Source organism: Mycobacterium sp. NPDC051804, from assembly GCF_044452905.1.
In the GTDB taxonomy this organism is placed as follows: Bacteria; Actinomycetota; Actinomycetes; order Mycobacteriales; family Mycobacteriaceae; genus Mycobacterium.
This window is the reverse complement of record NZ_JBITCD010000001.1, coordinates 344,335-803,018: the sequence shown is the minus strand read 5'-3', so window position 1 is coordinate 803,018 and position 458,684 is coordinate 344,335. Positions and strand designations below refer to the sequence as shown.

Annotated in this window: 437 protein-coding genes and 6 pseudogenes (2 of these 443 only partly in view); 196 read left to right on the top strand and 247 right to left on the bottom strand. The window is 65.4% G+C overall.

The features are described 5' to 3' along the window. The 11 genes from ACIA48_RS03885 to ACIA48_RS03835 all read left to right on the top strand — a co-directional run. Positions 1-285: the 3' portion of a TetR family transcriptional regulator gene (locus tag ACIA48_RS03885; protein ID WP_396727777.1), read on the top strand. The gene continues 300 nt to the left of window position 1, outside the view; only the last 285 of its 585 coding nucleotides appear in the window; its start codon lies off the left edge, out of view; it ends in the stop codon at positions 283-285. After that, complete coding sequence (locus ACIA48_RS03880; RefSeq protein WP_396727775.1) at positions 282-1,085, top strand: SDR family oxidoreductase; 804 nt, start codon at positions 282-284, stop codon at positions 1,083-1,085. Before ACIA48_RS03885 ends, ACIA48_RS03880 begins: the two co-directional genes overlap by 4 nt. Continuing rightward, on the top strand, positions 1,085-1,381 hold the full coding sequence (locus ACIA48_RS03875; protein WP_396727774.1) for an EF-Tu/IF-2/RF-3 family GTPase: 297 nt from the start codon (positions 1,085-1,087) through the stop codon (positions 1,379-1,381). The genes ACIA48_RS03880 and ACIA48_RS03875 overlap by 1 nt, the downstream gene beginning before the upstream one ends. A 61-nt stretch (positions 1,382-1,442) precedes the next feature. Beyond that, entirely contained in the window at positions 1,443-2,345 is a 903-nt protein-coding gene (locus tag ACIA48_RS03870; protein ID WP_396727772.1) for an ABC transporter substrate-binding protein, read from the top strand. Between the two features lie 12 nt (positions 2,346-2,357). Continuing rightward, on the top strand, positions 2,358-3,062 hold the full coding sequence (locus ACIA48_RS03865) for a queuosine precursor transporter (RefSeq protein WP_396727770.1): 705 nt from the start codon (positions 2,358-2,360) through the stop codon (positions 3,060-3,062). A 74-nt stretch (positions 3,063-3,136) separates the two neighbouring features. Next, positions 3,137-3,820, top strand: coding sequence for an allophanate hydrolase subunit 1 (locus tag ACIA48_RS03860; RefSeq protein ID WP_396727768.1), 684 nt, complete (start codon positions 3,137-3,139; stop codon positions 3,818-3,820). Continuing rightward, on the top strand, positions 3,817-4,707 hold the full coding sequence (locus ACIA48_RS03855; protein WP_396727767.1) for a 5-oxoprolinase/urea amidolyase family protein: 891 nt from the start codon (positions 3,817-3,819) through the stop codon (positions 4,705-4,707). Before ACIA48_RS03860 ends, ACIA48_RS03855 begins: the two co-directional genes overlap by 4 nt. 72 nt (positions 4,708-4,779) lie before the next feature. Next, entirely contained in the window at positions 4,780-5,349 is a 570-nt protein-coding gene (locus ACIA48_RS03850) for a GNAT family N-acetyltransferase (protein WP_396727765.1), read from the top strand. Positions 5,350-5,427: 78 nt separating this feature from the next. Continuing rightward, positions 5,428-6,576, top strand: coding sequence for a uroporphyrinogen-III synthase (locus tag ACIA48_RS03845; protein ID WP_396727763.1), 1,149 nt, complete (start codon positions 5,428-5,430; stop codon positions 6,574-6,576). Further along, positions 6,573-7,253 carry a sirohydrochlorin chelatase gene (locus tag ACIA48_RS03840; protein WP_396727761.1) on the top strand — a complete coding sequence of 227 codons (681 nt, stop codon included), beginning with the start codon at positions 6,573-6,575 and terminating at the stop codon, positions 7,251-7,253. The genes ACIA48_RS03845 and ACIA48_RS03840 overlap by 4 nt, the downstream gene beginning before the upstream one ends. Before the next feature lie 74 nt (positions 7,254-7,327). Then, the gene (locus ACIA48_RS03835; protein WP_396727759.1) at positions 7,328-8,068 is read left to right on the top strand and encodes a superoxide dismutase family protein; all 741 of its coding nucleotides are present in this window, start codon (positions 7,328-7,330) and stop codon (positions 8,066-8,068) included. A gap of 7 nt (positions 8,069-8,075) precedes the next feature. On the opposite strand, the gene nirD is transcribed toward ACIA48_RS03835, so the two are convergent. From nirD to ACIA48_RS03815, 4 genes are all read right to left on the bottom strand, one after another. Then, the gene (gene nirD, locus ACIA48_RS03830; RefSeq protein ID WP_396727757.1) at positions 8,076-8,423 is read right to left on the bottom strand and encodes a nitrite reductase small subunit NirD; all 348 of its coding nucleotides are present in this window, start codon (positions 8,421-8,423) and stop codon (positions 8,076-8,078) included. After that, on the bottom strand, positions 8,420-10,966 hold the full coding sequence (gene nirB, locus ACIA48_RS03825; RefSeq protein WP_396727756.1) for a nitrite reductase large subunit NirB: 2,547 nt from the start codon (positions 10,964-10,966) through the stop codon (positions 8,420-8,422). Before nirB ends, nirD begins: the two co-directional genes overlap by 4 nt. Positions 10,967-11,062: 96 nt before the next feature. Beyond that, positions 11,063-11,347 (bottom strand): hypothetical protein, encoded by a 285-nt coding sequence (locus ACIA48_RS03820; RefSeq protein ID WP_396727754.1) that lies wholly within the window; start codon positions 11,345-11,347, stop codon positions 11,063-11,065. A gap of 3 nt (positions 11,348-11,350) precedes the next feature. Continuing rightward, positions 11,351-12,109: an isocitrate lyase/phosphoenolpyruvate mutase family protein gene (locus ACIA48_RS03815; protein ID WP_396727752.1), complete on the bottom strand. Its 759-nt coding sequence runs from the start codon at positions 12,107-12,109 to the stop codon at positions 11,351-11,353. Between the two features lie 109 nt (positions 12,110-12,218). On the opposite strand from ACIA48_RS03815, the gene ACIA48_RS03810 reads away from it, so the two are divergent. The 5 genes from ACIA48_RS03810 (at position 12,219) to ACIA48_RS03790 (ending at position 16,412) form a co-directional block, all read left to right on the top strand. Further along, on the top strand, positions 12,219-12,515 hold the full coding sequence (locus ACIA48_RS03810) for a hypothetical protein (RefSeq protein ID WP_396727750.1): 297 nt from the start codon (positions 12,219-12,221) through the stop codon (positions 12,513-12,515). Between the two features lie 46 nt (positions 12,516-12,561). Further along, complete coding sequence (locus ACIA48_RS03805; RefSeq protein WP_396727746.1) at positions 12,562-13,401, top strand: hypothetical protein; 840 nt, start codon at positions 12,562-12,564, stop codon at positions 13,399-13,401. Between the two features lie 60 nt (positions 13,402-13,461). Further along, positions 13,462-15,408 carry a fumarate reductase/succinate dehydrogenase flavoprotein subunit gene (locus ACIA48_RS03800; protein ID WP_396727744.1) on the top strand — a complete coding sequence of 649 codons (1,947 nt, stop codon included), beginning with the start codon at positions 13,462-13,464 and terminating at the stop codon, positions 15,406-15,408. After that, complete coding sequence (locus ACIA48_RS03795; protein WP_396727742.1) at positions 15,408-16,157, top strand: succinate dehydrogenase/fumarate reductase iron-sulfur subunit; 750 nt, start codon at positions 15,408-15,410, stop codon at positions 16,155-16,157. Before ACIA48_RS03800 ends, ACIA48_RS03795 begins: the two co-directional genes overlap by 1 nt. 99 nt (positions 16,158-16,256) lie before the next feature. Continuing rightward, positions 16,257-16,412: a hypothetical protein gene (locus ACIA48_RS03790; protein WP_396727740.1), complete on the top strand. Its 156-nt coding sequence runs from the start codon at positions 16,257-16,259 to the stop codon at positions 16,410-16,412. Here ACIA48_RS03790 and ACIA48_RS03785 read toward each other — a convergent pair. Beyond that, positions 16,409-16,894: a flavin reductase family protein gene (locus tag ACIA48_RS03785; RefSeq protein ID WP_396727738.1), complete on the bottom strand. Its 486-nt coding sequence runs from the start codon at positions 16,892-16,894 to the stop codon at positions 16,409-16,411. The genes ACIA48_RS03790 and ACIA48_RS03785 overlap by 4 nt on opposite strands. Positions 16,895-17,006: 112 nt before the next feature. Here ACIA48_RS03785 and ACIA48_RS03780 point away from each other — a divergent pair, with 112 nt between their 5' ends. Continuing rightward, positions 17,007-17,651: a GAP family protein gene (locus ACIA48_RS03780; RefSeq protein WP_396727736.1), complete on the top strand. Its 645-nt coding sequence runs from the start codon at positions 17,007-17,009 to the stop codon at positions 17,649-17,651. On the opposite strand, the gene pe is transcribed toward ACIA48_RS03780, so the two are convergent. Genes pe through ACIA48_RS03760 form a run of 4 tightly spaced genes read right to left on the bottom strand, consistent with a single transcriptional unit; the run spans position 17,648 to position 25,031 of the window. Next, positions 17,648-18,769: an acyltransferase PE gene (gene pe / locus ACIA48_RS03775; RefSeq protein ID WP_396727734.1), complete on the bottom strand. Its 1,122-nt coding sequence runs from the start codon at positions 18,767-18,769 to the stop codon at positions 17,648-17,650. The genes ACIA48_RS03780 and pe overlap by 4 nt on opposite strands. Positions 18,770-18,818: 49 nt before the next feature. Further along, positions 18,819-20,573, bottom strand: coding sequence for an AMP-binding protein (locus tag ACIA48_RS03770; protein WP_396727732.1), 1,755 nt, complete (start codon positions 20,571-20,573; stop codon positions 18,819-18,821). Continuing rightward, positions 20,570-23,572 (bottom strand): RND family transporter, encoded by a 3,003-nt coding sequence (locus ACIA48_RS03765; RefSeq protein WP_396727730.1) that lies wholly within the window; start codon positions 23,570-23,572, stop codon positions 20,570-20,572. The genes ACIA48_RS03770 and ACIA48_RS03765 overlap by 4 nt, the downstream gene beginning before the upstream one ends. A gap of 37 nt (positions 23,573-23,609) precedes the next feature. Then, positions 23,610-25,031 carry a condensation domain-containing protein gene (locus ACIA48_RS03760; RefSeq protein WP_396727728.1) on the bottom strand — a complete coding sequence of 474 codons (1,422 nt, stop codon included), beginning with the start codon at positions 25,029-25,031 and terminating at the stop codon, positions 23,610-23,612. 227 nt (positions 25,032-25,258) lie between these two features. On the opposite strand from ACIA48_RS03760, the gene ACIA48_RS03755 reads away from it, so the two are divergent. Continuing rightward, the gene (locus ACIA48_RS03755; protein WP_396727726.1) at positions 25,259-36,211 is read left to right on the top strand and encodes an SDR family NAD(P)-dependent oxidoreductase; all 10,953 of its coding nucleotides are present in this window, start codon (positions 25,259-25,261) and stop codon (positions 36,209-36,211) included. On the opposite strand, the gene ACIA48_RS03750 is transcribed toward ACIA48_RS03755, so the two are convergent. Then, positions 36,208-37,290, bottom strand: coding sequence for a dihydrodipicolinate reductase (locus ACIA48_RS03750; RefSeq protein ID WP_396727724.1), 1,083 nt, complete (start codon positions 37,288-37,290; stop codon positions 36,208-36,210). The two genes, ACIA48_RS03755 and ACIA48_RS03750, sit on opposite strands and share 4 nt — an antisense overlap. 238 nt (positions 37,291-37,528) lie before the next feature. Here ACIA48_RS03750 and ACIA48_RS03745 point away from each other — a divergent pair, with 238 nt between their 5' ends. The 3 genes from ACIA48_RS03745 to ACIA48_RS03735 all read left to right on the top strand — a co-directional run bounded on the left by ACIA48_RS03745 (position 37,529) and on the right by ACIA48_RS03735 (position 41,522). Further along, positions 37,529-39,364 carry an acyl-CoA dehydrogenase gene (locus tag ACIA48_RS03745; protein ID WP_396727722.1) on the top strand — a complete coding sequence of 612 codons (1,836 nt, stop codon included), beginning with the start codon at positions 37,529-37,531 and terminating at the stop codon, positions 39,362-39,364. A 122-nt stretch (positions 39,365-39,486) separates the two neighbouring features. Further along, on the top strand, positions 39,487-40,809 hold the full coding sequence (locus ACIA48_RS03740) for a hypothetical protein (RefSeq protein WP_396727720.1): 1,323 nt from the start codon (positions 39,487-39,489) through the stop codon (positions 40,807-40,809). Further along, positions 40,806-41,522, top strand: coding sequence for an esterase (locus ACIA48_RS03735; protein WP_396727718.1), 717 nt, complete (start codon positions 40,806-40,808; stop codon positions 41,520-41,522). The genes ACIA48_RS03740 and ACIA48_RS03735 overlap by 4 nt, the downstream gene beginning before the upstream one ends. On the opposite strand, the gene ACIA48_RS03730 is transcribed toward ACIA48_RS03735, so the two are convergent. Together ACIA48_RS03730 and ACIA48_RS03725 are read right to left on the bottom strand one after the other, a co-directional pair. Beyond that, complete coding sequence (locus ACIA48_RS03730) at positions 41,513-41,851, bottom strand: DUF2510 domain-containing protein (RefSeq protein WP_396727716.1); 339 nt, start codon at positions 41,849-41,851, stop codon at positions 41,513-41,515. The two genes, ACIA48_RS03735 and ACIA48_RS03730, sit on opposite strands and share 10 nt — an antisense overlap. Positions 41,852-42,159: 308 nt before the next feature. After that, complete coding sequence (locus ACIA48_RS03725; RefSeq protein ID WP_396727714.1) at positions 42,160-43,089, bottom strand: TIGR03564 family F420-dependent LLM class oxidoreductase; 930 nt, start codon at positions 43,087-43,089, stop codon at positions 42,160-42,162. Between the two features lie 39 nt (positions 43,090-43,128). Here ACIA48_RS03725 and ACIA48_RS03720 point away from each other — a divergent pair, with 39 nt between their 5' ends. Genes ACIA48_RS03720 through ACIA48_RS03710 form a run of 3 tightly spaced genes read left to right on the top strand, consistent with a single transcriptional unit; the run spans position 43,129 to position 45,681 of the window. Then, on the top strand, positions 43,129-44,253 hold the full coding sequence (locus tag ACIA48_RS03720; protein ID WP_396727712.1) for a TDT family transporter: 1,125 nt from the start codon (positions 43,129-43,131) through the stop codon (positions 44,251-44,253). Between the two features lie 17 nt (positions 44,254-44,270). Continuing rightward, positions 44,271-45,248 (top strand): hypothetical protein, encoded by a 978-nt coding sequence (locus tag ACIA48_RS03715; protein WP_396727710.1) that lies wholly within the window; start codon positions 44,271-44,273, stop codon positions 45,246-45,248. Beyond that, positions 45,238-45,681: a hypothetical protein gene (locus tag ACIA48_RS03710; protein WP_396727708.1), complete on the top strand. Its 444-nt coding sequence runs from the start codon at positions 45,238-45,240 to the stop codon at positions 45,679-45,681. The genes ACIA48_RS03715 and ACIA48_RS03710 overlap by 11 nt, the downstream gene beginning before the upstream one ends. Before the next feature lie 120 nt (positions 45,682-45,801). Here ACIA48_RS03710 and ACIA48_RS03705 read toward each other — a convergent pair whose 3' ends face one another. After that, a complete protein-coding gene (locus ACIA48_RS03705; protein ID WP_396728500.1) occupies positions 45,802-47,109 on the bottom strand; it encodes an acetyl-CoA C-acetyltransferase in 1,308 nt (435 codons plus the stop codon). 38 nt (positions 47,110-47,147) lie between these two features. Here ACIA48_RS03705 and ACIA48_RS03700 point away from each other — a divergent pair, with 38 nt between their 5' ends. Both ACIA48_RS03700 and ACIA48_RS03695 read left to right on the top strand, forming a co-directional pair. Then, complete coding sequence (locus tag ACIA48_RS03700; RefSeq protein WP_396727706.1) at positions 47,148-48,503, top strand: 3-oxoacyl-ACP reductase; 1,356 nt, start codon at positions 47,148-47,150, stop codon at positions 48,501-48,503. A 14-nt stretch (positions 48,504-48,517) separates the two neighbouring features. Beyond that, positions 48,518-49,333 carry a MaoC/PaaZ C-terminal domain-containing protein gene (locus ACIA48_RS03695; protein WP_396728498.1) on the top strand — a complete coding sequence of 272 codons (816 nt, stop codon included), beginning with the start codon at positions 48,518-48,520 and terminating at the stop codon, positions 49,331-49,333. Here ACIA48_RS03695 and ACIA48_RS03690 read toward each other — a convergent pair. Then, positions 49,330-50,163, bottom strand: coding sequence for a sulfotransferase (locus ACIA48_RS03690; protein ID WP_396727704.1), 834 nt, complete (start codon positions 50,161-50,163; stop codon positions 49,330-49,332). The two genes, ACIA48_RS03695 and ACIA48_RS03690, sit on opposite strands and share 4 nt — an antisense overlap. Before the next feature lie 27 nt (positions 50,164-50,190). Between ACIA48_RS03690 and ACIA48_RS03685 the strand changes: the two genes are divergently transcribed. Next, positions 50,191-51,351: a glycosyltransferase gene (locus ACIA48_RS03685; RefSeq protein ID WP_396727702.1), complete on the top strand. Its 1,161-nt coding sequence runs from the start codon at positions 50,191-50,193 to the stop codon at positions 51,349-51,351. On the opposite strand, the gene ACIA48_RS03680 is transcribed toward ACIA48_RS03685, so the two are convergent. Beyond that, positions 51,283-53,223 carry an ABC transporter ATP-binding protein gene (locus ACIA48_RS03680; RefSeq protein ID WP_396728496.1) on the bottom strand — a complete coding sequence of 647 codons (1,941 nt, stop codon included), beginning with the start codon at positions 53,221-53,223 and terminating at the stop codon, positions 51,283-51,285. The genes ACIA48_RS03685 and ACIA48_RS03680 overlap by 69 nt on opposite strands. 6 nt (positions 53,224-53,229) lie before the next feature. Next, complete coding sequence (locus ACIA48_RS03675; protein WP_396727700.1) at positions 53,230-56,337, bottom strand: type 2 lanthipeptide synthetase LanM family protein; 3,108 nt, start codon at positions 56,335-56,337, stop codon at positions 53,230-53,232. 192 nt (positions 56,338-56,529) lie between these two features. On the opposite strand from ACIA48_RS03675, the gene ACIA48_RS03670 reads away from it, so the two are divergent. Then, positions 56,530-56,676 (top strand): hypothetical protein, encoded by a 147-nt coding sequence (locus tag ACIA48_RS03670; RefSeq protein ID WP_396727698.1) that lies wholly within the window; start codon positions 56,530-56,532, stop codon positions 56,674-56,676. A 6-nt stretch (positions 56,677-56,682) separates the two neighbouring features. Here the strand turns inward: ACIA48_RS03670 and ACIA48_RS03665 are convergent, their stop codons facing one another. Together ACIA48_RS03665 and ACIA48_RS03660 are read right to left on the bottom strand one after the other, a co-directional pair. Next, on the bottom strand, positions 56,683-57,306 hold the full coding sequence (locus ACIA48_RS03665; protein WP_396727696.1) for a TetR/AcrR family transcriptional regulator: 624 nt from the start codon (positions 57,304-57,306) through the stop codon (positions 56,683-56,685). A 34-nt stretch (positions 57,307-57,340) separates the two neighbouring features. Beyond that, positions 57,341-58,507 (bottom strand): glycoside hydrolase family 3 N-terminal domain-containing protein, encoded by a 1,167-nt coding sequence (locus tag ACIA48_RS03660; protein ID WP_396728494.1) that lies wholly within the window; start codon positions 58,505-58,507, stop codon positions 57,341-57,343. 277 nt (positions 58,508-58,784) lie between these two features. On the opposite strand from ACIA48_RS03660, the gene ACIA48_RS03655 reads away from it, so the two are divergent. Genes ACIA48_RS03655 through ACIA48_RS03640 form a run of 4 tightly spaced genes read left to right on the top strand, consistent with a single transcriptional unit; the run spans position 58,785 to position 65,628 of the window. Beyond that, a complete protein-coding gene (locus ACIA48_RS03655; RefSeq protein ID WP_083128208.1) occupies positions 58,785-58,958 on the top strand; it encodes a DUF2613 domain-containing protein in 174 nt (57 codons plus the stop codon). Next, positions 58,936-63,180 carry an alpha-(1->3)-arabinofuranosyltransferase family protein gene (locus ACIA48_RS03650; RefSeq protein ID WP_396727693.1) on the top strand — a complete coding sequence of 1,415 codons (4,245 nt, stop codon included), beginning with the start codon at positions 58,936-58,938 and terminating at the stop codon, positions 63,178-63,180. Before ACIA48_RS03655 ends, ACIA48_RS03650 begins: the two co-directional genes overlap by 23 nt. A gap of 10 nt (positions 63,181-63,190) precedes the next feature. Beyond that, positions 63,191-64,162 (top strand): phosphotriesterase, encoded by a 972-nt coding sequence (locus ACIA48_RS03645; protein WP_396727691.1) that lies wholly within the window; start codon positions 63,191-63,193, stop codon positions 64,160-64,162. Continuing rightward, positions 64,162-65,628: an AMP-binding protein gene (locus ACIA48_RS03640; protein WP_396727689.1), complete on the top strand. Its 1,467-nt coding sequence runs from the start codon at positions 64,162-64,164 to the stop codon at positions 65,626-65,628. The genes ACIA48_RS03645 and ACIA48_RS03640 overlap by 1 nt, the downstream gene beginning before the upstream one ends. Here the strand turns inward: ACIA48_RS03640 and ACIA48_RS03635 are convergent. After that, positions 65,594-66,703, bottom strand: a complete 1,110-nt coding sequence (locus tag ACIA48_RS03635; protein WP_396728492.1) for an acyltransferase family protein — start codon at positions 66,701-66,703, stop codon at positions 65,594-65,596. The genes ACIA48_RS03640 and ACIA48_RS03635 overlap by 35 nt on opposite strands. Positions 66,704-66,920: 217 nt before the next feature. On the opposite strand from ACIA48_RS03635, the gene ACIA48_RS03630 reads away from it, so the two are divergent. Both ACIA48_RS03630 and ACIA48_RS03625 read left to right on the top strand, forming a co-directional pair. Beyond that, positions 66,921-68,117 carry a DUF3068 domain-containing protein gene (locus ACIA48_RS03630; protein ID WP_396727687.1) on the top strand — a complete coding sequence of 399 codons (1,197 nt, stop codon included), beginning with the start codon at positions 66,921-66,923 and terminating at the stop codon, positions 68,115-68,117. A 38-nt stretch (positions 68,118-68,155) separates the two neighbouring features. Next, positions 68,156-69,817 carry a hypothetical protein gene (locus ACIA48_RS03625; RefSeq protein ID WP_396728491.1) on the top strand — a complete coding sequence of 554 codons (1,662 nt, stop codon included), beginning with the start codon at positions 68,156-68,158 and terminating at the stop codon, positions 69,815-69,817. Here the strand turns inward: ACIA48_RS03625 and ACIA48_RS03620 are convergent. Then, a complete protein-coding gene (locus tag ACIA48_RS03620) occupies positions 69,801-70,961 on the bottom strand; it encodes a glycosyltransferase family 4 protein (protein WP_396727685.1) in 1,161 nt (386 codons plus the stop codon). The genes ACIA48_RS03625 and ACIA48_RS03620 overlap by 17 nt on opposite strands. Before the next feature lie 35 nt (positions 70,962-70,996). Here ACIA48_RS03620 and ACIA48_RS03615 point away from each other — a divergent pair, with 35 nt between their 5' ends. The 3 genes from ACIA48_RS03615 (at position 70,997) to ACIA48_RS03605 (ending at position 74,324) form a co-directional block, all read left to right on the top strand. Further along, positions 70,997-71,791, top strand: a complete 795-nt coding sequence (locus ACIA48_RS03615; RefSeq protein ID WP_396727683.1) for a class I SAM-dependent methyltransferase — start codon at positions 70,997-70,999, stop codon at positions 71,789-71,791. 14 nt (positions 71,792-71,805) lie between these two features. Beyond that, positions 71,806-73,281: an aldehyde dehydrogenase gene (locus tag ACIA48_RS03610; protein WP_396727681.1), complete on the top strand. Its 1,476-nt coding sequence runs from the start codon at positions 71,806-71,808 to the stop codon at positions 73,279-73,281. Positions 73,282-73,733: 452 nt separating this feature from the next. Next, entirely contained in the window at positions 73,734-74,324 is a 591-nt protein-coding gene (locus tag ACIA48_RS03605; protein WP_396727679.1) for a TetR/AcrR family transcriptional regulator, read from the top strand. On the opposite strand, the gene ACIA48_RS03600 is transcribed toward ACIA48_RS03605, so the two are convergent. Both ACIA48_RS03600 and ACIA48_RS03595 read right to left on the bottom strand, forming a co-directional pair. Then, positions 74,257-74,805 carry a dihydrofolate reductase family protein gene (locus ACIA48_RS03600; protein WP_396727677.1) on the bottom strand — a complete coding sequence of 183 codons (549 nt, stop codon included), beginning with the start codon at positions 74,803-74,805 and terminating at the stop codon, positions 74,257-74,259. The genes ACIA48_RS03605 and ACIA48_RS03600 overlap by 68 nt on opposite strands. Before the next feature lie 3 nt (positions 74,806-74,808). Further along, complete coding sequence (locus ACIA48_RS03595; protein ID WP_396727675.1) at positions 74,809-75,783, bottom strand: helix-turn-helix domain-containing protein; 975 nt, start codon at positions 75,781-75,783, stop codon at positions 74,809-74,811. A gap of 41 nt (positions 75,784-75,824) precedes the next feature. On the opposite strand from ACIA48_RS03595, the gene ACIA48_RS03590 reads away from it, so the two are divergent. Together ACIA48_RS03590 and ACIA48_RS03585 are read left to right on the top strand one after the other, a co-directional pair. Then, positions 75,825-76,979, top strand: a complete 1,155-nt coding sequence (locus ACIA48_RS03590) for an acyl-CoA dehydrogenase family protein (RefSeq protein WP_396727673.1) — start codon at positions 75,825-75,827, stop codon at positions 76,977-76,979. After that, positions 76,976-77,989, top strand: coding sequence for an acyl-CoA dehydrogenase family protein (locus tag ACIA48_RS03585; protein WP_396727671.1), 1,014 nt, complete (start codon positions 76,976-76,978; stop codon positions 77,987-77,989). The genes ACIA48_RS03590 and ACIA48_RS03585 overlap by 4 nt, the downstream gene beginning before the upstream one ends. Here the strand turns inward: ACIA48_RS03585 and ACIA48_RS03580 are convergent. Then, a complete protein-coding gene (locus ACIA48_RS03580) occupies positions 77,967-78,791 on the bottom strand; it encodes an arylamine N-acetyltransferase (RefSeq protein WP_396727669.1) in 825 nt (274 codons plus the stop codon). The two genes, ACIA48_RS03585 and ACIA48_RS03580, sit on opposite strands and share 23 nt — an antisense overlap. 50 nt (positions 78,792-78,841) lie before the next feature. Beyond that, positions 78,842-79,657 carry a crotonase/enoyl-CoA hydratase family protein gene (locus ACIA48_RS03575; RefSeq protein WP_396727667.1) on the bottom strand — a complete coding sequence of 272 codons (816 nt, stop codon included), beginning with the start codon at positions 79,655-79,657 and terminating at the stop codon, positions 78,842-78,844. A gap of 89 nt (positions 79,658-79,746) precedes the next feature. On the opposite strand from ACIA48_RS03575, the gene ACIA48_RS03570 reads away from it, so the two are divergent. Beyond that, positions 79,747-80,556 carry a lysophospholipid acyltransferase family protein gene (locus ACIA48_RS03570; RefSeq protein WP_396727665.1) on the top strand — a complete coding sequence of 270 codons (810 nt, stop codon included), beginning with the start codon at positions 79,747-79,749 and terminating at the stop codon, positions 80,554-80,556. 40 nt (positions 80,557-80,596) lie between these two features. Next, positions 80,597-81,868, top strand: coding sequence for an alpha/beta hydrolase (locus ACIA48_RS03565; protein WP_396727663.1), 1,272 nt, complete (start codon positions 80,597-80,599; stop codon positions 81,866-81,868). Between the two features lie 8 nt (positions 81,869-81,876). On the opposite strand, the gene ACIA48_RS03560 is transcribed toward ACIA48_RS03565, so the two are convergent. Both ACIA48_RS03560 and ACIA48_RS03555 read right to left on the bottom strand, forming a co-directional pair. After that, positions 81,877-83,292 carry a wax ester/triacylglycerol synthase family O-acyltransferase gene (locus ACIA48_RS03560; protein ID WP_396727661.1) on the bottom strand — a complete coding sequence of 472 codons (1,416 nt, stop codon included), beginning with the start codon at positions 83,290-83,292 and terminating at the stop codon, positions 81,877-81,879. A gap of 24 nt (positions 83,293-83,316) precedes the next feature. Continuing rightward, positions 83,317-84,540 (bottom strand): alpha/beta hydrolase fold domain-containing protein, encoded by a 1,224-nt coding sequence (locus tag ACIA48_RS03555; RefSeq protein ID WP_396727659.1) that lies wholly within the window; start codon positions 84,538-84,540, stop codon positions 83,317-83,319. A 177-nt stretch (positions 84,541-84,717) separates the two neighbouring features. Here ACIA48_RS03555 and ACIA48_RS03550 point away from each other — a divergent pair, with 177 nt between their 5' ends. Further along, positions 84,718-86,886 carry an acyl-CoA dehydrogenase gene (locus tag ACIA48_RS03550; RefSeq protein ID WP_396727657.1) on the top strand — a complete coding sequence of 723 codons (2,169 nt, stop codon included), beginning with the start codon at positions 84,718-84,720 and terminating at the stop codon, positions 86,884-86,886. Here ACIA48_RS03550 and ACIA48_RS03545 read toward each other — a convergent pair whose 3' ends face one another. After that, entirely contained in the window at positions 86,887-88,002 is a 1,116-nt protein-coding gene (locus ACIA48_RS03545) for a TIGR03364 family FAD-dependent oxidoreductase (RefSeq protein ID WP_396727655.1), read from the bottom strand. Positions 88,003-88,110: 108 nt separating this feature from the next. Between ACIA48_RS03545 and ACIA48_RS03540 the strand changes: the two genes are divergently transcribed. The 3 genes from ACIA48_RS03540 to ACIA48_RS03530 all read left to right on the top strand — a co-directional run bounded on the left by ACIA48_RS03540 (position 88,111) and on the right by ACIA48_RS03530 (position 90,267). Continuing rightward, positions 88,111-88,641 carry an HD family phosphohydrolase gene (locus ACIA48_RS03540; protein WP_396727653.1) on the top strand — a complete coding sequence of 177 codons (531 nt, stop codon included), beginning with the start codon at positions 88,111-88,113 and terminating at the stop codon, positions 88,639-88,641. Continuing rightward, the gene (locus ACIA48_RS03535; RefSeq protein ID WP_396727651.1) at positions 88,638-89,342 is read left to right on the top strand and encodes a GntR family transcriptional regulator; all 705 of its coding nucleotides are present in this window, start codon (positions 88,638-88,640) and stop codon (positions 89,340-89,342) included. The genes ACIA48_RS03540 and ACIA48_RS03535 overlap by 4 nt, the downstream gene beginning before the upstream one ends. A gap of 67 nt (positions 89,343-89,409) precedes the next feature. Then, positions 89,410-90,267, top strand: coding sequence for an alpha/beta hydrolase (locus tag ACIA48_RS03530; protein WP_396728489.1), 858 nt, complete (start codon positions 89,410-89,412; stop codon positions 90,265-90,267). On the opposite strand, the gene ACIA48_RS03525 is transcribed toward ACIA48_RS03530, so the two are convergent. From ACIA48_RS03525 to ACIA48_RS03515, 3 genes are read right to left on the bottom strand one after another with little or no spacing between them, the layout of a single operon-like run. Then, positions 90,264-91,565, bottom strand: a complete 1,302-nt coding sequence (locus ACIA48_RS03525; RefSeq protein WP_396727649.1) for an amidohydrolase family protein — start codon at positions 91,563-91,565, stop codon at positions 90,264-90,266. The genes ACIA48_RS03530 and ACIA48_RS03525 overlap by 4 nt on opposite strands. Next, a complete protein-coding gene (locus ACIA48_RS03520; protein ID WP_396727647.1) occupies positions 91,559-92,677 on the bottom strand; it encodes a CoA transferase in 1,119 nt (372 codons plus the stop codon). Before ACIA48_RS03520 ends, ACIA48_RS03525 begins: the two co-directional genes overlap by 7 nt. A 13-nt stretch (positions 92,678-92,690) precedes the next feature. After that, positions 92,691-93,674 carry a MaoC family dehydratase gene (locus tag ACIA48_RS03515; RefSeq protein WP_396727645.1) on the bottom strand — a complete coding sequence of 328 codons (984 nt, stop codon included), beginning with the start codon at positions 93,672-93,674 and terminating at the stop codon, positions 92,691-92,693. 41 nt (positions 93,675-93,715) lie between these two features. On the opposite strand from ACIA48_RS03515, the gene ACIA48_RS03510 reads away from it, so the two are divergent. Then, on the top strand, positions 93,716-94,894 hold the full coding sequence (locus tag ACIA48_RS03510) for an acyl-CoA dehydrogenase family protein (protein WP_396727643.1): 1,179 nt from the start codon (positions 93,716-93,718) through the stop codon (positions 94,892-94,894). A 26-nt stretch (positions 94,895-94,920) separates the two neighbouring features. Next, the gene (locus ACIA48_RS03505; protein WP_396727641.1) at positions 94,921-95,649 is read left to right on the top strand and encodes a GntR family transcriptional regulator; all 729 of its coding nucleotides are present in this window, start codon (positions 94,921-94,923) and stop codon (positions 95,647-95,649) included. Here the strand turns inward: ACIA48_RS03505 and ACIA48_RS03500 are convergent. Continuing rightward, positions 95,646-96,539, bottom strand: coding sequence for an enoyl-CoA hydratase/isomerase family protein (locus tag ACIA48_RS03500; protein ID WP_396727639.1), 894 nt, complete (start codon positions 96,537-96,539; stop codon positions 95,646-95,648). The two genes, ACIA48_RS03505 and ACIA48_RS03500, sit on opposite strands and share 4 nt — an antisense overlap. Next, positions 96,536-98,086: a fatty-acid--CoA ligase FadD4 gene (fadD4, locus tag ACIA48_RS03495; protein ID WP_396727637.1), complete on the bottom strand. Its 1,551-nt coding sequence runs from the start codon at positions 98,084-98,086 to the stop codon at positions 96,536-96,538. The genes ACIA48_RS03500 and fadD4 overlap by 4 nt, the downstream gene beginning before the upstream one ends. Before the next feature lie 110 nt (positions 98,087-98,196). On the opposite strand from fadD4, the gene ACIA48_RS03490 reads away from it, so the two are divergent. The 4 genes from ACIA48_RS03490 to ACIA48_RS03475 are packed head-to-tail and all read left to right on the top strand — an operon-like array spanning position 98,197 to position 106,401. Next, positions 98,197-100,854, top strand: coding sequence for an ATP-binding protein (locus ACIA48_RS03490; RefSeq protein ID WP_396727635.1), 2,658 nt, complete (start codon positions 98,197-98,199; stop codon positions 100,852-100,854). Continuing rightward, positions 100,851-103,511 carry an ATP-binding protein gene (locus tag ACIA48_RS03485; RefSeq protein WP_396727633.1) on the top strand — a complete coding sequence of 887 codons (2,661 nt, stop codon included), beginning with the start codon at positions 100,851-100,853 and terminating at the stop codon, positions 103,509-103,511. Before ACIA48_RS03490 ends, ACIA48_RS03485 begins: the two co-directional genes overlap by 4 nt. Then, positions 103,508-106,183, top strand: coding sequence for an ATP-binding protein (locus ACIA48_RS03480; protein ID WP_396727631.1), 2,676 nt, complete (start codon positions 103,508-103,510; stop codon positions 106,181-106,183). Before ACIA48_RS03485 ends, ACIA48_RS03480 begins: the two co-directional genes overlap by 4 nt. After that, positions 106,180-106,401, top strand: coding sequence for an adenylate/guanylate cyclase domain-containing protein (locus tag ACIA48_RS03475; RefSeq protein WP_396727629.1), 222 nt, complete (start codon positions 106,180-106,182; stop codon positions 106,399-106,401). The genes ACIA48_RS03480 and ACIA48_RS03475 overlap by 4 nt, the downstream gene beginning before the upstream one ends. Before the next feature lie 362 nt (positions 106,402-106,763). On the opposite strand, the gene ACIA48_RS03470 is transcribed toward ACIA48_RS03475, so the two are convergent. The 5 genes from ACIA48_RS03470 to ACIA48_RS03450 all read right to left on the bottom strand — a co-directional run bounded on the left by ACIA48_RS03470 (position 106,764) and on the right by ACIA48_RS03450 (position 112,644). After that, positions 106,764-107,738, bottom strand: a complete 975-nt coding sequence (locus tag ACIA48_RS03470) for an adenylate/guanylate cyclase domain-containing protein (protein ID WP_396727627.1) — start codon at positions 107,736-107,738, stop codon at positions 106,764-106,766. Further along, positions 107,699-108,100, bottom strand: coding sequence for an alpha/beta fold hydrolase (locus ACIA48_RS03465; protein WP_396727625.1), 402 nt, complete (start codon positions 108,098-108,100; stop codon positions 107,699-107,701). Before ACIA48_RS03465 ends, ACIA48_RS03470 begins: the two co-directional genes overlap by 40 nt. Positions 108,101-108,189: 89 nt before the next feature. Then, complete coding sequence (locus ACIA48_RS03460) at positions 108,190-110,016, bottom strand: phosphoenolpyruvate carboxykinase (GTP) (RefSeq protein WP_396727624.1); 1,827 nt, start codon at positions 110,014-110,016, stop codon at positions 108,190-108,192. Positions 110,017-110,221: 205 nt separating this feature from the next. Further along, positions 110,222-111,691, bottom strand: a complete 1,470-nt coding sequence (locus ACIA48_RS03455; protein ID WP_396727622.1) for a hypothetical protein — start codon at positions 111,689-111,691, stop codon at positions 110,222-110,224. Beyond that, on the bottom strand, positions 111,688-112,644 hold the full coding sequence (locus tag ACIA48_RS03450) for a hypothetical protein (protein ID WP_396727620.1): 957 nt from the start codon (positions 112,642-112,644) through the stop codon (positions 111,688-111,690). Before ACIA48_RS03450 ends, ACIA48_RS03455 begins: the two co-directional genes overlap by 4 nt. Positions 112,645-112,846: 202 nt before the next feature. Between ACIA48_RS03450 and trmB the strand changes: the two genes are divergently transcribed. The 3 genes from trmB to ACIA48_RS03435 are packed head-to-tail and all read left to right on the top strand — an operon-like array spanning position 112,847 to position 117,647. Further along, complete coding sequence (trmB, locus tag ACIA48_RS03445; RefSeq protein WP_396727618.1) at positions 112,847-113,647, top strand: tRNA (guanosine(46)-N7)-methyltransferase TrmB; 801 nt, start codon at positions 112,847-112,849, stop codon at positions 113,645-113,647. Beyond that, the gene (locus ACIA48_RS03440) at positions 113,644-114,327 is read left to right on the top strand and encodes an NYN domain-containing protein (RefSeq protein ID WP_396727616.1); all 684 of its coding nucleotides are present in this window, start codon (positions 113,644-113,646) and stop codon (positions 114,325-114,327) included. Before trmB ends, ACIA48_RS03440 begins: the two co-directional genes overlap by 4 nt. Before the next feature lie 47 nt (positions 114,328-114,374). Next, complete coding sequence (locus ACIA48_RS03435) at positions 114,375-117,647, top strand: MMPL family transporter (protein WP_396727614.1); 3,273 nt, start codon at positions 114,375-114,377, stop codon at positions 117,645-117,647. 57 nt (positions 117,648-117,704) lie between these two features. Here the strand turns inward: ACIA48_RS03435 and ACIA48_RS03430 are convergent. Then, positions 117,705-118,546 (bottom strand): annotated as a pseudogene (locus tag ACIA48_RS03430) (hypothetical protein). A 46-nt stretch (positions 118,547-118,592) separates the two neighbouring features. Beyond that, a complete protein-coding gene (locus tag ACIA48_RS03425) occupies positions 118,593-119,753 on the bottom strand; it encodes an AI-2E family transporter (RefSeq protein WP_396727612.1) in 1,161 nt (386 codons plus the stop codon). Between the two features lie 77 nt (positions 119,754-119,830). Here ACIA48_RS03425 and ACIA48_RS03420 point away from each other — a divergent pair, with 77 nt between their 5' ends. The 3 genes from ACIA48_RS03420 to ACIA48_RS03410 are packed head-to-tail and all read left to right on the top strand — an operon-like array spanning position 119,831 to position 122,551. After that, positions 119,831-120,892, top strand: a complete 1,062-nt coding sequence (locus ACIA48_RS03420) for a YbhN family protein (protein ID WP_396727610.1) — start codon at positions 119,831-119,833, stop codon at positions 120,890-120,892. A gap of 17 nt (positions 120,893-120,909) precedes the next feature. Continuing rightward, on the top strand, positions 120,910-122,163 hold the full coding sequence (locus tag ACIA48_RS03415) for a peptidoglycan DD-metalloendopeptidase family protein (protein WP_396727608.1): 1,254 nt from the start codon (positions 120,910-120,912) through the stop codon (positions 122,161-122,163). Then, positions 122,150-122,551 (top strand): DUF3054 domain-containing protein, encoded by a 402-nt coding sequence (locus ACIA48_RS03410; protein WP_396727606.1) that lies wholly within the window; start codon positions 122,150-122,152, stop codon positions 122,549-122,551. The genes ACIA48_RS03415 and ACIA48_RS03410 overlap by 14 nt, the downstream gene beginning before the upstream one ends. Here the strand turns inward: ACIA48_RS03410 and ACIA48_RS03405 are convergent. The 4 genes from ACIA48_RS03405 to ACIA48_RS03390 form a co-directional block, all read right to left on the bottom strand. After that, positions 122,501-123,853: a sensor histidine kinase gene (locus ACIA48_RS03405; RefSeq protein WP_396727604.1), complete on the bottom strand. Its 1,353-nt coding sequence runs from the start codon at positions 123,851-123,853 to the stop codon at positions 122,501-122,503. The two genes, ACIA48_RS03410 and ACIA48_RS03405, sit on opposite strands and share 51 nt — an antisense overlap. Positions 123,854-123,856: 3 nt before the next feature. Next, entirely contained in the window at positions 123,857-124,525 is a 669-nt protein-coding gene (locus ACIA48_RS03400) for a response regulator transcription factor (protein WP_396728487.1), read from the bottom strand. A gap of 60 nt (positions 124,526-124,585) precedes the next feature. Continuing rightward, the gene (locus ACIA48_RS03395; protein ID WP_396727602.1) at positions 124,586-124,984 is read right to left on the bottom strand and encodes a heme-binding protein; all 399 of its coding nucleotides are present in this window, start codon (positions 124,982-124,984) and stop codon (positions 124,586-124,588) included. Between the two features lie 170 nt (positions 124,985-125,154). After that, a complete protein-coding gene (locus tag ACIA48_RS03390; RefSeq protein WP_396727600.1) occupies positions 125,155-125,736 on the bottom strand; it encodes a hemophore in 582 nt (193 codons plus the stop codon). Positions 125,737-126,111: 375 nt separating this feature from the next. Here ACIA48_RS03390 and ACIA48_RS03385 point away from each other — a divergent pair, with 375 nt between their 5' ends. From ACIA48_RS03385 to ACIA48_RS03365, 5 genes are read left to right on the top strand one after another with little or no spacing between them, the layout of a single operon-like run. Beyond that, positions 126,112-129,009 (top strand): MMPL family transporter, encoded by a 2,898-nt coding sequence (locus tag ACIA48_RS03385; RefSeq protein ID WP_396728485.1) that lies wholly within the window; start codon positions 126,112-126,114, stop codon positions 129,007-129,009. Next, positions 129,006-129,533, top strand: coding sequence for a helix-turn-helix domain-containing protein (locus ACIA48_RS03380; RefSeq protein WP_396727598.1), 528 nt, complete (start codon positions 129,006-129,008; stop codon positions 129,531-129,533). Before ACIA48_RS03385 ends, ACIA48_RS03380 begins: the two co-directional genes overlap by 4 nt. A gap of 3 nt (positions 129,534-129,536) precedes the next feature. Continuing rightward, positions 129,537-130,223 carry an alpha/beta fold hydrolase gene (locus ACIA48_RS03375; protein ID WP_396727596.1) on the top strand — a complete coding sequence of 229 codons (687 nt, stop codon included), beginning with the start codon at positions 129,537-129,539 and terminating at the stop codon, positions 130,221-130,223. Positions 130,224-130,232: 9 nt separating this feature from the next. Beyond that, positions 130,233-130,601 carry a DsrE family protein gene (locus ACIA48_RS03370; protein WP_396727594.1) on the top strand — a complete coding sequence of 123 codons (369 nt, stop codon included), beginning with the start codon at positions 130,233-130,235 and terminating at the stop codon, positions 130,599-130,601. 6 nt (positions 130,602-130,607) lie between these two features. After that, complete coding sequence (locus ACIA48_RS03365; protein ID WP_396727592.1) at positions 130,608-131,003, top strand: CoA-binding protein; 396 nt, start codon at positions 130,608-130,610, stop codon at positions 131,001-131,003. Here ACIA48_RS03365 and ACIA48_RS03360 read toward each other — a convergent pair. Together ACIA48_RS03360 and ACIA48_RS03355 are read right to left on the bottom strand one after the other, a co-directional pair. Next, on the bottom strand, positions 131,000-131,689 hold the full coding sequence (locus ACIA48_RS03360) for a hypothetical protein (protein WP_396727590.1): 690 nt from the start codon (positions 131,687-131,689) through the stop codon (positions 131,000-131,002). The genes ACIA48_RS03365 and ACIA48_RS03360 overlap by 4 nt on opposite strands. Continuing rightward, the gene (locus ACIA48_RS03355; protein WP_396727588.1) at positions 131,686-132,273 is read right to left on the bottom strand and encodes a hypothetical protein; all 588 of its coding nucleotides are present in this window, start codon (positions 132,271-132,273) and stop codon (positions 131,686-131,688) included. Before ACIA48_RS03355 ends, ACIA48_RS03360 begins: the two co-directional genes overlap by 4 nt. 89 nt (positions 132,274-132,362) lie before the next feature. On the opposite strand from ACIA48_RS03355, the gene ACIA48_RS03350 reads away from it, so the two are divergent. After that, positions 132,363-134,363 carry a M13 family metallopeptidase gene (locus ACIA48_RS03350; protein ID WP_396728483.1) on the top strand — a complete coding sequence of 667 codons (2,001 nt, stop codon included), beginning with the start codon at positions 132,363-132,365 and terminating at the stop codon, positions 134,361-134,363. 8 nt (positions 134,364-134,371) lie between these two features. Here the strand turns inward: ACIA48_RS03350 and ACIA48_RS03345 are convergent, their stop codons facing one another. The 3 genes from ACIA48_RS03345 to ACIA48_RS03335 all read right to left on the bottom strand — a co-directional run bounded on the left by ACIA48_RS03345 (position 134,372) and on the right by ACIA48_RS03335 (position 136,493). Beyond that, a complete protein-coding gene (locus ACIA48_RS03345; RefSeq protein ID WP_396727586.1) occupies positions 134,372-135,409 on the bottom strand; it encodes a L,D-transpeptidase family protein in 1,038 nt (345 codons plus the stop codon). A gap of 150 nt (positions 135,410-135,559) precedes the next feature. Next, positions 135,560-135,859, bottom strand: coding sequence for a metal-sensitive transcriptional regulator (locus tag ACIA48_RS03340; RefSeq protein ID WP_396727584.1), 300 nt, complete (start codon positions 135,857-135,859; stop codon positions 135,560-135,562). Continuing rightward, positions 135,852-136,493, bottom strand: coding sequence for a DUF305 domain-containing protein (locus ACIA48_RS03335; RefSeq protein WP_396727582.1), 642 nt, complete (start codon positions 136,491-136,493; stop codon positions 135,852-135,854). The genes ACIA48_RS03340 and ACIA48_RS03335 overlap by 8 nt, the downstream gene beginning before the upstream one ends. 79 nt (positions 136,494-136,572) lie before the next feature. Between ACIA48_RS03335 and ilvD the strand changes: the two genes are divergently transcribed. After that, positions 136,573-138,279, top strand: coding sequence for a dihydroxy-acid dehydratase (gene ilvD, locus ACIA48_RS03330; protein WP_396727580.1), 1,707 nt, complete (start codon positions 136,573-136,575; stop codon positions 138,277-138,279). On the opposite strand, the gene ACIA48_RS03325 is transcribed toward ilvD, so the two are convergent. From ACIA48_RS03325 to ACIA48_RS03310, 4 genes are read right to left on the bottom strand one after another with little or no spacing between them, the layout of a single operon-like run. After that, the gene (locus tag ACIA48_RS03325) at positions 138,276-138,677 is read right to left on the bottom strand and encodes an SRPBCC family protein (RefSeq protein WP_396727578.1); all 402 of its coding nucleotides are present in this window, start codon (positions 138,675-138,677) and stop codon (positions 138,276-138,278) included. The genes ilvD and ACIA48_RS03325 overlap by 4 nt on opposite strands. A gap of 39 nt (positions 138,678-138,716) precedes the next feature. Next, positions 138,717-139,268, bottom strand: coding sequence for a hypothetical protein (locus ACIA48_RS03320; RefSeq protein ID WP_396727576.1), 552 nt, complete (start codon positions 139,266-139,268; stop codon positions 138,717-138,719). Between the two features lie 9 nt (positions 139,269-139,277). After that, positions 139,278-140,057, bottom strand: coding sequence for a DAPG hydrolase family protein (locus ACIA48_RS03315; RefSeq protein ID WP_396727574.1), 780 nt, complete (start codon positions 140,055-140,057; stop codon positions 139,278-139,280). Beyond that, complete coding sequence (locus ACIA48_RS03310; protein WP_396727572.1) at positions 140,057-141,397, bottom strand: FAD-dependent oxidoreductase; 1,341 nt, start codon at positions 141,395-141,397, stop codon at positions 140,057-140,059. Before ACIA48_RS03310 ends, ACIA48_RS03315 begins: the two co-directional genes overlap by 1 nt. Positions 141,398-141,462: 65 nt before the next feature. On the opposite strand from ACIA48_RS03310, the gene ACIA48_RS03305 reads away from it, so the two are divergent. Continuing rightward, positions 141,463-142,140 (top strand): IclR family transcriptional regulator, encoded by a 678-nt coding sequence (locus tag ACIA48_RS03305; RefSeq protein WP_396727570.1) that lies wholly within the window; start codon positions 141,463-141,465, stop codon positions 142,138-142,140. Here ACIA48_RS03305 and ACIA48_RS03300 read toward each other — a convergent pair. The 7 genes from ACIA48_RS03300 to ACIA48_RS03270 form a co-directional block, all read right to left on the bottom strand. Then, positions 142,133-143,455, bottom strand: coding sequence for a flavin monoamine oxidase family protein (locus ACIA48_RS03300; RefSeq protein WP_396727568.1), 1,323 nt, complete (start codon positions 143,453-143,455; stop codon positions 142,133-142,135). The genes ACIA48_RS03305 and ACIA48_RS03300 overlap by 8 nt on opposite strands. An 89-nt stretch (positions 143,456-143,544) precedes the next feature. Beyond that, positions 143,545-144,150, bottom strand: coding sequence for a TetR/AcrR family transcriptional regulator (locus ACIA48_RS03295; RefSeq protein WP_396727566.1), 606 nt, complete (start codon positions 144,148-144,150; stop codon positions 143,545-143,547). Further along, complete coding sequence (locus ACIA48_RS03290) at positions 144,150-144,839, bottom strand: O-methyltransferase (protein WP_396727564.1); 690 nt, start codon at positions 144,837-144,839, stop codon at positions 144,150-144,152. The genes ACIA48_RS03295 and ACIA48_RS03290 overlap by 1 nt, the downstream gene beginning before the upstream one ends. Position 144,840: 1 nt before the next feature. Continuing rightward, entirely contained in the window at positions 144,841-145,329 is a 489-nt protein-coding gene (locus ACIA48_RS03285) for a TIGR04338 family metallohydrolase (protein WP_396728481.1), read from the bottom strand. Between the two features lie 3 nt (positions 145,330-145,332). Next, positions 145,333-146,085, bottom strand: a complete 753-nt coding sequence (locus ACIA48_RS03280) for a DUF2786 domain-containing protein (RefSeq protein ID WP_396727562.1) — start codon at positions 146,083-146,085, stop codon at positions 145,333-145,335. 16 nt (positions 146,086-146,101) lie between these two features. Continuing rightward, positions 146,102-147,091: a hypothetical protein gene (locus tag ACIA48_RS03275; RefSeq protein ID WP_396728479.1), complete on the bottom strand. Its 990-nt coding sequence runs from the start codon at positions 147,089-147,091 to the stop codon at positions 146,102-146,104. After that, positions 147,088-147,939: a lysophospholipase gene (locus ACIA48_RS03270; RefSeq protein ID WP_396727560.1), complete on the bottom strand. Its 852-nt coding sequence runs from the start codon at positions 147,937-147,939 to the stop codon at positions 147,088-147,090. Before ACIA48_RS03270 ends, ACIA48_RS03275 begins: the two co-directional genes overlap by 4 nt. A gap of 68 nt (positions 147,940-148,007) precedes the next feature. Here ACIA48_RS03270 and ACIA48_RS03265 point away from each other — a divergent pair, with 68 nt between their 5' ends. Then, positions 148,008-149,021: a sigma-70 family RNA polymerase sigma factor gene (locus ACIA48_RS03265; protein WP_396727558.1), complete on the top strand. Its 1,014-nt coding sequence runs from the start codon at positions 148,008-148,010 to the stop codon at positions 149,019-149,021. A 23-nt stretch (positions 149,022-149,044) separates the two neighbouring features. On the opposite strand, the gene ACIA48_RS03260 is transcribed toward ACIA48_RS03265, so the two are convergent. Beyond that, a complete protein-coding gene (locus tag ACIA48_RS03260; RefSeq protein ID WP_396727556.1) occupies positions 149,045-149,875 on the bottom strand; it encodes a DUF559 domain-containing protein in 831 nt (276 codons plus the stop codon). A 255-nt stretch (positions 149,876-150,130) separates the two neighbouring features. On the opposite strand from ACIA48_RS03260, the gene ACIA48_RS03255 reads away from it, so the two are divergent. Continuing rightward, entirely contained in the window at positions 150,131-151,255 is a 1,125-nt protein-coding gene (locus ACIA48_RS03255) for an NDMA-dependent alcohol dehydrogenase (protein WP_396727554.1), read from the top strand. On the opposite strand, the gene ACIA48_RS03250 is transcribed toward ACIA48_RS03255, so the two are convergent. Next, complete coding sequence (locus ACIA48_RS03250; protein ID WP_396727552.1) at positions 151,230-151,694, bottom strand: MarR family winged helix-turn-helix transcriptional regulator; 465 nt, start codon at positions 151,692-151,694, stop codon at positions 151,230-151,232. The genes ACIA48_RS03255 and ACIA48_RS03250 overlap by 26 nt on opposite strands. Positions 151,695-151,764: 70 nt before the next feature. Here ACIA48_RS03250 and ACIA48_RS03245 point away from each other — a divergent pair, with 70 nt between their 5' ends. Beyond that, the gene (locus ACIA48_RS03245; protein WP_396727550.1) at positions 151,765-152,526 is read left to right on the top strand and encodes a pirin family protein; all 762 of its coding nucleotides are present in this window, start codon (positions 151,765-151,767) and stop codon (positions 152,524-152,526) included. Then, positions 152,504-153,817 (top strand): PQQ-dependent sugar dehydrogenase, encoded by a 1,314-nt coding sequence (locus ACIA48_RS03240; protein WP_396727549.1) that lies wholly within the window; start codon positions 152,504-152,506, stop codon positions 153,815-153,817. The genes ACIA48_RS03245 and ACIA48_RS03240 overlap by 23 nt, the downstream gene beginning before the upstream one ends. On the opposite strand, the gene ACIA48_RS03235 is transcribed toward ACIA48_RS03240, so the two are convergent. Together ACIA48_RS03235 and ACIA48_RS03230 are read right to left on the bottom strand one after the other, a co-directional pair. Beyond that, on the bottom strand, positions 153,814-154,092 hold the full coding sequence (locus tag ACIA48_RS03235) for a GlsB/YeaQ/YmgE family stress response membrane protein (RefSeq protein ID WP_396727547.1): 279 nt from the start codon (positions 154,090-154,092) through the stop codon (positions 153,814-153,816). The two genes, ACIA48_RS03240 and ACIA48_RS03235, sit on opposite strands and share 4 nt — an antisense overlap. 3 nt (positions 154,093-154,095) lie before the next feature. Then, positions 154,096-154,539: an SRPBCC family protein gene (locus tag ACIA48_RS03230; RefSeq protein WP_396727545.1), complete on the bottom strand. Its 444-nt coding sequence runs from the start codon at positions 154,537-154,539 to the stop codon at positions 154,096-154,098. 225 nt (positions 154,540-154,764) lie between these two features. Between ACIA48_RS03230 and ACIA48_RS03225 the strand changes: the two genes are divergently transcribed. Beyond that, the gene (locus ACIA48_RS03225; RefSeq protein WP_396728477.1) at positions 154,765-155,790 is read left to right on the top strand and encodes a phosphodiester glycosidase family protein; all 1,026 of its coding nucleotides are present in this window, start codon (positions 154,765-154,767) and stop codon (positions 155,788-155,790) included. 297 nt (positions 155,791-156,087) lie between these two features. On the opposite strand, the gene ACIA48_RS03220 is transcribed toward ACIA48_RS03225, so the two are convergent. The 19 genes from ACIA48_RS03220 to fadD5 all read right to left on the bottom strand — a co-directional run bounded on the left by ACIA48_RS03220 (position 156,088) and on the right by fadD5 (position 175,325). Continuing rightward, positions 156,088-157,170 carry an IS110 family transposase gene (locus ACIA48_RS03220; protein WP_396727543.1) on the bottom strand — a complete coding sequence of 361 codons (1,083 nt, stop codon included), beginning with the start codon at positions 157,168-157,170 and terminating at the stop codon, positions 156,088-156,090. Between the two features lie 116 nt (positions 157,171-157,286). After that, the gene (locus tag ACIA48_RS03215; protein ID WP_396727541.1) at positions 157,287-158,060 is read right to left on the bottom strand and encodes a fructosamine kinase family protein; all 774 of its coding nucleotides are present in this window, start codon (positions 158,058-158,060) and stop codon (positions 157,287-157,289) included. 1 nt (position 158,061) lies between these two features. After that, positions 158,062-158,892, bottom strand: a complete 831-nt coding sequence (locus ACIA48_RS03210; protein WP_396727539.1) for an SDR family NAD(P)-dependent oxidoreductase — start codon at positions 158,890-158,892, stop codon at positions 158,062-158,064. 39 nt (positions 158,893-158,931) lie between these two features. After that, positions 158,932-159,210: a hypothetical protein gene (locus ACIA48_RS03205; protein ID WP_396727537.1), complete on the bottom strand. Its 279-nt coding sequence runs from the start codon at positions 159,208-159,210 to the stop codon at positions 158,932-158,934. A gap of 76 nt (positions 159,211-159,286) precedes the next feature. Continuing rightward, positions 159,287-159,871, bottom strand: coding sequence for an alpha/beta hydrolase family protein (locus ACIA48_RS03200; protein ID WP_396727535.1), 585 nt, complete (start codon positions 159,869-159,871; stop codon positions 159,287-159,289). Further along, positions 159,864-160,556: a YoaK family protein gene (locus tag ACIA48_RS03195; protein WP_396727533.1), complete on the bottom strand. Its 693-nt coding sequence runs from the start codon at positions 160,554-160,556 to the stop codon at positions 159,864-159,866. Before ACIA48_RS03195 ends, ACIA48_RS03200 begins: the two co-directional genes overlap by 8 nt. 18 nt (positions 160,557-160,574) lie before the next feature. After that, positions 160,575-161,456: a mammalian cell entry protein gene (locus ACIA48_RS03190; RefSeq protein ID WP_396727531.1), complete on the bottom strand. Its 882-nt coding sequence runs from the start codon at positions 161,454-161,456 to the stop codon at positions 160,575-160,577. Then, on the bottom strand, positions 161,423-161,974 hold the full coding sequence (locus tag ACIA48_RS03185) for a mammalian cell entry protein (RefSeq protein ID WP_396727529.1): 552 nt from the start codon (positions 161,972-161,974) through the stop codon (positions 161,423-161,425). The genes ACIA48_RS03190 and ACIA48_RS03185 overlap by 34 nt, the downstream gene beginning before the upstream one ends. Then, complete coding sequence (locus tag ACIA48_RS03180; protein WP_396727527.1) at positions 161,971-162,954, bottom strand: RDD family protein; 984 nt, start codon at positions 162,952-162,954, stop codon at positions 161,971-161,973. The genes ACIA48_RS03185 and ACIA48_RS03180 overlap by 4 nt, the downstream gene beginning before the upstream one ends. Next, the gene (locus ACIA48_RS03175; protein ID WP_396727525.1) at positions 162,951-163,577 is read right to left on the bottom strand and encodes a hypothetical protein; all 627 of its coding nucleotides are present in this window, start codon (positions 163,575-163,577) and stop codon (positions 162,951-162,953) included. The genes ACIA48_RS03180 and ACIA48_RS03175 overlap by 4 nt, the downstream gene beginning before the upstream one ends. After that, a complete protein-coding gene (locus tag ACIA48_RS03170) occupies positions 163,547-165,112 on the bottom strand; it encodes an MCE family protein (protein WP_396727523.1) in 1,566 nt (521 codons plus the stop codon). The genes ACIA48_RS03175 and ACIA48_RS03170 overlap by 31 nt, the downstream gene beginning before the upstream one ends. Before the next feature lie 3 nt (positions 165,113-165,115). Beyond that, positions 165,116-166,276 carry a virulence factor Mce family protein gene (locus ACIA48_RS03165; RefSeq protein ID WP_396727521.1) on the bottom strand — a complete coding sequence of 387 codons (1,161 nt, stop codon included), beginning with the start codon at positions 166,274-166,276 and terminating at the stop codon, positions 165,116-165,118. Continuing rightward, complete coding sequence (locus ACIA48_RS03160; protein ID WP_396727519.1) at positions 166,276-167,940, bottom strand: virulence factor Mce family protein; 1,665 nt, start codon at positions 167,938-167,940, stop codon at positions 166,276-166,278. Before ACIA48_RS03160 ends, ACIA48_RS03165 begins: the two co-directional genes overlap by 1 nt. Before the next feature lie 12 nt (positions 167,941-167,952). Then, positions 167,953-169,536 (bottom strand): virulence factor Mce family protein, encoded by a 1,584-nt coding sequence (locus ACIA48_RS03155; RefSeq protein ID WP_396727517.1) that lies wholly within the window; start codon positions 169,534-169,536, stop codon positions 167,953-167,955. Further along, positions 169,533-170,564: a virulence factor Mce family protein gene (locus ACIA48_RS03150; protein ID WP_396727515.1), complete on the bottom strand. Its 1,032-nt coding sequence runs from the start codon at positions 170,562-170,564 to the stop codon at positions 169,533-169,535. The genes ACIA48_RS03155 and ACIA48_RS03150 overlap by 4 nt, the downstream gene beginning before the upstream one ends. Then, positions 170,561-171,778 (bottom strand): MCE family protein, encoded by a 1,218-nt coding sequence (locus ACIA48_RS03145; RefSeq protein ID WP_396727513.1) that lies wholly within the window; start codon positions 171,776-171,778, stop codon positions 170,561-170,563. The genes ACIA48_RS03150 and ACIA48_RS03145 overlap by 4 nt, the downstream gene beginning before the upstream one ends. A gap of 4 nt (positions 171,779-171,782) precedes the next feature. After that, the gene (locus tag ACIA48_RS03140) at positions 171,783-172,652 is read right to left on the bottom strand and encodes an MlaE family ABC transporter permease (protein WP_396727511.1); all 870 of its coding nucleotides are present in this window, start codon (positions 172,650-172,652) and stop codon (positions 171,783-171,785) included. A gap of 1 nt (position 172,653) precedes the next feature. Next, positions 172,654-173,370: an MlaE family ABC transporter permease gene (locus tag ACIA48_RS03135; RefSeq protein WP_396728475.1), complete on the bottom strand. Its 717-nt coding sequence runs from the start codon at positions 173,368-173,370 to the stop codon at positions 172,654-172,656. A 296-nt stretch (positions 173,371-173,666) separates the two neighbouring features. Continuing rightward, a complete protein-coding gene (gene fadD5, locus ACIA48_RS03130; RefSeq protein WP_396728473.1) occupies positions 173,667-175,325 on the bottom strand; it encodes a fatty-acid--CoA ligase FadD5 in 1,659 nt (552 codons plus the stop codon). Positions 175,326-175,443: 118 nt separating this feature from the next. On the opposite strand from fadD5, the gene ACIA48_RS03125 reads away from it, so the two are divergent. After that, the gene (locus tag ACIA48_RS03125; RefSeq protein WP_396727509.1) at positions 175,444-176,136 is read left to right on the top strand and encodes a GntR family transcriptional regulator; all 693 of its coding nucleotides are present in this window, start codon (positions 175,444-175,446) and stop codon (positions 176,134-176,136) included. 18 nt (positions 176,137-176,154) lie between these two features. Here the strand turns inward: ACIA48_RS03125 and ACIA48_RS03120 are convergent, their stop codons facing one another. Then, a complete protein-coding gene (locus ACIA48_RS03120) occupies positions 176,155-176,601 on the bottom strand; it encodes an SRPBCC family protein (protein ID WP_396727507.1) in 447 nt (148 codons plus the stop codon). 119 nt (positions 176,602-176,720) lie between these two features. Then, positions 176,721-177,158 carry an acyl-CoA thioesterase gene (locus tag ACIA48_RS03115; protein WP_396727505.1) on the bottom strand — a complete coding sequence of 146 codons (438 nt, stop codon included), beginning with the start codon at positions 177,156-177,158 and terminating at the stop codon, positions 176,721-176,723. A 34-nt stretch (positions 177,159-177,192) separates the two neighbouring features. Here ACIA48_RS03115 and ACIA48_RS03110 point away from each other — a divergent pair, with 34 nt between their 5' ends. After that, positions 177,193-178,299, top strand: a complete 1,107-nt coding sequence (locus ACIA48_RS03110) for an alcohol dehydrogenase catalytic domain-containing protein (protein ID WP_396727503.1) — start codon at positions 177,193-177,195, stop codon at positions 178,297-178,299. Here ACIA48_RS03110 and ACIA48_RS03105 read toward each other — a convergent pair. After that, positions 178,286-179,197, bottom strand: a complete 912-nt coding sequence (locus ACIA48_RS03105) for a mechanosensitive ion channel family protein (RefSeq protein WP_396728471.1) — start codon at positions 179,195-179,197, stop codon at positions 178,286-178,288. The two genes, ACIA48_RS03110 and ACIA48_RS03105, sit on opposite strands and share 14 nt — an antisense overlap. Positions 179,198-179,257: 60 nt before the next feature. On the opposite strand from ACIA48_RS03105, the gene ACIA48_RS03100 reads away from it, so the two are divergent. Both ACIA48_RS03100 and ACIA48_RS03095 read left to right on the top strand, forming a co-directional pair. Further along, entirely contained in the window at positions 179,258-180,376 is a 1,119-nt protein-coding gene (locus ACIA48_RS03100) for a mandelate racemase/muconate lactonizing enzyme family protein (RefSeq protein ID WP_396727501.1), read from the top strand. A gap of 40 nt (positions 180,377-180,416) precedes the next feature. Further along, positions 180,417-181,007 (top strand): annotated as a pseudogene (locus ACIA48_RS03095) (FadR/GntR family transcriptional regulator); the annotation flags it as partial. Here ACIA48_RS03095 and ACIA48_RS03090 read toward each other — a convergent pair. The 5 genes from ACIA48_RS03090 to ACIA48_RS03070 form a co-directional block, all read right to left on the bottom strand. Beyond that, positions 180,897-182,576, bottom strand: a complete 1,680-nt coding sequence (locus ACIA48_RS03090) for a tripartite tricarboxylate transporter permease (RefSeq protein ID WP_396727499.1) — start codon at positions 182,574-182,576, stop codon at positions 180,897-180,899. The pseudogene ACIA48_RS03095 and the gene ACIA48_RS03090 overlap by 111 nt on opposite strands. A gap of 26 nt (positions 182,577-182,602) precedes the next feature. Continuing rightward, entirely contained in the window at positions 182,603-183,151 is a 549-nt protein-coding gene (locus ACIA48_RS03085; protein WP_396727497.1) for a tripartite tricarboxylate transporter TctB family protein, read from the bottom strand. 1 nt (position 183,152) lies between these two features. Continuing rightward, entirely contained in the window at positions 183,153-184,172 is a 1,020-nt protein-coding gene (locus tag ACIA48_RS03080) for a tripartite tricarboxylate transporter substrate binding protein (protein WP_396727495.1), read from the bottom strand. A gap of 131 nt (positions 184,173-184,303) precedes the next feature. Then, positions 184,304-186,070: an acyl-CoA dehydrogenase gene (locus ACIA48_RS03075; protein ID WP_396727493.1), complete on the bottom strand. Its 1,767-nt coding sequence runs from the start codon at positions 186,068-186,070 to the stop codon at positions 184,304-184,306. A gap of 2 nt (positions 186,071-186,072) precedes the next feature. Further along, complete coding sequence (locus tag ACIA48_RS03070; RefSeq protein ID WP_396727491.1) at positions 186,073-186,732, bottom strand: TetR/AcrR family transcriptional regulator; 660 nt, start codon at positions 186,730-186,732, stop codon at positions 186,073-186,075. Between the two features lie 139 nt (positions 186,733-186,871). On the opposite strand from ACIA48_RS03070, the pseudogene ACIA48_RS03065 reads away from it, so the two are divergent. Continuing rightward, a pseudogene (locus ACIA48_RS03065) lies at positions 186,872-186,982 on the top strand (CAP domain-containing protein); the annotation flags it as partial. Here the strand turns inward: ACIA48_RS03065 and ACIA48_RS03060 are convergent. After that, positions 186,979-187,353 (bottom strand): hypothetical protein, encoded by a 375-nt coding sequence (locus tag ACIA48_RS03060; RefSeq protein WP_396727489.1) that lies wholly within the window; start codon positions 187,351-187,353, stop codon positions 186,979-186,981. The pseudogene ACIA48_RS03065 and the gene ACIA48_RS03060 sit on opposite strands and share 4 nt — an antisense overlap. A 100-nt stretch (positions 187,354-187,453) precedes the next feature. Next, complete coding sequence (locus tag ACIA48_RS03055) at positions 187,454-188,074, bottom strand: DUF3159 domain-containing protein (protein WP_396727487.1); 621 nt, start codon at positions 188,072-188,074, stop codon at positions 187,454-187,456. Between the two features lie 113 nt (positions 188,075-188,187). Between ACIA48_RS03055 and ACIA48_RS03050 the strand changes: the two genes are divergently transcribed. Genes ACIA48_RS03050 through ACIA48_RS03040 form a run of 3 tightly spaced genes read left to right on the top strand, consistent with a single transcriptional unit; the run spans position 188,188 to position 192,038 of the window. Then, on the top strand, positions 188,188-189,711 hold the full coding sequence (locus tag ACIA48_RS03050; protein WP_396727485.1) for a Re/Si-specific NAD(P)(+) transhydrogenase subunit alpha: 1,524 nt from the start codon (positions 188,188-188,190) through the stop codon (positions 189,709-189,711). Between the two features lie 4 nt (positions 189,712-189,715). After that, complete coding sequence (pntB, locus tag ACIA48_RS03045; RefSeq protein WP_396727483.1) at positions 189,716-191,161, top strand: Re/Si-specific NAD(P)(+) transhydrogenase subunit beta; 1,446 nt, start codon at positions 189,716-189,718, stop codon at positions 191,159-191,161. Between the two features lie 7 nt (positions 191,162-191,168). After that, complete coding sequence (locus ACIA48_RS03040; protein ID WP_396727481.1) at positions 191,169-192,038, top strand: EamA family transporter; 870 nt, start codon at positions 191,169-191,171, stop codon at positions 192,036-192,038. Here the strand turns inward: ACIA48_RS03040 and ACIA48_RS03035 are convergent. Both ACIA48_RS03035 and ACIA48_RS03030 read right to left on the bottom strand, forming a co-directional pair. Further along, positions 192,010-194,919 (bottom strand): RND family transporter, encoded by a 2,910-nt coding sequence (locus ACIA48_RS03035; RefSeq protein ID WP_396727479.1) that lies wholly within the window; start codon positions 194,917-194,919, stop codon positions 192,010-192,012. The two genes, ACIA48_RS03040 and ACIA48_RS03035, sit on opposite strands and share 29 nt — an antisense overlap. Next, positions 194,916-195,341 (bottom strand): MmpS family transport accessory protein, encoded by a 426-nt coding sequence (locus ACIA48_RS03030; protein WP_396728469.1) that lies wholly within the window; start codon positions 195,339-195,341, stop codon positions 194,916-194,918. Before ACIA48_RS03030 ends, ACIA48_RS03035 begins: the two co-directional genes overlap by 4 nt. A gap of 136 nt (positions 195,342-195,477) precedes the next feature. Between ACIA48_RS03030 and ACIA48_RS03025 the strand changes: the two genes are divergently transcribed. Together ACIA48_RS03025 and ACIA48_RS03020 are read left to right on the top strand one after the other, a co-directional pair. After that, positions 195,478-196,140: a TetR/AcrR family transcriptional regulator gene (locus tag ACIA48_RS03025; protein WP_396727477.1), complete on the top strand. Its 663-nt coding sequence runs from the start codon at positions 195,478-195,480 to the stop codon at positions 196,138-196,140. Between the two features lie 26 nt (positions 196,141-196,166). Beyond that, entirely contained in the window at positions 196,167-197,306 is a 1,140-nt protein-coding gene (locus tag ACIA48_RS03020) for an acyl-CoA dehydrogenase family protein (RefSeq protein WP_396727475.1), read from the top strand. On the opposite strand, the gene ACIA48_RS03015 is transcribed toward ACIA48_RS03020, so the two are convergent. From ACIA48_RS03015 to ACIA48_RS03000, 4 genes are read right to left on the bottom strand one after another with little or no spacing between them, the layout of a single operon-like run. Next, positions 197,296-197,862: a DUF3592 domain-containing protein gene (locus ACIA48_RS03015; RefSeq protein ID WP_396727473.1), complete on the bottom strand. Its 567-nt coding sequence runs from the start codon at positions 197,860-197,862 to the stop codon at positions 197,296-197,298. The genes ACIA48_RS03020 and ACIA48_RS03015 overlap by 11 nt on opposite strands. 36 nt (positions 197,863-197,898) lie before the next feature. Next, entirely contained in the window at positions 197,899-198,798 is a 900-nt protein-coding gene (locus ACIA48_RS03010) for an alpha/beta fold hydrolase (RefSeq protein ID WP_396727471.1), read from the bottom strand. A gap of 45 nt (positions 198,799-198,843) precedes the next feature. Further along, positions 198,844-200,025, bottom strand: a complete 1,182-nt coding sequence (locus tag ACIA48_RS03005; protein WP_396727469.1) for a sensor histidine kinase — start codon at positions 200,023-200,025, stop codon at positions 198,844-198,846. 2 nt (positions 200,026-200,027) lie between these two features. Next, a complete protein-coding gene (locus ACIA48_RS03000) occupies positions 200,028-200,717 on the bottom strand; it encodes a response regulator (RefSeq protein ID WP_396728467.1) in 690 nt (229 codons plus the stop codon). Between the two features lie 140 nt (positions 200,718-200,857). Here ACIA48_RS03000 and ACIA48_RS02995 point away from each other — a divergent pair, with 140 nt between their 5' ends. The 3 genes from ACIA48_RS02995 to ACIA48_RS02985 all read left to right on the top strand — a co-directional run bounded on the left by ACIA48_RS02995 (position 200,858) and on the right by ACIA48_RS02985 (position 201,798). Continuing rightward, positions 200,858-201,106 carry a hypothetical protein gene (locus tag ACIA48_RS02995; RefSeq protein ID WP_396727468.1) on the top strand — a complete coding sequence of 83 codons (249 nt, stop codon included), beginning with the start codon at positions 200,858-200,860 and terminating at the stop codon, positions 201,104-201,106. Positions 201,107-201,270: 164 nt separating this feature from the next. Next, positions 201,271-201,528: a hypothetical protein gene (locus ACIA48_RS02990; RefSeq protein ID WP_396727466.1), complete on the top strand. Its 258-nt coding sequence runs from the start codon at positions 201,271-201,273 to the stop codon at positions 201,526-201,528. Positions 201,529-201,549: 21 nt separating this feature from the next. After that, the gene (locus ACIA48_RS02985; RefSeq protein WP_396727464.1) at positions 201,550-201,798 is read left to right on the top strand and encodes a hypothetical protein; all 249 of its coding nucleotides are present in this window, start codon (positions 201,550-201,552) and stop codon (positions 201,796-201,798) included. 81 nt (positions 201,799-201,879) lie between these two features. Here ACIA48_RS02985 and ACIA48_RS02980 read toward each other — a convergent pair whose 3' ends face one another. Then, positions 201,880-202,341, bottom strand: a complete 462-nt coding sequence (locus ACIA48_RS02980) for a DUF1348 family protein (protein ID WP_396727462.1) — start codon at positions 202,339-202,341, stop codon at positions 201,880-201,882. A gap of 78 nt (positions 202,342-202,419) precedes the next feature. On the opposite strand from ACIA48_RS02980, the gene ACIA48_RS02975 reads away from it, so the two are divergent. After that, on the top strand, positions 202,420-203,646 hold the full coding sequence (locus tag ACIA48_RS02975; RefSeq protein WP_396728466.1) for an acyl-CoA dehydrogenase family protein: 1,227 nt from the start codon (positions 202,420-202,422) through the stop codon (positions 203,644-203,646). Further along, on the top strand, positions 203,643-204,446 hold the full coding sequence (locus ACIA48_RS02970; protein WP_396727461.1) for a tyrosine-protein phosphatase: 804 nt from the start codon (positions 203,643-203,645) through the stop codon (positions 204,444-204,446). The genes ACIA48_RS02975 and ACIA48_RS02970 overlap by 4 nt, the downstream gene beginning before the upstream one ends. Here the strand turns inward: ACIA48_RS02970 and ACIA48_RS02965 are convergent. The 8 genes from ACIA48_RS02965 to ACIA48_RS02930 all read right to left on the bottom strand — a co-directional run bounded on the left by ACIA48_RS02965 (position 204,435) and on the right by ACIA48_RS02930 (position 211,409). Further along, complete coding sequence (locus ACIA48_RS02965; protein ID WP_396727459.1) at positions 204,435-204,920, bottom strand: DUF456 domain-containing protein; 486 nt, start codon at positions 204,918-204,920, stop codon at positions 204,435-204,437. The genes ACIA48_RS02970 and ACIA48_RS02965 overlap by 12 nt on opposite strands. A 17-nt stretch (positions 204,921-204,937) precedes the next feature. After that, the gene (locus ACIA48_RS02960) at positions 204,938-205,687 is read right to left on the bottom strand and encodes a methyltransferase domain-containing protein (protein WP_396727457.1); all 750 of its coding nucleotides are present in this window, start codon (positions 205,685-205,687) and stop codon (positions 204,938-204,940) included. A gap of 22 nt (positions 205,688-205,709) precedes the next feature. Continuing rightward, on the bottom strand, positions 205,710-206,414 hold the full coding sequence (locus ACIA48_RS02955; protein WP_396727455.1) for a haloacid dehalogenase type II: 705 nt from the start codon (positions 206,412-206,414) through the stop codon (positions 205,710-205,712). Next, the gene (locus tag ACIA48_RS02950) at positions 206,411-207,379 is read right to left on the bottom strand and encodes an NADPH:quinone oxidoreductase family protein (protein WP_396727453.1); all 969 of its coding nucleotides are present in this window, start codon (positions 207,377-207,379) and stop codon (positions 206,411-206,413) included. The genes ACIA48_RS02955 and ACIA48_RS02950 overlap by 4 nt, the downstream gene beginning before the upstream one ends. 7 nt (positions 207,380-207,386) lie before the next feature. Continuing rightward, on the bottom strand, positions 207,387-208,250 hold the full coding sequence (locus ACIA48_RS02945) for an SDR family oxidoreductase (RefSeq protein WP_396727451.1): 864 nt from the start codon (positions 208,248-208,250) through the stop codon (positions 207,387-207,389). A gap of 12 nt (positions 208,251-208,262) precedes the next feature. Then, on the bottom strand, positions 208,263-209,672 hold the full coding sequence (locus ACIA48_RS02940) for an aldehyde dehydrogenase family protein (RefSeq protein WP_396727449.1): 1,410 nt from the start codon (positions 209,670-209,672) through the stop codon (positions 208,263-208,265). 102 nt (positions 209,673-209,774) lie between these two features. Beyond that, positions 209,775-210,713, bottom strand: coding sequence for a class I SAM-dependent methyltransferase (locus tag ACIA48_RS02935; RefSeq protein ID WP_396727447.1), 939 nt, complete (start codon positions 210,711-210,713; stop codon positions 209,775-209,777). 57 nt (positions 210,714-210,770) lie between these two features. Continuing rightward, a complete protein-coding gene (locus ACIA48_RS02930) occupies positions 210,771-211,409 on the bottom strand; it encodes a TetR/AcrR family transcriptional regulator (RefSeq protein ID WP_396727445.1) in 639 nt (212 codons plus the stop codon). A gap of 157 nt (positions 211,410-211,566) precedes the next feature. Here ACIA48_RS02930 and ACIA48_RS02925 point away from each other — a divergent pair, with 157 nt between their 5' ends. Genes ACIA48_RS02925 through ACIA48_RS02910 form a run of 4 tightly spaced genes read left to right on the top strand, consistent with a single transcriptional unit; the run spans position 211,567 to position 215,809 of the window. Next, on the top strand, positions 211,567-212,133 hold the full coding sequence (locus tag ACIA48_RS02925; RefSeq protein WP_396727443.1) for a TetR/AcrR family transcriptional regulator: 567 nt from the start codon (positions 211,567-211,569) through the stop codon (positions 212,131-212,133). Beyond that, positions 212,126-212,659 carry a hypothetical protein gene (locus ACIA48_RS02920; protein WP_396727441.1) on the top strand — a complete coding sequence of 178 codons (534 nt, stop codon included), beginning with the start codon at positions 212,126-212,128 and terminating at the stop codon, positions 212,657-212,659. The genes ACIA48_RS02925 and ACIA48_RS02920 overlap by 8 nt, the downstream gene beginning before the upstream one ends. A gap of 1 nt (position 212,660) precedes the next feature. Next, positions 212,661-214,835, top strand: coding sequence for an FUSC family protein (locus tag ACIA48_RS02915; protein WP_396727439.1), 2,175 nt, complete (start codon positions 212,661-212,663; stop codon positions 214,833-214,835). Positions 214,836-214,876: 41 nt separating this feature from the next. After that, positions 214,877-215,809 carry a zinc-binding dehydrogenase gene (locus tag ACIA48_RS02910; RefSeq protein WP_396727438.1) on the top strand — a complete coding sequence of 311 codons (933 nt, stop codon included), beginning with the start codon at positions 214,877-214,879 and terminating at the stop codon, positions 215,807-215,809. A gap of 12 nt (positions 215,810-215,821) precedes the next feature. Here ACIA48_RS02910 and ACIA48_RS02905 read toward each other — a convergent pair whose 3' ends face one another. Then, a complete protein-coding gene (locus ACIA48_RS02905; RefSeq protein WP_396728464.1) occupies positions 215,822-216,790 on the bottom strand; it encodes a pirin family protein in 969 nt (322 codons plus the stop codon). A gap of 38 nt (positions 216,791-216,828) precedes the next feature. Further along, a complete protein-coding gene (ptsP, locus tag ACIA48_RS02900; protein ID WP_396727436.1) occupies positions 216,829-218,523 on the bottom strand; it encodes a phosphoenolpyruvate--protein phosphotransferase in 1,695 nt (564 codons plus the stop codon). Positions 218,524-218,625: 102 nt separating this feature from the next. Between ptsP and ACIA48_RS02895 the strand changes: the two genes are divergently transcribed. From ACIA48_RS02895 to pyrE, 10 genes are all read left to right on the top strand, one after another. Continuing rightward, on the top strand, positions 218,626-219,393 hold the full coding sequence (locus ACIA48_RS02895) for a DeoR/GlpR family DNA-binding transcription regulator (RefSeq protein WP_396727434.1): 768 nt from the start codon (positions 218,626-218,628) through the stop codon (positions 219,391-219,393). After that, entirely contained in the window at positions 219,390-220,376 is a 987-nt protein-coding gene (locus ACIA48_RS02890) for a 1-phosphofructokinase family hexose kinase (protein WP_396727432.1), read from the top strand. The genes ACIA48_RS02895 and ACIA48_RS02890 overlap by 4 nt, the downstream gene beginning before the upstream one ends. Then, positions 220,373-222,370, top strand: a complete 1,998-nt coding sequence (locus ACIA48_RS02885) for a fructose-specific PTS transporter subunit EIIC (RefSeq protein WP_396727430.1) — start codon at positions 220,373-220,375, stop codon at positions 222,368-222,370. The genes ACIA48_RS02890 and ACIA48_RS02885 overlap by 4 nt, the downstream gene beginning before the upstream one ends. Before the next feature lie 43 nt (positions 222,371-222,413). Beyond that, positions 222,414-222,671: an HPr family phosphocarrier protein gene (locus ACIA48_RS02880; RefSeq protein ID WP_396727428.1), complete on the top strand. Its 258-nt coding sequence runs from the start codon at positions 222,414-222,416 to the stop codon at positions 222,669-222,671. Between the two features lie 208 nt (positions 222,672-222,879). Then, a complete protein-coding gene (gene mycP / locus ACIA48_RS02875) occupies positions 222,880-224,226 on the top strand; it encodes a type VII secretion-associated serine protease mycosin (protein WP_396727426.1) in 1,347 nt (448 codons plus the stop codon). Beyond that, entirely contained in the window at positions 224,223-225,620 is a 1,398-nt protein-coding gene (gene eccE, locus ACIA48_RS02870; protein ID WP_396727424.1) for a type VII secretion protein EccE, read from the top strand. Before mycP ends, eccE begins: the two co-directional genes overlap by 4 nt. A gap of 3 nt (positions 225,621-225,623) precedes the next feature. Beyond that, positions 225,624-227,177: a hypothetical protein gene (locus ACIA48_RS02865; protein ID WP_396727422.1), complete on the top strand. Its 1,554-nt coding sequence runs from the start codon at positions 225,624-225,626 to the stop codon at positions 227,175-227,177. Continuing rightward, entirely contained in the window at positions 227,174-227,509 is a 336-nt protein-coding gene (locus ACIA48_RS02860) for a YbaB/EbfC family nucleoid-associated protein (protein WP_396727420.1), read from the top strand. Before ACIA48_RS02865 ends, ACIA48_RS02860 begins: the two co-directional genes overlap by 4 nt. 19 nt (positions 227,510-227,528) lie before the next feature. Next, positions 227,529-228,329, top strand: a complete 801-nt coding sequence (locus tag ACIA48_RS02855; protein WP_396727418.1) for a HugZ family protein — start codon at positions 227,529-227,531, stop codon at positions 228,327-228,329. Positions 228,330-228,367: 38 nt separating this feature from the next. Beyond that, positions 228,368-228,937, top strand: coding sequence for an orotate phosphoribosyltransferase (gene pyrE / locus ACIA48_RS02850; protein WP_396727416.1), 570 nt, complete (start codon positions 228,368-228,370; stop codon positions 228,935-228,937). 3 nt (positions 228,938-228,940) lie between these two features. Here the strand turns inward: pyrE and ACIA48_RS02845 are convergent, their stop codons facing one another. The 4 genes from ACIA48_RS02845 to ACIA48_RS02830 are packed head-to-tail and all read right to left on the bottom strand — an operon-like array spanning position 228,941 to position 232,752. Beyond that, positions 228,941-229,990, bottom strand: coding sequence for an ABC transporter ATP-binding protein (locus ACIA48_RS02845; RefSeq protein ID WP_396727414.1), 1,050 nt, complete (start codon positions 229,988-229,990; stop codon positions 228,941-228,943). Next, a complete protein-coding gene (locus ACIA48_RS02840; protein ID WP_396727412.1) occupies positions 229,987-230,760 on the bottom strand; it encodes an ABC transporter permease in 774 nt (257 codons plus the stop codon). The genes ACIA48_RS02845 and ACIA48_RS02840 overlap by 4 nt, the downstream gene beginning before the upstream one ends. After that, positions 230,757-231,620, bottom strand: coding sequence for an ABC transporter permease (locus ACIA48_RS02835; RefSeq protein ID WP_396727410.1), 864 nt, complete (start codon positions 231,618-231,620; stop codon positions 230,757-230,759). Before ACIA48_RS02835 ends, ACIA48_RS02840 begins: the two co-directional genes overlap by 4 nt. 1 nt (position 231,621) lies before the next feature. After that, positions 231,622-232,752: an ABC transporter substrate-binding protein gene (locus tag ACIA48_RS02830; protein ID WP_396727408.1), complete on the bottom strand. Its 1,131-nt coding sequence runs from the start codon at positions 232,750-232,752 to the stop codon at positions 231,622-231,624. Between the two features lie 181 nt (positions 232,753-232,933). Here ACIA48_RS02830 and ACIA48_RS02825 point away from each other — a divergent pair, with 181 nt between their 5' ends. Further along, entirely contained in the window at positions 232,934-233,503 is a 570-nt protein-coding gene (locus ACIA48_RS02825) for a hypothetical protein (RefSeq protein ID WP_396727406.1), read from the top strand. A gap of 178 nt (positions 233,504-233,681) precedes the next feature. Here the strand turns inward: ACIA48_RS02825 and ACIA48_RS02820 are convergent, their stop codons facing one another. Together ACIA48_RS02820 and ACIA48_RS02815 are read right to left on the bottom strand one after the other, a co-directional pair. Continuing rightward, complete coding sequence (locus tag ACIA48_RS02820; RefSeq protein ID WP_396727404.1) at positions 233,682-233,936, bottom strand: hypothetical protein; 255 nt, start codon at positions 233,934-233,936, stop codon at positions 233,682-233,684. Positions 233,937-234,044: 108 nt separating this feature from the next. Beyond that, complete coding sequence (locus ACIA48_RS02815; protein WP_396727402.1) at positions 234,045-234,644, bottom strand: TetR/AcrR family transcriptional regulator; 600 nt, start codon at positions 234,642-234,644, stop codon at positions 234,045-234,047. Positions 234,645-234,695: 51 nt separating this feature from the next. Between ACIA48_RS02815 and ACIA48_RS02810 the strand changes: the two genes are divergently transcribed. Further along, positions 234,696-235,115: a TIGR03668 family PPOX class F420-dependent oxidoreductase gene (locus ACIA48_RS02810; RefSeq protein ID WP_396727400.1), complete on the top strand. Its 420-nt coding sequence runs from the start codon at positions 234,696-234,698 to the stop codon at positions 235,113-235,115. A gap of 102 nt (positions 235,116-235,217) precedes the next feature. After that, entirely contained in the window at positions 235,218-237,368 is a 2,151-nt protein-coding gene (locus tag ACIA48_RS02805) for an elongation factor G-like protein EF-G2 (RefSeq protein ID WP_396727398.1), read from the top strand. Between the two features lies 1 nt (position 237,369). Here the strand turns inward: ACIA48_RS02805 and ACIA48_RS02800 are convergent, their stop codons facing one another. Continuing rightward, positions 237,370-237,927 (bottom strand): YdcF family protein, encoded by a 558-nt coding sequence (locus ACIA48_RS02800; RefSeq protein WP_396727397.1) that lies wholly within the window; start codon positions 237,925-237,927, stop codon positions 237,370-237,372. Between the two features lie 195 nt (positions 237,928-238,122). Between ACIA48_RS02800 and ACIA48_RS02795 the strand changes: the two genes are divergently transcribed. Both ACIA48_RS02795 and ACIA48_RS02790 read left to right on the top strand, forming a co-directional pair. After that, positions 238,123-238,680: a sigma-70 family RNA polymerase sigma factor gene (locus tag ACIA48_RS02795; RefSeq protein ID WP_396728462.1), complete on the top strand. Its 558-nt coding sequence runs from the start codon at positions 238,123-238,125 to the stop codon at positions 238,678-238,680. Positions 238,681-238,699: 19 nt separating this feature from the next. Beyond that, on the top strand, positions 238,700-238,918 hold the full coding sequence (locus ACIA48_RS02790; RefSeq protein ID WP_396727396.1) for a hypothetical protein: 219 nt from the start codon (positions 238,700-238,702) through the stop codon (positions 238,916-238,918). Here the strand turns inward: ACIA48_RS02790 and ACIA48_RS02785 are convergent. From ACIA48_RS02785 to ACIA48_RS02765, 5 genes are all read right to left on the bottom strand, one after another. Further along, on the bottom strand, positions 238,915-239,664 hold the full coding sequence (locus tag ACIA48_RS02785) for a hypothetical protein (protein WP_396727395.1): 750 nt from the start codon (positions 239,662-239,664) through the stop codon (positions 238,915-238,917). The two genes, ACIA48_RS02790 and ACIA48_RS02785, sit on opposite strands and share 4 nt — an antisense overlap. Next, positions 239,661-240,863, bottom strand: coding sequence for a zinc ribbon domain-containing protein (locus ACIA48_RS02780; protein ID WP_396727393.1), 1,203 nt, complete (start codon positions 240,861-240,863; stop codon positions 239,661-239,663). Before ACIA48_RS02780 ends, ACIA48_RS02785 begins: the two co-directional genes overlap by 4 nt. Further along, positions 240,860-242,410 carry a protease pro-enzyme activation domain-containing protein gene (locus ACIA48_RS02775; protein WP_396728461.1) on the bottom strand — a complete coding sequence of 517 codons (1,551 nt, stop codon included), beginning with the start codon at positions 242,408-242,410 and terminating at the stop codon, positions 240,860-240,862. Before ACIA48_RS02775 ends, ACIA48_RS02780 begins: the two co-directional genes overlap by 4 nt. Positions 242,411-242,498: 88 nt before the next feature. Further along, on the bottom strand, positions 242,499-242,771 hold the full coding sequence (locus tag ACIA48_RS02770; RefSeq protein WP_396727391.1) for a hypothetical protein: 273 nt from the start codon (positions 242,769-242,771) through the stop codon (positions 242,499-242,501). A gap of 113 nt (positions 242,772-242,884) precedes the next feature. Further along, a complete protein-coding gene (locus tag ACIA48_RS02765; protein ID WP_396727389.1) occupies positions 242,885-243,238 on the bottom strand; it encodes an STAS domain-containing protein in 354 nt (117 codons plus the stop codon). A gap of 151 nt (positions 243,239-243,389) precedes the next feature. On the opposite strand from ACIA48_RS02765, the gene ACIA48_RS02760 reads away from it, so the two are divergent. From ACIA48_RS02760 to ACIA48_RS02740, 5 genes are read left to right on the top strand one after another with little or no spacing between them, the layout of a single operon-like run. Further along, complete coding sequence (locus tag ACIA48_RS02760) at positions 243,390-244,292, top strand: STAS domain-containing protein (protein WP_396727387.1); 903 nt, start codon at positions 243,390-243,392, stop codon at positions 244,290-244,292. Positions 244,293-244,310: 18 nt separating this feature from the next. Next, positions 244,311-244,700: an STAS domain-containing protein gene (locus tag ACIA48_RS02755; protein WP_396727385.1), complete on the top strand. Its 390-nt coding sequence runs from the start codon at positions 244,311-244,313 to the stop codon at positions 244,698-244,700. Continuing rightward, positions 244,690-245,100 carry an anti-sigma regulatory factor gene (locus tag ACIA48_RS02750; RefSeq protein WP_396727383.1) on the top strand — a complete coding sequence of 137 codons (411 nt, stop codon included), beginning with the start codon at positions 244,690-244,692 and terminating at the stop codon, positions 245,098-245,100. The genes ACIA48_RS02755 and ACIA48_RS02750 overlap by 11 nt, the downstream gene beginning before the upstream one ends. Continuing rightward, complete coding sequence (locus ACIA48_RS02745) at positions 245,093-245,716, top strand: SpoIIE family protein phosphatase (RefSeq protein ID WP_396727381.1); 624 nt, start codon at positions 245,093-245,095, stop codon at positions 245,714-245,716. Before ACIA48_RS02750 ends, ACIA48_RS02745 begins: the two co-directional genes overlap by 8 nt. Then, the gene (locus tag ACIA48_RS02740) at positions 245,713-247,977 is read left to right on the top strand and encodes a SpoIIE family protein phosphatase (protein WP_396727379.1); all 2,265 of its coding nucleotides are present in this window, start codon (positions 245,713-245,715) and stop codon (positions 247,975-247,977) included. The genes ACIA48_RS02745 and ACIA48_RS02740 overlap by 4 nt, the downstream gene beginning before the upstream one ends. On the opposite strand, the gene ACIA48_RS02735 is transcribed toward ACIA48_RS02740, so the two are convergent. Next, positions 247,955-248,848, bottom strand: coding sequence for a DMT family transporter (locus tag ACIA48_RS02735; protein ID WP_396727377.1), 894 nt, complete (start codon positions 248,846-248,848; stop codon positions 247,955-247,957). The genes ACIA48_RS02740 and ACIA48_RS02735 overlap by 23 nt on opposite strands. A gap of 137 nt (positions 248,849-248,985) precedes the next feature. On the opposite strand from ACIA48_RS02735, the gene ACIA48_RS02730 reads away from it, so the two are divergent. Beyond that, positions 248,986-249,330 carry an aminopeptidase gene (locus ACIA48_RS02730; protein WP_396727376.1) on the top strand — a complete coding sequence of 115 codons (345 nt, stop codon included), beginning with the start codon at positions 248,986-248,988 and terminating at the stop codon, positions 249,328-249,330. Here ACIA48_RS02730 and ACIA48_RS02725 read toward each other — a convergent pair. After that, positions 249,327-249,623, bottom strand: a complete 297-nt coding sequence (locus ACIA48_RS02725; RefSeq protein ID WP_396727374.1) for a hypothetical protein — start codon at positions 249,621-249,623, stop codon at positions 249,327-249,329. The two genes, ACIA48_RS02730 and ACIA48_RS02725, sit on opposite strands and share 4 nt — an antisense overlap. A gap of 171 nt (positions 249,624-249,794) precedes the next feature. Here ACIA48_RS02725 and ACIA48_RS02720 point away from each other — a divergent pair, with 171 nt between their 5' ends. Together ACIA48_RS02720 and ACIA48_RS02715 are read left to right on the top strand one after the other, a co-directional pair. Next, positions 249,795-250,055 carry a hypothetical protein gene (locus tag ACIA48_RS02720; RefSeq protein WP_396727372.1) on the top strand — a complete coding sequence of 87 codons (261 nt, stop codon included), beginning with the start codon at positions 249,795-249,797 and terminating at the stop codon, positions 250,053-250,055. Positions 250,056-250,117: 62 nt separating this feature from the next. Next, positions 250,118-250,384, top strand: coding sequence for a hypothetical protein (locus tag ACIA48_RS02715; protein WP_396727370.1), 267 nt, complete (start codon positions 250,118-250,120; stop codon positions 250,382-250,384). Between the two features lie 30 nt (positions 250,385-250,414). Here the strand turns inward: ACIA48_RS02715 and ACIA48_RS02710 are convergent, their stop codons facing one another. The 7 genes from ACIA48_RS02710 to ACIA48_RS02680 all read right to left on the bottom strand — a co-directional run bounded on the left by ACIA48_RS02710 (position 250,415) and on the right by ACIA48_RS02680 (position 256,529). Then, the gene (locus tag ACIA48_RS02710; RefSeq protein WP_396727368.1) at positions 250,415-251,059 is read right to left on the bottom strand and encodes a TetR/AcrR family transcriptional regulator; all 645 of its coding nucleotides are present in this window, start codon (positions 251,057-251,059) and stop codon (positions 250,415-250,417) included. 4 nt (positions 251,060-251,063) lie between these two features. Then, the gene (locus ACIA48_RS02705) at positions 251,064-252,365 is read right to left on the bottom strand and encodes an MFS transporter (RefSeq protein ID WP_396727366.1); all 1,302 of its coding nucleotides are present in this window, start codon (positions 252,363-252,365) and stop codon (positions 251,064-251,066) included. Positions 252,366-252,443: 78 nt separating this feature from the next. Further along, entirely contained in the window at positions 252,444-252,863 is a 420-nt protein-coding gene (locus ACIA48_RS02700; RefSeq protein ID WP_396727364.1) for a hypothetical protein, read from the bottom strand. Continuing rightward, positions 252,860-254,119 (bottom strand): DUF58 domain-containing protein, encoded by a 1,260-nt coding sequence (locus ACIA48_RS02695; protein ID WP_396727362.1) that lies wholly within the window; start codon positions 254,117-254,119, stop codon positions 252,860-252,862. The genes ACIA48_RS02700 and ACIA48_RS02695 overlap by 4 nt, the downstream gene beginning before the upstream one ends. A gap of 6 nt (positions 254,120-254,125) precedes the next feature. Next, positions 254,126-255,088 (bottom strand): AAA family ATPase, encoded by a 963-nt coding sequence (locus tag ACIA48_RS02690; RefSeq protein ID WP_396727360.1) that lies wholly within the window; start codon positions 255,086-255,088, stop codon positions 254,126-254,128. Then, positions 255,085-255,570 (bottom strand): hypothetical protein, encoded by a 486-nt coding sequence (locus ACIA48_RS02685; protein WP_396727358.1) that lies wholly within the window; start codon positions 255,568-255,570, stop codon positions 255,085-255,087. Before ACIA48_RS02685 ends, ACIA48_RS02690 begins: the two co-directional genes overlap by 4 nt. Continuing rightward, a complete protein-coding gene (locus tag ACIA48_RS02680; protein WP_396727356.1) occupies positions 255,567-256,529 on the bottom strand; it encodes a DUF4129 domain-containing protein in 963 nt (320 codons plus the stop codon). Before ACIA48_RS02680 ends, ACIA48_RS02685 begins: the two co-directional genes overlap by 4 nt. Positions 256,530-256,599: 70 nt before the next feature. Between ACIA48_RS02680 and ACIA48_RS02675 the strand changes: the two genes are divergently transcribed. Next, complete coding sequence (locus ACIA48_RS02675) at positions 256,600-257,259, top strand: O-methyltransferase (RefSeq protein ID WP_396727354.1); 660 nt, start codon at positions 256,600-256,602, stop codon at positions 257,257-257,259. A gap of 1 nt (position 257,260) precedes the next feature. Here ACIA48_RS02675 and ACIA48_RS02670 read toward each other — a convergent pair whose 3' ends face one another. Together ACIA48_RS02670 and ACIA48_RS02665 are read right to left on the bottom strand one after the other, a co-directional pair. Beyond that, positions 257,261-257,980, bottom strand: coding sequence for an enoyl-CoA hydratase/isomerase family protein (locus ACIA48_RS02670; protein WP_396727352.1), 720 nt, complete (start codon positions 257,978-257,980; stop codon positions 257,261-257,263). Between the two features lie 3 nt (positions 257,981-257,983). Beyond that, complete coding sequence (locus tag ACIA48_RS02665; protein ID WP_396728459.1) at positions 257,984-258,811, bottom strand: hypothetical protein; 828 nt, start codon at positions 258,809-258,811, stop codon at positions 257,984-257,986. A 27-nt stretch (positions 258,812-258,838) separates the two neighbouring features. Here ACIA48_RS02665 and ACIA48_RS02660 point away from each other — a divergent pair, with 27 nt between their 5' ends. Together ACIA48_RS02660 and ACIA48_RS02655 are read left to right on the top strand one after the other, a co-directional pair. After that, a complete protein-coding gene (locus ACIA48_RS02660; protein WP_396727350.1) occupies positions 258,839-260,749 on the top strand; it encodes a potassium transporter Kup in 1,911 nt (636 codons plus the stop codon). 89 nt (positions 260,750-260,838) lie between these two features. After that, positions 260,839-262,458, top strand: a complete 1,620-nt coding sequence (locus tag ACIA48_RS02655; protein WP_396727348.1) for a DUF222 domain-containing protein — start codon at positions 260,839-260,841, stop codon at positions 262,456-262,458. Between the two features lie 9 nt (positions 262,459-262,467). Here ACIA48_RS02655 and ACIA48_RS02650 read toward each other — a convergent pair whose 3' ends face one another. After that, positions 262,468-263,784, bottom strand: a complete 1,317-nt coding sequence (locus ACIA48_RS02650) for an adenylate/guanylate cyclase domain-containing protein (RefSeq protein WP_396727346.1) — start codon at positions 263,782-263,784, stop codon at positions 262,468-262,470. 107 nt (positions 263,785-263,891) lie between these two features. Between ACIA48_RS02650 and ACIA48_RS02645 the strand changes: the two genes are divergently transcribed. After that, entirely contained in the window at positions 263,892-264,254 is a 363-nt protein-coding gene (locus ACIA48_RS02645; RefSeq protein ID WP_396727344.1) for a hypothetical protein, read from the top strand. 19 nt (positions 264,255-264,273) lie between these two features. On the opposite strand, the gene ACIA48_RS02640 is transcribed toward ACIA48_RS02645, so the two are convergent. From ACIA48_RS02640 to ACIA48_RS02620, 5 genes are all read right to left on the bottom strand, one after another. Continuing rightward, positions 264,274-265,053 carry an alpha/beta fold hydrolase gene (locus tag ACIA48_RS02640; protein WP_396727342.1) on the bottom strand — a complete coding sequence of 260 codons (780 nt, stop codon included), beginning with the start codon at positions 265,051-265,053 and terminating at the stop codon, positions 264,274-264,276. A gap of 35 nt (positions 265,054-265,088) precedes the next feature. Next, a complete protein-coding gene (locus ACIA48_RS02635; RefSeq protein WP_396727340.1) occupies positions 265,089-265,565 on the bottom strand; it encodes a GtrA family protein in 477 nt (158 codons plus the stop codon). A 63-nt stretch (positions 265,566-265,628) separates the two neighbouring features. After that, complete coding sequence (locus tag ACIA48_RS02630) at positions 265,629-266,477, bottom strand: rhomboid family intramembrane serine protease (RefSeq protein WP_396727338.1); 849 nt, start codon at positions 266,475-266,477, stop codon at positions 265,629-265,631. A 2-nt stretch (positions 266,478-266,479) separates the two neighbouring features. After that, entirely contained in the window at positions 266,480-266,887 is a 408-nt protein-coding gene (locus tag ACIA48_RS02625) for a VOC family protein (protein ID WP_396727336.1), read from the bottom strand. Continuing rightward, on the bottom strand, positions 266,884-267,558 hold the full coding sequence (locus ACIA48_RS02620) for a nitroreductase family protein (protein ID WP_396727334.1): 675 nt from the start codon (positions 267,556-267,558) through the stop codon (positions 266,884-266,886). Before ACIA48_RS02620 ends, ACIA48_RS02625 begins: the two co-directional genes overlap by 4 nt. 292 nt (positions 267,559-267,850) lie before the next feature. Between ACIA48_RS02620 and ACIA48_RS02615 the strand changes: the two genes are divergently transcribed. From ACIA48_RS02615 to lipE, 3 genes are all read left to right on the top strand, one after another. After that, entirely contained in the window at positions 267,851-268,249 is a 399-nt protein-coding gene (locus ACIA48_RS02615; protein WP_396727333.1) for a heme-binding protein, read from the top strand. Positions 268,250-268,355: 106 nt separating this feature from the next. Beyond that, positions 268,356-268,970, top strand: a complete 615-nt coding sequence (locus ACIA48_RS02610) for a hypothetical protein (protein ID WP_396727331.1) — start codon at positions 268,356-268,358, stop codon at positions 268,968-268,970. Further along, positions 268,967-270,205, top strand: coding sequence for a lipase LipE (lipE, locus tag ACIA48_RS02605; RefSeq protein ID WP_396727329.1), 1,239 nt, complete (start codon positions 268,967-268,969; stop codon positions 270,203-270,205). The genes ACIA48_RS02610 and lipE overlap by 4 nt, the downstream gene beginning before the upstream one ends. Here lipE and ACIA48_RS02600 read toward each other — a convergent pair whose 3' ends face one another. Genes ACIA48_RS02600 through ACIA48_RS02580 form a run of 5 tightly spaced genes read right to left on the bottom strand, consistent with a single transcriptional unit; the run spans position 270,206 to position 277,460 of the window. Next, positions 270,206-271,324, bottom strand: a complete 1,119-nt coding sequence (locus ACIA48_RS02600) for an FAD-dependent oxidoreductase (RefSeq protein WP_396727327.1) — start codon at positions 271,322-271,324, stop codon at positions 270,206-270,208. A 44-nt stretch (positions 271,325-271,368) separates the two neighbouring features. Beyond that, complete coding sequence (locus ACIA48_RS02595; RefSeq protein WP_396727325.1) at positions 271,369-271,791, bottom strand: PPOX class F420-dependent oxidoreductase; 423 nt, start codon at positions 271,789-271,791, stop codon at positions 271,369-271,371. Between the two features lie 29 nt (positions 271,792-271,820). Further along, a complete protein-coding gene (locus ACIA48_RS02590) occupies positions 271,821-272,618 on the bottom strand; it encodes a glutaminyl-peptide cyclotransferase (protein ID WP_396727323.1) in 798 nt (265 codons plus the stop codon). A gap of 21 nt (positions 272,619-272,639) precedes the next feature. After that, positions 272,640-276,563, bottom strand: a complete 3,924-nt coding sequence (hrpA, locus tag ACIA48_RS02585; protein ID WP_396727321.1) for an ATP-dependent RNA helicase HrpA — start codon at positions 276,561-276,563, stop codon at positions 272,640-272,642. 3 nt (positions 276,564-276,566) lie between these two features. Beyond that, on the bottom strand, positions 276,567-277,460 hold the full coding sequence (locus ACIA48_RS02580; RefSeq protein ID WP_396727319.1) for a mycobacterial-type methylenetetrahydrofolate reductase: 894 nt from the start codon (positions 277,458-277,460) through the stop codon (positions 276,567-276,569). 114 nt (positions 277,461-277,574) lie between these two features. Between ACIA48_RS02580 and ACIA48_RS02575 the strand changes: the two genes are divergently transcribed. Beyond that, a complete protein-coding gene (locus tag ACIA48_RS02575; protein WP_396728457.1) occupies positions 277,575-279,029 on the top strand; it encodes a YdiU family protein in 1,455 nt (484 codons plus the stop codon). A gap of 1 nt (position 279,030) precedes the next feature. On the opposite strand, the gene ACIA48_RS02570 is transcribed toward ACIA48_RS02575, so the two are convergent. The 7 genes from ACIA48_RS02570 to ACIA48_RS02540 all read right to left on the bottom strand — a co-directional run bounded on the left by ACIA48_RS02570 (position 279,031) and on the right by ACIA48_RS02540 (position 284,603). Beyond that, positions 279,031-279,639 (bottom strand): sigma-70 family RNA polymerase sigma factor, encoded by a 609-nt coding sequence (locus tag ACIA48_RS02570; RefSeq protein ID WP_396727317.1) that lies wholly within the window; start codon positions 279,637-279,639, stop codon positions 279,031-279,033. 127 nt (positions 279,640-279,766) lie between these two features. Further along, positions 279,767-280,219: a carboxymuconolactone decarboxylase family protein gene (locus tag ACIA48_RS02565; protein ID WP_396727315.1), complete on the bottom strand. Its 453-nt coding sequence runs from the start codon at positions 280,217-280,219 to the stop codon at positions 279,767-279,769. 78 nt (positions 280,220-280,297) lie between these two features. Continuing rightward, entirely contained in the window at positions 280,298-280,963 is a 666-nt protein-coding gene (locus ACIA48_RS02560) for a nitroreductase (RefSeq protein WP_396727313.1), read from the bottom strand. 2 nt (positions 280,964-280,965) lie between these two features. Continuing rightward, positions 280,966-281,721, bottom strand: coding sequence for an SDR family oxidoreductase (locus ACIA48_RS02555; RefSeq protein WP_396727311.1), 756 nt, complete (start codon positions 281,719-281,721; stop codon positions 280,966-280,968). 81 nt (positions 281,722-281,802) lie between these two features. After that, the gene (locus ACIA48_RS02550) at positions 281,803-282,384 is read right to left on the bottom strand and encodes a TetR/AcrR family transcriptional regulator (protein ID WP_396727309.1); all 582 of its coding nucleotides are present in this window, start codon (positions 282,382-282,384) and stop codon (positions 281,803-281,805) included. Positions 282,385-282,398: 14 nt separating this feature from the next. Next, positions 282,399-283,355, bottom strand: a complete 957-nt coding sequence (locus ACIA48_RS02545; RefSeq protein WP_396727307.1) for an oxygenase MpaB family protein — start codon at positions 283,353-283,355, stop codon at positions 282,399-282,401. Positions 283,356-283,421: 66 nt separating this feature from the next. Further along, the gene (locus ACIA48_RS02540) at positions 283,422-284,603 is read right to left on the bottom strand and encodes a metallophosphoesterase (RefSeq protein WP_396727306.1); all 1,182 of its coding nucleotides are present in this window, start codon (positions 284,601-284,603) and stop codon (positions 283,422-283,424) included. A 132-nt stretch (positions 284,604-284,735) separates the two neighbouring features. Here ACIA48_RS02540 and ACIA48_RS02535 point away from each other — a divergent pair, with 132 nt between their 5' ends. The 3 genes from ACIA48_RS02535 (at position 284,736) to helR (ending at position 287,826) form a co-directional block, all read left to right on the top strand. After that, a complete protein-coding gene (locus tag ACIA48_RS02535; protein ID WP_396727304.1) occupies positions 284,736-285,029 on the top strand; it encodes a hypothetical protein in 294 nt (97 codons plus the stop codon). Positions 285,030-285,031: 2 nt separating this feature from the next. Beyond that, positions 285,032-285,535, top strand: a complete 504-nt coding sequence (locus ACIA48_RS02530) for a hypothetical protein (protein WP_396727302.1) — start codon at positions 285,032-285,034, stop codon at positions 285,533-285,535. Between the two features lie 116 nt (positions 285,536-285,651). Further along, positions 285,652-287,826, top strand: a complete 2,175-nt coding sequence (helR, locus tag ACIA48_RS02525; RefSeq protein WP_396727300.1) for an RNA polymerase recycling motor ATPase HelR — start codon at positions 285,652-285,654, stop codon at positions 287,824-287,826. Positions 287,827-287,828: 2 nt separating this feature from the next. Here the strand turns inward: helR and ACIA48_RS02520 are convergent, their stop codons facing one another. Beyond that, positions 287,829-288,545, bottom strand: a complete 717-nt coding sequence (locus tag ACIA48_RS02520) for an NUDIX hydrolase (protein WP_396727298.1) — start codon at positions 288,543-288,545, stop codon at positions 287,829-287,831. A gap of 29 nt (positions 288,546-288,574) precedes the next feature. Here ACIA48_RS02520 and ACIA48_RS02515 point away from each other — a divergent pair, with 29 nt between their 5' ends. Genes ACIA48_RS02515 through ACIA48_RS02495 form a run of 5 tightly spaced genes read left to right on the top strand, consistent with a single transcriptional unit; the run spans position 288,575 to position 293,984 of the window. After that, positions 288,575-289,048, top strand: a complete 474-nt coding sequence (locus ACIA48_RS02515) for a MarR family winged helix-turn-helix transcriptional regulator (protein ID WP_396727296.1) — start codon at positions 288,575-288,577, stop codon at positions 289,046-289,048. After that, complete coding sequence (locus ACIA48_RS02510) at positions 289,045-290,304, top strand: MFS transporter (protein ID WP_396727294.1); 1,260 nt, start codon at positions 289,045-289,047, stop codon at positions 290,302-290,304. Before ACIA48_RS02515 ends, ACIA48_RS02510 begins: the two co-directional genes overlap by 4 nt. Before the next feature lie 3 nt (positions 290,305-290,307). Then, positions 290,308-291,132: a class I SAM-dependent methyltransferase gene (locus tag ACIA48_RS02505; RefSeq protein ID WP_396727292.1), complete on the top strand. Its 825-nt coding sequence runs from the start codon at positions 290,308-290,310 to the stop codon at positions 291,130-291,132. A 55-nt stretch (positions 291,133-291,187) separates the two neighbouring features. Beyond that, on the top strand, positions 291,188-293,695 hold the full coding sequence (locus tag ACIA48_RS02500) for a DEAD/DEAH box helicase (protein ID WP_396727291.1): 2,508 nt from the start codon (positions 291,188-291,190) through the stop codon (positions 293,693-293,695). 43 nt (positions 293,696-293,738) lie between these two features. Continuing rightward, a complete protein-coding gene (locus ACIA48_RS02495) occupies positions 293,739-293,984 on the top strand; it encodes a hypothetical protein (RefSeq protein WP_396727289.1) in 246 nt (81 codons plus the stop codon). Here the strand turns inward: ACIA48_RS02495 and ACIA48_RS02490 are convergent. From ACIA48_RS02490 to ACIA48_RS02475, 4 genes are all read right to left on the bottom strand, one after another. Beyond that, positions 293,981-294,730, bottom strand: coding sequence for a methyltransferase domain-containing protein (locus tag ACIA48_RS02490; RefSeq protein WP_396727287.1), 750 nt, complete (start codon positions 294,728-294,730; stop codon positions 293,981-293,983). The two genes, ACIA48_RS02495 and ACIA48_RS02490, sit on opposite strands and share 4 nt — an antisense overlap. Before the next feature lie 19 nt (positions 294,731-294,749). Continuing rightward, positions 294,750-296,039, bottom strand: a complete 1,290-nt coding sequence (locus tag ACIA48_RS02485) for a DUF222 domain-containing protein (RefSeq protein WP_396727285.1) — start codon at positions 296,037-296,039, stop codon at positions 294,750-294,752. Positions 296,040-296,108: 69 nt separating this feature from the next. After that, entirely contained in the window at positions 296,109-296,705 is a 597-nt protein-coding gene (locus ACIA48_RS02480) for an HD domain-containing protein (RefSeq protein ID WP_396727283.1), read from the bottom strand. Further along, positions 296,702-298,063, bottom strand: a complete 1,362-nt coding sequence (locus ACIA48_RS02475) for an MFS transporter (protein WP_396727282.1) — start codon at positions 298,061-298,063, stop codon at positions 296,702-296,704. Before ACIA48_RS02475 ends, ACIA48_RS02480 begins: the two co-directional genes overlap by 4 nt. Positions 298,064-298,170: 107 nt before the next feature. Here ACIA48_RS02475 and ACIA48_RS02470 point away from each other — a divergent pair, with 107 nt between their 5' ends. Together ACIA48_RS02470 and ACIA48_RS02465 are read left to right on the top strand one after the other, a co-directional pair. Further along, a complete protein-coding gene (locus tag ACIA48_RS02470) occupies positions 298,171-298,947 on the top strand; it encodes a family 16 glycosylhydrolase (RefSeq protein ID WP_396728456.1) in 777 nt (258 codons plus the stop codon). Between the two features lie 16 nt (positions 298,948-298,963). Further along, positions 298,964-299,644, top strand: coding sequence for a helix-turn-helix domain-containing protein (locus ACIA48_RS02465; RefSeq protein ID WP_396727280.1), 681 nt, complete (start codon positions 298,964-298,966; stop codon positions 299,642-299,644). Here the strand turns inward: ACIA48_RS02465 and ACIA48_RS02460 are convergent. Then, a complete protein-coding gene (locus ACIA48_RS02460) occupies positions 299,623-300,276 on the bottom strand; it encodes a class I SAM-dependent methyltransferase (protein ID WP_396727278.1) in 654 nt (217 codons plus the stop codon). The two genes, ACIA48_RS02465 and ACIA48_RS02460, sit on opposite strands and share 22 nt — an antisense overlap. A gap of 126 nt (positions 300,277-300,402) precedes the next feature. Between ACIA48_RS02460 and ACIA48_RS02455 the strand changes: the two genes are divergently transcribed. Next, the gene (locus ACIA48_RS02455; RefSeq protein ID WP_396727276.1) at positions 300,403-301,233 is read left to right on the top strand and encodes an LLM class F420-dependent oxidoreductase; all 831 of its coding nucleotides are present in this window, start codon (positions 300,403-300,405) and stop codon (positions 301,231-301,233) included. Here ACIA48_RS02455 and ACIA48_RS02450 read toward each other — a convergent pair. Beyond that, on the bottom strand, positions 301,230-302,066 hold the full coding sequence (locus tag ACIA48_RS02450) for an SDR family oxidoreductase (protein WP_396727274.1): 837 nt from the start codon (positions 302,064-302,066) through the stop codon (positions 301,230-301,232). The two genes, ACIA48_RS02455 and ACIA48_RS02450, sit on opposite strands and share 4 nt — an antisense overlap. A gap of 138 nt (positions 302,067-302,204) precedes the next feature. On the opposite strand from ACIA48_RS02450, the gene ACIA48_RS02445 reads away from it, so the two are divergent. Continuing rightward, positions 302,205-302,513, top strand: a complete 309-nt coding sequence (locus ACIA48_RS02445; protein WP_396728454.1) for a hypothetical protein — start codon at positions 302,205-302,207, stop codon at positions 302,511-302,513. Between the two features lie 4 nt (positions 302,514-302,517). Here the strand turns inward: ACIA48_RS02445 and ACIA48_RS02440 are convergent, their stop codons facing one another. The 8 genes from ACIA48_RS02440 to ACIA48_RS02405 form a co-directional block, all read right to left on the bottom strand. Further along, the gene (locus tag ACIA48_RS02440; RefSeq protein ID WP_396727273.1) at positions 302,518-303,231 is read right to left on the bottom strand and encodes a hypothetical protein; all 714 of its coding nucleotides are present in this window, start codon (positions 303,229-303,231) and stop codon (positions 302,518-302,520) included. Beyond that, entirely contained in the window at positions 303,228-304,202 is a 975-nt protein-coding gene (locus ACIA48_RS02435; RefSeq protein WP_396727271.1) for an LPXTG cell wall anchor domain-containing protein, read from the bottom strand. Before ACIA48_RS02435 ends, ACIA48_RS02440 begins: the two co-directional genes overlap by 4 nt. Beyond that, on the bottom strand, positions 304,199-305,140 hold the full coding sequence (locus ACIA48_RS02430; protein ID WP_396727270.1) for a hypothetical protein: 942 nt from the start codon (positions 305,138-305,140) through the stop codon (positions 304,199-304,201). Before ACIA48_RS02430 ends, ACIA48_RS02435 begins: the two co-directional genes overlap by 4 nt. After that, the gene (locus tag ACIA48_RS02425) at positions 305,131-305,604 is read right to left on the bottom strand and encodes a hypothetical protein (RefSeq protein ID WP_396727268.1); all 474 of its coding nucleotides are present in this window, start codon (positions 305,602-305,604) and stop codon (positions 305,131-305,133) included. The genes ACIA48_RS02430 and ACIA48_RS02425 overlap by 10 nt, the downstream gene beginning before the upstream one ends. Beyond that, positions 305,594-306,466: a DUF58 domain-containing protein gene (locus ACIA48_RS02420; RefSeq protein ID WP_396727266.1), complete on the bottom strand. Its 873-nt coding sequence runs from the start codon at positions 306,464-306,466 to the stop codon at positions 305,594-305,596. Before ACIA48_RS02420 ends, ACIA48_RS02425 begins: the two co-directional genes overlap by 11 nt. A 4-nt stretch (positions 306,467-306,470) precedes the next feature. Beyond that, the gene (locus ACIA48_RS02415) at positions 306,471-307,472 is read right to left on the bottom strand and encodes an AAA family ATPase (protein ID WP_396727264.1); all 1,002 of its coding nucleotides are present in this window, start codon (positions 307,470-307,472) and stop codon (positions 306,471-306,473) included. Between the two features lie 70 nt (positions 307,473-307,542). Further along, positions 307,543-307,911 carry a nuclear transport factor 2 family protein gene (locus ACIA48_RS02410; protein ID WP_396727262.1) on the bottom strand — a complete coding sequence of 123 codons (369 nt, stop codon included), beginning with the start codon at positions 307,909-307,911 and terminating at the stop codon, positions 307,543-307,545. A gap of 12 nt (positions 307,912-307,923) precedes the next feature. Then, positions 307,924-308,775, bottom strand: a complete 852-nt coding sequence (locus ACIA48_RS02405; protein WP_396727260.1) for an acyl-CoA thioesterase — start codon at positions 308,773-308,775, stop codon at positions 307,924-307,926. Between the two features lie 168 nt (positions 308,776-308,943). On the opposite strand from ACIA48_RS02405, the gene ACIA48_RS02400 reads away from it, so the two are divergent. Further along, the gene (locus ACIA48_RS02400; RefSeq protein ID WP_396727258.1) at positions 308,944-309,369 is read left to right on the top strand and encodes a pyridoxamine 5'-phosphate oxidase family protein; all 426 of its coding nucleotides are present in this window, start codon (positions 308,944-308,946) and stop codon (positions 309,367-309,369) included. Positions 309,370-309,373: 4 nt separating this feature from the next. On the opposite strand, the gene ACIA48_RS02395 is transcribed toward ACIA48_RS02400, so the two are convergent. Both ACIA48_RS02395 and ACIA48_RS02390 read right to left on the bottom strand, forming a co-directional pair. Further along, positions 309,374-309,919 carry a hypothetical protein gene (locus ACIA48_RS02395; protein ID WP_396727256.1) on the bottom strand — a complete coding sequence of 182 codons (546 nt, stop codon included), beginning with the start codon at positions 309,917-309,919 and terminating at the stop codon, positions 309,374-309,376. 53 nt (positions 309,920-309,972) lie between these two features. Next, on the bottom strand, positions 309,973-311,442 hold the full coding sequence (locus ACIA48_RS02390) for an amidase (protein WP_396727254.1): 1,470 nt from the start codon (positions 311,440-311,442) through the stop codon (positions 309,973-309,975). 139 nt (positions 311,443-311,581) lie between these two features. On the opposite strand from ACIA48_RS02390, the gene ACIA48_RS02385 reads away from it, so the two are divergent. The 4 genes from ACIA48_RS02385 (at position 311,582) to ACIA48_RS02370 (ending at position 316,453) form a co-directional block, all read left to right on the top strand. After that, on the top strand, positions 311,582-312,379 hold the full coding sequence (locus ACIA48_RS02385) for an enoyl-CoA hydratase/isomerase family protein (RefSeq protein WP_396727252.1): 798 nt from the start codon (positions 311,582-311,584) through the stop codon (positions 312,377-312,379). Between the two features lie 79 nt (positions 312,380-312,458). Continuing rightward, positions 312,459-313,751, top strand: coding sequence for a cytochrome P450 (locus ACIA48_RS02380; protein WP_396727250.1), 1,293 nt, complete (start codon positions 312,459-312,461; stop codon positions 313,749-313,751). A 24-nt stretch (positions 313,752-313,775) separates the two neighbouring features. Beyond that, on the top strand, positions 313,776-315,146 hold the full coding sequence (locus ACIA48_RS02375) for a phenylacetate--CoA ligase family protein (RefSeq protein WP_396727248.1): 1,371 nt from the start codon (positions 313,776-313,778) through the stop codon (positions 315,144-315,146). 44 nt (positions 315,147-315,190) lie between these two features. Continuing rightward, on the top strand, positions 315,191-316,453 hold the full coding sequence (locus ACIA48_RS02370; RefSeq protein ID WP_396727246.1) for a DegT/DnrJ/EryC1/StrS family aminotransferase: 1,263 nt from the start codon (positions 315,191-315,193) through the stop codon (positions 316,451-316,453). Here ACIA48_RS02370 and ACIA48_RS02365 read toward each other — a convergent pair. After that, complete coding sequence (locus ACIA48_RS02365) at positions 316,450-317,637, bottom strand: metallophosphoesterase (RefSeq protein ID WP_396727244.1); 1,188 nt, start codon at positions 317,635-317,637, stop codon at positions 316,450-316,452. The genes ACIA48_RS02370 and ACIA48_RS02365 overlap by 4 nt on opposite strands. 61 nt (positions 317,638-317,698) lie before the next feature. On the opposite strand from ACIA48_RS02365, the gene ACIA48_RS02360 reads away from it, so the two are divergent. After that, positions 317,699-318,256, top strand: a complete 558-nt coding sequence (locus tag ACIA48_RS02360) for a TenA family transcriptional regulator (RefSeq protein ID WP_396727242.1) — start codon at positions 317,699-317,701, stop codon at positions 318,254-318,256. Continuing rightward, entirely contained in the window at positions 318,253-318,867 is a 615-nt protein-coding gene (locus tag ACIA48_RS02355) for a TenA family protein (protein ID WP_396727240.1), read from the top strand. Before ACIA48_RS02360 ends, ACIA48_RS02355 begins: the two co-directional genes overlap by 4 nt. A 9-nt stretch (positions 318,868-318,876) precedes the next feature. Here the strand turns inward: ACIA48_RS02355 and ACIA48_RS02350 are convergent, their stop codons facing one another. After that, the gene (locus ACIA48_RS02350) at positions 318,877-320,070 is read right to left on the bottom strand and encodes a phytanoyl-CoA dioxygenase family protein (protein WP_396727238.1); all 1,194 of its coding nucleotides are present in this window, start codon (positions 320,068-320,070) and stop codon (positions 318,877-318,879) included. Positions 320,071-320,151: 81 nt separating this feature from the next. On the opposite strand from ACIA48_RS02350, the gene ACIA48_RS02345 reads away from it, so the two are divergent. Both ACIA48_RS02345 and ACIA48_RS02340 read left to right on the top strand, forming a co-directional pair. Next, complete coding sequence (locus tag ACIA48_RS02345; protein ID WP_396727236.1) at positions 320,152-321,177, top strand: fused (3R)-hydroxyacyl-ACP dehydratase subunits HadA/HadB; 1,026 nt, start codon at positions 320,152-320,154, stop codon at positions 321,175-321,177. A gap of 47 nt (positions 321,178-321,224) precedes the next feature. Beyond that, positions 321,225-323,017 (top strand): annotated as a pseudogene (locus ACIA48_RS02340) (thiamine pyrophosphate-requiring protein). Here the strand turns inward: ACIA48_RS02340 and ACIA48_RS02335 are convergent. Continuing rightward, on the bottom strand, positions 323,018-323,698 hold the full coding sequence (locus tag ACIA48_RS02335) for an SDR family oxidoreductase (protein WP_396727234.1): 681 nt from the start codon (positions 323,696-323,698) through the stop codon (positions 323,018-323,020). A gap of 229 nt (positions 323,699-323,927) precedes the next feature. Here ACIA48_RS02335 and ACIA48_RS02330 point away from each other — a divergent pair, with 229 nt between their 5' ends. From ACIA48_RS02330 to ACIA48_RS02320, 3 genes are read left to right on the top strand one after another with little or no spacing between them, the layout of a single operon-like run. Then, complete coding sequence (locus tag ACIA48_RS02330) at positions 323,928-325,271, top strand: NAD(P)/FAD-dependent oxidoreductase (protein WP_396727232.1); 1,344 nt, start codon at positions 323,928-323,930, stop codon at positions 325,269-325,271. A gap of 9 nt (positions 325,272-325,280) precedes the next feature. Further along, positions 325,281-325,697: a nuclear transport factor 2 family protein gene (locus tag ACIA48_RS02325; protein WP_396727230.1), complete on the top strand. Its 417-nt coding sequence runs from the start codon at positions 325,281-325,283 to the stop codon at positions 325,695-325,697. 9 nt (positions 325,698-325,706) lie between these two features. After that, positions 325,707-326,660, top strand: a complete 954-nt coding sequence (locus ACIA48_RS02320) for a DUF5996 family protein (protein WP_396727228.1) — start codon at positions 325,707-325,709, stop codon at positions 326,658-326,660. Positions 326,661-326,666: 6 nt separating this feature from the next. Here ACIA48_RS02320 and ACIA48_RS02315 read toward each other — a convergent pair whose 3' ends face one another. The 3 genes from ACIA48_RS02315 to ACIA48_RS02305 form a co-directional block, all read right to left on the bottom strand. Further along, a complete protein-coding gene (locus ACIA48_RS02315; protein ID WP_396727226.1) occupies positions 326,667-326,939 on the bottom strand; it encodes a hypothetical protein in 273 nt (90 codons plus the stop codon). Between the two features lie 22 nt (positions 326,940-326,961). After that, a complete protein-coding gene (locus tag ACIA48_RS02310; protein WP_396727225.1) occupies positions 326,962-327,255 on the bottom strand; it encodes a hypothetical protein in 294 nt (97 codons plus the stop codon). A 135-nt stretch (positions 327,256-327,390) separates the two neighbouring features. Then, positions 327,391-328,335, bottom strand: coding sequence for an NADP-dependent oxidoreductase (locus tag ACIA48_RS02305; RefSeq protein ID WP_396727223.1), 945 nt, complete (start codon positions 328,333-328,335; stop codon positions 327,391-327,393). A gap of 93 nt (positions 328,336-328,428) precedes the next feature. On the opposite strand from ACIA48_RS02305, the gene ACIA48_RS02300 reads away from it, so the two are divergent. Together ACIA48_RS02300 and ACIA48_RS02295 are read left to right on the top strand one after the other, a co-directional pair. Next, positions 328,429-328,920, top strand: coding sequence for a MarR family winged helix-turn-helix transcriptional regulator (locus ACIA48_RS02300; protein ID WP_396727221.1), 492 nt, complete (start codon positions 328,429-328,431; stop codon positions 328,918-328,920). Between the two features lie 71 nt (positions 328,921-328,991). Then, a pseudogene (locus tag ACIA48_RS02295) lies at positions 328,992-330,014 on the top strand (YbfB/YjiJ family MFS transporter); the annotation flags it as partial. Positions 330,015-330,056: 42 nt separating this feature from the next. On the opposite strand, the gene ACIA48_RS02290 reads toward ACIA48_RS02295, so the two are convergent. Beyond that, a complete protein-coding gene (locus tag ACIA48_RS02290) occupies positions 330,057-330,989 on the bottom strand; it encodes a LysR family transcriptional regulator (protein ID WP_396727219.1) in 933 nt (310 codons plus the stop codon). 115 nt (positions 330,990-331,104) lie between these two features. Between ACIA48_RS02290 and ACIA48_RS02285 the strand changes: the two genes are divergently transcribed. Beyond that, positions 331,105-331,809: an SDR family NAD(P)-dependent oxidoreductase gene (locus tag ACIA48_RS02285; RefSeq protein ID WP_396727217.1), complete on the top strand. Its 705-nt coding sequence runs from the start codon at positions 331,105-331,107 to the stop codon at positions 331,807-331,809. Then, positions 331,796-332,161 (top strand): nuclear transport factor 2 family protein, encoded by a 366-nt coding sequence (locus tag ACIA48_RS02280; protein ID WP_396727215.1) that lies wholly within the window; start codon positions 331,796-331,798, stop codon positions 332,159-332,161. Before ACIA48_RS02285 ends, ACIA48_RS02280 begins: the two co-directional genes overlap by 14 nt. Positions 332,162-332,164: 3 nt before the next feature. Here the strand turns inward: ACIA48_RS02280 and ACIA48_RS02275 are convergent, their stop codons facing one another. The 3 genes from ACIA48_RS02275 to ACIA48_RS02265 form a co-directional block, all read right to left on the bottom strand. Next, positions 332,165-333,301 (bottom strand): 1,4-beta-xylanase, encoded by a 1,137-nt coding sequence (locus tag ACIA48_RS02275; RefSeq protein WP_396727213.1) that lies wholly within the window; start codon positions 333,299-333,301, stop codon positions 332,165-332,167. A 100-nt stretch (positions 333,302-333,401) separates the two neighbouring features. Continuing rightward, on the bottom strand, positions 333,402-333,608 hold the full coding sequence (locus ACIA48_RS02270; RefSeq protein WP_396727211.1) for a zinc-ribbon domain-containing protein: 207 nt from the start codon (positions 333,606-333,608) through the stop codon (positions 333,402-333,404). A gap of 48 nt (positions 333,609-333,656) precedes the next feature. Beyond that, a complete protein-coding gene (locus tag ACIA48_RS02265; protein WP_396727209.1) occupies positions 333,657-334,295 on the bottom strand; it encodes a TetR/AcrR family transcriptional regulator in 639 nt (212 codons plus the stop codon). Positions 334,296-334,332: 37 nt separating this feature from the next. Between ACIA48_RS02265 and ACIA48_RS02260 the strand changes: the two genes are divergently transcribed. Continuing rightward, positions 334,333-334,779, top strand: coding sequence for an SRPBCC family protein (locus tag ACIA48_RS02260; RefSeq protein WP_396728452.1), 447 nt, complete (start codon positions 334,333-334,335; stop codon positions 334,777-334,779). 16 nt (positions 334,780-334,795) lie between these two features. Beyond that, a complete protein-coding gene (locus ACIA48_RS02255) occupies positions 334,796-335,419 on the top strand; it encodes a TIGR03085 family metal-binding protein (RefSeq protein WP_396727207.1) in 624 nt (207 codons plus the stop codon). A 28-nt stretch (positions 335,420-335,447) separates the two neighbouring features. On the opposite strand, the gene ACIA48_RS02250 is transcribed toward ACIA48_RS02255, so the two are convergent. Continuing rightward, on the bottom strand, positions 335,448-336,611 hold the full coding sequence (locus tag ACIA48_RS02250) for an MFS transporter (protein ID WP_396728450.1): 1,164 nt from the start codon (positions 336,609-336,611) through the stop codon (positions 335,448-335,450). 172 nt (positions 336,612-336,783) lie between these two features. Between ACIA48_RS02250 and ACIA48_RS02245 the strand changes: the two genes are divergently transcribed. Beyond that, positions 336,784-337,926, top strand: a complete 1,143-nt coding sequence (locus ACIA48_RS02245; RefSeq protein WP_396727205.1) for a hypothetical protein — start codon at positions 336,784-336,786, stop codon at positions 337,924-337,926. Here the strand turns inward: ACIA48_RS02245 and ACIA48_RS02240 are convergent, their stop codons facing one another. Continuing rightward, positions 337,927-339,363: a short-chain fatty acid transporter gene (locus ACIA48_RS02240; protein WP_396727203.1), complete on the bottom strand. Its 1,437-nt coding sequence runs from the start codon at positions 339,361-339,363 to the stop codon at positions 337,927-337,929. A gap of 104 nt (positions 339,364-339,467) precedes the next feature. Between ACIA48_RS02240 and ACIA48_RS02235 the strand changes: the two genes are divergently transcribed. Beyond that, positions 339,468-340,187, top strand: a complete 720-nt coding sequence (locus ACIA48_RS02235) for an NADPH-dependent F420 reductase (RefSeq protein ID WP_396727201.1) — start codon at positions 339,468-339,470, stop codon at positions 340,185-340,187. Positions 340,188-340,194: 7 nt separating this feature from the next. Here the strand turns inward: ACIA48_RS02235 and ACIA48_RS02230 are convergent, their stop codons facing one another. Then, a complete protein-coding gene (locus tag ACIA48_RS02230; RefSeq protein ID WP_396727199.1) occupies positions 340,195-341,145 on the bottom strand; it encodes an oxygenase MpaB family protein in 951 nt (316 codons plus the stop codon). Positions 341,146-341,264: 119 nt separating this feature from the next. On the opposite strand from ACIA48_RS02230, the gene ACIA48_RS02225 reads away from it, so the two are divergent. Both ACIA48_RS02225 and ACIA48_RS02220 read left to right on the top strand, forming a co-directional pair. Next, on the top strand, positions 341,265-341,831 hold the full coding sequence (locus tag ACIA48_RS02225; RefSeq protein ID WP_396728448.1) for a TetR/AcrR family transcriptional regulator: 567 nt from the start codon (positions 341,265-341,267) through the stop codon (positions 341,829-341,831). Between the two features lie 46 nt (positions 341,832-341,877). Then, positions 341,878-342,270 (top strand): hypothetical protein, encoded by a 393-nt coding sequence (locus ACIA48_RS02220; RefSeq protein ID WP_396727197.1) that lies wholly within the window; start codon positions 341,878-341,880, stop codon positions 342,268-342,270. Here the strand turns inward: ACIA48_RS02220 and ACIA48_RS02215 are convergent. From ACIA48_RS02215 to ACIA48_RS02205, 3 genes are all read right to left on the bottom strand, one after another. After that, positions 342,267-342,596, bottom strand: a complete 330-nt coding sequence (locus tag ACIA48_RS02215; RefSeq protein ID WP_396727195.1) for a hypothetical protein — start codon at positions 342,594-342,596, stop codon at positions 342,267-342,269. The genes ACIA48_RS02220 and ACIA48_RS02215 overlap by 4 nt on opposite strands. 9 nt (positions 342,597-342,605) lie before the next feature. Further along, complete coding sequence (locus ACIA48_RS02210; protein ID WP_396727193.1) at positions 342,606-343,742, bottom strand: hypothetical protein; 1,137 nt, start codon at positions 343,740-343,742, stop codon at positions 342,606-342,608. Positions 343,743-343,850: 108 nt separating this feature from the next. Further along, positions 343,851-344,957: a glycoside hydrolase gene (locus tag ACIA48_RS02205; protein WP_396727191.1), complete on the bottom strand. Its 1,107-nt coding sequence runs from the start codon at positions 344,955-344,957 to the stop codon at positions 343,851-343,853. A gap of 131 nt (positions 344,958-345,088) precedes the next feature. Between ACIA48_RS02205 and ACIA48_RS02200 the strand changes: the two genes are divergently transcribed. The 3 genes from ACIA48_RS02200 (at position 345,089) to ACIA48_RS02190 (ending at position 347,701) form a co-directional block, all read left to right on the top strand. Further along, positions 345,089-346,291, top strand: a complete 1,203-nt coding sequence (locus ACIA48_RS02200; RefSeq protein WP_396727189.1) for a lycopene cyclase family protein — start codon at positions 345,089-345,091, stop codon at positions 346,289-346,291. 346 nt (positions 346,292-346,637) lie between these two features. Next, on the top strand, positions 346,638-347,102 hold the full coding sequence (locus ACIA48_RS02195) for a DUF4174 domain-containing protein (RefSeq protein WP_396727187.1): 465 nt from the start codon (positions 346,638-346,640) through the stop codon (positions 347,100-347,102). 2 nt (positions 347,103-347,104) lie between these two features. Next, positions 347,105-347,701, top strand: coding sequence for a CIA30 family protein (locus ACIA48_RS02190; protein WP_396727186.1), 597 nt, complete (start codon positions 347,105-347,107; stop codon positions 347,699-347,701). A 38-nt stretch (positions 347,702-347,739) separates the two neighbouring features. On the opposite strand, the gene ACIA48_RS02185 is transcribed toward ACIA48_RS02190, so the two are convergent. Together ACIA48_RS02185 and ACIA48_RS02180 are read right to left on the bottom strand one after the other, a co-directional pair. Continuing rightward, complete coding sequence (locus ACIA48_RS02185; protein ID WP_396727184.1) at positions 347,740-349,137, bottom strand: wax ester/triacylglycerol synthase family O-acyltransferase; 1,398 nt, start codon at positions 349,135-349,137, stop codon at positions 347,740-347,742. A gap of 33 nt (positions 349,138-349,170) precedes the next feature. Continuing rightward, positions 349,171-349,890, bottom strand: a complete 720-nt coding sequence (locus ACIA48_RS02180) for an alpha/beta fold hydrolase (RefSeq protein WP_396727182.1) — start codon at positions 349,888-349,890, stop codon at positions 349,171-349,173. A 394-nt stretch (positions 349,891-350,284) separates the two neighbouring features. Between ACIA48_RS02180 and ACIA48_RS02175 the strand changes: the two genes are divergently transcribed. Then, positions 350,285-351,031, top strand: coding sequence for a DUF1906 domain-containing protein (locus ACIA48_RS02175; RefSeq protein ID WP_396727180.1), 747 nt, complete (start codon positions 350,285-350,287; stop codon positions 351,029-351,031). A 7-nt stretch (positions 351,032-351,038) separates the two neighbouring features. On the opposite strand, the gene ACIA48_RS02170 is transcribed toward ACIA48_RS02175, so the two are convergent. The 3 genes from ACIA48_RS02170 to ACIA48_RS02160 form a co-directional block, all read right to left on the bottom strand. Then, positions 351,039-351,962 carry a hypothetical protein gene (locus tag ACIA48_RS02170; protein ID WP_396727178.1) on the bottom strand — a complete coding sequence of 308 codons (924 nt, stop codon included), beginning with the start codon at positions 351,960-351,962 and terminating at the stop codon, positions 351,039-351,041. A gap of 69 nt (positions 351,963-352,031) precedes the next feature. Then, a complete protein-coding gene (locus tag ACIA48_RS02165; RefSeq protein WP_396727176.1) occupies positions 352,032-352,928 on the bottom strand; it encodes a DUF1295 domain-containing protein in 897 nt (298 codons plus the stop codon). Between the two features lie 10 nt (positions 352,929-352,938). After that, positions 352,939-353,544, bottom strand: a complete 606-nt coding sequence (locus tag ACIA48_RS02160; RefSeq protein ID WP_396727174.1) for a class I SAM-dependent methyltransferase — start codon at positions 353,542-353,544, stop codon at positions 352,939-352,941. 113 nt (positions 353,545-353,657) lie between these two features. Here ACIA48_RS02160 and ACIA48_RS02155 point away from each other — a divergent pair, with 113 nt between their 5' ends. Beyond that, on the top strand, positions 353,658-354,263 hold the full coding sequence (locus tag ACIA48_RS02155) for a dihydrofolate reductase family protein (RefSeq protein ID WP_396727172.1): 606 nt from the start codon (positions 353,658-353,660) through the stop codon (positions 354,261-354,263). 254 nt (positions 354,264-354,517) lie between these two features. On the opposite strand, the gene ACIA48_RS02150 is transcribed toward ACIA48_RS02155, so the two are convergent. From ACIA48_RS02150 to ACIA48_RS02125, 6 genes are all read right to left on the bottom strand, one after another. Next, positions 354,518-355,870 carry an NAD(P)/FAD-dependent oxidoreductase gene (locus ACIA48_RS02150; protein WP_396727170.1) on the bottom strand — a complete coding sequence of 451 codons (1,353 nt, stop codon included), beginning with the start codon at positions 355,868-355,870 and terminating at the stop codon, positions 354,518-354,520. A gap of 155 nt (positions 355,871-356,025) precedes the next feature. After that, positions 356,026-356,493, bottom strand: a complete 468-nt coding sequence (locus ACIA48_RS02145) for a hypothetical protein (RefSeq protein WP_396727168.1) — start codon at positions 356,491-356,493, stop codon at positions 356,026-356,028. A gap of 604 nt (positions 356,494-357,097) precedes the next feature. Further along, positions 357,098-357,394, bottom strand: a complete 297-nt coding sequence (locus ACIA48_RS02140; protein ID WP_396727166.1) for a hypothetical protein — start codon at positions 357,392-357,394, stop codon at positions 357,098-357,100. Positions 357,395-358,448: 1,054 nt separating this feature from the next. Then, entirely contained in the window at positions 358,449-359,684 is a 1,236-nt protein-coding gene (locus tag ACIA48_RS02135) for a PucR family transcriptional regulator (protein ID WP_396727164.1), read from the bottom strand. A 71-nt stretch (positions 359,685-359,755) separates the two neighbouring features. After that, positions 359,756-360,673 carry an alpha/beta fold hydrolase gene (locus ACIA48_RS02130; protein WP_396727162.1) on the bottom strand — a complete coding sequence of 306 codons (918 nt, stop codon included), beginning with the start codon at positions 360,671-360,673 and terminating at the stop codon, positions 359,756-359,758. Further along, the gene (locus ACIA48_RS02125) at positions 360,666-362,177 is read right to left on the bottom strand and encodes a flavin-containing monooxygenase (protein ID WP_396727160.1); all 1,512 of its coding nucleotides are present in this window, start codon (positions 362,175-362,177) and stop codon (positions 360,666-360,668) included. Before ACIA48_RS02125 ends, ACIA48_RS02130 begins: the two co-directional genes overlap by 8 nt. 258 nt (positions 362,178-362,435) lie before the next feature. Here ACIA48_RS02125 and ACIA48_RS02120 point away from each other — a divergent pair, with 258 nt between their 5' ends. Beyond that, entirely contained in the window at positions 362,436-363,125 is a 690-nt protein-coding gene (locus ACIA48_RS02120) for a transporter (protein WP_396727158.1), read from the top strand. A 339-nt stretch (positions 363,126-363,464) separates the two neighbouring features. Here ACIA48_RS02120 and ACIA48_RS02115 read toward each other — a convergent pair whose 3' ends face one another. The 6 genes from ACIA48_RS02115 to ACIA48_RS02090 all read right to left on the bottom strand — a co-directional run bounded on the left by ACIA48_RS02115 (position 363,465) and on the right by ACIA48_RS02090 (position 370,689). Next, a complete protein-coding gene (locus ACIA48_RS02115) occupies positions 363,465-364,328 on the bottom strand; it encodes a phytanoyl-CoA dioxygenase family protein (RefSeq protein ID WP_396727156.1) in 864 nt (287 codons plus the stop codon). A 484-nt stretch (positions 364,329-364,812) separates the two neighbouring features. Beyond that, a complete protein-coding gene (locus tag ACIA48_RS02110) occupies positions 364,813-365,748 on the bottom strand; it encodes a restriction endonuclease (protein ID WP_396727154.1) in 936 nt (311 codons plus the stop codon). 157 nt (positions 365,749-365,905) lie between these two features. Then, positions 365,906-366,682: a TatD family hydrolase gene (locus ACIA48_RS02105; protein ID WP_396727152.1), complete on the bottom strand. Its 777-nt coding sequence runs from the start codon at positions 366,680-366,682 to the stop codon at positions 365,906-365,908. Next, on the bottom strand, positions 366,679-367,992 hold the full coding sequence (locus ACIA48_RS02100) for a hypothetical protein (protein ID WP_396727150.1): 1,314 nt from the start codon (positions 367,990-367,992) through the stop codon (positions 366,679-366,681). The genes ACIA48_RS02105 and ACIA48_RS02100 overlap by 4 nt, the downstream gene beginning before the upstream one ends. After that, a complete protein-coding gene (locus ACIA48_RS02095) occupies positions 367,993-368,805 on the bottom strand; it encodes a hypothetical protein (RefSeq protein WP_396727148.1) in 813 nt (270 codons plus the stop codon). It lies immediately after the preceding gene. Between the two features lie 3 nt (positions 368,806-368,808). Further along, positions 368,809-370,689 carry a P-loop NTPase fold protein gene (locus tag ACIA48_RS02090; protein ID WP_396727146.1) on the bottom strand — a complete coding sequence of 627 codons (1,881 nt, stop codon included), beginning with the start codon at positions 370,687-370,689 and terminating at the stop codon, positions 368,809-368,811. 275 nt (positions 370,690-370,964) lie between these two features. On the opposite strand from ACIA48_RS02090, the gene ACIA48_RS02085 reads away from it, so the two are divergent. Continuing rightward, positions 370,965-371,393: a hypothetical protein gene (locus ACIA48_RS02085; protein WP_396727144.1), complete on the top strand. Its 429-nt coding sequence runs from the start codon at positions 370,965-370,967 to the stop codon at positions 371,391-371,393. Between the two features lie 158 nt (positions 371,394-371,551). Beyond that, positions 371,552-371,785, top strand: a complete 234-nt coding sequence (locus tag ACIA48_RS02080; protein ID WP_396727142.1) for a hypothetical protein — start codon at positions 371,552-371,554, stop codon at positions 371,783-371,785. Between the two features lie 9 nt (positions 371,786-371,794). Here the strand turns inward: ACIA48_RS02080 and ACIA48_RS02075 are convergent, their stop codons facing one another. After that, the gene (locus ACIA48_RS02075) at positions 371,795-371,980 is read right to left on the bottom strand and encodes a hypothetical protein (RefSeq protein ID WP_396727140.1); all 186 of its coding nucleotides are present in this window, start codon (positions 371,978-371,980) and stop codon (positions 371,795-371,797) included. Between the two features lie 380 nt (positions 371,981-372,360). On the opposite strand from ACIA48_RS02075, the gene ACIA48_RS02070 reads away from it, so the two are divergent. Continuing rightward, positions 372,361-372,828, top strand: a complete 468-nt coding sequence (locus tag ACIA48_RS02070; RefSeq protein ID WP_396727138.1) for a hypothetical protein — start codon at positions 372,361-372,363, stop codon at positions 372,826-372,828. 250 nt (positions 372,829-373,078) lie between these two features. Further along, positions 373,079-373,780: a hypothetical protein gene (locus ACIA48_RS02065; RefSeq protein ID WP_267309618.1), complete on the top strand. Its 702-nt coding sequence runs from the start codon at positions 373,079-373,081 to the stop codon at positions 373,778-373,780. A 26-nt stretch (positions 373,781-373,806) separates the two neighbouring features. Here the strand turns inward: ACIA48_RS02065 and ACIA48_RS02060 are convergent, their stop codons facing one another. Beyond that, a complete protein-coding gene (locus ACIA48_RS02060; RefSeq protein ID WP_396727136.1) occupies positions 373,807-374,436 on the bottom strand; it encodes an MPT63 family protein in 630 nt (209 codons plus the stop codon). Positions 374,437-374,513: 77 nt separating this feature from the next. After that, positions 374,514-375,227: a DUF1326 domain-containing protein gene (locus ACIA48_RS02055; protein WP_396727134.1), complete on the bottom strand. Its 714-nt coding sequence runs from the start codon at positions 375,225-375,227 to the stop codon at positions 374,514-374,516. A 103-nt stretch (positions 375,228-375,330) separates the two neighbouring features. Between ACIA48_RS02055 and ACIA48_RS02050 the strand changes: the two genes are divergently transcribed. Continuing rightward, entirely contained in the window at positions 375,331-375,843 is a 513-nt protein-coding gene (locus ACIA48_RS02050) for a rhodanese-like domain-containing protein (protein ID WP_396727132.1), read from the top strand. Between the two features lie 55 nt (positions 375,844-375,898). Here the strand turns inward: ACIA48_RS02050 and ACIA48_RS02045 are convergent, their stop codons facing one another. The 3 genes from ACIA48_RS02045 to ACIA48_RS02035 form a co-directional block, all read right to left on the bottom strand. Next, the gene (locus tag ACIA48_RS02045; protein WP_396727130.1) at positions 375,899-377,185 is read right to left on the bottom strand and encodes an MDR family MFS transporter; all 1,287 of its coding nucleotides are present in this window, start codon (positions 377,183-377,185) and stop codon (positions 375,899-375,901) included. Further along, positions 377,182-378,291: a PLP-dependent cysteine synthase family protein gene (locus tag ACIA48_RS02040; RefSeq protein ID WP_396727129.1), complete on the bottom strand. Its 1,110-nt coding sequence runs from the start codon at positions 378,289-378,291 to the stop codon at positions 377,182-377,184. The genes ACIA48_RS02045 and ACIA48_RS02040 overlap by 4 nt, the downstream gene beginning before the upstream one ends. Before the next feature lie 725 nt (positions 378,292-379,016). After that, positions 379,017-379,625 (bottom strand): DUF4396 domain-containing protein, encoded by a 609-nt coding sequence (locus ACIA48_RS02035; protein WP_396727127.1) that lies wholly within the window; start codon positions 379,623-379,625, stop codon positions 379,017-379,019. 731 nt (positions 379,626-380,356) lie between these two features. Here ACIA48_RS02035 and ACIA48_RS02030 point away from each other — a divergent pair. Beyond that, positions 380,357-381,226, top strand: a complete 870-nt coding sequence (locus ACIA48_RS02030; protein WP_396727126.1) for a L,D-transpeptidase — start codon at positions 380,357-380,359, stop codon at positions 381,224-381,226. A 425-nt stretch (positions 381,227-381,651) separates the two neighbouring features. Continuing rightward, positions 381,652-382,401, top strand: coding sequence for an NlpC/P60 family peptidoglycan endopeptidase RipB (gene ripB, locus ACIA48_RS02025; protein WP_396727124.1), 750 nt, complete (start codon positions 381,652-381,654; stop codon positions 382,399-382,401). Between the two features lie 55 nt (positions 382,402-382,456). On the opposite strand, the gene ACIA48_RS02020 is transcribed toward ripB, so the two are convergent. Next, on the bottom strand, positions 382,457-383,146 hold the full coding sequence (locus ACIA48_RS02020) for a response regulator transcription factor (protein WP_233151532.1): 690 nt from the start codon (positions 383,144-383,146) through the stop codon (positions 382,457-382,459). Positions 383,147-383,348: 202 nt separating this feature from the next. Then, positions 383,349-384,197 carry a M56 family metallopeptidase gene (locus tag ACIA48_RS02015; protein ID WP_396727121.1) on the bottom strand — a complete coding sequence of 283 codons (849 nt, stop codon included), beginning with the start codon at positions 384,195-384,197 and terminating at the stop codon, positions 383,349-383,351. Between the two features lie 916 nt (positions 384,198-385,113). On the opposite strand from ACIA48_RS02015, the gene ACIA48_RS02010 reads away from it, so the two are divergent. Then, the gene (locus tag ACIA48_RS02010; protein WP_066811022.1) at positions 385,114-385,866 is read left to right on the top strand and encodes a response regulator transcription factor; all 753 of its coding nucleotides are present in this window, start codon (positions 385,114-385,116) and stop codon (positions 385,864-385,866) included. After that, on the top strand, positions 385,863-387,020 hold the full coding sequence (locus tag ACIA48_RS02005; RefSeq protein ID WP_396727119.1) for a sensor histidine kinase: 1,158 nt from the start codon (positions 385,863-385,865) through the stop codon (positions 387,018-387,020). Before ACIA48_RS02010 ends, ACIA48_RS02005 begins: the two co-directional genes overlap by 4 nt. A 42-nt stretch (positions 387,021-387,062) precedes the next feature. Here ACIA48_RS02005 and ACIA48_RS02000 read toward each other — a convergent pair whose 3' ends face one another. From ACIA48_RS02000 to ACIA48_RS01990, 3 genes are all read right to left on the bottom strand, one after another. Continuing rightward, positions 387,063-387,719, bottom strand: a complete 657-nt coding sequence (locus tag ACIA48_RS02000; RefSeq protein WP_396727117.1) for a DUF305 domain-containing protein — start codon at positions 387,717-387,719, stop codon at positions 387,063-387,065. A gap of 264 nt (positions 387,720-387,983) precedes the next feature. Continuing rightward, the gene (locus ACIA48_RS01995) at positions 387,984-389,708 is read right to left on the bottom strand and encodes an amidohydrolase family protein (protein ID WP_318991419.1); all 1,725 of its coding nucleotides are present in this window, start codon (positions 389,706-389,708) and stop codon (positions 387,984-387,986) included. Then, positions 389,705-390,610, bottom strand: a complete 906-nt coding sequence (locus tag ACIA48_RS01990) for a sterol desaturase family protein (RefSeq protein ID WP_396727115.1) — start codon at positions 390,608-390,610, stop codon at positions 389,705-389,707. The genes ACIA48_RS01995 and ACIA48_RS01990 overlap by 4 nt, the downstream gene beginning before the upstream one ends. 115 nt (positions 390,611-390,725) lie before the next feature. Here ACIA48_RS01990 and ACIA48_RS01985 point away from each other — a divergent pair, with 115 nt between their 5' ends. Continuing rightward, positions 390,726-391,478 (top strand): helix-turn-helix domain-containing protein, encoded by a 753-nt coding sequence (locus tag ACIA48_RS01985; RefSeq protein ID WP_396727113.1) that lies wholly within the window; start codon positions 390,726-390,728, stop codon positions 391,476-391,478. 405 nt (positions 391,479-391,883) lie between these two features. Here the strand turns inward: ACIA48_RS01985 and ACIA48_RS01980 are convergent, their stop codons facing one another. From ACIA48_RS01980 to ACIA48_RS01965, 4 genes are all read right to left on the bottom strand, one after another. Then, positions 391,884-392,645, bottom strand: coding sequence for a tat pathway signal sequence (locus ACIA48_RS01980; RefSeq protein ID WP_396728446.1), 762 nt, complete (start codon positions 392,643-392,645; stop codon positions 391,884-391,886). A 159-nt stretch (positions 392,646-392,804) separates the two neighbouring features. Further along, complete coding sequence (locus ACIA48_RS01975; RefSeq protein WP_396727111.1) at positions 392,805-393,398, bottom strand: cadmium resistance transporter; 594 nt, start codon at positions 393,396-393,398, stop codon at positions 392,805-392,807. A 94-nt stretch (positions 393,399-393,492) separates the two neighbouring features. After that, positions 393,493-395,463, bottom strand: coding sequence for a heavy metal translocating P-type ATPase (locus tag ACIA48_RS01970; protein ID WP_396727109.1), 1,971 nt, complete (start codon positions 395,461-395,463; stop codon positions 393,493-393,495). Continuing rightward, positions 395,460-395,846, bottom strand: a complete 387-nt coding sequence (locus tag ACIA48_RS01965) for a metalloregulator ArsR/SmtB family transcription factor (RefSeq protein ID WP_082698525.1) — start codon at positions 395,844-395,846, stop codon at positions 395,460-395,462. Before ACIA48_RS01965 ends, ACIA48_RS01970 begins: the two co-directional genes overlap by 4 nt. Positions 395,847-396,122: 276 nt before the next feature. Here ACIA48_RS01965 and ACIA48_RS01960 point away from each other — a divergent pair, with 276 nt between their 5' ends. The 3 genes from ACIA48_RS01960 (at position 396,123) to ACIA48_RS01950 (ending at position 398,412) form a co-directional block, all read left to right on the top strand. Next, positions 396,123-396,764 carry a class I SAM-dependent methyltransferase gene (locus ACIA48_RS01960; RefSeq protein WP_322788820.1) on the top strand — a complete coding sequence of 214 codons (642 nt, stop codon included), beginning with the start codon at positions 396,123-396,125 and terminating at the stop codon, positions 396,762-396,764. Next, entirely contained in the window at positions 396,764-397,390 is a 627-nt protein-coding gene (locus ACIA48_RS01955; protein ID WP_396727106.1) for a methyltransferase family protein, read from the top strand. The genes ACIA48_RS01960 and ACIA48_RS01955 overlap by 1 nt, the downstream gene beginning before the upstream one ends. A gap of 326 nt (positions 397,391-397,716) precedes the next feature. Beyond that, positions 397,717-398,412, top strand: coding sequence for a YHS domain-containing protein (locus tag ACIA48_RS01950; protein WP_396727104.1), 696 nt, complete (start codon positions 397,717-397,719; stop codon positions 398,410-398,412). Positions 398,413-398,442: 30 nt separating this feature from the next. On the opposite strand, the gene ACIA48_RS01945 is transcribed toward ACIA48_RS01950, so the two are convergent. Further along, entirely contained in the window at positions 398,443-399,846 is a 1,404-nt protein-coding gene (locus tag ACIA48_RS01945; RefSeq protein ID WP_396727102.1) for a rhodanese-like domain-containing protein, read from the bottom strand. 228 nt (positions 399,847-400,074) lie between these two features. Between ACIA48_RS01945 and ACIA48_RS01940 the strand changes: the two genes are divergently transcribed. From ACIA48_RS01940 to ACIA48_RS01925, 4 genes are all read left to right on the top strand, one after another. Continuing rightward, entirely contained in the window at positions 400,075-400,947 is an 873-nt protein-coding gene (locus ACIA48_RS01940; protein WP_059088535.1) for a sulfite exporter TauE/SafE family protein, read from the top strand. 74 nt (positions 400,948-401,021) lie between these two features. Next, positions 401,022-401,291 carry a metal-sensitive transcriptional regulator gene (locus ACIA48_RS01935; protein WP_066811056.1) on the top strand — a complete coding sequence of 90 codons (270 nt, stop codon included), beginning with the start codon at positions 401,022-401,024 and terminating at the stop codon, positions 401,289-401,291. Positions 401,292-401,438: 147 nt separating this feature from the next. Beyond that, positions 401,439-402,020 (top strand): hypothetical protein, encoded by a 582-nt coding sequence (locus tag ACIA48_RS01930; RefSeq protein ID WP_173839578.1) that lies wholly within the window; start codon positions 401,439-401,441, stop codon positions 402,018-402,020. Positions 402,021-402,222: 202 nt separating this feature from the next. Next, a complete protein-coding gene (locus tag ACIA48_RS01925) occupies positions 402,223-402,882 on the top strand; it encodes a DsbA family protein (protein WP_396727099.1) in 660 nt (219 codons plus the stop codon). Between the two features lie 51 nt (positions 402,883-402,933). Here ACIA48_RS01925 and ACIA48_RS01920 read toward each other — a convergent pair whose 3' ends face one another. Beyond that, positions 402,934-404,862: a cytochrome c oxidase assembly protein gene (locus ACIA48_RS01920; RefSeq protein WP_396727097.1), complete on the bottom strand. Its 1,929-nt coding sequence runs from the start codon at positions 404,860-404,862 to the stop codon at positions 402,934-402,936. A gap of 40 nt (positions 404,863-404,902) precedes the next feature. Continuing rightward, positions 404,903-405,673, bottom strand: a complete 771-nt coding sequence (locus tag ACIA48_RS01915; protein WP_396727095.1) for a cytochrome c biogenesis CcdA family protein — start codon at positions 405,671-405,673, stop codon at positions 404,903-404,905. A gap of 176 nt (positions 405,674-405,849) precedes the next feature. On the opposite strand from ACIA48_RS01915, the gene ACIA48_RS01910 reads away from it, so the two are divergent. Beyond that, complete coding sequence (locus ACIA48_RS01910) at positions 405,850-406,791, top strand: Ig-like domain-containing protein (RefSeq protein ID WP_396727093.1); 942 nt, start codon at positions 405,850-405,852, stop codon at positions 406,789-406,791. Positions 406,792-406,853: 62 nt separating this feature from the next. On the opposite strand, the gene ACIA48_RS01905 is transcribed toward ACIA48_RS01910, so the two are convergent. The 3 genes from ACIA48_RS01905 to ctaD form a co-directional block, all read right to left on the bottom strand. Continuing rightward, positions 406,854-407,531, bottom strand: a complete 678-nt coding sequence (locus tag ACIA48_RS01905) for an adenylate/guanylate cyclase domain-containing protein (protein WP_396727091.1) — start codon at positions 407,529-407,531, stop codon at positions 406,854-406,856. Continuing rightward, positions 407,531-410,098, bottom strand: coding sequence for a heavy metal translocating P-type ATPase (locus tag ACIA48_RS01900; protein WP_396727089.1), 2,568 nt, complete (start codon positions 410,096-410,098; stop codon positions 407,531-407,533). Before ACIA48_RS01900 ends, ACIA48_RS01905 begins: the two co-directional genes overlap by 1 nt. Before the next feature lie 110 nt (positions 410,099-410,208). Beyond that, the gene (gene ctaD, locus ACIA48_RS01895; protein WP_396727087.1) at positions 410,209-411,954 is read right to left on the bottom strand and encodes a cytochrome c oxidase subunit I; all 1,746 of its coding nucleotides are present in this window, start codon (positions 411,952-411,954) and stop codon (positions 410,209-410,211) included. An 863-nt stretch (positions 411,955-412,817) separates the two neighbouring features. On the opposite strand from ctaD, the gene ACIA48_RS01890 reads away from it, so the two are divergent. From ACIA48_RS01890 to ACIA48_RS01875, 4 genes are all read left to right on the top strand, one after another. Then, positions 412,818-413,411 carry a M23 family metallopeptidase gene (locus ACIA48_RS01890; protein ID WP_396727085.1) on the top strand — a complete coding sequence of 198 codons (594 nt, stop codon included), beginning with the start codon at positions 412,818-412,820 and terminating at the stop codon, positions 413,409-413,411. Between the two features lie 100 nt (positions 413,412-413,511). Next, a complete protein-coding gene (locus tag ACIA48_RS01885; RefSeq protein WP_066811077.1) occupies positions 413,512-413,898 on the top strand; it encodes a BlaI/MecI/CopY family transcriptional regulator in 387 nt (128 codons plus the stop codon). Continuing rightward, positions 413,895-414,839: a M56 family metallopeptidase gene (locus ACIA48_RS01880; protein WP_396727083.1), complete on the top strand. Its 945-nt coding sequence runs from the start codon at positions 413,895-413,897 to the stop codon at positions 414,837-414,839. The genes ACIA48_RS01885 and ACIA48_RS01880 overlap by 4 nt, the downstream gene beginning before the upstream one ends. Positions 414,840-415,233: 394 nt before the next feature. Then, positions 415,234-415,938: a DUF305 domain-containing protein gene (locus ACIA48_RS01875; protein WP_396727081.1), complete on the top strand. Its 705-nt coding sequence runs from the start codon at positions 415,234-415,236 to the stop codon at positions 415,936-415,938. Between the two features lie 61 nt (positions 415,939-415,999). Here ACIA48_RS01875 and ACIA48_RS01870 read toward each other — a convergent pair whose 3' ends face one another. Beyond that, the gene (locus ACIA48_RS01870) at positions 416,000-416,932 is read right to left on the bottom strand and encodes a cytochrome c oxidase assembly protein (protein WP_396728444.1); all 933 of its coding nucleotides are present in this window, start codon (positions 416,930-416,932) and stop codon (positions 416,000-416,002) included. An 85-nt stretch (positions 416,933-417,017) separates the two neighbouring features. Next, positions 417,018-417,746, bottom strand: a complete 729-nt coding sequence (locus ACIA48_RS01865; protein ID WP_396727079.1) for a TlpA family protein disulfide reductase — start codon at positions 417,744-417,746, stop codon at positions 417,018-417,020. Between the two features lie 192 nt (positions 417,747-417,938). Here ACIA48_RS01865 and ACIA48_RS01860 point away from each other — a divergent pair, with 192 nt between their 5' ends. Further along, positions 417,939-419,171: an Ig-like domain-containing protein gene (locus ACIA48_RS01860; RefSeq protein ID WP_083406475.1), complete on the top strand. Its 1,233-nt coding sequence runs from the start codon at positions 417,939-417,941 to the stop codon at positions 419,169-419,171. Here the strand turns inward: ACIA48_RS01860 and ripC are convergent. Then, positions 419,168-420,262 carry a peptidoglycan hydrolase RipC gene (gene ripC, locus ACIA48_RS01855; protein WP_396727078.1) on the bottom strand — a complete coding sequence of 365 codons (1,095 nt, stop codon included), beginning with the start codon at positions 420,260-420,262 and terminating at the stop codon, positions 419,168-419,170. The genes ACIA48_RS01860 and ripC overlap by 4 nt on opposite strands. Before the next feature lie 290 nt (positions 420,263-420,552). Here ripC and ACIA48_RS01850 point away from each other — a divergent pair, with 290 nt between their 5' ends. Next, a complete protein-coding gene (locus tag ACIA48_RS01850; protein ID WP_396727076.1) occupies positions 420,553-421,146 on the top strand; it encodes a heme-copper oxidase subunit III in 594 nt (197 codons plus the stop codon). 357 nt (positions 421,147-421,503) lie between these two features. On the opposite strand, the gene ACIA48_RS01845 is transcribed toward ACIA48_RS01850, so the two are convergent. From ACIA48_RS01845 to ACIA48_RS01835, 3 genes are read right to left on the bottom strand one after another with little or no spacing between them, the layout of a single operon-like run. Continuing rightward, positions 421,504-422,874 carry a hypothetical protein gene (locus ACIA48_RS01845; RefSeq protein WP_396727074.1) on the bottom strand — a complete coding sequence of 457 codons (1,371 nt, stop codon included), beginning with the start codon at positions 422,872-422,874 and terminating at the stop codon, positions 421,504-421,506. Beyond that, entirely contained in the window at positions 422,871-423,293 is a 423-nt protein-coding gene (locus ACIA48_RS01840; protein ID WP_083406479.1) for a hypothetical protein, read from the bottom strand. Before ACIA48_RS01840 ends, ACIA48_RS01845 begins: the two co-directional genes overlap by 4 nt. A gap of 26 nt (positions 423,294-423,319) precedes the next feature. Continuing rightward, positions 423,320-423,514 carry a hypothetical protein gene (locus ACIA48_RS01835; protein ID WP_059088552.1) on the bottom strand — a complete coding sequence of 65 codons (195 nt, stop codon included), beginning with the start codon at positions 423,512-423,514 and terminating at the stop codon, positions 423,320-423,322. 261 nt (positions 423,515-423,775) lie between these two features. On the opposite strand from ACIA48_RS01835, the gene ACIA48_RS01830 reads away from it, so the two are divergent. Then, positions 423,776-424,348, top strand: coding sequence for a copper resistance CopC family protein (locus ACIA48_RS01830; protein WP_082698875.1), 573 nt, complete (start codon positions 423,776-423,778; stop codon positions 424,346-424,348). A 69-nt stretch (positions 424,349-424,417) separates the two neighbouring features. Here ACIA48_RS01830 and ACIA48_RS01825 read toward each other — a convergent pair whose 3' ends face one another. After that, positions 424,418-425,170 carry a L,D-transpeptidase family protein gene (locus tag ACIA48_RS01825; RefSeq protein WP_059092404.1) on the bottom strand — a complete coding sequence of 251 codons (753 nt, stop codon included), beginning with the start codon at positions 425,168-425,170 and terminating at the stop codon, positions 424,418-424,420. 507 nt (positions 425,171-425,677) lie between these two features. Here ACIA48_RS01825 and ACIA48_RS01820 point away from each other — a divergent pair. After that, on the top strand, positions 425,678-425,815 hold the full coding sequence (locus ACIA48_RS01820) for a hypothetical protein (protein ID WP_396727071.1): 138 nt from the start codon (positions 425,678-425,680) through the stop codon (positions 425,813-425,815). Between the two features lie 454 nt (positions 425,816-426,269). Here the strand turns inward: ACIA48_RS01820 and ACIA48_RS01815 are convergent, their stop codons facing one another. From ACIA48_RS01815 to ACIA48_RS01805, 3 genes are all read right to left on the bottom strand, one after another. Next, entirely contained in the window at positions 426,270-426,413 is a 144-nt protein-coding gene (locus ACIA48_RS01815; protein WP_396727069.1) for a hypothetical protein, read from the bottom strand. Positions 426,414-426,513: 100 nt separating this feature from the next. Then, on the bottom strand, positions 426,514-426,954 hold the full coding sequence (locus ACIA48_RS01810; protein ID WP_396727067.1) for a hypothetical protein: 441 nt from the start codon (positions 426,952-426,954) through the stop codon (positions 426,514-426,516). A 280-nt stretch (positions 426,955-427,234) separates the two neighbouring features. Further along, the gene (locus ACIA48_RS01805; protein WP_059092402.1) at positions 427,235-427,486 is read right to left on the bottom strand and encodes a helix-turn-helix domain-containing protein; all 252 of its coding nucleotides are present in this window, start codon (positions 427,484-427,486) and stop codon (positions 427,235-427,237) included. A gap of 136 nt (positions 427,487-427,622) precedes the next feature. On the opposite strand from ACIA48_RS01805, the gene ACIA48_RS01800 reads away from it, so the two are divergent. Next, on the top strand, positions 427,623-429,269 hold the full coding sequence (locus ACIA48_RS01800) for a TniQ family protein (protein WP_396727065.1): 1,647 nt from the start codon (positions 427,623-427,625) through the stop codon (positions 429,267-429,269). Here ACIA48_RS01800 and ACIA48_RS01795 read toward each other — a convergent pair. From ACIA48_RS01795 to ACIA48_RS01775, 5 genes and pseudogenes are all read right to left on the bottom strand, one after another. Next, positions 429,178-430,365 (bottom strand): TniB family NTP-binding protein, encoded by a 1,188-nt coding sequence (locus ACIA48_RS01795; protein ID WP_083406481.1) that lies wholly within the window; start codon positions 430,363-430,365, stop codon positions 429,178-429,180. The two genes, ACIA48_RS01800 and ACIA48_RS01795, sit on opposite strands and share 92 nt — an antisense overlap. Positions 430,366-430,368: 3 nt before the next feature. Then, entirely contained in the window at positions 430,369-432,027 is a 1,659-nt protein-coding gene (locus tag ACIA48_RS01790) for a transposase (protein ID WP_396727063.1), read from the bottom strand. Positions 432,028-432,512: 485 nt separating this feature from the next. Next, positions 432,513-433,274: a TnsA-like heteromeric transposase endonuclease subunit gene (locus ACIA48_RS01785; protein WP_396727061.1), complete on the bottom strand. Its 762-nt coding sequence runs from the start codon at positions 433,272-433,274 to the stop codon at positions 432,513-432,515. 167 nt (positions 433,275-433,441) lie between these two features. Continuing rightward, positions 433,442-434,506: a hypothetical protein gene (locus tag ACIA48_RS01780; protein ID WP_396728550.1), complete on the bottom strand. Its 1,065-nt coding sequence runs from the start codon at positions 434,504-434,506 to the stop codon at positions 433,442-433,444. A gap of 114 nt (positions 434,507-434,620) precedes the next feature. Further along, positions 434,621-435,031 (bottom strand): annotated as a pseudogene (locus tag ACIA48_RS01775) (TniQ family protein); the annotation flags it as partial. Between the two features lie 952 nt (positions 435,032-435,983). On the opposite strand from ACIA48_RS01775, the gene ACIA48_RS01770 reads away from it, so the two are divergent. Beyond that, a complete protein-coding gene (locus tag ACIA48_RS01770; RefSeq protein ID WP_396727059.1) occupies positions 435,984-436,337 on the top strand; it encodes a helix-turn-helix domain-containing protein in 354 nt (117 codons plus the stop codon). A gap of 849 nt (positions 436,338-437,186) precedes the next feature. Here the strand turns inward: ACIA48_RS01770 and ACIA48_RS01765 are convergent. From ACIA48_RS01765 to rpsF, 7 genes are all read right to left on the bottom strand, one after another. After that, complete coding sequence (locus ACIA48_RS01765; RefSeq protein ID WP_396727057.1) at positions 437,187-437,918, bottom strand: translation initiation factor IF-2 N-terminal domain-containing protein; 732 nt, start codon at positions 437,916-437,918, stop codon at positions 437,187-437,189. Between the two features lie 83 nt (positions 437,919-438,001). Further along, positions 438,002-439,402 carry an LAGLIDADG family homing endonuclease gene (locus tag ACIA48_RS01760; protein WP_396727055.1) on the bottom strand — a complete coding sequence of 467 codons (1,401 nt, stop codon included), beginning with the start codon at positions 439,400-439,402 and terminating at the stop codon, positions 438,002-438,004. Between the two features lie 35 nt (positions 439,403-439,437). Then, on the bottom strand, positions 439,438-441,246 hold the full coding sequence (dnaB, locus tag ACIA48_RS01755) for a replicative DNA helicase (RefSeq protein WP_396727053.1): 1,809 nt from the start codon (positions 441,244-441,246) through the stop codon (positions 439,438-439,440). 488 nt (positions 441,247-441,734) lie between these two features. Beyond that, complete coding sequence (gene rplI, locus ACIA48_RS01750) at positions 441,735-442,193, bottom strand: 50S ribosomal protein L9 (RefSeq protein ID WP_396727051.1); 459 nt, start codon at positions 442,191-442,193, stop codon at positions 441,735-441,737. A gap of 18 nt (positions 442,194-442,211) precedes the next feature. After that, positions 442,212-442,475 carry a 30S ribosomal protein S18 gene (gene rpsR, locus ACIA48_RS01745; protein ID WP_014210198.1) on the bottom strand — a complete coding sequence of 88 codons (264 nt, stop codon included), beginning with the start codon at positions 442,473-442,475 and terminating at the stop codon, positions 442,212-442,214. A gap of 38 nt (positions 442,476-442,513) precedes the next feature. Further along, positions 442,514-443,029, bottom strand: coding sequence for a single-stranded DNA-binding protein (locus ACIA48_RS01740; RefSeq protein ID WP_396727049.1), 516 nt, complete (start codon positions 443,027-443,029; stop codon positions 442,514-442,516). A gap of 79 nt (positions 443,030-443,108) precedes the next feature. Continuing rightward, positions 443,109-443,399 (bottom strand): 30S ribosomal protein S6, encoded by a 291-nt coding sequence (rpsF, locus tag ACIA48_RS01735; RefSeq protein ID WP_014210200.1) that lies wholly within the window; start codon positions 443,397-443,399, stop codon positions 443,109-443,111. A gap of 142 nt (positions 443,400-443,541) precedes the next feature. On the opposite strand from rpsF, the gene ACIA48_RS01730 reads away from it, so the two are divergent. Genes ACIA48_RS01730 through ACIA48_RS01710 form a run of 5 tightly spaced genes read left to right on the top strand, consistent with a single transcriptional unit; the run spans position 443,542 to position 450,131 of the window. Further along, the gene (locus ACIA48_RS01730; protein ID WP_396727046.1) at positions 443,542-444,852 is read left to right on the top strand and encodes an adenylate/guanylate cyclase domain-containing protein; all 1,311 of its coding nucleotides are present in this window, start codon (positions 443,542-443,544) and stop codon (positions 444,850-444,852) included. A 2-nt stretch (positions 444,853-444,854) separates the two neighbouring features. Then, positions 444,855-446,174, top strand: coding sequence for an adenylate/guanylate cyclase domain-containing protein (locus ACIA48_RS01725; protein WP_396727044.1), 1,320 nt, complete (start codon positions 444,855-444,857; stop codon positions 446,172-446,174). Positions 446,175-446,176: 2 nt separating this feature from the next. After that, positions 446,177-447,499: an adenylate/guanylate cyclase domain-containing protein gene (locus tag ACIA48_RS01720; protein WP_396727042.1), complete on the top strand. Its 1,323-nt coding sequence runs from the start codon at positions 446,177-446,179 to the stop codon at positions 447,497-447,499. A gap of 2 nt (positions 447,500-447,501) precedes the next feature. Beyond that, positions 447,502-448,818, top strand: a complete 1,317-nt coding sequence (locus ACIA48_RS01715) for an adenylate/guanylate cyclase domain-containing protein (protein ID WP_396727040.1) — start codon at positions 447,502-447,504, stop codon at positions 448,816-448,818. Between the two features lie 2 nt (positions 448,819-448,820). Next, positions 448,821-450,131: an adenylate/guanylate cyclase domain-containing protein gene (locus ACIA48_RS01710; protein WP_396727038.1), complete on the top strand. Its 1,311-nt coding sequence runs from the start codon at positions 448,821-448,823 to the stop codon at positions 450,129-450,131. 1 nt (position 450,132) lies between these two features. Here ACIA48_RS01710 and ACIA48_RS01705 read toward each other — a convergent pair whose 3' ends face one another. Further along, positions 450,133-450,864 carry an SGNH/GDSL hydrolase family protein gene (locus ACIA48_RS01705; RefSeq protein WP_396727036.1) on the bottom strand — a complete coding sequence of 244 codons (732 nt, stop codon included), beginning with the start codon at positions 450,862-450,864 and terminating at the stop codon, positions 450,133-450,135. Positions 450,865-450,949: 85 nt separating this feature from the next. Between ACIA48_RS01705 and ACIA48_RS01700 the strand changes: the two genes are divergently transcribed. Next, positions 450,950-452,842 carry a hypothetical protein gene (locus ACIA48_RS01700; protein WP_396727034.1) on the top strand — a complete coding sequence of 631 codons (1,893 nt, stop codon included), beginning with the start codon at positions 450,950-450,952 and terminating at the stop codon, positions 452,840-452,842. 6 nt (positions 452,843-452,848) lie between these two features. Here ACIA48_RS01700 and ACIA48_RS01695 read toward each other — a convergent pair whose 3' ends face one another. From ACIA48_RS01695 to ACIA48_RS01685, 3 genes are all read right to left on the bottom strand, one after another. Beyond that, entirely contained in the window at positions 452,849-454,435 is a 1,587-nt protein-coding gene (locus ACIA48_RS01695; protein WP_396727032.1) for a glycosyltransferase family 87 protein, read from the bottom strand. A 119-nt stretch (positions 454,436-454,554) separates the two neighbouring features. Then, entirely contained in the window at positions 454,555-457,017 is a 2,463-nt protein-coding gene (locus tag ACIA48_RS01690; RefSeq protein WP_396727030.1) for a transglycosylase domain-containing protein, read from the bottom strand. A 46-nt stretch (positions 457,018-457,063) separates the two neighbouring features. Beyond that, complete coding sequence (locus ACIA48_RS01685) at positions 457,064-457,498, bottom strand: DUF5318 domain-containing protein (RefSeq protein ID WP_396727028.1); 435 nt, start codon at positions 457,496-457,498, stop codon at positions 457,064-457,066. A 103-nt stretch (positions 457,499-457,601) separates the two neighbouring features. Here ACIA48_RS01685 and ACIA48_RS01680 point away from each other — a divergent pair, with 103 nt between their 5' ends. Beyond that, positions 457,602-458,432, top strand: coding sequence for a thioesterase family protein (locus tag ACIA48_RS01680; protein WP_396727026.1), 831 nt, complete (start codon positions 457,602-457,604; stop codon positions 458,430-458,432). A gap of 34 nt (positions 458,433-458,466) precedes the next feature. Further along, positions 458,467-458,684, top strand: partial view of a DUF1707 domain-containing protein gene (locus ACIA48_RS01675; RefSeq protein WP_396727024.1) — the beginning only. The gene runs 658 nt beyond the window's last position; the window shows 218 of its 876 coding nt (coding positions 1-218); it begins with the start codon at positions 458,467-458,469; its stop codon lies off the right edge, out of view.

Sequence of the window (458,684 nt, the reverse complement as noted above, 5' to 3'; positions counted from 1 at the left end):
GCATCCGAGGCCGAATGGGAATTCGAGCGCGCTCGTCTGCAAGTAGTCCTGTCGGTGCCGGAATTGAAAGCTGCTCAGCTCGACGAGTACAACCGCACAGCCGAAAAGCTTGCCGCGGCTGAGGCCCAGCGCAGCGGTCGCGACCCGGGCGATCTCCAAATCCGTGTGTTCGTGGGAGCGATGACCGGTGCCCTGGTCGCCGCACTGGAGGGAGATCCAGCCAAGATCATGGAACGCACGCACCGCACACTGGACTTCATGGAATCGGGTATGCGGTTCCCATGACCGGGGCCAGAAAGTCTGTGTTCATCACGGGTGCCGCAGCGGGAATCGGAAGAGCGACCGCCCTGACGTTCGCCCGGAACGGTTTCCTCGTAGGCGGCTTCGACATCGACGAGGTCGGACTCAAAACTCTGGCCGACGAAATCGACCAACGCGGCGTGGGCCGGGCGATCGTCGGCCACCTCGACGTCACCGCCCCGGACGAAATGGCGCAGCGGGTAGCAGAGTTCGCGCAGGCAGCCGGAGGCCGCCTCGACGTGATGATCAACAATGCGGGCATCTTGCGCGCGGGCCGGTTCGAGGAGATGGACCTCGGCGGTCACTTCAAGGAAATCGACATCAACACCAAGGGTGTCGTCAACGGTCTGTACGCCGCTTTTCCCTACCTGCGGTCCACGCGCAACTCCGTCGTCGTGAATCTGGCCTCCGCATCGGCGATCTACGGCCAGGCCGAACTCGCCAACTACAGCGCGACCAAGTTCTTCATCCGCGGAATCACCGAGGCGCTGGACATCGAATGGGGCAGATACGGCATTCGGGTGATCGCGATGTGGCCGCTGTTCGTGAACACCGCGATGACCGACGACCTCAAGACCGGCACCACCGATTCGCTCGGCATCCGACTGACCGCGCAGGACATCGCCGATGCCATCGTGGCGGCGACGAACCCCCACTGGCTGCGCCGGTTCATCCACCAGGTCCACTTCCCCGTCGGCTCCCAGACCAAGGTCCTGGCGGCCGGCTCCCGATTCTCCCCCGCCTGGCTCACCCGTGTGGTCAACAAGAGATTGGCGCATTCCTGATGTTCAAAATGACTGTCGAAGAAGTCTTCGCCATCAAAAACCGGGGCGTCGTCGCGACCGGCCGCGTCGAAAGCGGGACCGTCCGCGTCGGCGACACCGTACACATCAACGGTGGTCCGGGCGTCACGGTGAGCGCCATCGAGATGTTCCGCAAGCAGCTCGACGAAGCGAGCGCCGGAGAGAACGTAGGCGTGCTGATGAAGGGGATCGAGCGCAATCAACTCAACCGGGGCGATGTCCTCACATCGTCCTCGTCGTCCTCGTCGTCGACGTACTACGAGGCGCCACCGATCTGATCGCGCTGGCGGCCCATCGCGTTGTTCGGAAGTTTTCAGGTGGGTTAGCTACTCTCGCCGAGTGCCTGCTTCGTTGTCCCGGCGGGGCTTTCTGGCGTCGACTGCCGGTGCGGCGGCGTTTGCGGCCGCCTGCGGATCAAAGCCCGGCGAGGTCGCCGACGACGGCTCGGTCACCGTCAAGCACGTGTTCGGCGAGACCAAGGTTCCGGCGCCGCCCACGCGGGTCGTCAGCGCGGGACTCACCGGACAGGACGACCTACTCGCCCTCGGCGTCGTCCCCATTGCGGTGACGGACTGGTTCGGCGGTGAGCCGTTCGCCGTATGGCCCTGGGCGCAGCCGAAACTCGGCGGCGCTCAGCCGACGGTGCTGAACCTCGCTGACGGCGTTCCGGTGGACCAGATCGCGTCGTTGCGGCCCGACCTCATCATCGCTACCAATGCCGGCCTCGACCGCGGCACCTACGACCGGCTGACCGCTGTCGCCCCCACGATCGCGCAGTCCGGTCAGGACGCGTTCTTCGAGCCGTGGAAGGTTCAGGCGGGCGCCATCGGCCAGGCGGTGTTCAAGCACGACGAGATGCAGACGCTCATCGCGTCCGCCGAGGAAAAGTTCATCACCGCGGGCAAGAACAACGAAGCGCGGTTCGCGGGCAAGAAGGTGCTGCTGCTGGAGGGCACTCTCGGCCCGGACGGCCCGACGGTGATGTCCCCGTCCTGGCGCAGCGAGTTCCTCACGCAGATGGGATGCGCCGTCGTCGAGAACGTCGATTCAGCCGACATCCTGATCTGGAACACCGAAAACGACGAACAGCAGGCCGCGCTGCTCGCCGATCCCGCGTTCAGTCGGCGGCGCAACGTGTTCACCGGTAAGGAACTCACCGGCGCCATCGCATTCGCCTCACCGCTGTCGTATCCGGTAGTGGCGGACCGACTGCCGGGGATCATCACCAGCGCGCTCTCCTGACAAGATGTTCGGGTGACCGACACCAGCACAGAGACTGAACATCGGGGTTTCGCACTCACCGGTTCGGCCTACTATCCGGTGCTCGTCGCGATCTTCACCGGGCTGGTGCTGATCTCGAATGTGTCGGCCACCAAGGGCATCGCGTTCGGACCGATCATCGGCGACTGGTCGCTGATCACCGACGGCGGCTTCATCGTGTTCCCGATGACGTATGTGATCGGCGACGTGTTGTCCGAGGTGTACGGCTTCAAAGCCACCCGGCGCGCCATCTACATCGCCTTCGTCATGGAGGGCATCGCGGCGTTCACGTTCTGGCTCACCGCCTACCTGCCCGCGGCTGACTTCTACACCAATCAGGCGGCGTTCGAGGCCGTCGTCAAGCCGTTCACGCAGTTGATCATCGCGGGGCTCGCCGGTTTCATCGTCGGGCAGACGCTCAACGCGTGGGTGGTGGTAAAGATCAAGGCCCGCACGAAGGAGAAGCACCTGTGGGCCCGGTTGATCGGATCGACGATCGTCGGCGAGTTCGCCGACACTGTGGTGTTCTGCGCCATTGCCGCGGGGGCGATTGGCATCAGCACGTGGGGCGACTTCATCACGTACGTGGCGCTGGGCTGGGTGTACAAGACCGTCGTTGAGATCGTGGTGTTGCCGGTTACCTATCGGGTGATCGCGTACATCAAGCGTCGCGAACCCACATATCAGCCCGCCGTGTAAGGCTTCGTTAAGGCAGCTCTGGCAAGGTTCAAACAGCATGCGTAAGGGTGGGTACTCGCGGGTAATTTCAGTCCATGAGCGTGACGGTGGATCTGATGGACGCTGACGCGACGGGCGCGGGCCCCGTGACGATTCGCGACTACGGCGATCGTGCGCTGTTGCTGGATTTCGACGGCACCGAGGAGGTGCTGGCGTGGTCGGCGGCGTTGCGTGCCGCCGACCTGATCGGTGTGCTCGACATCGTTCCGGCGTCACGCACCGTGCTGATCAAGCTGGCCGGCACCGGGTACCAGGCGCCCACGCGGCAGCGACTGCGCAAGCTGGCCGTCCCAGCGGTGTCAGGGCACGCCGACAGCCAGACCAAGATCGATGTCCAGATCGACGTGGTCTACGACGGTCCCGATCTCGACGAAGTCGCCCGGCTCACCGGCTTGACCATCGACGAGGTCGTCACGGCGCACATCGAGTCGCCGTGGCGAGTCGGATTCGGCGGCTTCGCACCGGGTTTCGCGTATCTGGTCGACGGCGACAGCCGACTCCAGGTGCCGCGACGAGACGAGCCGCGCACCAAAGTCCCCGTCGGAGCTGTCGGACTCGCCGGTGAGTTCAGCGGCGTCTACCCCCGCGAATCTCCCGGCGGCTGGCAGCTGATCGGACGTACCGCCGAGGGGCAGGCGGCGTTGTGGGATGTCGATCGTGACCCGCCCGCGCTGCTGATGCCGGGCATGTGGGTGCAATTCCGGGCGGTGCACTCATGACCGCCACTCTCGAAATTCTGCAGTCCGGTCCCCTGTCACTGATCGAGGACCTCGGCCGGCCGGGTCTGGCCCACATGGGGGTGAGCAGGTCAGGTGCTGCCGATCGCCGGTCCCACACCCTGGCGAACCGTCTGGTGACCAATCCGAGCGAGCTCGCCACCATCGAGGTGACGTTCGGCGGGTTGACGGCGCGGGTACGTGGCGGTGCCAAGGAAGGCGTCGCGATCGCGGTCACCGGCGCCGACACCGATCCTGCCGCGAACGGAGTTCAGTTCGGCACCAACAGCATTCACTACGCCCGCGACGGTGAGGTGATCACGCTCGGCGCCCCGCACTCGGGACTTCGGACGTATCTGGCGGTGCGTGGTGGCATCGACGTCGAACCCGTGCTCGGCTCCCGCTCGTACGACGTCATGTCGGCCATCGGACCGCTGCCGCTGGCGGCGGGAGACGTGCTGCCGATCGGCGAGCACAGCGACGAGTTCCCGGAGTTGGATCAGGCGCCGGTAGCCGCGATCGAAGACGACGTGATCGAGCTGATGGTGGTGCCCGGTCCCCGTGACGATTGGTTCACCGATCCCGATGTGCTGATCCGCACCAACTGGCAGGCCACCAACAAGAGCGACCGGGTGGGTATGCGACTGGTCGGCATGCCGCTGGAATACCGGTGGCCGGATCGCCAGCTGCCCAGCGAGGGCGCGACGCGCGGAGCGATTCAGGTGCCCCCGAACGGTTTTCCGGTGATTCTGGGCCCGGACCATCCGGTCACCGGCGGGTACCCGGTGATCGGTGTGGTGGCCGACGACGACATCGACAGGGTCGCCCAGATCCGGCCCGGGCAGACGGTGCGCATGCACTGGTCACGACCGCGACGCCCGTTCGAATAATCTCTGAGCGCCGACCCCCTCGCGCTCTGGTAGAACGACAGTGTGCATGCGCACAGCTCGAGCGCTTCTCACGTGCGCGAGGACCCGTTTCCTCGCGTGTACACCGCCCGTCTGATCCACACGTCCGATCTCGACAACGAGACCCGTGAGGACGCGCGCCGAATGGTCATCGCCGCGTTCGGCGGAGAGTTCACCGACGCCGACTGGGAGCACGCGCTCGGCGGTATGCACGCGCTGATCTTCGACCATGGCGCGCTGATCGCGCACGGGGCGGTGGTTCAAAGGCGGCTGCTGTACCGCGATACCGCGTTGCGCTGCGGCTACCTCGAGGGTGTCGCGGTGCGCGAGGACCGGCGAGGCCAAGGCCTTGCCAGCGCGGTGATGAACGCCGTGGAGCAGGTGCTGCGCGGCGCCTACCAGCTGGGGGCGCTGAGCGCGTCCGATTCCGCCAGGCACCTCTACACAGCCCGGGGCTGGCTGCCGTGGCAGGGCCCGACCTCGGTACTCGGGCCCGGCGGGGTGACGCGAACCCCGGACGACGACAGCTGTCTGTTCGTCCTGCCCGTTGCCCTACCCGACGGCGCCGAGCTGGATGTCACTGCGGAGATCACCTGCGACTGGCGCGACGGCGATGTCTGGTAATCGACTCTGACGAGGGCTGACACGTCGAGGCAATGGCCGAGTAATCACTTGGAAACATCGACTGAATAGACAGGTCCCATGAGTGAGCCTGACTGGGCACCGCTCACCGGATTTCGGGTGGCGGTGACCTCCGCCCGGCGTGCCGAGGAGCTCGGCACGCTGCTGGAACGCCGCGGTGCGACCGTCACCAGCGCCGCAGCGATCACGATGGTGCCGCTGCCCGACGACGACGCGCTGCGCGCACACACCCAGGCGCTGATCGACACACCCCCGGACATCGTGATCGCCACAACCGGTATCGGATTCCGCGGGTGGATCGCGGCGGCCGACGGCTGGGGGCTCGCAAGCGACCTGACCACCGCACTCGGCAACGCCCGCATCGTGTCGCGCGGGCCGAAGGCAACGGGCGCGCTGCGCGCGGCGGGTCTGCCCGAGGAATGGTCACCGGAGTCGGAGTCGTCCCGAGAGCTGCTCCACTACCTCGTCGAGGGCGGCATTGCCGGGCAACGCATCGCGGTTCAGCTGCACGGTGCCACCGACGACTGGGATCCGTTCCCCGAGTTCCTCGACGAACTGCGCGCCGCCGGTGCGCAGGTGGTGCCGATTCGGGTGTACCGCTGGCATCCCGCACCCCGCAACGGCGATTTCGATCAGTTGGTGATGGGCATCGCGGACCAGAAATTCGACGCCGTGAGCTTCACCTCGGCACCCGCCGTTGCGTCGGTGTTGATGCGAGCCGCGGAGTTGGGTGTCGAGGAGCGGGTACTCAGCGCGCTGCGCACCAATGTGCACGCGATGTGCGTCGGGCCCGTGACTGCGCGCCCGCTGGTCCGTGTCGGTGTGCCCACCTCGGCACCGGAACGAATGCGATTGGGCGCGTTGGCCCGTCACATCACCGACGAGCTCCCGCTGCTGTGCGCACGTACCACTCGGGTAGCCGGCCATCTGCTCGAGATCCGTGGCACGTGCGTCCTCGTAGACGGCGTGGTCAAGGCGGTGTCGCCGGCCGGGATGGCAACAATCCGGGCGCTCGCGCAGCAACCCGGCGCGGTGGTCTCGCGCCACGCACTGCTTTCGGCGCTGCCGGGCAGCGGCACCGACACCCACGCCGTGGAGACGGCGGTGTTGCGGCTACGAACCGCTCTGGGGGACAAGAACATTGTGACGACGGTCGTCAAGCGGGGCTACCGGCTGGCGGTCGACGAGGATTTGGCGCACGCACGATGAGTTACGTACTGGTCGCGCACGGCACTCGCAAGAGCGCCGGTGTCAAGATGGTCGGCTCACTGGCGGACCGGGTGGCGGCCGCATTGGGATCCCCGGTGCGCGTGGCTTTTGTCGACGTGCTCGGCCCCACACCCGCCGAAGTGCTTCGCGGACTGCCAGAACCGGCCGTGGTCGTCCCGGCATTTCTCTCCAGGGGATATCACGTCAATTCCGACATTCCGGCGCACGTTGCAGCGAGCGGGCATTCCGACGTCACCGTCGCCGAGGCGCTGGGACCGAGTCCCGAGATTGCGCGCGTGCTTGCCGACCGTCTCATCGAAAGTGGTTGGACGCCAGAAGACTCCGTGATCCTGGCTGCGGCGGGCACGTCAGATCCGGCCGCCCGCAGCGACCTTCACAGGATGGCCGCGTGGGTTTCGGCGCTGACGAGCTCCCGTGTCGAGCTTGCGTTCGCCGCGACGGGTGAGCCGACCGTAGCCGACGCGGTAGCCGAGCTCCGTGACCGCGGAGCCAAACGTGTGGTGGTGGCGTCATACCTGTTGGCGGACGGACTCTTTCAAGATCGGCTGCGTAACAGTGGCGCCGATGCTGTCACCGATCCGCTTGGCACCCACCCGGCGACGGTGAGGTTGATCGCGAGCAGGTTCAGGCGCGCCCGGTTACCAATCGCGGCTTAGCGGGGTCTTTGCCTTCGGAAGAAGCCGACGCACTCTGCGTTTGTCGCCACCGCACCACGGGTACGTGCGCTCTCATGATCAAGCATGCCACCGCCGCCATCGCTTTATTTGCCGCGCCCGTAACCATTTTGGGCGGCTGCGCGAACCAGGCCGCCGACGACTCGTCGACAACAACCACATCCGGAACCGCGGCCAGCGCACAGACGCTGACCACCCAACTGAAGACGACCGACGGCGAACCCGTCGCCGATGCGACGATCGATTTCACCAGCGGATACGCGACGGTGACCATCGAGACCATCGGGACCGGAATCCTCTCGCCCGGCTTTCACGGTCTGCACATCCATGCGGTCGGCACGTGCGACGGTGATTTCAGCTCGGCGGGCGGCCACTTCCAGGCGCCCGGCCATACCGTCGAGCCGGCGAGCGGGGATCTTCCGGCACTGCTCGTGCGCTCGGACGGCGCCGGCAAACTCGTCGCCACCAGCGACGGCTTTACCGAGGATCAGCTCAAGGGCCCAGAGGGCTCGGCAATCCTGCTACACCAGGACGCCACTTCTGACGAGCGCGTCGCGTGTGGCGTACTCAGCCCGGTGAGCACCACCAGTACGTCCGTGTCGACCTCGACCTCGACCGTCACTACGACCGCGTCCCCCGCGGCTCCGCCCGCCACCGTCACCGAGACGACGTCGCCGGCGCCTGCCACAACGAGTTCCAGCGTCGCCCCCAGCACGAGCACCAGCACCGTAACGGTGATCCAGCCGCCGGAGATTCCGGAGATCACCGTGCCTCCGATACCCGGCACCGGGGGCTGATCGAAGGTCAGGTGCCGATCTCCACCTGACCGTCAGAGGTGATGCGCGTCGGGTAGACCGGCAGCGCGACGTCGGCGTCATCGAGGCAGATCCCGTCATCGAGACCGAACGCCTGCTTCTTGATCGGTGACTGCACGGTCGCGCGTCCACCACGGTCACCGACGATGCCGCGCGACATCACCGCGGCGCCGGAGAACGGGTCGATGTTGCCCACCGCGTGCAGGGTGCCGTCGTCCAACCGGAACAACGCTGCCTGCGTTCCGTCTGCCAGCAACACGCCGACACCGCGGTTCGGGATCAGGAAGTCGTAGCGGCAGGCGGCGGTCCATACCTGGATATCGCTGATAAGAGTCATCTTTGGGGTACCTTCGGCATTCCGATGGGCACGATGCGCCCGGACTGTTCGGTGAATTCGATCGTCGGGTCCGCGACATCGGGGGCGTTGACGAATGAGACGAAGCGCGACAGCTTGTCGGGGTCCTCGAGCACACCCTTCCACTCACACGAGTAGCCCTCGACGTGCCGGGCGATGGCCTCTTCGAACTCGGCGGCCAGGCCGAGGGAGTCGTCGCACACCACGTCGCGCAGATGGTCCAGGCCGCCGTCGAGCGACTCCAACCATGGTGCGGTGCGCTGCAACCGGTCGGCGGTGCGGATGTAGAACATCAGGAACCGGTCGATGTAGCGGATCAGCGTCTCGTCGTCGATGTCGCCCGCGAGCAATTGGGCGTGCCTCGGCGACATGCCACCGTTGCCGCAGACGTAGAGGTTCCAGCCATTCTCGGTCGCGATGACGCCGACGTCCTTGCTCTGGGCCTCCGCGCATTCGCGCGCACATCCCGACACTGCCATCTTGATCTTGTGCGGTGCACGCAATCCCCGGTACCGCTTTTCGATCTCGACGGCCATGTCGACTGAGTCCTGCTGGCCGTAGCGGCACCACGTGCTGCCGACGCAGCTCTTCACTGTGCGCAACGCCTTGCCGTAGGCGTGGCCAGACTCCATGCCGCCGTCCACGAGGCGCCGCCAGATGTCGGGCAGCTGATCGACGCGCGCCCCGAACATGTCGATGCGCTGACCGCCGGTGATTTTGGTGTAAAGGTTGAAATCGCGGGCGATCTCACCGATGAGGATCAGCTGTTCGGGTGTGATCTCACCGCCCGGCGACCGTGGCACGATCGAGTAGCTGCCGTTGCGCTGGATGTTGGCCAGGAAATGGTCGTTGGAATCCTGCAGCGAGGCCTGTTCCCCGTCGAGGATGTGCTCCGAACTCGTGGACGCCAGGATCGAGGCGACCACGGGTTTGCAGATGTCGCAACCCTTTCCGGTGCCGAAGCGTTCGATCAGCGCCGAGAACGTCCGGATCGAGGTAGCGGAGACGATCTCGAAAAGTTCAGCGCGCGAATGGCTGAAGTGTTCGCACAGCGCCTTGGACTGTTCGACGCCCTCGGATTCCAGCAGTTGTTTGAGCAAGGGAATGCACGAACCGCATGACGTGCCGGCGAGCGTGCACTTCTTCAACTCAGGCACATCGCAACAGCCGCCGGCGATGGCCGCGGTGAGATCGCCCTTCGTGACGTTGTTGCACGAGCAGATCTGCGCGGCGGCCGGGAGTGCACCGACACCCAGTCCCCCGCCGCCTTCGGATCCGGCCGGTGCGATCAACGCGAGCGCGTCACCCGGCAGTTCTTCACCGACCATCGGCCGCAGCACGCCGTACGCCGAGGCGTCGCCGACGAGGATGCCGCCCAGCAGCGTCTTCGCATCGTCGGAGAGCACCAGCTTGGCGTAGGTCTGGTTGACGGCGTCGTTGATCGCCACCTCGAGGCAGTCCGGGGTTGCGCCCATGGCATCGCCGAAGCTGGCGACGTCGACACCGAGCAGTTTGAGCTTGGTCGACATGTCGGCCTCACCGAACTCCGCAGCGCCGCCAAGCAGTCGGTCGGCCACCACCTCGGCACTGGTGTAGCCCGGACCGACCAGGCCGTAGCAGCGTCCATCGATCGCCGCCACCTCACCGATCGCGTAAATGTTGGGATCGTCTGTGGCGCAGGACAGGTCGGTCAGGACGCCGCCGCGTTCGGCGATGGCCAGTCCCGCTTCGCGGCCCAGTTCGTCACGCGGCCGCACACCAGCGGCGAACACGATCACACCGGCGTCTATGAACGATTCGTCGCTCAGCGTCACCCGCATCGCGTCGGAGTCGGCGGACCCGCGCACAGGTCGATTGCGTTGTGCCGGAGCGATATTGGCAGTCCCGACGCCTGTGTGTACGGTGATGCCCAGGTCACCGATCATCCGGCCAAGCAGCGCACCGCCCGCTTCGTCTAGCTGTTGGGCCATCAGGCGCGGCGCCATCTCGACGACATGCGCGTGCAGACCGAACGAGCGCAACGCGTTGGCGGCCTCGAGGCCCAGCAGGCCGCCGCCGATGACCACGCCCACCGGGGTCCCCGCGTCGATCGTGCGTTGGGCGCTGGCACGGATCGCGTCGAGATCGTCGAGGGTGCGGTACACGTGAACGGACGGCAAGTCACGTCCCGGCACCGGAGGAACGAAGGCATAGGAACCGGTGGCCAGCACGAGCGCGTCGTACCCGACCCGCTCACCGTCGGCGGTCTGCACGTACTTGTCGGCCCGGTCGATGCCAGTGACCCGGCTACCCAACCGGGTCACGACCAGGTCGTCGTCGGGATAGGAGTTGCCGGGCAGCGCCAGCTGCGCGCGGTCCCAGTGTTCGGTGTACGCGGTCAGCCCGACACGGTCGTAGGCGGCGTCGGCTTCCTCCGCGAGTACCGTGACCCGCCATTCCGCAGCGCTGTCGCGCGAACGCAAAGCCTCGACGAATCGGTGGCCGACCATTCCGTGGCCGACGACCACCACGTTCTTTGAAGACATGCCGTGAGGTTAAGCAGCCGATATTGCCGCAATGTCGCCTTGTGTGAAGCAGCCATCACGGTGTGCTCACCGCTGTCGATCAGCGGGTGTGAGCGCTCAGCCGGGAGCCGGAACGGGCCCGGGGACAGGGCCGCGAGGGTTGTCCTCGCTCGTCTCGACACTAGGCACCGAATAGCTGGTGGTTGTCGTCGACGACGTGGTGTAGGTCGACGGGGTTGCCGACGACGACGGTGCGGTCGGCAGCGTCTCGGGGACCCTGGACTCATCCGCGGTGCACGACACCGCGTAGAGCAGGATCGCCAATAGGAGCAGCATGGCGACTCCGGCCCAAATCACGAGCGACCGCTGGTCCTGCCAGTTCGGCTCATCATCGCGCGTCACGGGCTATGCCCAGCGCTGCAGCATCTCGGTGGCGTGGCCCGACAGGGCGCGCTGCAGGAACGGGCCGAAGCTGATCCGGCCGACGCCGAGCGGCCCGAACGACGCGGGGTCGTCCTGGTCGGGCAGCGCTATCGCGTTGACCGGTAGCGGAAGCTCAGAGGTCAGGCGCTGCATCGTCTCGGAATCGTGGCGGCCGACAGGATAGAGCGAGTCGGCCCCCGCGGCCGCGGCCTCCTTGAGCCGGGCAATCGCCCGGTCCACGCGGTCGGATTCATCGCCGTCCGCCCGGATGAACAAGTCGGTACGCGCATTGAGGACGACGTGCACACCCGCGTCGTCGGCGGCTTTGCGCAGCGCACCGACCAACTCGGCATGCTCGCCCGACGACCGCAGGCGCTTGCCCTCCTTGTGGACCGTGTCCTCGATGTTCAGTCCGACCGCACCGGCCTCCAGTAGCCCATCGATGAGACGGCTCGCCGATTCGCCGTATCCGGACTCGATATCGACCGAGATCGGCACGTCGACCGCTGCGGTGATCTGCGCCACCCGAGTCACGACGTCGTCGAACGACATCACCTCGCCGTCCTCCTTGCCGATGGAGTCAGCCATCGGATGGCTGCCGATGGTGAGCGCGGCAAACCCCGCGTCGACTGCCAACTTGGCCGACCAGGCGTCCCACACCGTCGGCAGGATCACCGGGTTCCCGGGCTGGTGTAAGGCCAGCAGGGAATCGGCGCGCTGTTTCAGAACCTGGTCGGACATTGGCAAACCTCCGCTTCAGACGTGATCTGTCTCACTACGTACTGCATGATGTGACTAGCGTCAGGTGTCGTAACGTGATGCCTGACACCCTTCAGCCCAAGGAGGTCAATTGTCCAGCACTACCGAACTTGCCGAATTGCACGAGCTAATCGGAAGCCTGCGGCGGTGTGTCACATCGTTGGCGTCGAGGTATGGCGACAGCCCTGCGACGCGTCGGATCGTCAACGACGCCGAGCGGATCCTCAACGACATCGATCGTCTCGACATTGACGCCGAGGAACTGGAGCTTGCCCGCGGCGTGGTGCACCACCACCACGCCGGCGAAAAGATCTCGATCCCGGACACCGCGTACGACACCGACTTCTGGCGAGGCGTCGATGACGAGGGGCTCGGCGGCACCCGCTAGTTGTGTCACCAAGATCCCCGGGACACCTCAAAACCGAAAGGCAACAGTGAGCGCACCCACCGCCGACCGCAACGCGACCGGCGTCTTCTCTCCGGGCCGTGCCCAGATCAAGCAGCGCACCTTGCGCACCGACCGATGGTGGCAATCGCCGTTGGTCGTCGACCTGGGCTTCGCCGCGTTCGTCATCTACGCGACGGTCCGAGCCTTTCTGCAGAACAACTACTACGTCGCGGAATACCACTATCTGACGCCGTTCTACTCTCCGTGCGTCGTGAAATGGAACGAGGCGACGCAGTCCGGTTGCATCCCCGAGGCCAGTCACTTCGGCCAGTTCCTTCCGGACGTGTGGTGGCTGCCGTACGCGGCGGTGACGCTGCCGTTCCTGCTGCTGTTCCGGCTGACGTGCTACTACTACCGCGGGGCCTACTACCGGTCGGTGTGGCAGTCCCCCACGGCATGCGCCGTGGCGGAGCCGCACGCGAAATACACCGGTGAGACCCGCTTCCCGTTGATCATCCAGAACACACACCGGTACTTCTTCTACATCGCGGGCATCATCTCGATCATCAACACCTACGACGCGATCATCGCCTTCCAATCGCCATCTGGCTTCGGATTCGGTTTGGGCAACATCATTCTCGTCGTCAACGTGGTGATGCTGTGGGTGTACACGCTGTCGTGCCACTCCTGCCGTCACGTGGTTGGTGGCCGCCTCAAGCACTTCTCGAAACACCCTGTCCGGTACTGGTTCTGGACTCAGATCAGTGCGTTGAACACGCGGCACAAGCTGTACGCGTGGATCACGCTCGGAACCCTGATGTTGACCGACTTCTACATCATGCTCGTCGCCAGCGGCACGATCTCGGACCTGAGATTCATCGGTTGATTCGGCTGGCTGACAAGAGCTTCAAGAGTTTTTTCCACGTTAGGCGAGTGAGGATTATCAATGACGGAGCCTGAGGCTCTTCGCGCAAGCGGCTCATCACAGGTCGAGCGGCACGAGTACGACGTGGTCGTCATCGGTGCCGGCGGCGCGGGTTTGCGTGCAGTCATCGAGGCGCGGGAACGCGGCTTGAAGGTCGCCGTGATCACGAAGTCATTGTTCGGTAAGGCGCACACCGTGATGGCCGAGGGTGGCTGCGCCGCGGCGATGGGCAATGCGAACCCCAAGGACAACTGGCAGGTTCACTTCCGCGACACCATGCGCGGCGGGAAGTTCCTGAACAACTGGCGCATGGCCGAGCTGCACGCCAAGGAAGCGCCCGACCGCGTCTGGGAGTTGGAGACCTACGGTGCGCTGTTCGACCGCACCAAGGACGGGCGGATCAGCCAGCGCAACTTCGGCGGTCACACCTACCCGCGCCTGGCCCACGTCGGCGACCGCACCGGGCTGGAGATCATCCGCACCCTGCAGCAGAAGATCGTCTCGCTGCAGCAGGAGGACAAGGCCGAGTTCGGCGACTACGAGGCACGCATCAAGGTCTTCCACGAATGCACCATCACCGATCTGATCAAGGACGGTGACCGGATCGCCGGTGCCTTCGGCTACTGGCGCGAGAGCGGCAACTTCGTCCTGTTCGAGACGCCGGCCGTGGTGCTGGCCACCGGCGGTATCGGCAAGTCCTACAAGGTGACGTCGAACTCCTGGGAGTACACCGGTGACGGGCACGCCCTGGCGCTGCGGGCCGGGGCGACCCTGATCAACATGGAGTTCGTCCAGTTCCACCCGACGGGCATGGTCTGGCCGCCCAGCGTGAAGGGCATCCTCGTGACCGAGGGTGTGCGCGGCGACGGCGGAGTGCTGAAGAACTCCGATGACAAGCGGTTCATGTTCGACTACATCCCGCCGGTGTTCAAGGGCCAGTACGCGGAGTCCATCGAGGAAGCCGACCAGTGGCTGAAGGACAACGACTCAGCGCGCCGGACTCCCGATCTACTGCCCCGCGATGAGGTGGCCCGCGCCATCAACTCCGAGGTCAAGGCCGGTCGCGGCACCCCGCACGGCGGCGTGTATCTCGACATCGCCTCACGGCTGCCCGCCGAGGAGATCAAGCGGCGGCTGCCGTCGATGTACCACCAGTTCATGGAACTCGCCGAGGTGGACATCACCAAGGAGCCCATGGAGGTCGGGCCGACGTGCCATTACGTGATGGGCGGTGTCGAGGTGGATCCCGACACCGGCGCGGCCAAGACTCCCGGACTGTTCGCCGCCGGTGAGTGCTCGGGCGGTATGCACGGATCCAACCGGCTCGGCGGCAACTCGCTGTCCGACCTGCTGGTGTTCGGCAGGCGCGCGGGCATGGGTGCCGCCGACTATGTCCGTGCCCTGTCCGACCGGCCGACAGTGTCCGAGGCGGCCGTCGACGACGCGACCAAGCTGGCGCTCTCGCCGTTCGAGGGGCCGTCCAACGGCGACGCCGCGGAGAACCCCTACACGCTGCAGCTCGACCTGCAGGACTCGATGAACAGTCTGGTCGGCATCATCCGCAAGGAGGGTGAAGTCGCCGAGGCGATCGAGAAGCTCAAGGAGCTGCGGGAGCGCTACAAGCGCGTCCGCGTCGAGGGTGGCCGGCACTTCAACCCGGGCTGGCATCTGGCCATCGACCTGCGCAACATGCTCATCGTCAGCGAGTGCATCGCGATGGCCGCGCTGGAGCGTACGGAGAGCCGGGGCGGGCACACCCGCGACGACCATCCGTCTATGGATTCCACGTGGCGCAAGACGCTTCTGGTGTGCCGCGCCGAAGGCGACGTGGTCGTTCCCGACATCACCATCACCCGCGAGGACCAGATTCCGATGCGCGAAGACCTGCTCGAGCTCATCGAGGTCGAAGAGCTGGAGAAGTACTTCACGCCCGAGGAACTCGCCAACCATTCGGCAAGGAGAGCCTGATGAGCTACCAAGCGAACATGCGGGTGTGGCGCGGCGACGAGAGCGGCGGCGACCTGCAGGACTACTCAGTTGAGGTCAACGAGGGTGAGGTGGTGCTCGACATCATCCACCGGCTGCAGCAGACGCAGACCGGCGACCTCGCCGTGCGATGGAACTGCAAGGCGGGTAAGTGCGGATCGTGCTCGGCCGAGATCAACGGGCGGCCCCGGCTGATGTGCATGACGCGGATGTCGACGTTCGATGAGACCGAGACCATCACCGTCACGCCGTTGCGGACCTTCCCGGTGATTCGTGACCTCGTCACCGACGTGTCTTTCAATTACGAGAAGGCCAGGGAGATACCGTCGTTCACGCCGCCGAAGGACCTGCAGCCCGGCGAGTACCGGATGATGCAGGAGGACGTGAACCGGAGCCAAGAGTTCCGTAAGTGCATCGAGTGCTTCCTGTGCCAGAACACCTGTCACGTGGTGCGCGACCACGAGGAGAACAAGAAGGCCTTCTCCGGTCCGCGGTACCTGATGCGGCAGACCGAGCTCGACATGCATCCGCTGGACACCCGGTCCAACCGTTCGGTGCAGGCGCAGGAAGAGAACGGTCTCGGCTTCTGCAACATCACCAAGTGCTGCACCGAGGTGTGCCCCGAGCACATCAAGATCACCGACAATGCACTGATTCCGTTGAAGGAACGGGCCGCCGATCGCAAGTACGACCCGGTGGTGTGGCTGGGAAACAAGCTTTTCCGGCGGTGATGAGCGCTTGCGCGAAGAACAGACGGCGACGCGGGTAGCGGGACGCTTCCGCGGGTAGCCTCAGTAGAGCAGCCGATTCTCTACGAAAGGCAGCGCACCATGGGACACACCGACAGTGTCGACGACCTTCGCACCGCGATCCGTGAGCTAACCGCCCGCGCGGACTTGGCCAGGAAAGAGGGGCGGCCGGGCGATGCCGACGAACTCGAAGCGCGAATCGCGGCGAAACGTCAGGAGCTCGGCGAACGTCCCTAGGCGCCCAGGCGACGGAATGTGCTGCGGTGGAACACGATCGGTGGCACGTCGTCGTGCACCGTGATGGAACGCACCGCCAAGATGACGATGGTGTGGTCCCCGGCCGGGATCAGCTGTTCGATTGAGCTCTCCAGCCACACGCTGGTGCCGCCGACGAAGACGGCGCCCGACTCCTGCGAATGAGTCTCCAGGCCGGCGAACCGGTCTCCGGTCTTGGCCGCCAAGGTGCGCGCCGCCGCATCATGCGATTCGCCGAGCAAGCTGATCCCGAGATGGGGCAGGTCCTTGAGCTTGGGCCACGTCTCCGAGCTGTTCTGGACGCAGAAACTCACCAGCGGCGGGTCGAGTGACACCGGCACGAACGTGCTCGCCGCCAGACCCACCCGGACACCGTCGACCTCGGCGGCTATCGCGATCACGCCGGACGGGAAATGCCCGAACGCCTCGCGCAAGGAGGTGGGACTCAGATCGTTTTCGCTCATCGCCTCCATTTTCGCATCCGGTGGCGTCGGCGCTGGCGTCCACTTCCACTCGACGGGATTTCGAGTCGGCCCGTCCGGCGCTCGCTGGCTTGCCGGTACCCTGTCGCTCGACATGTGGATAACGCTCCTCGTGATGGCCGTTGTCGTCAGCCTGGAGCCGTTCCGCGTCGGCATGACGGTGCTGATGCTTAACCGCCCAAGGCCGTTGCGGCAGCTGCTCGCCTTTCTCGGTGGCGGATTCGCTATGGGTGTAACGGTCGGTCTTGTGGTGCTGTTCGTCGTGCGGTCGGCGGTGCGCCCCGAGCAGTTCACGCTGCCGCGTGTGCAGGTGGCGATCGGGGCGCTAGCGCTGCTGATTGCCGCCATGCTCTCCGTTTTGCCGACCAGAGTCCGCCCGGGTCGTGACCGTGTCTCCGCGTGGGGCCGACGCCTAGCCGGCGGGAGCTCGCTCCGGCTGGCGGCAGTGGCCGGGCTTGGCATCGCCCTGCCGTCGATCGACTACCTCGCCGCGCTCGCGGTCATCGCTGCCTCCGGCGCACCGGCAAGCACCCAGATCGCTGCGCTCCTGACCTTCAACGCGATGGCCTTCGTGTTCGTCGAGATACCGCTGCTGGCCTACCTGATGGCCCCAGGGCGGACACAGGCCGCGACAACGTCGCTCTACGCCTCGCTGCGCTCGCGAGGACGCCGCGGCTTCGCCGTCCTGCTCGCGGTGATCGGCTGCGTCCTGCTGAGCGTCGGACTGGCAGGGCTTTAGCCGCCCTGGTTGTTCAGCACGTACTGGAAACCGGCGAGCAGCTGCGACACCGGGTCAGTGCCACCGCCGAAGGCGGCCTGCGTCGCGGGCGCGGTAACCTCCGCGGGGTCGTAGCCGTTCACCGGATCCACCGTGATCGGAGCGGTCAACGGATCGTCATTCCGCGAGTAGCCCGCGTCGACCATCGGCAGCAGGACCGCGTCGAGGCGGTTCAGCGTGTGCTCGTCCACGCCGAGATATTTGAATGGCAGGACCAGCGGCAGGTGTTGTTCGGGGATCAGATACGTCGTCGTCCTAGCGCCCTTGGAGTTGACGGTGGTCCTGATGTTCCGTGCCGGCACCATGCTCGGGTTGGTGAACGCCACCGCGGTGTGGCCTGTCGCGAGACCGACGATGGCATTCGCCAGCGACATCCAGTTGTCCGGCCGGTCCGGCCAGTCGGCGATGCTGTCGTAAGCCGAGACGAATTGATACGTGTCGTACTGGCTCTCCACCGGCGGCGGTATCCGATAGTCAAGGGAGGGAACGACCGTGCCCACCGGGAACATCTGGGTCAGGAAGCTCTCACCGAAGGCGTGCTTGGCGACCGGGTCCCCGTACATTGCGAAGCTCAGCTGATCCCGCGGCGGCGCGGTCGGGTCGTTCGCGAGCTGCGCCTGTACCTCGTTGAGCACCATCGCGCCCTCGGACAGCCCGATCACCGTGCCAGGACCGCCCGCACGGATCGCACGGATGGTGTTGGGCGCGCCCTCGTCCACCGATTCGCCGACACTCGGGCCGTCGATACCGATGCCGGGAAAGTTGTCGTCCAAGCGGCCGATGCCCGGGAACAACCGCTCCAGCGTGTGACCCTGGACCTGGCCCGCCGGGTAATCGACAATCTGCCGATCGAGTCCCGGGAACCAGTCGGCGCCGGTGCGCTTGATGTACTCGTCGTAGGGAATACCGAGGACGTGTGCGCCGCCCAGCGCGTACCCGCGACCGGGTGTCCCGATCGGCGCCCCGTGCTCGGGCGTCCAGCCCGGTTGCGTCTCGTCTGCGGTCGCGGTCCCCGAACCGAAACATACTGCAGCGCCGACGGTTATCAACGCAGTGATTGATGCGTACCGTCTCCGCATTCTCACTCCCTCACTCCGCCCACCAATGTAGCCGTCCCGCGGCCGGGCTTCATGCGTCCAGCCGAACGAATCGGTCCTGTCGGTACTGCTCGGCACACGCGGCGCGTTGGACCTTGCCGCTTGTCGTCGTCGGGATCGATCCGGGCGGCACCAGCACGAGGTCCCCCACATTCAGACCATGTGCATGGGATATCGCGGACGTGACATCGTTCTTGACCTCACTGAGCCAGCGCACCGCTTCCACCGCGGGATCGCCCGGTTGCTTGACTTCAACGACGGTGACAAGTTTTTCGGTGTTGCTCACCGAGACCGCGATCGCCGCCACGCGGCCGCGCGTAATCTCGGTGACCGTCGCCTCGATGTCCTCGGGGTAGTGGTTGCGGCCACGAATGATGAGCATGTCCTTGATGCGGCCGACGATGAACAGTTCGCCGCCGGAGACGAAACCCAGATCCCCGGTCTTGAGCCAGGGACCGCCGGCTGTGCCCGGTGACGGGTCGAACAGTGTGGCGTGAAAGCACTGCTGCTGCTCCGATGGCCGGCGCCAGTAACCGGACGCCACGTTGTCCCCGTGCACCCAGATTTCGCCGACTACGTCGGGCGGGCACTCCCTGTTGGTCTCGACGTCGACGATTCGCACGATCGGCGACGACGGCAGGGCGTACCTCACCAGCGCGGCGCCCGTGCCTGCTGTAGTCCGCGCGGCGCGGCCAGCCGACAGTTCGTCGACGTCGAAACGGACGGCGCCAGCGGATTCATTCCAGGTGCCACTCGTCACAAAGACCGTCGCCTCAGCCAGTCCGTACGACGGGCGCAGCATGTGGTCGCGAAAGTTGAAGTGCGCGAACCGATCTGCGAAGCGTTCCAAGGTGGTCGGCTCGACCCGCTCGGCGCCGTTGATGAGGGCGACCACGTCACCCAGATCGAGCCCGACCAGGTCACTGTCACGGGTCTTGCGGGCGGCCATATCGAATGCGAAGTTTGGCGCCGCCGAGAACGCGCCGGGATTCAGCGCCAGCGCGCGCATCCATCTGGCCGGACTCTCCAGGAATGAGGTCGGAGTCGCCAGCGCGGCGGGCAGACCGCTCAGGATGGGCGCACAGACGCCCATCATCAGACCCATGTCGTGGTAGAAGGGCAGCCACGAGACGAACGTCGTCTCGGCCGGCGACCTGACACCGGCGAGATACGTGCGCATCACCTGCTCGAAGTTCACCTGCAGATTGTGGTGCGAGATGACGACCCCGGTCGGCAGCCGGGTCGAACCCGAGCTGTACTGCAGATACGCGACAGTGGGCGACCCCGTCGTCGTGAATCCCGCGGCTCCCTCGGCAGCGTCAAGATCGATCGCATCGATCTCGATGACCTTTGGGACGGTGTCGAGGCGCGCCTGACGGAGATAACCCGCGATGTCCCTTGCCACCGCGGATGTCGTGAGCACCACGGCGGGCGAAGCGTCATCGACGACTGCACTCACCCGGTCATGCGTCGAGCCGCGATTGGGCAGCGGGAGCGGTACCGCGACGAGACCGGCCTGGATGGAGCCCAGGAACGCCACGATGTACTCGAGGCCCTGTGGGGCGAGGATCACCGCTCGGTCGCCGACCGAGGCGTGCCTACTCAGCTCGCGTGCCACGTTGACGGTTTGAAGCGCGAGCGCTGACCACGTGAGGCGCTCGGCGACACCCGCCGGGTCGACGCCGTAGTCGGTGAACGTGAACGCGGCATCGTCGGGCCGGAGGCTGGCACGTCCGTGCAGCATCGAGATGACCGACGACTGAGGCCCGCGGTTTGTGGCTGTCACGTGACGTCTGCCCGGGATCGTCCGAACTGGCTGCCCGGCATGCTGAGCCGGGAGGGCCACCAGTTCGCCCGTCCCACCAGTGACGCGATGGCGGGCACCGTAACGGTTCGCACCAGGAAGGTATCCAGCAGCACACCGACGCCGATGACGAAGCCACCCTGGACCACAGTGGTGATGCTCGAGAACAACAGCCCACACATCGATGCGGCGAAAATGAGCCCGGCCGCGGTGATCACGCCGCCGGTCGACGTCAGGGTGCGGATGACGCCGTACCGCATACCGCGCGGAGATTCGTCACGCATACGCGACACGAAGAGCAGGTTGTAGTCGGCGCCCACCGCGACCAGCACCACGAAGGCCAGTGGCGGCACGCTCCAATGCAGCTCCTGGCCGAGCAAGTACTGGAATGTCAAGACGCTGACGCCGAGGGCCGCGAAATACGAGATCACCACCGAGCCGACGAGGTAGACCGGCGCGACGATCGCCCGCAACAGCACCATCAGGATCAGCAGCACGACCACCAGCGTCACGATGATGATGAACCGGATGTCGTGCTCGTAGTAGTCGCGGGTGTCGCGCAGCGCGGCGGGGAATCCGCCCATGGTGATCTCGGCGTCCGCCAGTTGGGTATTGGGCTGGGCACTTCGCGCCGTGTCGCTGATCTGATTGACCTGGTCCATCGCCTCGGCGCTGAACGGGTTCAGCGTGGTCTGAACCAGATACCGGGCCGAATGGCCGTCCGGCGAGATGAACATCTGCGCGGCCTTCTTGAAGTCGTCGAGCTGCAGTATCTGGACCGGAATGTTGAATCCCGCCATCGACGGATCCGCGGCGTCATTCCGCATCGACAGCAGGAAGGCCGCCGCCTCGTCGAGGCCAGCACCCACTAGCTTCACCTGGCCGACGAGCTGATCCACGCCGCCCGCCACCTGCTGGCTTCCGTCGGCCAGGCGGTTGGCGTCCTGCCGCACCCGGGACAGACCCGCCTCCAAGCCACCGGGTCGATCGAGACCCATCGACTTGACCGCCGAGCTGAAGTTCGCCAGCGCGTCGTTCAGCTGCTTCACCGTCGCGTTGAGGGTCTGCCTGTCGTCGAAGCCCTGCAGCTGCCCGGTCAGCGAGTTGATTTGGTCGAGGCTTCCGTCGTTGCGAGCGTCGACCAGCTTTTGAAACTGGGCACGGGTGTCCCGGCACGAGGGGTTGGCGTCGCAGATCGCGTTGCCATTTAGTGCCGTTAGCACCGGACCCACCCACGCGAAAAGGTCTCGTACGGTGGCGAAGTTGACTCCCATCGAGTTGCCGAGCGCATTGATGCTCTGGACGAGTTTGGCGGCGGTCTCGACGTCGCGGACCAGCTTGTCGCCATTCTGCTCGCTTCTCAGCGACGACAGCGCATCGAGCAGGCGCTGCATGCTGGGCGCGATCTTGTTGATCTGGGTGCGAACGTCGCCGAGGCTGTCGGCCAGGGTGTCCGCCCCGTTCGTCAGCCGATTGAGATCGCCGGTGTTGGCGTCGATCAGCGTCGCCCCTTGGGCCATCCGGTCGCCGACGATGCCCGCTTGATAAGTGGCCCTGAACTCCGGCGGCACCTGGCCGGTGGGACGGGTGACGCCGCTGACGAGACTGATGTTCGGTAGCTGGCTGACCCGCTGCGCCATCTGTTCCAGGTCGGCGAGCGCCTGCGGGGTGCGCAGATCACGCGGCGACTGCACGAGGATGTACTCGGGTACCGCCCGGCTGATGGGGAAATGCTGCTCCAGCGCGGCGTATCCGATCGAACTCGGAGCCAACGGGCCGAGCGCCTTGCGATCGTCATAGTTGTAGCGGACCAGCGTCGCGCACCCGGCGAGGATCGCCAGAACGAGCAGGCTGGCGACGAGATGGGTCTTTGGCCGCCGGACGATGCGTACCCCAGACCGGCGCCAGAACCGAGTGGTGAGCTCGCGCCGCGGTTTCACCCAGCCGCGCGGCCCGGCCAAGACGAGGATGGCGGGCAGCAGCGTGATCGCGGCGAGGAAGGCCATCGCGACACCGATCGCACACGCGACCCCGATGGTGGAAAACACGCCCATCTTGGCAAAGCTGATCCCGAGGAAGGTGATCCCCACCGTCGCGGCGGACGCGGTGATGACCTTGCCGATGGAGGTCATGGCGCGCTTCACCGCGCTGTCGAAGCCTTCCCCTTGCCGTAGATAGTCGTGGTATCGGCTGATGAGGAAGACGGCGTAATCGGTTCCCGCACCGGCGATCATGGCGCTCAGGAAGATGATGGACTGGTTCGAGACGCCCAGTCCGAACAGTTCGGACACGCCGGCCACCACGCCTTGGGCGGTGAGCAGAGACATTCCGATCGCGGCCAGTGGCAACAGCATGGTGATCGGGTTGCGGTACACCAGTAGGAGGACGATGAGCACCAGGAAACCGATCGCGATCTCGATTGGGAGGCGGTCGTTGTCGCCCGCAACCGTGAGATCTGCGACCGTAGCGGCGGGCCCCGTCACGTACACGGTGAGGGGTTCGGAACCGGCGACCGCGTGATCGATCATGGCGGTGACCCGGTTGAACGCCTCGTACGCGCGCGGGGTGCCCAACTCGCCGGCCAATCCGACGGGCAGCACCCAGGTCGTCTTGTCCTCGCTTGTCAGGAACGGACGCAGCTGCGGTGTGGTGATGAAATCCTGGACCATCGCGACGTCAGTCACGTTGTCGCGCAGCGTGTCCACCACCTTGCGGTAGGTGGCTTCGTTCTTCTGCTCGAGTCCGGATTCGTTGATGAACGCGACGACGAGAAGGTTGTCCGAACCAGATTCGTGAAACGCTTCACTCATCTGGCGAGCAGCAACGCTCGACGGGGCGTCGCTGGGCAGGATCGCCAGCGGATGCCGCTGCGCCATCTCGTTCAGACTCGGGACCGTCACGGGGAGGGCGACCGCCATCGCGATCCAGACCGCGATCACCGCCCAGGGCCACCGCACCACGACCTCGGCTAGTCGGCGCATCTCGCCCTCACCTTCGCCCTCGAACCGCCTCGCCCCACTACGCGACGCGTCCCCAATGCCCGCTGTCGGCCACCCGCGTCGAGACGGACCGCACCGCCTCCATGTACCGTGCCACCGATTTCCGCGCCACCGGATTATCGGGATGCATGATCGCCATCACCGTTCCCTCCCCGTACCGGAAGACATAGATCGTCAGCTGGTAGGAGAATCGGTTGTCCGGATACATGCCGATATTGCTCGCAAGGCCCATCTCAGCGGCCGCAAGGACCGCGTTGAGCGGGGCTGCGCCGCCGTGCAAGAAGTTCGACACCGGGAAGTTCGGCCGCGGCCACTTCAGCCACGGCGCCAATTCCAGCACGCGGTAATACGGCACCCGCGCCATGTCCAAACTCGAGTCGAAGCACGCCTGCGCGGCCGCGGCAGCCTCGCTGAAAGACGTTGCAGCCACCGGAACGGTGATCGGGATCAGGCCAGTGAACCAGCCCTGCGTCATGAAGTTGTCACCCGCCGTGCGGGAATCGCGCGGGGTGAGGCCGTAGTAGGTGAGCGCGCCAGTCAAATCGTGTTCCACTAGGCCCAGGCAGGCGAACAAGCCGCCGACAAAGCGCGCACCCACGGCCGTACAGGCCGATTCGAAGCGGTCCGTCTGCGGAATATCCATGACGACCAACGAGCTCCACGCGCTGGTGGTCGACTCGTCGGGGTTACCCAGTGGCAGCGGGAACTCGGGGAAGCCGTCCCCGTTGTTCTCGGCGAACTCCAACCACGTCCGTACGCCGGGCGAATCCACTGTCAGTGCCGCGGTGTACTTGCGCTCGGCGACGCAGAAGTCCTCGAAGCTACCGGCATCGGGCAGCGTGAGAGCTTGGCCGGCGCCGCTCATCGCTGAATACATGCCGTTGGCCTCCATCATCGTGGTGCCGATCAGCGTGGCATCCCCGTGGACGTGGTCCATGGCGGCAAAGAAGGTGAAGTGGTCGGAGTTCTGCACGATTCCGAAGGTGAAACACCCCCACTCCAACGGACTCGGGATGTCCACGACGTGCCCGCGGATCTCCTCAACTGTCATGTGCCCATGATCGACCGGCACGAACTCGATGTCGCCGGGGTCCTCGAGGGCGTGCCGGATGAAGGTTCCATCATCGATCCGTTCAAACCAGCTGCGGAAGGTGTCGTGTCTGCGAAGGTACGTGTTGACGGCGTGGTCCATGGCCGCGATGTCACACCGACCCGCCACGACACAGCTCGCGATGATCTGTCGGGAAAAGTTCAGTCCAGCAGCCTGACGTTCGCTGAAATTGCGCAGATGCTGGCCCTGCATATAGCTCACCGGGACCGCGCTGACCTTTGCCAGCCGCGCCTTCTCCAATGCCGCTGCCGTGGGGCGCCAGGAGGTGACGGAGCCTGGACTCAACGACCATTCGTCAAGTGCGCCGACCGTGATCTTCCCGATGCGCAATGCGGGTCCCTCCGTGTCGCCGGCCCTGGATCCGACATGACCCGGTGGCCGGGATCAACATACCCTCGGTCCGGCCGCCGCCGCCTGGTCCACTGGCCGGGGGCCCGAAAATAGGGATGCGCAAGACACAGCAAGGCGTGCAATAGTGTCCGTCGGGGGGCTTAATTTACAGGCGCGACAGTGGTGCGCACGGTACAGGCCTGTCGCCGATGTACGGAGGACGGCGCATGGTATCCGCGGAAATTTCGTCCGAGTCGGCCCCGCGCTTCGCCATCGTCGGTTACGCGGCCCGTTTCCCCGGTGCACCGGACGCCGACGGTTTCTGGGAGGTTCTGCGCGAGGGTCGCGATGCCATCTCCGAGGTGCCCGAGGACCGCTGGGACGTCGACGAATTCTTCGACGCGGAGCCCGGTGCGTCCGGCAAGGTCATCACGCGACGGGCCGGTTTCGTCGACGACGTAACAGGCTTTGACGCGCCGTTCTTCGGGATGTCGACGCGCGAGGTCAGGCTGATGGACCCGCAGCACCGAATCTTGTTGGAGACAGCGTGGCGCGCGATCGAGCACTCGGGTACCGCTCCGACCTCTTTGGCCGAGAGCAACACTGGCGTCTTCGTCGGACTGGCCACCCATGACTACCTGGGAATGGCGTCCGACGAACTGACGTACTCCGAGATCGAGGCCTACCTGGCGATTGGGACCTCGAACGCGGCGGCAGCGGGACGGATCAGCTACCGGTTGGGCCTGCAGGGGCCGTCGGTCGCCGTCGACACGGCGTGCAGTTCGTCGTTGGTGGCGATCCATCAGGCATGCCAGTCGCTGCGCCTCGGCGAGTGCGACCTCGCCTTGGCAGGCGGCGCGAATGTGCTGCTGACGCCGGCCACCATGATCACGTTCTCGCAGGCGCAGATGCTTTCCCCCGACGGCCGGTGCAAAACGTTCGACGCGGCCGCGGACGGCTACGTGCGCGGCGAGGGCTGCGGCATCATCGTCATCAAACGTCTGGGGGACGCCGTCCGCGACGGCGACCATATCCGGGCCGTGATCCGCGGCAGCGCCGTCAATCAGGACGGTGCTTCGGGCGGCCTGACGGTGCCGAACGGCGTTGCCCAGCAACGGGTCATCACCGATGCGCTCAAGCGTGCCGACCTTCGACCGAGCGATGTCGGATATCTGGAGGCACACGGCACCGGCACATCGTTGGGCGACCCAATCGAAGCCCAGGCCGCCGGCGCCGTCCTGGGCGAGGGCCGGGACGCGAGCAGCCCCCTGCTGATCGGTTCGGCCAAGACGAACATCGGGCACCTCGAGGCAGCTGCGGGCATCGCGGGCGTCATCAAGGTCATCCTGTCGCTGGAGCATGAGCTCCTACCACCGCACCTGCACTTCGAGAACCCATCGCCACACATTCCGTGGAACCGTCTATCTCTGCAGGTAGTCAAGGCGGCTATCCCCTGGCAACGCAACGGCAAGCCGCGTATTGCGGGTGTCAGCTCATTCGGGTTCGCCGGGACCAACGCTCACGTCATCGTGGAGGAGGCGCCGGTACTGAAGCCGGGGCCGCAGCCTGAGGAAGCCGGGGACGCGCGGTTCAGCATTCTGCCGCTGTCAGCGCGTACCCCGGCCGCGCTAGTTCAGATCGCCGGTCAGTACCGCGACTGGTGGACCGCCAATCCGAAGGCAAGCTTGACGGACGTGTGCTTCACCGCGGGAACGGGGCGTGCGCACCTCGAGCATCGGGCCGCGCTTGTGGTCAATTCGCGGGAATCCGCCATCGAACTGCTCGGCGCCCTCGCCGACGACCGTCCGGCTCCCGGTCTGGTCCGCGGCGAGTCGCAGGACGCACCGAAGACAGCGTGGCTGTTCACCGGCCAGGGCAGCCAATACTCCGGTATGGCGAGCGAATTGTTCGACACCGAGCCGGTTTTCGCCGAAACGCTGAACCGCTGCGCGACAGCGATCGCCGAGATTATCGAAAAGCCCTTGCTCGACGTTATTTTCGGCCTCGATGGTCCAGGCGATGAAGCGAACCTGCGACAGACCTCCTACGCCCAGCCCGCGCTGTTCGCACTCGAGATGGGCCTGGCCCGGCTCTGGCAGTCATGGGGTTTCGAGCCTGATGTGGTACTCGGACACAGCGTCGGTCAGTACGCGGCGGCCTGCGTCGCGGGCGTCATCACGCTGGAGGACGGCGCGCTGCTGATGGCCGAGCGCGGTCGCCTATTCGGCAGCTTGCCCACCGGTGGCCGGATGGTCGCAGTATTCGCCGCCGCTGAGCGCGTCGACAGGCTGACCGACGAGTATCCAAGCCTGTCCGTTGCTGCGTACAACGGCGCCAACATCGTATTGTCCGGCCCTGCAGAAAATCTGGAGCAGGCGGTAGCCAGTCTCACCGCCGACGGTGTCCGCTGCGACTGGCTGGACACCAGTCACGCATTCCATTCCGCGCTACTCGATCCGATTCTGGACGAGTTCGAGTCGTACGCGAACCGATTCGAGTTCAAAGCGCCAGAACGCATCCTGATCGACAACCGCACCGGCACGGCCCTCGGCAGGAGCATGAAACTCGATGGCCCTTATTGGCGTCGCCACGCACGCCAACCGGTCGAGTTCGCAAAGAGCGTGCAGACCCTTTCCGACCTGCACTGCAAACTGTTGCTCGAGATCGGCCCCCACCCCGTGCTCACCGCCGCTGCACTCGGGGCGTGGCCAGACCCTGCCACCGCGCCGCGGGTGATCACCTCGCTGCGGCGAAGCACCGCCGATCACCGTCAAATCACCGAGGCGGTCGCCGATGCGTACGTCCTGGGTCACCTGCCTGCGTTCACCGCGCTCGGCCAGCCGCATACGCGCAAACTCGACCTGCCCACCTACCCGTTCGAACGTCGCCAGTACTCGTTTCGGGACAACCGCATCAACGGCGTGGCCGATAGCCGGGACATGGCCGAGGCGACCCGCAGTACCGCTCCGACCGAGGCACTGCGCCTCCTGGAGGGCGGCCGGATCGAGGAACTGGCAGCGCTGCTAGACGGCACGGGTGACGATCAGCAGACCCTTGATGTGCTGAGACAGCTTGCTGCACAACACAATCGCCAGCGAACGGTGCAGTCCATTGCGCATGACCGCTACGTGATCCACTGGGAGAGAACCACCGCTGCACTGTCGGGTGCGGCGCGCGACGAAGATTGCAGCTGGCTCCTCATCGGCGACGACGACGCCGTCCGGCCGCTCCTCGATGTGCTCACTGCGCGCGGGCACCGGCACCGGGTTATCGCGTCACCTGTGTCCGACGCGGACGAGGAGAAGCTCGCGGATGCGCTGCGCGCTGCGGCCATTGACGACTCGACGCTGCGCGTCGTCCATGTCGGTGCGCTGGACGCCGAGACGTCGACCTCGATGCGCTCGCTGCTGCGGATGCAGCACCGGATCCTGGGCGGTACCCGTCGGCTCTTCCGCGCTGCAACGGTCGCGGACGTAGGCGCCCCGATCTGGTTGGTGACCCGCAACGCGCAGCGGATCACCGACACGGACGCCGTGTCGCCGGACCAGAGCTGCCTCTGGGGATTCGGTCGCGCCGCGTCGCTGGAACTTCCGCACGTGTGGGGTGGACTCGTCGACGTGGCGGAATGCACTACGGGTCTGTGGTCCCGATTCATCGACATAGTGACGACGCCGCACGACTCTGCTGTGAAGGAAGATCAGATCGCGCTGCGCGGCAACCACGTGTATGTGCCGCGCCTGGTTAGACGTGCAGATCAGCCGAGCGGAGCAACGCTGAACCTGCGTTGCGATGCGACGTATCTGGTGACTGGTGGCCTCGGTGCGGTCGGACTGGAGATCGCCGAGTACCTGGCGTCCAGCGGTGCCCGTCATCTAGTGCTCACCAGTCGCCGCACGCCCGACGAGGCCACGAAACGCCGCATCGACGCACTGAGCGAACTGCACGGCTGCGAGATACGGGTCATCACCGCCGATGTCGCCGATGCGCACGCTGTGGCACGTCTGCTGACCGTCGTCCAAGCCGAACTGCCGCCGCTGGCGGGCGTCGTCCACGCGGCGGGCGAGATCGGCACCACCCCGTTGAGCAAGCTGGACGATGCCGAAATGGATCGCGTATTCGCCGGCAAGGTATGGGGCGCTTGGCATTTGAGCGAAGCCGCCGCCGACCTGGAACTCGACTTCTTCATCAGCACCTCTTCGATCGCGTCGGTGTGGGGCGGCTTCGGTCAGACCGCCTACGGTGCTGCCAATGCATTCCTCGACGGGTTGGCCTGGCGCCTACGCGGACAAGGAATTTCGTCAGTCAGCGTCAACTTCGGACCGTGGTCGACAGGTATGGCCGACGAGCGGTCGCGTGCACGACTCGGTGAGCGCGGAATCCACGCCTTGTCCGCCGCCGATGCCCTGGCCGGGCTCAACGATGTGATGGCGGCTCCGTTTGGCGCCGCGCAGGGTGTGGTCGCCCGTATCGACTGGACTCGATTCCTGCCGCTCTACCAGCAGACGGGCCGGCGGGCGTTCCTGTCCGAATTGGAGGCCGAGTTGCCGCCCGAGCCGACATCCGCGGCGACCGCAGCGACGCCGTCGGGTAAGACCCAGCTCGTCGAGCGCCTCATGGCAGCCCCAATGCACCAGCGCACGCGAATCATCACCGACTATTTGCGCAACGCGGTGGCCGAGGTAACACGGGTGGACCCCACCGAGATCCGCGAGGACGCAGGGTTCTTCGACCTCGGGATGGACTCCCTGATGGCGATCGAACTGCGGCGCCGCCTCGAACTTGGTGTCGGCAAGGAGATTCCCGTCACCTTGGTAATGGATCATCCGCGGCTGTCCGACGCGGCTGGGTACCTGCTCGGCGAGGCGCTTGGGCTCGACACGCATACGGCGGTGACTACGGACGCCAGGCCGGCGGCGGCGCCGACGCGCACGGACGAACCGATCGCTATCGTCGCGGTGTCGTGCCGTTTCCCCGGCGCGCCCGATCCGGAAGCTTTCTGGGAGTTGCTCTCCGGCGGGGTCGACGCGATCCGGGAAGTCCCCGAGGACCGATTCGACATCGACGAGTTCTACGACCCCGACCCGGAGGCCTCGGGCAAGACCTACACCCGCTACGGCGGGTTCCTCGACGGCATCGACGGTTTCGATCCCGAGTTCTTCGGCATCTCGCCGCGCGAGGCGATGTGGATCGAGCCGCAGCAGCGGTTGATGCTGGAGACTGTCTGGGAGGGTCTCGAAAGGGCCGGGTACGCGCCATCCACTTTGCGCGGCAGCCGGACCGGAATCTTTGCCGGTGTGGCCGCCAATGAGTACGCCCACCTGCTGTCGTCGGAATCGATGGACAAGATCGAGCCCTACTTCATCACCGGCAACGCGCTCAACGCCATCTCCGGCCGTGTCGCTTTTGTGCTAGGGCTCGAAGGCCCTGCCATGGCTGTCGACACCGCATGCAGCTCGGCTCTCGTCGCGGTTCATCAGGCCTGCCAGGCGTTGCGCTTTGGTGACTGCGACATGGCTTTGGCGGGCGGTGTGAACGTTCTACTGAGCCCGGTGACGGTGGTCGCCGCGTCCCGCGCGCGCATGCTCTCACCCGTCGGCCGATGCAAGACCTTCGACGCTTCCGCCGACGGTTACGTGCGCAGCGAGGGCGCCGGGATCCTGGTGTTGAAGCGGTTCGGTGATGCTGAGCGGGACGGCGACCGGGTGCTCGCGGTTATCTCGAGCAGTGCTGTGAACCAGGACGGCGCGTCCAGCGGATTGACCGTGCCCAACGGTGGTGCGCAGCAACGGCTGATCGGAACCGCGCTGGCTCGGGCAGGTCTATCCGGCCGCGACATCGACTACCTCGAGGCGCACGGCACCGGCACCCCGCTTGGCGATCCGATTGAAGTCCAGGCGGCCGCCGCCGCCTATGGCGAGTCGCGCGACGCGGACCGCCCGCTGCTCATGGGTTCGGTAAAGACCAACATCGGCCACACCGAATCGGCCTCCGGCGCAGCGGGTCTGATCAAGGTCGTGTTGTCGTTGCAGCATGAGCTGCTACCGCAGAGCCTGCATTTCGACAACCCATCACCGCACATCCCTTGGGACACCTTGCCGGTGCGCGTCGTCGACGAGGCAACGCCGTGGCACCCGAACGGTAGGCCCCGCCGCGCGGGTGTCAGCTCCTTCGGGTTCACCGGGACGAACGCGCACGTACTGATCGAAGAGGCACCGCCACAGCAACTGCCAGAGCTCGAAGATCCCACCGGCGATATCAATATCCTTGCGCTGTCCGCACGTTCACCGGAGGCGCTCGCCGCGGTGGCTCAGCGCTATGCGGCCTGGTTGGGCGAACACCCGGACGCCGACCTGGCCGATGTGTGCCTGAACGCCGGGAGGGGTCGATCGCATTTCGAGCACCGTGCCGCGCTCGTCGTGGAGTCGGTCGAAGTCGCGCGCGAGGGTCTGACCCAACTGGCCGAAAATCGCCTGCTCCCCGGAGTCGTACGCGGCGAGCACACCCATCACCCGACTACGGCGTGGTTGTTCACGGGCCAGGGCAGCCAGTACCCGGGAATGGCGCGTGAACTGTTCGACACCGAACCGGTTTTCGCAGAAACCGTGACCCGCTGCGCGGATGCGGTCATGGACATCCTTCCTAGGCCGCTGCTCGAGGTGCTGTTCGCCACCGGCCGCGAAACCGGTGGCGAGGCCGGACAGACGTTGCGGCACACGTCATTTGCTCAACCCGCGCTCTTCGCCCTCGAGGTGGGTCTGGCTCGGCTCTGGCAGTCCTGGGGCATCGAACCCGACGTGGTTCTCGGCCACAGTGTCGGCCAGTACGCCGCTGCATGTGTCGCCGAAGTCTTCAGCCTCGAGGACGGCGTCCGGCTGATCGCCGAGCGCGGCCGGATGTTCGGCAGCCTGCCCGGAGGTGGGCGCATGGTGGCGGTGTTCGCGGACGCCAAACAGATCGAACAGCTCGCAGGCAGATATCCGCGAGTTTCGGTGGCGGCATACAACGGTCCGAACACCGTGTTGTCCGGGCCTGCCGAGGATTTGGAGCGGGTCGTCGGCACGTTCAGTGACGAGGGAATTCGTTGCACCTGGCTGGACACCAGCCATGCCTTCCACTCCGAACTGCTCGATCCGGTGCTGGACGAATTCGAGTCGCATGCGAGCCAATTCGAGTTTTCCACTCCCAGTCTCCCCCTGGTCTGCAACCGCACCGGCACCGTGCTCACCCTCCAGACCCCGCTCGACGCCGGGTACTGGCGGCGGCATTCCCGCCAGCCGGTGCAATTCGCCGAGAGTGTGCGCACCGTGGCGTCGCTGGGCTGCTCGGTGTTGATGGAGATCGGCCCACAACCGGTGCTCACCGGTGCCGCGGTGCAGGTGTGGCCCGAGCATCTGGCCCCGCCGCGCGCCATCGCCTCAATGCGTAAAGGCGTCGGCGACCGGCGCCAGATCGCCGATGCGCTCGCCGCTGCCTACGTCGGCGGGCTGCGGCCCGACTTCACTGCGGTGCATCGTCAACCCCGCCGTCGGCTCGAATTGCCGACCTACCCGTTCCAGCGGCGCCGGTTCTGGCCCAAGACGTCGGCGATAACTGTGGACGGCGCTACGGTGTCGGGAATCCTGGGCAGCGGCAAGGACCTCGCGTCCGGAGATTCGATCTACACGAGCAGGCTGTCCGTCAAGTCGCAGCCTTGGCTGTCCGACCACGTCATCTACGGCACCGTCGTCGTCCCCGGGGCGACGTACGCAGCGATGGCGCTGACCGCGGTCGGTACCCCGGCTCTAGCGCGGGACGTCTTCTTCTACGAGCCGATCATCCTGCCCGAGAAGACCTCTCGTGAGGTGCAGCTGACGTTGCACCCGCTGGAGGGCAGTGAGTGGACATTCCAGGTGCACAGCCGCCCATACGGTGATCGAGGTGCCGATTGGTCGCTGAACGCCGAGGGCACCGTCGTCGCCGGGCTCGGTGACACTACCGAGGCGCCCAAGGCAGAACCGGTAGACGAGGCAACGGAGCGGTTGAACCGCATGCGTCCGCAGGAGTTGTTCGAGACCTTCGCCGACCTCGAATTAGCCTGGGGCCCAACCTGGTCCGGTTCGCTGAAGTCACTGTGGCTCGGCGAGGGCGAGGCGATCGGCGACATCCTTGTCGGCGAGGAACTCGCCGAACACATTGGCGCAGAGGCGATGCACCCCGTGCTGATGGACCTGTGCACCGGCGTCGCCTTCCCGGCGTTCCCCGCGGTCCTCGCGGCCGAGCAGGGCGTTAGCGATCTGTTCCTGCCGCTGCGCTACGGCCAGGTGACGTTGCGGGACAAGATGCCGCGACGGTTCTACTGCCGCGCAAAGTGGCACGAGAACCCGCTGGAGAACGAAACCCAGGTTTTCGACCTCGATTTCGTCGATCGCGACGGCCGCAGCCTCGGTGGCATCCACGAGTTCACAGTCAAACGCGCGCCTCGCGAGGCACTGCTGCGTGGTCTCGGCGGCGACGCCACCCGGCTGCTCTACACACTCGGCTGGCACGAGGTGCCGGTGTCGAGCGACGCTGCCGCAGAGGTGAACGGCACCTGGCTGATCGCTGGATTCGACGGACTGGCCGCCGAGGTGCCGGGCTGCATCCCGTTGGACAGGTCGGCCGGCCCGGAACTCTTAGGACAGGTGCTGGCCGACGCGCACGAGCGCGGGATGCCGTTCTCAGGTGTCGTCTGGCGTGCGGGTGCGCCCGACGACTCGGAGGACGCTGTACGGCTCGAAACTGAGATCGCTAACCTCCTCAGCGGCGTGCATACCGTGCAGGGCGGCGTAAAACTGCCAGGCGGACTGTGGATCATCACCGAGCGAGCCGTGGCCACCGAATCCGGCGAGCAGGTCGACCCGGTGCAGGCGGCACTGTGGGGCTTCGGGCGCACCACTATCAACGAGGAGCCGGCTCTTCGCGCGCGGCTTGTCGACATCGACGGCTCACCCGAGGCGGTGCGGATGCTGACCGGGCTGTTGGCCACGCCGGTCGACGAACCGGAACTGGCGGTGCGCCAAGGCAAGTTGCTGGCGTCACGGTTGTTGCCCTGGTCGCGCAGCGGGCACCTCACGGTGCCGCGCGGGACCGATTACGTCCTGGCGCCCACCGAACGGGGGGCGATCGACAATCTAAGGCTGACCGAGAAGGAGGTCGCCCCGCCGGACGAGGGCTATGTCCAGGTCCGGGTGGAAGCCGCGGGCCTGAATTTCCGCGATGTACTCAACGTTCTCGGCCTGTACCCCGGCGACCCCGGACCCATCGGTGGTGACTTCGCCGGCGTCGTGACGCAGTTGGGAGACGGCGTCACCGGTCTCGAAGTCGGCCAGCGCGTGTACGGCTCCATGCAGGGCGCGTTCGCCAGCCGGTTCAACGTACCGGAGCAATTCATCGCGCCGATCCCCGACGGAGTCAGCGCTGTCGAGGCCGCGACGATTCCCGCCGCGGCGCTGACGGTTCGTCTGTCGTTCGACTGGGCGCAGTTGAAGCCAGGGGACAGGGTGCTCATCCACGCGGCCAGCGGTGGCGTCGGGCTGGCGGCCGTCCAGATGGCCCAGCAGTGCGGGGCCGAGGTATTCGCGACGGCCAGCACCTTCAAGCGGTCGACGCTGCGTAGGCTCGGCGTGCAATACGTCTATGATTCGCGCACAACGGATTTCGCCGACCAGATACTGGCCGACACCGGCGGTGCCGGCGTGGACGTGGTGCTCAACAGTCTGACTGGCGAGGGGTTCATCGAGGCGACACTGAAAGCCACCAACCAAGACGGCCGGTTCGCCGAGATCGCCAAGCGCGACATCTGGTCACCGGAGCAGATGGCCGAGGTCCGACCGGACATCGACTACGAGATCGTTGCGCTGGACACGGTCATGTTCACCGAACCCGACCGCATTCGCGAACTGCTCACCGAGGTATCGGAGGGGCTGGCGCAAGGTGAATGGACGCCGCTGCCCGCCGAGATCTACCCGTTGACCGAGGCGCGGACCGCGTTCCGTCGGATGCAGCAGGCGCGACACATCGGCAAGGTTGTCGTGCAGATCCCGAGTCCGCTTCAGCCGCGCGCGGATCGGAGCTATCTGATCACTGGCGGGCTCGGCGCGATCGGCCTGCACACGGCGGCATACCTGGCGCAGCGCGGCGCCGGTGACATCGTGCTGACCAGTCGGCGCGCACCCGACGCGGAAGTGCAGCAGGCGATCGAGGAGATCGTCGAGCGTTTCAGGTGCCGGATCCATGTCTACGCGGCCGATGTAGGCCAAGAGTCCGAGGTGGCGACGCTGCTGGACCGGATTCGTGCTGAGCTGCCGCCGCTCGCCGGCGTGGCACATCTCGCGGGTGTGCTCGACGACGCGCTGTTGTCCCAGCAAAGTCTCGAGCGATTTCGGAGGACGTTGGCGCCCAAGGCGTTTGGCGCCGGCCACCTGGACAGGTTGACCAGGGACGACAAGCTGGACTTCTTCATCGTCTCGTCGTCGGTGTCCAGCCTGTTCGGCTCGCCGGGTCAGGCCAACTACGCGACCGCCAACGCGTTGCTAGACGGCCTCGTCGCGCAGCGACGCGCTCGAGGTCTGTGCGCCACCGGAGTCAACTTCGGCCCGTGGGCCCATGGGGGTATGGCGTCCTCGGAGGCGGCGACCGCGAATATCGGTGCGCAGGGCCTGATTCCGCTAGATCCGTCGGCTGGGCTGAGTGCCCTGGCCGAGGTCGTCGCCAACGGCACCGGACAGGCCACCGTCCTCAAGGCCAACTGGCAGCGCGCGGCAAAGGTGCTGGGCAGCTCGCGTCCTCCGATTCTCGACCTCGTCCTCCCGACCGCCGTGGGCGAGGTGGTCGGTGACAGCGAGTTGCTCAAGCAACTGCAGGAGATCCCCGTGCCACAGCGCGCGGCATTCGTCACCGAGTTCCTGCAGCGCGAGGTGCAGAACTTCCTGCGGCTGGCGCAGCCTCCCGCCGCGACGAGCCGGTTCTTAGACCTCGGCACGGATTCCCTGATGGCGATCGAGCTGCGCAACCGGTTGCACAGTCAATTCGGGGGCGCTTTCACGATCAACGCGACCGCGGTGTTCGACTATCCGACCGTCGGGGGCCTCGCCGAGTACCTCGTCGGCCAGCTGCCCGACGCCGACCGGCCAGAGAAGCCCCAAGAGCCGCCAGCCACTTAGTCAGCCCAGCGCTGCGCCTCGACCTCGGCGGGACGGCCCGTCTGCAGCGGCACGTCGAGACCGTCGTAAATCCCGGGCTTCTGCGTCGACAGCCAGTCCAGCGCGCCGAGCAGCCGGTTGGCCGCGGTGGTGTTGCCACCGTCGGCGCGCGTGCCACCCGGCACGTCGGCGCGACTGGTGATGGTCAGCTCGGGGTCACCGTGCACGATCACGCGGTGGTCACCGACGCCCTCGTCTGGATACGGCCAGTCCAGGGCGCAGGATTCGTGAATGCGGGTGATGTGGTCGATGACGATCCGCTCGCGACCGCCCGACTTTCCGATCACCTTGAGCCAAAAGGCGCCCTGGGTGCCTTTCTCGAATCGGCCCATCACGGTGTCGACGGACTCCTCGAGCGGCAGGCGCTCGATCTCCTCGGTGATCTCGTCGAGCTCCAGGCCGAGGCCCCGCGCGATCAGTCGCAGGTTTCCGCCCCACACCATGGTCGGGATGGACGGCAACAGCATCATCGGCACGTCGTCCATGGACCCGCCGAATCCGCACAACACCTTCACCGCGTGCGGCTGGTTGTAGGTGGAGTAGTCGAAGATCTCCTGACAATGGATCGACTGGATGCGGGTGCACAAACCGGCGGCCATGACGGCCAGCGCATCGTTACCCCAGCCAGGATCCACCCCACTGACGAGCAGGGTCGAACGGCCTTCCTCGGCGGCACTGGTCAGACGGTCGACCCATTCCTGCGGCGCGGAACGCGGGTCATAGAGCGAATAGAGCGACGGAGTGACGACATGCGAGCCCGCGCGCAAGCACCGCTCGATGTCGTTGACCGCCTCGTCGGGGCGGATGTCGCCAGACGCCATGTAGGCGACCGCGTCGCACTCCGTCAGGACCGCGTCGACGTCGGTGGTCGCCAGGACCCCGGTCGACTGATCCAGCTTGGCGAAGGAGGACGCATCCTTACCCGCCTTGTCCGGCGAGGACGTGATGACGCCCGACAGTTGCAACCCCGGGAACGCGACCGCGCTCCGGATCGCCGTAGCCCCCATATTGCCTGTTCCCCACACCGCGACTCGAAGCACGCGAACACCCTAACCCGGCTTGCCGTGACGAGATTCACAGTGGCCCAAAGGCGCACGTTTTTCGAGCGTGAGCAGGGCTTTTGGGGTCCCAACCAACCACCGGGTTGCATAGGTCGTGGAAATTGCTTTGGCCTGCTTTGTGTTCAAGTTACTGAGCGGTATAGTTCGGGCCAGTTACTGGTGGGTAACTTAGCCAAAAGTACCCAACCGCAAGTGGCACTCTCGACGAGGAGGAACAGTGAGCCACTATAAGAGCAACGTCCGCGACCAGGTATTTAACCTGTTCGAGGTGTTCGGCCTTGATCAGGCGCTCGGCGAGGGCGCATACGAGGATCTTGATCTCGAGACGGCAACGGAGATGCTTGGCGAGATCGCCCGGCTGGCCGAGGGGCCGATCGCGGAATCGTTCGCCGACGCCGATCGCAACCCCCCCGTGTTCGACCCCGAAACTCACACCGTCACGCTGCCCGACTCGTTCAAGAAATCGGTGTGCGCCCTGATCGACGGCGGGTGGGACAAGATCGGCGTGATAGAGGAGCTCGGCGGTCTGCCGATGCCCCGGGCGCTGCAGTGGGCATTGATCGAGCATGTGCTGGGTGCCAACCCCGCGGTTTACATGTACGCGATGGGCCCGGGCTTCGCACAGATCATGCATCACCTCGGCACCGACGAGCAGAAGAAGTGGGCTGTGCTGGCCGCCGAGCGGGGTTGGACCTCGACCATGGTGCTCACCGAACCCGACGCCGGGTCCGATGTCGGCGCCGGCCGCACCAAGGCCGTCCAGCAGGAGGACGGCTCATGGCACATCGACGGCGTGAAGCGCTTCATCACTTCCGGTGATGCCGACGACCTCGGCGAGAACATCCTGCACCTCGTGCTGGCCCGCCCCGAGGGCGCTGGGCCAGGTACCAAGGGGTTGTCGCTGTTCTTCGTGCCGAAGTTCCTCTTCGACCCGGAAACCGGTGAACCCGGCGAGCGCAACGGCGTCTTCGTCACCAACGTCGAGCACAAAATGGGTCTGAAGGTCTCCGCGACCTGCGAGCTCTCCCTCGGGCAGCACGGCGTCCCCGCGAAGGGCTGGCTCGTCGGCGAGGTACACGACGGCATCGCCCAGATGTTCGACGTCATCGAGCAGGCCCGAATGATGGTGGGCACCAAGGCCATCGCGACCCTGTCGACCGGCTACCTGAATGCACTTGAGTACGCCAAGGAGCGTGTGCAGGGCGCCGACATGACGCAGATGACCGACAAGACTGCTTCGCGCGTCACCATCACGCATCACCCCGACGTCCGTCGTTCGCTGATGACCCAGAAGGCCTACGCCGAGGGTCTGCGTGCGGTGTATTTGTACACGGCGACCTATCAGGACGCCGCAGTGGCCAAGGCCCTGCACGACGTCGACGCCGACCTGGCGGTCAAGGTCAACGACCTGATGCTGCCGATCGTCAAGGGTGTCGGTTCGGAGCAGGCCTACGCCAAGCTGACCGAGAGTCTGCAGACCTTCGGTGGTTCGGGCTTCCTACAGGACTACCCGGTCGAGCAGTACATCCGTGACGCCAAGATCGACTCGCTCTACGAGGGCACCACCGCCATCCAGGCGCAGGACTTCTTCTTCCGCAAGATCGTCCGCGACAAGGGTGTGGCGCTGGCTCACGTGGCCGGCGAGATCGAACAGTTCGTCAAGAACGAGTCGGGCAACGGCCGACTGAAGGCCGAGCGCGCACTGCTTGCGACTGCGCTGGAGGACGTGCAAGCCATGGCGGCCGCGTTGACCGGCTATTTGATGGCCGCGCAGGAGAACCCGTCGGAGCTGTACAAGGTCGGGCTCGGTTCGGTGCGCTTCCTGATGAGCGTCGGCGATCTGGTTATCGGTTGGCTGCTCGCCAAGCAGGCCGCGGTGGCGATCGAGGCGCTCGACAACGGCGCAGCCGATGCCGACCGCTCGTTCTACGAGGGCAAGGTCGGCGTGGCTTCGTTCTTCGCGAAGAACTTCCTGCCGCTGCTGACCAGCACCCGTCAGGTCATCGACCACCTGGACAACGACGTGATGGAGTTGGACGAGGCTTCCTTCTAGCCGAGTTCTAGGCGGACAGCCCCTTCCCGCCGCATCGAAACCAAAAGGCCCCCGGACTCTTCCCGGGGGCCTTTTGCATGGCGTCAAGAATTCGTCAAGGGGTCGGTCCCAGAATTCCTGGCATGGTTCACACCTCGAGAAGAGCAGCGGCCCTGCGCGTCGGCTTCGGCATCCTCGCATCCGCATCGCTGCTGCTGGTCGGCTGCTCATCGTCAGCCGATTCGCCTGCAGGGCAACCCGGTTCGCCGGCCCCGGCCGTAGCGACCGCCACGCAGGCTGCGCCACCCGCCACCCCAGCGGCGGCTCCGGTCATCGCTGCGGGCACCGAACGCAGTATCGGCGACGTGCCGTGGGAGCAGGTCGGCGAGGGATGGATGCTGGCCGTCTGGACCCCGGTGACACCGCACCACCCCGGCGTCGAGCCCACTCCAGGAGAACCGACGTATGAAACCGCCACCGACGTGCTGTATCTCGTGGATCCCGCCGGTAACCGCTACTCGATCGCCGAGTTCGCGCCCGGCGACGACAAGCCGGATCTGGTCGAGTGGTCGGGCGACGGAAGGCATGCCCTCTTCAAGTCGACGCGTGACGGCCAACCGACCGCGGTGTCCATCGACCTGCACACCGGTGAGCGCACCGTCGTACCCGTCGACGGCACACCTGCCTACACCCACCCCGACGGCACAGCACTGCTGGTGTCGACCAGTTTCAACGGCGACGCAGCAGGGACCCTGAAACGGATCGACATGGCCGGCAATAACGAACTCGTTTATCCGACAGAGACTTTGGGTGGAGCCGGCCAATTCAGCGGCCACTACATCGAATCGCCGGACGGGACGCAGCTCGTCCTGGGCACCGCGAACCTGGGCAACGAGGTCGTGCCCCGATCGGACAACAGCCTGGTGGTGCTCGCAAACGACGGAACTATCATCCGCACACTGCCGGCGCCGATGTCCGATTCGCGGTGCGCACCGGTGAAGTGGTGGGAACCCGGCATCGTCCTGACGCAGTGCAGCGAATTGGGCGGTTCCGGCGAACAGCTGTGGAAGGTACCGGTCGACGGCACCGCGCCAACCGCGCTGACGGCGTACAACGCGGGCGGCGGCGACGCACCGGGCTTCGAAGGAAATCTCGGCAACTGGAACGCCTTCAAGCTGCCAAGCGGCACTTTCCTGCCCACTGCGGGAGCCTGCGGTACGTCGTTCGTGTCCCGGCTGACTCCCGATGGTCACACCGAACGGGTGGACATTCCGGGCGTCAGCGACAGCGTCGGACTGGTAGGCACCAGCGGCGACGACCTGGTCATCGTGGCCCAGGTCGGCTGCGGCGGCGGCCAGTCGATGCTCACCTACGATCCGGTCGCCAACACCTCCACCGTGCTGTTGGGGCCGCCGAGCGTCCCGGGTGGTGTGGAGTCGGTCCGGCTTTATCCGGGCGCCGAATGAAGACCTCCCTCGCTGGCATCCTGGCCGCGGGCGTGGTCGGCGCGACGACACTCTGCAGTCCCGCGGTCGCACAGACAGCAGAGGCGATGCGGGGTTGCGTGGATCTCGGCGGGACGGCCGGTGCCAGCGAGATATGTCACGTCGTCACCGAAGCCGAGACGTACTCAATCGACATCAGTTACCCGCTGGAGTATCCCGACCAGGGGACACTGACCGACTATCTGACACGCGACAGGGACGAATTCGTGGACTTCGTCGTCAAAGTTCCACCGCGCAACCGGACCTACGACTACCGGGTGAGCCCGCGCTCGTACGGGTCGGGCACTGCAATCTCAGGCACCGCAAGCGTCGTTCTCGAGCGCTACGGAAACACGGGGGCACACCCGGTGACCTCGTTCCGGGCGTTCAATTACGACCTCGTTGCGCACACCCCGATTACACTCGACACCTTGTTCGCGTCGGGCACCGACCCGGTGGCCCTCCTCGACCCGATCGTCCAGCGCCAGATGGATGATCACTGGCGGGGTTATGAAGGCCCAGCACCGCAAAACACCCTCGGGGACAGGGTGTACCAGAACTTCGCCATCACCGACGACGCGGTGGTATTTTTCATCGCTCAAGGCATGTGGTTACCGGAAGTCGCTGGGCCACAAGAGGTGTCGGTGCCGCGCTCCGCGCTCGCATCATTGCTGAGATCACGCTTTCAGAGATGATCGACGCCTGGTCGGCCGGAGTCGCTGACCTGCTCGGTCCATCGGTTGCCGTCCCACCAACGGAGTTCGTGACGGCGGGACGGGTCGGGATGCCACGCACCCGCGGGCCCGCTCAGCAAGCTGCCGATGCGGTAGAACACCTTGTTGATGTTCTCGGCGTTGCGGCCCCAGTCCACCAACCCGAATTTCAGGGACGAACCAACGGTCACCTCGACCCCTGATGCGTTGGGCCGGACCGTCACGCCGAGGTTCTCGCCCCACGTCATCAGCGTCATGTTCGTGGTCACGTAGATCTGCCCGGTCGAGGGGTCGGCCGACATGACCCTCATTCCCTCAGCCTGCGCGGCATCGCACACGGCGCGAAAAACCCGATCGTAAGGGCCGGGAAAGACGCGGGTCTCAGACTTCGATGTCGCCACGGGAGACATTATCGGCGAACATCAAGACGCCCCCGGACTCTGCCGGGGGCGTCTTGCGGATCACGTCATATAGGGCGGGTTCGGGAGGACATCAGGTGCGTCTCATTGGTCTCGCGCGTCCGGCTTTCAACCCTTTGCCGGCTCTTCGGAATTGTCACTCCCGAACCCGTCGTGCGATCGATCGTACGCTTGTGACGGCAGTCACACCAGGTCCATTTTCACCCTTTTCCGTCCTTGGTACGGAGCAGTGCACGGGTGCGCGCACGCACCTCGGGCGAGGCGTCGAAAATCGATGCGGTGAACTCGTCGACACCCGCAGCGCTCAGTTCGTCGAGACGCTGCGACACCGTCTCTTCGTCGCCGATGATCGCGGCATCCTCGGGTCCGGCGTAGCCCTCACGGTCGAGCATCGCGCGGTATGACGGCAGCGTTCCGTAGATCGAAAACTCCTGTGCGGCTTGTTTACGCGCACCGTCGACGTCGTCGGTCACGCTGATCGGCAGCGACGCAGCCACCCGCACCGCCGACTCCGGGCGACCCGCCTCGGCATTAGCGTCACGCAGCGTCGGCACGACATGTTCGGCGAGGGTCTTGGGACCGGTCATCCAGGTCAGCGTGCCCGCTGTGCGCCGTCCCGCAAGCCGCAGCATCTGCGGACCGAGCGCAGCGAGGTACAGCTCTGGCTCCGGCGCCGGAAGCTGAAGCGCACCCCGGGCCGTCCAGAACTCACCGGTCGCGTCCGCGGGCTGGCCTGCGAGCAGCGGTTGCAAAGCATCGAGGTACTCGCGCATCTGACGCAGCGCCCGGTCCCACGAGACACCCCACATACCTTCGGTCACCAACCGGTGGCTCATGCCGATGCCCAGCTTGAACCGGCCGCCGCTGATCAGGCTGAGTGTCAGCGCACGTTGTGCGAGTTGCATCGGGTGCTGCGACTGGATCGGGATGACGGCGGAACCGATCTCGATGCCGTCGACTTCGCGAAAGGCGATGCCGAGCACGGTCGTGAGGTCGGCGTCGTACGGCATTTGAGCCATCCAGACGCGGCGAAAGCCCTCGTCGCGCAGTTTCGCGAGGTTGTGTACGAGCGCGTCGACGGGCGACGGCCCGCCGGGGTTCAATCCGACGATGCTGAGGCTGATGTCCATACCCGACATCGAAGCACGCGAATGCGACCATGTTTCCCGATGACGACCGAACTGTCTCGACTCCAACACTTCGGCCCCAACTGGTTCGCGTCGGTGATGGGCACCGGCATTGTCGCCACCGCTGGCGCAACGCTGCCCGTCCACATCCCCGGCCTACACGTGTTCGCGCGCATCGTGTGGGTGGTCGCAGCGGTACTGCTGGTCGTGCTCATCATCGCGGTGACGGTGCAACGCATTCGGCATCCGTCGGCGTCCCGCAGTCACGTCCGCAACCCCCAGATGGCGCACTTCTACGGCGCGGCGCCGATGGCACTGCTGACGGTCGGCTCGGGCGCGCTGCTGATCGGCAAGGACTTGATCGGCGAGCGCATCGCCGTGGACCTGGCGTGGGTGTTGTGGACGGCGGGCACGATCGGCGGGCTGTTCACCGCAGCGACTATCCCGTTCCTGATGTTCACCCAGATCAACGTCGAACCGGACGCCGCGTTCGGCGGCTGGCTCATGCCGGTGGTGCCGCCGATGGTGTCCGCCGCGTCGGGCGCGCTGCTGATCCCGCACATGGCACCGGGCACCGGCCGCACCACGATGCTCTATGGCTGTTACGCGATGTTCGGGCTGTCACTCGTCGCCGCGCTGATCATCATCTCGATGATCTGGAGCCGGCTCGCGCTCTATGGCACGTCGGGGACCACACGGGTGCCGACGTTGTGGATCGTGCTCGGCCCGCTCGGTCAGGGCATCACCGCGGCGGGTCTGCTTGGTGCGAATGCGGCGCTGGCTGTCCCGCCGGAGATGGCCAGCGGCATGAACGTGTTCGCGGTGTTGTTCGGCGTGCCCGTGTGGGGTTTCGCGTTGTTGTGGATCGTGCTGGCGACCGAACTGACGGTCCGCACGCTGCGCCGCGGGATGCCGTTCGCGTTGACGTGGTGGAGCCTGACGTTCCCCGTAGGAACGTTCGTCACCGGCACCACGCAACTTGCCAACCACACCGGGCTGCCCGCCTTCCGGGTGGCCGCTGCCATCGCCTACCTCGCCCTGCTGGGGACGTGGGGCCTGGTCGCCCTGCAGACGGCTCGCGGCAGTGTGGGTGGAGGACTGTTCACTCCGCCGCCGACTGCCGGGCCGATCAAGGCCAAGAAGGATCCGCCGCCCGCGACGGGCTGACGAGGCATCATTAGCGCGTGCTTGACTGGCTCGCGGGCAATGCGTGGTGGGAATGGGTTCTGGTCGCTGCACTTGTGGCCGTCGTAGCCTTCGCGGCTGATCGGCTGCTTCACAAGGCTGGGGGCGCGCGCAACGCGTTCGACTGGTGTGTGGTCGCTTTCGCCGCGGCCGTCGTAGGTTTGATCGCATCGTTTGTGATGGACTTTGTCAGCTTGGCCGACGAGACCTACGGGGATGTGCCTGTTCCCGGCTCCACGAGTATGCGTCTCCCCGCGGGAGACGTTTTGATCACTCTCAAAACCGACGCTGTCGGGCGAGGTGTGGGAGCAGTGATACCCGAGAACCTTGAGCTGGTAATCACCCCACCGAGTGGTATCCCCAAACCCAGCGTGACCGACCTGCTTGGCGACGACGCCGCCGAGCCTGCTCCTCGTCGTTCGGAAGGCTATGAGGCTGGAGAGGCGATTCGCGAAGCGATGATCGCCCACATACCCGTTGCCGGCGACTACACCATCACGTCCAGCGGCACGGACCCCTTGTCGACGAGTCCCCGTTTGACTTTCGGCCGCGACAGCATCTTCGATTTTCTGACGTGGCCATTCTTCCCGTGCCTCATCGCGGTCACCGTGGTGGCAGGCCTCGTTGCCTACACGCGGATACCCGACGAGCCAGAGGGCGGGCCCGTCATGTCGGATTCCGACCTACTCGCGTCGGGTCAGCGGGTCCCCGGTGTTCTGAAATCGTTCACCAAGTCCGAGGCGACCAAGCGGCGCAAGGCGCCGGTCGAACCGGAGCTGCCGGCCGCTCCGTACTACGCGCTGGAGGTGGAGCTTCGAATGCCGACTCTGGTTCGAGTCGCCGGCCGCAACCGCCAGCAGGTACCGCTGACCGAGGTCCCCAAGCTGGCTGTTGGCCGCGAACTGACCTGTGTTGTAGACCCTTCAGCCCCATCGTCTCGATTCATCATCGACTGGAGGAACGACCGTGTCGACTGAGGTGATCATCGTGGTCGTGACGTTGACCGTGGTGGCCCTGGCCACCATCGGGTGGCTCGTCTGGTTTGTCAGGCACATGCGGGGGTTGCGCGATCCCGTATTCAGCGGTGATCCGGTGCCGGGCACAGCGCAGGTCACCTCGGCGCGGACCATCGGCGGTTTTTTCTCACGCTACGGGCGACCGGCCGAAGTCAAGTGTGAGTTCGGGCTGCGGGTGCGACTGCCGGGCCGGGCGCCCTACGACACGACGATCCGCCAAGTCGTGGGCGTGCGACGGGTTGAACTCTCCCGAGAGCAGCGGGCATCCGAACTTTATGCGGAGGCTGAACCTTACGAGGGCCCCACGCTGCGGCCTGGCGCGAACGTCGTGGTAGCCGCCGATTCTGCGGATCCACAGGTCGTTCGCATCGATCTCACGCAGCCGGTCGATTAGAGAGGCTCACAGTTAAGAGCCCCGTGCTGACGTCGGGTCGGGGGGTCAGACGCCAACACGGAGCTATCCGGTGTATCGACGGTTCGCCCGGCGCCGTTACACGCTTTCCGGAACTGTTTTTCAGGCCTCGAGAATCGCCGCGACGCCCTGACCGCCAGCTGCGCAAATCGAGATCAAGCCGCGGACAGGACCGCCCGTCTCTTTCTTCTTCTCGGCCAGTTGCTTGGCCAGCTGCGCGACGATCCGACCGCCGGTCGCGGCGAACGGATGGCCCGCTGCCAGCGACGATCCGTTGACGTTGAGCTTGGACCGGTCGATGCTGCCCAGCGCCTTGTCCAGGCCGAGGCGTTCCTTGCAGTACTCCTCGGACTCCCACGCCGACAATGTGGCGAGAACCACAGAAGCGAACGCCTCGTGAATCTCGTAGAAGTCGAAGTCGCCCAGGCCCAGACCATTTCGCGCCAGCAGCCGCGGCACCGCGTAGGTGGGCGCCATCAACAGGCCGTCGTCGCCGTTGACGTAATCCACGGCCGCGGTTTCACCGTCGACGAAGTACGCCAGCGGTTCGATTCCGTGAGCGGCCGCCCACTCGTCGGTCCCGAGGAGTGCCACCGATGCGCCGTCGGTCAGCGGGGTCGAGTTGCCCGCCGTCATGGTGGCGTCGCCCGCCTTCACCCCGAACACCGGCTTGAGCGTGGCCAGCTTCTCGGCCGACGAATCGGCCCGCAGATTGTTGTCGCGGTAGACACCGAGGAAGCCGGTGACGAGGTCGTCGAAGAACCCACGGTCGTACGCGGCGGACATGTTCCGGTGGCTGGCGGCGGCCAGCTCGTCCTGGTCGACGCGCTTGACACCCATCTGCTTCGCGGTGATCGCGGCGTGCTCGCCCATCGACAGTCCGGTGCGCGGCTCGCTGTTGACCGGGATCTCCACGCCGACGGATGCGGGCAGCTTGCCGACCAGCTTGAGCCGGTCGACGTTGGATTTCGAGCGGCGCAGCCCGAGCAGTACGCGCCGCAGATCGTCACCGAACGCGATCGGTGCGTCCGACGCGGTGTCGACGCCACCCGCCGCGGCCACCTCGTACCGGCCGCCGGCGACCCCGTCGGCTGCGGCGATGGTCGCCTGCAACCCCGTTCCACAGGCCTGCTGGATGTCGAACGCCGGTGTGTACGGCGACAGCGAGCTGCCCAGCACGCACTCGCGCATCAGGTTGAAGTCGCGGCTGTGCTTCAAAACCGCACCGCCGATCACCGCTCCCAGCGTCTCGCCCGCCAGGTTGTACCTGTCGATCAGTCCGTCCAGCGCCGCGGTGAACATGTCCTGGTTGGACGCGTGGGCGTACGCGCCGTCCGAGCGTGCGAAGGGAATTCTGTTGCCGCCGAGAATGGCGACCCGTCGACGGGTATCACTGGCCATGAGGCCCATAGTACCCACTCTTCTTACTCTGGAGTAAGTTCGTCCCCATGGCTACCGATCTGTACTCGCAACTCGTCCACTCGACGCCCGGATCGTTCCTCGCCAAGCAGCTCGGCATCCCCCAGCCCGAGACGCTTCGCCGCTATCGGGCAGGCGATGCCCCACTGGCGGGCACGCTGCTGATCGGCGGTGAGGGCCGCGTGGTGGAACCGCTGCGGACCGCGCTGTCCGAGGACTACGACGTCGTCTCCAACAACCTCGGCGGCCGCTGGGCCGACTCGTTCGGCGGTTTGGTGTACGACGCGACCGGCATCACCGAACCCGTCGACCTCAAGGGGTTGTACAAGTTCTTCACCCCGCTGCTGCGCAACCTCGGGAAGTCGGGACGCGTCGTCGTCATCGGCACCACCCCGGACGAGGCCGGCAGCGTTGCCGAACGTATCGCGCAGCGTGCGCTCGAGGGCTTCACGCGCTCGCTGGGCAAGGAGATGCGGGGCGGCGCCACCGTGAACCTCGTGTACCTCGCGGCCGACGCGAAGCCCGCGGCGACCGGACTCGAGTCGACGCTGCGATTCCTGCTGTCGGGCAAGTCCGCCTACGTCGACGGACAGGTGTTCCGGGTCGGCGCCGACGATTCGGCGCCGCCCGCGGATTGGGATCGACCGCTCGACGGCAAGATCGCCTTGGTGACCGGTGCGGCGCGCGGGATCGGCGCCACGATCGCCGAGGTGTTCGCCCGTGACGGCGCCAGCGTGATCGTCGTCGACGTCGAGGGTGCGCACGACGACCTCGGAAAAGTCGCGTCGAAGGTCGGGGCCACCGCGCTCACGCTCGACGTCACGGCCGACGACGCCGTGGACCGGATCGCCGAACACCTGCGTGAGCACTACCACGGCTCGTCCCTCGACATCCTCGTCAACAACGCGGGCATCACCCGCGACAAGCTTCTCGCCAACATGGACGAGGCGCGCTGGGATGCCGTCGTGGCCGTCAATCTCCTTGCCCCGCTTCGACTTACCGAAGGCCTGGTGGGCAACGGGACCATCGGCGAGGGCGGCAGGGTCGTCGGGCTGTCCTCGATGGCCGGCATCGCAGGCAACCGCGGCCAGACCAACTACGCAGCGACGAAGGCAGGCATGATCGGGCTCACCGACGCACTGGCTGCCGAGTACGCCGACAAGGGCATCACCGTCAATGCGGTCGCGCCCGGCTTCATCGAAACCAAGATGACCGAGGCCATCCCGCTGGCGACGCGCGAGGTGGGCCGCCGGCTCAACTCGTTGTACCAGGGTGGTCAGCCGGTCGACGTCGCCGAGACCATCGCCTACTTCGCCAGTCCCGCGTCCAATGCCGTGACCGGCAACACGATTCGGGTGTGTGGCCAGGCCATGCTGGGAGCTTGAGCGCGGTGAACAACATGCTTCGCGCGGCCGTGGGCGCGCTGCCATTCATCTCACGCAGCGAGACGTTGCCGGATCGCACGCTGACCGTCGAGGATCTGCCGATCGACAGCGCGAACGTGGCGGCGTACGCCGCGGTGACCGGGCTGCGTTTCGGGGACGCCGTGCCGCTGACCTATCCGTTCGCGCTGACATTCCCGACCGTCATGTCATTGGTCACGGGATTCGACTTCCCTTTCGCCGCTTTGGGTTCGGTGCACATCGAGAACCACATCACGCAGCACCGCCCGATCGCGGTGACCGACACCGTGTCGGCGAAGGTGCACGCGGAGAACCTGCGTGAACACCGGCGTGGCCTGCTCGTCGACATCATCACCGACGTGAACGTCGGCAATGAGACCGCGTGGCACCAGGTGACGACCTTCCTGCACCAGCAGAAGACGAGCCTCTCCGACGAGCCCAAGCCGCCGCCACAGAAGCAGCCGAAGCTGGGTCCGCCGAACGCGGTGCTGCGCATTACGCCGGGCCAGATCCGGCATTACGCGTCCGTGGGCGGAGACCATAACCCGATTCACACCAATCCGATCGCGGCCAAGCTGTTCGGTTTCCCGACGGTGATCGCGCACGGAATGTTCAGCGCTGCAGCCGTTCTGGCCAATATCGAGGGGCAGCTGCCCGACGCGGTGAAGTATTCGGTGCGGTTCGTCAAACCGGTGGTGCTGCCAGCGCGCGCAAACCTCTACGTCGACCGTGTCACCGACGGATGGGAGTTGGCGCTGCGCCACGCATCCAAGGGCGATCCCCACCTGCTGGGTTCGGTGACCGCGCTCTAAGTGGTGCCGAAGTCGTATCCGTACGTTGATGCGACCATCCGGAGATCCTCGTCGTCGACGAGCGCGCGCAATGACGCAGGCAGTTCGGACCATTCGCGCAGTCGACGCTCAGTGCGCCCGCGGGTGCCCACGGTATGTACCCGCCGCTCGAAAACCTTCGCATCGAGCCGGTCCGCCTCCAGACCGCAGTGCTCGGCGATCGCCGGGACCCAGGCCGGACTGAAGTGCACGAGGTCCTCGTAGCGCACACGCTGAATGAAACTGCAAAGGTGCGGATCTGTGTCTGCGCCGACGAAGCTGCCAGCCACGTGATGCCAACTGCGCAGGGATTCCTCGGTCTTGACGCGATTCCAGCCGCCGAGGTTCTCCCACTCATCGAGGCTGCGGAGCACGTCGCGCGGATCGCGCACCACCAGGACCACCCGCAGTTGCGGAAAGAGATCGCGCAGCAGGAGCACGTCGGGCAGGCCATAACGGACCTCTTTGAATCCCCAGACGGGTCGGCCTTCGTCGCGGGCCGGTGCGGCAAACAGCGTCTCGATGAAATCGACACAGGCCTTATCGATCTGACTGCGCTGCGGCGTCAGATTCGCGATGAAGCCGTCGTAGTCAGACGATTCCAGTTCGCGTCTGCCCGCCATACCACTGCTATCCGACCACAGGCGCAGCCGCTGCACCACGGTCAGGACCTGCCGAAGCGCTCCGGCGTGCTCACCCCAGATCCGCACGCTCGGATGCGAGCACAGCAGCCGCTGAACAAGAGTGCTGCCGCAGCGCTGCCCCGCCGCCAATACGAGTAGCGGCGCCTTGTCAGCTGTGATGTCTGTCATGGGCAAAGAAATGCTACCTTCGCGGGGATGCGGGCACTGCTGTCAACAGTTGGTTCGCGCGGCGATGTGGAGCCCATCGTCGCCCTCGCATCGCACCTGCGCGACATCGGACACGACTCCTGCCTCTGCGTACCACCGGGGTTCGAGGAGCTCGCGAAGGACTTCGACTACTTCCCGATCGGACACGATCCGCGGATGGGACCGCGCAAGGTCGAGGGAGGGCCCCCCGCGACCGTCGCGGCGCAGTTCGCGGTGTTGCGTGAGGCCGTTGCCGGCTGTGGTGTCATCGTCGGTTGTGCTGCGATGCAGATTGCCGCTCGGTCGATCGCCGAAATAGCCGACATCCCTTACTTTTACACTGCGTACTCGCCCGTCACGCTGCCGTCGGAACATCATTCGCCGCCCCCTGTGCACGGGCCGCCGCGGCCGCAGGGGGTCAGTGCTCACGCCCAATGGGACGTCGATGCGCAGTGGTGGAACGACGTTTGGGGCGAGGGCCTCAATGCCGCGCGCGCAGCGGCCGGTCTGGAGCCGGTCACCGACGTCCGCGCCCACGTGATCACCGACCGCCCGCTGTTGGCAGCCGATCCGACGCTGGCGCCCTGGCCGACTCCGTCGGACCTGACGGTGACACAGACCGGATCCTGGATACGCGACGACACTCGGCCACTCGCGGACGACCTGATTAGGTTTCTCGACGCCGGTGAACCGCCAATTCTGTTCGGTTTCGGCAGCATGCCGGTGTCGTCGACGGTAGGAGCGACGATGGTGGCCGCCAGTCGAAACCTTGGGCGGCGCGCGCTTGTGTTGCGTGGCTGGGCCGGTATCGAGGCGCCCAACGATTCCCCTGACTGCCTCACCGTCTCGGAGACGAACCTGCAGGCACTCTTGCCACGCGTCGCGGCGGTCGTCCATCACGGCGGAGCAGGCACGACGACGCAGGCGATGCACGCGGGGGTACCTCAGGTGGTGGTGCCGCACAACTTCGACCAGCCCTACCACGCACGCCGCGTCGAGGAGCTCGGCATCGGAGTGGCGCACCCGGAATCCGCACCGACGCCACATTCGATCTCCGATGCGCTCGCCACAGTCCTTGAACCGACGATGAAGTCGCGAGCCCTAGCCGTCGCCGACACTGTCCGGACCGACGGGATCGAGATTGCCGCCGGACTGATCCTTGGTCGCTGAGCCCACAGGGTGGTGATTGCGGACGAATGCCGGGTCGACGTTTTGAGCGTCGTAGAGCTTGCGGTACAAGCCGCCTCGGGCCAGCAGCATCTCATGGGTGCCCTGCTCCACTGCCCGCCCGACATCAAGGACGATGATCCGGTCGGCGACACCGGCGATGAAGTCCATGTCATGGCTGATCACGACGCAGGTGCGGGATCGGGCGTACTCACGAATGACCCGCGTCAGCCGCCCCCGCTGATCGGAATCCAGGCCCACCGTCGGCTCGTCGAGTAGCAGGACCTCCGGCCTGCGCAATAGGCAGCGCGAGAGTGCGATCAGCCGTTTCTGCCCGCCGGAGGGCACCTGCACATCAATAACGGTGTCGTAGCCGCGGTGAACCTTGGCCGGGTCGACTATCACCGTGTGCACCTGGGCCAGCTTGCAGGCCTCCTCGACATCGGCGTCACTGGCGTCGGGTCGAGACATCCGGATGTTCTCGCGGACTGTGTCCTTGGCGAAGAAGGGGAACTGCGCGAGCTTCGAGACCTGTTCGCGCAGAGTCGATATCGTCACGCGGCCGATATCATTGCCGTCCAGCAGAATACGACCCTGCTCCGGGTCGAGGAATCGAAGAAGCAGATTGAAGATCGTCGTCTTGCCGCACCCGATAGGCCCGACAATCGCCACCGTCTCACCCGCTGCGATGGAGAACGATAGTCCGTCGAGCACTCGATGCTCCGGCGTGTAGCTGAAAACGACGTCCTCAAAGGTGATATTGCCCTGAACATCGCCGAGCGCCACCGCATCCGGGCGGTCGTGCACCGCGGGTTCGGTGTCAAGGAGCTCATAGGTCGAGATCACGTTCGGCAGTACCGATCGGTACGCCGAATACGCGGTGGCGATGCGTTGCACAGCGGCGAACATCGTCGGGACGAAGCCAACGAACACCACAAGCCCGGCGAACGTCAATCCGAAGGACGCCCCGAACACGACGCCGACTATCAACACGAGCACCGTACTAAACGCGATCAGAACATTGGCGCTCGTAGCGGCGGCACTTGTCCAGATCGTCATCGCAGCAATGCTTTTGGCCGCCGACAGCGATGCCTCATGAAACCGCTCACTGCGACGGCGCTGGGCGTTGAAGACCTGGACCTCGGAGATGCCGCTGACGGTCTCTTCGAGTTCGCCACCGAGCCAGCGGTGCGTGACCATCATCCGTTGCGTGGCCGCCTGTAGTTTCCGCCCGGTGAATCGCAGTGCGATGAACGCCAGCGGAGCGAGAGTGAGTGCGACGACCGTCATCTGCCACGACAGAGCGGCGAGGTAGGCCAGTGCCGCAACCATCACCATCGCGTCGACCGCAGGCGGGATCACGCACACCGTGAGCAACCGCTGGACACCCGCGGCCTCCAATTGCACGCGCTGCATCAGCGCCCCCACACGCGCACCGGTGAAGAAGTCCAGCGACAGCGACTGAATGTGGTCGTGGACGCGGCGGCGGATGACCGTCAGTAGGCGCCATTCCACCTGGGCGTCGACCCAGGCTCTGGCGAAGCCCAGCACCTGCGCTGCCAACAGCGCCGCCGCCCAGATTCCGAGGAGGACCGCGAACGGCAACGGGGTCCTCAGCCACCCCAGCGACCCGGCCGAGTCCCTGTCGGCACGGCTCAACAGCGCGCCGCTTTCCTTCCACACGCCTGCGAGATCGCCGGCCATCCCCGCGTCGGCAATCGCCTGCATCACCGGGCCGAACGCGGCGTTCGCGACGAACGGAAGTGCCGACACCATGAGGCCGAGCCCTATCGAGCCGACCACCTGGCCGCGGACCTTGCCCAGCATCGGAAAACTGCGCCGGATGTAGTTGCGGGTACTGGTGTGAGTCTGCATCACGGCCTACTCCCAGATCAGCACGTTGGGCAGAGTCGGATGTGCTTCCCGCATCATCGTGTATCCGATCCCGGCGAGTCCACGGAACATGCCGAGGTTGAACCGCCCGGTTCCGCTGCTCCACCGGTAATCGTCGGCGGCACGAGCGGCGAGGACGACGGTGAGAAGTTGGCGGGTCGCCAGCACGCGCAGGTCGTCACGACCAAGGGCGTCGGCGGCTTCGCGTAAGAATTCGACACTGCCAAGCGTCCCGCAGCACAGGGTGTCGGTCGGAACCGGCCAATGGCGCTGCACACTGGTGGCGGCGTGTTCGATGTCAGTCGCATACGAGGACACAGGCGCACCGGCGAACTTTGTCATCGCGATCCGGGCCAGTCCGATACCCGGCGCGCCGTAACACCACTTGCACGGAAACGGCGCGTCGGCGGTGTCGCGGAGATCGGCCCACCCGTGTTGCGCGTCATCGTAGGTGGACTCTTCATATGCGAGGCATTCCGTTACCGGGCTTGCGAATTCGCCGTTGCCTGTGGCCGCCGCCAACACAGACATGCTGTAGGCGTATCCCGCCGCCCCGTGCGATATGCCGTTGAGCGGTCGGCCGAAGCCGGGACTGGCCCAGGTACGGACCCCCTTGTCCCCGACCCTGTGGTGGGCCATCAGCGCTCGTCCGCATTTCTCCGCAGTGCGGAGGGCGGCGTCGTCACCCGTTTGGCGGTACAACCGAAGCAGCCCCAGAATCGCGCCCGCGCTGCCGCCGAGGACGTCGAGCTGGCGGTCTGCGGCAATGAGGTCGTCGGTGATCAGACCCGCGCAGCGGTGAGCGTCCTCGAGGATCGCGTCGTCCTCGAGGAGGGCACCAATAACCGCCAATCCGTAGATGATCGAGCCGAGACCGAGGCCCCCGCCGAGGCCGAGCGTGCGGGCCATCCTCGCCGGGTTCCGGCCCGCGAGATGGCTCCGCAGCCCAGCGACCGCATCGCCCGCCAAGGCAGCCGAGGCGTCATCACCCGTCACGGCCGAATGTGCGGCCAGGAACACGGCGATGCCGCAGTTGCCGTTGTAGAGGTCGGGTCCGAGCACGACGAGTTGTGACACCTCGGAATCGCCGAGCCAGTCGAGACCGATCCACGCGGCGCTCGACGCACCACGGACCGCGAGGTGGGCCAGCGTGGCGGCCAGCTTGTCCGCCTCGGCCAGAAACTCCTGCTCCGCATGCAAATCAGAGGCCAACGGGCCGATGTCGACGGCTGGCCGCGGTCTAAGGAGGTCGGTGCTCTGCCGGATCACCTCGACCTGCCAAGCGATTTCATCATCGGTGAGGCCGCGCAAGCGGGCCGTTGCGCGCTCGAGGCCCGGTGACACCTCGAGGTCGACGGAGGTACCCAGGGCATCGCGCAGGGTGTGGCCGTCGCTGGTGGTGGTGAAGTGCGGCACGTTGAGATCGACGAGAGCGGTCCGTTCGGCACGCTGCAGCGCCCACAGGGGATCCGATTCGCTGTCCCAATCCGCCAGCCGCGCAGTGAAATCCGCCTGTGCGGACCAGATTGCGCCGTCGTTCATGGTGCGGTGGTCCCGAAGTCGGGACAGCAGCCCGGTGTAGAACCTGGTCGGACGGATAACAGTTCGGATCGGCAGATCGCTGAAGTCGTGCAACAGATCCCGCGGAGACTGCCGGTGCAAAAATCTCGCGTAGTCATCGAACCCGGCGATTAGACCGTCGAGGTGGTCCCCGAGGCGCGCACGCCTGGTCCCGACGTACGGCAGGTTGGCGACGGTGTTCGAGGTGTCGGCGATCTTCACCGGACGCATGGCGTCGGTGTTGACGTCCAACCAGCGCAGGCTCACCCGTGGCGAGAAATCGGAGTGGACTCCGCCGATCACGAACACCTTGCTGGTGGAATGCCTCCCGTACGCGGGAAGCAGCCCGACCGTCACCACGGAATCGAGCACCTTCTGCATCGCAGAAGAGAAGGCCACACCGGAATCACCGACTCGGGTGTCGGCGGCCTGCAGGATCATCTCAAGATCGATCGGGACGGGGTGCGAGCCCGTCGCGATGATGTTCTCCTGATGCATGTCGACACCGACGAATACATGGAACATCGCCAGCCAGGCACCAGCACGCCTGAAGAACTCCGAGAACTCCTCGGGCTCAGTGCAACTCGTATGCTCGATGAACTCGGTCCAGCCGTAGCCGGTGCGGGTGAGCACGCGCATCGCGCGCAGCTCTACTGGGGGTGCACGGCGGTTCAGCCGGTCGACGAGCGCCGTCCAAGCCGCATCGACGCCGAGGTGCTTGGGTTTGTAGACGATACGGGCACCGTCGTCGAAGCCGATGATCCGGACGGTACGTCCGAAGTTGTGCGGGTCGGAGAGCCCGCCGGCAATAGTGACAACCCGGCAGTCTCGGTCTGCGCCGACGAGGGTGCCGCGTACTGCCGCGAGGTCCTCGGCCAGCCGGTGGATCAATTCGCGCGACGTCTCGATCCATTGCACCGTCAATGACGTCAGCAGTCGCAGCAGCACGGGTTTGTCCCCGAACAGCCTGTGAAACCCATCGTCTGTCATATCCGCAACGAAATCGCCGAAACTGCCTGCGGTGGCGAACTGTTCGAAAAGCGCCGGCGATACGAGGTCTGACAGCTGGTTCATCAGCGTCGCAGCCAGATCGGTGGCCGCGCCGTCGGTCAGGAGCGTGAGTGCATTCGGATCGGCCGTCGACCACAACCGCTTCTGCGCCTCTGCGACGAGCGGCGCGAGCAGCGGCGCGAAAGCCACCTTGGTATTTCCTTGCAGCACATCGCCGTCACCACCCCGCTGAAGCGCCACACCGACCCACTCCGCATCGGTCACCCACGCCGGCGCGGGTACCCGCGGATTACGGCGGACGTCGCCGAGTCTGGTCCGCACCCCTTCGATCGACCAGCCGTCGCGACTGAGGCGGTCGGTGAACAACGACCAGTCACCGCTCGCCGCGGCATGACACCACGCTGCTAGTCGGAGGTCCGAGGTATCAGCGTCGGCCGCCTGCCCGGGCAGCGGCTCGTGCGCGTCGGAGAGAAGGTCGTCGAGGGTCGCGGCGCGGGACAGTTCGCGCTCGAAACCAGACCTCATGAGATCTCCTGCGTCGATAAACTTGCGTAAGAAAATTGTTTTGCTGTCACGTGGTACGGCGAATTCATAGAGGAACCACAGAATATTCGACTGTCGGCTGGTTTGACCCTGACATACTGCTATCTATTGACCACCCCGTCAGCAGAGCTCGACAGCGTGATGCTGGCGGCGCAAACGGGAGGTTCTTTAGCTATGCCCACTGCCAACGTGACGTACGACGACCTATTCTCCAGCCGCATGTCCGACGAGGCTCTCGAAGCCGCTGGCGGGATATCGGCCGCAGCGCAGGCCGGCGCTTCGCTGTACTCCAGCTACGACGCCTCAGGCTGTACCTGCTGACAACCCCTAAAGGGCGGTGATGGCCGGTGCGTCCTTATCGGACTGCTTGCCCTTCAGACCCGTCCAGAACAGGTTGATCATCAGTTCCGCGGCTTCGTCCACCGAGGCATCGCCGGTGCTGACGCGCGCGGCGATGGCTTCGCCGGCACCCACCAGCGCAACGGCCATCATGTCGAAGTCGGTCTCCGGCTCCGGATTACGCGTGCCCGCCCGCAGGAGTCGGCCGACGAGGTCGATGATCCGCTCGCGGCCCTCGCGCACGGTGTGGGCGAACGCCTGCGAGCTGGTGGCCTGGCTGTACAGCACCATCCACGACGCCCGGTTGGTGTCGATGTAGGTGAGGAACGCCAGAACGGCGTTGCGCAGCAGGTCTTTCGGGCTCTGCGTGAAGTCGATCTTGTCGCGCACGTCTTCGACGAATCGAGACAGCTCGCGGTCCAGGACCGCACCGAACAGCTCCTCCTTGGAGCCGTAGTAGAGGTACAGCATGGGTTTGGAGATCTTGGCTTGCGCGGCGATGGCATCCATCGATGTCTCGTGATAGCCGTTCACCGAGAAAATCTGCACGGCAGCGTCCAGCATTTGTTGCTCACGCACTGCGCGCGGCAACCGCTTCGTCCCACCTGCCATTACTCAAGGGTAAGCAATAGGCGAACGATAGGCGTCAGCAACGCGGGTTGGGCCCCTTCACCGCCGCCATCCGCAGCACCGATGCATCCACCTGGGGCATGGACAACTCCCCTGCTGAGACCGCCTTCTCCAACCGATCCAGCACGGCGGGCACCTCGCCGGTGGTCACCCACAACGCGGTGTCAGCGCCGGCCTGCAATCCGCGCAGCGCGGCCTCGGCGACCCCGAACCGATCCGAGATCGCCTGCATCGACGACAGGTCGTCGGTGAAGACCGGGCCGTTGAACGGCGAGCCGCCGTAGTCACCGGAGCGCAGCAGCGCGTACGCGCTGGGGCTGAGGCTGGCCGGTTCGTTGCCGGTGAGTCCGGGCACCTGCATGTGGCCGACCATCACGCCGACCGGCAGCTGCGCGTTCAACGTCCGGTACGGAACCAGGTCCGCGTTCTGCAGGTCGCCGATCGGCGGCGCGGTGACGCTGCCGGTGTGCGAGTCACCGGAACCGTTTCCGTGCCCCGGGAAGTGCTTGAGCACCGGAAGCATCCCCGCGTCGCGCAATCCACGCGCATACGCGCCCGCGTAGTCGGTGACCACAGCGGGGTCTGAGCCGAAGGAGCGATCGCCGATCACGCTGTCATCCGGGGAGTCCGAGACATCGACCACCGGAGCGAAGTCGATGGTGATGCCCTTACTGCGCATCGCCTGACCACGTTGCAGCGCAACGGCATACACCTGTTCAGGCGTCTGCGTCCGCGCCAGTACCCGGGCCGCGGGCTGCGTGCCGATCACCGAGGCCAGCCGCGAGACCCGGCCACCCTCCTCGTCGACACTGACCGCCAGCGGCAGCGGCGCCGCCGAGTTCGCGATGTCGATCAGCGAACCGTCGGTGACCATCGACAGATCGGTCCAGCTGCCGATCATGATGCCGCCGACGTGCTGGCTCTCGACGACGGCGCGGGCGTCGGCCGCGTTGTTGACGCCGACCATCAGCAACTGCGCCAGCTTGTCGCGCGTCGAGATCTGCGACAGCAGCTCCGGTCCCTGGCCACACGCGGGGGCCGGCACGAGCACCGGCGCCTGCGGCACAGCCGTCGCCGCCATCTCCGGGTACGGGGCCTCCGCGGCCGTCGAGCACGCGGACACGAGGACGGGCAATGCCGCGGCGGCGCACAGCGCGCGCAACCCCGAACCAATTGAAACCATGGGCCCCGACCCTAGTAGGAAACGAAGCGGCATTCGATCCCCCGGTCGGCCAACCAGCTCCGCGCGCAGCTTGTCGAACTGATCAGGCCCCACGGTGATCGAGTACTCGTAACCGTCGAGGTATACGCGGTCGGCGCCGTTGAAGACCAGCTCACCGCCGTCGGCGCAGCCCACCCACTCCGTGCTGGGCCCACCGCGTGCGAGGGGAGTGTCGGTACGCCAGAAGACGCGCTCGTCGTCAGGGCACGACGGATCCACGGTCTGCTACTTTGGCCGGATGGATCGGTTTCTCGTGCCCGCCGCGGCCAGCATCGTTGTCGGCCTGCTGCTGGGCGCGGCGGCCGTATTCGGGGTGACGCTGATGGTCCAGCAGGACAGCAAGCCCCCGCTGCAGGCGGGCGATCCGGCGTCGTCGGTGCTCAACAGGGTTGAGTACGGCGACAGAAGTTAACAACACCGCGCCGATCTCTCGGCGCTGGCTGTGGGTGGTCGCTGCGGCGGCGCTGGTCCTGACGTTCGCTCAGTCACCAGGACAGATCTCACCCGACACCAAGCTCGACCTGACGGCCAACCCGTTGCGGTTCCTGTCCCGCGCCTTCAATCTGTGGAACAGCGACCTACCGTTCGGCCAGGCCCAGAACCAGGCGTACGGCTATCTGTTTCCGCACGGCACGTTCTTCCTCGCCGGTGACGTCCTCGGGCTGCCCGACTGGGTGATCCAGCGGCTGTGGTGGGCGCTCCTGCTGGTGGTCGGATTCTGGGGTCTCCTGCGCGTGGCCGAAGCGCTCGGCATCGGCAGCACCACCTCCCGCGTCATCGCAGCCGTCGCGTTCGCGTTGTCCCCTCGGGTGCTGACCACCATCGGTGCGATCTCGTCGGAGACGCTGCCGATGATGCTGGCGCCGTGGGTCCTGTTGCCGGTGATTGTCGCCCTCCGGGGACAGGGGTCGGTACGGCTGCTGGCCGCGCGGTCGGCGGTGGCCATCGCGTTGATGGGCGCAGTCAACGCGGTCGCGACGCTGACCGCCTGCCTGGTGGCGGCGATCTGGCTGGCCTGTCACAAACCGAACCGGTTGTGGTGGCGTTTCACCGCGTGGTGGGCACTGTGCATCGTGCTCGCGGTGACGTGGTGGGTGGTCGCCCTCGTGCTGCTCGGCCGGGTCAGCCCGCCGTTCCTCGACTTCATCGAATCCTCCGGTGTGACCACGCGGTGGATGTCGCTCACCGAGATGCTGCGCGGCACCGACGTGTGGACACCGTTTGTCGCGCCGAACGCCACGGCGGGCGCCTCGCTTGTGACGGGTTCTGTGGCGGTGCTCGCGACCACGCTGGTCGCGGCCGCCGGTCTGGCGGGGCTGGCGATGCGCTCGATGCCAGCCCGCGGACGTCTGGTCACGATCCTGCTCGTCGGTGTCACGGTGCTGGCGCTGGGATATTCAGGTGGTCTGGGATCGCCTGTGGCGCAAGCGGTTCAAGCGTTCCTCGACGCGGACGGCACTCCGCTGCGCAACATCCACAAACTCGAACCGCTGCTGCGGTTGCCGATCGTGCTGGGGCTAGCGCACCTGCTGGGCCGCATCCCGCTGCCGGGAAGCGCACCGCGCGCGGTGTGGCGGGACGCGTTCGCCCATCCCGAGCGTGACAAGCGGGTGGCCGTCGGCATCGTCGTCCTGGCCGCGGTGACGGCCGCGACGTCACTGGCCTGGACCGGCCGCCTGACCCCGCCGGGTGCGTTCGACGCGATCCCGCAGTACTGGCACGAGACCGCCGACTGGCTCGACGAACACAACGATTCCGGCCGGGTCCTGGTCGCCCCGGGCGCCCCGTTCGCCACCCAGGTGTGGGGCAGCAGTCACGACGAACCCTTGCAGGTGCTGGGCGACAGCCCATGGGGTGTGCGGGACTCGATCCCGTTGACCCCGCCGGAGACGATCCGGGCGCTGGACTCCGTGCAGCGTCTGTTCGCCGCCGGACGCCCATCCGCCGGACTGGCGGATACCCTTGCCCGGCAAGGGATCTCGTATGTAGCGGTCCGTAATGACCTGGATCCCGAGACGTCACGGTCGGCGCGACCAGTCCTGGTGCACCGCGCTATCGACGGGTCGCCTGGCCTCGAGCGGGTCGCCGAGTTCGGTGATCCGGTCGGTCCCGGCGCACTGCCCGGTTTCATCACCGACAGCGGTCTGCGGCCCCGCTACCCCGCCGTCGAGATCTACCGGGTGAACCCCGCCGCGCCAGCCGTGCCGGTGACGCCGTACCTCGCCGACACCGATGCGATGGCCCGTGTGGACGGTGCGCCCGAGGTGCTGCTGCGCCTCGACGAGCGTCGCCGCCTGCTCGGCCAGCCACCGCTGGGTCCCATGCTGCTCACGGCGGACGCGCAGGAGGCAGGCCTGTCCGTCCCCGCGGGGACGGGCGTCGTCGTCACCGACACCCCGCTCGCGCGGGAAACCGACTACGGACGCGTCGACGACCACTCGTCGGCCATCCGGACTCCCGACGATCCACGCAACACCTTCAACCGGGTGATGGACTACCCGACCCCGGGGACCGACACCGTCTACGGGCAGTGGTCCGGCGGCAAGGTCTCGGTATCGAGTTCAGCGTCCGATTCGACCGCGCTGCCCAACGTGGCACCCGCCACCGGCCCGGCGGCCGCCGTCGACGCCGATTCGTCGACCAGCTGGGTGTCCAATGCGCTGCAGTCGGCGATCGGTCAGTGGCTCCAGGTCGACTTCGACCACCCGGTCACCAACGCGACCATCACAGTCACACCCAGCGCCACCGCCGTCGGCGCGCAGGTCCGCCGCATCGAGATATCGACCATCAACGGCACGAGCACTCTGCGCTTCGACGAAGCGGGCAAGCCGTTGACCGCGGCGCTGCCCTATGGCGAGTCGCCGTGGGTGCGGATCACCGCCGTCGCCACCGACGACGGGTCGCCGGGCGTGCAGTTCGGCATCACCGATTTCACCGTCACCCAGTACGACGCCAACGGGTTCGCCCACCCTGTCAACCTGCGCCACACCGTGGCAATGCCGGGACCACCGGCGGATTCGGCTGTCGCGCAATGGGATCTGGGATCCGAACTGCTGGGCAGGTCGGGCTGTGCGCAGAGCCCCGACGACATTCGGTGCGCGGCGACGATGGCGTTGTCGCCGGAGGAACCAGTGAACCTGAGCCGCACGCTGACCGTGCCTGAGCCGATGCCCGTGACGCCGACGGTGTGGGTGCGCGCGCGTCAGGGTCCCAACCTCGCCGACCTGGTACGGGCTCCCGGCAGCGCGATCGCCACCGGCGACGCGGACCCGATCGACGTGCTCGGTTCGGCGTACGCCGCCGCCGACGGCGACCCGGACACGGCGTGGACCGCGCGGCAAGGCGTCGTCCAACACAAGTCGCCGCCCACGCTCACGCTGAAGTTGCCCACCGCCCGAGAGGTGGCCGCCGTACAGGTGACACCCAGTTCGTCTGAGCTGCCTGCACATCCGACGCTGGTCGCCATCGACCTCGGCGACGGACCACAGGTGCGCAGGCTGGCCGGCGACGCGGGAGCGCAGACCCTCGACCTCAAACCCCGCGTCACGGACACCGTGAAGGTGTCGATCCTGGACTGGGACGACATCATCGACCGCACGGCGCTCGGGTTCGACCAGCTGAAGCCTCCCGGCCTGGCTGAGGTGACGGCGCTCGACGCGCGGGGTGCCCCGATCGCCGCGGCCGACGCCGAACGCAACCGCCTCCGGAGAATCGAATTGCCCTGCGGCCGTGGTCCGATCATCGGGGTCGCCGGTCAGTTCATCCAGACCTCGATAAGCACGACGGTCGGCGCGCTGCTCGACGGCAAGCCGGTGACGGCCCAGCCGTGCCAGACCGGACCGATCCAGCTCCCCGCCGGCCAGCAGGAGCTGCTGATCAGCCCGGGCACCGCGTTCACCGCCGATGGCGTCCAGCTGGATGGCCCGCTGGCCGATCGGATCCGTTCGGCGGCAACCGTTCCCGTGCAGATCGAATCGTGGAGTGCCGACCGCCGTGAGGTGACCGTGCCGTCCTCGCAGGCGTCGCGCGTGCTGGTCGTTCCCGAAAGCGTGAACCCCGGCTGGATCGCGCACCGCGCGGACGGCACCCAGCTGACACCGGTCAAGGTCAACGGCTGGCAGCAGGGCTGGGTGCTGCCCCCGGACACCGAAGGACCCGTCACGCTCACATTCCCGTCGAATGCGCCGTACCGGGCCGGGCTGATCGGCGGCCTCGCCCTGCTGCCGGTGCTGGCGCTGCTCGCGTTCGTCCCGGTGCGCCGCCGCTCCGATCCGGACGATCCCGCCGAGGTGTGGCGGCCGGGCAGGTGGCCGACGAGCGCTGCGGTGCTGGCGGTCGGTGCGCTGATCTCCGGGCTGGCGGGCGCGATCGTCGTAGGCATCGCTGTGGGTGTGCGGTATTTGCTGCGCAACCGCGAACGGCTTTGCGACGCCGTGACGGTCACGACGACCGCGGGCGGGCTGATCCTGGCGGGGGCCATCCTCAGCCAGTATCCGTGGCGATCCGTCGACGGATACGTCGGTCACTCCGCGGGCGTGCAGCTGCTTGCTCTCATCTCGGTGGCGATGCTGGCCGCCTCCGTCGTGCCCGACGATCGCACCCGTTTCACAGCCACGGACTCCGACGAGCTTTAGCATCGGCTATGTGCCGCAGCTGAATACCGCCCGGGGCGAGATCATCACGACCGATCTGGGCGTCACGCTCATGCACGAACACGTCTTCGTGCTGTCCCCGGAAATCCACAACAACTTCCCCGAGGTCTGGGGCGACGAGGCCAAACGCGAGGCCGACGCGGTCGCGCGGTTGAACGAACTGAAAGCACGGGGCGTCGACAGCATCGTCGACCTCACGGTGATCGGTCTCGGCCGCTACATCCCACGCATCGCACGCATCGCCGCCCAGACCGACCTCAACATCGTCGTCGCGACCGGCGTCTACACCTACAACGACGTGCCGATGTACTTCCACTTCAGCGGGCCGGACACTCCGCTCGGCGAGCCGATGGTCGAGATGTTCGTCAACGACATCGAGAAGGGCATCGCGGGCACCGACATCAAGGCCGCAATCCTGAAGTGCGCCACCGATGAGCCTGGCGTGACACCGGGTGTGGAGCGGGTGTTGCGCGCGGTGGCGCAGGCGCACCGGCAGACGGGCGTGCCGATCTCGACGCACACGCACGCGGCCACCCGGCGCGGACTCGAGCAGCAGCGGATCTTCGCCGAGGAGGGCGTGGACCTGTCCCGCGTGGTCATTGGCCACTCGGGCGACAGCACCGATCTCGACTACCTCACCGCGCTCATCGAGGCGGGCTCCTACATCGGGATGGACCGCTTCGGTGTCGACGTGTTCCTCGGGTTCGAAGAGCGCGTCGACACCGTCGCCAAGATGTGCGAGCGCGGCCACGCCGACAAGACGGTGCTCTCCCACGATGCCGCCTGCCTCATGGACTGGCTGCCCGAGGACATGGTGTCGGTGGTGATGCCGAATTGGAATTACCTGCACATCCACAACGACGTGATACCGGCCTTGAAGAAACGGGGTGTCACCGACGAACAGCTCACCACGATGCTCGTCGACAACCCGCGCCGGATCTTCGAAGCCCAGGGCGCCTACTGATGGCTGACGTTCCACCCATTCCGACGCAGTTCTCCGCCCTCGCCGAAGCAGAGCCCGACGCGCCCGCGGTCACCTGCATGGGCCGCACGGTCACACGTCGCGAACTCGACGCGTCGACCAACCGGCTCGCGCGGGCCTACGCCGAACTCGGTGTCGGACAGGGCGATTACGTCGTCACCGTACTGCCGAACTCCATCGAGTTCGTCCAGGCCGTGCTGGCCATCTGGAAGCTGGGCGGAATTCCGCAGCCGCTCTCGGCGCGGATGCCCGATGCCGAGTTGGCCGCTCTGTTGGAGCTGCGGCCACCGAAGCTCATCGTCGGTCGCAATGATCCGAACGGGGTATCGACCAGCGTCGCAGCGGATTTCACACCGGATGCGGCACTCTCCGACGATGCTCTTCCAGAGATCGTCTCGCCCGTGCTGAAAGCCATGGCCTCGGGCGGCAGCACCGGACGACCTAAACTCATCGAGGCGGGTATCGACAGCCGTTTCTCACCGCTGGCCGGCTACGTGATGGGTTCGGCGGACGGTGATGTCAACCTGATGTCGGTGCCGTTGACCCACAACACCGGTTTCACGACGATGGCGATCGGGCTCGTGCAGGGTCATCACCTCGTGGTGATGCCGCGGTTCGATGCGCACGAATTCCTGCGGCTGGTCACCGAACACCGCGTCAGCTTCCTCTCCACAGTTCCCACGGTCATGCAGCGCCTCCTCCCGGTATATCGCGCAGACCCCGACTCCTACGACCTGTCCTCGATCCGGCGGCTGTGGCACGTGGCCGCACCGTGTCCACCGTCGGTCAAACAGGCGTGGATCGACATCCTCGGACCAGACGCAGTGTGGGAACTGTACGGCGGCACCGAGTTACAGGCGCTGACGTTCATCTCCGGCGACCAATGGCTGTCCCATCCGGGGTCGGTCGGCGTGGTGGTCGCCGGCGAGATGAAGGTGCTCGACGACGACGGCAACGAATGCCCGCCCGGGGTGAGCGGCGAGATCTACATGCGTCCTCCACCGGGAAGCTCACCGACCTATCGGTATGTCGGCGCCACCGCGAAACAGCGCGACGGCTGGGACTCGCTGGGCGATCTGGGATATTTCGACGAGGACGGCTTCCTCTATCTGAATGACCGCCGGGTGGACATGTTCACCGTCGGTGGGCGCAACGTCTACCCTGCCGAGATCGAGTCGGCGCTCTCGGCGCACCCGGATGTGTTGTCCTGCTTGGTGGTCGGCGTGCCGCACGAGGACCTGGGGCAGGTGCCGCACGCAATCGTGCAGGCCGACGGGCTCGACGAGGCGACGGTCATCGAGTTCCTGTCGGACCGTCTGGACGGCTACAAGCTGCCCCGCGAAGTGGAGTTCAGCGATACCCCCTTGCGCGACGATGCCGGAAAGGCGCGGCGGTCGGCGGTCCGCGACGAGGTCATCGCGCGATTGCAGGCTCGGGTTCGTCCGTGACCGAACTGTCCAACGGCGTGGGATCGTTTCGTCGCTCCCAGCGCCGCAACGCGTTTCGACAGGGCGACTCGACCAGCGCGTAACTGACCGCCGCGATCGCGAACCCGAACCCTACCGTCAGCACCAGCACGATCGGCATGTGTCCGTTGAACGCGAACTCGCCGATGACGGGGAACACCATCGCCAGTGCCGCCAGGTGCCAGACGAACAGGCCGTACGACCATCGGCCCAACGTCACCATCGTCGGGCTGCCCAACAGCCGGTGTGGGGTATCGGGCCGGTCCAGCACCAGCGGGGCGATCAGCGCACCGGCGACGATTGCACCCATCGCGGTCTTCACGACGAACTGGCTGACGGTGCCCGGCGTCAGTCCTTCCGGACCGGCCAGCGGTGACGCGGCCACCGCGAACGCCACCACCGCGATACCGGCCATCAGCACCCGCTTCCTGGCGAGCCGGTGCGCCCACCCGACGGGCGTCACGGTCAGCTCGGCGAGCAGCATCCCTGCCGCGAACCAGGAGAAGAACGCGGGCGGCCAGTTCAGCGGGTTCACGCCGTAGGGCGCGGAGATCGGGAGCAGCGCCCACGCGAAGCTCGCCACCGCCGTCGCCGCGATGCCCGGTATCCGGGCGCGCGCCGGCACGCGTCGCGCCAGCAGCGCCAGAAACGGCAGTGCCAGATAGAACGCGACCTCGACCGACAGGCTCCACATCTGGGTGAGGCCGGCGGTCAGGGTCAGCGGCACATATATCTGGGTCAACGACAGGTTGGCCAGCCAGACCGTCAGATCGGCCTTGGCCTCCGGCAGCAGTGTCAGGATCACCACGACCGCAACCAGGTAGCCGGGCATGATGCGCACGATGCGCGATCGCAGATAGTGACCCGTCGGCGGCTTCGGTCGCAGACCGCGGGCCGCGGCGGCGTGGCCGCGCCACAACAGGAAGCCCGAAAGCGCGAAGAACACCGCGACCGCGAGGTCGAACCTGCCGAAGAACCGGCCGGTGATCCCGCCGGTGTGGCCGGTCTGGAACGCCACATGGGTGACGACGACGCCGACCGCCGCGCAGGCCCGCATCCCCTCGACGGCGGGCAAGAAGCCCCGCGTTCCGCCGACGGCAGAGTCGGTAGTGCGTTCCGTCACGACAAACAGTGTGCCGCGCGGAGGGAAAGTCGCTGAATACGGGTACTCGGGCGGCTCGGGGTTGGCTGCACTCGGAGTAAACATCCAACTTAATCTCTGCTGTTAGGGTCGAACGGGTTTGCGGGAAGCCCGCAGGTGAAGGAGGCACGGTTTGAACCGCGCAGTGGCGCTCCGTATTGCGGCTTGCGGCATCATGGGGCTGGGCGCTGGCTTGTTGATTGCCGCGCTGTTGCTGTCCACGTATACCCACGGGAAGATCGCGAAGGTTCCGCTGAACCTGGACTCGACGCTGATCAGTGACGGCACCGGGACGGCGTTCGACCCCGCCTCGTTGAACCGCGAGAAGTTCGTCATCGACCGCGACGTGCCGCTGGCGCTGCAGGAGCAGATCTCCGTCGAGGCACCGTCGAACGCGGACGTGGTGACACTGCAGGTCGGCAGCACGCTGCGCCGCACCGACAAGCAGCAGGACGAGGGCCTGCTGCTCGCGATGGTCGACACCGTCACGCTCAACCGCGAGACGGCAGAGGCGGTGTCCAGCGAAAGCAATCCCGGCGGCGCGGTCCAGAAGCCGCGATCCATCGACGATGACCAGCCGCCCACCAACATCGCGCTGCCGCACGAAGGCTTGACCTACCGATTCCCGTTCGACACCGAGAAGCGGACGTACCCCGTCTTCGACCCGATCGCGCAGAAGCCGTTCGACGCCAACTACGACGGCGAGGAAGACGTCAACGGGTTGACCACCTACCGCTTCAGTCAGAACGTCGGCTACGACTCCGACGACAAGCTCGTCGAACCGATCAAGTACTCCTCACTTCTCGACGACGACGCCGACAGCGAGGTCACCGCTTCCGCCGCGATGTGGGGTGTCCCCGGGGAACCCGACGAGCGGATCACCATGTCGCGCTACTACGCCGCGCAGCGCACGTTCTGGGTCGATCCGGTGTCGGGCACCATCGTGAAGAAGGAAGACCACGGCTACCACTACTACGCGCGTGATCCGCTCAAGCCCGAGGTGACCTTCGTCGATTTCAAGGTCGCCTACAACGAGGAGACCATCGAAACCCAAGTTGCCAGCGCACGAAATGAGCGCGACCGGGTGGGGCTGTGGGGCCGCATCCTGCCCATCACGTTCATCGCCATCGGTCTAGTGTCGCTGGTCGGCGGCGCGCTGTTGGGATCGTTCAGCTTGCGGGCGGAGTCCGCGCTCATCGATCCCGGACTCGACGAGGCCGATCACAGCTTCTTCGACACCCAGGGGATCAAAGTGCCGGGGGCCGAGGCCAAGACCGAGAAGCTACCCGCGCAGAAACCGACCGATCTGCCGCCGGACAGACCGGTCTGACCGCGCGTTTCACGGCGCCTGCACGGGCGCGATCGCTGATTGCCCCGGCCTACGCGCTGGTGCTGTCCCTGGCCGTGACGGCCCCGCTGTTCGCGCCGGGCTATCTGCTGCTTCGCGATGCGGTGTCCACGCCGCGCTCCTATCTTTCGGATACCGCGCTGGGGCTCGCCGAAGCCGCGCCGCGGGCGCTGCCCCAGGATTTCGCGGTGGTGCTGCTGTCGTCGGTGATCGATGGCGGGGTGGCGGTCAAGCTGCTGCTGATCGTCGGACTGTGGCTCGCCGGGTGGGGTGCGGCGCGGTTGGCGGGAGTGGTCGTGCCCGACTCGGGGATGGCGGGACAGTTCGTCGCGACGACGCTCGCGATCTGGAACCCGTATGTCGCCGAGCGTCTGCTGCAGGGGCACTGGAGCTTGATCGTCGGGTATGGCTGTCTGCCCTGGGTGGCCGCCGCGATGTTGCGGCTGCGCGAACCGGAAGCAGGGTGGGCCGACGTGGGCGCGCTGGTGTTCTGGATCGCGCTGGCCGGGTTGACGCCGACGGGGCTGATGCTCGCCGCCAGCGTGGCGGTGGCGTGTGTGTTCGCACCGGGAGCCGGTTGGCGACGGTGGCGGTGCGCGGCCGTGGCGTTGGGTGCGGCTCTGGTCGCGGCGCTGCCGTGGCTGACGGCCGCGGTGGTGGCGAGTTCGCTGGCACCGTCGCAGGCTGAGGGAGTCGCGGCGTTTGCGGCGCGCGCCGAACCCGGGCTCGGCACACTCGCGACGCTGGCCAGCCTCGGTGGGATCTGGAACAGCGAGGCCGTACCCGCATCGCGCACAACGCTTTTCGCCGTCGTCGCGGCGATCGTCCTGCTCGGCATCGTGGCGCTGGGATTGCCGGTGGCGATCCGCAGCCGGGCGGCCGTGCCGCTGTTGTGCCTGGCAGCGCTCGCCGTGGTCGTACCTGCGTTGATGGCGACCGGCCCGGGTTTGGCGGCGGTCGAGGCGACGGTGCGAACGCTGCCCGGTCTCGGTGTGCTGCGCGACGCGCAGAAGTGGGTGGCGCTGGCGGTTCCCGGCTACGCGCTCGCGGGTGCGGCCGCGGTCGTCCCTCTGCGACAGAAACTTTCGGGACTTCCGGCTGCGGCGACCGCGTTGGTCTGCTGCGCGGCGCTGATCGCCACGCTGCCCGATCTGGCGTGGGGCGTGGGCGGCCAGGTCGCTCCGGTGGTGTACCCGGCCGGTTGGGCGAGGGCCGCGGCGATCATCAACGACGACCCGCGTCCGGTTGCGGTCCTACCGGTCGACAGCATGCGCCGCTTCGAATGGGCGGGCGATGCGCCGGCGCTCGACCCGCTGCCACGGTGGGTGCGCGCGGATGTGCTGTCGACGGGCGACCTGACGATCGGCGGCCGGACGGTCCCCGGTGAAGGTGAACGCGCCCGCGCTGTGCAGCAGCTGTTGTTGGACGGTGCTGATCGCGAGAAGCTGGCCGACGCCGGTGTTGGCTGGGTGGTCGTCGAATCCAGCGGTGCGACACATGCTTTGGCGCTGCCGGTCGCCTATCACGACGACGACATCACGCTCTACCGCACTGGCGGTGACGTACCTGAGGCGCCGGGTCGCGGTGTCGTGCTGGCCGCGCATCTCGCGTGGCTGGCGCTGCTCCTCGGCGGATTGGTGGGGTTGATCTCTCGCGCGTGGGGCGTTAGACGACGCCGCTGACGGACGTGCCGGCGTTGACGGCCTCGAGCACGGTGCGCATCGCGTCGGTGCTCTGCCGCCAGGAGAACTCTCCGCTGCGGACCGCGGCCTTGGCACCCAGTTGTTCGCGCAGCACGGAATCGGTCAGCAGCCGAAGGAGCCCGTCGACAAGGCCGTCGTGATCGTCGACAAGTAGGCCGGTGACCCCGTCGACGATCGAATCGGTCAGTCCGCCCGAGGACCGGTAGCCGACGGTGGGCACGCCGTGCTGGCCGGCCTCGATCACGGCCAGCGCCCAACCTTCTTTGCGCGACGGCAGCACATGAACCCAAGAGCGCTGCAGCACATCGTGTTTGGTGTCCTCGTCGACGTGGCCGTGGAAAGTCACCGCATCGGAGATGCCGAGCAATTCGGCGTGTTCGACCAGACGCTGATCCCACCAGCCGCCACCGAGGACGTCCAGGTGCACATCCGGAACTCGGGGACGCAGTTGAGCGATTGCCTCCAGCGCGTCCTCGATCTGCTTGTGCGGAACCAGGCGGGAGAGCACCACCGCTCTCGGCGTCGCCGACCGCGGAGCGGTCAGCGAGTCCGCTGGCGCCTCGTCGAGACCGTTGCGCACAACGGCGATTCGGCCGGGGTGCACACCGAGCGCCGCCAGATCCCGCGCCGACGGCAGCGAGACCGTGACGTACTGATTGCGACGATGGAGCCACGGCGACAGCCTCGATTCGACGAACCAGCCGAAGCGCCCCATCATCGGCCCGGCGACGGGCCACTGCTCGCGATGGCAGTGGTGCACGAGGACCGCGACGCGACGGCCGTAGGCCAGCCGCGCCAGGAACGGGATCCCGTTCTGCGAGTCGATCACCACATCGGGTCGGACCTTGCGCAGCGGGCCGAGCCCGATGCGGGCCAGCACCATCGACAGCCCCGCCCAAACGTAGATGGAGTAGGAACCACCGCCGCGGCTCACGCGCACCCCGTCGACGATCTCGCGTCGCGCCGATCCGGGATAGCGCGCGGTCCGCAGCGTCACGTCGACGCCCGACGCGGCCAGTTGCGCGCCGATGCGCTGCAGGTAGGTCTCGCTGCCGCCGCCCTGGGGGTGCCCGGTATCGCGCCAGCACAACAGCAGCACGGAGCGAACACCTCGGTCAGACATCCCGTCCACCCTAAACGCTGGCTACTGTTCCTTGGATGCCCGTGACCGACCTCTTCGCCCGCCGGGCGACGCTGCGGAGGTCGGTGCGACTACTGGGCGAGTTCCGGTTCGAGCAGCCCGATCCGGCCCGGTTCTATGGCGCGCTCGCCGACGACACCGCCGCGATGATCACCGATCTGTGGCGGTCCGAGCATCGCGCCGCGCCAGCCGGTCACACTCTGCTCGACGTCGGCGGCGGACCGGGTTACTTCGCCGCGGCCTTCGCGCGCGCGGGCTTCACCTACATCGGCGTCGAACCCGACCCTGCCGAAATGCACGGCGGACCTGCCGAGAACGACGGCACCGCCCGTTACGTGCGGGCGTCGGGCACCGCACTGCCGTTCGACGACGACAGCGTCGACGTCTGCCTGTCCTCCAACGTCGCCGAACATGTTGCCGACCCGTGGCGGCTCGGCAGTGAGATGCTGCGCGTCACCAAGCCCAGCGGGCTGGTCGTCCTGTCGTACACGGTGTGGCTCGGCCCGTTCGGCGGACACGAAACCGGGCTGTGGCACTACCTCGGCGGGCTACGCGCCGCCAGGCGCTACATGCGAAAGCACGGCCATCCGCCGAAGAACAACTACGGCTCGTCACTGTTCGCGGTCTCGGTTGCTGACGGACTGCAGTGGGCGAGCGCCACCGGTGCCTTGGTTACCGCATTCCCTCGCTACCACCCGCGATGGGCGTGGTGGATGGTGCGGGTTCCGGTGCTGCGCGAGTTCGGAGTCAGCAATGTGGTGCTGGTCTTGAGGCCACCGATTGCAACAGGTTCTACTTTCTCGGGTTCGTAGGTAGTGTGACGGTCATGACACAGACCGTCGCTTTCAAAACCGAGTGGGACAAGCTCTTCATCGGCGGCAAATGGGTCGAGCCGGCCTCATCGGAGGTCATCGAGGTGCGCTCACCCGCCACCGGCGAGGTGGTGGGCAAGGTGCCGTTGGCGACCGAAGCCGACGTCAACGCCGCGTGCGCGGCCGCACGCAAGGCCTTCGACGAAGGCCCGTGGCCGCACATGAAGCCGCAGGAGCGTGCCGCGATCCTCGCCGCCGCCATCAAGGGCATGGAAGATCGTGCCGACGAGCTCAAGTACCTGCTCGCCGCCGAAACCGGTCAGCCGCAGACGATCGTCGAGATGATGCAGTACGGCGCCGCCATGTCGGCGTTCCAGTACTACGCCGGCGCAGCCGACAAGTTCCACTGGAAAGACATCCGCGACGGCGTCTACGGCCAGACGCTGGTCGTGCGCGAGCCCATCGGTGTCGTCGGCGCCGTGACCGCGTGGAACGTGCCGTTCTTCCTCGCGGCCAACAAGCTGGGCCCGGCCTTCCTCGCGGGCTGCACCGTCGTACTCAAGCCCGCCGCGGAGACGCCGCTTTCGGTGTTCGCGATGGCCGAGATCTTCGCCGAGGCCGGCCTTCCCGAAGGTGTGCTGTCGATCGTGCCCGGCGGCCCGGACACCGGTCGCGCGCTGACGTCGAACCCCGAGCTGGACAAGTTCACGTTCACCGGCAGCTCCGCGGTCGGCAAGGAGATCGCCAAGATCGCCGCCGAGAAGCTCAAGCCGTGCACGCTGGAGCTCGGCGGCAAGTCGGCCGCCATCATCCTCGAGGACGCGGACCTGGACTCGACGCTTCCGATGCTCGGGTTCTCCGGCGTGATGAACAGCGGACAGGCGTGTGTCGCGCAGACCCGCATCCTGGCGCCGCGCTCGCGGTACGACGAGGTCGTCGAGAAGATCGCGAACTTCATCTCCGCGATGCCGGTCGGTCTGCCCGACGATCCGAACGCCGCGATCGGCCCGCTGATCTCCGAGAAGCAGCGTGAGCGCGTCGAGGGCTACATCAAGAAGGGCGTCGAGGAGGGTGCGCGCATCGTCACCGGCGGCGGCCGTCCCGAGGGCCTGGACAGCGGCTGGTTCGTCCAGCCGACGGTGTTCGCCGACGTCGACAACTCGATGACGATCGCGCAGGAGGAGATCTTCGGACCCGTGCTGGCGGTGATCCCCTACGAGACCGAAGAGGACGCCATCCGCATCGCCAACGATTCGGTGTACGGCCTTGCCGGCAGCGTGTGGACGACGGACAACAAGAAGGCGGTCGAGATCGCCAACAAGATCCGCACCGGCACCTACGCGGTCAACATGTACGCGTTCGATCCCTGCGCCCCGTTCGGCGGCTACAAGAACTCCGGCGTCGGCCGCGAGAACGGCCCCGAGGGCATCGAGGCGTACGTCGAGCCCAAGAGCATCCTGCTGCCGTTCGGCTACACACCCGAGGACTGATCGAGGTTTTGCGGACCCGGCTGGCTTCAGCAGTGCAAGCCAGCCGGGAGCATGCTGCCGCGTTGCGGGATTATGCACTGGACCATAGTTGTCGATACCGTTGATTTTCCTTGCGTGACCCCGCCGGCCAGGCTATACTCGAGTTCACCTGCTATTTACCGAACACTGGCTGTGACGCGGAATACAATTCTCGCGTTCGTGTGTTGTCTGTTTTATGATGCTCGTCATAGGCAGGGAGGCACGCCATGTGGGTCGTTGAGATCAACGTCGCTGGCCGTCGATTCGTTCACGAAGTGCGCGCCCGGCGACCGTTCATCCGTTTGAGTTCGCGCAGCTTCGGGTGGCGTCAGTCGCAACTCCCGCAGACACGCGCCGCCTGATCTCACCGTCGGAGGTTTGTTCTGTCTCCCATCGCCACCAAGCCCACCAAGCGCGGATCCACTCGCACTGCGATGTTGGTCAGCGCCGCCGAGGTGCTGCGTGAACGGGGCGCCGCAGGCGTGACGATCGACGAGGTGCTGGCCCGAAGCGGCGCGCCCCGCGGTTCGGTCTATCACCACTTCCCCGACGGCAGAAACCAGATCCTCACCGAGGCGCTGCAGTACGCCGGCGAGGCCATCACCGAGGTCATCGACGACGCCGCTGCGAACGGCGGCATGTACCTGGTCAGAAAATTCGTCGTGTTCTGGGAGGAACTGCTCGCCGAGAGCAATTTCTCCGCGGGTTGTCCGGTTGTCGCGGCCGCGATCGGCTCAGCCGACGAAGAACCCCAACTCACGACCGTCGCGGGCCGCATCTTCAGCCTTTGGCGCGACGCGCTCACCCGCGCCTTCGTTTCCGACGGCTTCACGGAACTCGACGCTTCCTCCTTGGCGATCATGTGCATCGCATCCCTGGAGGGCGGCGTCGTGTTGTGCAGGTCGACGCGTAGTGTCGATCCGCTGAAGGACGTCGCCTCCCAGCTCGAATTCCTGATCAAGTCAAGGGAATTCGTCCAGCGCTATGGGCTGCCCTCCACCGAGCACACACGAACTCACCGTTGACGCCTGCCTCCACCAGAGCCCACTCCGACCGAATCGGCAGCACCGGAGATCCGCCGCCCAACGAGCATGGTGTGTAACTGACGATCATCTCGTCGATGAGACCCGCGGCCGCGAATTGCGCGGCCACGTCGCCGCCGCCCATCACCCACACATCCTTGCCCGCCGCAGCCGTCACCAATGTCGAATGCAGCCGGCGCACATCGCCGTCGAACGTCTGCACCGGATGTCCCTCGACGATGATCTGGGGACGGTGGGTCATCACCCATGACGGCTGATCGTAGGGCCACTCGCCGGGCTGATTGCGCAGCAGCCACTCGTAGGTCGCCGATCCCATCACCAGTGCGCCAATGGATTTGATGAACTCGTCATACCCGAACGGGCCGTCGGGATCGATCTCGCGGGAGGTCAGCCAGTCGAGGCTGCCGGACTCGTCGACGATGTAGCCGTCCAGGCTGGATGCGGTGTAGTAGACAGTTGCCATGCTTTACCTTTCGCGAGCTCTGGTCATCCATTCGAGCGGATCACCGTGTCCGGTGTGAATCCCGTGGTGGGCGAGCATCGCCCTGGCAAGTCCGCGGCGATGCGCGGAGAAGGTCAGCACATGGGCGACGATGCCGTAGAGCTGAAACGACTCCGGCGGATCGCATAGCGCGTCGATGACCGTGTCACCCAGTCGCCCGGCCGCCGAGTACTCCGAAACCATTGCGCTCCAGTGCTTTGCGATATCGGCGTGATGATCGGCCAACTGTGCGGCAGTGCAGGAATCGGGTTGTGTCGCGGCCCGTTCGGGAAAGTCGCGGCCTTCGATCGTCGCCAGCCACACCTGTTTGGTCCACACAATGGCACCGAGCACCGCGCCGACGCTGGGTTCGGGGCCGTCCCACTCGAGCACCTGCTGTCCCGGCGAAATATCGTCTGCCCACTGCTCTTTGGTCAGAGCGCCCGCCAGGTCGATGAGGTAGGCGGTGTCGGCGACGTCATGAGCCACCATCAAGGCCGAGATGTCGGGTTGTCCTGACCCATCGGGCTTTTCGTCACTGTCGAGCCAGAGCGAGTGCGGGGGATGGAAGTGCAGCCCGTTCGGTGCGGGCAGTCGGAATCCGATCTCGGCCGCCCGTGACGGCGGTGTGCCGAAGGTGCGGCTGAACGCGCGGGAGAACACCTCGGCCGACGACCAGCCCTCATCGGCGGCCACCGCGGACACCGACTCGCCCCGGTGCAGACGCCACGCCGCACGCTCGAGCATGATGCGGCGCCGCAGCGCGGCGGGCGACTCCCCCGTCAGCCGCCGCACCTCCCGGGAGAAGTGGAACTCCGATGCATAACTGCTGCGCGCCATATCGCTGACGTCGGTGTTGTCGGCGTCGACGACCGCGTCGAGCAGTTCGCGAAGTCGGTCACGGTGGGATGGCTCGCTCACGGTGATTGAGTATCGTCTCCGAGCCCACTCGGAGGACATGACAATTCCTGCTGCGGCGCCACGCTCTAGTGTCATAGCCAGTGACTGAATTCGATGCGCTGTGTGCCAATGACGCGGAGCTGGCCGAGATACGGACCGCCATCCGGGACTTTCTCGCTGCCGATAGCGAGAAGTTCGGCTGGGAGCCCGCCATCGACTCCTGGCTGGCCAGGTGGGACGCCGATTTCTCGGCCCGGCTGGCCGACGCGGGGTTCGTCGGCCTGACCATCCCCACCGAGTACGGCGGACGCGGCCTCGGTCATCTGCACCGCTATGTGGTGACCGAGGAACTCCTGGCCCACGGCGCACCGGTCGCCGCGCACTGGTTCGCCGACCGTCAGTTCGCGCCCTCGTTGTTGTCGTACGGCAGCGACGAACAGCGCTCCGAATTCCTACCGGTCATCGCCGCGGGTCGGCTGCACGCGGCGATCGGAATGAGTGAACACGACGCGGGGTCCGACCTCGCCGCGGTCAAGACGCGAGCGAACCAGGTCGACGGCGGCTGGAAGATCAGCGGCACCAAGGTGTGGACCAGCGGCGCACATCTCGCGCAGCGGATCGTCGTGCTGGCTCGCACGAGCCCGCTCGATCCCGAGCACCGGCACGCGGGGTTCAGCCAGTTCTTCATCGCGCTCGATTCACCGGGGATCACGATCGACCCGATCGTGCAGATGGGTGGCGAACACCATTTCAACGAGGTGACGTTCGACGACGTGTTCGTCCCCGATTCCGACGTGCTGGGCAACATCGGCGACGGGTGGCGGCAGGTCACCTCCGAGCTCGGCTTCGAACGCAGCGGACCCGAACGCATCCTGTCGACGGTCACCTTGATCCGCGACGCCATCCGGGCCCTGCCCGACGATGCCGACGACGGGACCGCCGCCGCGGTGGGCGACCTTGTCGCCAGGATGATTTCGCTTCGGCAGCTGTCGATCTCGGTGGCCCGCGCGCTGGCTGGAGGCGAGGACGCCGCCACCCGGGCCGCGCTCGTCAAGGATCTCGGCACGCGCTTCGAGCAGGACTCCGTGGAGTTGGTCGCCGACCTGCTCGACCGGTTGGACCGTCGGACACCGGAGGCCGCGCGCCTTCATGAGCTGTTGGATACCGCGCGGCTGCATTCACCGCTGTTCACCCTGCGAGGCGGCACCAACGAGGTGCTGCGGGGTGTGGTGGCTCGAGGATTGGGTGTGCGGTGAACGAACTGGAACAACTCGTCGCCGACGTCGGTGCGCGCTCACTGGAAGCCCGGCAGGGCAGGCCGGCTTTCCCCGACGTGTTCGACGAACAGCTGTGGAGCATGCTGGAGGAGACCGGGCTGAGCCGGTTGACCTCCACCGAGGACGCCGGGCCCGCGGAAGCGGCGACACTGTTGACCGGCTTGGCGCGAAATGCCGCAGCGGTGCCGATCGCCGAAACCGACTTGCTGGCAATGTTTCTCGCTGGCAGGGTCGACCAGCCGGTCCCGGATAGTGGACCGCTGACCGCCGTGCTGGCCGATGCCGATCTGCACAGCGGCACCGTCAAGGGAACCGCTCGTGATGTGCCGTGGGCGGACTCGGCACCCGTTGTGGTCGCCGCGCGAACTGCCGACGGTGTGTACGTCGATCTGGTCACCGCTGAACCGACCGCGACGAGCCACAACCTTGCCGGCGAGCCTCGCGGCACCTTCGAGTTCGAGTTCGAGGCGCGCGGCAAGCTCGACGACGCCATCGCCGACGAGTTCACCCGCCGCGGTGCGTGGGCACGTTGCGTACAGGTGATCGGCGCATTGGATGCCGCGCGCGACCTGACAGTGGCGCACACCAGCGAGCGGGTTCAGTTCGGCCGTCCGCTGTCCAAGTTCCAGGCGGTGCAGCACTCGCTGGCCGAGATGGCCGGTGAGATCGAACGTGTCCGCGCCGCCACCGACCTGGCCGTCACTGCCGCCGTCGACTTCGGGTTCGACAGCGCGGCAACCGATTACGCGGTGACGGTGGCGAAGGTCGCCGCCGGCCGCGCCGTCGAGTCGGTGACCAGGATCGCCCACCAATTGCACGGTGCTATCGGTGTCACCGTCGAGCACCGGCTGTGGCTGTTCACCATGCGGGCGCGCAGTTGGATCGACGAGTTCGGCACCACCATGCACTACGCGCGGCGGCTCGGCCGGATCGCACTTGCCGCCGACGACCCGTGGCAGGTCGTCGTCAGCTGTCCAGAACCGCATTGACGCGTGCCTCGACGTCCACCCGGTCGCCGAGGTCGGTCAGGTCGATCCCGAATCGATCGGTCAGCGCGTTCAGCACGTCGGCGGCCGTCGCGAACCGGATGCGCTCGGTGTCGCCGCCGCTGTGGATCGCCAGATTGCGGCCCCGCAGATTCCAGCGGGCGTCCTCGGTGAGCAGCGCAACCGACAGCCCGACGACGAACGTCGAGTGGGGATACGTTGAGACATACCAACTTCCGACCTCACGGTCGATTTGCGGCTGCGGTCGCGTGGTGAACCTGTACAGCGCTTGCCAGCCTCCGCGGATCTGCGCCTGCAGCGCGTATCCGTCACCGTCGGCGAGAATGCGATACGGCTCGTGCCGCGTCGGCTGCACGGTGTCGACCTCGAGCCGAATGGGTGACGACAGCGTCTGCCCCCCGAATCCGACGTCGACGAGCCACGGTCCGTCGTCGCCGGGCACCGTCACCGACAGCGCCTCGTGCGTCTGCGCGGGCAAGTCATCGGAGTCGTTCATCCACACCACGCGCGCACCGAGGCGCTGCACCCCGAAACCCAACTCCGCGAGCGCATATCCCATGACGCCGTTCTGCTCGTAGCAGTAGCCGCCGCGTCGCCGCGCCACGAGCTTGTCGAACAACGCCGCCTCGCCGAGATCAGCGACGGGAATTCCCATCAAAGGGTCGAGATTCTCGAACGGGATCGCGCCGTTGTGCGCCGCGACGAGGGCGCGCAGCGTGTCAAGCGTGGCCGTCGCGGGTCCGGTGTAGTTGATGCGACGGAAGTAGGCGTCCAGATCAGTCACGACACCATGGTGCGACCTCAACGACAGTTGAGGTCAACGGTTGGTGTCTGTCAGGTGCCTGTCCACTTGGGCGCGCGCTTCTCCGCGAACGCGATCGCACCCTCTTTGGCGTCGTTGGACATGAAGACCGGCGCCAGGATGTTGATCTGGTTGGACCACATCTCCTCGGGGCCCCAGCTGCGCGACTCGACGATGATCCGCTTCGTCGCGGCCACGGCCAGCGGCCCGTTCGCGGTGATCTTCTCCGCGAGCGCAATCGCCGCGTCGAGTGCCTGCCCCGGCTCGGCGAGCACATTGACCAGGCCGAGCTCCTTGGCGCGGGTGGCGGGCAGGTTCTCACCCGTCAACGCCAGTTCCATGGCGACGGCCGGCGGGATGCGCTGCGGCAGCCGCAACAGTCCGCCGCCGCCCGCGACCAGGCCGCGCTTGACCTCGGGGATGCCGAACGCCGACTCGTTCGACGCCACGATCAGATCGGTGGCCAGCGCCAGCTCGCAGCCACCGGCCAGGCAGTAACCTTCCACCGCCGCGATCAACGGCTTGGCGGGGGGTTTCTCGGTGAAGCCCATGCCGCGACCCTCGACCACGACGTTCTCGCCGCGCGCGAAGGCTTTGAGGTCCATCCCCGCGGAAAAGGATCCGCCAGCTCCGGTCAGCACCCCGACCGACAGCCCGGCGTCTCCGTCGAGACGGTCCATCGCATCGGCCAGACCGCGGCTGACGTCGGCGTTCACCGCGTTCTTGGCCTGCGGGCGGTTGATGGTGATGATCAAAATCCGGTCGCGCTGCTCGACCAGGACTGCTTGCTCGCTGTTATCACTCACGCCGGTGATCGTAACGGTCCGGGGCTGACGGACAGCGGGCATCCCGAGTTACCCTGATCTCGTTCATTGGGCCATCACCGCCCACTGCGGTAAACTAGAACACGTTCTAATTCCCAACCCCAGGGGGACCCGTGGCCTCGAGCGACACCGAACCGTCGGAGCTCACCAAGTGGGATCCGGGCCTGACCGAACGCGTCATGGGGATCATGCGGCCCTTCCTCAAGCGGTACTTCCGATCGGAAACGCGCGGGTTGGAGAACATCCCGGCCGGCGGCGCGCTCCTGGTCTGCAACCACTCGGGCGGCATGCTGCCGATGGACGTCCCGATTCTCGCCGCCGACTTCTACGACCATCACGGTTATGACCGCCCGCTCTACACGCTCAGCCACGACATGCTGTCGGTGGGACCGACGGGCGACTTCTTCAAGAAGATCGGCTACATCAGCGCCAACCACGCCAACGCCGACGAAGCGCTGCGCTCGGGCGGCCTGGTGGTGGTGTTCCCGGGCGGCGACTACGACGTGTACCGCCCGACGTTCACCGAGAACGTGATCGACTTCGGCGGCCGTACGGGCTACGTCAAGGCCGCGCTCAACGCCGGGGTGCCGATCGTGCCCGCGGTGGGGATCGGCGGCCAGGAGACGCAGATCTTCCTCACGCGTGGGACGTGGCTGGCCAAGCGTCTCGGGCCGATTGCCCGCCTGGCGCGCACCAAGATCGTGCCGGTTTCGTTCGGTTTCCCGTTCGGGCTGTCCCTGGTCGTGCCGCCGAACATCCCGCTGCCGTCGAAGATCGTGATGAAGGTGCTGCCGCCGATCGACCTCGTCGCCGAGTTCGGCGAGGATCCCGATATCGACGAGATCGACGCGCACGTGCGGCATGTGATGCAGCGGGCACTGGACGAACTTGCCGACGAACGCCGGCTTCCGATACTGGGCTGAGCGGGTTTGAAACCCGGTCAGGTGGCTATCAAGGTCTTCAATGAGTAAGCGTCGCTATACGTTGCTGCGCGCGGTCGCAGAACTCGTCAACGCCGCCAACGGCGTACAGCCCATCGCCCGTGAGGGCTACCCCACCATTCCGGTGTTCGCGTTCGGCTGGCCGACGTCGGAGATGTCGCCGGTGTACATGGGTGTCTCGATGCTCGACGCGCTGCGCCGCGGCCTGCGTGGCGACTTCCGGGGGTCCAAGGGCCGGATCGCGTTGGTGCTCACGGCAATCGCGTGGGGTCTGCTCTACCTCATCCACCGCCGCAACGTGGCGTCGGAACCACACTTCGAAGACCCGCTGCGCAAGGCGCTCGGCGACGATTACGCGCAGATCGCAGCCGAGTCGCAACCGGTGCGGCGACGGCGGACCCGGGTCGGCGTGTGGCCGACCGACCTGGTCCGCAGGCGTTACGTCGAAAAAGCCGGCACGGTGCAGTATGGTCCGCACGGTCGCGCGAACCGCGCCGACATCTGGCGCCGTGCCGACCTGCCACGCGACGGTAAGGCACCCGTACTGCTGCAGGTGCCCGGTGGGGCATGGGCCATCGGCATGCGACGGCCACAGTCCTATGCCCTGCTGAGCCATATGGCCGAGCGCGGCTGGGTGTGCTTGTCGATCGACTACCGCGTGAGCCCGAGAAACACCTGGCCCGACCACATCGTCGACGTGAAGCGTGCCATCGCGTGGATCAGGGAGAACATCGCCGACTACGGCGGTGACCCGGATTTCATTGCGGTGACAGGAGGTTCGGCCGGTGGCCACCTGTCGTCACTGGCTGCGCTGACGCCGAACGATCCGCAGTGGCAGCCGGGCTTCGAGGATGTCGACACCTCCGTTGTCGCGGCGGTGCCGATCTACGGCCGCTATGACTGGTTCACGTCCCAGGGTTCGGGCCGCAAGGAATTCATCGCGTTCCTGCAGAAGTTCGTGGTGAAGAAGCCGTTCGTGCAGAACCGGCAGACTTACCTCGACGCGTCCTCGATCAACCGGTTACGTGCCGATGCCCCACCGTTTTTCATTCTGCACGGTCAGGACGACTCCATTATCCCGGTGGGCGAGGGCCGCGAGTTCGCCGAAGCTTTGCGCGAGGTCTCGGCGTCCACTGTCGCCTACGCGGAGATCCCGCACGCGCAGCACGCGTTCGACTTCTACTACGGGTCGCCACGTGCGCACTACACGGCGCGCGCGGTCGAAGAGTTCCTCTCGTGGGTGCACGCCAAGCGCAAAGTCGAGGCCGAACCGGCCGTCAAGTCCGTCGGCTGAGCCGACGATCAAGACATAGCGGTTTCGACCACTGTCAGCTGATCGGAAAGTCCACCGGCACGCCGGATTTCGACGAACGCATCCACCATCGCGTCGGTCAACTCGTGCGGATCCAGCAGGGTGGCTCCGTCGGAGAGCACCGACACGTTGAGTTGATCGACGTAACTCCACACCGTGATGTTCAGACCGCTGCCGGTGGTGAGCGGGCCGACGGAGTAGATCTCGGTAACCAGCGCACCGCCGACGCGGCCGGGTTCCCGCGGCCCGGGCACATTCGAGATCGGGATGTTGAGCACTTTGTTCTGGCCGTCTTTGTCCGCCAGCCAGTGGAACAACTTCTCCGCGGGGCCCGGCGGAAAGTAGGCAGACCACCTGCTCACCAGCTCCGGGCCCATGAGGTGATGGGTTTCCTTGGCGTTCACCGCCGCATCGTGTACAGCCTGGACCCGCTCCAACGGATCGTCGAGCTCGATCGGCACCACCATCATGACGCCGCTGAAGCGGTTGCCGGAGATGCGGTCCTGTGAGAAATCGAAACTCACTGGCACAGAAGCCAATAGCGGATGATCGGCCTTGCCATCGTATTTGAGCGACAGCTTGCGCAGGGCACCCGCCGACATCGCGAGCACCATGTCGTTGATCGTGACGTTGAGGTGTTTGGCGGTTTCCTTGACGTCGGCGAGCGCGAGTGTGGTGGTGGCGAACCTGCGCAGCGCGTCGACACGGTGGTTCATGAACGACGGCGGCGGGGTGAACGGGCGGGTCAGCTCAGGTGAGAGCTTGCGTGAGCTCTGACGTACCCGTCGCAGCCCCTTCGCGGTATAGCCCACGACGCCCGGGAAGCTCGCAATATGCCGCATGTGGTCGGCGAACGCCGACCGCAACAGTTCACCCTTGGTCGGTGGAGGCTCGCATGCGTACGAGTCTCGGTCGCTCTGCGGGCCCTGCTGCAGATCCATCCCGCGGGCCAGCAGATTCGCCGACGCGACACCGTCAGCGAGGGCGTGATGGATCTTGCCGAGCACCGCGATCCGGCCGTTGGCCAAACCCTCGATGAAGTACATCTCCCACAGCGGACGAGTGCGATCGAGGGGGGTGCTGGCGATCCGGCCGACAGCGTCGTCGAGCTCGCGGCGACCGCCCGGACTGTCCACACGGTACGGACGGACGTGATACTCGAGGTCGACCTCGCAGTTCTCCCGCCACATCGGATGGTGGAATTTGAACGGGACGTCGATGAGCTGATAACAGAACGGGTCCAGCTTGTGCAGGCGGCCATGGATCACTTGGCGAAACTCGTCGATGCCGAACTGCCGGCCTTTGAGCTCCGAGATGTCGATCACCGCGAGCTTGAGCGTGTGCATGTGCACCGTCGGCGTCTCGCTGTACAGCAAGACAGCGTCCCACCCGCTGAGCCTCTTCACAAGCTACCTCCCTGCCCGGGGCAGCTAGATGACCTTCTTCGCCCCGATCAGCGACCGGTTGCGGTGAATCTGGTTGAGGAACAACCCGATTGCGGTCGACATCGATCCTGTGCGAGCGCCGTCGATCATATCGAACGCGTGGCCCGCGCCAGGCAGTTCGACATAACCCACCACGGAATGGGATACCGCGCGCAGTTCCTCGACGAAGCTGCGCGCCTGCGCGACGGGGATGACGCTGTCACCGGTGCCGTGGACGACCAGGAAGGGGGGCGCGTCGGAGTGCACACGAGCAATCGGCGACGCCTTGCGGAAGACGTCGCGATGCTTGTCCAGCTTCCGCTTGACGACCACCCGCTCCAGGAAGTCGACGAACCGGACCCGTTCGACAGTCGAACGGTCCTCCCAGTCGTAGCGACCGTAGATGGGAATCACGGCTTCAACCGAAGTGTCCGAGCCTTCCGGCAGTTCGGCCTGCAGCTCCGGATCGTTCGGGGTCAGGCCGGCGAGTGCCGCCAGGTGGCCACCGGCCGAGGTGCCGCCGATCGTCACGAAGTTGCGGTCGCCCCCGAACTTGTCGACGTTGGCGCGCGCCCACGCGATCGCCGTTTTGACGTCGGTGATGTGCGATGGCCAGGTGTGGTGTGGCGCGACCCGGTAATCGATGGACAAACACACCCAGCCGAGTTCGGCCAAGTGCGACATGAGCGCGTAGCCCTGCAGCAGGCGGCTGCCGTGCACCCACGCGCCGCCTGGCACGAAGATGAACACCGGCGCTGGTTCGGCGGGCAGATCTTCCCGGCGCCAGACATCGAGCAGCTGAGACGGCAACGGACCGTACTGCACCGAGGTGCGATGCACACTGCGGCGCTGTTCCCGCATCTTCCACAGCGGCGGCGCCTTCTCTGGTGCAGGCCACTCGATGTCGAGGTCCTTGGCATTGACGATCCCGCGCAGAGCCGCCGCGGTCACGGTGTGCGTGCAGTCGCGCTCGGCACGCTTTTGCTCGGCGTTGCCCGGGCTAAACAACGACTTCGCCGTCGCGTTCAGAAAATCGGGAAGGTGCCGGTATCCCCAGACGCCCATGGCGGTGGCAGCGCCAAGAGGCTCAAGGTGTTTCCCGATGACGGGGAGGGACGCCGACGCCACACTCGCCGCCATCATGTAGTCCGACGGGCCTGCGTTCAGCAACCATTTGGCGCGTGTCCACATCGTCGGTCCTGGGTACCGGGTCTCCGGTCGTGGCGACATGGCGCGACTGTACCCCCCTGAAGAACTTCCAAACGACAACATTCGCGAGATGTCTACCGATTGCTGGTCGGAAAGTTATCTGTGACCCGGATCACGTAGACGCTGAGCTGCACCGGAAGGCTAGCGTGGCGTGACGAGCGTCAAATTCAGCCCCGAATGTGAATGAGGATTCCCATCGTGAGTAAGTCAGCCCTGGCGATCACCGAAGAGCACATAGACCTTGCCGACGCAGCGTTTGGCCAGCTCAGCCGAGTGAAGAGCCTGGCGGCCGCCCGGGCGACCCTCGACGGCGGACCGTCACATCCGCCGCAGCTCTGGTCAGCGGCGGCCGACCAGGGCTGGATCGGTCTGGCGATTTCCGAGGAATATGGTGGCTCGGGCTTCGGGCTGTCCGAACTCGCAGTGGTGCTGGAGGCCCAGGGGCACGAATTATGCCCCGGCCCGTTCCTCGCGAGCGCTGCCGCCGCTGTCGTCATCGACCGCTGCGCGTCGGATTCCCTTCGCGCCGAATTGCTTCCGGGTTTGGCCGACGGCAGCAAAATCGGCGCGCTGGCCGTGTCGGGCAGCGTGACGATCGGATCCGACGGGGTTGTCACCGGCGAGAGCCCCGCGGTCCTGGGCGCCCCAGATGCCGACATTTTCGTTGTCATCGCAGGTCAGGACGTCGTCGTGTTCGATGCCGAGGCCGACGGAGTCACCGTGACGGCGTTGGAGTCGCTGGATCCGACCCGGAGTCTCGGGTCTGTCGCGCTCCGCGACGTGACCGTTTCCGATGACCGGGTGCTGGGCGGCGCGGCCCGCAAGGCCCGCACCGTGTTCCGGATCCTGGCGTCCGCCGAAGCCGTCGGTGTCAGCTGGGCGAGTCTGGAGATGGCCGTCGAGTACGCCAAGGTCCGCGAGCAGTTTGGCCGCACCATCGGCACCTTCCAGGCGGTCAAGCACCATGCCGCCAACATGCTCGTCAACGCCGAGGAAACCACGGCCGCGACCTGGGACGCGGCGCGCGCCGACGATCTGGACACCGCGTGGTTCGCCGCCGCGGTCGCCGCATCGCACGCAATCCGCACCCAGGTCTTCAACTCCCAGAACAACATTCAGTTGCACGGTGGCATTGGCTTCACATGGGAGCACGACTCTCACCTGTACCTGCGCCGGGCCCGCACCCTGGCGGCGTTGATGGCCGAGGCCGGCGATCCATTGCTCGACGTCGTCGAGGGCCAGCGCAGCGGCCAGGCGCACGGTGCCTCTTTCACGCTGCCCGAAGAAGCCGAGAAGTACCGCGAGCAGGCGCGCGACGCCGTCACCACGCTGCGCGGGCTGCCGGCCGACAAGCAGCGTGACTTCCTCGTCGACTCCGGTTATCTGGTTCCGCACTGGCCCAAGCCGTGGGGCCGGGCCGCCGACGTCCTCGAGCAACTGGTCATCGAGGAGGAGTTCAGCGGTGTCGACCGACCCGATATGGGCATCACCGGATGGGTGACGCTGACGATTTCCCAGGCGGGCACCGACGACCAGCGAGAGCGCTGGGTCGAACCGGTGCTGCGCGGTGAGGTCATGTGGTGCCAGCTGTTCTCCGAGCCGGGCGCCGGCAGCGATGCCGCCGCGGTGCGCACGTCGGCCAAGAAGGTGGACGGCGGGTGGCGCGTCACCGGCCAGAAGGTCTGGACCAGCCTGGCTCACCTGTGTCAGTGGGGTCTGGCGACGGTGCGCACCGATCCCGACGCTGCCAAGCACGCCGGTGTGACGATGATGGCGATCGACATGAAAGCCGAAGGCGTGACAGTCAATCCGCTGAAGGGTATGACCGGCCACGCACATTTCAACGAGGTGTTCTTCGACGACGTTTTCGTCCCAGACTCCGATGTCGTCGGCGATGTGAACAAAGGCTGGCTGGTGGCGCGCGCGACGCTCGGCAACGAGCGCGTGTCGATCGGCGGCGGTTCGGGCGGCACCAGCGGCTTCTCCGCCGACGATCTGATCAAGCTGCTCGACAATGCGCCCGCCGAGACCGCCGCGTACTACGTGCGCCGCGCGGGTGAGGTCATCGCCGAGTCGCACACGCTGCGGCTGTTGAACCTGCGCCGCGTAACCCGCGCGATCGCCGGGTCCGAGCCCGGTCCGGAGGGCAACGTCACGAAGTTGCTGCTGGCCGAGGCCGGCCAGCGGATGACCGAGCTGGGCCTGGAATTGGCGGGCTCGGCAGCCATCGTCGGGCAGACGCCGACGCTGACGTTGGCCTACCTGGGCAACCGGGCCATGACAATCGCGGGCGGCACGTCGGAGATCACCAGGAACACGATCGCCGAACGGATCCTCGGCCTGCCACGCGATCCGCTGCTGAAGTAGTTAAAGGCCGATCAGGTCGGCGCTCTGCTCGGCGAGAGCCGGGCCGAGCGTCATACCGCGTCCACCCGGTCCGGTGACGACCCACACGCCGTCTTCGGGCGAATTCCGGCAGACCAGTTGGTCGGGGTCGACGCACTGGCTGTACACACCTGCCCAGCGCTGTCGGATCGGCGGGAGCGGGCGGCCGAGGAACTGCTCGACGACGTCGACGAGGTACGCGTAGGGCGCTTCGGTCACGTCGAATGCGAACGGTTCGGTGTACTCGTGGGTGTCGCCGATGGTCAGCCCACCGTGCAGGCGCTGCACGCACAGCAGCTGCATGTGGTGCTCTTCGGCGACGGCGTCCTGGGGTTCGTTGCGGCGCAACGCATCCAGCGCATCTCCCGCGAAGCCCGGGTAGTAGCGAAAGCTGTCGCCGTCGGCGATCGCCGTCGTGAGCGGCTCCTCCAACGGCTCGGTCTGCATCATCTGCAACCGCACGCGGCGCACCGGCAGGTCGCCTGCGAGCTCGCGGACGAGGCCGTTGTGCGCGGCCCCGGCGCAGACGAGCACCAGATCGCCCTCGTGACGCTGCCCCCGGTCATCGGTGACGGCCGTTTTCTGAATGGTCCTGGCCTCTGTTCCGGGGTAGAACGTGTATCTGCCCGTCGCGGCCATGTAGTCGCGCATCGCCGGCATCGCCTGACGCGACTCGACGGCGGCGTCAAGCGAACAGTAAAGGCCCGCAAGGTATTTGCCGCGCAAAGCCGGGTTGATCTCGCGCACCTGGGCCTGGTCGAAAAGCGAGAAGCCCCGGCTCTGGGCATCGGCGCGCGCCACCGCCTGCTCGGCCACGGCGACTTCGCCGGGCGTGCGAAGCAGCGTCAACGATCCAGCCGCGCGGAAACCAATGCGCGGAATCTGCTGCCCGAGTCGCTCCCACAGCTCGCGGGATCGCAGTGTCACCGCAAGTTCTGCATGAGCGCGCCCGGAGATCCAGACCAGACCGAAGTTGCGGACCGTCGCACCCCTGGCTTCGGTCTCGCGCTCCAGGTGCACGACCTCGTGTCCGCGGCGTACCACCTCGAGGGCGTGCGCGGTGCCGAGGATTCCGCCGCCGACGATTGTCACGCGCATTCCGACGACCCTTCCCACGCCCTGCGACCAGCCATCGACCGGCGGGTATTGCCATGGGGAACAACAGGTTAAGAATTGGTATAGACCATTCTCCGGTAGAGTAGCACCGTGTCGATTCGCACCGAAGTCGAGGACGTACTGCGATCTCTTCGCGACGTGTGGGACGAGGACGCGGTCGACGAACTCGACCATGCGCTGCAGGCCGCCGCGCGTGCGGTCGAGGACGGCGCCGACGACGAACTCGTACTCGCCTCTGCCTTGCACGACCTGGGGCACAGCCCGCTGTTCGGCGACGACTGGCAGCGGCATCACGACACGATGGCGCGCACCTGGCTGACACCGCGGTTCGGTGCACGAGTCGGCTGGTTGGCGGGCGCGCACGTGGCGGCCAAGCGGTATCTCGTGTCCACCGAACCCGGGTACGCAGCGACGCTGTCGGACGTCTCGGTCGACTCGCTGCATCACCAGGGCGGCGCTGCGGTCGACCCGGCATTCGTCGGCCACCCGTGGTGGGCGGATGCATTGCGGTTGCGCCGCTATGACGATGCCGCGAAGGTCCCCCGCGCGGCGGGGTTGTCCATCGAGGCCGTCCTCGAGGTGGCGGAACGTGTTCTGCATAGCCATCGGCCACGCACATGACCACGCCGCACAAGCCGTCGAAGCCGTACCTCGTGCGCACCGGCGTCGACGGCATTCTCGCCGACCTCGACGAGGGTGACGCAGTGCCGCCCGAACGTGAGTTGGCCATGCGGTTCGGGGTGTCCCGAGAGACCGTCCGCCAGGCGCTACACGAGCTTCTCGTTGAGGGACGCATCGAACGCCGCGGCAGAGGCACCGTGGTGTCGCGGCCGAAGCTCGTCCAACGGCTGGCACTCGGTTCGTACACCGAGGCCTCTGCCGGCCACGGCCGGGTGCCGAGCAGGCTTGCCGTGACGTGGGAGGACATCGTCGCGAACGCGGAAATCGCTGAGGCGCTCGATATTTCGGCCGGAGAGGACGTGATGCACCTCGAGCGAGTGCTGCTCGCCGATGACCAACGCATCGGACTGGAGAGCACGTACCTGCCGCGGGACAGGTTCGGCGGGCTGACCGAGACATTCGACCCGTCGACGTCGCTGTATGCGGCCATCCGGGAATCCGGGGTCGAGTTCGGTTCCGCGGTCGAGCGGATCGAAACCGTCCTGCCCTCGCCGCGCGAGGCCGCATTGCTGGAGACGACGACAGCGATGCCGATGCTGCGACTGATCCGCCGCTCACTCGACACGAACGGGTGTCCGATCGAGATGGTCCGTGCGCTCTATCGCGGGGACCGCATCGCCTTCGAGACGAAACTGACGTAATACTGTTTTTGTGCCAGGCGCCCTCAACACCTCAGACATCCATCCAGATCTGCGCCGCATCGCGCGCATGATCCCCAAGCAGGTGGTGACGCCGGTGACGCTGCCCGTCATCCGGTTGGTCACGCGTCGGATGTGGCGGCGGGTCCCCAAGGGCGTCGAGGCACTCACGCTGCCCTCGGGTGTCGGGGTGCGGTTGTACCGGCCGTCCGGCGCGACAGGCCGAGGACCGGCCCTGTTGTGGATCCACGGCGGCGGCTACGTCATCGGCCATCCCGGCCAGGACGATGAATTGTGCCGCCGCTACGCCCAGCGCCTCGGCGCCACGGTCGTATCTGTCGACTACCGACTGGCCCCCGAGCACGCATATCCCACACCGCTCGAGGACTGCTACTCGGCACTGACCTGGTTGGCGGGACTGCCGACGGTCGATGCGGACCGCATCGCGATCGGCGGTGCCAGCGCGGGCGGCGGACTGGCGGCGGCGCTGGCGCTGTACGCCCGCGATCGCGGCGACGTCGCGCTGGCCGCGCAATTGCTGGTCTATCCGATGCTGGACGACCGCACCGTCGGCCGCGAGGTGCCGGACAATCCGGGCCTGCGGCTGTGGAACCGGTCGAGCAACAAGTTCGGATGGTCGGCCTACCTCGGCGACGCGGACCCCGACGTTGCCGTGCCCGCCCGACAAACCGATCTGAGCGGGCTGCCGCCGGCCTGGATGGGCGTCGGAACGCTCGACCTGTTCCACGACGAGGACCTCGCATATGCGGCACGGCTGAAGGAAGCCGGGGTCCCGTGCGAGGTCCAGATCGTCAAGGGCGCGTTCCACGGGTTCGACGGAATCGTGCCGAAAGCCGGAGTGTCACAGGAGTTCTTCAACAGTCAGTGCGCAATGTTGCGGCGAGTGCTCGCACCCGCGGCCGCCTAGCTTCCTGACACGACTGTTCCGGCGATGACCGTTGCCGTGACCATGCCGGAGTCCAGTTCGCCAAGCACCTCGGCCGGCTTCCCCTTCAAAATGCACAGATCCCCCGGTTGGCCCGACGCGATTCGGCGCTGCACCACCGGCTCATCGGCCGTGCCGAAGAACATTGTCAGCGCGTCGCGCGCGGACACGCGTTCGCCAGGCCCGAGCACCGAGCCTGATCCGGTGGTGCGAGACACGGCCGCGCGCATCGCCTTCCACGGATCGTCGTGGCCGAACGGCATGTCGGTGGACAGCGCCACCGGTACCTTGGCAGCCAACAACGAAGCGACCCGCCATAGTTCGTGATGCTCGGCGACGGGCACGTCGACCAGATACTGGTCACCTCTCTCGGCGACGAAATTGGGCTGCGTCACGACGGTCACTCCGACATCGACGATGTCGCCGATGCTGTCGTCGGGCGTCACTGCGGCGTGTTCGATGCGGTCCTGCGGATGACTCCCCGCCGCGCGCAGCGCAGCCAGCGTGATCACCAGTTGAGCAGGCGTGACACAGTGCACCGCCACCGGGGCGTCGTCGGCGTGACGCTCCGCGATCCACGCGGTGAGGGCTCCCAGGTCGAGATCCGTGTCGTGCAGAATCCGCTTGCCGGGTGCCAGGCAGTGCACGCGTTGACGCAAGTCGCCGCGGCGGTGCGCATCCATGAGCTTGACGACGTCGCCGACTTCGAGGTCCGGTGTCGCATCGGTGACACCGGTGACCCCGTGGGCCGTCAACCGCCTGCTGACCTCGGCCAGCCCGCTTTCGTTGCGCTCCAACGTGTCCGACCACGCGTGATCGGAACTGCGTAGCCGTCCGTCCGGATGGTCGGCGATGCCGACTCGTGCTAAGCCTGCCGAATTCAGTGTCCACAGGACACCGCTGCGGTGCTGGACCCTGACCGGCACCGGCGGCGAGAGCTCGTCCAGGGCCTCGCGGTCCAGCGGCCCGGCGACGGCCTCGTGATATCCGACTGCCCGCAGCCAGCCGTCACTGCCGACTTCGGCAGCCGCGAGTACACGCGCCAGATCGGTCCGGGTGTGCACTTCGGCCGGACCGACCCGAACCGACGTCAGTGCCGCCGCGGCCGAACGGAGATGGACGTGATGATCGTGCAGACCGGGTATGACGGTTCCCCCGTTGGCGTCGTAGACCTCCTCGCCGCGTTGTGGCGCGAGCCGAGGGGCGACCTCGAGGATCCGGTCTTTGACACGAATGTCGGTAGCGCCCCCATCAAGAAGATTGGCGCGCTGAATCAGCATGAAGCAAAATACTTCTCGGTGATCAGCTGTTCGACGATAGCGTTGTCTGCGCCCAGCTCTGACGCCCTGGCGGACACCCGCGGTATCGCCCGGCAATCGCTTTCGCCGGCATTCGGGAGTTCGGCGTATGTCGCGGCGACTGCCGCCATCGACACCTCGATGAGTTCGCCACCACCGCTGCGCAGCGACTGCGCGACCGCCACCGCACCCTGCAGGCCTGTCAGGGGGTCGGCGATCGCGTCACCGCAGAAGACCGGGGCGGCATCGCCACCGCAAACCAGACCCCCGGACACCGCGGCGTCGTCCCCGAACGCGACCCAATTCGCGCGCTCACCTTGGGCACCGTGACCGGTGATCCGCAACCAAACCTTGCCGTCCCGAGGTTCGATATCGGTCGGTCCGAAACCGCGGCGTGCGAGGGCGGCGGGTCGCGAGGATTCGATCACCACGTCGGCGACGGACAGCAGTCTGCGTAGTCCGGCCGGCTGATCGAAATCTACGACATATGAGAGCTTTCCGGCGTTCATCCAATCGAAGAAGGTCGGTGCGCCTGCGCGTGCGCCGTCAGGTCGTGACGCGCTTTCGACCTTCACGACGGTGGCGCCCGCACGCGCAAGCAGCTGTCCGCACAGCGGGCCCGCCCACATAGCCGACATATCCGCGACGAGAAGCCCTGAGGGGCTACGCGCCATGGTCGCCGCGCCGAAGGGATACACGCGTGGCGGCTCGGCAGGTGTCTCGCCGAGTGCAGCCACCGGAAGTCCCAGTAGACGACCACGTTCGGTGACTTCGGCGTTGTCGCGTTTGGCGATCCAGCGGTGGACTGCCGGCCAGACATCGCTGTCTCCGACGGCATCCGCCTCGATCAGAGCGGGAACGGAGTCAACGTCATCGGCACGTGACAGTGTGAGCGCACACCACCCGTCGCGGCTTGGCATGAGATGGGTCGCCCCGCCCGCCGAGATCCGCCCGTGTGGCGTGTGGCCGAGTAACCCTGCGCGGCCCGCGATTATGACGTCGGCGTCAACGTCGGTTCCGGTAAGGGCGCGAAATCCGTTGGCGACGCGGCGAGCCCGCGACATCACGCCAACGGGTACCGCCAAGGACGTCACAGACCTATTGTGCTCAAAACTGCAGAGCAGTAAAGCGCCAGTCCAGTACCTGCTGGTCAGGCTCACCGACGGAGTAGACCACCGACCGCAAATTCAGAACTCCGCCACGGCCGTCGGGCAACGGCACCGCACCCTCGACATGCAGTTCGCTGTAGAGAGTGTCGCCCTCGTGCACCGGTCCGGTGTGGTCGCAGGACTGCCAGCCCAGGACAGTCACCATATTCGGCAGCAACCGGGTGGCTTGCGCCAGCGCCAGGCCGATGGTGTGGCCGCCGTACACCAGCCGCTGCCCGCCGCTTCGCCAATCATGATGTGTGGCAGCGATGTTCAATGTCAGTCTCGCGAGTTCGGGGGCGCTGCTGACGACGTCGGCGGAGCTGTGCAGCACGGTGCCCGCGAGCCCCGCATCGAAATGCGCTCCGGGGGCCGCGGCGCGGAAGGTCGCAGCATCCCAGTCGCGCGTGGGATCGGCGGGCACACCGATGTTCTGGCCGACGAGCGACAGGTCGTCGGCATGTCCGGTATCGCGCGCACCGTCTCGCAGGGGCAGCATCGCGCAGCGATAGAAGTCCAGCACCAGATTGTTCCGCTGGTCATACGTCGTCATACGAAGCGCGGCCAGACCTGTGCGTCCGCGGCCCGGTCTCGTCGAGTTCTGTTTCAGCCCAACGACTTCAGTCCGCGTGCGCAGCGTATCGCCCAGCACCGGATAGTTGTGGAACGCCAACCCACGGTAGAACAGGTTGGCCTTCACGCGCTGGGTGACCAGCGTTGACTGTCCGATGGCGACATCGCATACCAGTCCCGGGTGGGCCAACCCGCCGGGCAATCCCGTCACGACCTTCGAGAGCGTGACGTCCAGCGGCAACCGCAGCCGATCGCCGAGGATCGACTGGTGCACCGCGGCGACCCCGTCGGTCAGTGTCATGGCCGGGGCACCCGGGTAGACGTGACCGACCTGCAGGTCGTCGAAATACGGGCCGCTCACGGCAGCCATGTTGGCATTAGGCCGCACAAAGTGTCAATATGGCCGTACAAATGTTGACTGAAGAAGAAACCATGCTGGTGGAAACGGTGCGGGCCTTCGTGGACCGCGACGTCAAGCCGACCGTGCGGGAGGCCGAACACGCCAACGAGTACCCCGAGGCGTGGATCGATCAGATGAAACGCATCGGCATCTACGGTCTGGCTATCCCCGAGTCCTATGGCGGCTCCCCCGTGTCGATGCCGTGCTACGTCGAGGTCACGCAGGAACTGTCGCGAGGCTGGATGAGTCTTGCCGGCGCGATGGGCGGGCACACCGTGGTCGCGAAGCTGCTCGGCCTGTTCGGCACCGAGGAGCAGAAGCAGCGGTACCTACCGGCGATGGCGACCGGTGAGCTGCGGGCGACGATGGCGCTCACCGAGCCCGGCGGTGGCTCGGATCTGCAGAACATGAGCACCGTCGCCACGACCGACGGCTCCGATCTGGTCATCAACGGATCCAAGACCTGGATCACCAACGCCCGCCGCTCCGGCCTGATCGCGCTGCTGTGCAAGACCGATCCGAGCGCGACGCCGAAGCACAAGGGCATCTCGGTAGTGCTCGTCGAACAGGGAGAGGCCGTCCCGGGCCTCGACATGAGGCTCAGCGAGGGGCTCACGGTGTCGCGGGACCTGCCGAAGTTGGGTTACAAGGGCGTCGAGTCTTGCGAGCTGACGTTCGACGACTACCGCGTGCCCACGACGGCCATCCTCGGAGAGGAGCCCGGAAAAGGGTTCGCTCAGATGATGAAAGGGCTTGAGACAGGACGTATTCAGGTCGCTTCCCGCGCGCTCGGGGTCGCCACCGCCGCGCTCGAGGATGCGCTGAAGTATGCGCAGGAGCGTGAGAGCTTCGGCCAGCCGATCTGGAAGCACCAGTCCATCGGCAACTATCTGGCCGATATGGCCACCAAGCTGACCGCCGCGCGGCAGCTGACGCTCTATGCGGCGCAACGCTACGACAGCGGCGAACGCTGCGACATGGAAGCCGGGATGGCGAAGCTGTTCGCGTCCGAGGTCGCGATGGAGGTCGCCCTGAACGCCGTCCGGATCCACGGGGGCTACGGCTATTCCACCGAGTTCGACGTCGAGCGGTACTTCCGCGATGCGCCGCTGATGATCGTCGGCGAAGGTACCAACGAGATCCAACGCAATGTGATCGCCGCCCAACTGGTCTCCCGCGGCGGGATCTAGTTGCGCGCGGACGTGAGGAGCACCTGATGCGCCCAGCCCCCGCGTATCGGACACTGCGCGAAGAACTGCGCGACGACATCGCGGCGGGCCGATACAGCGACGGCTCCCGGTTGCCCACCGAGTCCGAACTGGTGGAACGCCATGGCCTTTCGCGGCAGACGGTGCGCCGCGCATTTCAGGATCTGGTCGCCGAGGGTGTGGTGTACCGGGTGCCGGGGCGGGGCACGTACGCCAGCGGAACGGGCCAACGATATCTGCGCCAGCTCGGCTCGATCGAAGACTTGATGAGCTTGTCCGACGACACCACGATGGAAGTGCTCACCGGGCTGCGCAGACGGGTGGATCTGCACGCCGCCAGTCGGCTGCGGCTCGACGACGACGTCGTCTATTCGGTGGTGTTCCGGCGGTTGCATGACGGCGTGCCGTTCGTGATGACGACCGTGCACCTGGTCCCGGCTGTCGCCCATGCGGTGCTGTCGTCGCCGGAACTGCAGGACGGCGCCGTTGGCACCCAGACGGTGATCGGGATTCTCGAGCCGCATCTGATCGAGCCGATTGCCGAAGCGGCACAGTCGATTACGGTGGCTCCCGCCGACAGCATGGTCGCGGAGGCGGTGGCGTGCGAATCCGGCCATCCGATGCTGCGCGTTGACCGGCTGTACTCCGACCTGAGCCACCGACCGGTCGAGTTGTCGGTGAGCCACTTCCTACCGGAGCAGTACACCTATCGGGTGACGTTGCGCCGATCGGGCTAGGCAACCTCGTCGATCAAACCCCACCGCAGTGCTGTCGGCGGATCGATGGTTTGCCCACTCAGCACCAGATACGCAGTCCGCCAACGGCCGATCCTTCTCGCGATGCTGACGGTGCCGCCCGCGCCCGGAATCAGCCCAAGGCCCAACTCTGGCAGTCCAAAGACCGCGTCCGATTGTGACCGCACCCAGCCGCAGAAGGCTGCCATCTCCAATCCGCTGCCCAGCACTTGACCGTGTACCTCGGCGCGACAGTGAGTGCCCAGCCGCGCCGTCAGTTCATCGAGCACCAGTGCGGGGCTGTGCCGGGTGCGGGCCAGATGGGCGCTGGCGGGGTCGTCGAACGTACCGAACTCGGCGAGGTCACCGCCGCTGCAGAACGACGGGCCATTGCCGGACAGGACGACATCGGACACCGATGTATCGAGGCGCGCCACCTCGAGCGCTTCGAGCAGTGCGGCCCGCGCGTCGGTCGAGAAGGCGTTGTGCCGCTGTCCCCGGTTGAATCGCACGTAGAGGGTCTTGTCGATACGTTCGGCTTGCACTGGATCCGGGATGGCCACCGGCCGTGCCGGTCCCCGCTCCCCCAGCCAGCGCGCGAACTCCGGTCCGGACTGCAGCGCCGAGTAGGCGAGCGATTCGGTGACGACGCCCGTCAAGGTGGGAGCGTCGGCGTCGAACGCTCGAAGCACGTCGCTGCAGACCGACGCGGCCTGGGGCCAGCGCAGGCACCGCTCGCGCAGCGCGTCGAGAGCGTCGGGCACCGAGACCACCGTCACAGTGCGGCGGTCGCCATCGTCGTGCTCACTGAGCGTGAAAGTCGCGTCTTCCGATGGGGATCCGGTCGCGACGACCACCCCCGAGGCGAGCTCAGTGAGTTGTGGGGGGGTCACGAGTACTTCTTTATCAGCTCCTGCTTGAACATCTTCCCAGTTTCGGTACGCGGGAGCTGGGGCTCGAAGGAGATCGACCGCGGACACTTGTAGTGCGCCAGCCGTTCCCGCAGCCACGTCAGGAGCTCGTCGCCGAACGCCTCACTGGCATCGGCGGGATCAACAGTCTGGACGACACCCTTGACACTCTGGCCCATCTCGTCGTCGGGAATGCCGAACACAGCGGCGTCGAGCACCTTCGGATGCGTGATCAACATGTTCTCGGCTTCCTGCGGATAGATGTTCACGCCGCCGGAGATGATCATGTGGTGCTTGCGGTCGGTCAGGAACATGAAGCCCTCTTCGTCCACGTAGCCAACGTCGCCGACCGTCACCCAGCCATGCTTGTCGCGCGACTCGGCCGTCTTCTCCGGATCTTTGTGATAGACGAACGGCACGACTCCCAGGTCGAAGTAGATCTGACCGGCCTGACCGGGCGGCACGTCGTTTCCGTCGTCATCGAGGACGTGCGCGACGCCGAGCAGCGGCTTGCCAACGGAGCCAGGGTGTTTCAGCCATTCCTCGGCAGAGATGAACGTGATGCCCGCACCCTCGGATGACGAGTAATACTCGTCGACGACCGGGCCCCACCAGTCGATCATCTGCTTCTTGATGTCGACCGGGCACGGTGCGGCGGCGTGCACCACGCGGTGCAGGCTCGACAGGTCGTACGAATTGCGCACGTCCTCCGGAAGTTTCAGCATTCGCACGAACATCGCCGGGACGAACTGGCCGCTGGTCACCCCATACCTCTGGATGGCGTCCAGCGCCGATTCCGGGTCGAACTTCGACATGATCACCGTCGTCGCCCCCATCGCCTGCGCGCTCATCGACCACAGGCACGGCGCGGTGTGGTACAGCGGCGCCGGGCTGAGGTATACCGACTCCGGGCTCATCTGGATGGCCATCAGCAACGCGGACACCAGGTTCGGCGCCTCGGAAGGCTTGACGTGGGTGAGTTCGCGGCGAATCCCTTTGGGGCGTCCGGTGGTACCCGACGAGTACTGCAGCAGATCGCCCTCGATCTCGTCGCCGATGGGAGTACTCGGCCGGTCCGCGACGCACTCCGGGTATCGCTGCCAGCCGTCGAGGTCGCTGGAGGCGCTTGTCGCCGAGGTTTCGGCTCCGTCGGCGATGAGCAGCAAGTCGGGCAGCACATCGAGTTCCGCGAGTCCTTCGCAGACCTTGCGGGTGGCGCGTGACCCGATCATGGCCTTTGCGCCGCTGTTGTCGAGGATGTAGGCCACCTCAGGCGGAGTGAGATGGGTGCTGATCACCGTGTAGTACAGACCGCTGCGGCGGGCTGCCCACATAGCCGTGGGCAGGTGCTCGTTGTTCTCCATGAGGATCGCGACCGTGTCACCTTCGACGAGCCCGGCGGCGCGGAAGTGGTGGGCCAGCCGATTGGCGCGCTCTTCCATTTCCTTGAACGTGACGACGGTTCCGGCCGGATGGATGATGACGGCCGGCCTGTCGGGCGTGGCCTCGGCATGCTCGCGAATCTGCATGCGCCGACTCTACGGCGTGCGATCTTGACAGGTGTCAAGAGGGTAGAAAGTGCAGGTCGAGCTCGCTGTCGGACTTACCATGACAGCGCCGGGGATCGGGGGTCTGAGTTGTGACCATCAAGTTCACCCCACCCTCCGGTGTCGTTAGTTTCCTCTTCACAGACATCGAGGGATCTACGCGGCGTTGGGACACCGACGCCGAGGCGATGCGAACGGCGCTGGAAGCGCACGACGCGGTGCTTCGCGAATCGGTCGAGAAGTACGAAGGCTGGTTGTTCAAGCACACGGGCGACGGGGTGTGCGCGGCGTTTTCATCACCGCGCTCGGCCGTCGACGCCGCGATCGCGGCACAGCGGGCGTTGGAACTCCCAGTGCGGATGGGCATCGCCACGGGTGAAGCAGAGTTGCGCGGCGGGGACTACTTCGGCGCGGTCCTCAATCGCGCGTCTAGAGTGATGTCTGCCGGTCATGGCGGCCAGATCCTGCTCGAGGGCAACACCGCGGGACTCATCAATGACGTCGAGCTGACTCCGTTGGGTCCGCAACGATTGCGCGACATCGCCAAACCGGTTGAGGTCCATCAGGTTCGTGCTGCCGGTCTGCGAGCCGACTTCCCCGCGCTGAAATCGGTTGACGCCGCTGCCGGCAATGTGAAATCCCCGACGACGAGTTTCATCGGTCGAGAGTCGGAGTTGAAGGAACTCGAGTCCGTGCTCAAGGTGCAGCGCATGGTGACCCTCACCGGCGTAGGCGGGGTTGGCAAGACGCGACTGGCGACAGAACTAGCCGCACGGGCGGCGAAGGCCTTTCCCGACGGGGTTTATCTGATCGAGTTGGCTGCCGTCGGCGATCCGGCCGCAGTGCCCGACGTCGTCGCGTCGGCACTCGGAATCATGCAACGGCCGGGGATGACCGTTTCGGAGAGCATCGCCACAGCCTTGGAAGGCAGGCAACGTCTCCTGATTTTCGACAATTGTGAGCACGTGCTCGACGCCGCAGCCGAGCTCATCGAGCTCATCCTGGCTCACCCTGACACCGGCAAGGTTCTGGCGACCAGCCGAGAGGGGTTGCGGCTCGCCGATGAGCACCTGCGGCCCGTGCCATCACTGGATGTGGAGTCAAGCGCCGCAACGCTATTCGTAGATCGAGCTGCGGCGGTGGCCTCGATGATCTCGTCCACCCCGGAGGCGGATGCCGTCGCCGAGATCTGCAGGCGCCTGGACGGCATCCCGCTGGCTATTGAATTGGCAGCCTCACGAATGCAGTCCATGACCGCCGCAGAGCTGCGTGACCGACTCCACGACCGCTTCCGCCTGCTGGTCGGCGCACGGCGCGGACTGGAGCGTCATCAAACGCTGCGCCATGCCGTGCAGTGGTCGTTCGATCTGCTCGACGACGCCGAAAAGCACTTGCTGTCAACTTGTTCGACATTTGCAGGCGGCTTCGACCTTGTCAGTGCGACCGCGGTGGGCGGCTCGAACGATGAGCTGACGACTCTCGACCTACTCGATTCCTTGGTCCGCAAATCACTTCTCATCGCCGACCGATCATCGCCGCGAACCCGTTTCACCATGCTGGAAACCATTCGGCAGTTCGCGGAGGAGCGCCTCGTGGCGTCCGGCGATGCCGAAGCAGCCCGCACCGACCACGCACGGCATTTCGCCAGTCGCATCAGCGACGCCATCGACGTGTGGGACAGCCCGCGACAGCGCGAGGCATTCGGATGGTTCAGCGTCGAACTGTCCAATTTGCGCGCGGCGTTTCATTGGGCCGTCGATACCGGTGACTTGGATACGGCATCGACCATCGCGGTGCAGTCCGCATTCCTCGGCTACTTCGCTATCCAGTGGGAGCCCGTGCAGTGGGCCGAGGAACTCCTGCCTCAGGCAAGTACCGTTCGGCATCCACGGCTGGGGCAGCTGTATGTGGCGGCCAGCTACTGCGCTGCCATGGGACGTCTCGACGAGTTTCGGACCTATGCCGAAGCCAGCCGAAAGGCAATAGAGAGTGGCGAATTCGATCTCGTCCGCGAAGAGCTGGCGGCTGCGGTTGCCGCGGGATTCAATACGACGGGGCGACCTGATCTGACCATCGAGTGGTGTCGGTTCACGATTGCAGGCACCCCGGGACCACACTTCGCGACCAGATCGGTTCTGGTAGTGGCACTCGCGGTCACCGGCGCTCGCGAAGAAGCCATCGAGTTGGCAGACGAGGTGCTGGCCGACGCGGTTCACACCCGCAATCCGGGTCTCAAATCAGCCGCGCTACTCGCATACGGCTGGGCGCGCCGTGATACCGACATCGCGCGTGCATATGAAGCGGTGCGGCGAGCTTGGCAGATAGCAATGGAAAACGATTCAAGGCAAATGGCCTCGGTCACCACCCTGCTTCTCTCGGGGCTTGCGGCGGCTCGGGGAGACGTGCTGGACGCTCTCGACTACATAACGCAAACCATTCACCTCTATTACGACTCAGGGAGCGTCGAGCTTCTTCTCAACGCGTACGGCGTTCTGGTCAATCTTCTCGATAGGCTGGGATGCTACGAATCGGGAGCGAGAATGAGCGGATTCGCTTCTACAGGATTCGCGTTGGTGGCCTTTCCCGAGTACAACGCAGCGCTTACACACCTGCAAAATGTGCTTGACGACAGCCAGTTTGAAGTGCTGGCTGCGCAGGGGCTCGCAATGACCAATGCCGAGATGGCCACCTATGCGTTGGAGCAGATCGATCAGGCGCGAGCCCAGGTCACAGAAGGTGGCGCGCCGTGAGCGGGTCGGGCGTCGTGACCTTCCTGTTCACCGACATCGAGGGGTCGACGCGGCGCTGGGAGAGCGATCCCGATGCCATGCGCTCGGCGTTGGAGTCGCACGACGCGGTGCTGCGCGAGTGCGTCGAGAAGTACGACGGCCGCTTGTTCAAGCACACCGGGGACGGCATCTGCGCGGCGTTCGCGTCACCGCGCTCGGCCGTCGACGCCGCGGTTGCGGCACAACAGGTCTTGGAGCTGCCGGTGCGGATGGGCATTGCCACCGGCGAAGCTGCGTTGCGCGACGGCGACTACTTCGGCGCGGTCCTCAATCGAGCGTCGCGGGTGATGGCGGCCGGCCACGGCGGCCAGATCCTGGTGGATGGCGCGACGGCCGGCCTGCTGAGTGACACCGCATTGAGTTCTTTGGGGCCGAAACGATTACGCGATATCGCCGAACCTGTCGAGATCTTCCAGGTGAGGGCGCCGAACCTGCGCATCGACTTCCCGCCGCTGCAAACCCTCGACTCAACACCGGGCAACCTTCGGCCGCCAGCCACGCGGATCATCGGACGCGATATCGCACTCGATGAAGTACACGCCGCGTTGAAGGCACACCGCCTGGTGACACTGACGGGCGTCGGCGGGGTGGGCAAGACGCGGCTCAGCCTAGAGGCCGCCGCCCGATCAGCCAACGACTTTCCCGACGGTGTGTGGGTGGTCGAACTCGCTTCGGTCGGCGATCCCGCAGCGGTGCCCGACGTCGTTGCCGCAGTACTGGGCGTGACTCCGCAACCCGGACTCACGGTCGCGCAGAGCGTTGCCGCTGCGCTAGAAGGACGCTGCCGACTCTTGATATTCGACAACTGCGAACACGTATTGGACGCGTCGGCCGAGATGGTCGAGATGATATTCGCCCTGTCTCCCACAGTTAAGGTGCTGGCGACCAGCCGAGAGGGGCTGCGACTAGCCGATGAGCAGCTGTGGCCCGTGCCTTCCCTCGATGTGCGCACCGGCGCCGAGTCCGCCGCAGTTGACCTGTTTATGGAGCGCGCTTGCGCTGTCGCTCCGGGTATTTCGTTGTCGTCCGCTGAAGTCGACGTCGTCGTCGACATCTGCCGCCGGCTGGACGGCATCCCACTGGCGATTGAGTTGGCCGCTTCCCGCCTTCAATCGATGACCGTCACCGATGTGCGAGATCGGCTGGACGATCGTTTCCGGCTGCTGGTCGGATCTCGACGCGGATTGGAACGCCATCAGACGCTGCGGCACGCCGTCCAATGGTCCTTCGATCTACTCGACGACAACGAAAAGCACATGTTGACAAGGTGTTCGGTGTTCGCAGGTGGCTTTGACCTCGCGGGGGCCTGCGCGGTGACCGGCTCCGACGATGAGTTTCTTGCCTTGGACCTGCTCGATGCACTGACACGCAAATCGCTTCTGATCGCGGACAGATCCACGGCGCATGCGCGCTTCTCGATGCTGGAAACCATTCGACAGTTTGCCGAGGAACAGCTCGTTGCCTCGGGTACAGGCGAGGCGACGCGAGGTGTACACGCGAAATACTTCGCCAACCGGGAGTCCGATGTACTCGCCCTCTGGGACAGTTCGCGTCAGCGCGAGGCGTACACGTGGTTCGCGCTCGAACTGCCGAATCTCCGTACGGCCTTCCGCTGGGCCGCCGATCACGGTGATCTCGACGCGGCAGCCCCGATCGCGGTGTACTCAGCGCTCCTTGGCTTCTGGGTCGAACAAATGGAACCTGTGGCTTGGGCAGAGGAACTGATAGGGCCCGCGGAGGCGGTGAAACACCGAAGACTTGCACAGCTCTATGCAATGGCGGCCAGATGCGCGATGGGCGGTCGAATCGACGACGGATTCGCGTACGCCACGGCCGGGCTGCAAACGATGGACGAGGGTCGATTCGATGCCATCCCGTTCGAGATCGACGCCGAACTCGCCGGCCACTTCGGGATGGAAGGGAACCTCGATCGCTGGATCAAATACCTCCGTGACAAGCTATCGCTCGCACCAGACACGCACGTCTACACCCGCGGCTATCTCGTGAGTGCGCTGAGCATCGCCGAAGGCCTCGACGAGGCGCTCGCAGAGTCGGAAAGCCTTGCCAGGGTTGAAGAGTTCACCGACAACCCCGCGTTGATCTGCTGGGCCTACAACATGTACGGCTGGGTGCGTCATTCCACCGATCCTGGCTCGGCCACCGAGGCCCACCGCCGCGGCTTGACGATCGCTCAAGATAGCGGCAATCGATTGCTCGAGACATATCTCGCCTCGAACTTGTGCAGGCTGGCCGCGGCGCATGGCGACTCCACCGAGGCATTCGACCTGCTGGCGGTGGCGATCAACAATTACGCCAAGTCGGGTAACTACTCGCTACTGCCGCAACCGATGGCGGTGCTGGTCGCATACCTCGATCGCCTTGGTTACTTCGACGCCGCTGCAACAATCAGCGGATTCAGCACATCGCCGTTCGTCGGCGACTATTACCCCGAGCTCCACACGGCAATCGCACACCTGCGCGAAGTGCTCGGAGACGAAACTTTCGAATCGATTGCCGCCAAGGGCAACACCATGAGCAACGCCGCCATGGCAGCCTACGCCCTCGACCAGATCTCTCACGCCCGCGCGCAGCTCGCACTGCGGGACGAGCCCACATGACCGTTGTCACGTTCCTGTTCACCGACATCGAAGGCTCGACCCGCCGATGGGAAGCCAACGCGGACGCGATGCGCTCAGCGCTGGCCGCCCATGACGCGGTACTCAGGGATGCGGTCAGCTCCCATGACGGCCACGTGTTCAAGCACACCGGCGACGGGGTGTGCGCGGTGTTCACCTCCCCCGGCCACGCCGTCGATGCCGCAGTTGCCTCGCAGCGGCTGCTCGAATTGCCGGTAAGGATGGGCCTCGCCACGGGCGAGGCCGAACTTCGCGACGGTGACTACTTCGGTGCAGTGCTTAACCGCGCGTCGCGGGTGATGGCGGCCGGCCACGGCGGCCAGATCCTGCTCGACGGCCCGACGGCAGCGCTCATCAGTGACATCGAAATGACGGCGCTGGGACCGAAGCGTTTGCGTGATATCGCCAAACCGGTGAACATCTACCAGGTGGTTGCTGCGGGCCTACACATCGACTTCCCGCCGCTGCAGACGACCGACCGTGTTCCGGGAAATCTTCGTCCGCCAACTACTAGCTTCGTCGGCCGCGACAACGAGCTTGCCGAGCTGGAGACCGCGCTGGAATCGCGACGCGTGCTGACGCTGACGGGCGTCGGTGGAGTCGGGAAGACTCGGCTAGCGCTGGAGCTGGCCACACGATCGGCCGACAAGTTCACCGACGGCGTATTCGTCATCGAATTCGCAGCAGTCATCGATCCGGCAGCGGTGCCTGAAGCGGTCGCGGCTGTCCTCGGAGTCACTCAGCAGCCAGGGTTGAGCGTAGCGGGCAGCGTTGCAAACGCATTGGAGGGTCGATCTAGGCTGCTGTTGTTCGACAACTGCGAGCACGTCCTGGATGCGGCTGCCGACATGGTGGACGCGATCCTGTCGCATTCATCGACGGTGAAGGTATTGGCCACGAGCCGTGAGGGACTACGACTGGCCGACGAACAACTTTGGCCAGTACCATCTTTGGCGAACACCGGAGTCGACGCGGCGGCAGCGACGTTGTTCGCGGAGCGCGCTCGGGCGGTGGCGCCGACTTTGTCCTTGTCTGAACCCCACGACGCCCGTGCGGTGGTGGAAATTTGCGACCGCCTGGATGGCATTCCGTTGGGGATTGAGTTGGCGGCATCGCGGCTGCAGTCGATGACCGTCGCCGATGTGCGGGACCGTCTAGACGATCGATTCAGACTCCTGATCGGCTCGCGGCGGGGCCTTGAGCGGCATCAAACCCTACGACATGCGGTGCAGTGGTCATTCGATCTACTCGACGACGCTGAAAAGCGTGTACTGACAACGTGTTCGGTATTCGCGGGCGGTTTCGATCTCGCCGGTGTCTGCGCCGTGAGCGGGTCTGCTGACGAATTCGCCACCCTGGACCTGCTCGACTCGCTGACGCGCAAGTCGCTGTTGGTAGCCGACAGAACGTCCGCGCACGCCCGCTTCTCCATGCTGGAGACCATCCGGCAGTTCGCAGAAGAACAACTTGTGAACGTCGGCGATGCCGACGATACCCGCGCGGCGCACGCACGATACTTTGCCAGCAGCGAAGCCTATGTGTTGTCGCTTTGGGATGGACCGCGGCAGCGCCAGGCCTATGAATGGTTCGGCCTCGAATTGGCCAACCTGCGAGCGGCATTCAGGTGGGCGACCGACAACGGCGAAATCGACACTGCGGCCGCAATCGCGGTCTTCGCGACCTTCGTCGGTAGCTGGGTTGATCAACGAGAACCCGCCACGTGGGCAGAAGAACTGGTCGTGCTGCCGAGCGCCGCGGATCACCGGCGCCGTGGGCAGCTCCAACTGATGGCGGCTGAGTGTTATGCGACTGGGCGGAGCGAGGACGCCGTCAATTATCTCGAAGCCGGCCTGGCGTCGATAGAAACCGGATGCTGTGACGATGTCTCCTACGACATGGATGCGCTCCTTGGTGGAGTGTATCTGTGGGTAGGTCAGCCCGACCGGTGGGCGGAATTGTGCCGTGAGACCATCGCTCGCAGACCCGACTGTCGTCTTCACGTTCGCGCGTGCCTAGCCATGGCCTTGTACCTGTCTGGCTCCTTTGACGAGTCGATCGCCGTCTCAGAAGACCTACTAGCTGCTGCCGAGGCAACGGAGAATCCCGGCGAGAGGGTCTGGGCACTAATGGCCTACGGTCAGGTGCGCTGGGACTTCGGGGCCCCGAAGGCTATCGCCTTCGACGCCGCCACGATAAGCGATGTGCTGAGCCTGGCACTTAAAATTGCCCAGCAGAGCGGTAATCGGCAACTTGAGACGCACACTGCCACGACCCTGGCGGACGTTGCGGCCGCCAGTGGCCGCCCCAATGAAGCGTTTGAGTTCTACACGTTATCCATTCGCAATTACTACGACTCGGGCAGCTTTTCGCATCTGCACACTCCGCTGGGACAACTCGCAAGCTTCTTCGACCGGCTCGGGCACTTCGAACCAGCCGCCACCATCATGGGGTTCGCTGACGACTACTACCTGCGGATGACATACCCGCGCTTCGAGACGACGGTCGCGCACCTCCGGGAGGCCCTCGGCGACCATGTCTATGAATTATTCGCACACGAAGGCGAAAGCATGTCCAACGCGGAGATGGCGGCGTATGCGCTCGATCAGATCGAACAGACGCGGGCTCAGCTCGCACAACGGGACGAACCAACATGACAGTTGTCACGTTCCTCTTCACCGAAATCGAGGGTTCGACGCGACGATGGGAAGCCGACCCCGACGCGATGCGAGTAGCGCTGGAAGAGCACAACGAAACCTTGCGCGCCGCAATCGAAGAGCACGCAGGCCGGGTCTTCAACTACACCGGCGACGGGATGTGCGCAGTGTTCTTTTCGCCACGCGGTGCTTGGAGCTTCCGGTACGCATGGGCATAGCGATCGGCGAGACCGAACTGCGCAGCGGCGAGTATTTCGGCACGGTCCTCAACCGAACCGCACGGGTAATGGCAGCCGGCCATGGCGGGCAGATACTCCTCGACGGCGTAACCGGAGCTCTGCTCCGAGGAGCTGACCTTATGGCGTTGGGGACGAGGCGGTTACGTGATACCGCATAGCCTGTCGACCTCTTCCAGATTCGAGCGCAGGGACTCCGTACCGAATTCCCGCCACTGAAGACAGCTGACCAAAGATCCGGAGAATGAGATTTATCCGTCTCCGCTGTTCGCGACCGTGGAGCTAGTCGGCATGATTGAATCGGCGCATGGAAATCGGAAGTGGTCGCGCATAACAGACGCTGATCAGTTCTCGACGGCGAATATTCGCCACTCGTCGGGCACGCCTTTGAGCACGTGAGATCCGCGTTCCGCGAACGTGATTCCTGACCCGGCCACTAGGTCCTTCACCGTCGACGATACGAATACCTCGCCCGGGCCGGCGAGCGCTGAAACGCGCGCACCGATGTGTACGGCAACTCCGCCGATGTCGTCGCCGCGAATTTCGATCTCGCCGGTGTGCAACCCCGCCCGCACTTCGAGGCCCAATGATCGCACTGCGCCGCAGATCGATTGGGCGCATCGCACCGCGCGCGCGGGCCCGTCAAAGGTCGCGAGCATGCCGTCACCTGTAGTTTTAATGCGGCGGCCACGATGACGCTCGACTTCTCTGGCGGCCAGGGTGTCGTGGTGGTCAAGGATCCGTGTCCATTGTCCGTCGCCGAGCGCGGCGGCTCGTTCCGTCGATGAAACGATGTCGGTGAACAGCACGGTCGCCAATGCGCGGTCGGACACATGCGCAGGACGCACACCGGTGAGGAACTCCTCGACCTCGTCGAGGATCGCGTCCTGATCCCCGAGGTACGGAAAGTATTCATCCCCTTCAAGTTCAACAACTTTGGCGCCGGGGATGTGCGCGGCAAGATAACGGCTGCCAAGGGCGTGCATCAGGTCGGCGGTCCGGTACACGACGAGCGTTGGCACTCGGATCGAGGGTAGGAGGTGCCGCACGTCGAGTTCGCGGATCATTGCCTGAATCGCGAGGGCGGCGCCCGGGCTCGCCGACAAGCGCTCCCACCTACCATGTGAGCTACGAAAGGCGGGATCGTTCACCCGCCCCGGCGTCAGTGCCCAGAGCGGCAGGCCACCCTCCAACCCTCGGCCCCAGTTCATTTCGAGTTGCGGTATGTGTTCATCCCATGTGTCCGAGGGGATACCGTCCGGATAATCGGGCGCCCATGTCAACCGCGGGTATGCGCCGTACAACACAAGTGCAGACACTCGCTCGGGGTACGTAGTCGCAAAAAGGATGGATAGCGCTCCGCCTTCCGAGCCGCCGTACACCGCAGCTCGTCGTGAGCCTGCGGCGCCATCACAGCGCGCAGATCGTCCATCCGCTCCTCGAGCGTGGCGACTGCTACCCGATCGGACAGACCGATGCCGCGCTTGTCGAACATGATCAGGCGAGAAAACGACGCAAGGCGCTCGAAGTACCTGCGCTCGTCTGGGTCCTCCCACTGCAATTCGAGGTTCGAGATGAAAGGTGGAACGTGGACGAGATCGAAAGGTCCATCGCCAACCACTTGGTAGGCGATGTTCACGCTCCCCGACTTCGCGTATCGGGTCTCGGGGACCTCGATCACAAGAGTCAGTGTGAACGAGACGAATGTAAAAACCCCCAAATTCGCGAAGAATTGGGGGCTTTTACGTCTGCTCGCGCAGAAAGTGAGTACTACTCGGCTTCGGCGAGGCGATGCTTCAGGGCGTCGAACTCGTCCTTGATGCCGGTCGGCAGCTTCTCGCCGACGAACTCAAACCACTCCTCGATCAGCGGCACCTCGTCGCGCCACTCATCGGCGTTCACAGCCAGCGCCAAGTCGACGTCAGCGGCGTCGACATCGAGGCCGTCCAAATCGAGGTCGGCCGCAGTAGGAACAATGCCGATGGGTGTCGTCTTGCCGTCGGCCTTGTGCTCGATGCGCTCGATGGCCCACTTGAGCACGCGGCTGTTCTCGCCGAATCCGGGCCACAGGAAGCGGCCGTCGTCGCCACGGCGGAACCAGTTGACGAAGAACACCTTCGGCATCTTGGACTCGTCGGCGTTCTTGCCGATGTTGATCCAGTGCTGGAAGTAGTCGCCGACGTTGTAGCCGAGGAACGGCAGCATCGCCATCGGGTCGCGGCGGACGGTGCCGACCTTGCCCTCAGCGGCGGCGGTCTGCTCCGAGCCGAGCGTGGCGCCGATGAACACACCGTGCTGCCAGTCGCGGGCCTCCGTGATCAGCGGCACCGTCGTCTTGCGGCGGCCACCGAACAGGATCGCCGAGATGGGCACACCCTGCGGGTCATCCCACTCGGGGGCCAGCGTCGGGCACTGCGAGATCGGCGTGCAGTAACGCGAGTTCGGATGGGCGGCCTTGACGTCGGTACCCGGCGTCCATTCGTTGCCCTTCCAGTCGATGAGGTGTTGCGGGTCGCCCTCGAGGCCTTCCCACCACACGTCGTTGTCGTCGGTATGCGCAACGTTGGTGAAGACGGTGTTGCCCGCCTCGATGGTCTTCATCGCGTTGGGGTTCGAGTCCCAGTTGGTGCCCGGCGCAACGCCGAAGAAGCCGAACTCGGGGTTGGTTGCGTACAGGCGACCGTCCTTGCCGAACCGCATCCAAGCGATGTCATCGCCGACGGTCTCTGCGCGCCAGCCCGGGATCGTGGGCTGCAGCATCGCGAGGTTGGTCTTGCCGCACGCCGACGGGAACGCCGCGGCGACGTAGTACGCCTTGTTCTCCGGTGAAATGAGCTTGAGGATCAGCATGTGCTCGGCGAGCCAGCCCTCGTCGTGGGCCATCGCCGACGCGATGCGCAGCGAGTAGCACTTCTTACCGAGCAGCGCGTTGCCGCCGTAGCCGGAGCCGTAGCTCCAGATTTCGCGGGTCTCGGGGAAATGGCTGATGTACTTGGTGTCGTTGCACGGCCACGGCACGTCCTTCTGGCCCGGCTCCAGCGGCGCACCGATCGAGTGCAGACACTTGACGAAGAAGCCGTCCGTGCCCATCTTGTCCAGCGCGGCCTGTCCCATGCGGGTCATGGTGCGCATCGCGATGACGACGTACTCGGAGTCGGTGATCTCCACACCCAGCTTGGGGTCTTCCGCGCCGAGCGGGCCCATGCAGAACGGCACCACGTACATGGTGCGACCTCGCATGCAGCCGCGGTACAGGTCGGACATGATGCCGCGCATCTCGGCGGGATCCATCCAGTTGTTGGTCGGACCGGCGTCGACCTCGTCCTGCGTGCAGATGTAGGTCCGCGACTCGACGCGTGCCACGTCCGACGGATCGGAGTTCGCCAGGTAGGAGTTCGGCTTCTTTTCCTCGTCGAGCTTGACGAACGTACCGGCCTTGACCAGCTGCTCGGTCAGCTTCGCGGCCTCCTCGTCGGAGCCGTTGGCAAACACGACCCGGTCGGGCTGCGTGAGTTCGGCGACCTCCTGGACCCAGGCGAGCAGCCCCTCATGCTTCGTCGGTGCGGTGTCCAGACCTGGAATGGTCGCTGCGGTCATCTGTGTCTCCTGAAATCTTCCTGCGTATGCGTTTCTGTCAGGACCCGGGGTCACGGGAGCGTGCACCATATAGGGGGCAGCGCGTCGCGGTCGTCCCTGTAATACAGAGGTTAACGCGGGTGACATACCCGCGGTAAATCGGATCTATGTCCGATCACTCACAGGAACGATTCAGAAGCCCTATATGGGCGGTGTATCGATTCAGCTAAGCAGTGTTCTTTCCGTATAACTCCGTTCGGACGGCGTCGATCGCGGCCAACAGCGGGGGCATTCGGCGATCCCTGACCTTCGCCGCCTTCGCCGTCTGCATCGCGTGGTCCCGCAATTCGGCGTCGATCTCGGCGATCCGCGCCGCAGCGGTGGCGCCCTCCACCTCGTCGCGGTGGGAGAGTTCTGAGGTGAGCGCGGTCTCGGCGACGAGAACCCTGGTGGCAACTCGTTCCTCCACCGCGGACCGCAACACGTTGACGGCCTCGGAGATCCAGCGATCGAGCACCCCGCGGTCGTGGAGCAGTCCGCGAATGCCCACCACCCACACCGTCAGCACCAGCCCGACGATGCCGCCCACGACCAGGCCCGCGACGGTCATACCCGGGGCGAGGCCGGCGAACAGCCGCGTCACCACGAGTGCCACCCCGAGGCCGAATCCGGCACCGAGAATCATCGTCAGCTGAGTTTCCTGCCGACGTGACTTCAGCGGCGGCGCGGAGATCTGCGGCGTCGACGGCGGTGCGGCCGCCGGGGGCGCGGGCAGGTCCGACTGGGTCGCCACATCCGCGAGCTGATCGGTGATGCCCTCCTCGACCTCCTCGACGACCTCACCCAGGCGGGTCCGCACGCGCGCCTCGAAGGTGCCGATCTTCAGGCGTGTCAGCTGTGCGGCATCCTCGGCCAGTTCACTGCGCACGGACGTGGCGCGGTTACGCGCGAAGTGCCCGAGCTGAACACGGGCCTGCTGCAGGTGGCTGCGCAGCGCGATCGTGCGCTCGGTCTTCGACAGCCGTCGGCGGCTCAGGATGTCGTCGCGCTTGGAGTGCAGTGCGCTCACCCGAGCTCGGCGGTCGGTGCCGTCGCCGTCGGCCTGGTATTGCGCGATGGCGCCGAGTATCCGGGTCTCCCACGCACGCAGGCGATTTCGGCGTGCCACGTCGGGATCTGACAGCCGTTGCCGCAGCAGGCCGACGAGCTCGTCGACGCGCGGCGCGCCCAGATCGGGCGCGGCCGCGGCGCCCACCCACTGCACGTGCGCGTAGTGCGGCGCCCGCTGCGTCAGCAGCGCGCGGTCCGCGGCAAGAACCTCGCGCCAATTGCGGTGCGTGTCGATCTTCGACACCACGCCGATCACCAGGTCGGTGTGTCTGCTCGCCGAATCGATGAGCGCACAATCCGATTCCGTCATCGGCGCCATGGCGGACACGGTGAACACCACCGCCGCAGGAGCATGACCCGGGTGCAGTTCTTCGGACTCGACGAAAGTGTGCTCAGACAAGCGCTCGCGCAATGCCTCGATCAGGCTGGTGGTGCCGGCCAGCCACGGACCCACCACCAGCACGACGTCGCGACCCTGTACACCCGGTGATGTCAGACCCGGTTCGATCGCGGCCACCACGGCGTCGGCCGCGGCGACCGGGTCGGTCCGCTCGCCGACCTTTGCCGAGGTGCTCTCACTGGTCACCGGGACCGCCCGAGCAGTCGCAGCGAACCCCGGCAGATATCCACCGAGCAACTCTGGTGCATTGCGTTGACCGGCCCGCGGCCGTAACGCCCCCAGTACACGGCGCGCCTGCGATGCGCCGCCGGGCCGTCGCCCCGGTCGACGGGCATACCGTCGGCCTCGACCACGTCGACGGCGGCATCCATCACGGCCAGCACCGTGTCATCAGCGACAAGGAAATCCGCAAGCTGTTGATCATCGGATCGCATTGCGAGCGAGCGTAATTCGCCCATCGCCACGCGCATCCGCCGGTACCGGATCGGCGCGCAAACCGCCGTCAGCTGCGCGACAGCCTCGTCGATCCGGCTGGTGCGGCGCAAGAGTGCCCGCACCGCCGCGGCGTCGGCGCCGTCCTCGACCGCTAGCACCGCATGCGCAACGCCGAACCGGTCCAGCGCGTCGAGCAGGCGCCGTCGTATCTCCCCAGGCAGGGGATGGTCGGAGTGTACGAAGGCGTCGATCGAGCTGAGGTCCGCGGGCGCGTGCACCAATGCCCGGAGTGCGGCCATCAACTCGTCGTCCAGCACGACGGTCGCGAGCAGGCCGACGATCGGCACGACGGGCGCAACCGTCAGCGCGCGGATGGCCGCCGCGTGACGCTGCGCGGCCGCCATCGGCCCGCCACCACCGAACGCACTCAGATCCGCCTTGTTCAGGATGACCAGTGTCGGCCGGTCGGACCGGTTCGCCGCGGCCTGGTCCTCGGGCTTGAGGGTCTCGGCGATGACGAGCACCGCGATGTCCGCCGTCGCGTCGTCACCTGTCAACACAAAGCCCGCGTCAGCCAGCGCAGCTGCCACTGTGGTCCGCCCGACACCGGGGCGACCACACACGGCAACGCGCACCGGCGCGCTAGCCCGTCGAATGATCGGCGACAACCGCGGGTTGCGGCTCTGCTCAGCGAATTGCGTCACGACGTCGACAAAAATCTGGCGGCCTCCATGGTCCCCACGCGAGACCACGGTCAGTGGTCCGTTCCCCACCCACGATGTTGGCACCTCCGCGGGCACGTCGCGAGCGCTTGTTGGGGCTGTTGGGAGTAAACCGGGAGCGGCTAGCAGCAAAAGGCAACTGTTGGGTATCAATCTGTACCACGATGCGGGTACTCCACCGTTGATGAGCGACCATGGACGGATGCTTTCGGGTAGCGCTGGTGCCGGATTGCCGGCTCAGCCGGCCTCCGCCGAACTGCCGGCTCAGCCGGCGGAAGTCGGGGCGCCACCTCCATCACATCTGCATCCCCGGGTGACCAGCTTCAGAACCCGCCGCACCACGCTGAGCGGCGCACAGCAGGCCACGTGGGATCGGCTCTGGCCGGAGATCGGCATGCACGCCCGCGATGGCGACGGTCCCGCCCCCCTGCTGGATACCGAGACGTGGTTCGGGCGCACGGCGCCGATCGTTGTCGAGATCGGTTGCGGAGCGGGCACCTCGACGCTGGCGATGGCCCAGGCCGAGCCGGACATCGATGTGGTCGCCGTCGAGGTCTACCGCCGCGGGCTGGCGCAGCTGTTGTCAGCCATCGATCGCGAGAACGTCCGCAATATTCGCCTGGTCCGCGGGGACGGCGTCGACGTCCTGCAACACATGTTCGAGCCCGACTCGCTGACCGGGGTCCGTGTCTTCTTCCCCGACCCGTGGCCCAAGGCGCGCCACCACAAGCGCCGGCTGCTGCAGCCCGCGACCATGGCGTTGATCGCCGACCGGCTGCGGCCCGGCGGCGTGCTGCACGCCGCGACGGACCACATGGGTTACGCCGAGCACATCGCCGAAGTGGGTGACGCTGAGCCGAGGTTGCGCCGCGTGAGCACCGACGACGTCCTGCCTGTGTCGGCCGACCGGCCGGTCACGAAGTACGAGGCCAAGGCTCTCGCGGGCCCCGTCGTGACCGAACTGCTCTGGGAGAAGGCCCAATGAGCCTCACCGAAGACATGACGCGGATATCTGAGGTGTCCGACACACCGGCCGCGACCGGCCGAGTGCTGCTGGTCTGGGACGCACCCAACCTGGACATGGGCCTCGGTTCGATTCTCGGCGGGCGGCCGACCGCGGCGCACCGGCCGCGATTCGATGCGCTAGGCCGCTGGCTGCTGTCCCGCACCGCCGAACTCTCGGCGTCCCGTCCAGACGTCTCGCTCGAGCCCGAGGCGACCGTTTTCACGAACATCGCCCCTGGTAGCGCCGATGTGGTGCGACCTTGGGTGGAAGCATTGCGTAACGTCGGTTTCGCGGTGTTCGCAAAACCGAAAATCGATGAGGACAGTGATGTCGACATCGACATGCTCAACCACATCGCGCTCCGCAGGAGTGAAGGCCTGGCCGGTGTGCTGGTGGCCTCGGCCGACGGTCAGGCGTTCAAACAGCCGTTGGAGGAAATCGCTCGCGAAGGCGTACCTGTCCAGGTGCTTGGATTTCGCGAACATGCGAGCTGGGCGCTAGCGTCGGATACCTTGGTGTTCGTCGACCTGGAGGACATTCCTGGTGTTTTCCGGGAGCCATTGCCGCGAATCGGCCTTGATTCGCTGCCCGAACAGGGAGCTTGGCTGCAGCCGTTCCGGCCGCTGTCGTCGCTATTGACCTCGCGCGTAAACAACTGAACTGCGCGGAGTCGCGCCTTGAAGATTTGTGAATGTTAGGAGCTTAGGTGTTCGCCTGGTGGGGTCGGATGGTGTACCGGTTCCGGTACTCCGTCATCGGCGTCATGATTGCACTGTGCCTCGGTGGCGGCGTCTTCGGCATCAGCCTGGGAGACAACGTCACCCAGAGCGGCTTCTATGACGAAGGCAGCCAGTCGGTCCATGCGTCGGTGACCGCCGACGAAGCGTACGGACGTGACCGAACGAGCCACGTGGTGGCGATCCTCACGCCGCCCGACGGCAAGAAGGTCGACGACCCCGAGTGGATGAAGAAGGTCACCGACGAGCTCAACCAACTCGTGGCCGATCACGAGGACAAGATGGTCGGCTGGGTCGGCTGGCTCCGCGCGCCCAACAGCGAGGACCCGACGGTCCAACAGATGAAGACGTCGGACATGTCGACGACGTTCATCAGCGTCCCGCTCAAGGGCGACGACGACGACACGATCCTGAAGAACTATCAGGCGATAGAGCCCGACCTGAGGAAGGTCAACGACGGCAATATTCAGCTCGCCGGCCTGCAACCGCTGGCCAGCGAGCTCACCGGCACCATCGGCGAGGATCAGAAGCGCGCCGAGGTGGCCGCGATCCCCCTGGTCTGCGTCGTGCTCTTCTTCGTGTTCGGCGGTGTGATCGCGGCTGCACTGCCTGGCGTCATCGGTGGCCTGACCATCGCGGGCGCACTGGGCATCATGCGCCTGCTCGCCGAGATCATGCCGGTGCACTTCTTCGCCCAACCAGTCGTCACGCTCATGGGTCTCGGTATCGCGGTCGACTACGGCCTCTTCATGGTGAGCCGCTTCCGTGAGGAGATCGCCGAGGGCTACGACACCGAGGCCGCGGTGCGCCGCTCCGTGATGACCTCGGGCCGCACCATCATGTTCTCCGCTGTCATCCTCGTGGCGTCCTCGGTGCCACTGCTGCTGTTCCCGCAGGGCTTCCTGAAGTCGATCACCTACGCGATCATCGCGTCGGTCATGCTCGCGGCGATCCTGTCGATCACCGTGCTGCCGGCCGCCCTCGCCATCCTCGGTTCGCGCGTCGACGCCCTCGGTGTGCGCTGGCTGCTGAAGTTCGCCGCGCCGGACACCGTCAGGTCTGATCCGGGCAACCCCCGCACCAACTCGCTCGCGATCGCGTCGATCCCGACGGGTCTGCTGGTGCCGCCGGTGGGCATCGCGCTCGGGCACATCGCGCGTAAACGCATCAGGGAGACCGGGGAGCAGGGCGCGCAGTTCGCGCTGATCGGTCTGACCCTCGGTTACATCACCCTGCTGGGTGGCCTTGCGTACGCCATCTCCGCGTCGAAGGACACCCTGGGGACCGCGCTCTACTGGGTGATGATGGGCATCGTCATCTTCGTCGCCGTGGTCGTCGCCGGTGTCGTGCTCGCGCGCTACGTCCCGTTGGCCCGCACCCCGATCGTGTGGTGGCTGAACTGGCTCGCCGAGAAGACCCAGAAGACCAAGACGCGCGCCGAGGTCGAGAAAGGCTTCTGGGGCAAGCTCGTCAACGTCGTGATGAAGCGGCCCGTCGCCTTCGCCGCACCCATCGCGATCGCCATGATCGTGCTCGTCATCCCGCTGGGACAGCTGGCGCTCGGTGGCATCAGCGAGAAGTACCTCCCACCCGACAACTCGGTCCGCTCGGCGCAGGAGAACTTCGACAAGACCTTCCCTGGCTTCCGCACCGAACCCCTGACGCTGGTGATCCAGAACACCGACGGTCAGCCGGTCACCGACCAACAGGTCGCGGAGATTCGCAGCAAGGCCATGACGGTCCCCGGCTTCATCGAGCCCGACGGTGACCCCTCGAAGATGTGGCAGGCCCGCGGCGGCGAGTCGACCGATCCGTCGGTCCGCGTCATCCAGAACGGCCTGATTGACCGCAACGACGCCGCGAAGAAGGTGGATGAGCTTCGCTCGATCTCACCGCCGCGCGGACTCACGATCTCCGTCGGCGGTACTCCGGCGCTGGAGCAGGACAGCATCCACGCGTTGTTCGACAAGCTGCCGCTGATGGTGTTCATCCTCATCGTCACCACGACCATCCTGATGTTCCTGGCATTCGGTTCGGTGGTGTTGCCCATCAAGGCCGCGGTGATGAGCGCGCTCACGCTCGGCTCGACCATGGGCGTGCTGACGTGGATGTTCGTCGACGGCCACGGCTCCGGCCTGATGAACTACACACCGCAGCCGCTGATGGCCCCGATGATCGGTCTGATCATCGCGGTGATCTGGGGTCTGTCCACCGACTACGAGGTATTCCTGGTGTCCCGCATGGTGGAGGCCCGCGAACGCGGCATGTCCACCGCAGAGGCGATCCGCATCGGTACGGCCACCACGGGCCGGCTCATCACCGGTGCCGCACTGGTTCTCGCGGTCGTCGCGGGAGCGTTCGTGTTCTCCGACCTGGTGATGATGAAGTACCTCGCGTTCGGTCTGCTGATCGCGCTGCTGCTGGACGCCACCATCGTCCGTATGTTCCTGGTGCCCGCGATCATGAAGCTGCTCGGCGACGACTGCTGGTGGGCGCCGCGCTGGATGAAACGGATCCAGGAACGACTCGGCCTCGGCGAGACCGAGCTGCCCGACGAACGCAAGCGACCCGCGGTACGTGAGGCCGCCGAGAACCCCGAGGCCCTGGTCGGTGCGGGCGCTCCCGTCCCGGCCGCGCGTCCCCGCCCGCCACACGATCCGACGCATCCTGCGGCCGAGGGCGCGTCGCGTCCAGGGGCACCCGTGCGGGCCGCAGCGCCACCCCGGACGAACGCCCCGTCGAGCACGGGGACCACCCGCATGCCGACCGGCCGCCCGCCCGTCGACGAACCGCAGACCACGCGGCTGTCGACCGCGCGGAACGCGGTGCGCAACGCTGTGAGCAACGCCGCGGCTGCCACGCGGGCAGCCGCCGGACCCACGCCTCCGCGTCCGCGCGAAGAGCGTGAGATCGAGTCGTGGCTGGGCGAATTGCGCGGTACCGGCGCACCCTCGGGTCAGCCCGCGCCGAGCCGCAGGCCTGCAACCGAAGGTGGCGGACGGCCGTCGACCGCATCCACCCGCAAGATGCCGGCGGGTGCTCAGGCCGACGACCGGGGACAACCGCGGCCATCGCAGGAGCCGTCCGACGACGCCGCGACGACGGCGATCCCCGCTCAGCGGGCCGAGGATTCAGACACCGCGACCGAGAAGCTCAACGCTCAGAAGGATCAGCCCCAGCGGCGCGGTGCCGGCGGCGGCGTCAGCGCCGCCGATCTGCTGCGCCGCGAAGGCCGAATCTAGTTTTTCTCGGCGTCTGTAACCTCATGGCGCGATTTCGGCCGACTTCTCGCCATGCGGTTACACACCGCGACGCGCGAAGGCGGCTGCGACTCGGCCGATGACAGCGCCTTCGGTGTCCCGTTTGGTCACGCGTACGACCAGCCAACCGAGTTCGGTGACATCGTCGTGCCGTCTGATGCCCTTGTTGAATGTCTCCGGGTCGGTCCTGTGCTGGTCGCCCTCGTACTCGGCCGCCACTTTGATGTCTTCCCATCCATATCGAGTTCTGCAACCAGTGTGCCGTACTCGTCGTAGACGGGTATTTGTGTTGTCGGCCTTGGGAATTGGTTGCGAATGAAAATCAGGCGCAGCCACGTCTCGCGCGGCGATTCCGCGCCTGCGTCGACGAGTTCCAGAGTCTTGCGTGCGTTCGGGATACCGCGGCGGCCGCGATACCGGTCGGCCAACAACTCCACGTCGGCCATCTTCAGACGGGTCGCTCGGGCGAGCGCGTCGATCGCGGCGACCGCCGAGTCGACCGAATATCGGCACGCGAGGTCGAGCGCAGTTCTCGCAGGAGTCGTCACTCTCATGCCGCCGATGAGACAGATCTCGTCGTCCTCGATGCAGTCGGCCCACGCGGTGACGCCCGTGCCAGGTCTGCGGTTGGTGTCGATGATCGCAGCGGGGAGGCGGTTGTCTACCCAGCGTGCGCCGTGCAGAGCCGACGCCGACAACCCCGCCAGCACACCGCGCCGTCTGGACCGCAGCCACGCTGCCTTGGCCCGGATAACGGGTGTAAGCGGTCTGTTCCTGGCCAGGTATACGTCCTTGTGAAGCGCAACGAAGTCTCGTCTCAGTCGGTAGCGCGTCAGTACCCCGTCCGCCATTGCTTCGCTGCCCAGGAAGGGTTGGTCCATGGCCGGATTCTGCACACGTGCGGCGACAAGCCCCGTGTGTAGAGCTCTAGTTTTTCTCGGCGTCCTTGTCGCGGGGCCCGACGTCATCCGCGGTGGCCTCGATGACGGGTTCGTCCCCGTCGGCCTGCGCGGCCTCCTCAGCCGCCGGATCTCTGGCGAGCAGCACCCTCGTCGCGCTGTTGAGGAACGCCACCGCAGGCACCGCGAGTAGTGCGCCGACGATGCCCGCCATCACACCGCCTGCCGCGATCGCGAGGACGACGGCCAGCGGATGGATCGACACCGCGCGCCCCATCACCAGCGGCTGCAACACGTGACCCTCGAGCTGCTGCACGGCGATGATCAGGCCGAGGGTGATCAACGCGTAGATGACGCCCTTGGCGATCAGCGCGACGACGACGGCGAGGAAGCCGGCGACCACCGCACCGACGAGCGGGATGAACGCGCCGAGAAACACCAACGACGCCAACGGAAGTGCCAATGGCACACCCATGATGGCCAGGCCGGTGCCGATGCCGACGGCGTCGACAAGCGCCACCAGGAACGTCGCGCGCACGTAGCCGATCAGGGAGCGGAACCCGGCGCGGCCGGCGTCACGGACACGCGGCTGCACGTTCTCGGGAAAGATCTTGGTGACGAAGCCGAAGATGTTGCGACCGCCGTGCAGCAGGAAGATGAGAGTGAAGAGCACGAGCAGCGCGCCGGTGACGATCTCGGTGAGGGTGCTCGCCGTCGACAGCGCGCCGCTGGTCACCTTCTCCTGGTTGTTGCGCAGCGCTTCCAGCGCACTCTCGCGCACCTGCTCGATTTGCTCGTTGCCGACGTGAAGTGGGCTGTTGGCCAACCAATTTCCGAGGCCCTCGATGCTATGACCGACCTGCTCAGCCAGGGCGGGCACACCCTCGATGAATTGACTGATGACGAATGTGAGGATGCCGCCGACGACCGCGAAGCCGGACAGCAGCATCAGCGCGACCGCGAGCCCACGCGGGACACCGATGCGATCGAAAAAGTCCACCGCGGGAAGGAGCAGCGCGGCGATCATCGTCGCCAAGGCGACCGGGACGACGATCAGCTCAAGCCGCTTGACCACCCAGAGCACCGCGAACACGGCGATGCCGATGACGAGCAGCCGCCACGACCAGGCCGCGGCCTTGCGTACCAGCGGGCTCACCGCCTGGTCTGCGTCAGAAAGACCCGCGGACATCCCGTCAGCGTAACGGCCCGCCCCGCCCAGACCGGGTATCTCGGGAAACGGCCACCTCACGCTTTACCCTGTAGGGCGTGTCGCACGACGCGCCGGCGCGTGAGTCTCGCGGTCAGGACCGCCCCGCGCGCGGCAAGTACTGGTGGCTGCGGTGGGCGATCATCGCCGTGGCCGTCGTTGTGCTGTCCGTCGAACTGACGTTGGTGCGCGACCAGCTCGCGAACGCCTGGCGCAGCCTGTACTCCGCGAACTGGTGGTGGGTGCTCGCCGCGGTCGGCGTCGCGATGGCCTCGATGCACTTCTTCGGTGACATCCAGCGCAAGCTGCTGCGCTCAGCCGGGGTGCCCGTACACCAGTGGCGATCGCAGGCGGCGTTCTACGCGGGCAACTCACTGAGCACGACGCTGCCCGGCGGCCCTGTGCTGTCGGCGACATTCATCTACCGCCAGCAGCGCAGGTGGGGTGCCAGCCCGGTCATCGCGTCATGGCAGCTGGTGATGTCGGGTGCTCTGCAGGTCATCAGCCTGACGCTGCTCGGGCTCGGCAGCGCGTTCTTCCTTGGCGCCAAACACAATCCGTTCTCGCTGATCTTCACCCTCGCCGGGTTCATCATGCTGATCGTGCTGGCTCAGGCCGTGGCCTCGCGGCCGGACCTGCTCGACGGTGTCGGGGTACGGGTCCTGTCGTGGGTCAACTACCTGCGCGCCAAACCGGCAGACAAAGGTCTGGCCAAATGGCGCGAGACCCTCGCCCAACTCGAATCGGTCAACCTGACTCGTCGCCAACTCGGCGTCGCCTTCATCTGGTCGATGATGACGCTGGTCACCGGGGTAGGCACGCTGTTGTTCGCCTGCTTTGCCGCGGGCGGAAAACCGTCGCTGCTCGGTGTGGTCGTCGCGTACGTCGCCGCCCGCGCCGTCGGCTCGATCCCACTGATGCCCGGCGGGCTGCTGGTCGTCGAGGCCGTGTTGGTGCCGGGTCTGGTGTCCAGCGGAATGACTTTGGCCTCAGCGATTTCCGCCATGCTCATCTACCGGATGGTCAGCTGGATCTTCATCGCCGCCATCGGCTGGGTGGTGTTCTTCTTCATGTTCCGCACCGAAGCCCAACTCGATCCCGACGCCGAACCCGACTCGTAAAGGTGTGGACCGCGCTCATGCGAACCCGTACTGCCGCCGCGCTTTTCGGCGCCTCGATGCTCCTGCTCGCTGGTTGCTCGCCCTCTTCCGAGACACCAGCGGAGTCGACTTCCCCGGCGACATCGACCTCCCCGACTACCCCCGCTGGACCCGCGGGGCCGATTCGCGGTCCTCAGCCGCCGGTGGTCACCCCGTTGGTCGGCAGCGTGCTCGCCCCACCGGTCCCCGTGCCCGCGACCGACGGCAAGGTGCACCTGGCCTACGAGGTGCAGCTCACCAACGTGCTCGCTCAGGAGGTGACGCTCACCTCGCTGGCCGTGTTGGACCGCGATGTCTCGCTGCTCGAGTTGGCCGGGGAACAGCTCGCCGACCTGACCCGTGTCGTCGGAACCACCACGCCGACAACGAAAATCGGGCCTGCTCAGAACGCGGTCATCTGGATGGACGTCGCCCTCGACAAGGGTGCGGCGGTGCCGGAGCGACTGGTGCACTCCTTCAGCCTTTCGCTGCCCGAACCGAAACCGCCGCTGTTTCCCGCGACCATGACGATCGACATCGCACCAACCGCGGTCGAGTCGCGCAAGCCGATCGTGCTCGCGCCACCGCTGTCTGGTCCTAAGTGGCTGAATGGAGACGGCTGTTGCGGAATGAGCGCACACCGCTTGGCGCTCAACCCGATTGACGGCGCACTGTGGGCGGCAGAGCGGTATGCGATCGACTATGTGCAGCTTCAACCCGACGGGCGTCTGTTCTCCGGCGACCAGGCGAAGCTGGAAAGCTATTCGTACTTCGGCGCGGACATCCACGCCGTCGCCGACGGTCCGGTGGTTGCAGCCGTCGACGGCCTGCCTGAACAGATCCCCGGCAAGAGTCCCAGCGGATTGGTGCTGGACCAGTACGCAGGCAACCACATCGTGCAGGATCTGGGCGACGGCAACTATGCGCTGTATGCCCACATCAAGACCGGAGCCGTCAAGGTCAAGGTCGGCGACCGGCTCACCCCGGGCCAGGTGATCGGCGCGGTCGGCAACACCGGCAATACCGACGCGCCACATCTGCACTTCCATGTCATGAGCACACCGGATCCATTGCGGTCCAACGGCTTACCGTTCGTATTCGACGAGTTTCGTCTCGACTCCAGGGTCACCGAATCGTTCGCGGACACCCTGCTGAGCGGTGACCCCGCACAGTTGCAGCCCGGAGTTGCGGCGCGGGACGAGAAGGACGTCATGCCGATGGAGCTGGATGTGATGACCTATGCCGATCGTTGACGACGAGCTCACGCGTCCCGCGTTGACCGCGTTCGCGACCGACGTTGTCTGCGTCGTCGTCTTCTGCACCATCGGTAGGCGTAGTCACGCCGAAGGCTTGACCGTGTCCGGCATCGCCGAGACCGCGTGGCCGTTTCTGGTCGGCACGCTCACGGGCTGGCTGTCCCCTGCCTTGCGGCGGGGTCCCCAGTCGAGGGCCTGGCATCGTCCCGCCGCCCTGGTACCCACCGGCGTGGCGGTGTGGTTGTGCACCGTGGTGGTGGGGATGCTGCTACGCAAGCTCACCTCGGCCGGGACAGCACCGAGTTTCATTGTCGTGGCATCACTTTCGACCGCCCTACTCTTGCTCGGTTGGCGCGCCGCGGCCGCTCTGCTCATCCGCCGCTGACACGGTCAGCGTCGCGCGCAAGCCGCCGAACGGACCGTTGGACAGCTCGATGGTGCCGCGATGCAGCGCCGCCTGCTGCGCGACGAGCGCCAAGCCGAGTCCGGAACCGCCCGGCGCCGCTGTGGAACCTCGAGAGAATCGGCCGAGCACGGCCTTGTGCTCCTCGACAGGCAGTCCGCGCCCGTTGTCGTCCACGATGATGACGATCGTCTCGCCCGCCCGCAGCGCCTCCAGCATGATGCGGGTCGCCTGGCCGTGCTGAATCGCGTTGCGCACCAAGTTGTCAACGGCCAGCCGCAAGCCGCTCGGCCAACCCCAGATGACGCCGAGGTCGTCCTCCGCCTCGACGACGATCTCGATGTCATCGCTCAGGCGCATGTTCTCCCGGGCCACCCGGTCGAGCATGTCGGTGATGTCGATGAGTTCGCGATCCTCGGCCTGCGCCAACTGACCTGACGCCAATTGGCCCAGCGCGGTGATGATCGCCTCCACTCGTCGTTGCGCCCGCGACAGGTCGGCCACCACCTCGTCGCGCTCGTCGGCGGGAAGATCGTGGATCCGCAGCGTGTCCAGGTCGGCGCGCATCGCTGTGAGTGGGGTGCGCAACTCGTGGGCGGCGTTGGCGGCGAAGTCCTGGGCCGCCTGCAGCGAGTTGGTGGTGGCCCGCTGTGCGGCGGCCAACCGGTTCAGCATCGCCGACATCGCTTCGGAGAGGTCCTCGGCCTCCCGCACACCGCGCACCTTGGGCATCTCCTCGCTGCCCCGGCGCAACTGCTTGGTGTGTTCGGTCAGCTTGCGCAGCGGTCGGATCGCGGGGCCCGCGAGCATCCATCCCAGCAAGGCGGCGATCAGCACCGTGAGCAGGCCCGCCGCGGCGTAGAGCGGAATCCTGGAGGCGCTCAACAGAATGCTGTCGGCACGGATACCGATCGACATCATGACACCGTCGGGCTCATCGACCGGCAGCGTGCGCACCCGATACTCGACCCCGTTGACTTCCACTGTGTCGGTGCCCGGCGGCAGGGGCGGCAACTGGAAGCCGCGCTGGAAAACCACCTGCCCGGTGGATTCGGACCGGCCGGTCGTCAGTACCCCGCGGCGGGGGTCCTGTAGTTGCTCTGGACGCATACTGGCGTCGATGATCGAATCGAGTCGCCGATCCAGTTGTGCCGCATCGTTATTCGCGAGCACCACTGAGGTCGCGATCGTGAACACGGCGACGACCGCGGCCGCTGCGGCTGACGACGCGACGGCCACCCTGGTGCGCAGCGACGCGGATCGCAGAAACCGCGGAAGTGCCACCCGCTACGGCTCGTCCCGCAATACGTAGCCGATGCCGCGCACCGTGTGAATCACGCGCGGCAGGTCATCGCGTTCGAGTTTGCGCCGCAAGTAGGAGATGAAGACGTCGGCCACGTTGGTGTCGACGTCGAAGTCGTAACCCCAGACGAGTTCGAGCAGCCGCTGCCGGCTGAGCACCACACCGGCGTTCTCGGCGAGCACGGCAAGCAGATCGAATTCCCGCTTGGTCAGATTGACCCGCTCACCGCCGGCGAACACCAACCGCCGCGCGGTGTCGATGGTCAGCGGCCCGACCGTCATGGTGTCGGATGGCTGATCGGAATGGCCTGCCCGACGCAGCAATGCGTGCAGGCGTGCGACCAGCTCCCCCAGATCGAACGGCTTCGTCAGATAGTCGTCGGCGCCGGCTTCCAGCCCTGCGATGCGGTCGTTGACGGTGTCCCGTGCGGAAAGCACACAGATCGGTATCTCGTTTCCGAGTGCGCGCAGCGCGGTCACGACAGCGACGCCGTCGAGTTCCGGCATTTGGACGTCGAGAACCAGCGCGTCATGCGATTCGTTCGATAACAGCCGCAACGCCTCTTTGCCGGTCGCAGCGACCCGAACGTCAAACCCCGAATGGCGCAAACCTCGCGCAACGGAAGTTCTGACGTCCGGGTCGTCGTCGACCATCAAGACGGTGCGGCCGGCGCCTTCCCCCGTGGATGGCTCCTGTTGCACCCGAACGCAGACTTAGCTGTCGGCGATGCCGTCGCCGTTGGTGTCGCCGCAGCGATTCTTCAGGTCGACGAGCGGCTGGCGGATACCGGTCAGATCCGCCTTGGTCTGGGGATGCTGATTGAGGTAGTCCTGCACGTCCTGGCGCACCTCATCGCGCGGCACACCCTCGAGGCTCGTGAAGAACCAGTTCACATCCGGGTGCGAGAACAGATAGGCGGACGTGGCCGCGGAGACACCCGACGCCACGCCAGCGAGGTCAGCCGCGGTGCAGTTCGGAGGAGGAGGTGGCGGAGGAGGTGCCGGTTGCGCCGCCGCCAGAGGCATGGCGCCGAAGAACATCGCACCGGCAATCGCGCCGGTGCCCACCGCGCCAGCAACCGCACGTCGGGCAGTACGGGCCGAGAGCAACATGGACAAGCTCCTTCGTCGGAAGTGGAAAGGAGGTAACCATGGGCGGTTACCGACTCCAAAAGCTAATCAGAATGTGCACAGACTTTCTTGCCTTGCGACCAACGAATCTTAAGAAAGTCTGAATTCGCAGCTCAACGGCCCTACCAGCGAGAGCCGCGCGTCGGCCCAGGCTAGGGCAAGCCTGCGATCGCCGCCCCGGGCAGCGACGCGGTGCCCTGTGAAACGGGCGATGCCGACGGCGACTGCGCTGGCGACACGCTGCCCGGTGCGCCTGCTGCCGGTGAGCTGGCCTGAGCGGCTGGCAAACTTCCTGGCAGGCTGGACACTGCCGGCGACTGCTGCGCGGCCTGCATCAGACCCATCATCTGCGGCACGGTCAGCGGCAGCTTGCATCGGCTCGAGAGGGTCGCGAGCGGCTGCTGCAGCTGCTGCATGTCCTTGGCCGCTTGCGGGTTCGCGTCGAAATACGTCTTCACCGCACCGAGAGACGCCGGCCCGGCCTGTTGTTTGGCGATGTTCGTCAACGCCTGATTGGTCTGCGGATGCGTATCGAGGTAGTTGCCCGTCGACGTGGCGACCGATCCGATCGTCCTGGCGACTTCACTGGCGGCGCATGGATCCGGTGCGGCCGTTGCCGACGGCATCGCCGGCGAGGACGACACCGTCATCGCGACCACCGCGGCGCCGCCGACCGCCGAGGCGGCGAACGCGGCAAACAGGCCCCGGCGCAGCAGAACAGTGGTGGATCCCATAGACGCACTCCTTACGGTTTGCGAACGTTTCGGCGCATCCGAAAGCGTCCGCGAATACGCGGCAACAGATCCCCGACCGCAAAACCGGCCACTCGTCCATTCACTGGCCGGATCACATAGTGCCATCGAGTCCGCGGGGCATACGAATTCAGCGACCGAAAACACACGTCACAGACAGCAGACGGACAGCCTGTAACCAGATCCGAGCGCATACCGAAGAAGAGGGTTAGAGCTGCTTAAGGCGTTGCTGGCAGGATTCTTGCGGATCCTCGCTATAGCACACGCTGTTGTACGCTCTCGCTAGCAACGCCCAGCCGAATGTCGTCGGCAAACCGACTCCGGGGAGAAAGCGGGGAGTTCGACATCCAGCAGTTCATGATGCGCTTGAGCAGCACCCTGCGCAGATACCGCTGGGCGGTGTTCGCTGTATGGCTGCTTCTCCTGGTGCCATCGGTGTATCTCGCGCTGAACCAGTCCAGTCACCTCACCGGCGGGGGTTTTGAGGTCGAAGGCTCGCAGTCGCTGCGGGTCCAGCGCGAGCTCGAGGACAATTTTCCCGACCAGGGGGCCTCCCCCCTGGCGTTGGTGGCTGCTCCGCGCGCCGACGCGTCATTCGAGGACATGAACGACGCGGTCGCATTCCTGGAACGCGCCGCGGCCGAGGTGCCCAGCGTCCGGGTGGTGCCCAATCCACAACAGCCGGCACCGCAACCCGATCGCCCGTACGTCGTCACGCTGCAGCTGGACTTCAACAACACCGGCGCGGTCGACGTCGCCAAACAGCTTCGACAGAAGGTCGGAATCGACGGCGAGGACCCCGGCGAGATCGAGAACGGCAAGGTCAAGCTCTACGTCATCGGCCAGGGCGCGCTCGGCGCGGCGGCCACCCAGGCCACCAAGCACGACATCGCTCAGGCCGAGCAGTGGAACCTTCCGATCGTCCTGATTGTTTTGCTCGCCGTATTCGGGTCGCTGGCCGCCGCCGCGATGCCGCTGATGCTCGGTATCTGCACCGTCGTCGTGACCATGGGACTGGTCTATCTGCTGTCGATGTACACGACGATGTCGGTGTTCGTGACGTCGACGGTGTCGATGTTCGGCATCGCCCTGGCCATCGACTATTCGTTGTTCATCCTCATGCGCTTCCGCGAGGAGCTGCGCTCGGGCCGCGATCCAGAACAGGCCGCCGACGCGGCCATGGCGACCTCCGGTCTGGCGGTGGTGCTCTCCGGTCTCACGGTGATCGCCTCGGTGACCGGTATCTATCTGATCCAGACGCCGGTCCTGGTCTCGATGGCCACCGGTGCGATATTGGCGGTGGCGGTCGCGGTGCTGACGTCGACGACGCTCACGCCCGCCGTCCTCGCGACGTTCGGCAAGGCCGCGGCGAAGCGATCGTCGTACCTGCACTGGTCGCGGCGTCCGGAGACCACCCAGTCGCGGTTCTGGACACGCTGGACGGGCTGGGTGATGCGGCGGCCGTGGATCGCGGCGCTCGGAGCTTCGGCACTGCTGCTCGTCCTGGCCGCACCCGCGTTCTCGATGGTGCTCGGCAACAGCATGCAGCGTCAGTTCGAGCCGACCCATGAGATTCGCGGCGGCGTGAACGCCGCGGCCGAGGCACTCGGGCCGGGCGCGCTGGGACCGGTGCGGATCTTGGTGAGCTTCCCCGACGGAAACGCCGCGTCGGCCCCTTCCAAGCAACCGTTGCTGGACGCGATTCGGCAGCGAATCGCCCAGGGTCCCAACGTCGTCTCGGTGGCACCGCCGGTTTTTGGCGAGGATTACCGGCACGCCCTGCTGTCCGCGGTGCTATCGGTGGACCCGGAGGACATGGGTGCCCGCGAAACCGTGGACTGGATGCGCGCGGAACTGCCGTCGACACCCGGGCTGGGCGATGCCCGCATCGACGTGGGCGGTCCGACGGCCCTGATCAAGGACTTCGATGATCAGGTCTCCGCCAAGCAGCCGCTGGTGTTCGCGTTCGTCGCACTGATCGCGTTCGTGATGCTGTTGATAGCGATCCGGTCGGTGTTCCTGGCGCTCAAGGGCGTGTTGATGACCGTGCTGTCGGTTGCCGCGGCCTACGGCAGCCTGGTGGCCGTCTTCCAATGGGGCTGGCTGGAGCCGCTTGGCTTCGAACCGATCTCGTCGCTGGACAGCACGATCCCGCCGCTGGTGCTGGCCATGACGTTCGGCCTGTCGATGGACTACGAGATCTTCCTGCTGACCCGTATCCGGGAGCGGTTCCTGCAGACCGGCAACACCCGCGACGCCGTCGCCTACGGCGTGAGCACCAGCGCCCGCACGATCACCAGCGCCGCGCTGATCATGATCGCGGTGTTCATCGGGTTCGCGTTCGCGGGCATGCCGCTGGTCGCCCAGCTCGGGGTCGCGTGCGCGGTGGCCATCGCGGTGGACGCCACGGTCGTGCGACTGGTGCTGGTGCCCGCGCTGATGGCGATGTTCGACGAGTGGAACTGGTGGCTGCCGCGCTGGCTGGACCGCATCCTGCCGGAGGTCGACTTCGAGAAGCCGCTACCCAAGATCGATCTTCCCGACCTCATCATCATCCCCGATGATCTCTCGTCACTCGGCCCGACCGGCTCGGAGCTGCGCATGGTGGTCAAGTCGGCGGCGAAGCTCAAAAACCTTGCACCCCAGGCTGTTACCGTCGCCGATCCGCTGGCGTTCAGCGGCTGCACGCCCGTCAAGCAGCTGCGCAGCGTCGGTCGGCTCAACGGCACGCACCGCAACGGCTCGGGCGGCAAGGCGCTGCTCACCGCCGAACTTCCGGTGCATCCGGTGACGATGTGGCGCGGCCGACTGTCGGTCGCGCTGGAGGCGCTGAGCGCGGCGTCCGGTTTCGAGCGGGCACCGATGGAGCGGCGCAGCCCGGTCGAGACCACCAATGTGCAGCTGCCGACCGGCGATCGCCTGCAGATTCCGACGGGTGCCGAAACGCTGCGGCTGCAGGGCTACCTCATCATGTGCCGAAACAGCACCCGGGACTACGCAGAGTTTGCCGATCTGGTCGAGGCGATGGAGACTCGAACGGCTGCAAGCGTGCTGGCCGGCATGGACCGGTACTACTGTGGACAAGATTCGAGGAAACAATGGGTGGCCACCCAGTTGGTGCGCCGACTGGCCGACCCACAACCCACAGACGAGCATGACACCCGCATGTCAGGCCCGGAGGCGGAGGCCGATTGGGCCAAGGTGAGGGAGCGCTGCCTGTCGGTGGCGGTGGCGATGCTGGAGGAGGCGAGGTGACGGTGACTTCCGACGTTCGGGACACCCCGCGCCGCGAGCCTGCCTCCGGCACGTCCGATTCCGTTCCTCCCCGCGGTCCCGCGGCCGACGACCGGCCCGTCGAGTTCTGGCCCACCGCTGCCATCCGCGCCGCGCTGGAGACCGACGACCTCGCCGTGTGGCAACGCATCGTGGCCGCGATCAAACGCGATCCGTTCGGCCGGACCGCGCGCCAGGTCGAGGAAGTCCTGCAGACGGCCCGTCCGTACGGCGTTTCCAAGGCGCTCGCCGAGGTGTTGCACCGAACTCGCGAACATCTCGAAGCCAACGAGCGCGCCGAGGTCGCGCGCCATATCCAGGCGATGCTCGACAGGTCGGGGCTGGGGCAGCAGGAGTTCGCCTCGCGGATCGGTGTGCCGAACAACGACTTCGCGGACTATCTCCGCGGAGTAACCAGTCCATCCGCGTCGCTGATGGTGCGCATGCGCAAGCTCTCCGACCGGTTCGCCAAGATGCGTTCGACCCGCCGCGAGGGCCAGGCCTGACTCTTGCCGAGCTTTGCGCTGATCCCCGGAGCCGGTGGCAGCGCATGGTTTTGGCACCGCGTCACGCCGCTCTTGGCGGCGACCGGCGCCACGGTGATCCCCATCGAACTACCCGCCGGCGATGACACCGCCGACCTGAACACGTACGCCGACGTCGTCGTGCAGTCGGTGGCCGACGTGTCGGGCCCGCTGGTGCTGGTCGGCCAGTCGATGGGCGCTTTCACGGCGCCGATTGCGGCGGCACGGGTGCCGACCGCGCTCATCGTGCTGGTGAATCCGATGGTGCCGACCGCGGGCGAATCGGGCGCTCAGTGGTGGGATAACACTGGGCAGCGGGCCGCTCGTATCGAGTACTTCCACCGAATCGGCCTGCCTCGCGAGGACTTTGATGAGGTCGAGGATTTCTTCCACGACGTTCCCGAGACGGTGCGCGAAGAAGCATTCCGCCAGCCCGAGCCGCAGCAGTCCGACACCCCGTTCGACCAGCCGTGGCCGCTGGACGCCTGGCCCGAGGTGGACACCCGGGTGATCGCAGGCTCCGACGACCGGTTGTTCCCCCTGGATTTTCAGCGCAGAGTTGTGCGTGAACGGCTCGGCTTGGAGGTCGCCGTGATGCAGGGTGGACACCTGATGGCGTTGAGCCGTCCGCAAGAACTGGCCGATCGTCTCACTGAGTTCGCAAACTTCTAGGAGGACCTCATGAACAGCGACAACAAAGCCGCCATTAGCCTCACCACCGGGCTCGAGGATGCCGAGAAGGTCACCGTCGCATTCCTGGTCGCTGTCGGCGCAGCCGAAAGCGGCAGGCCGACGCTGATGTTCCTCACCAAGGAGGCCGTCCGCCTGATGGTGCCCGGCGTCGCCGTCGGCACCGCGTGCGACGGCTGTCCGCCGTTGGAAGAGTTGATGGCCCGCTACACGAAGGCGGGCGGCCGCTACCTCGTGTGCCCGATCTGCATCAAGTCCAAGCAACTCGACTCCGACAGCTTCGTCGAAGGAGCCGAACCCGGAGGCACCGTCCAGCTCTGGGAGTGGATCGGCGACGGCGCGACCACGTTCAGCTACTAGCCGCCGATGGACATCGAGGCCATCCTGCGGGACACCCGAAGTGTGGCGATCGTCGGCGTTTCGGCTGACCCGCTGCGCCCCAGCCACGGTGTCTGGCAGTACCTGAAGTCGTCGACCGACTACGAGCTGTACCTGGTCAATCCGACGCTTGACGAAATCGGCGGCGACACGGTGTACCCGTCACTTGCGGACCTACCGGTGGTGCCCGACATGGTCGACGTGTTCCGGCGCCGCGAGCATCTGCACTCCGTGCTCGACGAGGCGATCGCCGTCGGAGCGAAAACGCTGTGGCTGCAACAGGGTCTATGGGATGACGACGTCGCCCGCGACGGTGCCGCGGCCGGACTGCAGGTCGTGATGGACCGTTGCTTGAAGGTGGACCACGCGCGCCTTCTCGGCTAACGCGAGTGGATCGGCGAGACGTCGTCGACCAGCCAGCGGCCGTCCTGCTTGGACAGCCGGACCCGCAACGCCAGCACCGCGGTGTCGGGTGGACTGCCCGGTGAGCTCTGTGTCCCCTGCAGGATCACGGCGACGCTGGCGGCCTCCGGCCCGATCGCCTCGACACCCGCCGACACGGTCGTGGCCGTAGCCGAGACGTTGCGGCCCGCCAAATCCTTTGCCACCGAGTCGAATTCCTTCTTGAACTCCTCGGCGGCTTGCGACGACATCATCGCGGTGGCCCGGTCGATCGACTCGGTCGGACTCTGCGGGGAGAAGGTCGCCGACGCCTCCGAGACGCTGCTGGCGATGTCGACCACTTCTTTGGTGTCGTTGCGCAGGTTGCGGTCGGGCACCGACCAGTTCAGGTAGGCGACGGCGACCGCCGCCGCCAGCGCCACCGCCGCGGTCCCCGCCACCGCGAGCCGGAGCCTGGGCCCGTCGTCATCCGTGCCGACGGTGACGCCGTCCCGGCGCGCCAGCACGACGTTGACCACAACGGCCTCGACAACGAGCAGGCACAGCACCGAACAGACCGACACCCACCAGAGCGGCCACACCAGCGCGATGCCGATGTAGATCAGCGCGGCGACCGCGGCCAGCGGTGCCGCCACGTCGAACGCCGCGATGCGCCATGCGGTCCTCATCGGACCGACTCCAGCCGCGAGATCATCGGTTTTCCGTCGATGTCGGCGACATCGAGCCGCAGCGCCCAGCGCACCGTCTGCGGCTTCTCGTTGCCCGCGTTCTCACTGACCGATGTCGCGATCACCATCACGGTGTCGGTGCGTGAGGCGAACACCGACATGTCGGACGAGGCCGGCGGCGGTGGCCCCTGCCCGCCCGCCTGCCCGTTGTGGACGTACTCGATCGCGACCGAGTCGACCTGGCCGGTGGTCCGGGACTGGAGCTTCTGCACCAGTTCGCGGTACGGCTTGATCGAGGAATCGAAATCGGCGTTGAGCTGGCCGACGGTGCCCTCGTGCAGCTGGGCCAGGCTGGCGTCGACGGTGTCCTTATTCATGTTGATGAGCACGCTGGTCCAGTCGGCGGCCGCCTGCATGGCCTGCGTGCGGTAGCGCAGTTCGGCGGAATCGCTGCGATGCTGCGTCCAGATCAGCCCGGCGAGCACGACCGCGGCGATGGCGATCACCCCGGCCACCGCGGAGCCGATGCCATAGCCGGAAATCGCGGAACCGTGCTCGCTGTCGTCCGGCTCGTCATCGGGCATGCGCGTGAGGGTACCGGGCGGCAGCGAGCACGATCGCCGAGCTGCCGCGACGACCGGTCTGGCACCCTGGAGGGGTGACAGTAGAAGCTATGCGCGGCGGAGCGGGAGCGACAATCAGATCGGGTATCGACCTGAGCCACGTCGACTCCGATGCCCGCCCCCAAGATGACCTGTTCGGCCACGTCAACGGCCGCTGGTTGACGGAATACGAGATGCCGGGCGACCGTGCCACTGATGGCGCGTTCCGGTCGCTGTACGACCGAGCTGAGGAGCATGTCCGCGATCTCATCCTCGAAGCGGCCGAGTCGGGCGCGGCAACCGGCACCGATCAACAGCGCATCGGGGATCTGTACGCCAGCTTCATGGACGAGCGCGCGGTCGCCGACCGCGGTGTGCAACCGCTGCTCGACGAGTTGGCGGCGATCGATGACGCCGACAGCCCCGAGTCGCTGGCCGCGGTCCTCGGCGCGCTGCAGCGCACCGGCGTCGGCGGCGGGACGGGAGTCTACGTCGACACCGACTCCAAGGACTCGACCCGTTACCTGCTGCACATGAGCCAGTCGGGCCTCGGCCTGCCCGACGAGTCGTACTACCGCGACGAGCAGCACGCCGACATTCTCGCCGCCTACCCGCGGCACATCGCGGCGATGTTCGACCTGGTCTACGGCGAAGAGCCGCAGCCCAACGAATGGCAGGCTGTCGCCGAGCGGATCGTAGCGCTGGAGGCCAAGCTGGCCGCCGCGCACTGGGACGTCGTCAAACGCCGCGACGCGGACCTGACCTACAACCTGCGCACGTTCACCGACCTGCCAGCCGAGGCGCCCGGCTTCGACTGGGCCGGGTGGGTGGCCGCGCTCGGTGTCACACCGGACAAGGTGGCCGAAGTTGTTGTGCGCCAACCCGACTACCTGACGGCGTTCGCCGCGGCGTGGTCCGGCTTCGACCTGGAGGACTGGAAGGCGTGGCTGCGTTGGCGGCTGATCAACGCCCGCGCGTTCATGCTGACCGACGAGCTCGTCGCTCAGGACTTCGAGTTCTACGGCCGCAGGCTCTCAGGTACCGAGGAGCTGCGCGAGCGCTGGAAGCGCGGGGTGTCACTGGTCGAGGGTCTGATGGGGGACGCGGTCGGTCGGCTCTACGTCGAACGGTATTTCCCGCCGTTGGCCAAGGCCAGAATGGATGAGTTGGTCGCCAATCTCCGCGAGGCGTACCGGGTCAGCATCAACTCGCTGGCGTGGATGACTCCGCAGACACGCGAGAAGGCACTTGCCAAGCTCGACAAGTTCACTCCGAAGATCGGTTATCCGGCCAAGTGGCGTGACTATTCAGCGCTGGTGATCGATCGCGACGATCTGTACGGCAATTACCTGCGCGGCCACGCCGTGGAATACGACCGCGATCTGGCCAAGCTCGGCGGCCCCGTCGACCGCGACGAGTGGTTCATGACCCCGCAGACCGTCAACGCGTACTACAACCCCGGGATGAACGAGATCGTCTTCCCCGCCGCGATTCTGCAGCCGCCGTTCTTCGACGCCGAGGCCGACGACGCCGCCAACTACGGCGGAATCGGTGCGGTGATCGGTCACGAGATCGGCCACGGCTTCGACGACCAGGGCGCCAAGTACGACGGCGACGGCAATCTGGTCGATTGGTGGACGGATGACGACCGAGCCGAGTTCGGTACGCGGACAAAGGCTTTGATCGAGCAGTACGACGCCTTCGTGCCCAGGGCGCTCAGCAACGGTCACCACGTCAACGGGGCATTCACCGTCGGCGAGAACATCGGCGACCTGGGTGGCCTTTCGATCGCGCTGCTCGCCTACCAGCTCTCACTCAAGGGCGAACCCTCACCGGTGATCGACGGGCTGACCGGCGAACAGCGGGTCTTCTTCGGCTGGGCCCAGGTGTGGCGCACGAAATCCCGCGACGCCGAGGCCATCCGGCGGCTGGCGATCGATCCGCACTCGCCGCCGGAGTTCCGCTGCAACGGTGTCGTCCGAAACTTGGACGCGTTCTACGAGGCGTTCGAGGTCGACGAGTCCGATGGGCTCTACCTCGATCCAGACCAGCGGGTCCGGATCTGGAGCTAGTACCCCGGCTAGAACATCTGCCAGTCAGACGCGCCGTCCGGCTGGTTGTAGAGGCCGGTGGAGTTCTTGACCACGACCGCGTCACCGCTGCCGAAGTTGTCGTAGAACCATTGCGCGTTGGCCGGACTGAGATTGATACAGCCGTGGCTGACGTTCTCCTCGCCCTGCGAGCCGACCGACCACGGCGCACTGTGGACGAAGATGCCACTGTTGTCTATTCGCACCGCGTCTTGCACCTTGAGCTTGTAGCCCTCCGCCGAATTGACGGGCACCCCGTAGGTGGACGAGTCCATCACTATGTCGGCGAACTTCTCCAGCACGTAATACGTGCCGTTCTTCGTGTCGTTGCCCTTCTTGCCCATCGAGATCGGGAACGTCTCCACCAGCTCCCCGTTACGCATGATCTCCATCTGCTTGGTCGCGTTGTCGATCGTCGCCACCAACTGTTCGGGGACGGTGAAACTCGACTTGGTACCCGCGGCGTCGATGTAGACCTTGGTGCCTGCCGGCCAGAAGTCCTGCGGCCGCCAGCGCAGCTGCGTGTCGGTGGTCCAGTAGAACCGGCCGGGAACAGGCGGCACCGAAGTGATGTGCACGGCGTCCTGGGCCATCTGCCGATCGGCGATGGGCCGCTGGAAGTTGATGTAAATGGGCTTGGCGGCACCGGCGATCGAGCCGTTCGTCGGGTTGAACGACGGCGGCAGGAACGGTGGCTCACCGATGAACGGCGTCGGGTTCTGCCCTTCCGGCGTCCCTGCGGGGATCGCCATCGGCTGGGGCGCCCCGAAGAGCGGTGGCGGGGCCGGCGGGAGCGGCGCGCCGAACGGAGGCGGCGCGGGCGGTCCCGGCGGCGCAGGCGGGAAGGCGGCCGGGACTGCCGGCGGGGCCGGCGGCGCCACCGGAGCGGCTGCCGGGTCTACGGGTGCCGGCGGTGGCGGCGGAACACCAGGTTGAGCCAGTGCGGACGGGGTGCTCAGCACCATCCCACCGACGAGCCCAGCCGCCAGTACAGCGGAGAGCAGGCGCCTCAATTTCGGCTGCCGCATACGTGACCTCCAAGTCGCATAACTTCGTCCAGTGTGGCACAGCGCGCCGAGCGGTCGTCGCAATCTGTACGTCGCCAGAACCCCGACCGTCATGCCGTCAATGGCGCTGACCTGCTGTGTTCATCCCCGCAGGGCGGTTGAACGTTACATCTACGAGCGCACCAACCGGGCGATGGCGGCGGATGCCTCGGCCAGCTTGGCGTCGGCCTCGTCTCCGCCCTCGGCGACGGCCTGGGTGACGCAATGTCCGAGGTGCTCGTCAAGCAGGCCCAGCGCGACGGACTGCAGTGCGCTGTTGACGGCGCTGATCTGGGTGAGCACGTCGATGCAGTACTTGTCCTCGTCGATCATCTTTGCGATGCCGCGAACCTGACCCTCGATCCTGCGCAGCCGCTTGGCGTAGTTCTCCTTCTGCGGCGAGTAGCCGTGCAACGCAGAGTCGTCAGCCATTTCCCCCACCTTTCAGCATCTGGTTCATCTGGTTGATCTCCGCCTGTTGCGCGTCGATCATCGTCTGCGCCATGCGCTTGACGTCCTCGTTCTGACCGTTGGCCACCTCGGCCTTCGCCATCTCGATCGCGCCCTGGTGGTGGCTGATCATCGACTGCAGCCAGAGTGTGTCGAACTCGGCGCCGCGCAGCGACTGGAGTTTGGCCATCGTGGCGTCATCGACCATGCCCGCCATCGCGCCGTGGCCGCCGTGCTCGCCTTGGCCGCCGTGCTCTCCCTGGGACGCGTCGTCGTCGGGATTTTCGTCCCACTGGACCAGGAACACCCGCAGCGCCTTTATCTCGGGTTCCTGTTCGGCCGAAATCTTGGCGGCCAGCGCGATGAGTTCGGGGTTGGTCGAGTGGTCGGGCGCCATGGCCGACAGCTCGATCGCTTGCTCGTGGTGGGGAATCATGTTCGTCGCGAACGCGTGGTCATCGGCGTTGAAACCGGATGGCTGGGCGGTGCTGGCCGATTCTTCTGTGGGGTGGGCGCCGGTGTGCTCCTCCGAGCCTGAGGCCGAGCACGCGCTGAGGAACAGGGCGGCGAAGAGGGCTAGAACGATGGCTGCAAGACGTGTAGGGCGAGACGACATGACCATCACCATACCCGATACCCCTCCGGGGTATAAATAACGGTTTGGCCGGGCCAAACACCGGGGGCATACTGTGCTGATGCCCTCAGACTCTGGTCAGCCCGACATCAAACCTAGAAGTCGCGACGTCACCGACGGCCTCGAAAAGACCGCCGCCCGCGGGATGCTGCGGGCGGTAGGCATGGGCGACGACGACTGGGCCAAGCCGCAGATCGGCGTCGGCTCGTCGTGGAACGAGATCACGCCGTGCAACATGTCGCTGCAGCGTCTCGCGCAGTCGGTGAAGGGTGGCGTGCACGCCGCCGGCGGCTATCCGCTGGAATTCGGCACCATCTCGGTGTCCGACGGGATCTCGATGGGCCACGAGGGCATGCACTTCTCGCTGGTGTCCCGCGAGGTCATCGCCGACAGCGTCGAGACCGTCATGCAGGCCGAGCGCCTGGACGGTTCGGTGCTGCTCGCCGGCTGCGACAAGTCGATCCCCGGCATGCTCATGGCCGCTGCACGACTGAACCTCGCGAGCGTCTTCCTCTACAACGGCTCGATCATGCCGGGCGTCGCGAAGCTCACCGACGGCAGCGAGAAGGAAGTCACGATCATCGACGCCTTCGAGGCGGTCGGCGCCTGCTCCCGCGGACTGATGTCGCGCGAGGACGTCGACATCATCGAGCGTGCGATCTGTCCCGGCGAGGGCGCATGCGGCGGAATGTACACCGCCAACACCATGGCGTCGGCCGCGGAGGCACTGGGCATGTCGCTACCGGGCAGCGCTTCGCCGGTGGCCATCGATTCGCGCCGCGACGAGTACGCACGCCGCTCCGGTGAGGCAGTTGTCGAGATGCTGCGCCGCGGCATCACCACCAGCGACATCCTCACCAAGGAGGCGTTCGACAACGCCATCGCCGTCGTGATGGCGTTCGGCGGTTCCACCAACGCGGTGCTGCACCTGCTGGCCATCGCGTCGGAGGCCGGCGTCAAGCTGTCGCTCGCAGACTTCACCCGCGTCGGGGAAAAGGTGCCGCATCTCGCCGACGTCAAGCCATTCGGTCGTCACGTGATGAAGCATGTCGACGAGATTGGCGGAGTGCCCGTCGTCATGAAGGCCCTGCTGGATGCCGGTCTGCTGCATGGGGATTGCCTCACCGTGACCGGTCAGACGATGGCCGAGAATCTCGCGCATATCGAGCCGCCCGACCCGGACGGCAAGGTGTTGCGCGCGATGAACAACCCGATCCACCCGACCGGCGGCATCACCATCTTGCACGGCTCGCTGGCGCCCGAGGGTGCCGTCGTGAAGTCGGCGGGCTTCGACTCCGACGTGTTCGAGGGCACCGCAAGGGTTTTCGAGCGTGAGCGCGCAGCCCTCGATGCACTCGAGGACGGCACGATCACCAACGGCGACGTCGTGGTGATCCGCTACGAGGGACCGAAGGGCGGGCCCGGTATGCGTGAAATGCTCGCCATCACCGGGGCCATCAAGGGTGCGGGCCTCGGCAAGGACGTGCTCTTGATGACCGACGGGCGGTTCTCCGGCGGCACGACCGGCCTGTGCGTCGGACACATCGCGCCCGAGGCGGTCGACGGCGGCCCCATCGCGTTCATCAAGGACGGCGACAAGATCCGTCTCGACGTCGCGAACGGCACGTTGGACCTGATCGTCGACAAGGACGAATTCGAGTCGCGCAAAGTCGGATTCGAGCCGCTGCCCCCGGTCTACAAGACCGGGGTGCTGGCCAAGTACACCAAGCTGGTGGGCTCGGCCGCCGGCGGCGCCGTCTGCAGCTAGACCTCAGCGCGGGTCATGCGGTCGATCCGCTGCAGCGCTATCGCGAGCACCGGAAGATAGGCGGGCGCCCACAGCGGTGCGCTCATCCATGCGCGGCAGCCACCGTCGGTGGCTTCGACGCCGTGGTGGGTCGCGGGCACCCCGGCCACCTGCCATGCCCAGCAGCGGTTCTCCTCGAACTCGGTGATCGTGAACGGCAGCGCGACGCCGAACGGCGTCCACACCCTGCCGCGTGAACCCAGCTTCAGCGCCCCGGGCTCCGTCAGCTCGGCGCGCTGCACCGACGGCCCCCACTGCGGCCAGGCATCGAGGTCGACCAGAACGCGCCACACGGCCTCGGGCCGGGCTGCGACGTGTCGTGTGACCGTCGGCATGCGACGGCGGAGTGCAAGGTCCATTGGCGGCGTGTGCCCCAATGGCCGAGCGCTAAACGGGCGCTATCCCGGAGGCGGCGGTGGCGGGTCCGCTGGCGTCACCGATATCGGCAGCGAATGGACGCCCGCTCCCTCACCCGGACATCCAGGGGCCTCGACGGTGATGGTCCGCTGGCCGAAGAAGCTGCCATCGGGCCGCGGAATCAGGTAGTCCGAACGCACGGATTTCACAGCGCTGTCGGGATTCATGCGCTCGCACAAGTAGGGATAGTCGCTGCTGGTTTCCCAGCGGTCGTTGTTCCATCGGTACTCGAAAACCGGTGGGGCGCCAGGATCGCGGGACAGGTCGTCGGAGTTGTCCATACTCACGACGCAGCCGCTCACATCACAACTGGCGCTGTATTCGACAAGGAAGGTCTTGGACTGCATCGGAGTCGGCGCACCGTTGAACGTCTGCTGCGCGAAGTCGACGGACACGTTGTACCACCCGTACAGCAGTGGCGGAGTGCCTCGCTGCGCGTTCGCGACCGGCGGAGCCACCAGCACTGTGGCGCCCGCCAGAGCTGCGATGGCCAGTGTCTTTGACGGTGTCTTCGGCATCGCTTCAGTTAACACGCCGCGGCGTCATCCTTCGCCGAATTGCGCATACACCGCGGGCAAGAACCCGGCCAGGTGGTTCATCTCCTGCGCACAGTGCACGAGAAGGTCCCGGGGATCCGGTAGTTGATGCGCGGCGATCGGCCGAATCACCGCGTCGGCCAACATATTTCCCTTGCGTAGACCGATGTAAGGTCCGCCCATCCAAAAGCGCGAGCGCATCTCGGCGCCGTCAGTGGTTGCCCGGACATGGTGGACAAACCAGCCGATGTCGACGGGCACCTCCGCCGATCCCAGCCTGGCGCACACCGCCACATCCGAGCCGAGGCGTGCCGAGTCGAGTCCGATCACCTGGGGTTCAACGAACTGGATCGCGGCCTTGGCGTACGACGATCCCAGGTATTCCTCGATCATCGACGTCCGGCCGACCCAGCTGCCGTCACCGCCGCTGTCGGACCAGTGCGCCGAGGCGTGCGCGCGCGGATGCCACAGCTTGTAGCGCGTCGATGCACTGCCGTGCCAGCCGAACCACCAGTCCCACATAGCGGGTGTGACACCGGGCATGTCGGTGCGCACCGACACCTGGAAGCCGCCGCCGCGCAGCTGACCGTAACCGTTCTCGGTCTGCTGGTAGCCATCGTCGAGAATCGTTCCCGCGGAATCGAATCCGAGTAGGGTCTGGTCGGCCTGAGGTCCGTGCTCCAGCGCGACGACGACGTGCCGCGGCAGATCGGCCATCTCTGGATTGAAGTACTTGCCCCAGGGAGTGTCCCCGTCGCCGCCGCGGTAACCGAGGTAGGCGCTCATCAAACCCGTCCCATCCATGGGTAGAAACGGCCGTCGGGGTCATATTTGGCGCGGGCCTTGTCGAGCCGAGCCATAGCCTCGTCGGTCGCGAACTTCGCAGGCCGCTGCCCGAGATTCTCGTCGGCCAACTGGATTCCGGTGGCCAGATGCGCCATCTCGGCCATGTTGTCGCGCGGCCAGTCGGCGTACTTGCCGTCGTCCGCCTCGTCCAGCCAGCCGCCGTAGAGCGCCAGGTAGATCTCGGCTTCGACGCTGTAGGCCATGTCCTGGCGCGCCGGCGACGGTCCCCAGTTGAGCCAGAGAAAATGCGCCGGGTGCGGCGGCAGGGTGTCGAGGATGCGACGAATCCCGGGCATCAGGTCCGCGGCCGACGCCGAGGTCCACATGTTGTCCGCGGAGTAGCGGTGATCTTCCAGATAATTACCCATGACGGCGGTGTACCACGTAGGCAGATCCGTTGGTGCATAAGGAACTTTGGCGAGTGCCTTGTCGATGGCCGGGCAGGTGCCGAGCAGTGCGAGCGCTTCTGCGGCTTCTTCCTCGGTGTCGGCGAACACCGGCGATGCCAGCACGATAGCCGGACCATCGACGCCAATGTCCGGCACGCTGCTGGTCGCGACGATCTGCAATTCCACGCGGCGGTCGACCTCAGCGCTGATCTCACGTGCCCAGGTGAACACTTCCTCGGCGCAGTCGATGGGGTAGGCGTACATGCTCATACCGCAGACCGCCGGCTTGGCGTACAGCTTGAGGTGGAAGGCCGTGACGACCGCAAAGAAGCCAGGACCCGCACCGCGCGCCGACCAGTACAGGTCGGGGTGATTCTCGGCGTCGATGTAGAGCTTCTCGCCGTCGGCGGTGATGACGTCGAGGCCGACCACGCTTTCGCACGCCGGCCCGTAAACCCGACTGTTCCATCCGTATCCGCCCTGCAGCAGATAGCCGCCTATACACACGCCCTTGCAGTGGCCCGCGGGGAAGAACAGGTCCTGCGCGTCGAGTTCGGCCGCGAGGATGCTGCCGCCCTTACCGGGGCCGGCCACGGCGCGCATCTTGTCCTTGTCGATGACCGCGTGGTCGAAGCCGTGCATATCGAGCAGCAGGCCGCCGTCGCGCAGGTGGTTGGCCGCCCAGCTGTGTCCACCGGACCGAATGCCGACCTGAAGATGGTTGGCCTTCGCATAGGCGAGCGCGGCCACGATGTCGTCATCGTCGTGAGCCTGCACGATCATCGCCGGATAGCGATCCGGCACGCGTTGGTTCCATACCGTCGAGCGCCGGGCGTCCTCGTACCCGTCGTCGCCTCGAGCGAAGTGCCGCCCCGCCGGAAGTGCCACCACTTAGCCCTCCTAGATTCACAATCCGAATCATTGTGATCCGTAATGCGGATCAATATAGTGGTGGAATGGCCCCCACGGAAGAGAATCAGCCATCCGAGTCCGGCCGTTCAGACGGGATCCAGGTATTACGCCGCGCCGCGGCCGCACTCGACGAGATCGCCGCGTCCCCGGGGCAGCTTCGGCTGGTCGACCTGGGCGGGCGCCTCGGCCTCGCCAAATCCACGGTCCGGCGGCTGCTGGTCGGACTGGTCGAGATCGGGTTCGCGAGCATCGACGAGGAGGGCCGAATCAGCCTCGGTGAGCGGCTGCTCGGTCTGGGCGGTGCCGACGACGCCAGCCTCGCGACACAGTTCCGCCCGACGCTGGATCGGTTGGCGCGCACGACCGGAGAGACGGCGGACCTGTCGGTGTTGCGCGGTCAGCAGATGTTGTTCATCGACCAGGTGCAGTCCGCGCACCGGCTACGCGCGGTGTCGGCGGTGGGTGTGCGGTTCCCGCTGGAGTCGACGGCCAACGGCAGGGCCGCGCTCGAGCTGCTGACCGACCCGTCCGCGGGGCTCAGCGATATCGCGTTCGACCGTGACGAGCACACCGTCGGGATCTCCGCGGCGGGCATCGCTGCCAGGACCACCGGAGGACATATCGTGGCGATTTCCGTCCCCGCACCCAGCGACCGCTTCGACAAGAACGAGCGACGGATCGTCGATGCGTTGCGCGACTGCGCGCGGTCGATGGCTAGCTGACCGCCGCAACCGACAGCGCCGCCGCGATCTCTTGGGCCACCCGCTGGCCCGCTCCGATGGCGCCCTCGATATAGCCGGGGTGTTCGGCGTCGGTCTCCGAACCCGCCCAGTGCACATGGCCGACGGCTGCGTGTCCCAGCGGCGGAATCCCGACGTGATGGTCCGGGATCGGCAGCGCGGTGTAACCGCCGCCGGCGTATTCGTCGCGATGCCAAGACTTCTCGTGCCAGCTCACGGGATCGAGGACCTCGGATCCGACGTGCGGGGCCAGGGCGCCAAGGAGCGCCGCCCTGCGACCGGCTTCGTCCAGGCGGTCGAGTTTTCGCGCCTCGGGTCCGCCGACCAGAAAGCACAGATGGCCGGGACCGCCGGGCGCGGTGGTGTCGAAGACCGCGCCGCCCGGGTCTCCGAGAAACATAAACTCGCCGCCGGTGCGCTCCCGCCAGAACGGCCGGTGATAGACGGCCACCGCCTTGTAGACCGAGCCCATATACGTGTGTTCCTCGATCGCGTGGCGCGCCGGCGGCAGCGCGGGTTGGTGCGCGATGCGGGCCGCCATCGGCGGCGGCGCGGTGACCACGACCTTCGCGGCACGGATGTCCCCCGAGCCCGTCCGAACGGTGACGCCGCGCTCGTCGCGCGCGATCGAAATGACGCGCTGCCTTGTGCGCACGCGTGAGCCGAGTTCTGCGGCTAGGCGTTCGGCGAGTGCGCCGGCGCCGTCGACCAGCAGGGAGTCCTGGGCCCCGCCGCGGGTGGACAGCATGGTCGTCAAACCGCCTTGGCCGCGGATCATTTCGGCCATCGCATGGACGGAGAAGCGGTCGAGATCGGCCGTCCACGAGATCAGCGCGACCACTTCGAGCAACCTCCGCGGACGGCGCCACGGCACCTTCCGCAGCCACGAGTCCAACGTCGCGCCGTACAGGTGCGACCTCCCGACGCGCGAAAACATCTCGATACCAACGGCAATCAGCGCGGCGACGAGCAGCGCTGGAGAAAACGACGACCACCGGCGCGGACCGTCGATCACGCCCGGCAGCGCCCGGGTGTGCATCGGGTAGTGCGCGGCGCCGAGCTCTGCGGCCATGTCCATCAGTCGATGGTGGTCGTGGCCGATCCACTGTCCCCCGAGGTCCAAGTGCGAACCGAGCGGGGACGTCACGGTCATCGTCCGGCCGCCGACGCGGTCGGCCGCCTCGAGGACGATCACGTCGATGCCGCGGCGGTGCAGATCACGGGCCGCCGTCAGGCCCGACATCCCGGCGCCGACGACCACCACCGTCGCGTCCAACGTCTCGGAGTGCTCCGACATACCCGTCTTCCTCCCGCCTCCGCGCAAACTCAGTCAGTCGTATGACTTGACGATAACGACACGTCAGGCCCAGTGCAAGGGTCTGTCGATTACGCGGGCCGGATGTCGGCGGTCGCGATGAGCATCTCGATCAGGGTTTCGAGGTCCTGCGCGGCACGGTCGGCGTCCGGGTCACTGATGTACTGGATGATGAGCCCGTCGACGCCGGCCAGCATCGTCCGCGCCAACCGGTCGTAGGGCGCGGCACAGACCTCACCCGCCGTCTCCGCCGCCGCCTGACACCCCTGCGCGATCACACTGGCGTAGCGCGCGTACTGGATGCGCGCGATGTCCTGATGCCCCGGCTGCCGCAGCAGATAGGTCAGCAATTCGTGCTGCATGATCTGGTCGTTGATCTGGCCGACCACCAAGTTCGCCCAGAAACCGGTCACGCCTTGCCGAATCGCATGGGCCAGGCCGCGATCGACCTCGACGGAACCCTGCAGGAGGCGCGCGACGTCCTCGACCACGTCCTCGACCACTGCGCGCAACAGCAGGTCCTTGGTGGGGAAGACGTACTGCAGCGTGCCAAGTGGCACCGCGCTCTCGGCGGCGACCGCGCGCAACGACGTGCTCGCCACCCCGTCGCGCGACATCACACTGCGGGCCGCGGCCACGAACTGCCTGCTGCGCACGGTCGCCTCGACGTAAGGCATCAGGGCGCCTTCACCAAGGCGACCGCGAAGCCGTCCCAGCCCTTGGTCCCTACCGTCTGGATCGCAGCAGTATCCAAACGCGGATGCTGACCCATCATCTCCAGCATGTCGCGCACGGCGCGGGCCTGGTGGTCGTCGTCCGCGGGTTCGAGCACACGGCCGAACCGGGCGATGTTGTCCACCACGATGATTGAGCCCGGTCGGCCCAGTTTGATCGCCCACTCGACGTATGCGACGTTGTTCTCTTTGTCGGCGTCGATGAACGCGAGATCGAAGATCTCACCGCGTGCTTCGAGGTCCGGCAGGGTGTCCAGGGCAGCGCCGAGGATCACCTCCACCCGGTCCTCGACGCCTGCACGCGCCAGGTTCTGGCGTGCGACGTCGGCATGGGCGGGCTCGAACTCGAGAGTGATGACGCGGCCGGACGGACCGACGGCGCGGGCCAGGTTGATGGTGCTGTAGCCGGCCAGCGTGCCGATCTCCAGTACCCGGGTCGCGCGGGCCGCGGTGGCGAGCAGATACAGCAGCTTGCCGTGTTGTGCGGACACCTCGATGGCGGGCATACCCGCGGCTTCCGCCGATTCCCGCGTGGCCGTCAGCGCATCGTCTTCCGTGCGCAGCAGAGCGTTGAACAGCTGATCAAGCGCTGCGGGGTCTGGACGGGAATCCGGCTCGGCCACGCGGGACACGTTATCGCACACCCTCTTTCGCGTACACCACTCGCAGCACGTGGGCGACCTCCGGGCCCATGACCACCCCTGCGAGTTCGCAGAAGGTGGCGACGAACCCGGGGCCGTGAGCCGGTTCGGCGACGCTGAGGTGGTGAGCGATCTCGTGGAGCACCACCAGTTCGCGTAGCGCCCAGGTCGTGCGTCCATCCGGTACCGCGATCCGTGCGTCGTCACCGGTCCGTTCGTGGTGGGCCGCGGTAACGCCGCGCCGGGCGCGCACGGCCAGCGGTCCCGAGTCGGGCCACGACTCGCGGACCACCGCCATACCGAGTACGTCGTCGACGTAGCGCTGCACGGACTCCACGGACGCGAACCGGCCCTCGGGCGGCAGCGTCAGCTGCGTCCCGAAGAAGTCGACCACCCGGTTGCCGTGCTCAGCTGCCCGGTCGAACATTGTCCGGACGAATTCCTCTGCGGCGTAGACCTTGGCCCGCTGGGTGTCTCTGATCGCTCACGTCTCCAGGGCTGAGCGCGCACCGGACAGCTCACCGTTGTTACCCAGTCGCGCCCTGCGGCCCGCGCGATCGCCAGCGCGCTGGGCCGCGCGCGAATACCCGGCCGTCGCGCTGGTGGGTCGCCACGTACCTCGCGCCGCGGAGGTCTGCTTGTAGAAGTCCTTGAGCTCGATCTCCTTGTTCCGCAACGCGATAGCGGTGCCCGGCTTCCTACGCCAGAGTCCGCCAGTGGCCTCCCGCTGCGCCTCTTCGCGGGCCTCGGACAGCCGCCTACCGATCCGCGCGCCGAAGGCGAGCTGAAAGTTGATACGGGCGGTGATCGTCGGCGTCGGCCGGTGCTCGCCCGACGCGATGTAGGACTCCGAAGCCCGCACCATCTGCATCACGAGGCTGGCGTAGAGCGCATGGCTGGCGTCGATGTCCTCGCCGAACCCGTAGGCGTAGACGAACGTCGAATTCGACGCGACGTCACACTTCACGTCATTGGCCATCGCGATCACGGTGAACAGCTGCACATAGGTGCGTAGACCGCGGGTGCCCGCGTTGCCGATCGTGATGGTGCGCTGTACCGGAGTCTGCGCCTTGGTGCGGTTGGACGAATGCGACCGTGCGACCGCCAGGTCGATCGACGTCGCCGTCGCCAGCCGCTGGGCCGCCGCCATGAACGCGTCGGCCTCGTGTGTGTTGTCGGTCCCCTCGGCCTGGCGCAGCAGAGCGGCGATGCGCGCCAGCATCTTGTCGTCACTCATAGGCGCCAGATTAGGTTCACTTGCCGACAAACGCGTCGAGCGCGCTGACGAGCTGTGGAGAAAGTGGATCCTGCTTGGCGTAGTTGGCCACGTTGTCCGTCGGGTCGTCGCGCAGCACATGATTGACACCCTTGAGGTCGACGACCGTCAGCTCGGTGTGCTCGAGCGCGTCAGCGAGCGGCTGGACCGACTCGCACGTGGCCTGCTTGTCGGCGTCTGAACACGTCAGCAGCACGGGCGTGCCCGCGGGCACTTTCGCGGCGAGCACGAGGGGGTCGATCTTGTCCGCCTCGATGACCGCGTTGACGTTGCCGGGGTTGAGCAGGGCGCCGAGTCCCTCGGGCAGGTTCGTCGCGACGGTGCCCTTGGTGCGGACCTCGTCGACGGCGGCCAGCCAGGCGTTCAGGGCCTCCGGCGCGGCACTGGCGCGCACCCGGTTGGTGATGATGTCCAGATACCGGCCGGGCAGCGGCTGAAACAGCGCCAGCGAGTGGATCTTTGGCGCACCCACATTCGTGTCGGTCGCCAGGGCCATCGCGTGGACGGTGCCTTCGCCGACCGCGTACACCGAGATACGGGACTTGTCGGTCGCCGACTGCTCGGCCAGGTAGTTCACCGCAGCCTTCGCGCCGGTGGTGTAGACCGCGCTGACGACATCCATGGGCCGCTGCGCATACGGGCCGAGGTCGGTCTTACCTGTTCCGATCTTGTCGTAGCGCAGGCTCGCGACGCCCTTGTCCGACAACAGTTCTGCAAGCTGCCGCATATTGCCCACGGGCCCGGCCACCGCATTGTCGCCGTTGCGGTCGGTGTTGCCGCTCTCGGAGATCAGCAGCGCCGCCGGCCCCGTCGGCCCGCCACGCTCGTGGCGGTACGTGCCGTAGATGGTGAGGCCGTCCGCGGTGAACGTCACCTCCTCGTCGACCCAGCCCGGTGCCGACTCGTCCGACCCGCAGGCGGCAACCAGCAGAGCAAGCGAAAGAATGAGGGCCGCAAGGGCTTTCAAAGCTTCGCCTCGATCCACGAGGTGACGTCGTCGAGCACCAGTGCCTTTTCCGGCTCGTTGAACACCTCGTGGTAGAGCTCGGGGTACACCTTGAGATGAGCGTCTGTCGAGGCCACGCACTCCAACAGGTGGCGGCTGCCCTCGACGGGGATGAGCTTGTCCTGCTCACCGTGCACGACCAGCAGAGGCGCGGTGAGCCCCGAAGCACGCTGGGGCATGGTTTCGCCGACCTTGATGAGCGCCTTGGCGATGCCGGCGGGCAGCTTGCCGTGGTGGACCATCGGATCCGCCATGTACGCGGCGACCACCTCCGGGTCGCGCGAGACCGCTTCGGTCGGGAGGTCTTCGACGGGCAGGCCCGGCAGCAGGCCGCCGACCACCTTGGCGACGGTGATCATGAACGACGACACGGCGTCCTGGGCGTAGACGGCAGGCCCGGACAGCACCATGGCGGTGTAGTCCTTGGGATGGTCGACGCCGTACGCAAACACGACACCGCCGCCCATGCTGTGGCCGAGCACTACCCGCGGCAGGTCGGGGTGGTCGGCGGTGGCGATGCCGACGAGGGTGTGGAAGTCACCGGTGTACTCGGAGATGTTGCGCAGGTAGACCCGCTTGCCGCCGGAGCGGCCGTGCCCGCGGAGATCCAGCGCGTAGGTGATCAGCCCCGACTCGCCAAATCGCTGGGCGACGTGGTCGTAGCGGCGGGCGTGTTCGGCGTATCCGTGGCAGAGCACCACGACGCCGCGCGGTGCCACGTCCGGGGTCCACACGTCGTAGACGATGCGGACATCGCCGCCGCTCCCCCGAGAGCTGATGAAGCTGCGTTCGGTGCGGGTAGTTGCCACCAGGGGAGAGTATCGGGCGGCCAAATCGCTCGACGACGGCCGAGCCGTCAATCAAACGGCGGTGACGGTTGTCACCCCTGGTGACTAAGCTCGGCGGGGTGACGGTCCTGGCCCACAATCTGGACGACGAGAGCGCCGAGGACGCCTTCTTGGCGGACGCTCAGCGCTATCGCCGCGAATTGCTCGCCCACTGTTATCGGATGACCGGCTCGCTGCACGACGCCGAGGATCTGGTGCAGGAAACGTACTTGCGGGCGTGGAAGTCGTATAAGGGTTTCCAGGGCAAATCATCGGTGCGGACCTGGCTGTACCGGATCGCGACCAACACCTGCTTGACGGCGCTGGACAGCCGCCAGCGTCGGCCACTGCCGACAGGGCTCGGTGCGCCCAGCTCCGATCCGGTCGACGACATCGTCGCGCGCGACGAGGTGCCGTGGCTGGAGCCCATCCCCGACGATTCGACCGACCCGTCGAACATCGTGGGGTCGCGTGAATCGGTGCGGCTGGCGTTCATCGCGGCGCTGCAGCACCTGTCCGCACGGCAACGCGCGGTGCTCGTGCTGCGTGAGGTGCTGCAGTGGAAGGCGGCGGAGGTCGCCGACGCCATCGGTTCGTCGACGGCGGCGGTCAACAGCCTGCTGCAGCGGGCCCGTGCGCAACTCGATGCCGTCAGCCCCAGCGAGGAGGACCATCTGCAGGTCCCGGAGTCGCCGGAGGCACAGGGCCTGCTGACGCGCTACATCGAAGCGTTCGAGACGTATGACATGGACAAGCTCGTCGAGTTGTTCACCGCCGACGCCGTATGGGAGATGCCGCCTTTCGACGGCTGGTACCAGGGGCCGGAGAACATCGTCCTGCTGTCCAAGACGCACTGCCCCGCCGAGCTGCCCGGCGATATGCGGTTGCTTCCCACGGTGGCCAATGGTCAGCCGGCAGGAGCGATGTACATGCTCAACCGCGAGACCGGCAAGCACGAACCCTTTCAGATGCACGTGCTCGCCACGACCGACGAAGGCATCGCCCACGTGGTCGCGTTCCATATGGAGTCGTTCGAGAAGTGGGGCTTGCCCGCCTCGCTCTAAGTCCTCGCTCGCCGAGTGGCCACTTATACGACGCTTTTTCCGAGAATTCGTCCAATAACTGGCCACTCAGCCCCAGCCTGACGCAGTCCCACGCACACCCGTTCGACGATCACCCGCCGTCGATACCGCACCAGGTCCGCGCCGACGCGGATGATGATCCAGCCGCGTCCCGACAGCTCCGCATACTTCTCGATGTCCCGCTGTCGAATTTCCTCGTCTTCCCAATGTTGTGGCCCGTCGTATTCGATGCCGACCTTGAATTCGTCGTAGCCCATGTCGATCCGCCACCTGCCGACGGCGATTTGCGTACGCGGGCGAGCAAGCCCGGCATCGACGAGTATCAACCTCGTTCGTGTCTCTTGTGGAGACTCCGCGCCGCAGTCCATGAGGTCGAGCACCTCTCGCAATTGCACAAGTCCACGCGCTCCGCGATGGCGATCGACAAGCGGTCGAACATCAGACGGCTGCAAGCCTGTCGCGTTCGCCAGAGCGTCCAGCCGAATGACGGCGGCGATACGTCCCCCACGGCGGCCGAGATCGAATGCGGTACGAGCAGGCGTTGTCACGCTGATCCCCCGCACCGACATCTCCTCGTCGCGCAGCAGTTCGTCGCGATGAATCACAATGCCGCGCACCTTCTTGCCGTTCCGTCTGAACAGTTCCGCGGGTAGGTGCGCATCGATATACCCCGAGCCGTGCAGCGCAGCGGCCGACAGTCCGCCCACCGTCGCGTGACGCGCTGACCATAGCCACGCAGCCATCGCCCGCGACTCCGCGGTCAATTCGGCTCCCTGACGCAGGTAGACGTCGCGATAGATCCGGTCGTATCCGCTGCGCAGCGTACGTTCGCTCACCCTCCGGCTTCTCAGCGCCTCGGTCCCCAAGAATGGCCACTCGATATCCCCCATAGGCACACCGTCTCGGCGTCGACTGACACCGGGCGGGTGCCATGGCGAAGTTATCCACAGGCGCGAATGGCCGGTTATTCGACGTTTTCGCCGCGAAGTCGTCCGGCAACTGGCCACTCGACGACGAAGAGTAGGGTGGAAACCCGCAGTTCACAGCTACGATTGTCGCTCAATCTATAACGTGTTCTATCCTCAAGGGTCATGAAGACCAAGGGCGCTCTCCTATGGGAGCTGAACACGCCGTTCCGCATCGATGAGATCGAGATCGGCGACCCCGTCGACGACGAGGTGCAGATCCGCGTCCACGCCGCGGGCATGTGCCACTCCGACTACCACCTGACCACCGGCGCCACCCCGATCGCTCTGCCCGCACTCGGCGGTCACGAGGGCGCGGGCGTCGTCACCAAGGTCGGCCGCAACGTCAAAGGCATCGAGGAGGGCGACCACGTCATCCTCGCGTTCATCCCCGCCTGCGGTGAATGTCCGCCGTGCCTCAAGGGCTTCCGGTCACTGTGCGACCGCGGCGCCGTACTCCTCGGCGGCAAGGCGATCGCCGACGGCACATCGCGCGTGCATGCCGGCACCACCGAGGTCTCGCCGATGAACCTGCTCGGCACCTTCGCCCCGTACATGACGGTGCACAAGGACTCCGTCGTCAAGATCGACAAGGACATCCCCTTCGAGACCGCCGCGATCATGGGGTGCGCGGTGCCGACGGGCTTCGGGTCGGCCACCAACGTCGCCGAGGTCCAGCCCGGCGAGACCGTCGCCATCATCGGCGTCGGAGGCATCGGCATGAGTGCACTTCAGGGTGCGGTGATCTCGGGTGCCCGCAACGTCATCGCGATCGATCCGAACGAGTGGAAGCGTGAGCAGGCGATCAAGTTCGGCGCCACGCACGTCTACCCGTCGATGGCCGAGGCCATCGCACCGATGATCGACGTGACGCACGGACTGATGGCCGACAAGACGATCATCGCCGTCGGCGACATGAAGGGCGAGTACATCGAAGAGGCGATGATCCTGACCGCCAAGACCGGCACCTGCGTGCTCACCGGTATGGGCTCGATGATGGACGCCGACGTCAAGCTCAACATGTTCCTGTTCACCATGTTGCAGAAGACGTTGAAGGGCAACATCTTCGGCGGCGGCAGCTCGCACGTCGAAACGCCGAAGCTGACCGGGCTCTACAAGTCGGGCCTGCTCAACATCGACGACATGATCACCAGGACCTACCGCCTCGAAGACATCAACCAGGGCTACCAGGACATGGTTGACGGCAACAACATCCGCGGCGTCATCACGTTCGATGAGGCGGACTGGTAGCCAGTCGCTCTGCCACCGCCCTGACCACCGCTCCGAACGCCCGCAGCCGCGCGTCGGACATTCCGTCGAACATCGCGCGGCGTACCAGCTCGACGTGGCCCGGTGCCGCCACTTCCAGCGCGGCGCGACCGGCGTCCGTGAGGTCGACGGTCGCACCGCGGCGATCATCGTCGCTGCCCTGACGCGCCACGAGACCGCGGCCACGCATCCTGCGTAGCTGGTGCGACAGCCGACTCTGTTCCCAGGCGAGCGCGTCGCCGAGTTCGTTGATCCGCAACGGTCCGCGCTCGAATAGGGCGACCAGTACGTCGTAGTCCGAAAGCGACAGCTCGCAGTCCAGCTGGAGCTGGCGGTGCATCGCGGTCTGCAGCCGGCTCGACATCGCCAGGTAGTCGCGCCAGATCTCCTGTTGTTCCTCGGTCAGCCACACGGAATACATGACACATCATCCATGTTGTCGTGTCCAGTGGCCGCACCTAGGCTGGGCCCCGACGCGAAAGAGGATCGCTATGACCGCCCCGACGATAGACATCCGTCGCGCCGACGACCGCGCAAAAACCAAGATCGCCTGGCTCGACTCCAAACACTCGTTCTCGTTCGGCAGCCATTACGAACCCGAGAACACTCATCACGGTCTGCTGCTGGTCAACAACGACGACATCGTGAAGCCGGGAACCGGGTTTGATACCCACCCGCACCGGGACATGGAGATCGTCACCTGGGTGCTGCGGGGATCGCTCGTACACCAGGACTCGACCGGTCACTCGGGCGTGATCTATCCCGGCCTCGCACAACGCATGTCGGCGGGTCGCGGCATCCTGCATTCGGAGAAGAACGACTCGTGGACGCTGACGGGCGAGCAATCCCACAGTGAGCCTGTGCATTTCGTACAGATGTGGGTGGTTCCCGACGAGTCGGGTCTCGATCCCGGATACCAGCAGCTCGAGATCGACGATGAACTGTTGCGCGGCGGGCTGGTGACCATCGCCTCCGGCATGCCCGAGCACAGCGACCAGGCCGCGATCGCGATCCGCAACAAGTACGCGGCGCTGCACGGTGCGCGACTGCAGGCCGGCGAGAGCGTGGAACTGCCGTCCGCGCCGTATCTGCATCTGTTCGTACCCCGCGGTGAGGTGACCCTCGAGGGCGCAGGTCCCCTGCACGACGGCGACGCCGTGCGCTTCACCGCCTCCGGCGGCCAGCGGGTCACGGCCACCGAGCCCGCCGAGATCCTGGTCTGGGAGATGCATGCGGGTTTGGCTGCGGCATAACCGAATTGGACCTCACACTGTCCTCTGCATCGTCAGCGTGGCGCTGCTCACCGCGTGTTCCACTGCGCCCGCCCCGACACCGGACACGCCCGCACCGGCCTCGATCGCCCCGACCGGCGAACCAGCCGCGGGGCTGACGCCGGTGGCGGTCCGGGTGGATCCGGACCTGGCGCAGGCACCGTTCGACGAGCCCCGGCAAGCGCTCATACCGGCGGGGTGGACGATGTCGGTGTGGGCCCGCATGCCCAAGCCCCGGCTGGCGGCGTGGACACCCGACGGCGCTCTGCTGATATCCGTCCCCAGCACCGGTGAGGTCATGCGGCTCCAACCGACCGATGCGGCGCCGACGCCGGAGGTACTACTCGACGGGCTCGACCAGCCGCACGGGTTGTTCTTCGCGGGAAATAGTTTGTACGTCGCGGAAAGTGACCAGATCGACGTCTACGACTACACCGGCGGTCGGGCGATCAATCCGCGGACGCTGGCCGACGGCCTGCCCGACGCGGATAGCCCGGACCTCCGCGGCGCCTACCATCACGCACTCAAGAGTGTCGTCGTCGGCCGGGACGGCGCCGTCTACTTCTCGATCGGGTCGAGGGGCAACATCACCGCCGATGATCGCGACGCCGACCCCCCGCGCGCGACGATCATGCGAATTCCACCCGGCGGCGGGCCGGCAGAACCCTTTGCGACCGGCGTCCGCAACGGAACCGGTCTGGCCTTCGCACCCGACGGTTCACTGTGGACCGCGGTGAATAATCGAGACAACGTCGCGAACCCGCAGACCGGCGAGCCTGATCCCGAATACGTCGACGAGCACCCACCGGAATCCCTCGCCCGGGTAACTGAAGGGCGCGAATTGGGTTGGCCCTACTGCAATCCCGACGGCGGACCGGCGAATCTGTCGTTGATCCGCGATGTGGAGACCAACGCCGACGGCAGTCGGATGGATTGTGAAGCCCTGCCTGCGATCGAGCAGAGCCTGGGCTCGCACGCGGCGCCTCTGGGCATGAGCTTCACCGAGGGTGTGCTACCCGCGCCGTACGCCAGCGGGGCACTCATCGGTGTGCACGGATCGTGGAATCGCGAGCCGCCGCGCGAGCCCGAGGTGTCGTTTTTCGCTTGGCAGAACGGCGACTTGGGCAATCAGCAGACGCTGGTCGGCGGCTTCCAATCAGACGACGGCTCGCGGTGGGGCCGCCCGGTCGCCGCGGTGACGGGGCCCGACGGCGCGGTGTACATCACCGACGACTATGCCGATGCCATCTACCGCCTGGCCCCGCCGCGCTAGCGGACGGTCGTGTTCTTGCGGCCGGTGAGGCCGACATAGATCGCGATCAACACGATCGCGACGACGACGCCCACAAGGAACGGGATCGGTTGCCACACCGATGTCGAATCGGCGAACCCGACCGCATGGGTCAGCCAGGAGCCGAGGAACGCCCCGAGAGCGCCAAGCAGGATCGTCATGATGACGCCGATGTTCTGCTTGCCCGGCATGATGAGCCGTGCAAGCGCTCCCACGAGGATGCCGACCACGAGCGCGCTGAGAATTGTTGCGATCATTTTCTACTCCTTCACCGTCAATCGGTTGAGCACCGACATCAGCTGCTTCTCTGTGTCATTGGCCAGCTTTTCGAAGTACAGCTTCAGAATCGGGGTGAAAAGTGCTAGCGGCCCGTGCATTTCAAGTTCGTTGCGGTAGGTGATCACCGAACCCGTGTCCGTCGCATCGACATAGATCTTCTCGGTGGACGTCGCCGACTTGTTCTTGCCGACGAACACGAGATTGCTGTCGCTCAGCGTCTCGAGGGTGTAGTCCAACTCTGTCGTCCTACCCATGATCTTCGAGACGTTGTGCCACGACGCGCCTTCACCGATGGGCCCGGTGTCAACGCGAGTGCATTGCTGTGTACCCGGATCCCACTCCACGGCGTTGCTGAAGTCCTTGAGGTAGTCGATGACCTGGTCGGGCGGAGAACTGACGGAAAACGTTCGCGACACAGTTGGCATTCGGTGCGATTACCCGGTTCTCCAGGAACTAATGCCTGCGGATCCGCGACCGGTAGCCGACAACACGATTGCCGCGGCGAAACCCTATTGTGACGCACTTGTGACGAAAGTTGACAGTGTTGCTGACGAGGTTAGTGTTGTTTCGTCGGTATGTCTCCGGGAGGGACTCCTTTGTCGATTCCAGTCACCCTTCTTCGGCGCTTCGCGGTATCAGCCGCGGCGCTGATGTTGTGCGCTGCGCTGTCGACGACGGCCGCCCCGAACGCACACGCCGCCAGTGGCCGCGACCTTCTCGCTGGCGCGATCGCCAACACCCGCGGCTCGTATCTCGTCTACAACTTCGGTAGCGGCCACCCAGCCCCGATGCTCAACGCGGGCGGCAACTGGTACGAGATGAGCAGCGGCGGCCACCTGATGATCATCAAGTCGGCGTCCCAACGGCTCGCCCCGCGACTACTCGTCGATTCCCACAGCGGGTATCAGGGCCGCTGCGAGCGCGATCCGCGGGCCCGCACCGGCGAGGGACTGTGGCAGGCATCCGAGGTCTTTTCGCCGCTGCAGGCTTGGCAGGCGCTGGGTCAGCCGACCATCGCGATCAACGCCAACTTCTTCGACGTCCGCGGGCAGCAGGGCGGCTCGTGGAAGTCGACCGGATGCAGTTCACCGCTGGGCGCCTACGTCGACAACACCCGCGGGCAGGGACGCGCCAACGCGGCGGTCACCGGAACCCTGGCATACGCAGGCAAACAGGGCCTCTCGGGCGGCAACGAAAATTGGAAAGCGTTGTCCACCATGATTCTTCCCGTCTCGGGTGCGCCCTACGTCGTGCCGCCGAAGAGCCCCGGCGACTACGACGCCGCGACGCCGGTCATCAAAGACCTCATCGACAAGAACGTCCGATTCGTCGCCGTTGCGGGCATCGGGTTGCTGGCGCCCGGTGACATGGGGCAGCTCAACGACGGCGGCCCGAGCGCGGCGCGCACCGCGCTCGCGTACTCGCGAAGCAAGGACGAGATGTACGTCTTCCAGGGCGGCAGCTACACACCGGACCAGATGCAGGATCTGTTCCGCGGACTCGGTAGCGATACGGCGGTGCTGCTGGACGGCGGCGGCTCGTCGGCGATCGTGCTGCGCCGCGACACCGGTGGCATGTGGTCTGGTGCCGGTGTGCCGGACGGCAATTGCGATACCCGGCAGGTGTTGTGCGACTCCAGGGAGCGGGCGCTGCCGAGTTGGCTGGCGTTCAACTGATATGTAGGCGTGGTTTGTCAATAGGCAGGTGAAAGCCGCCCCGATTTGGTGTCGAGGCGGCTTTCGTTTGATCGGTGTCAGCGCGGTCTGCGGCGGTCGTTGATCAACGACGGTGGGGTCAGACTGATATACGCGGGTTGGGTACCGCAAGACGATGGTTCGGCGCGAACGGTGGCTGCTTCCTAGGGACGGGCGTCACAACGAGATTCAGTGAATCTCGTTGTTGCTCATAGCTGAAACGCAGGTCTTGTTCGCCTACCTCGGCGCCGACCGGCTGGCTTCCGATCAAGCTTGTTTTCAGGTCAGCGTGGCCAGTGACCAGCACCAACCAGCGAGCTCCCGCGCGACTGCGACATTGGCCACGACGTGGGGTTTCTTGCGTTCGTTGAACCGGCACCACTGCTGATGCAACCGCCGGTTCCCGGCGTGCCCACGTGCCTTGAGGGTGGGATCGACCTTGGCCCAGCGGGCTCGCATCGTCGGCCCGGGATTGCGGTAGGGCGCCCGGTGGTGCCAGGCCGCCTCGATCAGCAGCCGCCGCACGTGGGCGTTGCCGGCCTTGGTGATCGAGCCCTGCACCCGCGATGCTCCCGAAGAGTACTCAGTGGGGACCAAGCCGACATAGGCGCCTATCGAGGATCCGCTGAACCGGGTCCAATCCCCGATCTCGACCGACAGCGCCAACCCAGTCAACGCCGAGATTCCCCGCAGACACCCCAACCGGTCGACCGTGTCGGCCCACCGCGGTGACGCCGCGACCCCCACGATCTGCTCATCGAGGCGGTCGCGGGCCGCGGTCGCGGACAGGACCGCGTCGAAGTGGTGATCGAAAGCAGCTGCGGTATGGCCGTCGGCGAAGCGTTGGCGGCGTAGCCAGATCTCGTGCACCCCCGTCCAGGCTTTGCCGTCGCAGTAGATACGGCCATGGCGCAGCAGCAGTTTCGACAACCTATGCCGCACCCGCATCAAATCCGCACGGGCGTCTTCACGCGCCCGCACCAGATCGCGAACGGCCTCTACATCGGCCTCGGGAACGGTGACCGCGGTGATCTCACCCAACCGCAGCAACCGGGTCAGATGCGCGGCGTCGCGGGCATCGGTCTTGACCCGATCCCCAGCCGGACGGATCAACTTCGACGGCGCGGCGACTACGCAGTCGATCTGAGCATCAGCCAACGCTCGGGCCAATCCAAAGCCCGTCGGTCCAGCCTCATAGGCGACCCGCAACGGACCTCGCAACCGGTGCAGCCACTCCAAAATCTCGCCATGATCGGGACACAATCGCGCCCGCTCGATTCGACCAGATTCTTCGTCGACGGCATGGGCAACCACCGAAAGCGCATGCACATCCAACCCGACACTCGTACCGTTGAAACTCACCGGAGGCCTCCTGATCTGCAACTGTGGCTCTACCAGTGCGAGTGTTCACTCGATACCGGCAACCCACGTCCGATTGCAGCCCGAGGCCTTCGGCCTCGAGTCAGCCCTCATACCGTCTAGCTGGCTGCATCCAGGGCGCTGCGTGCCGCCTGTCCGGTCTGGTCGGCATAGCTGCCGCCGAACAGCACGACGTGGGCCAGCAGCGGATACAGCTGGTGCAGACGGACCCGCCCGCGCCAGCCCTCGGACAAGAGGTGCCGCGACTCGTAGCCTTCGACGACCGCCTCGAAGTGCGGACAACCGAACAGTGCCAGCATCGCGAGATCGGTCTCGCGATGCCCGCCATGGGCCGCGGGATCGATCAAAGTGACGCCGGCGGTTGTCCACATCACGTTGCCGCTCCACAGATCACCGTGCAGGCGGGCGGGCGGACCGTCGTCGTCGAACCGTCCGTCTGCACAGTGCGTGATCACCGCGTCGATGTCCTGACGCACCGATGCGCTCAATCGCTTTGCGGCGCGTGCCGCCATCGGCGCCAACCGTTCTCGCGCGTAGAACATCCCCCAGCTGTCATGTCCGGTCAGCGACATGGGCAGCGGATGCTGCAGCGGCCCGAAGAATCCTGGTCCTGTCCAACCGGAGGGACCGCTGCCGAACTTCGCCGCGCCCGCATCGTGCGTGCATGCCAATCGCCGGCCGAACTCGTGCGCGGCACCGGGGTCGGGGCGCACGGAGTCGAGCCGTCCCAGCGTGAGTGATTCGTCGTCGAAGTCGACGACTTCCGCGCACGGCACGCCGCCGTCAGCAGCCGAAAGCCATTGCAGCCCCGCGGCTTCGCACGCGAAGAAGCCCTTTGGCGCGGCGAGGTTGCGTTTGACGAAGGTCGGCATCCTACGGTTGGCCGGAGACCTTCCGCAGAGCGATGTCGCGCATCTTCGTCGGCATCACGCTCATCAACGCCACCTGCGCCTTGGGTCCAAGTCCGACGATGTAGCGGGCGCGCGGCCGCTTGGCGGTGAGCGCCTCCTCGACGACCGCGGAGACCTTTTCGGTGGGAACGGCGATCTTCTGCGATACCGGGATCATCTTCTTGAAGCCCGCGATGTGTTTGGCGTAGAGGCCGCGGTGCTCCGGGCTCAGGCCGGCCTCCAGATCCTCCACCATCGTGTCCGCGGTACGCCACATGTCCGTGTCGGTCTGCGCGGGTTCTACGACGACGACGCGAATCTTCCAGGGAGTCAGCTCCATTCGTAGCGCGTCGGCGGCGGCCTCGAGTGCGAACTTGCTCGCCGCGTACGCCCCGACCAGAGGCATGGACAGCCGTCCGTTCACGCTCGAGATGAAGACGATGCGGCCGCGGGACTTACGCAGCCGGGGCAGCGCCGCCTGCGTGACGGCGAGTGCACCGATAACGTTGATTTCCAGCTGCTTACGCCACTCGTCAGGGCTGAGGGTCTCCATCGCTCCGCCGACCGCGATTCCGGCGTTGTTGACGACGGCGTCCAACTGTTCGGGCAGCGATTGCTCCAGCGCGGCGATATCGGTCGCGGAGGTGACGTCGAGGATCACCGAGGACACTCGTTGCGGGTCGAGCTTGGTCACCGAATCCGCGTCCTGCTGACTGCGAACCCCGGCGATGACATCCCAGCCGCGTGCGGCCAGATGCTCGACGATTCCCTTGCCGATGCCCCGGGAAGCGCCGGTGACGAGTGCTGTTGGCATACGCCGAGACTAGTCACTCCCGGCGCTCATGCCATCAGCTCAACAAAGGTCCCATTCCGCGGCGGCGACGATGTCCAGCGCGGCACCGGTTGAGATCACCAGGTCGTTCATCACCATCTGGGTCTTGGCGGGTGACAGCAGGCCGGCCTGTTCGGCGGCGCACACCCTGTCTCCCTCGGCCAGCAGCTGCTGCGGCGTCAGGAACTTGTACTTGTGTTGCAGCTTGTCCAGGTACTCGCCCTGATCCGCGGCCGCCGACGGCGCCAACAGCACCGCAGCCCCCACCAAAGCACTCACCACACCCGCTGTTCGAATCACGTGGCCACCTCCCGCAAACGGGAGTTTCCTCCGGTCAGCGCCGTTAAACACCCGTTTTCGCGGATATTTGCGAACGCTAGGAAATTTGCTGTGCGACAAACTGCGCGGTCAGTCGGTGCCACCGACTCCAATGGCTGAGTAGATTGTGACCGGCGCCTGGGATGCCCACCCACTCCGCGTCCACACCGCGGTCCCTGGCCCGCTGAACTTGGTCCTGCGACGCGCGGGGATCGGTCCGGGTATCGGCGGTGCCGTGCACGACGAGGAGCCGACAGGTGACGGGTACCAGATCGCCGTCGTCGCGCGGCCACCACGGTGCCAGCGCCACCACGCCGCCGATATCGGAGTCGGCGCTCAGGTGCGCGGCGACCCGGCCGCCCATCGAATGACCGACGAGCACGATTCGGCGTGGCTCGACGTCGGTGAGCATGCGGTCGAGGACATCCCTGGCATCGCGTACGGGGTCCCGCCGGGAGCCGTTCCACCCCCGCAACCGGTACCGCACACGGTTGACCCGCACGCCCGCCCCGAACCTGAGCCGAAGCTCCAACGCCAGCCAGTCCATCCGCAGATTGGCGAGCTGCAATGCGCTCGAGGCCTCGTCGCTCTGCGGCTTGCCACCGGGGAGTATCAGGACTCCGCCGCGCGGAGCGCTATTCACGTGCACCCGGACGGCGACGGGGCCCGAACCAGAAGATGGACGCGCTGGTCGCCACCACGGCAGCCGCGAGCGTGATCACCGGCGCGACCGCGAACCGCGTCAACGTGGCACCCAAGGTCGCGCCGGCAAGAATAGTGAAAATCACTCCGTAGCGCAGCTTTTCGCGGTCACCCGAGCCGCCGGCCAGCCGACTGTCGAAGCCGAGACCCGAGATCGTTGTCGTCAGGACGGTGGTGGACAGTTCCTGAATCCCGAACTGGCGAGCGGTGGAGTTCTGGATCCCGAACGCAATCGCCAGCCCCGCGATCAGGAGCAGCTTGGTGTGATTGTGGTAATCGAGGACCCCGGTGCCCGCGAGGATCGACAGAGTCAGGAGCAGGACGACTTCCAGTGAAAGCGTGATCGCGAGCCAGCGATGCGCCTCGCGATCGAGGCGCCGGGCCAACCGGCCACCGAACACCGCACCGAGCACGAAGCAGACGAGCGCCACCAACGCGGCAGTTACGTCCACGACGGTATGCGGGGCAAGCCAGAGGCCGAGGAAGATAACGTTGCCCGTCATGTTCGCGACGAACACATGGCCGAGTTCCAGCACACTGACCGCGTCGACGAGTCCCGTCGCGAAGGTCAACAGCAGCAGCGCGACGTGCGTCAAGCGGTCGGATACCGGTGATTCGACGACCACGGTCTGCGATGGCCCGTCCTACAACTGCGGCGTGAGATCGAAGGACGTCACGGTCGACATCTTGGTGATCAGCCACTTCGCGTGATCGCGCTCCATCGTCAACCGATAGGACAGATACCGCAGCGACGGAATGTTCTTCGTCACCGGACTGGTGGCCACGGAGTTGGTGTAGACGATCGCGGTGGCTTCGTCGGCGGACAGCGATTCCACCGCCGCGCCCATCACCTGGGTGGTGTTGGTGACCTGAGCCTGCTTGTTGGGCGCGACGATTGCGTCGATGTACTTGCGGTACTCGTTGGCGAAATCTCCGCCGAGGAAGACCTCCGCGCGGTCCGGCAGCGCTTCCATGTTTTCGGGTGTATAGCTCCACAGCGTGGAGATCGCGCTTGCCGCCGTGCGGGCCACATCGATCTTCGTGTCGACCGTCGCACGTTCGGCGAGATAGGGCTGCACCGCGGCGCCGGCGAATGCGGCGGCGCCGACGAACAGGACTGCCGCGGCGGCGGCGGCAACGAGTAGTCGCTTGCCCGCGGCCTGGTGCGGCACCAGGACCCGGTCGTCCTCGGGTTCGTCGATCGGTTCGTCTTCGGCTTCGGACGGGTCGGCCTCGGGTTCGGCGGGGTCCACGGATTTCGGCGGATCGACAAGCGCGACGTCCTCTGCCGGTTCTTCCGCCTTGGGGGCGCGCCGCTTCTTGCCGACGGGTGTGCGCGGCGCCTCGTCCGTCTCGACAGACTCGACCGGCTCGATGGACTCAGCGTCGGGCTCGGTAACCGTCTCCGGCTCAGCGGTTTTCGGGCGGCGGCGCAGCGAGAACCGGCGTCGGCGCGATGGCGCCGACGTCGCGGGTGCTTCCGCTTCGGTGGTCAGATCACCTGGATCAGCTGGCTGATCTTCCACTGTTGTCCTTCCTTGATTGCGGTTGCGACCCAACGGTTTCCACTTTCGATCGTCGACTTACCGTCCGGCGACTTGGACGTGATCTTCGTCGCGACCAGGACGTCGGCGCTCCCGTTGTCGTTCCACCGCTGGACGCCCGCGGCGACCACCGAGCCCGTCGTGGGCTCGGCCTGCGCGACCTGGATCAGGATCTCGTTCTGCTTCTCGGAGAACATGGTCGCGAACTCTCCGGTGCCCTGCGCGAGAATCCGGTCGGTGTACGCGTTGGCGTTGAACGGGTCCAACGTCGTGTAGGCCGTCATGAAAGCCTGCACGTAATCCAGCACCGCAGCGGTGTTGGCATTGCTGCGGACGTCGGTTCGGTGGCTGACGAGCATCAAGGAGCCCGCCGTGAGGGCCGCCGCGATCAACACCGATGCGAGAGCGGCGATCAGCGGCAGACCCCACCGTCGCGGTGGGTCAGGTTTCACCTCGAAGAAGTCGGGCTCGTCGGCCGCGATTTTGCGACGCGGACTCACTGGCCCGGCACATTCATCTGGGGCTTTTTCAGCACGATGAGGTTGGCGACCTTCCACTGGCCGTCGGCTGACTTCTCGAACTCCACCCGCAACGTCGCGGTGATGAACTTCAAGTCTTTCGGGTCGGTGCCACGCTGCCCCTGCAGCGCGACCAACATAGAAGCCTTGTTCGCGGTCGCCGACAGGACCGCGCTGCTGACGGCCCAGTACTCGTTGGACGTCGCACCAGCCTGCTGCACGATCTGCTGTTGCGCGATCAACTGGTCGCGATATCCGTCCGTCGCCAGCGACTGTGCGTGCGAAAAGTCTTGTTGCAGTGACTCACTGTTGTAGCTGAGCAACTGTTCGACGATCCTGGGTCCCTGCTCGGCGATCTGCTGGCGAGCGACGTCGACCGCCCGCTCCGGCCGGTACACCACCAGATACCCGAGACCGACCGCCGCCACGCTCAGCACCGTCGCGACGATCAGCGCCACCGCGGCCGGCCGCCGTGTATCGCGTTGCGGGCGTTCGACAGGCTGGTCGACGATGTGCACCTCGGTGCGCAACAGCAGATCGGCGAACGTACGGTTTCTGCCGTCCCACAGCGGCCACAACCAGCCGAGGAACAGTGCCGCGGTGTCGAGCAGGTGCACCAATTCCCGGCCAACTAGCCGCACCACGCCGGGTGCGGCACCGTCTCGGGTTCGCACCGCGATACCGAACACTGCGCGGCCCAGGCTCCAGCCGGTGATCGTGGGCAGCAGCAGCCGGTTGACGGCCATCGCCACGATCACGCACGCCGCCGCGCCCACGAACACCCACCACAGCCAGCCCAGCCACGGTGCGCTCCACGCCGACACCGCCATGGTCGCGATCACCGCGACGCCGAGCAGGACGTCGATGGCGAACGCCCCCGCCCGCGCCGGCCACGACGCCAGCGACGGGCCGGACACCTCTTCGATGTCTAACGAGTCCACGCTGTCCAGTACAGCTGTCACGAGGTGACCTGGTCCAGCTGGGCGATTTTGTAGGTGCCCCCGTCAGGCGCCATCTGCAGCCGCAGCCGGTAGCCCTGCTCCTGATCGGCGACCTCGGAGTTGGTCACCTTCACCCGCACCGCGACCAAGACCTCGAACGACCCGTCGTCGTTGTGCCGTTCGACGGCGGCGCGCATGTCGGAAACCTGCACCGTCACGTTGGCGGCCTGGTAAGCGTCGACCAGCACGCCGCTGTACAGGCTGGCCTGCGCGCCGAAGTCACCCGTCGAACACTCGATGATCTTCGACTGCGCCTCGCTCATCGCCGTCACATCGGGGGCGTGCGTGGCGGCCACACAATCGCGGGCCGCCTGCAACGCCGCCGCTTCGTCGCGCGCGGCCCTCTCGCTCTGCTGGTCGGCCTTCAGCAGCAGATAGCCCGCCACCGCGCCGGCTCCGGCGAGCATCAACAGTCCGGCACAGATTGCGGCGACCCAGCCGCGTCCAAGCCGCGACCCGCGGCGATCATCGGTGGTTTCTTCGGTATCGGGCTCTGGCGATTGGGGGTCTACTGCTAACGACTCGTCGAGCGCCTCATCAGCATCGGTGGGGTTCAGCCGGCTGGTGCCAGCATCTCCTTCCATCCGTCGTCTCCTGGGTTACTCGAATTTGTGACGTTGTACCTGACACCGTCAGGTCCCACGACCTGGCCGCTGGCCGGGTTGTAGACGGCCGTGGAGCCCGGGGGCCCTGGTGCCGGAGTGTAGATGCACGGGTTGGGCTGCTGTCCACTGCACGTGACGCTGCCCTGGCCAGGAGGGCTGAGCGGATCACTGATCGGCGCCGTCGCCTGCGGAGGCGGGAGTACATCGGCGGACGCCGGATTCACTCCATTATTGACCGACGGCGCCGGAACGACGCCCCGGCCCGGATTGACGCCCTGATCGCAACGGGCACCCGGCGCCGGGCAGGACAGGATCTGGTTCGGATCGCCGTACCACGGATTGGTGCCGAGCGGAACGTACGGTTCGGGGCTGCGGCACTCCATCGGCGTGGCCGCGCGCTTACCAGGCACGTCGACGCACGGGTAGTTACGTGCGCCTCGGACGACGTTGCCCTGGTAGTCCTTCGGGATCTTGCAGTAGGTCCCCTTAGGCAGCGGCGCCATGCTAGTGTCCGCCGGCGAACGCCACTCCGACGCCGGCAGGAAGCCGGTGAGGCATGGCGGCGGCTGGTTGATCGACAGCGCCAACGGCAACTGGCCGAGGCCCTCGAAGATCGTGCCGGATTGGGCAACAGAAGCACCCTGCGGCAGAACGACTAGAGACTGCTCCAGACCCTTGTTGTAGCGTTTGAGCATGTCGATGATGACCGCCAGGTTGGCCAAAGTCTGCGGCAGCGAGTCGCGCACATCGCTGAACACCGTGTTGACCTGATCGAGTGTCGGGGCGGCGTCCTGGATGCCACTGCGCAACGCGGCGTCCTGCTCGGCCGTTTGCGAGGCGATGACGTTGAGGTTGCGCGACCACGCCGCGATGTTGTCGCCGGACTGCACCTGGCTGTCCAAAATCGGCGCCGCGTTATTGATGATGTCGTTGACCTGAGGCAGGTTGTCCTTGAAGCCCTGCGCCACATTGGTGGTCGACTCGACCAGCCGTTGCAGTGCAGGCCCCAAACCGCCTACCGCATTTGACGTTTCGGTGAGCAGCGCGTCGATCTTCTCTTTCGGCAGCACCGCAAGACCGTTGTTGGCCGCGTCCAGTGCGGGACCCACCTCACTCGGCACGGTGCTCTCGGTGATGGTCGTGCCGGGGTTGAGGTACTGACCCGGATTGCCCGTCGACACGAGGTCGAGGTACTGCTCACCGATCGCCGACACCGAGTGCACGTTCGCCGAGGCGTCCGCCGGGATCTTGTACCGGTCGTCGATGCTAATCGTCGCCAGCGCTCCCGACTCAGTCGGCACCACGCTGGTGACCTTGCCGATCTGGGTGCCGCGGTACGTGACGTTGGCCGTCGCGTACAGGCCGCCGGAGCGCGGCAATTCGGCCTTCAGCTCGTACTGCCCGATGCCCACCAGGCTCGGTATCCGCAGGTAGTACCAGCCCAGGACGACGACGGCGATGATCGTCAGGATGGTGAACAGCACCAGCTGGATCTTGATGAACCTTGTCAGCACTGCTCACTCACCCCTCTCGACCAGTGGGCCGCCCGGCGCGTTGTGCGGGTTCGGCGTGAACCGAACATCTGGGATCATCGTCGCTGGATCACGGCCCCAGGATTGCTCGAGTGCGCGCAGCATGCCCGAGACCCCTGTGCCCGTCAAGACGGTGTTGTCAAGCGCCGACAGCGTGAGGTCCACCATGAGCGACGCATTGAGGTAGTCACCGCGAATTACCTTCGGCACGTTCTCGATCGAGAACGGTGCGGTCAGCATCAGTTTCAGTGCGCCGATGACGTAAGGCGACGCCCGACCCAATTGCTTCAGCGGCCGCTGCAGGTTCTGCAGGTTGGTGTGCAGGTTGTCGCTCGCGGGCGACAGCGCGTTGTCCGCGGCGAGGCTGACCCGGCCCAACGCCTCGACCGCATCGGCGAACAGATCGCGGGTGTCCGCGAAATGCTTGATCAGCGGCGGGAATTCGGTCAGCACCTGGTCCAGCGTGTCGTTGCGCTCGGCCACGATCGACAAGAGCCGGTTGGTCGAGTCGATAGCGCGGGTGATGTCCTGGGTCTGCTTGTTCAGCTCGTCCGTGAACGTGTCGAGCTTGGTGAGGAAGTCGCGGATCTGGTCGGCCCGGCCATTCAGCACGTTGAAGATCTCGGTCTGGATCGTCTCGAGGTTCGACACACCGCCGCCGCGCAGGATCGTGGCGATGCTCGCCAGTACCCGCTCGGTGCTCGGGAACGCCGTGCTGTTCTTTAGCGGAATCGTGTCGCCGGTCCGCAGCGGTTCGCCCGACGGATCCGGTGGCGGCTCCAGTTCGACGTGCTGGCTGCCCAGCAGGCTGGTTTGGCCGATCCTGGCCAACGCGTTGGACGGCAGCCCGAGGTTGGGCTCCATGTCCAGGGTCAGCGTCGCCACCCAGTTCTTCAGCTCGATGGCGCGCACCCGGCCGACGAACACGTCGGCCACCCGGACCCGGCTGTTGACGTTGAGCGCCAACGTATCCGGCATCTGGACGTAGATCGTCATCCGGTCCGAACCGGTGCCGGGACCGCCCGGCAGCTCGACGTTGGATATGCCGCGCCACGGCCAGACCCCGCATGAACTCAGCGTCAGCGCGATCGCCACCAGCGCCACGCTGCGTAGCGCGACTCGACTCCATCTGCGACGGGTCATCATCAGCCTGCCTCAGCGGGTAGCGGTGGTCCCACGGGCGCCGGTGCCGCCACGGGCGCCGGCGCGGGGCCGGGAGCCGGTCCGGACCCAGGGAAGGGCAACGCTCCGGTGGCCGCCGCACTACCTGGATCACCCGCGATCACACCTGGTGCGGGACCGGGCACCGGGCCCGGCTGCGGATACCACGGCGGTGGCAGCGGAGTGTTCTCGGTGTACGCGTTGGGCGGACCGGCCTGATGCGGACCGCCGAAGGTCGGCGGCGCGGGCGGGATGGGAGCGTCCGGGCCACCCATCAACTCGGCGAGTGACTCCGGCAGCAGCATGTTCCTCGTGAACGGCTGCACGTCGATGCCCTGCATACCGGGTGCCGTCACCCAGCCGGGCTCGTGATTGCCGTGCGAGAACAAGGTGTCGCGCGACCAGATACCCGGCACGGTCGTGTCCTTGTAACCTGCGGGTGGCTGCAGCCTGGGCTCCGAGTAGGCCACTTGCTTTGGCAGCGTCATAGCCGTGGTGGTCTGGTTGATGCCGAACGGCGGGAAGTTGAACTTGATCGCGTCCAGGATCGGGGCGAGGTACTGCGCGCACATCTCGGCCGACTCCTGATACCCCAACCGGCTGCCTGCCTGAATCGAGCTGCAGATGAACTGGATCGGGTTGGCGAAGTTGTTGATCACCGCGTAACTGTTCACACCGCCCGTTACTGGGGAAACGATGTTCATCAGGTTGGCACCCAGATTGGGAAACACATGCAGTGCGGTCTCCAGTCCGTCCTTCGAGTCGGGCTGCAGAATCGCGTTCGTGACATCGGCCAGGTTGTTGACGTCGTGGGTCAGCACGTCGGCGTTCTCGTCGAGAAAGCTGCGCGTCGTCGCCAGCAGGGTGTTGAGATCCTGCAGGGCGTTGGCGACCTCGCGGTCGGTGTTGGTGAACGCGTTGGTGAACGTCGCGAGGTCGTCGTTGAGGGCGACAAACTGCTGATCGCTTTTGTAGAGCGCGTTGACGAACAGCGCGAGGCTCTTGACCACACCGAAGAAGTCGCCGCGACCCTCGTTGAGCGTGAACAGCGCCTCGGACAGGCCCTTGAGCGTCTTGTTGAGCTGCTCACCCTTGCCCGCGAAGCCGTCGGCGGCCGATTCGATGATGTCGCCAAACGGGCCCTTGGGCTGTTCCGGCGTCGGGCCGAGGTCGCGCAGGATTCGGTTGATCGAGTCGCGCAGTTCGTCGTACTCCACCGGCACCTGCGTGCGGTCGATGTCGATGACCGCGCCGTCCTCCATCACCGGTCCGCCGGTGTAGGGCGGCGACAACTGGATGGTGCGCGATGCGACCAGGCTGGGGTTCAGGATCGACGCGGTGGCGTTGGCGGGCACCTTGAACTTGTTGTCGTAGTTGAAGGTGACCTTCATCGCCCGCTTGTCGGCGGCGGGCTCGATCGAGTCGATCGTCCCGACCTTGACGCCCATGATCTGGATCTTGTCGCCGGGGTACAGCGCGAGGGTCTCAGGGAAGTAGGCGACGACGGTGTTTGTGGTCAGCTTCTTGTACAGGTTCCACCCGACGAAAGCGGCCACGATCGCGAGGATCACGACGAGCGTGCCGATGATCACCGCAGCGCGGGATACCCTCGGCAGCTTCATGTTTCGTACGTTGAAGATTGTTGCCATCGGTTACACCCCCTACTGGCCTTGTGAAAGTGGTGGAAGGAACGGCGGGTTGCCCGGTAGTGGCGGCGTGCCCGCGGGACCCGCGTCAGGACCGGGTCCCGGCGGCGGCGGCGGTCCGGTCAGGGCCGGCGGCAGCGGAGCGATACCGGGCGTGAAGTCCGGCGGCAGCGGAGGCTGCGGGCCGACCGGGACCGTGCGTGCCCCGGGCGGAGCCGGCGGGAGCGGGGCAGGAGCACCGGGCATATCCGGCGAAATCTGGCCTGGGATCGCGGCCGCGGGCACGCCGGGTGACGGCTGCGGACCGTGCACGTTCGGGTCGGAGGTGACCACATCCGGCGGTCCGTAGTTCGGTCCGTACGGGTTGTTGCCGAACGGGCCGACGGTCAGGCCCGCACACGGCAGCGGATTGCCGGGGGTCGGGATCCCGTCCGGTGGTGGCGTGTAAGAACACGGCGTTCCCGCGCGCACCGCAGGGCCTGGATGTTCGGGTGTGCCTTCCAGCACCGCGGGTCCCGGCGCAGGGGCGCCGTTCGGGAAGCGGGCCCCGTTCGGATCCGGGAACCGCCACGCGGGCAGACCGGCGTCGCCCCAGAACTTCTCGGGATCGATTCCGCGCTTCTTGAACGCGGCGTCGACGAACGGCTGCAGGATCTGGCCGGGCAGCAGATTGACCAGCATGACCTTGAAGTACGGGCCGGACGCGACGGCTTCGCCGAGGGACGCCACGAAGCTGGCGACCGTGGTGAGGGTGTCCATCAGGTCGAAACGGCGCTCGGACAGGACGTCGCTGACCACACGCAGCTGTTCGAGCACCCGGTTCAGGTTCGGGTTGTCGTCGATGAATCCCTTGACCTGTTCGGAGAATGAGCCGACGCGTTCGAGCAGCATGCTGACCGCGTACTGGCGTTCATTGATCGCGCCCAGCAGTTGCTGGGCGTTCACGAGCAGCTTATTGATCTGTTCGCCGCGGTTGCCGAGGATGCCTGCGATCTGGTTCGCATTGGCTAGCAATTGCTTGATCTGGTCGTCCCGTTTGCCGATGGTGTCGGAGAACCGCGCCACGCCGTCGAGTGCGGCGCTCAGGTGCGGATAGGTCTGGTCGATGGTCTCCGACAGCACATTCAGCGACCTCTTCACGGTCTGGGTGTCCCAGCCCGACGATGCCTCGGTCACGTCGAAGAACGCGTCGTAGATCTGGTATGGCGTCGTGGTCTGGCCCAAGGGCAGAGTTGCGTTGGCCTTCAACGGCTTCGAGCCGCGCGGCTCGATCTCGATGTTGCGGCGGCCCAGGATGGTGTCGGTGCGGATGGCCGCCCGGCTTTCTGTTCCGATCTGAGTCCCGTCGAGCGAGTAGCCGATCCGGACTTTGTCGCCGACGATCTCGAAGTTGCGCACCAGGCCGACGTCCACACCGGCGATGCGCACCTTGTCGCCGCCGTTGAGGCCACCGGTGTCCGAGAACTCCGCGTAGTACGTGGGCGTCGCGAACAGCATCGGCACGCTGGCGAAGCTCTGTCCGACGCCGATGACCAGGATGAGGACAAGAATGCCCATCAATCCGTTACGGACGCGGTTCGATCCCTCCAGAGTTCTCATTGCGGCGTGCACCTACCCGACGGCTGGGTGAAGAGTTTGACCGTGCGTACCGGACCGCCGGGTTGCAGGCCGTTCATACGGATCGAGATGTCACAAGCGTAGAAGTTGAAGAAGTCACCGTAGATCCCGCCGGCCCGGCCGATGATCTTGAACGCGCTCGGGAGCCTCGTGAGGATGTCGTTGAGTTTGTCGCGCTGGTCCACCAGCGGTTGCTGGACGGTCTCGAGATGGCCGACCGTGCTCTGTAGCAGCGGGCGGTTGTCCGCCAGCAGATCCGCGATGGTCCCCGCGGCGTCGCTGATGTCGGCCACCGAGGAAGCGATCGGATCGCGCCGGTCATTCAGGCCGGTGATCAGCGTCTGGAAATTCTGCACCGTCTCGTCGAACTGCTGCTGATGCTTGACCGTGGTGTCGAGCACCGTGTTCAGGTTCTTGATCACCTCGCCGATCGCCTGGTCGCGGTCGGCCAGCGCCGACGTCAGCGACGCGGTCTGGTCGAGAATGTCATTGATGGTGCCGCCCTGGCCCTGGAAGATCGTGATGATCGACTCGGCGATGGTGTTGACCTTGTCCGGGTCCAGCGCCCGGAACACCGGGCGGAAGCCGCCGATCAACGCGTCGAGGTCGAGGGCGGGTTCGGTCTGGGTCACCGGAATGGTGCCACCGCCGGCCAGCCGGGCGTCGCTCGCGCCACGCTTGAGCTCCATGTACCGGTCGCCGATGAGGTTCAGATACCGGATCGAGGCGGTGGTGCCCTCGAACAGCGGCAGCGAACGGTCGACGTCGAAGTCGACCCGGACCTGGGAGCCGTTGTTGATGAGCTCGACTTTGGAGACCTTGCCGACCTCCACACCGGACGCGCGGACGAACTGTCCGGCCCGTAGGCCGCTGGCGTTGGAGAACACCGCCGAGTACCCGGTGGTGCGGTCGAAACGCATCTGCCCGAACACCACGATGATGATCGCGGTGAACAGCAACAGCACCAGGGAGAAGGCGCCGAGCTTGATGGCTGTACCGGTGATTTTCATGGATTGATCGTGTTCTCCCCCACCTGGCGACCCCAGACGTACTCGATCAGGATCGGCTGGCCCAGCTCGAAATGGTTGTAGGGCGCAATCGACGCACCCGTGTCCATCACGAGATGCGGCGCCGGCCAGAGGTCACGCGTGATTGGTTGCCAGCAACCGGGCTTCCCCTCGGGGCCGCCCCTGGCGTTCACGCGTGGCAGGTTGTCCGGATACACATAGGGGTTGCCGGCGCCCAACCCCTGGATCCCAGACAACGTCCGCAGCGAGTAGCCGTTGCCGCCTAGTGACGCCGCGACCCTGGGCTCGACATCGTGGAAATTCCGGACGGTGCAGAACAGCGCAGGGCTGTACTCGTCGAGGATCTCGGACGGGCGAATCAGATCCTCAGCGCCGCGCACCAGGTACGGACCGCCGCGCTCGAAGACGTCGGCGCCGGTGTTGCCGAACCCCACGGCCGCCATCAACGCCTGGTCGATGGTGCCCTGCTCCTGGTTGAGCGTGCGCGCCGTGGTGACGGCATTCTGCAGCCCGTCGAACAGATCCGGTGACGCTTCGGAGTAGACCTCACCGAGGTCGGCCAGCAGCTGATTGTCCCGACGGATCTGCGGCATCTGCGGATTGATGTCGTCGAGGATCGCGTTGCCGTTGTTGATCGACTGGCCGAACCGGTCACCCAAACCGTCCAGCGCCTCGGCGGTGGCCGCCAGCGTCTGGTTCAGCTTGATGGGATCGACCTGTGAGGACAGTGAAACGACCGTTTCGAACAACGTGTTGAACTCGGTGGTCACGTGGGTCACGTCGATCACGTCAGACGACGTGATCCGTTGCGACGACGGGTCTTTCGGCGACGTGAACGAGATGTACTTGTTGCCGAACACAGTGGTGGCGCTGATGTCCGCGTCCACGTTTTTCGGAATCAGCTTGATGTACTTGGGGTCGACGTCCAAGACGATCTTGGCCCTGGGCTCGCCTCCGACGTCCACCGCGTCAACCGTGGCGACCCGACCGATTTCAACCCCGTTGTAGGTGACCTTGGCGCCGGGGTCCATCGACAGACCGGATCGCGCCGACATCATTGTCAACTGTTCGCGGGGCAAGAAGTCACCGCGGAACTGGAAGTACACCAGCACCACGGCGACGATCGTCAGCAGCGTCAGCACCAGGCCCGCCAGCTTGTACGGCGGGGTGCGCGAGGTGTTCAAAGGTGCGGTCATGGGGCTACACCGTCAAGTTGAAGTTCGGGTCGACGCCGTAGAGCGCCAACGAGGCGAACAGGACCACACAGACGATCGCGACCAGAGAGGCGCGCATCGACCGGCCGACGGCCTCGCCGACACCCACCGGGCCGCCACTGGCGAAGTAGCCGTAGTAGCAGTGGTTGAGCATCACGATGACCGAGATGATGATCGCCTGCACGAACGACCACATGACGTCGTCGGCGCGCAGGAACGTTCGGAAGTAGTGCTCATAGGTGCCGATCGATTGTCCGTAAAAGACGGTCGTGGTCACCTGGGCCGACAGGAAGCTCATGATGATCGCCATCGCGTACAGCGGGATGATCACGATGAAGCCGGCCATGATGCGCGTCGACACCAGGTAGGAGATCGACTTGATGCCCATGACCTCCAGCGCGTCGATCTCCTCGCTGATTCGCATGGCGCCCAGTTCCGCGGTGGCGCCGGCACCGACCGTGGCGGCCAGCGCCTGGCCCGCGACGACGGGGGCGGCGATGCGGACGTTGATCAGTGCGGCGAAGAAGCCGGTGAACGCCTCGACACCGATGTTGCCGAGTGATGCGAAGCCCTGGATGGCGACCAGCGACGAACCAGACAGCGTGACGAACCCGACGATCGCCACGGTGCCACCGATGACGGCCATCGCGCCGGTGCCCATGCCGATCTCGGCGATCAGCCGCAGGGTTTCCTTGCGGTAGTAGCGCAACGCATGGCCGATCGAGCCGATCGCGGTGACGACGAACCACGCGACGTGCCCGACGCTGTCGAGGAACTTCGCCGGGGCGGTGACGACGCCCGTTCCGCCGGAGAACGCCCGCGGAAAGCGAGATCGCAGGACCTGGGTTGTCGACACGTCAGCTCCCCGTTCCGAATCGGACGCCGATCGTGGTCAGCACCACGTTCACCGCGAACAGCGCGATCACGCACAGCACGAGCGTCTCGTTGACCGCGGTGCCCACACCCTTGGCGCCACCGGCGACCGTGAGGCCGCGGTAGCAGCCGACCAGGCCGGCGATCAACCCGAACGTCATGGCCTTCACGACCGAGATCAGCACCTCGGGTAGGCCGGTGACCAGGGTGAGCGTGGAAACATAGGCGCCGGCGGAGACGTTCTGCAGATACACGCCGAAGATGAAGCCGCCGACCAGGCCGATGGTGATCACTGCGCCGTTCAGGAGCAGCGCCACGAACGTCGAGGCGATTACGCGTGGCACCACCAGCCGGTGGATCGGGTCGATGCCGAGCACCTCGAGCGCGTCGATCTCCTCGCGGATGGTGCGGGCACCGAGGTCGGCGCAGATGGCGGTCGAACCGGCGCCGGCCACCACGAGCACGGTGACGAGGGGGCCGAGCTGGGTCACGGCTGCCAGCGCGGCGCCCGCACCGGAAATATCGGCCGCACCGAACTCGGTCAGCAGGATGTTGAGCGTGAAGATGAGGAGCACGGTCAGCGGGATCGAGACCGCGACGGTCGGCAGGAACGCCACCCGCATCAGAAACCAGCTCTGCAGGATGAACTCGCGCCACTGGAAGGGCGACTTGAAGGTGGCTTTCGCCGTGAGGACCGTCATGCGGACGAATCCGCCCACGGCAGTCAGGCCCGGACGCACCTGATCGCGGACGTAGCCGACGATGTCGGTGCCCTGCGCCGTCACCGACGCGCTCCAACGAGCTGACCGCGGCCGTCGTCGTTCAACGGCAGACCTTGTCGCACGCGGCCTCCTTGCCCCAACCCGCTGACTGTGACCAGCGTCTCCCTACTCATCAGTAGTAAGACGGACCACAGGACTGTACCCGATGCCATCCCCGCGGTGCACGGCATCTGGAAGATTGAGCCCTTAACCGTTAGCAAACTCGTTCCAATTCCCTAATTCTCTTGTGCGCCAGCAGAAACCGTTGGCGGAGTAGCACTTTCGCCTGCGTCAATCGCTTTGCCGGTGCCGAAACGCACCCGAAGTTCCGTTTTGAGTACTTTGCCAGCAGGATTGCGAGGGAGCGCGTCGACGATCTCCAGCGCCTTCGGATGCTTGTACCTCGCAAGGCGTTCGGTCAGGAAACTCTCGAGGTCGGCGAGTCCGAGACGATCGTCGGCACCGAGCGCGCCTTCGAGAGCCACGACGGCCACCGGCACCTCACCCCATTTGTCGTCCGCGCGACCGATCACCGCGGCCTCCGCGATCAACGGATGAGCGGCAAGGACATTCTCGACTTCTGCGCAATAGATGTTCTCGCCGCCGGAAATGATCATGTCCTTCTTGCGATCCACGACCCAGATGTAGCCCTCGGCATCCTGGCGTACGAGGTCACCGGAATGGAACCAGCCGCCCGCGAAGGCTTCTGCGGTGGCCGTGGGGTTGTTCCAGTAGCCGGCCATCAGCGTGGGTGCGCGGTAGACGATCTCACCGACCTGACCGATTTCGACGTCGTTCATGTCTTCGTCGACGACGCGCGCGGACACCGTGGGAATCACCTTGCCGACCGAGCCCAGCTTTCGGATCGCGTCGTCGCCCAACAGCATGCACGTCACCGGCGACATCTCGGTCTGGCCGAAGGCGGCGAGGATCTGTGTTCCGGGGAAGGTCTCAGACATGCTGCGCAGCAATGTATCCGAGGCCGGTGCCGCGCCCCACGACAGCACCCGCAGCTTGAGGTTCCTAGGTCGCGTGCGCTGTTCGGCGACGACCGCCTGCCATTGTGCGGGCACCAGGAAGATGCCCGTCACCTGTTCGGCGGCGAGGACGTCGAGCAGGGCACCAGGGTCGAATGCGCCCAGCGGGTAGAGCACCGTCGGCCTGCCGAGCAGTAGTCCGATGATCATGTTCCCGATACCCGCGATGTGGAACAGCGGCACACCGACGAACCCGACGTCGTTGTTGAGATCGGCCCCGTTGGTGAACAGGGACGTCATCGCCTGCCCGGCGATGTTGGTGTGGGTGAGCACCGCGCCCTTGGGCCTGCCGGTGGTCCCCGAGGTGTACATGATCAGCGCGGCGGAGTCGTTGGGGATGTCCACCACGGGTGGCACCTCCCCCTGTTCGGCCATCAGGTCGTCGTAGCCGATGAGGCCCTCGCCGGTGGTTCCGCCCGCGACCACCACAGTCGTCAGGGTCGGATCGATGTCGCGGACCGCGGCCGCCACGCCGGCGAGCACCGATTCGGTGATGACGGCCTTGGCCTGACAGTCGCTGACCAGGAAGGCGATCTCGGGCGGGGTCATCCGGAAGTTGACCGGCACGGCAATGGCGCCCAGCTTGTTGATCGCGAGGAACGACTCGATGAACTCGGTGCGGTTGAGCATCAGGATCAGCACACGGTCGCCGAATTCGACTCCGCGCCTGCTCAGGGCCCCTGCGAGGACGCCGACGCGACTATCGAGTTCGCCCCAGGTCGTGGTGCGGCCGAGAAAACGCAGGGCCGTCTCGCCGGGCTGCATCAACGCGTGCCGCGCCAACTGGTTCGTCCAGTTCTGCCGGCGCGCGAGAAACGGCTGCTCGGTCGGGTCCGGCGTGGACGCGGAGGTCAACAGCGACTGCTCCCTCTGGGTTGCGCAGCTTTTACATTTGATCAAACATGGTGTTGCCCCGGTCACAGTATGGCCTCGGCCGCTCGGGTACAACCCCACGCCAGACGGACCGGAGAGCCTCGTGAACGCACCCCCGCGATCCCGCACCCGACCCCGTCGGGCGGTCCGGCGCGAGCAGCTGTCCGACGAGGTCGCCGCCCGGCTGCGAACCGACATCATGACCGGCACCCTGCGGCCTGGCACCTTCATCCGGCTCGACGAGACCGCAGCAGCGCTGGGGGTCAGCATCACGCCCGTGCGCGAGGCGCTGCGCACATTGCGTGGTGAAGGGATGGTGCAACTCGAACCCCACCGCGGCCATGTGGTCGTACCGCTGACGCGATCCGACGTCGAGGACATCTTCTGGCTGCAGGGCACGATCGCCAAAGAGTTGGCGGCAACGGCCGCGGAACGGATCACCGGGGCGGAGATCGACGAGCTGGAGCGCCTCAACGACGCACTCGCCGCGGCCGTGGAGGGACACGACCTCGACGAGATCGCCTCCGCCGAGTTCGCGTTCCACCGGACACTCAACAGGGCCACCGGCCGGATCAAGCTGGCGTGGTTCCTCCTTCACGTGGCGCGATACCTGCCGGGTCAGATCTACGCGGGCGACCCGGGATGGGGACACTCCGCGGTGGCCGTGCACCGGGAGATGATCGCCGCACTGCGCCAAAACGATGTCGACACGGTGGTCAGGTTGACCGGCGGCGAGTTCACCGACGGTGCACAGCGATTGATCGCCCGCCTCGATGAGACGAGGTTGTGGGGCTGACCGTGAGCCCCCGCTCGACTAGGGGCCGGCGGCGGAGAGTTCCTCGGCGCGGGCCTTCAAGTTGTCCGCGAGGTAATCGAGCGTGTCGCCGATCGCCTTCTTCACGAGCTGGGCCGGGATCGCCAATTTGGTCTCGACGTCGAGATCGACCGTCAGCAGCGATGTCGCCCCCATCGGGACCACCGAGAACTTCTGCTCCTGCTTCTCGAAGAATTCACCCTGCTGCAGCAGCGTCTGGATCTGGTTCTCAGCGGGGTAGTACACCGCGGTGATGAACGTGCCCGACTGCCCCTGCACGACGACGTCGAGACGCAACTGACTGGGTCGGCCGTCGTCGTAGCGCGCCAGCACCCAGCAGCCCTTGATCTCCTCGTTCCACAGCGGATATGACTCGAAGTCGGCGACGATCCCCATGATCGCCTCGGCGGGGGCGGTGACCTCGACTGTCTTGCTCACGAACGGCATTGCACGAGCATATCGACTAGCCGACGCACGCCTTTTCCAGTTGAGTCGCGGGCCGATTGCGCTAAACAGGTTGGTTCCAAGCACCAGGTGTGTGCAATCAACCCGTTAGAGCAAGGGGCCTAGTCGACGCACGCCTTTTCCAGCTGAGAACGGATTACCGCAGGTATCGGCACGGGTCTGCGACCCTCCCGGTCGACGTACACGTGCACCCAGTGACCGACCGCTGCGACAGGCCCGCCCTCCTGCCACAGTCCAAGGCGGTACGTGACGCTGCTATTACCCAGCCGGGTGACCGCCAGGCCGACGAAAAGGGTTTCTGGGAAACGTAATTCGGCGAAGTACTTGCATCCCGACTCGGCGACCACGCCCAGCCATGGCACCGCCATCGGGTCGATATCGCAATTCGTGTTGATCCAGCCGTTGATCGCCGTGTCGAACAGTGCGTAGTACACCGCATTGTTGAGGTGCCCGAACATGTCGTTGTCGGTCCACCTGGTCGACACCGGCCAGTGCACGGGAAAGTCGGCGCTGGAGAGCTCCTGCTCGCTACCGACCATGGCAGCAGTCTCGCAGGTGCTGGATTCTGGAGTCATGAGGATCCGCGGCGCCGTACTCGAACACATCGGTCTCGACAGGCCGTACGCCGAATCGAGACCGATCGCCGTGCACGACCTCGACCTGGCCCCACCCGGTGACAGTGAGCTCCTCGTCCGCATCGAAGCCGCGGGCATGTGCCATTCCGACCTGTCGGTCGTCGACGGCAGCAGGGTGCGCCCGGTGCCGATGCTGCTGGGGCACGAGGCGGCCGGCGTCGTCGAGGAGGCCGGACCCGGGGTTTCCGACGTGGCTGTCGGTCAGCGCCTGGTGATGACGTTCCTGCCGCGGTGCGGTGCCTGCGAGGCGTGCGCGACCAACGGCCTCACCCCATGCGTGCCCGGAACAGCCGCCAATACGGCTGGCACGCTGATGACCGGTGAGCGCAGACTTTCGCGCGACGGTCAGCCGATCCACCACCACCTCGGTGTCTCGGGTTTCGCCACCCACGCCGTCGTCGACCGCCGCTCGGTGGTTCCGGTTCCCGCCGACGTGCCCGCGGAAGTCGCGGCGCTGCTCGGCTGTGCAGTGCTCACCGGAGGCGGCGCGGTGATCAATGCAGGACGCCCACGGTCCGGCGAGCCGGTGATCGTCGTCGGCCTCGGCGGAGTGGGCATGGCCGCGGTCCTCACCGCCCTCTCACATGACGGCGTTCGCGTGATCGGCGTCGACCAGCTGCCGGCAAAGCTGGAACTGGCGCGCACCATGGGTGCGCACGAGGCCTATACGCCCGACGAGGCATACGAAGCCGGACTCAAGGCCGCAGTGGTGATAGAAGCCGTCGGTCATCCGAAGGCGGTGGAGACGTCCGTCGACCTCACCGCCGCAGGTGGACGCACCGTCTGCGTGGGGCTTCCCCGACCCGATGCGCGAATCAACCTGTCGCCGTTGGGCTTTGTCGCCGAGGGTCGATCACTGATCGGCAGCTACCTCGGCTCGGCCGTGCCGTCGCGGGAAATCCCCCACTTCGTCGGCTTGTGGCGGGCCGGCCGACTGCCGGTCGAGTCGCTGGTGTCGTCGACCATCGCCCTGGACGAGATCAACTCCGGCATGGATCAACTCGCCGACGGCAAGGCCGTCCGGCAGATCATCAGTTTCGACTAGCCGCAGCTTCGGGATTTGCGACACCTGCGCGCCGCAGCCCCGAGACGATGAGCGCGCGCAGCCGACGGCTCACCTCGAACTGCTTGCCGGGCAACGTGCGTGCCACCACCCTCAGATTCACGGTGTCCTTTTCGATGCTTTCCACACCCATCAGCTGCGGCTCGTCGAGGAGCAGATCGGGGAGGCCGTCATCGCGCATGGCGCTCTCCGACACCTCGCGAAGCGCGTCGTTCACGACGTTGATATCGACCGACGTGGGGACGGGGATGTCGACGACGGCGCGGGCCCAATCCTTGGACAGATTCAGTGATTTGACGATCTGCCCGTTCGGCACGGTGAATACTTCGCCGTCGCTGGTGCGAAGTTTCGTGACACGAAGCGTGACGTCCTCGACGGTGCCGCGTGCCGGCTCGCCACCCGCCGTCACGGTGAGCGCCACCAGGTCTCCGAACCCGTACTGCTTCTCGGTGATGATGAAGAAGCCGCTGAGCAGATCCTGCACGATGCGCTGGGCGCCGAAACCGAATGCAGCACCGAGTACGGCCGCGGGCGCGACCAGAGAGCCGATGGGCAACCCGAGCTGATTGGCGATGTCGACGGACACCACGATGTACAGCACCGCGATCGCCACTGAGGAGATCACCGAGGAAACGGCCCGCCGGTGTTTGACGCTTTCCGGACGCAGTACCGCATCGGTGTTGTCCCCGGTGTCGAGTCGCTTGCTGATATGACGCGCAACAAAGCGGATCAGGCGCGTGGCGATGACCGCGAACACCAGCACCAGGACGATGTGCAGGCCCTTCGTCAGCAGCCATTCAGTCAGTGAGTCAAGTGTTGAAGACATATTCGAAAAGGCTTCCCGGGTGCACCGAGCGATCAAACGCCCAACGGTTGTGATCCGGCGTACAACTTGTATGATGAGTTTACTACTCATCATATGACTTGCTCAGGAGTTCCGATGCCCGACCGCATCCGCCACATCACGCTCTCCCACGTCGTCCTCCCCCTGGCCAACCCGGTCAGCGATGCCAAGGTGCTCACTGGCAGGCAGAAGCCGCTAACCGAGACCGTGCTGCTGTTCGCCGAGGTCACCACCGAGCAGGGCTTCGAAGGAATGGGGTTCAGCTACTCCAAACGTGCGGGTGGCCGGGCACAGTTCGCGCATCTGGCCGAGGTGGCCGATACCGCCCTCGGGCAGGATCCGTCCGATATCGACCGGATCTACCAGTCGCTGATGTGGGCCGGCGCTTCGGTTGGCCGGTCGGGCGTGGCCACACAGGCTGTCGCCGCGCTGGACGTCGCACTGTGGGACCTCAAGGCGCGGCGGGCCGGACTCCCGCTGGCCAAGCTCATCGGCGCCCACCGCGACTCCTGCCGCGTCTACAACACCTCCGGCGGTTTCCTGCAGGCGTCCGTCGACGAGATCAAGGAGAAAGCCACCGCCTCGCTGGAGTCCGGCATCGGCGGCATCAAAATCAAAGTGGGGCAACCGGACTGGAAGACGGACCTGGAGCGAGTGGCGGCGATCCGCGAGCACCTCGGGGACACACCGCTGATGGTCGATGCCAATCAGCAGTGGGACCGGGCGCGGGCCCGCCGCATGTGCCGCGAGCTGGAAGCCTTCGACCTCATCTGGATCGAGGAGCCGCTGGACGCGTGGGACGCTGTCGGCCACGCCGACCTCAGTCATACCTTCGACACCCCCATCGCGACCGGCGAGATGCTGACGTCTGTGCCTGAACACATGGCGCTGCTCGACGCGGGCTATCGCGGCATCGTCCAGCCCGACGCACCCCGAATCGGCGGCATCACCCCGTTCCTGCGCTTCGTGACGCTGGCCGCACACGCCGGACTGGCGCTGGCCCCGCACTACGCGATGGAGATCCACCTGCATCTAGCGGCCGCGTATCCCACCGAGCCGTGGGTTGAACACTTCGAATGGCTCAATCCACTGTTCAACGAGCGCATCGACATTCGCGATGGCCAGATGTGGCTGCCGGATCGGCCCGGACTCGGCTTCTCGCTGTCCGATCAGATGCGCGCGCTGACGAAGGAGACGGCTGCGTTCGGGCGATGAGCCCTCGCGCGAAGAGCAAGCAGCCCACGATAATCGCCCGATGACAACGACGCTGGCCGCGCGGGTGGTCGCCGGTTTGAAGGACAAGATCCTCGCCGGCGACCTGCCCGCCGGTCACAAGCTGCCGTCGGAGACGGAGCTCATCGAGGAGTTCGGCGTGTCCCGCACGGTCGTCCGCGAAGCGGTGACCCGCCTGCGGGCTGAAGGCCTCGTCGAAACCTTCCAGGGGCGTGGCTCTTTCGTGCTGACAGTGCCCGAGCCGACGTCGTTCACTGTGGGTTCCACCGCGATCCGCACCCATCAGGACGTGCTCGACATGATCGACTTCCGGCTGGGCGTCGAAACCGAGGCGGCAGCGCTGGCGGCCGCGCGCCTTGATGCGGCGGCCCGCACCGCGATCCAGGCGGCGATGGATGCGTTCGTCGCCGCGCAGCCGGAAGACGCCGTCGAGGCCGACTTCAGGTTCCACCGAGCGATTGCGTCGGCCGCCGGCAACCGGTTCTACGTCGAGCTGCTCGACTCACTCGGACCGATGATGATCATGCTTCCCCGGATGCGGCTGGGTGACTCCTACTCGCTCACCGACGCCGGTCACGTCGACCGGGTCCGGTCCGAGCACGACAACATCGTCGCCGCCATTCTCGCCGGTGACGCCGCCGCGGCCCGTGCCGCGATGCGCGTCCACCTTGCCAACTCCCGGCGCAGGCTCGACCCGCGCTGAGGCACGGCGCTTCAGCAGCGTCCGGATCATCGGCGCCACGATCAGTAGCACGAAGACCGCCAGGATGACACCGGAGATCGGCCGCGTCACGAATCCTGTTGGGTCCCCGCCGAAGATGAGCAGGGACCGTCGCGTACTCGACTCGATGATCGATCCGAGCACGAACGCGAGCACCAGCGGACCTGGGTCGAAGCCCGCCTTCTTCATCAGATAGCCGACGATGCCGAAGGCCACCATGACGTAGATATCGAACACCGAATTGTTGATCGTGTATACGCCGAGGATCGTGATGAGCGCCGTGATCGGCGCGAGGATCGCCGGCCGCACCTTGAGGATCCGCACGAACAAACCGACCAATGGGATCGACAGGATCAGCAACAGGATGTTGCCGATGTACATGGAGTTGATGACACCCCAGAACACGTCCGGATGTTCGTCGACCAACTGCGGGCCGGGCGAGATACCGAGAATCAACAAGGCGCCGAACAACATCGCCATCGTCGCGTTGGCGGGCAGACCGATGGTGAGCAGCGGAATGAATGATGAGGTGGCTGCGGCGTTGTTGGCGGTTTCCGGTGCCGCGACGCCTTCGACCGCGCCACGTCCGAACCGCTCGGGCGTCTTGGAGCGACGCTTCTCGGTGGCATAGGCCACGATCGACGAGAGCACGGCGCCGCCGCCGGGCAGCACACCGAGCACGAAGCCGATGATCGATCCACGGCCCATCGCACCGGAGCACTGCTTGAGGTCCTTGCGCGACGGCCACACATTGCCGACCTCGGCGGGCACATGCTTCTTGCCGTGCCGCTGCTCGAGGTTGTAGAGAATCTCGCCGACGCCGAACAAACCCATTGCGACGACTACGAAGTCGATGCCGTCGGCCAGCTGCAGGCTGTCGAACGTGAAGCGGGACGCACCGGTGAAGCTGTCGCGCCCGACCGTCGCCAGCAGTAGACCCACGGTGCCGGCGATCAGCGCCTTGAGTTTGTTGCCGCTGCCGATCGTGGCGACCAGCAGCACGCCCAGCAACGCCAATGCCGCGTATTCAGGCGGCCCGAAGTCGAGGGCGACGCTTGCCACCACGGGTGCGAGCAGGGTGAGGCCGATGATCGAGATCGTCGCTCCCACAAAGGAACCGATCGCCGCGATGCCCAGGGCGGTTCCCGCTTTGCCCTGTTTGGCTAGCGCGAACCCGTCGAACACCGTGACCACCGACGACGCCTCGCCGGGCAGGCGTAGCAGGACCGAGGTGATGGTGCCGCCGTACTGGGCGCCGTAATAGATGCCGGCGAGCATGATGATCGCCGAGACCGGGTCGATGGTGTAGGTGATCGGCAGCAGGATCGCGATGGTGGCCGCGGGCCCGAGGCCCGGAAGCACGCCGATGATCATGCCGATCAGCACGCCGATCAGGCAGTAGAGCAGATTGTGCGGTTCGACGACGAGCGCGAACCCGTCCAGAAATGCGGTGAAGTCCATGGTTTCGGCTGCTCCTGGCTACAAAACTAGAAAGCGATCAAGTGAGGCAACGGGATTCGCAGCCCATAGAGGAACAGGAAGTAGAACGTCGCGACGGTAACTACGCTGATGACGACGGTGTTGCGCCAGCTTTCGCCCCCGAGGAACTTCAGCCAGATCACACACAGCGCCAGCGCGGGGATCTCGAATCCGGTCACTGGCATCAGCACGCCGAACGCGATGAACGTGATGACACCGACGATCGGCAGGACGCTGCTGCGGGTAAACGCCTCGGCGTCCGTCAGACTGCGACCGACTACCACCAGCACCGCCGACATCGCGGCGATCAGCACACTGACGACGAACGGCCACAGTCCGGGGCCCGGCTCACGCAACGAGCCGAGGCCGTATCCAGCCGAGAGCACCGCACCGCCGATGCCGATCGCGATACCAACGACAGCGCCGGCGATCTGGTAGAGCGGACCGCCCGACGGTGGCCGCTCCTCCTCCAGTTCGTGGGCGACCTCGGCCTCGAGTTCGGCGAGGATGTCGCGGGTGTGCTGGTGCGGCGGGTTCGCCGGTGCGGCGTCGTTCATGTCAGCCCTCGTCGCGCAGGTTGATGCCGTACTGCTTGACCAGTTCCTCGTACCGCGTCTTGTCGGACTGCAGCTGCGCGAGGACCTCGTCACCCGAGAGTTCCATCGGGGTCAGGCTGTTCTGCTTGTTGAACTCCTTGTAGCTCTCGGTCGCGAACGTCGCCCGCATGCCCTCGACGATCTTGTCCTGGACCTCCTGAGGCGTGCCCTTGGGAACCGTCATGAAGCGGTACTGCGTCACCTCGACATCGAGTCCCTGCTCCTTGGCCGTCGGGACGTCCGGCAGGTACTCGATGCGATCCGGCCCGAACACCGCCAGCGGAGTCAGCCTGCCGGACCGGATGTTCTCGATCGCCTCGCCGACCTGAATGCTCGCCACGTCGACCTGGTTGCCGAGCACCGCGGCGAGTGCGGGTGCACCACCGTCGAACGGAACGGCTTGTGACTCAACGTTGCTCGTCTTGAACAGCAGGGCCGCCGAAAGTTGCGCGCCAGTACCCACCCCGGTCGTTCCGTAGCGCACGACGCGGTCGGCGTTCTTGATGTCGTCGAGGGTGCGGAAGCCGCTGGCCGGATTGGTCACCAGCACATAGTCATCGCGCGAAACACCTTGCACCACGTCGAAATCGTCGATGTTGGTGACCTCGTCGGGGCTCACGGCCATCGGCGTGATGGTGAACAGCGACGCGTTCTGGATCGCGATGATCGAACCGTTCGGTTCCGCCTTGGCGACCTCGGCCGCGGCCAATGCGCCATTGGCGCCTTCCCGGTTGATGACAGGGAACGATGCGCCGAGCTCGTCGCTCAGGCCCTTGGACACCGCGCGGCTGATCAGGTCGCTCGAGCCGCCCGCGGATGCGCCGACGTACATCTCGACCGCACCGGAAGGATAGGAGTCGCCCCCACCGCCGCCGGTGGAGTTCTGGACACCACTACAGCCGGTGAGGACCAGTCCGGCAGCGGCGCTCGCCGCGAGGCCGACCCGGAAACGGCTACGGGTGAGCGTGTTGTGGGCGGGCATGAAGCACTCCTCGTCGTGTGATCTGACGTCCACAGGGTCATAAATGTGGTCGTTGTCACTCCACCGTAGGAAACCTCAGTGATACCTGTCCAAGCCTCTTATCGCATTACTTGATGCACTTTGGGTATCGGTCAGAACCAGGCGTCGCGCATGTCCAGCGAAGTGCGGTCCAGCGCGGCGAGTAGATCGAGCGCCGGGCCGGTCTTGGGCAATTCGCTGCGGAAGAAATACCGCGCGGCTTGCCGTTTGCCGTCGTAGAAGTCGCCCGTGCGGCCGGTGCAGGCGACCGCCTGCTCCAGCCAGATCCACGCGACGACGATGTGGCCGAACGCCTCGAGGTACGCGACGCTGTTGGCCAGCGCGGCGTCGATGTCGCCGGCGGCGAACATTGCGGTGGTCACCTCGACCAGACGTTGCCACGTGGCACTGAGTTGATTGGCGAGGTCGGCGGTCTCACCACCGGCGGCGGCAGCGGCGTCGACCGTCTGCGAAATCGCCGCCCCCAGTGCCGCCAGGCTGGCACCGCCACGCTGGGTCACCTTGCGGCCCAACAGGTCCAGGCTCTGAATGCCGTGGGTACCTTCGTGGATCGGGTTGAGCCGATTGTCGCGGTAGTGCTGTTCGACGTCGTATTCGCGGGTGTAGCCGTAGCCGCCGTGGACCTGGATCGCCAGATTGTTCGCCTCGAGGCACCACTGCGAGGGCCAGCTCTTGCCGACCGGTGTGAGGATGTCGAGCAACAGGGACACCGCGTCGCGCTCGTCGTCCGTCTTCGCGGTGTGCTGCAGGTCGACGAGTTTGGCGCAGTACAGCAGCAGTGCCATTCCGCCTTCGACGTATGCCTTCTGCGCCAACAGCATTCGCTTGACATCGGCATGCTCGATGATCGGGATCTGAGGTGTCGTCGGATCCTTGGCGGTCACCGGCCTGCCCTGCGGACGCTCGCGGGCATAGTCCAGTGACTTGAGGTATCCGGTGTAGCCAAGCGCGACCGCGCCCATACCGACGCCGAGGCGCGCCTCGTTCATCATGGTGAACATGTAGGTGATGCCCCGGTGTGGTTCACCGACCAGGTAACCGACCGCGCCGTCGAAATTGAGCACGGTGTTGGTGATTCCGCGCTGACCCATCTTGTGGTTGAGACCCGAGATGGCGACGCCGTTGCGCTCGCCGACCGCGCCGTCGTCGTCGACGAGGTACTTCGGGACGATGAACAGCGAGATGCCTTTGGTGCCCTCCGGTCCGCCAGGAATCTTGGCCAGCACCAGGTTGACGATGTTGTCGGTCATCTCGTGTTCGGCGCCTGAGATCCACATCTTCGATCCGAACAACCGGTACGTACCGTCGGGTTGCGGTTCGGCTCGCGTGAGAATGTCGGCGAGCGACGACCCGGCCTGGGTCTCCGACAGCGCCATCGTTCCGGTGAAGCGCCCGGCCAGCATCGGTTTGACGAACTTCTCGATCTGCTCGGGCGTGCCGAACTTCGCGAGCAGGTTCGCGTTGGCGATGGTGAGCATCACGTAGCCCGAGGTGCTGATGTTGGCTGCCGCGATCCAAGCGAACGCCGCCTGTGCGACGGTCGTCGGCAACTGCGCGCCGCCCAAAGCGTTGTCCATGCCCATGCCGACCAGGTCGGCCTGGCTGAACGCGTCCAGCGCCTCCTTGACCTCGCCGATGACGGTGACCTTGTCGCCGTCGAAGCTCGGCTCCGTGGCGTCGCTCTTCTTGTTGTGCGGCGCGAAATATTTCGTGGCCAGCTGCTCGCACAGATCCAGCACGCCGTCGAACGTCTCGCGGGAATGCTCGGCGAAGCGGTCCCGCTTCGTCAGCTCATCAACCTGCAGCCATTCGTAGAGCAGGAAATCGAGATCTCGGCGCGACAGCAGGAGTGACTTCATCGCTAGCCCTGCGGAGCGGTTTCCTCGACAACGAGCCCCAGCGGCTCGGACTCTCGGACCGCCTCGTCACGGATCAGCCCGCGCAGCAACGCCGTGCTGAACTCGACCGCGATCTCCTGTGCGGTGCGCCGGCCGTGCGGCCGCAGCCAGCGGTAGGACCCCAGCGTCATCCCGATGTAGCCCAGGGCGAGCACGTGGCTGTCGCAGTCGTAGAACTCGCCGCTGGCGATGCCGCGGTCGATGACGTCGCGCACGTGCTCGTAGACCTGGGTTTCCTTCTCCCGGATGTAGGCGACCTGCTCTTCGGTGAACCACTCCGTGATGTAGGGGCCCTCCTGGAAGTACACCGCCGCGCGCTCGATGTCGCTGGCGATGCCGACCAGTAGCCGGCGGGTGAAGTGGTAGATGGTCTCCCTGGCCGACGCGGTCGGGTCGTCGTGCAGGGCGTCGACCGTGAAGTCGGCGGCACCCTTGTAGATGTCGTAGAGGATCAGCGCCTTGCTGGCGTAGTAGTGGTACACCGTGGCCTTGTTCAGGCCGACGGCGTCGGCGACGTCGTCCATCCGGGTGCCGTGATAACCCCTGGCGGCGAAGAGCTTGGTGGCGACGGCCAGCAATTCCTCGCGACGGGACATCCCGTTAGAGGCTTCGGGTGACGGCATGGCGACTCACTATATGCAGGCCCGGAGCGAATCCGGGTATCAATCAACTGGTTGGCTAGTTTATGCGTTGAGGGTGTCGCCGCGTCGGCGGCGGGTCTAGACTCGGGCGAGAGCCAGCCGCGACATGAGAGGCGATGACGTGGATCCCAACCCGGATTACGACGCGAGCGACGAGATCGAGTACGGCGCGAACTGGTTCGCCTGGATTCTGCGCGGCGTCTATCCCCCGCCGGCCTATCCCCCGGTCTAACTGTTCCTGACGCCTCGTAGGCGTTCGCTCAGTTCCGCACGCGCGCGCTCGGCTAGCGCCTGAGCCCGCACTCCGATTGCTTCAGCTGTCTGCCGCCCCTGACGGGCCGAGCCATCGAGCCACGTTCGTAACTCGACGCGCCAATCCCGTGCAGCCGCCGGTTCGCGGTCCGGTGGCCACTGCATCCAAGGCTCGTCGTCGTGCGCCACGGCGAGTGCCCACGCCACGCTGTTCTCGCTGTAGACCTCGCCGCAACGTCGGCAGTGCACTTCGTAGCGCGTGACGTTCGAGTCGAACTCGATGAAGACGTAGTCCGCGGTTCGCGCACAGCGCGGGCATCGTGTGGGCCCGCGTTCGACCACTTTGCTCACGTTCATTATCGTGCGGCCGATTCGTCCGCTGGCTTACTCCTGCGTAACTGTCGATGCGCGATCGGTGCGATTTCGAGATCTGGGCTCCCCGCCGGTAGACCTAGGTGTGCGCCCGAGGCAATGCACGGATGGCCAGCCGTATGGCGAGATAGATCGCGGTCGAGGTGACCAGGAAGATCGGCCAGCCCATCGCGATGCGCGCCGTCGCAAGTAACCCCTCCTGATCCGTGTCGTACAGGTAGTTCTGCACCAGGAATCGTGACCACGACGCCGTGGCCATCACGGCGGTGGCGATGTCGAACGCCAACCGCACCCTCCGAACGCGGCGCCACGAACCGTCGCGCCCCGTCATCCAAGCCCACCCGACGCCGACGAGGGGCCTGCGGATCACGATCGAGACGGTGAACGCGATAGCCAATCCGAGATACATCCAGATACCGGGCAGATAGAAGTCTTTCGCCCTGCCGGTGATGAAGGCGAACGCCGCGCACACCGCGACCCCGGCGAACCCGAACACCGCAGGACGGGTGGACTCTCGCCGGAACAGCTGCCACGCCAGGATGACTGTCGCGACACTGATCGCGGCGATGACCGCCGGTCGCAAACTGGTCAACGAGTTCGTCACCGCGAATGTGGTGACCGGCAGCGCCGTGTACACCAGACCCCGCACTCCGCCGGCACGAACCAGCAGCGCAGCGGCCGGCGGTCGGGTTTCCGTCATCACGTCGAACTTTACGGGTCGGCGACGTTTCTACTGATGGGCCGCCGCAACGGTAAGCAGCTTACCGCCGGAGGGGCACAAGGTCGCCGAGAGGCGGATGGGAGACTTTCCGGATGATTATCGGGATACCGCGCGAATCCCTTGCGGGTGAGACGCGAGTAGCCGCTACGCCGCAGACCGTCGGACAACTGCTCAAACTGGGCTATTCCGTCGTCGTCGAGGCGGGCGCCGGGGCTGAATCCAGCTTCTCCGACGACGCGTATGTCGAGGCGGGCGCGGAAATCGGCGACCCCTGGGCTTCCGACGTCGTCCTCAAGGTCAACGCACCCAACGATGACGAGATCGCGCTTCTCAAGGACGGCGCGACGCTGGTCAGTCTGATCTCCCCGGCGCTTAACCCCGAACTGGTCGAGAAGCTGTCCGCCCGCCCCATCACGGTGATGGCGATGGACGCGGTTCCGCGTATCTCGCGGGCGCAGTCGCTGGACGTGCTGTCGTCGATGGCGAACATCGCCGGCTACCGGGCGGTCGTCGAGGCCGCGCACAGCTTCGGCCGGTTCTTCACCGGCCAGGTGACCGCGGCGGGCAAGGTGCCGCCGGCCAAGGTGCTCGTGGTCGGCGCGGGTGTCGCCGGGCTGGCCGCCATCGGCGCGGCGGGGAGCCTCGGCGCGATTGTGAAGGCCACGGACCCGCGCCCCGAGGTCGCCGATCAGGTCAAGTCGCTCGGCGGCGAGTACGTGTCCGTCGACCCGAACGCGGGCGAGGTGTCGGCGACCGGCTACGCCAAGGAGATGGGCGACGACTACAAGGCCCGCGAGGCGGCGCTGTACGCCGAGTTGGCCTCCGACGTCGACATCATCATCACCACCGCGCTGATCCCGGGTAAGCCCGCACCGCGCATCATCACCGCGGACATGGTCGCGTCGATGAAGCCGGGCAGCGTGCTCGTCGACATGGCCGCCTCCAACGGCGGCAATGTCGAGGGCACCGTCAAGGATCAGGCGATCGTCACCGACCACGGGGTGACGATCATCGGCTACACCGATCTCGCGGGACGTCTGCCCGCCACGGCCAGCCAGCTCTACGGCACCAACCTGGTGAACCTGCTGAAGCTGCTCACGCCGGAAAAGGACGGGCACCTCACGCTGGACTTCGACGACGTCGTTCAGCGGTCGGTCACCGTCGTGCGCGACGGCGAGACCACCTGGCCACCACCTCCGGTTCAGGTGTCGGCGGCGCCCGCGGCCGCCGCAGCTGCTCCGGTCGAGAAAGCGGAGCCGAAGGCCCCTATGTCCACGGGGCGCCGGCTGGGCATCACCTTCGCCGCCGCGGCGGTGCTGTTCGCGCTCATCGCGTTGTCGCCCGCTGCGCTGCAGGTGCACCTGACGGTGTTCGCGCTGGCGATCGTCATCGGTTATTACGTGATCGGCAACGTGCACCACGCGCTGCACACTCCGCTGATGTCGGTGACCAATGCGATCTCCGGCATCATCGTCGTCGGCGCACTGCTGCAGATCGGCCACGGTGACTGGATTATCACCGCAATAGCGACCGCAGCGATTCTGCTCGCCAGCATCAACGTCTTCGGTGGCTTCGCGGTGACCCGCCGCATGCTGGCGATGTTCTCGAGGAGCTAAGAGGATGTTCACCATAGAGACTGCCGCCACCGCGGCCTACGTCGTCGCCGCCCTGCTGTTCATCCTGGCACTGGCCGGCCTGTCCAAGCACGAGACATCAAGGGCGGGCAACAGTTTCGGTATCGCCGGCATGGCTGTCGCACTGCTCGCGACGATCGCGCTCGCGCTGGCGCGGCACATCGAACCGCTGGGACTGGGCCTGCTCGTCGGCGCCACGCTCATCGGCGCCGCGATCGGCCTGTGGCGCGCCAAGGTCGTCGAGATGACCGGAATGCCCGAGCTCATCGCGCTGCTGCACAGCTTCGTCGGCCTGGCCGCCGTGCTGGTCGGATGGAACGGCTACCTGCACGTCGAAGGTGACGCCACCGGCGCCGAAGCACTACAGCTCGGCGCCGAGGGCATGCTCGGCATTCACTCCGCCGAGGTCGTGATCGGCGTCTTCATCGGCGCGGTGACGTTCACCGGTTCGATCGTCGCCAACCTGAAGCTGTCGGCGCGCATCAACTCCGCCCCGATGATGTTGCCCGGCAAGAACTTCCTGAACGTCGGTGCTTTGGTTGTTTTCGCCGCGCTGACGGTGTGGTTCGTCATCGACCCGCAGCTGTGGCTACTGATCGTGGTCACCGTGCTGGCGCTGCTGCTTGGCTGGCACCTGGTCGCCTCCATCGGCGGCGGCGACATGCCCGTCGTGGTGTCGATGCTCAACAGCTACTCAGGCTGGGCCGCCGCGGCCTCGGGCTTCCTGCTGTCCAACGATCTGCTCATCGTCACCGGTGCACTCGTCGGGTCTTCCGGTGCCTACCTGTCCTACATCATGTGCAAGGCGATGAACCGGTCGTTCATCTCGGTCATCGCGGGTGGCTTCGGCATCGAGGCCGGACCTGCAGAGGACAAGGACTACGGCACCCACCGCGAGATCGACGCCGAAGGCGCGGCCGAACTGCTCGCTTCGGCCCACTCCGTGATCATCACGCCGGGTTACGGCATGGCTGTCGCCCAGGCTCAGTACGGCGTCGCGGATCTGACCCGCAAGCTGCGCGACCGCGGCGTCAACGTCCGGTTTGGCATCCATCCCGTCGCGGGACGCCTGCCCGGCCACATGAACGTGCTGCTGGCCGAGGCCAAGGTGCCCTACGACATCGTGCTGGAGATGGACGAGATCAACGACGACTTCGGCGACACCGACGTCGTGCTCGTCATCGGCGCCAACGACACCGTCAACCCGGCGGCCTCGGAGGACCCGAGCAGCCCCATTGCCGGTATGCCGGTGCTGACGGTGTGGAACTCCAACAACGTCATCGTGTTCAAACGCTCCATGGCCTCGGGCTATGCGGGCGTGCAGAACCCGCTGTTCTTCCGCGAGAACACCCAGATGCTCTTCGGTGACGCCAAGGACCGGGTGGACGCGATCAACGCCGCTCTCTCGGAGTCGGTCTCCGCCGGCCACTAGGCCTGCCGTGGCGACGCGATCGCGCGTGCCCGCGTGGTCGGTGCCGCTGTTCTTCGTCGTCGGTGCGGTGTCGCAGTACGTCGGCGCTGCGCTGGGTGTCTTCCTGTTCGAGACCACCGATCCGATGGCGGTGGCCTGGCTGCGGTGTGCCGTCGCCGCTGTCGCGTTGGTCGTGTGGCGACGACCGTGGCGCGTGCAGTGGACTGGCCGCGGACTCGCGGTCGCAGCGGGGTTCGGCATCGTCACCGTCGCAATGAATGTGGCGTTCTTCGAGGCGATCGCCCGGATTCCGCTCGGCACTGCCGTCGCGGTCGAGTTCATCGGGCCGGTGGTCGTGGCGACCATGGGCTCGCGACGCCCGCGCGATCTGCTGGCCGTCGTCCTGGTAGCCGGTGGCGTCGCACTGCTCGCCGGCGTACAGACAGGCGTCGACCCGGTCGGCGTCGGCTTCGCGCTGCTTGCCGCCGCACTGTGGGCTGGCTACATCCTGCTCGGGAAGCGGGTCGCCGATGAGGGCGTCGGGCTCGACTCACTGACAGTCGGAATGGCGTCCGCCGCAGTCCTGTTGGCGGCACCGCTGCTCGCCCACCAGCTGATATCAGATCCATCTACGTTCGGTGAGCCGCGGACGTGGCTCCTGGCGGTCGGTGTCGGTGTGTTGTCGACGGCAGTTCCGTATGCCCTCGACCAGGTGGTGCTTACGGCTGTCGGGCGCGCCCGCTTCGCGCTGCTGCTGGCGCTACTTCCGGCGACGGCCGCGGTCATCGGCGCCCTCATGCTGGCGCAGCGGCCGACGCTCGCCGAGTCGGCAGGCATGGCCCTGGTGATGGCCGCGCTCGTCATCAGCGCTAAAGCGCCGCAACCTGTTTCGCGGTAGGCCAGCTCTGCGGCACCGGCCGTTCACGAACGAGCTGCGGCCACCAGAACCAGCGTCCCAAGAGCGCGGCCAACGACGGTGTCAGCAGCGAACGCACGACCAGCGTGTCGAACAGCAGACCCAGGCCGATCGTCGTACCCACCTGACCGATGACGATCATGTCGCTGACCGCCATGGCCGCCATCGTGAAGGCGAAGACCAAACCTGCCGACGTGACGACCGATCCCGTGCCTGCCATCGACCGGATGATGCCTGTCTTGATCCCGGCGTGAATCTCCTCCTTCATCCGAGAGACCAGCAGCAGGTTGTAGTCCGCGCCGACCGCAAGCAGCACGATCACAGTCATGGGCAGCACCATCCAGTGCAGCGGGATGCCGATCAGGTGTTGCCACAGCAGTACCGAAAGACCAAACGCCGTACCAAGACTCAGCACCACCGTGCCAACGATGACCGCCGCGGCGGCGACGGCGCGCGTCAGCACCACCATGATCAGGAAGATCAGGATCAACGACGCGACCGCTGCGATCAGCAGGTCGTAGTCGGCACCCAGTTGCATGTCCTTGTTCATGGCGGCACTACCGCCGACGTAGACGGTCGAACCCTCCAGCGGGGTGCCCTTGATCGCGTCAACGGCCGCGGTGCGCAGTGGCGCGATGTGCGACGTGCCCTCCTCGCTGAGCGGATCACCCTGGTGGTTGACGGTGAACCGCACCGCATGCCCGTCGGGTGACATGAACAGCTTCATGCCGCGCTGAAAGTCCGCCGTCCCGAACGCTTCTGGCGGAAGATAGAACGTGTCGTCGTTATGGGCGGCGTCGAACGCCTCCCCCATCGCGGTCGCATTCTCCTGCTGGGCCATGTTCTGATCCTGTTGCGCCTTCTGCGCCTGATACTGGTTCAGCATCATCTGCTTCTGGTTCTGCATCGTCTGGATCATCGCCGGCATCAAGGCAGCCATCCGTGGCGTCAGGTCCGCCATGTGTTCGAGGTCCGGCACGATGTCGGCGAAGTCGATGGCCATCTGACCGATGCCGTCGAGGCTGTCGAAGATCGAGCGAATCGCAAAGCACATGGGGATGTTGAAACAGTGCGGCTCCCAATAAAAATAGTTGCGCAGCGGACGGAACTGGTCGTCGAAGTCGGCGAGGTGGTCACGCACCTCGTCGAGGTTCATCGACGTGTTCTTCATCTTGTCGGCCATTCGCCGGGTGACTGCGGCCAGTTCCAGCGTGATGCTCTGCATCTCGGTCATCGAGTCGATGGTCACCTGCATCTCGTCGGCCTGCTTGAGCGTGTTCTCCAGGATCGTCTGCTGGTAGTCGTTGTTCAGCAATTGCCCTGTGCCGCTTTGGCTCATCGAATAGGCCAGCGACGCGTGCTCGATCGGTTTACCGTCGGGCCGAGTGATCGTCGTGACCTGTGAGATGCCGTTCACGCGGGCCATGGCCTTGGCGATCTTGTCGATCACCAGGAAGTCGGCGGGATTACGCAGATCGTGGTTGGCCTCGACCATCACCAGTTCGGGGTTCATCTTGGCTTCAGAGAAGTGTCGATCCGCGGCGGCCTGACCGACGTTGGCAGGAATATCGGACGGCAGGTAGATGCGGTCGTTGTAGGTGGTGTGGTAGCCGGGCAGCGCCAGCAGGCCGACGAGGCACAGCACGATCGCGAAAACCAGGACCGCGCCCGGCCAGCGAACGGTGGCCGCACCGACGCGGCGCCAGCCGCGGGCCCGCTGCTTGCCCTTGGGTTCCAACACTTTTCCGAACCGGGTGACGATCGAGATCACCGCGGGTCCCAGCGTCAACGCCGCGGCGACCACGATGGTCATACCGACCGCCAACGGGATGCCCATCGTCTGGAAGTACGGCAGCCGGGTGAAGTGCAGACACAGCGTGGCACCCGCGATGGTCATACCTGAGGCCAGCACGACGTGGGCGGTGCCGTGGAACATGTCGTAGTAAGCCGACTCCCGGTCGAGGCCCTTGCGCCGGGCTTCCTGGTATCGGCCGATCAAGAAGATCGCGTAGTCGGTGGCCGCGGCGATGGCCAGCGTCACAACCATGTTCGTCGCGAAGGTGGTGAGCTTGAACACCTCGTGATAGCCGAGGAACGCGACAATCCCGCGGGCCGAGAGCAAACCGACCACGACCATGCCCAGCGTGATCACCGTCGTGACGAGCGAACGGTAGACGAGCAGCAGCATGATGGTGATGACGACGAACGTCAGCGCCTCGATGGTCTTCATGCTGGCGTCGCCGACGGCATTCTGGTCCGTCGTCGTCGCGGATGGGCCTGCCACGTACGCCTTCACGCCTGGCGGTGCCGGAGTGTTGGCGACGACGTCGCGGACGGCCTCGACGGATTCGTTGGCCAGGGTCTCCCCCTGGTCGCCGCTGATGTACACCTGCACGTACGACGCCTTGCCGTCGATGCTCTGAGCGCCGGCAGCGGTCAGGGTGTCACCCCAGAAGTCCTGGACATGCTGTACGTGGGTGGTGTCAGCCCGCAGCTCTCGGACTATCTCGTCGTAGAACGCGTGCGCGTCGGCACCCAGCGGCTCGTCACCTTCCAGCACGACCATCACCGAGCTGCTGGTGTCGTACTCTTCGAAGACCTCACCGACGCGCTTGATCGCGATGAGCGAGGGCGCGTCGTTGGGGCTCATCGACACCGCGCGTAGCTTGCCCACGACTTCGAGCTGGGGCACGGTGACATTCAGGATGGCGATGATTGCGATCCACACCAGGACGATCGGGAGCGCGAACGTACGGATGAACCGTGGCAGCGCAGAGCGTTTGACGTGCCGAGCCGGTGGGATGGCATCGGTCGGAGCGTCGTCGACTGAGGTCTTCCCACCACCCCGCCCGGCCACGCTCATGCGGCCTTCACCAAGCAGTACGTCGCGGCGTTCACTCCCTGTGCTGTCCTTTCGTCCTTGACCTCGTCGTCGACCAGGACGCGGCATCCGATCGACTGACCGTCGCCTTGAACCACCAGATTCGGCATAACCGAGGGCACCGTCGTCTCGAGCCGCAGCGACCACGGCAGGCTGACCTCACCTGTTCGCTGCGGCAATCCGTCGAGATCGGTGTAATTGATGACCGCCGTGGACCCGGATCCGAAGACCTCGTACACGACGACCTTGGGGTTGAACTTGTCGGCGGTGTCGTTGCCGACCGGCGTCACCACTGCCCCGTCGGACCCGAACACCGACCGAAAATGCGCAACGCTGAACCCACCGACCGTTACGGCGGTCACGATGAGCACCGGCAACCAGACGCGTTTGAGCGCCGAAATCACCACAGCCGCCCGCCTTTCCACGTGGACGACCCATGAAGCCGGAGGCTGTGGGACGACCTAGGTAGCCAAACTAACCGGACAAAGTGGATAGAGTCAATCCACTTATGACGTGGGTCACTTACTACACTGCGGAGTGATGACCGACGAAAAATGCGCACCGAACCGGGGGCTGCGCCGCGACGCCGAGCGCAACCGGCAGCGCATTGTCGCGGCCGCACGCGAGTTGTTCGCCGTCCGCGGTCTGGAGGCGACCCTCAACGACGTGGCGCATCACGCCAACGTCGGAGTGGGGACGGTGTACCGACGATTCGCCACGAAGGAAGAGTTGCTCGAGGCGGTCTTCGAAGACGGCATCGATCAGGTGGCCTGTCTCGCCGAAACTGCTCTGCAACAGGAGGATTCGTGGGACGGCTTCGTGTGGTTCGTCGAGCATCTGTGCGAACTGACCGCCACCGACCGTGGCTTGCGCGAAATGGTGTACAGCACGGCATACGGCGGATACCGTGTCGAGTGCGCACGTCTGCGCCTCACACCATCGATTACGAAGCTGGTCGAGCATGCCCGGCGGGATGGACACCTCCGTCCCGATGTCGAGCCCAGCGATATGCCGGTAATCGGGATGCTCGCCGGCACCGTCAGCGAATGGGCCGGCCACGTCGAGCCTGAGCTATGGCGCCGCTATGTGGCGCTACTCCTCGACGGCATGCGTGACCGCGACGGGCAGGACCGCATACCCGTCGACGCTCTCGAGGACGAGCAGATGGATGCGGCAATGCGGGGATGGCGCCCGGCAGGCTGATATGGCGGCACGGTTAGAGTCCGCATATGCCCGTTGACCGATTGCTTCCATCGCAGGAGGCTCAGGATCTCATCGCGCTCACCCGGGAAATCGCCGACAAGGTGCTCGACCCGGTGGTCGACGCCCATGAGAAGGACGAGACATATCCCGACGAGGTGTTCCCCGCACTCGGGGCCGCGGGGCTGCTCAGCCTTCCGCAGCCCGAGGAGTGGGGCGGTGGCGGTCAGCCGTTCGAGGTGTACCTGCAGGTGCTCGAAGAGCTTGCCGCGCGGTGGGCGGCGGTGGCGGTCGCGGTCAGTGTGCACAGTCTGTCGTCGCATCCGCTGCTGACGTTCGGTACCGACGAACAGAAACAGCGCTGGCTTCCGGAGATGCTGTCCGGCAGCCAGATCGGGGCCTACAGTCTGTCGGAGCCGCAGGCCGGCTCCGATGCGGCTGCGCTGCGCTGCGCCGCCAAACCGGATGACGACGGCTACGTCCTCAACGGATCGAAGTCCTGGATCACCCACGGCGGCCTCGCCGACTTCTACACGTTGTTCGCCCGCACCGGTGAAGGGTCGAGGGGCATCAGCTGTTTTCTGGTTCCCGGCGATCTGCCCGGGCTCAGTTTCGGCAAGCCCGAGGAGAAGATGGGGCTGCACGCCGTCCCAACCACGTCCGCGTTCTACGACAATGCGCGCATCGCAGCCGAACGTCGAATCGGTGACGAGGGGCAGGGGCTGCAGATCGCCTTCAGTGCGCTGGACTCCGGCCGACTGGGCATCGCCGCAGTGGCCACCGGGCTGGCGCAGGCCGCGCTGGACGAAGCCGTCCGGTATGCGAATGAGCGAACGACGTTCGGCCGCAAGATCATCGACCATCAGGGGCTGGGCTTCCTGCTGGCGGATATGAGTGCTGCAGTCGTCAGCGCGCGGGCGACCTACCTCGATGCCGCACGCAGGCGCGATCTGGCCCTGCCTTATTCGGCGCAGGCGAGCGTCGCCAAGCTGGTCGCCACGGATGCGGCGATGAAGGTGACCACCGACGCGGTGCAGGTGTTCGGCGGGGCCGGGTATACCCGCGACTACCGCGTCGAACGGTACATGCGCGAGGCCAAGATCACGCAGATCTTCGAGGGCACCAATCAGATTCAGCGCCTGGTGATCGCGCGCGGACTCACCACGTAGCGCTCTGGCGAGTGGCCTTACCTCTTCTCCGGTGAATGATCACCGCGCCGATGATCGCGCCAACCGTGACGGCCAGCCCGAGGACCGCGCCCACGATGAAGATGATCGCCATGACGATGTCCGAATCACTGCCTGCCTCGGTGGCGTACGAGGGGTCGGATGGGTCGTAGGTGATGTCGACTTCGTCGCCGACAGCGGGAACGTCGCCCACAAACCAGACGATGTCGGCCTCGACGGGTGTGCCGTAGTCGGAAGTGAACTCGACGGTGACGGTGTCAGTGAAACGCTGCACATCGGTGACGGTTGCAGTGGTCGTCACGCCGTAGGAGTCGAGATAGCTGTTGGAGTAGTAGCCCGCGTACGCGATCCCGCCGAAGAGCAGCGACCCGACCAGGCTGACACCGGCTAGAGCCCACAGGAGGACGGCCCACACCACCGGCGGCCCGGTGGGCGGAGGGTACGGCGACCATTGCGGCGGCGGCGCGGACCACCCATAGTTCGGCGAGCCGTACGGTGGTGCGGAATCATGCGGAGGCTGCCACTGCGAGGGCTCCATCACTTCATGGTGGCGCACAATCCGCGAGAGACCAACTCATCGAACGAATTCGGTTATGGCGTTCACGAATTCACCTGGCTCCTCGACCATCGGGCTGTGTCCCGACCCAGGGATGACCACCGGCGTCAGCCCCGCCTGGCGGTAGCGCTCGACATTGCTCGCGGTCGGCGTAAGAACATCGCGCTCACCCCAGACGACCAGCACCGGTTGCTCCAGTTGGGCAATGCGGTCCACCGCCGCGGGCTCACCGTCCTGCTCGCGGGCATAACAGAGGCCCGAGTGCGTCAACCGCTCCAGAGAGGTGTGCGCCAGCGACGGCACCGCGAATCCGTCGGCGAAACCCGTCTGTAGTGAACTGTTCGTGACGACATCCACCGGGCGCAGCCTGTCGATGGCCTGACCGAGGACCGGCGCACACGCCAATCCGGCCAACGCAGGCATTTCCGTCAGACTCCTGTCGGCTGGGGTATCGGAGATGACCACTCGCTCAACACGTTCGGGAACCTGCTCGGCGAGGGCCAGAGCGACGGCGCCGCCCATCGAATGTCCGACCAGGACTGCTTCGCGCACACCAAGCGCATCCAGCGCATTGCGCACCGCCGAGGCCTGGCTCTTGATGCTGTAACTCTGCGCATCGGTGGGTGCCTCCGACCCGCCATGGCCGACGAGATCGACGGCGATCACGCGTTGGTCAGGCAATGCCGCGGCCACCCGGTTCCACCACTCCACCGACGCCGAATACCCGTGCAACAAGACGACCGCGCGATCACCAGGCGGGCCGAACTCCTTGACGTTGAGGTCCGGACCGTCGAGTTCGAGTACCCGGCCACCGTCGAACGCCTGCGCCGGACGGGTGGCCCTGGCTACCAGGAATGCATTCACCACCAGCGCGGCGACCAGGACGACTGCCGCGATCGCGATGATTCGCCATTTCATTGTCGGGACGCTACCGCCGGGGCTGCGTTGTGCACCAACGGTTTTTCAGGCGATCGGCTCCGGCGGTGATGTCGCGGTCACCTGCGTGCCGCGGCCGATCGCGGAGTCGATCACCATCGAACCGCCCATCGCATCAAACCTCGCGAGAAGCGACCCGAGGCCGATGTGTCCGTCGGCGACGTAGCTCTCGATGGTCGCGGGGTCGAAGCCCTTGCCGTCATCGATGATGGTCAGCACCACCCGGTCACCATGCCGTTTCAAGCCAACCTGGACGGCGGTGGCGCGCGCGTGCTTGTGGATATTGGCCAGCAGTTCTCTGGCCGCGCGGTACAGCAGCTGCTGAGACTCTGGCTTTCCGACGTCCTCGAGATCGGCTTCGACAGTGTAGTCGCCGCGAGTCTCGAACTGCCGCAACAGTTCCTGCACCGCCGGTGTCAGTCCCAGCTGGGCGAGCACCTGGGGATGCAGTTCGGTCACCGTCGAGCGCAACGCGGCCGCCGTCTGCTGAAGCGCGGCGTGGACGGATTCGAGCGCGGGATCGTCGTTGCGCTCCCGGATCTCATCGAGGTCGAGGCGTGCAGCCAACAACGTCTGCAGCGGACCGTCGTGCAGATGCTCGGCGACTTCCCGGTTGTGCCGCTCGTCGGCCTGCATCGCCTCCGACACCAGCTGACGACGGACGTCCTGCAGCTTCAGGACCCGCGCGCGGCGCCGCACCAGCACCAGACACAGAGCGGTCGTGGCCGCCGCCGCCCACAGCAGGAAGCCGAAATGGGTGTAGACGATGTCCGGCATGCCGACGGTGTCGTCGCGCTTGGAGTAGACGATCCACACCCCGAGATAGCAGAGGGCGGTGCCGGTTCCGAGGATCGCGGTGAGCATCGGCCGGTCCTGGAAGGCCACCGCGATCGGCAGCAGGAAGAACACCGGCAGCAGCGCCGCGGTCGCGCCGCCCGATACCAGGCACAGCTCGACCACGACCAGCACATCGAAGGCCGTCGACGTCCAGTCCGCCCAGCGCGGCACGGGACCGCGTAGCACCACGACGAGCCACACGACGGCAGCGGCGGCGTAGACGCCCAGCACCACCTCGTACATTCCGGGCAGCCAGTGGTCGACGTCCCACGTCCACACCAGGACCGCGATCAGTGCGATCAGCGGCAGCCGCAGAACGGCGGTGACGCGCACGGGGTCCGCCGCGATGAAGCCGGCGATCCGATCCAGCATCGTTAGTCCAGGAGTTTGCGACGCATCGCCTCGGCGACGGCCGCGGCGCGGTCGTTGACGCCGAGTTTCTCGTAGAGGCGTTGCACGTGGGTCTTGACGGTCGACGGCGCCAGGAACAGCTCCTTGGCCATCGCGGGGATGCTGCTTCCGGCCGCGATCAGCTTGAGCACTTCACGTTCGCGTGGGCTCAGCACCGGTCCCTCGGGTTCGGCGCGTTTGCGGATCTCCCCGGCCAGACCCGCGGCGAGGCTGGGGGCCACGACATCGCGGCCTTTGGCGCAGTCCAGCACTGCGTTCACCAGCTCCGACCGGCTCGACTCCTTGGGCAGAAACCCTGCCGCCCCCTCCTGCAGCGCACGGAAGACGATGGCCGACTCGTCGTGCGCGGAGATCAGCAGGACCCGGGTCGGCAGTTCGTCGCGCACCACCGCGGCGGCCACCTCGGCGCCGTCCATCCCCGGCATGCGGTAGTCCAGCAGCGCGACCTGCGGCAGATGCGTGCGGATCGCCTCGAGTGCCGACACCCCGTCGTCGGCCTCGGCGACCACCTCGATCGACCCGCTGGAAATCAGCGCACGGACGACTCCGTCGCGAAACATCGGATGGTCGTCACCCACCACGACACGGACTTTTTCGCTGGTCAGGCCTGTCGACACAGCTGCCAGCTTCGCACAGCCACCTGGGTTGTTCATCCGAATGAATGACACGCGGTTCATCCGCGTCGACGATCTTTTGCTCGACATACAGATCCGCCGCGGCGCAGCACTCTTGAGTCATCGCCGGAACAGGCCGGCGGGAAGCACCAAACATTAAGTGACACAGGAGGATTCAAATGAACGCCAGCATCACTCACCGCATTGTCAGGTCCTTCGCGCTGCCGGTTCTGTCGTCGGGCGTCATCGGCACAGCCGCACTCGGGTTGGCCGGCGTGGCGAACGCGGGCACCTACAGCCAGCCGCAGCCGGGCATTGTCGCCGCACCGTCGATCAAGGCCCACCCGGCGCCGTCGGCCATGCCGGGCACCCATCACCACAACCGCATCGTGCACGTGATGAACCTCGAGCCCAGCTACACCCCCTAGCCGAAATCGTCCGTTGTCCCCCGATCGGGGGACAACGGATTCCCCCAGGTCACGGGTCGATCAGCCGACAGACTCCGGCGCTGCAGCGGGCGATAGTTATCTCAACGCCGGAACAGCCGGAATGGAAAACCGAAAACCCTGAACAGACAGGAAAGAAAACTCTCGTGAGTGCCACCGCAAGCTTCGCCCGCTACCTTGCCCTCCCCGCCGTCTCCGCCGGAATTCTCGGCGGCGCCGCGCTCGGCCTGGCGGGGGCTTCCAATGCAGGTACTTACTCTCAGCAGCACGAGCCGAGACCGGGCATCGTCGCGACCCCGAAAACCTTCGCCGAGCCTCCGTACAACAAGACTTCCAAGGGCGAGGCCAAGCACGGCCACCTGTACATCGTCGACGTCCCCACCGATATCTCGTCAGCCGAATAAGTCCGCAGAAAGGCCAGCCACATGACCACCATCCAAATCTTCGCCCGTTACATCGCCCTTCCCGTCGTCTCCGCGGGGATTCTCGGTGGCGCCGCCCTCGGCCTGGCCGGGATGGCCAACGCAGGCACCTACTCGTACACCCCGGAGCCGCGCCCGGGCATCGTGGCCACCCCGAACGTCATCGCGCGTCCTCCGGTCATCGTGATGCCCCGCCACCGCAGCTACCCGGCCGGCGAAGGTTTCGTCATCGACGTCCCATCGGCCGAATAACTCAAGACCACCCACTACAAGAGGCCCTCGCCGGGCGCGGCGTAAACCTGGCGAGGGCCTCTTCCGTTCGTTATTGCGGCGTCACCACATCGGAATCTCCGCGCCGTACTCGGACTCCGGCCGCGGCCCGAAGTACCGCCGCTCCAACTCCTCGATCCTGCGGTCGTTGATGCTGGCCTCTCGGCGCGACATCAGGCCCTCGGGGCTGAACTCCCACAGCTCGTTGCCGTAGCTGCGGTACCACTGGCCGCCGGCGTCGCGGCATTCGTACTGGAACCGCACGGCGATGCGGTTGCCGTGGAAGACCCACAGGCTCTTGCGCAGCACGTAGTCGAGTTCGCGCTCCCACTTCTGAGTCAGGAACGTGACGATCTCGGGGCGCCCGACCACATGCACGTCGCGGTTGCGCCACTGGGAATCGGGGGTGTACGCCAAGCTGACCCGCTCCGGGTCACGGGTGTTCCAGGCGTCCTCGGCGGCTTGCACCTTCTGGACGGCGGTCTCGAGGGTGAACGGCGGGAACGGCGGTCGGCTTTCTGTCATGTCCTGTTATACGTGTCATGGACTGCCACGATTCCCGTTTTTTACGGGTGTCATATCGTGACGGTCATGGACTTCGCGATGTCGGCCAAAGGGCAGGACTACCACCAACGCCTCTCCGAATTCATGATCGAGCACGTCTTCCCCGCCGAGCAGGACTACGAGGCCTACCGGCACGAGAAGGGCCGCGACGATCACACCGTCCCGCCCGTCATCGAAGACCTCAAGAAACTGGCCAAGGAACGCGGCCTGTGGAACCTGTTCCTGCCCTCCGAGTCGGGGCTGACCAACCTCGAATACGCACCGCTGGCCGAGCTCACCGGCTGGAGTATGGAGATCGCCCCCGAGGTCACCAACTGTGCCGCCCCCGACACCGGAAACATGGAAACGCTGCACCTGTTCGCCGATGAGGCGCAGAGCAAGCAGTGGCTCGAGCCGCTGCTCAACGGTGAGATCCGCAGCGCTTTCGCGATGACGGAGCCCGCGGTGGCCTCCAGTGACGCCCGCAACATCCAGACCACGATGCTGCGCGACGGTGGCGACTACGTCATCAACGGCCGTAAGTGGTGGATCTCCGGTGCCGCCGACCCCCGCTGCAAGCTGCTGATCGTCATGGGGCGCACCAACCCCGACGCCGCCAGCCATCAGCAGCAGTCGATGATCCTGGTGCCCGTGGATACGCCCGGTGTGTCGATCGAGCGGTCGCTGCCGGTGTTCGGCTGGCAGGACCAGCACGGCCACTGCGAGGTCACCTTCGACAACGTGCGGGTGCCCGTGACCAACCTGCTCCATGAGGAGGGCAGTGGTTTCGCGATCGCGCAGGCCCGCCTGGGGCCTGGCCGCATCCACCACTGCATGCGTGCCATCGGGGTGGCCGAGCGGGCCCTGGCCCTCATGGTCGACCGGGTGAACAACCGCATCGCGTTCGGCAAGCCCCTGGCCGAGCAGGGGGTGGTGCAACAGCAGGTGGCGTTGTCGCGCAACGAGATCGACCAGGCACGGCTGTTGTGTCACAAGGCCGCGTGGGTCATCGACGAGAAGGGCAACAAGGAAGCGCGCAACGAGGTGGCAATGATCAAGGCGGTCGCCCCGCAGATGGCGTGCAACGTCCTCGACCGCGCGATCCAAGTGCACGGCGCCGCGGGCATCAGCGACGACACCGTGCTGGCCCGGCTCTACGGCTGGCACCGGGCGATGCGCCTGTTCGACGGCCCCGACGAGGTCCACATGCGGACCATCGCCCGTGCCGAACTCGGCAGGGAGAAATCAGCTTTCGCTGCTGCGGTGACTCCCGGGCCCACTCGGTGACCGCGAACCCTGACGCCCTGTCAGGGGCGTGGAACTTTCGCGACATCGCCGAGGAGGCCGGTATCCGGCCGGGCAGGTTCTTCCGGTCCAGCGAGTTGAGCGGACTCGACGACTCCGGTCAGGCAGCGCTGCTCGGCTTCGGCATCACCGACGTGGCCGACCTTCGCTCCGACCGCGAGGTCGAACGCCGCGGTGAAGGCAACGTCCCCGGCGGCGTCGTGATCCACCGGCTGCCGTTCCATGAACTGTCCAAGCCCGGTGCGGAAGCGCCGCACGAGCAGAGCTTCGAGCGGATGATGACCGAGAAGCCTGACGACGAGGATGTCGCGGTTGCCGCGGGCCGGTTCATGACCGAGGAATACGAGCGCTTCCCGACGTTGGCCGGCGCGCAACTGGCTGTGCGGCAGGTCATTTCGATGCTGACCGCGGAGCGGCCGGTCATCACGCACTGCTTCGCGGGCAAGGACCGGACCGGCTTCACCGTGGCGACGGTGCTGGAAGCCGTCGGCGTCGGTCGCGACGCGATCATGTCGGATTTCCTGCGCAGCAATGCCGCGGTGCCCCAGCTTCGCGACAGCATCCTCGAGTCGATCCGCAACCGGTCCGAGGACACCACCGACGAGATCGTGACGTTCGCGGAGGCTCGGCTCACCGAAGAGGTGCTCGGCGTCCGCGAGGTCTACCTGGATGCATCCCGCAAAACCATCGACGACCAGTACGGCTCGCTGGCGAATTACCTTGAGGCTGTCGGAGTTACACCGGCGCAGATGGATCTGTTGCGCCGTTCGCTACTGGGTTAGATAGACCCCGAACACCCAGGCGACGGTCGCGAACAATGCCCCGGCGAGTTCGACGCCCATCGACAACGCGACGCCCTTGACGGCATGCTTGGTCGAGGTCCACGCCAGCCGCTGGTCGCCACGCGTCGACAGCTCGGCCAGATAGACACCTAGCACGAAGCCGATCACCAAGCCGATCACCGGGATCACGAAGAACCCGATGATGCCCAGCACCGCACCCCCCGCCAGGCTCAGCGTGCGGACGTCGTTGGCGCGCATCCGCTTCACCGGCCACGTGTACTTGATCAAGGTCGCCGCACCGAGCAGCGCGGTAGCCACCGCGAGCGTCACCCAGCCCGTGACGTTGTTCTCGACGAAGGCCCAGATCGCGATCGCGGCGAAAACCAGCAAGGTGCCGGGTAGGAGTGGCACCACGATGCCGATGATGCCGACGGCGATCGCGAGCGCTACGAGGATGATGCCTGCGGTGCCCACGACACGAACTTAATGCCTCACGGCTTTCTGGCGCGCACCCACTGAAAGGTCCCGAGAGTCTTGGCCCGCACGCCTTCCATGCCCAGGTCCTCGAGGATGTCGGCGAGTTCGTCCTCGGCGAAGAAATTGGCGTGGCCTTCGGGAAGCAGCCGGAGCAGCGGTCCGATGCTTCCGGCGGTGGGCACCATGACGGCCATTCGCCCGCCGGGCTTGAGCACCCTGACCATCTCGGCGAGGGTCTGCGCCGGGTTCGGTATCAGCTGCAACACCGCCAGCGAGGTCGTCGCGTCGACCGTCTCGTCGCGCAGCGGAAGGCGCTGCGCGTCGGCGCGCATGAAGCCGACGTTCGCGCCCGCCTGGGCCTCGACCGCGCGCGCGAGCATCGGCTCGGAGATGTCGAGACCGAGCGCCAGCCCGTCCGGACCCGCTGCCTCGCCCAACTGTGCGGTCACGTTTCCCGGACCGCTACCGACGTCGAGAGCCACCCCACCGGACGGAATGTTCAGCCAGTCGACCGGCAACTGCCACACCCCGGCCACTCGGCGAGCCAGCGCCTGCGCGTTGTCGTAGAGCATCGACCCGATACCCGAAGCCCACGCGGCCTGGATGAGGCCCGTGTTCTTCGGTGGTTGGGTGTCCGTCGCGAGGTCGTCGGTCAGCAGGTCCAGATAGCCATTGCTGACGTCGGGATTCGTCGGCGGATCCGTCAACAGATCCAGCGCCCTGCGAAGTGCCTGCGGTATATCGGTGTGCAATTGATCGGTCACCCTTCCACGCTACGCCGACCGATCAAGCGCCCAACTGATCGGCAAGGTCGAGAAAATCGGTTGCCGTGAAGTCGAATTCGCCCTCGGTGACTTTGTGCGCCCGCTGATTGGGTCCGTACTCCAGTGGCCGCGTGACGTAGGCGGCCCGGAGCCCCGCCTGCTGCGCGGCCCGCAGGTCGCCGGGATGCGCGGCGACGAGCATCAGCTCATCGGGCTGCACACCAAGCAGGTCGGCACAACCGAGATACGCCTCGGCATCGGGCTTGTAGTGATGGAACAACTCCGCGGAGATCACGCAGTCCCACGGCAGATTCGCGCGCTTGGCCATGTTGGTCAGCAGCGACATATTGCCGTTCGACAGCGTGGTGATGACGAAGCGCTCCTTCAGCCGCACCAGGCCCGGGACGCTGTCCGGCCACGGATCGAGGCGGTGCCACGCGCGGTTGAGATGGTCGACGTCCTCAACGCAGATCGACGTGATACCGGCCGCGCCCATCAGCTCCTCGAGGATCATGCGGTGCAGGTCGTCGATCTTGGTCCACGGCAGCTCACCGCGCCGCACCCGATCCATCGCCGGCAAATAGCCTTTGCGCCAGGCGTCGGCCATTGCGGCCCAATCATGTTGGACACCATGGCTTTCGCCGAATTTCTCGAGCTCGGCGATGATGCTCGAACGCCAGTCGACGACGGTGCCGAACGTGTCGAACGCCAGCGCCTTGATCGTCACGGCTCCAGCACGACCTTGCCGAGCACACCGCCGTCGGCCAGACTCTGCAGCGCCTCGGCGCCCTTGGCCAACGGGAACCGCACCGGCGGGGGCGGTCGCAGACCCGCTCGGACCAGTTCGGCCACCCCGAATTCGAAGAGCGACTGTGCGCCAGGGGTGCGATTGACGTACTCGCCGTATCCCACCCCGATGACGGAGACGTTGCGCAACAACAGCCGATTCACCTTGATGTTGGGAATTCCTCCGCCCGAGGCGAATCCGAGCACCAGGAGCCTGCCCTCGGTGGCCAGGGCGCGGATCGCATCGTCGAACACCTCACCGCCCACCGGATCGACCACCAGGTCGACACCGCGGCCGCCGGTGTGGTCCTTGACCGCCTGCAGCCAACCATCGGTGAGCGGCAGCACCACGTCGGCGCCCAGCGATTCCACGAACTCATTGCCGTGTGGCCGGTGGACCATCGCAATCACCTTGGCGCCCAGCGCCTTCGCCACCTGAATTGCCGCGGTGCCGACGCCACCCGCTGATCCGAGCACCAGCACCGTTTCGCCCGACCGCAGCGCTCCGCGTTTGGCCAGCGCGAAATACATCGTCTGGTAATTACCCAACAGCGCAACGGCTTCGGCGTCATCGAGATCCTCGGGCGTCGGCCGCAGGCTGGCGGGCGGCACCGCGATGCGCTCAGCCCAGCCACCCAACATCGTCAGCGCGGTCACGCGCTGTCCCGGCTTGAACTCCGACTCGTACGGCGCCGAGACCACCACCCCCGCCGCCTCCATACCGGGGACGAACGGGGGCTCCAGCCGCAATTGATACTCGCCGCGTAGGAGCAGCAGGTCGGGGAAGCTCACGCCGGCGGCGCCGACGTCGACGACAACGACGTCGTCATTGCCGACCACATCGTCTACGTCAACGTACGCCAACCCCGATGGACCGGAAAGCTCCTGCGCGACAAGCGCCTTCACTTTGCAGTCAGCCGAGCGAGAACGTGGCGCGCTGCGCCGCGGACAAATCGGTGATCTCGCCCCACTTGCCTGCCACGTCTTCGACGGTCGGCACCTCGGTGAACGTCACACCGTCGTTCTGGAACAGGGCGGTGCGCTGCACTTTGCCGCCGCCAACGATGAACACCGAAGCGGTCTCGGGGAGTTCCTCGGTGCACAGGTACGCGACCACGGGGGCGACGTACTCGGGGGTGAGCTTCTCGAAGACCTCCGGCGGCAGGATGTCCTGTGTCATCCGGGTGGCCGCGATGGGCGCCACGGCGTTGGACTTGATGTTGTACTTCGCGCCCTCCTGGGCCAGCGTGTTGATGAGCCCGACGAGGCCGAGCTTGGCGGCACCGTAGTTGGCCTGACCGAAGTTGCCGAACAGCCCGCTGGTCGAGGTGGCCACCACGACGCGGCCAAAGTTGTTCTCGCGGAAGTGCGGCCATGCCGCGCGGATCACGTTGTAGCCGCCGTACAGGTGCACCTTGAGCACGGCGTCCCAGTTCGCGAACTCCATCTTGTGGAAGGTGCCGTCGCGCAGGATGCCCGCGTTGCTCACCACACCGTCGACCTTGCCGAACTCGTCGATCGCGGTCTTGATGATGTTCTCGGCGCCCTCGGTTTCAGCCACCGAGTCGTAGTTCGCGACGGCGCGGCCGCCGGCGTCCTTGATCTCCTTGACCACCTCGTCGGCCATGTTGTGACCGGCGCCGGTGCCGTCACGTGAACCACCGAGATCGTTCACGACGACGCTGGCGCCCTCCCTGGCGAGCGTCAACGCGTATTCGCGTCCGAGTCCGCCTCCGGCACCGGTGACGACGATGACGCGATCCTGCACTCCTGGCATGGGGTTCCTTTCTCAGAACAGCCGTTTCGCGAGCTTCAAAGCCTTCTCTGTATACGGGGGATAGATGAACGCGCCGACATCGGGTCGGGTCGGCTTGGTCATCACGGTCTTCTTGTGGCTGAACTGCTCGAAGCCGAACTTGCCGTGGTAGGCGCCCATGCCGGACGGCCCGACACCGCCGAACGGCAGCTTGTTGGTGGCGAAGTGGAAGAGCAGGTGGTTGATCACCATGCCGCCCGCGGCCACTTCTTTGATGACACGCTCGCGAATGCTCTTGGTCTTGGTGAACAGGTAAGCGGCGAGCGGCTTTGGCCGTGAGTTCACGAAACCGATTGCATCGTCGAGGGATTGGACCGTCATGATCGGCAGGATCGGGCCGAAGATCTCATCGGTCATCAGCGGTTCGGCAGGATCGGGATCCACTACGACCGTCGGCTGGATGCTGATGTTCGACTGATCCGAACCACCGCCGATGACAACGTCACCCTTGGTCGCCGCCAGTGATGCGGTGAGCCGGTCGAAGTGCCGCTCGTTGACAATGCGCTTGCCGCCGCTCGGATTCTTCGCCTCAAAGGTCGTTACGGCGTCTTTGATCTTGTCGACCAGCTCGTCGCGGATCTTCGCGTCGGCCAGCACGTAGTCCGGCGCGATGCAGATCTGGCCCGAGTTGATCAGCTTGGTCCACGCGATGCGCTTGGCCGCGACCTCGATGTCGGCGTCCGCGGCCACGATGACCGGGCTCTTACCGCCCAACTCCAGGGTGACGGGCGTCAGGTGCGGTGCGGCGGCCTCATAGACCTTGCGGCCGATCTCGGTGCCGCCGGTGAAGCAGATGTGGTCGAAGCCCTGCGCGATGAGCTCCTGGCTGCACCCTGCGTCGCCCTCGACGACGGCGATCGCGTCATTGTCGAGGTACTTGGGCACCAGTTCGGCCATCAGCGCCGACGACGCCGGGCATACCTCGGAGGGCTTCATGAGCACCGTGTTGCCCGCGGCGATCGCGCCGACGGCGGGTCCGAGCGTCAGGACGAACGGGAAATTCCACGCACCGATGATCAGGACGGTGCCGTAGGGCTCGTACTCCACCCAGCCGCGGCCGGGCAGCTGCGACATCTCCAGCAGCCGGTACTTGCGGCGCATCCACTTCTTGACGTTCTTGGCTGCGTCCTTCGCCTCGCCCGAGGTACTCGCGATATCGGCCAGCCAGGCCTCAAACGGGCTGCGGCCCAGATCCTTATCGAGGGCTTCCATGATGGCGCCCTCGTTGTCGATCATCATCTTTTCCAGCGCCAGCAGCTGCTGTTTACGCCATTCGACGCTGCGAGTCCGGCCGGTGGCGAAGGTTTCGCGCAGCCTGCGAACGGTGGCGGGGATGTCCGGGGTGGTTGTCGCTGTGGGGGGTGCGACGGATTCTGTGGTCACGGTGGGTGTCCTTCCTGACCCGAGGAACACCCGATACTAACCAACCGGTTGGGCAGCACTGAAGGGGCAACTTTCTGCCCCTCCGGTAGGCCGTTCGGGCGGTCAGCCCAACTTCTCGCCCGTGACGAAAGACGAGAACGCATCTTGGTCGGATTCTCCAGGCGGCAGGACCCAGCGGTCGAGCCTGCGCATTTCGTCTGCGGAGGTGACGGCGGATGCCTGCCACCCGTGCGCGTTGAGCCAATGGGCCACGTCAGCCCGGTCGGGGTCGTTGTACATCAGCTCGGCGACGTCGGGGGCGTCTTCCATCCCGAACTGCTCGGCGATGCGCTCGAACTTCTCGCGGAACTCGGCCCGGCGGTCGTCGGACCGCACCCCGACCGTCTCGGCGGCAACCCGGCTGCCGGGCGCACTGAGGGCGGTGATCTGCTCGAACAACCGGTCCTGGGCTTCGGCGGGTAGGTACATCAGCAGGCCCTCGGCCAGCCAAGCGGTCGGCGCGTCCGCGTCGAAACCGGCTTCGCGAAGGGCATGCGGCCAGTCCAGCCGGAGGTCGATGGCCACCGCGTTGCGCTTGGCGGACGGCAGCGCGCCGTGCTCAGCCATCCGCGCGGCCTTGTACTCGAGCACCTTTGGCTGGTCGATCTCGTAGACGACGGTCTCCGCCGGCCAGTCCAGCCGGTAGGCGCGTGAGTCGAGGCCCGACGCGAGGATCACGACCTGACGAAGGCCCGCGGCCGTGGCGGCAGCGAAGAACGCGTCGAAGAAGTGGGTCCGCACGGCCTGGTAATTGCCCATGTGCGTGAATATCGCGCCCACTTCGGCGTCGGCCTCGGCGACCTTGGCGGCGAACTCCTCGCTGCGCACGATGTCCCATACCCCGGGGCCGACACCGGCGACCAGCACCTCGGCATAGGGGTCGCGGATCAGAGGTTCGGGCTTGGCGGTTTCTCCTGCGCGGGCCGCGGCCACCATGACGGCCGTCGATCCGACACTGGTCGCGATATCCCAGGTGTCATCGTGCGTGCGCAACGAACTCATTACGCCATGCTACCGAAACAGTTAGCCCAGCTATACGACCTGTGGGAGAGGCAACACTCAGTCGTTGAGTTGCCAGAGCTTGTTGGCGAGCAGCAGCTGGAACTTCTCCACGACGCCGGAAAGCTCTTGATGACTGCCGACGAATCCGGCGTAGAACCCGATACCCCACATCATCGCGACGAGCAACTCGACGAGGTCGCTGACGTCGGTGTCGGTGGCGAGCTCGCCCGTCTGGATTGCGTCGTTGACCGCCCAGGCAATGAACTCCCGCGAATTCCGCAGCGAATCGTGCTCGTCGCCGCTCAGCTCGGGATGGCGCTGCGACTCCAGCACCGAGGTCACGAGAAAAGCTGCCGCCGAACGATCTTCGGAATCGGCCTGGATCGCCGCGGTGAAGAACGCCGACAACCTCGTCAGCAGGTTCGATTCGGCCTTCGCGCGCGCCTGACCCGCGCTAACTACGAGCGCATCCGTCTGCTCGACGACCTGAGCCCACAACACCCGCTTACTCGCGAAGTAGTGGTTGATCGCCGGACGGGTCAAACCCGCGCGGATGGCGATCGCCTGGAACGTGGCGGCGTCGTACCCGAGTTCGCTGAAGACCTCGCGCGCGGCTCCTATGATGCGCTCCCGCGTTTCGGCGGCCTTAGCTGCAGGCGGGCGACCCGGGCCCCTACTGGCGGTGTGTTGCGGCACAGTCAAATTGTGCCACAGCCCACTGTGCGGCCAGCGCGGTATCACGGCCCGGAGATCCTAAATCGCCAGTTTCAGCAAATAAATCGTGGTCGCTCGCCGATTCTGACGAAACGATGACGTAGAGATTCGAGGGGGTGAGCAACTAGGGTGCGGTCCCATGGCCAGCGTCGTTTCTCGGGAGGCCTACTTCGAGACCGGCCTCGAAGTGCTGTCGGATCTCGGTTACGGGGGGCTCAAACTCGCGGAGGTCTGCCACCGCCTGGGTGTCACGACTGGATCCTTCTACCACTACTTCACCAATTGGCCGACGTTCACCAAGGAGCTGGTCGCCCACTGGGTGCAGGAACGTACTGTGCTCGTGATCGAGGCGGTGCGCGGCGAGACGGACCCGGGCCGCCGAATCGACACTTTGATCCAAGTCGCGCTTGGGCTGCCCCACGGGGCGGAAGCCGCGATCCGGGTATGGAGCTCCCTGGACCCGGATGTGCACGCCGTCCAGGCCATGGTCGACCAGCAGCGATTCAACATCATGTACGAGTCGGCCTTCGAGATCCTGCAGAACCAGCGGCAAGCGCAGGTCTTCGCGGGATGGTCGGTGTACATCCTCGTCGGTTACGAGCAGTCCGCCCTACCGCCGGATCCGAAGGCGTTGAAGTGGATCTCCGAACAGGTGCGCAACGCGCTGGACAACGACGGGTTCGCTTCGGTGCCTGACAGTGACTGACGCCGCCCGTGAGACCGACGATCCGCCGGTCGAGGTCGAGCGCGTCCAGCATGTCCTAGCGATGCTGCGTGAACGCCTCTACGGGGCGATCTCCTGTCTGGCGACGCTCGCGATCCTCGCCAGGTACAGCGACGAGGACACCAACGCGCTGGCCAGGGTTCTCGACATCGCAGTGGCCACCGGCGGTCTGTGGGCCGCCAGCCTGCTCTCCCACTTCGTCGCGCAGATGGCCGTGTTCGGGAGCCCCCCGCGCGGGCGGCACTGGATCCAGCTCCTGCAGGCGTCGGGTCAGATTCTCGTGGCCGCCGTCCCGCCGGTGATCGTCCTGGTACTCGCGGTGGTCAACGTTCTCGACACCGACACCGCGATGTGGATCGGAATGTGGACACTGGTGGGTGAGTTGGGCGTCATCGCGCTGCTGGCGATGCGACGGACGCGGTTGCCGTGGTGGCAGCAGGCGCTATCGGTGGCCGTCCTGGTGGGCCTCGGATTACTCGTCGTCGGCATCAAGATAATTGCCCACTGAGATGACTAACCTGTGGCGTCGCGCGGTCGATCGCCTTCGGCAGCGCGACCCCGAGTTCGACGCCCTGCGCCGCGCCGGCCGGGCGGCGCTGGTGGTGCCTATCGCGGCAGCGGTCGGTTTCACCGTCGGAAACAGTTCGCAGACAGCGTTGTTCAGCATCTTCGGCTCGGTGGCGCTGCTGATCATGGTGGACTTCCCCGGAAACCGTCCAGCCAGGGCGCTCGCCTACCTCGGTCTCGGCGTCAACGGCTTCGTGCTGATCACCCTCGGAACGCTGGTGGCCGACCATCCGTGGACCAGTGTCGCGGTGATGTTCGTCCTCGGTGTGGTCGTGACGTTTTCCGGTGTCCTCAGCGAGATCGTCGCGGCCGGCCAGCGCGCCACCCTGTTGACGTTCGTACTGCCCGCCTGCACACCGGTCGGTCCGATCGCCGATCGCCTGCTCGGCTGGCTGATCGCGCTCGCGGTGTGCGTACCCGCGGCCCTGTTCCTTCTCCCGCCGCGCCATCACGACGAGTTGCGCCAACACTCAGCGCAGGTATGCACGTGCCTGGCCGATACGTTGGAGGGCACCGGAACCGCCAAAGACGCGACCCGCGCGATGAATTCGCTGTGGGAGAGCTTCCTCGGCGCCGACTTCCGCCCGGTGGGGCTCACCGCGGGCAGCCGTGCACTGGTGCGGGTCGTCGACGATCTCGGCTTCCTGGCCGACCGCATCACCGACGACACCGGCCGCCAGCTCGGGGACCTCAAGCCGCCGTTGGTGCGCGTGCTGCGAGATTGCGCCGCGGTGCTCAGCGTTCCCGAACCCTCCGCTCGTGCGGCCAGGGGCGCGGACCTCAACTCCGCACTGGCCGAACTGCGATCCATCGCGCAGGGGCGCTACCGCGAAGACATCCTCGAGATACTCGGCGTGCCCGATGACGCGGCAGCCGTGGATGTCGGACGAAAGCTGTTGGGGCGACGCACGTTCTCGGCCACCGTCGGCGTGACCGGCCGGATCATCCGCAATGCCGCCGAGGCCGACGCCCGGCCGGTGTGGGCGCGCGTGCTCGGCCGCCGCCTGCCGCCGACGGGAACCGCCGACTGGGTGATGCCTGAGACGGCCGCGGTCGCGGCGATCACCAAAGGACTGGTATCGACTCGCGCGGTCGTGCTGCGCAGCAGTCTGCGTACCGGCCTCGGCTTGGCCATGGCCGTCGCCGTCACCCAGGTGTTTCCCTTGCAGAACGGCTTCTGGGTAGTCCTGGGTGCGATGTCGGTCCTGCGCAGCAGCGCGCTGTCGACCGGCACCCGGGTCGTGCGTGCGGTCACGGGGACGACGCTCGGCTTCCTCCTGGGCATCGTCGTGATCGAGTTGGTCGGCGTCGACCCGATCGTCATGTGGATCCTCCTGCCGGTGGTCGCGTTCGGTTCGGCGTTCGTGCCGGAGGTCGCGTCGTTCATCGCCGGCCAGGCGGCGTTCACGATGATGGTGCTGATCATCTTCAATCTGATCAGGCCGACGGGTTGGAGTGTCGGGTTGATCCGCATCCAGGACGTCGTCATCGGCGCACTGGTGGGCATCATCGTTTCAGTTCTGCTGTGGCCGCGCGGAGTGCGCACCCGGGTGTCGAAGGTCATCGACACGTCCTTCGCCGTCGGCGCGTCGTTTCTCAAGGCGGCCGTACTGCGCGTCACCCGCGGCGCGTCCGAAGAGGCCACCGATAGGGTCATCGCGCTCAGCCACGACGCCCTCGAGGCCTCGCGCACCGTCGACGACGCAGTGCGACAGTATCTTTCAGAGAGCAGTGGGGCCGCCGATGTCCGCGCACCGATCGTGCGGCGGGCCAATCGCGCGGTCCGGTTGCGCGCCGCGGCCGAACTGATCGCCGATGTCGTCCCGCCGCCGCACGGCGTGTACCCACAGACCCGCACGGTGCTGGAGACCCACGCCGAGGCGGTCTGCCGTCACGTCACCGGCGGCTCACCGGGGACTGCGCTGGAACCGATCAGCGACGATTTCGTGATCGCGCTGCGCGCCGACGCCTCCGACGACAAACTGGCGGTCGCGGCGGCACTACCGCTGGTGACCGCGGCGGCGCACATCGGGGAGCTGGAATTGCTCTATCCGAGAGGCGATTCCATGCCGCAAGAATCGGGGACTTCACAGAGCGCGTCCAATCCGGCTCACTGACCGACCCTGCGGGGCAGGATGATGCGGGAGGAGGAGTTCGGATGAAAGCGGTTCGTAACGCACCACCGGTAATCGAGATCGTCGACGTCGACGAGCCGGAGGGTGCCGGAGAACTTGTCCGGGTTGCCGCGGCCGGCATCTGCGCCTCAGATCTGAAGTACTTGCGGTGGGGCAGCACGCAGATCGCGGGACACGAATTCGCTGGCGTAACCGACGACGGAACCGCCGTTGCGGTCGAGGGCTTCTTCGGCTGCGGGAGTTGCCCCCAGTGCGAACAGGGCACCTTCAACATGTGCGTGCAGGGACCGACCGCTCCCGGCATGCTCAGCCCAGGCGGCATGGCTGAACTCTTTCGCGCGCCACGCCACATGCTCGTGCCTTTGCCAACGGGCCTTGCGGTCGGCGACGCGTCGCTGGTGGAACCCGCAAGTGTGGCGTGGCACAGCTGCCACCAGGGTGAGATCGGCCCCCAGACCCGGGTCGCAATCGTCGGCGCGGGCGCCATCGGCATCCTGGCCGCGGCCTCAGCCCAGAAGATGGCCGCAGCTGAGGTGGCTGTGGAGGCACGCCACCCCCATCAGCGCGAGGCCTGCGAACGCATAGGAGCGACCGCGCCGACTGGTGACTACGACGTGGTCATAGAGACCGGCGGAAGTGAGAGCGCTTTGCAGCGCGCCGTCGAACTGACGCGCGTGGGCGGCACCGTCGTACACCTTGGGTCCTACGCTCCAGGAACAGCCTGGCCAATGGACTTCGCCTTCTCCAAAGAAGTCACGTTGCGTCCTTCGCTTGGTTATTGCAGCCACCGCTCGCGACGCCGCGATTTCTCCGAAGCCGCCGACATGCTGGCCGCACGACCTGAACTTGCGGCCGCGCTGATCACCCACCGATTCCCCATCGCCGATGCGGTGGAAGCGTTCCGGGTGGCGGAGGACAGGTCCAAGGGGGTGTTCCGGGTCGTTGTCGAGCCTTAATGGCGCTCGGCATCAAGCACGGTGCGGCATGAGCGCGTCCGGCGGGATGACGCCGAACTTGCCCTTGTTGTAATCCTCCATCGCCTCGATGAGTTCGGACTTGGTGTTCATCACGAACGGTCCGTACTGGAACACGGGCTCGCGAATCGGCTTGCCGCCCAAGAGCAGGACTTCGAGTGCTGGCCGATGTGAATCTTGTCCCGGATCGGCGCTCACGGTGATGCGGTCGCCGGGCCCGAGCACAGCCAGTTGACCCTGGTGAATCGGGTGTCCGACGGGTCCGACCGCACCGCAGCCCGAGAGCACATAGACCAGCGCGTTGAAATCGCGGTTCCACGGGAGGTTCAGCCTGGCACCCGGCTGGATCGTGCTGTGCGCCAGGGTGATCGGAGTGTGGGTGGCACCGGGACCTTCATGGCCGGCGACGTCGCCCGCGATGAGGCGGACCAGCGCGCCGCCGTCGTCGGAGGACAGCAGCTTCGCCTGGTTACCCTCGATCGCCTGGTACCGCGGCGCTGCGAACTTATCCTTACGCGGCAGGTTCGCCCACAACTGAACGCCGTGGAACAGCCCGCCACTCTCGACCAGCTCGGCCGGCGGCGTCTCGATGTGCAGTATTCCCGACCCTGCGGTCATCCACTGCGTGGCGCCGTCGGTGATCAGGCCACCGCCGCCATGCGAATCCTGGTGTGCGAAGCGGCCGTCCAGCATGTATGTGACGGTCTCGAAGCCCCGGTGCGGATGCCAGTCGGTGCCTCTGGGTTCGCCGGGTTCGTACTCCACCTCGCCCATCTGGTCCATGTGCACGAACGGATCGAGGTCGGCGCTGTTGACGCCGGCGAACGCGCGTACGACGGGAAATCCCTCGCCCTCATAGCCGCGAGGACCGGTGGTGATGGACCGCACGGGACGTTCGGTGTCTGACGGACCGGCAGCGGCGATCCGCGGAAGTGTCAGGGTGTCAGCGGTGATGGCAGGCATGCCACCGATAACCGGACCGTAGTCCGAATTATTCCGTGTCATTCAGGGTCGAGCACGCCCAGCGCCGCCGCCCGCGCGTCTGCCGCGCTGCTCGCCGCGAGCACCGCTTCGGCCGCATCGCGGCACTGCTGCAGCGTGACCCGCGCCAGTTTCGCGCCGACGCCCTGCACCGCCGCAGCGGCCGACGACAAAGACGTCACACCCAAACCGGCGAGCACGCAGGCGAGCAACGGATCGGCGGCGGCCTCACCGCACACGCCGACCGGCTTGCCTGCCGACGCGCCCGCCCTGGCCGCCATGGCCACCAACGTCAGCACCGCGGGCTGCCACGGGTCGGTGAGCGCGGCGAGTTCGGCCGACATCCGGTCGGCGGCCATCGTGTACTGCGCCAGGTCATTGGTCCCGATCGATAGGAAGTCCACGTGCTCGAGAATCCGACCGGCCAACAGGGCCGCCGAAGGCACCTCGATCATCACGCCCGGCGTCAGCCCATGCGAACGAACTTGTGCTGCAAAGTGTTCGGCTTCCTGTGCCGTCGCAATCATCGGCGCCATCACCCACGGTGGATTGCCGGTGCGCTTGCCCGCGGCGGCAATGGCCTCGAGTTGCCGGTCCAGCAGACCCGGATTGCCGCCTGCCACGCGAATGCCACGAACACCGAGCGCGGGGTTGGCCTCGTCGGGATGGTCGGCGAACTTCAGTGGTTTGTCCGAACCCGCGTCGAGTGTCCTGATGACCACCTTGTGTCCGGCGAACGCGTCGAGCACCTCGGCGTAGATGTCGGCCTGCTCGTCGACAGTCGGCTCGGTCTCCCGGTTCAGGAAGCACAGTTCGGTGCGGAACAACCCGATGCCCTCGGCCGCGGTCTCGCGGGCAGCCCGCGCGGCCGCACCGTCCTGCACGTTGGCGAGGACTGCGATCGCGTGGCCGTCGGCGGTGGCGCCCGGTCCGCTCCATCCGGCGGCCCGTTCGGCGTCGCGTCGTGCCGCCTCGACGGCCTCGCCCGCCGCCGCGGCGTCCGGCGTGACGAGGACGGTGCCCGCAGTGCCGTCGACGAGCACCATCGTGCCCGCATCGACGTCGTCGAGACCCTCGACGGCCACAACGCACGGGATTCCGAGTTGACGCGCGATGATCGCCGTATGGCTGGTTGGCCCCCCGAGCGTCGTAGCCAGCGCGACGACGAGCGCGGGGTCAAGACCGGCGGTGTCGGCCGGGGCGAGGTCCTCGGCGCACAGGATCGACGGCACGGAGGGCGTCGGTACACCGGGTTCAGGCAGGCCCATCAGTTCGGCGATCACGCGGTCGCGGATGTCACGCAGGTCGGTCACCCGTTCGGCCATCAGCCCGCCGAGCTTGGTGAACATCTCGGCGAACTGCTCGACGGCGCCGATCACCGCGCCGACCGCGGGCGCGCCTGCAGTGATGCGCTTCTCGGCGGCGCTCAGCCATGCCCGGTCCTGCGCCAGCGTCGCGGTCGCCGCCAGCACCTCTGAGGCCGCCCCGGAGGCGTGCGCCGCACGGTCACGCAGTCGCGTCGCGACCGCCGATGCGGCGGCCTTGAAGCGCTCCGCCTCCGCGGACCGGTCGGGTTCGGCGACGTCGCCCCCGTCATCGAGGGACGGCAGCCGGCCCGGCCGGATCACCGGCGCGTAGGCCACGCCGGGCACCACCGGGACACCGCGAAGGGCGATCCCCGAGGGATGTGACGGATGCGTGGATGAGGCGGTCATGTGAACCAGATTACAAGAAATGGTTGACAAGTCAACACAAACAGTAGTAAAACCAATTAAATCAACATTCAGAACGCCCAATACCCACACATACGGAGCCAGATGTACGCCGAAGAGCGCCAGCAAGCGATCGCCTCACTGGTGATTGCCCACGGCCGCGCCTCGGTCGCCGAATTGGCGCAGGCCTACGACGTCACCACCGAGACGGTGCGCCGCGACCTCGCCGCGCTGGAGAAGGCCGGGGTGCTGCGACGAGTGCATGGCGGCGCCGTTCCCGTGCGCGCACTCCACCTCGTCGAGACCGGCGTGGGCGAGCGCGAGGCGACCAGGGCCGAGCACAAGGACGCCATCGCGGCGGCGGCCGCCGAACTCCTCCCGCAGGACGGTTCCACCGTGCTGCTCGACGCGGGTACCACCACGGCACGCATCGCCGCCCATCTGCCCACCGATCGCGAGCTCGTCGTGGTGACCAACTCGGTACCGGTCGCCGCGCGCCTGGCCGCGATGCCGTCGATCTCGCTGCAACTGCTCGGCGGCAGGGTGCGTGGCGTCACCCAGGCCGCGGTTGGCGAACAGACACTGCGGGTGCTGGACACGTTGCGCGTGGACATGGCGTTCATCGGAACCAACGGCATCAGCGTCCGCCACGGGCTGTCCACCCCGGACAGTGACGAGGCAGCGGTGAAACGCGCAATGGTGAGCGCGGCGAATTATGTAGTGGCGGTGGCGGACTCCTCCAAGATCGGGCGCGAGGACTTCGTCAGCTTCGCACCCCTGTCCAGCGTCGACACCCTGATCACCGACTCCGAGATCACCGACACCTATCGCACGCAGTTCACCGACCACGGTGTCGAGGTGGTGGTCGCATGATCGTCACCGTCACGCCCAACCCGAGCATCGACCGCACGGTCACCCTCACCACACCGCTGACACGCGGCAGCGTGCACCGGGTCACCTCGGTCACCACCGAGGCCGGCGGTAAGGGTGTCAACGTCGCGCGCGCCCTGACCTCGGCCTGTGTGGAAGCCGTCGCGCTGCTGCCCGCGCCCACGGCCGATCCGTTGATCAGCGCCCTGCATGCCGCCGCGGTGCCGTTTCGTTGCGTCTCCACCGATACGCCGGTGCGGATCAACACCGCGGTCACCGAAAAGGACGGGACCACAACCAAACTCAACGAACCCGGGGCTGCTCTCGACGAGGTAGCCGTCGACGCGCTCACCCAGTCGGTGGTTGCTGCCGCGGACTCCGCGTCCTGGGTGGTGTTGTCGGGTTCTCTCCCGCCCGGAGTCCCCGACGACTGGTACGCCGACGTCGTGGCACGGCTCGCCGCGTTCGAATGCCGGGTCGCCGTCGACACCTCCGAGGGTCCATTGACGGCGCTCGTCCAGTCGTTCCAGCTGGCAGCTCCCGACCTCATCAAACCCAACGCCGAAGAACTCGCCGGCCTGCTGGGCCTCTCCCCTTTCGCGTTGGAAGCCGCTGTCGCCAAGGGTGATCCGGAGCCCGTGATCTCGGCCGCCCGACAGCTGATCGACCGCGGCGTCGGCGCTGTGCTCGCCACCCTGGGCGCCGCGGGCGCCGTCCTCGTCGACGACAACGGCGGCTGGTTCGCCACCCCGCCGCCCATCACACCGCGCAGCACTGTCGGCGCCGGCGACGCCGCCCTCGCCGGATACCTCAGGGCCGAGGTCGGCGGCGCAACACCGCCGGAGCGACTGCGTATGGCGGTCGCCTACGGCAGCGCCGCAGCCGCGCTGCCCGGATCGGCTCAGCCACGGCCCGCCGATCTTGACCTCGTTGCCGTCCCTGTCACCCCAGTAGCCCCCGCCAACGATCCGAAAGTAATGCCATGACCAGCTCCAACGTCTCGATCATCAACTCCGATCTGGTCCTGCTCGATATGGACGTAGACGGCGCCGCGGGCGGCGCTAAGAACGCGGTGATCCGCGGGCTCGTCCAGCGCCTCGCCGACACCGGGCGCTCGTCGGACGCCGAGGGCTTGTTCGCCGCGGCGCTGGCACGTGAGGAGCAGTCGGCGACCGGACTTCCCGGCGGTATCGCCATCCCGCACTGCCGCTCGCCCCACGTCGACACCGCGTCGATCGGCTTCGCGCGGCTCGACCCACCCGTCGATTTCGGCGCACCCGACGGACCCGCCGACCTGGCCTTCCTGATTGCGGCCCCGGAGTCCGGCGGCGCCGAGCACATGAAGCTGCTGTCCAGCCTTGCGCGTGCCCTGGTCCGCAAGGACTTCGTGGAGTCGCTGCGTCAAGCGGCCACACCCGACGAAGTGGTCGCGCTCGTCGACGGTGTGCTGAACCCCGACAAGCCCGCTCCCGCAAAGGAATCCACTCCCACCAAGGCCAGGACGCTGCTCGCGGTCACCGCTTGCCCCACAGGTATCGCGCACACCTACATGGCCGCCGACTCACTGGCCGCCGCAGCCAAGGAGGCGGGGGTCACGCTGCACGTCGAGACGCAGGGGTCCTCGGGCAGCACTCCGCTCGACGCGGGAACGATCGCGTCGGCCGACGCCGTCATCTTCGCCACCGATGTCGGCGTCAAGGACAAGCACCGCTTCGCGGGTAAGCCCGTCGTCGCATCCGGTGTCAAAAGAGCGATCAACGAGCCCGCCAAGATGGTCGCCGAAGCCCTTGCGGCCGCGGACAATCCGGACGCGGCGCGCGTGGACGGCGGTACCGGCCCATCAGCGCCCAGCAGCGCCGCGCCGGCCGGCGGCGTCGGTTGGGGCACCCGCACGCGTCAGATCCTGCTCACCGGTGTGAGCTACATGATTCCGTTCGTCGCCGCAGGCGGCCTGCTGATCGCACTCGGCTTCCTCTTCGCCGGTTACGAGATCGCCGACACCGGCAAAGACATCGCGCTGAACAACTCGCTGACGAACCTGCCGCCCGGCGGCTTCGCGCAGTACCTCGGAGCCGTGCTGTTCACCCTTGGCGGACTGGCCTTCTCGTTCCTGGTGCCCGCATTGGCCGGCTACATCTCGTTCGCGATCGCCGACCGCCCGGGTATCGCCCCCGGGTTCACCGCAGGCGCCGTCGCCGTGTTCGTCGGCGGTGGCTTCATCGGCGGCATCGTCGGCGGCTTGATCGCGGGCTTCACGGCGCTGTGGATCAGCCGCATCGACGCACCGCGCTGGCTGAGAGGATTGATGCCGGTCGTGATCATCCCGCTGTTCGCGTCGTTGGCCGTCGGCCTGTTGATGTTCATGTTGCTCGGCCGGCCGCTCGCCGCGATCACCTCGGGTCTGACCAACTGGCTCGGCGGCATGACCGGCAGCTCCGTCATCATCCTCGGCGTCATCCTCGGCCTGATGATGTGCTTCGACCTGGGCGGCCCGGTCAACAAGGCGGCATATGCGTTCGCCACGGCAGGCCTCAATGTCGCCGACCCGGCGTCGCTTCGAATCATGGCCGCGGTGATGGCCGCAGGCATGGTCCCACCGCTGGCGATGGCCCTGGCCTCCACGGTTCGACCCAAGATGTTCACCGAGCCGGAACGGGAGAACGGCAGGGCCGCTTGGCTTCTGGGCGCATCGTTCATCTCGGAGGGCGCAATTCCGTTCGCCGCGGCCGACCCGCTTCGGGTGATCCCGTCGATGATGTTCGGGGGCGCCATCACCGGCGCCTTGATCATGGCCTTCGACGTCACGCTCAAGGCACCGCACGGCGGGATCTTCGTCTTCTTCGCGATCGGAAACCTGCTCTGGTTCCTCGTCGCCCTCGCCGCCGGCACCGTGGCGGGCGCACTCGCCGTCATCGCCGCCAAGCAGTTCGCCAAGCCCCGCTCAGAAACCGCAGACGCACCCGCGCTCGCGGCCGCTTGATGCAGCCACTGAAGTCACACCCCACCAACAAAGGAGATCGCCCATGCCCACCAAGACCGTCACCGTCGGCTCCGCCATCGGTCTGCACGCCCGCCCCGCGGCCATCATCGCCGAGGAAGTGGTCAATGCCGGAGTGCCCGTCACCCTCTCGATGGACGGCGGCGAGCCCGTCGACGCAGGTTCGGCGTTGATGATCATGACGCTGGGTGCCGGCAACGGCGCTGAGGTGACCGTCGAGTGTGACGACGCGGACGTGCTCGCCACCGTCGCTGGACTGGTACAGCAGGACTTGGACGCCTAGGGCGCCCGACTCGTACGTGAGGCCCCTCACGTACCCCCGCCCAAGTTTGCGAACCTGACCCCCTTCGCCGCCCCTTAAGATTGGCTGCGTGCAATCAGGCAGTTCGCTTGACGTGATAATTTGCGCTGCCCGGGGGCCCGTAGAGGGTTTGCTGTGGGCGCACCGGCATACTGCCACCTGGTCGAGAATCGGGGGAGGTGTGTAACGAGTGCACCGATTTGGTGTCCTGCTGGTGGTGCTGGTGCTGGCACTGTGCAGCGCTCCCCCGGCAGCGGCTATCGAGCCGCCGAAAATCGACGCGGCGGCCATGCCGCCCGACCAGACCGGCCCCGATCAGCCGATGGAACAGCGCCGAGTCTGTTCGGCGCCGACGGCATTTCCGAACGCGAATTTCGCCGACAAGCCCTGGGCGAACGACTACTTGCGCCTGGCTGAGGCGCAGAAGTTCGCAACCGGTGCGGGGATAACTGTCGCCGTCATCGACACCGGGGTCAACGGCTCCCCGCGCGTACCCGCCGAGCCCGGCGGCGACTTCGTCGATCAGGCCGGCAACGGAATGTCGGATTGCGATTCCCACGGAACGCTGACCGCCTCGATCATCGCGGGCCGGCCTGCGCCGACGGACGGGTTCATCGGGGTCGCTCCTGACGCCCGCATCCTGTCACTGCGGCAGACCTCGGAAGCCTTTCAAACCGTCGGCGCGCGCACCGACCCCAATGACCCGAACTCGACGCAGACGGCCGGCTCCCTGCGCAGTCTGGCCCGTGCCGTCGTCCACGCGGCCAACATGGGCGCGCAGGTCATCAACATCAGCGAGGCGGCCTGTTACAAGGTCACCAGGCTGATCGACGAGGCCGGTCTGGGCGCCGCGATCAACTACGCGGTCAACGTCAAGGGTGCGGTCATCATCGTCGCGGCCGGCAACACCGGCCAGGACTGCAGCCAGAACCCGCCACCCGATCCGTCGATACCCGCGGACCCGCGCGGGTGGAAGCAGGTGCAGACGATCGTCAGTCCGGCGTGGTATTCGCCGCTGGTGCTCACCGTCGGAGGCGTCGCCCAGAACGGTCAGCCGAGTACGTTCTCGATGTCGGGTCCGTGGGTCGGTGCCGCGGCCCCTGCCGAGAATCTGGTGGCGCTGGGCTATGACGGTCGGCCGGTCAATGCGCTGACGGGTCAGGACGGACCGATTCCGATCAGCGGCACCTCGTTCGCGGCCGCCTATGTGTCCGGGCTGGCTGCGCTGCTCAAACAGCGCTTCCCCGTGCTGACACCGGCTCAGATCATGAACAGGATCACCGCCACCGCGCGGCATCCGGGCGGCGGCGTCGACAACTACGTCGGTGCGGGCGTCATCGATCCGGTGGCCGCATTGACGTGGGACGTCCCCGCCGGGCCGCAGCAAGTGCCCTATCAAGTCAAAGAGGTTCCACCGCCGGTGTACATCCCGCCCCCGGACCGGGGACCGATCACCGCTGTCGTCGTGATCGGTGTCGGCCTTGCGCTGGCGCTCGGTCTGGGGGCCCTGGCTCGGCGCGCGCTGAGGCGCCGATGAGCAGCTTCACATCCGTGTTCGGGCTGCGCGTGACGACCGGCCACGCCATCTGGGCGGCAGTGCTGATTCCGGCGAGCATCATCCTGTTCATCCAGCTCGACCTGCTCTGGCTGGGAATCACGCTGGCGGTGATCATCGCTCTCGCAGCGGTATTGACAATTCGTGGGCGAAGGATCACCGGCTGGATCGCGGCGGTATTCGCGTGGCGGCGACGCCACCGCAACGTTCCCGACCGGCCGTCCGAACCCGCGGTCGGCGCGACCGTCATGCCCGGCGACCATGTCGCGGTCCGCTGGCAGGACGGCTACCTGATCGCGGCGATGGAACTCGTTCCGCGGCCGTTCACGCCCACGGTCATCGTCAACGGAGAGTCCTTCACTGACGACGTCGTCGACACCCGGCTCGTAGAGCGGCTGGTGGCGGCGCACTGTCCCGATCTCGAGGCCGACGTGGTGTCGGCGGGCTATCGCGTTGGTAAGACCGCGCCCTCGGCTCTGGTCGCGTTGTACGAGCAGGTGGTCGGGCCCTACCCCGCGCCGGCCAATCGGCGCACCTGGATCGTGTTGCGCGCCGATCCGGAGCACACGCGCAAGTCGTCACAGCGGCGCGAGTCCGGCGTCGCGGGACTGGCACGCTACCTGGTGGCATCCGTGACTCGGATCGCAGATCAGTTGGCCAGCAACGGTATTGACGCGCAGCCGAGCCGCAGCTTCGACGACCTCGACCGCGCCACCGAGATCAGCTTCGAGCGTGAGACGTGGTCGACGATCAAGGGACGCAGCACCTTCACCTCCGCGTACACCGCCCCCGGCGGTCCTGACGTGTGGTGGTCCGCGCGCGCCGATCACACCATCACGCGGGTCCGCGTGCGACCGGGTGAGGCTCCCACCTCTACGGTGCTGTTGACCACCCTGGCGAATCCGTCCACCCCGCGCGGGTTTTCGTGCCTGTTCGGCGGGCAGCGGGCCGCGTTGCTCGGCATCAGCCCCGTCAACGACCGGCACTATGAACTGCCCGTCGGATCCGCCGGGGTGCTCGTCGGCGAGACCGCCGACCGCTATCCGGTGTACATGCCGTTCGACGACGTCGACGTGAGCATCAACCTGGGCGACGCGCGATTGTTCACCCAGTTCGTCGTGCGATCGGCCGCCGCCGGTGCGGTGGTCACCCTGCTTCCTCAGTTCGCGGATTTCGCCGCCTCCGTCAACGGCCACATCGGCCAGGAGGCCAAGGTCGCTTGGCCGAACGCGACAACCTATCTCGGTCCGCACCCCGGTATCGGACGAGTTGTGTTGCGTGACAACTTCATCCAGACACCCCGCCATCGCCAGCTACCGATACGGTTGATCAACCCCCGTGAAGAAAGCCGCTACCAGATGGCGCTGGAGGGCTAAGGGATGACGGTCCAGCGGGTGAATCCCGGTGCGCTCACCAGCCAAGCCGCCGAGATGAAGGGTCAGAACTGGCACAACCCCGCTGAGGATGCCGTCATACCGCCCGACGCTGTGCCCTCCACGAACGACGCGATTGCCAACCTCAATCAGAACGCGCAGTCCCTCAAAGATTTTGAGGAGTGGGCGAAGGTCGAGAACCAGCGCATCGCCGAGATGCTGGAAATCGCCGCGGCCGCCTACCAAAAGGTCGATGACGACTACGGCAACGCGCTCGACAACCCGGAACGCACCGCCGCCATCGACACCATCAGCGTTCCGTCCCCGCAGACACCGCCGCCCGAAATCCCCGGTCCCGCAGGCACTCCGCGGCTGCTTGATGCCAGCGGATACAGCACGGTGATAAAGACCCAGGCTGACCTGTCGGCACCCGACACGGGCGCGTCGCTGAAGAACGCGATGCTGTACTGGTTGGCGGCGACCAACCGCGTCAAGAACAACAAGCCGAAACCGCCGCCCGGCGATTGGGAAGGCGACGCCGCTGACGCGGCCTACGCGCGGATGACGACGTTCGGCAACTGGCTGAATCAACTCTCGGACGCGTGGCACGACCTTGGCGAGGCTGCCGCGAAAATCGTGGCGGCACACGACAAGGCGAAGAGCGCGCACGAGCCCATCTACCAGGAGTACATGCAGCTGGAAGCACGAATGCCAGCGCTGGTAGAGCTCGCCAAAGTTCCGGGGACCGACGGCGGCCAGGCGCGGCGGGAAATCGACCAGATCGCCAGGCGGATGGAAGAGCTCCAGAAACTTTCCGACGAGGTGCGCCAGCAGTACGCCGGCGACGCGACGTTCGTGCCCGTCCGCCCGGCGGATCCACCATTCAAACCGGCAGACAGCTTCACCCCCACCGGCCCCGGCGGCGGGCAAGGCGGTGGTGGCGGAGTCGATCAGCCCACCGGCGATCCGGCGGCCATGGCCCAGAAGATGGGCGAGTCGATGGGGACCTCGCAGCCGCAATCGGGTGCCGGGCAGGGTGGCGGCTCCGGCGGCGGATCATCCGCCGGCGGTGGATCGCCTTCGGGCGGCGCCGGTTCCACTGGCACCCCCGGCGGATCAGAAAACGGTGGGTCGCCGACGAGTACGCCAAGGACGCCTACCGATCCCAGCCTGCGTCCGGCGGCAGGCTCGGGAAACGGTGGCTCAGGCGGTGGGGCCGGAGGCGGTGGCGCGGGGACGGCGCCGCTGTCGCCCGCGGTGTCGGCTGAAACCGTCGCACCCGCGCCACCCATGCCGGTGTCCGCTGGGTCAGCGCCCGCCGCGGCCGCCGCCGCGGGTGGCATGGCAGGCGGGATGGGCGGCATGGCGCCCATGCACGGCGCGCAGGGCGCACAGCAGGGTAAGGAAAAGCGTCGCGATCCGCGCACGGCGCCCGACGAGGATCTGTACGTTGAGGACCGCCCGTGGACCGAAGGCGTCGTCGGCAATCGCCGCCGCAGAGAGGTGCACGAGGGCAGGCAGGTCGAGCGCGACGACGACGAGCAGGACGACGACGAGTGACCGACGAGATGCATCCCGACGTGGCCGCGGTGCTGCGGCAGGCAGAACGCCTGCAGTCACTGATGGATGAGCAGCTGCACAAGATGAAGAACGAGACGTTCACCGCCACCGATGACGCCGAAACGGTCGAGGTGACCCTCAACGGTCACCACCACCTCACCGGGACGTTCATCGCCGACGGTCTGCTGCGGTTGGGCGCCCCGACGGTCGAGCAACGACTCAACGAGGCCCTGGAGAAGGCCACGGACGCCGCGACCACGTCGATCGAACTCGACAGGGACCGTATCGACGCGGTGGTCGCGGACATCACGGCCGGCCTGCAGGACGACTGAGCGCGAGTATCGTTCGACCGTGCCGAATCGCGATCACGGTGACCCGGGCGATGCCCCCTCGGTCCCTCCCCCACTCACTGCCGTGGCAAATTCGACGCGCCCGTCCGCCGCGGAGGAATCCCGCACGATCGCGGGCTCGACGAACACCGGCACACTTGCCACATTGACCGACGCCGGTGATCCGTGGGCGTCGTACGTGACGTACGGATTGCTCGGCGGCGCACCGGTTTTGTGCGTCTCCAACCTCGCCGAGCACGGCCGTAATCTCGTTGGCGATCCCAGGGCCAGCATCGCGATCGTCGCGCCGAGTGCGGAGTCCGATCCGCTGGCCAGTGGCCGCGTGACGCTCGCCGGAGTCGTGGAGAGGCCTGCCGACGACGAGCTGGCCGCAGCCCGCGACGCACATCTGTCCGCCGTTGCAGCGGCCAAGTACTACATCGACTACAGCGACTTCACGCTCTGGGTCCTGCGGGTGCATCGGGTGCGCTGGGTCGGCGGCTACGGCCGTATGGAGTCCACCACCGGCGAGGAGCACGCCGCCGCCACACCGGACCCGGTCCAGCCGAACTCCGCGGGAGCGATCGCCCATCTGAACGCCGACCACGCGGACTCGCTCACCGCCATGGCCAAGGCGCTGGGCGGCTATCCGGACACCACTGCCGCGACCTGCACCGGTGCCGACCGCTACGGGCTTGATCTTCGGGTGACGACCGATCGAGGAATCGCCTACACCCGGATCGGTTACGCCACACCCATCGACTCGTACGACCAATTACGTTCGGCGACGGTCGAGCTGGCGCGTCGCGCACGCCGGGACTAAATTATCGGCTCGCCGATGGCTTGAAATACGATCGCCACATGGCAGACCGCCCCGAAACCTGGCCGGCAGCGTTCGAGCTGATCCGCACCCGCGGTTACGAGCATCGTGAAGAACCCTTCAAGTTGGCCAGCGGCCAGCTCAGCCACGACTACATCGACGGCAAGCACGCCATCGACAACGGGGAACGCCTGACCATCGTCAGCCGTGCCATCGCCGATCTGGCGGCGTCGAACGGGATCGAGTACGACGCCGTCGGCGGCCTCACCATGGGCGCCGACTCGATCTCCATCGGCGTCGCGATGGTCACCGGTAAGAGGTGGTTCTCCGTGCGCAAGGAACAGAAGGCGCGCGGCCGCGAGCAGTGGATCGAGGGGACGCGGCTCGAACCCGGCACCCGGGTTCTGCTCGTCGACGACGTGATCAGCACGGGCGGCTCCACCGAGATCGCACTGGAACGTGTCGTTGCCGCGGGCGCAGTCGTCGCCGGCGTGATCCCGATGGTCGACCGCGGAGACGTGGCAACCAGACGTTTCGCGAAGCGCGGCGTCCCGTTCGCCGCACTCGTGACGTACCGCGACCTCGGCATCGAGCCCGTCAAGGACGTCTGAGCGCTAGGCGGCGACCACCAGCACATCGCCAGGCTCGACGCCGACGGTCACCGGATCGCCGGGCGCGAGCGCCCTGGCGGCCGCGCCCGATATCTGAGCGTTGAGCACTGAGCCGTCGGGCATCTCGATGTAGAGCCGCGAGATCGGCCCGAGAAACGCAATCGAGCTGACCTTCGCCGTACCCGAAGGGCCGGCGGTCACGGTGACAGCCTCCGGACGCACCATCGCCAGCCCGGAGCCCGACGTGATCGAGCCGGGCAGCGTCGCCACTTCGGTGCCGAACAGCCGCGCTCGACCACCCGAGACACGCACGGGCACTTTGTTGTTCAGCCCTACGAACTCCGCGACGAACGGTGTCGCGGGGTTCGCGTACAGGTCGGCGGGCGCCGCAAGTTGTTCGAGCCTGCCCTGACTCATCACTCCGACGCGGTCGGCGACGGCGAGCGCCTCCTCCTGATCGTGGGTGACGAACAGTGTGGTGATGCCGACGTCGAGCTGCACGCGGCGGATCTCGTCGCGCAGCTGTGCGCGGACCTTGGCGTCCAGTGCCGACAGGGGCTCGTCGAGCAGCAGCACCCGCGGCTGGATCGCCAGTGCACGCGCCAACGCGACCCGCTGCTGCTGTCCGCCCGACAACTCGTGTGCGTACTTCGCCTTGTGCGCGCCGAGCCCGACCAGGTCCAGCATGTCAGCGGCCCGAGAAATCCTCTCGCGCTTGTCCTTACCGCGCATCTTCAGCCCGAATGCGACGTTGTCGAGCACGGTCAGATGCGGGAAGAGGCTGTACGCCTGGAACACCATGCCCATGTCGCGCTTGTTGGCGGGGACGCGGCTGACGTCGCGACCGCCGACCGATACCGTGCCCGACGTGGCATCGTCGAGTCCCGCGAGGATACGCAACGCGGTGGTCTTGCCACAGCCCGAAGGTCCAAGCAGCGCAACAAGTTCCCCGGGTTCGATGTGCAGGCTGAGCCCATCGAGGGCCTTGACGTCACCGTAGATCCGCGTCAGGTCGGTCAGATCGACGGCAGTACTTTGTGTTTTCGCGTTCATGCGGTCACTCCTGGGACTCGCCTGCGCCCCCGCGTCACCAGTGACAGCACGAGCAACAGGAAGAAGCCGAACAACAGCACCGCCAGCGAGGCGGCCACCGACGTCGGGCCGTCGGTCTTACCGATCGCCACGATCTGAACCTGCAGTGTCTCGAATCCGGACAGCGACGCGATCGTGTATTCGCCGAGCACGACGGCGATCGAAATGAATGCGGCAGAAAGGATTCCTGACCAGATGTTGGGCACCACGACCCGCAGGATCGTCGTGCCCCATCCTGCACCGAGCGATCGTGCCGCCTCGGTGAGGGTCTGGAGATCGATCGACGACAGCGCCGCATCGAGCGCCCGGTAGGCGAACGGCAGCACCAGCACCACGTAGACGAACGTCAGCGTCAGCGGCGATTCCCCGAGGAAGTACGCCACCCACAGGTACACATTGCGCAGGCCGACCACGATCACCAACGCGGGAACCGTCAAAGGCAATAGGCACAGGAACTCCACAGCGCCCCTTGCCCACGGCGCGCGCAGCCGAACCCAAATCATCGTCGGAACCAGGATCACCAGCGTCGCAACGACGGTGAACGCGGCCAGCAGCAGCGAGACCAGGATCGCCTGGTACAGCGCGTCGTCGGTGACCAGGTTGATCCAGGCCTGCCACGTGCGGCCACCCTCGATGAGCTTGCGGGTGGAGAAGTCGGCCATGGCGTACAACGGGAACAGGAAGAACAGACCGAAAACCACCCAGAGAGCGGCGCGCACTACGTGTTTCATCGCAACCACCGCGCGGAGCGCCGCACCAACACGTTGTAGGCCGCCATCACCGCCGCGACGACGACAATCATCTCGAGCGCGAGCGCGTAGGCGAACCCGGACTGGCCGAGCACCACCTCGCTGGTCAGTGCGGAGCGGATGAGCAACGGCACGATCGGGCTGCCCTGGCTCACCAACGCGGCTGCGGTCGCGTACGCGGCGAATGCGTTGGCGAACAACAACAATGTCGATCCGAGGAACGCCGGAGTCAACAGCGGTACGACCACCTCGCGGAAGTACTGCCACCGCGATGCGCCGAGACTGAGGGCGGCTTCACGCCATTGCTCGCGAAGTCCTTCGAGCGCGGGCAGGAACACGATCACCATCAGCGGGATCTGGAAGTACGTGTACACCAGCACCAGCCCGGCGAGGCTGTACAACCACCCCGACCCGGACAGGTTCCAGCCGAAGGCCTGCTGCACCCACGCAGTCAGCACACCGTTGATACCAATCGTTGCCAGGAACGCGAAAGCCAGTGCCACACCGCCGAACTGGGCCAGCACACTGCATAGCGAGATCACCGCCCGACGCACCAGCGACGATGGCGGGCTGCTCACGATCAGCCACGCCAACGCCGCCCCGAGTACCGCACCGATGATCGCTGTGCTGGCCGATAGCAGCACGCTGGACCCCAGCGCCCCGAGCGCCGTCGGCGAGAACAGCGCACTGATGCGGGACAGCGACAACCCGCCGTCCACGATGAACGCGTTGACGATCACCGTGACCGTCGGGATCACCAGAAACACCACGACGACAGCGAGGAACGGCAGCAGCGGCAGTGCTTCTGTCAGTCGATTCCGTCGTCGGGTTCCGTCCGGCACGTCAGCCGATCGCTCTTGCCCAGTTGTCAGCGAGGTAGGCGGTGGCCTTGTCGGTCTGCTCAGGGCTCGGCACGGTGACCGGGCCGTCGATCACCGGGATCGACGCCGCGACCGCCTGGTCCAGCGAGCCGTCGGCCATCATGTTGTCCGCACGTACCGGACGCACACCGCCTGCCGCGTAAAGGTTCTGGCCTTCGTCGCTGAACAGGAATTCCTGCCAGAGCCGCGCGGCCGCGGGATGCGGGGCGTCGGAGTTGATCGCCTGGTAGTAATAACCCGCGACGGCGTTATCCGGCGGAACGAGCACCTGCCATGAGGGCAACTTCTTCGTCTCAACCGCGTTCAGGTAATTCCAGTCGATGACCACCGGGGTCTGGCCGGACTCGATGGTCGCCGGGGTCGGGTCCACCGGCAGGAAGTTGCCCGCCTCGTTGAGCTTGCGGAAGAACTCGACACCCGGCGCGATGTCGTCGGCGGAACCGCCCTGCGACAGTGCGACCATCAACACGCCGGAGAACGCCGCGCCGGCCTGGGTCGGATCGCCGTTGAGCGCGACCTTTCCGTTGTATTCGGGCTTGAGAAGATCGTTGACGGAAGTGACAGGCGGCACCTTGGCGGAGTCGAAGCCGATCGACATGTAGCCGCCGTAATCGTTTACCCAAGCTCCGTCGCCGTGCTTGTACGCCATCGGGATGTCGTCCCACTCGGCCACCTTGTACGGCGCGAACATCGAGGTATTCGCGAGCGCCACCGACTGGCCGAGGTCGAACACGTCCGGCGCGGTGCTGCGACCCCGCTGCTGGTTGGCGGCGTTGATCTCCTCCTGGCTTGACGCATCGGGCTGTGCCGAGTTCACCTTGATGCCGTACTTGTCGGAGAACGCCTTGATGATTTCACTGTAATTGGCCCAAGTAGGGGGCAGCGCAATGACATTCAGTTCGCCCTCCTTCTTCGCGGCCTCGACGAGGCCGTCTATCCCGCCGAAGTCCTCGGCCGACGTGGCCTCACGGGCGTTCACTCCGGATTCGGTCCGCTCTTCTGCGTTGTTCTTCTCCGGGGGTGCGCAGCCGATGAGGCCGGTGAACAGCAGGACCGATGCGGCCGCGGCCGCCATGAGGCGTGAGGACTTCATTGCCGAACCTTCCGATGGCCGGGAAGCGGCGCAGTGGCGTGAAGATGACGTCCGTGCGACGCGGCGTGAAACGATTGCATATGCGGCGCTCGACCCTACCGTGACCACGCCGCATCGTGGTGATGTTCACACGACTTCGGTTGTCGCACATATGCGCAGGTAACAGGGATAACATCGGTATGTGGCGGAACGCGAAGCCTCGGGGGACTTCGATTACCTGATCGGCGACCTGCCCGAAGCACCTTCGGAAGCCGAGGTCTCGGACGGCGACGACGCGCTGCTGGAGCCGGTACCGGACGAGCACTACGAACCGACGCTTCACGTCCACGAACCAGGGACGTTCGATGCCTTCGACGCGGACTCCTGGTATTTCGAACCCGCCCCCGCGCCCTGGTACCGCCGCAGGCAGGCGCTGACCGTATGGATCGTCGCCGGGACCGCGGCGGCGGCGCTGGTGGTGTCCGCGGTTCTGTTGTTCGTCCGTAGTCCCGGTCCCGCCGAGGACACCGACACCACGCCCGTCGAGCCCTCGGCCACGACGGAGGTGTCGACCGAACGCGCGACCAGCCGCGCGGTGCCGCCGCCACCGACGGAGACGTCGGCCGAGCCCATCGACCCCGGCCCGGCGGAAACCCTGCGGCCGCAGAACCCGGCACCGCGCAACACCCGCCCCCCCGAGATCGGGGTGACGCGCACACCGGTCACGCGATCGCCCATCAGCGTCGCGCCGCAGCCGCGAGGACCGCGCTGACAGACGCCCGCAGGTGCTCGTGGATTTCACGCGTCTCAACGGTCGACGTTCTGCAGACGCCTACTCGCACTTTGCCTGCGAAAGGTGGCGCTGCGTGACGCGCGGGACTCGCCGACTGCCGCGCTGACAACAGAAACAGGCGGGAGACTTTCGTCTCCCGCCTGATGTGCCGCCACGATCAGCGCTGATGCCCGCGGTGATGGAACGCGATGCCGGGAACCCCGTACCCGAAGAACGGGTATTGGAGCTGGCCGGCCTGCACCGCAGCGGCGCCCGGCTGCGCGGTCACCTGTGCATTGCCTGGCGATTCGACGACCGTCGCACCGCCGGTGTTCGTGGTCGATGTGCCCGTGGGCGCCGCAGCGGCGACCGGGGCGAGCACAATGGCTCCAGCAGCGGCCGCCATCCCAAGCGTCGCAATGAATTTCTTCACTGCATCCTCCTCACAATATTTCGAAACTGTACGTTCAGTTTCACTAGATGGAACGCGGCCGACCGGCCGGATCAGTCCAGAAATCAGCTGTGGTCTACGCCACACTCGTCAGACGGCGAAGCCGCGCATCGCTCCATCGACGATGGCATCGACAGACGCGTCGTCCAGCGGTGCGTGAGCGAGCAGCAGGCGGTACAGCATGGGCCCGATCAACTGGTCGATCGCCGCCTCGGGGTCGACATCGGGCCGCAGTTCGCCGTGTGCGACTCCCCGCGCCCAGATCGTTTTCATCAGCGCCCGCCGCGGCGCGACCAGGTGGGTGTGCAGTTCGGCCTGCACCAACGGATCGAACTGCGCCTCGCCGATGAGCTGGGCAAAGACCTGGCCGCTGACACCAGTGTAGAAATGCGCGAGCCCACGGATCACCCGGCGGAAGTCCTCGCGCGCGGACCCCGTATCCGGATCGGGCGACTCGGCCATCATCTCGGTCAAGAACGCCTCGACTGCCACCGCGTGCTTGTTGGGCCACCACTTGTAGATGGTCGCCTTGCTGGCACCGCTGCGAATGGAGATCGCTTCGGTGGTCATCGCGCGCAGCCCGACCTCGTGCAGCAACTCCGAGGTCGCCCGCAGCACCGCGACGCGCGATTGCTCGCTGCGGGGCCGGCCGGGGCTGCGCGGCTGAGCATCCTCGGCGTCGGCACTCACGCGTATCACTATCGGCCACCCGCGCGCTCTTGGAGTGCTTAGTCTGGATCCATGGCCGAAATCGACGCTCCGGCCCTGTTCGCGCAGTCGTCGGTCGCGATGCTCGCCACGGTTGGATCCGATGGCGCGCCACACGTGGTGCCGGTGGTGTTCGCGGTCAACACCGATCGTGACCCACCTGTCGTGTACACCGCCGTCGACGCGAAACGTAAGTCCACCAAACGACTGCAGCGACTGGCGAACATCGAGGCCAACCCCCGGGTGAGCATTCTCGTCGACCATTACGACGACGACTGGACTCAGCTGTGGTGGGTGCGCGCCGACGGCGTCGCCGAGATCCATCAGAGCGGCGACGAGATGGCCTCCGGCTATGCCTTGCTGCGCCGCAAATACGTTCAGTACCAACGACTTGCGCTGGATGGTCCCGTCGTGACCATCGCCGTCGACCGATGGGCGGGGTGGCGCGCCTGACCCCGGATTGTGTGAATCCCTTGTGCTCGGTGTCTGTTCGGAGAATTGTGGATCAACAGACCCGATGGGGGGCAAAGCCGCTTCCCGGGAGAGGGAACCGTCATGGCCGACAAGACGACAAGTTCGGCGGCCGGAGCTGCCCCCACCGCGGACAGTCCGGCCGCCATCCGCAACGTGGTGCTGGTGGGCCCATCGGGTGGCGGCAAGACAACCCTCGTCGAGGCGCTACTGGTCGCCGCCGGAGTGCTCAACAGACCGGGATCGGTCGTCGACGGAACCACTGTCTGCGATTGCGATGAGGCCGAGATCTCCCAGCAACGCTCGGTCGGTCTTGCGCTGGCATCGCTGCAACACGACGGCGTCAAGGTCAATTTGATCGACACACCGGGCTACGCCGACTTCGTCGGCGAGCTGCGCGCCGGGCTTCGAGCCGCCGATTGCGCGCTGTTCGTCATCGCCTCGAACGAGGAGATCGACGAACCGACCAAGTCGCTGTGGCTGGAGTGCAGTCAGGTCAGCATGCCGCGGGCGGTCCTCATCACGAAACTCGACCATGCCCGTGCGAACTACGAGAACGCGCTGACGGCAGCGCAACAGGCGTTCGGCGATAAGGTGCTCCCTCTCTACCTGCCCGCGGACTCCCCCTGCACCGGTCTGATCGGCCTGCTCTCCCAGACTCACTTCGAGTACGCCGACGGCAAGCGCACCGCGTCCCATGAACCCGACGCGTCCTACGGTGACGCGATCGAGGACATGCGCGGCAGTCTGATCGAGGGAATCATCGAGGAATCCGAGGACGAGACGCTCATGGAGCGGTACCTCGGCGGCGAGGAAATCGACCAGTCGGTGCTGATCGACGACCTCGAGAAGGCCATCGCGCGTGGATCGTTCTTCCCAGTGGTCCCCGTGTGCAGCACCACCGGCGTCGGCACCCTCGAACTGCTGGAGGTCATCACCAGCGGGTTCCCCTCGCCTCCCGAACACCAGCTCCCCGAGGTGTTCACCCCGCAGGGCAAGACCCGCAACAGCCTGCCGTGCGATCCGGCCGGTCCGCTGCTCGCCGAGGTCGTCAAGACCACCTCGGATCCGTACGTGGGTCGCGTCAGCCTGGTTCGGGTGTTCTCAGGAACCATCTCCCCTGACGCGACAGTGCATGTGTCCGGTCACTTCTCGTCGTTCTACGGCGCCGGCCACGCCGACCATGACGAGGACGAGCGCATCGGCAGCCTGTCCTTCCCGCTCGGCAAGCAGCAGCGGCCCGCCCCGTCGGTGGTCGCGGGTGACATCTGCGCCATCGGCCGGCTGTCGCGCGCCGAGACCGGCGACACGCTGTCGGCGAAGTCCGAGCCGTTGGTGCTCAAACCCTGGACCATGCCGGAACCGTTGCTGCCGATGGCCATTGCGCCGCACGCCAAGACGGATGAAGACAAGCTCGCGGTCGGGTTGCAAAGGCTGGCGGCCGAGGATCCGACACTGCGCATCGAGCAGAACCCCGAGACGCATCAGATTGTCTTGTGGACGATGGGTGAGGCGCATTCCGGCGTCGTGCTCGACGCGCTGGCACGGCGCTACGGCGTCGCCGTCGACACCGTCGAGCTGCGCGTGCCACTACGAGAAACCCTGAGCGGCAAGGCCAAAGGACATGGGCGTCACGTCAAGCAATCCGGCGGCCACGGTCAGTTTGCGGTCTGTGACATCGAGGTGGAACCGCTTCCGGAAGGGTCAGGGTTCGAGTTCATCGACAAGGTGGTCGGCGGTTCCGTTCCGCGGCAATTCATTCCGAGCGTGGAGAAGGGCGTCCGCGCGCAGATGGAGAAGGGCCTCCTCAACGGCGCGGGCTCCGGCTATCCGGTCGTCGACATCAGGGTGACGTTGTTCGACGGCAAGGCGCACAGCGTCGACTCGTCCGACTTCGCGTTCCAGATGGCAGGAGGGCTGGCACTGCGCGAGGCCGCATCGGCCACGAAGGTGAACCTGCTCGAACCGGTCGACGAAGTCTCGGTCGTGGTGCCCGACGATTTCGTCGGCGCCGTGATGAGCGACCTGGCCGGCCGGCGCGGACGCGTGGTCGGCACCGACAAGGTCGGCGAGGACCGAACCGTCGTCAAAGCCGAAATACCCGAAGTGGAGTTGACCAGGTACGCGATCGACCTGCGTTCCCTCGCACACGGCGCCGGATCCTTCACGCGATCATTCGCCCGCTATGAGCCGATGCCCGAGCAGGCCGCCGCCAAGGTTCGAGCCTCCGGGTAACTCACTGGCGCGTCACGTAGTAGAGCAGGGTGTGGTACGTCTCGCGCAGCAGCATCGGAATCTGGGAGTGAAGGGTCCGGAAGCGGCTGGTTGGTGTCGGCGAAGGGTGCGCGTCGATCCCCAAGTCCGCAGCCAAATGTGTAGCGCGGCGCATGTGCAGCGGATCGCTGACGATGAGCACTCGCTCGATATCACGGTCGGTAAACAGCGGCAGAGCAAAGACGAAATTCTGCTTGGTAGTGCGCGATTGCGTCTCGATGAGCAGACGGTCCGCCGGAATGCCCGCGCCGATCAACCAGTCGCGCCCGGCCTCGGATTCGGCGAGCGTATCGCCCTGGCCCACGCCGCCCGTCAAGACGATCCAATCGACCTGCCCCGATTTCAACAACTCGGCCGCGTGCCGAAGTCGCTCCTCGAACACCGGCGACGGAACATCGTCGTCGACGGCCGCGCCGAGGACGATGGCGGCATCGGCCGAAGTCACGTCGGACTGCCCGCCGAACGTCGCAATGTCGACAACAAGGCTGATGACGCCAGCCAGGAACAGCGCCAGGAACATTGCAACGTTTCGTCTGACGCGTCGCCGACGGCCTACCGGCACCACCTCTCAATATTGGGCGTTAGCTGCCCGCTATGGGGGTTAACCGGTAGTCCGGCATTCCCATTTTCCCACCTCGGATGGGTGCCAGCTGTGCAGACACCGCTTCGTCCGCGCGGAAAAGTCCCATACGTGCCTGAAAACGATGCGCTGCTCATGGCCCGCTTCGAGCGGGACGCCATACCGCTGATCCACGATTTCTACCGTCACGCGCTGAAGTTGACGCGCGACCCCGCCGATGCAGAGGACCTACTTCAGGAGACCGCGGCCAAAGCGTTCGCCGGTTTCCACGGCTTCCGCGACGGCACGAATCTGGGTGGCTGGCTGTACCGGATTCTGCTCAACAGCCACATCAGTTCGTACCGCAAGCAACAACGCCGCCCAGCCCAGTGGCTGACCGATGAGTTCACCGACGGACAGTTGGTGGCCGAGGCCCGTCACTCCTCCGGCGGGCTGAAGTCGGCTGAGGACGAGGTCCTCGACCTCCTCGGTGATGACGACATCCAGACCGCGATGCGTCAGCTACCCGAAAAACTGCGCACCGCCCTGTACTACGCCGACGTGGTCGGAATGCGTATCAACGAGATCGCCGAGATCACCGAGGCGCCCGCCGGGACCGTGATGACGCGCGTGCACCGTGCGCGGCATCGGCTGCGCGGCTTGCTGGCCGACGTTGCCAAAGCCAGGGGGTACACCCTGGACCAGGCGGCGTAGGGCTGCCAGAGGATTGCTCTTGAGCGCAACACGATTCGACCGTCCGTTCGCCGAACGTTCCGTGCACCCGCGTTCGGTCCTGAATGCCACGACCGCCAGGCAGCTGCTCGCGCACCTGGCCACAACGCTGGTCCTCGGAGTCGTCGCACTGGTGGCGGCGTGGCAGTTCATGTTCGCCGGTGCCGCACCGCACCACGGGACAGTGGCGTCCCATCGCACGGCGGCAGCGACCCACTAGCGCGGTGGATCGCCCTGCCAGCTGAAGCTGTTGACGTATTTGCCCATATCCAAGGCGATTTGGGTGTTCGCGCCGGACGGCTTGCCGAACCCGAAGTCGGGTCCGAATTCGCGGTATGGCCCGACCGCCGACGCGACGAGTGCGACGTCGTTCTTGATGGCGACCATGATCAGCACCCGCATTCTCATGTAGTTGCTGTTGGCTCCCTGCGGCCACCAATCGACGATCTCTCCGTACCCGGATTGGTAGCCCACCATCGCGTTGGGAATCTCATAGGCGGTGCGGGTATCGGGAAATCGCTTGCTCACCAGTTCTTTCGCGATCTGCTCGGGTGAGCGGTTGGCGACCGGCACGCTGAAGAACTGCATGCTGCCGCCGTCACCGCCGAGAAACTCGGCGATCACTTTGTTCGGCTCGGTGGTGATGCGGTAGGCCGAACTCGGCGCGGGATGCGACACCGAGAACGTGCCGTCCGCTGCGGTGAAGCGCGGATTGATGGCCACCGGTGTGCCCGTGGGCGGGCTGCCGCACTCCGGCGGGCACATGTAGCGCACAGGAGGCTTGCTGATCATCGCCGACAGCCCGACGAGTGAGAACGCGACGACGGCGATGGCGGCGAACCACGTCAGCAACAACCGGCTGCGCGAGGTACGACGCGGCGGATCGGCCTCATACACACCGCGCGGAACCGCATATCCGGGAAAGAAACTCGGCTTGTCGGTTGAGGGCGCCGGCGAGGATGTCACGGCTCCTCCGGCCTGGCCGCCTCGCGCACCGGCCGTGCGTCGCGGCGTGCCCGTCGTGACGAGCGCGACGACGCCCGCGTCGCCACCCCGCATGCAGGGCAGAAGGCCATATCCGGCACCACGTGCCCGCAATGCGTGCACAGCAGCGGCTCATCCGACTGGATCTCGTCGTGTTTCTCGTGCAGCAGCGCCAAGTGCAGACCGACCCGCAGAACCAGCATCGCGACAATGGCCAGCGCCAGGTAGGCGACGAGCATCAGCAGCTGCGGGACGCGAGCCACGTCGATCAGACCCAGGCTCAGATAGACGCCAAGTATCGCGGTGGCGAGCGCGACAAGAACCAGCCGAACCATGCCGGGGTGCTGGTTCTGCTTGCTTGCCGGGCGGGTGAACCACAGTGCCGCACCAATCAATCCGCCTGCGGCCGCCGTGATCAACGGTATGGCGATACCCCTGATGCCCGCCTCGACGAGCAGGCTCTCCATGGGGCGTTTGCTGATCGCACCGGTGCTGAACTGCGGAACCGACCTCGTCATCGCCGCAGCTGCCATGAATGCGAACGCGCCCAGCATGCCGATCCGGAAGCCGTCCAACGCTTCTCGTGAGGACGGGCGTAGCACCCTGACGATCACCGCAGGCAACAGCATCAGGACCACACCACCGAGCGGGATGCCGATACCCACGCGCAACATCCGCATGCCCGCCATTGCCGATCCGAGCCCGACCTCATAGGTGCTGGCGACCATCGCACCCGTCAGCAACACCCAACCCACGCCGAATGCAATGCCGAGCACCGCTGTCAGCACCAGAGTGCCAATGGGAAAGTCGCGGAAGGCATCTGACTCGCGAAGGTAGATCAGATACAGCATGGGAAGGCCCAATGTGCCGACGGTGATCAGTGCGGCGGGCAGCCGCAGCAGGGTGAATGCGACGAGGCACACCAACAACAGGGCCAGGCCGAGCCGGAACGCGGTGCGGGATCGCTGCGCCAGCTGCGGAAACAGCGAGCTGGCCAACGACATCTGCAGCAGGTGCTCGTTCGGTGCCGCCCCGAAGTTCTTGATGCGCAGCCAGTCCGGGCCTTCACCGGCCCGCGGCTCCAGATGGCATCCGCACAGTCCGCAGTACTCGCCGGCGGGAACGTCCGTGTTGCAGATCCGGCACTCCGTCGTCGGGACGGAATCGTCAGGAGTTGTCATTCGGCCGCCTCTTGGAGGATCAGCAGATTGCGCACGAGGTTGTCGACATCGGGTGTGCCGAGACCGGTCACGAGGTCGTAGCCGGGACCAGCATCGGCCACGACGTTGCCGCCGAGCGTCACGTCACGGAAGGCAGGCAGCGGCGCGCCCTCGGCGATCCGGTAGAGCAGCGGGTTGAAGTCACCGATCAGCCTGCCGCCGTTGGCAAGCAGGTACTGGTTCATCACCGCTGCCAGCCCCGCCCAGATCGGCGCGGACTGCGACGTGCCGCCCCCGACCAGTTCGGTCCCCTTGAAGATGATGCGCACACCGGTGAACGGGTCGGCCACCGCAGCGACATCGGGGGTGAGCCTGCGCTCGGGATCGGTGTCCGGCATCACGCCGCGCTGCCATTCCGGGCGCTCGAACAGGTTCGACACCCCACCGCCGGTACCCACGGTCAGCGGCACGTCGAACCAGGCCTGTTCGGCGAGCCACCTGCCGTCACTCTGGGTCGACAACGTCGTCCCGCCGACATCGACCATCTCAGGTAATGACGCCAGGGAGTCCAGCCCGATATCGGCGTCACCGGGCGGGGACGACCAGTCGTCGCCGCCCTTGCATTCCAGTCCTGCGAGGTCTCCGCTGGCGTTGAACGCCGTCGTACCCCTTGCCTGCGCCGCCGCGAGTGCGGCCCGCGCCGGCGCAAGGTCAGCCGCGGTGATCAACTTGTCGCATCCCCAGCCGATCGAAAAGCTCCAGATCGCACCGGGATACCGTCGGTCGGCTTCGGCGAACATCTCGCCGATCTTCTCGAACGTCCCGTCGCCAGAAACCGTCTGACGGGCACTGAACACGACCTTGCGCGCACCCGGTGCGACTGCGTGGGCCACCTCAAGGTCCATCGTCGTCTCGCCACGCGGGTCGTCGAGCTCGCCGCCGACGACCTCCGGCGTGAACTGCGGCAGACCGTACGTGGTCGCGAACTGGTCGAGGTCAGACTGGTCGAAGCCATCGAAGGCGAAAAACACGATGGTGGTGCCCTCACCCGTGTAGCCGTCGGCAGCCAACTGCGACGCGTTGTAGGTGTTCAACAGCGCGCTGGGCTTCAGGCCCTTGTCCGGCACGTCGAGCGGAAACATCCGCGTCCGCGACGTGTGGTGCGGCAGGTAGCCCAGGATCCGGCCGAGCTCGGCGACCTCGGGCGTCAGCGCATCCGGAATCGCGGGCTGCTGCGGCGATGCGTAGAACACCTGACCGCGCTTTCCGCGGTAGTCGTGTACCTCGACGTCGAACGCGTCGGCCACCTTCTCCGCCGTGCCCTCGAGCACCGCCCACGCCTGGCCCGGTTTCCACCTGACGTCCAGGCCCTGATCATGCGCCCAGTCGAAAACGCCGTCAGGACGCGCCGGCTCGTGCAACGCGACGGTCAGTTGGGCATTGTCGTTGCGCGACGGTCCAAGGTCGGTGGAGCTGGCAAGCAAGTACGAATACGGCCCGGCGATGGTGTCGCGGCCATCGGTCGCGGGACGCGACGGCGTGAGGCGCAGATCGGAAACAAGCACCATGACGCTGGCGGCAACCAACGCCAGCACGCCGATCTGCCGCGCTTTCACTCCAGCCAGCGTACGTGCGGGCCAGCCCGTTCGGCCGGCGCTAGCTGCCGGTGCGGGGATGCGTGGCCGTCGGCGCGGGCGGTGCGATCACCGACGGGGAGAACGGGTTCGGGCCACCGGGCTCGAGACGCGGCGCCTTCTCGGTCGGCTCCACCGGTGCGGCCGACGTCGTGGTCGTCGTCGTGGTGGTGGTCTCAGTGGTCTCGCTCGGTGCTTCTTCTTTGCTGGAGCACGATGCGGTGAGCACTACCATCGCGGTGACCGCAGCGCCGCCGGCGATGGCCGCCACGCGACGACCCAAAACTGACCTCATGTTCACAGTCCTTACTGTCCCGACTAGTGCCAGCTACCAAGATCAAACCGGCATTCGAAACTTTAGCCGAACGCCGAGAAGGCCGCCCTTCGAAATCAGGTTGGCGGTCGCGGCTACCCGGCGACCGAAGCCCTCGCCTCGGCCAGAGACAATGAGAGCGACAAAATCTGGTCCAAACCCGTTAACTGGATCGGCCGGCTCGTGGCCGGGCCGTCGGCGACAACCGCGAACTTTGCGGAGCCGCCGATCTTCTCGTGGGTGGCCACCAACGCCTGCAGACCCGCCGACGCAAGGAACTCCACCGCCGAGAGGTCGACGATCAACGCCTTCGGTCGCTGTGCCAACGCGTCGGTAATCGCCGCCTCGAACGCCGGGATCGTGGCCAGATCTATCTCGCCGCTGACCGCAAGCACAGCAACGTCGTCGTCGTAGCTGACCGAGGTGGTGATCGGATCCTTCGCGGGCACGTCCGTCCTTAAGTCAGCGCCGCAACTGGTCACGGCGGTGCGCCGAGCTTAGCCTGTTGCAGCCGTGCGGCAGATCCTCACTTACCCACCTCGGCCCCAGAATCGCAGGCTAGGGTCAAAACAGCAGTCGAAGCCGGGGAGAGTGCATCCGATGTCCGATCTGACGTCCCATCCGACAGACGTATCCAGCGCCGGCGTCACCGCGGGCATCTCGACAGAGGGTTTGTTACCGCAACTGGTCGAGCACCTCAGACAGAACCGCACGGCGCTGCGTGAGGAGTGGGCGCGCAGGATCACCGAAGCGGAACTGCTGACCGCGATGTCGCCCGAGGAGATCTTCTCCGAGGCGACCACGGTGTACGACAGCTACGTCGAGGTGCTGGAGACAGGCAGCGTGGAGGCGCTGCAGGATTACGCACGCGATCTCTCCGAGCGCATCATCCCGCGTGGTGTCGAGACCAACGAAGTCGTCGGCATCGTGCTGCTGCTGCGCGACGTGCTGGCGCGCTCGTTGTTCGAGAAGTACCAAACGGACTTCGAGCTGCTCAACCGCGTGCTCGACGCCTACGAACCCGCCGCCAACCGCATCGCCAACACGGTGGCCGTCGGCTTCGTTCAGGAACGCGAGCGCATCATCCGCCAGCAGCAGGAAGCGATCCGCGAACTGTCGACGCCCGTGCTCCAGGTGCGTGAGCAGCTGCTGATCCTGCCGATCATCGGCGTCCTCGACAGTCAACGCGCCCGCCAGGTCACCGAACAGCTGCTGCGGGCCATCCGCGCCAACCGCGCGAAGGTGGTCGTCATCGACATCACCGGTGTGCCGACCATCGACTCCACTGTTGCCAACCACCTGGTGCAGACCGTCGACGCGTCCGGCCTGATGGGTGCCAGCGTGATCATCACCGGGCTGTCGTCGGAAATCGCGCTGACACTCGTAACCATCGGCCTCGACCTGTCGAAGATGAACGCCGTCGGCGACCTGCAGGGTGGCATTGAGGAGGCCGAGCGGCTGCTGGGTTACGAAGTCAGCCGCACCGGCGAGCAGCCCGGATAACGCCGGCGTAGGTTCTCCATGGCAGTCCCGATCCTCAAACAGGGCACGATCCTCATCGCGTCGGTGCAGGCCGCGCTCTCGGACTCCGACACCGAGCAGCTCCGTCACGACCTGATGGAGCGTGTCAGTCGGTACCGCGCACACGGCATCATCGTCGACGTGACTGCGATCGACGTCATGGATTCCTTTGCGGCGCGGTCACTTCGAACCATCGCGCACATGACGCGGCTGCGCGGCGCGGACACGGTGATCGTGGGCCTGCAGCCCGAAGTCGCGTTCGCCATGGTCCAGCTGGGACTGGCGTTCGACGACATGCACACCGCGCTTGACCTGGAAGAGGGTTTGGCCCTTTTGAACCGGAAACTCGACGACCGGAAGCCAGCGATCGGACGCGACGGTGCCGACTGACTTCGTGGTCGACATCAACAAGCCCGACGACATCGTCACCGCGCGCCAAGCCGGGCACGAACTTGCCCGCCAGCTCGGTTTCTCGCTGACGGATGTCACCATGATCGCGACTGCGATCTCCGAAATCGCCCGCAACATAACCAGTTACGCCGGCCGCGGCGAGGTGCGCGTCGGGGTCCAACTCCGTGACGGCAGACAAGCGCTGGTAGTGCGGGCCGAAGACGACGGTCCCGGTATCGCCGACGTGGACCGCGCACTCGACGACGGATACTCCACCGGACGGGGCCTCGGGCTCGGACTGCCCGGTGCACGCAGGCTGATGGATCGACTACACATCGAGTCGGAACTGGGCAGCGGCACCGTCATCGAAATGTGGAAGTGGATACCGGACAATGTTTAGGCACGGGAGGTTCGGGCCTATCGAGTGGGCCGCGGTGCGCCGGCCGCGACCGGGCGAAGTTGTGTGCGGCGACCATCCGATCGCGCTCGAGGTGGGCGATGGCGCCGCACTGTTCGGCGTGATCGACGGCCTCGGTCACGGCGAGCCTGCCGCGACGGCCGCGCAGCTGGCTGCGGAAACCGTCCAACAGCGGCGCTCCGAACCGCTGGACGTGTTGATGCAGCGATGCCATCAGGCGCTTACGCAAACCCGAGGCGTCGCAATGACTTTAGTCCGGGTGGACTTTGAAACCAGCGCTCTGAGCTGGATTGGCATCGGCAACGTCGCGGCCGATCTCGTCGCCAAACACCCGACCGGACTCGAGGTGCGTTCGTCTGCACTGCTGGCCGGCGGCATCGTCGGCTACCGGATGCCGCAGACCCTTTCCACCAATCAGGTGCCGATCACCCCCGGCGATCTGCTGGTCATATCCAGCGACGGTATCGCCGAACAGCATCTCGACGACATCGACTTCGCCGCGCCCGCAACGACAATCGCTGAGAAGCTCGTGAGTCGATACGGCCGTGATACCGACGACGCGCTGGTGCTGACGGCGCGTCATCGAGGCACGTCATGACCGACCATCCGGACGGCCCTGGTTCAATTGCCGGCGGGGACTTCTACGCGCAGTACGCCGCCGCGCTCACTGAATACGTGCGGTCCGGCGCCGAGGCCAGCCTGGCGGTCGGACACGAACTCGGCCGTCGCGCGCTGAGCGAGCGCATGAGCATGCTCGACATCATCGAGAATCACGCACGGCTCGTCGTGGAGATCAAGCAGGACATGCCGATCGATCCCGACGCTCCCCTGCAGTTCCTGCTGCAGACACTGGCGGCGCTCGACGTGGCGACCCGCGGATTCCTGGACGGCACACGGCGTTACGAACAGCAACGCGCTCGCGCCGAGGACCTCGCCGACCGCGACGAGTTTCGCGATGCGCTGGTGAACTCGCTGCAGGAAGGGTTCTTCGTCGCCGATCACACCGGGGCCGTCGTCGAGATCAACGATGCGTTCGCCGCCATCACCGGGTACGGCGAACACGAGCTGCCCTACCATCCGCCGTACCCGTGGAGAACAGGCGATTCCGGTCCCAGCGCGCAGTTTTCGGCACTTAGGGATGGCGGCATAATCACCACCGAGACGGCGATCCGGCACCGCGATGGGTCCGCGCGGTGGGTGGCGCTCAGCATCAACTCCGTCATGGGACAGGGTATCGATCGCCCCGTCTATGTCGGCACCGTCCGTGATATCACTGCGAGCCACGTTGTCGCCGAGCGCGAACGGGCGGTGGCGCGGTTGGCCACTGCGGTGAGCGTGGCCAGAGACGTCGACGAGGTGCTGTCGGCCGCGCTGACACAGTCTCGGTCGCGGCTCGATGCTCAGCGCCTGATCGCTGTCGTGTGGCCCCAGGGCGAGGGCGATCCCGTCGTTCACACAGCCGGTGAGCCGAACATATCGAAATGGCCTGATCTCGAGGAGGATTGGCGTCGCACACTTGATGACGCACGCGACTGGCTACCGCTGACCGTCACCCCGGTGGGAGCCGCACCCAGCGCGGGAACGACGCGCGGATTCGTGGCGGTGACGTCAGGTGCGCGCGACGTTGTGGTCTGCCTCGAGCATCGCGTTCCGCGCCGCGTCAGCGATGAGGACCGTCAACTCGTCATGGCGTTGTTCGGCCACATCAGCCTGGCCATGCAACATGTCCGTCAGTTCGAGATCGCGCGTGAGACCTCACTGACCCTGCAACGTTCGTTGTTGCCCGCGACCACGCTGCCCGCCGGCTGCGCCGTGCGGTACGAGCCCGCGGTACCCCCGCTGGAGATCGGCGGCGACTTCTACGACGTAATTCCCGTCGGCGACAACCGCATCGGCATCATCGTGGGCGATTGCGTGGGCCGCGGTCTACCTGCCGCGGCGGTGATGGGCCAGTTGCGCGCCTCGACACGGGCTCTGCTGCTCACCGGCGCCGAACCTGCCCGACTGCTGGAACAGCTTGATTCGGTGGCCGAGTTCATTCCAGATGCGTTCTGCGCCACGGTGTTCGTCGCGATCGCGGATCTGGACCTGCACATCCTGCACTACAGCAGCGCGGGACATGTGCCGCCGGTGTTCTCCGCGGGTTCGGAGCGCCCCGAGCTGCTGACCGACGGCCACTCGGTGCCGCTCGCGGTGCACCGGGACGGGCCACGACCGCAGGCCTCACGACCGCTTAAAGCCGGTTCGACCCTGCTGCTCTACACCGATGGGCTGGTCGAGCGCCGGGACCAACCGATCGACGAACACATCGACCGCGCCGCCGACGTCGTCGCCGAAACCATCGATCTGCCGGTTGAGACGGTGGCCGACGAGGTGCTGCGCAGGCTCGCCCCGGACGCGGGCTACGACGACGACGTCGCGATCGTCGTGTACCGATGCCCGCCCTCGGCCTTGCTCGTCGATGACGACGCGGCGCCCCGGCGGTTGAGCGACATCCGGCACCGGTTGGCCGCGTGGCTGCACGACAACAACATCGTGTCCCCGCTCGCGGACGACATCGTCCTCGTGGTCAACGAAGCATGCTCGAACTGCGTCGAACACGCATACCGCGGCAAGGATTCGGGACGCATGCGCGTGGAGGCGCAGGTGCGCGACAGTCAGGTGTGCATCAGCGTCGTCGACTCCGGTTCGTGGAAAACCCCGCCGGCCGACCCCGGCACCCGCGGCAGGGGCCTGCTGCTCATCCGCACCGTCTGTGATCAGGTCGACGTGGTCGGCACGGACGACGGTACGTCGGTGGAGATGTCCTTCCGGCTGCCCAAGTCCGAGGGTCTGGTCAGCGCTCCCGCTTCGCGATAGCCGCTTCCAGCTCGGCTTCCAGCGCACCCTCTTCGCGGCCGAGCGCTACGGTCGCGGCCGCCATCGCGACAAGGGCCACGGTGATCGCGACGGCCTTGAATCCGTTGACCGTCATGTGCTCGCCGAGCACCACCGCACCGAGGACCACGGCGATAAGCGGTTCCAGCACCAGCATCGTCGGTACCGAGGTCTGCAGCGAACCCGCATGGAAGGCCGACTGTTGCAGCAATACCGCGATGACGCCGATGAGCACCAGCAGATACGGCGCCGGGGTGAGGATGACGGCACGCACGCCGTCGTGAGTGAGCATGTGCATCACCAGCTTGGTGAGCATCGCGACGACGCCGAACAGCACACCCACCGCCACCGCCAACAGCACCGCCCGTCGCCAGCCCGGGTTGCGAATCGCGACGAGCACGCACGCCGACACACCCACGATGCACACCACGGCGACGATCGCGGTCAGGGGCACCGATGCTTCGTAATCGCCGGCGCTGGTCTTGGCCAGCACCACGAACACCGCGAGCGAGGCTGTGAGCACCAGCGCCCACAGCCACTCGCCGCGCGTGACACGTCGATTGGCCAGACGTGCACTGAGCGGCAGCGCGAACAACAACGCGGACACGAGGATGGGCTGGACCAGCAGCAGCGAGCCGTAGGCCAGCGCAAGCGCCTGAAAAGCGAAACCGGCGACTGCGGCGCCGGTCCCAGCCCACCACAGCGGTCTGCGTATCAACGTCAGCACCATCTTGGCGCTCACGCCCTGCTCCTCGGGCACGTCCATGGTGGCGCGCTGCCGGACGACGATGCCGATGGCGAGGAAGAGCGCCGCGAGGAAAGCGAACAGGACCGCCAGCCCATGGCCTACCAAGGGGGACCAGCTCCTCTCAGACCACGGCCGGGACATCCGGCAACACCAACATATGGGGCTAGGTACCCCTTCGCCGACCTCGCCCCCCTGTTCTTCATCGAGTTTTGGCCAGTGGTCGAGTGGGCATTAATGCGGGCATGAATCTGCGACGGTTGGTTTTGCTGGCAGGGGCGGTCGTGTTGCTCGTCGGCCTCATCGGTCTTCTCATGCCGGTCTCGGTGGCAGGCCCCGAGGGCCAGAGCATCGGCTGCGGCAATGCCATCGCCGCCGACGACTCCGCCGCCCGTGAGGCGGACAACAACAATCCCGTGAACCTACCCATCCTCAACGAGGTGATTCCGCATACGGATTACGTCGCGCTGTGTTCGTCGGCGGTATCGCAGCGGCGCACGTGGTCCATTCCGGTGGCGATCGTCGGGCTCGTGGTGATCGCCGGTGCGTTCTTCGTCGGAGGACGCGCGGGCAATACCCGCACCGTCTAGCCCGCTTCGCGAACGACCGCCAGATGCGGGCGAGCGGTGGCAGGGTGTCCGTCACGCGGAGACGCTTCTGACGGCGCGATCTTGTCGTTGACGCCGGCAACCGCGGCGTCCACACGGTCCACCGCCCGGTCGCACAACCCCCGCACCTTGTCGCTGGCCGTGTCTACGTCGTCGGCAGCACTGCGCAGGTACGCGCGGACAGTGAGGCGCAGGCGTTCACCCTTGGCCCTCAGCCGGCGCCGCAGGCGATCGTCGACCTCGACCGTGACGTACGGCAGCACCCGAAGCTTCATGCCCCCACAGTAGCCGGGACGTCCCTCACCGGGCAGGGAGCGACAATTCAGAGCAACTGGACGTTGTCGTCTAAATCACCATCGCTATGTAGTCGCTGAGCTGGCTCGAAGCGTTGACTTCAACGTTTTTTGGACGATATAGTTCAGTCAACTTACAGATAGGACTCAACCATGAAGTCAGTTCTCGGTCGGCGTCTGACAGCGGTCGCCGGTGGCGCAGCAGTCACCGCGATGGTCGTGCTCACCGCATCGTGCGCCAAAGAAGAAGAGAAGTCGCCCGAGACCACCACAACGACGACCACGACCACCACGGCACCGGTCGAGCCGACGGAGAAGGCGCCGCGCCTCGAGCCAGGCGGCCCCAACCCGTTCTCCCCGTCGGTGATTGCACCGCCCGCGCCGACGGCCACCCACCCCCGCCACGGCAGTTAGCCGTCGGGCGCATGCCTCATTTGGACCATAAGGTTCAGTTACTCCACAGATAGGACTTGACCATGAAGACAGTTTTGGGACGGCGTCTGACGGCGATCGCCGGTGGTGCAGCAGTCACCGCGATGGTCGTGCTCACCGCATCGTGCGCCAAGGAGGAAGAGGCGCCCGAGACGAGCACAGAAACCACGACAACAACGACCACAAGCTCCCCGGCACCGGTCGAGCCGACAGAGAAGGCGCCGCGCCTCGAGCCCGGCAACCCCAACCCGTTCTCACCCTCGGTGATCGCGCCGCCCGCGCCAGAAGCCACCCCCGGTCGCCACCGCTAGGTTTTCATCGTTCGACGTTCGCGGTCGCCGTCAGTGCAGTACTTCGGCGGCGACCGCGAACGACGCCACATGGCCTAACGCCATGTCCAGCGCCGCTTGCATCAGCCGCGGATCGCGGCCGGTTTGCGACAGCAGGTAGCCGCCCTCGACTGCGGCCAGTAATCCTGTTGCGAGAGCGCGGGTTTCGGCTTCTGCACGCAGTACGCCGTTATCGCGCATGCGCTCGAGCGCGGCACGCAGCAATGTCTGCCACTGTGTGAAATGTTCGGATAACGAAGCCCTCGCCTTATCATCGGAATCCGACAATTCTGCAGCGAGAGAACCGAGTTCGCAGCCCCAGAAGCCGCGGCGCAACGCGCACCGTTGCACCATCGCGTCGCGCCACTGATAGAGGCCGCGGAACGAGTCCACCTTTTCCAGGCGCAGCCGCTGCCATGACAACACCTCGTCGGCGCGTATCGTGATGACCTCGTAGACCAGCCCGCCCTTGTCCTCAAAGTGTTGGTAGAACTGGGATTTACTGGTCGAACTAGCCGCCAGCACATCATCGATCGTCGTCGCCGCAACGCCCTGAACATGCATCAGTTCCGCTGCCGCTAGGACGATCCGGTTCCGCGTCGCGGCGCCTCGCGAAGTCAGCCGGGGCCGCGTCGGAGGGTCTGATTGTTGCGGCACATACTCACTCTAACGCTGTCGCGAGGCGCTGGTCGCTGGTCTGGGGAAGCGGACGCGCCGCCGTCTCCCGCAGCGTCAGCACCGTGGCCAACGAGATGACCGCCGCGACGATCAGGTATATCGCCGGCGCGGTGTTGTTGCCGGTTTGTGCGGTGAGCCAGGTGACGACATACGGCGTGGTGCCGCCGAAGCCCGCGACGCAGATGTTGTATCCGATGGAGAAACCGCTGTAACGCACGCTCGTGGCGAACAGCTCGACGCCGGCTGACACGGCCGTCGACACATAGATCGACTCGATGGCCGCCAGCACACAGTGGGCCGTGATCGCCGCGGCCAGCGACCCGGAGTTCAGCAGCAGAAACAGCGGGTAGGACAGGACCACAAAGGCCACTGCCCCGGCGATCAGCAGTGGCTTGCGTCCGACGCGGTCCGACAGCGCCGCCAGCGGAAGGATGAGCACCAGCGCGACGAACGTCGCCAGCGTCATGGACGTGAACGCCTCGGTCTTGGAGAACTTCAGTGTCACGATCAGGTAGGTCTGCAGGAACGTGAAGACGACGTAGTAGCCGACGTTGAACACGATGAACAGGCCGATCACCTGCAGGATGGGCCGCCACGACGTCGTCATCGCCTCACGCAGCGGCGACTTCGCGACCTGTTCGGTCTTGCTGAGTTCGGCGAACTGCGGGGTGTCATCGAGTCGCAGTCGGATGTAGAGGCCGATGAGGCCGAGCGGTCCGGCGATCAGGAATGGAATCCGCCAGCCGTAACTGTTCATCGCCTCGGTGGGCAGCAGCGCCTGCAGCAGCGTCACCGTCACCGAGCCGATGAGGAACCCGACGACGCCCGACCACGCCATGAACGTGATGGTCAGCCCGCGGTGCTTCGCGGAGGCGAACTCGGCGAGGTAGACCGCACCGCCACCGTATTCGCCGCCGGCCGAGAAGCCCTGCAGACAACGCAGTCCGAACAACAGCAGCGGCGCCGCGACACCGATCGAGGCGTACGTCGGAAGCAGGCCGATCGCGACGGTAGCGCCCGACATCAGCAGAATCACCACTGCGAGCACCCGCTGGCGACCGATCCGGTCGCCGAGGGGACCGAAGACGAAGCCCCCGAGCGGTCGCATGAAGAAGGCGGCCGCAAAGATCGCGAACGTCTTGAGCAGGGCGGCGGTCTCGTCACCGGCCGGGAAGAAGTTCGCGGCGATGAACGTCGCCAGGAATCCGTAGATCGCGAAGTCGAACCATTCGACGGCGTTACCGATCGACGCACCGGTGACTGCCTTGCGCACGTCTGAAGGCATTGAAACTCCCGAATCCAAGCGTCCCGCTAAGCATTTCGCTTACCAACTCACAGGTCGTACCCAAGAAAGATAGCGCGCTCAGGACCGACGCTGCGCCCAGAACGGTCGCGTCACGAGGGCGACCAGTGCAACCACCGCCAGCGGCGACAGCAGCGGGGCCCACGGAAGCTCTATTGGTAGCGTCACCGCCGCCAGGCCCACCGCCGTAAACCCCACGGCACCAATGACCGTCGGCGCGGTGATCGCCGCGGTGTGCCTGAGCACCAGATAGCAGGCCGCGCACAGTCCGGACAGCGCGGCGAGCATGGCCGGTGACTCGTTGAGCACCAGCGCGGTGGCCGCCAGCAGCACCGCCACGGTCGCGGCCGGGCGAAAGACGTTGCCCAGCAACACCGCAAGCGTGGCCAATCCTGCGGCGATCAAGGCTGCGTCGTCAGCCGCAAGCGCGGCCGCCGCGACCATCAACAGGCCGAAGCCCGTCGACAGCGCGCGGTTCATCGCCGACCCCCTACGGCGCGCCGGTGATCGGGTACCAGTTGCATGGCCGTATCGAGTGTGTCGACTGCCCGCCACGCCACGATGTCCACACCGACCGTCCTCATATCGCGGTACATGAACGACCGCTGCAGCGACCACATCCTGGCGACAACGGGGTCACATTCGCCTTCGAACGGTGCGCCCTCGAGGACGTCGACGGCGACAACGGTGTGCCCCCGTTTGCGAAGGTCGATCAACGACAACGCGAACTCGGTGTCGAGCAGGGTGGAGAACGCGACGACGATTGCCCCCGGCGGAACCGCCGCACGCGGCGCCAGCGTGCCCGATGTCGTATCGAACCCGCCGTCCACGGCAAGCACCGCGTCCAGCACCCGATAGAACTGCCGCCGTCCGATATCGGCGCCGAGCCAGCGCGGACGACGGTCGCCCAGCGCGACCACCCCGGCCCGGTCGCCGCTGCGCAGCGCGCTCTGCACAACCTGGACCGCGCCCCGCACGGTCCGGTCGGTGGCTTCGGTGGCCGGCCCTGCGGGCTGCGGGTAGTTGTCCACCAGCACCACGACGTCGGCGGCGCGGTCAGTCAGTCGCTGCGTGACGTGCAGGCTGCCCCTGCGTGCGCTCACCGGCCAGTTGACGGTGCGCAGTTGATCCCCGGGCACGTACCGGCGAACGTCGGCGTACTCGACGCCGGGCCCGATATGTCGGGTGAGGTGGGTACCGAGCCGGTCGAGCAGGTCGGTCCGCGGAATCGCCGTCGACTGCGGCGGCGCCATCGGGAACACATAGATGTCGGCGGCATCAACGACACCGATGCCCCTCATCAGCCCGCCCCGCGCCCGCACTGTGACCCGTCCCTGAATCGGGTACCGGCCCCACCGGTCCGCGACGATCGTACGTTTTCCGCGAGACTCGTTCTCCAACTTCTCGATTCGCATGCCGGGTACAACTTCGACAGTGAGGTCAAGCACGTCGTAGTCGGTCTCCGGCGTGGCGGTCGCCCATACCTGCACTTGAGCGGTCTCTGATTCGAAGCAGCGGTGCGCACCGGGATCGGCATGCACGACGACCTTCGGAACAGGACGCTGCCAACCGACCGAGCAGACCACGCCGAGCAGCGGCGCCGCGAACGCCACCAGCTGCCAGAGCGAGCCGACGACCGCCGCGGCGAGCAGGACCGCGACGCACGTGAGGATCGCGAGCGTGAGCGATGATGGACGCCAACGCAACTGGGCTTCAGTCGAGCGGCTCTCTATCACGGGCCGTCACCCGTTGGTCCGTGGCACCGGAAGCCGTCGCAGCAGCTCCTCCACCACATCGCTGCCGTGCACTCGGCGTACCCACATCTCCGGTCGGAGGCTGATCCGGTGCGCGATCGACGGCACAGCAAGCGATTTGACGTCCTCGGGGATCACGTAGTCGCGGCCGAGCAGCAGGGCCCGCGCGCGGGCGAGCTGGACCAGGTCGAGCTCCGCCCGGGGACTCGCTCCGACGGCGACCTGCGGGTGCTGACGGGTCGCAGCGGCCAGCGACACGATATAGCGGAGGACATCGTCGTGGACGGTGACCTGCTCGACCGACTCACGCATGGCCAGCAGTTCGTGGGCGTCGACGATCTGATGCACGGTCGGCTCGGAGGAACCTCGGTCGATCCGGCGGCGCAGCATCGACGCCTCCTCCGGCTCGGAGAGGTACCGCAGTTCGAGCCGGATCGTGAAGCGATCCAGCTGCGCCTCCGGCAGCGGATAGGTGCCCTCGTACTCGATGGGGTTGTCGGTGGCCAGCACGATGAACGGGGCGGGCAGCTTGTGCGTGATGCCGTCGATGCTGACCTGCCCCTCGGCCATGGCCTCGAGCAGTGCCGCCTGGGTCTTGGGCGGGGTTCGGTTGATCTCGTCTGCGAGTAGCAGATTCGTGAAGATCGGCCCCGAGCGGAACTCGAAGCGGCCGGACTGCATGTCGTACACCGTCGAGCCCAGCAGGTCGGCGGGCAGCAGGTCCGGGGTGAACTGCACTCGCTTGAAATCGAGCCCGAGCGCGGCGGCGAACGATCGCGCGATCAGCGTCTTGCCGAGGCCGGGCAGATCCTCGATGAGGACGTGGCCGCCCGCCAGCACCGTGGTGAGGATCAAGGTCAGTGCGCCGCGTTTCCCGACCACCACCCGCCCGATCTCGTCGAGAACCGACTCGCAGTTCGCCGTGGTAGTCGAGCCCGCGTGTTCCGTCACACCCGCTCCAGCCGTTGCAGAATTTCGTCCAATGCCGTTCGTCCGGGCCCCGGTTCGTCGACGCCAGTGCGCGACACGTTCTCCGGATCGACCCACGCCCACAGCTCCGCGCCGAACAGCATGTTTCCGGTGGCGTTGTAGGCCGCGAGGTTTTTGGACCGCTTCTGCCCGGTCGCCATCTCGAACTGGCGGGCCAGCGTCGGTCGCAGGTGCCGATCCCAGTCCCTGCGGGTGGCCTCCGACTGGCTGATCAACGTCTCGGTGCGAGAGCGCCAGCGGCGCAACGATTCTGCGGCGTCGTCGGTGCATTGCTCCTCGTCATCGAGAGCTGATTCCCGCACCAGGTACCAGCGCAGGCCAAGGAGCGCACAGGCGACCGCGAGGCCGGACATGACGAGAATCAGGCCACGGTCGGGTCCCGCCAGCGCCAGCAGCTCGGCGCCGGCGACCAGCAGAACTCCCGCTGCGACAATCTTTTTCACGTCGTACTCCTCGCTGCGCTGTCGGGGAGTTCGGCGAGGACGCGTTCCAGCACGCGGACAGCCGCATCGCGATGCTCTTCGGTCATCACATGCGGGGAGAACCGCGCCTCCTCGAACAGCTCGACCAGCTCAGTCGCGCTGTCCGCCCGCAGGGCACCGCTGTCGACGGCGCGGGCCAGCACCTCGGACGGAGTGTCGCAGTCCTGCGGAACCGCGCCCGGCACGCGGGTCAGTTCGCGTTCCATCGCGGTATAGCAGGCGATGATCGCCTCGCGCGGTTCTCTGCTGAGATCGCCGATCTCGGCAAGCCCGACTTCTGCCGCGCGGACGAGGGAAGCCCCCGCCGTCGGCGTCGCGGCGACGGGGACGTCGTCGTCACCGAGGTATTGCACGGCGGCACTTCGTTGCCGCTTCGACACGACCGCCGTCCCCACGACCACCAGAACCATCAAGATCAGCATCGGCGGGATCAGGTAGCCGATCACGTTGTTCTCCGGCTCGGGGTCGTCTTCTTCGGCGGGCGCCGTCCTCGTGGTGTCCGGCGTCTGCGAGCTGGTCTCCGGTGCCGTCGGCGCGTCGGATGCGGGCTCAGGCGGGCTGCCGAACCGCGTCAGCAACAGCACGAGCAGCAGCCAGCCGACGACCAGGCCGAGCACGATGAGGGTGAACCGCAGGCTCGGCCGGCCTCTTGTGCGTAACGCCCGTGGCAAGTCACCTTGCGCGGCGGGGCTCGGGGTGCGGTCGCGCAGCCGGGCGATGATCGCGAACCCGATGATCGCCACCGCCGCGCACACCATCACGATCACCACGATCAGCGCGACCGGATTGCTCGGCGGGCGTTCACGCTCGGTGATCGGCTCACCGCCGCCGGGGATGTAGCCGCGCAGCGCCACGGCGGCAACGATCATGAGCGCGATCACCGCGATCACGCGCTGTGTCGACCTGTCGATACCGGTCATGGCCCCTCGTCCTCATCCTGGCACGCGGCTGCTCAGGAACCGCTCAGATCGGATGGATAGGTTCGAGGGTGTGACGACCACACTTCAGGATCCGAAAGTCGCGGCGGCCCTCGATCGCATGTTCGCCGAGTCGGCAGCCCAGTTCGCCGCGATGCGCGACGGCAGCACCCAGTTCCCCCGGCTGGATTCGGCCACTGCCCAGGAGCGGGCGGACGCGTTCAGCGACTTCTATCTTCCTGTCACCCGGGACGCGGGCCGGCTTCTGTATGCGTTGGTGCGCGCGGCCCGGCCCGCGACCGTCGTCGAGTTCGGGATGTCCCTCGGAATTTCGGCGATCCACCTCGCATCGGCGGTACGCGACAACGGCAGGGGCCGCGTCGTCACCACCGAACTCAGCGCGGCGAAGGTGACGGTCGCAAAGAAGACGTTCGCCGAGGTCGGCCTCGACGACCTCATCGACGTGCTGGAGGGCGACGCAGTGGCCACCCTCGAGAAGCTGGACGGATCCGTGGATTTCGTGTTGCTCGACGGCTGGAAGGAGCTGTACGTGCCCGTGCTCGAGCTCCTCGAACCGCGGCTGTCGCCGGGCGCCCTCGTCGTCGCCGACAACACTTCGATGGCCGAGCTGGCGCCGTACCTGGAATATGTGCGCGAGCCGTCGAACGGCTACGTCAGCGTGAACTTCCCAGCGCGGGACGCCGACAGTATGGAGATCAGCTGCCGCGCCTGACTCACTTGAGTCCGGCGAGGTAGTCCGAGATGCGCGCGAAGGTCTCGTCCGACATCCAGCCTTCGCGCACCCGCGGATCGATGGCCGCCGCAGCGTCGATGGCTGTGCGGGTGGGCCGGTGCAATTGGTCCTTGGTCGCTGCGTAGGCGAAGGGCGAGTGCGCGCCGAGCGCACGGGCGGTCGCGATCGCCTCGGACAACAGTTCGTCCGCCGGCACCACCGCATCGACCCATCCGCGCTGCAAAGCGGTCGTCGCGTCGACGGTCTGCGCACCGAGCATGGCGTTCGACGCCGACGTGCCCATCGCGTAACGACAGATCTCCAGGGCCGCCGCCGGGAAAGGCACACCAACCGCAACCTCGGTGAGACCGATTGTGCCGCCGGACATCAACCGCACATCCGCGGCCATGGCGACGACGCAGCCACCGGCGATTGCGTGTCCGTTGATCGCCGCCACCACGGGCCCGGGATGGTCGAAGACGGCGAGGAACGCGGTAGGCATCGCATCGAGAAATCGCTGTGTGTACTCACGCCCACCGTCGACGACGGCGCGGAGGTCGACACCGGCCGAGAAGCACCGGCCTGTCCCCGTGATCACGACGGGCCCCTCGACGCTGCGCAGCGTCGTCACCGCGTCCTCGACGAGGTCGAGGTCCAACGCATTGACCGGCGGACGATTCAACCGCAGGATCGACACCCCATCGATGACCTCCGCATCCATCGGCTACCTCCTCCGTGGTGACTTCAGGCGCGCCTTCGCTTCCTTGACGATGGCCGCCGCGTCACGGCTGGCCTGCTTCGCCTGCTCGTAGGCGTCTTGGGCTGCGGTGAGAGCACTTTCGGCATCCTCGAGGCGCCTGCGTACGTCGTCGCGGCGCAACCGGGCGGTCGCGAGGTCGGACTGCAGTTCGTCGAGTGCATCGTCGGCCTCGGCCTTGGCACGCTCGGCGGCGGCCAGTTCGGCGCGTGCCTGCTGCTGCTCGCGTTGCTTCTCGTCATCCCGGGTGTCGGGTTGCTTCTTCGGAGGCGTCGGCTCGGGTTCGGGTTCCTTCTTGCGGGTCGGCTTGAAAACGATTGCGGTGTCGCCGAACTCACCGAAACCTGACCATTGTTCCGCCTTGGTCAGGCGGCCGAGGCGGGCGGCGACCTCTGGGTCGGCTATCGCCGCCTGCAGGGTGGCGGTGACATCGTCGCGCAGCGCGGGGGTCGCGTTGAGCTCAGTCTCGGTGAAAGCCTGTCGCGTCAGTTCGTCGATGAGGCGGCGCTGCTCGGCGGTCAGCTCGCGGATGACGCTGCCGTCCATGTCGGCGTGGGCGGCCCGCAGCCGCTCCCCGAGATCGGTGAGGCGCCCTCTGGCAGCAGGGTCGTTGAGCACGAGCACGTTGACGACGTGCGCCGCGCTGGTGGGCTTGCGCGCTGCCGCGATCTGTTTGGCGGCTTCGGCGTCGCCGCGCTTCTTGGCCTCGGCGGCGAGCTTCGTACGCAGCGGCGTGAAGTCACCGAGCTTCGCGGCATACAAAGCGTCCAGGTCTGCGAGATCACCGTCGGCCATATCGTCCTCCACCGTATTCTCCCTGGGGTGGACCGACCAGCCGGCACCCAGGCGTTACGGCTGGGCGTGATCATCGCCGCGCTCGGCGTCGTGTTCGGCGATATCGGCACCAGCCCGATCTACACGCTCCAGACGGTGTTCAATCCGCACGATCCGCATCCGGTGCCGGTCGCCCACCACAACGTCTACGGCGTGGTATCGCTGATCTTCTGGTCGGTGATGATCATCGTCACCCTCACCTACGTCACATTGGTGATGCGTGCCGACAACAACGGTGAGGGCGGCATCATGGCGCTGATCACGTTGCTGCGCCGGTGGACCGGCACGCGCGGTCGGCGCACCGCGGTGATGCTCTCCACACTGGGGATCTTCGGCGCGGCTCTGTTCTTCGGCGACAGCATGATCACCCCGGCGATCTCGGTGCTGTCGGCCGTCGAGGGCATAGAGGTGATCGACCCCGGCTTCCGCGACTTCGTCGTGCCGATCACCGCGGTGATCATCGTGGGGCTGTTCGCGGTGCAGAGTCGCGGCACCGCGACCGTCGGCCGGTTCTTCGGCCCGGTGATGATCTTGTGGTTCACGGCAATCGGCGCGTGCGGGATTCGCGGCATCGTCGACAATCCCGAGATTCTCAAGGCGCTGTCGCCGACGTACGCGCTGGAGTTCATGGGCGGCCACTTCCATATCGCATTCTTCGCACTCGCCGCGATCGTGCTGTCGGTCACCGGCGCTGAGGCGCTGTATGCCGACATGGGTCATTTCGGTCGACGCGCGATCACGTGCGGCTGGCTGGGTCTCGTCCTGCCCGCGTGCACGCTGAACTACTTCGGCCAGGGCGCGCTGGTGTTGAGCGACGAGTCGACGGTGGCCGCGCCGTTCTTCTTGTTGACGCCTGAGTGGGCGCGGATTCCCATGGTGCTGTTGGCAACAGCGGCAACAGTGATCGCGTCGCAGGCGGTCATCACCGGTGCGTTCTCGGTGGCGTCGCAGGCCGCGCGGCTGGGTTACCTGCCTCGGCTGCGCATCGAGCACACGTCGGCGTCGACCATCGGTCAAATCTATGTGCCGTGGATCAACGCCGCGCTCATGGTCGCGGTCCTGATCCTGGTGTTCGCGTTCCGCAGTTCAGCGGCCCTGGCATATGCCTTTGGCATGGCGGTGACCGGAACGATCACGATCACCACCACGCTGTTCTTCTACTACGCGCGAACGCGCTGGGGCTGGCCGTTGTGGGGTGTGCTGGTCGGCGGCGGCTTACTGCTCGTGGTTGACCTGATGTTCTTCGCGGCCAACCTCACCAAGCTGGTGCACGGTGCGTGGCTGCCGCTGACCATCGCCATCGTCGCCTTCACGGTGATGACGACGTGGCAGAAGGGCCGCCGAATCATCACGCGCGCAAGGGAAAAGGCCGAGGGTCCGCTGCGCGAATTCGTGGATGACCTGGTGCACCTCGATCCGCCGCTGGTTCGGATCCCCGGCACCGCAGTCTTTTTGAATCGCGGCAGAGACACCGCGCCGCTGGCGATGCGCGCCATCGTGGAGCACAACCACGTCCTGGCTGCGCACGTCGTCATCTTGACGATCGAGACCGAGAACGTGCCACGGCTGCCCGACTCCGAGCGAATGAGTCATGACGACCTCGGCTACGCGCGCGATGGGATCGTCCATGTGGAAGCGCGCTACGGATACATGGAACGGCCGAACGTGCCGCGGGCGCTCGCGATGCTGGACCCCGAGGAGACTGAAGGTCCGATAGACCTCGACAACGCGTCGTACTTCCTGTCGAAACTCGACCTCTGTATCGGGGACGCGCCGACGATGGCACCTTGGCGCAAGCGGTTGTTCATCGCGACGTCGCACATCACCGCCGACGCCGCAGCGCATTTCGGCCTTCCGCTGGGACGGACGGTCGTCGTCGGCTCCCGTATCGAAGTCTGAGCTCTGGAGTTGTCCCCAATCGTGTTTTTATCCACAGGTTGGGGTTGAGCTGCTGGTTTGGTGTCGACGGTGCGGTTAGTGTCGAATGTATGTTCGATTCGTTGGTGGAGGCGGCGATCCGCAGCCGGGGTGTGGCGGCGGTTGGGGCGTGGGCGCAGGTGGAAAACGCCGCGTGTGCGCGCCGGTTGTTCGCCTGCGCGGATGAGTTGGAGCGGATGTGGGCCGCCGACGGGTCCGCCGACCGTGAACAGTGGTGCCTCGACAACTGGGCCGCGGTCGCGGCCTCCGTTGCGGCATCGCAGAACGTGTCCCTGGGGGTGGCCTCGCACCAGTTGGTGATCGCGATGGACCTCCGCGAACGGCTCCCGCGGGTCTCCGAGGTGTTCGCCGCCGGCGCCCTCACCTACCGGCTGGTTTGCGCGATCGTCGCCCGCACCCGCCTGATCTCCGACCCCGAGGCGATGGCCAAAGTCGACACCGAGATCGCCGCCCAGGTTCGCAACTGGGGAGTGTTGTCGGCGCGCAAGACCGACACCGCGATCGACTACTGGGTCGATCGCTATGACCCCGCCGCGGTGCGGCGCACCGAATACTCCGCGCGCGGCTGTCACGCCGATGTCCACAAACCCCAGGACGGATCGGGCACCGCCTCCGTGGACGCCGTGCTGCTGGCCTCTGATGCCGACGCGCTGGATCAACGCCTGGAAGCGATCGCGGCCACGGTCTGCGACCAAGATCCGCGCACCATGGACCAACGCCGCGCCGCCGCCCTCGGAGCGTTCGGCCACCACGCCGACCGACTGGTGTGCGGCTGCCAGAACCCCGACTGCGACGCCAACACCCGCACCCCCAGCACGGTGGTGGTGCACGTCGTCGCGCATGAGGAGTCGCTGACCGATGACACCCCCGCCCAGTTGGATGGCGAATCACCTCCTCTGTTCGACAAGCCGTGGCAGCAGATGACCTGGAAAGAACTCCTGGCCCCACGTCCACCCGAACCACGAGTCATCGCCCACACCCCACCCGCAGTACTGCTCAGCGGCGGGATGCTGCCCGCACCGCTGCTGGCCGCCAAAATCGCGGGCACCGCCAAACTGGTCCCGATCGTGCACCCCGGTGATGCCCCACCCGAGCCGCGCTACATTCCCTCGACGGTGTTGGCGACGTTTGTGCGGTGTCGGGATATGACGTGTCGATTCCCGGGCTGTGATGAACCCGCCCACCGTTGCGATATCGACCACACCATCGCCTATCCCACCGGGCCCACCCAAGCATCGAACCTCAAGGTTCTATGCCGAAAACATCACTTACTCAAGACGTTCTGGGGCTGGCAAGACGAACAGCTCCCCGACGGCACCGTCATATGGACCTGCCCACAAGGGCAGACCTACACCACCCATCCGGGCAGCCGACTGCTGTTCCCCACCCTGTGCCGCCCCACCGCACCCGTAGAAGTGGCGCACGCCGGTGACTGCCCGACCGACCCCGCCGCCCGCGGCTTGGCCATGCCCCGACGCAAAACCACCCGAGCCCACAACCGCGCCGACGCGATCAACGACGAGCGGCGATTCAACAAAACACTCATCCAGGCCGAAGCCGAGCAACGCGCCCACGAACGCCAACAGCAGGACACCGGAACTGATTGCGAGAGCGCCTATTCCCCCTCCCGGCCACCCCCAAGCTACGACGACGACCCGCCACCGTTTTGAAGCCCGCTTCTATGCAGACGCTGCGAAGAGGTGCCACTCGCCAGGCACACCCTTGAGCTGATGGGTGCCACGGTCCTCGAACTGCAGACCTGACCCAATCACCAAGTCCCGCAACGTGCTGGACACCAGCACGTCGTCCGGCCCGGCCAGGGCGCTGACCCGCGCACCGATGTGCACGCCGATCCCGCCGATGTCCTGACCGCGCACCTCGCACTCGCCGGTGTGCAGCCCAATGCGTACCTGGATGCCGAGTGTCTGCACTGCGTCACGAATGGCCATGGCGCACCGAATCGCTCGCTGTGGTCCATCGAACATCGCGAGGAAACCGTCTCCCGTGCTGTTCACCTCGCGGCCCCGAAAGCGAGCGAATTGTGACCGAACGATGGCGTCGTGTGCATCAAGTAGCGCATGCCAGTCACGGTCGCCCATCTCGGTTGCCTGCCGTGTTGAGTCCACGATGTCGGTGAACAACACCGTCGCAAGGACCCGGTCGTCGGCGACGTCGGCCTGGTGCCCGGTGAGAAATCGCGCGACCTCCTGGAAAGAATCCCGCCACGGCTCCACCAGGTGGTTGAGATTGCGTCCCGGCAGCTCAACATATTTCGCGTCGGGAATGTGTTCGGCTATGTATCTGCCCCCTTCGGGTAGGGCGAACTGATCGTCAGCATGCTGCACGATAAGGGTAGGCACACGGATTGCCGGAAGGACCGCCCGAACGTCCATTTTGGTCGTCACTGAATACATGAGAGCAGCGGTCCTGGGGCTCGCTGCCATTCGTTCTAGTCGCGCCCAGGCGGACCGAACCTCCTCGTTCCACGGCATGTCCGGATTGATCACATGTTGGAATTCACCCGTGCCCCACATCGCGCCCATTGCAGCGGTGGTTTCTACGATTGTGGGTCCCTCGGTGCGTTCGGCGGGCGGATCTGCGTAGCCCTCGAGCACGACCAACGCGGTAGTGCGCGACGGATGTGTTGCCGCAAACACCGCCGCTGTCGCGAACGCTCCGTCGAACGCCAGAAGGACCGCCTCGCCAATCCCGAGATCGTCCAAGACAGCGGTGATGCTGTCAGCCCACTGCTCCAACGTCGGCAACGCGCCCGGAGTGACCGGATCAGACATTCCGGTGCCCGGCTGGTCAAAGAAGATCAAGCGGCCCAGCGAGGTCATCGCCGCAATCCAACCCTGAATTGACGGCAACTCCGGCAAGCCCTCACAGCATGTGAACCAGTTTGAAACGAACACGATGTCGCGAGCACCGGGGGGTGAGGCGCGGTAGGCGATACGCAAGTCCCCGTTCATCGCATAGCGCGTCTCCGAGAACACGGCGGAAGTCTACGGCGGCGACTGGCTCCAGCGCCGCGGATCGGCAGCGTTTACGCTGCTCTAGCACCCGCCCTATCCGCGCAAAGTTTAGGGGGTATCCCAGAAAATTGTTCGATGGCACCGTGATATGGACCTGCCCACAAGGGCAGACCTACACCACCCATCCCGGCAGCCGACTACTGTTCCCCACCCTGTGCCGACCCACCGCCCCCATCGCCGTGAACCACTCAGCCGCACCCGCGGCAGACCCTGCCGCGCGTGGGATGGCCATGCCCCGACGCAAAACCACCCGAGCGCAGAACCGCGCGGACGCGATCAACGACGAGCGGCGATTCAACAAAACACTCATACAAGCCGAAGCCGAGCAACGCGCCCGCGAACGCCAACAGCAGGACACCGGAACTGATTGCGAGAGCGTCTATTCCCCCTCCCGGCCACCCCCAAGCTACGACGACGACCCACCGTTCTAGCGACAGATTCCTCCGGGACTCATGCCACGCACGTCGACGCCAGAATGGTGCGGGCGACCAGATCGGGATCGTCGAAGAAGGGGACGTGACCGACGCCGGGCAGGACTGTGAACGAGGCCTGCGGCACCCGCTGACGGGCGACCCTGTCGTTCGGCGACAACTGCACAACCGCATCGTTCGCCGACCACGCGATTGTGATCGGGCACGGCAACGGGTCCAGCGGCGCGATCTGTTCATCGCTGGCGAGGAGATCGTCGACGTTGATGGTGGCGCCGATGATACCGTCCAGCAGCTGCGCGCCAAGCGCGGCACTGATCCGATCCGGATGGCAAGCGGCGGTGCGAAATCCGATTTTTCGCACGATCGCCGACTTCATCGCAAAGGCGACGATTGGACGCACGGGGCTCGCCAGCCGTCCCATCGCCACGAACTTTCGAACTTCTTTCCGCGCGTGCGATTGAGCTCTGTCCCCCGCCGACCAGAAGCCCGCCGGCGCCAACGCGCACACGCTCTCCGCGCGGCCACGTCGCGCCAATTCGATTGCCATCCAGCCGCCCAGCGAAAGGCCCACGAGATGTGGTCGCTCCAAACCTTGCTGGTCCAGATAGTGCTCCGCGGCATCAACCAGATCGCCAGAGGTTGTCGGGCGACGCAACACCGGCGGCCCGCCATAGTGCCCGAGCGCAGTCGGCGTGAACACCTCGTGATGGTCTGACAGCAGCGGAACCACGTCCTGCCAACAAGATCCCGACATGAGGATGCCGTGCATGAGCACCAGGGCTGACTTCTCAGATGGCATGCGCAAGTCTGACACCCGCCGCCGATCGGCACGGCCTACTTTCGGAAGACGACCCAGCGCATCATGCTGTACATGAACACCGCCTCGCACGCGCCGGCACCGAGGCGGGCGATGCGATAGTCCACATCCAGCGCGGTCAGCAGACTGGAAACCCCGAGGATGAACGCCAGGTAGTTCACCACCACCACGACGACGTAGATCGCGAACTGCGGTCCGACGGGTGCGTGGGAGGAGAAGTTGAAGATCCGGTTGAGGACGTAACTCAACGCGAACGCGCACGCGTACGCCACAGTCACCGCGATAGGCACCGGCGCCTGCAACACCCCGTGCATCAGGTACAGCAGCACCAGATCGATGCCAAAAGTGAAGCCATTGATCAAACAGAACCCGAGAAACGTCGGCGCGACAACGGAACTCAGCCCGAACGGCAGGAGGCCGACAACCCGGTCACAGAATCGGTGGAACCGTTCGACCGCTCCGGTCCGGGCAGGAGTCGACGACTCGACCGTCACATGTCCACGCTGACATGCACGGGTGTCCAGCGGTTGAGCAGCGGGCGAATTTCGGGAGGCGTGTCAGGCCACACCGAACAGCGACAGCAGACTCGCTGTACGCCACCAGATCAGCAGCAGGAACAGCAGCAGCACACCCACCGTCGCACCGATCTGCACAGCGTTGCGATTGTTGCGCGGCGCATACGCATACGCCGCCGCGACGACCGCACCCGTCACCAGCCCGCCGATATGCCCCTGCCAACTGATGTTCTGCGAACTCACCAACGGGATCACGAACGTGAACGCCAGGTTCAGCGCGATCAGACCGATCACCCACCGGACATCCATGTTGAGCCGCTTGCCGATCACGAACGTCGCACCGAACAGACCGAAGATCGCGCCCGACGCCCCCGCCGTCTGCGCGCCGAGCGACGACAACAGATACACCAGAACGGATCCGCCCAACGCGCTCATGAAATACAGCGACGTGAACCGCAACCGCCCCAGCGCCGCCTCTAGCGGCGGGCCCACCACCCACAGCGCCCACATGTTGAACAGGATGTGCGTCGGGCCGTAATGCAGGAACGCCGACGTCAGCAGCCGCCACCACTCCCCGTCGGCCACCGCGGGCGAGAACAGCACCAGCGCGCGCTCAAGCTCATTCGACATCATCTGCAGCACGAACATCACCACGTTGATGCCGATCAGCACATACGTGACGAGCGGGGTGTTCGCCGGCACACCACCGAACTGGGTGCGGGCCTGCCGGACGGTCTTGGCTCCCTCGCCTACACATTCGGCGCATTGGTGTCCCACCGCGGCGTCGCGCATGCACTCGGGGCAGATGTACCGGTTGCAGCGGGTGCACCGCACGTACGTCGCGCGGTCGGGATGCCGATAGCAGGTCGGCGTCTGCGGCGGGGTGGTCATGCCTACAGCGTGCCGAACAGTTCGATCCAGTTGCCATCGGGATCGGCGATGAACATCCATCCCATGCCCGGCACCGGCTCGAACTCCGTGAGCTGTTCCACCACCTCGTAGGGCGAGTCGGCGAACGTCTTCGAAAGTCCGGTCAGGTCCTTCACGCCGATCGTGAAATACCGGACACCGGCCGCCGCGCGTCCGCCACCCGACGTCGCGGGCAGTGGCGGCGGCGTCGTGTACGTCACCAGCTTCAGCACGCTGCCACCCAGTGAGTAGCGCCGCTGCGAACCACCGGGAAACTCGATCTCACCCTGGAACTCGAGCTCCAGGAAACCCTCGTAGAACTCGACCATCGCCTCGAGATTCGTCGTGACCAGTCCGACCTCGATGCCCGGTGAGAGCAGATCCAGTTTCACGTGCGCCTCGCTTCTCGAGAAGTGTTCTCCCCCAGCAGGTCCGCTGGGGGCTGGTCCCAATGATCCATGTTGACGGCCGCTTCCAGCGGTCGCCGCCGGACCGCACCGTGGCGGCCCATGGGCCAGCCGACGACCACATGCCCGGCCATCATCCAACCCTCGGGCACGCCGACGGCTTCGCGCAGCAGCTCTTCGCCGCCGTAGGACGCCCAGCTCGTCAGGCAGGCGCCAAGACCCTGAGCACGGGCCGCCAAGAGGAAGTTCTGCATCGCAGGAAAGATCGAACCACCCAACAGCAGATCCGACGCCATTCGCAGGCGCTTCTGGGTGAATAGCACCGACGTGAACTCGCCTGCCCGGTCGTGCAGCTCGTAGGTCGCCCGGTTGTCGCGCGCCCGCCTGCTGTCATCATCCGCGTCCGGCCTGCTCATCTCGTAGGCCTGCTCAATCACTTCCAGCGCCCGCGCCGCTGCGGTCGCCACTACCGCGCGCTGCTCGGGCGACCTCAGCACGATGAACCGCCATGCCTGCGCGTTCGCACCCGACGGCGCCCAGGTCGCCGCCTGCAGGCAGCGGGCCAGGGTCGCGTTGTCCACGGGTTCGTCGGTGAAGCGCCGGATCGTCCTGGCGGTGGCCATCACTTCCCAGATGTCGCTGCTCGCTTCCGGCATGGGCACGAACCTAGTGCCCAATGCCATAACGATTCGGTCACTATCGAAATCACGATCAATTAAGGACGCCGCGTGAATTATGAGGAATTTCAAGATCTGTAAGGCGATCTGGTCGCCAGCTTATCGAATATCGACGAAATTGCGGCACAAATCACGTCGAGAAGATGTAACGCCGTCAGCCCTGGCAGAAGGCCTGACTAGAGCCCCTTCTGCCCAACTGTCGTTTCGCTACCGTGGATTCCGGGAACGAAATAGTCACCCGATCATTCGCAATTCGAAGGAAGAAAGGCACATGAAGTTTTCTAATCTCAACGCTCGAATCGTCGGCGCATGTGCAGCGGGCTCGCTGCTCGGGGGGCTGGCAGTCGCCACCATCGCCGCGCCGTCAGCCATGGCCGCTCCTGGCGGCTGCAGCGCCAGCGAGTTGTCGGGCACCGTCAGCTCCGCGACCGGTTCGGCCCAGGCGTACCTGGCCAGCCACCCCGGCGCGAACGCAGCGGTGACCACGGCGTTCAGCCAGCCACGCGACCAGGCCGCATCGACTCTGCGCACGTACTTCACCGCGAACCCGGGTGAGTACAACGATCTCCGCGGCATCTTGTCGCCGATCGGCGAGAAGCAGAGCCAGTGCAACGTTCCGGTGCTCTCACCGGAGCTCGCATCGGCCTACAGCCAGTTCATGGCGGGCTGACCGCGCCTGACCGAATAGCGATAACCCGTCGTCACAGCCGTGTTGTGGCGGCGGGTTACTCGCACCGCCCAGTAACGTTTTCGGGCCGCGCTTAGACTGACTTGATATGAGGCCGACGAGAACCGCCGCGCTCGCTGCGACGCTGCTCATCGCGGCCGGCGTTTCCGCTGGTCATGTGAGCGCGCAGCCCTCCTCGGAGGAGCCGGCACCCCCTACCAACCCGACCGAGCAGGCGCAGCCCGGCCCGGACGGACAGCCCACCGCGGAAGCCGCCCCGCCTGGTCCGAAGACCACCATCGACGGCGACGGCACCTACGCGGTCGGTAAGGACATAGTCCCCGGCAACTACGCCTCGGCAGGTCCGCTCCCCGGTGGCTCGGCTTGCTACTGGAAGCGTTCCAGCGGCGACGAGCTAGTCGACAATGCGCTCACCAAAAAGGCGCAGGTGGTGCAGATTTCCGCGGGCGACACCGCCTTCACCACCACCGCCTGCCAACCGTGGACATTGACCAACGCCCCCGTGCCGGCACAAGGCAGCGCGACACAAATACTCGGCGATCTCGGCAAGCTCATCCTGACCAATCCGTCGGGCCCGCCGCCGTCCCGATCGGCTCCCGCGGCCGAAGGTCCGGCGGACGAAGCGCCGGCGGCCGAAACTCCAGCGGCCGAAACTCCGACCGAACACATACCGTCGACGGGCACAGCGCCCGGACCGGGGTGACCGAAGACGGCCGAATCCGCGTACCCGCGGATCTAGACGCCGTCACCGCCATCGGCGACGAGGACCACTCAGAAGTCGATCCGGCGTCCATCGAGCGGATCTGGGCGGCGGCACGCCACTGGTACCAGGCCGGCATGCACCCCGCGATTCAACTGTGCCTGCGGCACAACGGACGAATCGTCCTGAACCGCGCGATCGGTCACGGCTGGGGCAACGGGCCGACCGAGGCGCCTGACACCGACAAGATTCCCGTCACAACGGATACACCGTTCTGCGCGTACTCGGCAGCCAAAGCCATGACGACGACCGTCGTGCACATGCTCGTCGAACGCGGTGAATTCGCGCTCGACGACCGCGTCTGCGACTACCTGCCGACCTACACCAGCCACGGCAAGGACCGCACCACCATCCGGCATGTGATGACCCACAGCGCAGGTGTTCCGATCTACCGCGGACCACGCGTGGACCTCAAGCGCATCGACGACAGCGAGTACACCCGCGAACAGCTCGGTGAGCTGAAGCCGCTGCACCGTCCCGGACTCGTGCACATCTACCACGGGCTGACGTGGGGACCGCTGATCCGCGAGATCGTCTCGGCGGCCACCGGCAGGAACATCCGCGAGATTCTCGCCACCGAGATTCTTGATCCGCTGGGCTTCCGCTGGACAAATTACGGCGTTGCGCCCCAAGATGTTCCGCTGGTCGCGCCCAGCTATGCCACCGGCAAACCGTTGCCCGCTCCGATGCAGAAGGTCTTCCAACTGGCGACCGGTGGACCGCTACACAAGATCGTCCCGTTCTCCAACTCGGAGCGGTATCTCACGAGCGTGCTGCCGTCGTCCAACACCGTGTCGACGGCCGACGAGCTGTCGCGGTTTGCTGAGATCCTGCGCCGGGGCGGTGAACTCGACGGCGTACGGGTGCTGAAGCCGGAAACCCTGAAGGCGGCGACGACGGAGTGCAGACGGCTGCGCCCCGACGTCGCGACCGGGCTGGTGCCTGCGCGCTGGGGTACGGGATACATGTTGGGCTCCAACAGGTTCGGACCGTTCGGCCGCAACGCACCAGCCGCGTTCGGCAACCTCGGCCTGAGCAACATCGCGGTGTGGGCCGATCCCGAACGTGGACTGGCGGCCGGTCTGATCAGCAGCGGCAAGCCGGGTGCGCATCGCGAGGCCAAGCGCTATCCCGCGCTGATGGACCTCATTGCCGCCGAGATCCCGCGCGTCCGCTGATCAGACGCCGGGCTGGTTGTCCCGCACACCACGGTAGATCCCGCGCCGCACGATCAACGACATCAGGATCCGCTCGAACGACCACGCGGGGAACTTGAACGGCTTGCCGTTCGGCGCGAAGACCTCGAGGCCGTCGGACTGGATACCGAGAATCGAACCCCACCGCCTGCTCGCCGGACGGAACGACTTGAGTGGGCGATCGGCGAACTCGGCCATGATGTTTCGCGCGAGGAGTCCATCGGCGCGGTTACGTGCCGAGCTGCGCAGTGGATCGGTCGCAGCGACGTCGCCGATCGCGAACACACCGCGGTGATCGGGCACCCGGAGTTCGGGCGTGACGCGAACGAACCCCTGCTCGTCGAGGATTTCCGCGGGCAGCCAATCCGTGTTGGGCTTCACGCGCCCGATCGCCCACAGCACGGCGTCGGCGGATGCGGCGGGCTGCCCGGTGCTGAATTCGACTGGCGCACTGGTGATGTCGTCGCACTCAAATCCGTCGGGGATCACCGCGCGGTGACCGGAATGCAGCTGCACTCCGGCCTCGACGAGTCGCTTGCGCACCTGCTCCCACGCCCGGTCGTGGTGGTGTTCAATTGCGCGTTCACCTGGGAAATACAGCGAGACCCTCTTGCCCGGCCACGTTCTGGCGATGTTGTAAGCACTGCTCACCGCGGCCGCGCCACCGCCGATAACGATCACCGAGTCGACGGCTGCGAAGCGGTCGTGCGCGGAGCGCAGCCCGCCCACGATCTCGTCGGCCGACTGCAGATCAGGCTTGCGCCAGAAGCCGTTCGTGACCCCCGTCGAGATCACCAGCGCGTCATACGGTTCGACGGCGGCAATGCCGTCGGGTCCGGCCAGGAACACCTTCTTCGCTTCGAGATCCACCCCGGTCAGCGTCCCCTGGACGGTGCGCACCCGGTCGAGGCCGCGGAACCTGTCGAACGGAATCCAGTTGTGCCTGGCCCAGTCCCCCGGCTTGGCCAGTCGCCAGCCCAGCTCCTGCCCACTGACAAGGCCCGGCTTGGCCGAGATACCGACGACCTCGGCGTGCTTGGCAAGTTTGATCGCGGTCAGCACACCGCTGTCGCCGAGCCCGGCGATGACCACGCGTCGCATTCGGACACCATAGCCGGGCTAGGTATCTCCAGGGCAAGACCGCGTCAGCGGAGCTTTTCGCCGTAGACGCGCTCGACGGTCATCGTCATCAGCACCCGGCGATCGGACACCATCACCGACCGGTATTCGTCCCAGTCCGGATGCTCGCCGGCGGCGCTGCGGTAGTAGTCGACGAGCGCCTCGACCTCGGGGCCGTGCGGATCCGCACCCGGTCCGATCAGCGTCACCGGCCCCTCGGCGGTGGCCCAGGTCCAGCCGTCGGAGCTCGTCACCTCGATCGCGGCACGCGGATCCCGGCGCAGATTCGCGGTCTTGGCGCGGCCCTCGGTCATCGACACGTGGATGACGTCGGCGTCGCGGTCGTAGAACGGTGTCACCGGGGACAGTTGCGGTAGGCCGTTGGCCTTGATGGTGGCCAGCACTCCCAGCCGGCTCTCGGCGAGCAGTGTTCGGGGGTCAAAGGTCATGTGTTGGGCAACCCGTTGCGGCGCAGCGACTATTCCGACCGCGCGTCGATGCGGACGCGGTACATCTTCGGCCAGTACTTGCCCGTGATCAGGTACTCGTCGCCGTCGATGTGCGCAATGCCGTTCAGCACCTTTTGGCTGTTGCGGCCCGCGGCGTTGGCCACTTCGCTCGCATCCAGGACGGTGTTCACCTGGCCGGTGGCCGGGTCGATCCGCACGATCGTGTCCGACATCCAGATGTTGGCCCACACCTGACCGTCCACGCACTCCAGCTCGTTGAGGCTTTTCACCGGATTGCCGTCGCGTGTGACCGCAACCGAACCCGTTTCGGCGAAGGTTTCCGGGTCGTGGAAGAACAGCCGGTCGGAACCGTCACTGCGAACGAGGCGATCCCCGTCGGCGCACAGCCCCCAGCCCTCGCCGTTCACCGGCACCTCGCGCAGCGGCGTCAGGGTGTTCTTGTCCCACTCGACGGCCACCTTGTTCTGCCAAGTGAGTTCCCAGATCCGATCGCCGACGACGGTGATGCCCTCGCCGTAGTAGTTGTTGGGCGCCGCGGTAGCGCGGAGGACAGCTCCGGTTTCGGGGTCGAGCTCGCGCACCTGCGAGGCCCCCGCGACACCGGTGCCCTCGTAGAGCTTGGGACCGTCGAACTCCAAGCCCTGGGTCCACGCCGTCGCGTCGTGCGGCATCTCCGCCAGCACCTCGGGCTTGATCGTAGGTACCGTCTCGGTGGTCGTCTCGCCGCCGCATCCGGCGACCAGCGCGATGACCGCCGCCGCGCATGTGACCGCACGCCGGCCGCGCCTCCGGTCACTGTTGCCCATACGACCCATAGATACCCGTTCTCACGGCGTGATGGCGTCGATCGCCCGGTAGATCCGTTTCTCGCTCACCGGTCGGGGGGTGCCGAGCTGCTGTGCCCACAGGCTGACCCGCAGTTCCTCGATCTGCCGCGCGATGTCGCGGATATCGTCGGCGCCCGCCCGCGTGGGTGACAGCGCGCCGACGAGGTCGTCCAGCGCTTCCTGGACGTCGTGCACCCGCTGCATCCGCTCGCGGTCGGCGCCGACGGCGTGCGGCAGCCGGTCCAGTCGCCGGTTGATGGCAGTCAGGTAGCGGGTGAGGTCGATGAGCCGGCCGGCCCCGGTGGCGGTGACGAAGCCCTTTGGCATGAGCCTGGCGAGCTGATCGCGGATGTCGGCGATCGCGTCGGCCTGCGTCGGTGGCGGAGCGGCAGGCAGCGCGAGGTCGACGTCATGGGCCGCGGCGAGCACCTTCTCGACCTGGCCGAGGATCGCTTGCGTAGTGGGCACCAGTTGCTCAGCGACGCGATCACGCAGCGCGTAGAACTCGCCGCGGGTCCACACCGGTGCCGGCGCGAGCCGGTCGGTCGCCGCGTCGGCGCAGTCATCGAGCAGCGCGGCCAGTGACCCGTCGGGGTTGGCTCCCAAAACCAGCCGGGTGCGTGGTTCTAGTTGTCGCTCAAGGGTCTTTGCCGGTGACGGTATGGCCAGACGCAACAGTCGCCGGATGCCGGGCACCATCGCGGCCGCCTGCTCCGCCGCGGTCGGGAACACCCGCACATCGACCGTGTCGCCCGCGTCGACCAGCGCCGGGAAGCCACGCACGGCGTGGCCGCCGCTGGCGCGTTCGACCGTGGGGGGCAGCTCATCGAGGTCGTCGGGCCACGTGCGCAGACCCGTTCGTTCCAGCTCGCCCGCAACGACTTCGGCGACGGCACGCCGGATGGGGGCAGCGAGCTGCGTCTGCAGTGCCTCGAGGTCCTTACCCCGCGCGACCTCCTTGCCCTCGGCCTCGACCGCGAACGTGACCCGTAAATGCGCGGGCAGCTTGGCGAGGTCGAAGGCGTTGATCGGGACGAGTACGCGGGTCAGCCGGTGCAGTTCACGCTGGAGGGCTTGCAGTATCGGTTCGCCGTCGGGTGCGATCGAAGCGAGCACGGCCCGCGCAGTGTCCGGTGCGGGAACGAAGTTGCGGCGCAGATCCTTTGGCAGCGACTTGATCAACGCGGTGACGAGCTCCTCGCGTAGAGCCGGCACTTGCCAACTGAATTCGTCGCCGCCGAGGCGGGCCAGCACCTCGACGGGCACGTGGACGGTCACACCGTCGTCCTCGGCACCGGGTTCGAATCGGTACGTCAGCGGCAGCGACAGCTCCTCGGCCTGCCAGGTGTCCGGCTGGTCGGCGGCCGGATCGTCCTTATGCAGCAGATCGTCGCGCGTCAGCGTGAGCAGGTCGGGGGTCTTGTGCCGCTGCTTCTTCCACCAGGCATCGAAGTGCTTGGCCGACACCGCCGTTGGTGGGACACGGGCGTCGTAGAACGCCCAGATCTCGTCGTCGCCGACCAGGAGGTCGCGCCTGCGCGCCTTCTCCTCGAGTTCCTCCAATTCCTCACGAAGCCGGACGTTGTCACGGAAGAAGTGGTGGCGCGTCTGCCAGTCGCCCTCGACGAGCGCATGCCGGATGAACAATTTACGTGCAATCTCGGGCTCCACCGTCGCATAGCCGACCCGACGGCGCGGCACCAACGGCAGCCCGAAAAGCGTGACACGTTCGTAGGCCATCACCGCACCACGCTGCGCGTCCCAGTGCGGCTCGCTGTAGGTGCGTGCGACGAGTTCGCCCGCGATGCGCTCGACAGTCTCCGGCTGAATGCGCGCGGCGATGCGCCCGTACAGCCTGCTGGTCTCGACGAGGTCGGCGACGACGATCCACCGCGGTGGCCGCTTCGTCAGCACCGAGCCGGGGGCGAGGACGAACTTCACGTTACGCGCCCCCTGGAAATCGCGGGACTCGCCTTCGCGCAGGCCGATATGTGACAGTAGGCCGGCCAGCAACGCGGCGTGCACGCGCGCCGGATCGGCAGGATCGCGATCGTCGGACTCTCGAATCCCGAGGTCGCGGGCGATGCTGCGCAGCTGTCCCGTGAGGTCCTGCCATTCGCGAATGCGGAGGTAGTGCAGAAACTCTTCGCGGCACATCCGTCGAAACGCGTTGCCCGACCGCTCCTTTCGCTGCTCGCCCAGATAGCGCCACAGGTTCAGGAACGAGACGAAGTCTGAGCTCTCGTCGGCGAACCTCGCGTGCTTCTGGCGGGCGGCTTCCTCACGGTCGGCCGGACGCTCGCGCGGATCGGGGATCGACAGCGCGGCGGCGAGCACGAGAATCTCGCGTACGCAGCCCTCTTCGTCAGCCTGCAGGATCATCCGGCCCAACCGCGGGTCGACGGGCAGCTGCGCGAGACGCCGGCCGATATCAGTGATCGCACCGTGGGCGTCGAACGCGCCGAGTTCCTGCAGCAACACGACGCCGTCGCGGATGCTGCGCCGCTCGGGCGGGTCCAGAAACGGAAACGTCTCGATATCACCGAGATTCAGCGCCGCCATCTGCAGGATGACCGCCGCGAGATTGGTCCGCAGGATCTCCGGATCCGTGTACCGGGGCCGCGATTCAAAGTCCTCTTCGGAGTACAACCGGATGCACACACCCGGCGCGGTGCGGCCCGACCGGCCCGCGCGCTGCGCCGCCGACGCCTGTGAGATCGGTTCGATCGGCAATCGCTGCACCTTGGTCCTGCGGCTGTAGCGCGAGATACGTGCGGTACCCGGGTCGACGACGTAGCGGATGCCTGGCACCGTCAACGACGTCTCGGCGACGTTGGTGGCCAACACGATTCGTCGCCCGCTCTGGCTGCGCTGAAAGACCCGCTGCTGTTCGGCGGTGGGCAGGCGCGCATACAAAGGCAGCACCTCGGTGTTCTTGAGATGACGTAACGCCTCTGCGGTGTCACGGATCTCGCGCTCACCCGACAGGAACACCAGCACATCGCCGGGCGGCTCGGCCTCTAGCTCCTGGACCGCGTCGACGATCGCCTCCGTCTGATCGCGCACGTCGGCGGAGCCGGCAATTGAAGCCGGAGCGGTGCGCACCACCTCGTGGTCGGGATCGTCCGGATCATCGGAATCATCGGCTACCACCGGCACTTCCAGCGGCCGGTAACGGATCTCGACCGGATACGTCCGCCCCGACACCTCGACGATCGGCGCGCCCGAGAAGTGCGCCGCGAAGCGTTCGGGCTCGATCGTCGCGGACGTGACGATCAACTTGAGGTCGGGCCGTCGCGGCAACAGCTCACGTAGATATCCGAGTAGGAAGTCGATATTGAGGCTGCGCTCGTGCGCCTCGTCGAGGATCAGCGTGTCGTAGCGCAGCAGGCGACGATCGCGCTGGATCTCGGCGAGCAAGATGCCGTCGGTCATCAGCTTCACCAGGGTGCGGTCGCTGGCCTGATCGGTGAACCGCACGGTGTAGCCGACCGCTTCGCCCAGCGGGGTGCCCAACTCGTCGGCGATGCGCTGGCCGACTGTGCGCGCGGCGAGGCGACGCGGCTGAGTGTGGCCGATCGTGCCGCGAATACCCCGGCCCAGTTCGAGGCAGATCTTCGGCAACTGCGTCGTCTTACCCGAGCCCGTCTCGCCGGCGACGATGGCGACCTGATGGTCCGTGATGGCCTTGGCGATCTCGTCGCGGCGCTCGCTGACCGGAAGGTCGGGATAGGTGATCGTCGGCACCGCCGCCAGGCGGGTCGCGATCAGACCTTCACCTGCCGCGATCTGCTCGGCGATCGGCCGCAGCTTGTCCGGCGCGGGGCTGCGAAGGTTCTTCAGCCGTCGGCCCAGGCGCGCCGCATCGCGGATCGTCAGGCCGTCGAGGCGCTGGCGAAGCTCAGCGGCTGACAGCTCGGACACGCGTCAGGGCTTGTCGGGCGACCAGTAGGCAAGCATCTCGGCGAATGTCTGAAACGCCGGGACGGAGACCCCGTAGGTCGCCTCGAGGTGAATGCTGATCGGGAAGCCGAGCTCGCCGACCCCGTCGACCACCCGCTTGTACAGGTCGACCATCAGCAGGCGCTTCTCCGACGGCTCGGCGGCGGCCAGCTGCTTGACGAACTCCTGCTCGGCGTCGACGGCGGCGTTGCCCGGGTCCTGGATCAGCCAGTTGATGAGGCCGACGTTGGTTTCCACCTTCGGCACGAAGCCGAACGACAGCAGGACCTCGGGCCGGTGCTCGGTCTCCTTCGCGAAGTGGCGGAGGAATCCGACGATCGCATCGGAGTACAGCAGCTGCGTCATGCCGTACGTGGCGCCCTGGTCGCACTTGAAGTTGAAACGGCCGTATTCGCCCTCGCGGGTCGGGATCAGGATGACGCCGCGGTTGGGCACGAGGTCGTCGTAGATCGACAGGGCATCCGTCGGCGCAACGCCGGAACCCTCACCGTCGCTCATCGTGCGCGGCACGCCGACGAATGCGATGCCGTCGAATCCCGCGGAACTCAAGTTGGTCAGCCGCTGGCGTAGCGCCGCTTTGTCCAGGAAGGCGGTGACCTGGGTGCACAGGCCGTTCATTCCGGGCAGCTCGGGCCTGATCTCATTCCAGAAGTCGAGGACGTCCATCTTCGGCTTCATCTCTATCGGCCGGTCGTCGTCCTCTTCGATCATCCCGGGGATCATGACGTGGCGGATCCGGCCCGCCAGCCCGGTCTCCGCGGCGCACCGCAGCACCTTCTGCGCTTCTTCCAGCGCACGCTCGTGACCATGCTCGACGTTCGGCGCGACGAGCTCGAGCGCGATGGTGTTGAGCGTCACCGAACTGCTCCCCTGATCGAATCTGAACGTCCCTCGGCGTGCCGGGTCCACGATGACACACGCGCATTTGCCGGGGACCTCACCCTACAGACCGGGCCTGTGACCGTCCGTAGGCTGGGTGACGTGCCCATCGCCCTGGCCGACGGATTCGCCCGCGAGTTGCCTGAGCTGGCCGTGCGTTGGCAGGCCGAAGCTGCGCCCGAACCCCGCTTAGTCGTCCTCAACGAGCCCCTGGCCAGCCAGCTCGGCATCGACGTCGACTGGCTGCGCGGGCCAGAGGGGGTGCGCTTTCTCACCGGCAACCTGGTCCCCGACGGCGCCGTCCCGGTCGCCCAGGCCTACTCCGGACACCAGTTCGGTGGCTACGTTCCCCGCCTCGGCGACGGCCGCGCACTGTTGCTGGGCGAACTCGCCGCGCTCGACGGCGGCGACCGCGACCTGCACCTCAAAGGCTCGGGAAGGACGCCGTTCGCCCGGGGCGGAGACGGTCTCGCGGCAGTCGGACCGATGCTTCGCGAATACATCATCAGCGAGGGCATGTACGCGCTCGGCATCCCGACCACGCGGTCGCTTGCCGTGGTCGCGACGGGCCGCCCGGTGCAACGCGAAACGTCGCTGCCGGGCGCGGTGCTTGCCCGCATCGCGAGCAGTCACCTGCGCGTCGGCACCTTCCAGTACGTGGCGGCCAGCGGTGACGAAAACCTGCTGCGACGGCTGGCCGATTACGCCATTGCCCGCCACTACCCGGATGCGGCCGACGCCGACAATCCCTACCTCGCGCTGTTCGGTGCCGTGGGTTCCGCGCAGGCGGCGCTGATCGTGCAATGGATGCTCGTCGGGTTCGTGCACGGGGTGATGAACACAGACAACATGACGATTTCCGGCGAGACCATCGACTACGGGCCGTGCGCGTTCATGGAGGCCTACGACCCGGAGGCGGTGTTCAGCTCGATCGACTCGTGGGGCCGCTACGCCTACGGGAATCAGCCGTCGATCGCCGGCTGGAACCTTGCCCGCTTCGCCGAGACGCTGCTTGTCCTGATCGACCCCGATCAGGACCGCGCGGTGGAACTCGCCCAGGAAAGCCTGTCCGGTTTCGGCGAGCAGCTGCAGTCCGCGCTGAGGTCGGGGATGCGGGCCAAGCTCGGACTCTCTGACGATGTCGCCGAAGACGTCGCGACTCCGTTGATGAACGACGGCCTCGGGCTGCTCGCCGAAAGCCACGTCGACTTCACCTCGTTCTTCCGTAACCTCGGCCGGGCCGCGCGCGGCGACGCCGAACCAGCGCGCGGCATGTTCATGAACCTCGCCGGGTTCGACGAGTGGCTGACGCGTTGGCGTGCGCTGACCCCGGACGCGGACGCCATGGACCGCGTCAACCCCGTCTACATTCCGCGCAATCACCTGGTCGAGGAGGCGCTGACAGCGGCGACCGGTGGCGACCTCGATCCGCTTCAACGGCTGCTGGACGCGGTGAGTGCGCCGTATGACGAACGTGCCGGGCTCGAGCGCTATACCGAACCGGCACCCGAGGACTTCGGTAAGTACCGCACGTTCTGCGGCACATGACCTACGCGATATCGGGTTCGAGCGCCGCGACATCGCTGCCAACGGAAGCCAGGTGCGCCAGCGCGAACCGAAGTCGCTTCCGGCCGCGCGCCACTCTCGACATGACAGTTCCGATCGGCACATCCATCAACACCGCGGTTTCGGCGTAGGTGTAGTCCAGGACGTCGGCGTAGTAGATCGCCGTGCGGGACCCTTCGGGCAGAGTCGCCAGGGCCGACTTGATTTCGTTGTCCGGCAACGCATCCAGGAACTCCACTTCGGCCGACTGCGGGGCGTCAGCGAGCGTCCGGACCCCGCCCCACACCTGCACCTCGGTGACGTCGTCGATGCAGACCTCGGCCGGCCGACGCTGCTTCGAGCGGTAGCCGCTGACCCAGCGGTTGTGGAGAATCCGAAACAGCCACGCCTTGACGTTGGTGCCGCCCGCGAAGGTGTGGAACCCCGCGTATGCGTGCATCAAGGCATCCTGCAGCAGGTCCTCGGCGTCAGCGTCAGATCGGGTCAGTCGCCGCGCGCCCCTGGCCAGCATGTCGTGCAGCGGCTCGACTTCGCTGGTGAAGCGTGCAGCGCGGTCGGCCTCGGACTCAGGTGTAGCGGTGACTACCTTCATGGTGACCCTCCAGGTGCTCGGCTTGACTCTTGGTAATGAGCCTTGTCGGCGGGACTCCGTAGCGGACCCTTGCAAACCCGTAGTCGGCGGCTTCGTAGTCCGTAGTGCGGGTATCCGTAGCGCGGACCTACCCCGCCACCGCGGCAGGTACGTTGCGGAAGCTGATCGCCATCCGGTTGTAGGCGTTCATCATGCTGATCGCGATCGTGAGGTCCACCAGTTCCTTGTCGCCGAAGTGCGCCGAGACGGCCTCGTAGTCACTGTCGGGGACACCCGTGGTCGACACCCGGGTTACGGTCTCGGCCCAGGCAAGGGCGGCCTTCTCGCGGGCGTCGAACAGCTGTCCTGCCTCGTGCCACACCGGAATCAAGGCAATCTTCTCGTTCGACACCCCGAGTTCGCGTAGCTCCCGGGTGTGCATGTCGATGCAGTAGGCGCAGCCGTTGATCAGCGACACCCGCAGGTTCACCGCGGTGAGTAGCTCCGGAGCAATCCCCGACTGACTGATGTAAGCATGTGTGCCCGCAAGCACTTTCACGCCACGGGGAGCAACCTCTGCGTAGTTGATTCGTTGAGTCATACATCCAGCCTGGCAAGCCGGGCGCTAAATCGAACCCCGGAAAACCCGTAGTCGTCCGGCTGGTTCTTGAGCGGCGCCCTACCCCTCGATGAACGTCACCGTCTCGTCCAGCGACGCTCGGCCGTTGTCGACGAAGGCGACCGACGGGTCCTCGTACCCGATCGACATACCGCAGAACAGCATGAGATCCGGCGGCGGCGAGGTCACCGCGTCGACCGACTTGCGCACCTGCGACCACGCCATCTGCGGGCAGCTGTGCAGCCCTTCGGCGCGCAGCAACAGCATCACGGTCTGCAGATACATGCCGAGATCGGACCATTGCGGCATGCCGAGATCGCGGTCGATGTAGCAGAACAACGCGACCGGGGCGCCGAAGCACTCCCAGTTCCCGATCGCGGCCCGCGTCCGCGCTTCCCAGTCGTCGCGCGCGACGCCGAGTGCGGTGTAGCGGTCTCGACCGAACGCCGCGCGACGGTCGCCGTACGGAGACTTCATGTCGGACGGGTACATCACGTACTCGCGCTCGTCCCACGGGTCACCGGCGGCCACCCGCTCGGTGGCGACCTTCTTGAGCTGCGCCAGCGGTTCGCCGGTGACGATGTAGATGTTCCACGGCTGGATGTTCGATCCGGACGGCGACCGTGCCGCCGCGGACAGCACACGTTCGATCACTTCCCGCTCGACGGGCTGGTCGGTGAAACCGCGCACCGCCCGTCGAGTCCTGACCGCCTCGTACACGTCCATCGCTACGCCTTGGCGGCCGCGTCGAGGATCCACTCCTCGAGGCGGGTGTCGAACAGCGTGGCGCCGTCAGCGGGGACCAGTGTGCGCTCCTGGAGCGCGATGCCCCAATAGCGTGCTTCGGGGTCGGCGACGACCGTGCGGCTCTCACCGCGCGCGGTCAGCGAGGTGCTGATCGCGTCGGACAGCCGAACGGCCTCTGGGCCACCGATTTCGACGATGCCATTCACCGGCGCATTGACCGCGCTGATAGCAACGCCTTCGGCGACGTCGGCGCCGGCCATCGGCTGGAACAGGGCGGTCGACACGCGCACGATGTCACCTTCGGTGGCGGAGTCGGCGAGGGTCTTGATGAACTCGAAGAACTGGGTTGCGCGGACGATCGTGAACGGGATCGGTCCTTCGCTGATCAGTTTCTCCTGCAACAGCTTTCCCTGAAAGTATCCGCTCTCCGGGGCAAGCCGGTCGGTGCCCACCACCGACAGCGCGACGTGATGCCCTACTCCGGCGGCCTTCTCGGCGTTGAGCAGGTTGGTGGTCGCCGTGCGGAAGAACTCCACCGCTGCGTCGTCGAGCGTCGGTGAGTTCGATACGTCGACGACGACGTCAGCGCCCACGAGGACCTCTGCCAGCCCCTCGCCGGTGAAAGTGTTCACGCCGGTCGACGGGGCGGCGGCCACGGCGTCGTGGCCGTGTTCGTCCAGGGTGTGCACCAGCTTGGACCCGACGAAGCCGGTACCTCCGATGACGACGATTCTCATGATGCGCCTTCCTATCGATCATCCTGTTCGATCCTGTCGTCAGGTATGACCGGGAAGGCGTGAATTCTGTGACAGCCGGGCTCAGCGCACGAGCGGCGCCAGGTGAGTCCTGGCGTAGGCGGCCACCGCGGCGTCGTCGGTGACGTCGAGCACCGGCGTGCTGACCTGAACCAGCGACACGGCCAGCCGGATATGCAGTTCGCACACGGCGAGTAGCTCGTCGTCCGGCATCGTCGCGCCCGCCGAGCGCAGCGCCTTGGCCATCGACGCGGACGCACTGCTCAGGAAGATTCTGGCTTCGTCGTACATTCCCGTCACCGCGGTGAAGTCGCCATCCAACTGCAGAAACCTGCGCATCACCGGTTCGCCGGTGAGCAGCCGAACGCCTTCGCGGAACGCCGCAACCGCGGCGTCGGCGGGTCCGTTGTCGATCCCGACCGTCTGCAGGCGCGCCATCGCGAAATCGAAGGTCTGCCTGCCCAGTTCGGTGACCAGCGACTCCCTGCTGGGGAAGCGACGGTACAGGGTGCTGCGGCTGACGCCCGCCTGCCGCGCGACGACCTCCATGCTCAGCCGGCCGACACCGACGAGCGCCACCTCCTCGGCGGCGGCCTTCAGTATCGCGGCCTCCTGCTGGGTGGGGCTGGCGTTGGTGCGGCGCATCCAGTCAGCCTAGTTCAGCGGACGGGGCAGCCGGCCGGCGGCGCGAACGAATCGAGCGCGACCGATCGATGCACGTGCACCAGCTTCTCGTATTCGATTCGATTGCGCGCCAACGGGATCAGCAGCAGCTTGTCGGGGAGCACCCGCCACGCCAGCTGCAGCACTCGGGTATACAACGTGAACTCGAGGTCATGGCGCGACTCCCACCGGAACCCGGTCAGCTCGCGGATCCCCGGGTGCAGGATGCCGAAGGAACACACCTTGAGCACATGGCCCGCGACCGGTCGCAGCACCAGCCATGGCGGCGTCAGGAGCTTGCGCAACGGCGCGGGAAGCACCAAGGTCGGCAGCGGTAGCCGGGTCAGATCGATGGTGACCTTCTGCAGAAATGCGTTGGCCTGCAGTTCATCCCGTACCATCGACTCGTAGTAGTCCTCGGCCTCGGCATAGGTTGCCGGCAGCTTCGAGTTCTTGCCCGGCAACTCGAGCGCCGAGAAGGCTTCTAGCAGTTGCGCGTAGGCCAGTTCACGTTCGGCGTCCGACAGCACGATCCCGGTACACGGCGTGAAGGAGTTGAGCACCACGAACATTCCGCTGACCGCGATCCAGTTCCACAGTTTTGGATCGAGCGCGCTGTATCGCACGTCGGCGAAGTCCCCGGTGCCTTTACCGCGGACCTCGCGGTGCATCTTCTTGAGCCGATCGGCCTCGGCGACCTTGTCTTCTGCGTCACCCCAAATGGCAAGCAGGGCCGAGAACCCGCTGCGCACACCGCGATCGGCAAAGTTGGCGGCGAAGCGACCGGTCTTGTCGACCGCGGCCGCGACCGGAACGAGGGCGACCTCGTCGAACGCGGCCGCGCCGAAGAAGCCCCCGAGGGTGCTGCCGCTGTGTTTACGGAATTCGACCAGAACTTTCGGCCGTACGGATCCGGTGTCGTGTGTCGAGGGAATCTCGGCAGCTGCGGTCATCACACCCTCCGATGCATCGGTTGACACAAAGACTAGCTATTTGTGTCAACATGTCAATGGCCTCCGCTAGGGCCCGCCCTCCAGCGTCAGCACCGTGATGTCCGGCGGTGCGCCGATCCGGACTGGCGGACCCCAGAATCCGGCACCGCGGGTGACGTACAGCTGGGTGTCATCCACGGTCGACAGGCCCGCCAACGACGGCTGCACCATGTCGACGAGGTAGTGAAACGGCCACATCTGCCCGCCGTGCGTATGACCGGACAGTTGCAGATCGACCCCGCGGGCGGCAGCTTCGGACACCATGACCGGTTGGTGGGCGAGCAGGATCGTCGGACGCGAATCGTCGACCCCCGCGAGGGCGCGGTCGAAGTCGGGCGGGTCGTCGCGTTCCTCACCCGCGAGGTCGTTGACGCCGGCAAGGTCGAAAGCGGCCCCGCCACGCCGGATTACGGTGTTCTCGTTGCGCAGGGACTGGACGCCGAGCCGCTCCAACTCGTTCAGCCATTCGGCCCTGTCCTCGACGAAGTACTCGTGGTTGCCGGTGACGAAGTACGTCCCCTCCGGGGCAGCCAGATCCTGAAACGGTGCGGCCGCGGGCCCGAGTTCGGAGACGGTGCCGTCCACCAGGTCGCCGACTATCGCCACCAGGTCCGGTTCCGCGGCGTTGATGATCTCAACGATGCGCTCGATGTGCGACCGCCCCGCCAGCGGACCGAGATGGATATCGGCCACCACGGCGATGCGGAACCCCCGAAAAACCGGATCGAGGCGACGCAGGCCCACCGGAACCTGCAGTAGGTCAGGCGGTCCGAGCGCGGTGGCGGTGCCGACGCCGACCAGGCCCACTGACGCCGCCCCCGCCGCGACCGCACTGGCCCGCGCGATGAACATCCGGCGGTTCAGCGCGTGTGGATCGGGCTCGGGTGCTTCGGGTGTCTTGGGCGCCTTGGGTTGCCGCTTGACCCAGCCGTACAGCGCCAGCCGCATCGGCTCGAGGACGAGCAGCGTCAGGAACAGGTAGGCGACCACGCCGAACCAGAGGTAGCCCGGCCACGCGTACCAGCCGGACTTGGAGACGCTGGTGAACCGCGGGACGACGAGCGCCGCGACCAGCAGCACCGCGAGACCGATGAGCACGGCCGTCAGGATCCATCGGGTGCGGCCCGGCCGCGTGGTGTCCTTGACGAGCCGCTTCCACACGTAGACGTTCATGAGCGCCAGGACCGCGCTGAGCACCACGATGAACATTGCCGCCAGCTTATGCACATGTCAGTCGAATCTATGGATCGTGCAAGGAAACAGCCCCACCTAGCGGTGCGCTCTTCCCCGACGACGGCGGCCTGCCGATGCTGTGCTCACGTACTGCAAGGGAGGCAAACCATGGACACCGGAGTCCTAGCCACCGCTGTCGCGATCGCCGCACTTGTGGCACTGATGTGGTTCCGACGCGCTCACCGCAGGGCGCAGGAGACCCCGGAGGAACGCTACCGCCGCGAAGTGGCGGCACTCACACCTCGAACGCGGCCACTGCCGAGTTCCGTCGGCACCGACGAGCTTTGGTCGGCAGGCTCCGCATCCCAACCGTCACGAGCCAAGAAGGCCGGCGCCACGTTCATGGCCGGGCTGATCGGCAGCGGTTGCGGGGGCTGCGGCGGCTGCGGGTGCGGGGGTTAGCCATGAAGCGCAGAGTCGCTGCCGAATTCGGTCGGTCATATGCCGCTGTTGCCGAACTCGAGGTTCCCCCAGCCGTTTTCAAGACGTGCCCGTGGCAGCCCCGCGATCTCATCGAGACCGGATTGCGGCAATGGCTACGCTGCTGCGCGGCGGCTCTGCGCGACGGACGGGTGATCGGAATGCCGTCGCATGCCGTCGACGAGGCCTGGCACGGATTGATCCTGTGCACGATGCGTTATCAGGACTTCTGCGAGACGGCCTACGGGCAGTTCATGCACCATCACCCGACAGCTGGCGCGCCCACGCACATCGAGGCGGCCGCTGATCCGATGGAAGAACAGCTGCGCAGGACGGTCATCGCGTGGTCACTCGTCGCGAACTCGGGCGAAGAGTGCGTGTTGTGGGATCTCGACAAGCGTGTCGGAGTCGAGAAGCCGTGGGGTCTAGACGGAGTCCGCATCGCGGAGATCGAGGCCGCGGTCGACGCGCTCGTCGCCTGCCCCTAGAAAGCAAGAACGGAAGGGGCCGTGCCCTTCCACCTTCAACGTATAACGCACACGGGGGCTTGCGGCAAGGCCCCGGTCATCCCTCACAATCGTCCCCTGACGATCTTTGGGGGCATGTGACTACGCAGGACTACGACAACGAGCTGCGCTCCGAGCAGACCTACGTCGACGGGCTGTACGCGCGGCTGGACGCCGAACGCGCGCGGGTGAAGGGCAAATACGGCGACGCACTCGGGGCCCCGGTGGACCGGATGGACGGCGGCACGCTCGTGGCGCGCGATGTCGAGGTGCGGGCGCTGGCCAAACAGGCCGCGCGTCTCGACGTGGCCGATGGGGGCCTGTGCTTCGGCCGGCTCGACAGCGTCACCGGCGAGCGTTCGTACATCGGCCGCATCGGGATCCTCGACGAGGACAACGAGTACGAACCGCTGCTGCTCGACTGGCGGGCACCCGCGGCCCGCGCGTTCTACGTCGCCACCGCCGCGACCCCGGAGGACATGCGCCTGCGCCGCCAGTTCCATACCCGCGGACGGCGGATCGTCGACTTCACCGACGAGATTCTCGGCCGTCCGACCGGCGACGAACGCGGGGACGCGGCTCTACTCGCCGCGGTCAACGCACCCCGCGGCGAGGGCATGCGCGACATCGTCGCGACCATCCAGGCCGAGCAGGACGAGGTCATCCGCCACGACCATCCGGGCGTGTTGGTGATCGAGGGCGGACCCGGCACCGGGAAGACGGTGGTGGCCCTGCACCGCGTCGCCTATCTGCTCTACACACAGCGCAAGCGCATGGAACGCCACGGGGTCCTCGTCATCGGCCCGAACCCGGCGTTCCTCGACCACATCGGCCGAGTGCTCCCGTCGCTGGGTGAGACCGACGTCGTGTTCATGACCGTCGGCGATCTCGTGCCCGGACTGCGCGTCACGGCCGAGGAGGCCGACGAGGTCGCGCGGGTCAAGGGCTCGCTCGACGTGCTCGACGTGCTGGCGGCCGCCGTCGCGGATCGGCAACGGCTGCCGACGGATCCGCTGCCGATCGAACTGTCGGACGTCACGGTGCGCATCGACGCCGAGACCGCGGAGTGGGCCCGTGAGGAAGCTCGGACCAGCGGCCGGCCGCACAACGAGGCCCGCGAGGTGTTCACCGAGATCATCACCTACGTCCTCACCGAGCGCGCGATCGCGCGGATCGGTAAGGGCTGGCTGACGCGCGATGACCGCGACGCGTGGGAACAGCTGCGCACCAACCTGATCGACGAACTCGCCGACAACGCCGCGTTCGCTCGAGCGCTCGACGATCTCTGGCCGAAGCTCACACCGGAGACCCTGCTGACCGAGCTGTACTCGTCGCGCGAACGCCTACGCGCCGCGAAGGCCGACGACGTGCTCTACCGTGCCAACGGCGACTCCTGGACCGTCTCGGATGTGCCGCTGCTCGACGAACTCGTCGACCTGCTGGGCCGAGACAAAACTGCTGACGACCGTGCCGCGCGGGAACGCAACGCCGAAGCGGCATACGCCGCCGGAGTGCTCGATCTGCTCGTCAGCCGCGAGGACCTGATGGACGACGAGGACCATCTGCTCGCACAGGATCTGATCTACGCCGAGGACCTGGCCGAACGCTTCATCGAGCGCGACACCCGGGAACTCACTGAACGCGCTGCCGCAGACCGGGATTGGACCTACGGACACGTGGTGGTCGACGAGGCGCAGGAACTGTCTGCGATGGATTGGCGGGTGCTGATGCGCCGCTGTCCGAACCGGTCCTTCACGGTGGTCGGTGATCTGGCCCAGCGCCGGTCGGCCGCCGGGGCGACCGCATGGGACACGATGCTGGAACCGTATGTGCCGGGTCGGTGGGTCTACCGGTCACTGTCGGTGAATTACCGCACGCCTGTCGAGATCATGAGCGTCGCCGCTGCTCTGCTGGCGGAGTTCGCGCCCGACATCCGACCGCCGGATTCGGTGCGCGCGTGCGGGGTGCTGCCGTGGGCGCGACGGGTCACCGATGACGAATTATCCGACGCCATCGCCGAATTCGTCGAGGACGAAGCCCAGCGGGAGGGCACCAGCGTCGTGATCGGACCGCCGGACGTGCCCGGTGCGGTGCTGCCGTCTGAGACCAAGGGGCTGGAGTTCGATGCCGTGCTGGTGGTCGACCCGGACCGGATCCTCGCCGCGGGACCGCGCGGCGCGGCGGAGCTGTACGTCGCGCTGACCCGCGCCACCCAACGTCTCGGGGTGCTGCACCGTGATTCCCTGCCGGCGGCGCTGAGGGGGCTCGCCTGACGCTACTTCCAGGCGAAAACGGGTTGTTCGAGTTCGTCGACCGGATCGTGGCGGCCCTCCAGGCACAGCCATCGCAGCTGCAGCAGGACCGCACCGGTCGGTGCGTGGATCAGGTCGTTGCCCAGCGGTATCTGCACGACGGACCGCGGGCTCTCGGGGATGGTGACGAATCGCGGCGAATCGTCGCGCTGCAGTTGATGCAGGCCGACCCGGTAGACGGCCTCCACCTCGTCGGGTGCGGGGCGCAGGTCGAGCCGGCCGCCACCCCAGATGACCACCGGGGTGATCACGTAGCCGGACCGCGTCGGGTAGTCGTCGAGCAGACCCAGCACCGAGGACTCCGGCAGCGTGACGCCGACCTCCTCGTCCAGTTCACGCAGTGCCGCGTCGACGGCGTCTTCACCCGGGTCCAGCCGGCCACCGGGTAGGGCCCACTGCGCCGAGTGTGACTTCAGCCGCGACGTCCTGCGGCACAGCAGAAAAGCGGCACCGCCGGAGACGTCGATCATGCGGCCGTCGAGGCCTTCCGGCATCAGCCGGCCGTCAATCCAGTCGTCGACGTTCGCGGGGTCGACCCGATCCTCGCCGACTTCGGAGTCGACCAGGACCACGGCGACAGCGGCGTGCCGCTTGGTCGGGTCGGTCACGGCACGGCGGTCGTGCCCGGCAAGCTGAGCTCGAACCTGTTCTCTGAGTCCGTCGTCATAGGTGACCGTCACCGCTCGACCATAGTAAATATGTATGTGCTATGCATATATGCGTGCCGCATTCGCGATACGACCGTCTCGACGAGTTGCTGACTCGGCTTCATGTCGCACGTCAGCGGCCCAGTTGGCGACGCCGTCTGCTCGAAGGAGACCCGGTCGCGAACGTGTCGACTCTGCGGGTGCTGCGGGCTGTCGAGCACTCGCAATCCGCCGGCGACGGGGCGTCGATCAGCGACGTCGCCGAGTACATGGCTGTCGAGCATTCGACGGCCAGCCGGACCGTTGGCGCCGTCGTCGCCGCGGGACTGCTGACGAAGGCGTTCGCCACCGACGACCAGCGCCGCTGCGTCCTGGTGCTCACCGACGTCGGCCAGAAAGCACTCGCGACGGTGACGGAGCGGCGACGTGAGTTGGTCGCCGAGACGATCGCTGACTGGCCCGACGCTGACGTAGACACCCTCGTCGGTCTGCTGGAGCGGCTGACCGAACGCTTCGAAAGCTCGGCGGGCCGATGACTGCAGAAGCCACCGTCGCGCCGGTGCGGCCCCGCAGCGCGCTCGCGCTGATGTTCGATCCCGTCTTCGGGGCGCTGTTCTGGGGCAAGATGTTCGCGGTCGTCGCCGTCTGGACGCACGGAATCGTCGCGGCCATCGTCATGTACGACGCCACGCATTCGGCGTTGATGGTCGGCATGGTCGGTGTCGTGCAGTTCGGACCGCAGCTGATTCTGAGCCCGACGAGCGGTAAGTGGGCGGACACCGGCGATCCGGCGCGTCAGATCCTGCTCGGCCGGGTGTTGTGCGTCGCCGGTTCGGGTTTCGCGGCCGTGTGGCTGTTCGCCGACTCAGACATGGGTGGCATGGCGATCGCGATACCCGTGCTCATCGGATCGCTGCTCGTCGGTCTCGGCTTCGTCGTCGGCGGGCCAGCGATGCAATCGATCGTGCCGAATCTCATTCGCGAGGGCGAACTCTCGACCGCCATGGCGCTGAACAGCATGCCGATGACCGTGGGCCGCATCGCTGGTCCCGCGACGGGCGCCTACCTGGCCGCGCACCTCGGTTCGGCCGCGGGCTTCGCCGTCAGCGCAGGCCTGCATCTCGTGTTCGCGATCTTCCTTCTCGTGGTGACGTTCCCGTCGCCGCCCGAACGCCGCTCCGGCGCCGACTACCGGGTTCGCACCGCGCTCAAGTACGTATGGCGGGACCGCCCGCTGCTGCTTGCTCTGGTCGCGGTGACGACGGTCGGTATCGCCTCGGACCCCTCGATCACGCTGACCCCGTCGATGGCTGACGCACTCGGCGGCGGCACACATCTGGTCGGGTTGCTGTCGGCGAGCTTCGGCGTTGGCGCCGCGGTGGGGATGTCCGTGCTGGCGATCATGGGCGGCCGGATGGCGTCTGCGCGGGTGTCGTCGATCGGCATGGTCGGCCTGGCCGCCGGGTGCACAGTGCTGACTTTCGCGACGACGCCGACGCTGGCGCTGGCCGGCTTCACGGTGTCGGGTCTCGGCTTCGGCTGGGCCATGACGGGGCTGTCCACTGTGGTGCAGGAGCGGGCACCGGAAGAGTTGCGCGGCCGGATCATGGCGCTGTGGCTGGTCGGGTTCCTCGGCTCGCGACCGATCGCCGCGGCGCTCCTCGGCGGGACCGCGGACTGGGTCAGCGTGCAGGCCGCGTTCGCGGTGGCCGCGGTTATGACGGCGGTCGTGGCGCTGTGGTGCCGCCCGTCAAACCTCAGAGGCGCGCTGCCGCAGCAGGTCCCGGGCTGACAGATGGACCGGGTCGACGCCAGCATGCTCACCGGGGTTTCGGAGACGGCGCTGCTCACGCTCAACGGCAGGGCGCACCAGGCCAAACATCCCGACGCAATCCTCGATGACCCGATGGCCATTCGGCTCGCCGACGCGATCGAGTTCGACTTCGACAAGTTCGGACGGCGCAAAGGTCAAGAGATGGCGTTGCGGTCGCTCGCCTTCGACGCAGCGGCCACCCGGTACCTGTCCAAGAATCCGAACGCCACGGTCGTCGCGCTGGCCGAAGGTTTGCAGACGAGCTTCTGGCGCCTCAGCAGTGCGTTACCCGACTATGAGTTTCGTTGGATCACAGTCGATTTCCAGCCGATCATCGACCTTCGCCGCCAATTGCTGCCGTCGTCGCCACGGATCACCAACCTCGCGCAGTCGGCGCTGGACCATTCCTGGATGGACGCCGTCGACTCGAGCAATGGTGTTTTCATCACCGCGGAGGGCCTGCTGATGTATCTGCAGCCCCACGAGGCGATGGGACTGATCACCGAGTGCGCCAAGCGTTTTCGAGGCGGCCAGATGATCTTCGACCTGCCCCCGACTCTGGTGAAAAAGGTAGCTCCGAAGGGCATGCGGTCCTCCAAGCAATACCGCGTCCCGCCGATGCCGTTCAGCCTGTCCGCTAAACAGCTGGCCGATCTGGCCAACACCGTGCCAGGGATTCGCGCCGTGCACGATCTGCCCATGCCTTCGGGGCGGGGCTTTCTGTTCGAGAAGGTGTTCCCAGCCTTTTGGCAGTGGCGGCCGACCAAACAGCTCCGCGGCGCCTACACGCTGCTGGAATTCGGCTGATCCGCCGGGCGTAGGGCAGGCTGTTCCTCACGATGTCCCTCCCGCCTTCCCGCCCATGCCTCTGACCGCCCCGCGCCTTGACGACCCCGACGAGCTCTTCACCTCGTTCGCGGCGTGGGCCGAGGCGCAGGGCACCGTCCTGTACCCCGCGCAGGAGGAAGCGCTGATCGAGTTGGTCAGCGGCGCGAACGTCGTCCTCGCGACGCCGACCGGTTCCGGCAAGTCCCTGGTGGCCACCGGAGCGCTGTACGCGGCGCTGGCTGCCGAGCGGCGCAGCTACTACACCGCGCCGATCAAGGCGTTGGTGAGCGAGAAGTTCTTCGCACTGTGCGACGTGTTCGGCGCGGAGAACGTCGGCATGCTCACCGGCGACGCCGCGGTCAACGCGGGCGCACCGATCATCACCTGCACCGCCGAGGTATTGGCCAATATCTCGCTGCGTGAGGGTGCCAATGCCGACATTGGCCTCGTGGTCATGGACGAGTTCCACTTCTACGGCGACTCCGACCGCGGCTGGGCCTGGCAGGTTCCGCTGCTGGAGCTACCGAAGGCCCAATTCCTGTTGATGTCAGCCACACTCGGCGACGTCACATTCCTCCGCGAGGACCTGACGCGGCGCACCGGCAGACCGACAGCGCTGGTGGCCAACGCCGTACGCCCAGTTCCCCTGCACCACTACTACGCGACCACGCCGATGCACGAGACGATCGCCGACCTCCTCGAGACGAAGCAGGCACCGATCTACGTCGTCCACTTCACCCAGGCCTCGGCGTTGGAGCGTGCCCAAGCGTTGATGAGCGTCAACGTGTGTACCAAGGAGGAGAAGAAGGCGATCGCCGAACTGATCGGCAGCTTCCGGTTCTCGACAGCGTTTGGGACGACACTGTCGCGGTTGGTTCGGCACGGCATCGGCGTTCACCATGCCGGGATGCTGCCCAAGTACCGGCGCTTGGTCGAACAGCTGGCGCAGGCCGGCCTGCTCAAAGTCATCTGCGGCACTGACACTCTCGGCGTCGGCATCAACGTGCCGATCCGGACTGTCGTGTTCTCCGCGTTGTCGAAGTACGACGGAACCCGCACGCGGCTGCTCAACGCACGCGAGTTCCATCAGATCGCCGGCCGCGCGGGGCGGGCGGGCTACGACACCGCGGGCACCGTCGTCGTACAGGCACCCGACCACGAGGTGGAGAACCTCAAACAGTTCGCGAAGGTGGCCGATGATCCGAAGAAGCGGCGAAAGCTGGTGCGCCGCAAGGTGCCCGAGGGCATGGTGCCGTGGAGCGAGAAGACGATGACCAAGTTGGTGGATGCCGCACCGGAGCCACTGACCAGCAACATGCGGGTCTCGACGGCGATGATCCTCGACGTCATCGACCGGCCCGGCGACCCGTTTGCGGCAATGCGCAGGCTCCTCACGGACAACCACGAGCCACGTAAGCGTCAGCTACAGCACATCCGTGAGGCGGTTGGTATCTCCCGCTCGCTGTTGCAGGCGGGGGTGGTGGAGCGGCTAGCTGCGCCGGAGGCCGATGGACGTCGCTACCGATTGACCGTGGACCTGCCACCGGACTTCGCGCTGAACCAGCCATTGTCGACGTTCGCGCTCGCCGCGGTCGAGGTGCTCGATACCGCGTCTGAAACGTATGCGCTGGACGTGGTTTCGGTGATCGAAGCGACGCTGGAGGACCCTCGCCAGATCATGGCCGCCCAGTTGAAGAAGGCTCGCGGCGAGGCCATCGCGGCGATGAAGGCCGAAGGTATCGAGTACGACGAGCGGATGGAACTGCTGGACGACGTGACCTATCCGCAGCCTTTGGCGGAGCTGCTCGGGCACACCTTCGAGGTGTATCTGCAGACCAACCCATGGGCCGCCGATGGTCAGTTGTCGCCGAAGTCCGTCGTACGCGAGATGTGGGAGCGGGCGTTCACGTTCCGCGAGTACATCAGTGTGTACGGCCTGACGCGTGCGGAGGGCGCGGTGCTGCGCTATCTGTCGGACGCTTTCAAGGCATTGCGCTCCGGAGTTCCTGCCGCGGCACGGACCGAAGAGCTCACCGATATCGTCGAGTGGCTGGGTGAGCTTGTGCGCCAAGTCGATTCGAGCCTGCTGGACGAATGGGAAGAGCTCACCAGCCCTGATCAGCCACTGCATGCACCGGTGGCGGTGCCAGCCCGTCCGCGCCCGCTGACGGGGAACGAGCGGGCGTTCACTGCCATGGTGCGCAATGCGCTGTTCCGGCGGGTCGAGTTGTTCGCGCGGCGGCGGTGGTACGAGCTCGGCGAGTTGGACGGTTCGTCGGGCTGGACGTCGGACCGCTGGGAGGAAGTGGGCGAGGAGTATTACGCCGAACACGAGGACGTGGGCACCGGGGCCGACGCACGCGGCCCGGCGCTGTTGATCATCGACCGTCGGCCCGGCGAGTGGCAGGTGCGGCAGATTCTGGACGATCCCGCGGGCGATCACGATTGGGGTTTCTCGGTCGAGGTGGATCTGGAGGCCTCCGACGAGGAGGGCGCGGCAGTGTTGCGGATCGTCGACGTCGGACGGCTCGACTGGGGATAGGCCCGGGCTCAGTCTGCTCGATCAGTGGCAGGCCGAGCCCGACATGGTCAGCCCGGAGTTCGGCAACGGATGGCTCCAGGCGTTGACCGATCCTGATGACCAAATGCGCACGGCATGGGTGGATCTCGAATTCGTCCGCGAGGTGTTTTACGCCGACTGCGACAAAGCGACCGCGGACGCAGCCCTCGGCCGCCTTCGCCCGCAGTCGGGATATCCGTGGGCGTTGCCGTGCTCGATGACCGAGCACCCACCGGCACCGGTGGCTGACGTATTGCTCGGCGTGCTTTAGCCGATATCGGCGATGACCAACCGGTATCCGAGGTCGAGGTGTGTCCGCTGAAGCAGGTCCGCGTGGCGGCGTTGCCAGAAACCGGCGTCCAAATCCGCGCGTAGTCGCGAAAAGCCCTCCTCTAGTTGGCTTCTGGGCGTCAAGGCGAGAAGCGACATCCCATCCTGCGCGGCACGCTCGAGGTAGACATGCGGTCGCCGCCAATAGGCACCTCCGAACCCGTCCACGCAGTCGTGCGGCACCGGGACGGGCACAACAGAGACGCAGTCCTCGCCGAGTAGCGATATCAGTGCGGTGATGGGAACTGCCAGTCGCGCGTCGGTTTCCGCGGCGGCCGGCAGGTATTCGCGCACCAACCAGAACTGGCTGAACACCGTGTGGTCCCAGGTGAAGATGACCACGCGACGTCGTGCGATCCGCATCATCTCCGCGACGCCCGCCGATAGGTCGGCCCAGTGGTGCACGGTCAGAAAGGCCGCGGCGGCGTCGACGGCTCCCGCGCTGATCGGCAGGTGTTCGGCCACCGCCTGGGCCGCGTGTGCGCTCCCTTCGGGCCGTTGGTCGATCATGACGCGACTCGGTTCGACGGCAACGACGGTGTTCGGAGTCTCGTAGGACCCGGTGCCGGCGCCGATGTTCGCCACCGACTCCATACCCTGCAGGGCGTCGTCTATGACCGCCGCGATGCGCGCATCAGGCCGGCGCGTGACCGAGTACGTCAGGCCAGTTCGGTCATAGGTGGGCATGCGGTATTGAACAACGCGCCTAGTTAGTGGGTGGTGTTTGGGGTTCGAAGGGGTCGTACCACTTCCATTGGGCGCGTTCGCCGATGGGACCGCGATAGGGCGGTGCGTCGGGTGGGGGATCATTCGGTGGTCGGGCCAGTGAGGCTGAGGTGAGTTCGCGGCCGCGGGTGTCGGTGACGGTGATGGTGGGTGCGGGTCCGGTGACGGTGATCTCGCCGCGGTGGTGTGCGCGGTGGTGATAGGGGCACAGCAGGACGAGGTTGTCGAGTTCGGTGAGCCCGCCGTTTTCCCAGTGCTGGATGTGGTGGGCGTGCAGGCCGCGGGTGGCTGCGCAGCCGGGGACCGCGCAGGTGGGGTAGCGATACTCGAGTGCGCGGCGCAGCCGGCGGTTGATGGTGCGGGTGGTGCGCCCGGCGCCGAGGGGTTGGCCGTCGCGTTCGAACCACACCTCACACGTCGCGTCACAGGTCAGGTATCGGCGATCGCAGTCCGACAGCAGCGGCCCCAGATGTAATTGCGCGATCTGGTCTTTGACGTCGAGGTGCGCGATCACGGTGGTGCGCTGGCCGTGGGGGCGGCGCGCGGCGTCGGCGTCGGCGCCCGCCTCGACGAGCGCCATGAACGCCGAACCTTTGGTGGGAAACGGAGGTCGGTGCTCTGGGCGCAGACCCTCTTCGTGATCACGTTTCCACGCTGCGATCGCGGTATCCAGCTGCGACTGCACCGCGGCGCCGAACACCGCGGCATCCAGATGCGACAGCTTGATTCTCCAGTACTCGTACTGGTCGTCGCTGTGGGTCTTGGTGAGCTGGGGCGGCAGCTCGGGCTCGGGTTTGGGCGGGCGGTCGGGGTCGGGTTCGCGGTAGGGGTCGGGTTCGGGTGGCAGGGGTGGTTCGAGTTTGAGGGCGGTGTTGAGTTGGCTGACGGTGGCGACTTCGGCGAGTTTGGCGTAGTGCTCGTCGGATCCGGTGGCGGCTTTCTTGGCGATGGTCCCGACTTGATCCAGTGACAGTCGGCCTTCGCGCATCCCTTGCACGCAGCGCGGAAACTCCGGCAGCCGATGGGCGATCGCGGCAATGGTATTGGCGGTGGTCGTCGAGGAGCCGGTCTTCCAGCCGACCAGCGCCGAGATCGAACGACAACCGGTGATCCCCAACATGCGGCCGTGGTCCATCTCGGCGGCGATTTCCACGATGCGCGCGTCGATGACGTTGCGTTGACCCATCAACTCGCCCAGCTCGCCGAACAACACTTCCAGTCGGTCCTTCCGGCTCATCACCGGAGCATCGGGTGTTGCCGTCGAGGACATAACCCGATCAAAGCAGAAGGGTCCGACAGGTTAAGGGCCACAACAAATTAACGCCGACGTCGCACAGATCTAGCGGTCGATCCCCCGGTGGCCCGACCGCACCAGCGCATTGCGGGGCCGCAGGAAGCCCGGCTGCTGGAAGGTGCGAAGGGCACGCCGCGCCCCGGACGGCACCACCCGCTTGAAGAAGACATCCGCGTCGAAGGCTGCCCGAACCTCGTCGACGTAGGAACGCGGGAGGCCGAAACGGATCCTGCCCTGGCTCACCTCGACCAGATCAGCCTTGCGGACCGCCTCCACCAGCGTCGCATGCGGGCGCCCAGGCTTGTAGGCGAACAGCCGATGATGCTCGGCGACGATGAGCGCCAACTCATCTGACCAACTCTCGCGGCCGGTCTCGGCCAGCCATGCGTCCTGCGCCTCGATCGACGGCACGAGGTAGTCGATCGTGTCGAATGCCGCCAGGTCGTGAAACGCCGACGCGATGGCCAGCTTGTCGTCGCGGTTGCCTTCGTCAGCTGTGAACGCACGAGCGAAGTTGATAACGCGATAGACGTGCGCCTTATAGCCGTCGTAGCCCGCATCGTCGCCGTGCGCGTAATGGCGATGCGATTCCAGGATCTCCTCAGCCAGGGAAGAGTTTTCGAGAATCTCAGGCGTGGTCATCGGACCCCCGACGGCACCGCCCACGCGCTGCCCTGCTCGCGATCCAGCACCGTCTCGCCCTTGTTCTTCAGCCCGAAGATGTAGACCAACAAACTCACGCCGATGATCACGGTGACGTAGATGATGAACAACGTCACGTGATCGGGCTTGGACGCCTGGTACAGCATCGGGGCCGTACCACCGAACGCCGAGTTCGCCAGCGCGTAACCCAAACCCACTCCAAGGGCACGGATCTCGGCCGGGAACAGCTCCGCCTTCACGATCGCGTTCACCGACGTGTAGCCCGTGATGATGATGTAGCCGACGGCCAGGATGAGAAACGCCATGATCGCCGACGTCGTCTTCGGCAGGAACGTGAGCAGAATGTATGTAAAGATCGCGCCGGACACACCGAAGAAGACCAGCAGTGGCTTGCGCCCGACCCGGTCGCTGAGGAGCCCACCCACCGGCTGCAGCAGCATCAGGAAGATCAGCCCGAGCAGGTTGACCCACGTCGCCGTCATCGCGCGGTCAGAACCGAAGGTGGACTTGACGATTGCGGGTGCGTTGACGCTGTACGTGTAGAACGCGACCGTGCCGCCTGCGGTGATGAGGAAGACGAGCAGCAGTGGCCGCCAGTGCGTGGTGAACAGCGTCTTCAACGAGCCGGCCTCGCGGTCCTTGCCCGCCCGAATCGCTTCCAGGTGCGTCTCGCTCAGCGACTCGTCCATCGAGCGCCGAATCCACAGCACCACAAGCGCCGCGACGCCTCCGATGAAGAAACCGATGCGCCAACCCCACTCGTGCATCGCGTCGTCATCGAGGAACTGCAGCGCGATCAACAACGTGAACTGCGCCAGCACGTGGCCACCGACGAGCGTGACGTACTGGAACGACGACAGGAAACCGCGCCGGTTCGCCGTCGCCGCCTCCGACATGTACGTCGCCGACGTGCCGTACTCGCCTCCGGTGGCGAAGCCCTGTACGAGGCGGGCCAGGATCAGAATGACCGCCGCCCAGTAGCCGATGCTTTCGCGCGTCGGCATGATCGCCACAACGAACGAGCACGTCGACATCACGGTGATGCTGAACATCAAGGCCGCCTTGCGTCCGCGGCGGTCGGCGAACCGGCCGAAGAACCACGATCCCACCGGGCGCATCACGAACGTCACCGCGAAGATCGCGTAGATGTACACCGTTGAGTTGGTATCTGCCTTGTCAAAGAACTGCGCCTCGAAATAGGACGCGAACACCGTGTAGACGTAGACGTCATACCACTCGACGAGGTTGCCCGCTGAGCCCTTGATGGTGTTTAGCACTGCCCTTCTGGTGCTGGTGGGGGCGCGTGTCGGGCCGGTTTGGGGGGACGCCGTAGTCATGCCGGGGACGCTAGCCCTACGACCCGCAATATCGGAAGGGGTTTGCGCTTCGGAGCGATAAACGCTTACCTATTCCTGTGGTTCCCGAATTGAATCGCCGCCGCGTCATGCAGATTGCCGGCATCGGCGCACTTGCGGCCACCGTGTCCCTGCCCGCCGCCCATGCTGACCCGCCGTCCGGCAAGTACCTCTTCGAGGACAACTTCGACGGAGAGGCAGGCTCCGCCCCGGACTTCTCGTTCTGGGAGCCCGCGTATGAACGCGAGAGTATGGAGGACCCAACTTTCTGGGAGTTGCCTGAAAACGTCGGCCAGTACCGCGACGACCGGCGCAACCTGTTCCTCGACGGCAATTCGAACCTCGTACTCCGTGCCGCCAAGGACGGCGACACGTACTACAGCGGCAAGCTCTTCGGCAAGTACCGCGGCCCCATCAACACCACCTGGGAAGCCCGGGTCAAGTTCAACTGCCTGACCCCCGGATGCTGGCCCGCCTGGTACCTCGCCAACAATGATCCCGCCCACGGCGGCGAAGTCGACATCATCGAGTGGTACGGCAACGGCAGCTGGGCACCGGGAACCACCGTCCACGCCAACCTCAACGGCGGCGAACACGTCAGCCACAACATCACGCCGGACAGCGCGTGGCACAACTGGCGCGCACAGTGGACCGACGCGGGCATCAGCTTCTGGTTGGACCACACCGAGGGTGCATCGCCGTACTTCACCGTCACGCCCGACATGCTGCCCAATTACCAGTTCAGCAACCCCGGCTTCACGCTGTTCCCGATCCTGGGTCTCGCGGTCGCCGGCTCCGGGGGCGGCGATCCCAGTGGGGGCACCTACCCGGCGACGATGCTCGTCGACTGGGTTCGCGTCTGGTAAAACGTTGGACGCCAGCGTGATTCCTCGCTTCGCAATCGGCGAGGGTTACGCGGTCTATCGCGGTCCGACGACGGCTGGCACCCTCCATCGACACGCAGCCTTCCAGATCATGATCGGGATCGGCGACGAGGTCGGTGTCGTGGACGCGGCCGACGTCACCCATCGGGCCGCAGCACTCGTGGTGCCCCCTATGCAACGACACTGCCTGCTGGCCACCGCGGATGTGCTGACCTACTTCATCGAACCCCACTGCGCCTTCGCCGACCGGCTGCGCGAGCACTACGGCGACGGCATCACCGCGGCCCCCGAGTTACTAGGCCTGGGCGAGGACGACGTCCGCCCGGCGGGCATCCGCGGCTCCGACGACCTGGACCCACGCCTCGTCGATGCACTGAATACTCTGGCGGACAGCGATATTGCGCTCCCGGATCTGGCATCCGAAGTCGGGCTCTCACCGCAGCGACTGCGCGCGCTCGCACGGCAGCAGTTGGGCATGCCGCTGGCCCGCTGGCGGGTGTGGACCCGGCTGCGCCGCGCCGCAGAGGCGCTACGACGGGGTCAGTCCTTGGCGGACGCTGCGACCGAGGCGGGCTTCGCCGATCAGGCACATCTCACCCGTCAGATGCGCGAGATGATGGGGCTCACGCCCGCGGCCCTGCTTCCGATAGTGCGCAGTCACTCCTTGCAGGCGACGTAGACGGAGATCGACCCACTCACCGTCGGCACCACCTCGGCCTCGCGCACATCACTGAACCTGCACTCGGACAACAGCTTTGGCAGCACTCCGTCCGCGTTGGGCTGGGTGTCGTCCTTTCCGTCGGCGAGCTGGACGATGCGGAACGCCATGCGCATCAACGCCGTACGCTGCAGCCCGAAGTCGGCGATCACCACCTTGCCGCCGGGCTTCAAGACGTCGTAGATCGAGGCGAGTACCGCCTGCTTCATGGGCAGCGGACATTGGTGCAGCACCAGGCTGGACACGACAGTGTCCACCGAGTTCGCGCCCAACGCGTCCACCAGCGCGTCGCCCATGCTCACGCGCCAGTCCACCCTGACGCCGCCCGCGTCGGCCTTGTCGCGCGCCAGCGCGAGCACTTCGCGGTCCGGGTCCAGCCCGATGATCTGCGCGCGCGGTTCTACGCGGCTCAGGAGCACCGCCAACGATCCGGTACCGCAGCCCACATCGGCGATGACGTCGCCGGGTCGCGGCGCGACGTACATGGCGGCCAGCGACCGCCACAGCCGCTCACGCGTCAGCGCGACGACCGGGTCGTAGAACCGCGTCGGGGCGAAGCGCCCGGCGGCCGGGGTGAAGGCCTGCTCACTCATGTGCTCAGTGTCGGCGCCCGCCTGCCATGCGGTCTTGAACAAAACGCTTGTCCGGCGATTAGCAGTAAACACAGGGAATACATCTCCTCGATGCGGCCTTGAGCACTAAGACGATGGGAGTGGTGGATGGAGTTCGGGATCTCCACGTTCGTGACCGACGACGGCATCGACCCGGTCTCGCTTGCGAAGGCAGTCGAGGAGCGCGGTTTCGATTCGCTCGTGATCGCCGAGCACACGCACATTCCGGCGAGCCGGGAGTCACCGTATCCGATGGGCGGCGAGCTGCCCGAGAAGTACTACCGGACTCTCGACCCCTTCGTCACGTTGGCCGCCGCGGCGGCGGTGACGTCGAAAATCGAGCTGTTCACCGGCATCGCACTGCTCATCCAGCGCGATCCAATCACCACTGCGAAGGAAGCCGCGAGCATCGACCTGATCTCGGGCGGACGGTTCGTCTTCGGTGTGGGCGCCGGCTGGAACCTCGAGGAACTGCGCCACCACGGCACCGACCCCAAGACACGCGGTGCGCTGCTCGACGAGCGCATCGAGGCCATCCGCACGCTATGGACCGACGAGCCCGCGGAGTTCCACGGCAAGTACGTCGATTTCGATTCGTCGTACCTGCGTCCGAAGCCGATGCAGAAGCCGCATCCGCCGATCTACATCGGCGGCGACTCCGCTGCCACCGTCAAGCGGATCATCCGGCACGAGGCGGGCTGGATCTCCAATGCATTTCCCGCCGAGCATCTGGCCAAGCGCATCAGCCAGCTCCGCGACGGCGCGGGGCACGACGTCCCGCTGGCACAATTCGGCACGCCGGTCGATCCGGACTACTGGCACGCCGTCGAGGATCTGGGGTTCGGGCAGGTGGCGCTGCTGCTACCGACCAAGCCGCTGGACGAGTCGCTGCGGTTGCTCGACGAGTACGCCGAACAGGTCGCCAAGTACCGCGGCTAGCTCTGGGCGGCGACCCTGGCGCGCTCCTTCATCGAGGCGATCACTCCACCATCGTTGAGGACATCTGTGCCCGTGAGATAACCGGCCGCCTCGCTTGCGCAGAAGGCGAGCAGCGCGCCCATCTCCTCGGGCTTGCCCCAGCGCGGAACCGCGGCGTCGGCGACCATCGCCCCGGCCCCCGCCTGCTCCTCGAGCCTGCCCATCTCGGTGTCGATGGACCCCGGCGAGACCGACAGGATGCGCAGCCCCTTGCCGTTGAACCGCTCGCACTGCGCCGAGCTGTACCACCGTACGAAGCTCTTGCTGATCGCGTAGGCGATGCCGGAGCGCGCCTCCTCACCGGCGATGTCGCAGGCCGCCAGCATCGCCGCCATGAAAGCGGCCTCGTCGGTCATGGCCGTCGGAAACTGCGCGGCCGGGATCAGCTCGTCGGGCAGCATGTGTGCCGCCATTGATGCCACGTTGACGATCGCCGCGCCCTCGGCGGCCAACTCGTAGAACACCTCGTTGACGTTGACCGTGCCCATCGCATTGGTCCGCATGACGTAGTCGGCGTCGCCCATGCTGGGGCTGACTCCGGCCGTGTGAATGACGGAGGCGATCGTCCCGAGGCCGTTTGCGGTGTCGAATAGCTGCGCTACCGCCGCCCGGTCGGTGACGTCGCAGTTGACGATCACCGGAGACGCTTCGAGGTGTGACAGCGCGTCCGCCGCCGCGTCGAGGCGCTCCTGTCTGACGTCGCAGAGCACGACTGTGTGGTCCCGGCCGACGATGTTGGCCGTGGCCAGGCCCATGCCGCCCACACCGCCTGTGATTACCGACACTTGAGTCATATCTGGACCGTATACAAAAACGGCGGCGTTACATATCCCTGATCCGATGTCATAGTGACGTCCTTACGTTTAGTGATCACGTAGGGTGGTTACGGATACTAATTAGCCGAATGATGCCGTGATGCTGGAGTGATGCTGATGCTGTCGATCAAGACCACTTTGACCGCAGTTGCGGTCTCCGGCGGGCTGACCGCAGCCACACTCGGTATGGGCGCCGGGCTCGCGATCGCTCAGCCGCCGCCACCGCCTCCTCGACCCGCCGAAGCACCGGCACCGCCACCGCCTGTTCTTGGCGAAGTTCCGCCGCCCAACGCACCACCGAAACCGACCGAATTCTGGCTCGGCGAGCCCGTTGTGTGGACGTCCGGCTGGGGCGGGCGCTGGGCGATCTTTAAGAACGGCCAGCCCCTCCTGCTGTCGTCGAATATCGTCACCGGCGGCGGATAACCCCTCAGCCAGGGGCGCGTGCGGCGTCGCGAAGTATCTGCTGCAGGCGTTCCATCGGGGTGCCGGGTTCGAGTCGCAATTGTGAGTCGTCGCGCGTTGTCGTACCTCCGGACGGCGGCGGAGGCGTAACTGTGGCCTCTGGCGCCGGCGGAGGCGGCGGTGGAGCCACCTGCGCCGCGTCGATCTTCCGGTTGAGGCGCATTAGCGCCTCGTCACGTAACACCTGTCGCTGCGGATCGGGGTCGGTGTTCCCCGCAAAGCATCCCTGTGGAGCCTGTTCGACGACGGTGCGCGCGCCGAGGTAGTAGTCGACAGCGGTTTGATTGTCGAACACCGCGGCCGCCCTATCCCCCAAGGTCTCGCGGACGAGTTCGAGGTTGACCCGCGCAGCGCACGACTCCGTGCGCGCCAGACTTTCGCCGAACTGTCGGTCCGCCTCATCGAGACGGTTGTCGAGCACCGCGAGGCTGCCCGCGGCGAATGGGGCCTTGGCCGGTTCGATCACGTTGAGCACGGTGAGCGAGTCCACCGCGCGGCGTAGTCCGTCGCTGTCGCGCTCAGTGAACGCCGAAGCGGCAGAGCCGCCGGCGACCACGACCGACAGCGACTTGATGATCACGACCACGAGGAGCAGCGCCACCGGCGCGGAGAACACCAGCAGCCGACGTCTCAGCCGCAGTCGCGCCGGACCGCTTCGCCACCAGTTCAGGAACGTCATCCCGCCAGCTCCACTCCGACGTATCGGCTGCGACGGAAATCGCGCAGCACGAAGTAGAGCTCGAGGAGGATGAGCACCGCAGCGCCGAGCGCAGGCAACCAATAGGTTTCGGTGTCCCCCGTCGAGGCAGCGGCCGCCGCCTGCTCGCCCGTCCCACCCCCGTCGGGCAACTCAGCCGTCAGTGGCGCGTCGTCCGTACGCGCAACGAAGGGCACACCCAGTTGGCCGGCAACAGCGCGCAGTGTGGCGTCATCGACCGACGACCGCTCGATATCCGTGCCGGGAATCGGGCCGCCTTCGCGCGTGCCATAGCCGAGCACCGCACCGCCGTCGACCGCCCCCGCCGGTGGGGTGAATTCCCTTGCGGGCAAATCGGACTCGGGCGCGCCCGCGCCGAGGTAGAAGACCAGTGTCGTCGCTCGCGGATACTGCTGAACCGCACTGATCAGCTGGTAACGCAACACCGTGCTCGCCGCACCGGCGTTGGCTTGCGTGACGGCGTCAGGCCCGAACGCGTAGGGCGTGATGGTGTCCAATATCGGCCGCAGGCCCCACGTGTCCGCGGACAGCGGCCAGTCGAGTGACGGGGCCGATGAGAACCCGATGACGGCGAACCGCGCTCGGGGGTATCGATCGATCAGCACGTCGAGGTCCTCGCGCACCACGTCCATTCGGGAGCGTCCATCGAGGTCCCGAACCGCCATATCCGGTGAGCGGTCGACGACCAGGAAGACGTTCGGTTCGGTGTCCCCGGCGCTACGCGTGGGCGCCTGGTCGTCACCGACGAACACGACGCGAGTGGCCGCCACGACGAGCAGGAGCGCCGCACCGGTGACGAGGAGCCAACGGCCCAGCGCCGCCCGGTGACGCCCGGCGGCTCGCCAGCGTCGCAGCGTGATGATCTGGGACGCGACAAGCACGGCGGCCACACCGATCAAGAGGGCCAGCGGCAATACCGGATGCAGGGTCATCGCCGCACCACCAGCGGCCACAGCACCAGGCCGACGAGCGCCACCAACGCCAAGACCAGTGGTATGTCCGGTGTTTCGACGGCGCTGACAGCGGCGGCCTGCGACGCGGTCGGCGGAGGCGGGTGGTCGCGGATCTCGGAGAGGTCGGCCGCCGTGTCGGTATTCGCCGGGAACGCGCGGCCTCCGCTCTCGCGGGCCATTGCATCCAGGGCGCCGTTCGCCGTATCGGTCCACAAGACGTTGACCTGGACCTCACCCTCGGCTGTCATGTCGCCGACGGCGCCGGGGGTGAACAGGGCCGGCCGGGTGTCACCGGGTGCGCGACGTGACCCAGGTCCGACGTAGATGAGCGAACGCCGCTGCGCTACTTCGTCATCAGCGGACGGAAACCCAGCCAGACACAACGCCAGCACGTCCTCCACACCGCCTGCGTAGTTGACATAGGAAGCGGTCGGCGGCCATTCGGCTGCGTTGAATTGAGCTGCGGCATATTGATAATCACGCGTCAGCGGCACGAGTCGCCGATCGGCGGTGGTCAAGCCGATGCGCTGAGTGGTGAACGTCTGCACCTGCGCGGCGAAGTACCGCAGCGTCGCACGAACCGTCGGGTCGCTTGGCGGTCCTCCCATACACAGCATGATGTCCTCGGGCAGGGCGCCCTGCGATTGCCGTGCGGCCGAGGGTAATCCCGTCGGGCGAGCAGCAGCGATCACCGAGGCACCGAAGATGACTGTCAACAGCACGATCGCGGCCACCGCCGACAACGTGCGCAGCCGTGCCGCACGGCGATACTCCGGCAGCCGGGTCAGCCGTTCGACGTTGGCCAGCAGCCGCAGTCGTCGCGGCGCCATCCGCATCGGCTTCACCAGCCCTGCCGCGATGCAGATCGCCAAGCCGAGACAGCCTGCGATCGCCACCATCCACCACGTCAGCTCCACGTGTGGATCAACTCCTCGGCGGAGTCGCTGACGGCTCCGACGTCGACAACCGAGTCGGCGTTGAACTGCGCGTCGATAAGGGATGTCAAAACCGGTGCAGCCGCGGCCAACTCGCCGGCGGCAATCGTGTCGAGCTGCATGTATTCGGCACGCGCACCGGTCGCTGTGTGCAGAAAGGCGCGCAGCTCGCGACTCAACGCCGCCGCGGCGGGAGCCGCCGCCAGTTCGCCGGCGCGGTAGCGCTCACCTATGGCGTGTACCGCTCGAGCGGACCGTCGTCGGACCAGCTCGCTACGGGCAGCACCGATGACGGGCAGACCGCTGATCCGTCGTCCCGGCATCGTCCACACGACCACCGCGGCGTACCAACCGATCAGAACGAACAGCAGCAGAACCGCGAGCCACAGCCACCACGACGAATACGGCGTGGGTCCGATGACGAACTGGACGAGTTCATCTGACACGGGCGAACGCTCCGGTCATCGCCGTCAGCCCGGCCCTGATGCGTGTGCTCCCGGTGAACCTCGCGTGTGCTACGCCGTGGACCGTCAGGAACTCCGAAAGACGTTCCCGCCGTTCGAATTCAGCCTGTCGGTAGGCCTCGACGACGTGCGGCCCTAACTCAGCGCCGCTCATGAGGACACGGCCATCGGCGATGTCGTACCCGTCGTCCTCATCATCGACCGACCCGACCACAGCCATGTCGGCGACCATCGCCCACAGCACGTCGTGTCGTGCGGTGAGTTGGGTGAGCGTCTCACCGAGACCCTCGCTGATCTCCGGTTCGTCCGATACCACGAAGATCAACAGCGGGCGCCGATAGTGCTTGGCCACCCAATTCAACTGTGTGACAACGCTGCTGGGTGCGGGTTTGGTCGTGGTGTGGTGGTGAAACCGGTGCAGCATGCTCTCGATGTGCGTCTCGCCGCGGCGCAGGCGGATGTCGACGCATCCACGGACATCGCCGAACACCATGCCGATCTCGTCGGAGCGACGCAACGTGATCAGGCCTATCGCACCGATGACGTGCGCGGCGACATCGCGCTTACGCTCGCCGGAGGGCGCCTGCGCGACGGTGTTCTTTCCTGCGTCGGCGATGACGAGGATCTTGTGGTGCTTCTCGGAGACGAAGCGCTTGATCAGGACGTGGCCCGAACGCGCCGTTGCCTTCCAGTCGATATCGCGGACGTCGTCGCCGGGCACATACGGACGCAAGTCGTCGAATTCGAGGCTGCGGGTGTGCACCAGCGCATACCGGCCACCGTCGAGCAGACCCGTGGTGTCGCGGCCGAAGAACTGTTTCGCGCGGTCGAGATGCGTACCCATGACCTCACGGCACCCGCACCGCTGCCAACACCGCGTCGATCACCACGTCCGGGGTGATCTGCAAGCTGGCCGCCTCGAACCCGAGAATCAGGCGGTGGCGCAGCACGCGATGGGCAAGGCTCGCGACATCGTCGGGCACGACGTGATTGCGCCCGCGGACGACAGCGAGCGCGCGCGCTGTGCGGCAGAACGCGATCGTCGCCCTGGGACTCGCACCGTATTCGATCAGCCGGGCGAGGTTCGCCGGGAGAAATTGCTCCGGTGCCCGCGTCACGCTCACCAACCGACTGGCGTACTCGATCAGGTCCCGGTCCATGTACACGGTTCGGACGAGGTCCTGCACACGCCGGATGTCGTCGACCCCGACCACCGGATGCGTTCGGTGGTTCTTTTCGTACAGGCCGGCGTCCATCCGCGACACGACCTCGACTTCGTCGTCAACGGAGGGATAGGCCACGAGGTCCTTGAGCATGAAGCGGTCTGTTTGCGCCTCGGAGAGGGGATACGTGCCTTCTTGCTCGACGGGGTTCTGGGTCGCGATGACCAGGAAGGGTTCGGGGATCGCGTATTCCACTCCCGCAATGGTCGTCTGGCGCTCTTCCATCGCTTCGAGCATCGCGCTCTGTGTCTTCGCGCTGGATCGGTTGATCTCGTCCAACAGAACGATATTGGCGTGCACGGGCCCGAGTTGGGTGACGAAGGAGTTGGTGGCCGCGTCGTAGATCTGCGTGCCGATGATGTCGCTGGGCAGCAGATCGGGCGTGCACTGGATCCGCCGGAAGCCGCCCTGGATTGATTCGGCGATGACGCGGGCTGCGGTCGTCTTGGCCAGGCCGGGCACGCTCTCGATCAGCAGGTGTCCTCCGGCGAGGAGCGTGATCAGCAGTGATTCGCGCAGCTCGTGCTGGCCGACCACCTTGGCGGAGAACGCCGAGGAGACCGCGGCTACCACGCGTTCGGCTTCTGCCAGATTCCGCTGGTCAAGCCGTTGTTGGGGCGCGGTCATAGAGGCCTTCCTCAAGGGGGCGAGTCACGCCTGGATACCCCACCACGGCGATCTCACGCGTGAGAACGCGTCACACAGGTGGGATCAGCACCGTGTAGAGGGCGACGATGACGCCGTCTTCGATCGTTGCCGCGTCGAATCCGGACATGCTCATTTGTCCGGTTGTCGGGTCGACGAGATTCCAGGCCAGATATCCGAACCCGGGCAGCACGTGTACCGGGCCCGCCGCGGCGAACTGTTGATCTCCCAGTTGGTTCTGGAGCGCAACGCATTTCGCGTCAAGTGCGTCGCGTCCGGTTGTCACACCCTCGGCATCTGTCCACCGCACGTCCGCCGCATAGGTGCGCTCGATCGCCGCGCGCCGCGCCGCCTCGTCGCGTTCATTGAACACTTCGAGCAGGTTCGCCAGCATCAGGTTCTCAATGTTTTCGCTGGACATCACGCCTCCTGGTTATTTTCGGCCGAAGTAGAGCTCCTGGGTCGCGATGCAGACCAGTTGGCCCGCGCGGTTGTACATGGTTGACGTCGACAGCCCGCGGCCGCCGATACCGCTCGGCGAAACCTGGTCGGACAGCACCCAGTCCGACAGGTCGACGGGCCGGTGAAACCACAGCGCGTGGTCGATGAGCGCGTTGAAGGTGCCGATGGGTGTCTGTCGGCGCCGCGCGAGAGCCGCCTCGACCATCGTCGTCCCCGACAGATAGGTCAGCAGACAGCTGTGCAGCACTTCGTCGTCCGGTACAGAACCGTTGGGCCGCCACCACATTCGCAACCGCGAAGACGGCTCGGATAGTTCCTGCGCGAGACGGGGCGGCGGATCCACGTAGCGCAGATCGAACGGCTGCGATCGCACCCAGTGGCCGCCGTACTCGTCCGCGTAATCCACCAACTGCTCTTGAACAGGAGGCAGCGTTTCGGGATCGGCGACGTCCGGCATCGGCTGGTAGTAGTCGAGCGCCTCGATCGGCGCGCTCAGAGATGCGAGGACTTCGAGCAGGATCTCGCCGTTCTGCCGGGCCGTGACCTGACGGGTTGACAGTGCACCGCCGTCGCGCGCCACATCGACGAGGAACTCCACGGGCTCACGGGCGTCACCGGCTCGCACGTAGTACACGTGCACGCTGTGCGGTGTCCGACCGGGCGCCGTCAGGCTCGCCGCCATCAACGCCTGCCCCGCGATATGACCGCCGACGATGTGGTGTGCCGGATTGTCGAGCTGCGGGGCCTGGAAGTGGTTGTCGTCCAGACGATCGACGCGGAGGGTGGCGATAACGTCGGCCAGGTTCGGCGCGCGGTATATCACCTGGGCATCATGCCGCAGCCGTTTTCGCCGGTCGGATCGCGGGTAAGGGTCTGACATGACGACACCGGAGAACAAGGACGAAACCGACGAGATTCTGACCACCCCAGCCACGCCGGGAGCGGACGCTCTGCCGACGGAGGCCGACGAGGACGACGCGACAGCCGACGAATGAGCTCCGGCAGCTCGCTGACCACCGAGGACCTCGAGTTTCTCCGGCGTCCGCTGCACGGATTCCTGTCGGTGGCCAAGGGTCCGATTCCACCGCAGCCGCGGCCGGTGTGGTTCGAGGCCACGACTGAGGGAACGGTCCAATTATTCACGGGCCCAGATACTTTGAAGGTACGCCGGGTGCAGGACGATCCCCGGGCCTCAATCGTCGTCGCCGCCCCGGTTGGCGAACGCGAGCGCTGGGTGTCGGTCGCGGGCCGCGCCACGGTGGAGCCCGATGGTGGCCACGATCTGGCCACCCGCCTGGCCGAGCGCTACTGGGATCTCGACGACCCGCTGCGCGCGAACGACCTTGCCGAGATTCTGGCCGAGGACCAGGTTCGCTTCGTCATTCACCCAACAAAGGTCAGTCGCTACACGTACTGACCGATCAGGCCAACGGTTGGCCCTCCTTCGTCAGCACATGCCACTCACCGCCGAAGAGGTCCAGGCCCTGGCCGTCGGCGTCCTTGTCGCTCGTGTCACCCGCGTAGTGGTAAAGCGGGTGGCCCTTGTAGGTCACCTGCTTGGCGCCGTCGCGGCGCAGGGTGGTCGCCGCGGACCCCGCGTCGATACCGATGCCGCCCGCCGGGTTCCCCTTGGCCAGCATCGGCAGCCACGTGTCCGCGCAAACGTCGTAACAGGTGGGGTCGTTCAGGGGATCGGTGGTGAACGCGTACACGGTGCGGCCCGAGCCATCGACGATGATCTGCCCGAGATCACCTCGGTCGTCGATTTCCAGGGAGACGTCGCCGATCGGCGGGATCTGGTCGGTGGACGGGATGGGGGTTGGTGTACCTGTCGCGTCGGTTCGGGGCGACGCGACGGTGCTTGCCGTCTCGCCGGCCGTCGAGGACTCTGTGGCGGCCTGGTTGGCGAAGGCCGCGCATCCGGTCAACGCCGCGGCGCTGAGCAGCACGATTGGAAAGGGATGCATGGTAATTCCGTTTCCACCTGCGCCCGGGCTCAAACCAACCGTGGCGTGCGCCACTAAACGGGCGCGAAACGGTCCGCCCACGGCAGTGCCTGCTCGAGCTGGGCCGCCAGCCGGATGAGCAGCGACTCGCCCGCCAGCGGCGCGACGAACTGGACACCCAACGGCAGACCCTCGGCCGTCCAATGCAACGGCAGCGAAATCGCCGGCCTCCCAGTGATATTCGCCAGCTGCGTGTACGGAACCCAGCCGAGGTTCTTGTCCACCATGTCGTCGACGATCTTGGTGTAGCGCAGCGCCCGGGCGGTGTGGGTCTTGAGCAGCAGGTCCGCGCCCTTTTGCAGCGCGATCGGCAGATCGAATTCGCCGATCTTCGGGGGCGGAGTCGCCAGTGTGGGAGTCATCAGCAGGTCATACGACTCGAAGAAGGTGGTCAGCCTGCGCGTGTGCTCGTGGCGCTTCTGGACCGCATCGACATAGTCCACGCTGCTGGTCGCACGGCCGACTGCCGCGAGGATCAGGGTGTCGCGCTCGAAAGATTCGTCGCCTGCTCCCGACACCCGTTTGGCCTCGGCGAGTTCCCACGCGGTGTAGACGAACCACGCAAGCAGAAACTCGCGGGCGAGCGCCGCATCGTCGAACGGCGCTTGCGGCAGCTCCTCGACGTGGTGGCCCAGCGCGGTCAGCGCCGCGACGGTGGCCTCGACGGCCGCATACGCCTCGGGGTGCGGTGACGGGGTGATCGCGCACGGTACCCGCACGCCGATCCGCAGCTTCCCCGGGTCCGCACCCACGTTCGACGCGAACGGCGCATCCGGCAGCCCGGGCACGAACGGTCCGCCCGGCTCTCCGCCAAGGATCACGTCGAGCATCGCGGCGCTGTCGCGCACGGTCCGCGAGACGACGCCGTGGACCGCCGCTCCGTGCATGGACTCGCCCGTGCCCGGACCCGAGGGCGTCAGACCACGGCCGGGCTTCAAGCCGACGAGCCCGCAGCATGCCGCCGGGATGCGAATGGAACCGCCGCCGTCACTCGCGCCTGCGCACGGCACGATCCCCGCTGCGACCGCCGCCGCCGCACCACCCGACGAACCACCGGGTGTGCGCTGCAGATCCCACGGATTGCGCGTGGGACCCCACGCGACAGGTTCGGTGACGCCCTTCGCGCCGAACTCCGGGGTGTTGGTCTTGCCGAAGATCACCAACCCGGCGTCGATCCAGCGCTGCACCACGGTCGCGTGCTCGGCGGCGGGCAACGACATCAGCGCGCGCGACCCGCCCGACGTCGGCAGACCGGCGAAGTCCTGCCCGAGGTCCTTGATCAGGAATGGGACACCGGCGAACGGACCACTGCTGTCGGCAGTCGGCTCGGCGGGGACATCGCGCACGATCGCGTTGATCCGCGGGTTCACCGCGGCAGCGCGGTCCCGCGCCAGCGCCAGCAGCTCAGCCGCGGACACGTGCTTGTCGGCGACGAGTTGTGCCAGCCCGGCCGCGTCGTACATCCGGTACTCCTCGAAGTTCATGCTTCGACCGTATGTGCAGCCGGGCTGCTTCGGTCACCCTCCCCCGCGCCGGATTCAGAGCTGCTTAACGGGTTGATCACCAGCACCACGCGCGTGCGATCGACCCGTTAGGGCACCGTTGCGTGGCTATCGTGCAGCCATGAGCTCCGCTGCAGCCCGCCCCACCGCCCTCGTCACCTACGAGTTGGACGATCACATCGCCACCATCACGCTCAACCGGCCGGAGGCACGCAACGCCATCAACGGTGCGCTGCGTCAGGAACTGAACGCCGCGTGGGACCGGTTCCGCGATGACGAGGACGCGTGGGTGGGGATCCTCACCGCCAACGGCAGCGTGTTCTGCGCCGGCGGCGACCTCAAGGACGGCGAGGGCTCGGTGGGCACCTTCGGCGGAACGTTCTGGGAAAAGCCGACGATCAACTCTTTCGAGAGCGGGATGGAACTGTTCAAGCCGACCATCGCGGCCGTCAACGGCCCCTGTGTCGGCTATGGGGTGACGGGGATTCTGTTCTGCGACTTCGTCATCGCGTCCACCACGGCCACGTTCTCGTTTCCGGAGGTGACCCTGGGAACACCGACCATCGTCGGCGCGATCCGCCTGCCCGAACGGCTACGGTGGGCCGACGCGATGGAACTGCTGTTGACGGGGGCGCCGATGTCGGCAGAACGCGCGAAAGAGGTTGGGCTGGTGTGGAAGCTCGTCGAGCCCGACGATCTACAGGCGCAAGCGCGGGCTTGGGCGCAGACACTGACGAAGGCCGCGCCGCTCGCACAGCGCGCGACGAAGGAGGTGGCGTGGCGCACCGCGAACATGGGGTGGATCGAGTCGGTCCGCTTCGGCGAGACGATGCGCAAGGTGGCCGCTGCGACCGAGGACGTCGCCGAGGGAATCCAGGCCTGGCAGCAGAAGCGCGCGCCACAGTGGCGGGCCCGCTGAGCGTTTAGAAATGGCTAGACACAATTGATTTTCTGTCCAGCCATTCGTTAGGCTCGCGTGGACCGCAGGGGAGGACACCGTGCTCAAAGAACGCTCGCGGGTACGCACGATCACCGAAGCCGTCCGCGATTCGAGTTCGATGATCGGCCGCGGAGTGCTCCAGGATCTGCGCCGCACCAACGTGCGGCGCGCACGTGCATACGTGCCGCGGACCAACTTCGACCCGACTCACCCCGACGTCATCGCCGATCCGTTTCCGCAGCTGGCTCGTCTACGCGAGAACCGGGTGGCGGTCAACGAACGGCTCAACGTCTGGATGCTGTCGCGCTATGACGACGTGGTCGCCGCCGCGCGCGACCACAACACCTTGTCGTCGGCTTCGGGCATCCTGTTGCGCTCGATGCCTATGCCCGGCGTGGTGAGCACTGACGAACCCGACCACACCCGGCTCCGCCGTATCGCCGCGCCCTCGTTCACGCCGGCGGCGGTGCGCCGACTCGAGGACACGCTGAGTGACATCAGCAAGCGCGGCGTCGAGACTCTGTTGAGCGGCGCCACTGTCGATGCTGTCGCCGCGCTGACAGTGCCGCTGCCGGTCGCGGCGATCGCGGTGATCCTTGGTGTCGACGAGGCTCGGCGCGGCGAATTCCAGCGGTACTCCGACGATTTCAGATCCGTGTTCGCGGTCAGCTCACTGTCCGGGATGACCCGATCCACGGCGCGTGCGCTGCCCGGGATGCTCGCGATGCGCGGCCTGATCCTCGACGAGCTGGCCCGACGGACGACGACGCCGACCGACGACGTGTTCGGTCGCATCCGCACCGCCCTCGACGGCGGTGAGATGTCCATGCTCGAGGCGATGACTGCGGCGATGATCCTGCTGGTGGCCGGCAGCGAGACGACCACCAACCTCCTGGGAATCCTGCTGATGCAGCTCGCCCGCGACCCCGCTCTCTACGACCGACTGCGGGACGACCGCGACCTGATCGGCGCGGCGACCGAGGAGGCGCTGCGCTGGGGTTGTCCCGTGCAGTGGGTGGGGCGCACGGCGCAGGCGCCGTACCGGGTCGGTGACGTCGTCATCCCGCCCCGCTCCAGAGTGGTCCTGTTCTACGCCAGCGCGAACCACGATCCCGAGCGCTTCTCGCGGCCCGAAGAGTTCGACATCGACCGTGGCGGCGCGGGTCACGTCACCTTCGGCCACGGCGCGCACTTCTGCATGGGGGCGCACCTCGCGCGGATGGAGGTCCGCATCGCGCTGAACCAGATCCTCGACGCCGCCGAGCGCATCGAGTTGGCCGGACCCGTCACCTGGACGACGACTCCGTCCCTGTCCGGACCTACGTCAGTGCCGATAAGGATGGTGCGCTGAGCCGGGCGCTGTCAGACTCCGGAGATGGCCCGGGCCGACTATGAGCGCATTCGCGGTGCCCATCTGAATGCCGTGCAGGCCGCGCTCGACGATCACGTGGGTCGCCTGGACTGGCCGGCAGAGCAGATTCGAACGCACCGTGATCGGCGGCTGCGTTCGGTGCTTGCCTACGCCCGCGAACGCTCGCCGCTCTACGCCGGTCGGCTGAGGGGGCTCGACGTCGAGAACGCGACGGCGGCTGACTTGGCAGCCATCCCGATGCTGACAAAGGCCGATGCCCAAGGCGGCTGGGACGCGATCGTGACGACGCCCGGGCTCAACCGAGCTGCGGCAGAAGAGGTTCTGGACGAACAGACCTGGTTCTCCTATACGGCTCATGACGACCAGGTATTCAGTTCCGGCGGCTCCAGTGGCGTGCGCGGGGTGTACGTGTGGGACTGGCAATTCTTCATCACCACCGCGTGCCTGGCCTGGCGCATGCAGGCGCGCGACGAGCGACGCAGCCCGCCGGTGCCGAACCCGAGGCTGGCGGTGCTGTCCGCCGGTCAGCCACCGCACGCCAGTACGCCGCTGTTCGACGTGCCGACCACCGCGGGTATGGAGACCGTCGTCATCGAGGCAGGCGCCCCGTTCGACGAGGTCCTCGCCGCGGTCGCGAAAAGTACCCCGACCCACCTCGTGGGCTATGCCAGCGTCATCGGCCGTCTCGCCCGCGCATCGCTGGCCGGCGACCTGAAGATTCGGCCGTCCCGGGTGAGCACCAACTCCGAACCTCTGCTGCCAGAGGACCGGGACGCGATCGTTGACGCATGGGGCGCGACGTTGCATAACCTCTGGGGCTCAACCGAAATCGGCGTGCAGGCCGTCGGCTGCGGCCAAGGGCCAGGATTGCACATCTGTGAAGACGAAGTGATCCTCGAGCGCGTCGACGCCAACGGCGTGCCCGTCGCGCCCGGCGAACCGGCGGTGCGCACGCTCGCCACCGGCCTGTCGAACCGGACGTTCCCCTTCATTCGTTACGACCTCGGTGACGAAATCACGCTGATGTCTGAGCCCTGCCCCTGCGGCAGCGCGTTCGCCCGCGTCGCCGATATCAGCGGCCGTCACGACGACGACTTCGTCTACGGCTCACACTCCGTGCCCGCCAGCGCCTTTCGGCATGTCCTCGGCACGGATCCGCGCATCGTGGAGTATCAGGTGGTGCAGACCGAACGCGGAGCGGACGTGCTGGTGGTCGCCGCCGCTGATATGTCGGCACTGGTTCCCGCCTTGGTGGCGGCAATGCAGCGGCACGGCGTCGCCGAGCCGTCGATTCGAATCCGCACCGTCGAGACCCTGCAGCGTCACCAAGCCAGCGGCAAACTCAAACGCTTTCTCCCCCTGGCGGCGGAATGATGGCGCAAGACGGCGACCGACTTGCCGTCCACGGTGGAACCCCGGTGCGAGTGGACCCACTGGCGTGGGATGCAGCGGGTGGCAACGCGATTGGCCAGGACGAGCTTGACCTTCTGACCCGGGTGGTGCACGCGCGGAGCCCGTTCCGTTTCTACGGACCCGACATACAGCACATGGTCGACACGCTGGAAGCTGAATGGCGGCAGGCTTTCTCCCATCGACACGCGCTGGGGGTGTCGTCCGGTACGGCCGCCCTGTCGATCGCGATGGGCGCGCTGGCGATCGGCCCGGGTGACGAAGTGCTGGTGCCAGGACTGCTGTGGGTCAGCGTCGTATCGGCGGTCGTCCGCGCCGGCGCCATCCCCCGCCTGGTCGACATCGACGATTCGTTCTGCATGGACCCGCAGGACATGGAGCGCAAAATCGGCCCCCATACCCGTGCAGCGATCTACGTGCACATCGCCGGGGCGCCAGGCCGGGTGGATCGGATCGCCGAGATCTGCCGTGCGCGCGGCGTGGCGCTGATCGAAGACTGCGCCCAGGCTGCGGGGGCCGCACTCGACGGCCGCGCCGTCGGAACATTCGGCGACATCAGCATCTTCAGCTTCCAGCTCAATAAGACGATCACCTCCGGCGAAGGCGGAATGGTCGTCTGCGAACGCGACGATCTGTTCAAACGGATCGTGGCGATGCACGATCTCGGCTACGCCCGCAACGACGCCGGCCGGTTGGACACCTCCGATCCCGACTGCCAGCTGTGGGGTGTCGGCGCACGGATGTCGGAGCTGACCGGTGCCATGGCGCTGGCCCAGCTACGCAAATTGCCGGCCACCGTGGCCACGATGCGCGACGCGAAATGGCGGATCCGGCGCGATCTGGACGGTATCGGCGGACTGAGCTTTCGCGAAATCGCCGATCCCTCAGGGGATTCGGGACTCAATCTGATCTTCGTCCTGCCCGACGCGCAGCTGTGCCTGCGCTTCGTCGACGCATTGCGTGCGGAGGGCATCACAGGTCCGGGGATCAGCGACGCGGTGGTCACCATGGCCGACTGGGGACTGCACTGGTGCGTGAACATCCCGAGCTTGGTGCACAAACGCTCGAACACTCACGACGGTCTGCCGTGGAGCCACCCGGCGAACTCGTTCGCAGCGGATTACTCCTACGGGCCGGGCACGGTGCCGCGCTGCGACGACTTCCGGCAGCGCGCAGCGATCATGTCGATGGCCTGCGCCACCAGCGATCAGCAGATTGAGGACGTGAAGGCCGCGTTTCTCAAAGTGGCACGAACCGTGCTGGAGGCCTAGACAGCGCGGAGCGTCAGCAATGTGATCTCGCTTGGCGCGAACACCCGGAACGGCGGACCCCAAAACCCTGTGCCGCGGCTCGTGTACAGCTGCGTCCGCTCACCGTGCCGACTCAGGCCCGCCACTACCGGTTGGTCCAGTCGGACAAGGAAATTGAACGGCCAGATCTGCCCGCCATGCGTGTGTCCCGAAACTTGGAGGTCGACGCCCGCCCGGACAGCGCGGACAACCTGCTTGGGTTGATGGGCGAGAAGAAGCACTGGCAGCGTCGGGTCCGCGCCTGCGAGGGCGGCGTCGAGGTTCGCGCCGTGCCCGTCGACACCGGACGCCTTGGCGGTGGCGTCGTCCACCCCGGCGACGATCAGCCGATCACCACCGCGTTCTACGACGATGTGCCGGTTGTGCAACGCATTCCATCCAATGCGCTCCATGTAATCCAGCCAGCCCTGCGCCTCGCTGAAGTACTCGTGGTTTCCGGTGACGTACACCCGCGCCGACAAGGCCTCCACCGACGCCAGTGGGCTCGCCTGGTTCTCGCGCACGTCCACGGTTCCGTCCGCGATGTCCCCGACGTGGCACACGACGTCGGCGCCGAGCTCGTTGACCCGCGCGACGACGGCGGCCGACCATCGTGCCCGGTCGATCGGCCCGTAGTGGGTGTCGGTGATCAGCGCGACGCGCACGCCGTCGAGACCACGGCCGAGCCTCGCCATCACGACGTCGACTTCCCGTACCCGTGGCACTCGCATCGCCTCGGCGTAGCCCCACACGAGCAGGACCACCGTCACCGCGAGCACGCCCCCGGCGACCCACCGTGACCGCGCCGGATCCTGGACTCCGCCCACGAGCATCAGCAGATTCACGACCTGACCCAGCACCGACCAGACGAACAGCACCCACGCCGCACCCAACAGCGCATCACCCGCGGCCGCGGCCCGGTCGATATGCCGGTGACCGTGGCCGAACATCATCAGCGTCGGCAAAGCGATGGCTGCGGCGGCGAAGAGCAGCGTGCCCGTCAAGAAGACGGCCGCTGGCCAGGCCGCCCCGGACGCCAACAGCGTCCACCACGGAACACCGAACAGCAGCAGCACGATGGTCACCACGACCGCCAGGCGGCCAAGACGCCGGGAACGCTGTGGCGGATCGATCGTCTCGACTACCTCAGCCGGATTGTCTGTCATCACCGACGACGTTACCGACGGATTCAGAGGCGCGCCGTCGGCGCAGACTAATGTTTCGGGCGTGCTCGAAGCCCTTTGGACAGCCGCGACGCGGCATCCGTTCCTCGCCGCGGTCCGCGACGGCACCATCGCCGACGCGGACTTCAACCGATGGTTGGCGCAGGACGCGCTGTTCGTCGCCGATCTGCTCACCTTTCAGGCGAGGCTGCTGGCGCGGGCGCCGCGCCCGGCGCAGGGGGTGCTCGCCGGAGGTTGTGCGGCGCTGGTCGACGAGCTGGATTGGTTCGAGGTGAAGGCCGCCGAGCGGGACGTCGCACTGGGGCAGTCCCCGCTGGAGGCGACGGCCGCCTACCGCGAACTGCTGCTGCGACTGGACACGATGCCCGTCGATGTGGCGCTGACAGCACTGTGGGTCATCGAGCGGGTGTACCTGCTCGCATGGTCATCGGCCGTCTCGAGTACATCGCCCTTGCGTGAGTTTGTGGAGCATTGGACCGCGCCCGATTTCGTCGCCTATGTGGACGCGCTCGGCGAATTGGCAATCCCCGATGGTCACCATGATGTCGTCGCAGAGGTGCTCACGTGTGAGGTGGCGTTCTGGGATATGGCGCTGGCATGAGTCTCTCCAACCAACTGTGGTCCGCGAATGGCGACTTGTCCGCCGCGGCGCTGGCACACCCGTTTGTCCGCGGCCTCGGGGACGGATCTCTGGACCGCGAGATCTTCGCGGGCTACGTCGCGCAGGATGCGTTCTTTCTCGAATCCTTCGCGCGCGCCTACGCTCTGGCGCTGGCGCGCAGCACGGACACTCCGACGCTGATCGCGTTGGCGGGCTTGATCTCCGGTGTCGCCGACGAGTTGGGTCTGCACAACTCCTACGCCGCGCGCTGGGGCATCGACATGGCCGGCGTCGAACCGTCGTCTGCGACGCTGGCGTACACCGACTTCCTGCTCGCCACTGCCGTAACGTCCGACCTGGGCCTGACACTGGCGGCGATGACTCCGTGCATGCGGTTGTATGCGTGGCTCGGAACGTCGTTGGACGCGAGCACGGCGGGACCGTACGCGGAATGGGTGCAGACCTATTCCGATCCCGGCTTCGAGAGCTTGGCGTCCCAACTCGAAGGACTGCTCGACGAGCATGCCGACGACAGCCCCGCCGTAAGCCAGGCCTACCGGCGGGCGATGCAGCTCGAGGTGGCGTTCTTCGAGTCGGCGATGCCCGACTGAAACCCGTTGCTACTGGCTCGTGTTCAACGGTGCCGCGTCTGCCATCCGTCGCAGTTCCTTGCGGTCGGCGTCGGCGCCGCCGAGTGACGGAAGGCTGAAGCTGGTGTACATCACGCGTCGTTCCCGCTCGACCGGCGGCTGAGCCATGTGCAGCGTGCACGAGCAGTGCACGGTGACGTCTCCGGTTTCGGTGGCGAGGTCGACGACCGGCAGGTCGAGCCCCGGCTGAAGGCTGGGTGCCGGCCACACGAGAGCCCGATGTGATCCGGCCACGACTCGGAGTTGTCCCGACATCGCGTCAGCGCCGGTCACCGAGATGCCGACGGTCAGACCGCAGCAGTCGTAGCTGTGCCTGCCGAGCGAGCAGTCCTTGTGCCACGGAATGTCCGAAATCCCTTGCACGACACCGATCGGCTTGAAGAGTGCTTCGAGTCGGTTGCCGTCCCATCCGCTGGCGACGTGGCCGTCGCCGGTCAATGCGGCGATGCGGGTGAGGCGTTCGTCGGCGACCAGCTCGGCGGCCAGCGGAGATTCCTTGTCGAACCGTTGCATCCGCACCAGCGCACGCGATCCGTCCTCGAGGCTGGCCCACCACGAACGCCCGTCGCCATCGGCGTAACGCGGTGCGATGACGTCCATTTCGGCGGAAACGGCGGCCATCTCCTCTTCGCTGTAGAGACCTTTGACGTGGAGGAAGCCGGCTTGTTCGAGGAACCACGCCATGTCGTCGGCTGAATCGTCGGGAGCGAACGAACGGTTGAGGTCGAGCGGTCCGCCGCCGCGATCCGTGAATTCGACGGCGCCGGTGCAATGGGGTGTCATGCCGTCGAGCGCCGCACGCAACAAGAGCCACCAATTCAAGATGTCCGAGAGGTGCCCGGACATGTCCAGCGAGCCGCTGGCCAACCAGCCCATCGGCGTCACTTTGTCGGCGACGAGTGCGTCGAGCTGCTCGGCGACCACCCGCAGAGCCGAGCCGGCGTGTGGACCCTGAGCGACGGTGATGCGGCCGTCGTCGGCACGTAGCGTCCATGGTCGGCTGTCGACGATGATGGTGAGCGGCCGCGGCCGCATCTCCTGCACCGAGGGGCGCAGCCGATCGGCCGCTTCGGCGAAGAGCCGGGGCAGTTCGGCCTCGAAGAGTTGGGCGGGCTCGATGGATGCGGGCTCGCCGTCGACCCTGATTCGCCTGTCGACAGTCATGTGTGAAACCAGCGTAGGCAGGTTGGGCGGCGCAATCGGTGGATTCCGGGATCCCGACGCTCGCGCGTTACTGTGCTGTCCATGACTGCACCAGCAGAAACATCGCCGCTCGAAGCGAGGGTCGGCCACTACTACCGAATGGACGGCACGTACCTGGTCGGCCGTGAGAAGTTGCGCGAATACGCCCGCGCGGTGCAGGACTATCACCCCGCGCACTGGGACGTTGCCGCGGCCGCTGAACTGGGCTATTCGGATCTGGTGGCGCCGGTGACGTTCACGTCGACCCCGGGTATGAAGTGCAATCGCCGCATGTTCGAGTCGATCGTCGTCGGATACGACACGTACTTGCAGACCGAAGAGGTCTTCGAACAGCATCGTCCGATCGTGGCCGGTGACGAACTGACCATCGACGTCGAGCTGACCTCGGTGCGCAGGACGGCGGGCCGGGACTTCATCACCGTCACGAACACATTCACCGATACCGCCGGCGAGCGGGTGCACACACTGCACACCACAGTCGTGGGAGTGACCGCCGAGGACATCGACGCCGGGGTCAAGACGGCTGTGCAGAACGCGATGATGCACGACATGAACATCCTCGACATCCCGGGAACGGATGACGAGTACGAGAAAGAGCTGCGGCCCGAGGGGGAGGTTCGTTTCGCCAGCGACTCCAGGACGCCAGGGACGCCGTCGTTCGACGATGTGAAGGTCGGCGACAAGTTGCCGGAGCACCACACCCGGCTTTCGCGCGGCGACCTGGTGAACTATGCCGGAGTCGCCGGCGACGCCAACCCGATCCATTGGGACGAAGGCATCGCGAAGCTGGCCGGGCTACCCGACGTGATCGCACACGGAATGCTCACCATGGGACTGGGCGCCGGCTTCCATTCCTCGTGGTCTGGCGACCCGGGGGCGGTGACGCGCTACACGGTTCGGCTGTCGGCACCAGCCGTTGTGTCGGCCACCGGCGGCACCGACATCGAGTTCAGTGGACGGGTGAAGTCGCTGGACGAGGCGACGCGCTCAGGTGTCGTGATTGTCGCGGCGAAGTCGGACGGCAAGAAGATCTTCGGCATGGCGACGATGGACGTCCGCTTCCGCTGACGCGGCTTACTGCGTTTCACTCGGGCCGCGCCGGGTAAGCGCCGCGCATGCCTGAGGAAGTATCGGATTTCGTCCTGAAACGGTTGCGCGAATGGGGCGTCGAGCACGTATTCGCCTATCCGGGGGACGGGATCAACGGCCTCGTCGCCGCATTCGGACGCGCCGACAACGACCCGCGCTTCGTGCAGGCGCGCCACGAGGAGATGGCCGCGTTCCAGGCGACCGGATACGCGAAATTCTCTGGGCGGGTGGGGATTTGCATGGCCACCTCCGGCCCCGGTGCGATTCACCTGCTCAACGGCCTGTACGACGCGAAGCTCGACCACGTGCCGGTGGTGGCAATCGTCGGCCAGACCGCACGCAGCGCGATGGGCGGCAGCTACCAGCAAGAGGTCGACCTGCAGGCCGTCCTCAAGGACGTCGCCAGCGACTATCTGGTCGAGGTCAACGTCGCGAGCCAGTTGCCGAACGCGCGTTGGACCGCGCGATCCGCACGGCGTTGACCCGCCGCGCGCCAACCGCGGTCATCATCCCGTCGGACCTCCAAGAAGAGCCTTACGAGGCGCCCGAACACGCGTTCAAGCAAGTGCCGTCCAGCGACCCGAGCTTCGGTTCTCCCGCGCTGGCGCCGACCGACGAACAGATCCGCGCGGCCGCGGACATCCTGAACGCGGGCAGCAAAGTCGCCATCCTCATCGGACAGGGCGCCCGATCGGCCGCTGCACAGGTTCGTCAGGTCGCTGATCTCATGGGCGCCGGTGTCGCGAAAGCCCTTCTGGGCAAGGATGTTATAGCCGACGACCTGCCGTACGTGACCGGTTCCATCGGCCTGCTCGGCACCCGGCCGAGTTACGAACTGATGCGGGACTGCGACACGCTGCTGATCGTCGGCTCGAACTTCCCCTACAGCCAGTTCCTGCCGAAGTACGGACAGGCCAGGGCGGTACAGATCGACATCGACGGCAGCTTGATCGGGATGCGCTACCCCACCGAGCTCAACATCGTCGCCGACGCCGCCACCGCTCTGGACAAACTGATTCCATTGCTCGCGCGCAAGGACGATCGCTCATGGCTTCAGACAGTGGAGAAGAACGTGTCGCGGTGGTGGGAGACCATGCAGCGGCAAGCGAATCTGTCGGCTAGACCGTCGAATCCGATGCGCATCGCATGGGAGCTGTCGGAACGTCTGCCCTCGAACGCCATAGTGACGGCCGACTCGGGTTCGTCGACGAACTGGTACGCCCGCTGCTTGAAGTTCCGCGACGGCATGCGCGGTTCATTGTCCGGCACGCTTGCCACCATGGGCCCCGGCGTGCCATACGCGATCGGCGCCAAGTTCGCCCATCCCGATCGTCCGGTGATCGCCTTGGTCGGCGACGGGGCGATGCAGATGAACGGCCTGGCCGAACTGTTGACCATCCGGCGGTATCGCGACTTGTGGGCTGATCAGCGCCTGATTGTGTGCGTCTTTCACAACAACGACCTCAACCAGGTCACCTGGGAGCTGCGCGCCATGGGCGGTGCGCCGAAATTCGAAGAGTCGCAGTCACTTCCCGATGTGTCCTATGCCGACGTGGCCCGCACCATGGGACTGAAAGCCATTGCCGTCGACACCGACGACGGCATCGGTCCGGCGTGGGATGAAGCACTGGCAGCAGACGAGCCGACCGTGCTCGATATCCGCTGCGACCCCGAGATGCCGCCGATTCCACCCCATGCGACCTACGAACAGGCCAAGGAGCTGGTCGAGTCGATTCTCAAGGGCGATCCCGCGCGCTGGCACCTGATAGCCCAGGGCATCAAGACCAAGGCGCAGGAGTTCGTGCCACATCGGAGTTGATCATGCGGTGTTCGCGCTGGACAGTCCTGCCTTCACTTTTCGCGACAGCTCATCGGCGATGATCTCCGGTTCGCCGTTGAGCAGGCCTTCGATGGCCTGTTGCGCAACCTGTGCAGGGTCGATCTTCTGCTCCGCGGGGATGTAGCTGACCATGTCGGTGTCCATATAGCCGACGTGCAGGGCGGCGACGTGAATTCCCTTCGACGCCAGCTCTGTTCGCATGGCATCGGTGAGAGCCCAGGCGGCGGCCTTGGCTGCGGAGTAGGCGCCGGAGGTCGGGGGGTGAGCCCATGCCAGGACCGACAGGACGTTGAGCACGGCACCGCCGCCGTTGCGCTCGATGACGGGGACGAACGCGCGGCTGACGTTCAGTGTCCCGAAATAGTGTGTTTCCATCTCCGCGCGGATGTCGTCTATGGGTCCGTCGAGCAGTGTGGCCCGTGTCGAGATGCCTGCGTTGTTGACCAGCACGGTGACGTCATCGGCGACGGTCGCCGCGCGGCGGATGGACTCCGGATCGGTGACGTCGAGCTGGATCGGCACCACGCCCGGTAGATCGACGGTTTCCGGCCGCCGCGCCGCGGCGTACACCTTCGCTCCGCGCGCAACCAGCTCGGCAGCCAGGTGCCGACCCAAACCACGATTGGCGCCGGTCACCAGCGCGGTGATTTTCTGTGTCATCGAATTCTCCCGTCACGTTGCGGCCTCATCCGGTCGCTCGACCGCAACAACGCAGAGAGATCGAGAAAGCATCCCGTCCGCGAGGTGGATTTGGCGTTCTGAACGGGTACGGCCCGGATATGACACCCGACGATCCGACCAACGTGAACGACGTGATGATGCCCACCGAAGAGGTACACCCGCGAGAAGTGATGAACACGCGGACAGGCGCGCTAGGGGCTGATGCGATGTGACCTCTGGACGGCCTCGCGTATTGATCATCGGCGGTGGATTCGGCGGCCTGTTCTGCGCACGTCGCCTCGGACGGCTCGACGTGGACGTCACGCTGCTGGATCGCGCAGCGTGCCATGTGTTTCAGCCCCTGCTCTATCAGTGCGCGACGGGCACACTGAGCATCGGCCAGATCAGTCGATCGCTGCGCGAGGAGCTTCAACAGCACCGCAATGTCAAGACGCTCCTGGGTGAGGCGGTCAAGCTCGACTCCCACGCGCGCCGGGTGACGGCTCGTCGTCCCGACGAAACGAAATTCGACGTCGAGTACGACTACCTGGTGATCGCCGCGGGCATGAAGCAGTCCTATTTCGGGAAGGAGGAGTTCGCGGCATGGGCGCCCGGCATGAAGACGCTGGACGACGCGCTAAGCATCCGGCGGCGGGTCTTCGCGGCCTTCGAGATCGCCGAAACCTTGCCGCCCGGCCCGGAGCGGGACCAGTGGCTCACGTTCGCTGTCACCGGAGCCGGTCCGACCGGCGTCGAACTGGCCGGGCAGATCCGGGAACTCGCGACGCGTTCATTGGCCAACGAGTTCCACAGCATCGAACCCGAAGATGCCCGGGTGTTGCTGTTCGACGGCGGGGACCGAGTGCTCAAGACCTTCGCGCCAGCACTGTCCGAGCGCGCGTCGGCAATACTCGAGGACTTGGGTGTCGAGATGCATTTCGGCGTGCGCGTGTCCGACGTCCGGCGCGACGGCGTGACGGTCAGCCCGAAGGACGGTGGGCCCGATCAGGAGTACGCCACCCGCACGGTGCTCTGGACGGCCGGCGTGGAGGCGGTACCGTTCGCGCGACACGCAGCCGAGGTGCTCGGCGCCACCACCGACCGGTCTGGCCGCATCAAAGTCGACGCCGACCTGTCGGTTCCCGGGTACCGCGAGGTGTTCGTCATCGGGGATCTGACCGGTCGCGACGGATTGCCGGGGGTGGCGGAGAACGCGATGCAGGGTGGTTGGCATGCCGCGGCCTGCATTCGGCGCGACGTCGGTGGACGCAAGCGCAAGGACTACCGCTACCGCGACCTCGGGTCAGCGGCGTACATCAGCCGGGGCCATGCGGTGGTGCAGGCGGGTCCGGTCAAGCTTGCGGGTGTCGTGGGATGGCTCGGCTGGGGCTTCATCCACATCGCGTTTCTCACCGGCGTGCGCAACCGCTTCAGCACCGTCGGTACATGGATGGCGACCATTGCACGGGCCAACCGGAGCGACCGCTCGTTCATTCTCGGCGGATCGGGACATCCTGAGGAGCCCTACACCTGGGAGTCGCCGGTGCACCAGGGCAGCCGGTCGTCCGACTAAATTCGAGCCGTGGAAGACAGCGAGTCAACCCGCGGGCGTGCCGGTGAACTTCTCTACGAATACCTGGCTGCCATCCCTGACATCGACCGTCTGCGCGAGTTGCTGCACCCCGACGTGTCGTTCACTCTGCATGTGCCCAGCGGGAAGACGAATACCGGTCGCGAGCGGATATTGCGGGGACTGACAAAGGAATTCGCGACCTTTTACCGATCTGAGTCCTTCCAACTGGAGGTACTCGAGAGCTTCGGACTCAACGACCGCGCAGCGGCACGATTCACGATCACCGCCGAGACCGAGAAGGGTCCGTACCGCAACGATTACGCCATCATCGCCAGGTTCGTCGACGATCTGCTTTTCGAGGCATGGGAGTACTGTGACTCGGCCAGCGCCCGCATCCAACTGGGGGTCGCCGCGCGGGAGCGCTAGAGTGCAGAGATGGCTGACAACACCTCGAAAACAGCTGCGGCGGCGCAGAACTGGCCATCATTGCGGGTCGATGACTGGACTGCCACACGTGACACGCTCCACATGTGGACCCAGATCGTCGGCAAGATTCGACTCGCCCGCGCGCCGTTGGTCAATCACTGGTGGCAGGTCACCCTCTATGTCAGTCCCCGCGGGCTGACCACATCCGCGATCCCGTACGAAGCAGGTACCTTCGACATCGAGTTCGACTTCATCGACCACCGGCTACACATCCGTTCGAGCGACGGTGGCCTCCGTCAGATCACCCTTGAACCCAAGTCGGTCGCCGACTTCTACGCCGAGACAATGGCTGCGCTCGACGAACTCGGCATCGCTGTGCAACTTCAGGCCAGTCCCAACGAGGTCGATCCCGCAATCCCATTCGCCGAGGACCACACCCACGCGTCCTACGACCCACAGGCAGCGCATCTTTTCTGGCGCCAGCTCGTATCGGCGGACCGCGTCATCCATGAATTCCGCTCGCACTTCATCGGGAAAGTCAGCCCTGTGCACTTCTTCTGGGGCGCCATGGATCTGGCGTGCACGCGGTTCTCCGGCCGCACCGCGCCAGAGCATCCGGGAGGGGCGCCCAATTGCGGTGACTGGGTGATGGTCGAGGGCTACTCGCATGAGTTGAGTAGCTGCGGTTTCTGGGCCGGTGGCGGTGAGGAAGGCGCCTTCTACGCCTACGCCTATCCTGAGCCCGAAGGCTTCGCCGACTACACCGTCAAACCTGAGCAGGCCTTCTACAGCTCGGAGTTCAAGCAGTTTCTGCTGCCCTATGAGTCGGTGCGCACTGCCGCCGACCCGGACCGCGCGCTCCTGGAGTTTCTCCAGTCGACTTATCGGGCAGCTGCGGACCTAGGCGATTGGGACCGGGCCGCCCTCGAGGCCGACCCGCAACGGTGGAGCGACAAGCAGTGACGTCGGCTAGACGTCCCCGGGCATGCCTGGGGGGCTGAGCGAGCCGTCTACGTTCGGCACCGATGCCGGAGCCGGTATTCCGCCTTCCGCCGCGTTGTCTCCCGGTATCCCGTCGTCGGCAACGGGTCCCCACGCACCGCCGCCGCAGAGTGGGTGGCGCCAGCCGAAAGCGTCGCATCCCGGATCGGCCTGCAACGCGGGCTCGGATATTGCGCTTGCACCCATCGCCGCGGTCAACACCGCACCGGCAACTGCTGCTGCGACTGCTGTTCTGGTCACCCAACTCATCTGATTCTCCTGGCTAGATCGCTCCCGGGGTGCCGGGAAGGCTCATCGAGCCGTCGATGTTCGGCACCATCGATGGCTGCTGGACCGCGTCAAGCGCCGCGTCGGTGCTCGCGGACGGGCCCCACTCACTGCTCGCCGACTGGTCCCACGCCCCTCCGCCGCAGAGTGGGTGACGCCAGCCGAAGGTGTCGCATCCCGGATCGGCCTGCAGCGCGGGCTCAGTCGGTGAGTTCACCGCGGCCATCACGCCGGTCAACGCTGCACCGGCGACTGCTGCTGCGACTGCTGTCCTGGTCAACCAACTCATCTGTTGCTCCTTCACGCAGGGATCAACGTGATTGTGTCGCTCTTGGCGCCGGTCGGTGTCGAATTGGATTTAAAAGTCCCGAGATGCCCTCGCGCGCTTGCATTTTCGTCGCATGCGTCAATATTTCGGGCATCATCAGCACTTGGACCGGATGAGGATGGTCTTCCCGCGTAAGCGACCGGTATCCGAGTCCTCGTGCACGGCCGCGGCCTGCTCGAGTGGGCGGCGGTCCGCGATCTCGATACGCAGCTGTCCTTCGTCGACGCGATTGACCAGCGCCGCCAGCTGAGCGGCGTCACTACGGACGAAGACACGCTGTGTGCGGACCCCACGGCCGGGGTTCGGTGGTCCGGCAACCATGGTCCCCACGTGGAAGCCGCCGTCAGTGACCATCCCGATCAGGGCTTCGGTCTGCTCGTCGCTGGTGCTGACCAAGTTGAGGACGACGTCGAATGGCCCTCCCTCGACGTTGATCGGCGAGCGGGTGTAGGCGATGTAGTCGACGATCCGGTCGGCACCCAGACGGCGCAGACGCTGGCCGTCACGCGCTTTGGCGGTTGCCGTCACGACAGCACCGGCCTGCTTGGCCAACTGGATCGCGAAGCCGCCGACGGCGCCGGAGGCACCGTTGATCAGGATCGTCTGTCCGGAGCTCAGATCGGCGATGTCGAAGAGCGCCTGCCACGCCGTCAGTGCGGCCACCGGCAACGCTGCCGCTTCGGTCAGGTCCACCGACTGTGGCGCGGCGGCCAGCGACTCGGCCGGAACGAGCGCGAATTCGGCGGCCGCGCCGTCGGCGTCCAGCGGCAGAAACGCCACCACCGCGTCGCCGACGTTCCATCCCTGAACTCCGTCGCCGAGTTCAGCGATCGTGCCGGCGACGTCCACACCGGGGATATGCGGGAAGCTGATCTCGTACACCTTGGAGAGATAGCCGCCGCGGATACCGGCGTCCACTGGGTTGAATGAGGTCGCCGCGACCTGCACCAGGGCCTGCCCCGGGCCGGCCACGGGTCGCGGGGCCTCCTCATACCGCAGCACATCACTAGTCCCGTACCGGTCGTATCGCACTGCCTTCATGGTTGCTCCTTCAGTTATTTGCTTCGATGTCGAAGCAGTTACGACACGTGTAACTTGTTTCGATGTCGAAGTAATTCCCGCTACGATGGCTTCGTGGCAAAAAGCCTCAAGCCTGCGCAAATGCGTACCTACTTCGCCCTGACCGAGGCGGCCAGCCTGCTGCAGTACGCGGTGCGGGAACAGTTGGAAACCGAGGGCAGCATCAGCTACGTGCAGTTCGAGATCTTGGCCAAACTGGTTGACGCCAAGCGGCCGCTCACCATGACCGAGCTGGCCGACGGTGTGGTCTACAGTCGCAGCGGCCTGACCCATCAGGCCGGTCTGTTGGAGAACGCCGGGCTGATCACCCGCAAAGCCAGCACTGATGACAAGCGCGCCACGGTCGTCGACATCACCAAGGCGGGCCGCGCCCGCGTCGCCAAAGTCCTTCCCGGTCACATCCAGGTGGTACGCGACCTGCTGTACGGCGCGCTTTCGGATCAGGACGTGCACGCCCTCGGTGACATCATGGGCCGCGTTCGTGACCACATGCGTGACCGGCCACCCCGTTCGGCAGCTCCGCGGAAACGCGCCCCCGAAGCCTGAAAGGCCAAGCCTCCCAGCTGAAAGCACCCCGGTCCTGGCGAGCTACGTTCGCGGCAACCGACTATAGGCGGATGCAGCACCACAGACATGTCGCACGTGGCGCCGCAGCTCTGGCTGCGGCCATGGGCATCGGGAGGTTCGTATACACCCCGATCCTGCCGCTGATGACGACGCAGGCAGGTATCACCGCGCACACCGCGGCCACCCTGGCGACAGCCAACTACGCCGGCTATCTCGGCGGCGCGTTGGCAGGAACCGTCTGGCCGCGACTCGCTCACTCCGTCGTCGTCTGTCGCGTTTCGCTGGCATTGCTCGTCGGCAGCCTGGCGGCAATGCCTTTGGCCACCAACACAATCCAGTGGGCCTCGCTGCGCGCACTGGCCGGAATGACCAGCGCGCTGGTCTTCGTGATCGCGGTCAACCTCCTGCTGGAACATTTACGCGGGCGCCCGGCCCATTTCGTCGGCTGGGGGCTCGGCGGGGTTGGTGGCGGCATCGCGCTATCCGCGGTCCTGGTGCTGGCCAGCGACCAGTGGCGGCTGGCGTGGTGGACCTCGGCCGCCGTGGCCGCGGTGCTGACCGTCTTCGCCTGGACGATGCACCCAGCCGTGAACGCCGAAACCGCGGGCAGTTCCCCGAGCAGCCGCCGCCCGCCCCATCGGGCCTTCACACTGCTCGCGACGAGCTACACCCTCGAAGGGGTCGGATACATCATCGCCGGCACGTTCCTCGTCGCCGCCGTCGCGCAGGACGCTCCCCACTGGCTCGGCGGCGGAACCTGGTTGGTCGTCGGCCTGGCCACCGTCCCGTCGGCGGCGCTATGGGCCGCACTGAGCGCTCGATGGTCGCATCCGGGACTGCTCGTGATCGCGTTGTGCGTGCAGGCGGCGGGAATCGCCGCGGCGGCCTTCTTCGGCGGAGTGGCCGCGGCGCTCGTCGGCGCCGTGCTCTTCGGCGGCACGTTCATCGGCGTCAGCACGCTGTCCCTGGCGGCCGGACGTCTGCTTCGGTATCCGCGGGCGGTGGCATTGCTGACCGCCGGCTACTCGATCGGCCAGATCGTCGGGCCGACGGTGGTGAGCCCACTGCTGCACGACGGCTACCGGCCGGCCTTGCTGGTGGCCGCGGTGGTGGTATTAGGCGCGGCCCTGGTCGCGGGCCTGATGCGGATCGTCGGCGGGCAACCAGATCGAGTCGTCACCGAGTCCGAAATCTCCGACACCCCGGGTAAGTTCGTCGATCAGGGCGTGCACCGCGGGGTTGTCTTCACTGCGCCGCCACACTAGCGACCACGTCCACAGCGGAGCCGGATTGACGATCGCCCGACGCACCAGACCTCTGGGCAGGGCCGCGTCCTGACCTTTCGGATTGTTCAGGACGGGACGCCCCAACCCACGCACGTGCTCGAAGAACGTCGGACCGGTGACGCCGCCGTCTTCTGTCCGCATGATCCGGGCGCCGGTGGCAGCGGCGAACTGCTCACCGTATCGATTCCACGACGACCAGCTGGCTGCGTCGGCGTCGACCAGCACGACGGTGTCGCTTGCCTCGACGGGTGATTCGTCCGCACCAGCGGCGAGCGCGTAGAGCCGGTCCACTCCCAGCAGCCGGGCCCGTAGCGACAGCGACACGAGATCGCTGTTCTGCACCCAGCAGATCGCGAGATCGAGGCTGCCTTCGGACACCCGCGCGGCCTGCGCGTGAGACGGCATCACCCAGGTATCCACGCGTAGCTCGGCGATCCCTGCCGCTCGCTGCACCCAGTCGGTCGGACACCAATTCACGTACCCGACGCGGACTGGCTCTGACACTCCGAGACCGGCTGCCCGCCTGCGCAATTCATCCGCCGCGGTGAGCAGTGCGCGTGCGTCCGGCAGCAACGCGGTCCCCGCCGGGGTGAGCACCACGGAGCGTCGATCCCTGTCGAACAGGGTCACCTTGAGGTCCTTTTCCAGCGCCTTGATCTGCTGGGACAGCGAGGGACCGGCGATACGGAGACGCTGAGCGGCGCGGCCAAAGTTCAATTCCTCGGCTACGGCTACGAAGTAGCGCAACTGCCGCAGCTCCATCGGCTCAGACTAGTAGTCCCAGCCTCTCAGCAGGGAGTCGATTCGTTCCGTCCACCCGGCATTGCCACCCCGCTGGACACGTTGAGCCAGAGACACAGAGAGGAAGGGAACGGACATGAACACTTCAACACGAGTCGCCATCATCACCGGCGCGTCCCAAGGCATCGGCGCCGGATTGGTACAGGGTTACCGCAAGCTGGGCTACGCCGTCGTCGCCAACTCCCGAAACATCGGCGAAAGCGACGACCCGATGGTGCTCACGGTCGCCGGTGACATCTCCCAGCCGGGCGTCGGGCAGCAAGTGATCGATGCCGCGATGCAGCAGTTCGGTCGCGTCGACACGGTGGTCAACAACGCCGGCATCTTCATCGCCAAGCCGTTCACCGAATACACCGACGCCGACTACGACGCCATCACCGGCGTGAACCAGCGTGGCTTCTTCGAGCTGACCCGTTCCGCGTTGGCGGTGATGAAAGCGGGCGGCCACATCGTCAACATCTCCACCAGCTTGGTCGATCAGGCCAACTCGAAGGCGCCCTCGGCGCTCGCCTCGCTGACCAAGGGCGGACTCAACGCCGCGACCAAGGCATTGGCCGTGGAGTACGCCGGCCGCGGGATTCGGGCCAACGCAGTGGCTCTCGGAGTGATCAGCACACCGATGCACGACCCCTCCACCCACGAGGCCCTTGCCACGCTGAATCCGATGGGGCGACTCGGCGACGTCGACGACGCCGTCGACGCGGTGCTGTACCTCGAGCAAGCAGGGTTCGTCACCGGCGAGATCCTGCATGTGGACGGTGGTCAAAGTGCTGGGCACTGAGCAGATCCTGCGGCCGGTGCTGGACCAGTGGAAGAACGGGATCGACGCACACGATCCGGCGCTGGTGGCCGAGGTGTTCGCCGATCAGGCGATCTTCCAGGGGTTACGCCCGTATAGCGTTGGGCCGCAGGGGGTTTACGACTATTACGATGCCCAGCCGCAGGGGATGACGGTCGAGTATCGGATTCTGGAGTCTCGGCGACTCACCTCAGATGTGGCGCTCGGGTACCTGGATGCGGAGTTCAGCTATCGCGACCGGGATCCCGTCAAACTTCACATCGGCGTCGTCGTGACCCGCACGAGCAAGGACTGGCGGATCGCGTCGTATCAGGCGAGCCCGGTGCCGGCGTGACCGTCAGGCGGGGCGGGCCACTCCGGCGAGCTTTTGAATAAAGCGAATCTCGTTGTCGTCGTGGGCTCGTCCGTCGGGGTGGATCAGATCGCTGAACCATGTCGCCGGGAGCTCGGTGTAGGGCTCCTGCCAGGAGTCCCACGGCAGGTACGTCTGCGTCCGCCCGGCGACGAATCCCCAGTTATAGGCGCCGACGTTGCGTCGCTTGGCAATCGGCAGAATCCCTTCGACCGTGCTGCCCAAGTTCCGCGCCAGATATTCGGTGCAGATGATCGGACGTCCGAGCGGGGTGAGTTCATCGATGCGGGCGTCGAATTCGGCAGGCTCGGCGTAACTGTGAAAACTGATGATGTCGGAGTGCTCGAGCTGCAGGCTCGCGATCTTGCTGCGGCTGCCCGCGTCCCTCCAGTGGCCCTGCCACACGCCGCTCGTCAGCGGTTGAATCGGCTTGACGGCGCGCACCCACTGGAAGACATGCGGTAGGAATGCGGCGACCAACTCCATCTTGTCCTGGTGTTCGACCGTGCTGTAATCCTTCGACGGATTGTCCGGTTCGTTCCAGACGTCCCAGCCGAGCACGCGAGGATCGTTCGCGAACATGCCCACGACGCCGGTGACATAGCTCTGCAGCACGCGGGTGTATGCCGGGTCCTGCAGACGGTGCGCGCCCGGGCCCTGCACCCAACCCGAGTTGTGCACTCCCCTGATGGGTGCGCGTTGACGACCCGCCTTCGGCAGCGGATCCCAGCACGAGTCGAACAACACGAAGAGCGGTTTGATGTTGTGGCTCGCCGCGATGGTGACGAACTGCGAGAGCCGGCTACTGAACCCCGCCCGATCGGTCGCCCACAACTGATCGTGCAGGAACACCCGCATGGTGTTCATTCCGATCCGCTTGGCGACGCTGAGTTCACCGGCGATGCGGTGCGGATCGTAGGTACCACCCTGGAACATCTCGATCTGGTTCACGGCGTTGGAGGTCACGTAGTTCGCGCCAAGCAGCCAGCCTTGCTGCGCGTACCAGGCGTTCGCGCGATCAGCCGGCCATCGACTCGCCGCAGCGGAAGCGACAGGAATCTTGGCCAGCGCCGCGGCTGCTGCCAGGTACAACGGGAGCTTGAGAGCCGTTCGCCGGTGCACTCAGATGACTATAGTGTCAGGCGTCGATTTGTTTGCTGTCGTGGCTCAGGTTGCAACGCAACAGGTTTCAAATCGTTATCGAACGCTGTCCACCGGCATCTCAGGCGGCTACCGCAGTGCCGCAGATGCCGCACACTTCGAACTGCCGACGCTTCCATCGCGCGACGGGAATGAAGAAGAACGTGAACTGTCTGAACTCCCGCATCCACGTCCATTGCGTGGTGTTGTGGCAGCGTGGACACGTTCGGACCGCCCCCGCACCGATGGGCTTCTGCTTCGTCCCGAATCCGAAGATGAAGAACAACACGACACCAGCGTAGGGACGGTCCGCGTCGGCCCACTTCAGCTGCAGCGGCTAGGGCTCGTGGCCGGGGATGCCGCGGATGTATGTCCCGATCAACGCGCCCAGCGTCGTTTCGAAATCATCGATGACCGGGATGCCTTCGTCGTGCGGTGCCGACCATGCCCACGCCGTGCCGGTGAACGCGTGCAGCGCAGCAGTGAGCATGCTCAGTTCGTGATCGGTCAGCGGGAGCACCGGGGCGAGGCACGCGCCGAGGCGCACTTGAATATCGCTCCCCTGCTCACGGACAACGACTCGGTCGTCGGCTCCCGCCTTGCCCATCAGCACCGGCGATGTGCAGATCAGGTCGCACAAGATGGGTCGCTCGGCGAGTGACCGGGCGAGCGCCGTCGCGAGGGTGTCCGGCGTCCACGCGACTCGCGACGCCAGAACCTCACTCAGCGATTTGGTCCATGCCAGGTGTTCCTCGTACATGACCCGCAGCAGGAGTGCCTCGAGCGAACCCGCGTAGCGGAGGACGCCCGACTTCGCGAGCCCGGCGGCCGATCCGATCTGGCCCAGGGTGATGGTTCGCGCCGGCGACTGCGCCAACAGTTCATAGGTAGCGGCGATCACGCGCGAGACACGACTATCTCGTTGCGCGACACTGCGAGCCCGCTCGAACGGCGCTTCCGTCATGGTGGTTGACATATTAGAACACTGTTCCGTTATAGTCGGCCGCGTGACAATGCGTTCGTTCAGCTACACCGTGACCCGCGAGAGCCGGGCATCGGCGACGACCCTGTTCGACATCGTCTCTGACGGGTCGCGGTGGTCGGAATGGGCGCACCCGCTCATCAGGTACTCCGCGTGGGAGACGCGCGGGCCGCAGGATGACGGCGGCGTCGGTGCGATTCGCGCGGTCGGAGCCAAGCAGCGACCGACCCGGGAGATGACCACCATCCACGAACCCGGCAAGCGCCACGGTTACACGCTGCTGGGCGGTGGAGTCATTCGCGACTACAACGCCGAGGTGTCGTTCCAGGAGGGGCCCAACGGAACTCGCATCGAGTGGACGGGCCGCTACAACTCGTCGTCGTACGTTGCCGGTGTCGCGTACCGGCTGATGCTGCGCTCGCTTTTCGGCACGTTTGCGAAGAACCTCGCGAAGGCAGCCGAGCGCCGCGAAGGCTGACGGTTAAGGTCGGACGATGTCGGTCGCCAATGACGAACGCGCTGCTCTGGTGCGGACCTTGCGCGCGGCTGGCCCCGACGCCCCGACACTGTGCCCGGGCTGGACGACTCGAGAGCTCGCCGCGCACCTCCTCGCCCGCGAACGGCGACCCGACGCCCTCTTGGGGATAGGCGTACCGCGCTTCGCCGAGCGACGGCTTCGAATCGAACGGCAGATCACCACCGGCCTCGACTGGCCCCAGATGGTCGATCAACTGGCGGCTGGCCCGCCGATGTATTCGCCGCTGCGGTGGCTCAACCGAGTCGCCAACATCCACGAGATGTTCGTGCATCACGAAGATGTACGACGCGCCGCGCCGGGGTGGACGCCCCGAGTACTCGATGAGCGTGCCACCGGTGCGCTCCGGCGTCTGGCCACATACTTCGCGCCTACCCTCATTCCTGGCGTGCCCGCGCGGGTCGTATTCCGCGCCCAGGACGGCGCTGTGCTCGCGCGATTCGGGGCGGGCCCTGAGGTGACGGTCACCGGCGCCCCGGGCGAGTTGCTGCTATTCGCGTTCGGCCGCAACGAAATACGCGTCGATTTCGCCGGAGATGCGAACGATATCGACGCCGTGCGACAAGCCGAGCGCCGGTTCTGAACTTCGCCCTCCGTGGTGATGCCGCGGGTCATTGCCGATTCTTCAGGCCCACCGTCGCCATCAGCGTCGCCATCAGCGCGACCGCGGCCGCGACGTAGAACCAGCCGAGGGGCGCCTGTGACTGCTCTGGCAGCCACGCCATCAGCGCGGTCGCGATGGCGATCGACGCGTAGCAGAACGTGCTGATCAATCCCGTGACAAGGCCGACGTTGCGGGAGAACACGCCCATCGCGAGCCCCTTGGTCAGCGGGTCGAGGACGCCGATGCTGAGCAAGGCGAGCGCTGCGCCGCCCGTGATGGCCAACGCAGAAAGCCCCGCGGACTGCGCGGAGGCCAACATGACCACACCTCCCAGCGCGAGAATTGCGGATGCTCCGATGAGCAACCGCTGCGTGGTGGTCCGCTGAGCCAGGGATCCGCATGCCGCGGCGCCGAGGAAGTTGGCGGCGCCCACCCCGATGGCGATGAAACCGTATGTGGCAGAGGAGTACCCGAGCCCTGACTGATAGAGGAAAGGCCCGACGACGCCGAACACCGCCTGAGCCGCCGCCACCACACCGAACATCATCGCGAAGGCCACAAAGGACCGGTTGCGTATCGCTTCGCCCAGAACGCCCGCCGCGACTCGCAGATTGACTGGCGATCGGCGATCGTGATGCAACGTTTCCGGCAACACCACCGCGACCAGGAACGCGACCATTGCGGTCAAAACAGCCAGCACGACGAAGACGACGCGCCATGACGCGAACTGCGTGATGAAACCGCCAACGGCCGGCGCGATAACGGGAGCTGCCCCCCACGCCGCGCCGAGCAGACCCAGAACCGAGACGAGCCTTGCGCCACGGAAGCAGTCCGCCGCGATGGTCGCTGCCAACAACAAGCACGTTCCCGCGCCGAGCCCTTGTACGAAGCGCAGCCCGATCATCATCGGCAGGCTTTCCGACAGTGCACAGCCGATGCTCGTCAGCGTCATCAAACCCAGCCCCGTCAACAGCACACGTTTACGCCCGATTGCGTCGGCGATCAGTCCGACGGGCAACACCACCAGCGCCATTCCCAACACGTAAGCGGTGACAGTGTTCTGCACCAGAGTGCTCGACGCCGCGAAGTGCGCGACGATCTTGGGCATCGCGGGCGTATAGAGATCGAAGGCAACCTGTTCGAGCGGAGCGACGAGCATCAGGACCCCGATGATCCGCCGCGCAGCGGACGCGCTCCACTCCCCACGGACCTCGACCGCCGTCCTCTCGCTTGGAAAAGGCCTGTGTTGCAACGACGTTGTCATCAAGGTGTATCCGTTCTCCGAAGTCGCCGGCGGCGCTGTCATTTCGAAGTTACGGAGCTCGACGCACGGTTGCGCGCTTGTGCGCACTAGTCACGCAGTCATCGTTGAGCGGCTTGTGCGCATTGTGCTCAACGCTGCCTTCGGCGCAACCTTCCTGTGCGGTCAGGCGCATGGCGCTATCGTTCGCATGGTGGCGGGCATGGACGTCCTCGGCTACGCGGTCCGCCAATTCGGGCGGACCCAGTGCTCACTGTCGGGCGGTTTGACCGTGACTGGCGACTGGTCATCGCCCACTGGTGCGGTGTTGTTGGCGAACCGCCTCCCACGCGCGTCGACTGCCATGTTGTCGGCAGCCTTGCCGGTACGAGCACGACCGGCGTTCGATCCGGCGGATTCGGAGCTCGCACTGGCCGCGGGCCGGACCGTCGTGGTGCTGCCCGACGACGGCCGAGCGACCGACGCCGCACTCGCGTTGGCGCGAGACTGCGGAGTGCCCGTCGTCCCGGTGGCACTCGTCGTCGGTGACGCGACGCAACGCTTGTCCCCTCCGCCAAAGGAGGTCCGGTTTGGCGATCCGGTGGACCCCGCGGCCACCGACGCCGACGCGCTGCAGCGCAAAGTGCGCGCATTACGCGACGAGCATCCGGTGCGGGTACGCCAGTCGCGGGTGTGGACATGGGTCGCCGGCTTGATCGCCGGTCCCTACAGCATGCTGATCGCGTTCTTGTGGGGCTTCGCCGAGGCAATCAGCTGGTTCATCGTGGCGGAGATGGCCCTCATCCTGATGCCGGCCGCGGTGCCGCGCAAGGTGATGCCGTGGGCAGCGTTCCTGATTCCCGGCTCGGTGCTCGGCGTGGTGTTCACCGCCTGGCTGGCGTCGCGCGGGATGACGCTACCCGCACCGCTGACGACTCCCCGGATGGCGCAGACAGCCTTCGAGCAGCTCGCCGCAGGGCCCAGCGCAATGATGAACCAGGCGCTGTCGGGCATTCCCGTCAAGGTGTACGCCCGCGCCGCCGGCGAGCACGGCATAGGGCTCGGCAGCCTCGCGGGCTGGACCCTGCTGGAGCGCGGACTGCGCATCTCGACGGTGGCGTTGGTCGTCTGGGGACTGTCGTACCTGCTCCATCCCTGGTTGCGCCGGCTCTATGGGGTCTACCTGATCGTGGTGGCGGTGGTGTTCACTGTGCTGTTTTCGACCGTGGTCGCCGCCTGGTCGTGATCACGGTGTGGCGGGCACCACGGGTGGAACGAAGTCGAAAGTCATACCGAGCAACCACACCAACACCAGGACTGCCGGTAAGTGAAACACGAACTGCAGGAATGTAAATCCGATCAGATCGCGCGCCCGCAGTCCCAGCACCGCGAGCAACGGCAACATGAAGAACGGGTTGATCAGGTTCGGTAGCGCTTCGGCCACGTTGTAGATCTGAACCGTCCAGCCCAGGTTCATCTGGACGTCCGTGGCTGACTGCATGACGTACGGGGCTTCGACGAGCCACTTGCCGCCGCCGGACGGGACGAAGAGCCCCAACACGACGGTGTAGAGAGCGATGACGACGGCGAAGCCACCTCCGCCGACGCTCGTGAACACTTCCGCCAGCACATCCGAAACCGTCTTGCCGCCTCTGCCTTCCGCCTTGGTGAGGATCGCCGCCATCGCGGCGTACAGCGGGAATTGGACGAGGATGCCGCCCGTGGCCGGTACGGCTTTCGCGACTGCCTGCAGGAATCTGCGGGGCGTTCCATGCAGCACGGGCCCCAGGATCAGGAAGACCAGAAGGTATCCGTTGAGGCTGCTGACAACGGTCAGGACCGGCTTGCTGAACAGCTGAGAAACCAACCATCCCAACGTCATCAGACCCACCAGCGCCGGCAGGCCGCGGCTGTACTCGAGCCACTCACCGGGCCGAGCGCGTGGCGGCACCTCTTCGCTCTGGTCGTCCAAGTCGACGTGCAGATCCTCGGCGGTGGTAACGGCGGCGCCGCTGGGTGCGGAGAAATGAGCGATCACCACGGTGAGTGCCATGATGATCGCGCACATCAAGAGGGACTGCCAGGTGAAGATCGTGGTGCCGAAGTCGAGAACCCCGGTGATTTTCAGTAGCTCCGGAGGAAGAGAGCCGGCCGTTGCCTGTAGCTGCGCGGCCGAAGATGACATGCCAAGCGCCCACACAGCGCCCAGCCCCATGAAGGCCGCGGCGCCGAGGGCGCGATAGTCCACCCGCAAATCGGTCCGGCGGGCGATCGCCCGGGCCAGCAGACCACCGAAAACCAGGCTGAGCCCCCAGTTCAAGAAGGAGACCGACATGGAAAGGAACGCAACGAAACTCACCGCACTCTTTGCCGTGTTGGGCATGGTGGCGAGGCGATCGATCAGTTTGGCCACCGGCGGGCTGGTGGCGACGACGTATCCGGTCAGCACCACCATGGCCATCTGCAGCGTGAAGGTGGCCAGATCCCAGAAGCCGTCGCCAAACGCATCGACGACGGTCTGCGGAGAGGAACCGTTGGCCAACGCAGCGACGGCGACGATGACGACCCCCGCCAGAGCGAAGACATACGCATCCGGAAACCACCTCTCTGTCCAACCGGCCAGCGCCTGCGCAACACGCGCCAGGCCCTTTTCAGAGCGATATTCCTCGGTGGTAGAAGTCATTTGGTCGGTCCCCTCTTCTCCGCACGCGGCGCCGCATACCCGGTTTCAGCGAACCAGTGCCGGCCGGTGCAGGCGCACTGGCGACGGCACGGAATAGCGCCCGTATGCGCGACGTTGGCTCGGGAGTACGAGACCACACCACGCGGAGGCGCTGCATGAAAATCGGAATCATCGGGGCAGGTCAAATCGGCGGCACGCTGACACGTCGGTTTCGTCAACTCGGGCACGAAGTGCTGGTGTCGAACTCTCGTTCCCCCGAGACGCTTGCAGACCTCGCTAAAGAAACCGGCGCGACGGCGGTATGGGCGAAGGACGCAGCCGCCGATGCCGATCTCGTCGTCGTGAGCATTCCGCAGAAGAACGTCCCCGACCTTGCCGACGGGATCGTTGATGCCCGCAAGCCGGGCGCCCCCGTGATCGAGACCAACAACTACTACCCACAGCAGCGGGATGGTGAGATCGCCGGGATCGAGGACGGTCAGGTCGAGAGCGCGTGGGTCGCGGAGCAGATCGGCGCACCGGTGTACAAGGTGTTCAACGGGATCTGGTGGAAGCACCTGCTGGAGAAGGGGACGCCGAGCGGCACGCCGAACCGCATCGCACTCCCGGTTGCCGGCGAGGACGGAGTGGGCCGTGAGCTGGTCCACGACGTCGTCGACCAACTCGGTTTCGAGCCTGTCGATTCCGGTCCGATTTCGGAGTCATGGCGCCAGCAGCCCGGAACCCCGGTGTACGGCAAGGACTTCGACGCAGAGAACACTCGCAAGGCGCTTGCCGAGGCCACGCCCGAGCGAACGTCTGAATGGCGCGCGCGTACGGCGTGACCACAGATCAGGGAGCGACGGCCCCCGGGACCCGATAGGCGTAGGACTTCTTCTGGCGCTCTTTCATTTTCTCCAGGCACTCGTGGTGCTTGCGCGCGTGATAGGCGAGCGGGAAGTATGTCAGCCGGTCCGGTAGCACGCGGTACGCGACGCGAATTGCCTTGTAGAGACGGTTGAGTTGGCGTTGCTCCTTTGCGCTCCAACTCACGCCGAGCATGTCGCGGAGCCGAGGATCGAGCAGACCAACAACCGACAGGTAGTTGAAGCGCAGCGCGGGACGCAGCAGCGCATTGATCATCGGGTAGAGCACCTTCGGTGTCGAAGGCGGCAGCTCCGCCCGGCCGGCGACCAAATCGTCGATGAGTTTCAGCGCCTGCGGAGTGGCCTCCAGCTTGTCGATCATCGACTCGAAATATTCGGTCATCTCGTGATCAGTCGTCGGGTAGTCGCGCATCGGCACGTGCAGCAGGCGAGCCAGCCGACGGTTGTCGCGCAGGAGTTCCGCCTTCTCGGCATCGGAGAAATCCCGGCCTACCAACAGGCGAGCGCCGTGAACGTTGACGATGTATCCGGTGCAGATCACCCACTGGTAGGCCTCAGGATTGAGCGCGCTGATCTGCTTACCGCTCTGTTCGCTCTTCATCGTCATGGGTCGGTGCATGGCGCGGACCCGGTTGCCTTCGGCGACGGCCTCCGTCCCACCGTACGTCCAGCGCAGGACCGAGTCGATGGAGCGGATCGCCCGCCCGCCCGAATCGCCTTGGAACGCGGCGGAATAGCGTCCCGTGACTTCGGCGATGACGGGATGCATCGCCTGCATCATGAACGCCGCCCCTTCGAAGATCAGGAAGGTCCAGCGCCCGGTGTGCTCGGCGGTCAGGGAATCCAGGGGTACGAGCTCGACGGGCTCGTCGTCGTCGGCGGGCGTGAAGGCTTCGACGTCCGAAGTCGCGGTCATGGGCGGAACGCTAATATGACCGACGGGTCGCATTCAAGTCGCGTTAGAGGACATTCGTGATCATGGATAAGCGCAGTTCAGCACGCCGCAAGCTGCCTCAGCAGCAGCGCTCCCGAGAGATGGTCGCAAAAATTGTCGAGACGACGGCCGCCCTGTTGCGCAAGACCGATCCCGCTCAGGTGACCACCAATCTGATCGCCGACCGCGCCGGCATCAGCAAGGGGTCGATTTATCAGTATTTCGCCGACAAGGACGAGATCCTCGACGCCGCGGTCGAACACATCGCCGCCCAACAGGCGTCAGCTGTCGAGGAGCGGCTGCGAGATGTCACGCTGGCTGCGCCCGCCGAGGCGATGGCGGCGTCCATCGATTTCCTCATCGACCTGACGATCGCCAACCGCAGCCTCATCCGCTATCTGGCGGAACGCCCGGAACATGTGCGCACCTTCGAGAACATCTCGGGTCTGAACGCGACGCTGGTCGCGATGTCGACGTTGCACATGAACCACTACCGCGATCAATACCGCGACGAGCTGAGCCCAAAGGCGTTGGCGTGGTTGTTCTTCAATATGGCAGTGGCGACGACCCTGCGCTACATCGAGTCCGACGATCCGATCAACCTGGACGAGCTGCGCGCCGGGCTCAAGTTCGCGTCCTCGGGGCTGCTGGCCGGCGGCCGCGACTGATCTTGCAGTTTTGGAATCAGAAGCTGCCGCGCCCTGGTGAACTCACATGATGACTCACAACCGAAAGCGGATCATCGCAGGAGCGCTGATGTCCGCCGGTCTGGCTGCAACCGGCATGGGTGTGTCCGTCGGTACCGCACGGGCGCAGACCCCTCCGGGCGGTCCGTACACCTGGTGTCCAGGAGATCCGCCGGTGGAAACCGGAAACAAGCGGGTCAATCCGGTGCGCTGGGACGAAAGCATCTGCCACGAGTATTGGTTCGTCTACCACGGGCAGGGCAACGTCGCGCAAAACATCTGGGATGGACCGAATCCGCCAGGCCCGCCGCCGGGCCAGGGTGTGGGCGCCCCTCCGCCTCCGCTACCACCGGGCTGGTGCTGGAGTTTGTTCCTTCCAGGGCCGTGCCCTCCGGGGGTTCCGGGGCCGAGGCTGGGCTAGTTGCAGCCTCTCGTATCGAGAAGCGAGCACGGGCCAACGGGACCGCGATTGTCCGGCGGCGGATTCGGTCCGTCCCAGATCATCGGCCCTACGTTGCCCTGGCCCCAGTTGACGATGTAGAAGGTGTGGCAGATATTCCAGTCCCAGTTCGGCGGCCCCGGTGAATTGAACGGGCCGCCCGGTCCGCCGCCTGGATCATCCCCGGGGCACCAGGTGCGTGGTTCCGACGGCGGCGCCGCATAGGCCGGGGCCGCGATGAACACCAATCCGGCCAGGGTTGCGAGAGTCGTTGTCAGTACTGCGCTTCCGCGCTTGAGTGCGTTCATGAGCGGTTCCTATCCTCGTGCTTGCAGATGCGACGACAGCCCGAACGTCTCGACAAGAGTCAGCCAATCCGTCCCCGAGACCTCGTAGTCGGCCCTCGCTTGTTCGGTAGGCACGCCATCCGGCCACGCGAAGCGAAAGTCCAAACCCATTGCAGTGTCACGGCATCCGATAGTCAGCGGCGTCATACCGGGTATTGCAATCCGCATACCAGGCGACGTGGACCAGTAGTTGGTTGCAGCATCGCTCATCGCGTGGGTGAGACTGGGGATCCAATGGCTCCTCTGCACCGGGCGGAATACCACCGGTTGTGCGCTGACCTGTCGAGGTGAAACCGAAGCAAGAAGCGATTGAGTGTTCGGGTCGATCACCCGAATCGAGTTCGCACCTATGTCGATGGCCACCTGAGGGCGCCCCAGCTTTCGCGTGAACTCCCGCTGCTTGCGGAGCGAAAACGAGCCGATCTCTTGGAGTTTCAGGGAGTTCGTGAACAACAGGCAGCGGGTCGGTTCGTCAGCACCTGGTCGGCGGGTATCCAACCCGCTCCGGCTGCTGACGATGGCCAACAGCTGATCGAAGTCATCAGACGACAATGACGCGTCGACGTCGATCGGCAACCCGTAGCCTGCGTCCGGCGCGTCAAGCCGGGTTCCGGCGCTGACGCGACGATCGCGTCCGCCGAGCACGAATCGCTTTGAACCGCAGTGCAAATGCAGCGCCGTACCCATCGTCGCGCCACCCGTGATGCCCCAGGTCCCGAGCTTTGCGTCGACGAACGGATAGACATCGCCCGGTCGGGTGGTGACCGACAGGCCGTCGCTCGTGGCGGAAATGACGATCTTTCGGCGTCGAGACCACCGCGTCCAGCCATAGACGCCCCCGAACAGGAGGAGCAACAGTCCGAATTGCAGGCCGTACGCCGAGACTCGCTGAAGCCACTCGGAACCGTCCCGGGTTAGCGACTGCATACCGAAGAAGAGAGCCCAGAGCACCCCCGTGAAGGCGAAGACTCCGACAATCATGAAGAGGTATGCCTTGGCGGGATTGTTCTGCCACGCGGGCGTCGTGATGGACGCGACCTTGGAACCCCAGAAAGGTGGCTGTGCCACGAACTGACGCGGTGCTTCGGCTCTGTAGTTGGAGTCCATCTCGAACCTCCCCTAGTCCGTTCCCTTGTCGTGAGTAAACAGCCGTCGGTGGTCTACCGATCCCAACAAAAGGTGGCGTGAGGGAAGAAGCGCCCAGAGCCCAGGAGGCTAGCGGCGTGGCGTAGTGGTGATGTGCACGTGGTCGAAGTGCCCGTAACCCGATCCTGCTGGACCGGACGGCGTGTAATACGTGCCGCGCCAGATCACGTCCTGCAGCCCGAACCGGGCCGCGTTGGCCATCGCAAACGCCATGATCTCGTCGCCTAGCGCGATGCCCTCGGGGCTTTCGGCGTTCGGAATCATGATGTCGATCGCCAGGCCGCTCGGATGCCACGGCTTCGAGTCCGGCCGGACACCGCCGATCTCGGCGATCTGGGGGAACCGTTGACTGACGGCGCGGGCGGCCAGGATGGTGTTGGGCTGTAGCCCGGCCTCATATGCGACACCGACGGGTAGCGCATCCGGGTTATCGGGAATGGCGGCAGGGAGCGGGGCAGCGGCCGCGGGAGGAGGCGCGGGCATCGCGTTGAGCATGGGGTCTGCCGGAGGGGGCACGGCCGCGGGCGGCGGCGGAGCGTTGTCGACCACCGCCTGTTGAGCGGGAGTCAACGCCGCATACTGCGCCTCCGCAGCGGCGATCCGACGCTGCAGGTCGGTCGAGCTCGACTGCAGGCCTGAGCGCACCTCGGCAGATTTCTCGGCTGCGGCGCGGGCCTCAGCGGCCGAGGCTTCTGAGGCCTTGGCAGCGGCGACGGCTTGCTCGCGCGCTGCATGGAAGGCCTTCAACTGAGCGCCCGCCTCCGCGGCGATCCCCTGCTGTAGGGAGAGCTGGTCGATCAGCTGTTGCGGAGAGCTAGCGGTCAGGAGCGCCGCCATTTGACCGGTGCGTCCGCTGACATAGGTCATCGCCGCGATGTTGTCGGCGGCGGCTTGGCGGGAGGCTAGCTGGGAGTTCGCGGCGTCGAGGGCTGCCAGGTCGGCGCGATGACGTTCTTCGGCAGCGGTCTGGACAGCCAGTTTGTCCTCGAGATCGCGCTGCGCGGACGTGACGCCTTCGCGGCTCTGCACCGCCTGGCGCGACAGCTCATTGAGCTTGTCCATCGCGTCGGACTCCGGGTCGGCTTTCACGTCTCCGGCTATCGCCATCGTGAGCACCACGACCGCAGCCGCGAATCCGCCCACCGTTCGCCGAAGAGAGTTGGGCACTCGGCTCATTCGGACTGACACGATCCTTCGTTGCAAGCCCCCCCGGCTACACACACGTCTCGGACAGGGTATGAACTGGCGCCGCCGATGTCCACTCGTCCGTCAATTCGATCGGTGGTCGTGAAGCGAGGACTCTTAGCATGCGGTCAACCGGCACGATGGAACGGATGGACGTTTTGGTGGTCGGCGCTGGACCGGCCGGAATGGCTTTGGCCGGCGCGTGCCGCAGCGCCGGGTTGGCAACGGGGTTGCTCGACCCGGCTCCACAGCGGCCGTGGATGGCGACCTACGGCATGTGGAGCCGCGAACTGCCCGCCGCTCTACCCGCGTCGGTCGTCGCGGCGCGTGCCGCCGGACGCGCGATCGCGGTGACCGACCACGAACTGGGCTGGGAGTACGCCGTCTTGGACGTTCCCGCTCTGCACTCCCACCTCAGCGATCGGCTGACCGGGGTGGAGATTCGGGTCGGGCGAGCCGTGGGATCGCCGGAGCGCGGAGTGGTTGCCCTGGCCGACGGCTCATGCATCCGGGCGTCCGTCGTTGTCGACGCGGCCGGACGATGGCGGCCACTCACCGCCGCCAAGAGGCGCCGCATCCCGGCCGAGCAGACGGCGTACGGACTGGTGCTCGACGAGGACGCGGTGGCGTCGATGGTCGACCCGCGTGCGGCCTTGTTCATGGATTGGCGCTCCGACCATGGAGATACCGGTTGGCCCACGTTTCTCTACGTGATTCCACTGGGCGAGGGCAAGGTGTTAGTGGAAGAGACCTCGTTGGCACGGCGGCCCGGGCTTTCGCTGGCGACCCTGCGGCGGAGATTGCATGCCCGGCTCGAACGCCGTGGCGTCGCCATCCCGAAAAATATTCAGGATGAGAAGGTTTCGTTCAGAGTCGACGATCCGCGCCACGACGGTGCCGGCGTGTTGGGTTTCGGCGCGGCCGCACCGCTCATCCACCCGGCCACCGGATACAGTCTGGCCGCGTCGTTTCGCCTCGCGCCGCAGGTGGCCAGCGCGATCGCCGCACACCTGCCCGACCCCGACCGGGCGCTGGAGGCGGCGCACAGGACCGTGTGGTCGCCGTCGGCAAAGGCGATTCACCGCTTCCGCCGTATTGGGTTGGAGGCGCTCCTGAGCATGCCGCCCAGCGAAGTGCCCAATTTCTTCGAGCGGTTCTTCACCCTTCCCGAAGAGCACCGGTGGACGTATCTCACTGCGCGTGAAGACATCCCCGGCACGGCGTCGGCGATGAGTCGACTTTTCCGGCTGTCCGACTGGGGGCTGCGTCGCCATCTCGTCGCGTCGGCGGTGCGCCGACCGCTGAGGACCAACGACGTGGACTGAACTACCGACGCCGTCCTAGTTATGCGACGGAGGTGCCCACCGGGTCGCCGTCCACGGCCCACCGGCTGAACTGGGGGCATCCGCACAACGTGCAACCGGACCGTTTGTGGTCGCCGCCGGGGCAGCCGCACTGGCAGACGCTGTTCATTCGGGCAACGGAGACGAGCACACGATCGATCACTGCGCTCTCCTTCGGACCCGGACGACGAATCATGCACGGCATGAATCGCTGCTTAGATGCCCTGCGACGCGCGTGGCCAAACCGCGCCGCATATGACATGCCTCACACGGCCGTCCGTTGCCCGAACCGCGCTTGAAGTGGGCGAAGTCTGGAAATACTGCGCTCGTGAAGCGTGGCATCGGACGATTGGTGTTCGTCCTCATCGTTCTACTTGCGGGCAGCACCCTTGCATCCGCTCCTGCTGTCGCGACAGAACTCGGTGACTACCTCTGGAAAAGTCGGCCATTGCTGCTGTTCGCACCGAGCGAGAGCGATCCCCGGCTCGTCGGGACCGTGGACCGGATAGAGGCGAGTCAGTGCGAAATCGTCGACCGCGACGTGGTGATCGGCGTGGTGGTGACCGAGGGCACCAGCACGCTCGATGGTCAGGCCATCGACGCCGACGAGTCACAGCGACTGATGAAGCGGTTCGCGATCGCGGAGAACGCGTTCACAGTGTTGCTGATTGGGAAAGACGGCGGCGAGAAGCTGCGAGTTGACGAGGTCCCAGACCTTGGAGCGATCTACTCCGTGATCGACGGTATGCCCATGCGCAACCGCGAGGCCAGCAGCGGTCCGAGCCGGTGTTGACGGTGAAGCACCGACTGGTGGGCATCCCGTCCGTGTGCGCGGCGCTGATGATTGTGGCCTGCGGAGTCGCCGGGACTGCGGGGTCTGAAGAGCCCAACGTCGTTCTCGTCAAACTCGCCGATCCCAGCGAAGTCGCCGGCTGGACGACGGTCAACGATCCCGTCATGGGCGGCAAGTCAACGGCCAGAATCGACTTCGGCAATGGTGGACTCGTGTTCTCCGGCAATATTTCACTGGAGAACAACGGCGGTTTCGCCTCGGCCCGCGGCCCGCAGGACGCCGATATCGGACGACGAGCAACAGGCGCGACCTCGATAGGCGTGCGCGCCCTCGGCGACGGCAAGACGTACCTATTGAAGGTGAGGGCTGCGGGTCAGCCGTGGTCCTACATTCAGCGATTCGCCACCGAGGCCGGGGTGACACGGAGTTACGAGCTACCTGTTGAGAACTTCGAGCCGGTGGGCATGCGCCTCGACCCGGCACCTGATGCGCCGCCAACGATGGACCCGTCACGCATCAGCGAGGTAGCGGTCTACATCCTCGACAAACAGCAGGGCCCGTTCGAACTCACCCTCAACGAGATCAGCGCCACAACCTGAGGCGCTCTCGTCCAGGTTGATTCAACGCCAGTAATTGGTCAAACACCTGGGCTCAGGAGGCCAGCCGCTTTGAGCAGTTCGGTGAACGCATCGCGGAACGCGTTAGTGAGTTCGTGCCCATCGCGAAATATGTTGGCGTCGGCCAGCACCGCCACACTCAACTGATCGACATAACTCCATACGGTCATATTGAGCGCTGCACCGGCTGCTAGCGGTCCTACCGAGTAGAACTCGGTCACCACGGCACCGGCGGCGTTGAGGCTCGCGCGGGGGCCACGGACGTTGGACACGATGAGATTGAACAGCTTATTGGGGGCCTCGCGTCGTGACATCCAGCGAAACGTGGCCCGGGTGACGGCCGGCGGCACGAACTCCAGCCACTGACTCACCAGAGTCGGGCCGAGTAGTTGGTGGTCCTCCTTCGCGATGTGTGTGGAAGTGCGGATGAGCCGCAGCCGCTCCATCGGATCCTCGGCCTGAACCGGTAGCGAGACCAGCATGGTGGCCAACGCGTTGCCGCTGATCCTGTCCGGCGACGTGTCGGTGGCCGTGGGGACCGATGCGATCAGCGGCTCATCGGCGGGTTCGCCATGGTCGAGCAGTACGCGTCTCAAGGCGCCGGCCGCCGTCGTCAACACCAGATCGTTGATCGTGACTTCCAGCCTCTTGCTGAGGGCTTCAACGTCGCCGAGGGGCACGGCGGTGCTTACGAAAACCCTTGTGGCAGAAAGTTTGTGATTGAAGAACGTGGGTGGCGGCTTGAACTTGACGGCCAGTTGCGGATGCCGATCACGCTGCCTGGCCCGACGTTGCAGCCGATAGCCGCCAATCACTCCTGCCCGTACCGCGGAGGGTAGCGACCGCAGGCGGGCGAAGTGATCCCGCACCGCGAATCGCACGACTTCGGCAGACGTCGGTGGGGACGCGGTCGAGGTGGCGCGGGTCTCCACTGGTCCGGTGCCGAGCCCTTCCATCACCCGGGCCATTAGATTGGCCGAAGCGACGCCATCGGCGAGGACGTGATGCACCTTGCCGATCACTGCGACGCGCTGATCTGCCAAGCCTTCGGCGTAATAGAACTGCCACAGTGGGCGGCTGCGGTCGAGTGGTTCGCTGGCGATGGTGCTGATCACAGCGTCGAGTTGGCGTCGGTCGCCGGGCGCGGGCACCCTCACTCTCTGCAGGTGATAGTCGAGGTCGAGTTCCGCGTCCTCCCGCCAGATCGGGCGATGCAGACGCCAGGGGGTTTTCACCAACTGGTAGCGCAACGGCTCCAGAACATGCAGACCGGCGCGGAAGACTTCGCGGAAAGCGTCGAAGGTCGCCTCACCTTGGAAGCCCGTGGTGTCAACAACAGCCACCTTCAAGGTGTGCTGATGCACGTTCGGCGTCTCGCTGCTCAGCAGCAGTAGATCCCACCCGCTGAGTCGCTTCACCGCCGATCCTCCCCGCGCCCGCCGGCGTGTCCGCTACTTGGCCGAGCGTTTCGCAACGGGCGTCGATGGGAGTCGACGATGTACCGATTCGATCGCCAGTCGAAGTCCCGGCACGAAGGCGGCCGGCTGCAGGGTGCATCCCGCGTGGCCAGCCTCGACTGTCACCATCTCGGCGTCAGGAATGTGATCTGCCAGCCACTTCTGACGCTTGACACCGAATGCTCGATCCTTCGCCGTCACCAGAACCGATGTGGGCACGTCGATCTCGCCGACCCACGTCGTCGAATCAAATCGGATGACCTCCGCGATGGAGCGGATGATGCCCCCGAGTGATGTGGCGCGGAACTGACCCAACACCCACTGGTGGTCAGGGAACAAACCACTCGTCGCAGCCGCGGAGGGCTCGCAGCGGCGGGGCGCGGGGCCGACAGTTTCGATCACCGAGGCGAAGATGCCAGTCGCCAAGCGTTCGTAGCGAGCGCGGCCAACGGCTGCCGCAGCAGCGCACAGCACGAGGCCGTCAACCCGTTCGCGATGCCGTTTCCACACCAGTTGCGCGATGAGCGACCCCATGGAGTAGCCGACCGGCACGAAACTCGGGATGTTCAAGGCATCGGCGATTGCCGCAACATCATCAGCACAGTCCTCGAGCAGAACGCGAGGCGACGAGATGCCTTGCCCGTGGCACCGCTGGTCGAAAACCACAACGCGGCCGAACTCACGCACAACGTCCAGAGCGGGATACCACGTCATGAGCCCCGTGCAAGCCAGCGAGTGCAGCAGGAGGTACGTCGGGCCGTCCGAGGGGCCCGAGTCATAGACGTACGTGCTGCCGCGGTTGGGCAGATCGAGGACCTTTCCTTCCGGAATCTGGCCGACTGGTGCTAGCGCGGGCAGCTTCGGCAGCCGCGGGAGCGGGAGACCTCGGAGAGGCCGGAAACCATCGATGTCTCCATTCAAACACTGCGGAGATGACAAACGAGTTCATCGGGTGCAAACGTCGGTTTGCGGACAGCGCGCCGGTGGCCGCGGGCCGCTCGGCGCGGCTACACAGTTAACCCCAGTCCCATCGTTAACATCCTGCCCTGTAGCACTCAGTGAAGACTCTGATCCTTGGCTATCGCGCCCGGCTTCCCGGCGCGACGCATTGCGCTATGCGGCCGCTGCGTCGGTGGTAGTCGGGTTGGGTGCGGCCGCGGCGAATACCGGAAGTCCTACAGCAGCGGCCGCTGCTCCTCGACTGATCGACTTCGCCGCGCACCAAATCCCCGCGCACCACATCCGCGCCGCGGGATACGCCGGAGTGGTGAATTACGTATCGCTGTCACGTCCCGGCACGAACTTCGGAGCAAAGCCGATCACGCGGCGCTATGCGGAATCGCTGGTCAAAGCTGGGCTGGTGATCGTCAGCAATTACCAATACGGAAAGCCCGGCGGCTCCGCACCATCTGACTTCACCCGCGGGTTCGCCGGTGGTGTTGCCGACGCGCGGACCGCCTGGCAGCTACACACCGCGGCCGGTGGCGGCCGCAGCGCCCCGATTTTCTTCTCGATCGACGAGGACATCAGCCGGGACACGTGGACTAGCGTTGCGCTGCAATGGTTTCGGGGCATCAATAAGGTGCTCGGCGTGCAACGGACCGGCATCTACGCCGGTATTGAGGTATGCCACTGGGCCGCGGTCGATGGTGTGATCGGCAATTCCCGCACGCCCGGACGCGTGTGGGCGTGGCAGACCCGAGCCTGGTCCGGAAATCGCATCCACCCCAACGCAGTTCTCTACCAGCGCGTGGTGGCCACCGCGTCGAATCCCGGTCCGTTGGTCGGCGGATACGAGGTCGATGTCAATGACGTTCTGGCCCAAGATTGTGGCCAGTGGAATCTGCATCCATGAGGCGGGTTCAGACTCCGGCGATGCCGGTGAGATTCCCGTCGGTCGCGATCACGATCCGGTGACCGCTCCCGTCCAGTTCGACCGCGCGGATGCGGCCCTCCAGGTCGCTGACGTAGGCGACGCCCGCGTCCTTATCCACCGCCAGGCCGATCGCTTCTCCGAATCCCCCTGCCAGGATGGTGATTTCGCCTCCACCTTCACCCAGGCCGGGGACGGTGGCGCGATTGAGAGTGTTTCCCGCAGGCGCTGCTCCACGATCGGTCCAGAAGATGACACCGTCCACTCGGTCCAACTCCACGTCGACGGGTTCAGGTAAGCCCGACCAGAGCACTTCGATATCGCGGTCGGCTGCCGTCTGACCGTCGGGAATTGTCAAGGAAGTACGCAGGATTCGTCCTTCGCCACCTTTCGGGGCTCCCTTCTGCGTCCAGTAGAGCAGCCCGTTGTGTTCGTCGACAGCGATGCCGACGCACTGATTGGCGGGCAGTCGACAGTCGGCGTCGTTGGTCGCGACGACCACTTCGTCACGCTGGTCGGAGCCATCGAGTCGCACGCTGCGGATCGAGGCTCCTTCCCGGTCGCTCCAGTACAGACGGCCCGATGACCATGCGCCGGCGAGTTGCTTGCCCGTGACGAAACTTCCCGGCGGGAGTAGGTAAGTGCGCTGTGTGCCGTCGATGGCGGCACGTTCGAGCGACCCGTCTTTTCCGTAGAAGTCCAAATTCTCTTCGGTGAGCGGAGCGTTGGCGTCCGCCACCGTCGGCGCGCCCATGTTGGTCCAGTAGATATTCCGGTGATGCGGGTCCACGACGATGCCATCGGGCATGTGCCCGAGTCCGGAAAGCAACACCGAGACTGGATCGTCTCCGTTCACCGGAACCTTGAGGATGGCTCCTTGGACCTGGTTCAACGCCAGTAGGTAGTCGAACACTTGCTCTCCTAATGCCGCTCTGCGCTAGAAGAATCCGCGAGCTTCCTCATCGCTGTGCTCCAGCCTGAACTAGGACTTCCCAGGTGCGCGGGGCGGCCGCGGCACGAAACGCGGTATCCGGTTGACCACCTCGGCGTAATTCGGTCGCCGCTCTATGCTTCGCTCCTCCATCATGGGGATGCTTGCACCGAGGAACATGGCGAGCATTGCGATCGCGCCGATGCCGAGCCACCACCAGTCCGCGGGCGCAGCGGCGATGCCGAAGAGGGCCAGCGACAGCCAGAAGCTGAACTCCCCGAAATAGTTCGGATGCCGGGACCAGCTCCACAATCCGCGGTCCATTACCTCGCCGGGCCGGGCAGCCGCCACAAATCGGTGCATTTGCAGGTCCGCGACGAACTCGATCGCGACCGCCGCGATGCCCACCACGAAGGCCGTCCAGGCCAGCCACGGGAGGCCCTGTCCCGGACGGGTCACTGCGACGTAGACCGGGATCATGCCCAGGAAAACCTGGAACGTGGGGATGAGATGAATGGCGAACAGGTCGGCGAAGAACTCCCAGCGACCCGCACTTGACTTGAACTTCGGGTAGCGCCAATCCTCATGGTGCAGACCGGGAAAGGCGTAGATCCAGTTACCGGTAAGTCGAATCGCCCACAACACAATGACGATTGCGATCAGCACCGACCGCAGGGTGTCGGGGTTGGTGGCGACGAGCCACCAGTAGAGCAGCAACAGCGGCGGTACCACGCTCCAATAGGCATCGTAGAAGCTGGAATTTTTGAACGCCCGACTGAACACGAAGATCACGCCGGTTGCGAGCACATCAGCGATAAAGGCATCCAACCAGGCCTTGCCGGTGGCAGGTCCCGCGACCAACCATGCCGCGCCGGCTCCGATCGCGATGACGTAGGCGACGGCGACGATCGTCAGCGATCGCGCTTTGGACAAGCGCCGGGTGTTCACCGCAGCGAGCTTAGTCTTGGCTGCGGCGCGGCTTCACCCAGCGCCACTGTCGAGTGGAACACTCCTGGGCGTCGGGCAAGCGATCTCGCACTGCCGCAACCACACCCGGCCACCAGTGCTCTTCGTAGTCATCCCCAGAGAGCCAACCACCCGGTGCCACCTTCGGGAGCCAGCCGTCGATGTCGGCGAGCACACTCTCGTACTCGTGCCGAGCATCGAGGTGTACCCAAGCCAGAGACCCGTCTGCGAAAAGCGTGGCGGCGGCCGGTGATGGGCTGACCAAGAGGTGTACGCGGTCGGCGTAGCCGCAGGCGATGACGTTGCGGTGCAGCTGGCCGGCGAGGGTTCCGCCGCCATCGGCGACAGCGGCGGCATGAGAGTCCTTGTCCGCGGTGCCCTCGCGTCCGCTTCCCTGGCAATAATCGACTCCGACCACGGTGAATTCGCGATTCGACTCGCTCACCACCTCTGCCAATGAACACAGACTGCGGCCGAGGTAGCAGCCGACCTCGACGAACGTGCTGCCCTCGGCGAAGGTCGCGGCGGCCTCCTCCTGTAGATCTCGCCAGCCAAACCAGCCGTGAATCTGCGACCAGTGCAATGTCGGCGAGCTCACGCGTTCAGGTCCTCTCTCGAGCCGAGCATTCGGCAACCATCCTCCAACGCTGCCGATGAGTTTGAGGTACCCGTCCGGTCCAAGTTAGTGACACTCGTGGAAAGGACACCGTCATGTCGGAGCTTCTCGTCGATTTCATCACCTCCCTCGACGGCTACGCGTCGGGAGAGGGCTGGCCCGGGTTCTGGGGACTCGAAGGCCCGGAGTACCTCGGGTGGCTCGGCGAGCAGCCCGAGGTGACCTACCTGATGGGAGCGAATACCTACCGCCTGATGTCGGGGTTCGCCGCCGGCCAGGTCCCGAGCGGCCAAGACGAGTTCAGGCCGGAAGAGGAGGAGTCCGTCGATGAGCTCACTCAAGCGTCCAAGGTGGTGTTCTCCTCGTCACTGGAGGAACCACTGACGTGGGCCAATTGCACGCTTGTCCGCGACGACGCCGTCGAGGCGGTCCGCGCCATGAAGTCGAGCGGCTCGGGACTGCTCAGCACGATCGGCAGCCTCAGCCTGTGCCGGTCCCTGCTACGGGCCGGACTCGTCGACCGCTTCCGGGTCGTGATGTTTCCGGTGATCACAGGGGCCACGGGCGAAGAGCGCATCTACGACGGCTATCCGGACGTCGCCCTGGAGATGATCGAGCACCGCACATTCGACAACAGCATCCAGCTGGTCGAGTACAAGCCGCGCGTGCTCGAGCACCCGCCGCTCGGCGCACCTGCATGATGTCGCCTCCTCAGAAGGCCACCGGACCTCACCCGTAGGCGTCGGCGTGCAATCCCTCTTGCACTAAAGTTAGTGCTACGCAGCACCTTTCGAGGAAATGGAATAATCGCGAGCACGTGTCGCGTCGCGGGAGCTTGTCGATCCTCGTTGCAAAGTTCCAGTTCAATGGCCTCCGCAGGCGTCTAGCGACACGGCCGTGCCCGTGTCTCTCCACTGCGAACGAATTCGGGACGCTCGGACCTTGCTCTCAGAGTTTAGTTGTCGCGCTTTACCTCTGAGATCTGCAATTGGGCGTGGCCGCTGCGAGTCGCGTTGGCGCGTGCGGTTCGAAACACGAAGGAAGGGCTCACAAGCCGAGTCGGCGGATCGATGAGATTCGAGACTCTGAAGAACTGGGTGAGGACTGTCGTATCTTTAGCGCAGGCAGCGATCATCCAATCGCCGTACCAGTTGGTCAGCCGGGTCAAGGGCGTACGTCGGCCTTGTACCTCGGGGAATCTCAGATCCGAACCACTACCTAAAGACCACGCTGTACCAATCGATTTCGCCGTTGCTCGGAAGTACCGTCGCGCGAGATCGGCCGAACCGCGCCGAAGGCAGTCCCTCAGAGCTACCGCGTCCATCGCTGCCACGGACATACCCTGGCCATAGATGGGGTTCAGGCTGCAAATCGCATCGCCACAGACCAGGAGGCCTTCCGGGAACCTTCGCAGCTTGTCATAACGCCGCCACTGGCTGTGCGGAATTCTGTGCCGAACCACTTCACCGACCGGTTCTCCAGCTGATATCGCCGTACCCACGTGTGCGGGCGCATAATCCTGCGCGAAGGCCAGCATCCCCGCGAGCTCGCCTGGTGGTTCCTGTCCAGTCATGCCGAACACTGTGAAGATCCACATGTCGTGCTCATAGGCAGCCAGGAACATCCCTCTGGGCCGGTCGGGAACCGGGCTGATCACGGTGATCAGCTCTCGGATCGTGGCCGCGGGAATTCGCAGTGCTTGGCTCGCATAGGTCGTGCGGACGACGATGCGATCTTCGGGGGGTCGCTCGTACCCGAGGCTTTCTAAGAAGACCGGGGTGCGCGCGGCACGGCCGGTGGCGTCCATGATCACATCGGCCGCCATGTCGCGTTCGATGCCACTGCCCCGCTCAGCGACCCGCACTCCCGTGACTCGTCGACGATCCTCTGTTGCGATCAACTCAGCTACGTCGAGGCCGCCTTTGATGGTGACGTTGGGCATCATCGCCAGACGGCGCCGGACATGAAATTCCAGGAACGGGCGACTGGCCTGGTACGAGCTGTCGCGTGCAGGATCGAAATTCTTTCCTTGGCCGACGCGCGGCATGACGTGGCCGCCAAACGCCGAGTAGCACCGGGACAGATCCCCGTCGTCGAGGACTACAGCACCGCCGCTGCGCAATTCCTGCAGAATCCCAGGTAAGAACGAATTCAGCGCCTGCGCTCCCCCGCCGAGCAGGGCGTGGACGTGTCGGCCTTGGGGGACGCCACGCCGATTAGTGGGCTGGTCGGGCAAGTCGTCGCGGTCGACGATAGTGACCGTCTGAAAGTGGTTGGCGAGCACGCTCGCCGCTAGCAGGCCTCCCATGCTGGCACCTAGCACAACAGCGTGATGACCCAGCATTGGCATGACCGAACCCCCGTCAGCTAAGGCCTGCACCAGTACTCGCGACTGTCCACCGTAGGGGTCGTTCCCGTCAAATCTGCTACCAGCCGAAATCAGTCGATGGCGACACAGACAGTTCAGTGTTCGAGCGCGTAGTTGAAGCTCTCTGATTTGTCATGCGCACCTCCGGTCGGACAGCTGCCCTGTTTCTCGAAGCCTCCGAAGAACATTGCGTAACAGTGGCGACACCAGCGCCATTCCGATTGATATGAGCTACCTGTTGGTGGCCACAACACCCACAATCCGTAGTTCGGCGAACCCGACGCATGACCACCCCCAGCAGGGCAACTTCCGTTGTCGTCGAAGCCGTCGTAATACAGCCCGCGGCAGTCGGAGCAGATCCGCCAGTTGTCCTGCGCTACAACGCTCCCCGAAGGCCCTACCGTCACGTAGTCGCCAAGTAGTTGAGCGTCTTGTAAGAAGAAGTTCAGGCCAACAGCCTCATGGCCGCCACCCTCGGTACAGTGGCCCTTACCTTGCTCGGCGTCCCAAAACAACCCAAAGCACTTGCCGCAGAAGCGCCAATCAAAGAACAACTCGGCCATGCCACTCCTCCGGTTTGTTCGCCATCAGCGGGCGCACCTCTACGCCGTCGCGCTGGCTCCTCCGTCGCTGCCAGCGGAGACTTTCTCCGCGCAATTTCATGGAACCTAAGAAGCGTCGCACGGTGGAACGCGCCACGGCTGAGTAGTCGACTACGTCAATTGTCGGAGCTGCAACTGCCCGACGGGGTCTGCTCGCATGATTGCGGCGGCGTCAGCATTAAGTCAGAGGGTTCCGAAGTGAGGGGACAGAGGGCATGAAGTAACCGCCGGCTCAACGCACTGCCTCACCGGGTGAAGTCTAAGCTTTCGCATCCGGCGGGAAGTATCACCGGATTCACCCGACTTCTCGCAGTGACGCGCATTGGGAGTTTGTTGATGCCCCCACCATGGCGCCGATGTTGTTCTCTGTAGAGATGCAACGAAGATTGACCGGACACGCCGGGCTACTTTGACAGTTCTCGTCGTGTCGCGGGAGTCTGTAAATTCTCGCTGCACGGCGCGGGCCCCTGCATAGTCTTTGGACACCGAGACCCTGCCGGGGGTGCTGGCTCGGCAGGCTCTCGATGATCCTGAGAGTGCCCAGTGACCAGAGTGCGTTATGTCCCTACTCGACCACGACCCACTTGCCCTTGATCCTGCGCTCTTCCATGTAGTTGATGCCGTGTGTGTCGAAATGGAAGCGCGCCGTGTTGTTGTAGGTGCAGGTGCCGCCGACGTAGCTGCCGGCAGCCCAGAAGGACTCCCACTTGCCACCACTCGCACCGCAATTGCCGCCCACGGTGTGCTCCATCGGCTTGGCGCTCGCTGTAGCTGCGGTGAATTCGATGACTGCCGGTGTCGCGAGGGCCGCCGACAAAAGTGCCGCAGCGGTCGCTCGTTTGAGCAGAGTGTGTTTCTTCATGATGGCTCTCTTTTGGTTGGTTGCTCGTCGGCGTGTTCCGGCGAGTCATTGACGGACCAACCTTGGCGACGCGCGGTTCGAAGAATGTTCGCCGATCGTGAAATTGACTGGTCAGCCCCCTTCGGATGCGCAGTCGTACCCGTCCAGAGTCGGTGCGTCCGGGCGGTCAGGCGCGCGTCAGAACAGGCGTCAATCAATGACATGAAATGGCGCCACCATGTCCACCACACGAGTTCGGTTCGCTCTGAACGTCGTCGACGTTGCCTCGGCGACCGCCTTCTTGATTGTTTTGATAACGCCTGGGCGATGACATCAGCAGAATGCCTCCATGCCGAGGTGGTTGAGATGTTCTTCGGCGCCGGGCTTTTCGATCAGCACCAGCTTCAACGCCTGCCTACTCTGACTGGACATCGGCGTGTCGTGAGAGCCTGTTGATCTCCGTTGCAAAAGTGCAGTTCAGGCCGCCCTTGACTTGGTCACCGCTTGCTCAGGCTTCGGCAGGACATCCATCCGACTCTCGCTCCCTGTCTTAGGTAAATGGTCGCCAGTCGGCATAAGGGAGCCATGCGCCCCCTGTCCTTTGAGGCTGATCTCTGACCAAACTTCAGGTCGTTGTACTCCGAACATATCCCGCCGCTCGCTTAGGCCTGTTTCGTCGCTACTTTCCGCGCTAACTCAAACAGCCTGAGCAACAGCCGATCCAGGCTGCCACGCCAAACGCATTCGCTCATCAAATCTCTATACCATCGGCAGTTCGCCGCGTTCTTCGAGATCGCGCAGCAAGACCTCGGAACCGTTGTCAGCACGTAAGATTCGCGCACCTCCCGGCAGAGTCTTTGAGTAATCGACTGCTGCCATGGTCACACCCCTACGCCAACTGTCGAGATGCAGCGAAGATTGACAGGACTCGCCTGGGCATTTTCTCAAAACTTCGGTGTGCCGGGGACGCTTGCGAATCATCGTTGCAAACGCCAGCTCAGTGCTCTTGGTGTTTTCAGCCGGACCGCTTGGTCGCCGAAAGCCTGTCAGCATTCTGATGCCCCGTCGCCTGCATTCAGCTGGGCGTGGTCGCCGTGATATCGGGCGCAATTTCGAGCACCAGTAGCGCTGCGGCGACGTGTGTGGGGTTGTCTTCCACCTTGACCGCAGAGAGTTCATTGGCGCGCGAGACCCGGCGCTCGACAGTGTTTCGGTGTGCGTAGAGATTGGCCGCCGCCCGAGTGGTGTTGAAGCCGCTCTGCACGTAGGTCAGGAGCGCCTGCCGCAACGCTTCGTCTGCTTCGGCCAACGGACCCAGAGTCCTAGTGACGAACCTTTGTGCGCTGGCGCGGTCCTTCGTGAGGCTGTCGATGAGCTCGACGTCTGCGTACGCCGTGAAGCGTCGGTCGGATCCGAGCCGAATGATCATGGCTTGGGCCGCGAGGGCGTCTTGGTGACTGGACCTGAAGCCGTCGAGTCCTCGTCCCGGCCTTCCGACGGCTGCTCGAACATCCTCCGCCTTGGCCACGAGCTTCTCGACGTGATGGAGGTCAGGTGTTTCGGCCCCGGATAGCCAGATCCAACGTGAGGTGGCACTTGCACGAGCTACGAGGGCGCTTCCCCTCGTCGCGGCGGAACGCACCGCCGCGACCACCGGGTCCAATGTGCCGGTTCGCTCAGGATCGTCGGTCCACAGGACGAGGCCGACGTGCGAGCGGGCCAACCGGTACCTCAACCGGCCTTCCGCGAGGTCCTCGTTGACAGGGGCCCCACTGGTAATCAGCTGTATCAGCGCAATCGCGTCGGCATTTGCGTCACCCATCGCGGCCTCAAGGCTGGCCTCGCGCAAAGCCGAAACCGAGTCGAGGGCGTACTGCACCATCGACTTCGCCGACACGTCGAGAACCTCTACAAGGAGGTCGGGGTTGGTGCAGTGCACCACGCATTCTTCGAGCCATCGACGCCATCCGACCCCGAGTGCCTCGCGCCATCCGCCCGCGAAATCCGGTGCGATGCCGCGGGATACGAGATCACGGATGTACTCCGTTATCCTCGGGCCGATGTAGGGCTCGACCCTTCGTCCCGGTTGCTGGATGTTCGACGTGAGCCACTGAACAAGATCGGAGCGGTTGAGGTGGCGGTCCTCCTCTACGAGCGATGCATCCGGAAGCAGGGCAGGGTCGTACTGCGCCATGAGGGCGGCCCCCGCGATGGTGTCGGTCAAGGTGTCCGTGTCCGTCAAGAGTCGTTGGCTCACTGACCGGATCGCCTCAGCGACCTCGAGGGTCGGCAGAGGCCACAGTTCCTCCATGTCGACAGTGTCCCCTGATCCTGCGAAGGCGGAAACCGTTACACGTAGGCGCTTTCTTCGGCATGGAGTCGCTAGGCGATTTCGACATGATTTCCTCCTTCGCCCACGCGATCCGCGTGTTGCGAGATGTATTGGGTGATCGGATCGACCAGAGCCTGCGGAATATGATGGCCCATGCCGGGGATGACCACGTGTTGTGCCGAGCGGATCGTCTTGGCAGTTGCGGTGCCACCGCTGGGGTTCACCATCAGGTCCCGATCACCATTGATGACCAAGGTGGGAGCTGTGATCTTGCTCAGCTGGGCACTGCGATCACCGGAGATCTGGATCGCCTGAATCTGGCGTGCAACCCCGGCGGCGGGGTCCCCGGCGCAGCGATCCCAACCACGCGCTGCGATGGCGGCTTCCTCGGCGTCGTCGATAGGGTACGCCGTTCCGGCGATGTGCCGCGTGATCTGCAGGTGGTTGCGCACGGCTGCAGTTCTGGTTTTGGCCGGCGAAGCGAGGAGCAGTCGCATCGTCGACAGCGCGGGCTGGCCGACATTGCGCGCGCCGGTGGTCGAGAAGATGGATGTCAGGGACAGCACTCGCTCGGGTTCGGTCGCGGCGATCGTCTGCGCGATCATTCCGCCCATAGATCGTCCGACGAGGTGAACCTGCCCAATCCCGAGATGGTCGAGTACGCCGACACATTCGGAGGCCATGTCCGCGAGCGAGTAGGCGTCGCTGCGGGGGCGCGCGATCACCTGGCGCCACAGCGGGGGTGCCGGAGTAGTCGCGAACGTGGATTGGCCGACATCCCGGTTATCCATGCGGATGACCCGAAAACCCTGGCCGACAAGCGATCCGACGAACGTATCGGTCCAGAAGGCGAGGTCCTCCCCGAGTCCCGCGATGAGCAGGATGGCGGGATCGGCCTTATCTCCCGACTGGCGGAAGCAGATCGTAACTCCGGATGAGAGGGTTGCGTACTGGTCTGAGTCAGACATTGGCGTGCACCTGCTCGCTGACGCCGAACTCGAGGTGCTCGTCGGCAACTGGACCGTGCAAGGCCTTTGCGTCTTCCTGGTAAGACATCGCCATCCGCCACGGCGCTGTCGGTCCCTGCTTGGGCAATACCTTCGCGCCACGCTTGGCGTAGCCGGATTGGAGATCCATCACTGGTCTGGGCTCCATTCCCGGAATCGCAACCGGGACGGCGCGGTCGTACCCGTGGACATCCATGTGCTTGACCAGGTCGATGAAGTACCGGCACATCAGACTCACCTTGAGAGTCCAGGATGATGTCGTGTAGCCAATGGCCATCGCCCAGTTCGGGATTCCACTCAGGAGCATCCCGCGATACGCGTACGACTGAGTGATGTCGATCTCGCGCCCGTCCACCACGATCGGCATTCCGTCGAAGAGCCGCATGTTCAGTCCGGTCGCGGTCACGATGATGTCGGCGTCGAGTTTCTCGCCCGACTTCAGCACAATTCCGCGGTTGCTGAATCTCGCGATCGAATCAGTGACGACGGACGCGTTGCCGGAGCAGATCGCGTCGAAGAAGTCACCGTCGGGCGCAGCGCACAGCCGCTGGTCCCATGGGTTGTAGGGCGGGTTGAAGTGCTTGTCGACGTCGAAACCCTTTGGGAGTCGCTTGATGTTCTCGCGGCGGATCAGCCTTCGCCCGGCGCGCGGGAACATCCGAAGCCCCTTGACGATCCCGCGTTCGATCCAAATGTTCTTGAACCGCGTCACGGCGTATCCGCGCTTGGCGCCGAGGAGTTTCGTGAGTGCAACGGCGAGACGGTCGACACGGGGAATCGGCATGATGTAGGTCGGAGTGCGCTGCAGCATCGTCACGTGTTGGGCCGCTCCAGCGCCAGTCAACATCGCCGGCACCATCGTGACCGCAGTCGCGCCACTGCCGATGATGACGATCTTCTTGCCGCGGTAGTCGAGCTTCTCCGGCCAGTGCTGGGGATGCACCACCAGGCCTTCGAAGTCGTCGCGGCCGGCAAACTCCGGCGAGAAACCCTCGTCGTACCGGTAGTAGCCGGTGGCCGCGAACACCCATCCGGTGCGGAATGTCTTTGTGACGGTCGAACCCGTTGCCGGGTCAGTTGTTTCAACGCTGAGGGTCCACTTCGAACTCTCGGATGACCATTCCGAGCGCACGACCCGGTGCCGGAACTTGATGAGACGCGCCAGGCTGTTCTCGTCAACCGTTTCCTGGAGGTACTCCCGGATCAGGTGTGCGTCAGCGATCGCCGACTCGTGACGCCACGGCTTGAACTCGTAACCGAAGGTGTGCAGGTCGGAGTCGGAGCGGATGCCCGGGTAGCGGAAGAGATCCCACGTGCCGCCGATGTTGTCGCGGCTCTCCAGCACGATGAGGGACTTGTGTGGGAGCTCGCGGCTGAAATACGTTGCCGCACCAATCCCCGAGATTCCCGCTCCGATGATGACGACGTCGAATTCCTCAGACGCGCTCAACACTTCAGCTGTCATGCTGCCAACTCCTCATAGTTCCCATCGTGGTGATTCCACTTTCACCAGCGAGCCCCTCGGGACACAACAACACCGCGCACCCGCTTCGGCGGGACCAGGTGCAGGGTGCACCGTCACGGTCCGAAAGGGTGCACGATGCACTCGTTTTGTCCAGTGCAGGTGCGTAAAGCCGTTGTGACCGAAGCTATGGCTGTTGAAGGTAGATCGAGCCGGCGCGGCGTTTGAGCCGCGGCCTGAAATAACAAGGGAGCCAGGGCAATGAAGGACGTCTTCTTTCTGATGGCCGATATCTGGATGATATTCGTCGGCTTCTACTACGGATCGAAGTTCATCCGCAGCTACGGCAACTACCTGCTCGGTCTCGAGTGGATGGTTGTCGCGACCTCGGGCAGCAACTTCCTGCTATGGGCATTGCTCGGCGGCGGAGAGGACAGCGTCCTGTACGACCTGGCGTACTTCTTCGACGCGTTCTCACGGTCGATCGGCATCACGCTCATCCTCGTCATGGGTCTGGCGGCTGTCACCCATCGGTACAAACCAACCGCGGCCGTTGACGTTGGGGTGTTCGGGCTCGCCATCGCGGGTGGGCTTTACCTGCGTCAATTTCACGACGAGACGCTCCACGTCGTGCCGGCAACGTTCTACGTCGTGGTCAACCTGCTCACTGCGCTGTTCCTGGCCTACTTCACCAAGAGGCTCTGGGAGATCGGCGCCAAACGGGTAGCCATCTGGACCGGTTTGGTCACTATCGCGGCAACGACCATCGCGATCACCTATGACTTCTTTCCTTTTCCCTTCGACGACGAGAACCGTACGTTCTTCTACACCGCGGCGCTGGCGACATGGGGCACACAGGGGTTCATCTACTTCTTCGCATACCGCGTGCTACATGCCTACAACCGGGCGGCGGATTCGCAGCGGACCCAGAAAACGAGTGCAATGCCTTGAGTATCGACGACGTCGACTACAGCACATCAAGCGGGTGGCTCGGCGACAAGTCGTCCGGCTTCTGACGGTCTCGCACGCTTTTTCGGCAGGGAGTTCTGTGAACTTCGTTCGTGCCGTGGATGATCCGCATCGCGTGCATCCCGACGAACATTGAGACCAGCGGACGTGCTGCAAGTGCTGCCTGCACCGGCCAGCAGAGTCGTCGCCGCTAGTAGCGCCAGCACGTACGCAGCTGCCCGACGACGTTGCGCGCGCGGCGACGAAGAAGGCGCCCACAGCCCGCGATGTTCAACACATTCGACGGGGTTTGGGCGCCCTTCTCTGAGTTGTACTCGTCGGTCAGAGATCGAGGTAGTCCGCGAGCTCGCTGTAGTCGACCTGCCAAAGTCCCGGAGAGCCGGTCGGGTACTGCGAGCGGAATCCGATGAGGCTCTGAACGCGGGGCGGGAGCGATCGTGCAAGTTCGCGGTCGACGAGAAACGGGTAGGCCTCCTCGCCTACCAAGAAACCCGGGTTGAGTGCGAAGCTGACGGCACGGCGGTACTCGTCGGAGGTGCGGTTCGCGCCGCCACCGTGGGCGGTCTTGCCGCTGAAGAACAGCGCGTCGCCAGCGTTCATCTCGGCCGGAACGGTCTGCTCAGGCGTGCCGCGGTCCTCGAAGTCATCCCACTTGTGGCTACCCGGGATCACTCGGGTGGCGCCGTTTTCCTCGGTGAAGTCGGTCAGGGCGATCAGGAAGTTGACGGTCACCTCGGGTCCTGCGGGCCCCATTCCGACGAACGGAAACCAGTTCTCTAGGTCGCGGTGAAGCACCTGGGCGGCGTTACCCGGACCGATCTCGATCACCTGAGCCGTCGTCATCCAGTAGGTTCCCGATTCTTCGAGAAACACCCCGTCGGCCAGTGCATGAACGAGGTCGTGATCAATAACATCGCGGCGGAACGTCTCGCTTCGGGTGACCAAGTTGGTGAGGCGCTTGGTGTTCCGGCCGTGAAATTCCGCGACGATTTCGTTGTCGTGCTTGGAACCGGGATTCAGCTCCCGCAGGGCCGGGTCGATCTCGGCGTCGAATCGTGCGACTTGATCCGGCGTGAGAAGTCGCTCAATGATGACGCCGCCATCCTCGCGGACGATCGACAGAATCTCGTCGATCGGAGCCTTACTGGCGATCGTGCGTAGTTTCGCGGTGGCAGTTGCAGACATGGCGGCGACACTTCCTTGCTGTGGTCGGTGTGATCCGGGACTCCACAATGGGCGAACCTCGGCCCACGGGACTACAGCATCCCGTCGCAGATTTCGGTGCTAGCGGTGCACACTGCACTACCCGGGTAGACGGCATACCCGCTCCTAGTGGACATGCCGCTTTGAGAACACGACCGATGGCGCCGGAACGCGGTCAGATTGCCGGCGCAGTACTGCGGGGTACCGGTGGGATCACCGGGCTACAGAGCATCGCACCGGTAACCACCCCCACCGCAGCTGTAGAGATGCAACGAAGATTGACAGGACACGCCTGGCTACTTTGACAAGACTCGGGCGTGTCGCAGGAGCTTGTTAATCTTGGTTGCAAAAGTCCAGATCACAGACATTATCAGTGCCTGTAGGCCGATCTGGATGGCTGGTGAAGTCGCTCCGGTGCGGCTAGCTCGGCATCTGTGAACCGGCGGTTGACGCGGTGACCGTGCGTCTACGCGACCTCGTTCACCAGTGCCCGGGCCGAAAGGTGGCAGTCACCGGTGTCGTTAACATGTCGCTTCTTAGCGCGGAGCAAGTCGTCCAGGCGAATGCTGCCGTCGAGAACCAAGTAGATGTCGTCTCCGGTGAACACGACGAACGGGCTCCCGGTCGAGTACAAAGCCAGGGCTCCAGCGGTGAACCCCTCAACGCTTATGAATATGCCAAGTGTGTTGCGGCTCTTGCGTTCCACCTTGCTTTTCAGCTTGTCGAGGTCCTCGGGCTCGGCCTTCTCTTTGCGCCAGCGGGCTTCGACGATGTAGTCGTCGGTATCGAAACTCAGTGAGCCGTCGATCTGTTCATAAGGAAGGTTATAACTAAGTCGAGGTTCCATATCGAACAGCAGGAACAGGTCAGACAGCAGACGTTCGAAGTCCCGCCCTCGCTGATGTGGGTTGATCGCGCCGTGCATCTCAAGATAACGCGATTGAAGGCCCGCGAGGTCATCCGAAAATTGCATCATGCCGGCTTGTTTCGCTGCCTCAGCTTCTTTTGCTGCGTTGATTCGTGCGCTTGCCTCTGTTCGTTCGCGATAGGAAGCCATCAGCACACGGAGGCGGCCCACCACTTCGTTAGCCTGCTGCAGGCGAAGGGCTCGGTCCTCTGCGTCTTTTATTCGCTCGATATTCGGAAACCTATTCATCGCTGCCACGTCCAGCATCAGGTTAAGCGTCGTGTTGTGATAGGTGTCCTCATCGGCAGCGAGGCGACTGACAAGGGCGTCCGCCGTTTCTCGCTTGGTTGGGCCGCTGAAATCAAGGCCTGCCAGCAGTTCTGGACGTTCGCGGAGCGCGTCGCGAAGGAAGGACTCGAGCGCCAGCTTATTCCAGTGCAACGCGGGCAGTGCATCGCGAAGCGCCTGGTACGCGTCCACCCGCAATCGCTTCATAAACACAATGGTCCCACTTGAGAAGGCAAGCGCCCGGAACCTCCGGTGTGCGTCAGTGAGCGGATAGGACCACCACTGGGAGCGACGATGTTGAGACCTGCACCCGGCAGAACGCATTCGCTGGCTACTGAGCAAGGGCAACGGACACTGCCCACCATCAACTCGATGCACTCGACGCAATTAGGTATGACCTCACCCGCCGCGGCAGCAGGCGTGTGCAATCCACCTCCCGAACCAGTCGATCGAAGTTTCGCCAGAGCATGCGGCGGACATCGGCCGGGTCAATGCCGAGCATTCGAGATAGGGCGTGCTCGACCGGCACAACGTTGCCAGGGCGGGGCCGCGGTGCGCCGCGGTCACCGTAGGGATGGTCGGTTTCGGCGAGCAGCCGCTCGCGCGGAATGGTCCCGAGTATCCGCGGACGTCGAAACATTGCTGCGTTGATCGAGAAATAGCAGCCGATGTCTATAGCACGCTTAGTTGCTGCTTCGTCACCCTGCCACCAGTGCAAGACGACACCACGCAGAGCACGTGCCGACAGCTCGGTGACTAGCTCGTCGGTGGCTCGGTGACTGTGCAGGCTCGTAACTCTCGGCTGCTCACCAAGTGCGTCGAAGACAGAACGGAGCGTCCTAAGTTGGCGTTCGAGCGATACCGTTGCGGCACCGTCAAGTCCGATCTCGCTCACGAATGCGGTGTCGCTGGCTAAAAGTCGGAACTCTGCGGCATTAAACGAGTCGTGGCTTCGGCTTATTGCCGGGTGACAGCCAACGCCCCAAATTGTCTGACTGTCTTGTCTTTTGAGGGCTGTCTTGGCCTCTGCAAGCGATCTTGTAGCCGCGAAGACGACAGATCGGAGGGATAGTAGCTCGGTCGGGGCGATTGCGGTGTCGATGTGTGCGTGTAAATCGAGTGGAGGCAACGCAGAACTCATGCGAACAGTTTCGTCAGCTCGGCAACAGCGCGCTCGCAAATGTCACGGGCGTCCACAGTCGTGTAGCCATCGGGCAAGGTGAGTGTGGCGAGGTCGGTCGGGCGAAGGCCGCGGGCCAAGAAGGACCGAAACGAAGGTTCCATTGACTTCGAGCGTAGGTATGCGTCCGGCCGATCCGTAGTGCGCTCGCACAGATATGAGGTGTGATCGGGCACTCCCGATGCCACGAACGAGGCGCGCCGTAGCAGACAGCCGAAGCACACCCCGCATTGCGCCAACGGTGGGAAATTGAAGCTGCGATGTCCGGTATGTCCGCATGAGTGGGTGAGGCTCAGGAAGCGGGACGCCGCATCAACCCCGACAAGATCGGCGACTCGAGAGAACATCTCGCCCTTAGTCATCCGTGCGAGCGGGTTTTCGATCACCCCGTGCGCACCGGCTGCAGCGGCCATTGTGGCGAGCTGGTCGAGGAACAGCGGGTGGGTCGTGCGGGTGGACAGGCTTCCTCGCTGATCGGCTGTCAGTGGCAGGTTGAGCGATGCGAAACCGTTCTCTGGAATCCAAAGAGGCACGCTTCCGATCGACGCGACGGCAAGTCCGAGCGCGAGAAAAAGTAGGGATCGAGTGCGGGTCGAGGTCTCATCGCGAAACGGTGTGTTGTCGATCTGCTTGGTGTGGCGCGTGAAGTGGATCTGTTGATGCAACTGGTCGGGTCCCTCGATGAGACCCCGTACAGCTTTGGCGATTTCGACCTGGAGCGGGGCCAGGTGGGTGAGCCCGACATGGGAGATCAGCGCGTGGGGTACATCGCCGAGTTCATGGCGAGAGAGCAGTGCGCCAACCGCGGAGTCGGCGCCGCCGCTGAGCAGTACAACACGTTGCACCTCGCCGAACCGGTTCGCGCGAACTTCCTCATTCGGAGGTTTCATGGCGCGGAAACTCAAGGTCCAGTCATCACCGGACAGGAACGCGAGCAGTGTCTGAAGTTGGGCAGTCAGCGGCTGCCAACGTGCGGGGTCTCCGACGGGTACGTCGAGTGATATCTCGCGCCGAGACCAGTTGGTGCTGCCCACGCGGCGTAGTGTGCTGCGATCCGCCGCGTAGACCATCACTGCGATGCGCACCAGGTCGACGTTGGCCTCAGGCACAGGACCGAGAGCGCCCAGACAGGGACCTAGTGCTTCACGGCCGGGCAGCAGAGTCGAGATGAACGAGTCACGCGTGGCGTCCCGCACCCAATAGAATTGATTGGTGGACGGTCCTGGTGGCATGGCCTCCGGTATGCGAAACCTCATCGAGTAGCCGGTCATTTACTCGCTGCTCCAGATTCGACGCATCGCTTCCATACCACGTGCGATCGCTTCGGAGAATTCTTCGGAACTTGGCCCCGTGGGCGACAGTTCGGCCCGGAACGCGAGTGCATGCGCGGTGTCGCGCATCTGCCGTTCGGCCTCGACGGTTGCCCACACCGGCTGTTGGCCGTCGTGAAGCATTGAAGCTGTTTCGTTACTGATGGCCTCGAAGAGGATAACGGCGATCGCCTCGCGCACGATTTCGTCGAGCGGCGGTGGATTGTCGCCGTCCCCGGCGGCCTCCATGACGTACTGAGCGATCTCTGCGGCGACGACGCGTTGCTCTTCTGCTTCGATGGTTCCGTCGGAGAGCGGCCCGCAGGCCGCGACGACAATCTGGCGGGCAACGTCAGTGATATCGGTGTTGTCGCGGAGGCTGGCGTAGTCGAGGCCCAGTTGTTCCAGGACCTGTTCATTGCCAGTTCTAAGGGCATAGGCAGCGGCGGCCGCTCGCCCGGCGGTGCGCGATGAACTGGTGACGCTACGCTGGGCGCCGCCTTGGACGCCGGTTCCAGATCCCGATGGCGATCCTCCGCCTCCCCCTCCGGGTCCGTCGCCGGCGCCGCCTCGCGGAGCGAACAGGTTTAGCGCGGGGAGCAGCTGTTGCGGCTGGATCTGCGGCACTGCGGTGGGCAGCGACTGCGGCGGAACATCTGCGAGAGTGTTGTCCTCGCTGGGGAGATCGAGGCCATCCAGCCATTCAGTCAGGTTGTCGCGCAGCGCTTTTCCTGACTTCCCCCCACCGCCGGTATAGCCGTTCTTGGTTCCCATTCATCACGCCTGTCCGTCGAGCACGACCCCAAGCGCATTGCGAACTGGTCCAGGCGGGGCCAGCTCGTACCATTGTCGCAACACGGGACCGAATGTTGTGATGTCCTCTGCCTGGAAAAGCATGATCGCTCCAGGTTCGAGATCTACGACCGGAATGCTGCGCAGCGCCGAAATGACAGCGTCGACCAGCGATGGCTGGAGTTTCACGATGCGGATGACACCCAGCATGGCGGCCTGCTGCTCGGCTGGGCGATCCCGCGCAGCCCGGATCAGGTGAAGCACTAGCAGCTCGGTATCCGCGGTCGGCAGCGCAAGGAGGTCTTCCTGAGTGACAGCTTTCTGCTGAGCTCTGATGCTCGACAACAGCTTTGAGGCAATATCCCGCAACCGGCCAGGCAGGCCGTCGTCCATGAGCGGCTGACCGCTAAATGCCGCTGCCAAGAACAGATACGGCGCGACGTCGTCATCCGCCAAATTCGGAGTAAGCCGAGCCCACCGGATCAGGTCGTCGGCGAACGCTGGCGCGTCGACCGGCGGTGTCATCGAAGACTCTTCCGCAGGAACAGCAGGATCCGCCTCGGCGGCCGGCGGCGATGGCGCCGAGTCGGCTGGCGGCTGACCCGCCGCGGTCTCCAACGCGCGCATCTGTTCGCGCAATTCGCCCTTTGCCAGCCATTCGAGTACGTTCTTGAATCCATCAGGCAGCATCACCTCCAGCACCATGAGCTTGGCCACCTTGTCGGCATCGAGCGTGATCCCTCGCCGTGCCGCAATCGACTGGCGGATTCGAAGATCGTTGAGAAAGCGCTTGATTCGGCGAGGATTGCCACGCAGCTTCTCGTACAAGATGGGAGTCAAGCGTGAGGCAAGAGTCAACTCAGCCGCGATATCGACTTGTGGATCGACATTGGGCAAATCATCCAGAATCCCAGCCTCGAGCCGCAGACTGGCACACCGCTCCACGTACGGTGTAAGGAGTTCCACGCCAAGTCGCGCTTTTAACTGAAGAAGCGCAATGTAAGCCTCGGTGTCGAACCGACTCAATGCCGGCAAGGGCACTGTGGTTTGCACAATTTTATGCAGGTAGAGGTCGGCAGGGTGTTCGAGGAGACCGCCCGGCCCCTGTTCCATGGTGCTGTCATCGGGAAATCGCGTACGCAACGCGTCGGCGACTCGACGCTCGTCTGCCGCAATGACGAATGCCATCTTCGGCACGGACAGAAACAGGCGGATCGTTTCCAGTGTGTCGACGACCGTGGGATAAAGACAGCGATCCAGATCGTCCACGAGCACGACCACGCGGGCAAGGTGGGCCAATTCCTTCGATGCCATCAATTCCCGGAACTGGTCCTGGAAATCGGCAAGTCCGCGGCTTTCAGTCTCGTCGGGCTTCTCACCATCAGTCTTGATCAGACTTGTCAGATCGTCGACGGACGGCAGCTGAAATGCGAGTGATGCCTTGGCGGCGACCTGGATAGCCTTCGACCAGTCAACTCGGTCTTTGAGTCTGGTGAGGAGTTTACGGGCATGGCCGACCACTCCCGCTTCCTCTTCAGAGTCACGGATCTCCCCGCCCACGGCGCTCAGGACTTCGGCAATCAAAGTTTCCTTGGCTCCGACACTCGGGTCGTAACGCCATGGATCAGTCGACACAACGAGGACCTGTTCGTCAGCCAAACCCACTTCAATGAGCCGAAGGATCGTGGTCTTGCCGCTGCCCCACGCCCCGGAAACACCGATGGCGAGCGGGTCGAGTGCGTCGTCAAGCACCGCATCGATGACGCTGCCAGCCACGGCGTCGAACGACAGGAGATCGTCAGGAGTTGGTTCGTCAGACCATAGACCCGACGGCTTACGTTCGGCACCGACACCTGCCGTCGCCATCGCCTTTCCCTCCGATCAGTGTGACGTTTAGCGCCACTTCGACACCATCAGCATTTCGGTCTCACTCCGTCGAGCGAGGCGCGGCGGAGTGAGGCTGGTCGTGTCTATTCTCGCGAGTCATAATTGCGCGCAGATTGACCTGAGACCTGTGCGCGTGTCGATCGCTCGGTTCTTCCAGCACGCAGAGTGCCCTAAACGCATTTATCAGCGGTTTTGGGATAATGTAAGCTGCGGAAAAACGCGCAGATAAACTCCCAACACTTAGGAGGTCTGACGTGTCCGGCGACGTCGTTGGATTAGCTCAACATCGCGATGGCGAGACGCAGGTCCTTCAGGCCACGTGTGCCAACCCAAGGTGCGACGAACAATTTCAGCGCGCTGTCGGCCCGGGCAGGCGTAAGGACTTCCATAGTGAGGAATGCCGCCGGGACGCCGAGCGCGACTACCGACGGTTGGCAAGTTTCCTTGAGCACTACAACCGTCAGGCAGAACAATTGCGCGCTCGTATCACCGCATACCTGCGCACCAATGCTGACGACGAAATCGGTTCGTTCGGACCGTCTGCGGCCGAGGTCGACCGCGCGCGAGAGGCGATCGCGGAGGTGCGGGGAATGGCGCGATTCCTCCGGAACCATGAAGACGAGTTCGCGCAGGAATTACTGCGACTTTTCGAAGCCGTTGAACCGCTGGTCCGTTCGTCGTAAGCGGCAAGATCTTGTGGTCTGTTGAGCCTCGGACGCTGACCTCAGTGTCGAAATTTCGACGATGGCCCGCTCGGAGTCTGCCACCGCCGCCGATAACACCCGATCCCGTCGGGTCGAGAAAGTCATCGGTCCGCTGGCGCGGCCAATACAATCGTGAAGTGCCCGACCTCGAGTTCGTTGAGACAGATGACCGCGGACGCATCACTCTGCCAGGCCGCGCGAATAGCCGGTTCCTGTTGCGCAACAACGCGGATGGCAGCATCCTTCTTCAGCCTGCTCAGCCCTTTATTGACGCCCAGCACGAGTACTGGGTAAATCCCGAACTACGAACATTGCTCACTGCCGCAGCGTCGTCACGCACCGTTCACCGAACGCGCGACCACCGCGACTGATCACTCCGTTCAGCGACGGGACTCAGGAGTGCGACGTTGATCTTCTTGGGCCGCCCGCTGCCACGGATCCTGCAGTTCGTCCGCGATTCGGTCTCGGTCCGCCACCCACTCAGGATCCTCGGGTCCGTCGAAAAGGTCGGCCACCTCAGCCGATGATCGCCAGCGTCGGGCAGCGTCCGTCCCATCGTCTGTCACGGGCCCACGCTCCTGCTGCTCGAAGATCCAGTCACTCTAGTGTGACTCCACCCGGATCGAGCGCCGATAACCGCTCCCTATGTCGGGTACGCCAGCATTACCCGGTTCGCGCCTGCACGCTGACAACACTCAGAATTTTTCGCCGCTGCTGGCCGAGACGCACGGGTGCCGACACCGCGCGGACGCAATAGTGCCGAGTAGCATCGCGGATCCACGGAGGATTGGAGACTATGTGGGACCAGGTGGCCATGCGCCAAAAGGAAGCGGCCGATCACACTGGCGGTGCCGGCATTTATCGACAGCCACAGAACGTTTTACGTCAAGAGTGGATACGGGCGGTTTCGCAATGACATCTCAGCTCGTGCGATTCGCGTGACACTATGATGAGCCGCCATAGGCAAGGACACGATGGCCGTCCCGGCAAGAATGCACGGCGGTGGTGGTGGATCGCGGCGGTCGGCTGCGCGTTGATTGTCGGCGTAATCGCTGTCACGACAACTGTTTTCGGTCTCGGTGGTTCTGATGACCGTGATGAGTCGGAAAGAGAAAAGGCACAGAAGCGCTGCGAAACCGAAACTCTCAATCGACTGATATCACCATCGACTGCACAGCTAACCAAAGTGCAAACGGAGCTTAGTCAGCTCGACGCGGACAGCCGCGATCTCTTTTCGCTACTGGACGAGCCTCTCAAAGGGGTTGATCATTCCCGCATGCGAGTTTGGAATGTTTCGGGCGTTGTCGACGCGAAGAACGACTTCGGAGGCACAATCAAAACCCCCTTCACATGCCGCGCATATTTCGTCGACAGCGGCTTGGCTCATACCCTCGTTCTCCTCGACAACCACTAGCACCGCCGCGCCACTTCGGCCGTCATCACAACCGCCGATGTTGCCGTGGATGCATTGATACCAGGACGATTCTGAGAACGGTCAACGCCGCTCATTCGGCAGACCGCGGAGGTCGAATGCACAAGCCTCTTTGCCAAGACACGCCTGTCCGACCGCATCTCCCCCGAGGACAGTGACAGTGGCATCTCATTGCGATTGAGAAGTGATGTCTCTTCCCCAACGACTGGGCCCACAGTGCCATCATTCTCGAGTGACCTCGAGAGCAGGGACGAAGACTGACGGCAAGCTGGCTATCCGCCTGGCGGCGATCTCATCCTTCGGCGCGGCGATAATTCACTTCGCGGTCATGCCCACACATTGGCAAGCGTGGACGCAATCCGGAGTGTTTTTCGCCTCCATCGCGATGTTTCAAGTGTTGTGGGCATTCCTGGTGTCGCGACGCCCGATGCCGGCAGTGTTCGCCGCAGGCATCCTGGCCAATGTCGCTGCGGCGGCGCTCTGGGTGATGTCGCGGACCGCGGGCGTACCCTTTGGCCCGCACTCGGGACAGTCAGAAGCGGTTGATACTGCGGGTCTTTGCGCTCTCCTACTTGAGTGTTATGTCGTCATGGGAGCCGGCTGGGGGTGGTATCGCGTCGAACGCGCCGATCCGATATCGCGATTCGGAAACGCGATCATCCTGGGCGGCGCCAGTGCCGTCGTTACCATCGCAGCGACGCTGGGGGCAGCGTCAGGGGTGCTGCTCGACCACCACGGGTCGAGTGAGGCGGAGCAGAGCGACCATCCGTCGGCTAGTGACCATGCGGGCAGCCATAGCGGTGTTCCAACTCCTGCCGCTATACCCGTGGTGGAGGCGGCTCCGAAGAGCGATTCTCCGGCCCCGGTCGAACACCCCGCTCCGGCGACGGAACTATCAGATAAAACCGCGGAGGATCACCACCACAGCGAGTGAGTGATCCAGCCGCACAGCAAAAGCAGCTACATCCGATCGCGACACTGCGGGCACGGCATTTCCATAGCGGCGCACATCGGGCATTTGTCCATCGACATCGGCATCTGCATGGCTTGGTCGCAGCACCACATTAAGTGGCGGCCGTTTCCGTCGGCATAGAGTACAGCCATCGGATCTGCCCCCACGATGTCGAAATAGACCTTGCCGGTAGAGCTTTGGCCTTGTGCCAGTGTGGTGGCGGGCAGCCCTTCCGGGGTTGCGATCTGCCACAGGACGGGGTGCCGCTGACCGTCGATTGAAACGGCGTGCAGGTTGGGGATGATGGGTGTAACGGTGCCGGTGACTGCGCGCACTGTCGCCGAGCTTTCCCAGAGCTGACCCCGCGGGGTATATCCCGGCAGGATAGTCGCCGACTTCTGAAGGTCGGCCACAGTCCACTCCTGAACTACCGCACCCCCGGCATCGACGATCTGTTGCGCCGAACCGAATTTATGGGGGCAATGCTTCGTGGCGGCCGCTGGGGCAGCGAACGCTATTGCTCCAGCGACGAATGCGGCGGCGAGCGTCGCGGTGAGCACTGTTAGGAGTCGCAAGCAACCTCTCCTTTCAAGAGAATTGGCGAGCAGCACAAAATCAGGTGCGGACAGCTCGCCCAATACTACGTACTGGGATAGTAGATGAGTGTTGATTTCGGATGGTGGCGCCTCGATGGGGCGCGAGAGGCGCGAACGGTTCAGGCATGACACGTGCATGGCGCCGCCGCATTGCTGCTGAATTCCTGTTGGCCCGCTTTGTTGCCGTCCGGCCGCCAGTCGAACGGGAAGTGCTTGCTGGAGGCGCCTTGATAGTCGCGCGACCACTCGAACCCGACAGCGTGATCGCGCTCGACGACCCCCCACGTGGCGACCTGGCCGGGACCCACCTCGGCGCCCGGCGGGTTGGCGGTGGTCACGCGACGGTTGGGATCAGAGGTGGGTCCGGTTAGCGCAGCGACGCGGACATCGACCTTGCCGGGGATTTCGGCGCGCCAGTGGGCCAGGTCATCTGCTGCATCGAAGGTAATCGGCGCGTACTCGATGCCGCGCAAATCCGCGATCAGGCTTGCGAATTCGGCTGGCCAGCCGCCTTCCTGTCCGGTAAAGATGCGCTCTAGGGCCTCACGCTGGGCGGCGTCGGCGTCGGCGTCAATGTAGAACATCAGCTTCATCATGGCGTTGGGATCGCCGACCCACATGTTGCCGGTGAACTCGCCGAGGGAAACGACGTTGAGTCCCCCCAGATCTACCGGACCGAAGTGGCCTCCCCGGATATGCCACACGAGGGTGAACAGGCAGTCACCGTGGGTGGGCTCTTGAGCGAAGGTGCATGGGCAGGGCAGCTTGCAGCTACACACGTCGAACCAGTCACCACGCAGATGCCAGTCGGTGGTTGTCGAGATTGTTTTCATCGTTCAAACCTTTCGTTGTATACCCCATGGGGGTATCAGGCAGGGTTGACCATATCCCCATGAGCGCTTCTCCACAAGTACCCCCAGGGGGTATAGTCATGTCATGAGTGAATCGGTGTGCCCCAGGCGTGTCGAGGGGTCACAAACCTCGCTTCGACGTGCGGTGAAGACCGCGTCGGCGTCCCGGCTGCTTGCAGCAGTTCTGGCAGCAGTCGGCGCGCTTGCCCTAACCGCGTGTGCATCGGACGGCCCATCCCCACCCGCACCTGCAGCGCCGACGTCGCAGGCCCCGGCCTCGGGTGCGGCCCGGTTGGTAGATCCCGACGAGTTCGCCGCGGTGATCGCTGAGCCTGATCGGGTGACGGTGAACGTCCATGTGCCATTTGAGGGCGACCTCCCAGGCACGGACCTGTCGATACCGTTCGATCAGATCACCGCACAGGCTGGTTGGCTGCCAGCCAATCGTGACACCGGGTTGGCGATCTATTGTCGGTCTGGGCCCATGAGTGCGACCGCGGCGGAGACGCTTCGCGATCTCGGCTACACCGATGTCGTCGAACTTCGCGGGGGCATGCGCGCTTGGCAAGCCGACGGCCGCGAATTGGTCGGCATCTGATGACGGTCGAGCACTCAGGGCTACCACCGGGTAGGCCCCGACGTTCAGGCCGATGTCAACGTGATTGCCGCGCAGACTGTTTCTCAGGAGTCATTGCATCGAGGGGCTTTGGTGCCTGTAGCCGGCCGGCGTGGTCTAGGCGGTACAGGGTGAGCGCCGCGATCAGGCCGATGACGACCAATCCGATCCAGGTCAGCTCGGGCATCCCGGCGTCGGAAGCTTTTTGCATGAGCGTTCCGGTGGCGAGGTTGCCGACGAGGATGCCGATTCCGACGATGGTGTTGTAGAAGCCGTAATGTGTGCCGACGAGCCGGCCACCGGCCAGTGAGACGACGGTGTCCATTTCGAACGGGAACACCGCAGCCGATCCGATGGCAAGCACCGCAGCGCCGACGAGAAGCGCACTGATGGCGGCGATTTGGCCGACACGCCGATCATCGGGCAGCACGGCCATGGGTATGAATGACGCCGCGAGGACCAGCATACCGATCACCAGTGAGTGTCCTGGTCCCCACCACTTAGCGAACCATCGGGTGATCCTGAGCTGACCAGCGACGGCGATCAGGCCGGAGATGACGAATACGCCTGCCACTACGGCGGTTTCAGCATTGGGCACCAGGTTCTTGGCGTGCAGCGGCAGCGCCAGATAGACCTGAAAGGACAGCACGTAGGAGCCGATCATCGCCGCGGCGAACAGCAGGAATGAGCGGTTGGCCATTACAGTGCGCCAGTCGTCGAGCACCGACGTGCCATGTTCGGCCGGAGAGGCCGTGCGTTGTGGCAGAGCGAAAAGTTGCGCGACGGTCAAAGCTGCGAAAACCCCCGCAGCGGCCGCGGCGGCGATGCGGAAGTCGAGCGCCATCAGCGCCAGTCCGACGAGCGGACCGGCGAGGATCCCTCCTTGGTAGAAGATGTTGAACAACGCGAAGGCTTCGACCCGGCGTGGGCCGGCCTCGACGGCAAGATAGGCGCGTACCGCTGGGTTGAACAATGCTCCGGCGAAACCTGTTGCTGCTGAAGCGATCACCATTGCCGGCAGCGAATCGGCGATCACCAGGAGCCCGAATCCGGCGGTGCGCAGCAGGCAGCCGGCAACGATGAGCGGCTTGTATCCGATGCGATCGGCCAAGGTGCCGCCGATGATGAACATGCCCTGCTGGGAGAAGTTGCGCACGCCCAGCACCAGACCGATGGCCCATGCGGCCAGCCCGAGCGGCCCGGCGAGGTAGCCGGCCAGATACGGCATCAACATGTAGAAGCCAAGGTTGATGCCGAACTGATTGATCATCAGCAGCCGGCTCGGCCATCCGAAACTGCGGAATTCGGTGAGGAAGCCCGTCATCGCGGTGCCTTGACCGGATCTACCACCCTGGGGCACCGTGTCCAGGAGTCCACCACATGCTGTGTGGGGTCATCGATGAGCGCCGGCTCAGCGGGCGGCGCTATGTCATGGAGATTGTGCTTGCTGCAGTAGTCGTCGTTGTAGATGGTGTCGAAGTAGCGTTGCGGGCCGTCGGGGAAGATCGCGGCGATCGTTGTGTCTTCGGGGCGGGTCTGCGCCGCCCAGCCGGCGACCAGGGCAACGGCGCCCACGCTCCATCCGCCGCTGGCGTAGTGGGTGGCGGCCAGCGTGCGGCATGCCCAGACCGCCTCGGCCGGGGCGACCCAGTGGACTTCGGTGAAGGCGTCGTAGTCCACGTTGCGTGGATAGATGCTCGACCCCAGCCCGCGCATCAGTCGTGCGGTTGCCGGTTGACCGAAGATCGTGGAGCCCACCGTGTCGACACCGATCAGTTGCATGTGGGGATTGAATTCCCGCAGCACGCGAGCCACGCCGGCCGAGTGCCCCCCGGTGCCGACCGAGCACACCAGTACGTCGATGTGACCGAGTTGCGCCTGCACCTCGAGCGCAAGCCCGCGGTATGCGTCGACGTTGTCGGGGTTGTTGTACTGATCGGGATACCAGGCGGTTTCGTCGGTGGCGAGGATCTGCATCACCCGGTCCCGTCGCGCCTGCTGCCAGCCGCCTTCGGGGTGCGGTTCGGTCACCAAGTCGACCTCGGCGCCGTAGGCCGTCAACATCCGCTGAATGATCGGTTCCATTCCAGGATCGGTCACGAGCGTGACGGGGTGGTGGTGCACGGTTCCGGCCAGTGCCAGGCCCAATCCCAGTGTTCCGCTTGTTGATTCAACGATCCGGCCATCGGGGCGCAGGGCACCCGTGGCGCGCGCTCGTTCCACCATGTACATCGCCGGGCGGTCTTTCATCCCGCCGGGGTTGAAGCCTTCGAGCTTGGCCCAAAAACCTCGACCGGGCGAGGTGAAGGGCTCGGCGATGCGCAGCACCGGTGTGTGGCCGACCATTGTGCCGGGCCGGTCATAACGGCCGAGGCATCGCTGTCGAGGCGTGTGAAGTTCAAGGTTGCGAACGGACAGGGCGTGATTCATGGAAGTACATCGCTTCTGCTTCGAGCCGCGCGCCGTCCGGCGCGCAGCAGCTGAAAGGGACGGCGGTCACCGACCCCGCCGCAGCGAGGCAGCGCGGTCTGGCGCCACCGGATCAGCAGCGTGCGATACACAACCGGGTGAGCATCACCCGACCGGAAATAACTGTCGCTAGCGGCCGTGGCGGACCACGCACCACAGCCAGTGTCGATTGACTCCATAGTGAAGCCGCGACGGCCAAAGCGGCGATCAGCCCCAACGCGATCAGTATGGTCGATGTGCGCGGCAGCACTCCCTCGGCGACTGTGTCCGGCAGTAGCGGCACCGATCCATCGCTGATATGCGGATGCTCAATGACCACGGAATGGTCGGGAAGAAGGTCAGAAGACAGGGCATGCGGCCCGTGAGCAGAGGGCTGGTCCCCTATTGGCAACGCCCACTCAGCGGCAACAACGACGACCCAAGACGCCAGCACCAGCGCAATCAATGCGCGGGTTCGCGTCCCGAGAAAGCCCACGTTGCTGTTCACAATGGTGCCAAATGTAGCAGCGGATCGCGCGTCGGTTCGGCGCCCACGAACTCGACGCATAGTCGTTACCGCGCCGCGATAGAGCCGTCGCCAGCGACGGTGCGTCGATCCGGACGCTCGTTGCATCGAACTCGACGAGTGCAGGCGGCCAACCGCAGCAGAACACTGTCCATTCGCCCACATGGTCATCGGCGCCTCGTCATGTCAGATCATGCCCCGTCGCGCCTATCGCCGATGCTGAATGCCCAGACTCGGTGTCAGGGCGTGTCAGCTGGTCGGCGAGCGACACCACCAAGCCACCCAGCATGAATGCGGTGATCGCGGCGACAAGCGTGGCGGTACTGAAAGCGGGGATGTACCGCCTCGCCCCCGTCGGCGCGCTGGCGCCGTGGTGATACTGGTGCGTCAGCGCATGTCCTTTGCCCCTGCCCAGCAGGTAGCGGTTCACCGGGTAGGCAGCGACGAAGGCGGCCCCGAGCGCGATCATCATGCCCACCCAGAAGACCGGATTCACCAGGCCCGCGTTCATGGCGCCGGGTATGACCGCCATGACGGCGTTGTCGACGATCTCCATCGTCAGGATCGACAGCGTGTCGGCGGCCAGCACGACACTCAGTGCTTTCCCCAGTGCGAGACCCGCGCGCAGCAGCGGCAGGGTTGAAAGGGTGTAGCCGAATAAGAAGGCCAACCCAACGGCCAGCGCAATCGTGCCCACGTTGCTTAAGCCCAAAGCGGTGCCGATGATCAGGCCGACGATCTCGCCGATGGCACACCCGGTCAGGCAGTGCAGCGTCGCGCTGAGGGCCATCGTGTTTGTGCTGCCATCGTGTTCTTGATGAGCATGACCACTGGGTTCGTGGTCGTGAGTGTGGACGGTCATGTCGTACTCCAGAGTTGACTGTGGAAGGTGTGGCGGTATTGGCTGATCGATGAGGTCCCTTCAGGTAATAGCCGGTGAACGGCGCATTCCCATGGCGTGTTTGAGCAACCCGCATCGTCGTAAACCGTGGTGTTTGCGGTGCCGAGTTGGTGGATGTCGCCGGCAGCGCCCATGCAGACCTGATCTTGCTCCTCCGATTCCCGTACACCCCCCAGGGGTAATCGCCTGTATACCCCACAGGGGTATGTGATGCAAGGACTGCCCCCCTCGATGACTACCCTCGCGCCTACCCGGGGCGCCGCCACCAGGCTGCTGAAGGTGCTTCGAATCAAAGGTTTTTCTGGGAGCGTGCGCGGCAATCGGCCACGCTTCTGAGGCGGGCTGAGCCGTGCCTGTCACCCGGGAGGGAGATGACCACTTGCAAGTCCCTGAGGGGTACTGCCGGATCTGTGACTACCCCTGTTTCACAGGGGCGTGGGATCTTTGGGAGGTCGGCCTTTTGCCCGGAGATTTTCCGTGTCAGCACCACTGCTGTTACTCGCTGTAGCCAAACCGTGACGGACACTTGATCGAATTGCTAACACGCCCTTGCGCATTCATTCGCTGCGCCACCCATAGCATCAATTGACACAGTCGAAATTTCGAGGGAGCCCGAGACGATGCGTGGGGTTGTTCGGTATGTTCTTGCCGCGATCACGATTCCTGCGAGTGTGGTCATGGGTCCGGTCGATACAAGCATCGCGGCAACGAAGCAGCCGTCGGGGAATAGCATCGCGTCTGTTTCACCGACGCGGGACGCGGTCGTTGGCGTCGCACACCCCGTGGTCGTGACCTTCGGCGGGCCAGTCTCCGACAGGCGCGCAACCGAACGTGCCCTCGACATCACTTCGTCGCCCGCGTTGACGGGTGAATTCGATTGGCTCGCAGACAACGTCGTTCAATGGGTTCCCAATCAATTCTGGCCTGCTAACAGCGCGATAGCGCTATCTGTGGGCGGGATGAAGACGAACTTCGCGACGGGTCCCGCTGTGGTCGGCGTTGCCAACACCGCGGATCACACATTCACCGTGACTATCGACGGCGTGCAGGCGGCCGTGCTCCCAGCGCCACACCACCGTCCCAACTGGGGAAAGCCAGGCGTGTTCCCAGCTTCGATGGGTCGCCCTGAGTACCCCACACCCGTAGGTACCTACACCGTGTTGGCGAAAGAGCGCGACGTGGTGATGGATTCGAGCAGCGTCGGCATCCCCGTCGATTCGCCCGACGGTTATCTGCTCGACGTGGAGTACGCCGTCCGTTTCACCAGACGTGGCCTCTTCGTGCATTCAGCTCCGTGGGCGATCAATTCGCTCGGCTATGAGAACGTCAGCCACGGGTGTATTAGCCTCAGCCCGGACGATGCCGAATGGTACTTCAACACGGTCAACATCGGTGATCCGATAATCGTGCAGGAGAACAGCATCGAAGTTCCTCGGTCGGTACCCGCGCCGGAAATCGGAGTTGAAGTTCCTCGGGTAATCCCCCGCTGACGAGGCCTCAACGCTGCTACAGAGAGTTGTGTCGTCGTCGCAACCGGCGCCTTGGGATAACGTCCGGAAACAGCCCTTGCCTGCGGTCGGATCGTAACCACCGTCGATGATGTCGGCGCAGCACCAATTAGGTTGCGCGGGCGGGCCATTGCAAGAGACTTCGGCCATGCCCTGGACGTTATTGCATCCGAAGCAGTCGGCCTCGCAGACGTGCACGGCGCGCTTTATGCGCTTCACTGCCACATTGCAGCCCGCGAATTGCAGCCTTGTAATTATGTTGCCGGTGTTACTAATGATGCATTTGTGAGCTACGCTGATCTACGTACTCGCTACGTACGTGGTTGCTACTCAATGCGAACCGTCGACAGACCCAAGGTTTGGCAGCCCGCGGCCCGCCGCTTCGACCGCCGGAAGAAAGATTCAACATGGGACCTACTGCCCGTGGCGTGCGCTCAAAGCGCGCCTGCCCTTCCCGGATCGATTTTCGGCGCGCCGCTAGCGTGGTCCTCACTGTTGTCGCGTCGCTATTCCTCGCGTGCACCCCAGCGGCATCCGCCGAACCGACCGCCGGGCAATGGGATCCACTACTGCCAAAGCTGCCGAGCGCGGGAGCGCCCGGCGATCCGGTAGCCATCGCCAATGCGTCGCTGCAGGCAACGGCCGCCGCAACTCAGACAGCGGTCGACTTAGGGCGCAGCTTTCTTAGCAGCCTCGGAATTGCCAGTCCCACGGCTAGTCCTCAAACGACCGTTCGCGGCAATAGGGTGTACGGTGCCCAGGCAATCGAATACGTCATTCGCAGGGCCGGAACGCAGATCGGCGTTCCCTACTCCTGGGGAGGCGGCAGCCTGAACGGCCCGAGCCGCGGTGTCGACCAGGGAGCAGGCACCGTCGGATTCGACTGCTCTGGTTTGACACGTTTTGCGTTCGCCGGCGTCGGTGTACTGCTGCCACGATGGTCGGGCGATCAGTACAACGCTGGCAGAAAGGTGCCTCCCTCTCAAGCCAAGCGCGGCGATCTATTGTTCTGGGGGCCCGGCGGAAGTCAGCATGAGGCGATCTACTTGGGCGGGGGACAGATGATTGAGGCCCAACAGACAGGCGTTCCCATCAAGGTCTCACCCGTACGTACGGCGGGAATGACACCCTACGTCGTCCGAATTATCGAGAGCTAGTTGCAGCGCCCAAATTCGCTAGTCCGCAACGCAATTCAGGCCGCCGCGTGATGAGCTATCCGAGTAAACAATAGCCGATGCCGCGGACCGTGCGGACGTAGCGCGGACATGTCGGGTCGTCGCCCAGCTTTCGGCGAAGATTTCCGATGTGCACTCCCAGAGCGGAACGACCGCCAGAATGCGGAGATCCCCACACGATCTCCTCAAGGCGTCGGCAGGTCACGGGCTCGCCCGGATTGTCAGACAAAGCCTGAAGGATCGCAAACTCGATCCGAGTAAGCGATATGGCGCCTCCGCTTCGGAACGCACGCCGGGCGGCCACGTCGACCACGAGGTCGTCAATGCGGCGTCGCCGCGTGTCGCCGATCTCACCGTAGAGGCGAATGTGTCTGAGGGCGCGCCGAATTCGTGCGCTCAGCGTCTCGCAGTGCCCAATGGCGACCACTCCAGCACGTGACATTAGTGGCGCGATCTCTGCGTCAGCAAGCGCGACGACACCACCGCCTGCCGCCTGGCGAACCCGATCCAGAACAGCAGCACCCTGCTCGCCCACGCACACCACCACCACGTCGGGGTCATACTCGCGCAGTGCACTGAGTGCTGCGGCTTCCGAGCATGCGACAGCAACGACGAAATCATCGGCGCGCATCTTGTGCGCCAGAATGTCGGCGTAGATGCGCCGCGGCTCAACGAGCAAGACGCGGATTCGGCCGGCGGCCACCACCGGACGTGCGTCACCGTCCACTCGGACTCCGGGGTGTGAATCGATGGTCGTGACAGGCTCCTTCGCCGATGTGGGGCATCGTTTAACTGCGTCGCCCACATGGTTACTGGGAGCCTTAGCGTATCACGATCTATGTATCTACTACGTAGATCAGCAGTTGATGATTGAGGCTGATATGTCGACGTTCATCCGCCTGCTTCGAGCCTCGGAAGCCTTCGAATGTCTAGTGGTGGCAGAGCACTTGAAAAAGAGTAGGCGCGGCGACCACTGCGCAAATCATGGCGGCCAAACAGATGCGATGGCGCCATTGCACGTGACTGCGTGTAGGAGTGACCAACCGCTGCGCGCGAGTGACGACCGCCGTCGCCGCCGCGGCGAGGCCGTCGTACGCAACGGGTTGGTGTCCGGCCAAAGCGATCAAGCCGGTGAGCAGAGGTCGGGTACCCACCCGACGTGCCGCGGTGTCATCAGCGCACATCTCCAGCAGCTCCGCCACACAGCGCTCAGCCCGGGCGAAGAGAGGTAGTCGCGGAAGTGTGAGCGCCACGGCACGCAGCACCATGAGAATGTAGTGGTGACGCCCAGAAATGTGGGCGTTTTCATGGGCAAGGACCGCTTTCAGCTCAGACCGGCTTAACGACCTGAGTGCCGCTGAGGTGACGACGATTGCGTTGGGGCGTCCTACGACGCAGTAGGCGGCCGGACGGTCGTCTTCCACCATGACGACGTTCGGGTGACCGGTGGGCCGGCCGATGATCCGCGCGGCCTGCGCATGCTCGTGACTTCGCGCGCGTAGGCGAGATATGCATCGGCAAACACGAAGCGTGACAAGCCCCAACGTCAACGTTGCAGCCACGATGAGGGCAAGTAACCCGATAGGGCCGGCCATACGCGTGTGATCGGAGAAGCCGAACAGTTCCAGACACAGCGTCACGACCGCGCCTGTGTGAACGCTGTCTGCCGTCGCTCCGATGGCGAGCGCGAGCGCAACCAGCCATGTCACCAGCGCCGCGGCCACCGCGGCTATCCATGCCGCGGCGCCCATGCGGGGGCTGATGCCGGAAGCGGTCATCCGCCCAAGAATGGGCGGAGCCAACCATGCGAGCGTAGCGCCGTAGAGGAGTAGCCACACCGCCGTTGTCATCATCGTCGTTCCATACACAGAACCGCCCTCGGTGGGACCAAGTGGTCAGCACTCTTCTTCGTCCAGGGCTTGCGGTACAGATTGGCCACAGTCACATCACGGTGGTGCGAGCGACCTGGCGGTGTCGTGAAATCTCGTCGACGAGATGGAGCGCCGTGACGGGCTCCATGCGAATCCACAGGCAGTTCATGCCCAACGCTTCGAGGTCGCCGAGTTTTCGTTGTCGCTGTCCATTTGCGTGCCACTCCTGATCTCCCCGACGAGTTCGCCCAGTCGCCGTGTGACCCAGCCCCCAAATGTAGCTGCCGGCTTGGATAAACCGTCGATTCGCCACACCCAACGTGTGATCATCGCTTTGGAAATGTCTGCCGTCCTTTTCAAGGTCCGCCGTTCGGCCGAATGATCTCGTTCCTTCTGAACAGACACGGCCGATCCGGCGCGACGCCGTACGTCACCAGCTTGATCGAGTGCTGACATCTGGCAGCGGGGCCACGGTGAGTGCACCGCTCTACCGGTCAGTCCGCACCGGCGCGGCAGTTCCAACAGATTCCTGCGGAGAGTCCGGCCGCTCGGAACGGCGCGGCCACGGCGAAGCGCCAAGTAACGCCATTGCTCCGGCGATAGCCGCAGCCCACAGCACAACGACAACGACACTCAGAATGAGCCACACTTCCGACCCGACACTGTTCGCGCACACGACAGTCATCCAACGCATATCTCGCCTCCTCGGCGTCCAGCGTCACCCCGCCGCAGGTTGCAATCGGTATGAGTCTGGTAAAGATCTGCTGAAGATCGAGGCTCTCCGACGGTGGCACGTCACCGCGGCCGCATCAGCGGGCACCATATGGGCATGGAGCACCACCCGGGCACACCGCCTGAGCAGGCAAACGGTTACCGCGCGCTCGTCGTCGACGACGAGCTTCCCCTAGCCGAAGTGGTCGCCAGTTATTTGGAACGCGAACAGTTCGAAGCCGTCGTCGCGGGCAACGGCGTCGACGCGATCGCCGTCGCCCGCGACCTTGATCCTGATGTCGTCATCCTTGATCTCGGTCTTCCCGGCATCGATGGGCTGGAGGTCTGCCGGCAGCTGCGCACATTCTCTGACGCTTACGTCGTCATGCTCACCGCTCGCGACACCGAACTCGATACAGTCCTCGGCCTCAGTGTCGGCGCCGACGACTACATCACCAAACCTTTCAGCCCGCGCGAGTTGGTAGCGCGCATTCGCGCCATGTTGCGGCGGCCGCGTGTCCTGCAGTCGGTCACTGCACGCGCCGAACTTGACGTGAGGCCACCACGCTGCTTCGGCGCGCTGAGCATCGACGTCGCCGCCCGTGAGGTACGCATCGGCGACGAACAGATCCTGTTGACTCGCACAGAGTTCGACATTCTCGAAGCTCTTTCAGGTCGGCCGGGCATCGTGCTGACCCGTCGCCAACTTCTCGAAATCGTGCGTGACGGACCCTGGGTCGGTAACGAGCACCTCGTTGACGTCCACATCGGGCACCTGCGGCGCAAACTCGGCGACGTCGCAACTCGCCCGCGCTACATCGCCACTGTCCGAGGCGTGGGTTACCGGATGGGGTCCGGAAAATGAGTCCCCCGGCTACGTCAACGCTGCGCCCATTTCGACGAGGTGGCCGCCCCGGCATCGGCCTGAGGCTCCTGGCAGCCCAAGCCATTGTGCTCGCGGCCGGGGCCGCGACAACCTTGGCAGTGGCCGCCGTCGTCGGCCCTCCCCTGTTTCGTGAGCATTTGCATCGCGCAGGGGTGCCGATGGACTCCCCGGAGGAAATTCACGCCGAAGAAGCCTACGGCTACGCAACGGTGATCTCCCTCGGAGGCGCCTTGGCGGTGTCCATACTGGCCGCACTGGCTGTCAGTTTTTACATCAGTCGACGGCTCCAGCGGTCCATCGCCGAGGTCGCCTCCGCCGCAACCAATGTCGCGCAGGGCAACTATGACATTCGGGTGTCGCCGCCGGGCCTCGGCGACGACTTCGATGCCCTCTCGTCCGCCTTCAATCAGATGGCCTCCCGGCTTCAGGCTGTTGATTCGTCACGCCAGCGGTTGTTCGGAGACTTAGCGCATGAGATCCGGACACCAGTCGCTGTGTTGGAGGCATACATCGAGGCGCTCGAAGATGGCGTCCGCACTCTGACGCCGCAGACAGCCGCCATGCTGCGCGACCAAACCCGGCGGCTTGTGCGATTCTCCGATGACGTCGCCGCCCTCGCAAACGCCGAAGAAAGCTCGGTTTCGATGTCCTACGCGAACATTGATGTCGACCGCTTAACGCGCCAGTGCGTCGTCGCTGCGCAAGAAAGCTACAGCAAGAAAGGAGTGGCGCTGCTTGTTCGCGTCCAGGAGGGACTACCGCCGCTGTGGGCAGACGAGCAACGACTGGCCCAGGTCATTGGCAATCTGCTGCAAAACGCGTTGCGGCACACGCCATTCGGCGGCTCTGTCGAGCTGAGCTGTGTCCGGGACGGCGGTCGGCTCCAGATCACTGTCTCCGACACAGGCGAGGGAATCCCAGCAGAGCACCTCAGGAGAGTGTTCGATCGGTTCTATCGCGCAGACACCGCCCGCGATCGTGAACACGGCGGCGCCGGTTTAGGGCTCGCGATCGCTAAGGCGCTGGTCGAGGCTCACGGCGGTTCAATAGTCGCAGCCAGCGCTGGACTCGACGCTGGTGCAGTATTCACCGTCGACCTGCCCATCGCGCAACCTCAACAGAATCTCGGATAAACCGCACATCAACGCGATCCCGCCCAGCCCACTTGGGATTGGTCACTTGTCCAGCATTCCCTGCATGGTGTCGATTTCTGCTTGCTGAGACGACACAATGTTGCGCGCCATCTCCATCGCCGCGGGGAACTGACCATTGTCAATTTCCTGCTGCGCCATCATGATCGCGCCCTTATGGTGCTCAATCATCTGCATCAGAAAAAGCCGGCTGGCCTCGGCGCCCTGCGCGTTCTGCAGCGCGGCCATATCGGCATCCGACATCATGCCGTGCCCGCCACTCATACCAGGCATCTGATGTCCGGGCATGCCCTGGCCGGGCATGCCAGTGCCGCTCGGCGTAGGTGTGGAAGAGACTTCCCACTCCCGGAGCCATCCCTGCATTTGCTCGATCTCGGGAGCCTGCGCGTTCTTGATCTCGTTTGCCAGCGACACAACCTCGGGGTCGATGCCTTGTTTACCGAGAAGCATGTCGCTCATCTCGATCGCCTGCTGGTGATGGGGAATCATTCCTTGAGCGAACCTCACATCGGCGTCATTATGGGTAGCGACACTGCCGGCCGCGCTGGGCGAGACCGACGCTTCCGCCGAGGTAGGGCTGGCCGCTGGCGCAGAGTCTGTTCCGGTGTTCGAACAGGCTCCTACCAACATGGCCGCCGCCGCCAAAGCCGCGAGCCTCAATCCATTTCGCCTGTGCTGCATGGCACATCCTTCCTCACAACTTCGTGACATCACGCATCAGCGGGGCGAGCGCTCTCGCCGCCTCAGTTCAGCCTCAGGACCCCATGTATGGGTGCGTTCGTGTTCCGATGAAGATTTGATGAAGACACCTCGACTACCTGTTACCAGCCGAGCGCCGCTGAGTCGACGCTGAGCTCGGCGCTTGGCCGCCACTAGCGCATGATGGGTAAATGGCTTGCACGACACCGAAGCGCTCAGACCGGCTGGCCTCCGGTCACGTAGCCTCTACGCGGGAGTTACGGTTGCAGTGCTGTCAGTGACGCTTCCGCCGACCGGGCGACCGCCGAGCATGGTGGTTAGGACGCGGGTATGAGGCAGGTCAGAGAGCGGACAGGTCAACGGGTTGCGATCCACGACAATCATGTCGGCATGATGGCCGGCGACGAGTGACCCGATGTCATTCCACCTCAATACTTGTGCAGCAGTGCGCGTCCAGGTGGCGAGCGCGTCTATGCGAGAGACCCCGGCGGTAGCGGCGGCACGTCCAGAAGCGCCGTAGCGCGGTTTCGCAGCCAGGGCCAGATGTTCGAAGACGTTCTTCGGCCCCCAGTCAGTGCCACAGCCTACGGTGAGCCCGGCGTTGAGAAACCGCTGCAGCGGCACGAGGTGCTCGAGGATGGCCTCGCCGACACGGTCGGCGAACAGCTCACCCTTGCCCCAGGAGAACGACATGGTGGTGGTGAGGTCGAGATCCAAGGCGGCGAGGCGACTGATCTGTTCGGGTTCGGCGATTGCTGCATGCTGCACGATCCACGGACGGTCCTCCGCGCGTAGCGGCCCGACGAGGCCTTCGAGCTGTTCGAGATAGTCATCGAGTTCACCGTTGCCGGCGATCATCATGTTCAGCCGTAGGCCGCTGGCAAGGCAGAACCGCATGACCTTCTCGACGGTGTCCGCAGGCACAAATGATCGTCCAGATGTCATGGTGCCGAAAGGCCCCCGATACGGCTCACGGAGCAGCAACTGTCCGGCGTGGCAGGATCCGCCGCGGCCAATGGTGATGCCGTCGATGCGCAATATGTCGTCGTCTCGGTCGACCATGCCGGCCGCTCGCCGAAGCCGGGCAAGTAATCGGTCGACATCAAGCGGATCGTCGTCGGGCATGCCATAGATGTGGGCTTCGGGTGCGCACTGCACGCGCAAGCTGAGCTGATCGGTGCTGCGCAGCCACTGGTAGAGCTCGATGTGAGAGAAGTCCATAGCGTGGGCTTCGTAGATGGTGGTTACACCGCGTGCATTAGCGTCTCGCATCGCGTGAACGACGCCAGGCTCGAATGCATTGGGCTGCAACAGCGGTAGCTGCCGCAGCAGGCCATTCATGAAGTCGTCGTTGTTGTAGTAGAGGGTGACCGCGCCGTGGAGCCGCCCGGTCGGCTCACCGCTGGCGTCTTTTTCGACCCAGACCTCGCCGACGCGGTCGGCGGTGTGCCGGTCGATGCCCAGGCGCTGCAATCCTGCGCTATTCAGCACACAGGTGTTCGGGATGACCGGCGCCCAAGCCTGAATGAACACGGGATGGTGCGGCGCGGCACGGTCGAGTGTGATTCGATCAGGCAAGACCCCTTCGGTGAGGTGGCGGTAGGACCGTCGCAGAAAGTAGTGCGGCTCTCCTACCGGGGTGGTCATGATCCACTCCCCCGCCGGAGTCGTTTTGGTGCGGACAGCGAGGCGCGCGGCGATGTCCATATGGTCGACTGCGTCACCGAGATCGACCAATGGCTCGGCGATCACCCCGAAGTGCAGCAGGTGAGGGTGGGTGTCGATGAAGCCCGGCATCACCGTGGCCCCGTCGAGGTCTACGACGGCGGCGTCCGGTCCGGCAGTGCGGCGGACGAAAGCCTCGCTGCCCACGGCGGTGATGCGCCCGTCAGCCACGGCAACCGCTTCGGCAATCGAGTTTGAGCGGTCGCACGTGAGGACGGTGGCATTGGTATAGAGGGTGCTCGTCATGAATGGTTCGCCACAGTTTGAGCGCTGTCGTTTGCGTCGTCCTTGAGTTGGCAAGCGCCGGTCGCGCGGAACGGCTCAGCCAGCTGAGCCAGATAGCCGACCGGGTAGTTCGGCTTGGCGGCCATGCCGAGGTCGTCGCTGCTGAACCGGCGATGCGGGTCGAAAGAGAATGTGCGCAGCGCGTGGTCCCAGATGAGCGTGAACAGGCCGAAATTCACGTCACCGATGCCTGCCCACTTGAGGTGATGGAAGCGATGACCTTCGTTAAGTGCCAGCATTTTCCGCAGCGGACCTATGCGGTAGTCGGCGTTGGAGTGTTGAAGCAACAGCTGTACCGCAATGCACACGGTCAAAACCTCGGCCACAGTCTTGGGCATGCCGAGTAAGAGCAGAGGCACGGTCCCCGCCGCGAGTTCCAAAGCTCCGTGAAGGGGATGCTTCATGAGTCCGTTGAATCCGTAGAACCGTTTGACGCTGTGATGCACGGCGTGAAAGCACCACAGCCACCCCACCTTGTGGCTGGCCAGGTGCGCGACGGTCACGCCGAAGTCGGTGACGACGATCGCGATCAGAACCTGCACGACGAAGGGCAGCGACGAAGGCCAACGTTGACCGAATGGTGACAGCGCGGCCATCAGCGGGATAACCAGCACTGTAAGGAGCAGCGAGGTCTCGTTGATGAAAGCGTGCGCCACGTCGCGGCGCCCATCACCAACCGAGGTGTTCCATTCATCGGTGTAGGGCAGAATCCGCTCAGCGACGAACGACAATCCGATCGCCGCAACAATGAGCGCAGCCATCCATGACTCAGCCCACGGTGCATGTGCCAGCCCGATCGCGGCGCCGTTTATACCGATCAACATCAGCGGCACGTAGCCGTACCGAACAAGTGTCTTCGCCATGTCTTCAGTCTTCAAAGTGTCTAGACCGCGGCGCATGTACAGATCCGGTGACCTTCACGCGAAGCGAGTCGTCGAAGTCTCTAGGCGCCGGGGCCGACGACGGCATACTCAAGAGGTGACGTGGTCGGGTACAGCGGTGATCGAGCCGGGTCGGCTGATCTACGGCGGCCGCCTCGGTGCCGCGCATGGTCACTCGCATGCGGCCGTTCAGATCGCCATCGCCGCCGATGACCCTGTGCTTCTCACCGACTCGTCCGGACACAGTGCCCAGAGTCGCGTCGGTGTCATTCCGTCTGGCGCCGCACACGCTGTGGATGCCGGCGCAGCGACTGGACTCATGATTTATCTCGATTCGGCCAGCGCATACGGGCGCCGAGTCGAAGCTCTCGTCGACCGGACCGCGAGGCCAGAGGTGGATGGATGGATTGCAGCGGCTCAACGCCTTTCGGCAGATCTTCCGCGATCAAGCGATCTCGCAGCTGCAGCCGATGCCGTGATCGCCGAGCTTGTCGGACCAGAAAAACAAGTTAACGCTCGCGCCGACACGCACCCGGCTGTGTCGGCTGCCATCACGTTGATACCCGACCTCCTCAGCGGCCCAGTTCGACTGACCGACGTCGCTGCTGCGGTGCACCTGTCGGCCGACCGGCTAGGCCGGCTGTTCGCGCGCGACGTCGGTCTGTCCTTTCCAGCCTATGTCCGGTGGGCGCGCCTGATCCGAGCGATGGAAGTCGCGCGTACGGGAGGGACAATCACCGCCGCGGCTCACGCCGCCGGCTTCGCCGACAGCTCTCACGCCAACCGCGCGTTCCACGAAATGTTCGGCGTCGCACCGATCGACGTCCACCGAAGCGTTCGGCTCGCCTGACCGGTCGTCGGGAGCGCCTGCGCTCACACCTCCGTGGCGCATTAGTGTTTTCTGCGCGGGTGGTGCAGGTAGCAGAGGGGTGATCTGTGCTCGCGCGACCAAGATCTTCGTCATCTGATTCCTGCTTATATCGATTACGGCGCATGTGAGGCCTGTTATCTATGGGACGAATGAGTTACGCTCATCTACGTATTAACTACGTACATTGTCACGGAGCGGTCCGGGCCGTTTGAGCCTTGCCGCTCCCCTTTCGTTGGCCACCTCATCCGTCGAGGCAGTAGCCACGCCTCACTGCGAGGTGTCGCTTACCGTCTTCCTCAGTCCCGCACCAGTTTTGACGCTGAATACCGATAGCATCATATGCCCGCACGCGGACTTCGCAGCTCCGACTATTGCGGGCAACCCCTAGGCCGGCGAGAGCAATATCTGGGCCAGGCGCGTTGTCGTTTCAACGCCGTCTTCGTAGCCGCCCTCCCCTTCGAGTGAGTTCATGATTGCCAAGGTGTAGCGCTGTTGTGGACCCGCGAAACCGACGCTGTTGACCACCCATCCGCCTTGCTCCTGTGACCATCCGTTCTTGTTGCCCGGAGACATTTCCGCACCCGCGCCCCACACGCCCCATTGTTGGTTTGAATCGAGGTGCTGCATCTCCGCGACAATCGCCGCGCTCTGCGCCGGCGGCAATTTGGTGAGTGTGTAGTTCATCAGGCGGTCGAGATCGTCACTCGTCGATTTATGGAAACCCCAGTAGGGATACGTTTCGCTGAACCCTTGTTGTGCCTGCAGACTGGTCAGTCCGTAAGCGGGGAAATTGCGGTTGAACGCCATGTTGTCGGGTCCGCTGTAGCGCTTCCAGAGCGTATCGGCGGCGTCGCTGTCAGAGGAATGCATCATGTCGGCCATGAGTTGACTGTCCGCCGGAGTCAAGCTGATTTGGCCAGCGCGCGCCCGCGTCAACAGATCCACCACCATCGCGAGTTTGATGGTGGACGCGGTCCATCTCATCGTGCCGGCCGCGTCGTTGCGGTGCGCCTGTCCAGTTGTGCGGTCGCGGAACACATAGCCGACGGTGCCAGGACGAGTGGTGAGGTAGGCGTCTGCCTGCGCAATACGCTGGGCCATGTCCGCGTTCGCGACGGGCGTCGGGACGACGAGCAGCACCACCAGTGCGACAAGTCCAGTCGCTAGCGCCTTCACAGGTTCAGCTTCTCAGTCCTTTCCGCATGTTGGCCTAAGGCACGCCGCTGCCGACACCGCTTCCTACTGCTCGTCTACGTAGGTGTGGTCGACGAGCCTTATCGTGTCGGCCAGTAGTGGCCGCAATCCTCAAAAAGCGAGGCCGCTCACCAGGATGAAGATGCCCAGGCTGATCAGAACGATGGGGAATAGCACGTGTTCCCAGCGTTCGAGGACGTCGGCGATCGGCTGGCGGGTAGCGACGAATCTGGCTGCGAGAACCAGCACTGCGACGAGGACGAGGAAGACGACACAGTAGGCCACTACCGCCGCGGGTACGACGTTGAGAAAGACGGGAACGTAGACGCCGATGTTGTCGCCGCCATTGGCGAAAGTAACTCCTGCGACAGCCCAAATACCGACGTTCTTGCCTGCGATCCCTCCATCGTTGTCATCTTGATCGTTGCCGCGCCGCGCTTCCCATGCCGCCCGCAGTCCCAGGGCTAAGGGGATAAGTCCGAAATAGGGGACGACTTCGGGGGGAAGGAATGCCCCTGCGCCGACCGTCACAAGTACCGCCGCACCCAGGATGCCCGCGAAACCTATGTACTGACCTGCGGTGATCCGTGCCGTTGTCCCGCGCTGCCCCGCGCCGCGCGCAAAGAACAGCGAGAGCACGATGATGTCGTCGACGTTGGTGGCGGTGAACAAGCCGATTGCGGGCAGAACCGAAGACAGCATCATGTGCAAGTCGCGGTGTCTCCGGGATCGCGTGCACACCCAACGATCGACGCGACTACGAATGCCTCGGCGAGAGCGAAGGCGGATCTGCCGGCATTCACTGACCTGCGCCCACCGGCGCCGCGGAAATCCGGCTCACGGAGCGTTCCCCCGGCGCGGTGACCAGCACTGTGGCGCGGCCGGCCCGGACACCGTTGGCGATGACGACGATTTCGGCGACCTCATGGACCAGCACGACGGCGGCTAGGCCGAGAATGCCGAGCAGCGCCAGCGGAATCAATACAGCGATCAGTCCCAGTGATAGGCCGACGTTTTGCAGCATTATCCGGCGGGCCCGGCGCGCGTGGGTGAAAGTTTGCGGCAGGTGCCGTAGATCTTCGCCCATCAACGCCACGTCGGCGGTTTCGATGGCCACGTCGGTGCCCATCGCGCCCATGGCGATACCGAGGTCGGCGGTGGCCAGCGCGGGGGCGTCGTTGACGCCGTCGCCGACCATGGCGGTGGAGCGCTCGGCGCGCAGCGCTTCGATCAGCCGCGCTTTGTCCTCCGGCCGAAGTTCGGCGTGCACGGCGTCGATGCCGACGTCCTTGGCCAGTGCGGCCGCGGTTGCGTGGTTGTCGCCGGTGAGCATCGCGACGTGGTAGCCGTCGCGATGCAGTTGGGCGACGACGTCGGCGGCCTCGGGGCGCAGTTCGTCGCGCACGGCGATCGCTCCGATCACCCGCGCGTTGTCCTCGACGAGGACGGCGGTCGCGCCGGCCTGTTGCATGCGCGCCACATCGCTGGCCAGTGATCCGGCGTCGAGCCAGCCGGGGCGGCCCAGACGGATGGTGTGTCCGTCGCGGCGGCCGGTGAGCCCGGCGCCGGTCACGGCCGCCACATCAGTGGCCGGGATGACGTCATCGACGGCGGAAAGGATCGCCGCGGCCAACGGGTGTTCGCTGCGCGCTTCCAGGGCCGCCGCCAGGTCCAGCACCTGTTCGCGGGTGGCGCCGTCGGCGACGGCTACATCAATGACAGCGGGCCGGTTGGCGGTCAGGGTGCCGGTCTTGTCGAGAGCCACACCGCGGACGGCCCCCATAGCCTCGAGTGCGGCGCCGCCCTTGACCAGGGCGCCAAGCTTGCTGGCGGCGCCGATCGCCGCGACCACGGTGACCGGCACCGAAATCGCCAAGGCGCACGGCGAGGCCGCGACCAGCACCACCAGCGCGCGTTCAATCCAGGTGGTCGGGTCACCGAGCAGGCTGCCGATCACCGCGATCAGCGTCGCGGCGATCATTACCCCGGGCACGAGGGGTTTGGCGATGCGATCGGCCAGGCGCTGCGAGGCGCCCTTTCGGGATTGTTCGGCCTCCACGATGCGCACGATGCGGGCCAGCGAGTTGTCCTCGGCGGTGGTGGTGACCTCGACCTCCAGCACGCCCGTGCCGTTGATCGACCCGGCGAACACCTCGGCACCGGGTCCTGCTTCGACGGGCACCGATTCACCGGTGATGGCCGAAACGTCCAGCGCGGTGCGCCCTTCGCGAATGACCCCGTCGGTGGCGATCCGCTCGCCTGGCTTGACCAGCATACGGTCGCCGACCCTTAATTCTCCTGGTGCGACAACGGTTTCAGTGCCCTCACGCAGCACGGTGGCCTCATCGGGCACCAGCGACAGTAGTGCGCGTAGGCCGCGGCGGGTGCGCGCTAGGGAGTACTCCTCTAGGCCTTCGCTGATGGAGAACAGGAACGCCAGCATGGCGGCCTCGCCGACCTCGCCGAGGATGACCGCGCCCACGGCGGCGATGGACATCAGCGTGCCGACGCCGATTTTGCCCTTGGCCAGCCGCTTGAGCGTGGAGGGGACGAAGGTGTAGGCGCCGACGACCAGGGCCAGCGCTTCTAGCGTGAGCACCACTGGGCGTGCGGCATCAGCGAACCCGGCGATCAAAGCGGCCAGCAGCAGCACCCCCGAAATGGCGGCGAACTGCAGTTCGCGCACTTGCCACAGGCGTTCGGGCTCGTGCTCTTCGGCCTGTTCGTCGGTGGTGGGTTCGTCGTGGCCGCAGCCGCACGCGTCGCTCATTTACTTCCCCTCGTCTTGGTCGTTGCCCCGGCGCGGACTCCGTAGGTGGGGCACAGCGCCACCTTGTTGCCGGTGGCGGCCAGCAGCGTCTCGGCCGAGGCCAGCAGATCCATCAGCTCCGGGCGGGTCAGCGAGTAGAACATTTGCCGCCCTTCGGGACGGCCGGTGACCAGGCCGCACTCGCGCAGACAGGCCAGGTGCGCCGACACGGTCGACTGCGCCGCTCCCAGCAGGCCGGTCAGATCCACCACGCGGGCTTCGCCTTCGGTGAGTCGCTCCAGGATCGCCAGCCGGGTCGGGTCGGACAGGCCGTGAAACAGCGCCACAGCCGGTGCCAGGTCTGTGGTGGGTCGCGTTGAGGATCTCCCCGTTGTCATCGCCATTCGACGATGATAGCGTGCGAGGTGCATCGATCGTCAAATTACGGTGATAGCGTTCAATGGCGCTGATTCGGGAGGCGGAGAAGATCCAGTAGGAAACGCAAGCGGTGGTGGATCTTGGCGGGGTCGCTGATCGCGGGTTCGACATCACGATCATGAACGTGGCGTCTGCTCGACACACAACTCACCCGTTCTCGGGCCGAAAAGCGTTCGGTCACAACCCAATCAGTGGACCGAGCGGTGGGATGACTCAAACACCGTCGTCGATCGTAGAAAGGGATGGCTGCGATGTTGATGAACCGGGCCGAGATCGGGCTGGTGAATTCGCCGCCGCGGCGCTGGCTGCAACGCATCTATGAGGTGCCGGTGCTGCTGCGGTTTGGCGGTCGCCTGCTGCCCGGCACACCAGCCTTGGAGATCGGGTGTGGGTCCGGATACGGCTTGGAGCTGATCTTGGAACGGTTCGGGGCGGGTACCGCGGACGCGGTGGATCTGGACCCGGCGATGATCCGTCGCGCCGGCCGGCGCCTCGCCCGCTACGGGGATCGGGTCCGGCTGGTCCAGGGCAGCGCCACCGATCTGCGCACCGCACTGGATGCCGACGACGACAGCTACGGCGGGGTCTTCGATTTCGGGATCGTGCACCACATCCAGGACTGGCGAAAAGCCATCGCCGAAGTCGCCCGGGTGATCGCACCGGGTGGGCGGTTTTACTTCGAGGAGGTCACCTCGCACGCCCTGGCGCGCCCCATCTACCGGCGGCTGTTCGATCACCCCACCGACGACCGATTCAGCGCCGAACAGTTCCTCGATGAACTGGCCCACCACGGCCTGGTGGTGCTCGGATCGCTCACCCGAACCCAGGGTGATTACCTGCTCGGCGCTGCAACCAAGCCCGTGCCCACCGGGGGTGAGCGGTGATGGCGAATGCTGTGCAGGCCCTGTTCGCCGCCATGATGTTGGTGATGGGCGCCCTGCGCGCAGCGATTCAACGGCGCCACACCGGAGAGATCGGCACGCGGCGCTCGATGCGCCCTGACGGCTCCCTGGAGTGGTGGGCGCTGGCCGGAACCGACCTCGGTTGGCTGACTGTGGGGATCGGGGCACCCGTCGCCGACTTGGCCGGCATGTCGCCGCTGGCGATCTTGGATCATTCGATGCTGCGCGGGGTCGGTGTCGCGGTAGCAGTGCTCGGCATAGTCTTGGCCTTCACCGCTCAAATGGCCATGGGCGCGTCCTGGCGGACCGGGATCGACGAGGCGGAACGCACGACTCTGGTAACCACCGGTGCCTTCCGGGTCGTTCGCAACCCGGTCTTCGCCGCCGCAACTGTCGCGTTTATCGGCCTGGCGCTCATGGTGCCCAACGCGGTGGCAGTCGCCGGGCTGGTGGTTTCCGTGATCGGCATAGAAGCACAGGTGCGCTTCGCCGAAGAACCCTACCTACGCCGCGTCCACGGCGTGGCCTACACCAGCTACGCCTCCCGCGTGGGTCGCTTCCTACCCGGGATCGGACGCCTGCAACCCGAACACCAGTACCGGAGCTAACCGATGCGGGCGAAATGGAGCGATCCGTTGCGTTACTCACCGCGCCGTGATCGCGGGCTGCGGCCCACAAAAGTAGCCGCCAAAAGTGCTGCGTCACAACCGAATCACTCTGGCGCTTGTTGGCGGTCGAACACCGCCGGCACAAGGATGCTCGAGGAGGTGGCACCGAATGATGCTCGAGGATCTCGCGGCCTGCTGCGAATAGCGCGCATGTCCGCCATGGGCTTGCGGGTACGAGCGCTGCTGAGCCCGTGGCGGGTGATGCATCGGTTCAGATGCGCCGCCAGACATCAGCGCCATCTGAGGGATGATGGAGGGACGATCAGGTGACTGAATCGGAAAGTGTCGAGGCGACGTTCGCGTTCGTCGATCTGTCTGGGTTCAGCGTCCTGACTGAAATGTGCGGTGATGAACAGGCGGCCAGTCTGGCGGGCCGCCTGCTTACCGTGACCCGTGACGCGCTATGGCCGGGCGTCACCATCGTCAAGACGATGGGTGATGCGGTCATGCTGCGCAACAGCAAACCCGAGCAGATGGTGGCGACCATCCTGCAGCTTGCTGACCGGGCCGCCGATGAGGACGGCTTCCTTGCACTGCGGGCTGGCATTCACCACGGCAGCGCGGTGCACCGCGACAACGACTACTTCGGACACGGCGTGAATGTGGCCGCCCGCATCACGGCGCTGGCCGGCGCCGGGCAGGCTGTGGTCACCGACAATGTTCGTCAGGCCTGCGCGCAGCTTGGTCTATCGCCAGATCCATTGGGCGCCAGAAAACTCCGCAACATTGCGACACCGATGGAGGTGTACGCGGTGTGCCTGGCGGCGGCTCGCTACCCAACCGACCCGGTGTGCCGCGTGCGGGTCGACCCTGGCACGGCGGCCAGCCATCTGCGTCACGCCGATCGTGACTGGTGGTTCTGCTCACCAGAGTGCGCTCAACGATTCGCCGCCGCACCAGCGCAATACGCGAGTGTCGACACAGTCAGCGATCACCAGCAGCGTGGGATTACCCGGGACTGAGCGCCAATCCGGCTCACCTGGCGCCGTGGCTCAGATCGATTCGCCCTGTTGTCTTTCAGCTGCGGCGTGGGTCTGCGCCCATGCGTTGTAACCGCCGATCAGGTCGCTCACGCGTCCCAATCCGTCGGCCCGCATCATGGAGGCGGCCACACTGGATCTCCAGCCGCCGGCGCAGTGCACCACGATCGGCTTGTCACCGGCAATGTGCGCCAGTTGGGTGCGCAGTTGTGCCAGCGGGATGTGCACCGCGCCGGGTATCGTCCCGGTTTCGCGTTCGCCGGGATTGCGGATGTCGATCACCGTCACCGCATGCGCGGCCCGCAGGCGGTCGAGCTCAGCGACATCGATTCGCGGTGCGGGTTGAACAAGGTCGGTCAGCTCGGCGGGGAAATTTCCGTCATGCGCGACGGTGAGATAGCCGATCACGTTGTCGGAGCCGACTCGGGCCAGCCGCATGGCCGCCGCCTGCTCCTCACCGGGATAGGTGACCAGCGCGATGGTCGCACCCACCTCGGCAACCATGCCGCCGGTCTCGGCGAAGCGGCCGTCGAAACCGACGTTGACCGATCCGCGGAGATGACCGGCAGCGAAGTCGTCTACCGACCGGGCATCCACCACGCGGACACCGGCCGCCAGAGCGGACCGCAGCTGGGCCGCGGTCAGTTCGGGGATGTTGCGGTGCTGATCCAGCAGTGGATGCACGCGTTTGTTCATCGCGGCGTCAACCGAGAAATAGGCGGGCGCCGCCGGCTGGCCGTGGGTGATCAGCTCCACGAATTCGGCCTCGGTCATCGGCTGCGTGGACGGGTTGGTGCGGCGCTGCACACCGATGGTTGAGGTGAGTTCAGCAGAGAGGTTCTTGCCGCACGACGACCCGGCGCCGTGGGCCGGCATCACCGTGACGTGGTCGGGCAGCCTCAGCAGCCGGTCGTGGATGGTTCGATACATCGCCCGAGCCAGGTCGGTAGTTGAGCCATCACCAAGGTTGGCCAGGTCCGGGCGGCCCACATCGCCGATGAACAGCGCGTCACCGGTCAGCACCGCGACCGGGTCGACCCCGGCACGTTCACGCACCAGGACGCTGATCGATTCCCAGGTGTGCCCGGGGGTGGAGAGGATCTCCAGGTCGACCTCACCGAGCGAGAGGTGCTGCCCGTCAGACAACCGGCGGATCGGGTAGTCGGTCTGGGCGGCCGCGCCGAAGCCGATCCACGCCCCGGTGGCCTGCACCAATTCCAGGTGACCGGAGACGAAGTCGGCGTGAAAGTGGGTGTTGATTACGCCTTCGATTGTCAAACCGTGTTTGGCGGCGTCGTCGAGGTATTCGGTGATGTCGCGGCGCGGGTCGACAACGACTGCGCGCCCGGTGGTTTCGTCGCCGACCAGATACGACGCGTGCGACAGGCACTCGATGTAGTACTGCTCCAGAATCATCCGTTTCTCCTATGTCCCGCGGATACGCAGAAACCCGTGCGGTCTCAGCCGATACCCCTGGCGCATACCGGCGTCATCCGATGTATACCCAGGGGGGTATCGACTACTATAGCCCGCATACCCCCCGAGGTATTCCGGAGATGGCGCGGTTCGGTCCCGGCCCCGACAGACAGGACGACACGAGATGTTGAACAAGGCGAGGTTCGAATCTGCCGCGATGAGGTCGCCATGATGGCGTTGACCGTCGCCTTGGCCGTGTTGGTCGGGGTCGCGCTGGGGCTGCTGGGCGGGGGCGGCGCGATCCTGACCGTCCCGCTGCTGGCCTATGTCGGGGGCCTGGACGCCACGCGGGCGATCGCAAGTTCGCTTCTGGTGATCGCGGTCACCAGCGCGGTCGGCGCGATCGCCCATGTGCGGGCCGGGCGGGTGCGGTGGGGCGTCGCGCTGCCGTTCGGCGCGGCGGCCATGACCGGGGCAGTGGGCGGCGGTCTGCTAGCCCGCTTCATTCCCGGGACCGCGCTGCTGATTGCATTCGCGGTGATCATGCTCGCCGCCGGGGGTGCGATGCTGCGCGGCCGCAGCAACACCCATGCGTGCGACGCGGTCCGGCGCGTGCCCATGGTAAAGATGGCCGTGCTGGGTGTTGCCGTCGGCGCGGTCAGCGGGCTGGTCGGCGCGGGTGGCGGCTTCCTGTTGGTGCCTGCGCTGGCCGTGCTGACCGGGCTCCCGATGCCCGCCGCGGTCGGCACCTCCCTGGTGGTGATCGCGATGCAATCGTTCGCCGGTCTGACGGGGCATCTGGCCAGCGGACAGGTCGACTGGCCAGTGGCCGCTGTGGTCACCGCCGCCGCCGTTGTGGGCGCTCTGATCGGCGCACGCTTTACCGGCGCGGTCGATCCCGATGCGTTGCGCACGCTCTTCGGCTGGTTCGTTCTGGTGATGGCGTCGGTGCTCCTCGCGCAGGAGACAACCCTGGCTGTCGGTGCCGCGTCTGCAGCCCTGATCATGATCGGCGTCGGCACTTATGTCACCTGCCGTCGAACCGCCTACTGTCCCCTGCGGCGGCTCATCCCTCGCGTGCACCCAGCCGCCGCGGCCTGACCAGGCGAAGGCACCGGGAAGAATACCCCCACGGGTAATGTTGACCTGCTCGAAACCGCAGAAGGGAAACCGCGATGGTTGGCGACGAAGACAGCATTGCCGCCGTATTGAATCGGCTGCGGCGCGCTCAAGGACAGCTCGCCGGTGTGATCTCGATGATCGAGCAGGGACGCGAGTGCAAAGACGTCGTCACCCAACTCGCCGCCGTCTCACGCGCCCTGGACCGGGCGGGTTTCAAGATCGTCGCGACCGGTCTGCGCGAATGCATCACCGGAGACAGCACCGAGGGTGTCGAGCCGATGACCGAAGCCGAACTGGAGAAGTTGTTCCTCGCGCTAGCATGACCGGTCGCTGTCGGCGGAATGATGCTGAACGCCTCCGGTACAAGCTGTCGTGTGGTGCTCGCTCGAATTCCGCATCACGGGGTTCAGCGGACAACCCGCAAATTTGAGTTTGCCTCGCTTGCGAGAGGTTAGCCGGACGCCATCACCATGAAAGTCACGAAATCGAACAGCAGCGCTCTGCCCGCGCCGGCCGTCGCTATCGCCGTAGCGTTGACGGCCGGGACGCTGGGCGTGGGCTATTGGGCCCTGGGGCTGGCGACCATGCTCATCTTCACCGCCGGGTTCGTCGGAGGCTTACTCCTATGGCTGGTGCGGCCGGATGGCGGCACCTGGGCCGACATTCGCGCGCCATATTGGATGGCGTTGACATTGTTTGTGATTCACCGCGTCGAAGAAAAGCAGATGGAATTCTTCGCGTTCCTGGCGGAGGTCACAGGGGTGCCCACTCCCGCGGTGACGTCAGTTCCCGTGGTCTTGCTGGTCGTCGTATCGGCTGGCGCCTGGCTGCTGGTGCCAGTCCTCATGCAGCGCCGGCGGCCAATCGGCCGCTATCTCGCATGGACGTTCTTTGCCTCGATGGGCCTGACCGAGTTGGCGCACTTCCTGGTGTTTCCGTGGCTCGATCCCACCGGCGCCGGCTACGTGCCCGGAATGTGGAGCGTGATCGCGCTCGCTCCAGCCGCCTGGTGGGGAATGTGGCGTCTCGCTCGAGCGCCATCCATCACCTAAGGCGACCGTGCAAACGGTAACGCACGGCGCTGCTGCTTCATCGTCGGTTAGCTGTGCGCCAGCGGGCACGCCGCAGTTCTACGGTGTCGCTACGTATATAGTCACAGGAGAGATGCATATTTTCACGTCCGTTCCGATGCGCCGCTACGGTGCGCGGCCGCCCACGCAGAACGGACGCTCTGTGACAGAAGGACGTACTTAGATGGCACCCATCACACGTATTCTGCTGACCGCGTTTGCAGTCATCACCGTGATCATCGGGGCCGGCGTTTACCTCTCGGTCCAGAAAAAGGACACGCCCGCCGCAGCGCAGGCCGGAGGCGGCGAGGTAGGTCAACTGGTCCGGGACAACAGCCGCCGCCTCAACAACGCCCCGGACAGCGATGTCACCCTTGTCGAGTTTCTCGACTTCGAATGCGAGGCGTGCCGCGCAGCATTCCCGATGGTCGAGCAGGCGCGATCCGAGTACGGGGACCGTGTCAACTTCGTCATCCGCTACTTCCCCATTCCGTCTCACTTCAACGCCGAGCGAGCAGCACGTGCGGTCGAGTCAGCCGCCCAGCAGGGGAAGTTCGAGCCGATTTACAAGAAGATGTATGAAACCCAGAGCCAATGGGGTGAACAGCGGACTCCGGCCGACTCCACCTTTCGCGGCTTCGCCACCGAACTGGGACTGGACATGGCCGCGTTCGACGCCGCCTACAACGATCCCGCCACGCTTGACCGTATCAACGTGGACGTCGCCGACGGCCAGGCCCTCGGCGTCCAGGGCACCCCGACTTTCTTCCTCAACGGAAACGAAATGGAATTCAGAAGCTACGAAGACCTGTCGGCCGCTGTGGAGAAAGCCTTGAAGGAGTAGACGCAGAGGGACCGGCTGGTATGCCTCCGTTGTGCGCGTACGTGGCCACCTTCACGCGTCAACGGCCGGCGCATGTGCGTTATCCCTCGCCAGGTGACCGATGCGCTTTGCGGCCACGATTGCGATGACCGCCAACATCGCCAAAACGCCACTAACTGAGACGATTACACCGCCCATTCTCTGGTCGCTCAGAAGGTTCGTATGCCAGTTCAGCCTCAACGAACGGTAGAAGTCGCCACCAAGGACAGCCTGCATCCGCACCACCACAATGCCTGCGACCACGAACTGGGACAGCGTGAACAACGTCATTGTGACTCGACGCTGCGTGGACATCGGCCCTGGCGTTGGCCCCGCGCCGCTGACGGCAACGAAGAACAGCGTGCCACTGAACAGGAAAAAGCCGATCGTCGCCATGTGCGCGGCATGGTCGCTCATTGCGACGTCGTAGACGCCAGGAATGCATAAGCCGTAGACGCCCACCATGAGTATCGCCAGCGCCGTCCACGGTTGGGTGAGTAGGCGCGTCATCGGTGCGGCCACGACGCTTTGAACCCATTCGCGTGGGCCGGGGGCAGAATTCGGCTCAGCTGCTCTCAGCGCCTTGAGTGCCAGCGTCACAGGCGCGCCCTGGACGAGCAGCGCCGGCACCGCGATGGTGAGCAGCAATTGGACGATGGCGTGCATGCTGTACATCGCCGCCATGTACATGCCCAGTCCCGACGAGGTAGCGAATAGCATTGTGACGCAACCGATCACCCACGATACGGCGCGCCGCTTCGACCACGGCTCGCCACGGCGGGCCAGCCGGTACACCCCAGCGAGGTAGATGCTTGCCATGACGACCGCTGCTGTACCGAAGATGAGGTCGAATCGCCAATCGGTAAACACTGCAGCAATCGTTGGCGACTCGGGAAGGTCGAATCCGAGCGCAACCTCAGCTGGCGAGGGCTCGCTTCTCGTCGGAGGCGGCGGAGTGCGACCAAGCCCGACCGCGACTCCGACCGCGATGCCGAACAGGGCAGCCTCGCCGAGCGCGAGCCGCAGGAGCGGTCGACGTGCAGTCGGATCATGCTGCAGCGCAACGATTGCCGAACGCCGTTGGCGCCAGCCAAGAACACCGAGACTAACAAGCACTGCTACCTTCGCCAAGACCAGACGGCCATAGGTACTGGTCCAGAGGTTCGTCAGGTCGATCCGCACCGCGGCATTGATGACCCCACTGGCAGCCATCGCGACGAAGCATCCAAGCGCCAGTCGCGAGAATCGTCGAGCGGCGAGGTCGGTGTGACTGCCACCGCGCAGCGCGTGTACAACCAGCGCGAGCAGTCCACCGGCCCACAACGACCCGGCAACCAGATGGATGAGCAGGCTGTTGGTCGCAATACCGTGTGAACCGCCCGTGGAAGAGTGCCCCGTCACGGCGACCGGCACCAAAGTCACCAGCCCCCCGATCAATAGGCCAGGTGTCCACGACCACCGCAACACCGTCAGACTCGCCACGGCGACGACTGCGGCCAGGATGGAGGTGGTGCGCCACGCCGCAGTCGTTTCGATAAGGCCGGCCGCCGACCAAACCTCCAGCGGTGTCAGGTCCGTCAACGGCACTCCCGACACATCGGAGACGGTCAGCCCCACCAATAGCGCAGCGCACATCGCCCACACCACACAAGCGACCGCGCCGACCCGCACCGCGCGGTACCCATCAACGTCGAGCACTCCACCGGTTTGTGGCGGCACGAGGAAGGCGGCGAACAAGAAGTGCCCGATCGTCACTATCGCAGCGATCTCACCGGCGCCGCGCAGGAAGGGCAGCCCGTAGGCAGTGATCGGCCCAGGATCTCTGAGTCCTGTTACCTCAAGCGCGTCGTCCAACATGAGGGCGCCGATCGCGCCGGCGGTCACGCCCGCCACCAATGCGACACCGAGCAACACCGGCCACACCACCCGGCGACGCCCGCCGGCAACGGAAGTCGCCGTCACGTTTTGCGCTCCGTCAGCGCAGAAGGCCGCTCACGCACCGTCATATCGGAAGTGTGGTGTTGCTGACGAAGACATCGCGCACCCACGTCACCACCTCATTCCACAATCCGGTCAGCAAGGCGATGCCGACGACGACGAGGAGCACGCCACCAAAAATCTGAATTCGCCGCGTGTTTCGACGAAGCCAGCCCAACGCCTTAACTGCGCGCCCGGATGCGATTGCCAACAGCACAAACGGGACGCCCAGCCCGAGACAGTAGGCGACTACAAGCAAAACGCCACGAAACACAGTTGGCCCCTCGGTGGCAGAGGCCACTGCTATGACGCCCGTAAGCGTCGGACCCAAACAAGGAGTCCAGCCGAGCCCGAAGACCGCCCCAAGCAGCGGTGCACCCCCGAGCGTTGACAACGACTTCGGCGCCAAACGTGCTTCCCGTTGCAGTGCAGGGATGACACCCATAAACACCAGACCCATCAAGATCGTGATGACCCCACCAAGGCGTTGCAACCACAACCCGTTACTGATCACCGTCGACGTCAGGCCCAGGATCGCGACAGAACCCATAAGGAACACCGCCGTGAAGCCAGCCACGAACAAACCCGCGGCGCCGGCGACCCGCAAGTGCGCACTGAGTTGCCGCTGGGCACGTGCCTCGTCGTCGACGCCGACAATGGCCGCCAAATAGGACAGATACCCGGGCACGAGCGGAACGACGCACGGCGATGCAAATGACACCAGCCCCGCCAGCACCGAGACAAGCACGGCCAACAGCACATGTCCAGACGTCGCGATCTCCGTGAAGCTAGTCACGGCGTTTCAGCCTCTTCACATCCACCTGTCCTGAACTCCCACATCTACTACGTAGGTCAGCAGTCACGCTGCCGTATGCGCTGCTCCATCATCTACTATGCAACTACGTAGCAACTCGGCGGCCGTCGACGTCCTCTAACGCATTGACGGCGACCAGTGGATGGGAGAAGACCTGTATGCGGTGTCCGCCGCTAACGCCAGTCGTCGCGATATTGACATCGTTCTTCGCGGCGATGACGCTCCTGGCCGCGCCGTCAGCCTCCGCCCAACCACCACCAGTACCCGTGCCTACGCCCGGCGACCCTATGGGGATCCCAGTACCGACGTCGTCGAACCCTTTCGTGCCGTCCCTTGGGTCGGCGCCGGCGACTGCAGACCCACCCGCCGGCCAGAATCCGGCACCGTACCTCGGCCCGCCAGTATTCGCGCCACCCACGTTCAACCCGGTGAACGGCTCAACCGTTGGCGTCGCCAAACCCATCATCATCAACTTTCAACGGCCGATCGCCGACCGGCCTCTAGCCGAACAAGCCGTCCACGTCTCGTCGAATCCTCCGGTTCCCGGGAAGTTCTACTGGATGAGCGCTACCCAGCTCAGGTGGCGCCCGATCGACTTCTGGCCCGCCAACACCACTGTCACGATTGACGCGGGAGGCACGAAGTCGAGCTTTCGCACCGGTGATTCGTTGGTGGCGACCATCGACAACGCGACCCTTCAGATGGAGGTGATGCGAAACGGTGTACTCGAGAAGACAATTCCGGTGTCTCTAGGGAAGCCGGGCTATGACACGCCCAACGGCACCTACTATGTGCTCGAGAAGTTCGCCGACATGGTGATGGACTCCTCGACCTACGGCGTGCCCATCGATTCCGCCGAGGGCTACAAGCTCAAAGTCAAAGATGCGGTGCGCATCAACAACGCGGGCATCTTCGTTCACGGCGCACCCTGGTCGGTGGCGGACCAAGGCAAACGCAACGTCAGCCACGGCTGCCCCAACCTCAGTCCAGCCAACGCCCAATGGTTCTACGACACGTTTGGCAGCGGCGACCCGGTCGTGGTCAAGAACTCCGTCGGCGTGTACGACGAGAACGACGGTGCGCAGGACTGGCAGATCTGATACGCGCACAACGGGTCCCGCATCTCCCGACCCGGTGGCCGCCCTCCTCGTTGCCCCGGAGGCTAGGTGGTGTCACCGTCGATGCGCTGGGCGAATTGCTGCATGCAGACGGTCGAACAGAACCGGTACGACGTGCCCGCATGCGTGATCGTCAATTCTGGGGCGCCCGTCGCGACGTGCATCCGGCAAACAGGATCCACATGCTCTTGGTGATGAGTACCGATGTCGAGAGCAAATGCACCAATAGGGGATCCGACGTTGCGCAGCGTCAGTGATCCCAACGCGGTCATCGCCGCGAGATCGGCTGCCGGAAGCGCCGACGCGACACCTTCATTGACGACGATTTGCCCGGCCTGCGCGAGGCTAGCGAGCCTCGCCGCGGTGTTGACCGTCGAACCGAAGACGTCTCCGTTCCGCTTCACCACGGGGCCAGCGGCGATGCCTGCCCGCAACATCGGAAAGCCCTGGACGCGACTGATCTCGGCGGTGAGCCGTCGGAGGAAAGTCACTGCCGTAGTCGGATTCTCACACACCACCAGCACCGCATCGCCGATGGTCTTGATGAGTTTGTCGCCGGGGCCGAGAACCCGGATGACTGAGGCGGTGAATGTTTCTGCCAGCTGTGCAGCGCTGTGATCGCCGTGGGTTTCGGTGAACGCGGTGAAGCCAGACATGTCGACGAAGACGACGGCTGCTTCGACATCGGCGTGCTCGAAGTTCGCTGCTGCACTCAACATCATCACGGATCCTGTAGGAGCCTCGCGTCCGCCGTAACGCTCGGTTCTGGGGCTCTCACGGGTTCCATCCGCATCCCTAAGAGCCGAAGTGCATTGGCGACCACGATCAGTGTCGAGCCCTCGTGAATGAGCACGGCGGGACCGATGCCCAATCCGAGGATCGTCGCCGGAATGAGAAGCGCGACGATGCCGAGACTCGCCCACAGATTCTGCTTGATGATCCGTGAGGAGCGGCGACTCAGGCTCACGGCGAACGGCAACGCTCGCAGATCGTCGGCCATCAGCGCGACGTCAGCGGTTTCCAAGGCAACGTCGGAACCGGCCGCACCCATCGCGATGCCTACGCTTGCGGCCGCCATTGCGGGCGCGTCGTTGACGCCGTCTCCCACCATGCCCACGCGTCCGTGACGCTTACGCAGAGCAGCGATCTCAGCCACCTTGTCCTCGGGCATCAGGTCGCCGCGGGCGTAGGCAACACCGACTTCGCCGGCGACGGCGTCGGCCACCCGCTGGTTGTCTCCGGACAGCATCACGGTCTTTGAAACCCCGATCTCGGCGAGACGGGCGATGACCGCCGACGCTTCTGCGCGAGGAACGTCCATCAGTCCGATCGCACCCAGCCAACGCTCGCCTGCGCGGACGAGCATCGTGGTGCGGCCGGCCTGTTCGAGACGCTCCACCTCGCCGGCCAAACAGGCTGGCGGTCGCTCGTTGGCGCCGGTGAACATTTCGGTCTTGCCGATGCGGACGTCTACCCCTTCGACGGACGCCACGATGCCGCGGCCTGTGAGAGCTCGAACGTCCGTCGCGCGGGGTACTGCCGCGCCCGCGAGGCGCTCGCGGCCGTCGCGGACGATGGCACGGGCCAGCGGATGATCGCTCTGCTCCTCAACGGCGACGGCGACGGTAACCAGCTCCGCCTCATTGCTGTCCGTGCTGGCAACGACCTCGGCGATCTTGGGCCTGCCCTCGGTGAGGGTGCCGGTCTTGTCGAAAGCCAGCACATCCACCCGGCCCAACTCTTCGAGCGCGGCTCCGCCTTTCATCAGGATTCCGGCTCTGGCCGCTCGCGCCACCGCCGACAAAACCGCACTGGGCGTGGCGATCGCCAGCGCACACGGACTGGCAGCCACCAGCACGGCGAGTGCGCGGTACACGGTGGCAGTGAACGGTTCATCGACCACGAAACCGGCGAACAGCAGCAGGACGACTCCGATGAGGATCGTCGGCACGAAAATCCGCTGAAACCGGTCGGTGAACCGCTGGGTGGATGTCGTCTTGGTCTGCGCCTCGGCCACCAACCGGACGACTCGGGCCAGAGTGGAGTCACCGGCGAGCCGAGTCACCTGGATCTCGATGGCGCCGGCGCCGTTGATCGTGCCGGCGAACACCCGCGATGCCGCGTCAATGAGGTCGGGCGACGCGGCGGCTGCCGCCACATCCGGAACCGGATACTTATCGACGGGAACGCTTTCCCCGGTCACGGGGGCCTGATCAACGCTAGTGGCGCCAGCCACGACGAAGCCGTCGGCCGCAAGCCGCATGTTGGGTCGCACGACGACGATATCCCCAACGCGCAGGTCGCCCACCGGCACTTCCACAGTGTCGCCCGTGCCGCCGCGGCGGACCAGGGCCGTCTTCGGAGCGAGCTCGGCGAGCGCTTCGATTGCCCGGCGGGCTCGCCCCATCGCATAGCCCTCCAGCGCGTGGCCGACGCTGAACAAGAACAGCAGAAGCGCGCCTTCGGCGACTTCACCGAGCGCCGCCGCACCGGCGGCCGACACCAGCATCAGGAAGTCGATCTCGAACCGACCCTGACGAACGCTGGCGAAGGCTTCCTGCACGGTGAAGAACGCACCGAAGAAAAAGGCCAGGGAGTAGACCACCAACTCCGCGGAACGCGGTGTGTCGGCGAAGGACGCTAGCAACCAACCCACCAGAAGAAGCGTTCCCGCCAGGCCCGCGAAGATCAGCTCGGTGCGCTCGCCAAAGATTCCGCCGTGCTCATGCTGGTGCCCGGTGTGCTCCCCTTCCTTTGCACCGTGGTCCACCGCATGGTCCGTCTCAGCGACAGTCGAAGGTGTCGTGTCTGGTCCAGCGACGGCGGCGATCACGTCTACCAATTCCTGGGCCGTGACCGAAGATCGTTCGAACTCCACTTCGAGTGAGGTCGTCGTAGCGGTTGCGGCGACGACGCCGGGCACCCTGGTTAACCTGTCGACCAGTGCCGTCCTCGTCGATGCGTCATCCTCTGCGGTTCCGGTCAGCAACCAGCGCAGATGGCCGTAATGCGAACTGATGGTTTCGGCGACCTGCCAAGCGCGTCGTTGCACATCGACTGCCGTCGCCGCGGCAGCGTCGTAGTGCACGCACAGGCGCGGCGTGAGCGTCCCGCCGTCGACGACGTGAACTTCGTCAATCAGCGGAGTCGCTGCCAAATCGCGCGTCAGACGGTCCGCGCAGCGGTCGTCACTGCCCGGCAAGAGGTCCGCCAGGTCCAGCGCCAATGTCTCGTTCGCATGGAGACGATCAGCATCGCGGTTCATATCGCACTGGTCGCGACGTGTCATACATGCGACTATACGCATGTATGCATGTACCGAGTCAATACCTACGTTTAATCGTTCGGTGCGGGTTCAGTGCGTCGCCCGACGCCCCGCCCCGGCCCGACCGCGCTTAATCAGGTACGGACATGTTCATCGTCAAGCCGCGTCACGTCCCCGTCGTCTGGCCCATGGGCGCGCCCGACGTGCGCCTCGGCGCGCATCCGGTCGACCATATGCGGATAGTGCAGCTCGAAAGCCGGTCGTTCCGAACGGATACGCGGCAGCTCGGTGAAGTTGTGCCGCGGCGGCGGACAACTTGTGGCCCATTCCAGTGAGTTGCCGTAGCCCCACGGGTCGTCGACAGTGACCGGCTCGCCGTAGCGCCAGCTCTTGAACACGTTCCACACGAACGGAAGCGTCGAGACTCCCAGGATGAACGCACCGATCGTGGAGATGACATTCAGGGTGGTGAAGCCGTCGGTGGGTAGGTAGTCGGCGTAGCGGCGCGGCATGCCTTCGTTCCCGAGCCAGTGCTGCACCAGGAAGGTGGTGTGGAATCCGATGAACGTCAGCCAGAAGTGCAGCTTTCCCAATCGCTCATCCAACAGGCGGCCCGTCATCTTCGGGAACCAGAAGTAGATGCCCGCGTAGGTCGCGAACACGATCGTGCCGAAGAGCACGTAGTGGAAGTGCGCGACGACAAAGTAGCTGTCAGTGACTTGGAAGTCGAGCGGGGGGCTGGCCAGCAGCACACCCGACAGACCACCGAGCAGGAAGGTGACGAGGAAGCCGACCGAGAAGAGCATCGGTGTTTCGAATGTCAACTGCCCCTTCCACATCGTGCCTATCCAGTTGAAAAACTTGATACCGGTGGGCACCGCGATGAGGAACGTCATGAACGAAAAGAACGGTAGGAGAACGGCACCCGTTGCGTACATGTGGTGCGCCCACACCGCGACCGACAGCGCGGCGATCGAGAGCGTCGCGTAGATCAGCGTGGTATAGCCAAAGATTGGCTTTCGGCTGAAGACAGGGAAGATTTCGGACACGATGCCGAAGAACGGCAACGCGATGATGTACACCTCGGGGTGGCCGAAGAACCAAAACAAGTGCTGCCACAACAACACGCCGCCGTTGGCCGGGTCGTAAACGTGAGCGCCCAGATGGCGGTCGGCGGCCAACGCGAAGAGTGCGGCCGTCAAGATCGGAAACGCGACCAGCACGAGGATCGACGTCACCAGGATGTTCCAGGTAAAGATCGGCATCCGGAACATCGTCATACCAGGCGCGCGCATACACACCACCGTGGTGATCATGTTGACCGCGCCCAGGATGGTGCCCAACCCGCCGACGATCAGGCCCATGATCCACAAATCCGCGCCGGCGCCCGGGCTACTGATGGCATTCGACAACGGCGTGTAGGCCGTCCAACCGAAATCAGCGGCGCCGCCCGGCGTGATGAAGCCGCCCATCGCGATCAGCGCACCGAACAAGAACAACCAGAACGAGAATGCATTGAGCCGCGGAAAGGCGACGTCGGGCGCACCGATCTGCAGCGGCAAAACCAGGTTGGCGAACCCGAACACGATCGGCGTTGCGTAGAACAGCAACATCACCGTGCCATGCATGGTGAACAGCTGGTTGTACTGCTCGTTGCTGAGGAACTGCAGCCCCGGTATCGCCAGCTCGGTCCGGATGAATAACGCCATCAACCCGCCAGCGAAAAAGAACACGAAGCACGTGACGACGTACATCATGCCGATCAGCTTGTGATCAGTGGTCGTCACCAGCTTGTAGATCAAGGTGCCTTTGGGTCCCATGCGGGCCGGGAAGGGACGGCGTGCCTCGAGTTCTCCGACAGGCGGCGCTTCGGCGACCAACGAATTCTCCCGCTACTAGTTCGACGACAAGATGTGCAATCTACGGACTAAATCAGTAGATTGTTCTACTGAGCAATCTAGTACTAATCGGTGTAGTTGAACACTCCGACCACCGGTAGGCCTCATCACCCGGCACGACGGGTGTCCCGCTGGGGCGGGTGCCGAGTACTCGCACCCGCTCCGGCCCTCCCGCACACCGACCGACGCTATGCCGAGATCTAGTTTGCTAAACACTTATTTACTACGTACGTACGTGTATCTCATACGGCAGGCTGCTCAAAGCGATAGCTGGTCACGGCGCCACGCGTGGTTGACACACGCGGAGCCGAAGTAGACGGGCGCACGGAAAGCGGCAATCGTAGGCTTGCCGAATCGCGAGCGTTCGGTTAGCGTCTCGCCAACTGATAACGAACCGGTAACGGTAAGGAACGTCTCGATTGGTGGCACACCGCCGGACCGCGCGGCCCAACGCGCCACGCAGATACCTGTGGGACGCTGAAGCCACTGAGATCATCCCTGTCAATGAGTTCAGCCCGGCGGCCGATTTAACGGTCAATCGCGGTCCTTTCGCCACCGACGTCGAGGTACTGACCGCACCCGAGCTCGACGATCTGAACGACCTGACCGACGAGTGGCCACTACTTCTACTTGCGCCTACGCGTACGTCGCGATCTCCTCGCCCCGCCTCCACTGGCCCTGCACGTGTATACGTTCAACAAACTGGCCAACGTGCAACGTCGGCCGGTGCGCACCGTCGGATACCCGCGACACAGCGGAAACGGCCTGAGGGCGCTGGGTCAGTGCACGGCCGGCTCGTCGTTGCGGGTGTTGCTGCTGGGGCCATAGCCGCTGGGGCCAATGCGATGGTGGAAGCGTCGGAAGTTCCGGCCAACCCGACTTTGATCGCGGACGCCACAACAGCGCAAGGCGATTCCGTACCGGACGCGGCGGGAGTGCAGATCGTCCAAGTAGCCAACAGTTTCGACTCCGCAGTCCACCGAGAAGAACTGGTTCGCGGAGCGGCATTCGCCCAAGAGCGTGCCCAGCGAGAGGCGCGAATGCGACGCCCGCAGTTCGTCTTCCCGGCCCGTGGCATTTTGACTTCGGGATTCGGAACACGGTGGGGTTCCCTGCACGCGGGACTCGACATCGCCAACGCCGTCGGCACGCCGATCTATGCCGCCTCGGATGGCGAGGTGGTCGCTTCCGGGCCGACACCCGGTTACGGCATGTGGGTCAAGATCCGCGCCTCGGATGGCACGGTGACGCTCTACGGTCATATCGACACTGCGACGGTTCAAGAAGGCGACCGTGTCTTGGCTGGTGATCAAATTGCCACCATGGGCAACCGTGGCAATTCGACAGGTCCGCATCTGCATTTTGAGGTCCACCGCAACGGATCAGACAAGATTGACCCGATGGCGTGGTTGCAGGAGCGCGGGGTGCCCCGCCAGTAGCAGGTGATTCCGCAACTGACTAGGTCTACCAGACCACAATTCAGCGTCAGATGCTGCGGACACCGTAAGCTACCTACTGACTAATTCAGGAGGTTCGTTCATGGCGCGGGTGCGTGGCTTCGGAGAGCTCGAGGCGGCGATCATGGATCGCCTCTGGAATCGCGATCCCGAGACCGACACCACGGTTAGGGAGATATTCGACGAGTTGAGCATCGAACGTCACATCGCATACACCACGGTGATGTCGACGATGGACAATCTGCATGGCAAGGGCTGGCTGTCGCGGAAACGCGACGGTAAGGCCTACCGATACCGACCGACGCTGACTCGAGAAGAGCACAGCGCCCGTCTGATGCTCGAGGCCCTGAGCGGCGGAGGCCGATCGGAGGCGGTCCTCAGTCATTTCGTGGCGCAAATCGACGCGGAGGAATCGGCGGACTTGCGCGCTGCGCTGCGGCGCGTTGCCCGTAAGTCTGGTCGGCGATGACCGTCACGGCGGCATTGCTGCTCTACGTCGTGGCAGTCCTATCGATCGGGCCGAAGCTTTTGGCCCGGATCACAGCCGATGGCGGGGCTCCACGCCTGGCGATATCAGCTTGGCTCACGGCCGTCGTTACCGTGCTCGGCTGCTCGATTGCTGCTATCGCTCTGCTACTCATCGAGGCCGCCGGGCACTGGGACAGCCCTGACGCGTTACTCGTGTCCTGTCTGGAGCGTCTCCATGCAATTCTCGTCGGGCACGCGGGGGGGCCGGCCCGAATAGTGGCAACAGCCGCAGTGGCCATCGCTGCCGGGAGTCTGCTGGCAGTTTGCGTTCGAGTCGGCCGCGCTTTGAGTCGCATGCGCAGGCACACCTTCGCGCACGCAGACGCCGTGCGCCTGGTCGGTAGTTCAGACGGCAGCGACGTCGTGTACATCGAGGCATCCGAGCGTGCGGCGTACTGCGTGGCGGGCCGTCCACCGGCGATCGTCGTAACCACGGCTGCTCTCGCTGCACTCGATGAAGCGCAACTGGCGGCCGTCATCGCCCATGAGCGTGCTCACCTCCACGGGCGCCATGCCTACGTCGTCGCCGCGATGCGCGGACTGACCACCGCGCTGCCCAAGATCGGGCTCTTCACAACCGCAGCCACGCACATCAGTTCTCTGCTGGAGATGTGTGCCGATGACGCCGCCGCGCGGCGACACGGTCGTCAGCCGCTGCTGGCGGGTCTGTTGACCCTTTCAGGCGCCCACACGCCGGCCCACGGTTTGGCTGCCGCCGGTGTCGCCGTGCTCGCGCGTGCCGAGCGGTTATCGGATCCACCCAATGGATTCGCACGAGTACAAACCCACCTCACGCTCAGTGGTGCGGTCGCGGCGATGGCCGCTACCCCGGTGGCTATCGTCGCGTTATCACTATCGGGTGTATTGATCTGCTTCGCGTGACCCGCTAGCGCACTCGACTCGGTCCATCGCTATTCTGCGCAGCGCACCTCGAATGCTCTGCTGCCCAGCAGCCTTGGGGTCGAGGATGTGAACATCACGGAGGACGCTTCAGTCTGCGCGTCTAAACGTACGAAAGCGCAGCCGCAATGGCGCGGTCAGCGGACGTCGGTTCGGCCATGAGCAAGGCCACCACCGCTAACCCGAAGGCCAGCAACAGGGCAGCCACAATCCATCGGCGAGTCAGCCGTTCCCTCTGTAGCGCTCGGCGCTGTCGGTTCCAGCTCCATCGCGGCCCACCGCAGGACACGGCCAGTGCGCTCTTCACGGCACCAATCTACTATGTCACTACGTATGTGACCATCTCTTCATCGGTCACCCGATACGAGGTGTGGTGATGGCCTTCGGACAACGCGGCCCCCGAACGCTTTCGTCATATCTGCGTGAAGCACCTGATGCACTGCGTACGCTCGAACTGACACCGCGTATAGGTGGCAAATTCCGCCGGCTATCCGTCGCATTCGGAATCCTGATCACGATTATTGTAGCGGGATGTGTTGAGACAGAGGGTGTTTCGTCGCAACGTTCTTCAAGTACCTCGGTTGTCACCGCCGAAGAAGCACACACCCGGTTCGATGTCTTATTCGCACGCGACATCATCGACCACAGCGCACAAGCTATTGCGTTGAGCAACCTGGCTATGGTCAAGGACGGTCTTGTACCCGAAATCGTCGCCATCGCAAGCCGAATCACGGCCGACAGCTCCCGGCGCACCGATGAGCTGCAGGCGCTTCTCCTGGCCTGGGGATTTGCCCCGATGAGCGCCAGCTCAGCTCCTCCGGCGGGCGCACAAAACCTTCCGGTTCAGCCAGGCGAACACCCCCTCGCCACCGAAGTCGATTTCCGCCGCCTTCGCGACGCGGCCGGAGCACATGCGGCGGAGGTGTATCTCGAATTGATGATCAGGCAGCACCAGTTCACGATGTCTGCCGCGCGTGACCAACTTCAATCAGGGTCGCACCCCGCAGCGATGGCCATTGCCCGATTGCTCGTCGAAAGTCAGCAGGCCGAGACCTCTGTCATGGAGGCGCTGCAACGCTGAACGCTGCGCAGCGAGGTGCACCACGACCGGATGTACTCCCAGGCGTTGTCGACATCCCCCGTCAGTTGTGCTCGTTCGCAACGCCTTCCGCCCCGGTGGGTCGCGGCGGCCGTTGATGCAGTCCGCGCAGAAATGCGTTGTATGCGGCCAGTTCGGCGTCGCCGCGTTCGACGTCGGCTTCCCTCTTCGCCGACTCCGACTCCTCGTCACGACGCCAGCGGATGGCGAAGATCAAGGTGGTCAATAGGGCAACAGGTTCGCCGTATGACCATGCCAAGGCGCCGGCGACCGCCTGATCGGCGACCGGGTCGACGTTCCAATTCGCCGGCGGCTGCGCGAATGTGTCGGTCAGCGCGCGTGGTGCCATCATCAGAATTACGCCGATGAAGACGTGCAGCGGCATCTCGACGAAGATATCGAAGAAGCGACCTAGATTGCTCTGCCGGACCGGCAGCGGACCAGTCGACAAGATCGGCAGGATGAACAGCAGCCCGCTGGCGAGGAAGAACACTTGCAGTGCGACGTGGCCGGCGACGCTGGCCGCCGCCGCGTCGAACAGGTCGGACAGATAAAGGCCGTAGTAGCTCAGAAGAAACACCGGAATGGTGAAGCCGGGGTGCAAGACGATTCGGCTCGCGCGGCAACGTAATGCCCCCAACGCAGCGATCAAGACGTAGCGTCCAACGCCACGGTGTGGTGTCGACCTGAGCAACAGCCGGCCAGGTGCGCCCAACACCAGCAGCGGCGGGACGAGTATCGATAGCGTCAGGTGCTGAAACATGAAGGCACTGAACAACCGATAGCCATAGCTGTCGATGGCCAGACCCGTCACCGCCGCCAAGGCGATGCACCCAGCCAGGAAACTCGCAGTTCGCATCCACGTCCATTGCCGGCCGTGCGACCTGACGATTCGAACGGCCAACAGATACCACACCGCCAAGCCGACCGCCACCATGGGAAGAAGCGGAACCGGCGGCGGCAGCCAGCCAAGCATCGCCGATACCGACGGTGGCGACGCAGGAAGTGCCACTTGACCAATCACTGTTCGTCGCGCCAACGAAGTGGCGCGCGGTCGCCGTTCACTGTGGTGGCCCGGTGTCGGTGGTGGGCTCGACTGCGAGGCGTCGAACCACCGGTTCGAGATCCTCGGCAAGCAGCGCCCGCAGAAACACCGCGGCGACGCGATGGGCTCGGTCCAACACGATCGTGGATGGAATCACCGTGGTGGGATACCTGGCCCCCAGGGCGATCATCGTGCGCATCGGCGGGTCATAGATCGACGGAAAGGTGACCTTACGGTCAACGATGAAATCGACCGCGGCTTGGCGATTGTTGTCGCGAACGTCGATGCCCAGGAAGGCCACGCCCGCGGTCCGGGTCGCGATGTACACCCTCTGCAGTTCAGGCATCTCGGTACGGCACGGGCCACACCACTGACCCCACACGTTGATCACTACCACCTGGCCGGCGAAGTCCTCGAGCGCAATCATGCGGCTCGGATCCATCAGGTCAGGCCCGCGTATCGGTCCGGGGCGACCTCGCGTCTGCGGTGGGTCATAGAGGATATCGACTTGCCCACCGGGCGAGACGAACTCAAACGTGCCCCCCTGCGCGACGGCATCGTCGCCGCTCGAACACCCGGACACTGCGGCGCCGAGCAGCACTGCGCTGACACCCGCAATAATGTGTCGTCGTATCGCCGAAGAAACGGATGCTATTCGTCCTCGGCCCCGCACACGTTCATCGTCCGTGTCGATCCTCGGCGGAGGTAATGCAGAAACCTGCGGATGACCTATCTCACGTTTCATCTTTCTTCCAACCCTCCCGTGAATCGGGTCGCGCGATCCGACCCGGGAGATTGCCACGCTTGACGTGCGTCATCGCCAGAACTACCTCAAGGCACTCGACGCTTCGAGGTCCGCTCCCAGAACACGTTCTACGTACAGACTACGTACGATGGTAACGACACCAGTTCATGGCGAATGACGGGATAAACACAAATGAGGCGGATCGGCTCCGCGGCCATCCATCGGCGCAGGGGTCTGTGGTGGACGACAATGGCACTACTGGCAATCGCCGGCGTTGTCCTGGGGGTTGGCGCCTGCAGCGGTTCGACGCCGCCGCAGCAGCCCCAAGCCATTGTTGACAAGGGCACACCCTTCGGCGATCTGCTCGTACCCAAGGTGCAAGCGTCCGTCACTGACGGCGCCATCGGCGTCCCGGTTGAGTCACCAGTGACCGTTACTGCCGACGCCGGCGTGCTGGGGGCAGTGACGTTGGTGAACGAGCAGGGCCGCGTCGTCGCCGGGGAATTGAGTCCCGACGGTGTCATGTGGAGTTCAGCCGAACCACTGGGCTACAACCGGCAGTACACGCTGAACGCGGAGGCGCAGGGGCTGGGAGGGGTGGCGCGCACCAGCGCCACCTTCGAGACTCACTCGCCGCAGAACCTCACGATGCCGTATGTGCTGCCCAACGACGGCGAGGTCGTGGGGGTCGGTCAGCCCATCGCCGTGCGGTTCGATGAACCCATCCCGGACCGACTGGCCGCGCAGCGAGCGATCACCGTCACTACGAACCCTCCGGTCGAGGGTGCGTTCTACTGGTTGAACGATCGCGAGGTTCGTTGGCGGCCAGCGCAATATTGGAAGCCGGGAACGTCGGTCGACGTCCAAGTTAAGGCCTACGGGGTCGACCTGGGTCAAGGACTGTTTGGGCAGGACGATGTCGCCACTCGCTTCACGATCGGTGACGAGGTGATCGCGACCGCCGACGACGCCACCAAAACGATGAGCGTGCGCGTCAACGGCACCGTCGTCAAGACGATGCCGATCTCCATGGGCAAGGACAAGACGCCCACCGATAACGGCAGCTACGTCATCGGGGATCGGTACTCGTTCCTGGTGATGGATTCCTCGACCTACGGCGTGCCGGTGAACTCGCCCGACGGCTACCGCACCGAGGTCAACTGGGCGACTCAAATGTCCTATAGCGGAATCTACGTCCACGCCGCTCCGTGGTCGGTCGGCAGCCAAGGCCGCGCCAACGTCAGCCACGGCTGCCTCAACGCCAGCACCGAGAACGCGAAGTGGTTCTACGACAACACCAAACGCGGCGACATCGTCGAGGTCGTGAACACGGTGGGGCCCACCCTTTCTGGTACTGACGGACTCGGCGACTGGAACATCCCGTGGGACCAGTGGAAAGCGGGAAACGCCACGGTAACTGGCTAATATCGTCGAACGTTGTAAATCGGAGCCGACGAGATCGGCGCCACCTTGACGGGGGTGCCGTACGTCGAGGCGTGCACCATGTTCCCGTTTCCGATGTAGATTCCCGCATGCGAGGCGTCTGAATAGAAGGTGACGATGTCACCGGGCTGGACGTCGGACGTGGCGACGGGCTGCCCACCGGCGGCCAGGGCTTGACTCGACCGCGGCAGCGATTTGCCGTTCTGGAGGAATGCCCACTTGATGAGTCCTGAGCAGTCGAATGCGTTCGGTCCGGTCGCGCCCCAAGAGTACGGAGATCCGACGCGGGTCAACGCGGCCTGCACGACCGCCGCACCTTCCGGCGAGCCGGTGGGCCCCGGCGCGACCGGCGGCAGTCCCATCTCAGGCATCGCCACGATGGCGGGGTCCCCCGCTGGCGGAGGCGGCGGCTGAGGCGGCACCGGTCCAGGGTCCGCCAGCGCGGCACGCTGATCCGGAGTCAATGCTCGGTACTGCGCCTCGACGTCTGCGATCTGGGTGCGCAGCCGACTCTGCTCGGCCTGAAGGCCTGCACGGACCGCTGACGCCTGTTCTGCTGCCGTCCTGGCATCGAGCGTCGAAGATTCGGCCGCGCGGGCGGCACTCTCGGCACGGGTTGATGCGGCGCGATAGGCCGCGATGCGGTCCGACATCTGGGTGGCCATCAGGCGGTCGAAGGAGAGTTCGTCGAGCAAGCTTTGCGGAGACTCTGCGGCCAGGACGGCGCTGATGCCGCTGGTCGCATCTCCCATGTAGGACGCGGCCGCCACCCGGTCCACGATTTTCTGATACATGCGCAGATCTGCTCGCGCCGCGGTCAAGGCCTCAGACTCGGCGCGTTGGCGATCCTCGGCTTGGCGCTGTGCTGCCAGTTTCGCCTCAAGGTCGAGCTCGGCCGAGTAGATGGCTTCCGAGGTTCGCTCGGCCTCCCGAGACAGCTCCCTCATGCGGGCCAACGCATCGGCCGCGGGGTCGGCCCGGCCGGTGCCCGTCGAGTTGCCGAGCGTCAATGCAAGCACGATCGCCACGACGAGAGCGCCCGCCGATCGGCATATCGCGGCAGGGCAGTCCATCTTCAAAACACAGATCCTCACACCGCAGGGGCATCTATGGTCTAACTACGTAGATCACGAAAAGGTTACGAGCGAATGCGTCGGATTTCAACTGCATAGAAGAGCGGCAGACGTCGTCCACACCGCTGCTTGCGCGTCCACAACTCGGCGATTCGGGTGGAAGGTCCAGTTGCAGAGCGTCTTTCGCATCTCGCGAATGCCGGCGTCCAGGTGGCCGGACGTCTATCTACTATGTGCCATAGTATGCAGTGACTTAGTAGATCGCCTGCGGATTTGCATTGAGGGACGGCATGACAAGTGGAACCGCCATCACGGCCCGGGTTCATTCTCTAAATCGGCCCAACATGGTCTCCGTCGGGACCATCGTTTGGTTATCCAGCGAGCTGATGTTTTTTGCCGGCTTATTTGCGATGTACTTCACCGCTCGCTCCCAGGCTGACGAATGGCCGCCGCCGCCTACAGAGTTGAACCTCGCGCTCGCGGTGCCGGTGACATTGGTACTCATCGCGTCGTCGTTCACGTGTCAAATGGGTGTCTTTGCCGCCGAACGCGGTGACGTCTTCGGACTGCGCCGGTGGTACCTCGTCACTTTTGTGATGGGATTTTTCTTCGCTTTAGGCCAGGGCTACGAGTACATCAACCTGGTGCATGAGGGAACGACCCTGTCGAGCAGCGCCTATGGCTCCGTCTTCTACCTGACGACTGGGTTTCATGGATTGCACGTCATAGGCGGTCTGGTCGCCTTCGTCTTCCTGCTCATGCGCACGCGAATGAGCAAGTTCACCCCGGCGCAGGCGACGGCCGCCATCGTCGTCTCGTACTACTGGCATTTCGTGGACATCGTCTGGATCGCACTGTTCGCCACGATCTACTTCGTACGGTGACGACCCCAACGCCGCGCCCGCCCCAAGTCCGTCGCCGCATTCGTCAGGCCATCACGGTTACTTTGGCAGCCCTACTCGTCAGTCTGGTGTCGAATGCTATGCCATCTGTCGGTGCAGAACCGTCGGTGCAGTCTGCGTCGGCGACAACCTCGCAAACCCCTGCCATACCCACTCCAACCAAGCATTCCTACGACGACACCCACAGCGGACAACAACCCGAAGGTGCAAGCCCAGCCCTTTATATTTTGGGGGGTGCGCTCTTGGGCCTGATGGCGATCGCTGTCATCCTGTTACGAGCTGGCAAGACTGAACGCCACCACCTCACTCGAAGTGCATCAGCGTCCCGGTCGATCGTCGTTAACCCCCGAACAACAGATACAAGCCGGTGAACGTATATCCGACCATCGTGAGCATCATTGCAAGCTGCCCACTGATCTGATTCCGCTGCGGAAGTAGCCGCAGCGCTCGATCGTGGGCCGCGACCACAGCCACGATGTGGCCCATCACCACACAGGACACCTTGATCGTCCACAGCACCGAAGGGTGCTGGGACAGCACATACACCACGTCGGTCGAATCCAGCCCGAGCAGGTGCCACCCGCGGCCCAGTGGATCGGCCAGCCGCACGATGGTCTCTTGGCCGCGCTCAACCAGATATGAGAGGTAGTGGGCGAAGATGTAACCGACGACGATCGGTATTAACGAATGAGCCAGTTCGCCGGGTAGTTGCCGGCGGCGGTCCGGGTCCACCCCGCCGGTTGCCCTCGCCGCAGCCCAGAAGGTCACGCCGACAACGGACACGAACACCACCAAGCCGACGGTCCGAAGTAGAGAGGCGGCCCAGTCTTCGGCGAACATTGGGAACGAGGCCGCATACCGATCGACGAAATTACGGAACGCGGGTGATTGCGAGAAGCTGTCGAAGGCCGTAGAGCCGAGCAACACCGCCAGGACGGCTACGCTGCCCGGACGAACTGGCAAGGTCGTCAGGTGGTCCATTGGGTTGATCACCGTGATCCGGGCGGTCACGGGGCTGCGCCGAAATGGAGCGAGCCGCGACACGGCCATGCTGTAGACCTCGAACGGGTCGGCCCGGGCGAACCAGCGCGAACCGAAGAGTCCAGCGCCCAGCAACATTAGAACCGTGTACGTGAGCAGCCATGCTTTGATCGCCGTCAGCGAGCCGGGGTCCGGGCTGGCCAATTCGAGCCAAACGAAAGCAAAGAGACCGAACGCCGCCGGCCAGAACCCCCACGACTTTGGATACTCACGCGACGTGGGCCGGTCGGATGACTCACGACGCATCATGCCAAGCAACCGATATACCGTCCGCATCGGCGAGATGACTCTCCACACCGGGCCGATGACCACCGACACCGCCACCAGCCCGACCCAGAGCAGAACGTAGAACACCCCCGGTAGGGCGTTCTCACCACCGTCCGGTCCGAAGACCGCCGCGACGACCACCCATACCGCGAAGAGCAACGCTGCCAGCGATACCATCCATCGCAGTCCCACGGAGTCCACGGCGCGGGTAATCCACGTCGGTAGGTCGCGTCCCGGTTTGTTCGGGTCGAAACGTGGTGTCTTCCAAGCCAATGCGACCACAGCGAAAGTCGCGGTCAACGCCCACGCAGCGCCTATCAACGCGAACGACAGCGGCACCGGAAGGTCAGTGGAACCGCCTACGCCGTGCGCCAGCACATCCACGGTCCGCGCAGGTGTCACGGCCGAACTTGGATCGTCGCGACCGTGCGATTGAGATCATGCAACTCGATGTCGACCTGGCCCGGCACGTCAACCGTGAACTCGAACTGCTGGTCCGGCCGAGGCTCGACCTGAAAAGTATGCTCAGGCACTGAATGGACATGCAGTGAGTCCGAGACATCGCTGTCGACCTTCAGAACAATCGGCTTGCCGACTGTGCCCTGCGCTTGGCCGTTCGTCGGCGTGACTTTTCCGCCCGCGATGTTGATGTCGACGACCGTGCCGTCAACGGCCGGCGCGGACGACGTGGTCGGCGCAGGTGCCGGCGCGGCGGGTAAACCGGGAGCAGCACCGGAGGACGCTTCGGGCGCGGCCGTCTCGGAGGGGGCGTTAGAGGATCCACAGCCGACCAGTGCTGCGGCGAGTACCGCCACAGACATGACGACTAAACGGGGCGCCCTAACGCTCACTCAGCATCGTGCCTTTCCTTGTCTGTCTCTCCGGTGCCGTCGGCAGCGGCGGCGCTTTTACGCCTGTCCCGCCGAACCACGTAGAAGACGACAGCTACGACCACGAACGCCGGACCAAAAGCAGGCAGCGACATCCACAGCCCGACATCGGTGGCGACGTACAAGACATCGGTTGCCGCTAGATCGCGCATCGGGCTGCAGCCTGACAGGCATCCCGTGCTCCGCGACAGCGAATGAGTCGAAGTTTCAACATCAGCTCGGCCTCCATCGATCCACGACTGCATCACGGCAGCTGGTTGCGCATACCGACTACCTACGTACGTATCATCCCCATACGTAACTGCCCGAAACATACACTCGGATGCGCTGAGCGCCGCGGGGTGTCAGCAATAGCGTGAACCGAGAAGAGGACCGTGAATCCAACCTTGCGCACTATCGTTCCCAGCTTGGGGATGTTGGTTGCCTTGACGTGTGGAAGCGGAATCGCTGCGGCTCACACAGCGCTCTCGAGCTCCGATCCCGCGCCGGACGCCACCGTCACTGCCGCGCCGGCTGCCATCATGTTGACCTTCAACGAGGACATCAGCCCACAGTTCGCGAGTGTCGTCGTCAGCAGCGCTGACGGTCGCAATTGGATATCCGGCTCCCCACAGGTGGAGGGACAGCGCCTGACGGCGGCCGTCGAACCAGGCCGGCCCGGTAACGGCGTCTACACCGTCGGCTATCGGGTGGTCTCAGCAGACGGACATCCTGTCACCGGCTCCTACAAGTTCACCCTCGCCGACGTATCCGACGAACCCCGGCCCATTTCTACATCGGCAGCTGCCGCGCCTAGCACCGCAGCTCCGCCGCCGTCAACGGCAGCTCCTGCCACATCGGACACCAAGACGACGGTAATAACCGCAGGTGCCGCGGGTCTGGCCCTGGGCGGCGTGATCGCTTTCTGGCAATCGCGGAGGAATCGACGGAAGTCCGCAGCAAATGACGCAACCAGGCTATCCGCGGATTCGCCCGACCCATCCTGAGCGTTACCGAACGACCGGCTCGTGAATCGTTACCGGTACCACAACCTGTGCGCTAGCGAGCGCAGGCCCCTACGCCTGAACAATGACCGGGTCACCGATGGTCACCGTGTCGAAGTACCACGCCGCATTATCGGGACTGAGATTGATGCATCCGTGGCTGACATTGGCACTGCCTTGCGAGCCAACCGACCACGGCGCTGAATGCACATAGACCCCTCCCCACGTGACACGCACCGCGTATTCGCCGTCGATCAGGTAACCCTCCGGCGAATCCAACGGAATGCCGATAGTGCGTGAATCGAACTTCACCCGGCGCTGCTTCTCCAGCACCTTGAAACTGCCCTGCGGAGTGTCAAAGCCCGGCTTGCCCAACGACGCCGGCATCTCACGCACCGTCTGACCGTCGATGCTCACAGTGAACGTATGTGCGGAAATGTCAGCAACGGACACGACCGCTGCCCCGACATCGAAGCTGGTCGACATCCCGTCCGTGCGCACCGACACCGGAGTATGGGCCGGCCAGAAGCCTTTCGGCGCCCACTGCACGACGCGGTCGCTCGTCCACGTGAACCGTCCTGGCACCTCAACGGGCGTGTCGATGGTGATGCCGCGCTCGGCCGCCTCACGGTCGGCGACGACGCTGCTGAAACGGATAGTCACCGGCGCGGCGATGCCGACCACCTGGCCAGGTTCAGGTGAGACAACCGTCGCCAACGCCATGCTGCTTGGTGTCGCCGTCCCGGCGTCGGCAACCCCTGCGCCGGTGAATACGAAGTACGCCACGCCCACCGCGACGAGCACAGCGCGAATCTGACCGACCATAGGTTCTCCCTCCGCCGCTTCGGTGTTCTGCAACTACTATTCTGCTACGTAGGGCCGTTAACGTTGTAACGACATCCGAACGGGATTCATATCGACTCACTCCGCTCCACCGGCTGGCCGTTTGCAGCCTGCGCTCCTGTCAGGCGCCACCTCGATACGGCGGCCGTACGGTGTGACCCCGAGAACGGGTCTGCCGAACTCTTGCTGAATCAGATCGGCGGTGCCCTCCAGTCGTCAGCGGCGGCCAGATCTCCGTCTTCAGATCTCAAGCAGTTCGGTCATCCGACGTTGCGCCGCGAACACTCCCGAGTTCGTTCAGCCGGAGGGTCGCGGTCGCTTTACACTTCGGGGTCGTCCCAGTCGGTGTTTCCTGTCGCGGCGCAACTAGGACGGCGGCTTCCACCTTCAACCTGCGCAGGACGTGAGAAAGGCCGGGACGGGTGCCACTACAGGCGCTGTTCGCCGCCGCAGCTTCCGGACATAGCGTTCGCCGAGCACGCCATAATCGTGACTGACGTTTTCAATAACGGCGGGACCGGCTCGGCCGACGTTGATCCGCCTGAGCTGGCCGTCTGTCCATTGATCTTGCAGTCCGGCTGCGACCTGGTCTGGGTCCGTCGCTACAACGAATCCGCGCGGCCGTGAAATTTCTGTCATTGCTTCGCTGGCATCGCGGCGCATCGCTCGTCGTGCGCCATCCGTTCACTCCTCTTGCAAGGCGGCAAACTCCACCGCCTCCAGGGTGTTGGGGTCATCCTCCCCCCGGTAAGCGCCGATCCCGTCGGGTCAAGATTGTCATCGGTCCGCTGGCGCGGCGACTACGATCGTGAAGTGCCCGACTCCGAGTTCGTTGAGACAGATGACCGCGGACGCATCACTCTGCCAGGCCGCCCGAATAGCCGGTTCCTGTTGCGCCACAACGCGGATGGCAGCATTATCCTTCAGCCTGCTCAGCCTGTTACTGACGCCCAGTACGAGTACTGGTCCAATCCCGAACTACGAACACTGCTCACTGCTGCAGCGACATCACGCAACGTCCACCGAATGCGCGACCACCGCGACTGATCACTCCGCAGCGACGGGACTCACCAGGACGACGTTAATCCGCTTGAACCGCCCGCTGCCACGGATCCTGCAGCTCGTCCGCGATTCGGTCTCGGTCCGCCGCCCACTCAGGATCCTCGGGTCCGTGGAAAAGGTCGGCCACCTCAGTCGATGATCGCCAGCGCAGGGTCCACCTCATCGTCCCTCACCTGCCCACGCTCCTGTTTTTGCTCGAAGATCCAGTCGCTCTAGTGTGACTCCGGGATCGCCGGATCGAGCGCCGATAACCGCTCGTTCCATCATGTAGATGTGGCCTCAACTAGACGGTCGTCCTCCGTCACACGCAGCAAAGGCTGGTCGAACGCGTGTCTAATCAGTTGCACGGTGTCAATGAGGTCCTGGTACCGCTCCCAGCGAAGAAGGTCGCGGGAGCCGTCGACCCACCCCAGCTTGTCGCCGGCGTAATACACCTCCGCGATGAAGTACTCGGATCCGTCGGCTGACTGCACTACGCGGTAATTCCAGTGACCGACACTTGCGCTATCCGAGTCAGTGTACGAAATATTCTGCGCTGCATCGCGTTTACTCCTTGATGCCAGCCCGTCGAGGTAATCCTGAACGGCCTGTGAGCGCGTGTGGCCATCGGGCAATTCCCGTCCTTCGAGCCGCGCAGAGGCCCTGGTGTTTCGGGCGATCATGTCCTTGATCGCGCTATCAGTCACGCGCTTGGTCCGGCGCATCTACTTGGCGCCAACCGCTAGCGCACCGTGTGGACGAGGTGCGGCCCGCGCAATCAGGGTTCCGGGCTTGCTCCCGGGGATGGCCCGAGTTGTCGGCCGTGATGCCCGAAGGTTGTCGTTCGTCGGGCAACCGCAAGGATAAGCAGGTGGCCCGCTTAGCCATCTCGGAGCCGCTGCGGCGCATCTTTGCCCTGGTCTGGCCGCCATACTCACAAGTTTAGTGTACTACTAGTAGGGCTTCATCTGAGCCGGTTCTGTGGCGTCCAAGGCGTCCCTGCAATCACGGCAGTAGTTCCGCCGGCGCAACCTCCAAGGCCTCCGCAATATCGAGGAGCCGCTCGAATAGGAGGCCGCGCCGTCCATGTTCGACGTCGATGAGCACGTTTCGGGTCACGCCAGATCGCAGCGCGAGCGACTCCTGAGTCATTTCCTGCGATAGCCGGACGTCGCGAATTCTCGTGCCTACCTCCAACCGCCAGGCCTCCCACTTGGCAACCCGTTCCGGGTTGTTTTGACTAGGGCGAGTCGGCACCCATCAAGTAGTCAGCGGACGCCCATCATTGTCTGCCCTACTAGTAGTACATTGAGCGTTGCGCCGCACCTCACACACAGTGGTCGACCGAGGTCACAGGATAATGCCGACGGAACTAAGCTTGCTGCCAACCAGGGTGTCTCTGGGTGAGGACGAAGCTCTCGATAGCTTTCTCGAGCGCCTCACCCAAGCCAACGATCTCGACCCTGAGCACATCCTGGCTGCGCTCCGCCGCGGCGAAGGCGCAACCCATACGACACTCGCGTTCTTCATGACGGCGCCCACCAACACCGTGCTCGCGCGAATCGAAAGGCTCAGCGGCATCCCTGCCGAGCGGCTTCGAACCGCGACTCTCATGCGCTTCGACGCAGGAAGGCCTCTGTACCTCGATGCCCTCAATCCGTTAGACAGGCACAGCTATCGCAGGATCGTGGTGCAGGGGTGGTTTCCTCCCTTCGGCACGCAACTCTGTCCTTTATGCGTTGCACAGCAGGGAATCTGGCGAGTTGGTTGGCGATTGCCGATCGTGGCCACGTGCATTCATCACGGCACCTATCTGACCACCGAATGCGGCGGCTGCGGCCAACGGTTTCGCAGCCACCGGTACTGGCCATTGCGCCCAGTGCTCGGACCGGAGCAACCGTGCGGCAATCCTGTCGTCCTGCGGCAGCCGTGTCTTCGCTCGGTACTCACAAACGCCGCTGAGCCGGCGAACGGCCCTGCGCTCGACTGCACGGAAGCCGTCCATCGAGCGATAAATGGGCAGACGGTGATCATGTTCGGCACACCTGCCGACCCTCGTACTTTTCTTGCCGAACTCCGCAACCTTGCAACACTTTTGCTTCATCTGGGAGCGAGGACGTCGGCCCAGACTGCCGTATCGTGGGCGAGCGGTTTGCGTGATGAGGCGCGGGCCCGGTCCAACATGGTTCGTGGAGCTCGTTGGGGCTTCAGTCCCCCGCACAGCGCCAGGGTTCGCGGAGCCGTCCTCGGATGTGCCTACGAAATTCTGATGCAACGGGATCTCGATTCTGGGGGTGCCCGGTTGCGTGAGTGGATTCGCTTTGTCGAAGACGAGAAGAACGGTCCCGCCGTCTGGCTCATTAATCGCACCAAGAGAACGCCGATGATGCAGCAGTTGATCACCGCGGCTACATCCGACCGCCGCGATGTGGGTCGAAGACTCGATCGCGGTAATCACTGTCGGAGGATTCAACCATCTGCGATACCCCAAATGATCGATGTCGGCATCTATCGCCGACTTTTTAACGGCATGCTTGGCGGCTACGAACACACCGGCCGGCTCTATGTGTCGCTATGCATGGTGAGAGCGATTGTCTTAGTGAAGAACTGGGCCGACGCGGCTGTCAGAATTGGGCTGCCGCCCGACCTCGGCTCCCGTACCTCACGCGCCGCGCGTGCGCGGATGCGTGCAACGCCGGAGGATCTTCAACGCTCAATCGATCTGGCGCTGAACGATATTCCCGCGAGCAGAGACTTTCGCACCCTCGAAGCGCAGGTCCGGTTGCTGGCTCGCAATCCTGCCGATTGGTACCCAGCTTGGCGCCTGTCGACCACCCCAGCACGGAGTCCTGACCTGTGGGTCTACGCCGTCACATGGGTGTGGTGCGAGGTGGCACAAGGCTGCCTCGACAACAGTCCGGCGTGGGCTGTGCCGCCTTGCCATCGCATCAAGGCCGGCTATCGCGCCTTTCGTGACCGACTGCCGGCCGCAGCCCAGGACTCGCTGCGCCGACTCGTCCTTCCGCCCCCAACGCGTTGAGATCAGACACGCGTGCGCGCTTCCGGCGCCGCCGCCGGGTCTGCGTCGATGACTCAGTGCGGCGGCGCTCCGTCTCCGCTGCAGTATCACGAATTGCACGCTTGCTCAGGGTGATCGCTTTGAGGTGCTCCGCGCTGATCCGGTATGAGCCGTCCGTAATCGCCGCAACGGTCGCTCGACTGACTAGCTTTCGCAGGTCGCCAACGTAGCCCTGCGTGCGAAACCATAGTTCGCCGGCCAGCTTCAGGAAGAGCATTCCCGGCTCACCTGCGGGCAGGTGCGGCAGCACCAACCTTTCTAGGTCACGTACGACGCGTTGCCATTCGGCTTGTTCTTCCTCGGTATCAACGCCGTAGGGTGCGACGGAAAACTCCGTTAATCGACATGCGATCTGTGGGTCGTTCACTAGGTCGCCGTTTGCGAGGTTGGCTCCGACCAGGACGAGGGTCGCGCTCGAGACCTGACCAAGTTTGGTGTTGATGCTCTTGATGTGGTCTAGAACATCGCGCCCACTCTTGGAGTCGGTCTTCAGAAGATGCGCGTCGTCCATGACGACGATCTGGGTGCGGTGCAGACGTAGCCCATGCATCGCTCGATGAGTCAGGTCACGTGTGAGGCCGGTGCTCGCAAGGTTGAAACCGTTGAGCAACTCGGTGGTCACATCATTGACTTTGGCGGCCGAACCCAAGTCGATCCAAATCACAGGACATAGGTCGGCCTCTACACCGTCCGATGGATAGTGGACGGGACGCCCCCGACGGTCGTGCAGCGCATCATGGGTCCATTCCACATATCGTCTCTGTGCCCACCGCAGCATGAACGTGCTCTTGCCAACGTAGTTCGGTCCGGTCAACACGACGATCTGTTTGGCGCCCGGACCTTCCAGCATGTTGTCCCGGACGGTCCGGTCAAGAGCATGCTCGATCTCGGTAAACGCCGCTGTCGGAAGGTAGAGCCGGGCGAGCCACGCCTCGAGTTGCTCGATATAAGCATTTCGCGCCTGGTCTGACATGGCGTTCAGTTGCTTGGACGATCGGCTGGGAGGCGCGTGCGGTAGCTCTTTGACGCAGTTGTCGTGCCACTCCTGCGAGTCCATCGCCTACTCGGTCTCCAGCAAGTTGTCCCACGCCCGCCTGATCGACGAAGTCGGCACCGTCCGCGGTGCGATGCTGCGCACGGGATGGGCGCGTTCCTGGGCAGCTTCCGCCTCGGCATGATCGATACGCGACTGTTCGACCCGTTGTGCCGCAGCAGCCGTCTTGCGGCGATCCGCTTTCGATCTTGCCGACGTGAGTTCGCCGAGTTCGTTGATGATCAGTTGGGTTGTCAATCCGCGCCTGAACACATGGTTGCCGCCGCGGCGCCTGATCTTCCGACAGAGCTCGTCGAGGATGACGTCGGTCATCGGTGCGTCAGCTTTACTACGGCCGACCCATTCGATGGGCTCGATCCTGTCGGTGGATTCGTCATGAAACCATATGCGCGACAGATCGTTTGGATCGTAGAAGAACGGTGCGGCCCGGTCCCTTTCGCGAAATCGGCCCACCTCGACGTAGCGCAACGGCTCGAAGACAAGCGGGTTTTCGTATCGGAGGTTGGAGAATTCGACTCCCGCTGGTCCGATGGTGCCCCACTTGATCGGTAGGAACTGGTAGATCAGGTCGTGCCGCTGGGGGACGTCGATACGACCCGTGGCTTCGACCATGACGTCCCATAGGTCGAGTGGACACATCTTGGCGGCCTCGACGCCCGGCTGAATGAGACCGTCGTGTCCGTGTCTGTGGTAATCAAGCGCAATGAACTTTCGCAGGTGTAGTTGCAGTTCGCGAGCCGTCAACAGCGGCTCATCGGCGACGAGTCGCCCCCGCTCAGACACGTTCCGCCCCTTGTAGCCCGGAATCTGCTGCAAGCCACGTTGGATCGTCTCATGCCACCGCTCGACCTGCGGGTTGTCGGTGGGGTTTCCCGGGCGGCTGAGCAACAGGTCGATCTGAAGGTCGCGCAGAAGTGCACGGAAGTGCACGCTCGTGAAGATCGCGGCGTTGTCGCAATGAATCGCATCCGGCATCACAGACGGGATGGGGTGCTCGCCCTGCAACGTGTCGAAGTCGACCTCCAAGTCTTGACGCCACACCTTGACCACCGCACTCGAAAGGTCGACCGTTTCAGGCAGGCCGACCCATCTCCAATCGCTGACGGTCGTGCCTGCGACGAGCATCGAGAACGGCCTGCAGACGTCATAGAGGAGTAGTCCCGCTTCGAAGCCATTCGCGCTCATCGGGACCACCCGGAGCGCCAGGACCACGCGTGTGGCGACGTCGATAGCGGTGATGATCTCAACGCTGAGCGGCCTACCGTTGAAGGTGTCGTATACGAGATTGTCGGCTCGCGTGACATCAATCGCTACCACTTGGCCGGGCCGAACGCCTGGGTATTGTGTTGAACCTGAGGCTGTTTGCAGCTTCTTGGTACGCTGCGACCTGGTGGTCTCACCTCTCTGGTGCTTCAAGTTCGAGAGGAACTTCTGCGTCGTGCGCTGCGGCGCGTGGTAGTCGTCAATGCCTGCGTTACGGAGCTTGACCAGCACTCGCCTGTGCATCTCTTGGATCGCCAGATTCGATCTATCACCGTCCAGAGTCGCGAACTCTTCCTCAGCGATCGCGCGGTAGCGCGGATCGATGACTTCCCACGACAGGCTCTTGCGGATGTGCCGCCCATCGATCAATCCGAGCAGTCCCTTCTGCCTCCAGCTTCGCACCCAGTTTCTGATGGTGCTCTCGTTCGTCCCGACCGACGTCAGCTCGCCGTCTCGCAAGCGGCGCTGGACCTTACGGTCATTTCGACCCTCCTGAATGAGAACCGACGCCATTGCTACGGCCCGCTTCGACTCGGATACGCCAAACCCTGGACCGAACGGAGGGTATGGTTCGCCGGGTCGTCTGAGTTCAGGATGACCATCGCGGTATCCAGTCACGATCTCGAGAACAATTTCGAGTTTGTTGAGCGCGCGTTCGCGGGCTTTGTCGTCGAGGCTGTCCCAGAGCGGTCGGAGAGTCCGAGCGACGGCAACCGGCCGGCCATCGACGATATTCTGCACGAGCGGAAGATCGTTCCAGTCCCGATGCCGAATGTTGTTGAGACAGTCGCGAAGATCGACACCCGTAGGGTCGAAACGAACGACGAGCTCCGCACCCGTCTCCGTGAGCACCCGCGCTCCCTCGTAGAGAAATGTCCGGCCGGCGTTCATCGCAATACTTCGACAGATAGGCGCACAGACGTGTCCAGCCCCCACTGGCACGTCGTGTCGATACTCAAAGCCCCCTTCCAAACCATATGCCAAACAGACGATTTCAGTTCACCGCAGCCGTCGTCCGCGTCAAACAACGCTCCGAGGGTTGCTTCGTGACCGGAGACGAGGTCAACAATCTGGCGTTCATGAAATTGCAACCATGATGGCTCTCTTCTAAACCCGTTCAGCCACATGAGATTCAGCCGCTCAGCTTGAGCCATTTCGCCGAACACCTCATAGCGCCATCCCACAGCAGCGCACGCGTGCTCTGTGATGCGGCTCTGGGTCCTGAACTCGTCGTCCTGCTTTTCGGGTGCGCGTACGTCCCAGATAGTCACGCGCCCCTCGACATCAACGGTTAGAAGGTCGGGAGTGTGACGTCCAGGCAAACCTCTCCACGCGAGCCGGAATGGCTGCGAGACCATCCAGGCGACACGCGGGTCTCTGTCGAGTCTCCGGAAGAGGTCGTGCTCCAGTCCGGATTCGAGATGCACGCTCGCACCGTTAGTCATGGAGTGAGCCGTCACGGGTATATGGCGGCTGAAGGTGGACGAGACAATCCGTCGCATTGGTTCGAGACTGTGCACCGGCGGCGAGCTACTCCGCTGCCACATCCACACGATTTCGGTGCCCTGCAGCCTGAACGTCCACGTAAGCCCTGGCGCGCGCAATGCCAAGGCGTCAAGGAGATCGTCTTCATCGTCACTCGAAGGCATGGTTCGAACCTTTTCGTCGGCTCCCGCGCGCCAAGAAGGACAAGCCCCCGCGCGAGACCAGCGCGGACTATCTTACGTGGTCAAGACGACGGTGAATAGCACAAAGTTGATTCTGCGAGGGTGTTGAAATGCGCTCTAGCCCAACCGATCTTCTAGTTTACGGGTAGCTATGTTAGGTCCGCGACACCAATTATTTTGAGCGGCGGATGCCACTCTACAGGCTCGTCGATCCCGAGGCGACGTAGATGCACCAGCGCCTGGTCTGGTTGCTGGGGCGCCGTCCGCGGCAGCGTTTCGTCGGCGGATTCGCCCCTGATCCTGAGCCAGTCCTGCCACTCGAGCCGAGCCGAGTAGACCAACTTCCTCCGACGCGCGTAGTCGATTTCTGAACCCTGAGTTACGAGATAGTCGCTCAGACTGATTAGCGTTCTGCATATAGAGTTCCAGCGCGGCAACGAATAGAGGAGCTCGAGTTGTTCATTCACGGTGCGGTGGGACGGGCGCGCAGACAACAGTTTCTCTGCACCACCGATCGTGATATTGCTGCCGACGATGAGCGTGGCGATCGATAGCGCGCGCCTCATATCCGCATCTACTGACGTATCCGCGAGCAGCTTCTCGCACCAGGTTGGCCACATCAATGCGGGTAGTGTCGCCGCGAAGCTCCAGTCATCGAGATAACTGCGCCGTGGGGCTTCGGGCGCTGGAGTTGCCGCGCGGTAGCGGAGTTCGCCCTGCGCTCCAAGATGTTGCCTACTCGCCTTAATCGTGATCGCCGCAGCTAGCGCATCGTCGGTGCGACACCAGAGCAACTCGGTCTGGCGGGCTTTGGCGTCTTGGCTGTCTACCAGCCACCGAAGCCGGCTCGCTGATTCCTCAATGGTTTCGGCGCCTAAGACCTTGACAGCAACGGTTATCCCCACGGCGGCCTCAACGGTCCGCATCGATGGGTAGGAATTCACCGCACTTCGTCCACGGCTCGGATTCGGTTCCGCGGAAAGTTCATCGAATGTGAATCCGCCTCCCAGTCTTGCTGCGGTTGCCAAGCCGTGGCGTGCCGCGAAGTTGATCGTTCGATTGGCCAGACTCCGGACCGCTTCCAGTGACTCACGACGCGATCGCGCCTGACGCGCAAGCACTCCGCCGCTCGGGCGGGCTCCGCTGAGAATCTTACCGATGAAGCGTTGCGCAACAACGACGTCGTGCTCGCTCCCAACCGCAGGGGTGGGCACCGACGTGAGATCGCAGCCGCACCGACATTGGGTCGGCATCGGAATGCTTGTGTAGTTCTGCCGACGCCGCTGATCCTCTCCACAACTCGGACATTGAGCAGCCAGCAACCGGCCGTGGGTTGTGCATGCGAATGACCAGCCCAACCGCCACACGAGCCGCCATCTGCCGCTCGACTCGTGTAGGCACTCGGGACAGAACCTCGACCCCGGTAACACGCCGAACGGGAATGTGCGGTCGGGTTCGTGTGAATCGGTGAGGACGGGCAGACCTTTGACGGCGTAGTCGTCGAGTGTCATCGTTGCGATGTCTTCGGCCGGGGTGCCCGTTAACACTTGAAGAGAGTCCAACTGGTACTGCGGCAGCCACCAAATCCATTGCGGCTTCGCGGCTATCGGTAGATGCAATTGGCGAGATACATCGCCGAGCGTAACTCCCATTACAGCCGCCGTCGCATCCAACCATGAATCGATGCACTCCCCTGACGCAGGCTTGACCCGCACAGGCAAGAGAGCGGCGGTCACCATTAGCCGGATCCCCATCTTGTGGCTCGATCCGGAAGGAGCCAGTCTGCTCGTAACCGACTGCGCATACTTCAGGAAGCCACGTGCGGAGCGACGTGTCCGCCCTACTAGTGGTGCTGCGATCGCGCCGGTCTCAGCTAGGAACTATGGCGTCGCCGACTCGAGTGCGGCGAGGGCATTATCGCTATACGTTGACCCCGGTACGTTTACATCCACGAGCTGGGTGAGTTCGGACTGATCGAAGTAACCGACCCGGTCTCGAACAGCACACGCAGCCGCATCCAAGCGGGACAGAAGGGCGAGAAACCCCCTGAGCCCTATGAGATTTCGGTGCCGATGTTCAATGGTATGCCGTCCACCGACGCCCGATTCGATCTCTCGAAGTTCAACATGCCGGCCACCGACCGCGTGGTGTTCAACCTCACCTTTCAAGCGCCACGGTTCAGATAGCACAACGGGGGAGGGTGAAAATCGGCCCCGGCGCGCCATGGGTAGCACGATCCAATGCCGCGCAATTGCTCGATATGGTGTTGGCAGCATATGGCTCTAAAGCCATACTTGTGGACATGGACGTCGACGACCCTCGAGTTCTTCGACTGGCTGGACCGTACCGAAGACAAGGCCCGAAACGGGGACGAACCCCCAGACGGCTACTGGCCCGCGCAGTTGACGCGCTCAAACAACTGCGAACGCTCGAACAGGCACCGACCGAAGACACACCCGACCTAAGAGGAGTATGACAATCGAAGATTCGCCGGGCGCACAGCCCACCCCTTCGATCGCGAAATCGCCTTCCGCTTGATCTGCTTCTGGTTTTTACCGCACAGCACCACCGTCGTAGTTGCGCTCATCGCCGCCGACAAAGCCCGCATGGGCGACGTCTTCTACAACAGCGTCGGAAGCCGGGCCGACGCCGCAATATCCATATGGCTTCACGAAACCAAGGAGGACCACGATGAGTTATGAAGGCAAGACGTTCCGTCGGATGAACAACAGGATCAACGAGCTGGTCGCAGATCCCCTCATCGCGGACGACGTGCGCAGCTACGCGGCTGAACGCGAAAACGTAAACCGGGTCTACGCCGAAGGTCTGGCCGACATCCGCCGCGCAGGAAACCTTACGCAACAACAGATCGCGGAGGCCTTGAGCACCGACCAAGGCACCGTGTCACGCATCGAGCGACGCCACGACCTTCTCCTATCGACGCTGCGCGACTATCTCAAAGCCGCAGGCATCGAGCATTCACGAATCGTCGTAGAACGCGACGGAGTCGAAATCAGCATCGACCTCGACACTTTCGCCCAGTAGTAAGAGACCACGACCTGCTTCAACTTGGCCAGCCTAGAGGTCGTCGACGATCAACGAGCGCGACATCAGCCACAAGGTGTCGGGATTGCCGTCGACGAGGTGCGCTCCTCGTCCGTGTTGGCGGCCTGGGCGGCCTCTCGTATGGCCAAACGCCGCAAAGCCGCTCGTTCGTTCATGTCGGCCCTCGCAGTCGGACCCCGAAGCACGCGTCCATCTTCGAGGACGATCCAGCCTGAAACCACCAACCACGGCAGGCTCTTGAGCACATCCGCCTCGCCGCGAAAGATTCGCTGCACTCGAGCATTTCGGAGGAAATCCGCAAACTCTTTGATGGTCGGGTTGTGTTTGTGCTTGTACCTAAACCTTGCGACCGCGCCAGCAACACGACGGCCCATGTCACGCGGCTGTATAACTCGCAGCTTTTGTCCGGGTGATGCCAGGTAGGTTGGCCCGACGCGTAGCGACCGCGGCTCGTCGGAGTAGGCCAGCCAACCGCGGCCGGCAGCTCGCGCCATTAGAGCCTCCATTCGCGGATGAAAGCTTGTAAGCCCCTCTTGGTCAAGGAAATTCAAGACGTCCGGTGAGTTGAACACCTCCTTCCAGGAGGGAGCGGTAGCTCCGGCGCACCACCGAAGGTAGACCAGATCACCAACAACTCGACCGAATCGATCGACATACTCGAGGCTTGGCGCAGGCGAGCAATCCCGCAGTGTCTCAACCATTTCGACCTCGCAATCGGGTCTCGATGTGCCCTACTAGTAGTACTAGAGGATACCGTATAGCTGTCGGAATCGGCAGCATTAACGCGCTTCGGTAGATCGAAAGTTAGTGGCGTACAGGCAGAACCGCTTAAACAGCCCACCGTTTGGCTCGCCACTCCCGGACTATCGCGGTGGCCTCCGATCGACCGACTTTTCTGTCACGGAAGCGCTCATAGATGGTCGAAAGATGCGGATCGATACGTCCGCCGTGTCCGATGCAGAGGGCCGCCTCGTCCGGACGGATACCACAACCTGCTAGTTCGACAGCAATGTCTGGACGCTGACCATCGCTGAACCGGATCCATTTGATTACTAAAGACTCATCGTCCCCCAGACCGTTCAGTTGTGCTTCAGCCCACCGCTTGCTGAGTCGTGCAGCCTTTTTTAGTTCCCACGCGAAGTATCCACTCGTCGGTGCGGCGAAATGTTCTTGCCGCTGGGGAACGACGCCGTAGTCGAGTAGCGCCTGCAGGATCGGTGGATGCCATCGTGCAACCTTGTTCTGGCCCTTGGCCTTCGATTGCGTTCGAGCCTTCGCAAGTTCATCAGCGAAACAGGACTCGTCCTCGGTAGTGGTGGGGTCTGCCGAGTGGCCGTACATCTCCGGACTCAGCTTCGCGTCTGCGTCTTGTCCTGTGCTGACTGTGCCAAATTCCCGCCGAATGGCGCGGACGACCGGCGTCTCTAATTGGCTTGCCGCCGACTTCACAAACTCGCCGCGACGATCCAGCTCTGCGAGCAACTGCCGAGACGTCCAGCCCAGTTCACGGGCAAGTTCGTGAACTCGGAGCTTTAGCCGAGGCGGCGGATTTAGTTTCACCGGCTAACCAACTTGTTAAACACCTGGGGGTCGTTTGTTAATTTCCGTTGCATCTCGACAGCAGCAGCTAACACCCGATTACGTCAACGCAAATCGCGACAGGTGCAGTTGGTGCGCGATGGTAGTGGTCTTCTCTGAACCGACGCCACCTCGCTGGGGTTACTTGCGTCGACAGCCACCGTCGGTGTCCTCATGGGGATACCCTGCGCGACAATGTTGTCCGCGCCTCCAACGGCCACTTCATAGACGTCCTGCTGCCCCGCGCTGTTGATCTCAACGATCTTGTCCCAGAACACGTCATTCGTCGTGAGGTCGTGGAGTCCGCGGTCGTCAAGGATCGCCGCGGCACGATGCAGGCGGGTGCGGCTCGGTGAGTGCTTCCACATCGTGGAACCACAAAACTTTATTCGCATTGCCGTTGAGAATGCCCGATGCGACATCCCCTGATCCTTGAGGTCCTGCCGCACCAGGTCCCACACCTCACGCGGCACCGTGTCGACGTTCTCGTTGGCCTTGACGACGTTGAGGTTCTTGAGTATCTCGCGACCCGCAAAGTACTTCTCGCCGTTGACGTCGACGATGTTCAGGAACCTGATCTGATTTCTCGCACCTTGGATATACAAATGGAAACAGTCCCGGTAACCGGTTTTCGGCACGCGGTACACCCTGGACGCGATGCCGAATCGCAGCAAGAGTTGCCTGACATCGTCAATGAGCCTGCGACTTGTCGACCCGTAATAGATGCGCCCCTGGCCCTGCTTGCCGTCCCAAATCACGCATCCGTCTGTCGCCCACAAGTGTCCCAAGAAGAGCGACACTCGATCATTCGGCGTTGCAAACACCTCGGCTGGGACGAACTTCTCGTAGCTGCGTTTTCCGAAAAGCCCTAGCTCGTCAAGCCAGGCCGCAATCGGATTTCGCACGCCGTGCGTTAAACGATACGGCGCAGGCAGTCTAAGGGTCGTGACGCGAGCAGCGGCATAGTCGTCACGCTTCGCGGTCACACCAAAGTGCCTCGCGGCGTTGGTCACCGCGTAGAGATTCTGTTCGTCAATGCTCGCATATCGAATCGGTTGATTCTTGACGGAAGACCCGTCACCAATCATGTGTGCCAGCAGAATCAATTCGTCTGGGGCCATCGGTTGCGGGTTCAAAGGACCTGGCACGCGCCTAGGCACGGCGACACGATCGCCCACCGACAAAGTGCCCACCGGTGACCACCCTAAGAGCGTTCGCAGTTCCGAGTCTGCGGTCGCCTCAACCACTCTGCCCGATGCAAGGCGGATACTGAACGCGTAGGCCTCGCCGACATGATAGGTAGCCGTCAAAGGCCGTGACGCCAAACGCATTCGCTCGTCCAATGCCCATACCATCGGCAGTTCGGCGCGTTTTTCAAGATCGCGCAGCAAGACCCCGGAACCATTGTCAGCCCGGAAGATTCGCGCACCTCCCGGCAGAGTCTTTGAGTGATTGACTGCTGCCACGGTGACCGCCCTCCGACGCCAATAATAATCGCGACTTAAGCCTTTGCCATGTTCGTGAAGCGTGACAAATGCAACTGATGGGCGACGGTCACCGTTCGTGTTGGCCCTGCACGGTGTTTGGCGATAATCAGGTCCGCTTCACCGCCGCGCGGGTCGTCGCTTTCGAACGCATCCGGTCGATGAAGCAGGATCACCATATCGCTATCCTGTTCGATCGATCCGCTTTCGCGTAGATCAGCTAACATTGGCTTCTTGTCGGTGCGCTGCTCCGGACCGCGGTTGAGCTGGCTCATCGCCACGACGGGGACTTCGAGTTCCTTCGCCAAAAGCTTTATCTGGCGCGAGAATTCGGACACTTCCTGCTGACGCGACTCGACCTTCTTGCCCGATGTCATCAGCTGCAAGTAGTCGATGACGATGAGGCGAAGGTCTGCTTTCTGCTTCAACCGCCTTGCCTTCGCGCGGATCTCCATCATCGTCAGGTTCGGCGAGTCGTCGATATACAAAGGTGCTTCGCTGATTTCGCTCATGCGTCGCGCCAAGCGTGTCCAGTCGTCATCGCTCATCCGGCCCGACCGCATGTCGGCGAGTTTGATCTTCGCCTCCGCAGAAAGCAGTCGCATCACGATCTCGGACTTACTCATCTCGAGTGAGAACACGATGCTCGGCAGAGAATGCTTGATCGAGCACGAGCGCATGAAGTCCAAGCCGAGCGTCGAGTTGTGCGTTGGGATCCTTCCGGCACCAGCCAGATACAGATGATCGGCTGCGCTCACCTCCACGCATCGCACCGGAACGCTGTCGACGCGGCGCACGGCTTCAACACCCCAGCCCGATTGGCCACCCCCGCCGACCGTGGCAAGCGCCGGGACCCGCGCGGCCGTAATGACATCCGTGCCAGCCCGCAAGGCGGCGGTGACCTGAATACCGCGCGCAGTTGGCCATTGGTGCTCAGCGTCGGCGACGATCACCGTGCCATCCGAGAACTCGACCTCGTAGCATGGCCGTCCGAACATGACCTCCGTCGCCGCGACCACCCGCGTCGGCTCCCCGTCGGCGCCGATCAGCTCATCACCGACGGCGACCTCGCCCATCGTCGTCCAGCCCGTCGGCGTCGGCAGCGGCGTATCGAGCTTGAGCGCCTTCCCCATACCGGGTCGTGCCGCGACGACGATCATCTGGCCGGGATGCAACCCGTTGGTCAGCTCGTCGAGATCGGTGAAGCCCGTCGGCACGCCTCTCGAGATGCCGCCCTGCGACGCGATGGCATCGATCTCGTCCATCGTCGGCTGCAGGAGTTCCTCGAGCGGGACGAAGTCCTCCGACGTACTGCGGCCCTCGGTCACGTCATAGATCTCGGCCTGCGCCCGGTCCACGATCTCGGCAACGTCCGCGCCCTCTGCGCCGGCGTAGCCGTACTGCACGACGCGCGTCCCCGCTTCAACCAACCGCCGGAGCAAGGACTTCTCCGCGACGATGCCCGCGTAGTAGCCCGCATTCGCGGCGGTCGGCACCGTCGAGATCAGCGTGTGGAGATACGGCGCTCCCCCGATCCGACGCAGCAACCCGCGCCGGTCCAGCTCCGCCGCCACCGTCACCGCGTCGGCCGGCTCACCGCGGCCGTACAGATCCAGAATCGCGTCGTACACGTTCTGGTGCGCGGGCCGGTAGAAGTCGCCCGGCCGCAGCTTCTCCAGCACGTCGGCGATGGCGTCCTTGCTCAGCAGCATGCCGCCCAGGACGGCCTGCTCGGCTGCCGCGTCCTGCGGAGGCTGCCGGCCGAATTCCTCACTGGGCGGAGGGGCGTCCATGGCTGAATGCCCGAGATCGTCTACCACAGCCACGGCTACACCTCCCCAAAGTCAGGTCGAACGTGCGTTCGATTCCAACGTACCGTGACTGTAGGCCCAGGCTCGGACATCCGCCCCCGATCGTCGCCCAAACGGACTCGCGACGGCCACGCTAGGCGTTTGCTGAGAGCAAGGCAAAAGGCCCCTGTTTATAAGTCTGTTAGTGGCCTGTGGATAGGTCTGGACAGGCATGTTGAGTCGTTGGGGAGAACCTGTGGATAAACGACTTTGTTTAGTAGGTCCGCGCAGATAGCCGCACCATAAACCGCATGAGACCCTGTGCATGGGAATTCACTCGGCGTGTCGTCCGCGGTTGCGGTCTCGGGCGTGTTGTGTTTCGGGTCGGGGCCGCGCGGGTTAACAGCGGGTTATCTTCGCTGTCGCGGGATTGCCGTGAAGAGTTCGCCAGCGTACGGCTCGGCGCACAGCAACGGCCGGGTGAAGATCAATTCGATCCTCACCCGGCCGTATCTACGCTGATGTCAGTGCGCGGCGACGACGCTCAACGGCACCGAGGCGTCGACCTCGGGGTGCAGCCGCACCGTGATCGGATGCGTGCCGACCGACTTGATGTGCGCCTTGGGCAACTGGACCGTGCGCTTGTCCAGATTCGGGCCACCGGCCTTCTTGATGGCCGAAACCACGTCGGCGCCGGTGACCGAACCGAACAGCTTGCCGCTGTCGCCCGCCGCCTTCACCGACAGCTCGACCGCGCCCAGACCCTCGAGCGCCGTCTTCAGCTCGCGTGCGTGCTCGAGACCCTGAACGGCCTTGGCCTCACGGGCCCGGCGGATCTCCTCGGCCTGGCGCTCGGCGCCGCGCGACGCCACGACGGCCATGCCGCGGGGCAGCAGGAAGTTGCGGCCGTAGCCGTCCTTGACCTCGACGATGTCGCCAGAGGTACCCAGGTGTTCTACCTCGGTAGTGAGAATGAGTTTCATGTCTTGTTCTCCTCGCCTCTATCGCGTCGACGAGCTGAACGGCAGCAGCGCCACCTCGCGGGCGTTCTTCACCGCAATAGCGATGTCACGCTGGTGCTGCACGCAGTTACCGGTCACGCGGCGGGCACGGATCTTGCCGCGCTCGCTGATGTAGGTACGCAGCAGCGCCGTGTCCTTGTAATCGATGATCTGGTTCTTGCCCTTCTTGGAGCAGAACACGCACTTGCGGGTCTTGACCGGCTTCTCGGGAGCCGGCCGCCTCTTGGTCGAGGACTTGGCCATTTGTCTATCTCTTTCTGGAATTGCTGATCAGTTGAAGGTCAGAAGGGTGGCTCGTCGTCGGCGCCGCTGAACGAACCTGACGCGGGAGCGCTGCCCCACGGGTCGTCCTGCTTGCCGTCGGAACCGCCGGCCGGAGCTGCGGCACGCGAACCACCGCCACCGCCGAATCCGCCGCCACCGCCGCCGCTGCGGCTGGCTTTGTTCACCTTGGCAGTCGCGTACCGCAGTGACGGGCCGATCTCATCGACCTCGAGTTCCACCACGGTGCGCTTCTCGCCCTCACGGGTCTCGAACGAACGCTGCTTGAGCCGCCCCTGCACGATCACGCGCGAACCGCGAGTCAAGCTCTCGGCCACGTTCTCGGCAGCCTCGCGCCAGATGTTGCAGCGGAGGAACAGCGCTTCGCCGTCCTTCCACTCATTGGTCTGACGGTCGAAGATGCGCGGCGTCGACGCGACTGTGAAGTTGGCGACGGCTGCGCCTGACGGTGTGAACCGAAGCTCGGGGTCTGCCGTCAGGTTTCCGATGACCGTGATGATGGTGTCACCAGCCACGAGTTCCTCCTGGGTTAGGTAGTCGGCGCGAAGTCAGTCGCAGGCGAGCCTACGGAGCCGCTCCGACGTACGGCAGCCTTTAGTGCTTGTCGGTCCGCATTACCTTGGTCCGCAGGACGGACTCGTTCAGGTTGAGCTGACGGTCCAGCTCGGACACGGTTGCGGACTCCGCCTTCACATCGACGACGGCATAGATGCCCTCGGCGTGCTTGGCGATCTCGTATGCCAGCCGGCGCTTGCCCCAGATGTCGACCTTGTCGACGGAGCCACCGTCCTTGCGGATGACGTTGAGGAACGTCTCCAGCGACGGAGCAACAGTGCGCTCGTCGAGAGTGGGGTCGAGGATGACCATGATTTCGTATGGACGCATGAGAACCACACCACCTCCTACGGTCTAGTTCGGCCACGGTCGTTCCGTGGCAGGAGGGTTACCTGCGTCGGCAACCGGCCCAGGCTACAGGAATGCCTGCTGAACTGCGAAATCGCGCTGCTGAGGGGCATACGCTTCGATCGTGTTCTCCGAGACACGCTATGCACTCAACGGGGACCTGCGCGTCGCCTATCGAGCCTCGGCGCCGGGCGAACGCGACATCGTTTTCGTACCGAATTGGTTCACCTGCTGCGAAATCCTCCCCGAGGTGCCCTCGTTGCAGGGATGGATCGAAGCTGTGACATCGCTCGGCCGGCTCATCTTCTTCGACCAACCTGGTACCGGGGCGTCCGATCCGATCGCGCCAGGCGCACTGCCGACTCTCGAACAGTGGACCGACTCCATCAACGCCGTATTGGATGCGCTCGATATCCGCGAGGCGGTCCTGGTCGCGATCGACGGTGCGGTCGCGACCGCGGCACTGTTCGCCGCAACCCACCCTCAGCGGACGACTGCGTTGATCGCATTAGAGGGCTACGCCGACACTCGAACGACCAGACCGGACGAAGGCACCTTCGAAACGATGGCCGCGTTATGGGGGACGGGCGAATACGAGCACCTGCTGAATCCGGACATGCCGTGGAACGAGGATATTCGAGCAGCGTGGGCACGCATGGAGCGGCTCGCCGCGAGCCCGACGACCGTCGCGCTGATGCATCGGCTTATTCAGGAGATGGACGTGCGATCCGTTCTTCCAACGGTTCGTGTGCCGACTCTTGTGGTCCAGCACTCCGACGACCCAATGATCGTGCCCGCCATGGGCAAATACGTCGCCGAGCAGATACCGGCCGCCAAATACGTTGAGCTGCCGGGGCGCAATATGTACCACTTCGTCGAGCCGTGGCGGGACTCCTTTCAAGCGATTGCCGAGTTCCTCACCGGTGAGCAACCCGACATAGCCGACGAGCGCGTGCTCGCCACTGTGCTGTTCACCGACATCGTGGACTCGACGCGTCGCGCAGCGGAGCTGGGTGACCGTGACTGGCACGCACTGCTCGACGCACACGACGCCGTCGTCCGTGTCCAACTCGGAAGATTCCGCGGCCGCGAGGTGAACACCTCCGGCGATGGTTTCCTCGCGACGTTCGACGGTCCGCAGCGAGCGATCCGCTGCGCCATGGCAATTCGCGACGCGGTGCAAGCCCTCGGCATCGAGGTCCGTGCTGGGCTGCACACCGGTGAGGTCGAACTCCGCGGCGACGACATCGGCGGCATCGCCGTGCACATCGGTGCCCGCGTCAGCGCACTCTCCGGTCCCAACGACGTCCTTGTCTCCAGCACACTGCGCGACCTCGTGATCGGGTCAGGCCTGCAATTCGACGACCGCGGCGCCCATCAACTCAAAGGCGTGCCTGGCGAGTGGCGCCTGTTCGCCGTGGCGTCGGGGACCTAGTCATGTTCTCCGAGACACGCTATGCACTCAACGGGGACCTGCGCGTCGCCTACCGCGCGTCAGCCGCGGGGGAACGCGACATCGTCTTCGTTCCGAATTGGTTCACGTGTTGTGAGCTCCTGCCAGAACTGCCCTCCGTCCGGGGCTTTGCCGAGGCGATGACATCGCTTGGTCGATTGATCTTCTTGGACCAACCGGGCACAGGAGCCTCCGATGCCATCTTTACTGGCGCGCTGCCGACGCTGGAGCAATGGGCCGACAGCATCACCGCAGTGCTAGATGCCCTTGGGATTGGCGAAGCGGCTCTCGTCGTCCCTGCCGGCGCGCTGCCTACAGCAGCGCTGTTCGCGGCAACGCATCCGTCACGCACCACCGCGCTCATCGTGCTCGAGGCATACGCGGATCCGACGGTTCAACGCACCGATTTCGACCGGGACGAAATGACCGCCACATTTGTCGCGCTATGGGGTACTGGCGAGACCCAGCACGTCCTGAATCCCGACATGCCATGGAACGAAGAGATCCGTGCAGCATGGGCTCGGATGGAGCGTCTGGGCGCCAGTCCTGGAACCGTCGAACTCGTCATGCCTATCGTCTCCGGGCTGGACATTCGGGCGATCCTGCCGACCGTTCGCGTGCCGACGCTTGTCGTCCACCACGCCGATGACCCGTTCATCCCGACCGAGTGGAGCGAATACGTCGCCGATCACATCCCGGGCGCGAAATTCGTCGAGCTCCCCGGGCGCAACTTTCATCACTTCGTCGAGCCATGGCGCGACTCGTTCCAGGAGATCGCGGAGTTCCTCACGGGTCATCAAGCGGAGGTGCCCGACGATCGCGTCCTCGCCACCGTGCTGTTCACCGACATCGTGGATTCGACACGGCGCGCCGCGGCGCTGGGTGACCGCGAGTGGCGCGCATTGCTTGACGCGCACGACGCCGTTGTCCGTGCGCAGTTGGCGCGGTTCCGCGGTCGCGAAGTCAACACCTCCGGCGACGGCTTCCTGGCCACGTTCGACGGCCCGCAGCGAGCGATCCGCTGCGCCATGGCAATTCGCGACGGCGTGCAAGCCCTCGGCATCGAGGTCCGTGCCGGCCTACACACCGGTGAGGTCGAGATTCGCGGCGACGACATCGGCGGCATCGCCGTCCACATCGGTGCCCGCGTCAGCGCACTCCCCGGTCCCAACGACGTCCTCGTCTCCAGTACCCTGCGCGACCTCGTCATCGGATCCGGCCTGGAATTCGACGACCGCGGCGCCCATCAACTCAAAGGCGTACCCGGCGAATGGCGCCTGTTCGCCGTGGCGCCGGGGACCTAGTCATGTTCTCCGAAACGCGCTATGCACTGAGCGGGGACGTGCGAGTCGCCTATCGCGCGTCGCGTGCCGGTGAGCGGAACATCGTTCTCGTCCCGACGTGGTTCACCAATTGCGAGGTCGTTCCCGAGTTGCCGTCGGTCCAAGGCTGGATCGAAGCGATGGCGGCCGTTGGTCGATTGATCCTCATAGATCAGCCAGGGACCGGTGCATCGGATCCCATCGCTCCAGATGCGATGCCGACCTTGGAGCAGTGGGCGGACACCGTCACCGCCGTTCTCGACGACCTCGACATCCGCGAAGTCGCGCTGATCTCTCTGGCCGGGACATTCGCGCCCGCGGCGGTGTTCGCGGCGGCCCATCCTTCCCGCACTACATCGTTGATCGTGCTGGAAGGCTTCGCGGAACCCATCGCCGTGAGCGTTGACGGCCGGACACACGACGAGATCCGTCGAGACTTCGTCGCCAAGTGGGGATCAGGAGAATACGAGCACCTGGTCAATCCGGACATGCCGTGGAATGAAGAGATCCGCGCAGCGTGGGCCCGACTGGAACGCCTCGCCGCCAGTCCGCAGACCGTGGAGCGCATGTGGCCACTCGTGGGAGAGCTCGATGTGCGGGCAGTTCTCCCGACAATCCGGGTACCAACGCTCGTCGTCCATTACGCCGACGACGCCATGATCTCGACCGCCGCCGGCAAGTACATCGCCGACAACATACCGGGCGCGAAATATGTTGAGCTGCCTGGTCGCAACCTCTACCACATCGTCGAACCGTGGCGGTCATCGTTCCACGAGGTCACCAAGTTCCTGACCGGGGAGCAGGCTGAAATTGCCGACGATCGTGTGCTCGCCACGGTGCTGTTCACCGACATCGTCGACTCCACGCGACGCGCGGCCGTGTTGGGTGACCGCGACTGGCGCGCACTGCTCGACGCACACGACGCGGTCGTCCGCGCACAGTTGGTGCGCTTTCGCGGTCGCGAAGTCAACACTTCCGGTGACGGCTTCCTGGCCACGTTCGACGGCCCGCAGCGAGCGATCCGCTGCGCCATGGCGATTCGCGACGCGGTGGAGGCACTTGGCATCGAGGTCCGTGCTGGGCTGCACACCGGTGAGGTCGAGATTCGCGGCGACGACATCGGCGGCATCGCCGTGCACATCGGTGCTCGCGTCAGCGCACTCTCCGGTCCCAACGACGTCCTCGTGTCCAGCACTCTGCGCGACCTCGTGATCGGGTCAGGCCTGGAATTCGACGACCGCGGCGCCCATCAACTCAAAGGCGTACCCGGCGAATGGCGCCTGTTCGCCGTGGCGTCGGGGACCTAGTCATGTTCTCCGAGACACGCTATGCACTCAACGGGGACCTGCGCGTCGCCTACCGGGCGTCAGCCGAAGGTGAACGCGACATCGTGTCCGTCCCGAACTGGCTCACGTGCTGCGAGCTTCTCCCGGAGCTGCCTTCGATTCAGGGTTGGGTCGATGCGATGACATCGCTCGGTCGCCTCATCTACTTTGACCAGCCGGGCACGGGAGCCTCCGATCCCGTCACCCCGGACGCACTGCCGACGCTGGAGCAATGGGCCGACAGCATCACCGCGGTGCTAGACGACCTCGGGAGCCGCGAAGCAGTTCTCATCGCGGCAAGCGCCGCGTTCGCGCCGGCGGCGCTCTTCACGGCGACACATCCGTCGCGGACCGCCGCGTTAGTCGTGCTCGACGGCTACGCGGAAGCGGGCGGAACCGCTCTAGCTCGAGAAGAAGCCCATCCCGCGTTCGCACGTATGTGGGGCAGCGGGATGATGCAACATCTGAGCAATCCGGACATGCCGTGGAACGAGGAGATCCGAGCCGCCTACGCACGAATGGAACGCCTGGCTGGTAGCCCAATGACGTTCGCTGTCATGCTGCGTCTGATTGCCGAACTGGACGTACGGGCGGTCCTGCCGACAATCCGTGTGCCGACCCTCGTCGTTCAACACTCCGACACCATCACCAGCCCCACGGCGAAGGGCAAGTACATCGCCGAGCACATACCCGAGGCGAAATATGTTGAGCTGCCGGGCCACAACTGGAACCACACCGTTGAACCGGGGTGGCGCGCTTCGTTCCAGGAAATCGCAGAGTTCCTGACCGGCCACCAGGCCGAAGTATCGGACGACCGAGTACTCGCCACAGTGCTGTTCACCGACATCGTCGATTCGACGCGTCGGGCAGCGCAGTTGGGTGACCGCGAATGGCATGCACTGCTGGACGCGCACGACGCAGTCGTCCGTGCCCAGCTTGGAAGATTCCGCGGTCGCGAAGTCAACACCTCCGGCGACGGCTTCCTCGCCACGTTCGACGGCCCGCAGCGAGCAATCCGCTGCGCCATGGCAATTCGTGACGCCGTGCACGCCCTCGGCATCGAGGTGCGCGCCGGCCTGCACACCGGCGAGGTCGAGATCCGCGGCGACGACATCGGCGGCATCGCCGTGCACATCGGCGCCCGCGTCGGCGCGCTCGCCGGACCCAACGACGTCGTCGTCTCCAGCACCCTGCGCGACCTCGTCATCGGCTCCGGACTGCACTTCGACGACCGCGGCACCCATCAACTCAAAGGCGTGCCCGGCGAATGGCGCCTGTACGCCGTCGTGAAGGACGGCTAGTCGTGTTCTCGGAGATCCGGTACGCGCGCAACGGTGACCTACGTGTCGCCTACCGGGCCTCGCCCGCGGGCGAGCGCGACATCGTGTTTGTCCCGAATTGGTTCACCAACTGCGAGGTCTTTCCGGAGGTACCTCAGGTTCGCGAGTGGATGGAGGCGATGACATCCCTCGGCCGATTGATCCTTTTCGACCAGCCGGGCAGCGGAGCGTCCGATCCGGTCGAGCCGGGCGCATTGCCGACCCTGGAGCAGTGGGCCGACAGCATCACCGCGGTGCTTGACGCACTCGAGATCCCTGCGGCAGCTCTGGTCACCTACGCGGGCGCACTCTCGACAGCGGCGCTGTTCGCCGCAACGCATCCGTCACGCACAACCGCGCTTGTGCTGGTCGAGAGCACCGCAAATGCGGCAGACCGCACGGACTCGATGCAGAAGATCGGCGACCTGACCCCGACCACGTGGGGGACCGGCGAGCTGGAACGTCTGCTCAATCCGGACATGCCGTGGAATGAGGAGATCCGGGCTGCGTGGGCACGACACGAGCGCCTGGCGGCGAGCCCGCGGACCGTTGAACTCATGTTGCCGCTCATCAGCGAGGTAAGCGTGCTCGACGTTCTTGCAGCCGTCCGCGTACCCACCCTCGTCGTGCATCACCGCGACGATCCGCTTCTTCCTCCAGAAAAGGGCAGGGAGGTCGCCGACCTTATCGAGGGTGCGAAATTCGTTGAGCTGCCTGGGCGCAACTTTTATCATGTCGTCGAACCCTGGCGAGATTCGTTCCAGGAGATCGCTCAATTCCTCACTGGCGAACAACCCGACGTAGCCGACGACCGTGTCCTCGCCACCGTGCTGTTCACCGACATCGTCGACTCCACGCGTCGGGCAGCGCAGTTGGGTGACCGCGACTGGCGCGCATTGCTTGACGCGCACGACGCCGTTGTCCGTGCGCAGTTGGCGCGGTTCCGCGGTCGCGAAGTCAACACCTCCGGTGACGGCTTCCTCGCCACGTTCGACGGTCCACAGCGAGCGATCCGCTGCGCCATGGCAATTCGCGACGCGGTGCAAGCCCTCGGCATCGAGGTCCGTGCCGGCTTGCATACCGGTGAGGTCGAGATTCGCGCCGACGACATCGGCGGCATCGCCGTGCACATCGGCGCTCGCGTCAGCGCACTCTCCGGTCCCAACGACGTCCTCGTCTCCAGTACCCTGCGCGACCTCGTGATCGGGTCAGGCCTGGAGTTCGACGACCACGGCACCCACCAACTCAAGGGCGTCCCCGGCGAATGGCGCCTGTTCGCCGTCGCCGGTCCCTAGCTCACTGGCAGGGCACCGGGATAGCACCGGACAATTCTGCCGCCCATGCCTCGTAGGCTTCCGGTGTGGGATGAATCCCATCCTCGACCCATTGGTTATCGTCAGCCTGTTGCGTGTAAAGCCCTCGCATGTCGACGAATTCGGCGCCCGCGGCGTCGGCCTCCTCGATCATTACGTTATCGAACGCCTCTCGCTGCGCCGCCAGATCCTCGCCATAGGTCTGTCCCTCCGGCGACCGGAACCATTCGTTCTGCGCCAGCACGATGACGTGCGCACCGCTGCCCGTCGCTGCCTCGAGCACGGCCTTGACGTTCTTTCGGTAGTCGTCGACCGTCACTTCGTTCACGATGTCGTTGGCCCCGGCTTGAAACGTGATCAGCGTCGGCTCAAACTCTTCGATCTGGGGTACCTCGTCAGTCAGCACCTGCTCCGCGGTGTAGCCGCTGATGCCCGCGTTCTGCAGTTCGACCTCGCATCCCGCACCGCGCCACTGCTCGGCCAGCCGTGCGGGGAAGGCGCCCGTCTGTTCGTCTGGCGCGCCGACGCCCTGGCTCAGGGAATCCCCCAACGCGAGATAGCGCACAGCGTCGGTCGGCGCAGCGGACGTCGTGCTGTCTTCCTGCCGCTGTTCAGCCGTCGGCGATGACGGTGCTGGGGTTTGGGCCTTGCCGCAACCAACCAGCCCGACGACTACACAGGCCAGTACTAATAGGTGTCGCGACCGACGGTTCACCTCTTGAGAATAGCTCCGAACGCCCGTCAGTCGGCCTACACTTCGGCCTGTTCTCCGTCGGCAACCCCTGATTGGAGATGTGACCATGTCCGACTTGCCATTCGACTGCGACCTCGTGTTGAAGGGCGGCATCACCAGCGGCGTCGTTTACCCGCCGGCGATTGTCGAACTTGCTCGCGACCACCGCTTCCACAACATCGGCGGTTCGTCGGCAGGTGCGATCGCCGCCGTCGCCTCAGCTGCGGCCGAGTACGGACGCCAGTCCGGACGCGGCGGGTTCGATCTGCTGTCGACGATTCCCGAGGAGCTGGCGCAAAAGGACCCCGCGACGCACGAGACGACGCTGCAACGACTCTTCGTACCGCAACCTGAAACCCACCAATACTTCGACCTGTTCTGGCAGCAGCGCAAGATTGATGGGCCAGCGGTGTTCAAACGGGTCAAAGCAGTACTGCCGACGGTCTGGCGCCACGGTCCGACGGTTCCAAAGTTCAAGCTGGGCTGGGCTTTTGCCCTCACCCTTTTACTCCTGGCGACGGTCTTGCTGGTATTTGCGTGTTCGCTAGGAACGATCGCGTTCACCCTGCTGGCGATTCTCGTCGTCGTGATCGTCTACATCGCCGCCCGTGCTGTCGCGGCCTCAATCAGCATCGTCAGTGGCGCGCTGAAAGCTGTGGCCGGCAATATGCACGGCCTGTGCAATGGCCGATCGGTCGAAGACCAAACCGGCCTCACCGACTGGCTGCACGAGCGGATTGAACAACTCGCGGGTGACGGTCGTCAATCGCCACTGACCTACGGCGATCTCAAGGAACACGGCATCGGCCTCGTCACGCTCACCACCAACCTCTCGCAGAGCGCCAGCGAGACTTTTCCCTTTTCAGACGAAACGTGGGCGTTCAAGCCTGACGACATGCGGAAGCTGTTTCCCGAACCGGTCGCGGACCATCTCCTACGTCTGGGCCAGGAAGCTACCCAACGCTCGAGTAAGAAGGCGGAACTCGGGGCGGCGGGACTACTCAAGTTGCCAAGCCCAGACGACATACCGGTGCTGCTGGGCGCGCGGATCAGTTTGTCCTTCCCGGTACTGATCTCGGCAATTCCGCTGTGGCGACTCACATTCATTCAGCAAGAAAGCAATTGGATTCCCGAGTACCGCGAGGTGTGGCTGTCCGACGGCGGCATCTGCTCGAACATGCCGGTCCATTTGTTCGACCATCCGTTACCGTCGCGACCGACGTACGGGATCAACCTTGGCTCCGCCGCAACCGATGGCGGCGATGGCGGTATGGCTGATGCACACCGCAACGTGTGGCGGCCAATTCAAGCAGGAGTGGGAGACGGGTCTCCGATTGTCGGCATAACTTCGACCGGTGGATTGCTCGGTGCGGTCCTGACAACCATGCAGAACTGGTCGGACAACTTGGCAACCAAGGCCCTTGGCGTACGTGACCGAATCTGCACAATTCAGTTGGCCAGCGGTGAGGGTGGCATGAACCTCGACATGGACAGTACGACGATCACCGGGTTGATCCCGAAGGGACGGGCTGCCGGAGAGAACCTGGGGTGGATGGTGCGGGGCGACATTCCCGCGCATGTCGACCTCCCTCCCCACATACACCCCGACGAAGCTACAACGCAGTGGACCAGGCATCGATGGACGCGACTACGCTCGACGGCCCTCGGCGCCGGTCGGTATGTGAAGCAGGTGGAGACTGGTTGGACGAAACCCGCTGTGCCGCAACATGGACCGCTGCACAACGACCTCACGTACACCCAGCTCGCTACAGGCGCGGACACGCTCTCATACTTGCCGTACGTATCGAACTGGAGCACGGCCGCGGGTGCCGACCTCACCGCTGGTGTCGCGGCCCTGACCGCTGTCGACCTCGGCGTCGCCGGCGCGACAAGTCCGCCGCCCTATCGAGAGCTCACGTTGAGTACGCGCTCGGAACCCGAGACCGAACTCAACCGCTGATGACGGTCAGCGCGACGAGCTGACCATCAGCTCATCGGGATCGGGATCGGGATCGGGCTCCGGCGCGGCACCCATCCGCACCCTGTCCCGATCCGGGCGTAGCCAGTCGGGCAGCCATTTCGGCGGAGCATCGGGCGCTCCGTCGAAGACGCCGCCGGCCGGGTCGTCGACCTCGCCGCCGAAGCGCACCAGGTCCTTGTCCGGTCGATAGATCTGATGAATCACCAATGCGCACAAGCCGATCACTGCGAGGTCCCGCAGTACCACCACGACGGTGAACGGCTGCTCGGGCAGGCCCTTGTTCTGTTGACCGTAGAGGTACAGCAGCCGCGGTATCCATACCAGCGCATCGATCGTCATCCATGCCAGCAGGATGCGCCGATGCGGTAGGGCGAGCACCGCCAGCGGCACCAACCACAGCGAGAACTGCGGGCTCCAGACCTTGTTCGTCAACAGGAAGGCCGCCACCACGAGGAACGCGATCTGCGCCACCCTTGGGCGTTGCTTGGCCGTCAGCGCGATGTAAGCGATTGCAATGCAACAGGATACGAACAACAACGCCGAAACGGTATTCAGCACCGTTGGCGGTTCCCACACCCCGATATCGGGATCGAATCCGCCCCATCCGGTGAACGACCTGACCACGTTGTAGATCGAATCCATGTCATCGCCGCGGCGGCTGTTGAGCCGGAAGAACTCCGACCATCCCCTTGGGAACAGAATCATGATCGGCAGGTTCACGACGATCCACGTGACCGCTGCGGCCACCGCTGTCTTGCCGACCTCGCGCGTCTTACCGGTGCGCACCGCCAACACGAGCAATGGCGCGAGCAGCAGCAGCGGATACAGCTTGGCCGCCACACCCAGGCCGATCAACACGCCGGCCAGCGCGGGCCTTCGCCGCGCCCACGCCAGCATCGCCCCCGTCGCGAAAGCCGTTGCGAGCGCGTCGAAGTTGGTGAAGATCTGAAAGATGACGATCGGCGACGCGGCCACCAACGCCGCATCCCATACCCGCCGCGGGCCTGCCAATCGGGACGTCGCCCACACCGTAGCCAGCCACGCCAACGCCAGTCCGAACGCGGCGATGTTGAAGAACATCACGACCTCGGCCAGCACCGGCACCGACACCAGCTTCGACAGCGCGGTGTACGACTTCGCCAGCGCCATCGACCCGTACTGATACAGCCCGGTCAGCACCGGATACTCCATGTACCGCACCGCGATATCGCCGTCGTAGCGAATCTTCGGTTTTCCCTCACCGTCCTTCTCGACCCAGCTCGACTTGTACGGGAACTTGCCGAGGTTCAACAGTTCGGCGGTATAGAGCGGGACTGTGTCGGAGTAGCAAAGTTCGTAGTACGCCCGCTGGTTGTCCCAGTTGGCGACGCGTTGGTCAGGCGGGCCGTTGCCGGTGGTCTGCAGGCACGCCGCCTTGGTCGAGTACCCGAGCGCGAGCAACACCAGCGCGATCAGCAGCATCGCGCGCAGCGGCGTGAAGTACCGTTGTCTGCCGATCAGCGCGTGCCTGCCGACCGGACCGCCGATCACCTCGGACAGCGCGGCACCCATCGTGTCGGTACGGCTGGGCATGTCGCGGTTGTCGAGGCTCCGCCGGTCGGCCGCCAGGCTGGCTGGCGAATCACACCGAGCTAGACGGACAGGCGATGCCGTCGATGGCTCGCCGTCGTCGTCCCGATCTATCCCGTCGGTCACGGAGGCGGTGGCAGCGGGGCACCCGGCACCCCCGGAGGAGGCGGCGGAGGCGCACCGGGTGCGACGGGCACGGGCGGAGCGACGGGCACCGTTGTCGGCGGGCCCCACGGGATCGTGACGCCGGGCGCCAACTCGATCGTCGGCTGGATCACCGTGGTCTGCGGTATCGGCGGCACATCCGGGGGCGGGGTCGACGGCGGCGCGGGGGCTTGCGGCACACCGGCGTACCCCCCGATCTCCTCGGGCTTCGGGAACGACTCATTGTCGGTTCCGTCCAGCGCACCGTCCATCGTCGCTTTCCAGATATCCGACGGCAGGCCCGAACCGTAAACCGGTGAACCGTAACTGTTCTCCAGAGGTTTGGTGCCTTCGGTGGTGCCAACCCACACCGCGGTCGACAACGACGGCGTGAAGCCGACCATCCACGCGTCACGGTTGGCGCCGGTGTCCCCGAGCTGGTTCGTACCCGTCTTCGCCCCCGACGGACGTCCACCGGCCAGCGCGTGGCCGTTGGAGTACGCCGCGATGGGCTGCATCGCGGAGATGACGTTCTCGGCGACCTTCTTGTCGATGCGCTGCTCGCCCTCGTTGTCCTGCTGCGACGCGTCGAACAGCACCTCGCCGGAAGCGTTGACGACTTTCTGCACGAAGTGCGGCTTGTGATAGACGCCCGAGGCCGCGATCGTCGCGTACGCCGAAGCCATGTCGAGGACGCGACTCTGGTACTGGCCCAACACGACTCCGTTGTTGGGCGGTCCGCCCTGACCGTCCTCGGACAGCGTGTGGTCCACGCCGGGGAAGCTCTCTGCAATACCCGCCTCGTGCGCGGCCTTCGCGACGTCGGCGGGCCCGTTCTCCAACTTGAGCATCAGTCGGTAGTAGCTGGTGTTCAGCGAGCGCTTCAGCGCTTCGGCGATGTTGCAGGTGCCGCAGCCCCCGCCTTCGACATTGTTGATCGTGATGCCGTTCATCGACACCGGCGAACTGTCGACCTGCGTACCGAGACCCATACCCTGCTGCAGGGCGGCAACCAACGCGAAAACCTTGAACGACGAACCGGTGGGCAGACCGGCCTGGGCGAAGTCGAACCCGTTGGCGTCGGTTCCGCCGTAGTACGCCTCGACTCCGCCGTTCTTCGGATTGATCGACACGATCGCGGTGCGCATGTCGGGATCCTGGCCCTCGAGATACTCGGCCGCGGCCTCTTCAGCAGCCTTTTGCGCCTGAGGGTTGATCGTCGTGGTGATCTGCAGCCCCTCGGTGTTCAGGGTCTGCTCGTCGATGTCGAAGAGTTCGAGCAGTTCGCGCTGTACCTGACGCTCGATGAGGCCGTTGGGACCCGTCGTCTGGTTTTGCGACCGCGCCTGCTCGGGCGGCACCGTCACCGGAAAGACCTGCGCGGCACGCTCTTCTGGTGACAGTGCACCGATGGTCACCATGCCGTCGAGCACCCAGTCCCAGCGCTCTACCGCACCGTCGGGATTGACGGCGGGATCCAGGCCGGACGGCTGCTGGATGAGAGCGGCAAGCAGCGCGCCCTCGGCGACGGACAGCTGTTCGACGGGTTTGTCGAAGTACGCCTTCGACGCAGCGGCGATGCCGTACGAACCCCGTCCGAAGTAGATGATGTTCAAATACGACTGCAGCACCTGATCTTTGGACCATTCGCTGGACATCTTCGTCGAGATGACCACTTCCTTGGCTTTGCGGATCAGGCCGCCGATGCCCGAACGTTCGTCGCCGACCAAGGCGTTCTTCACGTACTGCTGGGTGATGGTCGAACCACCCTGCAGGTCGCCACCGAACAGGTTGTTCTTCATGGCCCTGATGAAGCCGGTGAAAGAGAACCCTGGGTTGGAGTAGAAGTCGCGATCCTCGGCGGCCATCACCGCGTTGCGCACCTGCACCGGTATCTGGTCGATGTTGACGTCGACGCGGTTACCTTCTGGCGGAACGATTTTCGCGAGCTCACTGCCATCGCTGGCCAGGATCGTCGAGACCTGGTTCGTGCGGATGTCGCCCGGCTTGGGCACCTCGACGATCATGTAGGCCATCGCGAAGGTGATGATCGGCAACAGGATCATCGCGGCCACCGCCACGATGGCGCCTCGCCTGATCCACTTCCAGTTGATCTGCGGACGCTGGCGCGGCGGCCCGCCCGCCGGACCTTCTGGCGGTCCCCCGCCGCCGGGCGGGCGGCGCGGGGGTAGCGGAGGCGGCGGAGGCTGCTTGGGCGCCGGTGTCCCGTCGAGCGCGGCCTTCACCACGTCAATGGGATCGCGCCACTGCGGCGGAGCCACGTCGCGCACCGGCGGGAGGATGGCCGTGCGCCTGTCGTCGGGCGGAAGGCTGCGCGTCCGCGGCGGCGCGGGGGTATCCGCCTGCTGGCGGTGCCGCCCTGCGGCCCCATCCCCGGACTCGGAAGGCTGTGGTTTGGGCTCGCTCACGCCATCAGCCATACGCCCTGCACGGACGTCGTCGGCTGACCGGTCGTGGCGCCCTTCGCTATTCACTGGCCGTGCGCGCACGACTGCGCGCCGTCTGGGTCCGCCTCGGTGTACGCGATCCCTTCGGTGGTGGGATGGCGCCGAGTACGTACGACTTGACCAAGTGATTCCAGCTGCAGGTGCGGCATACCTCCACCACGTGTACGGAGAACTCGTCGAATCGGGTTGCCAGCAGGACCAGCTCCTCTGCGGTGCGCGCCGAACCGGACACAGCGCCCAAGTGGTCGCCGAACACCCAGGACACCAGGGTGAGCTGCTCCTTGCGGCAGATCGGGCACGTCACCGAACTGGGCTTCCCATGAAATTTCGCGGCGCGCAGCAGATAGGGATTGGCATCGCAGACCTCCGAGACACCGGTGCGCCCCGAGTAGACCTCTGCCAGCAGGGACCGCCGTCGAAGCGCGTAGTCCACCACCTGTCGCTGCAACCGCACGGAGACCAGAGTACGTCGGCCGCGCGACACCGGAGGCGCGACGGCGCCGCGGACCCGATCTCTAGGGTGTTGATCTGGACATTCGATTCTCAGGAGAAGCTCAATGCTGAACGGGCGCGACTTCGCCCTCGACCGTGAGTCGGGCGACGATGAAACGACCCGGTACACGCGTCACCTGCCCGATCACTGGTGCTTCGAGGAGCGGGCGTTCGGCGGCTACACCTCGGCGCTCGCGCTGGCCGCGGTGTTCGCGCACACCGGACGAGCCGCGGCGGCGTCTTTGTCCGTGATGTTCGTCGCGCCCGGCACGCCTGGTTCGCTCGACCTCGAGGTCAGCACCATCCGCGGCGGTCGCACAGCCCACGCCGTCGAGGTGACGATTACCCAAGGCGGCCGCACGATCCTGATCGCCAGCAGCTGGCTGGCGGACGGCTGGCAGGGTCCCCCGTCAGTCGACGCGCCCATACCCTTCGCGCGGTACGGCACGCCGGAAGCGCCACTGCCGACTCCTGACGTGTGCCCCTCACTGCACTGGATCGGCGAGGAATACCCGTCGATGCGATTCGCGCACCGTCGCGGCGTCGATTACCCCGAGGGACTGACGACGTTCCAGAGTCGCGACCCGGAGGTGGCGCTCTGGGTGGCCGCCGATGGTGATCCGCTGGAGCATCCCCAGATCGCGGACGTACTGCACGCCGACGCCCACCTTTTCGACGCACCCGGGAAAGTCACCGGCTTCGTCGAGACCTGGCTATTGAGCTTGGACCTCAACATCGTGTGGCAGCCCGGCGCGCAGCAACTGCCTTCCACCGCATGGCGGCTGCTCGAAGCGCGCGGTTCGGTCGCCAGCGGCGCCGTCTCCTCATACGGCTCGTTGCGCGGACCCGACGGCGCTCTACTCGCGGTGTTGACGTCGCAGGGGCTTATCCGCTGACTGCGGAGGTCGTCGAACTCTACGATCTACAGGCGTGGCGAGGCGGCAGCGACCGGGAACGCGGGCGAAGGACAGCGACCGCGCCGACATCTGCCAGATCCTCGACACCGCGCTAGCCGAAGGCCAACTCTCCATGGAGGAACATCGGCAACGCGTCGCCGCCGCGACGAACGCCCCCACTCTCGCGGAGCTACACGGATTACTGACCGATCTTCAAGTTGAAAACGCACCGGTGAAACCTCCGCGGCGGAT

Bases quoted from the DNA above. Each gene is read 5' to 3' on its own strand.
- ACIA48_RS03880 (WP_396727775.1), top strand. From the start codon at position 282: ATGACCGGGGCCAGAAAGTCTGTGTTCATCACGGGTGCCGCAGCGGGA.
- ACIA48_RS03875 (WP_396727774.1), top strand. From the start codon at position 1,085: ATGTTCAAAATGACTGTCGAAGAAGTCTTCGCCATCAAAAACCGGGGC.
- ACIA48_RS03860 (WP_396727768.1), top strand. From the start codon at position 3,137: ATGAGCGTGACGGTGGATCTGATGGACGCTGACGCGACGGGCGCGGGC.
- ACIA48_RS03855 (WP_396727767.1), top strand. From the start codon at position 3,817: ATGACCGCCACTCTCGAAATTCTGCAGTCCGGTCCCCTGTCACTGATC.
- ACIA48_RS03845 (WP_396727763.1), top strand. From the start codon at position 5,428: ATGAGTGAGCCTGACTGGGCACCGCTCACCGGATTTCGGGTGGCGGTG.
- ACIA48_RS03840 (WP_396727761.1), top strand. From the start codon at position 6,573: ATGAGTTACGTACTGGTCGCGCACGGCACTCGCAAGAGCGCCGGTGTC.
- ACIA48_RS03835 (WP_396727759.1), top strand. From the start codon at position 7,328: ATGATCAAGCATGCCACCGCCGCCATCGCTTTATTTGCCGCGCCCGTA.
- nirD (WP_396727757.1), bottom strand. From the start codon at position 8,423: ATGACTCTTATCAGCGATATCCAGGTATGGACCGCCGCCTGCCGCTAC.
- nirB (WP_396727756.1), bottom strand. From the start codon at position 10,966: ATGTCTTCAAAGAACGTGGTGGTCGTCGGCCACGGAATGGTCGGCCAC.
- ACIA48_RS03815 (WP_396727752.1), bottom strand. From the start codon at position 12,109: ATGTCCGACCAGGTTCTGAAACAGCGCGCCGATTCCCTGCTGGCCTTA.
- ACIA48_RS03800 (WP_396727744.1), top strand. From the start codon at position 13,462: ATGACGGAGCCTGAGGCTCTTCGCGCAAGCGGCTCATCACAGGTCGAG.
- ACIA48_RS03795 (WP_396727742.1), top strand. From the start codon at position 15,408: ATGAGCTACCAAGCGAACATGCGGGTGTGGCGCGGCGACGAGAGCGGC.
- ACIA48_RS03790 (WP_396727740.1), top strand. From the start codon at position 16,257: ATGGGACACACCGACAGTGTCGACGACCTTCGCACCGCGATCCGTGAG.
- ACIA48_RS03785 (WP_396727738.1), bottom strand. From the start codon at position 16,894: ATGAGCGAAAACGATCTGAGTCCCACCTCCTTGCGCGAGGCGTTCGGG.
- ACIA48_RS03780 (WP_396727736.1), top strand. From the start codon at position 17,007: ATGTGGATAACGCTCCTCGTGATGGCCGTTGTCGTCAGCCTGGAGCCG.
- pe (WP_396727734.1), bottom strand. From the start codon at position 18,769: ATGCGGAGACGGTACGCATCAATCACTGCGTTGATAACCGTCGGCGCT.
- ACIA48_RS03765 (WP_396727730.1), bottom strand. From the start codon at position 23,572: ATGCGCCGACTAGCCGAGGTCGTGGTGCGGTGGCCCTGGGCGGTGATC.
- ACIA48_RS03755 (WP_396727726.1), top strand. From the start codon at position 25,259: ATGGTATCCGCGGAAATTTCGTCCGAGTCGGCCCCGCGCTTCGCCATC.
- ACIA48_RS03740 (WP_396727720.1), top strand. From the start codon at position 39,487: ATGGTTCACACCTCGAGAAGAGCAGCGGCCCTGCGCGTCGGCTTCGGC.
- ACIA48_RS03735 (WP_396727718.1), top strand. From the start codon at position 40,806: ATGAAGACCTCCCTCGCTGGCATCCTGGCCGCGGGCGTGGTCGGCGCG.
- ACIA48_RS03730 (WP_396727716.1), bottom strand. From the start codon at position 41,851: ATGAGGGTCATGTCGGCCGACCCCTCGACCGGGCAGATCTACGTGACC.
- ACIA48_RS03725 (WP_396727714.1), bottom strand. From the start codon at position 43,089: ATGGACATCAGCCTCAGCATCGTCGGATTGAACCCCGGCGGGCCGTCG.
- ACIA48_RS03720 (WP_396727712.1), top strand. From the start codon at position 43,129: ATGACGACCGAACTGTCTCGACTCCAACACTTCGGCCCCAACTGGTTC.
- ACIA48_RS03705 (WP_396728500.1), bottom strand. From the start codon at position 47,109: ATGGGCCTCATGGCCAGTGATACCCGTCGACGGGTCGCCATTCTCGGC.
- ACIA48_RS03700 (WP_396727706.1), top strand. From the start codon at position 47,148: ATGGCTACCGATCTGTACTCGCAACTCGTCCACTCGACGCCCGGATCG.
- ACIA48_RS03695 (WP_396728498.1), top strand. From the start codon at position 48,518: ATGCTTCGCGCGGCCGTGGGCGCGCTGCCATTCATCTCACGCAGCGAG.
- ACIA48_RS03690 (WP_396727704.1), bottom strand. From the start codon at position 50,163: ATGACAGACATCACAGCTGACAAGGCGCCGCTACTCGTATTGGCGGCG.
- ACIA48_RS03685 (WP_396727702.1), top strand. From the start codon at position 50,191: ATGCGGGCACTGCTGTCAACAGTTGGTTCGCGCGGCGATGTGGAGCCC.
- ACIA48_RS03680 (WP_396728496.1), bottom strand. From the start codon at position 53,223: ATGCAGACTCACACCAGTACCCGCAACTACATCCGGCGCAGTTTTCCG.
- ACIA48_RS03675 (WP_396727700.1), bottom strand. From the start codon at position 56,337: ATGAGGTCTGGTTTCGAGCGCGAACTGTCCCGCGCCGCGACCCTCGAC.
- ACIA48_RS03670 (WP_396727698.1), top strand. From the start codon at position 56,530: ATGCCCACTGCCAACGTGACGTACGACGACCTATTCTCCAGCCGCATG.
- ACIA48_RS03665 (WP_396727696.1), bottom strand. From the start codon at position 57,306: ATGGCAGGTGGGACGAAGCGGTTGCCGCGCGCAGTGCGTGAGCAACAA.
- ACIA48_RS03660 (WP_396728494.1), bottom strand. From the start codon at position 58,507: ATGGTTTCAATTGGTTCGGGGTTGCGCGCGCTGTGCGCCGCCGCGGCA.
- ACIA48_RS03655 (WP_083128208.1), top strand. From the start codon at position 58,785: ATGGATCGGTTTCTCGTGCCCGCCGCGGCCAGCATCGTTGTCGGCCTG.
- ACIA48_RS03640 (WP_396727689.1), top strand. From the start codon at position 64,162: ATGGCTGACGTTCCACCCATTCCGACGCAGTTCTCCGCCCTCGCCGAA.
- ACIA48_RS03635 (WP_396728492.1), bottom strand. From the start codon at position 66,703: ATGCGGGCCTGCGCGGCGGTCGGCGTCGTCGTCACCCATGTGGCGTTC.
- ACIA48_RS03620 (WP_396727685.1), bottom strand. From the start codon at position 70,961: ATGTCTGACCGAGGTGTTCGCTCCGTGCTGCTGTTGTGCTGGCGCGAT.
- ACIA48_RS03615 (WP_396727683.1), top strand. From the start codon at position 70,997: ATGCCCGTGACCGACCTCTTCGCCCGCCGGGCGACGCTGCGGAGGTCG.
- ACIA48_RS03610 (WP_396727681.1), top strand. From the start codon at position 71,806: ATGACACAGACCGTCGCTTTCAAAACCGAGTGGGACAAGCTCTTCATC.
- ACIA48_RS03605 (WP_396727679.1), top strand. From the start codon at position 73,734: ATGTTGGTCAGCGCCGCCGAGGTGCTGCGTGAACGGGGCGCCGCAGGC.
- ACIA48_RS03600 (WP_396727677.1), bottom strand. From the start codon at position 74,805: ATGGCAACTGTCTACTACACCGCATCCAGCCTGGACGGCTACATCGTC.
- ACIA48_RS03595 (WP_396727675.1), bottom strand. From the start codon at position 75,783: ATGTCCTCCGAGTGGGCTCGGAGACGATACTCAATCACCGTGAGCGAG.
- ACIA48_RS03575 (WP_396727667.1), bottom strand. From the start codon at position 79,657: ATGCCCGCTGTCCGTCAGCCCCGGACCGTTACGATCACCGGCGTGAGT.
- ACIA48_RS03565 (WP_396727663.1), top strand. From the start codon at position 80,597: ATGAGTAAGCGTCGCTATACGTTGCTGCGCGCGGTCGCAGAACTCGTC.
- ACIA48_RS03555 (WP_396727659.1), bottom strand. From the start codon at position 84,540: ATGTCGCCACGACCGGAGACCCGGTACCCAGGACCGACGATGTGGACA.
- ACIA48_RS03545 (WP_396727655.1), bottom strand. From the start codon at position 88,002: ATGCGCGTGACAATCGTCGGCGGCGGAATCCTCGGCACCGCGCACGCC.
- ACIA48_RS03535 (WP_396727651.1), top strand. From the start codon at position 88,638: ATGACCACGCCGCACAAGCCGTCGAAGCCGTACCTCGTGCGCACCGGC.
- ACIA48_RS03530 (WP_396728489.1), top strand. From the start codon at position 89,410: ATGATCCCCAAGCAGGTGGTGACGCCGGTGACGCTGCCCGTCATCCGG.
- ACIA48_RS03525 (WP_396727649.1), bottom strand. From the start codon at position 91,565: ATGCTGATTCAGCGCGCCAATCTTCTTGATGGGGGCGCTACCGACATT.
- ACIA48_RS03515 (WP_396727645.1), bottom strand. From the start codon at position 93,674: ATGGCTGCCGTGAGCGGCCCGTATTTCGACGACCTGCAGGTCGGTCAC.
- ACIA48_RS03510 (WP_396727643.1), top strand. From the start codon at position 93,716: ATGTTGACTGAAGAAGAAACCATGCTGGTGGAAACGGTGCGGGCCTTC.
- ACIA48_RS03505 (WP_396727641.1), top strand. From the start codon at position 94,921: ATGCGCCCAGCCCCCGCGTATCGGACACTGCGCGAAGAACTGCGCGAC.
- fadD4 (WP_396727637.1), bottom strand. From the start codon at position 98,086: ATGCAGATTCGCGAGCATGCCGAGGCCACGCCCGACAGGCCGGCCGTC.
- ACIA48_RS03480 (WP_396727631.1), top strand. From the start codon at position 103,508: ATGACCGTTGTCACGTTCCTGTTCACCGACATCGAAGGCTCGACCCGC.
- ACIA48_RS03475 (WP_396727629.1), top strand. From the start codon at position 106,180: ATGACAGTTGTCACGTTCCTCTTCACCGAAATCGAGGGTTCGACGCGA.
- ACIA48_RS03460 (WP_396727624.1), bottom strand. From the start codon at position 110,016: ATGACCGCAGCGACCATTCCAGGTCTGGACACCGCACCGACGAAGCAT.
- trmB (WP_396727618.1), top strand. From the start codon at position 112,847: ATGAGCGACCATGGACGGATGCTTTCGGGTAGCGCTGGTGCCGGATTG.
- ACIA48_RS03440 (WP_396727616.1), top strand. From the start codon at position 113,644: ATGAGCCTCACCGAAGACATGACGCGGATATCTGAGGTGTCCGACACA.
- ACIA48_RS03425 (WP_396727612.1), bottom strand. From the start codon at position 119,753: ATGTCCGCGGGTCTTTCTGACGCAGACCAGGCGGTGAGCCCGCTGGTA.
- ACIA48_RS03415 (WP_396727608.1), top strand. From the start codon at position 120,910: ATGCGAACCCGTACTGCCGCCGCGCTTTTCGGCGCCTCGATGCTCCTG.
- ACIA48_RS03410 (WP_396727606.1), top strand. From the start codon at position 122,150: ATGCCGATCGTTGACGACGAGCTCACGCGTCCCGCGTTGACCGCGTTC.
- ACIA48_RS03400 (WP_396728487.1), bottom strand. From the start codon at position 124,525: ATGGTCGACGACGACCCGGACGTCAGAACTTCCGTTGCGCGAGGTTTG.
- ACIA48_RS03395 (WP_396727602.1), bottom strand. From the start codon at position 124,984: ATGTTGCTCTCGGCCCGTACTGCCCGACGTGCGGTTGCTGGCGCGGTG.
- ACIA48_RS03390 (WP_396727600.1), bottom strand. From the start codon at position 125,736: ATGGGATCCACCACTGTTCTGCTGCGCCGGGGCCTGTTTGCCGCGTTC.
- ACIA48_RS03385 (WP_396728485.1), top strand. From the start codon at position 126,112: ATGATGCGCTTGAGCAGCACCCTGCGCAGATACCGCTGGGCGGTGTTC.
- ACIA48_RS03370 (WP_396727594.1), top strand. From the start codon at position 130,233: ATGAACAGCGACAACAAAGCCGCCATTAGCCTCACCACCGGGCTCGAG.
- ACIA48_RS03365 (WP_396727592.1), top strand. From the start codon at position 130,608: ATGGACATCGAGGCCATCCTGCGGGACACCCGAAGTGTGGCGATCGTC.
- ACIA48_RS03360 (WP_396727590.1), bottom strand. From the start codon at position 131,689: ATGAGGACCGCATGGCGCATCGCGGCGTTCGACGTGGCGGCACCGCTG.
- ACIA48_RS03355 (WP_396727588.1), bottom strand. From the start codon at position 132,273: ATGCCCGATGACGAGCCGGACGACAGCGAGCACGGTTCCGCGATTTCC.
- ACIA48_RS03350 (WP_396728483.1), top strand. From the start codon at position 132,363: ATGCGCGGCGGAGCGGGAGCGACAATCAGATCGGGTATCGACCTGAGC.
- ACIA48_RS03345 (WP_396727586.1), bottom strand. From the start codon at position 135,409: ATGCGGCAGCCGAAATTGAGGCGCCTGCTCTCCGCTGTACTGGCGGCT.
- ACIA48_RS03340 (WP_396727584.1), bottom strand. From the start codon at position 135,859: ATGGCTGACGACTCTGCGTTGCACGGCTACTCGCCGCAGAAGGAGAAC.
- ACIA48_RS03335 (WP_396727582.1), bottom strand. From the start codon at position 136,493: ATGTCGTCTCGCCCTACACGTCTTGCAGCCATCGTTCTAGCCCTCTTC.
- ilvD (WP_396727580.1), top strand. From the start codon at position 136,573: ATGCCCTCAGACTCTGGTCAGCCCGACATCAAACCTAGAAGTCGCGAC.
- ACIA48_RS03325 (WP_396727578.1), bottom strand. From the start codon at position 138,677: ATGGACCTTGCACTCCGCCGTCGCATGCCGACGGTCACACGACACGTC.
- ACIA48_RS03315 (WP_396727574.1), bottom strand. From the start codon at position 140,057: ATGAGCGCCTACCTCGGTTACCGCGGCGGCGACGGGGACACTCCCTGG.
- ACIA48_RS03305 (WP_396727570.1), top strand. From the start codon at position 141,463: ATGGCCCCCACGGAAGAGAATCAGCCATCCGAGTCCGGCCGTTCAGAC.
- ACIA48_RS03300 (WP_396727568.1), bottom strand. From the start codon at position 143,455: ATGTCGGAGCACTCCGAGACGTTGGACGCGACGGTGGTGGTCGTCGGC.
- ACIA48_RS03295 (WP_396727566.1), bottom strand. From the start codon at position 144,150: ATGCCTTACGTCGAGGCGACCGTGCGCAGCAGGCAGTTCGTGGCCGCG.
- ACIA48_RS03280 (WP_396727562.1), bottom strand. From the start codon at position 146,085: ATGAGTGACGACAAGATGCTGGCGCGCATCGCCGCTCTGCTGCGCCAG.
- ACIA48_RS03255 (WP_396727554.1), top strand. From the start codon at position 150,131: ATGAAGACCAAGGGCGCTCTCCTATGGGAGCTGAACACGCCGTTCCGC.
- ACIA48_RS03250 (WP_396727552.1), bottom strand. From the start codon at position 151,694: ATGTATTCCGTGTGGCTGACCGAGGAACAACAGGAGATCTGGCGCGAC.
- ACIA48_RS03245 (WP_396727550.1), top strand. From the start codon at position 151,765: ATGACCGCCCCGACGATAGACATCCGTCGCGCCGACGACCGCGCAAAA.
- ACIA48_RS03240 (WP_396727549.1), top strand. From the start codon at position 152,504: ATGCGGGTTTGGCTGCGGCATAACCGAATTGGACCTCACACTGTCCTC.
- ACIA48_RS03235 (WP_396727547.1), bottom strand. From the start codon at position 154,092: ATGATCGCAACAATTCTCAGCGCGCTCGTGGTCGGCATCCTCGTGGGA.
- ACIA48_RS03230 (WP_396727545.1), bottom strand. From the start codon at position 154,539: ATGCCAACTGTGTCGCGAACGTTTTCCGTCAGTTCTCCGCCCGACCAG.
- ACIA48_RS03225 (WP_396728477.1), top strand. From the start codon at position 154,765: ATGTTGTGCGCTGCGCTGTCGACGACGGCCGCCCCGAACGCACACGCC.
- ACIA48_RS03215 (WP_396727541.1), bottom strand. From the start codon at position 158,060: ATGCCGACCTTCGTCAAACGCAACCTCGCCGCGCCAAAGGGCTTCTTC.
- ACIA48_RS03210 (WP_396727539.1), bottom strand. From the start codon at position 158,892: ATGCCAACAGCACTCGTCACCGGCGCTTCCCGGGGCATCGGCAAGGGA.
- ACIA48_RS03175 (WP_396727525.1), bottom strand. From the start codon at position 163,577: ATGGAAGGAGATGCTGGCACCAGCCGGCTGAACCCCACCGATGCTGAT.
- ACIA48_RS03165 (WP_396727521.1), bottom strand. From the start codon at position 166,276: ATGATGACCCGTCGCAGATGGAGTCGAGTCGCGCTACGCAGCGTGGCG.
- ACIA48_RS03160 (WP_396727519.1), bottom strand. From the start codon at position 167,940: ATGGCAACAATCTTCAACGTACGAAACATGAAGCTGCCGAGGGTATCC.
- ACIA48_RS03155 (WP_396727517.1), bottom strand. From the start codon at position 169,536: ATGAGAACTCTGGAGGGATCGAACCGCGTCCGTAACGGATTGATGGGC.
- ACIA48_RS03150 (WP_396727515.1), bottom strand. From the start codon at position 170,564: ATGAAAATCACCGGTACAGCCATCAAGCTCGGCGCCTTCTCCCTGGTG.
- ACIA48_RS03145 (WP_396727513.1), bottom strand. From the start codon at position 171,778: ATGACCGCACCTTTGAACACCTCGCGCACCCCGCCGTACAAGCTGGCG.
- ACIA48_RS03135 (WP_396728475.1), bottom strand. From the start codon at position 173,370: ATGACGGTCCTCACGGCGAAAGCCACCTTCAAGTCGCCCTTCCAGTGG.
- ACIA48_RS03120 (WP_396727507.1), bottom strand. From the start codon at position 176,601: ATGCCGTTCGTGAGCAAGACAGTCGAGGTCACCGCCCCCGCCGAGGCG.
- ACIA48_RS03115 (WP_396727505.1), bottom strand. From the start codon at position 177,158: ATGGTCGGTAGCGAGCAGGAGCTCTCCAGCGCCGACTTTCCCGTGCAC.
- ACIA48_RS03110 (WP_396727503.1), top strand. From the start codon at position 177,193: ATGAGGATCCGCGGCGCCGTACTCGAACACATCGGTCTCGACAGGCCG.
- ACIA48_RS03100 (WP_396727501.1), top strand. From the start codon at position 179,258: ATGCCCGACCGCATCCGCCACATCACGCTCTCCCACGTCGTCCTCCCC.
- ACIA48_RS03090 (WP_396727499.1), bottom strand. From the start codon at position 182,576: ATGGACTTCACCGCATTTCTGGACGGGTTCGCGCTCGTCGTCGAACCG.
- ACIA48_RS03085 (WP_396727497.1), bottom strand. From the start codon at position 183,151: ATGAACGACGCCGCACCGGCGAACCCGCCGCACCAGCACACCCGCGAC.
- ACIA48_RS03080 (WP_396727495.1), bottom strand. From the start codon at position 184,172: ATGCCCGCCCACAACACGCTCACCCGTAGCCGTTTCCGGGTCGGCCTC.
- ACIA48_RS03075 (WP_396727493.1), bottom strand. From the start codon at position 186,070: ATGAAGTCACTCCTGCTGTCGCGCCGAGATCTCGATTTCCTGCTCTAC.
- ACIA48_RS03070 (WP_396727491.1), bottom strand. From the start codon at position 186,732: ATGCCGTCACCCGAAGCCTCTAACGGGATGTCCCGTCGCGAGGAATTG.
- ACIA48_RS03055 (WP_396727487.1), bottom strand. From the start codon at position 188,074: ATGACGGAAACCCGACCGCCGGCCGCTGCGCTGCTGGTTCGTGCCGGC.
- ACIA48_RS03050 (WP_396727485.1), top strand. From the start codon at position 188,188: ATGATTATCGGGATACCGCGCGAATCCCTTGCGGGTGAGACGCGAGTA.
- pntB (WP_396727483.1), top strand. From the start codon at position 189,716: ATGTTCACCATAGAGACTGCCGCCACCGCGGCCTACGTCGTCGCCGCC.
- ACIA48_RS03035 (WP_396727479.1), bottom strand. From the start codon at position 194,919: ATGAGCGTGGCCGGGCGGGGTGGTGGGAAGACCTCAGTCGACGACGCT.
- ACIA48_RS03025 (WP_396727477.1), top strand. From the start codon at position 195,478: ATGACCGACGAAAAATGCGCACCGAACCGGGGGCTGCGCCGCGACGCC.
- ACIA48_RS03020 (WP_396727475.1), top strand. From the start codon at position 196,167: ATGCCCGTTGACCGATTGCTTCCATCGCAGGAGGCTCAGGATCTCATC.
- ACIA48_RS03015 (WP_396727473.1), bottom strand. From the start codon at position 197,862: ATGGAGCCCTCGCAGTGGCAGCCTCCGCATGATTCCGCACCACCGTAC.
- ACIA48_RS03010 (WP_396727471.1), bottom strand. From the start codon at position 198,798: ATGAAATGGCGAATCATCGCGATCGCGGCAGTCGTCCTGGTCGCCGCG.
- ACIA48_RS03005 (WP_396727469.1), bottom strand. From the start codon at position 200,025: ATGCTGGATCGGATCGCCGGCTTCATCGCGGCGGACCCCGTGCGCGTC.
- ACIA48_RS03000 (WP_396728467.1), bottom strand. From the start codon at position 200,717: ATGAACAACCCAGGTGGCTGTGCGAAGCTGGCAGCTGTGTCGACAGGC.
- ACIA48_RS02995 (WP_396727468.1), top strand. From the start codon at position 200,858: ATGAACGCCAGCATCACTCACCGCATTGTCAGGTCCTTCGCGCTGCCG.
- ACIA48_RS02985 (WP_396727464.1), top strand. From the start codon at position 201,550: ATGACCACCATCCAAATCTTCGCCCGTTACATCGCCCTTCCCGTCGTC.
- ACIA48_RS02980 (WP_396727462.1), bottom strand. From the start codon at position 202,341: ATGACAGAAAGCCGACCGCCGTTCCCGCCGTTCACCCTCGAGACCGCC.
- ACIA48_RS02975 (WP_396728466.1), top strand. From the start codon at position 202,420: ATGTCGGCCAAAGGGCAGGACTACCACCAACGCCTCTCCGAATTCATG.
- ACIA48_RS02945 (WP_396727451.1), bottom strand. From the start codon at position 208,250: ATGCCAGGAGTGCAGGATCGCGTCATCGTCGTCACCGGTGCCGGAGGC.
- ACIA48_RS02935 (WP_396727447.1), bottom strand. From the start codon at position 210,713: ATGAGTTCGTTGCGCACGCACGATGACACCTGGGATATCGCGACCAGT.
- ACIA48_RS02925 (WP_396727443.1), top strand. From the start codon at position 211,567: ATGGCCAGCGTCGTTTCTCGGGAGGCCTACTTCGAGACCGGCCTCGAA.
- ACIA48_RS02915 (WP_396727439.1), top strand. From the start codon at position 212,661: ATGACTAACCTGTGGCGTCGCGCGGTCGATCGCCTTCGGCAGCGCGAC.
- ACIA48_RS02910 (WP_396727438.1), top strand. From the start codon at position 214,877: ATGAAAGCGGTTCGTAACGCACCACCGGTAATCGAGATCGTCGACGTC.
- ACIA48_RS02905 (WP_396728464.1), bottom strand. From the start codon at position 216,790: ATGCCTGCCATCACCGCTGACACCCTGACACTTCCGCGGATCGCCGCT.
- ptsP (WP_396727436.1), bottom strand. From the start codon at position 218,523: ATGACCGCCTCATCCACGCATCCGTCACATCCCTCGGGGATCGCCCTT.
- ACIA48_RS02895 (WP_396727434.1), top strand. From the start codon at position 218,626: ATGTACGCCGAAGAGCGCCAGCAAGCGATCGCCTCACTGGTGATTGCC.
- ACIA48_RS02890 (WP_396727432.1), top strand. From the start codon at position 219,390: ATGATCGTCACCGTCACGCCCAACCCGAGCATCGACCGCACGGTCACC.
- ACIA48_RS02885 (WP_396727430.1), top strand. From the start codon at position 220,373: ATGACCAGCTCCAACGTCTCGATCATCAACTCCGATCTGGTCCTGCTC.
- ACIA48_RS02880 (WP_396727428.1), top strand. From the start codon at position 222,414: ATGCCCACCAAGACCGTCACCGTCGGCTCCGCCATCGGTCTGCACGCC.
- eccE (WP_396727424.1), top strand. From the start codon at position 224,223: ATGAGCAGCTTCACATCCGTGTTCGGGCTGCGCGTGACGACCGGCCAC.
- ACIA48_RS02865 (WP_396727422.1), top strand. From the start codon at position 225,624: ATGACGGTCCAGCGGGTGAATCCCGGTGCGCTCACCAGCCAAGCCGCC.
- pyrE (WP_396727416.1), top strand. From the start codon at position 228,368: ATGGCAGACCGCCCCGAAACCTGGCCGGCAGCGTTCGAGCTGATCCGC.
- ACIA48_RS02845 (WP_396727414.1), bottom strand. From the start codon at position 229,990: ATGAACGCGAAAACACAAAGTACTGCCGTCGATCTGACCGACCTGACG.
- ACIA48_RS02840 (WP_396727412.1), bottom strand. From the start codon at position 230,760: ATGAAACACGTAGTGCGCGCCGCTCTCTGGGTGGTTTTCGGTCTGTTC.
- ACIA48_RS02830 (WP_396727408.1), bottom strand. From the start codon at position 232,752: ATGAAGTCCTCACGCCTCATGGCGGCCGCGGCCGCATCGGTCCTGCTG.
- ACIA48_RS02810 (WP_396727400.1), top strand. From the start codon at position 234,696: ATGGCCGAAATCGACGCTCCGGCCCTGTTCGCGCAGTCGTCGGTCGCG.
- ACIA48_RS02805 (WP_396727398.1), top strand. From the start codon at position 235,218: ATGGCCGACAAGACGACAAGTTCGGCGGCCGGAGCTGCCCCCACCGCG.
- ACIA48_RS02800 (WP_396727397.1), bottom strand. From the start codon at position 237,927: ATGTTCCTGGCGCTGTTCCTGGCTGGCGTCATCAGCCTTGTTGTCGAC.
- ACIA48_RS02795 (WP_396728462.1), top strand. From the start codon at position 238,123: ATGGCCCGCTTCGAGCGGGACGCCATACCGCTGATCCACGATTTCTAC.
- ACIA48_RS02780 (WP_396727393.1), bottom strand. From the start codon at position 240,863: ATGACAACTCCTGACGATTCCGTCCCGACGACGGAGTGCCGGATCTGC.
- ACIA48_RS02775 (WP_396728461.1), bottom strand. From the start codon at position 242,410: ATGGTGCTTGTTTCCGATCTGCGCCTCACGCCGTCGCGTCCCGCGACC.
- ACIA48_RS02770 (WP_396727391.1), bottom strand. From the start codon at position 242,771: ATGAGGTCAGTTTTGGGTCGTCGCGTGGCGGCCATCGCCGGCGGCGCT.
- ACIA48_RS02760 (WP_396727387.1), top strand. From the start codon at position 243,390: ATGTCCGATCTGACGTCCCATCCGACAGACGTATCCAGCGCCGGCGTC.
- ACIA48_RS02755 (WP_396727385.1), top strand. From the start codon at position 244,311: ATGGCAGTCCCGATCCTCAAACAGGGCACGATCCTCATCGCGTCGGTG.
- ACIA48_RS02745 (WP_396727381.1), top strand. From the start codon at position 245,093: ATGTTTAGGCACGGGAGGTTCGGGCCTATCGAGTGGGCCGCGGTGCGC.
- ACIA48_RS02740 (WP_396727379.1), top strand. From the start codon at position 245,713: ATGACCGACCATCCGGACGGCCCTGGTTCAATTGCCGGCGGGGACTTC.
- ACIA48_RS02730 (WP_396727376.1), top strand. From the start codon at position 248,986: ATGAATCTGCGACGGTTGGTTTTGCTGGCAGGGGCGGTCGTGTTGCTC.
- ACIA48_RS02725 (WP_396727374.1), bottom strand. From the start codon at position 249,623: ATGAAGCTTCGGGTGCTGCCGTACGTCACGGTCGAGGTCGACGATCGC.
- ACIA48_RS02720 (WP_396727372.1), top strand. From the start codon at position 249,795: ATGAAGTCAGTTCTCGGTCGGCGTCTGACAGCGGTCGCCGGTGGCGCA.
- ACIA48_RS02715 (WP_396727370.1), top strand. From the start codon at position 250,118: ATGAAGACAGTTTTGGGACGGCGTCTGACGGCGATCGCCGGTGGTGCA.
- ACIA48_RS02705 (WP_396727366.1), bottom strand. From the start codon at position 252,365: ATGCCTTCAGACGTGCGCAAGGCAGTCACCGGTGCGTCGATCGGTAAC.
- ACIA48_RS02700 (WP_396727364.1), bottom strand. From the start codon at position 252,863: ATGAACCGCGCGCTGTCGACGGGCTTCGGCCTGTTGATGGTCGCGGCG.
- ACIA48_RS02680 (WP_396727356.1), bottom strand. From the start codon at position 256,529: ATGACCGGTATCGACAGGTCGACACAGCGCGTGATCGCGGTGATCGCG.
- ACIA48_RS02670 (WP_396727352.1), bottom strand. From the start codon at position 257,980: ATGGATGCGGAGGTCATCGATGGGGTGTCGATCCTGCGGTTGAATCGT.
- ACIA48_RS02665 (WP_396728459.1), bottom strand. From the start codon at position 258,811: ATGGCCGACGGTGATCTCGCAGACCTGGACGCTTTGTATGCCGCGAAG.
- ACIA48_RS02655 (WP_396727348.1), top strand. From the start codon at position 260,839: ATGTTCGATTCGTTGGTGGAGGCGGCGATCCGCAGCCGGGGTGTGGCG.
- ACIA48_RS02640 (WP_396727342.1), bottom strand. From the start codon at position 265,053: ATGCCATCTGAGAAGTCAGCCCTGGTGCTCATGCACGGCATCCTCATG.
- ACIA48_RS02630 (WP_396727338.1), bottom strand. From the start codon at position 266,477: ATGACCACCCCGCCGCAGACGCCGACCTGCTATCGGCATCCCGACCGC.
- ACIA48_RS02620 (WP_396727334.1), bottom strand. From the start codon at position 267,558: ATGCCGGAAGCGAGCAGCGACATCTGGGAAGTGATGGCCACCGCCAGG.
- ACIA48_RS02615 (WP_396727333.1), top strand. From the start codon at position 267,851: ATGAAGTTTTCTAATCTCAACGCTCGAATCGTCGGCGCATGTGCAGCG.
- ACIA48_RS02610 (WP_396727331.1), top strand. From the start codon at position 268,356: ATGAGGCCGACGAGAACCGCCGCGCTCGCTGCGACGCTGCTCATCGCG.
- ACIA48_RS02600 (WP_396727327.1), bottom strand. From the start codon at position 271,324: ATGCGACGCGTGGTCATCGCCGGGCTCGGCGACAGCGGTGTGCTGACC.
- ACIA48_RS02595 (WP_396727325.1), bottom strand. From the start codon at position 271,791: ATGACCTTTGACCCCCGAACACTGCTCGCCGAGAGCCGGCTGGGAGTG.
- ACIA48_RS02590 (WP_396727323.1), bottom strand. From the start codon at position 272,618: ATGGGCAACAGTGACCGGAGGCGCGGCCGGCGTGCGGTCACATGCGCG.
- ACIA48_RS02570 (WP_396727317.1), bottom strand. From the start codon at position 279,639: ATGAAGGTAGTCACCGCTACACCTGAGTCCGAGGCCGACCGCGCTGCA.
- ACIA48_RS02565 (WP_396727315.1), bottom strand. From the start codon at position 280,219: ATGACTCAACGAATCAACTACGCAGAGGTTGCTCCCCGTGGCGTGAAA.
- ACIA48_RS02560 (WP_396727313.1), bottom strand. From the start codon at position 280,963: ATGGACGTGTACGAGGCGGTCAGGACTCGACGGGCGGTGCGCGGTTTC.
- ACIA48_RS02555 (WP_396727311.1), bottom strand. From the start codon at position 281,721: ATGAGAATCGTCGTCATCGGAGGTACCGGCTTCGTCGGGTCCAAGCTG.
- ACIA48_RS02550 (WP_396727309.1), bottom strand. From the start codon at position 282,384: ATGCGCCGCACCAACGCCAGCCCCACCCAGCAGGAGGCCGCGATACTG.
- ACIA48_RS02545 (WP_396727307.1), bottom strand. From the start codon at position 283,355: ATGACCGCAGCTGCCGAGATTCCCTCGACACACGACACCGGATCCGTA.
- ACIA48_RS02540 (WP_396727306.1), bottom strand. From the start codon at position 284,603: ATGTTCATCGTGGTGCTCAGCGCGGTCCTGGCGCTCATGAACGTCTAC.
- ACIA48_RS02535 (WP_396727304.1), top strand. From the start codon at position 284,736: ATGGACACCGGAGTCCTAGCCACCGCTGTCGCGATCGCCGCACTTGTG.
- ACIA48_RS02530 (WP_396727302.1), top strand. From the start codon at position 285,032: ATGAAGCGCAGAGTCGCTGCCGAATTCGGTCGGTCATATGCCGCTGTT.
- ACIA48_RS02515 (WP_396727296.1), top strand. From the start codon at position 288,575: ATGCATATATGCGTGCCGCATTCGCGATACGACCGTCTCGACGAGTTG.
- ACIA48_RS02510 (WP_396727294.1), top strand. From the start codon at position 289,045: ATGACTGCAGAAGCCACCGTCGCGCCGGTGCGGCCCCGCAGCGCGCTC.
- ACIA48_RS02505 (WP_396727292.1), top strand. From the start codon at position 290,308: ATGGACCGGGTCGACGCCAGCATGCTCACCGGGGTTTCGGAGACGGCG.
- ACIA48_RS02500 (WP_396727291.1), top strand. From the start codon at position 291,188: ATGCCTCTGACCGCCCCGCGCCTTGACGACCCCGACGAGCTCTTCACC.
- ACIA48_RS02495 (WP_396727289.1), top strand. From the start codon at position 293,739: ATGGTCAGCCCGGAGTTCGGCAACGGATGGCTCCAGGCGTTGACCGAT.
- ACIA48_RS02490 (WP_396727287.1), bottom strand. From the start codon at position 294,730: ATGCCCACCTATGACCGAACTGGCCTGACGTACTCGGTCACGCGCCGG.
- ACIA48_RS02485 (WP_396727285.1), bottom strand. From the start codon at position 296,039: ATGTCCTCGACGGCAACACCCGATGCTCCGGTGATGAGCCGGAAGGAC.
- ACIA48_RS02480 (WP_396727283.1), bottom strand. From the start codon at position 296,705: ATGACCACGCCTGAGATTCTCGAAAACTCTTCCCTGGCTGAGGAGATC.
- ACIA48_RS02475 (WP_396727282.1), bottom strand. From the start codon at position 298,063: ATGACTACGGCGTCCCCCCAAACCGGCCCGACACGCGCCCCCACCAGC.
- ACIA48_RS02470 (WP_396728456.1), top strand. From the start codon at position 298,171: ATGCAGATTGCCGGCATCGGCGCACTTGCGGCCACCGTGTCCCTGCCC.
- ACIA48_RS02460 (WP_396727278.1), bottom strand. From the start codon at position 300,276: ATGAGTGAGCAGGCCTTCACCCCGGCCGCCGGGCGCTTCGCCCCGACG.
- ACIA48_RS02455 (WP_396727276.1), top strand. From the start codon at position 300,403: ATGGAGTTCGGGATCTCCACGTTCGTGACCGACGACGGCATCGACCCG.
- ACIA48_RS02450 (WP_396727274.1), bottom strand. From the start codon at position 302,066: ATGACTCAAGTGTCGGTAATCACAGGCGGTGTGGGCGGCATGGGCCTG.
- ACIA48_RS02445 (WP_396728454.1), top strand. From the start codon at position 302,205: ATGCTGTCGATCAAGACCACTTTGACCGCAGTTGCGGTCTCCGGCGGG.
- ACIA48_RS02440 (WP_396727273.1), bottom strand. From the start codon at position 303,231: ATGACGTTCCTGAACTGGTGGCGAAGCGGTCCGGCGCGACTGCGGCTG.
- ACIA48_RS02435 (WP_396727271.1), bottom strand. From the start codon at position 304,202: ATGACCCTGCATCCGGTATTGCCGCTGGCCCTCTTGATCGGTGTGGCC.
- ACIA48_RS02420 (WP_396727266.1), bottom strand. From the start codon at position 306,466: ATGGGTACGCATCTCGACCGCGCGAAACAGTTCTTCGGCCGCGACACC.
- ACIA48_RS02415 (WP_396727264.1), bottom strand. From the start codon at position 307,472: ATGACCGCGCCCCAACAACGGCTTGACCAGCGGAATCTGGCAGAAGCC.
- ACIA48_RS02410 (WP_396727262.1), bottom strand. From the start codon at position 307,911: ATGTCCAGCGAAAACATTGAGAACCTGATGCTGGCGAACCTGCTCGAA.
- ACIA48_RS02400 (WP_396727258.1), top strand. From the start codon at position 308,944: ATGAGCTCCGGCAGCTCGCTGACCACCGAGGACCTCGAGTTTCTCCGG.
- ACIA48_RS02395 (WP_396727256.1), bottom strand. From the start codon at position 309,919: ATGCATCCCTTTCCAATCGTGCTGCTCAGCGCCGCGGCGTTGACCGGA.
- ACIA48_RS02390 (WP_396727254.1), bottom strand. From the start codon at position 311,442: ATGAACTTCGAGGAGTACCGGATGTACGACGCGGCCGGGCTGGCACAA.
- ACIA48_RS02385 (WP_396727252.1), top strand. From the start codon at position 311,582: ATGAGCTCCGCTGCAGCCCGCCCCACCGCCCTCGTCACCTACGAGTTG.
- ACIA48_RS02375 (WP_396727248.1), top strand. From the start codon at position 313,776: ATGGCCCGGGCCGACTATGAGCGCATTCGCGGTGCCCATCTGAATGCC.
- ACIA48_RS02365 (WP_396727244.1), bottom strand. From the start codon at position 317,637: ATGACAGACAATCCGGCTGAGGTAGTCGAGACGATCGATCCGCCACAG.
- ACIA48_RS02355 (WP_396727240.1), top strand. From the start codon at position 318,253: ATGAGTCTCTCCAACCAACTGTGGTCCGCGAATGGCGACTTGTCCGCC.
- ACIA48_RS02350 (WP_396727238.1), bottom strand. From the start codon at position 320,070: ATGACTGTCGACAGGCGAATCAGGGTCGACGGCGAGCCCGCATCCATC.
- ACIA48_RS02345 (WP_396727236.1), top strand. From the start codon at position 320,152: ATGACTGCACCAGCAGAAACATCGCCGCTCGAAGCGAGGGTCGGCCAC.
- ACIA48_RS02335 (WP_396727234.1), bottom strand. From the start codon at position 323,698: ATGACACAGAAAATCACCGCGCTGGTGACCGGCGCCAATCGTGGTTTG.
- ACIA48_RS02320 (WP_396727228.1), top strand. From the start codon at position 325,707: ATGGCTGACAACACCTCGAAAACAGCTGCGGCGGCGCAGAACTGGCCA.
- ACIA48_RS02310 (WP_396727225.1), bottom strand. From the start codon at position 327,255: ATGAGTTGGTTGACCAGGACAGCAGTCGCAGCAGCAGTCGCCGGTGCA.
- ACIA48_RS02305 (WP_396727223.1), bottom strand. From the start codon at position 328,335: ATGAAGGCAGTGCGATACGACCGGTACGGGACTAGTGATGTGCTGCGG.
- ACIA48_RS02290 (WP_396727219.1), bottom strand. From the start codon at position 330,989: ATGGAGCTGCGGCAGTTGCGCTACTTCGTAGCCGTAGCCGAGGAATTG.
- ACIA48_RS02285 (WP_396727217.1), top strand. From the start codon at position 331,105: ATGAACACTTCAACACGAGTCGCCATCATCACCGGCGCGTCCCAAGGC.
- ACIA48_RS02265 (WP_396727209.1), bottom strand. From the start codon at position 334,295: ATGTCAACCACCATGACGGAAGCGCCGTTCGAGCGGGCTCGCAGTGTC.
- ACIA48_RS02260 (WP_396728452.1), top strand. From the start codon at position 334,333: ATGCGTTCGTTCAGCTACACCGTGACCCGCGAGAGCCGGGCATCGGCG.
- ACIA48_RS02255 (WP_396727207.1), top strand. From the start codon at position 334,796: ATGTCGGTCGCCAATGACGAACGCGCTGCTCTGGTGCGGACCTTGCGC.
- ACIA48_RS02240 (WP_396727203.1), bottom strand. From the start codon at position 339,363: ATGACTTCTACCACCGAGGAATATCGCTCTGAAAAGGGCCTGGCGCGT.
- ACIA48_RS02235 (WP_396727201.1), top strand. From the start codon at position 339,468: ATGCGCGACGTTGGCTCGGGAGTACGAGACCACACCACGCGGAGGCGC.
- ACIA48_RS02230 (WP_396727199.1), bottom strand. From the start codon at position 341,145: ATGACCGCGACTTCGGACGTCGAAGCCTTCACGCCCGCCGACGACGAC.
- ACIA48_RS02225 (WP_396728448.1), top strand. From the start codon at position 341,265: ATGGTCGCAAAAATTGTCGAGACGACGGCCGCCCTGTTGCGCAAGACC.
- ACIA48_RS02220 (WP_396727197.1), top strand. From the start codon at position 341,878: ATGATGACTCACAACCGAAAGCGGATCATCGCAGGAGCGCTGATGTCC.
- ACIA48_RS02215 (WP_396727195.1), bottom strand. From the start codon at position 342,596: ATGAACGCACTCAAGCGCGGAAGCGCAGTACTGACAACGACTCTCGCA.
- ACIA48_RS02210 (WP_396727193.1), bottom strand. From the start codon at position 343,742: ATGGACTCCAACTACAGAGCCGAAGCACCGCGTCAGTTCGTGGCACAG.
- ACIA48_RS02205 (WP_396727191.1), bottom strand. From the start codon at position 344,957: ATGAGCCGAGTGCCCAACTCTCTTCGGCGAACGGTGGGCGGATTCGCG.
- ACIA48_RS02200 (WP_396727189.1), top strand. From the start codon at position 345,089: ATGCGGTCAACCGGCACGATGGAACGGATGGACGTTTTGGTGGTCGGC.
- ACIA48_RS02180 (WP_396727182.1), bottom strand. From the start codon at position 349,890: ATGACGTGGTATCCCGCTCTGGACGTTGTGCGTGAGTTCGGCCGCGTT.
- ACIA48_RS02155 (WP_396727172.1), top strand. From the start codon at position 353,658: ATGTCGGAGCTTCTCGTCGATTTCATCACCTCCCTCGACGGCTACGCG.
- ACIA48_RS02150 (WP_396727170.1), bottom strand. From the start codon at position 355,870: ATGGGAGGCCTGCTAGCGGCGAGCGTGCTCGCCAACCACTTTCAGACG.
- ACIA48_RS02145 (WP_396727168.1), bottom strand. From the start codon at position 356,493: ATGGCCGAGTTGTTCTTTGATTGGCGCTTCTGCGGCAAGTGCTTTGGG.
- ACIA48_RS02140 (WP_396727166.1), bottom strand. From the start codon at position 357,394: ATGAAGAAACACACTCTGCTCAAACGAGCGACCGCTGCGGCACTTTTG.
- ACIA48_RS02135 (WP_396727164.1), bottom strand. From the start codon at position 359,684: ATGGAGGAACTGTGGCCTCTGCCGACCCTCGAGGTCGCTGAGGCGATC.
- ACIA48_RS02130 (WP_396727162.1), bottom strand. From the start codon at position 360,673: ATGTCTGACTCAGACCAGTACGCAACCCTCTCATCCGGAGTTACGATC.
- ACIA48_RS02125 (WP_396727160.1), bottom strand. From the start codon at position 362,177: ATGACAGCTGAAGTGTTGAGCGCGTCTGAGGAATTCGACGTCGTCATC.
- ACIA48_RS02120 (WP_396727158.1), top strand. From the start codon at position 362,436: ATGAAGGACGTCTTCTTTCTGATGGCCGATATCTGGATGATATTCGTC.
- ACIA48_RS02115 (WP_396727156.1), bottom strand. From the start codon at position 364,328: ATGTCTGCAACTGCCACCGCGAAACTACGCACGATCGCCAGTAAGGCT.
- ACIA48_RS02110 (WP_396727154.1), bottom strand. From the start codon at position 365,748: ATGAAGCGATTGCGGGTGGACGCGTACCAGGCGCTTCGCGATGCACTG.
- ACIA48_RS02105 (WP_396727152.1), bottom strand. From the start codon at position 366,682: ATGAGTTCTGCGTTGCCTCCACTCGATTTACACGCACACATCGACACC.
- ACIA48_RS02100 (WP_396727150.1), bottom strand. From the start codon at position 367,992: ATGACCGGCTACTCGATGAGGTTTCGCATACCGGAGGCCATGCCACCA.
- ACIA48_RS02095 (WP_396727148.1), bottom strand. From the start codon at position 368,805: ATGGGAACCAAGAACGGCTATACCGGCGGTGGGGGGAAGTCAGGAAAA.
- ACIA48_RS02090 (WP_396727146.1), bottom strand. From the start codon at position 370,689: ATGGCGACGGCAGGTGTCGGTGCCGAACGTAAGCCGTCGGGTCTATGG.
- ACIA48_RS02070 (WP_396727138.1), top strand. From the start codon at position 372,361: ATGATGAGCCGCCATAGGCAAGGACACGATGGCCGTCCCGGCAAGAAT.
- ACIA48_RS02055 (WP_396727134.1), bottom strand. From the start codon at position 375,227: ATGAAAACAATCTCGACAACCACCGACTGGCATCTGCGTGGTGACTGG.
- ACIA48_RS02050 (WP_396727132.1), top strand. From the start codon at position 375,331: ATGAGTGAATCGGTGTGCCCCAGGCGTGTCGAGGGGTCACAAACCTCG.
- ACIA48_RS02045 (WP_396727130.1), bottom strand. From the start codon at position 377,185: ATGACGGGCTTCCTCACCGAATTCCGCAGTTTCGGATGGCCGAGCCGG.
- ACIA48_RS02040 (WP_396727129.1), bottom strand. From the start codon at position 378,291: ATGAATCACGCCCTGTCCGTTCGCAACCTTGAACTTCACACGCCTCGA.
- ACIA48_RS02035 (WP_396727127.1), bottom strand. From the start codon at position 379,625: ATGGCCCTCAGCGCGACGCTGCACTGCCTGACCGGGTGTGCCATCGGC.
- ACIA48_RS02030 (WP_396727126.1), top strand. From the start codon at position 380,357: ATGCGTGGGGTTGTTCGGTATGTTCTTGCCGCGATCACGATTCCTGCG.
- ripB (WP_396727124.1), top strand. From the start codon at position 381,652: ATGGGACCTACTGCCCGTGGCGTGCGCTCAAAGCGCGCCTGCCCTTCC.
- ACIA48_RS02015 (WP_396727121.1), bottom strand. From the start codon at position 384,197: ATGACCGCTTCCGGCATCAGCCCCCGCATGGGCGCCGCGGCATGGATA.
- ACIA48_RS02010 (WP_066811022.1), top strand. From the start codon at position 385,114: ATGGGCATGGAGCACCACCCGGGCACACCGCCTGAGCAGGCAAACGGT.
- ACIA48_RS02005 (WP_396727119.1), top strand. From the start codon at position 385,863: ATGAGTCCCCCGGCTACGTCAACGCTGCGCCCATTTCGACGAGGTGGC.
- ACIA48_RS02000 (WP_396727117.1), bottom strand. From the start codon at position 387,719: ATGCAGCACAGGCGAAATGGATTGAGGCTCGCGGCTTTGGCGGCGGCG.
- ACIA48_RS01995 (WP_318991419.1), bottom strand. From the start codon at position 389,708: ATGACGAGCACCCTCTATACCAATGCCACCGTCCTCACGTGCGACCGC.
- ACIA48_RS01990 (WP_396727115.1), bottom strand. From the start codon at position 390,610: ATGGCGAAGACACTTGTTCGGTACGGCTACGTGCCGCTGATGTTGATC.
- ACIA48_RS01975 (WP_396727111.1), bottom strand. From the start codon at position 393,398: ATGATGCTGTCTTCGGTTCTGCCCGCAATCGGCTTGTTCACCGCCACC.
- ACIA48_RS01970 (WP_396727109.1), bottom strand. From the start codon at position 395,463: ATGAGCGACGCGTGCGGCTGCGGCCACGACGAACCCACCACCGACGAA.
- ACIA48_RS01965 (WP_082698525.1), bottom strand. From the start codon at position 395,846: ATGGCGATGACAACGGGGAGATCCTCAACGCGACCCACCACAGACCTG.
- ACIA48_RS01960 (WP_322788820.1), top strand. From the start codon at position 396,123: ATGGCTGCGATGTTGATGAACCGGGCCGAGATCGGGCTGGTGAATTCG.
- ACIA48_RS01955 (WP_396727106.1), top strand. From the start codon at position 396,764: ATGGCGAATGCTGTGCAGGCCCTGTTCGCCGCCATGATGTTGGTGATG.
- ACIA48_RS01945 (WP_396727102.1), bottom strand. From the start codon at position 399,846: ATGATTCTGGAGCAGTACTACATCGAGTGCCTGTCGCACGCGTCGTAT.
- ACIA48_RS01940 (WP_059088535.1), top strand. From the start codon at position 400,075: ATGATGGCGTTGACCGTCGCCTTGGCCGTGTTGGTCGGGGTCGCGCTG.
- ACIA48_RS01935 (WP_066811056.1), top strand. From the start codon at position 401,022: ATGGTTGGCGACGAAGACAGCATTGCCGCCGTATTGAATCGGCTGCGG.
- ACIA48_RS01930 (WP_173839578.1), top strand. From the start codon at position 401,439: ATGAAAGTCACGAAATCGAACAGCAGCGCTCTGCCCGCGCCGGCCGTC.
- ACIA48_RS01925 (WP_396727099.1), top strand. From the start codon at position 402,223: ATGGCACCCATCACACGTATTCTGCTGACCGCGTTTGCAGTCATCACC.
- ACIA48_RS01910 (WP_396727093.1), top strand. From the start codon at position 405,850: ATGCGGTGTCCGCCGCTAACGCCAGTCGTCGCGATATTGACATCGTTC.
- ACIA48_RS01905 (WP_396727091.1), bottom strand. From the start codon at position 407,531: ATGATGTTGAGTGCAGCAGCGAACTTCGAGCACGCCGATGTCGAAGCA.
- ACIA48_RS01900 (WP_396727089.1), bottom strand. From the start codon at position 410,098: ATGACACGTCGCGACCAGTGCGATATGAACCGCGATGCTGATCGTCTC.
- ACIA48_RS01890 (WP_396727085.1), top strand. From the start codon at position 412,818: ATGGTGGAAGCGTCGGAAGTTCCGGCCAACCCGACTTTGATCGCGGAC.
- ACIA48_RS01885 (WP_066811077.1), top strand. From the start codon at position 413,512: ATGGCGCGGGTGCGTGGCTTCGGAGAGCTCGAGGCGGCGATCATGGAT.
- ACIA48_RS01880 (WP_396727083.1), top strand. From the start codon at position 413,895: ATGACCGTCACGGCGGCATTGCTGCTCTACGTCGTGGCAGTCCTATCG.
- ACIA48_RS01875 (WP_396727081.1), top strand. From the start codon at position 415,234: ATGGCCTTCGGACAACGCGGCCCCCGAACGCTTTCGTCATATCTGCGT.
- ACIA48_RS01870 (WP_396728444.1), bottom strand. From the start codon at position 416,932: ATGCTTGGCTGGCTGCCGCCGCCGGTTCCGCTTCTTCCCATGGTGGCG.
- ACIA48_RS01865 (WP_396727079.1), bottom strand. From the start codon at position 417,746: ATGAAACGTGAGATAGGTCATCCGCAGGTTTCTGCATTACCTCCGCCG.
- ACIA48_RS01860 (WP_083406475.1), top strand. From the start codon at position 417,939: ATGAGGCGGATCGGCTCCGCGGCCATCCATCGGCGCAGGGGTCTGTGG.
- ripC (WP_396727078.1), bottom strand. From the start codon at position 420,262: ATGGACTGCCCTGCCGCGATATGCCGATCGGCGGGCGCTCTCGTCGTG.
- ACIA48_RS01850 (WP_396727076.1), top strand. From the start codon at position 420,553: ATGACAAGTGGAACCGCCATCACGGCCCGGGTTCATTCTCTAAATCGG.
- ACIA48_RS01840 (WP_083406479.1), bottom strand. From the start codon at position 423,293: ATGTCTGTGGCGGTACTCGCCGCAGCACTGGTCGGCTGTGGATCCTCT.
- ACIA48_RS01835 (WP_059088552.1), bottom strand. From the start codon at position 423,514: ATGCGCGATCTAGCGGCAACCGATGTCTTGTACGTCGCCACCGATGTC.
- ACIA48_RS01830 (WP_082698875.1), top strand. From the start codon at position 423,776: ATGTTGGTTGCCTTGACGTGTGGAAGCGGAATCGCTGCGGCTCACACA.
- ACIA48_RS01825 (WP_059092404.1), bottom strand. From the start codon at position 425,170: ATGGTCGGTCAGATTCGCGCTGTGCTCGTCGCGGTGGGCGTGGCGTAC.
- ACIA48_RS01815 (WP_396727069.1), bottom strand. From the start codon at position 426,413: ATGAGGTGGACCCTGCGCTGGCGATCATCGACTGAGGTGGCCGACCTT.
- ACIA48_RS01810 (WP_396727067.1), bottom strand. From the start codon at position 426,954: ATGCGCCGGACCAAGCGCGTGACTGATAGCGCGATCAAGGACATGATC.
- ACIA48_RS01795 (WP_083406481.1), bottom strand. From the start codon at position 430,365: ATGGACTCGCAGGAGTGGCACGACAACTGCGTCAAAGAGCTACCGCAC.
- ACIA48_RS01785 (WP_396727061.1), bottom strand. From the start codon at position 433,274: ATGCCTTCGAGTGACGATGAAGACGATCTCCTTGACGCCTTGGCATTG.
- ACIA48_RS01770 (WP_396727059.1), top strand. From the start codon at position 435,984: ATGAGTTATGAAGGCAAGACGTTCCGTCGGATGAACAACAGGATCAAC.
- rplI (WP_396727051.1), bottom strand. From the start codon at position 442,193: ATGAAACTCATTCTCACTACCGAGGTAGAACACCTGGGTACCTCTGGC.
- rpsR (WP_014210198.1), bottom strand. From the start codon at position 442,475: ATGGCCAAGTCCTCGACCAAGAGGCGGCCGGCTCCCGAGAAGCCGGTC.
- rpsF (WP_014210200.1), bottom strand. From the start codon at position 443,399: ATGCGTCCATACGAAATCATGGTCATCCTCGACCCCACTCTCGACGAG.
- ACIA48_RS01725 (WP_396727044.1), top strand. From the start codon at position 444,855: ATGTTCTCCGAGACACGCTATGCACTCAACGGGGACCTGCGCGTCGCC.
- ACIA48_RS01720 (WP_396727042.1), top strand. From the start codon at position 446,177: ATGTTCTCCGAAACGCGCTATGCACTGAGCGGGGACGTGCGAGTCGCC.
- ACIA48_RS01715 (WP_396727040.1), top strand. From the start codon at position 447,502: ATGTTCTCCGAGACACGCTATGCACTCAACGGGGACCTGCGCGTCGCC.
- ACIA48_RS01700 (WP_396727034.1), top strand. From the start codon at position 450,950: ATGTCCGACTTGCCATTCGACTGCGACCTCGTGTTGAAGGGCGGCATC.
- ACIA48_RS01695 (WP_396727032.1), bottom strand. From the start codon at position 454,435: ATGCCCAGCCGTACCGACACGATGGGTGCCGCGCTGTCCGAGGTGATC.
- ACIA48_RS01690 (WP_396727030.1), bottom strand. From the start codon at position 457,017: ATGGCTGATGGCGTGAGCGAGCCCAAACCACAGCCTTCCGAGTCCGGG.
- ACIA48_RS01680 (WP_396727026.1), top strand. From the start codon at position 457,602: ATGCTGAACGGGCGCGACTTCGCCCTCGACCGTGAGTCGGGCGACGAT.